Annotated in this window: 440 protein-coding genes, 5 tRNA genes, 3 pseudogenes and 1 riboswitch (2 of these 449 cut by a window edge); of the genes and pseudogenes, 194 read left to right on the forward strand and 254 right to left on the reverse strand. The window is 69.9% G+C overall.

The genetic code is table 11. The features are described 5' to 3' along the window. Positions 1-303, forward strand: partial view of a helix-turn-helix transcriptional regulator gene (locus FBY40_RS13955; protein WP_141939390.1) — the end only. 2,661 nt of this gene lie to the left of the window's left edge; only the last 303 of its 2,964 coding nucleotides appear in the window; its start codon lies off the left edge, out of view; the stop codon is at positions 301-303. Positions 304-465: 162 nt separating this feature from the next. Then, positions 466-996 carry a hypothetical protein gene (locus FBY40_RS13960; RefSeq protein ID WP_141939391.1) on the forward strand — a complete coding sequence of 177 codons (531 nt, stop codon included), beginning with the start codon at positions 466-468 and terminating at the stop codon, positions 994-996. On the opposite strand, the gene FBY40_RS13965 is transcribed toward FBY40_RS13960, so the two are convergent. Continuing rightward, the gene (locus FBY40_RS13965; RefSeq protein ID WP_442922871.1) at positions 968-1,720 is read right to left on the reverse strand and encodes an NUDIX hydrolase; all 753 of its coding nucleotides are present in this window, start codon (positions 1,718-1,720) and stop codon (positions 968-970) included. The two genes, FBY40_RS13960 and FBY40_RS13965, sit on opposite strands and share 29 nt — an antisense overlap. A gap of 200 nt (positions 1,721-1,920) precedes the next feature. Here FBY40_RS13965 and FBY40_RS13970 point away from each other — a divergent pair, with 200 nt between their 5' ends. Beyond that, positions 1,921-2,928 carry a lytic transglycosylase domain-containing protein gene (locus FBY40_RS13970; protein WP_141939392.1) on the forward strand — a complete coding sequence of 336 codons (1,008 nt, stop codon included), beginning with the start codon at positions 1,921-1,923 and terminating at the stop codon, positions 2,926-2,928. An 18-nt stretch (positions 2,929-2,946) separates the two neighbouring features. Here the strand turns inward: FBY40_RS13970 and FBY40_RS13975 are convergent, their stop codons facing one another. Both FBY40_RS13975 and FBY40_RS13980 read right to left on the reverse strand, forming a co-directional pair. After that, positions 2,947-3,255: a hypothetical protein gene (locus FBY40_RS13975; RefSeq protein WP_141939393.1), complete on the reverse strand. Its 309-nt coding sequence runs from the start codon at positions 3,253-3,255 to the stop codon at positions 2,947-2,949. Between the two features lie 86 nt (positions 3,256-3,341). Further along, positions 3,342-4,154 (reverse strand): cation-transporting ATPase, encoded by an 813-nt coding sequence (locus FBY40_RS13980; protein WP_141939394.1) that lies wholly within the window; start codon positions 4,152-4,154, stop codon positions 3,342-3,344. Between the two features lie 223 nt (positions 4,155-4,377). On the opposite strand from FBY40_RS13980, the gene FBY40_RS13985 reads away from it, so the two are divergent. The 3 genes from FBY40_RS13985 to FBY40_RS13995 are packed head-to-tail and all read left to right on the forward strand — an operon-like array spanning position 4,378 to position 7,087. Then, positions 4,378-6,168, forward strand: a complete 1,791-nt coding sequence (locus FBY40_RS13985; protein ID WP_141939395.1) for a TIGR03767 family metallophosphoesterase — start codon at positions 4,378-4,380, stop codon at positions 6,166-6,168. Continuing rightward, the gene (locus tag FBY40_RS13990) at positions 6,165-6,518 is read left to right on the forward strand and encodes a hypothetical protein (protein ID WP_141939396.1); all 354 of its coding nucleotides are present in this window, start codon (positions 6,165-6,167) and stop codon (positions 6,516-6,518) included. The genes FBY40_RS13985 and FBY40_RS13990 overlap by 4 nt, the downstream gene beginning before the upstream one ends. After that, positions 6,515-7,087, forward strand: a complete 573-nt coding sequence (locus FBY40_RS13995) for a hypothetical protein (RefSeq protein WP_141939397.1) — start codon at positions 6,515-6,517, stop codon at positions 7,085-7,087. The genes FBY40_RS13990 and FBY40_RS13995 overlap by 4 nt, the downstream gene beginning before the upstream one ends. Here the strand turns inward: FBY40_RS13995 and FBY40_RS14000 are convergent, their stop codons facing one another. The 4 genes from FBY40_RS14000 to FBY40_RS14015 all read right to left on the reverse strand — a co-directional run bounded on the left by FBY40_RS14000 (position 7,088) and on the right by FBY40_RS14015 (position 11,251). Next, positions 7,088-8,797 (reverse strand): ABC1 kinase family protein, encoded by a 1,710-nt coding sequence (locus FBY40_RS14000; RefSeq protein ID WP_141939398.1) that lies wholly within the window; start codon positions 8,795-8,797, stop codon positions 7,088-7,090. It abuts the gene before it with no gap. Positions 8,798-8,834: 37 nt separating this feature from the next. Then, entirely contained in the window at positions 8,835-9,419 is a 585-nt protein-coding gene (locus tag FBY40_RS14005) for a PadR family transcriptional regulator (RefSeq protein WP_141939399.1), read from the reverse strand. Positions 9,420-9,545: 126 nt separating this feature from the next. Next, positions 9,546-10,661: an NADH:flavin oxidoreductase/NADH oxidase gene (locus FBY40_RS14010; protein WP_141939400.1), complete on the reverse strand. Its 1,116-nt coding sequence runs from the start codon at positions 10,659-10,661 to the stop codon at positions 9,546-9,548. Positions 10,662-10,735: 74 nt separating this feature from the next. Beyond that, positions 10,736-11,251 (reverse strand): glycine cleavage system protein R, encoded by a 516-nt coding sequence (locus FBY40_RS14015; protein WP_141939401.1) that lies wholly within the window; start codon positions 11,249-11,251, stop codon positions 10,736-10,738. A gap of 55 nt (positions 11,252-11,306) precedes the next feature. Between FBY40_RS14015 and FBY40_RS14020 the strand changes: the two genes are divergently transcribed. Beyond that, complete coding sequence (locus FBY40_RS14020) at positions 11,307-11,702, forward strand: hypothetical protein (protein WP_141939402.1); 396 nt, start codon at positions 11,307-11,309, stop codon at positions 11,700-11,702. 21 nt (positions 11,703-11,723) lie between these two features. Beyond that, entirely contained in the window at positions 11,724-12,125 is a 402-nt protein-coding gene (locus FBY40_RS14025; protein ID WP_141939403.1) for a glucose-6-phosphate dehydrogenase, read from the forward strand. Between the two features lies 1 nt (position 12,126). Here FBY40_RS14025 and FBY40_RS14030 read toward each other — a convergent pair whose 3' ends face one another. From FBY40_RS14030 to speB, 4 genes are read right to left on the reverse strand one after another with little or no spacing between them, the layout of a single operon-like run. Next, positions 12,127-12,756: a cyclase family protein gene (locus FBY40_RS14030; protein WP_141939404.1), complete on the reverse strand. Its 630-nt coding sequence runs from the start codon at positions 12,754-12,756 to the stop codon at positions 12,127-12,129. Positions 12,757-12,762: 6 nt separating this feature from the next. Further along, positions 12,763-14,139 (reverse strand): cytosine permease, encoded by a 1,377-nt coding sequence (locus tag FBY40_RS14035; protein ID WP_141939405.1) that lies wholly within the window; start codon positions 14,137-14,139, stop codon positions 12,763-12,765. A 32-nt stretch (positions 14,140-14,171) separates the two neighbouring features. Continuing rightward, positions 14,172-14,561 carry a nuclear transport factor 2 family protein gene (locus FBY40_RS14040; protein ID WP_141939406.1) on the reverse strand — a complete coding sequence of 130 codons (390 nt, stop codon included), beginning with the start codon at positions 14,559-14,561 and terminating at the stop codon, positions 14,172-14,174. Further along, positions 14,558-15,523 (reverse strand): agmatinase, encoded by a 966-nt coding sequence (speB, locus tag FBY40_RS14045; protein WP_141939407.1) that lies wholly within the window; start codon positions 15,521-15,523, stop codon positions 14,558-14,560. Before speB ends, FBY40_RS14040 begins: the two co-directional genes overlap by 4 nt. Positions 15,524-15,616: 93 nt before the next feature. Between speB and FBY40_RS14050 the strand changes: the two genes are divergently transcribed. Next, positions 15,617-16,201, forward strand: a complete 585-nt coding sequence (locus tag FBY40_RS14050) for a helix-turn-helix domain-containing protein (protein ID WP_124293894.1) — start codon at positions 15,617-15,619, stop codon at positions 16,199-16,201. Position 16,202: 1 nt separating this feature from the next. On the opposite strand, the gene FBY40_RS14055 is transcribed toward FBY40_RS14050, so the two are convergent. Together FBY40_RS14055 and FBY40_RS14060 are read right to left on the reverse strand one after the other, a co-directional pair. Further along, positions 16,203-17,414: an NAD(P)/FAD-dependent oxidoreductase gene (locus FBY40_RS14055; protein WP_442922872.1), complete on the reverse strand. Its 1,212-nt coding sequence runs from the start codon at positions 17,412-17,414 to the stop codon at positions 16,203-16,205. Beyond that, positions 17,411-17,905, reverse strand: a complete 495-nt coding sequence (locus FBY40_RS14060; RefSeq protein WP_141939408.1) for a pyridoxamine 5'-phosphate oxidase family protein — start codon at positions 17,903-17,905, stop codon at positions 17,411-17,413. The genes FBY40_RS14055 and FBY40_RS14060 overlap by 4 nt, the downstream gene beginning before the upstream one ends. Before the next feature lie 189 nt (positions 17,906-18,094). Between FBY40_RS14060 and msrB the strand changes: the two genes are divergently transcribed. The 5 genes from msrB to FBY40_RS14085 all read left to right on the forward strand — a co-directional run bounded on the left by msrB (position 18,095) and on the right by FBY40_RS14085 (position 21,054). Further along, positions 18,095-18,562, forward strand: a complete 468-nt coding sequence (gene msrB / locus FBY40_RS14065; RefSeq protein WP_141939409.1) for a peptide-methionine (R)-S-oxide reductase MsrB — start codon at positions 18,095-18,097, stop codon at positions 18,560-18,562. Further along, positions 18,559-19,119, forward strand: coding sequence for a peptide-methionine (S)-S-oxide reductase MsrA (msrA, locus tag FBY40_RS14070; protein ID WP_141939410.1), 561 nt, complete (start codon positions 18,559-18,561; stop codon positions 19,117-19,119). The genes msrB and msrA overlap by 4 nt, the downstream gene beginning before the upstream one ends. 93 nt (positions 19,120-19,212) lie before the next feature. Further along, the gene (locus tag FBY40_RS14075; RefSeq protein WP_141939411.1) at positions 19,213-19,425 is read left to right on the forward strand and encodes a DUF2945 domain-containing protein; all 213 of its coding nucleotides are present in this window, start codon (positions 19,213-19,215) and stop codon (positions 19,423-19,425) included. A 139-nt stretch (positions 19,426-19,564) separates the two neighbouring features. Next, positions 19,565-19,768: a cold-shock protein gene (locus FBY40_RS14080; protein ID WP_124293899.1), complete on the forward strand. Its 204-nt coding sequence runs from the start codon at positions 19,565-19,567 to the stop codon at positions 19,766-19,768. Between the two features lie 179 nt (positions 19,769-19,947). Next, positions 19,948-21,054, forward strand: a complete 1,107-nt coding sequence (locus tag FBY40_RS14085) for a fatty acid desaturase family protein (protein WP_141939412.1) — start codon at positions 19,948-19,950, stop codon at positions 21,052-21,054. 84 nt (positions 21,055-21,138) lie between these two features. Here FBY40_RS14085 and FBY40_RS14090 read toward each other — a convergent pair whose 3' ends face one another. Beyond that, on the reverse strand, positions 21,139-21,654 hold the full coding sequence (locus FBY40_RS14090; protein WP_235014921.1) for a GNAT family N-acetyltransferase: 516 nt from the start codon (positions 21,652-21,654) through the stop codon (positions 21,139-21,141). Positions 21,655-21,848: 194 nt separating this feature from the next. On the opposite strand from FBY40_RS14090, the gene FBY40_RS14095 reads away from it, so the two are divergent. After that, a complete protein-coding gene (locus tag FBY40_RS14095) occupies positions 21,849-23,153 on the forward strand; it encodes an HNH endonuclease signature motif containing protein (RefSeq protein WP_160141404.1) in 1,305 nt (434 codons plus the stop codon). A gap of 40 nt (positions 23,154-23,193) precedes the next feature. On the opposite strand, the gene FBY40_RS14100 is transcribed toward FBY40_RS14095, so the two are convergent. Then, on the reverse strand, positions 23,194-23,766 hold the full coding sequence (locus tag FBY40_RS14100) for an AAA family ATPase (RefSeq protein WP_141939414.1): 573 nt from the start codon (positions 23,764-23,766) through the stop codon (positions 23,194-23,196). A 31-nt stretch (positions 23,767-23,797) separates the two neighbouring features. On the opposite strand from FBY40_RS14100, the gene FBY40_RS14105 reads away from it, so the two are divergent. Then, positions 23,798-24,163 carry a DUF2834 domain-containing protein gene (locus FBY40_RS14105; protein ID WP_141939415.1) on the forward strand — a complete coding sequence of 122 codons (366 nt, stop codon included), beginning with the start codon at positions 23,798-23,800 and terminating at the stop codon, positions 24,161-24,163. Here the strand turns inward: FBY40_RS14105 and FBY40_RS14110 are convergent. Further along, a complete protein-coding gene (locus FBY40_RS14110) occupies positions 24,081-25,220 on the reverse strand; it encodes a LacI family DNA-binding transcriptional regulator (protein WP_235014923.1) in 1,140 nt (379 codons plus the stop codon). The genes FBY40_RS14105 and FBY40_RS14110 overlap by 83 nt on opposite strands. Before the next feature lie 228 nt (positions 25,221-25,448). On the opposite strand from FBY40_RS14110, the gene FBY40_RS14115 reads away from it, so the two are divergent. The 4 genes from FBY40_RS14115 to FBY40_RS14130 are packed head-to-tail and all read left to right on the forward strand — an operon-like array spanning position 25,449 to position 29,589. After that, positions 25,449-26,813: an ABC transporter substrate-binding protein gene (locus FBY40_RS14115; protein WP_141939416.1), complete on the forward strand. Its 1,365-nt coding sequence runs from the start codon at positions 25,449-25,451 to the stop codon at positions 26,811-26,813. Positions 26,814-26,815: 2 nt separating this feature from the next. Next, complete coding sequence (locus FBY40_RS14120; protein ID WP_141939417.1) at positions 26,816-27,796, forward strand: carbohydrate ABC transporter permease; 981 nt, start codon at positions 26,816-26,818, stop codon at positions 27,794-27,796. Next, the gene (locus tag FBY40_RS14125) at positions 27,793-28,617 is read left to right on the forward strand and encodes a carbohydrate ABC transporter permease (RefSeq protein WP_141939418.1); all 825 of its coding nucleotides are present in this window, start codon (positions 27,793-27,795) and stop codon (positions 28,615-28,617) included. Before FBY40_RS14120 ends, FBY40_RS14125 begins: the two co-directional genes overlap by 4 nt. A gap of 33 nt (positions 28,618-28,650) precedes the next feature. Beyond that, positions 28,651-29,589, forward strand: a complete 939-nt coding sequence (locus tag FBY40_RS14130; RefSeq protein ID WP_235014925.1) for an alpha/beta hydrolase — start codon at positions 28,651-28,653, stop codon at positions 29,587-29,589. A gap of 70 nt (positions 29,590-29,659) precedes the next feature. On the opposite strand, the gene FBY40_RS14135 is transcribed toward FBY40_RS14130, so the two are convergent. Further along, a complete protein-coding gene (locus FBY40_RS14135) occupies positions 29,660-31,099 on the reverse strand; it encodes a cryptochrome/photolyase family protein (protein ID WP_141939420.1) in 1,440 nt (479 codons plus the stop codon). A gap of 72 nt (positions 31,100-31,171) precedes the next feature. Between FBY40_RS14135 and FBY40_RS14140 the strand changes: the two genes are divergently transcribed. Then, a complete protein-coding gene (locus FBY40_RS14140) occupies positions 31,172-32,431 on the forward strand; it encodes an NAD(P)/FAD-dependent oxidoreductase (RefSeq protein WP_141939421.1) in 1,260 nt (419 codons plus the stop codon). Positions 32,432-32,443: 12 nt separating this feature from the next. On the opposite strand, the gene FBY40_RS14145 is transcribed toward FBY40_RS14140, so the two are convergent. From FBY40_RS14145 to gnd, 3 genes are read right to left on the reverse strand one after another with little or no spacing between them, the layout of a single operon-like run. Then, the gene (locus tag FBY40_RS14145; protein ID WP_160141405.1) at positions 32,444-33,121 is read right to left on the reverse strand and encodes a DUF1345 domain-containing protein; all 678 of its coding nucleotides are present in this window, start codon (positions 33,119-33,121) and stop codon (positions 32,444-32,446) included. A gap of 1 nt (position 33,122) precedes the next feature. Continuing rightward, positions 33,123-33,893 carry a hypothetical protein gene (locus tag FBY40_RS17350; RefSeq protein ID WP_160141406.1) on the reverse strand — a complete coding sequence of 257 codons (771 nt, stop codon included), beginning with the start codon at positions 33,891-33,893 and terminating at the stop codon, positions 33,123-33,125. A gap of 12 nt (positions 33,894-33,905) precedes the next feature. Then, the gene (gene gnd, locus FBY40_RS14150; protein ID WP_141939423.1) at positions 33,906-34,958 is read right to left on the reverse strand and encodes a phosphogluconate dehydrogenase (NAD(+)-dependent, decarboxylating); all 1,053 of its coding nucleotides are present in this window, start codon (positions 34,956-34,958) and stop codon (positions 33,906-33,908) included. Between the two features lie 163 nt (positions 34,959-35,121). On the opposite strand from gnd, the gene FBY40_RS14155 reads away from it, so the two are divergent. After that, positions 35,122-35,676: a Dps family protein gene (locus tag FBY40_RS14155; RefSeq protein ID WP_124293909.1), complete on the forward strand. Its 555-nt coding sequence runs from the start codon at positions 35,122-35,124 to the stop codon at positions 35,674-35,676. Positions 35,677-35,824: 148 nt separating this feature from the next. Then, complete coding sequence (locus tag FBY40_RS14160; RefSeq protein ID WP_141939424.1) at positions 35,825-36,988, forward strand: hypothetical protein; 1,164 nt, start codon at positions 35,825-35,827, stop codon at positions 36,986-36,988. A 36-nt stretch (positions 36,989-37,024) separates the two neighbouring features. On the opposite strand, the gene fdhD is transcribed toward FBY40_RS14160, so the two are convergent. Beyond that, a complete protein-coding gene (gene fdhD, locus FBY40_RS14165; RefSeq protein ID WP_141939425.1) occupies positions 37,025-37,921 on the reverse strand; it encodes a formate dehydrogenase accessory sulfurtransferase FdhD in 897 nt (298 codons plus the stop codon). Between the two features lies 1 nt (position 37,922). Further along, entirely contained in the window at positions 37,923-38,999 is a 1,077-nt protein-coding gene (moaA, locus tag FBY40_RS14170; protein ID WP_141939426.1) for a GTP 3',8-cyclase MoaA, read from the reverse strand. Positions 39,000-39,381: 382 nt separating this feature from the next. On the opposite strand from moaA, the gene FBY40_RS14175 reads away from it, so the two are divergent. Then, the gene (locus FBY40_RS14175; RefSeq protein WP_141939427.1) at positions 39,382-40,125 is read left to right on the forward strand and encodes a hypothetical protein; all 744 of its coding nucleotides are present in this window, start codon (positions 39,382-39,384) and stop codon (positions 40,123-40,125) included. A 190-nt stretch (positions 40,126-40,315) separates the two neighbouring features. Here FBY40_RS14175 and FBY40_RS14180 read toward each other — a convergent pair whose 3' ends face one another. Next, positions 40,316-41,821 (reverse strand): L-serine ammonia-lyase, iron-sulfur-dependent, subunit alpha, encoded by a 1,506-nt coding sequence (locus FBY40_RS14180; protein WP_141939428.1) that lies wholly within the window; start codon positions 41,819-41,821, stop codon positions 40,316-40,318. 135 nt (positions 41,822-41,956) lie between these two features. Between FBY40_RS14180 and FBY40_RS14185 the strand changes: the two genes are divergently transcribed. Genes FBY40_RS14185 through cydC form a run of 4 tightly spaced genes read left to right on the forward strand, consistent with a single transcriptional unit; the run spans position 41,957 to position 47,824 of the window. Further along, positions 41,957-43,375, forward strand: a complete 1,419-nt coding sequence (locus FBY40_RS14185; RefSeq protein WP_141939429.1) for a cytochrome ubiquinol oxidase subunit I — start codon at positions 41,957-41,959, stop codon at positions 43,373-43,375. Between the two features lie 14 nt (positions 43,376-43,389). Continuing rightward, a complete protein-coding gene (cydB, locus tag FBY40_RS14190) occupies positions 43,390-44,424 on the forward strand; it encodes a cytochrome d ubiquinol oxidase subunit II (RefSeq protein WP_141939430.1) in 1,035 nt (344 codons plus the stop codon). A 9-nt stretch (positions 44,425-44,433) separates the two neighbouring features. Further along, a complete protein-coding gene (gene cydD / locus FBY40_RS14195; RefSeq protein ID WP_141939431.1) occupies positions 44,434-46,131 on the forward strand; it encodes a thiol reductant ABC exporter subunit CydD in 1,698 nt (565 codons plus the stop codon). Continuing rightward, complete coding sequence (cydC, locus tag FBY40_RS14200; RefSeq protein ID WP_141939432.1) at positions 46,118-47,824, forward strand: thiol reductant ABC exporter subunit CydC; 1,707 nt, start codon at positions 46,118-46,120, stop codon at positions 47,822-47,824. The genes cydD and cydC overlap by 14 nt, the downstream gene beginning before the upstream one ends. Positions 47,825-47,842: 18 nt before the next feature. Here cydC and FBY40_RS14205 read toward each other — a convergent pair whose 3' ends face one another. Genes FBY40_RS14205 through FBY40_RS14230 form a run of 6 tightly spaced genes read right to left on the reverse strand, consistent with a single transcriptional unit; the run spans position 47,843 to position 53,199 of the window. After that, positions 47,843-49,408: an SDR family oxidoreductase gene (locus FBY40_RS14205; protein ID WP_141939433.1), complete on the reverse strand. Its 1,566-nt coding sequence runs from the start codon at positions 49,406-49,408 to the stop codon at positions 47,843-47,845. 46 nt (positions 49,409-49,454) lie between these two features. Continuing rightward, positions 49,455-50,054 (reverse strand): GNAT family N-acetyltransferase, encoded by a 600-nt coding sequence (locus FBY40_RS14210; RefSeq protein WP_141939434.1) that lies wholly within the window; start codon positions 50,052-50,054, stop codon positions 49,455-49,457. Further along, complete coding sequence (locus tag FBY40_RS14215; RefSeq protein WP_141939435.1) at positions 50,023-51,171, reverse strand: ABC transporter ATP-binding protein; 1,149 nt, start codon at positions 51,169-51,171, stop codon at positions 50,023-50,025. Before FBY40_RS14215 ends, FBY40_RS14210 begins: the two co-directional genes overlap by 32 nt. Further along, entirely contained in the window at positions 51,168-51,992 is an 825-nt protein-coding gene (locus FBY40_RS14220; protein ID WP_141939436.1) for an ABC transporter permease, read from the reverse strand. Before FBY40_RS14220 ends, FBY40_RS14215 begins: the two co-directional genes overlap by 4 nt. Further along, positions 51,989-52,813 carry a molybdate ABC transporter substrate-binding protein gene (modA, locus tag FBY40_RS14225; RefSeq protein WP_235014927.1) on the reverse strand — a complete coding sequence of 275 codons (825 nt, stop codon included), beginning with the start codon at positions 52,811-52,813 and terminating at the stop codon, positions 51,989-51,991. Before modA ends, FBY40_RS14220 begins: the two co-directional genes overlap by 4 nt. Continuing rightward, the gene (locus FBY40_RS14230; RefSeq protein ID WP_141939437.1) at positions 52,810-53,199 is read right to left on the reverse strand and encodes a TOBE domain-containing protein; all 390 of its coding nucleotides are present in this window, start codon (positions 53,197-53,199) and stop codon (positions 52,810-52,812) included. Before FBY40_RS14230 ends, modA begins: the two co-directional genes overlap by 4 nt. A gap of 68 nt (positions 53,200-53,267) precedes the next feature. Between FBY40_RS14230 and FBY40_RS14235 the strand changes: the two genes are divergently transcribed. Genes FBY40_RS14235 through FBY40_RS14260 form a run of 6 tightly spaced genes read left to right on the forward strand, consistent with a single transcriptional unit; the run spans position 53,268 to position 57,311 of the window. Next, positions 53,268-54,392, forward strand: coding sequence for a HesA/MoeB/ThiF family protein (locus FBY40_RS14235; RefSeq protein ID WP_141939438.1), 1,125 nt, complete (start codon positions 53,268-53,270; stop codon positions 54,390-54,392). Further along, complete coding sequence (locus FBY40_RS14240; protein WP_141939439.1) at positions 54,389-55,654, forward strand: molybdopterin molybdotransferase MoeA; 1,266 nt, start codon at positions 54,389-54,391, stop codon at positions 55,652-55,654. The genes FBY40_RS14235 and FBY40_RS14240 overlap by 4 nt, the downstream gene beginning before the upstream one ends. A gap of 4 nt (positions 55,655-55,658) precedes the next feature. Continuing rightward, positions 55,659-56,132 carry a cyclic pyranopterin monophosphate synthase MoaC gene (gene moaC / locus FBY40_RS14245; RefSeq protein WP_141939440.1) on the forward strand — a complete coding sequence of 158 codons (474 nt, stop codon included), beginning with the start codon at positions 55,659-55,661 and terminating at the stop codon, positions 56,130-56,132. Further along, positions 56,129-56,773, forward strand: coding sequence for a molybdenum cofactor guanylyltransferase (gene mobA, locus FBY40_RS14250; protein WP_141939441.1), 645 nt, complete (start codon positions 56,129-56,131; stop codon positions 56,771-56,773). The genes moaC and mobA overlap by 4 nt, the downstream gene beginning before the upstream one ends. Next, complete coding sequence (locus FBY40_RS14255) at positions 56,766-57,077, forward strand: DUF6457 domain-containing protein (RefSeq protein WP_235014929.1); 312 nt, start codon at positions 56,766-56,768, stop codon at positions 57,075-57,077. The genes mobA and FBY40_RS14255 overlap by 8 nt, the downstream gene beginning before the upstream one ends. Then, positions 57,078-57,311: a MoaD/ThiS family protein gene (locus FBY40_RS14260; RefSeq protein WP_141939442.1), complete on the forward strand. Its 234-nt coding sequence runs from the start codon at positions 57,078-57,080 to the stop codon at positions 57,309-57,311. A gap of 3 nt (positions 57,312-57,314) precedes the next feature. Here the strand turns inward: FBY40_RS14260 and FBY40_RS14265 are convergent, their stop codons facing one another. From FBY40_RS14265 to FBY40_RS14290, 6 genes are read right to left on the reverse strand one after another with little or no spacing between them, the layout of a single operon-like run. After that, positions 57,315-57,743 (reverse strand): molybdenum cofactor biosynthesis protein MoaE, encoded by a 429-nt coding sequence (locus FBY40_RS14265; protein WP_141939443.1) that lies wholly within the window; start codon positions 57,741-57,743, stop codon positions 57,315-57,317. Then, on the reverse strand, positions 57,740-58,222 hold the full coding sequence (locus FBY40_RS14270) for a MogA/MoaB family molybdenum cofactor biosynthesis protein (RefSeq protein WP_141939444.1): 483 nt from the start codon (positions 58,220-58,222) through the stop codon (positions 57,740-57,742). Before FBY40_RS14270 ends, FBY40_RS14265 begins: the two co-directional genes overlap by 4 nt. Before the next feature lie 9 nt (positions 58,223-58,231). Continuing rightward, positions 58,232-60,694, reverse strand: coding sequence for an FdhF/YdeP family oxidoreductase (locus tag FBY40_RS14275; RefSeq protein ID WP_141939445.1), 2,463 nt, complete (start codon positions 60,692-60,694; stop codon positions 58,232-58,234). Positions 60,695-60,741: 47 nt separating this feature from the next. Then, positions 60,742-62,574 (reverse strand): helicase HerA-like domain-containing protein, encoded by a 1,833-nt coding sequence (locus FBY40_RS14280; protein WP_141939446.1) that lies wholly within the window; start codon positions 62,572-62,574, stop codon positions 60,742-60,744. A 4-nt stretch (positions 62,575-62,578) separates the two neighbouring features. Next, complete coding sequence (locus tag FBY40_RS14285; protein ID WP_141939447.1) at positions 62,579-63,259, reverse strand: phosphatase PAP2 family protein; 681 nt, start codon at positions 63,257-63,259, stop codon at positions 62,579-62,581. 56 nt (positions 63,260-63,315) lie between these two features. Beyond that, positions 63,316-64,656, reverse strand: a complete 1,341-nt coding sequence (locus FBY40_RS14290) for a multidrug effflux MFS transporter (RefSeq protein ID WP_442922878.1) — start codon at positions 64,654-64,656, stop codon at positions 63,316-63,318. 237 nt (positions 64,657-64,893) lie between these two features. On the opposite strand from FBY40_RS14290, the gene FBY40_RS14295 reads away from it, so the two are divergent. From FBY40_RS14295 to FBY40_RS14305, 3 genes are read left to right on the forward strand one after another with little or no spacing between them, the layout of a single operon-like run. Next, positions 64,894-65,616, forward strand: a complete 723-nt coding sequence (locus FBY40_RS14295; protein ID WP_141939448.1) for a DUF3105 domain-containing protein — start codon at positions 64,894-64,896, stop codon at positions 65,614-65,616. 10 nt (positions 65,617-65,626) lie between these two features. Then, on the forward strand, positions 65,627-66,307 hold the full coding sequence (locus FBY40_RS14300) for a DUF305 domain-containing protein (RefSeq protein WP_141939449.1): 681 nt from the start codon (positions 65,627-65,629) through the stop codon (positions 66,305-66,307). A 35-nt stretch (positions 66,308-66,342) separates the two neighbouring features. Further along, positions 66,343-66,813 carry a hypothetical protein gene (locus FBY40_RS14305; RefSeq protein ID WP_141939450.1) on the forward strand — a complete coding sequence of 157 codons (471 nt, stop codon included), beginning with the start codon at positions 66,343-66,345 and terminating at the stop codon, positions 66,811-66,813. Here the strand turns inward: FBY40_RS14305 and FBY40_RS14310 are convergent. From FBY40_RS14310 to FBY40_RS14325, 4 genes are all read right to left on the reverse strand, one after another. Beyond that, positions 66,762-69,275 carry an HAD-IC family P-type ATPase gene (locus FBY40_RS14310; RefSeq protein ID WP_141940213.1) on the reverse strand — a complete coding sequence of 838 codons (2,514 nt, stop codon included), beginning with the start codon at positions 69,273-69,275 and terminating at the stop codon, positions 66,762-66,764. The genes FBY40_RS14305 and FBY40_RS14310 overlap by 52 nt on opposite strands. Before the next feature lie 114 nt (positions 69,276-69,389). Then, positions 69,390-70,376, reverse strand: a complete 987-nt coding sequence (locus FBY40_RS14315) for a carbohydrate ABC transporter permease (protein ID WP_141939451.1) — start codon at positions 70,374-70,376, stop codon at positions 69,390-69,392. Further along, the gene (locus FBY40_RS14320) at positions 70,373-71,341 is read right to left on the reverse strand and encodes a carbohydrate ABC transporter permease (RefSeq protein ID WP_141939452.1); all 969 of its coding nucleotides are present in this window, start codon (positions 71,339-71,341) and stop codon (positions 70,373-70,375) included. The genes FBY40_RS14315 and FBY40_RS14320 overlap by 4 nt, the downstream gene beginning before the upstream one ends. A gap of 117 nt (positions 71,342-71,458) precedes the next feature. Then, entirely contained in the window at positions 71,459-72,808 is a 1,350-nt protein-coding gene (locus tag FBY40_RS14325; RefSeq protein ID WP_141939453.1) for an ABC transporter substrate-binding protein, read from the reverse strand. Between the two features lie 241 nt (positions 72,809-73,049). On the opposite strand from FBY40_RS14325, the gene FBY40_RS14330 reads away from it, so the two are divergent. Beyond that, positions 73,050-74,105, forward strand: a complete 1,056-nt coding sequence (locus tag FBY40_RS14330; protein WP_141939454.1) for a LacI family DNA-binding transcriptional regulator — start codon at positions 73,050-73,052, stop codon at positions 74,103-74,105. Between the two features lie 234 nt (positions 74,106-74,339). Here the strand turns inward: FBY40_RS14330 and rplL are convergent, their stop codons facing one another. Together rplL and rplJ are read right to left on the reverse strand one after the other, a co-directional pair. Then, positions 74,340-74,729: a 50S ribosomal protein L7/L12 gene (rplL, locus tag FBY40_RS14335; RefSeq protein WP_124293939.1), complete on the reverse strand. Its 390-nt coding sequence runs from the start codon at positions 74,727-74,729 to the stop codon at positions 74,340-74,342. Between the two features lie 42 nt (positions 74,730-74,771). After that, positions 74,772-75,287 (reverse strand): 50S ribosomal protein L10, encoded by a 516-nt coding sequence (gene rplJ / locus FBY40_RS14340; RefSeq protein WP_124293940.1) that lies wholly within the window; start codon positions 75,285-75,287, stop codon positions 74,772-74,774. Between the two features lie 326 nt (positions 75,288-75,613). Here rplJ and FBY40_RS14345 point away from each other — a divergent pair, with 326 nt between their 5' ends. From FBY40_RS14345 to FBY40_RS14360, 4 genes are all read left to right on the forward strand, one after another. Further along, entirely contained in the window at positions 75,614-76,654 is a 1,041-nt protein-coding gene (locus FBY40_RS14345) for an iron ABC transporter substrate-binding protein (protein WP_141939455.1), read from the forward strand. A 233-nt stretch (positions 76,655-76,887) separates the two neighbouring features. Continuing rightward, a complete protein-coding gene (locus FBY40_RS14350; RefSeq protein WP_200829993.1) occupies positions 76,888-78,267 on the forward strand; it encodes an ABC transporter permease in 1,380 nt (459 codons plus the stop codon). Beyond that, positions 78,264-79,295: an ABC transporter ATP-binding protein gene (locus tag FBY40_RS14355; protein WP_141939456.1), complete on the forward strand. Its 1,032-nt coding sequence runs from the start codon at positions 78,264-78,266 to the stop codon at positions 79,293-79,295. The genes FBY40_RS14350 and FBY40_RS14355 overlap by 4 nt, the downstream gene beginning before the upstream one ends. A gap of 64 nt (positions 79,296-79,359) precedes the next feature. After that, on the forward strand, positions 79,360-80,016 hold the full coding sequence (locus FBY40_RS14360; protein ID WP_141939457.1) for a YqaJ viral recombinase family protein: 657 nt from the start codon (positions 79,360-79,362) through the stop codon (positions 80,014-80,016). Positions 80,017-80,025: 9 nt separating this feature from the next. Here FBY40_RS14360 and FBY40_RS14365 read toward each other — a convergent pair whose 3' ends face one another. Beyond that, positions 80,026-80,529 carry a 2'-5' RNA ligase family protein gene (locus FBY40_RS14365; RefSeq protein WP_141939458.1) on the reverse strand — a complete coding sequence of 168 codons (504 nt, stop codon included), beginning with the start codon at positions 80,527-80,529 and terminating at the stop codon, positions 80,026-80,028. Between the two features lie 107 nt (positions 80,530-80,636). On the opposite strand from FBY40_RS14365, the gene FBY40_RS14370 reads away from it, so the two are divergent. Together FBY40_RS14370 and FBY40_RS14375 are read left to right on the forward strand one after the other, a co-directional pair. Beyond that, positions 80,637-82,298 carry an MDR family MFS transporter gene (locus FBY40_RS14370; protein WP_141939459.1) on the forward strand — a complete coding sequence of 554 codons (1,662 nt, stop codon included), beginning with the start codon at positions 80,637-80,639 and terminating at the stop codon, positions 82,296-82,298. Positions 82,299-82,321: 23 nt separating this feature from the next. Then, the gene (locus FBY40_RS14375; protein ID WP_141939460.1) at positions 82,322-82,780 is read left to right on the forward strand and encodes a MarR family winged helix-turn-helix transcriptional regulator; all 459 of its coding nucleotides are present in this window, start codon (positions 82,322-82,324) and stop codon (positions 82,778-82,780) included. A 75-nt stretch (positions 82,781-82,855) separates the two neighbouring features. On the opposite strand, the gene FBY40_RS14380 is transcribed toward FBY40_RS14375, so the two are convergent. From FBY40_RS14380 to FBY40_RS14390, 3 genes are all read right to left on the reverse strand, one after another. Continuing rightward, positions 82,856-83,857, reverse strand: coding sequence for a sugar phosphate isomerase/epimerase family protein (locus FBY40_RS14380; protein ID WP_141939461.1), 1,002 nt, complete (start codon positions 83,855-83,857; stop codon positions 82,856-82,858). A 55-nt stretch (positions 83,858-83,912) separates the two neighbouring features. Beyond that, positions 83,913-85,055: a Gfo/Idh/MocA family protein gene (locus FBY40_RS14385; RefSeq protein WP_141940215.1), complete on the reverse strand. Its 1,143-nt coding sequence runs from the start codon at positions 85,053-85,055 to the stop codon at positions 83,913-83,915. A gap of 85 nt (positions 85,056-85,140) precedes the next feature. Continuing rightward, positions 85,141-86,190, reverse strand: a complete 1,050-nt coding sequence (locus FBY40_RS14390) for a substrate-binding domain-containing protein (RefSeq protein ID WP_141939462.1) — start codon at positions 86,188-86,190, stop codon at positions 85,141-85,143. A 228-nt stretch (positions 86,191-86,418) separates the two neighbouring features. Here FBY40_RS14390 and FBY40_RS14395 point away from each other — a divergent pair, with 228 nt between their 5' ends. The 4 genes from FBY40_RS14395 (at position 86,419) to FBY40_RS14410 (ending at position 91,336) form a co-directional block, all read left to right on the forward strand. Next, entirely contained in the window at positions 86,419-87,894 is a 1,476-nt protein-coding gene (locus FBY40_RS14395; RefSeq protein WP_141939463.1) for a sugar ABC transporter ATP-binding protein, read from the forward strand. Positions 87,895-87,995: 101 nt separating this feature from the next. Continuing rightward, positions 87,996-88,952 carry an ABC transporter permease gene (locus tag FBY40_RS14400; RefSeq protein ID WP_235015121.1) on the forward strand — a complete coding sequence of 319 codons (957 nt, stop codon included), beginning with the start codon at positions 87,996-87,998 and terminating at the stop codon, positions 88,950-88,952. A 35-nt stretch (positions 88,953-88,987) separates the two neighbouring features. Then, entirely contained in the window at positions 88,988-90,175 is a 1,188-nt protein-coding gene (locus tag FBY40_RS14405; RefSeq protein WP_442922873.1) for an ROK family protein, read from the forward strand. A gap of 129 nt (positions 90,176-90,304) precedes the next feature. Beyond that, entirely contained in the window at positions 90,305-91,336 is a 1,032-nt protein-coding gene (locus FBY40_RS14410; RefSeq protein ID WP_141939466.1) for an NADP-dependent oxidoreductase, read from the forward strand. On the opposite strand, the gene FBY40_RS14415 is transcribed toward FBY40_RS14410, so the two are convergent. Then, a complete protein-coding gene (locus FBY40_RS14415; protein ID WP_141939467.1) occupies positions 91,323-92,243 on the reverse strand; it encodes a LysR family transcriptional regulator ArgP in 921 nt (306 codons plus the stop codon). The genes FBY40_RS14410 and FBY40_RS14415 overlap by 14 nt on opposite strands. A 71-nt stretch (positions 92,244-92,314) precedes the next feature. On the opposite strand from FBY40_RS14415, the gene FBY40_RS14420 reads away from it, so the two are divergent. Beyond that, positions 92,315-92,983 (forward strand): LysE/ArgO family amino acid transporter, encoded by a 669-nt coding sequence (locus FBY40_RS14420; RefSeq protein ID WP_141939468.1) that lies wholly within the window; start codon positions 92,315-92,317, stop codon positions 92,981-92,983. An 82-nt stretch (positions 92,984-93,065) separates the two neighbouring features. Here the strand turns inward: FBY40_RS14420 and rplA are convergent, their stop codons facing one another. From rplA to FBY40_RS14475, 11 genes are all read right to left on the reverse strand, one after another. Next, positions 93,066-93,758 (reverse strand): 50S ribosomal protein L1, encoded by a 693-nt coding sequence (gene rplA, locus FBY40_RS14425; protein WP_141939469.1) that lies wholly within the window; start codon positions 93,756-93,758, stop codon positions 93,066-93,068. Between the two features lie 14 nt (positions 93,759-93,772). Next, positions 93,773-94,204, reverse strand: coding sequence for a 50S ribosomal protein L11 (gene rplK, locus FBY40_RS14430; RefSeq protein WP_141939470.1), 432 nt, complete (start codon positions 94,202-94,204; stop codon positions 93,773-93,775). An 85-nt stretch (positions 94,205-94,289) separates the two neighbouring features. Next, entirely contained in the window at positions 94,290-95,312 is a 1,023-nt protein-coding gene (nusG, locus tag FBY40_RS14435) for a transcription termination/antitermination protein NusG (protein ID WP_141939471.1), read from the reverse strand. A gap of 89 nt (positions 95,313-95,401) precedes the next feature. Continuing rightward, positions 95,402-95,668: a preprotein translocase subunit SecE gene (gene secE, locus FBY40_RS14440; protein WP_124293955.1), complete on the reverse strand. Its 267-nt coding sequence runs from the start codon at positions 95,666-95,668 to the stop codon at positions 95,402-95,404. 44 nt (positions 95,669-95,712) lie between these two features. Continuing rightward, positions 95,713-95,785: transfer RNA gene (locus tag FBY40_RS14445), tRNA-Trp, on the reverse strand. Between the two features lie 142 nt (positions 95,786-95,927). Next, entirely contained in the window at positions 95,928-96,365 is a 438-nt protein-coding gene (locus tag FBY40_RS14450; protein WP_141939472.1) for a pyridoxamine 5'-phosphate oxidase family protein, read from the reverse strand. A gap of 58 nt (positions 96,366-96,423) precedes the next feature. After that, a complete protein-coding gene (locus FBY40_RS14455) occupies positions 96,424-96,885 on the reverse strand; it encodes a nuclear transport factor 2 family protein (RefSeq protein WP_160141407.1) in 462 nt (153 codons plus the stop codon). Beyond that, positions 96,882-98,420, reverse strand: coding sequence for an aminomethyl-transferring glycine dehydrogenase subunit GcvPB (gcvPB, locus tag FBY40_RS14460; RefSeq protein ID WP_141939474.1), 1,539 nt, complete (start codon positions 98,418-98,420; stop codon positions 96,882-96,884). Before gcvPB ends, FBY40_RS14455 begins: the two co-directional genes overlap by 4 nt. After that, positions 98,417-99,817 carry an aminomethyl-transferring glycine dehydrogenase subunit GcvPA gene (gcvPA, locus tag FBY40_RS14465; protein ID WP_200829994.1) on the reverse strand — a complete coding sequence of 467 codons (1,401 nt, stop codon included), beginning with the start codon at positions 99,815-99,817 and terminating at the stop codon, positions 98,417-98,419. Before gcvPA ends, gcvPB begins: the two co-directional genes overlap by 4 nt. Before the next feature lie 44 nt (positions 99,818-99,861). Next, a complete protein-coding gene (locus FBY40_RS14470; protein WP_160141408.1) occupies positions 99,862-101,052 on the reverse strand; it encodes an ATP-NAD kinase family protein in 1,191 nt (396 codons plus the stop codon). After that, entirely contained in the window at positions 101,003-102,376 is a 1,374-nt protein-coding gene (locus FBY40_RS14475; RefSeq protein WP_141939476.1) for an aminotransferase, read from the reverse strand. Before FBY40_RS14475 ends, FBY40_RS14470 begins: the two co-directional genes overlap by 50 nt. A gap of 112 nt (positions 102,377-102,488) precedes the next feature. On the opposite strand from FBY40_RS14475, the gene FBY40_RS14480 reads away from it, so the two are divergent. From FBY40_RS14480 to FBY40_RS14490, 3 genes are all read left to right on the forward strand, one after another. After that, positions 102,489-103,955: an NAD-dependent succinate-semialdehyde dehydrogenase gene (locus FBY40_RS14480; RefSeq protein ID WP_141939477.1), complete on the forward strand. Its 1,467-nt coding sequence runs from the start codon at positions 102,489-102,491 to the stop codon at positions 103,953-103,955. 90 nt (positions 103,956-104,045) lie between these two features. Then, the gene (locus FBY40_RS14485) at positions 104,046-104,849 is read left to right on the forward strand and encodes an IclR family transcriptional regulator domain-containing protein (RefSeq protein WP_141939478.1); all 804 of its coding nucleotides are present in this window, start codon (positions 104,046-104,048) and stop codon (positions 104,847-104,849) included. A 49-nt stretch (positions 104,850-104,898) separates the two neighbouring features. Continuing rightward, positions 104,899-105,981, forward strand: a complete 1,083-nt coding sequence (locus tag FBY40_RS14490) for an NADH:flavin oxidoreductase/NADH oxidase (RefSeq protein WP_141939479.1) — start codon at positions 104,899-104,901, stop codon at positions 105,979-105,981. A gap of 37 nt (positions 105,982-106,018) precedes the next feature. On the opposite strand, the gene FBY40_RS14495 is transcribed toward FBY40_RS14490, so the two are convergent. From FBY40_RS14495 to FBY40_RS14525, 7 genes are read right to left on the reverse strand one after another with little or no spacing between them, the layout of a single operon-like run. Then, a complete protein-coding gene (locus FBY40_RS14495; protein ID WP_141939480.1) occupies positions 106,019-106,342 on the reverse strand; it encodes a (2Fe-2S)-binding protein in 324 nt (107 codons plus the stop codon). Further along, the gene (locus FBY40_RS14500) at positions 106,339-107,283 is read right to left on the reverse strand and encodes a dihydrodipicolinate synthase family protein (protein WP_141939481.1); all 945 of its coding nucleotides are present in this window, start codon (positions 107,281-107,283) and stop codon (positions 106,339-106,341) included. The genes FBY40_RS14495 and FBY40_RS14500 overlap by 4 nt, the downstream gene beginning before the upstream one ends. Before the next feature lie 25 nt (positions 107,284-107,308). After that, complete coding sequence (locus FBY40_RS14505) at positions 107,309-110,005, reverse strand: FAD-dependent oxidoreductase (protein WP_141939482.1); 2,697 nt, start codon at positions 110,003-110,005, stop codon at positions 107,309-107,311. Positions 110,006-110,008: 3 nt separating this feature from the next. After that, complete coding sequence (locus FBY40_RS14510) at positions 110,009-110,869, reverse strand: transporter substrate-binding domain-containing protein (protein ID WP_124293967.1); 861 nt, start codon at positions 110,867-110,869, stop codon at positions 110,009-110,011. Between the two features lie 52 nt (positions 110,870-110,921). Further along, on the reverse strand, positions 110,922-111,698 hold the full coding sequence (locus tag FBY40_RS14515; protein ID WP_124293968.1) for an amino acid ABC transporter permease: 777 nt from the start codon (positions 111,696-111,698) through the stop codon (positions 110,922-110,924). Beyond that, positions 111,698-112,489 (reverse strand): amino acid ABC transporter ATP-binding protein, encoded by a 792-nt coding sequence (locus tag FBY40_RS14520; protein WP_327437049.1) that lies wholly within the window; start codon positions 112,487-112,489, stop codon positions 111,698-111,700. The genes FBY40_RS14515 and FBY40_RS14520 overlap by 1 nt, the downstream gene beginning before the upstream one ends. Further along, positions 112,486-113,448 carry a VOC family protein gene (locus FBY40_RS14525; protein ID WP_160141409.1) on the reverse strand — a complete coding sequence of 321 codons (963 nt, stop codon included), beginning with the start codon at positions 113,446-113,448 and terminating at the stop codon, positions 112,486-112,488. Before FBY40_RS14525 ends, FBY40_RS14520 begins: the two co-directional genes overlap by 4 nt. A 135-nt stretch (positions 113,449-113,583) precedes the next feature. Here FBY40_RS14525 and FBY40_RS14530 point away from each other — a divergent pair, with 135 nt between their 5' ends. Genes FBY40_RS14530 through FBY40_RS14545 form a run of 4 tightly spaced genes read left to right on the forward strand, consistent with a single transcriptional unit; the run spans position 113,584 to position 117,012 of the window. Next, complete coding sequence (locus tag FBY40_RS14530; protein WP_141939484.1) at positions 113,584-114,381, forward strand: SDR family NAD(P)-dependent oxidoreductase; 798 nt, start codon at positions 113,584-113,586, stop codon at positions 114,379-114,381. Between the two features lie 7 nt (positions 114,382-114,388). Then, positions 114,389-115,147, forward strand: coding sequence for an SDR family NAD(P)-dependent oxidoreductase (locus FBY40_RS14535; protein ID WP_160141410.1), 759 nt, complete (start codon positions 114,389-114,391; stop codon positions 115,145-115,147). Between the two features lie 47 nt (positions 115,148-115,194). Further along, positions 115,195-116,238: a 3-hydroxyacyl-CoA dehydrogenase gene (locus FBY40_RS14540; protein WP_141939486.1), complete on the forward strand. Its 1,044-nt coding sequence runs from the start codon at positions 115,195-115,197 to the stop codon at positions 116,236-116,238. A 9-nt stretch (positions 116,239-116,247) separates the two neighbouring features. Further along, on the forward strand, positions 116,248-117,012 hold the full coding sequence (locus FBY40_RS14545; RefSeq protein WP_141939487.1) for an HpcH/HpaI aldolase family protein: 765 nt from the start codon (positions 116,248-116,250) through the stop codon (positions 117,010-117,012). Here the strand turns inward: FBY40_RS14545 and FBY40_RS14550 are convergent. The 21 genes from FBY40_RS14550 to FBY40_RS14650 form a co-directional block, all read right to left on the reverse strand. After that, positions 116,960-118,048, reverse strand: a complete 1,089-nt coding sequence (locus FBY40_RS14550) for an ABC transporter ATP-binding protein (protein ID WP_141939488.1) — start codon at positions 118,046-118,048, stop codon at positions 116,960-116,962. The two genes, FBY40_RS14545 and FBY40_RS14550, sit on opposite strands and share 53 nt — an antisense overlap. Beyond that, entirely contained in the window at positions 118,045-119,583 is a 1,539-nt protein-coding gene (locus tag FBY40_RS14555; protein ID WP_141939489.1) for an ABC transporter permease, read from the reverse strand. Before FBY40_RS14555 ends, FBY40_RS14550 begins: the two co-directional genes overlap by 4 nt. A gap of 71 nt (positions 119,584-119,654) precedes the next feature. Then, the gene (locus FBY40_RS14560) at positions 119,655-120,704 is read right to left on the reverse strand and encodes an extracellular solute-binding protein (protein WP_141939490.1); all 1,050 of its coding nucleotides are present in this window, start codon (positions 120,702-120,704) and stop codon (positions 119,655-119,657) included. A gap of 13 nt (positions 120,705-120,717) precedes the next feature. Continuing rightward, positions 120,718-123,891 (reverse strand): glycosyl hydrolase, encoded by a 3,174-nt coding sequence (locus FBY40_RS14565; protein WP_141939491.1) that lies wholly within the window; start codon positions 123,889-123,891, stop codon positions 120,718-120,720. 16 nt (positions 123,892-123,907) lie between these two features. Further along, entirely contained in the window at positions 123,908-124,282 is a 375-nt protein-coding gene (locus FBY40_RS14570) for a PPOX class F420-dependent oxidoreductase (protein ID WP_141939492.1), read from the reverse strand. An 18-nt stretch (positions 124,283-124,300) separates the two neighbouring features. Further along, a complete protein-coding gene (locus FBY40_RS14575; protein ID WP_124293980.1) occupies positions 124,301-125,260 on the reverse strand; it encodes an ABC transporter permease in 960 nt (319 codons plus the stop codon). Further along, a complete protein-coding gene (locus tag FBY40_RS14580) occupies positions 125,257-126,312 on the reverse strand; it encodes an ABC transporter permease (RefSeq protein ID WP_141939493.1) in 1,056 nt (351 codons plus the stop codon). Before FBY40_RS14580 ends, FBY40_RS14575 begins: the two co-directional genes overlap by 4 nt. After that, positions 126,309-128,156 carry an ABC transporter ATP-binding protein gene (locus tag FBY40_RS14585; protein ID WP_141939494.1) on the reverse strand — a complete coding sequence of 616 codons (1,848 nt, stop codon included), beginning with the start codon at positions 128,154-128,156 and terminating at the stop codon, positions 126,309-126,311. The genes FBY40_RS14580 and FBY40_RS14585 overlap by 4 nt, the downstream gene beginning before the upstream one ends. Positions 128,157-128,205: 49 nt before the next feature. Next, on the reverse strand, positions 128,206-129,996 hold the full coding sequence (locus FBY40_RS14590) for an ABC transporter substrate-binding protein (RefSeq protein WP_160141411.1): 1,791 nt from the start codon (positions 129,994-129,996) through the stop codon (positions 128,206-128,208). 195 nt (positions 129,997-130,191) lie between these two features. Continuing rightward, entirely contained in the window at positions 130,192-131,826 is a 1,635-nt protein-coding gene (locus FBY40_RS14595; RefSeq protein WP_141939496.1) for a DUF885 family protein, read from the reverse strand. Further along, a complete protein-coding gene (locus tag FBY40_RS14600) occupies positions 131,823-132,860 on the reverse strand; it encodes an LLM class flavin-dependent oxidoreductase (RefSeq protein ID WP_141939497.1) in 1,038 nt (345 codons plus the stop codon). The genes FBY40_RS14595 and FBY40_RS14600 overlap by 4 nt, the downstream gene beginning before the upstream one ends. A 2-nt stretch (positions 132,861-132,862) precedes the next feature. Continuing rightward, entirely contained in the window at positions 132,863-134,044 is a 1,182-nt protein-coding gene (locus FBY40_RS14605; RefSeq protein ID WP_141939498.1) for a pyridoxal phosphate-dependent aminotransferase, read from the reverse strand. A gap of 188 nt (positions 134,045-134,232) precedes the next feature. Beyond that, on the reverse strand, positions 134,233-134,850 hold the full coding sequence (locus tag FBY40_RS14610) for an Lrp/AsnC family transcriptional regulator (RefSeq protein ID WP_160141412.1): 618 nt from the start codon (positions 134,848-134,850) through the stop codon (positions 134,233-134,235). A 134-nt stretch (positions 134,851-134,984) separates the two neighbouring features. Continuing rightward, entirely contained in the window at positions 134,985-136,229 is a 1,245-nt protein-coding gene (locus FBY40_RS14615; protein ID WP_160141413.1) for a M24 family metallopeptidase, read from the reverse strand. Positions 136,230-136,321: 92 nt separating this feature from the next. Then, positions 136,322-137,209: an ABC transporter ATP-binding protein gene (locus FBY40_RS14620; protein ID WP_141939501.1), complete on the reverse strand. Its 888-nt coding sequence runs from the start codon at positions 137,207-137,209 to the stop codon at positions 136,322-136,324. After that, positions 137,206-137,991 carry an ATP-binding cassette domain-containing protein gene (locus FBY40_RS14625; RefSeq protein ID WP_141939502.1) on the reverse strand — a complete coding sequence of 262 codons (786 nt, stop codon included), beginning with the start codon at positions 137,989-137,991 and terminating at the stop codon, positions 137,206-137,208. Before FBY40_RS14625 ends, FBY40_RS14620 begins: the two co-directional genes overlap by 4 nt. After that, positions 137,988-138,902, reverse strand: a complete 915-nt coding sequence (locus FBY40_RS14630) for an ABC transporter permease (protein ID WP_200829995.1) — start codon at positions 138,900-138,902, stop codon at positions 137,988-137,990. Before FBY40_RS14630 ends, FBY40_RS14625 begins: the two co-directional genes overlap by 4 nt. Further along, positions 138,899-139,912, reverse strand: coding sequence for an ABC transporter permease (locus tag FBY40_RS14635; RefSeq protein ID WP_141939503.1), 1,014 nt, complete (start codon positions 139,910-139,912; stop codon positions 138,899-138,901). The genes FBY40_RS14630 and FBY40_RS14635 overlap by 4 nt, the downstream gene beginning before the upstream one ends. Before the next feature lie 84 nt (positions 139,913-139,996). Beyond that, the gene (locus FBY40_RS14640; protein WP_141939504.1) at positions 139,997-141,592 is read right to left on the reverse strand and encodes an ABC transporter substrate-binding protein; all 1,596 of its coding nucleotides are present in this window, start codon (positions 141,590-141,592) and stop codon (positions 139,997-139,999) included. Between the two features lie 26 nt (positions 141,593-141,618). Continuing rightward, a complete protein-coding gene (locus FBY40_RS14645) occupies positions 141,619-142,023 on the reverse strand; it encodes a YybH family protein (protein ID WP_141939505.1) in 405 nt (134 codons plus the stop codon). Between the two features lie 161 nt (positions 142,024-142,184). Further along, on the reverse strand, positions 142,185-143,117 hold the full coding sequence (locus FBY40_RS14650; protein WP_160141414.1) for a dihydrodipicolinate synthase family protein: 933 nt from the start codon (positions 143,115-143,117) through the stop codon (positions 142,185-142,187). A gap of 58 nt (positions 143,118-143,175) precedes the next feature. Between FBY40_RS14650 and FBY40_RS14655 the strand changes: the two genes are divergently transcribed. Then, complete coding sequence (locus tag FBY40_RS14655) at positions 143,176-144,333, forward strand: NAD(P)/FAD-dependent oxidoreductase (protein WP_141939507.1); 1,158 nt, start codon at positions 143,176-143,178, stop codon at positions 144,331-144,333. Positions 144,334-144,363: 30 nt separating this feature from the next. Here FBY40_RS14655 and FBY40_RS14660 read toward each other — a convergent pair whose 3' ends face one another. Continuing rightward, the gene (locus FBY40_RS14660) at positions 144,364-146,079 is read right to left on the reverse strand and encodes an FAD-dependent oxidoreductase (protein ID WP_160141415.1); all 1,716 of its coding nucleotides are present in this window, start codon (positions 146,077-146,079) and stop codon (positions 144,364-144,366) included. Between the two features lie 157 nt (positions 146,080-146,236). Here FBY40_RS14660 and FBY40_RS14665 point away from each other — a divergent pair, with 157 nt between their 5' ends. Beyond that, positions 146,237-147,001 carry an SDR family NAD(P)-dependent oxidoreductase gene (locus FBY40_RS14665; protein WP_141939509.1) on the forward strand — a complete coding sequence of 255 codons (765 nt, stop codon included), beginning with the start codon at positions 146,237-146,239 and terminating at the stop codon, positions 146,999-147,001. A gap of 10 nt (positions 147,002-147,011) precedes the next feature. Here the strand turns inward: FBY40_RS14665 and FBY40_RS14670 are convergent, their stop codons facing one another. From FBY40_RS14670 to FBY40_RS14690, 5 genes are all read right to left on the reverse strand, one after another. Further along, positions 147,012-147,680, reverse strand: coding sequence for an SDR family NAD(P)-dependent oxidoreductase (locus tag FBY40_RS14670; protein WP_141939510.1), 669 nt, complete (start codon positions 147,678-147,680; stop codon positions 147,012-147,014). Positions 147,681-147,809: 129 nt separating this feature from the next. Then, positions 147,810-148,622 (reverse strand): amino acid ABC transporter ATP-binding protein, encoded by an 813-nt coding sequence (locus FBY40_RS14675; RefSeq protein ID WP_141939511.1) that lies wholly within the window; start codon positions 148,620-148,622, stop codon positions 147,810-147,812. Then, positions 148,619-149,644 carry an amino acid ABC transporter permease gene (locus FBY40_RS14680; RefSeq protein ID WP_141939512.1) on the reverse strand — a complete coding sequence of 342 codons (1,026 nt, stop codon included), beginning with the start codon at positions 149,642-149,644 and terminating at the stop codon, positions 148,619-148,621. The genes FBY40_RS14675 and FBY40_RS14680 overlap by 4 nt, the downstream gene beginning before the upstream one ends. After that, positions 149,641-150,576 carry a transporter substrate-binding domain-containing protein gene (locus FBY40_RS14685; protein ID WP_141939513.1) on the reverse strand — a complete coding sequence of 312 codons (936 nt, stop codon included), beginning with the start codon at positions 150,574-150,576 and terminating at the stop codon, positions 149,641-149,643. Before FBY40_RS14685 ends, FBY40_RS14680 begins: the two co-directional genes overlap by 4 nt. Positions 150,577-150,690: 114 nt before the next feature. Beyond that, entirely contained in the window at positions 150,691-151,185 is a 495-nt protein-coding gene (locus FBY40_RS14690) for an Lrp/AsnC family transcriptional regulator (protein ID WP_141939514.1), read from the reverse strand. Positions 151,186-151,307: 122 nt separating this feature from the next. Between FBY40_RS14690 and ald the strand changes: the two genes are divergently transcribed. Continuing rightward, positions 151,308-152,426, forward strand: a complete 1,119-nt coding sequence (gene ald / locus FBY40_RS14695) for an alanine dehydrogenase (RefSeq protein ID WP_141939515.1) — start codon at positions 151,308-151,310, stop codon at positions 152,424-152,426. Positions 152,427-152,484: 58 nt separating this feature from the next. Here the strand turns inward: ald and FBY40_RS14700 are convergent, their stop codons facing one another. The 5 genes from FBY40_RS14700 to gabT form a co-directional block, all read right to left on the reverse strand. Continuing rightward, complete coding sequence (locus FBY40_RS14700) at positions 152,485-153,849, reverse strand: NAD-dependent succinate-semialdehyde dehydrogenase (RefSeq protein ID WP_141939516.1); 1,365 nt, start codon at positions 153,847-153,849, stop codon at positions 152,485-152,487. A gap of 54 nt (positions 153,850-153,903) precedes the next feature. Beyond that, complete coding sequence (locus tag FBY40_RS14705) at positions 153,904-155,484, reverse strand: APC family permease (RefSeq protein WP_141939517.1); 1,581 nt, start codon at positions 155,482-155,484, stop codon at positions 153,904-153,906. Further along, on the reverse strand, positions 155,481-156,377 hold the full coding sequence (locus FBY40_RS14710) for a universal stress protein (RefSeq protein ID WP_141939518.1): 897 nt from the start codon (positions 156,375-156,377) through the stop codon (positions 155,481-155,483). Before FBY40_RS14710 ends, FBY40_RS14705 begins: the two co-directional genes overlap by 4 nt. After that, on the reverse strand, positions 156,374-157,747 hold the full coding sequence (locus tag FBY40_RS14715) for a flavin monoamine oxidase family protein (RefSeq protein ID WP_141939519.1): 1,374 nt from the start codon (positions 157,745-157,747) through the stop codon (positions 156,374-156,376). Before FBY40_RS14715 ends, FBY40_RS14710 begins: the two co-directional genes overlap by 4 nt. 62 nt (positions 157,748-157,809) lie before the next feature. After that, the gene (gabT, locus tag FBY40_RS14720) at positions 157,810-159,222 is read right to left on the reverse strand and encodes a 4-aminobutyrate--2-oxoglutarate transaminase (RefSeq protein WP_141939520.1); all 1,413 of its coding nucleotides are present in this window, start codon (positions 159,220-159,222) and stop codon (positions 157,810-157,812) included. Positions 159,223-159,341: 119 nt separating this feature from the next. Between gabT and FBY40_RS14725 the strand changes: the two genes are divergently transcribed. Beyond that, positions 159,342-160,895, forward strand: a complete 1,554-nt coding sequence (locus FBY40_RS14725; RefSeq protein ID WP_141939521.1) for a PucR family transcriptional regulator — start codon at positions 159,342-159,344, stop codon at positions 160,893-160,895. Between the two features lie 140 nt (positions 160,896-161,035). On the opposite strand, the gene FBY40_RS14730 is transcribed toward FBY40_RS14725, so the two are convergent. Continuing rightward, positions 161,036-162,532: a helix-turn-helix transcriptional regulator gene (locus FBY40_RS14730; RefSeq protein ID WP_141939522.1), complete on the reverse strand. Its 1,497-nt coding sequence runs from the start codon at positions 162,530-162,532 to the stop codon at positions 161,036-161,038. Between the two features lie 146 nt (positions 162,533-162,678). Here FBY40_RS14730 and aceA point away from each other — a divergent pair, with 146 nt between their 5' ends. From aceA to FBY40_RS14750, 4 genes are all read left to right on the forward strand, one after another. Beyond that, the gene (gene aceA / locus FBY40_RS14735) at positions 162,679-163,992 is read left to right on the forward strand and encodes an isocitrate lyase (RefSeq protein WP_141939523.1); all 1,314 of its coding nucleotides are present in this window, start codon (positions 162,679-162,681) and stop codon (positions 163,990-163,992) included. A gap of 80 nt (positions 163,993-164,072) precedes the next feature. Beyond that, the gene (gene aceB / locus FBY40_RS14740; RefSeq protein WP_235015127.1) at positions 164,073-165,698 is read left to right on the forward strand and encodes a malate synthase A; all 1,626 of its coding nucleotides are present in this window, start codon (positions 164,073-164,075) and stop codon (positions 165,696-165,698) included. 145 nt (positions 165,699-165,843) lie between these two features. Further along, a complete protein-coding gene (locus tag FBY40_RS14745; protein ID WP_141939525.1) occupies positions 165,844-167,046 on the forward strand; it encodes a pyridoxal phosphate-dependent aminotransferase in 1,203 nt (400 codons plus the stop codon). Between the two features lie 57 nt (positions 167,047-167,103). Beyond that, positions 167,104-168,504 carry a dihydrolipoyl dehydrogenase family protein gene (locus FBY40_RS14750; RefSeq protein WP_235014931.1) on the forward strand — a complete coding sequence of 467 codons (1,401 nt, stop codon included), beginning with the start codon at positions 167,104-167,106 and terminating at the stop codon, positions 168,502-168,504. A gap of 410 nt (positions 168,505-168,914) precedes the next feature. On the opposite strand, the gene FBY40_RS14755 is transcribed toward FBY40_RS14750, so the two are convergent. The 6 genes from FBY40_RS14755 to FBY40_RS14780 are packed head-to-tail and all read right to left on the reverse strand — an operon-like array spanning position 168,915 to position 172,842. Further along, the gene (locus tag FBY40_RS14755) at positions 168,915-170,051 is read right to left on the reverse strand and encodes a UDP-N-acetylmuramate dehydrogenase (protein WP_141939527.1); all 1,137 of its coding nucleotides are present in this window, start codon (positions 170,049-170,051) and stop codon (positions 168,915-168,917) included. Beyond that, a complete protein-coding gene (locus FBY40_RS14760) occupies positions 170,048-170,488 on the reverse strand; it encodes a MaoC/PaaZ C-terminal domain-containing protein (protein WP_141939528.1) in 441 nt (146 codons plus the stop codon). The genes FBY40_RS14755 and FBY40_RS14760 overlap by 4 nt, the downstream gene beginning before the upstream one ends. Next, on the reverse strand, positions 170,485-170,934 hold the full coding sequence (locus FBY40_RS14765; protein ID WP_141939529.1) for an FAS1-like dehydratase domain-containing protein: 450 nt from the start codon (positions 170,932-170,934) through the stop codon (positions 170,485-170,487). The genes FBY40_RS14760 and FBY40_RS14765 overlap by 4 nt, the downstream gene beginning before the upstream one ends. A 9-nt stretch (positions 170,935-170,943) precedes the next feature. Continuing rightward, positions 170,944-171,741 (reverse strand): sulfite exporter TauE/SafE family protein, encoded by a 798-nt coding sequence (locus FBY40_RS14770; RefSeq protein ID WP_141939530.1) that lies wholly within the window; start codon positions 171,739-171,741, stop codon positions 170,944-170,946. Next, complete coding sequence (locus tag FBY40_RS14775; protein WP_141939531.1) at positions 171,738-172,439, reverse strand: DUF2510 domain-containing protein; 702 nt, start codon at positions 172,437-172,439, stop codon at positions 171,738-171,740. The genes FBY40_RS14770 and FBY40_RS14775 overlap by 4 nt, the downstream gene beginning before the upstream one ends. A gap of 58 nt (positions 172,440-172,497) precedes the next feature. Further along, entirely contained in the window at positions 172,498-172,842 is a 345-nt protein-coding gene (locus FBY40_RS14780) for a TraR/DksA family transcriptional regulator (protein WP_141939532.1), read from the reverse strand. A gap of 88 nt (positions 172,843-172,930) precedes the next feature. Here FBY40_RS14780 and FBY40_RS14785 point away from each other — a divergent pair, with 88 nt between their 5' ends. Together FBY40_RS14785 and FBY40_RS14790 are read left to right on the forward strand one after the other, a co-directional pair. Continuing rightward, positions 172,931-173,902: an NAD-dependent epimerase/dehydratase family protein gene (locus FBY40_RS14785; protein ID WP_141939533.1), complete on the forward strand. Its 972-nt coding sequence runs from the start codon at positions 172,931-172,933 to the stop codon at positions 173,900-173,902. A 149-nt stretch (positions 173,903-174,051) separates the two neighbouring features. Then, complete coding sequence (locus FBY40_RS14790) at positions 174,052-175,350, forward strand: hemolysin family protein (RefSeq protein ID WP_141939534.1); 1,299 nt, start codon at positions 174,052-174,054, stop codon at positions 175,348-175,350. A gap of 18 nt (positions 175,351-175,368) precedes the next feature. On the opposite strand, the gene FBY40_RS14795 is transcribed toward FBY40_RS14790, so the two are convergent. Both FBY40_RS14795 and FBY40_RS14800 read right to left on the reverse strand, forming a co-directional pair. Continuing rightward, positions 175,369-175,692 (reverse strand): DMT family transporter, encoded by a 324-nt coding sequence (locus tag FBY40_RS14795; protein ID WP_141939535.1) that lies wholly within the window; start codon positions 175,690-175,692, stop codon positions 175,369-175,371. 13 nt (positions 175,693-175,705) lie between these two features. Further along, positions 175,706-175,768, reverse strand: a riboswitch (guanidine-III (ykkC-III) riboswitch). A gap of 64 nt (positions 175,769-175,832) precedes the next feature. Further along, complete coding sequence (locus FBY40_RS14800) at positions 175,833-176,639, reverse strand: LPXTG cell wall anchor domain-containing protein (RefSeq protein ID WP_141939536.1); 807 nt, start codon at positions 176,637-176,639, stop codon at positions 175,833-175,835. Positions 176,640-176,824: 185 nt separating this feature from the next. On the opposite strand from FBY40_RS14800, the gene FBY40_RS14805 reads away from it, so the two are divergent. Further along, positions 176,825-177,295: a hypothetical protein gene (locus FBY40_RS14805; protein WP_160141416.1), complete on the forward strand. Its 471-nt coding sequence runs from the start codon at positions 176,825-176,827 to the stop codon at positions 177,293-177,295. Between the two features lie 246 nt (positions 177,296-177,541). Here FBY40_RS14805 and FBY40_RS14810 read toward each other — a convergent pair. From FBY40_RS14810 to FBY40_RS14825, 4 genes are all read right to left on the reverse strand, one after another. After that, positions 177,542-177,615 (reverse strand) — tRNA-Met (locus FBY40_RS14810). A gap of 34 nt (positions 177,616-177,649) precedes the next feature. Continuing rightward, positions 177,650-177,721, reverse strand: a tRNA-Thr gene (locus FBY40_RS14815). 64 nt (positions 177,722-177,785) lie between these two features. Continuing rightward, positions 177,786-179,120, reverse strand: a complete 1,335-nt coding sequence (locus tag FBY40_RS14820; RefSeq protein ID WP_141939538.1) for a peptidoglycan DD-metalloendopeptidase family protein — start codon at positions 179,118-179,120, stop codon at positions 177,786-177,788. A 302-nt stretch (positions 179,121-179,422) separates the two neighbouring features. After that, positions 179,423-180,232: an inositol monophosphatase family protein gene (locus FBY40_RS14825; RefSeq protein ID WP_141939539.1), complete on the reverse strand. Its 810-nt coding sequence runs from the start codon at positions 180,230-180,232 to the stop codon at positions 179,423-179,425. 74 nt (positions 180,233-180,306) lie between these two features. On the opposite strand from FBY40_RS14825, the gene FBY40_RS14830 reads away from it, so the two are divergent. Further along, positions 180,307-181,905, forward strand: coding sequence for a phytoene desaturase family protein (locus FBY40_RS14830; protein WP_141939540.1), 1,599 nt, complete (start codon positions 180,307-180,309; stop codon positions 181,903-181,905). On the opposite strand, the gene FBY40_RS14835 is transcribed toward FBY40_RS14830, so the two are convergent. The 4 genes from FBY40_RS14835 to FBY40_RS14850 all read right to left on the reverse strand — a co-directional run bounded on the left by FBY40_RS14835 (position 181,906) and on the right by FBY40_RS14850 (position 184,921). Further along, the gene (locus FBY40_RS14835; protein WP_235014933.1) at positions 181,906-183,210 is read right to left on the reverse strand and encodes a hypothetical protein; all 1,305 of its coding nucleotides are present in this window, start codon (positions 183,208-183,210) and stop codon (positions 181,906-181,908) included. 110 nt (positions 183,211-183,320) lie between these two features. Then, a tRNA-Tyr gene (locus FBY40_RS14840) sits at positions 183,321-183,402 on the reverse strand. Positions 183,403-183,509: 107 nt separating this feature from the next. After that, positions 183,510-184,424, reverse strand: a complete 915-nt coding sequence (locus tag FBY40_RS14845; RefSeq protein WP_141939541.1) for a PfkB family carbohydrate kinase — start codon at positions 184,422-184,424, stop codon at positions 183,510-183,512. Beyond that, entirely contained in the window at positions 184,421-184,921 is a 501-nt protein-coding gene (locus FBY40_RS14850) for an FBP domain-containing protein (RefSeq protein ID WP_141939542.1), read from the reverse strand. Before FBY40_RS14850 ends, FBY40_RS14845 begins: the two co-directional genes overlap by 4 nt. A 491-nt stretch (positions 184,922-185,412) precedes the next feature. On the opposite strand from FBY40_RS14850, the gene FBY40_RS14855 reads away from it, so the two are divergent. Further along, the gene (locus tag FBY40_RS14855; protein WP_235014935.1) at positions 185,413-186,183 is read left to right on the forward strand and encodes a class I SAM-dependent methyltransferase; all 771 of its coding nucleotides are present in this window, start codon (positions 185,413-185,415) and stop codon (positions 186,181-186,183) included. A 3-nt stretch (positions 186,184-186,186) separates the two neighbouring features. Here FBY40_RS14855 and FBY40_RS14860 read toward each other — a convergent pair whose 3' ends face one another. The 4 genes from FBY40_RS14860 to FBY40_RS14875 all read right to left on the reverse strand — a co-directional run bounded on the left by FBY40_RS14860 (position 186,187) and on the right by FBY40_RS14875 (position 190,919). Next, the gene (locus FBY40_RS14860) at positions 186,187-186,981 is read right to left on the reverse strand and encodes a hypothetical protein (RefSeq protein WP_141939544.1); all 795 of its coding nucleotides are present in this window, start codon (positions 186,979-186,981) and stop codon (positions 186,187-186,189) included. A gap of 4 nt (positions 186,982-186,985) precedes the next feature. Beyond that, positions 186,986-187,954, reverse strand: a complete 969-nt coding sequence (locus FBY40_RS14865; RefSeq protein ID WP_141939545.1) for a sugar ABC transporter permease — start codon at positions 187,952-187,954, stop codon at positions 186,986-186,988. 1 nt (position 187,955) lies between these two features. After that, positions 187,956-189,569: an ABC transporter permease subunit gene (locus tag FBY40_RS14870; protein WP_141939546.1), complete on the reverse strand. Its 1,614-nt coding sequence runs from the start codon at positions 189,567-189,569 to the stop codon at positions 187,956-187,958. 96 nt (positions 189,570-189,665) lie between these two features. Next, positions 189,666-190,919 (reverse strand): sugar ABC transporter substrate-binding protein, encoded by a 1,254-nt coding sequence (locus FBY40_RS14875; protein WP_141939547.1) that lies wholly within the window; start codon positions 190,917-190,919, stop codon positions 189,666-189,668. Between the two features lie 317 nt (positions 190,920-191,236). On the opposite strand from FBY40_RS14875, the gene FBY40_RS14880 reads away from it, so the two are divergent. From FBY40_RS14880 to FBY40_RS14890, 3 genes are read left to right on the forward strand one after another with little or no spacing between them, the layout of a single operon-like run. Further along, complete coding sequence (locus FBY40_RS14880) at positions 191,237-191,725, forward strand: YajQ family cyclic di-GMP-binding protein (protein ID WP_141939548.1); 489 nt, start codon at positions 191,237-191,239, stop codon at positions 191,723-191,725. Positions 191,726-191,742: 17 nt separating this feature from the next. Further along, entirely contained in the window at positions 191,743-192,126 is a 384-nt protein-coding gene (locus tag FBY40_RS14885; protein WP_141939549.1) for a DoxX family protein, read from the forward strand. A 39-nt stretch (positions 192,127-192,165) separates the two neighbouring features. Then, complete coding sequence (locus tag FBY40_RS14890) at positions 192,166-193,194, forward strand: NADPH:quinone reductase (RefSeq protein ID WP_141939550.1); 1,029 nt, start codon at positions 192,166-192,168, stop codon at positions 193,192-193,194. Positions 193,195-193,213: 19 nt separating this feature from the next. Here FBY40_RS14890 and FBY40_RS14895 read toward each other — a convergent pair whose 3' ends face one another. Next, positions 193,214-194,269 carry a zinc-dependent alcohol dehydrogenase gene (locus tag FBY40_RS14895; protein ID WP_141939551.1) on the reverse strand — a complete coding sequence of 352 codons (1,056 nt, stop codon included), beginning with the start codon at positions 194,267-194,269 and terminating at the stop codon, positions 193,214-193,216. Positions 194,270-194,374: 105 nt separating this feature from the next. On the opposite strand from FBY40_RS14895, the gene FBY40_RS14900 reads away from it, so the two are divergent. Both FBY40_RS14900 and FBY40_RS14905 read left to right on the forward strand, forming a co-directional pair. Then, positions 194,375-194,920 carry a universal stress protein gene (locus tag FBY40_RS14900; RefSeq protein WP_141939552.1) on the forward strand — a complete coding sequence of 182 codons (546 nt, stop codon included), beginning with the start codon at positions 194,375-194,377 and terminating at the stop codon, positions 194,918-194,920. Positions 194,921-194,981: 61 nt separating this feature from the next. Next, a complete protein-coding gene (locus FBY40_RS14905; RefSeq protein WP_235015129.1) occupies positions 194,982-195,407 on the forward strand; it encodes a GyrI-like domain-containing protein in 426 nt (141 codons plus the stop codon). Positions 195,408-195,718: 311 nt separating this feature from the next. On the opposite strand, the pseudogene FBY40_RS17575 reads toward FBY40_RS14905, so the two are convergent. Continuing rightward, a pseudogene (locus FBY40_RS17575) lies at positions 195,719-196,090 on the reverse strand (alpha/beta hydrolase); the annotation flags it as partial. 380 nt (positions 196,091-196,470) lie between these two features. After that, on the reverse strand, positions 196,471-197,136 hold the full coding sequence (locus tag FBY40_RS14915) for a BON domain-containing protein (RefSeq protein WP_141939555.1): 666 nt from the start codon (positions 197,134-197,136) through the stop codon (positions 196,471-196,473). A 176-nt stretch (positions 197,137-197,312) separates the two neighbouring features. Here FBY40_RS14915 and FBY40_RS14920 point away from each other — a divergent pair, with 176 nt between their 5' ends. Beyond that, positions 197,313-199,001 (forward strand): sensor histidine kinase, encoded by a 1,689-nt coding sequence (locus tag FBY40_RS14920; RefSeq protein ID WP_141939556.1) that lies wholly within the window; start codon positions 197,313-197,315, stop codon positions 198,999-199,001. A gap of 226 nt (positions 199,002-199,227) precedes the next feature. On the opposite strand, the gene FBY40_RS14925 is transcribed toward FBY40_RS14920, so the two are convergent. Both FBY40_RS14925 and FBY40_RS14930 read right to left on the reverse strand, forming a co-directional pair. Next, complete coding sequence (locus FBY40_RS14925; protein WP_141939557.1) at positions 199,228-200,595, reverse strand: MBL fold metallo-hydrolase RNA specificity domain-containing protein; 1,368 nt, start codon at positions 200,593-200,595, stop codon at positions 199,228-199,230. Continuing rightward, entirely contained in the window at positions 200,592-201,146 is a 555-nt protein-coding gene (locus tag FBY40_RS14930) for a hypothetical protein (protein ID WP_141939558.1), read from the reverse strand. Before FBY40_RS14930 ends, FBY40_RS14925 begins: the two co-directional genes overlap by 4 nt. A 131-nt stretch (positions 201,147-201,277) precedes the next feature. Between FBY40_RS14930 and FBY40_RS14935 the strand changes: the two genes are divergently transcribed. Genes FBY40_RS14935 through FBY40_RS14945 form a run of 3 tightly spaced genes read left to right on the forward strand, consistent with a single transcriptional unit; the run spans position 201,278 to position 203,606 of the window. Continuing rightward, entirely contained in the window at positions 201,278-202,255 is a 978-nt protein-coding gene (locus FBY40_RS14935) for a 1-phosphofructokinase family hexose kinase (RefSeq protein WP_141939559.1), read from the forward strand. A 38-nt stretch (positions 202,256-202,293) separates the two neighbouring features. Further along, complete coding sequence (locus FBY40_RS14940; RefSeq protein ID WP_141939560.1) at positions 202,294-203,133, forward strand: universal stress protein; 840 nt, start codon at positions 202,294-202,296, stop codon at positions 203,131-203,133. Next, positions 203,133-203,606, forward strand: a complete 474-nt coding sequence (locus FBY40_RS14945) for a hypothetical protein (protein WP_141939561.1) — start codon at positions 203,133-203,135, stop codon at positions 203,604-203,606. The genes FBY40_RS14940 and FBY40_RS14945 overlap by 1 nt, the downstream gene beginning before the upstream one ends. 2 nt (positions 203,607-203,608) lie before the next feature. Here FBY40_RS14945 and FBY40_RS14950 read toward each other — a convergent pair whose 3' ends face one another. After that, positions 203,609-204,256: a response regulator gene (locus FBY40_RS14950; RefSeq protein WP_141939562.1), complete on the reverse strand. Its 648-nt coding sequence runs from the start codon at positions 204,254-204,256 to the stop codon at positions 203,609-203,611. Between the two features lie 166 nt (positions 204,257-204,422). Between FBY40_RS14950 and FBY40_RS14955 the strand changes: the two genes are divergently transcribed. After that, on the forward strand, positions 204,423-204,989 hold the full coding sequence (locus FBY40_RS14955) for a pyridoxamine 5'-phosphate oxidase family protein (protein ID WP_160141417.1): 567 nt from the start codon (positions 204,423-204,425) through the stop codon (positions 204,987-204,989). On the opposite strand, the gene FBY40_RS14960 is transcribed toward FBY40_RS14955, so the two are convergent. From FBY40_RS14960 to FBY40_RS14985, 6 genes are all read right to left on the reverse strand, one after another. Then, entirely contained in the window at positions 204,981-205,985 is a 1,005-nt protein-coding gene (locus FBY40_RS14960) for an alpha/beta hydrolase (protein WP_141940220.1), read from the reverse strand. The two genes, FBY40_RS14955 and FBY40_RS14960, sit on opposite strands and share 9 nt — an antisense overlap. Before the next feature lie 35 nt (positions 205,986-206,020). After that, the gene (locus FBY40_RS14965; RefSeq protein ID WP_124294046.1) at positions 206,021-206,206 is read right to left on the reverse strand and encodes a hypothetical protein; all 186 of its coding nucleotides are present in this window, start codon (positions 206,204-206,206) and stop codon (positions 206,021-206,023) included. Positions 206,207-206,273: 67 nt separating this feature from the next. Beyond that, the gene (locus tag FBY40_RS14970) at positions 206,274-207,647 is read right to left on the reverse strand and encodes an FAD-dependent oxidoreductase (RefSeq protein WP_141939564.1); all 1,374 of its coding nucleotides are present in this window, start codon (positions 207,645-207,647) and stop codon (positions 206,274-206,276) included. A 52-nt stretch (positions 207,648-207,699) separates the two neighbouring features. Beyond that, entirely contained in the window at positions 207,700-208,755 is a 1,056-nt protein-coding gene (locus FBY40_RS14975) for a polyprenyl synthetase family protein (RefSeq protein WP_141939565.1), read from the reverse strand. Between the two features lie 39 nt (positions 208,756-208,794). After that, positions 208,795-209,532: a demethylmenaquinone methyltransferase gene (locus tag FBY40_RS14980; RefSeq protein ID WP_268815538.1), complete on the reverse strand. Its 738-nt coding sequence runs from the start codon at positions 209,530-209,532 to the stop codon at positions 208,795-208,797. A gap of 58 nt (positions 209,533-209,590) precedes the next feature. Next, positions 209,591-210,139, reverse strand: coding sequence for a DUF402 domain-containing protein (locus FBY40_RS14985; RefSeq protein ID WP_141939566.1), 549 nt, complete (start codon positions 210,137-210,139; stop codon positions 209,591-209,593). Positions 210,140-210,196: 57 nt separating this feature from the next. On the opposite strand from FBY40_RS14985, the gene FBY40_RS14990 reads away from it, so the two are divergent. From FBY40_RS14990 to FBY40_RS15005, 4 genes are read left to right on the forward strand one after another with little or no spacing between them, the layout of a single operon-like run. After that, a complete protein-coding gene (locus FBY40_RS14990; RefSeq protein WP_235014937.1) occupies positions 210,197-211,480 on the forward strand; it encodes an isochorismate synthase in 1,284 nt (427 codons plus the stop codon). Further along, complete coding sequence (locus FBY40_RS14995) at positions 211,477-212,733, forward strand: amidohydrolase family protein (protein ID WP_141939567.1); 1,257 nt, start codon at positions 211,477-211,479, stop codon at positions 212,731-212,733. Before FBY40_RS14990 ends, FBY40_RS14995 begins: the two co-directional genes overlap by 4 nt. Before the next feature lie 31 nt (positions 212,734-212,764). After that, positions 212,765-213,124, forward strand: a complete 360-nt coding sequence (locus FBY40_RS15000) for a TIGR04076 family protein (RefSeq protein ID WP_141939568.1) — start codon at positions 212,765-212,767, stop codon at positions 213,122-213,124. Next, positions 213,121-214,134, forward strand: a complete 1,014-nt coding sequence (locus FBY40_RS15005; protein WP_235014939.1) for an LLM class flavin-dependent oxidoreductase — start codon at positions 213,121-213,123, stop codon at positions 214,132-214,134. Before FBY40_RS15000 ends, FBY40_RS15005 begins: the two co-directional genes overlap by 4 nt. 25 nt (positions 214,135-214,159) lie before the next feature. Here the strand turns inward: FBY40_RS15005 and FBY40_RS15010 are convergent, their stop codons facing one another. The 4 genes from FBY40_RS15010 to FBY40_RS15025 are packed head-to-tail and all read right to left on the reverse strand — an operon-like array spanning position 214,160 to position 219,080. Then, positions 214,160-215,845, reverse strand: coding sequence for a DUF885 domain-containing protein (locus tag FBY40_RS15010; RefSeq protein ID WP_141939569.1), 1,686 nt, complete (start codon positions 215,843-215,845; stop codon positions 214,160-214,162). Between the two features lie 55 nt (positions 215,846-215,900). Continuing rightward, the gene (locus FBY40_RS15015) at positions 215,901-216,770 is read right to left on the reverse strand and encodes a polyphosphate kinase 2 family protein (protein ID WP_141939570.1); all 870 of its coding nucleotides are present in this window, start codon (positions 216,768-216,770) and stop codon (positions 215,901-215,903) included. A 47-nt stretch (positions 216,771-216,817) separates the two neighbouring features. Then, a complete protein-coding gene (menD, locus tag FBY40_RS15020; protein ID WP_141939571.1) occupies positions 216,818-218,614 on the reverse strand; it encodes a 2-succinyl-5-enolpyruvyl-6-hydroxy-3-cyclohexene-1-carboxylic-acid synthase in 1,797 nt (598 codons plus the stop codon). 1 nt (position 218,615) lies between these two features. Next, complete coding sequence (locus tag FBY40_RS15025; protein ID WP_141939572.1) at positions 218,616-219,080, reverse strand: PLD nuclease N-terminal domain-containing protein; 465 nt, start codon at positions 219,078-219,080, stop codon at positions 218,616-218,618. An 84-nt stretch (positions 219,081-219,164) separates the two neighbouring features. On the opposite strand from FBY40_RS15025, the gene FBY40_RS15030 reads away from it, so the two are divergent. Continuing rightward, a complete protein-coding gene (locus tag FBY40_RS15030; protein ID WP_141939573.1) occupies positions 219,165-219,530 on the forward strand; it encodes a DUF4229 domain-containing protein in 366 nt (121 codons plus the stop codon). Here the strand turns inward: FBY40_RS15030 and FBY40_RS15035 are convergent. The 6 genes from FBY40_RS15035 to FBY40_RS15060 are packed head-to-tail and all read right to left on the reverse strand — an operon-like array spanning position 219,494 to position 224,765. Continuing rightward, positions 219,494-220,468, reverse strand: a complete 975-nt coding sequence (locus FBY40_RS15035) for a 1,4-dihydroxy-2-naphthoate polyprenyltransferase (RefSeq protein ID WP_141939574.1) — start codon at positions 220,466-220,468, stop codon at positions 219,494-219,496. The genes FBY40_RS15030 and FBY40_RS15035 overlap by 37 nt on opposite strands. A 24-nt stretch (positions 220,469-220,492) precedes the next feature. Next, positions 220,493-221,659, reverse strand: a complete 1,167-nt coding sequence (locus FBY40_RS15040) for an AMP-binding protein (RefSeq protein ID WP_141939575.1) — start codon at positions 221,657-221,659, stop codon at positions 220,493-220,495. A 10-nt stretch (positions 221,660-221,669) separates the two neighbouring features. Next, entirely contained in the window at positions 221,670-222,593 is a 924-nt protein-coding gene (locus FBY40_RS15045; RefSeq protein ID WP_141939576.1) for a 1,4-dihydroxy-2-naphthoyl-CoA synthase, read from the reverse strand. After that, a complete protein-coding gene (locus FBY40_RS15050) occupies positions 222,590-223,387 on the reverse strand; it encodes an LLM class F420-dependent oxidoreductase (protein WP_141939577.1) in 798 nt (265 codons plus the stop codon). The genes FBY40_RS15045 and FBY40_RS15050 overlap by 4 nt, the downstream gene beginning before the upstream one ends. A 52-nt stretch (positions 223,388-223,439) precedes the next feature. Beyond that, a complete protein-coding gene (locus FBY40_RS15055; RefSeq protein ID WP_141939578.1) occupies positions 223,440-224,414 on the reverse strand; it encodes a permease prefix domain 1-containing protein in 975 nt (324 codons plus the stop codon). Positions 224,415-224,423: 9 nt separating this feature from the next. After that, positions 224,424-224,765, reverse strand: coding sequence for a PadR family transcriptional regulator (locus tag FBY40_RS15060; protein ID WP_141939579.1), 342 nt, complete (start codon positions 224,763-224,765; stop codon positions 224,424-224,426). A gap of 79 nt (positions 224,766-224,844) precedes the next feature. Between FBY40_RS15060 and FBY40_RS15065 the strand changes: the two genes are divergently transcribed. Then, complete coding sequence (locus FBY40_RS15065) at positions 224,845-225,825, forward strand: o-succinylbenzoate synthase (RefSeq protein ID WP_141939580.1); 981 nt, start codon at positions 224,845-224,847, stop codon at positions 225,823-225,825. Positions 225,826-225,842: 17 nt separating this feature from the next. Here the strand turns inward: FBY40_RS15065 and FBY40_RS15070 are convergent, their stop codons facing one another. After that, positions 225,843-226,475: a TetR/AcrR family transcriptional regulator gene (locus FBY40_RS15070; protein WP_141939581.1), complete on the reverse strand. Its 633-nt coding sequence runs from the start codon at positions 226,473-226,475 to the stop codon at positions 225,843-225,845. 121 nt (positions 226,476-226,596) lie between these two features. On the opposite strand from FBY40_RS15070, the gene FBY40_RS15075 reads away from it, so the two are divergent. Together FBY40_RS15075 and FBY40_RS15080 are read left to right on the forward strand one after the other, a co-directional pair. Then, a complete protein-coding gene (locus FBY40_RS15075; RefSeq protein ID WP_141939582.1) occupies positions 226,597-229,437 on the forward strand; it encodes an efflux RND transporter permease subunit in 2,841 nt (946 codons plus the stop codon). Continuing rightward, complete coding sequence (locus FBY40_RS15080; protein ID WP_141939583.1) at positions 229,434-231,581, forward strand: YhgE/Pip family protein; 2,148 nt, start codon at positions 229,434-229,436, stop codon at positions 231,579-231,581. The genes FBY40_RS15075 and FBY40_RS15080 overlap by 4 nt, the downstream gene beginning before the upstream one ends. A gap of 688 nt (positions 231,582-232,269) precedes the next feature. Here FBY40_RS15080 and ccsB read toward each other — a convergent pair. From ccsB to FBY40_RS15115, 7 genes are all read right to left on the reverse strand, one after another. Then, on the reverse strand, positions 232,270-233,301 hold the full coding sequence (gene ccsB / locus FBY40_RS15085) for a c-type cytochrome biogenesis protein CcsB (protein ID WP_141939584.1): 1,032 nt from the start codon (positions 233,299-233,301) through the stop codon (positions 232,270-232,272). A 298-nt stretch (positions 233,302-233,599) separates the two neighbouring features. Continuing rightward, positions 233,600-235,294, reverse strand: a complete 1,695-nt coding sequence (gene resB / locus FBY40_RS15090; protein ID WP_200829996.1) for a cytochrome c biogenesis protein ResB — start codon at positions 235,292-235,294, stop codon at positions 233,600-233,602. Further along, entirely contained in the window at positions 235,275-236,156 is an 882-nt protein-coding gene (locus FBY40_RS15095; protein WP_141939585.1) for a cytochrome c biogenesis CcdA family protein, read from the reverse strand. The genes resB and FBY40_RS15095 overlap by 20 nt, the downstream gene beginning before the upstream one ends. Continuing rightward, positions 236,153-236,761: a TlpA family protein disulfide reductase gene (locus FBY40_RS15100; RefSeq protein ID WP_141939586.1), complete on the reverse strand. Its 609-nt coding sequence runs from the start codon at positions 236,759-236,761 to the stop codon at positions 236,153-236,155. The genes FBY40_RS15095 and FBY40_RS15100 overlap by 4 nt, the downstream gene beginning before the upstream one ends. Next, positions 236,758-237,387 (reverse strand): histidine phosphatase family protein, encoded by a 630-nt coding sequence (locus FBY40_RS15105; RefSeq protein WP_141939587.1) that lies wholly within the window; start codon positions 237,385-237,387, stop codon positions 236,758-236,760. The genes FBY40_RS15100 and FBY40_RS15105 overlap by 4 nt, the downstream gene beginning before the upstream one ends. 9 nt (positions 237,388-237,396) lie before the next feature. Beyond that, positions 237,397-238,416 carry a DUF368 domain-containing protein gene (locus FBY40_RS15110; RefSeq protein WP_141939588.1) on the reverse strand — a complete coding sequence of 340 codons (1,020 nt, stop codon included), beginning with the start codon at positions 238,414-238,416 and terminating at the stop codon, positions 237,397-237,399. A gap of 21 nt (positions 238,417-238,437) precedes the next feature. Continuing rightward, the gene (locus FBY40_RS15115; RefSeq protein ID WP_141939589.1) at positions 238,438-239,088 is read right to left on the reverse strand and encodes a DedA family protein; all 651 of its coding nucleotides are present in this window, start codon (positions 239,086-239,088) and stop codon (positions 238,438-238,440) included. 121 nt (positions 239,089-239,209) lie between these two features. Between FBY40_RS15115 and aspS the strand changes: the two genes are divergently transcribed. From aspS to FBY40_RS15145, 7 genes are all read left to right on the forward strand, one after another. After that, positions 239,210-240,550: an aspartate--tRNA(Asn) ligase gene (gene aspS / locus FBY40_RS15120; RefSeq protein WP_141939590.1), complete on the forward strand. Its 1,341-nt coding sequence runs from the start codon at positions 239,210-239,212 to the stop codon at positions 240,548-240,550. Between the two features lie 155 nt (positions 240,551-240,705). Next, positions 240,706-241,854, forward strand: a complete 1,149-nt coding sequence (locus FBY40_RS15125; RefSeq protein WP_141939591.1) for an ABC transporter substrate-binding protein — start codon at positions 240,706-240,708, stop codon at positions 241,852-241,854. Between the two features lie 38 nt (positions 241,855-241,892). Beyond that, a complete protein-coding gene (locus tag FBY40_RS15130; RefSeq protein WP_200829997.1) occupies positions 241,893-242,807 on the forward strand; it encodes an ABC transporter permease subunit in 915 nt (304 codons plus the stop codon). Continuing rightward, entirely contained in the window at positions 242,804-243,643 is an 840-nt protein-coding gene (locus FBY40_RS15135) for an ABC transporter permease (protein ID WP_141939593.1), read from the forward strand. The genes FBY40_RS15130 and FBY40_RS15135 overlap by 4 nt, the downstream gene beginning before the upstream one ends. Further along, positions 243,640-244,758, forward strand: coding sequence for an ABC transporter ATP-binding protein (locus FBY40_RS15140; RefSeq protein ID WP_141939594.1), 1,119 nt, complete (start codon positions 243,640-243,642; stop codon positions 244,756-244,758). Before FBY40_RS15135 ends, FBY40_RS15140 begins: the two co-directional genes overlap by 4 nt. 90 nt (positions 244,759-244,848) lie before the next feature. Next, the gene (locus FBY40_RS17580; protein WP_235014942.1) at positions 244,849-245,226 is read left to right on the forward strand and encodes a hypothetical protein; all 378 of its coding nucleotides are present in this window, start codon (positions 244,849-244,851) and stop codon (positions 245,224-245,226) included. Continuing rightward, positions 245,118-246,038 carry a mechanosensitive ion channel family protein gene (locus FBY40_RS15145; RefSeq protein WP_235014943.1) on the forward strand — a complete coding sequence of 307 codons (921 nt, stop codon included), beginning with the start codon at positions 245,118-245,120 and terminating at the stop codon, positions 246,036-246,038. Before FBY40_RS17580 ends, FBY40_RS15145 begins: the two co-directional genes overlap by 109 nt. A gap of 3 nt (positions 246,039-246,041) precedes the next feature. Here FBY40_RS15145 and FBY40_RS15150 read toward each other — a convergent pair whose 3' ends face one another. The 5 genes from FBY40_RS15150 to FBY40_RS15170 form a co-directional block, all read right to left on the reverse strand. Continuing rightward, positions 246,042-246,299 (reverse strand): glutaredoxin family protein, encoded by a 258-nt coding sequence (locus tag FBY40_RS15150; RefSeq protein WP_200829998.1) that lies wholly within the window; start codon positions 246,297-246,299, stop codon positions 246,042-246,044. A gap of 131 nt (positions 246,300-246,430) precedes the next feature. Next, positions 246,431-246,724 carry a rhodanese-like domain-containing protein gene (locus tag FBY40_RS15155; protein ID WP_141939596.1) on the reverse strand — a complete coding sequence of 98 codons (294 nt, stop codon included), beginning with the start codon at positions 246,722-246,724 and terminating at the stop codon, positions 246,431-246,433. 88 nt (positions 246,725-246,812) lie between these two features. Beyond that, entirely contained in the window at positions 246,813-246,911 is a 99-nt protein-coding gene (locus FBY40_RS15160; RefSeq protein WP_003792170.1) for a 30S ribosomal protein bS22, read from the reverse strand. An 83-nt stretch (positions 246,912-246,994) separates the two neighbouring features. Continuing rightward, entirely contained in the window at positions 246,995-247,186 is a 192-nt protein-coding gene (locus FBY40_RS15165) for a helix-turn-helix domain-containing protein (protein WP_124294081.1), read from the reverse strand. A 125-nt stretch (positions 247,187-247,311) separates the two neighbouring features. Then, positions 247,312-248,247, reverse strand: coding sequence for a TetR/AcrR family transcriptional regulator (locus FBY40_RS15170; RefSeq protein ID WP_141939597.1), 936 nt, complete (start codon positions 248,245-248,247; stop codon positions 247,312-247,314). A 125-nt stretch (positions 248,248-248,372) separates the two neighbouring features. Here FBY40_RS15170 and FBY40_RS15175 point away from each other — a divergent pair, with 125 nt between their 5' ends. Together FBY40_RS15175 and FBY40_RS15180 are read left to right on the forward strand one after the other, a co-directional pair. Next, entirely contained in the window at positions 248,373-249,251 is an 879-nt protein-coding gene (locus tag FBY40_RS15175) for an ATP-binding cassette domain-containing protein (RefSeq protein ID WP_235014945.1), read from the forward strand. Beyond that, positions 249,248-250,045, forward strand: coding sequence for an ABC transporter permease (locus FBY40_RS15180; RefSeq protein ID WP_141939599.1), 798 nt, complete (start codon positions 249,248-249,250; stop codon positions 250,043-250,045). Before FBY40_RS15175 ends, FBY40_RS15180 begins: the two co-directional genes overlap by 4 nt. Before the next feature lie 6 nt (positions 250,046-250,051). Here the strand turns inward: FBY40_RS15180 and FBY40_RS15185 are convergent, their stop codons facing one another. Next, complete coding sequence (locus FBY40_RS15185; protein WP_141939600.1) at positions 250,052-250,465, reverse strand: ArsR/SmtB family transcription factor; 414 nt, start codon at positions 250,463-250,465, stop codon at positions 250,052-250,054. Positions 250,466-250,534: 69 nt separating this feature from the next. On the opposite strand from FBY40_RS15185, the gene FBY40_RS15190 reads away from it, so the two are divergent. The 3 genes from FBY40_RS15190 to FBY40_RS15200 all read left to right on the forward strand — a co-directional run bounded on the left by FBY40_RS15190 (position 250,535) and on the right by FBY40_RS15200 (position 253,172). Continuing rightward, on the forward strand, positions 250,535-251,971 hold the full coding sequence (locus tag FBY40_RS15190) for a TrkH family potassium uptake protein (RefSeq protein ID WP_141939601.1): 1,437 nt from the start codon (positions 250,535-250,537) through the stop codon (positions 251,969-251,971). Next, positions 251,964-252,635 (forward strand): potassium channel family protein, encoded by a 672-nt coding sequence (locus tag FBY40_RS15195; RefSeq protein WP_124294084.1) that lies wholly within the window; start codon positions 251,964-251,966, stop codon positions 252,633-252,635. The genes FBY40_RS15190 and FBY40_RS15195 overlap by 8 nt, the downstream gene beginning before the upstream one ends. A gap of 159 nt (positions 252,636-252,794) precedes the next feature. Beyond that, positions 252,795-253,172: a nuclear transport factor 2 family protein gene (locus FBY40_RS15200; RefSeq protein ID WP_141939602.1), complete on the forward strand. Its 378-nt coding sequence runs from the start codon at positions 252,795-252,797 to the stop codon at positions 253,170-253,172. Positions 253,173-253,200: 28 nt separating this feature from the next. Here FBY40_RS15200 and proC read toward each other — a convergent pair whose 3' ends face one another. Then, positions 253,201-254,043, reverse strand: coding sequence for a pyrroline-5-carboxylate reductase (proC, locus tag FBY40_RS15205; protein WP_141939603.1), 843 nt, complete (start codon positions 254,041-254,043; stop codon positions 253,201-253,203). 95 nt (positions 254,044-254,138) lie between these two features. Between proC and FBY40_RS15210 the strand changes: the two genes are divergently transcribed. Beyond that, complete coding sequence (locus FBY40_RS15210; RefSeq protein ID WP_141939604.1) at positions 254,139-255,263, forward strand: alpha/beta fold hydrolase; 1,125 nt, start codon at positions 254,139-254,141, stop codon at positions 255,261-255,263. Positions 255,264-255,290: 27 nt separating this feature from the next. Then, positions 255,291-256,217, forward strand: coding sequence for an LLM class F420-dependent oxidoreductase (locus FBY40_RS15215; RefSeq protein WP_141939605.1), 927 nt, complete (start codon positions 255,291-255,293; stop codon positions 256,215-256,217). A 16-nt stretch (positions 256,218-256,233) separates the two neighbouring features. Here FBY40_RS15215 and FBY40_RS15220 read toward each other — a convergent pair whose 3' ends face one another. Beyond that, positions 256,234-256,665, reverse strand: a complete 432-nt coding sequence (locus FBY40_RS15220; protein WP_141940225.1) for a nucleoside deaminase — start codon at positions 256,663-256,665, stop codon at positions 256,234-256,236. A gap of 78 nt (positions 256,666-256,743) precedes the next feature. Here FBY40_RS15220 and upp point away from each other — a divergent pair, with 78 nt between their 5' ends. After that, positions 256,744-257,376 (forward strand): uracil phosphoribosyltransferase, encoded by a 633-nt coding sequence (gene upp / locus FBY40_RS15225; RefSeq protein ID WP_141939606.1) that lies wholly within the window; start codon positions 256,744-256,746, stop codon positions 257,374-257,376. 198 nt (positions 257,377-257,574) lie between these two features. Here the strand turns inward: upp and FBY40_RS15230 are convergent, their stop codons facing one another. From FBY40_RS15230 to FBY40_RS15245, 4 genes are all read right to left on the reverse strand, one after another. After that, positions 257,575-257,895, reverse strand: coding sequence for a DUF3467 domain-containing protein (locus FBY40_RS15230; RefSeq protein WP_124294091.1), 321 nt, complete (start codon positions 257,893-257,895; stop codon positions 257,575-257,577). A gap of 46 nt (positions 257,896-257,941) precedes the next feature. Further along, positions 257,942-261,496 (reverse strand): TM0106 family RecB-like putative nuclease, encoded by a 3,555-nt coding sequence (locus FBY40_RS15235; protein ID WP_141940226.1) that lies wholly within the window; start codon positions 261,494-261,496, stop codon positions 257,942-257,944. 235 nt (positions 261,497-261,731) lie between these two features. Further along, positions 261,732-262,418, reverse strand: a complete 687-nt coding sequence (locus tag FBY40_RS15240) for a DUF6226 family protein (RefSeq protein WP_141939607.1) — start codon at positions 262,416-262,418, stop codon at positions 261,732-261,734. 75 nt (positions 262,419-262,493) lie between these two features. Further along, positions 262,494-263,477, reverse strand: coding sequence for a DUF2332 domain-containing protein (locus tag FBY40_RS15245; RefSeq protein ID WP_141939608.1), 984 nt, complete (start codon positions 263,475-263,477; stop codon positions 262,494-262,496). Between the two features lie 111 nt (positions 263,478-263,588). Here FBY40_RS15245 and FBY40_RS15250 point away from each other — a divergent pair, with 111 nt between their 5' ends. Both FBY40_RS15250 and FBY40_RS15255 read left to right on the forward strand, forming a co-directional pair. Further along, positions 263,589-264,194 (forward strand): hypothetical protein, encoded by a 606-nt coding sequence (locus FBY40_RS15250; protein ID WP_141939609.1) that lies wholly within the window; start codon positions 263,589-263,591, stop codon positions 264,192-264,194. A 48-nt stretch (positions 264,195-264,242) separates the two neighbouring features. Next, positions 264,243-264,539, forward strand: a complete 297-nt coding sequence (locus tag FBY40_RS15255) for a hypothetical protein (RefSeq protein ID WP_141939610.1) — start codon at positions 264,243-264,245, stop codon at positions 264,537-264,539. Positions 264,540-264,547: 8 nt separating this feature from the next. On the opposite strand, the gene FBY40_RS15260 is transcribed toward FBY40_RS15255, so the two are convergent. The 5 genes from FBY40_RS15260 to FBY40_RS15280 form a co-directional block, all read right to left on the reverse strand. Further along, complete coding sequence (locus FBY40_RS15260) at positions 264,548-264,826, reverse strand: hypothetical protein (RefSeq protein WP_141939611.1); 279 nt, start codon at positions 264,824-264,826, stop codon at positions 264,548-264,550. A gap of 166 nt (positions 264,827-264,992) precedes the next feature. Next, positions 264,993-265,601, reverse strand: coding sequence for a class I SAM-dependent methyltransferase (locus tag FBY40_RS15265; protein ID WP_141939612.1), 609 nt, complete (start codon positions 265,599-265,601; stop codon positions 264,993-264,995). A gap of 315 nt (positions 265,602-265,916) precedes the next feature. Beyond that, positions 265,917-266,480 carry a GNAT family N-acetyltransferase gene (locus FBY40_RS15270; protein WP_141939613.1) on the reverse strand — a complete coding sequence of 188 codons (564 nt, stop codon included), beginning with the start codon at positions 266,478-266,480 and terminating at the stop codon, positions 265,917-265,919. 44 nt (positions 266,481-266,524) lie between these two features. Next, on the reverse strand, positions 266,525-266,938 hold the full coding sequence (locus FBY40_RS17695) for a VOC family protein (RefSeq protein WP_160141418.1): 414 nt from the start codon (positions 266,936-266,938) through the stop codon (positions 266,525-266,527). Positions 266,939-266,981: 43 nt separating this feature from the next. Continuing rightward, positions 266,982-267,227, reverse strand: a complete 246-nt coding sequence (locus FBY40_RS15280) for a hypothetical protein (protein WP_141939615.1) — start codon at positions 267,225-267,227, stop codon at positions 266,982-266,984. 131 nt (positions 267,228-267,358) lie between these two features. On the opposite strand from FBY40_RS15280, the gene glsA reads away from it, so the two are divergent. Both glsA and FBY40_RS15290 read left to right on the forward strand, forming a co-directional pair. Next, on the forward strand, positions 267,359-268,288 hold the full coding sequence (gene glsA / locus FBY40_RS15285; protein ID WP_141939616.1) for a glutaminase A: 930 nt from the start codon (positions 267,359-267,361) through the stop codon (positions 268,286-268,288). Between the two features lie 63 nt (positions 268,289-268,351). Further along, positions 268,352-268,759 (forward strand): GNAT family N-acetyltransferase, encoded by a 408-nt coding sequence (locus tag FBY40_RS15290; RefSeq protein WP_141939617.1) that lies wholly within the window; start codon positions 268,352-268,354, stop codon positions 268,757-268,759. Here FBY40_RS15290 and FBY40_RS15295 read toward each other — a convergent pair. The 3 genes from FBY40_RS15295 to FBY40_RS15305 all read right to left on the reverse strand — a co-directional run bounded on the left by FBY40_RS15295 (position 268,743) and on the right by FBY40_RS15305 (position 270,438). Further along, positions 268,743-269,255 (reverse strand): DUF1990 family protein, encoded by a 513-nt coding sequence (locus FBY40_RS15295; RefSeq protein ID WP_141939618.1) that lies wholly within the window; start codon positions 269,253-269,255, stop codon positions 268,743-268,745. The two genes, FBY40_RS15290 and FBY40_RS15295, sit on opposite strands and share 17 nt — an antisense overlap. 49 nt (positions 269,256-269,304) lie before the next feature. Then, the gene (locus FBY40_RS15300; protein ID WP_141939619.1) at positions 269,305-270,060 is read right to left on the reverse strand and encodes a YidC/Oxa1 family membrane protein insertase; all 756 of its coding nucleotides are present in this window, start codon (positions 270,058-270,060) and stop codon (positions 269,305-269,307) included. 99 nt (positions 270,061-270,159) lie between these two features. After that, positions 270,160-270,438, reverse strand: coding sequence for a DUF6412 domain-containing protein (locus tag FBY40_RS15305; RefSeq protein ID WP_141939620.1), 279 nt, complete (start codon positions 270,436-270,438; stop codon positions 270,160-270,162). Between the two features lie 173 nt (positions 270,439-270,611). Here FBY40_RS15305 and FBY40_RS15310 point away from each other — a divergent pair, with 173 nt between their 5' ends. Continuing rightward, positions 270,612-270,821 (forward strand): hypothetical protein, encoded by a 210-nt coding sequence (locus FBY40_RS15310; protein ID WP_141939621.1) that lies wholly within the window; start codon positions 270,612-270,614, stop codon positions 270,819-270,821. 15 nt (positions 270,822-270,836) lie between these two features. Here the strand turns inward: FBY40_RS15310 and FBY40_RS15315 are convergent, their stop codons facing one another. Beyond that, positions 270,837-272,048: a glycosyltransferase gene (locus tag FBY40_RS15315; RefSeq protein WP_141939622.1), complete on the reverse strand. Its 1,212-nt coding sequence runs from the start codon at positions 272,046-272,048 to the stop codon at positions 270,837-270,839. A gap of 92 nt (positions 272,049-272,140) precedes the next feature. Here FBY40_RS15315 and FBY40_RS15320 point away from each other — a divergent pair, with 92 nt between their 5' ends. The 3 genes from FBY40_RS15320 to FBY40_RS15330 all read left to right on the forward strand — a co-directional run bounded on the left by FBY40_RS15320 (position 272,141) and on the right by FBY40_RS15330 (position 275,052). Next, positions 272,141-272,587 (forward strand): GNAT family N-acetyltransferase, encoded by a 447-nt coding sequence (locus FBY40_RS15320; protein ID WP_141939623.1) that lies wholly within the window; start codon positions 272,141-272,143, stop codon positions 272,585-272,587. A 2-nt stretch (positions 272,588-272,589) separates the two neighbouring features. Further along, the gene (locus FBY40_RS15325) at positions 272,590-272,907 is read left to right on the forward strand and encodes a hypothetical protein (RefSeq protein WP_200829999.1); all 318 of its coding nucleotides are present in this window, start codon (positions 272,590-272,592) and stop codon (positions 272,905-272,907) included. 66 nt (positions 272,908-272,973) lie between these two features. Further along, on the forward strand, positions 272,974-275,052 hold the full coding sequence (locus tag FBY40_RS15330; protein ID WP_141939624.1) for an NAD(+) synthase: 2,079 nt from the start codon (positions 272,974-272,976) through the stop codon (positions 275,050-275,052). A 21-nt stretch (positions 275,053-275,073) separates the two neighbouring features. Here the strand turns inward: FBY40_RS15330 and FBY40_RS15335 are convergent, their stop codons facing one another. The 3 genes from FBY40_RS15335 to FBY40_RS15345 all read right to left on the reverse strand — a co-directional run bounded on the left by FBY40_RS15335 (position 275,074) and on the right by FBY40_RS15345 (position 277,484). Further along, positions 275,074-275,631, reverse strand: coding sequence for a hypothetical protein (locus FBY40_RS15335; protein ID WP_141939625.1), 558 nt, complete (start codon positions 275,629-275,631; stop codon positions 275,074-275,076). Positions 275,632-275,763: 132 nt separating this feature from the next. Further along, complete coding sequence (locus tag FBY40_RS17360) at positions 275,764-276,201, reverse strand: hypothetical protein (protein ID WP_160141419.1); 438 nt, start codon at positions 276,199-276,201, stop codon at positions 275,764-275,766. Between the two features lie 95 nt (positions 276,202-276,296). Beyond that, positions 276,297-277,484, reverse strand: coding sequence for a phosphotransferase (locus tag FBY40_RS15345; protein ID WP_160141420.1), 1,188 nt, complete (start codon positions 277,482-277,484; stop codon positions 276,297-276,299). 90 nt (positions 277,485-277,574) lie between these two features. On the opposite strand from FBY40_RS15345, the gene FBY40_RS15350 reads away from it, so the two are divergent. Both FBY40_RS15350 and FBY40_RS15355 read left to right on the forward strand, forming a co-directional pair. Beyond that, on the forward strand, positions 277,575-279,143 hold the full coding sequence (locus FBY40_RS15350; RefSeq protein WP_160141421.1) for a sensor histidine kinase: 1,569 nt from the start codon (positions 277,575-277,577) through the stop codon (positions 279,141-279,143). A 10-nt stretch (positions 279,144-279,153) separates the two neighbouring features. Beyond that, positions 279,154-279,810, forward strand: coding sequence for a response regulator transcription factor (locus FBY40_RS15355; RefSeq protein ID WP_141939629.1), 657 nt, complete (start codon positions 279,154-279,156; stop codon positions 279,808-279,810). Here the strand turns inward: FBY40_RS15355 and FBY40_RS15360 are convergent. From FBY40_RS15360 to FBY40_RS15375, 4 genes are all read right to left on the reverse strand, one after another. Further along, positions 279,803-281,269: an MFS transporter gene (locus tag FBY40_RS15360; protein WP_141939630.1), complete on the reverse strand. Its 1,467-nt coding sequence runs from the start codon at positions 281,267-281,269 to the stop codon at positions 279,803-279,805. The genes FBY40_RS15355 and FBY40_RS15360 overlap by 8 nt on opposite strands. Further along, positions 281,266-281,454: a hypothetical protein gene (locus FBY40_RS15365; protein ID WP_124294112.1), complete on the reverse strand. Its 189-nt coding sequence runs from the start codon at positions 281,452-281,454 to the stop codon at positions 281,266-281,268. The genes FBY40_RS15360 and FBY40_RS15365 overlap by 4 nt, the downstream gene beginning before the upstream one ends. Before the next feature lie 61 nt (positions 281,455-281,515). Next, entirely contained in the window at positions 281,516-284,572 is a 3,057-nt protein-coding gene (locus FBY40_RS15370) for an AAA family ATPase (RefSeq protein ID WP_141939631.1), read from the reverse strand. Next, positions 284,569-285,723 (reverse strand): exonuclease SbcCD subunit D, encoded by a 1,155-nt coding sequence (locus FBY40_RS15375; protein ID WP_141939632.1) that lies wholly within the window; start codon positions 285,721-285,723, stop codon positions 284,569-284,571. The genes FBY40_RS15370 and FBY40_RS15375 overlap by 4 nt, the downstream gene beginning before the upstream one ends. 89 nt (positions 285,724-285,812) lie before the next feature. Here FBY40_RS15375 and FBY40_RS15380 point away from each other — a divergent pair, with 89 nt between their 5' ends. Next, positions 285,813-286,574 carry an alpha/beta fold hydrolase gene (locus FBY40_RS15380; protein WP_200830000.1) on the forward strand — a complete coding sequence of 254 codons (762 nt, stop codon included), beginning with the start codon at positions 285,813-285,815 and terminating at the stop codon, positions 286,572-286,574. A 4-nt stretch (positions 286,575-286,578) separates the two neighbouring features. Here the strand turns inward: FBY40_RS15380 and FBY40_RS15385 are convergent, their stop codons facing one another. The 10 genes from FBY40_RS15385 to FBY40_RS15430 all read right to left on the reverse strand — a co-directional run bounded on the left by FBY40_RS15385 (position 286,579) and on the right by FBY40_RS15430 (position 296,167). Further along, entirely contained in the window at positions 286,579-286,893 is a 315-nt protein-coding gene (locus tag FBY40_RS15385) for a hypothetical protein (RefSeq protein ID WP_141939633.1), read from the reverse strand. Beyond that, on the reverse strand, positions 286,893-287,153 hold the full coding sequence (locus FBY40_RS15390; protein WP_141939634.1) for a hypothetical protein: 261 nt from the start codon (positions 287,151-287,153) through the stop codon (positions 286,893-286,895). Before FBY40_RS15390 ends, FBY40_RS15385 begins: the two co-directional genes overlap by 1 nt. 61 nt (positions 287,154-287,214) lie before the next feature. Further along, on the reverse strand, positions 287,215-287,631 hold the full coding sequence (locus FBY40_RS15395) for a DUF1622 domain-containing protein (RefSeq protein WP_141939635.1): 417 nt from the start codon (positions 287,629-287,631) through the stop codon (positions 287,215-287,217). Between the two features lie 39 nt (positions 287,632-287,670). Then, entirely contained in the window at positions 287,671-287,970 is a 300-nt protein-coding gene (locus tag FBY40_RS15400; RefSeq protein ID WP_124294117.1) for a GNAT family N-acetyltransferase, read from the reverse strand. Positions 287,971-288,031: 61 nt separating this feature from the next. Then, positions 288,032-289,462, reverse strand: coding sequence for a GH1 family beta-glucosidase (locus tag FBY40_RS15405; protein WP_141939636.1), 1,431 nt, complete (start codon positions 289,460-289,462; stop codon positions 288,032-288,034). Between the two features lie 35 nt (positions 289,463-289,497). Continuing rightward, on the reverse strand, positions 289,498-291,735 hold the full coding sequence (gene yicI, locus FBY40_RS15410; protein ID WP_141939637.1) for an alpha-xylosidase: 2,238 nt from the start codon (positions 291,733-291,735) through the stop codon (positions 289,498-289,500). Then, complete coding sequence (locus FBY40_RS15415) at positions 291,735-292,640, reverse strand: carbohydrate ABC transporter permease (protein ID WP_141939638.1); 906 nt, start codon at positions 292,638-292,640, stop codon at positions 291,735-291,737. The genes yicI and FBY40_RS15415 overlap by 1 nt, the downstream gene beginning before the upstream one ends. Further along, a complete protein-coding gene (locus FBY40_RS15420; RefSeq protein WP_141939639.1) occupies positions 292,640-293,614 on the reverse strand; it encodes a carbohydrate ABC transporter permease in 975 nt (324 codons plus the stop codon). The genes FBY40_RS15415 and FBY40_RS15420 overlap by 1 nt, the downstream gene beginning before the upstream one ends. A gap of 76 nt (positions 293,615-293,690) precedes the next feature. Beyond that, the gene (locus tag FBY40_RS15425) at positions 293,691-294,998 is read right to left on the reverse strand and encodes an ABC transporter substrate-binding protein (protein WP_141939640.1); all 1,308 of its coding nucleotides are present in this window, start codon (positions 294,996-294,998) and stop codon (positions 293,691-293,693) included. 119 nt (positions 294,999-295,117) lie between these two features. Beyond that, positions 295,118-296,167, reverse strand: coding sequence for a LacI family DNA-binding transcriptional regulator (locus FBY40_RS15430; RefSeq protein WP_141939641.1), 1,050 nt, complete (start codon positions 296,165-296,167; stop codon positions 295,118-295,120). A gap of 498 nt (positions 296,168-296,665) precedes the next feature. Here FBY40_RS15430 and FBY40_RS15435 point away from each other — a divergent pair, with 498 nt between their 5' ends. Next, a complete protein-coding gene (locus FBY40_RS15435) occupies positions 296,666-297,421 on the forward strand; it encodes a winged helix-turn-helix domain-containing protein (protein WP_141939642.1) in 756 nt (251 codons plus the stop codon). Here the strand turns inward: FBY40_RS15435 and FBY40_RS15440 are convergent, their stop codons facing one another. Together FBY40_RS15440 and FBY40_RS15445 are read right to left on the reverse strand one after the other, a co-directional pair. Continuing rightward, a complete protein-coding gene (locus FBY40_RS15440) occupies positions 297,422-297,916 on the reverse strand; it encodes a GNAT family N-acetyltransferase (protein WP_141939643.1) in 495 nt (164 codons plus the stop codon). Then, positions 297,913-299,082, reverse strand: coding sequence for a polysaccharide pyruvyl transferase family protein (locus tag FBY40_RS15445; protein ID WP_141939644.1), 1,170 nt, complete (start codon positions 299,080-299,082; stop codon positions 297,913-297,915). Before FBY40_RS15445 ends, FBY40_RS15440 begins: the two co-directional genes overlap by 4 nt. 95 nt (positions 299,083-299,177) lie before the next feature. On the opposite strand from FBY40_RS15445, the gene FBY40_RS15450 reads away from it, so the two are divergent. Together FBY40_RS15450 and FBY40_RS15455 are read left to right on the forward strand one after the other, a co-directional pair. After that, entirely contained in the window at positions 299,178-301,358 is a 2,181-nt protein-coding gene (locus tag FBY40_RS15450) for a glycosyltransferase (RefSeq protein WP_235014948.1), read from the forward strand. Then, positions 301,355-302,665, forward strand: a complete 1,311-nt coding sequence (locus FBY40_RS15455; RefSeq protein ID WP_141939645.1) for a nucleotide disphospho-sugar-binding domain-containing protein — start codon at positions 301,355-301,357, stop codon at positions 302,663-302,665. The genes FBY40_RS15450 and FBY40_RS15455 overlap by 4 nt, the downstream gene beginning before the upstream one ends. Positions 302,666-302,674: 9 nt before the next feature. On the opposite strand, the gene FBY40_RS15460 is transcribed toward FBY40_RS15455, so the two are convergent. After that, a complete protein-coding gene (locus tag FBY40_RS15460; RefSeq protein ID WP_141939646.1) occupies positions 302,675-303,424 on the reverse strand; it encodes a hypothetical protein in 750 nt (249 codons plus the stop codon). A 159-nt stretch (positions 303,425-303,583) separates the two neighbouring features. Between FBY40_RS15460 and FBY40_RS15465 the strand changes: the two genes are divergently transcribed. Together FBY40_RS15465 and FBY40_RS15470 are read left to right on the forward strand one after the other, a co-directional pair. Further along, positions 303,584-304,522, forward strand: a complete 939-nt coding sequence (locus tag FBY40_RS15465) for a DNA-3-methyladenine glycosylase family protein (protein WP_141940230.1) — start codon at positions 303,584-303,586, stop codon at positions 304,520-304,522. Positions 304,523-304,543: 21 nt separating this feature from the next. Continuing rightward, positions 304,544-304,765 (forward strand): hypothetical protein, encoded by a 222-nt coding sequence (locus tag FBY40_RS15470; protein ID WP_124294127.1) that lies wholly within the window; start codon positions 304,544-304,546, stop codon positions 304,763-304,765. 27 nt (positions 304,766-304,792) lie between these two features. Here FBY40_RS15470 and FBY40_RS15475 read toward each other — a convergent pair whose 3' ends face one another. After that, the gene (locus FBY40_RS15475; protein WP_141939647.1) at positions 304,793-306,919 is read right to left on the reverse strand and encodes a S9 family peptidase; all 2,127 of its coding nucleotides are present in this window, start codon (positions 306,917-306,919) and stop codon (positions 304,793-304,795) included. Positions 306,920-306,941: 22 nt separating this feature from the next. On the opposite strand from FBY40_RS15475, the gene FBY40_RS15480 reads away from it, so the two are divergent. Continuing rightward, positions 306,942-307,742 (forward strand): SDR family oxidoreductase, encoded by an 801-nt coding sequence (locus FBY40_RS15480; RefSeq protein WP_327437051.1) that lies wholly within the window; start codon positions 306,942-306,944, stop codon positions 307,740-307,742. An 88-nt stretch (positions 307,743-307,830) separates the two neighbouring features. After that, on the forward strand, positions 307,831-308,010 hold the full coding sequence (locus FBY40_RS15485; RefSeq protein WP_200830001.1) for a DUF1918 domain-containing protein: 180 nt from the start codon (positions 307,831-307,833) through the stop codon (positions 308,008-308,010). A 45-nt stretch (positions 308,011-308,055) separates the two neighbouring features. Here the strand turns inward: FBY40_RS15485 and FBY40_RS15490 are convergent, their stop codons facing one another. Next, entirely contained in the window at positions 308,056-308,889 is an 834-nt protein-coding gene (locus tag FBY40_RS15490; protein ID WP_141939649.1) for an aldo/keto reductase, read from the reverse strand. A 118-nt stretch (positions 308,890-309,007) separates the two neighbouring features. Here FBY40_RS15490 and FBY40_RS15495 point away from each other — a divergent pair, with 118 nt between their 5' ends. Further along, the gene (locus FBY40_RS15495; RefSeq protein WP_141939650.1) at positions 309,008-309,409 is read left to right on the forward strand and encodes a nuclear transport factor 2 family protein; all 402 of its coding nucleotides are present in this window, start codon (positions 309,008-309,010) and stop codon (positions 309,407-309,409) included. A 27-nt stretch (positions 309,410-309,436) separates the two neighbouring features. Here the strand turns inward: FBY40_RS15495 and FBY40_RS17590 are convergent, their stop codons facing one another. Together FBY40_RS17590 and FBY40_RS15505 are read right to left on the reverse strand one after the other, a co-directional pair. Further along, complete coding sequence (locus FBY40_RS17590) at positions 309,437-309,721, reverse strand: hypothetical protein (RefSeq protein WP_235014950.1); 285 nt, start codon at positions 309,719-309,721, stop codon at positions 309,437-309,439. A gap of 88 nt (positions 309,722-309,809) precedes the next feature. Further along, positions 309,810-310,463, reverse strand: a complete 654-nt coding sequence (locus FBY40_RS15505; protein ID WP_141939651.1) for a TetR/AcrR family transcriptional regulator — start codon at positions 310,461-310,463, stop codon at positions 309,810-309,812. A 114-nt stretch (positions 310,464-310,577) separates the two neighbouring features. Between FBY40_RS15505 and FBY40_RS17700 the strand changes: the two are divergent. The 3 genes and pseudogenes from FBY40_RS17700 (at position 310,578) to FBY40_RS15525 (ending at position 314,442) form a co-directional block, all read left to right on the forward strand. Continuing rightward, a pseudogene (locus FBY40_RS17700) lies at positions 310,578-312,016 on the forward strand (MFS transporter). Between the two features lie 34 nt (positions 312,017-312,050). Then, positions 312,051-312,755, forward strand: a complete 705-nt coding sequence (locus FBY40_RS15515) for a DUF899 domain-containing protein (RefSeq protein WP_141939652.1) — start codon at positions 312,051-312,053, stop codon at positions 312,753-312,755. A 295-nt stretch (positions 312,756-313,050) separates the two neighbouring features. Continuing rightward, positions 313,051-314,442 (forward strand): HNH endonuclease, encoded by a 1,392-nt coding sequence (locus FBY40_RS15525; protein ID WP_141939653.1) that lies wholly within the window; start codon positions 313,051-313,053, stop codon positions 314,440-314,442. A gap of 143 nt (positions 314,443-314,585) precedes the next feature. Here FBY40_RS15525 and FBY40_RS15530 read toward each other — a convergent pair whose 3' ends face one another. Further along, the gene (locus FBY40_RS15530) at positions 314,586-315,215 is read right to left on the reverse strand and encodes an SAM-dependent methyltransferase (RefSeq protein WP_141939654.1); all 630 of its coding nucleotides are present in this window, start codon (positions 315,213-315,215) and stop codon (positions 314,586-314,588) included. After that, on the reverse strand, positions 315,212-315,853 hold the full coding sequence (locus FBY40_RS15535) for a TetR/AcrR family transcriptional regulator (protein WP_141939655.1): 642 nt from the start codon (positions 315,851-315,853) through the stop codon (positions 315,212-315,214). Before FBY40_RS15535 ends, FBY40_RS15530 begins: the two co-directional genes overlap by 4 nt. A 69-nt stretch (positions 315,854-315,922) precedes the next feature. Between FBY40_RS15535 and FBY40_RS15540 the strand changes: the two genes are divergently transcribed. The 4 genes from FBY40_RS15540 to FBY40_RS15555 all read left to right on the forward strand — a co-directional run bounded on the left by FBY40_RS15540 (position 315,923) and on the right by FBY40_RS15555 (position 320,313). Beyond that, a complete protein-coding gene (locus FBY40_RS15540; protein ID WP_141939656.1) occupies positions 315,923-317,356 on the forward strand; it encodes a DHA2 family efflux MFS transporter permease subunit in 1,434 nt (477 codons plus the stop codon). Between the two features lie 223 nt (positions 317,357-317,579). Continuing rightward, positions 317,580-318,359, forward strand: a complete 780-nt coding sequence (gene erm / locus FBY40_RS15545; protein ID WP_141939657.1) for a 23S ribosomal RNA methyltransferase Erm — start codon at positions 317,580-317,582, stop codon at positions 318,357-318,359. Between the two features lie 58 nt (positions 318,360-318,417). Next, positions 318,418-319,257 carry a helix-turn-helix transcriptional regulator gene (locus FBY40_RS15550; RefSeq protein WP_141939658.1) on the forward strand — a complete coding sequence of 280 codons (840 nt, stop codon included), beginning with the start codon at positions 318,418-318,420 and terminating at the stop codon, positions 319,255-319,257. A 126-nt stretch (positions 319,258-319,383) separates the two neighbouring features. Next, entirely contained in the window at positions 319,384-320,313 is a 930-nt protein-coding gene (locus FBY40_RS15555; RefSeq protein ID WP_141939659.1) for an SDR family oxidoreductase, read from the forward strand. A gap of 18 nt (positions 320,314-320,331) precedes the next feature. Here FBY40_RS15555 and FBY40_RS15560 read toward each other — a convergent pair whose 3' ends face one another. Then, complete coding sequence (locus tag FBY40_RS15560) at positions 320,332-322,047, reverse strand: long-chain-fatty-acid--CoA ligase (protein ID WP_141939660.1); 1,716 nt, start codon at positions 322,045-322,047, stop codon at positions 320,332-320,334. 105 nt (positions 322,048-322,152) lie between these two features. Here FBY40_RS15560 and FBY40_RS15565 point away from each other — a divergent pair, with 105 nt between their 5' ends. Genes FBY40_RS15565 through FBY40_RS15590 form a run of 6 tightly spaced genes read left to right on the forward strand, consistent with a single transcriptional unit; the run spans position 322,153 to position 325,182 of the window. Continuing rightward, positions 322,153-322,536 carry a helix-turn-helix transcriptional regulator gene (locus FBY40_RS15565; protein ID WP_141940233.1) on the forward strand — a complete coding sequence of 128 codons (384 nt, stop codon included), beginning with the start codon at positions 322,153-322,155 and terminating at the stop codon, positions 322,534-322,536. 21 nt (positions 322,537-322,557) lie between these two features. After that, on the forward strand, positions 322,558-322,974 hold the full coding sequence (locus FBY40_RS15570) for a VOC family protein (RefSeq protein ID WP_141939661.1): 417 nt from the start codon (positions 322,558-322,560) through the stop codon (positions 322,972-322,974). 1 nt (position 322,975) lies between these two features. After that, complete coding sequence (locus tag FBY40_RS15575) at positions 322,976-323,434, forward strand: iron chaperone (RefSeq protein WP_141939662.1); 459 nt, start codon at positions 322,976-322,978, stop codon at positions 323,432-323,434. A gap of 59 nt (positions 323,435-323,493) precedes the next feature. Continuing rightward, on the forward strand, positions 323,494-324,180 hold the full coding sequence (locus FBY40_RS15580; protein WP_141939663.1) for a hypothetical protein: 687 nt from the start codon (positions 323,494-323,496) through the stop codon (positions 324,178-324,180). 42 nt (positions 324,181-324,222) lie between these two features. Further along, on the forward strand, positions 324,223-324,525 hold the full coding sequence (locus tag FBY40_RS15585) for a putative quinol monooxygenase (RefSeq protein WP_141939664.1): 303 nt from the start codon (positions 324,223-324,225) through the stop codon (positions 324,523-324,525). Positions 324,526-324,549: 24 nt separating this feature from the next. Continuing rightward, complete coding sequence (locus FBY40_RS15590) at positions 324,550-325,182, forward strand: LysE family translocator (RefSeq protein ID WP_141939665.1); 633 nt, start codon at positions 324,550-324,552, stop codon at positions 325,180-325,182. Positions 325,183-325,199: 17 nt separating this feature from the next. On the opposite strand, the gene FBY40_RS15595 is transcribed toward FBY40_RS15590, so the two are convergent. Together FBY40_RS15595 and FBY40_RS17365 are read right to left on the reverse strand one after the other, a co-directional pair. Then, the gene (locus FBY40_RS15595; RefSeq protein ID WP_141939666.1) at positions 325,200-326,183 is read right to left on the reverse strand and encodes a squalene cyclase; all 984 of its coding nucleotides are present in this window, start codon (positions 326,181-326,183) and stop codon (positions 325,200-325,202) included. Positions 326,184-326,227: 44 nt separating this feature from the next. Beyond that, positions 326,228-326,512: a hypothetical protein gene (locus FBY40_RS17365; protein WP_160141422.1), complete on the reverse strand. Its 285-nt coding sequence runs from the start codon at positions 326,510-326,512 to the stop codon at positions 326,228-326,230. A gap of 81 nt (positions 326,513-326,593) precedes the next feature. Here FBY40_RS17365 and FBY40_RS15605 point away from each other — a divergent pair, with 81 nt between their 5' ends. Genes FBY40_RS15605 through FBY40_RS15620 form a run of 4 tightly spaced genes read left to right on the forward strand, consistent with a single transcriptional unit; the run spans position 326,594 to position 330,865 of the window. After that, on the forward strand, positions 326,594-327,862 hold the full coding sequence (locus FBY40_RS15605; RefSeq protein WP_141939667.1) for an MFS transporter: 1,269 nt from the start codon (positions 326,594-326,596) through the stop codon (positions 327,860-327,862). Positions 327,863-327,900: 38 nt separating this feature from the next. Continuing rightward, positions 327,901-329,028: a DUF2092 domain-containing protein gene (locus tag FBY40_RS15610; protein WP_141939668.1), complete on the forward strand. Its 1,128-nt coding sequence runs from the start codon at positions 327,901-327,903 to the stop codon at positions 329,026-329,028. A 9-nt stretch (positions 329,029-329,037) separates the two neighbouring features. After that, complete coding sequence (locus tag FBY40_RS15615) at positions 329,038-330,015, forward strand: ABC transporter ATP-binding protein (protein WP_141939669.1); 978 nt, start codon at positions 329,038-329,040, stop codon at positions 330,013-330,015. Next, positions 330,002-330,865: an ABC transporter permease gene (locus tag FBY40_RS15620; RefSeq protein ID WP_141939670.1), complete on the forward strand. Its 864-nt coding sequence runs from the start codon at positions 330,002-330,004 to the stop codon at positions 330,863-330,865. The genes FBY40_RS15615 and FBY40_RS15620 overlap by 14 nt, the downstream gene beginning before the upstream one ends. Before the next feature lie 391 nt (positions 330,866-331,256). Here FBY40_RS15620 and FBY40_RS15625 read toward each other — a convergent pair whose 3' ends face one another. From FBY40_RS15625 to FBY40_RS15640, 4 genes are all read right to left on the reverse strand, one after another. Beyond that, on the reverse strand, positions 331,257-332,216 hold the full coding sequence (locus tag FBY40_RS15625) for an endonuclease/exonuclease/phosphatase family protein (protein WP_141939671.1): 960 nt from the start codon (positions 332,214-332,216) through the stop codon (positions 331,257-331,259). Between the two features lie 62 nt (positions 332,217-332,278). Beyond that, positions 332,279-333,934 carry an alpha-amylase family protein gene (locus FBY40_RS15630; protein ID WP_141939672.1) on the reverse strand — a complete coding sequence of 552 codons (1,656 nt, stop codon included), beginning with the start codon at positions 333,932-333,934 and terminating at the stop codon, positions 332,279-332,281. Then, on the reverse strand, positions 333,931-334,896 hold the full coding sequence (locus tag FBY40_RS15635; protein ID WP_141939673.1) for a TIGR03885 family FMN-dependent LLM class oxidoreductase: 966 nt from the start codon (positions 334,894-334,896) through the stop codon (positions 333,931-333,933). Before FBY40_RS15635 ends, FBY40_RS15630 begins: the two co-directional genes overlap by 4 nt. Before the next feature lie 83 nt (positions 334,897-334,979). Beyond that, the gene (locus tag FBY40_RS15640; RefSeq protein WP_141939674.1) at positions 334,980-336,770 is read right to left on the reverse strand and encodes a DUF2207 domain-containing protein; all 1,791 of its coding nucleotides are present in this window, start codon (positions 336,768-336,770) and stop codon (positions 334,980-334,982) included. A 48-nt stretch (positions 336,771-336,818) separates the two neighbouring features. Between FBY40_RS15640 and FBY40_RS15645 the strand changes: the two genes are divergently transcribed. Beyond that, positions 336,819-337,262 (forward strand): MarR family winged helix-turn-helix transcriptional regulator, encoded by a 444-nt coding sequence (locus FBY40_RS15645; RefSeq protein WP_141939675.1) that lies wholly within the window; start codon positions 336,819-336,821, stop codon positions 337,260-337,262. Between the two features lie 45 nt (positions 337,263-337,307). Here FBY40_RS15645 and FBY40_RS15650 read toward each other — a convergent pair whose 3' ends face one another. The 5 genes from FBY40_RS15650 to FBY40_RS15670 form a co-directional block, all read right to left on the reverse strand. After that, positions 337,308-337,781 carry an Hsp20/alpha crystallin family protein gene (locus FBY40_RS15650; protein ID WP_141939676.1) on the reverse strand — a complete coding sequence of 158 codons (474 nt, stop codon included), beginning with the start codon at positions 337,779-337,781 and terminating at the stop codon, positions 337,308-337,310. 131 nt (positions 337,782-337,912) lie between these two features. Then, positions 337,913-339,427, reverse strand: a complete 1,515-nt coding sequence (arfA, locus tag FBY40_RS15655; protein WP_141939677.1) for an arabinosylfuranosidase ArfA — start codon at positions 339,425-339,427, stop codon at positions 337,913-337,915. A 53-nt stretch (positions 339,428-339,480) separates the two neighbouring features. After that, on the reverse strand, positions 339,481-340,410 hold the full coding sequence (locus tag FBY40_RS15660) for a carbohydrate ABC transporter permease (protein ID WP_141939678.1): 930 nt from the start codon (positions 340,408-340,410) through the stop codon (positions 339,481-339,483). Next, positions 340,407-341,354, reverse strand: coding sequence for a carbohydrate ABC transporter permease (locus tag FBY40_RS15665; protein WP_141939679.1), 948 nt, complete (start codon positions 341,352-341,354; stop codon positions 340,407-340,409). Before FBY40_RS15665 ends, FBY40_RS15660 begins: the two co-directional genes overlap by 4 nt. A 73-nt stretch (positions 341,355-341,427) precedes the next feature. Continuing rightward, on the reverse strand, positions 341,428-342,804 hold the full coding sequence (locus FBY40_RS15670; RefSeq protein ID WP_141939680.1) for an ABC transporter substrate-binding protein: 1,377 nt from the start codon (positions 342,802-342,804) through the stop codon (positions 341,428-341,430). A gap of 255 nt (positions 342,805-343,059) precedes the next feature. Between FBY40_RS15670 and FBY40_RS15675 the strand changes: the two genes are divergently transcribed. Next, positions 343,060-344,103, forward strand: coding sequence for a LacI family DNA-binding transcriptional regulator (locus FBY40_RS15675; RefSeq protein WP_141939681.1), 1,044 nt, complete (start codon positions 343,060-343,062; stop codon positions 344,101-344,103). 11 nt (positions 344,104-344,114) lie between these two features. Here FBY40_RS15675 and FBY40_RS15680 read toward each other — a convergent pair whose 3' ends face one another. Continuing rightward, a complete protein-coding gene (locus tag FBY40_RS15680) occupies positions 344,115-344,720 on the reverse strand; it encodes a MerR family transcriptional regulator (RefSeq protein WP_141939682.1) in 606 nt (201 codons plus the stop codon). A 67-nt stretch (positions 344,721-344,787) separates the two neighbouring features. Here FBY40_RS15680 and FBY40_RS15685 point away from each other — a divergent pair, with 67 nt between their 5' ends. Continuing rightward, positions 344,788-345,285 (forward strand): DUF4188 domain-containing protein, encoded by a 498-nt coding sequence (locus FBY40_RS15685; RefSeq protein ID WP_141939683.1) that lies wholly within the window; start codon positions 344,788-344,790, stop codon positions 345,283-345,285. Between the two features lie 83 nt (positions 345,286-345,368). On the opposite strand, the gene FBY40_RS15690 is transcribed toward FBY40_RS15685, so the two are convergent. The 7 genes from FBY40_RS15690 to FBY40_RS15720 form a co-directional block, all read right to left on the reverse strand. Beyond that, positions 345,369-345,441: transfer RNA gene (locus FBY40_RS15690), tRNA-Arg, on the reverse strand. Positions 345,442-345,526: 85 nt separating this feature from the next. Beyond that, positions 345,527-346,087, reverse strand: coding sequence for an asparagine synthase (locus FBY40_RS15695; protein WP_141939684.1), 561 nt, complete (start codon positions 346,085-346,087; stop codon positions 345,527-345,529). A gap of 71 nt (positions 346,088-346,158) precedes the next feature. Next, a complete protein-coding gene (locus FBY40_RS15700; RefSeq protein ID WP_141939685.1) occupies positions 346,159-347,103 on the reverse strand; it encodes an aldose 1-epimerase family protein in 945 nt (314 codons plus the stop codon). A gap of 5 nt (positions 347,104-347,108) precedes the next feature. Beyond that, positions 347,109-348,614: an L-arabinose isomerase gene (araA, locus tag FBY40_RS15705; RefSeq protein ID WP_141939686.1), complete on the reverse strand. Its 1,506-nt coding sequence runs from the start codon at positions 348,612-348,614 to the stop codon at positions 347,109-347,111. Between the two features lie 26 nt (positions 348,615-348,640). Next, positions 348,641-350,227: a xylulokinase gene (locus tag FBY40_RS15710; RefSeq protein ID WP_141939687.1), complete on the reverse strand. Its 1,587-nt coding sequence runs from the start codon at positions 350,225-350,227 to the stop codon at positions 348,641-348,643. Next, positions 350,224-350,913, reverse strand: a complete 690-nt coding sequence (locus tag FBY40_RS15715; RefSeq protein ID WP_235015133.1) for an L-ribulose-5-phosphate 4-epimerase — start codon at positions 350,911-350,913, stop codon at positions 350,224-350,226. Before FBY40_RS15715 ends, FBY40_RS15710 begins: the two co-directional genes overlap by 4 nt. Positions 350,914-351,060: 147 nt before the next feature. Next, positions 351,061-352,071: a LacI family DNA-binding transcriptional regulator gene (locus FBY40_RS15720; RefSeq protein ID WP_141939689.1), complete on the reverse strand. Its 1,011-nt coding sequence runs from the start codon at positions 352,069-352,071 to the stop codon at positions 351,061-351,063. Positions 352,072-352,178: 107 nt separating this feature from the next. Here FBY40_RS15720 and FBY40_RS15725 point away from each other — a divergent pair, with 107 nt between their 5' ends. Then, positions 352,179-353,027 (forward strand): NAD-dependent epimerase/dehydratase family protein, encoded by an 849-nt coding sequence (locus tag FBY40_RS15725; protein ID WP_141939690.1) that lies wholly within the window; start codon positions 352,179-352,181, stop codon positions 353,025-353,027. 90 nt (positions 353,028-353,117) lie between these two features. On the opposite strand, the gene FBY40_RS15730 is transcribed toward FBY40_RS15725, so the two are convergent. Then, the gene (locus FBY40_RS15730; RefSeq protein ID WP_141939691.1) at positions 353,118-353,642 is read right to left on the reverse strand and encodes a hypothetical protein; all 525 of its coding nucleotides are present in this window, start codon (positions 353,640-353,642) and stop codon (positions 353,118-353,120) included. 286 nt (positions 353,643-353,928) lie between these two features. Between FBY40_RS15730 and FBY40_RS15735 the strand changes: the two genes are divergently transcribed. The 4 genes from FBY40_RS15735 (at position 353,929) to FBY40_RS15750 (ending at position 357,874) form a co-directional block, all read left to right on the forward strand. After that, positions 353,929-355,167, forward strand: coding sequence for an MFS transporter (locus FBY40_RS15735; RefSeq protein ID WP_141939692.1), 1,239 nt, complete (start codon positions 353,929-353,931; stop codon positions 355,165-355,167). Between the two features lie 49 nt (positions 355,168-355,216). Then, positions 355,217-355,768, forward strand: a complete 552-nt coding sequence (locus FBY40_RS15740; RefSeq protein ID WP_141939693.1) for a J-domain-containing protein — start codon at positions 355,217-355,219, stop codon at positions 355,766-355,768. Between the two features lie 85 nt (positions 355,769-355,853). Continuing rightward, a complete protein-coding gene (locus tag FBY40_RS15745) occupies positions 355,854-356,420 on the forward strand; it encodes an SRPBCC family protein (RefSeq protein ID WP_141939694.1) in 567 nt (188 codons plus the stop codon). Next, on the forward strand, positions 356,417-357,874 hold the full coding sequence (locus tag FBY40_RS15750) for a phytoene desaturase family protein (RefSeq protein ID WP_141939695.1): 1,458 nt from the start codon (positions 356,417-356,419) through the stop codon (positions 357,872-357,874). Before FBY40_RS15745 ends, FBY40_RS15750 begins: the two co-directional genes overlap by 4 nt. Positions 357,875-357,890: 16 nt before the next feature. On the opposite strand, the gene FBY40_RS15755 is transcribed toward FBY40_RS15750, so the two are convergent. Continuing rightward, positions 357,891-358,397, reverse strand: a complete 507-nt coding sequence (locus FBY40_RS15755; RefSeq protein WP_141939696.1) for a bifunctional nuclease family protein — start codon at positions 358,395-358,397, stop codon at positions 357,891-357,893. A gap of 86 nt (positions 358,398-358,483) precedes the next feature. On the opposite strand from FBY40_RS15755, the gene FBY40_RS15760 reads away from it, so the two are divergent. Genes FBY40_RS15760 through FBY40_RS15780 form a run of 5 tightly spaced genes read left to right on the forward strand, consistent with a single transcriptional unit; the run spans position 358,484 to position 363,301 of the window. Beyond that, the gene (locus FBY40_RS15760) at positions 358,484-358,978 is read left to right on the forward strand and encodes a metallophosphoesterase family protein (protein WP_141939697.1); all 495 of its coding nucleotides are present in this window, start codon (positions 358,484-358,486) and stop codon (positions 358,976-358,978) included. Between the two features lie 25 nt (positions 358,979-359,003). Further along, complete coding sequence (cofD, locus tag FBY40_RS15765; RefSeq protein WP_141939698.1) at positions 359,004-359,981, forward strand: 2-phospho-L-lactate transferase; 978 nt, start codon at positions 359,004-359,006, stop codon at positions 359,979-359,981. A gap of 9 nt (positions 359,982-359,990) precedes the next feature. After that, positions 359,991-361,247 (forward strand): FAD-binding protein, encoded by a 1,257-nt coding sequence (locus FBY40_RS15770; RefSeq protein ID WP_141939699.1) that lies wholly within the window; start codon positions 359,991-359,993, stop codon positions 361,245-361,247. Positions 361,248-361,274: 27 nt separating this feature from the next. Next, on the forward strand, positions 361,275-362,195 hold the full coding sequence (locus FBY40_RS15775) for an oxygenase MpaB family protein (RefSeq protein ID WP_141939700.1): 921 nt from the start codon (positions 361,275-361,277) through the stop codon (positions 362,193-362,195). 17 nt (positions 362,196-362,212) lie between these two features. Beyond that, positions 362,213-363,301 (forward strand): DNA polymerase IV, encoded by a 1,089-nt coding sequence (locus FBY40_RS15780; protein ID WP_200830003.1) that lies wholly within the window; start codon positions 362,213-362,215, stop codon positions 363,299-363,301. A gap of 3 nt (positions 363,302-363,304) precedes the next feature. Here the strand turns inward: FBY40_RS15780 and FBY40_RS15785 are convergent, their stop codons facing one another. Beyond that, complete coding sequence (locus FBY40_RS15785) at positions 363,305-364,450, reverse strand: ROK family transcriptional regulator (protein ID WP_141939701.1); 1,146 nt, start codon at positions 364,448-364,450, stop codon at positions 363,305-363,307. Positions 364,451-364,512: 62 nt separating this feature from the next. Between FBY40_RS15785 and FBY40_RS15790 the strand changes: the two genes are divergently transcribed. Beyond that, positions 364,513-366,642, forward strand: a complete 2,130-nt coding sequence (locus FBY40_RS15790) for an alpha-galactosidase (RefSeq protein WP_235014952.1) — start codon at positions 364,513-364,515, stop codon at positions 366,640-366,642. Positions 366,643-366,661: 19 nt separating this feature from the next. On the opposite strand, the gene FBY40_RS15795 is transcribed toward FBY40_RS15790, so the two are convergent. The 3 genes from FBY40_RS15795 to FBY40_RS15805 form a co-directional block, all read right to left on the reverse strand. Next, positions 366,662-367,471 (reverse strand): DUF1206 domain-containing protein, encoded by an 810-nt coding sequence (locus FBY40_RS15795; RefSeq protein ID WP_141939703.1) that lies wholly within the window; start codon positions 367,469-367,471, stop codon positions 366,662-366,664. 163 nt (positions 367,472-367,634) lie between these two features. Further along, on the reverse strand, positions 367,635-369,041 hold the full coding sequence (locus tag FBY40_RS15800) for an HNH endonuclease signature motif containing protein (RefSeq protein ID WP_141939704.1): 1,407 nt from the start codon (positions 369,039-369,041) through the stop codon (positions 367,635-367,637). Between the two features lie 225 nt (positions 369,042-369,266). Then, positions 369,267-369,683 carry a MarR family winged helix-turn-helix transcriptional regulator gene (locus FBY40_RS15805; protein WP_141939705.1) on the reverse strand — a complete coding sequence of 139 codons (417 nt, stop codon included), beginning with the start codon at positions 369,681-369,683 and terminating at the stop codon, positions 369,267-369,269. Between the two features lie 56 nt (positions 369,684-369,739). Between FBY40_RS15805 and FBY40_RS15810 the strand changes: the two genes are divergently transcribed. After that, positions 369,740-370,276 (forward strand): hypothetical protein, encoded by a 537-nt coding sequence (locus tag FBY40_RS15810; RefSeq protein ID WP_141939706.1) that lies wholly within the window; start codon positions 369,740-369,742, stop codon positions 370,274-370,276. Positions 370,277-370,309: 33 nt separating this feature from the next. On the opposite strand, the gene FBY40_RS15815 is transcribed toward FBY40_RS15810, so the two are convergent. Both FBY40_RS15815 and FBY40_RS15820 read right to left on the reverse strand, forming a co-directional pair. After that, positions 370,310-371,203, reverse strand: a complete 894-nt coding sequence (locus tag FBY40_RS15815) for an aldo/keto reductase (RefSeq protein WP_141939707.1) — start codon at positions 371,201-371,203, stop codon at positions 370,310-370,312. A gap of 47 nt (positions 371,204-371,250) precedes the next feature. Then, positions 371,251-372,372: a Gfo/Idh/MocA family protein gene (locus FBY40_RS15820; RefSeq protein WP_141939708.1), complete on the reverse strand. Its 1,122-nt coding sequence runs from the start codon at positions 372,370-372,372 to the stop codon at positions 371,251-371,253. Between the two features lie 162 nt (positions 372,373-372,534). Between FBY40_RS15820 and FBY40_RS15825 the strand changes: the two genes are divergently transcribed. Together FBY40_RS15825 and FBY40_RS15830 are read left to right on the forward strand one after the other, a co-directional pair. Continuing rightward, positions 372,535-372,768: a hypothetical protein gene (locus FBY40_RS15825; protein WP_141939709.1), complete on the forward strand. Its 234-nt coding sequence runs from the start codon at positions 372,535-372,537 to the stop codon at positions 372,766-372,768. A gap of 10 nt (positions 372,769-372,778) precedes the next feature. Beyond that, the gene (locus FBY40_RS15830) at positions 372,779-373,258 is read left to right on the forward strand and encodes a BLUF domain-containing protein (protein ID WP_235014954.1); all 480 of its coding nucleotides are present in this window, start codon (positions 372,779-372,781) and stop codon (positions 373,256-373,258) included. Here the strand turns inward: FBY40_RS15830 and FBY40_RS15835 are convergent, their stop codons facing one another. Next, a complete protein-coding gene (locus tag FBY40_RS15835) occupies positions 373,259-373,984 on the reverse strand; it encodes a ThuA domain-containing protein (protein WP_200830004.1) in 726 nt (241 codons plus the stop codon). 122 nt (positions 373,985-374,106) lie between these two features. Between FBY40_RS15835 and FBY40_RS15840 the strand changes: the two genes are divergently transcribed. From FBY40_RS15840 to FBY40_RS15850, 3 genes are read left to right on the forward strand one after another with little or no spacing between them, the layout of a single operon-like run. Further along, positions 374,107-374,556, forward strand: coding sequence for an SRPBCC domain-containing protein (locus FBY40_RS15840; RefSeq protein WP_141939710.1), 450 nt, complete (start codon positions 374,107-374,109; stop codon positions 374,554-374,556). Between the two features lie 12 nt (positions 374,557-374,568). Next, positions 374,569-374,925, forward strand: a complete 357-nt coding sequence (locus tag FBY40_RS15845) for a YciI family protein (RefSeq protein WP_141939711.1) — start codon at positions 374,569-374,571, stop codon at positions 374,923-374,925. 24 nt (positions 374,926-374,949) lie between these two features. Further along, entirely contained in the window at positions 374,950-376,191 is a 1,242-nt protein-coding gene (locus tag FBY40_RS15850; RefSeq protein WP_141939712.1) for an RNA polymerase sigma factor, read from the forward strand. 105 nt (positions 376,192-376,296) lie between these two features. Here the strand turns inward: FBY40_RS15850 and FBY40_RS15855 are convergent, their stop codons facing one another. From FBY40_RS15855 to FBY40_RS15865, 3 genes are read right to left on the reverse strand one after another with little or no spacing between them, the layout of a single operon-like run. Continuing rightward, complete coding sequence (locus tag FBY40_RS15855; protein ID WP_141939713.1) at positions 376,297-376,620, reverse strand: P-II family nitrogen regulator; 324 nt, start codon at positions 376,618-376,620, stop codon at positions 376,297-376,299. Then, positions 376,617-379,211, reverse strand: a complete 2,595-nt coding sequence (locus FBY40_RS15860; RefSeq protein ID WP_141939714.1) for a DUF2309 domain-containing protein — start codon at positions 379,209-379,211, stop codon at positions 376,617-376,619. The genes FBY40_RS15855 and FBY40_RS15860 overlap by 4 nt, the downstream gene beginning before the upstream one ends. After that, positions 379,208-380,584 (reverse strand): proton-conducting transporter transmembrane domain-containing protein, encoded by a 1,377-nt coding sequence (locus FBY40_RS15865; protein ID WP_141939715.1) that lies wholly within the window; start codon positions 380,582-380,584, stop codon positions 379,208-379,210. The genes FBY40_RS15860 and FBY40_RS15865 overlap by 4 nt, the downstream gene beginning before the upstream one ends. Before the next feature lie 90 nt (positions 380,585-380,674). Between FBY40_RS15865 and FBY40_RS15870 the strand changes: the two genes are divergently transcribed. Next, positions 380,675-380,971: a helix-turn-helix transcriptional regulator gene (locus FBY40_RS15870; protein WP_124292497.1), complete on the forward strand. Its 297-nt coding sequence runs from the start codon at positions 380,675-380,677 to the stop codon at positions 380,969-380,971. A 20-nt stretch (positions 380,972-380,991) separates the two neighbouring features. Here the strand turns inward: FBY40_RS15870 and FBY40_RS15875 are convergent, their stop codons facing one another. Next, complete coding sequence (locus tag FBY40_RS15875; protein WP_141939716.1) at positions 380,992-382,401, reverse strand: pyridoxal phosphate-dependent decarboxylase family protein; 1,410 nt, start codon at positions 382,399-382,401, stop codon at positions 380,992-380,994. A gap of 102 nt (positions 382,402-382,503) precedes the next feature. Here FBY40_RS15875 and FBY40_RS15880 point away from each other — a divergent pair, with 102 nt between their 5' ends. After that, complete coding sequence (locus FBY40_RS15880) at positions 382,504-383,811, forward strand: cyanophycinase (RefSeq protein ID WP_141939717.1); 1,308 nt, start codon at positions 382,504-382,506, stop codon at positions 383,809-383,811. Between the two features lie 51 nt (positions 383,812-383,862). Here FBY40_RS15880 and FBY40_RS15885 read toward each other — a convergent pair whose 3' ends face one another. The 5 genes and pseudogenes from FBY40_RS15885 to FBY40_RS15905 form a co-directional block, all read right to left on the reverse strand. Next, positions 383,863-384,720: a MurR/RpiR family transcriptional regulator gene (locus FBY40_RS15885; protein WP_141939718.1), complete on the reverse strand. Its 858-nt coding sequence runs from the start codon at positions 384,718-384,720 to the stop codon at positions 383,863-383,865. 33 nt (positions 384,721-384,753) lie between these two features. Further along, positions 384,754-385,944: a M20 family metallopeptidase gene (locus FBY40_RS15890; protein WP_200830005.1), complete on the reverse strand. Its 1,191-nt coding sequence runs from the start codon at positions 385,942-385,944 to the stop codon at positions 384,754-384,756. Continuing rightward, positions 385,945-386,774: pseudogene (locus FBY40_RS15895) on the reverse strand (amino acid ABC transporter ATP-binding protein). Continuing rightward, the gene (locus tag FBY40_RS15900) at positions 386,771-387,733 is read right to left on the reverse strand and encodes an amino acid ABC transporter permease (protein ID WP_141939719.1); all 963 of its coding nucleotides are present in this window, start codon (positions 387,731-387,733) and stop codon (positions 386,771-386,773) included. Before FBY40_RS15900 ends, FBY40_RS15895 begins: the two are co-directional and overlap by 4 nt. A 14-nt stretch (positions 387,734-387,747) precedes the next feature. After that, on the reverse strand, positions 387,748-388,722 hold the full coding sequence (locus FBY40_RS15905; protein WP_141939720.1) for an ABC transporter substrate-binding protein: 975 nt from the start codon (positions 388,720-388,722) through the stop codon (positions 387,748-387,750). Between the two features lie 146 nt (positions 388,723-388,868). On the opposite strand from FBY40_RS15905, the gene FBY40_RS15910 reads away from it, so the two are divergent. Next, on the forward strand, positions 388,869-389,804 hold the full coding sequence (locus FBY40_RS15910; RefSeq protein ID WP_141939721.1) for a phosphotransferase: 936 nt from the start codon (positions 388,869-388,871) through the stop codon (positions 389,802-389,804). Here the strand turns inward: FBY40_RS15910 and FBY40_RS15915 are convergent. From FBY40_RS15915 to FBY40_RS15940, 6 genes are read right to left on the reverse strand one after another with little or no spacing between them, the layout of a single operon-like run. Further along, a complete protein-coding gene (locus tag FBY40_RS15915; protein ID WP_141939722.1) occupies positions 389,801-391,216 on the reverse strand; it encodes an NtaA/DmoA family FMN-dependent monooxygenase in 1,416 nt (471 codons plus the stop codon). The two genes, FBY40_RS15910 and FBY40_RS15915, sit on opposite strands and share 4 nt — an antisense overlap. A 17-nt stretch (positions 391,217-391,233) precedes the next feature. After that, positions 391,234-392,493 carry an acyl-CoA dehydrogenase family protein gene (locus FBY40_RS15920; RefSeq protein WP_141939723.1) on the reverse strand — a complete coding sequence of 420 codons (1,260 nt, stop codon included), beginning with the start codon at positions 392,491-392,493 and terminating at the stop codon, positions 391,234-391,236. Continuing rightward, positions 392,490-393,695, reverse strand: a complete 1,206-nt coding sequence (locus FBY40_RS15925) for an acyl-CoA dehydrogenase family protein (protein ID WP_141939724.1) — start codon at positions 393,693-393,695, stop codon at positions 392,490-392,492. Before FBY40_RS15925 ends, FBY40_RS15920 begins: the two co-directional genes overlap by 4 nt. Next, positions 393,692-394,354 (reverse strand): methionine ABC transporter permease, encoded by a 663-nt coding sequence (locus FBY40_RS15930; protein WP_141939725.1) that lies wholly within the window; start codon positions 394,352-394,354, stop codon positions 393,692-393,694. The genes FBY40_RS15925 and FBY40_RS15930 overlap by 4 nt, the downstream gene beginning before the upstream one ends. Beyond that, on the reverse strand, positions 394,347-395,399 hold the full coding sequence (locus tag FBY40_RS15935) for a methionine ABC transporter ATP-binding protein (RefSeq protein ID WP_141939726.1): 1,053 nt from the start codon (positions 395,397-395,399) through the stop codon (positions 394,347-394,349). The genes FBY40_RS15930 and FBY40_RS15935 overlap by 8 nt, the downstream gene beginning before the upstream one ends. A 29-nt stretch (positions 395,400-395,428) precedes the next feature. Next, a complete protein-coding gene (locus FBY40_RS15940) occupies positions 395,429-396,424 on the reverse strand; it encodes a MetQ/NlpA family ABC transporter substrate-binding protein (protein ID WP_141939727.1) in 996 nt (331 codons plus the stop codon). Between the two features lie 196 nt (positions 396,425-396,620). Between FBY40_RS15940 and FBY40_RS15945 the strand changes: the two genes are divergently transcribed. Together FBY40_RS15945 and FBY40_RS15950 are read left to right on the forward strand one after the other, a co-directional pair. Continuing rightward, positions 396,621-397,598: an ATP-binding cassette domain-containing protein gene (locus tag FBY40_RS15945; RefSeq protein WP_141939728.1), complete on the forward strand. Its 978-nt coding sequence runs from the start codon at positions 396,621-396,623 to the stop codon at positions 397,596-397,598. After that, complete coding sequence (locus tag FBY40_RS15950) at positions 397,595-398,464, forward strand: ABC transporter permease (protein WP_141939729.1); 870 nt, start codon at positions 397,595-397,597, stop codon at positions 398,462-398,464. The genes FBY40_RS15945 and FBY40_RS15950 overlap by 4 nt, the downstream gene beginning before the upstream one ends. Here the strand turns inward: FBY40_RS15950 and FBY40_RS15955 are convergent. Beyond that, positions 398,432-399,406, reverse strand: coding sequence for a hypothetical protein (locus tag FBY40_RS15955; protein WP_141939730.1), 975 nt, complete (start codon positions 399,404-399,406; stop codon positions 398,432-398,434). The genes FBY40_RS15950 and FBY40_RS15955 overlap by 33 nt on opposite strands. A 60-nt stretch (positions 399,407-399,466) precedes the next feature. Continuing rightward, on the reverse strand, positions 399,467-400,456 hold the full coding sequence (locus FBY40_RS15960; RefSeq protein ID WP_141939731.1) for a LacI family DNA-binding transcriptional regulator: 990 nt from the start codon (positions 400,454-400,456) through the stop codon (positions 399,467-399,469). A 151-nt stretch (positions 400,457-400,607) separates the two neighbouring features. On the opposite strand from FBY40_RS15960, the gene FBY40_RS15965 reads away from it, so the two are divergent. The 9 genes from FBY40_RS15965 (at position 400,608) to FBY40_RS16005 (ending at position 412,364) form a co-directional block, all read left to right on the forward strand. Continuing rightward, complete coding sequence (locus tag FBY40_RS15965) at positions 400,608-402,155, forward strand: ABC transporter substrate-binding protein (protein ID WP_141939732.1); 1,548 nt, start codon at positions 400,608-400,610, stop codon at positions 402,153-402,155. Between the two features lie 75 nt (positions 402,156-402,230). After that, positions 402,231-403,172, forward strand: a complete 942-nt coding sequence (locus tag FBY40_RS15970) for an ABC transporter permease (RefSeq protein WP_141939733.1) — start codon at positions 402,231-402,233, stop codon at positions 403,170-403,172. Further along, positions 403,169-405,052, forward strand: coding sequence for a dipeptide/oligopeptide/nickel ABC transporter permease/ATP-binding protein (locus FBY40_RS15975; protein ID WP_235014956.1), 1,884 nt, complete (start codon positions 403,169-403,171; stop codon positions 405,050-405,052). The genes FBY40_RS15970 and FBY40_RS15975 overlap by 4 nt, the downstream gene beginning before the upstream one ends. Beyond that, positions 405,052-405,888 (forward strand): ATP-binding cassette domain-containing protein, encoded by an 837-nt coding sequence (locus FBY40_RS15980; protein ID WP_200830006.1) that lies wholly within the window; start codon positions 405,052-405,054, stop codon positions 405,886-405,888. The genes FBY40_RS15975 and FBY40_RS15980 overlap by 1 nt, the downstream gene beginning before the upstream one ends. Positions 405,889-405,911: 23 nt before the next feature. After that, positions 405,912-407,693, forward strand: coding sequence for a beta-glucuronidase (gene uidA, locus FBY40_RS15985; RefSeq protein WP_141939735.1), 1,782 nt, complete (start codon positions 405,912-405,914; stop codon positions 407,691-407,693). 31 nt (positions 407,694-407,724) lie between these two features. Continuing rightward, positions 407,725-409,128, forward strand: coding sequence for a glucuronate isomerase (gene uxaC, locus FBY40_RS15990; protein ID WP_141939736.1), 1,404 nt, complete (start codon positions 407,725-407,727; stop codon positions 409,126-409,128). Between the two features lie 5 nt (positions 409,129-409,133). Beyond that, positions 409,134-410,609 carry a mannitol dehydrogenase family protein gene (locus FBY40_RS15995; protein WP_160141423.1) on the forward strand — a complete coding sequence of 492 codons (1,476 nt, stop codon included), beginning with the start codon at positions 409,134-409,136 and terminating at the stop codon, positions 410,607-410,609. Continuing rightward, the gene (gene manD / locus FBY40_RS16000) at positions 410,596-411,834 is read left to right on the forward strand and encodes a D-mannonate dehydratase ManD (RefSeq protein WP_141939738.1); all 1,239 of its coding nucleotides are present in this window, start codon (positions 410,596-410,598) and stop codon (positions 411,832-411,834) included. The genes FBY40_RS15995 and manD overlap by 14 nt, the downstream gene beginning before the upstream one ends. Continuing rightward, positions 411,831-412,364 carry a gluconokinase gene (locus tag FBY40_RS16005; RefSeq protein ID WP_141939739.1) on the forward strand — a complete coding sequence of 178 codons (534 nt, stop codon included), beginning with the start codon at positions 411,831-411,833 and terminating at the stop codon, positions 412,362-412,364. The genes manD and FBY40_RS16005 overlap by 4 nt, the downstream gene beginning before the upstream one ends. 25 nt (positions 412,365-412,389) lie before the next feature. On the opposite strand, the gene FBY40_RS16010 is transcribed toward FBY40_RS16005, so the two are convergent. The 3 genes from FBY40_RS16010 to FBY40_RS16020 form a co-directional block, all read right to left on the reverse strand. Then, the gene (locus FBY40_RS16010; RefSeq protein WP_141939740.1) at positions 412,390-413,085 is read right to left on the reverse strand and encodes a TMEM175 family protein; all 696 of its coding nucleotides are present in this window, start codon (positions 413,083-413,085) and stop codon (positions 412,390-412,392) included. Positions 413,086-413,158: 73 nt separating this feature from the next. After that, a complete protein-coding gene (locus FBY40_RS16015) occupies positions 413,159-414,889 on the reverse strand; it encodes an alpha-keto acid decarboxylase family protein (protein ID WP_141939741.1) in 1,731 nt (576 codons plus the stop codon). A gap of 182 nt (positions 414,890-415,071) precedes the next feature. Further along, positions 415,072-415,548 carry a GNAT family N-acetyltransferase gene (locus FBY40_RS16020; RefSeq protein WP_141939742.1) on the reverse strand — a complete coding sequence of 159 codons (477 nt, stop codon included), beginning with the start codon at positions 415,546-415,548 and terminating at the stop codon, positions 415,072-415,074. Positions 415,549-415,609: 61 nt separating this feature from the next. Here FBY40_RS16020 and FBY40_RS16025 point away from each other — a divergent pair, with 61 nt between their 5' ends. Continuing rightward, positions 415,610-415,879, forward strand: coding sequence for a hypothetical protein (locus FBY40_RS16025; protein ID WP_141939743.1), 270 nt, complete (start codon positions 415,610-415,612; stop codon positions 415,877-415,879). An 18-nt stretch (positions 415,880-415,897) separates the two neighbouring features. Here the strand turns inward: FBY40_RS16025 and FBY40_RS16030 are convergent, their stop codons facing one another. The 4 genes from FBY40_RS16030 to FBY40_RS16045 are packed head-to-tail and all read right to left on the reverse strand — an operon-like array spanning position 415,898 to position 419,920. Continuing rightward, on the reverse strand, positions 415,898-416,722 hold the full coding sequence (locus FBY40_RS16030; RefSeq protein WP_141939744.1) for a glycosyltransferase family 2 protein: 825 nt from the start codon (positions 416,720-416,722) through the stop codon (positions 415,898-415,900). Continuing rightward, the gene (locus tag FBY40_RS16035; RefSeq protein ID WP_141939745.1) at positions 416,719-417,723 is read right to left on the reverse strand and encodes a glycosyltransferase; all 1,005 of its coding nucleotides are present in this window, start codon (positions 417,721-417,723) and stop codon (positions 416,719-416,721) included. The genes FBY40_RS16030 and FBY40_RS16035 overlap by 4 nt, the downstream gene beginning before the upstream one ends. Continuing rightward, a complete protein-coding gene (locus FBY40_RS17370) occupies positions 417,720-418,874 on the reverse strand; it encodes a glycosyltransferase (RefSeq protein WP_160141424.1) in 1,155 nt (384 codons plus the stop codon). Before FBY40_RS17370 ends, FBY40_RS16035 begins: the two co-directional genes overlap by 4 nt. Further along, positions 418,871-419,920, reverse strand: a complete 1,050-nt coding sequence (locus FBY40_RS16045; RefSeq protein ID WP_160141425.1) for a glycosyltransferase — start codon at positions 419,918-419,920, stop codon at positions 418,871-418,873. The genes FBY40_RS17370 and FBY40_RS16045 overlap by 4 nt, the downstream gene beginning before the upstream one ends. Before the next feature lie 167 nt (positions 419,921-420,087). Here FBY40_RS16045 and FBY40_RS16050 point away from each other — a divergent pair, with 167 nt between their 5' ends. From FBY40_RS16050 to FBY40_RS16075, 6 genes are all read left to right on the forward strand, one after another. After that, a complete protein-coding gene (locus FBY40_RS16050) occupies positions 420,088-421,014 on the forward strand; it encodes a WcbI family polysaccharide biosynthesis putative acetyltransferase (RefSeq protein WP_141939747.1) in 927 nt (308 codons plus the stop codon). Beyond that, on the forward strand, positions 421,011-421,982 hold the full coding sequence (locus FBY40_RS16055) for a hypothetical protein (RefSeq protein ID WP_160141426.1): 972 nt from the start codon (positions 421,011-421,013) through the stop codon (positions 421,980-421,982). The genes FBY40_RS16050 and FBY40_RS16055 overlap by 4 nt, the downstream gene beginning before the upstream one ends. Further along, positions 421,979-423,280: a glycosyltransferase gene (locus tag FBY40_RS16060; protein WP_141939749.1), complete on the forward strand. Its 1,302-nt coding sequence runs from the start codon at positions 421,979-421,981 to the stop codon at positions 423,278-423,280. The genes FBY40_RS16055 and FBY40_RS16060 overlap by 4 nt, the downstream gene beginning before the upstream one ends. Positions 423,281-423,341: 61 nt before the next feature. After that, on the forward strand, positions 423,342-424,241 hold the full coding sequence (locus tag FBY40_RS16065) for an SDR family oxidoreductase (protein ID WP_141939750.1): 900 nt from the start codon (positions 423,342-423,344) through the stop codon (positions 424,239-424,241). Further along, positions 424,238-425,611: an alpha/beta fold hydrolase gene (locus FBY40_RS16070; protein ID WP_160141427.1), complete on the forward strand. Its 1,374-nt coding sequence runs from the start codon at positions 424,238-424,240 to the stop codon at positions 425,609-425,611. The genes FBY40_RS16065 and FBY40_RS16070 overlap by 4 nt, the downstream gene beginning before the upstream one ends. Then, positions 425,608-427,161: a GMC oxidoreductase gene (locus FBY40_RS16075; RefSeq protein WP_141939752.1), complete on the forward strand. Its 1,554-nt coding sequence runs from the start codon at positions 425,608-425,610 to the stop codon at positions 427,159-427,161. Before FBY40_RS16070 ends, FBY40_RS16075 begins: the two co-directional genes overlap by 4 nt. Before the next feature lie 16 nt (positions 427,162-427,177). Here FBY40_RS16075 and FBY40_RS16080 read toward each other — a convergent pair whose 3' ends face one another. Continuing rightward, a complete protein-coding gene (locus FBY40_RS16080) occupies positions 427,178-428,989 on the reverse strand; it encodes a glycoside hydrolase family 15 protein (RefSeq protein WP_141939753.1) in 1,812 nt (603 codons plus the stop codon). 137 nt (positions 428,990-429,126) lie between these two features. Here FBY40_RS16080 and FBY40_RS16085 point away from each other — a divergent pair, with 137 nt between their 5' ends. Beyond that, on the forward strand, positions 429,127-430,017 hold the full coding sequence (locus tag FBY40_RS16085; RefSeq protein WP_327437057.1) for an SDR family oxidoreductase: 891 nt from the start codon (positions 429,127-429,129) through the stop codon (positions 430,015-430,017). Between the two features lie 40 nt (positions 430,018-430,057). Here the strand turns inward: FBY40_RS16085 and FBY40_RS16090 are convergent, their stop codons facing one another. After that, the gene (locus tag FBY40_RS16090; RefSeq protein WP_141940240.1) at positions 430,058-430,840 is read right to left on the reverse strand and encodes an aldo/keto reductase; all 783 of its coding nucleotides are present in this window, start codon (positions 430,838-430,840) and stop codon (positions 430,058-430,060) included. A 186-nt stretch (positions 430,841-431,026) separates the two neighbouring features. Between FBY40_RS16090 and FBY40_RS16095 the strand changes: the two genes are divergently transcribed. The 6 genes from FBY40_RS16095 to FBY40_RS16120 all read left to right on the forward strand — a co-directional run bounded on the left by FBY40_RS16095 (position 431,027) and on the right by FBY40_RS16120 (position 435,884). Further along, on the forward strand, positions 431,027-431,791 hold the full coding sequence (locus FBY40_RS16095; protein WP_141939754.1) for a universal stress protein: 765 nt from the start codon (positions 431,027-431,029) through the stop codon (positions 431,789-431,791). Between the two features lie 108 nt (positions 431,792-431,899). After that, on the forward strand, positions 431,900-432,652 hold the full coding sequence (locus FBY40_RS16100; RefSeq protein ID WP_141939755.1) for an SDR family NAD(P)-dependent oxidoreductase: 753 nt from the start codon (positions 431,900-431,902) through the stop codon (positions 432,650-432,652). A gap of 57 nt (positions 432,653-432,709) precedes the next feature. Then, a complete protein-coding gene (locus tag FBY40_RS16105; RefSeq protein ID WP_141939756.1) occupies positions 432,710-433,123 on the forward strand; it encodes a TM2 domain-containing protein in 414 nt (137 codons plus the stop codon). A gap of 10 nt (positions 433,124-433,133) precedes the next feature. After that, the gene (locus FBY40_RS16110; RefSeq protein ID WP_160141428.1) at positions 433,134-433,673 is read left to right on the forward strand and encodes a flavodoxin domain-containing protein; all 540 of its coding nucleotides are present in this window, start codon (positions 433,134-433,136) and stop codon (positions 433,671-433,673) included. A gap of 33 nt (positions 433,674-433,706) precedes the next feature. After that, entirely contained in the window at positions 433,707-434,414 is a 708-nt protein-coding gene (locus FBY40_RS16115) for a hypothetical protein (protein ID WP_141939758.1), read from the forward strand. 75 nt (positions 434,415-434,489) lie between these two features. Next, positions 434,490-435,884 (forward strand): MFS transporter, encoded by a 1,395-nt coding sequence (locus FBY40_RS16120; RefSeq protein WP_141939759.1) that lies wholly within the window; start codon positions 434,490-434,492, stop codon positions 435,882-435,884. Here the strand turns inward: FBY40_RS16120 and FBY40_RS16125 are convergent. The 4 genes from FBY40_RS16125 to FBY40_RS16140 form a co-directional block, all read right to left on the reverse strand. Beyond that, on the reverse strand, positions 435,822-436,745 hold the full coding sequence (locus FBY40_RS16125) for a DUF2207 domain-containing protein (RefSeq protein WP_141939760.1): 924 nt from the start codon (positions 436,743-436,745) through the stop codon (positions 435,822-435,824). The genes FBY40_RS16120 and FBY40_RS16125 overlap by 63 nt on opposite strands. Beyond that, positions 436,742-437,959 carry an FAD-binding domain-containing protein gene (locus tag FBY40_RS16130; RefSeq protein WP_141939761.1) on the reverse strand — a complete coding sequence of 406 codons (1,218 nt, stop codon included), beginning with the start codon at positions 437,957-437,959 and terminating at the stop codon, positions 436,742-436,744. The genes FBY40_RS16125 and FBY40_RS16130 overlap by 4 nt, the downstream gene beginning before the upstream one ends. A gap of 64 nt (positions 437,960-438,023) precedes the next feature. Beyond that, a complete protein-coding gene (locus tag FBY40_RS16135; RefSeq protein ID WP_141939762.1) occupies positions 438,024-438,251 on the reverse strand; it encodes an RNA-binding S4 domain-containing protein in 228 nt (75 codons plus the stop codon). 59 nt (positions 438,252-438,310) lie between these two features. Continuing rightward, on the reverse strand, positions 438,311-439,693 hold the full coding sequence (locus FBY40_RS16140) for an MFS transporter (protein ID WP_141939763.1): 1,383 nt from the start codon (positions 439,691-439,693) through the stop codon (positions 438,311-438,313). Positions 439,694-439,828: 135 nt separating this feature from the next. Here FBY40_RS16140 and FBY40_RS16145 point away from each other — a divergent pair, with 135 nt between their 5' ends. From FBY40_RS16145 to FBY40_RS16180, 8 genes are all read left to right on the forward strand, one after another. Then, positions 439,829-441,310, forward strand: a complete 1,482-nt coding sequence (locus FBY40_RS16145) for a fumarylacetoacetate hydrolase family protein (protein ID WP_442922879.1) — start codon at positions 439,829-439,831, stop codon at positions 441,308-441,310. Beyond that, complete coding sequence (locus tag FBY40_RS16150) at positions 441,292-441,993, forward strand: GntR family transcriptional regulator (RefSeq protein ID WP_141939765.1); 702 nt, start codon at positions 441,292-441,294, stop codon at positions 441,991-441,993. Before FBY40_RS16145 ends, FBY40_RS16150 begins: the two co-directional genes overlap by 19 nt. Positions 441,994-442,011: 18 nt before the next feature. Then, positions 442,012-443,532, forward strand: coding sequence for a 5-carboxymethyl-2-hydroxymuconate semialdehyde dehydrogenase (gene hpaE / locus FBY40_RS16155; RefSeq protein ID WP_141939766.1), 1,521 nt, complete (start codon positions 442,012-442,014; stop codon positions 443,530-443,532). Between the two features lies 1 nt (position 443,533). Continuing rightward, complete coding sequence (hpaD, locus tag FBY40_RS16160) at positions 443,534-444,679, forward strand: 3,4-dihydroxyphenylacetate 2,3-dioxygenase (RefSeq protein ID WP_141939767.1); 1,146 nt, start codon at positions 443,534-443,536, stop codon at positions 444,677-444,679. A gap of 17 nt (positions 444,680-444,696) precedes the next feature. Further along, positions 444,697-445,482: a 2-keto-4-pentenoate hydratase gene (locus FBY40_RS16165; protein ID WP_141939768.1), complete on the forward strand. Its 786-nt coding sequence runs from the start codon at positions 444,697-444,699 to the stop codon at positions 445,480-445,482. Continuing rightward, positions 445,467-446,273: an HpcH/HpaI aldolase family protein gene (locus FBY40_RS16170; protein ID WP_141939769.1), complete on the forward strand. Its 807-nt coding sequence runs from the start codon at positions 445,467-445,469 to the stop codon at positions 446,271-446,273. Before FBY40_RS16165 ends, FBY40_RS16170 begins: the two co-directional genes overlap by 16 nt. Before the next feature lie 185 nt (positions 446,274-446,458). Then, positions 446,459-448,147: a thiamine pyrophosphate-binding protein gene (locus tag FBY40_RS16175; RefSeq protein WP_141939770.1), complete on the forward strand. Its 1,689-nt coding sequence runs from the start codon at positions 446,459-446,461 to the stop codon at positions 448,145-448,147. 57 nt (positions 448,148-448,204) lie between these two features. Next, on the forward strand, positions 448,205-449,905 hold the full coding sequence (locus FBY40_RS16180; protein WP_141940241.1) for a DEAD/DEAH box helicase: 1,701 nt from the start codon (positions 448,205-448,207) through the stop codon (positions 449,903-449,905). Positions 449,906-449,958: 53 nt separating this feature from the next. On the opposite strand, the gene FBY40_RS16185 is transcribed toward FBY40_RS16180, so the two are convergent. Then, on the reverse strand, positions 449,959-450,526 hold the final stretch of the coding sequence (locus tag FBY40_RS16185) for a cation-translocating P-type ATPase (RefSeq protein WP_268815539.1). Its footprint extends 1,769 nt past the window's final position; the window shows 568 of its 2,337 coding nt (coding positions 1,770-2,337); the start codon falls outside the window, past its right edge; the stop codon is at positions 449,959-449,961.

Raw genomic sequence — 450,526 nt, forward strand, 5'->3', positions numbered from 1 at the left:
GGTGTGGCTCGGGCCGCCTTCTGGGCGGAGGACCTCGCCGAACGCGCAGGCCTTCGCCGCCGGGCGGACGAGTCGTCTCGAGCGGCGGACGCCGGGTCGCCCGGCCTGACCCCCCGGGAACGTCAGGTGCTGGCCCTGGTCGCCGAGGGGCTCACCAATGCACAGATCGGCGCGCGGCTGTACATCAGCCCGAAGACCGCCTCCGTCCACGTGTCGGCGATACTCGCGAAAGTGGGCGCGTCCAACCGTGCCGAGGCGGCGGCGCTCTTCATCGCGAGCACCGACGCCGGTCGCAGCCTCTGACAGGCGCCGCGTCGACGGGGCCCCTCACGTCTTCGCAGCTCGGTGTCGAAAGTGCGTCCGCGCGCCGAACGGGGGGTCCCTCCGCGTCCTCGGCCCCGAGATGCACCCTCGCGGAAGGGGCGCGGGTCGTAGGCTGGCCGCGGGAAGAGGGGGGATGCCGCAATGGGAGCGCTTCACGAAAGGGCGACGGCGAACGCGCACCGCGAAGGTCGGGCGACGTCACGCGTCGGCCGGGGTCTGGGTGCCGGGGGCATCGCACTCGCTCTCGCCGCTGCGCTGTCGGGCTGCGGGATCGTCGAACGGATCGTCGCGGACGGTGAGACGCCCACCCCCACGCCCACCGCCCCGATCGCGCCGACACCGACCGGACCGGATCCGGTCCTGGCGTGGGAGTGCGGGCAGATCAGCGCGCTGAGCGGCGTGGCGATCCGGACGAACTTCGAGTACCAGACGAATCGGATCGACGAGGTCGAGTACGTCTCGCGTCTGGCCGCGCTGCAGGACGCCTGGGTGTACATGCCGACCTACGACACCGAGATCACCCCGTTCATCTACGAGGTGCAGGTGCAGGCGGCCGCCGACCCGTCGGGGGCCAATCAGGGGTACATCGACGCGATCAACGCGGCGACCGCCGCCTGCCAGGAGGCAGGCTCGCTCGCGGTGGTCACCCCGCTGCCGGAGATGGGCGGCTAGCCTCTTCCGGCAGCACGAGAGGGAGCTCGCGCGAGGCGTCCCACGGCCGGGTCCAGCCGACGCTGTCGAACAGACCGTCCAGCAGCATGCCGGTGAAGCCCCAGACGAGGTGCTCGCGCACGCCGTCGCGCACGAGGAAACCCGGTCCGCGCCATTCGCGGCCATCGCGTCGGATGACCGTCACCCCGCGATTGGCCGGGTCGAGGAGATCGGCGACCGGCGCGCGGAAGACATCGGCGGACTCGGCCTCGTCGACGACCCCCACCGGAGTGGGGCGACGCCACCACGCGATCACGGGGGTGACCCGGTGCCGGGAGTACTCCAGCGGAATCGCGCCGAGCGTGCCGAGCACTTCGACCCCGTCGGGATCCAGTCCCGTCTCCTCCTGGGCCTCGCGGAGAGCCGCTGCGACGGGTCCGTCGTCTCCGTCATCCACCCGTCCCCCGGGAAAGGCGACCTGTCCGGGATGCGATCGGAGCGTCAGCGCCCGCGCCAAGAGCAGCACATCCAGGTCGCGGGAGACCGCCCCGACATCGGTCCCCGTCGCGCTGGGCTCGGCGTCGAGAACGCCGAAGAGGATCAGCACCGCCGCGTCTCGTGCGTCGGCGACATCGGGAAGGTTTGCCACACGGTCGCCGAGACCGCCGCGGGGGTCCGCCGCCGCTGCGCGGACGAGCTCTCGCAGCGCCTGTCGCGCGGCATCCGCCCGGAGAGCTGGGGTCACCCTGACAGCGTACGCGGCGCCCCGGCATCCGTTCCGCCGGCCGGCGATCAGGACTTTTCCTCACGCGCCAGCAGAACATCACATTCAGGTAACGTACGGGAAGCGTCCAGACTCAGGGACCAGACTCGGGGACTTGTGCCCCGCCCGGGCGCGTGCCGCGTCACCCGAAGACGCATCCCCCGACACGAAACCGGTACTTCATGCGCTCCACCACGACGACAACATCCGCCCGCCGCACCCGTCGCGCCGCTGACCGGCGCTCACGCCGCCGGCCCGCCCTCGTCGTCGCCGGCCTGAGCTTCTCGGTCCTCGCAGCCGTCGGAATCACCGCGACCGCACCCACGGCCGCGGCGTCGTCGACCACCGCCTTCGGCCCGGTCACGCTCGCCTCGTACACGACGGCGTCGACCTCGCCTCTCGCTGCGAGCACGGCGACCGACGCGACCGAGGGCGAGACCGCCGATGTCGACGCGACGGCGACTGACGCGGCCGGCGAGGCCCTGGCCGCTGCCGACACGGTCGAAGCCGACATCCTGGCGGCAGCGCTCGACATCGGCGAGGCCGACCCGACCGTCGACACCGCTGAGCTCGAAGCGGCGCTCGCGCGGCTGCAGGCAGCCGACGTCCTTCCCGCGGCGTTCCTGCCCGACCTCGCCGACGACGTGACCGACGCGGTGGCGGAGGTCGACGAGCGGGTCGCCCAGCTGCGGGGCAGCCTTGACGGAGCGCTGGCGAAGAAAGCCGAGGAAGAGGCCGCCGAGAAGGCACGCCTCGAGGCCGAGGCCGCGGCTGCAGCGGCGGCCGAGGCGGCCGCTCAGGCCCGGAGCACCTCGAGCCCCAGCGGGAGCAGCGGTGGTGGCGGCGGCTTCATCCCCACCGGCGGCAGCACCGGTGGCGACAACAGCCCCGCCGGCGCTCAGGCGACCGCTCGCGCGATGCTCGGCAACTACGGCTGGGGCGATGACCAGTTCTCGTGCCTGGTGTCGCTGTGGAACAAGGAGTCGGGCTGGAACTACCAGGCCTACAACGCCTCGAGCGGTGCGTTCGGCATCCCCCAGGCGCTCCCCGGCAACAAGATGGCCTCGGCCGGCGCCGACTGGCAGACCAACGCCGCCACGCAGATCTCGTGGGGCCTCGGCTACATCTCCGGGCGCTACGGCACTCCCTGCGGCGCATGGAACCACTCGCAGTCCGTCGGCTGGTACTGACCTCAGAACCGGCGCGGCTCACTCGGCTGGCGGATCAACGAAAGGTTCGATCCGCCAGCCGACGCGTTCCAGGGCCATGGCGAGGCGGCGAGCATCCTCCCGCGCCGCAGCAGCCTCATCCGAACAGACGTCGACGGCGAACGGCGGCGGTTCGGCGAAGCGCGGCAGATCGACCATCGCCCACGACTTCGCGCTGACCCACACGCGGGGGTCGGCTGAGCCGGCATCCTGAACCTCACCGTCGGACACCAGTGCGATGACGGCGAGCGCGTCAGGCTTCGCGATGGGAAGGTTCACCACGAGCGAGACCACGTGCACGACCTCCATGGTCGCAGACCTCAGACCCACGAAGGCCGGAACCGGGTTCGGTGTCCGATGATCATGGATGCCCCGGCGCCGCCGGGACTCCCGCCTCACCGCCCGAAGAAGTCGCCGAGCGCGCCGAACTGGTCGCCGATGTTCGAGACCTGATCGCCGAATCCCGACACGACGTCCCCGGCACCTCCGACGAGGCCCTCCGTGCCTTCGGCGAAGCCCGAGACGTCGACGCCGTCCGCCAGGCCCGAGAGGTCGACACCGTCGGCGAGGGCGTCGAAGTCGACCCCGAAGCCCGCGGCCTGCTCGAGGAGCGGCGTCGCCACCGAGCTGACCACCGCGGCTCCCGCCACGGCGCCGAGGACTCCGATGGCCAGGCCGCCGGCGCCGACCATCGCCGCACCGCCTCCGACGCGGCCGAGAAGACCGCGCATCCGGCCAGGGCGCAGGGCCTCGGCGCGGCCCGCGGCGCGGGCGAGGTCTTCCGGAGCCGCCGACCGCGGTCTCTCCGCGGGCGGGAACTCCGTCCGCATGCGCGACTCGATCTGCTGGCGTTGCTGCGGAGTGAGTCGGGCGAACGCCTCGCGATGGATCTCCTCCACCTGGTGCGGGTCGGCGGTTCGCATCAGGTAGTCGTAGCGGGCGATCGCCGCCCGGTCGGTCTCACTCGGGCGACCGGAGGACATGCCACCCGCCGGTGGCGGCGTGGTCGAGGGACGACCCCGCGGCACGGACGAGGAGGGCGGGGCGACAGACCCGGCGCCCGCGGCAGGACGACCGTCGCCGCCGAGTGCGTCGGCGGCGCTTCGGACGATCCCCCGCCAATCCGAGGAGGAGGAACCCTGGGCGGAGCCGCCCTGGTTGTCCAGCGCCTTGGCGGCCATGCCGATCAGCTTGGAGAGCTTGCTCATGACGATCCCTTCTGAACGTCAAGGTCTCCTCCACCCTCACGGGCCGGTGGGCCGGAACGCCACGGGGCGTTCGTACTGACGGGTCCACCGCAATCGGGAGTACTCCCCTTGCCTCGCCCACGGTAGCGAGGCGGACCTATGGATTCGCTCGAAATGCCCGCGCGGTGGGGCGCCGTTCCTGGCATGATGGCGTCACCCGATCCGCCCTGACCGAAGGGGCACGATGCGCTCGCTCACGCGTCGACAGTTCCTCGCGCGCACCGCCGCGCTCGCCGCTGCGCTGTCCCTCGACCCCGACGATCTCGGCCGCCTCCTCGTCACCGCCCCGACGGCGACGAGCGGCACCACCGACATCCCCTCGACGCTCCTGCAGACGATCCTGTACGGACCGACTGTTCAGGGCAGCTACCGCCGGCTGGTCGCCGGGCCGGGGGAACCCTACCTCCCCCGCCTGGATGTGCTCGGGCGCGATCCCGACCCGTCCCGGACGTCGCGGCGACGGTCGTTGCTCTACCTCGGGCATCTCTCCGATCTCCACGTCATCGATGCCCAGTCGCCGGGCCGCATCGAGCCGATGATCGTCCAGGACCATTCGGCGTGGGGCTCGGCGTTCCACCCGCACGATCCACTGAGCCCCCACACCGTCGCGGCGATGGTGGGCGCGTTCCACGACGCGCGGTCCAGTCCGCTCACCGGAGCACCGATGGGTGCTGCCGTAGTGACGGGTGACAGCGCCGACATGCACTCGCACCTCGAGCTGCGCTGGTACATCGATCTGATGGACGGGCTGACCATCGACCCCGCCACCGCGGGACCGGTCTTCCAGGGCGTGCAGGCGTGGCCGGAGGCCACCTGGGCGTATCGCCCCGAGGATCCGACCGGCGGAGCCTTCGGCGACTACGGCTTCCCGGCACTCCCCGACATGCTCGAGCGGGCGATCGCCGGTGAGATCCGTTCGACCGGCCTCCCCGCGCCCTGGTATGCCGTGTACGGAAACCACGACACGCTCCTGCTCGGGACGTTCGAGCTGAGCCCCTCCCTGCATGCGCTCGCGGTCGGCGGGCAGAAGTCCTACACGCTGGAGGCGACGGCGTCGACGTTCCTCCGTGGCTGGGCCGCCAGCGGCAGCGCGGTCCAGCAGGGATGGGACGCCCTCAACCTCGCGTGGGGCCGCTCGGGCTTCCGCGCGGTCTCGGCGAACCCGGAACGCCGCATCTACGAGACCCGGGAATTCATGGCCGAGCACTTCACGACACAGCCCGAGCCGGGGCCGATCGGGCACGGGTTCACCCGTCGGAACCTCCAGACGGGTGAGACGTGGTGGCGCGCCGAACTGAGTCCGCATGTGCGTGCGCTGGGTCTGGACACCTGCAACGCCGTCGCGGGCCCCGACGGCGCCCTCCCCGACGTGCAGTTCCGGTGGCTCCGCACCGAGCTCGAGCGCGCCCAGCGGGAGCAGAAGCTCGTACTCATCCTCAGCCACCACAACAGCCTGACCATGGAGAACACCGCCCAGCGCCCGGGCGAGACCGAGATCCTGCGTCACGGGCCCGAGGTGGTCGATCTCATCCTGCAATTCCCCGTCGCCATCGCCTGGCTGAACGGGCACACGCATCTGAATCAGATCCTCGCCCACCGTTCGGGCGACCGGGGATTCTGGGAGATCACGACCGCCTCATGCATCGACTTCCCCCAGCAGCAGCAGGTCGTCGAGATCGTCGACAACCGGGATGGCACGCTGTCGCTGTTCACCACGGTGCTCGACCACGCCTCGCCGGTCTCACCGGGTGCGCCGGGCCGGACGGGTGATCTCGCCGCACGGGCCCGCGAGTTGTCCGCCAACGACTGGGCCGAGACCCCGATCATGCGTCGGGGATCTCCGCTCGACCGCAACACCGAGCTCCTCCTCCCCTCCCCGTTCGATCTGGAGATCATCACCGATGCCTCCCTGCAGGCGCAGCGGATGACGGAGCGGGCACGCATCCTCGCGCACGAACAGCGGAGCGCCTCATGAGGGGTCGTTCCGCCTGGGCGGCCGCGTTGGCGCTCACCGTCGCGCTCGCTGCCGCGGGCTGTTCGCAGATCGCCGCGATCGCGCCGGTCGGCGGTGACAGGCTGGCAGAGGTCCGGTATGCCGTGAACGACATCCTCATCGAGGAGGGGATCGACATCCTCGTCGCGCCGGTCTGCACGGTCGGAGCAGACGAGGTGACGGTGGCATGCGAGGGGTCGACCCGCGACGAGCGCGCGATCGACGCCGTCTCCGAAGCGGCATCATCCGATCAGATCGTCGTCCGCGTCGACGACGAGGTCGTCTACGAGGGCTCGCTCATGACCGTCCTCGAGAGGGGGTCGAGCGGATGAAGCGGTCGCGCACCCTTCCGCTCCTCGTCGCCGCCGCGGCGATCGTCGTCGGTGCCCTCCTCCAAGCCGCCACCGCCGTCCCGGGCCTCGGGCGCGTGGCCCCGGTGTGGTTCGTGCTGGCCGCCCTCGCCTCGCTCCTGGTCCTGTGGGGGCAGCTCAGCAGCCTCACCTGGGCGATCACGGCTCTCGATCGCGACGCCGCATCCGTCCGCGTGCTTCCGATCGCGGCCTGGTCGGGAATCACCCTGATCGTCGTCGGGGTTCTGCTCGTCGTCTTCCCGCCGGGCGCGGCGCTCGCGGGTCTCGCGGCGCTGTTCATCCTCCCCGGCGCGAGTGCCGGGATGGGGCGAGCCGTCGGCGGGGCGGGACGCACGATTCGCCGTCACCCCTGGCGATCGGTCCTCCTCGCGCTCGGCGCCGTCATCGCCCTCGTCACGCTCGCCATCGCGGCGGTCGCGTCAGGCCTGTTCCTGACCGGGTTCCTCGGCGGCGCGGCGATGTGGATCGCCTTCGGCACTGCGGCGGCGGTTCTGCTCGCCGCCGCGGCGCGCCTCCAGGCGGCTCGATGATCAGATGGGGCCGCGGGAACCGAGGACGCCCGCCAGGAGCGCATGGAGAAGCGGCGGCACCGCGGCGACGAGGAGGATCGTCCCGAACACCGGATCGTCGGGTCGGAGCAGGATTCCGCCGATGAGCAGGGCACCGAACAGCACCGCCGAGAGAAGGCGACGGCAGAGGCGCTCGAGCCGCGCGAGGCGACGATCGACCCGCGGCGCGTCGACCGCGAGGCGTCCCTCCTCCATACGGGTGGCGAGCTTGTCGATCCGGCGCGGGAGGCGCGCGACGAGCCCCACGGTGTCGACCGCCTGACGCGTGACGGCCTGCACGACGTTGCCCCGTTCCTCGCGCAGCAGGGTGGCGGCGTACGGCTCGACGGCCTCCCAGATGTTGAAGGCGGGGTCGAGCGCGCTGGACACACCGGAGGTCAGCGACATCGCCCGGATGACCAGGAGGAAGTTCTCCGGCAGCTGGAAGGGAAGCGCCCGAACGAGATCGCCGAACTCGATCGCGAAGTCACGGAATTCGCGGGGATCGACCTCGGCGAGCTCGGCGAACCCCATGCCGCCGAACCGCGCGAACAGCTGCGTCATGGCGCGCTCGAGCTCGGCGGTGTCGGCCGAGGGAAGCAGAACCCCGACCTCGCGGATGCTGTCGACCAGGCCCACGCCATCGCGCGCCGCGACGGCGATCACGAGACGCCGAAGCCCGGCGCGAAGCGAATCAGGGACCTGGCCCATCATCCCGAAATCGATGAAGGTGAGCGTCCAGCCTTCCGCCCCGTCCTCCTCCGCGGTACCGGGCTCTCTCGCCGAGGGGGTGACGAAGATGTTCCCCGGATGCGGGTCGGCGTGGAAGTAGCCGTTTCCGAACAGCTGCTGGAACATCACCGAGGCGAAGGCCAACGCGACGTCGGTGGGGTCGATCCCCGCGGCGACGAGTGCCTCTCGGTCATTGATCTTGATCGCCGTCACGTCCTGGAGCGTCAGTACGCGCCGGGTCGATCGCTCCCACACGACCGCGGGCGTCGCCACGCGGGGGTCGTCGGCGAAATCGCGCGCGAACCGCTCGCCGTTGACGCCCTCCTGCATGTAGTCGATCTCCTGCAGCGACGTCTCGGCGAACTCCTCGACGAGCTCGGGCATGTCCACCCGCCGCGAGACCAGCGACACCCTGCTGAGCCACACGCCGACTTTGCGCAGAGCGCGCAGGTCGACGTCGACGATCTGGTCGATGCCGGGGCGCTGGACCTTGACCACGACGTCGGTGAAGCCGGCGAGCTCGGCGTCAGCGGTCGACAGCCGCGCCCGGTGCGCCTGCCCGAGCGAGGCCGCGGCCACCGGCTGCGGGTCGACGAACGAGAAAGCCTGCTCGAGCGGTACGCCCAGCTCGCTCTCGGCCAACGCACGGATCCGATCGAACGCGACCGGGGGCACTTCGTCCTGCAGGCCCTCCAGTTCCTTCGTGATCTCGGGCGGCAGGATGTCGAGCCGGGACGAGAGGAACTGCCCCACCTTGATCATGAGACCGCCGAGGTCCACGGCGAGCGCGTGGAAGCGCTGCGCGATCCGCCGCATCCGCCGCGCGCGCCCGCGCGCCACGAGAGCGGTCAGTCCGAACCTCGGAAGGAACAGCTCCCACCACCACGTCTGCAGCATGACGCGCAGCGCGAAGCGGGTGATGCGGCGGTAGCGGGCGCGCATCCGTCGGGCGTCGGTCATCGATTCTCCTGGACGCCGACGCACGAGTGGCGTCGAATCAGCTCTGGGCGAGGATGGAGTAGAGCCTACGGCGCGCGTCCTCGAGGACGGCGACAGCCTCTTCCACCTGAGCCGACGAGCCGGAGCGGGCCACCTGTGCCGCGGCCTGTGCCAGGTCGAGACCAGCCTTGGGGAGAGCGGTCATGCGCGGCGACTCGCGGTGCGACGCTCCGCCGGACTCCCAGGGCGCTCCGCGTTCGGCAGCGGCCTCGGCCTCGGCGATTCCGCCCTCGGTCAGGCTGTAGGTCTTGCGCCCATCCGCTTCCTTGGCCTCGATCAGGCCTTCGTCAGCGAGGAGCTGGAGCGTGGGGTAGACCGAGCCGGCGCTGGGCTTCCAGCTGCCGCCGCTGCGCTCCTCGATGAGCTGGATGATCTGGTAGCCGTGCATGGGGCGCTCCAGCAGAAGAGTGAGGACGGCCGTGCGCACGTCACCTCGGTTCATCCGCGGCGCGGACCCGCTGCCGACGCCCTTCTCGAAGGCGGAGCGCAGCTGGTCCATGGCCTCCGCGATGTTCGACATCGGCCATCCCGACGCCGACCCGCCGCGCCCCGAGAATGCTTCGCCGAAGAATGAGTTGCTCATGATGACCTCCTCCGCTCCGTCGCGGTCGCGACGCCGAGCGATACCTAACGATATGTCGTTACGCATCGTTGAGGGCGAAAGTGGAGGGAATTCGCAGGCGCGGAGCGCCGCCGGACATCGCCGGGGTCAGACCGATGTGCGTGCGTCCCGGCGCGCGAGGATCTCCGCCCGCTCGTACTGCGGGGCGAGCGACCACTCCTCCCCCAGGTGGCGCGCGGCGGTCACGGGCCAGAGGGGGTCGAGGAGGAACTCCCGCGCGAGCGCGACCAGGTCGGCGTCGCCGGCATCGAGGATCTCCTCGGCCTGTTCGGGGTCGCGGATCAGACCCACGGCCGCCGTCAGCACGTGAGCCTCCTGTCGGATGCGGCGGGAGAACGGCACCTGATACCCCGGTCCGACGGGGATCTGCGCGTCGGCGACGTTGCCGCCGGTGGAGACGTGCACGACGTCCACGCCGCGCTCGCGGAGCAGGCCGGCGAGCCGCACGCTGTCATCCGCCGTCCAGCCGGCCGGTTCCACCCAGTCGGTGGCCGAGATCCTCACGAAGATCGGCGTCCGGTCGCCGACCGCCTGCCGTACCGCATCGGTCACCTGCTCGAGAATCCGCACGCGGTTCTCGAAAGAGCCGCCGTAGTCGTCGGTGCGGGTGTTCGACACGGGCGAGAGGAACTCGTGCAGCAGATACCCGTGGGCGGCATGGATCTCGATGACGTCGTAACCGGCTTCCCGCGCGCGTCGCGCGGCGGTCGCGAACTGCCCGATGACCTCGTCGATCCCCGCACGGTCCAGCGCCGTCGGCACCTGCTTGTCGGGCGCGAACGCCACGGCGCTCGGGGCGACCGGCTGCCAGTCGGCGGCAGGCTCGTCGCTTCCGAACGGGCCGTCGAACGGACGCGGTGAACTCGCCTTCCGCCCGGCGTGGGCGAGTTGGATCCCGGCGGCCACGCCGTTGTCGCGGAAGAACCGCGTGAGCCGGCGGTGCGCGGCCACCTGCGTGTCGTTCCAGATGCCCAGGTCGTAGGCCGAGATGCGGCCCTCGGCGCTGACCGCGGTCGCTTCGACGATGATGAGGCCGGGGCGCCCGAGCGACCGCGAACCGTAGTGCTGGACGTGCCAGTCGTTCGGCGCGCCGACGTCGGGCCCGTCGGGGTCGGCCGAGTACTGGCACATGGGCGCCATCACGATCCGGTTGGCCAGGGTGATGCCGCGCACGGTGAGCGGACGGAAAAGGGGGGATGTCACGGGCGTACCTCCATTGATCGCAACGCCGCCGGCGCGGCAGGGAATTCCCGCCGGGGAAGGGAGTGGTGGTGCGCTCAGTCGCGCGCGGCGACGTCGACCTGGAGCTCGGCGGCGATCCGCTCGAGGTCGGCGATGACCGCGGCGACCTCGACGGAGGGCGGTACGACGGCCGAAACGGTCGCCTCGAACAGGCGCCCGCCGGCCATCGCCGCATCGCGGGTCTCGGTCCGCATCCGGTCGATGCTCACGCCATGGGATCCGAGGGCTGCGGAGATCTCGTGGACGATCCCGGGGTGATCATTGCCGAGCACGGTGAAAGACAGGCGGCGCGACGACGTGTCGCCGGGCGCACCGCTTCCCTCCCCCGGCACGCTCACCGTGATCAGCCCGGGAACGGCGTCGAGAGCGGCCCGCAGGGCGTCGAGGCGCTCTTCGGGCGCCGACACCTGAATCACGCCGGCGAAGGCCCCGGCGAGCTCGGCCAGCTCGCTGTGCTCCCAGTTGCCTCCGTGGGCGTCGATCACCTCGGCCACCGCGGCCACGAGGCCTGCGCGATCGGTTCCGACGAGGGTGAGCACGAGGATCGCCATGGATTCAGCGTACGACTCCGCGCCACGCGGCGCCCGAGGCTGGTTGACTGGAATCATGTCCGCCCCATCCGACGCGCCGGCCGACGAGCCTGCCGTGGCCACCCTCGTGGCCGCCGACGCGGTCGACAAGCTCGCGGCCCTCGCGATCATCGCGCGCGCGACAGGCAGCACCGTGGTCGGCGGCGGCACCGCGCGCCCTCGCATCCCCCTCCGCGACGGCGTCTGGATCGAGATCGAGATCCCCAAGTTCGGCGAGCCCCCACCGCTCGCGATCGATGTGCACGCGACCGAGGGACCGGCCGCCGCCAGGAGCGAGGCGATCGCGTTGCGCGGAATTCTCCGAAGCGTCACCGAATGGTCGGTGATCGCAGCGTTCCCCGAAAGCGACCCGACCCCCGCGACGCCTACGATGAACAGCGCGGCGTCGGCGTCGAACACCGACAGCCGATGACACCTCCGGGTGCCCACCGAGATGAGAGTCGCATCCTCAGCGGACTGGCGAGACGCCCTCCCGTTCGACACCCCCGTCCCCGCGGCTGATGTCGCTCCCGGCGATCCGGCACGCTGCTCGGGGTGCCCGGCCGAGGTGTCGGCGTGGGAACGCACCGCACTCTTCGCGGTCAAGCACCGTCATCCGAATCATCACTCGGGGTTCGTCCGCTTCTATTGCGCCGCGCACGTCCCGGCCGCGGCGCCGCCGCCGTCGGCCGCCCCCGCACCGATCCGCAAAACGCGAGCCCCCCACGCCCCGCGAGAGCGGGCGACGCCGCAACGCAGGGTGGTGGAGGACAAGCCGCGGCCGGTGTGCCCGGACTGCTTCATCGAGGTGTCGGCGACCGGGATCTGCGGCATGTGCGGCGAGCGGATCGCCTGACTCAGGTGAAGGCGACCGCGCGCACCGGCGCGCCGTCGCCGCAGATCCTCAGCGGGAAGAACCCCACCCGCACCCTGTCGGGCAGCGTCGCCACCCCGCGGACGTTCTCGACGATGAGGTGATCGGAGCCGAGGACGACGTCGTGGACGGGGAAGGCCGCCCCGCCCGTCGGGTCGGGGCTCAGGGTGTCGACGGCGATGACATGCACGCCGCGGTCGATGAGCATGCGCGCGGCAGCGGGATCGAGAGCCGGATGCCGCAGCCGCCGCCGATCATCGGTGAAGAAGGCGTCCCAACCGGTGCTGATCAGGGCGATGGACGGCAGCGTCTCGGGCAGCGCCCCCTGCGGATCGAGGTCGCGCCAGCCGTAGGTCTCGCCCTCGCCGACCCGAACACGGAGCACGATCGCGTCGCCCACGAGCTCGTCGAGACCGACCGACGCCATCGTCCGGCCGCCCGGGACGGTGTGCGAGGGGGCGTCGACGTGCGTCCCCGTGTGGGAACCCATCGTCAGCCGAGCGACATCGACCCCGTCCGCCGCAATGGTCAGCCCGGCCTGGACGTGCACCTCGGGATCACCCGGGTACACCGGCATCCCGTCGGAGACGACATGGCTGAGATCGTGGATCACGGCGCCTCAGTCCGCGCGACTCGCGGCGAGGTGGCGTTCCGCCGCGAACGGCCCCCTGCGACGGGTGGGAAGCGAGACCAGCAGGTAGAGCAGGAAGGTGACCCCGAACGCCGGCACGGTCGCCCCGAACGGCAGCGGCCAGACGTAGGCCCACACGTAGGCGAGCACCGCGCCGACTGCCCAGGCTGCCACGGCCAGGAGGTTCACACCCCCGGTGTACCAGAACCGGCCGCCGGTGGACCGGAGGATGTCGTCGTCGTAGTCACCCCGCTTGATGAGGTAGTAGTCGACGATCATGATCGCGAAGATGGGGGCGAACAGCGCACTGATCGTCACGAGGAACGTGGTGAACTGATCCAGCAGCCCGAAGAACGTCGCGCCGATGATCGAGATGACACCCAGGACGAGAGCGGCGGGGAGGAACCGCACCCGCGACCCCGGTACGGCGTTGACCACCGTGGTCACCATCCCGTAGACCACCATCGTGTTCGTCGCCATGACGGAGAGGAAGATGGCCACCGCGAACAGGGCGCCGAAGGGCTCCACGATGGTTGCGGGATCGAACGGGATCGCCTCACCGCCGCTGAGGACCACATATCCGATCGCCGTCGCTCCGAGCGACATCGCGATCACGGTCGAGAGGGTGTAGCCCACGCCCGAGCCGATGACACCGGCGCGGGTCGAGCGCGCGAAGCGGTTGAAGTCGGCCGAGAGCACCGTCCACGAGATGGCGGTCGCCAGCACCACGTCGAACACGAGACCGGGCGTGTAGAACGGCACCTCGGGAGCCGGGATGGCGGCGAACTCCGCCGGGCTGAAGGTCGCGAACGAGACGGCGAAGATGTAGACCGCGATGGCGAGGATGACCGCCGCGAACCACGGCTCCACCCGCGCCACCCCCGCATGACCGAAGATCGCGAGGATGACGACGATCGTCTGACAGATCACGGCGAAGAGCACGGGGCTCGAGAACCCCGTCACCGCTGCGACGATGTAATTCAGGGCGAGCCCGGCGAGCATGGCCTGCACCCAGCTCCACCCCATGAGGATCACGACGTTGGCGGCGACCGGGAGAAGGCTGCCGCGTGTGCCGAAGGGGCCCCGCGTGAGGGCCATCGTCGGGAGGCCCGTGCGGGTTCCGATCGCACCCACCGTCACGAGCACAGCGGCGCCGAAAATCGTTCCCCCGACGATCAGGCCGATGACCGTGCCGAAGCCGACCTCGGGAACGAACAGCGTTCCTGTGAGCAGGGTGGTCACGACGAGGTTGGCAGCGAGCCAGATCATCAGGATGCGACCGAGCGAATAGTCCCCGCGGACGGCCCCGGCGTCATCGGACTGGGACTGCAGGCGGCGATCGAGGCGGGTGTAGAGCGACATCATCGGGCTCCTTGGGAGAGGGGAGAGGGAGGGTCTCAGCTGAGAGGCGAGAGGTGTTCGTGGACGGCGACGAGCTGTGCGTCCTCGACGGCGAAGACGATGGTTTCGCGCTCGCGGAAGGAGTCCTCACCGTCTTCGGTCGCCACCGTGGTGTCCACGGTGTGGGTGAAGACGGCGAACCCCGGGTGGAGCTGCACGAGCGGATCGGACGAGACGCACGATACGACGCGCCATCCCTCGCCGATCCACGAGTCCCAGAGCCGCTCGTAGGCGGCGCGGTCGTCGAGTCGACACGGCTCGGTGTGGAAGAGGAAGGTCGCCGAGGGCGCGAACAGGGAGAAGTACCGCCAGCCGTCGGTGGCGGCGTAGGCGTCGACGATCCCGGCCGCCGCCTGGATCACCTCGTCGTGCGTCGGGGTCCTCATGCGTTCGCCCCCTTCGGAGCCATGGCGCTCAACAGCTCGTAGACGGTGTGGCTGGCCGCGACCGCGGTGATCTGCGCGTGGTCGTATGCCGGAGCGACCTCGACGACGTCGGCACCGACGATCGGCAGATCGCTGAGACTGCGGATGATGGTGAGAAGCTCACGGCTGGTGAGCCCTCCGGCCTCGGGGGTGCCGGTACCGGGGGCGTGGGCGGGGTCGAGGACGTCGATGTCGATCGACAGATAGACCGGCGCACCCGCGACGCGGGTGCGGATCCGCTCGATCGCACGCGCGACGCCGTCGCGCTCGATCTCGTCGGTCGTCACGATGGCGAAACCGAGTCGCTCGTCGTCGCTGAGGTCGCTCTTGTCGTACAGCGGACCCCGGATGCCGACGTGCATGCTGGCGGTGAGATCGATCAGCCCCTCCTCCGACGCCCGCCGGAACGGTGTGCCGTGGGTGGTCGGCGCGCCGAAGTAGGTGTCCCAGGTGTCGAGGTGCGCATCGAAGTGAATGACGGCGACCGGGCCGTGGCGCTCGCTGACCGTGCGCAGCAGCGGCAGGGCGATCGTGTGGTCACCGCCGATCGTGACCAGGCGCGTCGCCCGCTCGCCGAGCTTCCTCGCGGCGGCGGCGATTTCGGCCACCGCTGCATCGATGTCGAACGGGTTGGCGGCGATGTCGCCAGCGTCGGCGACCTGCTGGGCTCCGAAGGGGAAGACGTCCTGGGCGGGGTTGTACGGACGCAGCAGTCGAGAGGCCTCGCGCACATGCGCCGGCCCGAAGCGCGCGCCCGGCCGGTAGCTGACCCCGCTGTCGAAGGGCACGCCCACGACCGCGACGTCCGCGCGCCCGACCTCGTCCAGCGTCGGCAGGCGCGCGAAGGTCGCGATGCCGGCGAATCGAGGGACGACGCTCGCATCCACCGGGCCGCGCGGTGTCGGAGAGGATGAGGGTTGCATATTAGTAAACCTTTGGTACGCTGGGCGCAACTGCTGCGCTGCACGCTACGCCCGTGCACGCCCGGCGTCAAGAGCGACGCGGAAGGAGGCGCGGTGAGGGCGATCCATCCCGCGGCCGAAGAGAAGGTGGCCCCCATCGGCGCCAAGCTGCGCGCCGCTCGCACTGCGCAGGGCATGTCGCTCGCGCAGGTGGCCACGACCACCGGCCTGTCGAAGGGATTCCTCAGCCGCGTCGAGCGGGACGAGACCTCACCGAGCGTGTCGACGCTCGTGCAGCTGTGCCAGGTGCTGTCCCTGCCGATGGGTGCACTGTTCGCCGAGCCCGAAGTGCAGCGCGTGACCTGGGACGATGCTCCCCGCGTCAATCTCGGTGGCGTCCACGTCGACGATCGACTCCTTTCGCCACGTTCCGAACAGCGGGTGCAGCTGCTGCGCTCGGAGCTCGCCGCCGACGCCCACGGGGGCCGCGAGCTCTACACGATCAATTGCGACGTCGAGGTGGTCCACGTCGTCACGGGCCGGATGACCGTGCGGTTCGCCGATCGAACGGTCTCGCTCTCGCCGGGCGACGCCCTGACCTTCCCGGGCCGCGAACCGCACACATGGGAGGTCGACGGCGGCGCCCCCGCGGTCGTCCTCTGGGTCATCGTACCGGCCCCCTGGAGCGGCTCCGCCTGAGTCAGAGCCGGCCCGGCAGGATGGCGTGCCAGTACAGCCAGGGCAGGATGCGGCGGTCGAAGATCCACGACAGCCGGTTCTCGCGGTACATCGACCGCCAGAACGGGATCGTCGGCTTGAGCTCCCCGCGATCGTCGAACTCCGCGAAGACGACCGTCGAGCGGGAGACGGTGAACGGGCAGACCGAGTACCCGTCGTAGCGTGCCGTCGGCCGACGCCCGGCGATCACGGCGGCGAGGTTCTTCGCCAGCACGTAGCTCTGCTTGCGCAGGGCCCCGCCCGACTTCGAATTCGTCGTGTCCGCGGCATCCCCCAGACTCCAGACGCTCGGCCATCGGGGATGCCGGAGGGTCTCGGCGTCGACGGCGACGAATCCGCCGGGGTCGGATGCCGCGGAGAGCGGCGTCGCCTTGAGCCAATCGGGGGCCGACTGGGACGGTTCGACCGACAGCACGTCGTAGTCGATCCTCTCCCGCGTCCCGTGCGATTCAAGCGTGACGTGACGCTCGTCGCCGTCGACGATCGCCAGCTCGGTCGAATAGCGCACCTCGATGCCGTACCGGGCGACCACCCGCTCCAGCTCGGCGTCGATCTCGGGGATCCCGAACATCGTCGGAGTGGGAAGGACGAGGATGACGCGGATGTCGTCGAGCACGCCGATCCGACGCCAGTAGTCGCACGCCTGATACATCGGCTTCTGCCCTGCCCCCGCGCAGGAGGCGGGGCCGGGCGGCTGGACGAAGACCGCGGTGCCGCGCCGGAGGTCGCGCAGAGCCACGCTCGCCTTCCCCGCCAGATCGGGCTCGTAGTTCGACACCACGTGCGGCGTGGTCAGCGCCGCAGACAACCCCGGCACTCGCGTCCAGTCGTGCTGTACGCCGGCGCTCACGATGAGGTGGTCGTATCCGATGACGTCGCCGCCGCCGAGGGTCACGGTCGAGCGTTCCGGATCGATGTCGCTCGCAGCATCCTGGATCCAGGTGACCCCGCGCGGGGTCACCTCGCCCTGAGGGCGCATCGTCTCTTGAAGCCGCGCCGTTCCGCCCGCGACGTGCGAGAGAAGCGGCTTGTAGACGTGCTCGCTGCGGGGCTCGATGACGGCGATGTCGGAGACCCCGCGCCGGACGAGGCGACCGGCGACCGAGAGCCCGCCGTTGCCGCCGCCGATCACCACGACCCGGTGCCGGCGGGTCACCGTGGCGATGGGTGTCACAGGTCGAACTTCTCGTTCTCACCCTCGAGGCGCTCGCCGGTCACCTTGTGCTTGACGAAGGCGAGAAGCGTCGCGACCCGGCCGCCGGGGCTGTCCCAGTACTCCCCTCCCTCGGCGTCGAACCGGAGGAGGACGATCTCGGGATCCTCGGGACCGTTCGGGAACCAGGCCTCGACGCCTGGGTTCCAGAGCTCCCGCAGCTTCGCGTCGTCGGTCACCACCTCGGCGCGACCCGACAGCGACAGCCAGGCGTCGTTCGAGCTGAAGGACACCCCGACGCGGGGGTCGGCCTGGACGTGCTGCACGGCAGACGCGTGACGCGCGATCACGAACCACAGATCGCCGTCGAATTCCGCCTCCTGCACGGTCAGGGGGTGCGCCTGGAGCGAGCCGTCCGCCGCGCGCGTGGTCACCATGGCGAAGCGGAACTTCTTCAGCAGCTCGCGGAGCTTGGCCTGCTCGTCGTGCCCTGGGGTGGCCGTCTCGTTCATCACGTCCCTTTCGTCGAGGTGTGCGTCCATTCCATCCCGCGGGCACGAGGGGCCGCCCCCCGTTGACAAGCGGCCGCCACCCTGCCAGCGGAGCCGGATTCGCAGGCGGCTCCCAGCTTCGCGGGACCAAATCCGGCCTGCCGACGGTTCTTCCCTGTGACGCGGCAGCCAGCCGCGTGAGGAGGAACCGTGACGAACGAGTACCGCAAGACCCCCGAGGCGATCAGCGCCCTGACCGACCTGCAGTATCAGGTCACCCAGCGCGACGGCACCGAGCCGCCGTTCCGGAACGCCCACTGGAACAACCACGAGCCCGGAATCTATGTCGACGTGGTGTCGGGAGAGCCGCTGTTCTCCTCCACCGACAAGTTCGACAGCAGGACCGGGTGGCCGAGCTTCACGCGCCCCATCGACCCCGAGGCGGTGACGACGAAGACGGACTGGAAGATGATCCTGCCGCGCACCGAGGTGCGGTCGGCGATCGCTGACAGCCACCTCGGGCACGTCTTCCGAGACGGACCGCGGGATGCCGGTGGGCTTCGTTACTGCATGAATTCGGCCGCGCTGCGCTTCGTGCCTGCATCGGATCTGCAGGCCCAGGGGTACGGCGCATACCGCAGACTGTTCGAGAACACCCAGAAGGAGAACGCCTCATGACCAGTGGACCCACCGACACCGGAGCGATCACCCGCCTCCCCGGCACCGAGACCGCCGTCCTCGCGGGCGGATGCTTCTGGGGCATGGAGGATCTGATCCGCAGGCAGCCCGGAGTCCTGCAGACCCGCGTCGGCTACACCGGCGGAAGCAACGATCACGCCACCTACCGAAACCACCCCGGTCACGCCGAGGCGGTGGAGATCGTCTTCGATCCGTCCCAGACGACGTACCGCGACATCCTGGCGTTCTTCTTCCAGATCCACGACCCGTCGACGCTGAACCGTCAGGGCAACGACATCGGCACCAGCTACCGTTCGGCGATCTTCCCGCTGACCCCGGTGCAGGAGCAGACCGCGCGCGACACCATCGCCGACGTCGACGCCTCGGGCCTCTGGCCCGGCAAGGCCGTCACGACGATCGAGCAGGCAGGCCCCTTCTGGGAGGCCGAGCCCGAGCACCAGGACTACCTGCTGCGCATCCCGAACGGCTACACCTGCCACTTCCCGCGCGCCGGGTGGGTCCTCCCCCGCCGCTCGGAGGCGACGTCGACGGTCTGATCCGCCGCTCTTCGCAGGTTTCGCCCCCGCGGTCAAGGGCTTCGTCCCCCGCCGCGGGGGCGCGACCATTTCTCGGGAGAGAAGGAGGATGTCGTGACCAAGGACCTCAAGAAGGGCGATCGCGTCAGCTGGAGCACGTCGCGGGGGCGCACCCAGGGCAAGGTGGTGGAGCGCCGGACGAAGGACTTCCAGTTCGCCGGCCAGAAGTTCACCGCCAGTGACGACGAGCCGGCGTACATCGTCGAATCGGAGAAGAGCGGCGACAAAGCCGCACACAAGGGCTCCGCGCTGCGAAAGCTCTCCTGATCCGCACCTGTTGCCGTGCTACGGTTGACGGGCTTCACGCGGGTCTGTTACCGGGCCGCGCTGAACACGTCCGCTCCGCACTTGTGGGAGCGGCACACCCGGTCGCCTTCGCGGCCCGAAAAGAAAAAGGAAAGACACGATGGCCACTGGCACCGTGAAATGGTTCAACTCCGAGAAGGGCTACGGGTTCATCGCACCCGACGACGGCTCGGCCGATCTCTTCGCGCACTTCAGCGCGATCACCGGTGAGGGCTTCAAGGAGCTCCACGAAGCGCAGAAAGTCGAATTCGACGCCGAGCGTGGCCCCAAGGGCATGCAGGCTGCGAACATCCGCGCACTCTGATCTTCATCCCGTCAGCCGGCGGGGGTGACCGAAAGGTCTCCCCGCCGGCTGACGGCTTTCTGGGAACTCGGGCGTATACCGCTTCGTGGATACGAGGGTACGTACGCTGAAGGAAGCGATCGGCGTCCGCCTTTGGCTCCTCAGGCCGAAGTGGTCGCGATCGAAACCGAGGTAACCCCATCTCTTCAACCGTCCTCGAGCCCCGCCTCGGACCTGTTCGTCAGACCTATGCCGGCACGGCGGAGTTCCCGCCCATGGCCCGCGCTTACACCGATGTGGCGCAGATCGTCCGTGAGACCGGTCTCCTTGCCCGAGCACGCTGGTTCTACGCGCTCGTCGGCGCAGCGATCGCCGTCGGCTTCGGCGCCTGCATCGCCGGCTTCATCCTGCTCGGCGACAGCTGGTTCCAGCTCCTCATCGCCGCAGCTCTGGGCATCCTGTTCACCCAGGTGGCCTTCCTGGCGCACGAGGCGGCGCACCGTCAGATCCTCAGCTCGGGGCCCGCGAACGACCGCCTTGCGCTGATCCTCGGCAACGGCGTCGTGGGCATGAGCGTCTCGTGGTGGGCCAGCAAGCACACCCGACACCACGCCAACCCCAACCGGGTCGGCAAGGATCCCGACATCGAGATCGACACGATCTCGTTCATCGATGAGGATGCGGCGACGGCCCGGGGCCTGCGCCGGGCGATCACCCATCGACAGGGATACCTGTTCTTCCCGCTTCTGACCCTCGAGGGGCTCAATCTCCACGCCCTCGCGTTCCGTCACCTGTTCAGCCGACAGCCCGTGAAGGGTCGGTTCACCGAGCTCGCCCTGCTGTTCCTCCGCTTCGGCGTCGTGCTCATCCCCGTCTTCCTCGTCCTTCCCCTGGGTATGGCCTTCGCCTTCCTGGGCGTGCAGCTGGCCGTGTTCGGCGTGTACATGGGAGCCTCCTTCGCCCCCAACCACAAGGGCATGCCGGTCATCGCGAAGGACGCCAAGCTCGACTTCTTCTCCAAGCAGGTGCGCACTTCGCGCAACGTCAGCGGCGGATGGTGGGCGACGGTGCTCATGGGCGGCTTGAACTACCAGGTGGAGCATCACCTCTTCCCGAACATGCCTCGCCCGCATCTGGCCAAGGCCCGCGAGATCGTCCGCGACCACTGCGAGACGCTGAACGTGCCGTATACCGAGACCACGCTGTGGCGCTCCTACGCCATCGTGATCGCGTACCTGAACCGCGTGGGGCTCGCGGCTCGCGACCCCTTCGACTGCCCGATGACGGGAACATACCGCCGCGTCTGACACAGGCGCGCGAAGCGGCGGGTGCGGTGCAGGACATGCCGCATCCGCCGCTTTCGTCTGGGGTGTCGGCGACGATCCCCGCGGTTACGCCCGCCCGGGAGGCACGTGCGCGAGGGCGCGCAGGGCGTCACCGCTGAGACGCTGGGTGGTCCATTCCTCCATCGGCAGGGCGCCGATCGCCCGGTAGAACCCGATCGAGGGTTCGTTCCAGTCGAGCACCGTCCACTCGAACCGCGCGTACCCGCGTTCGACGCACTCGCCCGCGAGCGCCTGCATGAGCGCGCGACCGTAGCCGCGGCCCCGGGCGACGTCGTGCACCCAGAGATCCTCGAGCCAGATGCCGTGCGTTCCGGTCCAGGTGGAGTAGGTGAGGAACCAGATTGCGATGCCGAAGATCGCCCCGTCGCGTTCGACGACGTGGGCGAATACGCGCGGCTCGGCTCCGAACAGCGAGTCGGTCAGGGCTTCGACCGTGTTCGCCACCGCGTCGGGCTCTCGCTCGTAGGCCGCGAGGGCGGTGATGGCGTCGAGGATGCCCGGCTCATCTCCGGGCTGAGCGCGGCGCAGGATGGCACCGTCGGGAAGTGTGTGCGAGGTCACCGGTTGAGCGTACTGTCTTGAAGTGAGCGGCGGCCGGTAGCGCATGCGGATTGCGAAGATAAATACGACACTACGTGCCTCTTTTCCATGCGCGATGTCGGACACCTCTGCGATGATTCTGGTAGATCATCGAGACGGGGTTTCCAGTGGACGCGGACGAGAAGCGACGGCGGGCGGAGAATAGGCGCGCCGGGGTGCTCGCGGATGAGCTGGCGAAGCTGCGGCGGCGTCGGGCGGCGCTGGAGGCGAAGGAGACCCGGTTGCTCGCCGACGCATACGCGTTGACGCTCGAGCAGCGGTCGCGGGTGGGGTCGGTGTCGTCCAGGGAGCGGGACATGCCGTTGCGGTCGATGGCGCTGGAGCTGGGGATGGCGGTGCGGGTGAATGACCGGTCGATGCAGTCGCAGATGCATGACGCGCACGAACTGATCGAGCTGTTCCCGCAGACGATGGATGCCCTGGTCGAGGGGCGGGTCAGTCGGGCGCATGCGCAGGTGATCCAGGATGCGGGCCGGGTGATCGAGGATGCCGCCGACCGGGCGGCGTTCGAACGCATCGTGCTCGTCGAAGCGGAGCGGCAGACGGTGCCGCGGACGAAGAAGTACGCCATCCAACGTGCCGCGGTGTTGGACCCGAGGCCGTTGCAGGAACGACACCACACGGCGATGAAGGAAAGACGGGTGTGGGTCACCGACCTGGACGACACCCTGTCGACGTTGACGATCCTGGGCGGGAACGTCTACATCCACGGCGCCTTCAACCGGCTCACCGGGCAGGGCACCACGATCAAGGACGTCGACCGCGCGAAGCGGCGCGAGTACGCCGCGACGCAGGGTGAAGCGGGTGCGCCGGAGGAGGAAACGGCAGAGCCGTGGTTCGACGACCGCTCACTGGATGAGATACGCTGCGACCTCGCCCTGGACATGCTCCTCGCCGCGTCCCCGGTGATCGACCCCACCGACCAGACCACGGGCGGGCTCGGCGCCATCCGGGCCGAAGTGCAGATCACCATCCCGATCACCACCCTCACCGGCGTCACCGGGTCGGGAGCCGAGTTGAACGGAGTCACCCCGGTTGATCCGGAAACGGCCCGGCGGATGGCAGGGACGGCGAGGGTGTGGGACCGGGTGTTGACCGACCCCATCACCGGGGTCGTCACCGCCGTGGACAGGTACGTGCTCCATCCCTCCCAAACCCGGTTCCTCAACGCCCGCGACGTCACCTGCCGAACACCGGGATGCCGAAGGCCCGCGAAACTCTGCGACAAAGACCACTCCAGAGACTTCGCGTTAGGCGGACCAACGTCCAACGACAACCTCTGTAACGAGTGCGTGAGGCACCACACGTTGAAACACGCGACGAACTGGCACGTCGAACAACTCCCCGGCGGGGTGCTGAAATTCACCAGCCCTGGAGGGAAGAACTACGACAGCCACCCACCCTCACGGGTCGCGTTCGTCCCCACCGACGACGACGGACTCACCGTCGCCCCCTTCTGAATGAGCTGGAGCGGGTGAGCATGGTGGCGAGGGTGCGGGATCAAGAGAGTCGCGCACTGGCCCGCAGCGGTCCATCGACCCACTGATCGACCTCGTTCTGCGAACGCAGACGAATCACCGCCGGCGCCGTGTCATCGCGGGCCAGTCGGGGAATCCGCTCGTCGTACTTGCGCCTGGTGCTGATCGACCAGCGCACGATGTGCTCGGGGTCTGTGAAGAAGGTGTGGAGCGCAGGCTCGATGTTGCCGTTCCACAGTTCCTCGCGGCGGAGCCGCCGCCGAAGGGTCCGCCGCACGACCCGGGGGAACACGCAGCTCCAGTAGGGCAGGTCGAGCCAGACCAGGATGTCGGCACGCGCGGTGAGGAGAGGACGCGCGGTCGCGTACTGCCATTCGGTCACCCAGGACTCCCCCGCCACCAGCCGCCCGACATCGTCGAGGAACTCTGGCCGCTCGGTCCAACCGGCTCCGTGGAAGAGGGCGTCGATCTCGGTGTGCGGCGCACCGGTGACCTCTGCGATCCTCGCCGCGAGCGTCGTCTTCCCCGCCCCCGACACCCCTGCCACCGCGAACCGGCGCGGGCGGCGGGGCAGGGGATCGTCGAAGGCGAGCACCGCACGATGATACGGCGCTAGCCTTCGACCCATGACCCGCGCCCGCGACCCCTGGCCCCCACTCGCCATCGCCTTCCTCGTCCTGGCTCTCGCGGGACTCGTCGCCACCTTCGTCTTCAACGTCTGGGCTGTCGTGCAGATGCGCGACTTCATCGGCGACCTCGTCAGCAGCGGCCCCGCGGTCTCATCCATCACCGTCGACCTCTTGGTCGTCGCGATCGCCGCCTGCGTTGTGATCGTCGTCGAGGGGCGACGGCTCGGGATGAAGCGGTGGTGGCTTTACATCGTGCTGTCGGGCATCACGGCGATCGCCTTCACTTTTCCGCTGTTCCTCGCGATGCGCGAGCGGCGACTGGCCGCGCGGCGCGCGCCGGACGAGGCCGCTCCGACGGCGTGACGGCACCGGAGGGTGCGACGCCGCCGACCGGCGCGACGGAGCCGCGCGAGCGCAACGGCATCTCGATGCGTTCGACGGCGGCCACCGCGTCATCCTCTCCGTCGAGGAGGTACTGGACGGCACGACGCCCGAGCTCGTAGTGCGGAATCGCGAAGGTGGTCAAGCCCGGGTGCAACCACCCGGCCAGCTGATGGTCGTCGAAGGACACCAAGGAGAAATCGTCGGGAACCCGCATGCCCGCCTCCTGCAGCGCCTGATAGGCGCCGAAGGCCAGGCGGTCGTTGAAGGTGATGATCGCCTCGCCTCGAGCGCCGGACGCGACGAGGTCGGCGGTCGCCCTCCATCCGTCCTCGGGAAGCCAGACCTTGCACATCCGCCCGCTCACCGGCTCGATGCCGGCATCGGCGAGCGCGTCGAGGATGCCGGCAAGCCTCTCGCGACCCGCCACCGTCTGCGGTGCCACCTGGTCGCGATCCGGTCCGGCGCCCACAAGGTGGATCCGTGTGTGACCGGCCGCCAGCAGAAGCTCCGCCGCACGCCGTCCGGCATCGTACTCGTCGGGAATGATCGCGGTGACCGCACCCGCTTCGTCAGGCAGAGCGTTCAACAGCACGACTGATCGGCCACGCACCCCCTCGGGAATCGGCCGCTCCCTGGTGAACATCGAGGCGATGACGACCGCATCCACCTGTCGATCCAGCATCGTCTGGACCAGGCGCTCCTCTTCGGAGAGATCCCCCTCGGTCTCACCGATGAAGAGCAGATACCCCTCGCGATGCGCATGGTCGAGGGCGCCCTTGATCATGTCACCGGCGAGCTGCGAGGTCGCGATGGTGTCGGAAATGAAGCCGATGGTGCGGCTGGATCCGCGGCGAAGGTCGGCGGAGAGGATGTTGGGACGGTAGCCGAGTTCCGAGGCGACCTGGCGCACCCGCTGCTGCGACGCCTCCGAGATCCGAAGCTCTGTTCCGCGATCCGACAGCACCAGCGACGCCGTCGTCCGCGAGACACCGGCGGCGCGAGCCACATCGGCGAGGGTCACACGGCGTCGGGTCACGTCACTCGTCCTTCGTTCCAGGCCGATCCTAACGGGTGGGTAACAACACCCCACGGGTCGCGATCAACGGAGTTGACAGACACGCGGTCGCTGGCCATGATGATCCTTGCTAACACGATTTAGCAAGCCGCTGAATCGAGTTAGCTCAGAGTACCCGCAGCTCCTGCATTCCTCCTCGCCCATTCGATCGCAGCCTCGGAATCCCCATCCCAAGGAAGGGAGACATTGGTGTCTCAATCACACGGCAACCGGTCACGCCTCTACCTCGCCACCGGCCTGCTGGCAGCATCCGCTCTCGCCCTCGTCGCCTGCGCCCCTCCCGGCGGCGGCACGACCGACACCGGCGGGTCGGCCACCCCGACCCTGGACGGCGCTCCCACCTGCGGAGAGGAGGACGTCGTCCTGGACATGTACATCGAGACCGGCTTCCCCCTCCCCAAGGAGCTGGCCGACGAATTCACCAACCAGTACCCGAATGTCACCTTCGACATCCGCGAGGACCAGTTCGCCGTCATCACGCAGAACGCGCCCCGCGTGCTGCAGGACTCGCCGCCCGATCTCATGCGCCTTCCGCAGATGTCGGAACTGGCCTCCAGCGGACTCCTTCTGAACCTCGACCCGTACGCCGAGGCGTTCGGGTGGACTGAGTGGCCCGCCTCGCAGCTCGAGCAGCTGCGCGTCGACGAGGAGGGCCGTCGCGGCGACGGCCCGCTCTACGCGATGGGCCTGAACTTCTCGATGACCGGGGTGTTCTACAACAAGGAGCTCGCCGAGCAGATCGGGATGACCGAGCCTCCCGCGACCCTCGAGGAGTTCGACGGCTACCTCGCCGCCGCTCGCGACGCCGGGCTCACCCCGATCGCCCAGTTCAACGGTGGCGCGACCGGAGGCCTGCTGTTCCCGCTGCAGCTGCTGATGGCCTCCTACGGCGAGACCGCACCGATCAACGACTGGATCTTCCAGAAGGAGGGCGCGACGATCGACACCCCCGACAACCTCGAGGCCGCCGAGCACCTGCAGGGATGGATCGAGGAGGGCTTCTTCGCCGACGACGTGAATTCGATGGACTACTCGCAGATGATGAGCCGCTTCATCGGCGGCGAGAGCGTCTTCATCTTCAGCGGCGACTGGGAGTCGGGCAACCTCGACACCCAGATGCCCGACAACGCCGGCTTCTTCGTGATGCCGCCGCTGGAAGACGGCGGAACCCTCGGCGCCATGTCGGCGCCCCTCACCTACGGCATCTCCGCGAACGCCGAGAACCCCGACTGCGCCGCATTCTTCCTGGACTGGGTCGCCACGGATGAGACGGCGCGCACCATCACGGTCGAGGTCGGCGGATCCCACCCGATGGGGCCGGCCGATGCCTTCATGCCCGAGGTCGCAGAGGGCTCGGTCACCGCCGAGACCCTCGCCGCGGGCACCACGATCAACGACGCCGACGGCGCGATGGACTTCATCGCCAACGCCACCGGAGCGATCTACGCCCAGAGCTGGACGCCCAATGTCCAGCGACTGGTCGCCGGTGAGCAGGATGCAGCGGGCCTGCTGAGCTCGGTCCAGACCGATTACGAAGCCGAGGTCGGTCAGTAGGCATGAGCTCACGCTCCCAGGTCGCGGCGGCGGACATCTCCGCCGCCGCGACCCCTCCCCCACCGCCATCAATCCCGGATGACCGTGCGCTGACGCGCCGGCGGCGCCGGCGCCGTGTCGTCCGAGACCTCCGGACCTACCTGCTGGTGCTGCCGGCAGCGGCGTTCTACATCGCCTTCGTGCTGCGTCCGATCGCCCTGACCGCGCAGTACTCGCTGTACGACTGGGACGGCTTCACCACCGCGTCCTGGGCGGGCCTTGCCAACTACGGCGAGGTCTTCGGCAACCCGACGCTGCTGGGCGCCATCCTCAACTCCTTCGAGCTGATCATCTACTTCAGCATCATCCCGGTGATCCTCGGACTCTTCGCAGCGAACATCATCCGAGGGATCGCAACGAGCCGGCTCGCGACGGTCTCTCGCACGGTCCTTTTCCTCCCGCAGGTAATCCCGCTCGTGGCCGCGGGGATCATGTGGAGCTGGCAGCTCTCCTCGAGCGGCTTCGTCAACCAGCTCCTCAGCGCGATCGGCCTCGGCGGACTCACGCGCGCCTGGCTCGGAGACTTCAACACCGCCCTCCCGGCCGTCGGCCTCATCGGCGCCTGGGTGCAGCTCGGCCTGTGCACCGTGCTGCTGCTGGCCGGCATGACCAAGATCGACCCCGCCCTCTACGAGGCGGCTCGCATCGACGGGGCAGGTCCCGTCCGCGAGTTCTTCTCGATCACCCTGCCGAGCGTCCGCCAGGAACTCGCCGTCGCCATCACGGTGACTGTCATCTCGGCGCTCGCGAGCTTCGACATCATCTACATCTCCACCCAGGGCGGCCCGGGCAACAGCACGCTCGTCCCGGGCCTGCAGATCTACTACCTGGCCTTCTTCCAGCGTGACGTGGGCACAGCCTCCGCCCTCGCTGTCGTGCTGATGCTCCTCGTGCTCCTCGTAGTGCTGCCCCTGCAGCGCATCATCCGCGGGAGGGACGCATGATCACCCCGCTCCGCGACAAGATCCTCGGCCGCGCGCTGCTGTTCCTGCTCATGGCGATCACGATCATCCCGTTCGTGAGCCTGTTCGTCACGGCGTTGCATCCGCCCGGCACCTATCCCGCGGGGATCAGCTGGCCCGAGACCCCGCGGTGGGACAACTTCCTCACCGCCTTCCAGTCGGCCAACATGCTCGAGCTGCTGTGGTCGAGCGTCCTCATCGAGCTCGGCGTGGTTCCGATCGCGGTGCTGATCGCCACCCTCGCCGGCTTCGCGCTCGGCCACCTGCGACCCCGCGGCGGCAACGCGGTGTTCATCGTGTTCATCCTCGGGCTCACCCTGCCCTTCGAAGGCATCGTGGTGCCGCTCTACTACCAGATGCGCGACATCGGACTGCTGAACACACGGTGGGCGATCATCCTCCCCCTCATCGGCCTGTTCATGCCGTTCGCGATCATGTGGATGCGGGCCCACTTCGTGAACATGCCCCACGACCTCTCCGAGGCCGCCCGCGTCGACGGGGCGACGACCTGGCAGCTCTTCTGGAAGATCCATGTGCCGCTGTCGGCACCGGCGCTGTCGTCGCTGGCGATCCTGCTGTTCCTGTGGACCTGGAACCAGTTCCTCCTGGCCATCGTGCTCGTCGACGATCCCGCCAACCGGACCATGGCCGGCGCCCTGGGCGCCTTCCAAGGCCAGTGGGGAACAGACATCCCGCTCCTGTGCGCCGGGTCGCTGCTGATCCTCACTCCCACTCTGCTGATCTTTCTGATCTTCCAGCGCCACTTCGTCTCCGCCCTCCTCCAGGGCTCCCTGAAAGGCTGATCGATGCCGCCGATCCCGCCTTTCGATCCCGACGTGGCACACGCCCTGGCGACGAACCCGGACATCGTCACGACCCTCCGACCCGATGAGATCGAAGCCCTGCGCGCCCGGGGCATCGTTCCCCCGAGGGAGGAGATCACCCGAAGCGGTCGCCTCGCGCACTCCGAGCACGTGATCGAGGGTCCCGGCGGCGACCTCCGGGTCATCCTTCTCCTCCCGGCGGCGCGCACCGGTCCGGTGCCGGTACTGCTCTTCGCCCACGGCGGCGGGCTGGTGGTCGGCGGACCCTACGACGGACTGGCGCCCCTGGCGGCTCTTGCCGACGAGGCGGGTCTGGCCATCGCTTCGGTCGACTATCGCCTCGCCCCCGAGCACCGCTATCCCGCCGCCGTCGAAGACGTCTACGCCGCGCTCGCGTGGGTCGCGGGCCAGGCCTCCATGCTCGGCGTGGATCCCGACCGCGTCATCCTGTCGGGGATCAGCGCCGGGGGCGGCCTCGCCGCGGCGACCGCCCTGCTGGCCCGCGACCGCGGCGGGCCGGGTGTCTTCGCCCAGCTGCTCATCTGCCCCATGCTCGACGATCGCAACCAGACGGCCTCGGGTGCGCAGATGGCGGGCCGCGGCGCGTGGGACCGCGATGCGAACGAGACCGCCTGGAGCGCCTACCTCGGACCCGATCGCACCGAGGTGCCCATCTACGCCGCACCTGCGCGCGCCGAGGACCTGTCCGGGCTCCCGCCCGCCTTCATCGACGTGGGATCGGCAGAGACGTTCCGCGACGAGTGCGTGGCGTACGCCGACCGCATCTGGCAGAGCGGCGGAGACGCCGAGCTGCATGTCTGGCCCGGCGGGGCGCACGGCTTCGACGCTCTCGTGCCGGAGGCGCTGCTCAGCCGCGATGCCGCGCGAGCACGCGCGCACTGGCTCGCTCGTGTGCTCGCCAACGCTCGACGCACTCTCGCTGGCATCTGAACCTGCCCCCACCGGTCGTCCCCCCGGCCGGTGGGGGTACGGCCATCCCCGGCATCCGGCCGCTGACGGCTCAGTCTCCCCGGCGTCGGCGCATCTGCGCGAGCGGCATGTTCAATCGGGGGTTGCCGGCGAGCTTCGCCTCGTGCCGATCGAGGAAGGCCCAGTAGGCGCTGGTGAAGACGGAGTCTCGGGCCTCGCGATCGCTGCCCCACCACCGGCCCATCTTCTGCAGGTAGGCCCCACCCGAGACGTAGGGCTTCGTGGCCACGCCGCCGCCGTCGGCGTACTGGCTCATCCCCTGAACGTTGGGCACCATCACCCACTCGTACGCGTCGATGAAGAGCGCCGAATACCAGTCGAACACCGCCCGCGGATGATAGCCCTGCAGCAGGAACCAGTTGCCCAGGACCATGAGCCGCTCGATGTGGTGGGCGTAGCCCCAGCGATGGACCCGCTCGAGCACCACCCGCACCGGTGTCGGCAGATCGTCGGGGATGCCGGTGCCGGTGTACCACCAGTCCTCGAGCGGACGGGTGAGCTCGAAGTGATTGGCGTCGATGAGGGCCGGCTCGGCGCGGTAGGACCCCCGCATGTACTCCCGCCAGCCGATCACCTGACGCACGAACCCCTCGAGCGAGGCGATCGGTACCGCGTCACGGTGGGCCACGGCAGCGCGGACGACCTCTTCGGCGCGGAGCAGACCGACGTTGAGGAACGGGCTGATGACCGCGTGGAAGAGGAACGGCTCATCGGCGGCCATGGCGTCCTCGTAACGGCCGAAGAGCTCCAACCGCTCGGCGACGAACGACGCCAGCCACTCCCGAGCCCCCGGAGCGGTGACCGGCAACCAGAAATCCGCAGCGTCGCCCGGATGATCGGCGAACCGGTCGGCGACGAGGGCCATCACCTCTCGTGTGATCCCGTCATGTCGGGCCTCGGGAAGGGCGGGGATCGGGACCCCGCCCGAGGGAAGCGGATGACGGTTGTCGGCGTCGAAGTTCCAGGCACCTCCCGCGGGCTTCTCGCCGTCCATGAGGACGCCGGTACGCACGCGCTGCCATCGGTAGAAGTCCTCCATCTTAGCCCGCGGATGCCCGCCGAACCATTCGTCCAGATCATCGGCGGCCGTGAGGAAGAGGGCGTCCGGGTAGATGCGGGTCGCGACCCCCTCGTCATCGCAGACCCGTCGCAGGCGCTCGTCCACCCCGCGATCCGTCGCGCTCATCCACGCCAGCCCGTCGATCCCATGCTCGCGGATCAGTCGGCGAAGGCCCGTCGCGAAGCTCCACTCCTCCCCGACCCGGAGGTGTGCCACCCGGTGTCCGGCTTCCTCGGCGTGCACGGCGGCATGTCGGAGTCCGGAGAGGATGAGCACGAGCTTGTGGGCGTGGAACGGTCGACGGGTGAGGGCCGACTCGGCCTCGATGAAGAACAGGATGTCGATGTCGGGATCGTGAAGTGCCGGGTGATCCTCGAAGAGCTGGGTGGCGAGGATCAGCGCGGCCTTCATGCCGTCATCCTTCCACCGCCCGGGAGGGGCGGGGGTCGTCCGGGAAGGCTGCGGTCGTCGTAGGCTCAGCACATGTCCCGCACCGGCCGCGCCGCGCACGACGTTGCGGTGATCGGAGCGGGCCTGGCGGGTCTTCGCGCGGCGGACATCCTCGCCCGGGCGGGTCGCGACGTCGTGCTGCTCGAGGCGGCCGATGACGTCGGCGGCAGGGAGCGCACCGACATCGTCGACGGGTTCCTCCTCGACCGCGGCTTCCACGTCCTGAATCCGGCCTACCCCGCTCTCCCCCGCGCGGTCGACCTCGCGGCCCTGGACATCCAGGCCTTCCCCGTCGGCGTGCGCGTGCGCCGCGAGAGGCGCTCAGTGCGCCTCGGGCATCCCCTGCGGCATCCGGGCCTCCTCCCGGCGTCTGTGGCGAGCGGGCTCGCCCGACCCGCCGACCTCTGGGCGCTCGGCCGATGGATCATCCCGGCGCTGCTCGACCCGAAGGGCGTCATCTCCGGGCCCGACCGCAGTCTCGCCGAGGGATGGACGCGGGCGGGCCTCACCGGGCCGCTGCGCACGGAGGTGCTCGAACCGTTCCTCGCCGGCGTGGTCGCCGACGACACCGGCACCACCTCCGACGCCTTCGTCCGGCTGCTCGTGCGCATGTTCGCGCTCGGGCGACCGGGGCTGCCCGCCGGGGGCATCGCAGCCCTCCCCCGCCAGCTCGCTTCCCGAGCCGAGGCGGCGGGTGCCGACATCCGCCTCACCCACCGCGTCACCGCCCTGTGTCGCGGAACGAACGTCTGCGAGGTGGCGATCGCGGGAGCCGACACCGTGCGTGCCGGCCACGTCATCGTCGCGGTCGGGCCCGAGATGGTCGCGACGCTCACCGACCTGCCGGCACCGAAGACGAAGGGACTGCAGACCTGGTGGTTCGACGCCGAGCACGAGCCCGCGTTCGACGCCCTCCTGGCCGTCGACGGGCGGCGTCGGGGTCCGATCGTCAACACCGCGGTCCTCTCGCGCACGGCGCGCTCCTACGCCCCGCCCGGTCATCACCTCGTGCAGGCCACCTGCCTGCTCCCCGCCGACGGCGGGGGCGCTCCGGAGGCCGAGGTACGCCGTCAGCTCGCGGAGCTGTGGGGGAAGGATGCCGCGCAGTGGCGTCTCCTCCGCCGCGACGACGTGCGCCACGCCCTTCCCGCCCAGCCGGCTCCGCTCCGAACGAGGAGTGCGCCCTGGATCGCAGAGCGCATCCTGATCGCGGGCGACCACCGCGACACCGCCTCGATCCAGGGTGCGCTGGTCTCCGGAGCGCGCGTCGCGCGGGCGATGCTCTCGGCGTGAGCGCCCTCTGCCTCAGCGCCCGCCGGCCTCGGCGATGGCGCTCAGGGCTGTGACGATGATCAGGCCGTTGACGAAGTACCCGATGACGGAGTGGGTCATCACCCGCCACCGCATCTGACGGTCGTGCACCTCCACATCGGAGGCGGCGAAACTGACCGCGACCGTATACGAGAAGTAGGCGAACTCGAGGATGCCGGGGGTCGTCGTGCCGGGGAAACGCAGCGGGCGGTCGTTCTCGCGGTAGTACAGCTGCAAGTAGAGCTGCGCGTACCCCCAGTGCAGCAGGGTCCAGGCGAGCAGCATGGCCCAGATCCCGATGACGTCGAGCAGCGGGGTGATCGCGTCGCCGGGCTGGAGGAAGATGTGCTGGACGGTGGCCACGACGCCGACGGCGCTGGTGAAGATGGTCGCCGTCAGCGAGATCGTGCGCGGCACGATGCCGAGCTCCATAAGAAGCGGCGGCCCGTCACTCTCGGCTCGACGCCCCGCGACCCACAGCACCACCCAGATGCCCGCCGCGTAGGCGGTGCCCACGCCGCACCAGGCGAACAGGAGGACGGCGGAGGCCGCGTTGTCGGGGGCGAGGATGAAGCCGATCCCCAGCAGCACGAGCGTCAGCTGCAGCACCGAGCTGATGACGAGCCCCCACACCGCGGTGCGGCGCCGTGCGCCCGTGACGACGCCGCTCACCTCAGAACATCCACGGTTCGATGCCCTCCATGCCCTGGCCGCTCTCCCGGGGCGGATCGGCGATGATCGGCGGCGGCGTCCACCGCCGACGCAGTCGCCGCACGGCGGGGTTGCGCCAGACCCCCTGCGCCCCGCGCATCCCCGCGCGCAGTCGGACGAGCTCGGCGGCGCGAGGACCGGTGGGGATGTCACGGGGCAGCGAGGAGGCTGCGACGATCCAGTCGGGAAGCGAGAGCAGGCGCAGGATGACGCGCAGCCGCTCGGACTCGGAGACGCTGTCGCGCTCCAGCTCCTCATCGAGGATCTCCGTCAGCTTCTCGCCGGCCTCGGGGACCCCCGCGAGGGCCGCGAACTCCGGCGCTGCGGCGACACCCACCGGCTCGGTGCCGATGTCGTCGTCGGCGCCGGGTTCGGCCGACGGGTCGCTGTCGTACCGGCCGACCTCCTCCGCGCCCCGCCAGGCGACCAGCCCGAGCTGCCGGTCACGGCGCACCCGCACGGCCAGGACCGCGCACTCGAGCTTCGCGGCGACCAGCGCTGCGACCTCGACGATTCCGCGCCGCTCCGCCGCCACGACCCCCGCCCCTGGATCGCCGATCACGACCTGCGTCCCCGATGAAGCCGGCGCGATCCATCCGGTGAAGCGGATGACGCGGAGGATCCTCTCCAGAGCGGCCGCGTCCGCGGCATCCGTCATCAGCACCAGCGCACCGTAGGAGTAGCCGTCGGGTCCGCCGACCTCGCCGGGTGTGGAGATGGGCAGGTAGGCCATCGCGATATCCGATCAGGCGTCGGCCTTGCGGCTCCCCGCTTCGAGGACGTCGCCCGCGGGAAGCTCCTGGTGACCGCCGAACTGCAGGCGCATCGCCGAGAGCACCTGGTTGGCGAAGTGGTCTTCGCCCCGTGAGGCGAAACGCTCGAACAGCGAGGCGGCGAGCACGGGGGCGGGCACGCCGGTGTCGACGGCGGCCTTGACCGTCCAGCGCCCCTCACCCGAGTCGGACACCCGGCCGGCGAGACCGTCCAGCGTGGGGTTGTCCTGCAGGGCGGCCGCGGTGAGATCGAGCAGCCACGAGGAGATGACCGACCCGCGGCGCCAGAGCTCCGCGACCTTGGGGGTGTCGATGGTGAACTGGTAGAACTCCGGCTCCTCCAGCGGCGCCACCTCGGCGGAGTGCTCCGCCTGATGTATGCCGGCATCGGCATGCTCGAGGATGTTGAGGCCCTCGGCGAGCGCGGCCATGATCCCGTATTCGATGCCGTTGTGCACCATCTTCACGAAGTGGCCGGCACCCGACGGACCGCAGTGGAGGTAGCCGAGCTCCTCCGGCGCGAAATCGCCTTCGCGGCCTGGGGTCCGTTCGATCTCGCCTCGACCGGGAGCGATCGTCGCCAGCACCGGCTCGATGCGGGTGAAGGCCTCGTCCGGGCCTCCGACCATCAGGCAGTAGCCGCGGTCGAGGCCGAAGACACCACCGCTCGTGCCGACGTCGACGTAGTGGATGCCCTTCGGCTTCAGCGCGGCGGCCCGACGGACGTCGTCGCGATAGTTGGAGTTGCCGCCGTCGATGATGATGTCGCCCGGTTCGAGCACCTGGGCGAGCTGGTCGACGACCCCGCCGGTGAGACCTGCCGGGATCATCAACCACACCACGCGCGGGGTCTCGAGCTTGCCCGCGAGATCGGCCAAGGTCGCAGCGCCCGTCGCGCCTTCCGCGGCGAGGGTGGACACGGCGTCCTGATTGACGTCGTAGACGACGCAGTCGTGACCGTCGCGCATCAACCGTCGGACGATGTTCGCACCCATCCGCCCCAGTCCCACCATCGCCAGTTGCATATGTCCTCGCTCCGCTTCGCGCACCGGACGGTCCGGCCCCTGCTCGCAGTCTAGGGACGCGTTGCGACGAGCGGCTATCACTGCTGTCGACCCGGTGCAAGCTCTCCCTCCGAATTCGTCGCTCGCCTATCGTCGATTCCACCCCGACCGATAGGAGCGTTCCGTGGCCACCACGTCCGACAAAGCCTCTTCCGCCACCCGCAACAAGCGGCGGCCGTCGCGCGGCGCCGAACTCACCGATGAGCAGAATGCCGAGAAGGGCTTCCAGGCATCCGAGACCCTGAGCAACAGCCTGCAGCGTGTTCTGGTCGACCTGATCGAACTCTCCCTGCAGGGCAAGCAGGCCCACTGGAACGTCGTCGGGACGAACTTCCGTGACACCCACCTTCAGCTCGACGAGATCATCGACGCAGCCCGCGAATTCGCCGATGACATCGCCGAGCGGATGCGGGCGCTCCACGCCCTGCCTGACGGCCGCAGCGACACCGTCGCCGAGACGACCACCCTGCCGGAGTTCCCGCAGGGCGAGATCGCCACGACCGAGGTGATCGACCTGATGACCGAACGTCTCGACGCCGTCGCCGGCACCGTCCGTGAGGTGCACGACCCCGTCGATGATGAAGACCCCACGAGCGCCGACATCCTGCACGGGGTTCTCGAGCGCGTGGAACAGCTGTCGTGGATGGTGAGCGCGGAGAACCGCAAGCCCCGGCGCTGACAGCGAAAGACGAGAGCGGATGCCGTGGGGGCGGCATCCGCTCTCGTCATGTCCGGGGGCGGTCGCGCCGGAGTTTGGGCCGTGTCCGCCGACCTCGCTACTGTGTAGCGGCGGCGCTGACGCGGATCCGTCGCATGGAGAGGAAGCCATGTCCGACCAGAACCCTTCTCCCGGAGACGGGCAGCAGCCCGCCGATCCTCCGCCCGCGGGCTCCTACGCACCTCCGGCCGGCCACTACGCGCCACCGCCGGGCCAGCAGTACGCCCCTCCTGCGGGGCAGTACGCCCCGCCCGTAGGGCAGTACGCGCCTCCGGCGGGGCAGTATCCCGCGCCGCCCTCCTATCCGGGTGCCCCGCTGCCGCCGTATGCCCAACCCGGCGTGGCCTACCCGGGGTCGCCGTCCTCACCCGGCGGACCCGATCCGCGTCCCAAGGTCCTCGCGATCATCGCACTGGCCGCGGCGATCGTCGGTCTCCTCATCGCCTTCATCCCCTTCCTCGGGTGGCTTTCCGCACCGGTCCTCCTGGCCGCGCTGGTGATGGCCATCATCGGCCTGGCGGTGAAGTCGCAGGGCGGGAAGGGCTTCAGCATCTCCGCGCTGATCATCTCGGTGCTCGGCGGCATCACGGCGATCGTGGTGACGATCGTGGCGACGCTGTTCACGACGATCTCGACCATCGAGACCATCGACGACGGCATGTCCGACCCGTTCGCTCCCGGCGGTGGGGAACCGGTCACCTCGGCCGAACCGATCCAGGTCGTGGAGACGGCCTTCGGCCAGGACACCCTGGATCCCGAACTGTGGTGGTACGTCGTGATCGTCGACAACCCGAACCCCGACGCGGTCTTCGAGTTCGGGGAGATCACCACCGAGGCGGTCGACGCCTCCGGCACGATCCTCGACAGCTCCACCGACTACATCACGATGCTTCCCGGTCAGGTCGCCGTGTCCGGATCGTTCTTCGAGGTCGGCGCGAACGAGGTCGCCGCGATCGAGGTCATCGGTCCCGACCCCGCCGACGCGGTGTCCGAGCCCTCGACCGGGGCCGGCACGTTCTCGGTCGGTGAACTGTCGGCGACCGGTGACGACTACGTCACCGAGGTCTCGGGCACCGTCACCGGGGAGTTCCCGGTGGATCAGGAGTTCGTGGGGGTCACCGTCGTGGCCCGCGATCCGGGCGGAGCGATCATCGGTGGCACGTCGACCTACATCGAGCGCCTGCCCGCCGACGGCGGCAGCGCCCGCTTCGAGGCGATCTTCTTCACCCCGCTGCCGGCCGACACCGTGTACGAGGCCTATCCGTTCCTCTGATGAGCCGGCGTGAACCGGTCTTCCCGGCGACCGGTTTCAGGCGGCGAGGAGGATCCTGTCGGGGTGCGTGTAGATGTTCATCGACGCGCCCCGCAGGAAACCCACGAGCGTGAGACCCGAATCCTCAGCGAGTTCGACGGCGAGCGACGACGGCGCCGAGACCGCCGCGAGGACCGGGATGCCGGCCATCACAGCCTTCTGCACGAGCTCGAAGCTCGCCCGCCCCGACACCTGCAGCACCGTGCCCGCGAGCGGAAGCCGGTCGTTCAGCACCGCCCACCCGACCACCTTGTCCACCGCATTGTGGCGCCCGACGTCCTCGCGCACGACGAGCGCCTCGCCGGTGGCGGCGTCGAAGAGCGCGGCAGCGTGCAGCCCGCCGGTCTTGTCGAAGACATCCTGCTGGCGCCGGAGCTCGTCGGGGAAGCCGGAGAGCATCGCCGCCGGCACCCTCGCCTGGTCGAGCGCGATGTCGTAGCTCGACACCGTGCGGACGGCATCGATCGACGCCTTACCGCACAGCCCGCAGCTGCTCGTCGTGTAGAAGTTCCGGGCGAGATCCGGGTCCAGCGGCGGGACGTCAGAGGCCAGCGAGACATCGAGCACGTTGTACGTGTTGCCGTCAGCCGATGATCCCGCGAACGCTCCGATGCCGCCGAGCATCCCTCCCGTCCCCGGGCCCCCGCAGTGGATGGCCGAACGGAACTGGTCCCCGCGGGAGATCACCCCCTCCGACACCAGGAAGCCCGAGGCGAGCTCGACGTCGTGCCCGGGGGTGCGCATGGTGACGGCGAGCGACGTGCCGCGCACCCGGATCTCGAGGGGCTCCTCCACGGCGAGCGCGTCGGGACGCCGCCGCGCCGCATCCGTTCCCCCTTCGCCGCCACCGATGGTGACGCGTGTGACGGGTCGGCGCGCGGTGATGCGTCCCATCTCAGCCGCCGATCGCGTTCATCCCGCGCGCAGGCTGGAGGAACGACGGATCGTTGATGGCGTGTCCGGGGAGCTTTCCGTGGACGCAGGAGCGGAGCATCCGGTCGATCGCGTCATCGCCTGCAGCGGGCCCGCGCAGGACGGGCAGCAGGTCGTACTCGGTGGTGGAGAAGAGGCAGTTGCGCAGCTGCCCGTCTGCAGTGAGGCGGAGCCGGTCGCAGGCGCCGCAGAACGGCGCGGTCACCGAGGCGATCACGCCGACCGAGGCCGGACCGCCGTCGAGGAGGAAACGCTCCGCCGGCGCGCCCCCGCGACCGGGCACCGCGGTGAGATGCCAGCGTTCCGAGAGCGCGGCGAGGATCTCGTCGCGTGTGACCATGCGCTGCCGGTCCCAGGTATGGCCGGCATCGAGGGGCATCTGCTCGATGAAGCGCAGCTGCGCGTCGTGGGTGAGCGCGAAGTCGACCAGGTCGACCAGCTCGTCGTCGTTGACGTCGCGCATGGCGACGGCGTTGATCTTGAGGGGGCGGAGTCCTGACGCCGCGGCGGCGTCGATCCCGTCGAGGACGTCGGCGAGCCGGTCGCGGCGGGTGAGGTCGCGGAAGCGGTCGCGGCGGAGTGTGTCGAGCGAGATGTTCACCCGCGAAAGGCCGGCGTCGATGAGGTCGGGAAGCGCAGCACGCAGCCCGATGCCGTTGGTCGTCATCGCGATCTGCACCGGTCCGTCGGGTCCGCGCAGGGCCGCGAGCCGCGCGACGATCTCGGGGAGGTCGCGACGCAGCAGCGGCTCGCCACCGGTCAGGCGGAAGGTCGAGACCCCGTCGGCGGCGGCGATGCGGGCGACGCGCTCGATCTCGTCGAGGGTCAGGATGCTGGTGCGCGCGAGCCACTCGTTGCCCTGCTCGGGCATGCAGTACGTGCAGCGGAGGGAGCAGCGGTCGGTCAGCGAGACGCGCAGGTCGCGGTGCACCCGGCCATGGGTGTCGACGAGCGGATCGCCGATCGTGCCGGGATCCTCGACCGGATCCGCGCTCGGGCGCGATCGCGCGGGTGAGATCGTCACCGGAATGGCCACCATCTCAGCTGCCCCCTCGCCGCGCAGTCATCCTTCGAGCGTAGTCCTGCCCCGGTCGGGTGTCGCTTCCTCCCCAGATGGGGAGCGCCGCGGGTTCTCCACCGGTGGCAGTGGCCCTCGGCCGACGGTGTGGAGGTTCGGGCACGGTGAGGGGGTGGTTTTCACTCCAGGCCCGCTACCTGCCGACGTGCCGACATCGTTCACCTGCCGCGGGGCGCTCGCAGCAGGTGCGAGTCGCAGTCGCCTCCGGGCACGAGATTTGGATCGACCTTTCCATGGCGTGCGCTCTCTACGGCCGCCGCCAACCGATCTCGACGGCCCGCTTGCCACTGACCGTGCCGGCAGAGAGAGGGTCACGCGCCTCGCGGAAGCGTATGCGCTCATCATGCAGCCCACTGCCTTCTTCGCGGGGACGACAGCGGCTGTGCTGTTCGGCGCACCGCTCGCACACGGTTCCGACCTGTCGGTCGGCGTGCTCGCGCCGCATCGCGCTCCGCGGGGACGCGGAGTGAAGGGGGTGAAAGTGCCGCCCCATCTGGTTTCGGTTGTCCGGCACCTCGAGTTGCCGATGTCGAGCCCGGCGTCGACCTGGGCGATGCTGGGGCGTGAGCTGAGCGTCCGACAGCTGGTCATCGTCGGCGATGCCTTCGTCAGGATCCCCCGGGACGCCTCGGGATCACCTCAACCTCACCGGCGACTGGCGAGCATCGCGCAACTCCACCGTGCTATCGACGCGGGGCGCCGTTTCGGGATCGCATCACTGCGGGAGGCGGCAGGGCTTATCCGAGTCGGCAGCTCCTCGCCGCTGGAAACGGAGTTCCGACTCGATATGGAGTCCGCACGCCTTCCGCAACCCGAACTCGACGTCGAGATCCGCGACGACCGTGGCCGGCTGGTGGGCATCACCGAGCTGGTTCTCCGTGCGTTCAGAGTAGTCGTCGAGGTCGAGGGGGATCACCATCGCACAGACCGCCGGCAATGGCATCGCGACATCGAGAAGTATGCGGCCTACGCTGCCCTCGGATGGGAGGTGGTCCGGGTGACATCGCACCACGTCCGGGACGGGAGCGGGGTCCAGCGTCTGCGCGAAGTGCTCCTGCGCCGGGGTTGGCGAGCAGGAGACGCCTGACGCGATCGGACCGCCAGGCTTGGGTGACGCAAATGGCGACCTTCGCCGAGTCAACCTCACCATTCGCGTCACCTCAGCAATGGAGCGCGACGCAAAGGTGACGCAAATGGCGACCTTCGCCGCGTAACCTCACCATTCGCGTCACCTGAGCAGTCGAGCCCGATCGGCGAGGAGCGGCGCGACGCGCGGATCAGCACTCGATGACGTTGACCGCGAGGCCCCCCTCGCTGGTCTCCTTGTACTTGTGCGACATGTCGATGCCGGTCTGGCGCATGGTCTCGACCACGGCGTCGAGCGAGACGAAGTGCGACCCGTCGCCGCGCAGCGCCAGGCGCGCCGCGGTCACGGCGGTCGACGCCGCGATGGCGTTGCGCTCGATGCACGGAATCTGCACGAGCCCGCCCACGGGGTCGCACGTCAGCCCCAGGTGGTGCTCCATCGCGATCTCGGCGGCGTTCTCGATCTGCCGCGTCGTGCCGCCCATGACCGCCGTCAGGCCGCCCGCGGCCATCGCGCACGCCGAACCCACCTCGGCCTGGCACCCGCCCTCGGCCCCCGAAATCGACGCGTTGGCCTTGAACAGCGACCCGAGCGCGGTCGCCGTCAGCAGGAACCGCCGGATGCCGCGGCGCCGGTTCGCCTCGGCTACGAAGGCGGGGTCCTCCGCAGACACTCCCCCGCCGACAGCCCCGGCCCCCTCCGCACCGAACCCGAGGAGGGCGCTTCCGACGAGCTCTCCCCACGGGGTGACGGCGTTGCCCACACCCAGACCCGAATCCGACAGGAATCGCCACCAGTACATCGCCACCGCCGGAAGGATCCCCGCGGCACCGTTGGTCGGCGCGGTGACCACGCGACCACCGGCGGCGTTCTCCTCATTCACCGCGAGCGCGAACGCGCCGAGCCACTCCCCGGGCAGTTCGCGGTGCCCCGAGGACTCCGCCTCCTCGAGCTGCGCACGGATGGCCGCCGCGCGACGCTTGACCCCCAGTATCCCGGGAAGCACCCCGTCGGTGTGAAGACCCGCCGCAACGCTCCCCGCCATCGCATCCCAGATGGCATCCAGGCCCGCAGCGATCTCATCCGGCGAGCGCAGCGCCTCTTCATTGCGCCGAGCGAGCTCGGCGATCGTGATGCCGTGATCGTCGCAGAGGCTGATGAGCTCCGCCGCGCTCGCGAACGCGAAGGGGAAGGCGGCTGCCGCCACCTGGTCGTCGGCCCCCTCGCGCCGGATGAATCCGCCGCCGATCGAGAGGTAGGTCTCCGACAGCAGCGGAGCCTCACCCGATGACCCCCACGCCTCGAGGGTCAGCGCATTGGGGTGGCCCGGCAACCGGGTCCGCGGAGCGAACACGATGTCGTCCTTCGAGAACGCGATCGGATGGGTCCCGGCGACCGCGAGCAGCCCGCCGGCCGGCCACTGCGTCCATGCCGCCCGCACGACGTCTGGATCCACGGTCTCGGGCTCGAATCCCTGGAGCCCCGCGACCACCGCGTCGGGTGTCCCATGGCCGAGCCCCGTCGCCCCGAGCGACCCGAACAGCGTGCAGGAGATACGGATGACGCGATCGAGCGTTCCGCCATCGCGCAGCCGTCGAGCGAAGTCACCGGCGGCCCGCATCGGACCGACCGTGTGGGAGCTCGAGGGTCCTACACCGATGGAGAACAGCTCGAACGCCGAGATGTAGGCGCTCACCCGTCTACCGTACGCCGCCCGTCTCGCTCGACATCGAGACACATCCGCTCGACGTCGAGACAGTCCTTTCTTCTGTGGTCAGACCACAGCGTACGCTCGGTCGCGAAGGCCTCAACCGGAGATCGGAGAGCTGACGTGGACCTCCTCGACCCGCTGCTGCTGGCGCGGTGGCAATTCGGGCTCACCACCCTGTACCACTACCTCTTCGTCCCGTTGACCCTCGGGCTCGTGCTCGTCGTGGCGATCTTCCAGACCGCATGGCATCGCACCGGGAACGTGAAGTGGCTGCACCTCACGCGCCTTTTCGGCAAGATCTTCCTCATCAACTTCGCCATGGGCGTGGTGACGGGGATCGTGCAGGAGTTCCAGTTCGGCATGAACTGGTCGGCCTACTCACGGTTCGTCGGCGACGTCTTCGGCGCCCCGCTCGCCTTCGAGGGCCTCATGGCCTTCTTCTTCGAGGCGACGTTCATCGGACTGTGGATCTTCGGGTGGGATCGGCTACCGCGGCTGCTGCACCTGGCCTCGATCTGGATGGTCGTGCTCGGCTCGACCCTGTCGGCCTACTTCATCCTCGCGGCGAACGCGTTCATGCAGAACCCGGTCGGCTATCAGCTCGCCGCCGACGGCGGCCGCGCCGAGCTGATCGACATCGGCGCCGTGCTGACCAACCCCGTCGTGCTCGCGGCCTTCCCGCACACGATCTTCGCCGCCTGGATGTTCGCCGGCACGGTCGTCGTCGCCGTCTCGGCCTGGCACCTCTCTCGCGGCCAGCACCTCGACACGATGCGCTCATCCCTGCGCTTCGGTCTGTGGTTCGTCATCGCCTCGTTCATCGGCGTCGCCGTCAGCGGCGACCAGCTGAGCCTGGTCATGGTGGCGACTCAGCCGATGAAGATGGCCGCCGCCGAAGCGATGTGGGACACCGCCTGCGGGGCGGATGCGTCGTTCTCGATCTTCTCGATCGGCACCCCCGACGGCACCGAGGAGATCTGGTCGCTGCGCGTGCCCTACCTCCTCTCACTGCTGTCCACCCACAGCCTCGACGGGTGCGTCGAGGGCCTGAACGACCTGCAGGCGCTGTACACCGAGCAGTTCGGCGCGGGCGTCGACTACCGCCCCATCGTGTGGGTGACGTACTGGTCGTTCCGGTGGATGATCGCCCTCGGCGGCCTCGCCGCCCTCGTCGCCGTGGCGGGGCTGTGGGTCACCCGCAAGAAGGCGACCCGTCCCGTGGCGACGTGGATGTGGAAGGTCGCGATCTGGTCGGCTCCGCTCCCGCTCCTCGGGAGCCTCGTGGGCTGGGTGTTCACCGAGATGGGCCGGCAGCCCTGGATCGTCTTCGGGCTGATGCTCACCGAAGACGGGGTCTCGCCGAATGTCCCGGGATGGACGGTGCTGATCTCCCTCATCGCCTTCACGCTGATCTACGCCACTCTCGCCGTCGTGGAGTTCGGACTCATCCTCCGCGCCGCGCAGAAGGGACCCGAGACGACCCTTCCCACCGGTGACGACGAGGACGCGGAACTGGCGACCCGGACGACGGTCTACTAGGCGAAAGGCGCATCATGGATCTTCCCTCCCTGTGGTTCTGGATCGTCGGTTTCCTCTTCCTCGGTTACTTCGTGCTCGACGGGTTCGATTTCGGCGTCGGGATGTCGCTGCCGTTCCTCGGCCGCGACGAGACCTCGCGCCGCCAGATCATCAACACCATCGGGCCGGTGTGGGACCTCAACGAGACCTGGGTCATCGTCGCCGGCGCCTGCCTGTTCGCCGCCTTCCCCGAGTGGTACGCGACCCTGTTCAGCGGCTTCTACCTGCCGCTGCTGCTGATCCTTCTGGCCCTCATCGTGCGCGGAGTGTCGTTCGAGTACCGCCACCAGCGCGATGACCTCCGCTGGAAGCGGCGCTTCGACCTCATGATCGTCGTCGGTTCGGCGGTCCCGGCGTTCCTCTGGGGCGTCGCGGTGGCGAACATCGTCCGCGGCGTGCCGATCGACCAGGACTTCGAATTCACCGGAACCCTGCTCGACCTGCTGAACCCCTACGCGCTCCTCGGTGGGGCGACGACCCTGCTGCTCTTCTTCACCCACGGGGTGACCTTCGTGGCGCTGAAGACCGACGGGCCGGTGCACGTCGGCGCGCGCCGGCTCGCCGTGGGCGCCGGGATCGTGACCCTCGCGGTCGCCGCAGTGTTCCTCACCTGGACCCTGGCCGACGCCTGGAGCGGGGGCGCCCCCGCCTTCCCCGCCGCCCTGATCGCCGCCGGCGTGGCCGCCGTATGCGTGCTCGGCGGCGTGATCGCGAGCGCCCGAGACCGCGAGGGCCGCGCCTTCGCGTTCGGGGTGGGCGCCGTCGCGGGCGCCGTGCTCACGCTGTGGTTCTCACTGTTCCCGAACGTGATGCCCTCGTCCACCGACCCCGCGTTCAGCCTGACGATCCAGAACGCCTCGAGCACCGATTACACCCTCACGATCATGTCGTGGGCGGCGCTGATCTTCCTCCCGCTCGTCCTGGCGTACCAGGGCTGGACCTACTGGGTGTTCCGCAAGCGCGTCACGCGCCGCCACATCGAGACCGCGGGCGCCGCGGCCGCCCACTGAGATCCGCTCATGGCTCGCCCCGTCGACCCTCGGCTTCTCCGCTACGCCGCGTCATCCCGGCCGTTCTTCGCCCTCCTCGTCCTCATCGGATTCGCCCAGGCGGCGGTGGTCGTCGCCTTCGCCTGGCTGCTCACGCAGGCGATCGTGGGCGCGATCGACGGGATGCCGCCGGCCGAGCTCGCCGGGATCCTCACCGCCCTGGCGGCCGTCGTCGCCCTGCGCGCCGCGCTCGCCTGGGTGCGGGAGGCGGCGGCGGCGCGGGCCGCCGCACGCGCGCAGTCAGAACTGCGCACAGCCGTCCTCGCCGCCATCGATCGCCTCGGCCCCGGCTGGCTGGCCGGCCGCAACACCGCACGGCTGGCGGTCACCGCCGGCCGTGGGCTCGAGGCGATGGAGGCCTACTTTGGCCGCTACCTGCCGCAGCTGGTCCTCACCGCCGTGGCCACGCCGCTGCTCGTGGCGGTGATGTGGTGGCAGGACTGGATCTCGGCCCTGACCGTCGCACTGACCCTCCCCCTCATCCCGCTGTTCATGGTGCTCATCGGCCTTGCGACCCGTTCGGTGCAGAAGCGGCAGTGGGACACGCTCGGCCGGCTGGCCGCCCGCTTCGCCGACACCGTCCGGGGCCTGGGCACCCTGAAGCTCTACCAGCGCCAGGACCGCGCGGTCGCCTCGATCGGCGAGACCACCGGCCGGTACCGCCGCGAGACGCTGACGTTGTTGCGGGTGTCGTTCCTGTCGGGTTTCGCTCTGGAGTTCCTCGCCAGCATCGCCGTGGCGATCGTCGCGGTCTCGATCGGCTTCCGCCTGCTCGACGGTGCGCTGCCCCTCGCCGTGGGCCTGTTCGTCCTCCTCCTCGCCCCCGAGGCGTACCTGCCGCTGCGTCAGGTGGGCGTGCAGTTCCATGCGGCGGCCGAAGGCGTCGCCGCGACCGAGGAGGTCTTCGACGTGCTCGACGCCGCCCAGGACGGGGCTCCGGCGGGCGGTGATCGGCAGCTCCGATCGGATGCCGCGGGGCAGGGTGAAGGCGCAGGGGAAGAGGGTCTCGTCGTCGACGGCCTGCGGGTACGCCGCGGCGACGTCCTCCTCGCCCCTATCGACCTCACCGCGCTCCCCGGGACCGTCACCCTCCTCACCGGCCCGAGCGGAGCAGGCAAGAGCAGTCTGTTCGCGGCGCTCCGCGGAGCTGCCGCCGCCGAGGGCACGGCGACCTGGCAGGGACGGGATGTGCGGGCGCTCTCTCCCGCGGACTGGCTGGCGTGGGCGGGTCAGGACGCGGGTCTTCTCCACGGCAGCGTCGCGGACAACGTCGCTCTCGGCGATTCCGACCCGGATGAGGCTCTGGTGCGTCGCGCGCTGCACCTCGCGTGCGCGGACGGGGTCTCACCCGACACCGGTCTGGGCGTGCGCGGAGCCGGTCTGTCGGGGGGTCAGGCCCAGCGCGTCGCCGTGGCGCGGGCGTTCTATCGCCTGCTCCGCGACCCGGCCGGTTGCGGTGCCCGCCTCCTCGCGCTCGACGAACCGAGCGCCGCCATCGACTCCGACACCGAGGAGCGCCTCTGGCGCTCGGTCCGCACCCTCGCCGACGAGGGGGCGGCGGTACTGCTCATCTCCCACCGTGCCAGCGCGCGCCGGATCGCCGACCGCATCACTTCGATGACCGCTGAGACGCTCCCCGTCGCGGAGGCCCCTCATGTCGCAGCCTGAATCCCGGCCGACCGCCCGTTCGCTCCTGCGCGGCGCGATGCCGCCGGCGCCGCGGTGGGTGCCGACGATCCTGACCGGGCTCGTCGCCGAGGCATCAGCGGTCGCGCTGTTGGCGGTCAGCGCATGGCTCATCGTGCGCGCGTCCGAGCAGCCGCCAGTGCTGTACCTCTCGCTCGCGGTCGTCGGCGTGCGCTTCTTCGCCCTCTCCCGGGCCGGCGCCCGCTATCTCGAGCGCCTGTTCGGACACGACGCCGCGCTCGGCCAGCTCGTGCGCACCCGCACCGACCTCGTCCGCCGCCTCGTTCCCCTCGCGCCCGACGGCCTCGGCCGGACGCGGAGCGGCTCGGTGCTCGGCGCTCTCGTCGACGATGTCGACGAGCTGCAGGATCTTCCCCTCCGAGTCATCCAGCCCCTCGCCTCCTCGGCGCTCGTCGCGGCGCTGTCGGTGATCCTCGTCGGGCTGGTGTGGTGGCCTGCTGCCCTCACCCTGCTCGCCTGCCTCGTGCTGGCCGCCGTCACCGCCGCGGTGTGGGGCTGGGCTGCCGGGTCGCGCGCCGAGCGCGCTGTAGCCCCCCTGCGGGCGCGGGTCACGGAGGCCCTGATGGATCACCTCTCCGCCCTCGACGTCCTTGACGCCTTCGGTGCGGCCGAGACCAGTCGCGCTCGGATCGACGCTGCTGATCGCGCCCTCCGCCGCGCCGTCGTTCTTCGCGCCGGGGCTCAAGCCGCGACGACCGCGGTCGTGTCGGTCGCGGCCGGCGTCGCATCGATCGCCGCCGTGCTCGTCAGCGCGCCCGCCGTGGCCGCGGGGGCGCTGTCCGGTCCCGGGCTCGCCGTCGTCGTCCTCGTGCCGATGGCGGTCTTCGAGGTCTTCACCGTCGTGCCGCTGGCGGCGGCAGCGTGGCGGCGCGTTCACGCAGCGGCGACCCGCATCGCCGACGCGGTGCCGAACGCCCTTCCGACCGAGCTCGTGTCCGATCAGACGGGGCCACCCACCGGAATGGGCCCGTCTCTGGGCGAGGGACTGTCTCTGCGCGGAGTGACGGCGAGGTGGCCGGGCAGCGCCCATGCCGTGCTGCGCGATGTCGACCTCGATGTCGCGCCCGGCGAGCGCGTGCTGGTGTCGGGCGCGAGCGGGGCGGGAAAGACCACGCTCGCGCACGTGCTGGTGCGCTTCCTCGACGCCGGCGGCGACTACACGATCGGCGGCGTTCCGGTCACCGCACTCTCGTCCGACGACGTCCGCCGCACGATCGGTCTCGTCGAGCAGCATCCGATGCTCTTCGACGACGACATCCGCCAGAACCTGCTGTTCGCACGGCCCACCGCGAGCGACGCGCAACTGGAGCGGGCCCTCGAACGGGTGGGGCTGTGGGACTGGGTCCGTCAGCGCGGGGGGCTCGACGCGCGTGTCGGCGAGCGCGGCGCCTGGGTCTCGGGGGGTCAGGCCCAGCGACTCGCCCTCGCCCGAGCGCTCCTCCGCGGCTTCCCCGTCCTCATCCTCGATGAACCCACCGCCGGCGTCGATCCCGCCGCCGCTGATGAGCTCCTTCGCGATCTCCTCTCGGCTGCGGGGTCCGAGCAGGCCGTGATCGTCATCTCGCACGCCGACGTCCCGGCGGGCGCGGTGGACCGGGTGGTGCGCCTCGAGGCCGGCCGCGTCGTCCGCGAGGCGGCCGCGACGACACCGTAGGCCTGCCGCCTCCGCCCCTCAGGCGGGCGAGGTCACGGTCGGCCGGGCGCTGCTTCCGACGACGGTCTCGGCAGCCGCGGCGATCCGATTGGCCATGCCCGCGAAGATGAAGCCGTGGAACGGCAGCACGGCGAACCAGTAGAGACGCCCCGAGAGGCCGTGGGGGAAGAACACGGCGCGCTGCTCGTAGCGTGAACCGCCCGCCTCGGGGCGCGCCCGCAGCTCGAGCCACGCTAGCCCCGGCACCTTCATCTCGGCACGGAGGCGGAGGAAGCTTCCGGGCTCGATCGCCTCGACACGCCAGAAGTCCAGGGCGTCGCCGACGACAAGACGGGCGCGGCTGCGTCGCCCGCGTGCCAGACCGATGCCCCCGACGACGCGGTCCATCCACCCGCGGATCGCCCAGAGCACCGGGGAGGAGTACCAGCCGTTCTCGCCGCCGATCCCCTCGATGACCTGCCAGAGCGCCTCGGGAGGGGCGGTGGTGTGAGCCGACCGCTCGTCGACGAAGACCGCCTTCCCCGCCCAGTTCGGGTCGCTCGGGAGCGGATCACTCGGAACGCCGAGCACCTCGGCGTCTTGCCAACTCGTCTCGATCGCGTCCTCCGCCACCCGTCCGAGAGCCCGCGCCACCGCCTCCCGATAGGGCATCAGCCCGCCTTCGGGCCGCGGGATGAGAGCGTCGACATCGTTGTCCTTCATGACGCACTCGTTCTGCAGCGACTCCACCAGCGGACGCGCGATTGAGCGCGGGATGGGGGTCACGAGGTTCACCCAGTGCGAGGCGAGGCGGGGTGTCAGCACCGGCAGCGCGGCGATCGCGCGCTGCGGGAGCCCCGCCTCGAGCGCATAGCCGTTCATCATCTGGCCGTAGCGCAGCACATCGGGGCCGCCGATGTCGACGGCGCGGTTGACATCGGGGGCGACGCGCGCGGCGCCGAGGAGGTAGTGCAGCACGTCACGCACCGCGATGGGCTGGATGCGGTTGCGCACCCACCGCGGCGCGGGCATGTACGGGAGCACATCGGTGAGGTGCCGGACCATCTCGAAGGACGCCGACCCCGACCCGATCACGACACCCGCCTGAAGAACGAGCGTGGGCACACCGCTGTCGAGGAACACCTGGCCCACCTCGACGCGCGATCGCAGGTGCGCCGACAGCGGCACCCCCTCGGGATGCAGGCCCCCGAGGTACACCAGGCGCGTGACCCCCGCCCGGGCGGCGGCCCGGGCGACGGTTTCGGCGGCCTCCCGGTCGGCCGTCTCGAACCCCCGTCCCGCCGACATCGAGTGCACGAGGTAGTACAGGACGTCCACGTCGGCCGCAGCGCGTGCCATGACGGTCGCATCCGCGGCATCCCCCGACACGATCTCGACTCGCTCGCCCCAGGCGAAGGCGGCCACACGGCGCGGATCGCGCGCGAGCACCCGCACCCGATACCCGGCGTTGAGCAGCCGCGGCACCAGTCGTCCGCCGATGTAGCCGGTCGCTCCCAGCACGAGAGCGCGGGGGGTGGTGCCGTCATCGCGCGGGACGGCGACGAGCGCCGCTTCGCGACCGGTCGGAGCGGAGAGGTCGTCCATGCCAGCGAGGCTACCGCCGCCGCAGGGGGCGAAGGGCGGCGCGCGATCAGTCCAGACGCATCCCGAACGCCCGATCACCGGGCGCCGACGGCAGCGCCACGAAGCCCAGGCGGGGATAGAACGCCAGCGCCCCGGCGTTGCCGGCGGAGGCGACGAGGTGCACACCCGGCACGCCCCGGTCCCGGAGCGCCTCGACGAAGCCGGCGATGAGCAGGCGCCCCCACCCCTGTCCCTGCACCTCGGGGAGGAGGTCGATGTGCAGGTGGGCGGGGTACTCGCCGGCATAGGGAGGTGCGCTCGTCCCCCGGGCGGCGGCGTAGTTCAGCAGGTCGGCGTGGCGCCCCTGGGTCTCTTGCCCCCCGGGACGGTGCGGGGCGACCTGCGGCCACCAGTCGCGCGCGAACCATTCCTCGAACGCGACGGTGTCGGGCGTTCCGACGACGTAGCCGGCGACCCGACCGTCATCGGTCTCGACGACCGAGGCCAGGTCGGGATGCCGCGCGACGTAGGGGAGGACGAAGAGCGCGGCCCAGAGATCGTCATCGGGCAGCACGCCGGTCGCGTCGGCGCCGTCGTCGGCGGTGCGCAGGCAGATCTCGGCGAGCGCCGGTTCGTCACCGGGGCGGAAGGGGCGAAGGCGCGGCACGCGGGGAGTCTACGCCGCCGGTGTCCGGGACGGTGGCCGTGTCAGGCGTCAGCCGGACCGCCGCGTCGTCGAGGGTGACGATGACGTCGGCGCCGACGGGGAAGCGCGCGGCGTCGGCCAGGTCGGCGTCGACGAAGAGGGGAGGCTCGTCGGTGTGCAGACGCACCCCCGAGGGGGTGGCCTCGTGCCGGACGATCCGCGCCGGCCATCCGCCCACGCCCTTTTCAGCGGCGCCGGCACCGTGGTCCGGTGACGCGATCGCCGCCGCCGAGGGGCGGAACACCGCCCATACGCGCCGTCCCGTCGTGAGCAGGGCCCGCGAGGCGGAATCCGCGGGAACGATCCGCCGACCCGCGCGCTCCCAGGCTCCGTCCCGCGCGACCCCCTCGACCCGGTTCAGACCCGCGATGCGCGCGACGAACGCCGTGGCCGGGGTGGTGAGGACCTCGCGGGTCGGCCCGCGCTGGCTGACGCGACCGGCTTCGACGACGATCAGGGTGTCGGTGAGCACCGCCGCATCCAGGGCGTCGTGGGTGACGACGACGGCGGTGACGCCCGTCGCGACGAGCTGATCGCGCAGCACCGCGCGCAGGTCGTCGGCTGTGACGGGGTCGAGCGAGGTGAAGGGTTCATCCAGCAGCAGCACGGCCGGATCGGTCACGAGCGCGCGTGCGAGGGCCACCCGTTGCTGCTGACCGCCCGAGAGTTCTCCGGGCCGCCGATCACCGAGACCCGCCAGCCCCACCCGTTCGAGCCAGGATGCCGCGTCGGAGCGCGCCGTGGACCGTGAGACGCCACGCGCCCGTGGCCCGAACGCGATGTTCTCGGCAGCGGAGAGATGCGGGAACAGGCGCGCGTCCTGACCGAGCAGCACCACCTCGCGCGCGGCGGCCGGCACGAGGCGTCCGGGCGCCGACAGCACACGGCCGTCACGCACGACGCGTCCCGAGTCCAGGCGCACCGTGCCCGCGATCAGTCCGAGGAGCGTGGATTTGCCCGCGCCGCTCGGGCCCATGATGCCCACGACCTCCCCCGGCTCGGCGACGAACGACACCGACAGCCGGATGTCGCCGCGCTGCTGATCGTCGACCTCGACCTCGAGTCGCCCCGCCGTCACCGGAGGCTCCCCGGTCGCCAGGCTCGGACGAGGAGCAGCACCACCAGGGCGGTGACGAGGAGGAGGAGCGAAAGAGCCACTCCGGTCCCCTGCGCCACGCCCGCACCGTTGAAGGCGCTGTAGATGGCGAGCGGCATGGTCTGGGTGACCCCCGGGGCGTTCCCCGCGAACAACGCCGTCGCACCGAATTCCCCCACCGCCCGAGCGAAGCAGAGGATGACACCGGCGATGAGACCCGGTGCGGCCAGCGGAAGGGTGATGCGGGCGAGGATCGTCCAGCGACCGGCGCCGAGCGCGCCCGCCGCCTCCTCGAATCGGCTCCCGATCGCCCGCAGCGACCCCTCGAGGGCGAGGACGAGGAACGGCAGCGCGACGAAGGCCTGGGCCAGGACGACGGCGGTGGTGGTGAAGGGCAGTCGGATGCCGACGGCATCCAGAGCAGGACCGAGCCAGCCATTGCGGCCGAACAGGAACAGCAGCGCGACTCCGCCCACCATCGGCGGGAGGACCAGCGGCACGGTGACGACCGCGCGCAGAACAGCAGCGGTCCGTGTCGAGGAACGCGCGATCACCAGCGCAAGGGGGATGCCGAGGATGATGCACAGCGCCGTGGCCGCGAGTCCGGTCTGCAGCGACAGCAGCAGCGCCGACACCGCCGGAGGCGACGTCACGTCCGCCCAGAGCGTCGACCACTCCGCCCGCGACACCAGCGCGGCCAACGGCACGATCAGGAGGGCGAGGCCGAGAACAGCAGGGACGGCGAGGATCGGAGGAACCGCGGGGGCCGGCGCCGATCGGAGCGAACGCGAGTCGGAGGTCATGGTCCGGCCGACGCGAACCCGGCGTCTGCGAGCACACGCTGACCCTCGGGACCGGTGACGAGGGCGACGAAGGCGCGGGCGACGTCGTCGGAGACGGCCCCCGTGGTCACCGCGATCGGATACAGGTTGACCACGTCTGCGGCTGTGTCCGGCACGATCACCTCGACGTCATCGCGGCCGACGACGTCGGTGGCGTACACCAGGCCCGCATCGGCCTCGCCGGCGGCGACCTTGGTCATGACCGCCGTGACGTTCTGCTCCAGGCTCGCGGGGGTGACGCTCACCTCCGCGTTCTGGAGCAGCGTCCTCGAGGCGGCGCCGCAGGGGACATCCGGCTCGCACAGCACCACCGTCGCATCGGCGAGGTCGGCGAGGTCGGCGATGCCCGCGGGGTTGCCCGTCGGGGTCACGAGCACGAGGGTGTTCGCGGCGAAGACCACCGGATCCGCGACGACTCCGGCGTCGACCACCTGCTGCATGATGCGCTCGTCGGCGCTGGCGAACACGTCAGCGGGCGCCCCCTCGATGATCTGGGTGGCGAGCGCCGATGATCCGTCGGTGACGAGCGGTTGCACCGCGACATCCGGATGCTCCTCGGCGAAGACCGTCAGGAGATCATCGAACGCGCCGTGGAGGGACGCCGCGGCGTAGACCGTGAGGCTGCCCGTGAGTCCTCCCTCGGCGGCACCCGGCGACGGCGCGGTCGAGGCCGCTCCGGCGCAGCCGCTGAGGATGACGGCGGCTGCCGCGAGAGCACCGATCGCGACGCGACGGATGTGACGTCGAGGCGTCGCACGATCGGTCGAGGGAGCACCTGTCACCGGGGGACCTCGACGGTCACGGTCGTGGCCTTGACCGACGCCACCGCGAGCGACCCGACCTCCAGCCCCAGGTCGTCGACCGCTTCGGACGACATGAGCGACACCACCCGGTGCGGCCCGCACTGGATGTCGACCTGGGCCATGACACCCTCTCGCTGCACGCGGGTCACGAGCCCGACGAAACGGTTGCGGGCGCTGGAGACAACCCCGGTGGGGTCGCCCGCCTGCTTCGCCAGGGCGAGCGCGTGTGTGGCCAGGACGGTTCCCGAGATCTCCGCGGGCGCAGCCCCCGTGGTCTCGAGCGTTCCCTGATCGATCCAGCGTCGGACCGTGTCATCGCTCACCCCGAGAAGGGCCGCGGCGTCTGAGATCCGAAAATCCGGCATGATCCGCATCATATCTCCGCAAACGCGGAGACGGAGCACTTGGTCGAAGCCGGGGCTAGCCTGATGCCATGCCGTTGCCACCCCTTGTCGACCCGGCACCGCTGCTCGACAGCGCCGAGCAGGAGCGGACGCTCCGACACGCCGCCTTGGCCGGGCTCAGCGAGATCGGCCAGCGGCGTCTCGCTGCCGCGCATGTCGCCGTCATCGGGGCCGGAGGGCTCGGCTCGCCGGTCATCTTCGCGCTCGCCGCCGCAGGCGTGGGAACCCTGACCGTCATCGACGACGACGTGGTGGATCTGTCGAACCTCCAGCGTCAGGTCCTGCACCGCGTGGCCGATCTCGGCAGGCCCAAGACCGAGAGCGCCGAACGTGTCGCCCGCGACCTGTCCCCCACCACGCGCGTCCACGCTCACCGCGAGCGCCTGACCGCTCGCAACGCGGTCGATCTGCTCCGCGGCGCCGATCTCGTCGTCGACGGCAGCGACAGCTTCCTCACCCGGGAGGCGGTGGCGGAAGCGACCGAGACGCTCGGAGTGCCGCTGGTGTGGGGAGCCCTGCAGGGGGCCGCCGCTCAGGTGACCGTGTTCTGGTCGACCCCGCCGGTCGGCGCCGCACGGGTCGTCCTCGACGACCTCTACCCCGCCGGGTCGGCTCACGACGCCCCCTCGTGCGCCGAGGCGGGGGTCCTCGGCCCCCTGTGCCTCCAGGTCGGCGGACTCCTCGCGACCGAGGCGGTGAAGCTCATCGCCGGCGTCGGGGAGCCGCTTCTCGGTCGCATCCTCGTGGTCGACGCCTGGGCGGGGACGGTGCGCGAAGTGCCGCTGGCGCCCGCGCGGCGATCCGCCCCCGCGCCGATCATCGCCGCGGGCGACATCCCCGAGATCGAACCGGAACGACTGGCCGAGAAGCTCGACACGGGGGCGGTGCTGCTCGACGTCCGCGAATCGTGGGAGACCGCCCGCGGCGTCATCCCGGGTTCGGTTCTCCGCCCCCTCGCCGACGTGCTCGCCGCACCCACCGCATTCGCAGGCCCCGTCGGCGACGGCCCCGTCGTGGTCGTCTGTCAGGCGGGAGGCCGCGCCCGGCGGGCCGCCGAGGCGCTTCGCGCCACCGGCGTCGAGGCCTCGGTGCTCCGAGGCGGCTACGCGGCGTGGATCGCCGCGGCAGGCGCACCCGCGGGGGCGCACACGTGAGCGCCGCCCACGTCCTGCGGTCGGTCGAGGAGCACCGCGAGGTCATCCTCGCCGCCGTCCGCCCCGGCGAGGTCGTCGCATCGCCCGTCGAGACTGCGCTCGGTCTGACCCTCGCCGAACCGGTGCGCGCACGGGTGCCGATTCCGGTCTTCGACAATTCGGCGATGGACGGCTTCGCCGTGCGCTACGACGATGTCGCCGGTGCGACGCCGGCGACACCGATCGCGCTCCGCGTCGTCGCCGACCTGCCTGCCGGGAGCCCTCTCGATCCCTTCCTCCGCCCCGGCGAGGCCGCTCGGATCATGACCGGGTCGGCGATGCCCACCGCGGCCGACACCGTCGTGCCGTTCGAGGACACCGTCGACGGTCTGGCCGACTCCCTCGGCGAGATCCAGGTACGCCACGCCCCACGGGCCCGCGGCGCCCACCGACGGGCCCGTGGCGGTGATCTCTCGCCCGGTGACGAGGTGGTCGCCGCGGGGATCGCGCTCGGGGCCTTCCAGCTCGGCGCGGCCGCTGCGGCGGGCGTCGCCGTCGTCCGGGTTCGCCGCCGACCACGTGTGGCGGTGATCTCGACGGGATCCGAACTCGTCGCCCCCGGCGCCGACCTCGCGCGGGGCCAGATCCCGGAGTCCAACAGCATCCTCCTGGCGGGGCTCGCGCGCGACGCGGAATGCGAGGTCGTCCTGCGCACGACCGTCGCCGACGACGACGACGGCCTGCGACCCGCACTCGCCGCGGCCCGGGAGGCGGGCGCGGACGCCGTGGTGTTCTCGGGGGGCGTGAGTGCCGGCGCCTACGAGGTGGTCAAGTCCACCCTCGGTCCCACCGGGGAGATGACCTTCACCGCCGTGGCCATGCAACCCGGCAAGCCGCAGGGTTTCGGCGCGCTCGACGACGGCACCCTGCTGTTCGGGCTCCCGGGTAACCCGGTGAGTGCCGCGGTGTCGTTCGAGGTGTTCGTGCGCCCCGCCCTGCTCCTCATGGCCGGGCGCGCGCAGCTCGAGCGCCCCGTTCTGCGGCTCGCCGCCGGCACGGGGTGGCGCACGCCTCCCGGTCGCCGCCAGTACCTCCCCGCCGCCATCGACCGCAGCGACGCCGCCGCGTGGCGGGTCGTCCCCGCGACCGCGGGTGGCTCGGGCTCGCACCTGGCCGGCGGCCTCGCTCAGGCCGAGGTCTTCGCCGTCGTCCCGGCGGAGGTGGAGCAGATCGAGCCGGGCGACCGGGTTGACGTCATGCTCCGAGGGTCGATGTCATGCTGAGGGGATGAGCTTCACACACCTCGACGCCGCCGGCCGGGCCCGCATGGTGGACGTCACCGAGAAGACCCCGACCGTCCGCGCCGCCACCGCGCGCGGCTTCGTCCGCTGTAAGCCCGCGGTGGTCGCCGCCCTGCGCGATGGGGCGGTTCCCAAGGGCGATGTCCTGGCGGTGGCGCGGATCGCCGGCATCCAGGCGGCCAAGCTCACCCCCACCCTGCTGCCCCTCGCCCACGTCATCGGCGTCCACGGCGCGACGGTCGACCTCGTCGTCGAGGACGAGGGCGTGTCGGTCGAGGCGACCGTCCGCACCGCCGATCGCACCGGCGTGGAGATGGAGGCTCTCACCGCGGTGAGCGTCGCCGCCCTCGCGGTCGTCGACATGGTCAAGGGCATGGACAAGTCCACCTCCATCGAGGCCGTGCGGATCGTGGCGAAGGAGGGTGGGCGCTCAGGAACGTGGGTGCGCCCGGAAGGATGATCGATCTCTCCGCGATCCTGCTCGCCGGCGGGCGGGCGCGGCGACTGGGTGGGGTGGCCAAGCCGCTCCAGACCGTGGGAGGCAGATCCCTGCTCGACATCGCCGTCACCGCGGCGACCCGCGCCGGCGCCGACCCGATCGTCGCCGTCGGTCCCGAGATGCCCGCCGCGGGCACCGTGCGGTGGACCCGCGAGGATCCCCCGTTCGGCGGACCGGTGGCGGGGATCGTCGCGGGTTTCGACGCCGCGACGACGGCGGCGGACACTCCGGCCTCGTGGACGCTCGTGCTCGCGTGCGACCTCCCCCACGCCGAATCCGCCGTCCCCCTTCTCACCGCCGCGGCCGCGCTGGTGCCGAGCGACGTGGAGGCCGTCTGCCTCGGTGACGCCACCAGCCGACCGCAGTTCCTCGTGGGCGTGTTCCGCACCGCTGCCCTCGGGCGCCGGATCGAGCGGATGCCGCAGCGCGGCCGTGACGCGGCCGTCCGCGACCTCGTGACCGACCTCGCCGTGACGGTCGTCAGGGATCCAGGAGCCGCGGCTCTCTCCTCCGACGCCGCCGCGGCTCTCTCCTTTGACGTCGACACGTGGGAGGATCTTGAAGCGGCGCGCCGCGCCGGGGAGGACGGGAACCGTGAGTGAGACACCCACACCGACACCGCGCACGCTGGCTCCGGAGGCCCTGGACCGCTGGGCCGAGCTGATGCGCGAGCACTTCGACCTCGCCGCCGACCAGGTGCCCGTCTCTGGCGTCCTCGACCTCGCGCGGGAGGTCGCGAACGGTGTCGCCCGACCCGGCGCCCCCCTGGGAGCCTTCGTCGCCGGTCTCGTCGCCGGTCGGGCCGGAGCCGGCCCCGACGACATCAGGGCCGCGCTCGACGCCGTCGTCGACCTCGTCGCCCGGTACGACGACGCCGCACCTTCCGAGCAGACGGCGGGAACCTGAGTGGCGCGCGTGAGGTACTTCGCTGCGGCCGAGGAGATGGCCGGCACGAGCGAGGAGACGAGGGCCGAGCCGACCCTCGGCGCGCTGCGCGCGGCGCTGGCGGCCGAGCGTCCGGGAATGGCGGGACTGCTCCCCCGCTGTGCGGTTCTCGTCGGCGGCAGCCGGGTCGATGACGACGAGCCGCTCAGCGCCGAGACCGTGGTCGATGTCCTCCCGCCCTTCGCAGGCGGGTGAGGCTCAGCCGCCGAGGCCGAGCCAGGTCGCGGTCCCGTCGACCTCGATCTGGCGCTTCCACACCGGCAGATCCGTCTTGATCCGCTCGATGAGCTGACGGCAGGCGTCGAAGGCGGCACCTCGATGCGCGGCGGCCACCGCGATCATCACCGCAGCGTCTCCGACCTCGAGGCTTCCCACGCGATGGCTGACCGCGACGAGCGCACCGGTGTCACCGGCCGCCTCCTGTGCGAGCGAGGTGAGGACCGTCTCGGCATCGGGATGAGCGGTGTACTCCAGCGCCCGCACTGCTGCCGCAGCATCCGGATCGTGGTCTCGCACCCGCCCGATGAAGGTCGTCACCGCGCCGGCTGCGGCGTCTTCGACGGCGTCGAGATGCGCGGCGAGATCGAGGGGCTCGGCGCTGATCCGCGCCATCCGCACCGTCGTCATCGGTGGTCCTCCCCCGCGAGCTGGTCGAGCACGTGCCGGGCGACCGAGAGGATGACCGGCATGCCCGACGTCACGGCCCGCGGGGAGCCGGGAAGGTTGACCACCATCACACCGTGCGGGTCCACCACTCCGGCAAGTCCCCGCGTGAGCATGCCCGCGGGCTTCTCCGCCGCGCCCCGCCGGCGCAGTTCCTCCGCGATCCCCGGGATCTCGCGGGTGAGCACCCTCGCGGTTCCCTCGGGCGTCGCGTCGCGCGGTCCGACGCCCGTGCCGCCGGTGGTGATGACGAGTTTCACGCCCGCGAGCACCTGAGCCGTCACCGCACGCTCGACGCTGTCGGCACCGTCGGCGACCACGACCGCCTCGTCGCAGTCGAACCCGGCCTCGCGGAGCGCGGCGACAGCCAGCGGTCCGCTCTCATCGGCACGCGTGCCGGCGGCGGAGCGGTCGGAGACGGTGATGACGGCGGCGGTGTGCACGCCCTCAGCCTAGGCGCGCGCGGCGGCGGCGACCTGTTCGAGGCGGACCACGATCGACTTCGACGTGGGTGTGCCGCTGACGTCGGCGACGGAGTCCAGGGGAACCAGGACGTTCGTCTCGGGGTAGTAGGCCGCGGCATTGCCGCGCGGGGTGGGGTAGGCGACGACCCGGAACCGTTCCGCGCGGCGCTCCTCGACAGCGCCGTTCGACATCGTCCACTCCGACACGAGGTCGACCAGGTCGCCGTCGCGCAGCCCCTGGGCGCCGAGATCGTGCTCGTTGACGAGGACCACCCGGCGACCGCCGTGGATGCCGCGGTAGCGATCATCCTTGCCGTAGATCGTGGTGTTGTACTGATCGTGCGACCGCAGGGTCTGCAGCAGCAGCCTGCCGGCCGGGATCTCGGGGTATTCGAGGCGATTGGCGGTGAACATCGCACGCCCGGTTTCGGTGGCGAAGGTGCGCGCGTCGCGGGGACCGTTCGGGAGGATGAAGGTGCGCCCCTTGGCGATCCGCTCTTCGAAGTCCTCGAAGCCGGGGACCACCCGGGCGATGTGCGCGCGGATGAGCGCGTAGTCGTTCTCCAGGGCCGACCAGTCCGCGTGCGGGACGTTCCGCGGACGATCCACCCCTGCGGGGTCGGCGCCGCCGGGCTCCACGGTGTCGCGCTCGACCTGCCGGCGATCGACCTCTGCGGGTGCCGGCTGGGTCTCGAGCGGTGGCGCCGTGGGCGGCGCATCGACCTGGTCGCCGTCGACGTCGTCGAACAGCAGCCTGCAGAGCCGCGCGACGATCGCCACCTCGCTGAGGAGGTCGTCGGACGGTGGCGCGAGCCGGCCGCGGGAGGCGTGGACCGCGCTCATCGAGTCCTCCACCGTGACCCGCTGCTGTCCGCCGCCCCGGCGGTCGCGGTCGGTGCGGCCGAGCGTGGGCAGGATGATCGCCCGACGGCCGGTCACCAGGTGCGAGCGGTTGAGCTTGGTCGAGACCTGCACGGTCAGATCCGTGGTCGCCAGGGCTGCCTCGGTCACGGCGGTATCGGGCGTGGCGCTGGCGAAGTTGCCACCCATCGCGAAGAACACCCGGACCCGGCCGTCGCGCATGGCGCGGATCGCGTCGACGGTGTCATAGCCCCACTCGCGCGGGGCGGCGAAGTCGAACTCGCGGTCGAGCGCGTCGAGGAACGCCGTGGAGGGCTTCTCGTAGATGCCCATGGTGCGATCGCCCTGGACGTTGGAGTGGCCGCGGACGGGGCAGACCCCCGCACCGGGGCGCCCGATGTTGCCCTGGAGGAGCAGGACGTTGACGATGTCGCGCAGCGTCGGCACGGAGTGCTTGTGCTGGGTCAGCCCCATCGCCCAGCAGACGATCGTGGCCCTCGATCCCCGGACGGTCTCGGCGACGTGGCGGAGGCGGTCCTCGGCGATCCCCGTCGCGACGACCAGCTCCTCCCACGGCACCGCGGCGATCGCGGCTCGATACTCTTCGAAGCCCGAGGTGTAGGAGTCGATGAACGGGCGATCGATCACGCCTCCCTCCCGGTCCTCCGCTTCGAGCAGATGCTTCCCGATGGCCTGGAACAGCGCCTGGTCGCCACCGAGACGGATCTGCACGAACTGGTCGGCGATCCGTGTGCCGCCGAGGATCATGCCCTTCGGGGTCTGCGGGTTCTCGAATCGGATGAGCCCGGCCTCGGGGAGCGGGTTGACCGCGATGATCGTCGCTCCGCGCGCCTTGGCCTTCTCGAGCGCGCTGAGCATGCGGGGGTGGTTCGTCCCCGGGTTCTGCCCGGCGACGATCAGGAGATCCGCCTCGTGGATGTCGGTGATGGAGACCGTGCCCTTGCCGATCCCGAGCGTCTGGGTCAGCGCCGACCCGGATGACTCGTGGCACATGTTCGAGCAATCGGGGAGGTTGTTCGTCCCGAGTCCGCGGACGAGCAGCTGGTAGAGGAAGGCGGCTTCGTTCGACGTGCGCCCGGAGGTGTAGAACACCGCCTGGTCAGGGTCGTCGAGTCCGCGGAGTTCATCCGCGATGACACGGAGGGCGTCGTCCCACGAGACCTCCCGATAGTGGGTGGCCCCCTCGTCGAGGATCATCGGGCGGGTGAGACGGCCCTGCTGCCCCAGCCAGTAGTCGTCGCGATCCCGCAACTCGGCGACGCTGTGCCGCGCGAAGAAATCCGGACCCACCTTCCGCAGCGTCGCCTCTTCCGCGACGGCCTTGGCCCCGTTCTCGCAGAACTCCGCGATGTGGCGCTTGTCCTCCTCCGGCCACGCGCAGCCCGGACAGTCGAAGCCGTCCTTCTGGTTCACCCGGAGCAGGGTCTGGGCGCTGCGCACCACCCCCATCTGCTCGTAGGACATCTGCAGGGCGTGGAGAACGGCGGGGACGCCGACGGCGACCTTCTTGCGGTCACCGACCGTCAGATCGTTCTCATCGATGTCGGAGGTGGGGGGCTTCGTCGCCATGTCCACAGGCTACCCTCGCCTCGGCGACGGCGAGCGGGGGTTCCCACTCAGCGGCGCGCGGTGCCGAAGACGCCCCGGATCACCTCGCGGAGGATGCTCTGGGTCGCCTTCGAGCCCAGCACCCGATCGATCGGTGACGGGTCGGCGCGCCGGGTCGTGCGGGTGGAGCGACGGCCGGCGCTCTGCTTCAGCAGACGCTCGTACTCCTTCTGCGCCTTCTTCTCGGCATCCCTCTGGGCCTTGTCGTGGGCTGCGCGCTGCTTCGCCAGCTCGGCCTCGATCCTGGCCTGCTCCGCGGCCGCATCGGCGGCGGCCGCGGCCTCCGCGGCGGCGTTCATCCGGGCGGTGAGGATCTCCCGCGCCGACTCGCGGTCGACGGACTCGGCATAGGCGGCGAGGAGGGGAGATCCGGCGACGGCAGCCTCGATCTTCTCCGGGGGCGAGGGGCTCATGAGACCCAGGGGCGCCCGGAGCCTCGTCCAGGCCACCGGTGTGGGAGCGCCCTTCTCGCTCATCACGGTCACGATCGCCTCCCCGGTGCCCAGTTCCTGCAGGACGCGCTCGAGGTCGTACCCCGAGGTCGGGTACGTGCGGACGGTCGCCCGCAGGGCCGCGGCGTCCTCGGGGGTGAAGGCACGCAGCGCATGCTGCACCCGCGAGCCGAGCTGGGCGAGCACGTCGGACGGGACGTCCTTCGGTGTCTGCGTGACGAAGAACACCCCGACGCCCTTGGAGCGGATGAGGCGCACGGTCTGCACGATGGCCGCCACGAAATCCTTCGAGGCGTCGCGGAAGAGGAGGTGCGCCTCGTCGAAGAAGAACACCAGCTTCGGCCTGTCGAGGTCGCCCACCTCGGGGAGGATCTCGAACAGCTCCGCCAGGAGGTACATGAGGAAGGTCGAGAAGAGCTCGGGCTTGTCGGCGACGCCCGGGATCTCGAGCAGATTGATGATGCCGCGGCCGTCGGGAGCCGTGCGGAGGATGTCGCGGACGTCGAATTCGGGCTCGCCGAAGAAGACGTCGGCGCCGCCATCGGCGAAGGTGACGAGTTCTCTGAGGATCACCCCGGCCGTCGCCGCGGAGAGTCCGCCCAGCTGCTTCAGCTCCGCCTTGCCCTCCGCGCTGGTGAGATAGGTCAGCACCGCCCGGAGGTCGGAGAGGTCCACGAGCGCCAGTCCGTTGGCATCGGCGTAGTGGAACACCAGTCCGAGGCTGGACTCCTGGGTCTGATTCAGTCCCAGCACCTTGCTCAGCAGCAGCGGACCGAATGCCGACACGGTCGCGCGGATCGGCACGCCGGTTCCGATGCCCCCGAGACAGAAGTACTCGGTCGCGGATGCCGCGGGCTGCCAGTCCTGCCCGATGGCACGCGTGCGCGCGAGCAGCTTCTCGCTCGGCTCACCGGGCGTGGCGACCCCCGAAAGGTCTCCCTTGATGTCGGCGGCGAAGACGGGGACCCCGCCGGCGGCGATCTGCTCGGCCAGCAGCTGCAGGGTGCGGGTCTTGCCGGTGCCGGTCGCGCCCGCGACGAGCCCGTGACGGTTCAGCATCCCGAACGGGATGCGCACCTGTGCGGTCGTCACGGCCTCGCCGTTCACGAGTGCGCCGAGGTGCAGGCCGGCTTCGTCGAAGGTGTAGCCGCGGGCGATGGCGGCGACGCCGTCCTCGGTGAGCGGACCGTCCCCCACCCGCTCCGATACGGGGCTGGGGGCATCGGGCGGCGCCTGAGAAGCGCGAGCGGCCGCTTCTTCGGCGGCGGCGAGCGCGGCACGTGCCCGTGCGGCCCTCAGCTCCGCCTCGGCGGCCTCTGCGTCGGCGCGGAGCCGCGCGAGCTCGGCGGCCACCACCGCGTCGGGATCGGACGACTCCGCCTGGGTCATGGGTTCACAGTAGCGAGATGGGCTCCACCGCGGCATCCGCCCGCCGTCGTCTCTCTCTCGCCAGCGGCACGGCGAAGGCTGCCGCGAGCAGCAGCGTCACGCCTGCCCCGATGAGCGCGCCGCCCAGGGTGTCGCTGAGCCAATGCGCGTGGAGGTAGGTGCGGCTGAAAGCCATGAGGAGCGTCCACACCGCACCGACGACCCCCACCCACACGCGCGGGAAGAGAACGAGCGCGATCGCGGCGACGGTCGCGGCGTTCCCGGCATGACCGGACGGGAAGGAGCCGTAGTCGCTGACCACGACGATGTCTTCCGGCCGCGCTCGCCCGAACGTCTGCTTGAGCACCTGCACGCTCGCGGCCGAGGCTGCGAGGGCGACGACGAGGAACAGCGCCCCCCAGGGGCGGCGGAGGAGGATCAGCAGGAGCGCACCGACGAGGGGGACGACGGCGATCGAGAACCACCCCGCGCCGACGACGTTCATGAATTGCGAGAACGCGGTCACCACCGGCGACGACCATCCCGCCAGGAGGATGTTCCACTCGGCGTCGAGGTCGAACGGCTCGTTGCCCCGCACGAAGATCCAGGCGCCGAGACCGACGGCGAGGGCGACGAGGATCAGTCCGGCGACCAGCGGCACGGTCCACGCCCGTCGATCCAGCGTCGGCGGCGTGGCGGTGTCCATCGGCTCATTCTGCCCCTCGGATCTCGCACGGGGTGGAGGGCCGAGGGGGCTTGCGCTCAGGGCGTCAGCTGTGCAACCGACCGCGGGCGGACGATCAGCCAGAGAGCGAGCACGGCGATCACGCCGCATCCGACCATCACGACGGCCATCGAGGTGCCGGTGATTCCTGTGTCCTGCGAGATCCACCCCACCACCGGAGAGATGAGGCCGGCGACGCCGAAGTTGACCGCGCCGAGGATGGATGCCGCCGTACCGGCGGCCTTGCCGTGCCGATCCAGCGCCAGCACCTGGATGCAGGGGAAGGTGAACCCGCAGGCCGTCATGAAGACGAACAGCGGCACGACGGTGCCCCACAGGCCCAGGCCGAGCTGATCGAGGACGATGATCATGCTGGAAGCGAGCACCAGCGTCGCCGTGGATCCGGCCAGGACCCACTGCGGGCCGAACCGCGCCGCAAGCCGGGACGCGGTCTGCACTCCGACCACGAGACCGAGGGAGTTCACGGCGAACAGCAGGCCGTACTGCTGCGCGTCGAAGCCGTAGCCCTCCTGGAACAGGAACGAGGAGGCGGAGAGGTACGAGAACAGCCCGCTGAAGGTCATGCCGCCGATGACGAGGACGCCCAGGAACACCCGGTCGCTGAGGACGCTCCGGTACCGCTGCAGAACCGTCGTGCCGCCCCTGCCGCCTCGGCGGGCCGGGGGAAGCGTCTCGGGTACGAGAAACACGGCGCACACCAGCAGGAGAGCCCCGTAGACGGCGAGCACGATGAACAGTCCCCGCCACGGCATCACGGCGAGCAGCCCCGCGCCCACGAGCGGCGCGACGACCGGCGCGACACCGGTGACGAGGGCGAGTCGGCTGAGCATGACCACGAGTCGCTTGCCGCCGAAGAGGTCGCGGACGATCGCCATCGCGACCACGCCACCGGCTGCGGCGCCGATCCCCATGAACACGCGAGAGACGCTCAGGAGCATCAGCGTCGGCGCGAGAGCGGCGGCGATGCTCGCGATGACGTGGAGGGCTGTGACGGAGATGAGCGGCACGCGGCGCCCGACCTTGTCGCTGAGCGGTCCCACGATCAGCTGCCCCACGCCGAACCCGATCATCGTGCCGGTCAGGGTCAGCTGGATCGCCGCAGCAGTGGTCTGGAAGTCGTCCTCCAGGACCGGGAAGGCCGGCAGGTAGAGGTCGATCGTGAACGGACCGAGAGCGGTGAGCGCCCCGAGCAGGATGATGTAGAGCAGGCGCTTTCGAGCGGGGATGGCGTCGCCCGGGTGCAGCATGACAGGCGCCGTCGCGGGATTGGATCCGAGGGTGCGGATGGCTCCGGTGGACGCGCGAGCCGGGGCGGCAGCGGCGGGCGGGACGGTCGGCTGGGAGGCGGTATCGAGCACAGTCACTCTCGGTTTCGTGGCAGGGTGTCGCGCGGCCGGAGGAGGAGGCAGCCGACGGGGGTCGTCGCTGCGTCGAAGAGAGACGCGCGTCGAATCGATTCGAAGACCACCCGAGTCTAGCGGATGCGGGGCCGTTTACGAGCCCGTTCCCAGGGCTCGCCCCCATGCGCCCGCATAAGATGGGCACGTCCCTCCTGCCTCGACGCGCTCGACGCGCCAGACCCGAGAGCCCATGCCATGACCCCGCCTTCGTCCTCCCGTCCGTCCGGAAAGCGCACCAGCGGCAATCCGGCCACCCAGGCCGAGATCAATCAGACCGTCAAGCAGCAGCGCGAGCAGAAGAAGCAGGAGAAGCTCGCGGAGTATCAGCGCCAGCTCGCCAAGCGCCGTCGCAGCAAGGTGGTCTGGTGGGCCGTGGGCTCGACGGCGGCGGTCGCGGTGATCGCCGCCATCGTGGCATCCATCGTCTTCGCCCCCGCCCCTCCCCCCACCTACGGAGCCCTCGACAGCACGGGCGCCGAGATCGAGGGCGTCGAGACGTTCGAGCTGGCCACCGACCACGTCGACGGTGCCGTCGATTACGAGCAGACGCCCCCGGCCGGCGGCCCGCACAACGCCGTCTGGCTGAACTGCGGCGTCTACACCGAGCCGCAGGCGAACGAGAACGCCGTGCACTCGATGGAGCACGGCGCGGTCTGGGTCACCTACGACCCCGCGCAGGTCAGCGCCGAGGACATCGACACCCTTGAGAGCTACCTGCCCTCCAGCTACGCGATCCTCTCCCCCTACGAGGGCATGGACACCCCGATCGCCGTCAGCGCGTGGAACGCACAGCTGAAGGTCGACTCGGCCTCCGACGAGCGCATCACCGAGTTCTTCGAGGAGTACTGGCGCAGCCAGAACGTCCCCGAGCCCAACGCCACCTGCAGCGGCGCCATCGACGGCCCCGGGCGTCAGTGATCGGGAGCCGATGACCGACGCCACCGCCTCGCGCCGCGGCTTCCCGCGGTGGGCGCTAATCGCGCTGATCGCGCTCGGCATCGCGACCCTCGCCTTCGCCATCGGCCGGTTCTCGATGTTCGGTGCGGCCAGCGCGGTCGCCGCACCCGGCACGACATCGGCCGAGGCGGGCTTCGCCCGCGACATGCAGGTGCATCACGCCCAGGCCATCGAGATGGCCATGGAGATCTACCGCAAGACCGAGGACGACGAGGTGCGTGCGCTCTCCTACGACATCGCCACCGGCCAGTCGGGCCAACGCGGTGAGATGTACGGGTGGCTCGTCAGCTGGGGCCTGCCGCAGTCGGGGGGTCCGCTGATGGGCTGGATGGCGGGGACCGACCACGCCCACGGCGGGCACGGCGGTGGAGACGGTGAGACCCTGACGACGGCCGAGCTGGAAGCCGAGATGGGCATGGCCACCCCGGCCGAGCTCGACGCCCTCCGCACGGCGACGGGCACCCCGGCCGACTGCGACTTCCTCGCCCTCATGATCCGCCATCATCAGGGCGCCATCCCGATGTCGGAGGCGGTGATCGATCTCGGTTCCGAACCCCGGGTGCTCGCCGTCGCGCAGTCGATCATCGAGACTCAGGAGGCCGAGATCGACCGGATGACGAGCATGCAGCAGCGCCTCGGCTGCACGGGCTGATGCCGCGCCGGAGGGTGCACCACTAGGGTGAACCCGTGAGCGCGCCCGGGAGTGACAGCGTCCGCCGTGGTGCTGCGACCGGCGAAGCGCGGCCTCGACGAGGTGTCGTCCTGACTGTCGTAGTGGTGCTCGTCTATGCCATCGCCTTCGCCAATGTCGCCCTCGGCATCCTCGTCCTCCTCAGCCGATACGACGTCGCCGACGACGAGGTGCTCCCGGTGTCGCTGCTCGGCGCGGGCATCATCCTCTTCGGTCTGCTGGTGGTCGCCCTCGCCTCCGCACTCGCCCGGGGCAGTCGGCTGGCACGCCTGTTCCTGACCGGGTATGTGGCCCTCCTGGTCGTGCTGCAGGTGGTCACCATCGTCTCCAGCGACAGCTGGGACATCCCCGCGACCGTTCAGCTGCTGCTCCAGGTGATCGCCGTCGTCTTCGTGTGGGTACCGCCCGCGTCGCGCTATTTCGCCGCACCCGCCGGGCGGTCGGACGCCACCGAACCCGTCGGCTGACCGGTCGGCCGCGCGCGATCGCGTGCGAGGTCGCGCGCGACGACGCGCCGGTGGAAGAACCGCACGATCTCGATCGCTCCGATCGTGACGATGATCACGCCGGTGATGAGCCAGGCGGCGTCTCGTCCGGGATCGACCAGCTGGAAGAAGGCGGTCGCCGCCGGCAGCGTGAAGATGGCCAGGAGCGCGATGAACATGGCCCCGATCACAAGCACCTTGACCCGTGTGACGGGCCGCGACAGGACGGTCAGCACCCAGATCCCCACGACGGCGAGGATGATCGTCGACCCCGTTCGAAGCTCGGGCTCGCCGACACCGAGTGACGAGGCGGCGAGGGTGTAGAGCGTCAACGAGATCGCGATGATCAGACCCGCCGGGATCGCGAAGCTCAGAGAGCGCCGGAGGAATCCGGGGATGTAGCGCTGGGTGTTCGGCAGCAGCGCGAGGAAGAACGCCGGGATGCCGATGGTGAGACCGTCGGTGATGGAGAGCTGTCGCGGCAGGAACGGGAACTCCAGCACGAGCAGACCGAACAGCAGTGCGAGCCCGGTCGCGTAGGCGGTCTTGGTGAGGAAGAGCATCGAGACCCGCTCGATGTTCGCGATGACCTGCCGACCCTCCGCGACGACGTCGGGGAGGTGCGAGAACTTGCCGTCCAGGAGCACCAGACGCGCGACCGCCTTCGTCGCCGCCGACCCCGAGTTCATCGCGATGCCGATGTCGGCGGTCTTGATCGCGAGGGCGTCGTTCACGCCGTCGCCGGTCATCGCCACGGTGTGTCCCCGGCTCTGCAACGCGACGACCATCCGCTTCTTCTGCTCGGGCGTGACACGCCCGAAGACGGTGTGCTCCTCCAGCACCCCCGCCAGCGCCTCGTCGTCCTCGGGGAGGCGCCGGGCATCGTATCCCTCGGGGGCTTCCACCCCGAGGTCGCGGGCGATCGCCGCGACCGTGCGCGGATTGTCGCCGGAGATGATGCGCACGCCCACGCCCTGACGCGCGAAGTAGGCCAGCGTCTGCGCCGCATCGGGACGCACCGTCTCACGGAACGTCAGGACCGCGGCGGGGTGCAGCTGCGCGGGGAGACGCTCCGCAGCGACATCCTCCTCGGTCAGCGACAGAGCGGTGTGAGCCAGGACGAGGGTCCGACGGCCGGTGGCGGCGAGGGTGACGACACGCTCGCCCAGCGGCGTGGCGGTGTCGGTGGCGACATCGCCGAAGATCATCTCGGGTGCCCCCAGGATCCAGGTCCCCGCGGGGCCGTGGGCGAACGACACGGCGCTCCACTTCCGCGCCGAGGAGAACGGAATGGCGTGCGCGGGCACGCTCGGGTCCGCGACCGGGAAGGGTTCCCGCAGACAGCGCGCCGTCGCGTTGGCATCCGGCGCGGCACCGTACCAGGCGAGCACGGTCGCGGCCTCGGCCGGCTTCGTCGCCGTGCCGTCGAGCGGGTGCAGGGCATCGAACGCGATATCGCCGACGGTCAGAGTGCCGGTCTTGTCCAGGCAGATGACATCGACACGCGCGAGACCCTCCACGGCGGGGAGCTCGTTGACGAGCACCTGCCGACTCGCGAGGCGTGCTGCGCCCACCGCGAACGCGATGGAAGTCATCAACACCAGCCCGAGCGGGATCATGGCGGTGAGCGCGGCGATCGTGTTGACGATCGCCTGCACCCACCCGCCCGACTCCCAGGCAGCGGCCCACCCGCCGGCGACCATCATCTGGGCGTTCAGCACCAGCAGCCCCAGCGGTCCGATCAGCCAGCTCATCCACCGCAGCACGCGGTTGATCGAGGTGCGCAGCTCCGAGGCGACGAGCGAGAACCGCTTGGCCTCGCCGGCGAATCTGTTCGCGTAAGAGTCGGCCCCCACTCGGGTGACTTGCGCCTCGCCCTCACCGGCGACCACCACGGACCCGGAGAGCACCTCCGCACCGTCGCGCTTGTCCACGGGGTCGGCCTCGCCGGTGAGCATCGATTCGTCCAGCTGCAGCCCCCGAGCGCGGCGGACGACACCGTCGGCGGGCACCTGATCGCCGGCGCGGAGGACGAGGATGTCGTCGATGACGACCTCGCCCGGTGCGATCTCCCCCTCCTCGCCATCGCGGCGGATGCGTGCCCGGGGGGCGTTCAGCAGCGCGAGCTTGTCCAATGCCGCCTTGGCGCGGAACTCCTGCACGCATCCGATGATCGAGTTCGCGAACGCGGCGAAGCCGAAGAGCGCGTCCTGCCATCTGCCCAGGACGAACAGCACGAAGAAGCATCCGAAGACGATGCCGTTGAACAGGGTGAAGACGTTCGCCCGGACGATGTTCCACACGCTGCGACTGGTGTCGGCGGTGAACGCGTTGGTACGGCCGGCGGCCGCACGCTCGGCGACATCGGCCGCGCGCAGCCCCGTGTCCGGATCGATCTCGATCAGCGTCGCCGTGATGACGCCGTCATCGGCGTGGGCGTCCATCTCAGGCGTGGCCATGCTCAGACAGTAGCGGTCGCACCGCCGCGGTGAAGCCCGGATCGGTTGACGCGACGCACATCGTCGGACGCCGCGCCAACACCATCCGGAACCCGGGTCCTACCCCTTCGTCGATCCCGCCAAGAGTCCCCTGACGAAGAATCTCTGGAGCGAGAAGAACACGATCAGTGGTACCACCAGCGAGACGAAGGCACCCGCCGTCAGACGCTGCCAGTCCTGTCCGCGCGACCCGACCAGTTCGGCGAGGCGCTGCGTCAGCGGCGCCACGTCCTGCGTTCCGCCCGAGAAGATGAGGGCGACCAACAGGTCGTTCCACACCCACAGGAACTGGAAGATCGCGAAGGATGCGATGGCCGGGATGGCCAGCGGCAGCACGATCCGGAAGAAGATCTGGCTGTGCGAGGCGCCGTCCACGCGCGCCGCCTCGATGACGTCGCCGGGGATCTCGTGGATGAAGTTGTGCAGCAGGAAGATCGCGAGCGGAAGGGCGAAGATCGTGTGTGCGATCCAGACCGGCAGGTAGTTCTGCTCCGGGATGATCGGTATCAGATTGTGCAACCCGGCCTGCAGCGGCCGGAGCCACGAGGAGAAGAACTGCAGCAGCGGCACGAGGGCCATCTGCAGCGGCACGATCTGGAGTGCGAACACCAGGATGAACAGCACGTTCGCGCCGCGGAACTTGATCCACGCGAACGCGTAGGCCGCCATGCACGCGAACACCAGCGGGAAGATCGTCGCCGGGATGGCGATCGCCAGCGAGTTGACGAAGTACGCGCCCAGCTGCGGCGCCGACTGCGACGGCGAGAACAGGACGTCGCGGTAGTTGTCCAGCGTGAAGCCGGGGTTCTGGAAGATCGTCCACCAGCCGGTGGTCTGGATCAGCTCCGCGGGGCGGAACGAGGAGATGAACAGACCGAAGGTCGGGATGGTCCAGACGACCGCGATCGCGATCGCCGCGGCGGTGGCCCACGGCGAGGTCAGCCGCCGCTTGATCCGACCCGACTTGGTGTCGCGGGCTGCCTCTTCGAAACTTGAGTCGTCTCTTCCCTCACCGGTGGGAAGATCGACGGGGGCGACGCTGCTCATCGGATCTCCCTCTGCTTGCGAAGCACGTTGACGTTGTAGATGACGATGGGCAGGACGAGCAGGAAGAGGATGACGGCGAGCGCCGACCCTCGTCCGACCTCGCTCGCGCGGAACGCCTGGGTGTACATCTCGTTGGCGACGACCGAGGTGTTGAAGTTACCGGCGGTCATCGTCCGCACGATGTCGAACACCTTCAGCGTCGCGATGGAGATCGTCGTCAGCACGACCACCAGTGAGCCGCGGATGCCGGGGATGGTGACGTTGGTGAACCGCTGCCACGGGTTGGTCCCGTCGAGCTGCGCGGCTTCGATCTGCTCGGCGGGGATGCCTTTGATCGCGGCGCTCAGGACGACCATCGCGAAACCGGTCTGGATCCAGATCATCACGACGATGAGGAGGAACGTGTTGAGCGGATCGGTCTGGAGCCACTGCACGGGCTCGCCGCCGAGACCGGTCACGATCGCGTTGAGCAGACCGATCTGCTCGCGCTCGCCGGCGCGGTACTCGTAGACGAAGCGCCAGATGATGCCCGCACCGACGAACGAGATCGCCATCGGCATGAACACCAGAGCCTTGTAGTAGCGCTCACCGCGCGACTTGTCGATGAAGACCGCGTACGCCAGCCCCAGGGCGGTGGCGAGGGTGGGGACAAGCAGCACCCAGACGACGGTGTTGATGAGAGTCCGGATGGCGGCGGGCTGGGTGAACATCCAGATGAAGTTGTCCCAGCTGAAGTTGCCGCTGTTGTCGAGGAAGGCCAGTCCCGTGGTGCGGATCGCCGGCCAGATCAGGCCGATGGCCAGAAGGATGATGGCGGGGGCGAGGAAGCCGACGAGCTGCCAGTAGTCTCGGCCCTTCTTCGGAGCCCGGTCGATGAAGAAGACCAACAGGCCCACGATGGCGGCGAACACGGCAAGCCCCATCACGACCTGGAGGATCTTCCCCAGAAGATCGGCGGTGGTCATCGATCACGATCCCTTCTTCGTCGTTGAAGTGCGGAGGACGCGGTGCCGCGTCATCCTTCGTTCGGAGTGGTCGGGGGCGGGGCGAACCGTGCCCCACCCCCGACCTGGATCAGCCGATCAGCTGGCGGGCCAGCTGGACTCGATCGCGTCGACCGTCTCCTGGGTGCTCTGCCCGGTGACCCACGCCACCACGCCGCGCCAGAACGAGTCGGCGCCGACCGCGCCGGGCATGAGGTCCGACCCGTCGAAGCGGAAGGTGGTCTCGGGATCCTGCAGGATCTCGATCGACTGCACCAGCAGCTCGCTCGACGCGTTCTCGGGGTCCACACCCGTGTTGGCGCTGATCACGCCGCCGAGGCTGACGCGGTTGTTCGCCCAGGTGTCGCTGGAGAGGAACGCGCGCACCGTCTCGACCTCTTCGGCGTCGCGGAAGGCGACGGGGAACTCGCCACCACCGGTCACCGACAGCGGGTCACCGGCCGTGGCCGGCGGGGTGAGGAAGCCGAACACATCGCCGTCCGAGGCCACGACGACCTCGTCGCCGCCCTCTGCGTTCCAGAAGGTCTCGTAGAACGAGGCCTGGTGGTGCAGCGAGCACTCGCCGTCGAGGATGGGCAGACCGGCGGTCTGGAAGGCCTCGGTCACGAGGGTCGACACGTCGCCGATGCCGCCGTTGACGTAGTCCTCGTTCTTGAGGTAGGCGCCCACGGCGTCGAAGGCCTCGACGATGCGGGGGTCGTTGAACGGGATCTCGTGGGTCACCCACTGGTCGTAGACCTCGGGGCCGTGCAGGCGCAGCACCCAGTCCTCGATCCAGTCGGTGGCCGGCCAACCGGTGGCGTCACCGGACTCGAGGCCGACGCACCAGGGCTTCTCGCCCGTGGCCGCGATCTCCTCGGTCAGCGCCGTCAGCTCGTCGAGGGTCTGGGGGATCTCCCACCCGTTCTCCTCGAACTGCGTCGGCGAGTACCAGACGTAGCCCTTGATGCTGGCCATCAGCGGTGCGGCGTAGAACGTGCCGTCGTAGGTGCCGTACTGCTTCCAGTCCTCGGACCACCACTCGTCGACGTTGGCCTCGACCTCGGCCGATGCCGGGATCAGCCAGCCGCCCTCGGCCAGACGCGCGAGCAGACCCGGCTGCGGCACGATGCCGATGTCGGGGGCGTTGCCACCCTCGGCGAGAACGGCGATCTGCGCCTCGAACTCGCTCGAGCCCTGGTATTCGATGTTGATACCCGTGCACTGGGCGAAGTCGCTCCAGGACTCCACCAGGCGATCGGCCTCGAGGTCGAGGATGGTGCCGCCGATGGTGACCTCGGCACCATCGAACGTGCCGTACTCCTCGTACTCCGTGCAGTCGACGTCTTCGTTCGCCGCGATGTCGCCGGTACATGCCGACAGCGCGAGGGCGGAAACACCGAGGGCCGCGACGGCTGTGACGACGCGACCCGCTTTTCCGAATCTCATTTTGCCTCCTCATCGAGCAGTTCCCACCGTCCTGCGACCCGCAGGCGTCGGGTAGGGAACCGATTCCAGGATCACCGTACGGGATACCGCCTTGGCTTCACAACGCGAATTGATCACGACTCGATAACCGATGCGCACACTGGTGGCGCGCCGACGGTCGACGTTGCATGATGACGTGGAAACGGTTCCAGATTCCGGTGGCACCGCACCGGCCCCGAGAGCCCGAAGGAGGGTTCGCACGATGATGGGGATCGCCGACGTCGCACGCCTCGCGGGGGTGTCGAAGTCCACGGCGAGCCGTGCTCTGACGGGCGCAGGGTATGTGTCGACCGAGACGCGCGAGCGCGTGCAGCGGGCGGCCGCCGAGCTCGGCTACGTCGCCTCGACGAGCGCAGTCAGTCTGGTCACCGGTCGTACCCGCAATGTCGGGGTCGTGATGCCGTGCGTGAACCGCTGGTTCTTCGCCGAGGTGCTCGAAGGCATCCAGGACAGCCTCCTGGATGAGGGCCTGAATCTCACCCTCTACGACGCCCAGCCAGGCACCCCGGGGCGTCAGAAGATCTTCGAGGACTTCCTCTCTCGCAAGCAGTTCGACGGGCTGATCGCCGTCGGACTCGAACCCGAGGACGCTGAGCTCGCCCGGCTGCGGCGGATCGGCAAGCCCGTCGTCAGCATCGTCGGCGGAGCGGACGGACTCAGCGTCATCGCCCTCGACGACGATTACGCCGCTCGACGGGCCACCGACCACCTCATCGCCCTCGGTCACCGGCGCATCCTGTTCCTCGGCGGGGGCGCCCCCGACGGACCGAAGGTGGCCGGGTCCGACGTGGAACGGGCACGCCGCGAGGGCTATCGAGGAGCGATGGAGGATGCCGGCATGGGCGACCTCGCGCAGCACGTCGTGTCGCGCCTGAGCCTCCCCTCCGGCTACGCCGCCGCCGTCGACGTGCTGGGTTCGCGGGATCGACCGACCGCCATCGTCGGAGTCTGCGACGAGGTCGCCATCGGTGCCATCATCGCGGCGCGCAGGCTGGGCATCCAGGTGCCGAACGACCTCAGCGTGATCGGCATCGACGACCACGAGTACGCCGAGATGTTCGCGCTCACCACCCTGCGGCAGACACCGCGCGAGCAGGGCGCCGCGGCGGTGCGCACCCTGCTCGAGCACCTCGCCGATCCTGAGCGGCCGCCCTCGGTCATCCGCACGCAGGCACGACTGGTCGTTCGCAACTCGACGGGACCGGTCAATCCCCGCCAGTCGGCAGCGGTGGCGGACGCGTCGCTGGGGCGACGGTAGGACTCCCCTCCTCGCGACCCGTCAAGAACCGCGGTGCGCACGCACGTTCAGCCGCTTTTTTCGACGGGTCGAGGTCAGTGGGAACGACGAAAGACCCGGGACACGATGGGGTGTCCCGGGTCTTTCGATGTGGCGCTGTGAGCGCCGAGAGGTTGATACGCCGCCTCGGGCGGCATGTCGACCTGAGTCGACGCCGGGTCGACGCGCGCTCTGCGCGCATCGACCCGGCACGGCTCACTTGAGGGTGACGGTGGCGCCGGCCTCTTCCAGAGCGGCCTTGGCCTTGTCCGCGGTCTCCTTGTTGGCGCCCTCGAGGACGGGCTTGGGGGCACCGTCGACGACGGCCTTCGCCTCACCGAGGCCGAGCGAGGTGAGCTCGCGGACGACCTTGATGACCTGGATCTTCTTGTCGCCGACCGACTCGAGGATGACGTCGAAGGAGTCCTTGACCTCTTCCTCTTCGGCGGGCGCACCACCGGCGGGGGCGCCGGAAGCGGCGACCGCGACGGGGGCGGCGGCGGTGACGTCGAAGGTCTCCTCGAAGGCCTTGACGAACTCGGACAGCTCGATGAGCGTGAGCTCCTTGAACGCGTCGAGCAGCTCCTCAGTGCTGAGCTTTGCCATGATGTATCTCCTTGTTGGGTGGTTTTATCTGCCGGGCCCGTGTCAGGCCGCGGACTCCTGCTTCTCACGCAGCGCGTCGACCGTGCGAACGGCCTTCGACGGCAGTGCGTTGAAGACGTAGGCCGCCTTGGTCAGCGAGGCCTTCATCGCACCGGCGAGCTTCGCCAGCAGGACTTCACGGCTCTCGAGATCGGCGAGCTTGTTGACCTCCTCCGCGGTGAGGGGGTTTCCGTCGAAGAATCCGCCCTTGACCACCAGGAGGGGGTGTGCCTTGGCAAAGGCACGCAGACCCTTCGCGACGGCGACCGGGTCGCCGTGCACGAACGCGATGGCCGACGGACCCTTCAGTCCCTCGTCCAGCCCCGTGACCCCCGCGTTGCCCGCGGCGATCTTGGTCAGCGTGTTCTTCACCACGGCGTATTCCGCATCCTGACGGATGGTGTTGCGAAGCTCCTTGAGCTCGGCAACCGTCAGGCCGCGGTACTCGGTGAGCAAGACGGCGGTCGAGTCCTCGAATTGCTTCGTGAGCTCGGCGACCGATGCTTCCTTCTGCGCCATGGCCACTCCTTGTATCTGTGAGACGCACCACGGTGGCGGTGCGTCGGCCTGCGACATCCGGTCGTCACGGCAAAACAAAACGCTCCGGCGCAAGCGCACGGAGCGTCATCCTGGAAAGGGTTTCGATCGTGTCACCTGCGCGGGCCCCTGCGATGCAGTGCTTCGGTCTCGGTGCTCGCGCACCTCGATGACCAGCGGTCTTCGGCTCGGACCATGCTACGCCGACCGCAGACGTCCCGCCAAATCGGCACCCCCACCCGGATGGTTAGGGTAGCCTTACCATGGCGCTTCCGCCGTGTCCCCTCCCTCCCCCAAGGATGTCCTGCATGCCCTCTCGCCGCTCCTCGCTCCTCGTCGCCGCCGTCGCCGGCATCGCCGTCCTGTCGTTGACGGCCTGCGCCGGGCAGACCCCCGGCGACCCGGGCGCACCCTCGGACGAACCGCAGACGCTGACGGTGTACTCCGGCCGCGACGCCGAGCTCATCGACCCGCTCATGGACATGTTCGAGGAGCAGTCGGGAATCGACGTCGAAGTGCGCTACGCCGGGACCACGGAGCTGGCAGCACAGCTGCTCGAAGAGGGCGAGCGCACGCCCGCGCAGGTCTTCCTCTCGCAGGACGCCGGCGCACTGGGCGCCGTCTCCGACGCCGGCATGTTCGCGACCCTTCCCGATGAGATCACCTCACTCGTCCCGGCCGAGTACACCTCGTCGGACGGATCGTGGGTGGGATTGACCGGACGAGCCCGCGTGATCGCGTATGACAGCGAGAAGTACACCGCCGACCAGGTGCCCGGCGACGTCCTGGAACTGGTCGAACCCGAATGGGCCGGGAAGGTGGGCATCGTGCCGAGCAACGCCTCGTTCCAGGCGTTCGTCACCGCGCTGCGCGTGAGCGAGGGAGAAGATGTGGCCCGGGCCTGGCTGGAAGGCCTGGTGGCAGGAGACTCCCCGATCTACGCGAGCAACGGCGAACTGCTCGAAGCCGTCAATTCCGGGGCCGTGGACCTCGGGCTGATCAATCACTACTACTGGGCGCGATCGGAGCAGGACCCCGCGACGCTGCGCGCGCAGCTGAAGTTCGGAGATCCCGGCTCGATCTCCGCGCTGGTCAATGTCACCGGGGCCGGAGTGCTCAACCGGGCCGCGGATTCCCCCGAGGCCATCGCGTTGGTCGAGTTCCTCGTGTCGGAGGAGGCGCAGACCTACTTCCGCGAGGAGACCTTCGAGTACCCGCTCGTGGGAGACCTTCCGGGGCCCGAGGGCGTTCCGGCTCGGGAGGACCTCGGCGCCCCCGACATCGACCTGTCCGACCTCGCATCGCTTCAGGAGACGGTGGCGCTGATCACCGAGGCGGGGCTGCTCTGACCGCCGCGCCGGTCGTCGCACGTCCGGGCCGACGGCCACGGACGTCGTCCCGACGCGCGCCCCTTCCGCTCCTGATCGCCGCGACGCTCGTCGCGGCGTGCGCGGCGGCACCCCTGGTCCAGCTCATCGTCCGGGCGGCGTCCGGTGGCGCCGAGGCGGCGGCGGCGGCGCTGCTGCGTCCGCGCACGGTCGAGCTGCTGGCGAACACGCTGATCCTGGTCGCCACGGTCAGCGTGGCGGCGCTGCTGCTGGGGATCGCCCTCGCCGTCGTGGCGGTCCGGGTGCGTCTTCCCGGACGGCGCCTGTGGTGGGTGGCACTGTGCCTGCCGCTCGCCGTGCCGAGCTTCGTCGCCGCGTTCGCCTGGACGGCGACGTGGCCGACGGTCGACGGCTTCTGGCCGCTCGTCGTCGTCCTCACCCTGTGCACCGTGCCGTACGTGACCCTTCCGGCGATGGCTGCGCTGTCCACCCTCGATGACGGTCTGGTGGACGTCGCCCGCACCCTCGGCAGGAGCCGGGCACGGGTCTTCCTCACCGTCGTGCTTCCGCACGTCCTCCCTGCCGCCGCGGCCGGAGCGCTTCTGGTCGCGCTGTACACACTTTCCGACTTCGGCGCACCGGCGATCCTCCGCTTCGAGACCCTGACCACGGGCATCTACGCGCAATTCAGCAGCGGGTTCGACCGCACTCTGGCCGCCACCACGGCTCTCCTCCTCGCCGTCGTTGCGATGTTCTGCGTCGCGGGCGAACGCTTCGTCCGCCCGCGGCCCGCGCGCATCCGCACCGCGGTGACCTCGCGTCCGCCGACCGAGCTCGGACGCGCAGGCACCGCCCTGATGCTGTGCGGACTCGGCGCGGTCACCGCCGCCGCCGTGGCCTTCCCGCTCGTGGCGCTGGGCATCCGGATGCTCAGCAGCGACCGCTACTCCTCGGCACCCACCGACCTCGTCGGCGCTCTGGTCACGACCCTGGGCGTCTCCGCGCTGGCTGCCACCGTCGCCGTGCTCCTCGCCCTGCCGGTCAGCGTGCTGGCGGCACGCTTCCGCGGCCCGGTCGTCGCCGGCGTCGAGTCGCTGTCCTACCTCGGGCACGCACTCCCCGGCGTCGTGGTGGCCCTGGCCCTGGTGACCCTGTCGCTCCAGTTCTTCCCCGGCGCCTACCAGAGCATCCTCGTCCTGCTCGTGGCCTACGCCATCCTGTTCCTCCCCAAGACCGTCGGCGCCTCGCGCACCGCCGTCGCGCAGGTTCCGCCGGAGCTGGAGGAGGTCTCGCGCTCGCTCGGCCGTGGCCTCGTCCGCACCTGGATCCGGGTGACCCTCCCCGCCGCGCTCCCCGGCATCCTCGCCGGGTGGGTGCTCGTGGCCACCGCTGTCGCCAAAGAGCTGCCCGCGACGCTCATGCTGCGTCCGATCGGATTCGAGACCCTGGCCACCGAGCTGTGGAGCAAGACCTCGCTCGGCGCCTACGGTGCGGCCGCCCCCGTGGGCGTCCTGCTCATCGTCGCCGGAATCGCGCCGGCGCTGCTGCTGGCGCGCGGACTGGAGCGCCGACGTGGATCCGACGGGCCGACGCACACCGATGCACTCGCCGAGACCGTGAGGAGAGAGGCATGACGACCCGTGTGGAGCAGGTGAGCGCCGCCTATGGCGAGCGCGAGGTGCTGCACGGCGTCGATCTCGTCATCGGTCCCGGCGAGCGGGTGAGCGTGCTCGGGCCGTCGGGAAGCGGCAAATCCACACTCCTGCGCGTCATCGCGGGCCTGCACCCCGCCGCCGGCGGACGTGTCGTCATCGACGGCGACGACGTCACCGCGGTCCCGCCGGAGGCACGCGGGATCGGACTGGTCCCCCAGGAGGGTGCGCTGTTCCCGCACCTCGACGTCGCCGCGAACGTCGGCTACGGCATCCGAGGCCTCCGCCTCCGTCACGCGCACCGCGATCCGCGCGTCCGCGACCTCGTGGACGTCGTCGGTCTCGGCGGCCTCCTCCGCCGCCGTCCCCATGAGTTGTCCGGTGGTCAGCGACAGCGCGTCGCCGTCGCACGCGCGCTCGCGCACGAGCCCCGTCTGGTGCTCCTGGACGAGCCGTTCAGCGCGCTGGACGCAGGCCTGCGCCAGCAGGTGCGCGACGACGTCGCCCAGATCCTGCGCGACCGCGGTGTGGGCGTGGCACTGATCACCCACGACCAGGAGGAGGCGCTCTCGCTCGGCGATCGCGTCGCGGTGATGCGCGACGGCCGGATCGTGCAGGCCGGCACGCCCCGCGAGGTGTACACCGCGCCCGTGGACGCGTGGACGGCGCGCTTCCTCGGCGAGGCCCTGGTGCTCCCGGCAGAGGCCCGCAACGACCGGGCCACCTGCGCGCTCGGCGTCATCGCCCTCGCCACACCCGCGCAGGGCGCGGTGGCGATCGTCCTGCGGCCCGAGCAGATCACCCTGGACGCCGCCTCGAGCCCGACCCCGGGCGCCGGCTCGGGAGAGGTGACCCGCGTGCGGTACTTCGGCCACGATGTCCTGGTCGACCTCCGGCTCGACGGCGGGACCGGGCTCACGGTCCGGACCGGCCCCGACACGCACGTCTCGCCCGGTCAACGCGCGATGATCTCGGTGCACGGCGCCGCGATCGCCGTCGCCCCGGAGTGAGCCTGCCCGCCCTCTCGGGTGTCGCGTCCCACCACCACCGCCACCCCGGGTTACCCTCGAACGCGTGACACCCGAACTCGCCGCCCGCATCGTCGCGGATTCCCGCGATCGGGTCGCGTGGGTGCGGGCTCGCTCCCGGGGAATCACGGCGACCGATGTCGCGGCGCTCACCTCGGAGCGCGTCATCCCCCGAGCCGCCGACGCCAAGCTCATGGGCTCGAATTTCTCCGGCAACGCCTACACCGCTCACGGACGTATCCGCGAGCCCGAGATCGCCGCGTGGGTGGCCGCCACGCACGGGATCCGGCCATCGAGCGCGCTCTTCCACGCCGAGATCGAGAAGCGCCACCTCGCCACTCCCGACGGCATCGCGGTCGACCCGTCCGGCCGCGTGGTCCTCGCCGAGATCAAGACGACGAAGAAAGCGTGGCGGAGCATCCCCCGCACCTACCTCCGGCAGGTGTGGTGGCAGCAGCATGTCCTCGGCGCCGAACGCACCCTCGTCGTCTGGGAGGAGCACGACGGCTTCGTCCCCGTGGGTGACGAGCCCCGGTGCGCCTGGGTCGATCGCGACGAGGTCGAGATCGGTCGGCTGGTGCGCCTGGCGACATCCCTCATCGACGAGCTGTACCGACGCACGCAGCTGTCGCGAGCCGAGCGGATGACGCAGCCCGCCGGCCCGCCCGCTCAGCCCTATCGGGCTCTCGCCCTCGCCGATTGACGCAGCCGGTCAGCGCAGCGTCGTGACCGTCCGGCTGGTCGCATCCCAGATCCGCAGTCCCGTGATCTCGCCGACGTGCGGGGAGAGGTCGATCGCCTCGACGGCCGCGCTCAGGTTGGCGAGCCTCACTCGGCGGGCCATCGTCAGGTGCGGCGTCCAGTCGTCGGGCGCGGTGTGCGCGTAGCGCTCGTCGGCCGGGCCGAGAACGCCGGCGACGCGGCGATGGAACTCCGCCAGCGCGACCGTGACGACCACCTGCCAGCTGACGACCGCCTGACCCGCGCGCGGAAACAGCAGCACTCCGCCGAGGCGGAGGGTGAGCGGGAGCAGATCCGCGAGATCTGAGAGCCCGTCGAGGTCGGGTGACTCCCGCACGGCCAGCGTGATGTGGGGCCGGTTGCTCTCGCCGGTGTGGCGACCGGCGCTCGGCAGTCCGGCGTCGATGAGACGCTGCCATGCGGCACGGGCGAGCGCATCCGTGGCGGCGTCGGGCAGCACCTCGACACTGATCACTCCTCCATCCTCGCGCGCGACGAGGCCGCAGGCACACCCTGCCGAAATCGTTGACAAAGATCAACATTCCGAATATTGTTGACGCAGATCAACGTTCAGGAGGACACATGACGAGGACTGCAGACGCTCCACCGGCTCATCGGCCCGGCGTGGTGAAGGCCCTCGTCGGCCTCCTCCTCGGCATGTTCGTGTCGATGCTCGCCTCCACGGTGGTCTCGACCTCGCTGCCGGTGATCGTGCACGACCTCGACGGCGACCAGGCCGCGTACACGTGGGTCGTGACCGCGACGCTGCTGACCACCGCCATCTCGACCCCGATCTGGGGGAAGCTCGCCGACCTGTTCGACCGCAAGCTCCTCATCCAGATCGCGATCGTGATCTTCGTGCTCGCCACGGCGGCCGCCGGCTTCTCGCAGAACCCCGAGACCCTGATCGCCTTCCGCGCCCTGCAGGGAGTGGGCGCGGGGGGGCTTGCCGCCCTCAGTCAGGTGATCATGGCCGACATCATCAGCCCGCGCGAGCGCGGTCGCTACATGGGCCTCTTCGGCGCGGTCATGGCGGTGGCCACCATCGGCGGACCGCTCCTCGGCGGCGTCATCACCGACGCCTTCGGCTGGCGGTGGAACTTCTTCGTCGCCCTCCCCGTCGCCGTCGCCGCCCTCATCATCCAGCAGCGCACCCTGCACCTGCCGGAGCGCCCGCGCCGCGCGGTGCGGATCGACTACGTCGGCATCGTGCTGCTCAGCGCCGCGGTCTCGCTGCTGCTGGTGTGGGTGACGAACGCGGGAACGGCCTTCGACTGGCGGAGCCTCCCGACCGCCCTGATGGTGGGGGGCTCCGCGCTGGCGACCCTTCTCTTCATCGTCGTGGAGCTGCGCACCCCCGAGCCGCTCATCCCGCTCCGCCTGTTCCGCAGCGCGACCTTCTCGCTCGCGGTGGTCGCCTCCATCGCCACGGGCATCTCGATGTTCGGCACCACGGTCTTCCTCAGCCAGTACATGCAGATGGCCCGGGGGGCCACCCCCACCGAGGCGGGCATCATGACGATCCCGATGATCGCGGGGCTGCTCCTCGCCTCCGTCATCATCGGTGCGCTCATCTCACGCCACGGCCACTGGAAGCCCTACCTGGTCGTCGGCGGCGTGCTCCTCGCCGTCGGCACCGCGTTGCTGGCGACGATCCACTACGACACCCCGTTCGTCCTGGTGTCGCTGTACATGTTCCTCCTCGGCGCCGGTGTCGGCATGACCATGCAGAACCTGGTTCTGGTCGTGCAGAACACCGCCGATCCGCGGGAGATGGGCGTGGCGAGCTCCGGCGTGACCTTCTTCCGGAGCCTCGGGGGAACGATCGGAGTCTCGGTCATGGGTGCGGCTCTCGCCAGTCAGGCCACCGCGCTGACCGGAGAACGCCAGGGCGACATCGCCGCCGCGCTGTCGAGCCTGGGCGCTCAGGGCACGGCCCTCGCGCAGGAGCTGCAGTCGGGAACGATTCCGCAGGTCGCCGTCCTCCCCGAGGCGCTCCGCGTCATCTTCGAGGATGTCTACGCCCAGGCGATCGCCCACTCGTTCCTCATCGCCGTCCCGGTGGCGATCGTCAGTCTCATCGCGATCGTGTTCCTCCCGAACACTCCGTTGAATCGGATGACGACGACCGAGCGCCTCCATGCCGGCGAGGCGGACCTGGCCACCGTGTCGACGAGCACGGGGATGAACGCCCTTCCCGCGACCGCCGATGCGCCGGCCCCGCGGGCCGCACGCCGGCGGTGAGCACGACGTTAGGCTCGAAGGCGATGAGCACCGCGCCTGACCACGATGCCCGCACCGAGGCGGTGCGGGCGCTCGAGGCGGAGTTCAGCGGCTTGATCCACCAGGTGCGCCGGATCGTCAGCGAGAACGCCGAGCGTGTGAGCCCGGGGATGCTCCCCGCGGCCTACAAGGTGTTCTCGACGATCGTCCGACGCGAGCGCGTGACGCAATCGGAACTGTCCGAGATGCTCGTCGCCGACAAGGGGCAGATCAGCCGCACGGTGCGCGAACTCGAGGAGCTGGGGCTCATCGGACGCGAGCCCGATCCCACCGACCGCCGCTCGAGCATCCTGTTCCCCACTCCGTTCGGCCTGGAGCGGCTCGCCGAGGCTCGAGCACCGCAGGAGAGCACGCTCCTGCACGCCCTGGAGGAGTGGTCGATCGACGACATCCGCACCCTCACGCGGCTGCTTCACGCCCTCACCGTTCGCGAGCGTCCCTAACCGACTCCGTTCGCGACGCGAGGCCGTCGCTGCCGGGGCCCGCACGCTCCCCCTCCGCGCGAGCCCCGGAGTCGGTCACTTCGAGCTGAACGCGGCGTCGAAGAGCTGGTGAGGCGGGGTGATCTCGGAGAGTCTGCGGACGAAGGCGAGTGCTTCGGGAGCGCCGATGAGGCGGTCCATGCCGGCGTCCTCCCATTCGACGCTGGTGGGCCCGTCGTAGCCGATCGCGTTGAGGGCGCGGAAGATCGGCTCCCACGGCACCGCGCCGTGCCCGGTCGAGACGAATGTCCACCCCCGGCGCGGGTTGTCCCACGACAGGTGGGATCCCAGGACCCCGTTGCGGCCGTCGAGGTTCGTGATGGACTCCTTGCAGTGCACGTGGAAGATGTGGTCGGCGAAGTCCAGCACGAAGGCGACGCTGTCCAGCTGCTGCCACACGAAGTGCGACGGGTCGAAATTGAACCCGAAACTCTTCCGGTGCCCGATCGCCTCCAGCGTCCGCTTGGCCGTCCAGTAGTCGTACGCGATCTCGGACGGGTGCACCTCCAGGGCGAAGCGGACCCCGACCTCCTCGAAGACGTCGAGGATCGGATGCCACCGCGCCGCGAAGTCGGCATATCCGGCGTCGATCATCGCCTCCGACGCCGGCGGGAACATCGCCACGTACTTCCAGATCGACGAACCACTGAATCCGTTGACCGTGGACACGCCGAGCTTCGCCGCCATCCGCGAGGTGTCCTTGAGGTCTTCCGCAGCCCGCCGGCGCACACCCTCGGGGTCGCCGTCACCCCACACCCGGTCGGAGAGGATGTCGCGGTGCCGCTGGTCGATCGGGTCGTCGCACACCGCCTGACCGGTGAGGTGATTCGAGATCGCCCACACCCTCAGACCGTTGCGCTCCAGGATGTCCTTCCGCGACTGCACATACTCCGCGTCATCCCACCGGGACACATCCAGGTGATCGCCCCAGCAGGCGATCTCCAACCCGTCGTACCCCCACTCGCCCGCCAAACGCGCCACCTCCTCGAACGGAAGATCCGCCCACTGGCCGGTGAACAACGTGATCGGTCGCGCCATGCTGTCGTCCTCTCTGGAAGATGCCGGGGACGTGCGTCACCCGGGCTCGGCTTGTTCAGCGGGTCGTCTGCCAGGCCCCGTCGGCCTCGGACGAGCGTTCGACCGCGTCGAGGACCCGCTGGATGTGGAGTCCGTCCGCGAAGGACGGCGTGGGGTCGGTGCCCTCGGCGATCGCGGTGACGAGGTCGACCACCTGGTGGCTGAAGCCGTGCTCGTACCCCAGCATGTGGCCCGTGGGCCACCAGCGATCGGCATACGGGTGCGAGGGCTCGGTGACGAGGATGCGCCGGAAACCCTGCTCGGAATCGGGGAGGGTGGCGTCATAGAACTCGAGCTCGTTCATGCGCTCGAGGTCGAACGCGAGTGCACCGCGCGAACCCGAGATCTCGATGCGGAGCGCGTTCTTCCGGCCGGTGCGGAAGCGGGTGGCCTCGAACGACGCGAGCGCACCGCCCGAGAGCCGGCCGGTGAAAAGCGCCAGGTCGTCCACGGTGACGGGGCCACGCTCGGAGCCCGCAGTCCCTGACAGCCCGACTCCCTCGGCCATGACCGGGCGCTCGGCGACGAGCGTCTCGAGGATGCCCGAGACACGATCCACGGTCTGGCCGGTGATGTATTCGGTGAGGTCGACCGCGTGCGCCCCGATGTCACCGAGCGAACCGGAGCCGGCGATGTCCTTGTTCAGGCGCCACGTGAGGGGTGCGTTCTCATCTGCGAGCCAGTCCTGCAGATACTCGGCACGCACCTGACGGATGTCACCGAGGCGGCCTTCGGCGACGAGCTGACGCGCGAAGGTCGTCGCCGGCACACGGCGGTAGGTGAAACCGACCATCGACCGCACGCCCGACCGTGCCGCCTCTTCTGCGGCGGCCGTCATCGCCTCGGCCTCGACGACCGTGTTCGCGAGAGGTTTTTCGCAGAGCACATGCTTCCCCGCCCGAAGAGCGGCGATCGCGATCTCGGCGTGGGTGTCACCGGGGGTGACGATGTCGACGAGGTCGATGTCATCGCGTCGGATGACCTCGCGCCAGTCCGTCGCCGCTTCGTGCCATCCCCAGGTGGCCGCCGCCTCAGCGGTGCGCTCGGCATCCCGGCCGACGACGACCTGCATCACCGGGTCTCGGGGGAGATCGAAGAACCGCGGGGCCACCCGCCATCCCTGCGAGTGCGCGGCTCCCATGAAGCCGTGCCCGATCATGGCGACGCGCAGCGGTGCTCCCACGCGATTCTCCTTTCGAAAGACGGGGCGCCCGAGGGTTCTCGGGCGCCCCGTGATGGTTGTGTCAGGACTCGAACGACAGGTCGATGAACTCCTCGACGTTGTCCCTCGTGACGACGGGTGCGTCCAGCACGACCCGGTTCGGCACGCTGGGCGTGATGAGGTCGCCCACGGTCTTCTGCTGGGCGATCAAACGGGCCAGGGCGATGCCGTCGGCCGCCTGCGTCGACGGATAGATGACCGTGGCCTTCAGAACCGAGTCATCGGCCTGGATGGCCTCCATGGCGTTCCGCGACCCGGCGCCGCCCATCATGATGAACTCGTCGCGGCCGGCGGCCTCGACAGCGGCGAGAACGCCGATTCCCTGGTCGTCGTCATGGTTCCAGATCGCATCGATCTGCGGGTTCGCGGCGAGCAGCTGCGATGCTGCCGCCTCTCCTCCGGCGACGGTGAAGTCGGCCGCGACGCGGGCCGAGACTTCGAGGCCGCAGTCCGACAGGGCGTCTTCGAAGCCCTGCGATCGATCCTGGGTGAGAGGCAGCGAGTCGATGCCCGCGATCTCGGCGACGACAGCGTCGGGGTTGTCCCCGACCTGCTCGCAGATGTAGGTGCCCGCGCTGACGCCCATACCGTAATTGTCGCCGAGGATCGTCGTGCGTGCGGCGAACGGGCTCGAGAACTCCCGGTCGACGTTGATGACGGGAATCCCCGCCTGCATGGCCTCGATCGCCACCTCGGTCAGTGCCGCACCGTCGGTGGGCAGCAGGACGATGGCGTCCACACCGTCGTTGATGAACGTCTCGACCGCGGCGATCTGGGCGTTGGCGTCGTTGGTGCCCTCCGCGACGCGGAGCTCGACGTCGTCGAAGCTGTCGGCGGCCGCCTGGGCCCCCGAGTTGATGGCTCCGAGCCAGCCGTGGTCGGCGGCGGGCCCGGAGAAGCCGATGACGACGGTGTCGCCGCTCTCGGCGTTCTCCTCGACACTGGTTCCCTGGTCGACGACATCGTCTTCCTCGGCGCCGGTGCCGGTACATCCGGCCAGCAGTCCGATGGAAGCCACGATCGCGGTTCCGGCGATCACGAACCGCCCCCGCCCCCTCGCGAGTGTGCGCATTCTTGTTCCTCCTAGAGATGTGATGCAGCGACGCCAGCGAGCACCTCGCGCCCCGAGCATCCCGAGGAGTCCACGCTGACGGTGGGACTGTACGTCAGTGTGACGACCTTTGTCCACCTTTTGTTCGTGTACCGGGCAAAAGTGGGGATGTCGCTCGCATTCTTCGCGTGTTAGGTTCACCCCGTGATCAAAGACGACCATTATTCGGCGTTACTCGACGTGCGAGGGGTGACGAAGAGCTTCGCCGGGGTCCGGGCGCTGCGAGGGGTGGATCTGCACGTCCTCGCCGGTGAAGTCCACTGCATCCTCGGGCAGAACGGTGCGGGGAAGTCCACTCTCATCAAGACCCTGGCGGGCGTCCACCGCCCCGACGACGGGACCATCGTCTGGCGTGGCGAGACGGTCGACATCCCGACGCCGGAGGCCGCGATCGAACTCGGCATCGCCACGATGTATCAGGAACTCGACGTCGTCGACGGTCTCACCATCGCCGAGAACATCTTCCTCGGCCACGAGATCGCCCGCGGAGGCTTCACACGGCGTTCGGCGGCGGCGGAGAAGACCCGGGAGCTGCTCGCCCGGCTCGGCCACGCCCGCCTGTCGCCGCACACCGAGGTGGGTGAGCTCAGTGCGGCGAACAAGCAGATCGTGTCGATGGCCCGTGCCCTCTCGCACGACATCAAGCTCATCATCATGGACGAGCCCTCGGCGGTCCTGGACACCGAGGAGGTGCGGAACCTCTTCGGTGTCGTGCGCGAGCTCACCGCCGCCGGCATCGCCGTGGTCTACATCACCCACCGCCTGGAGGAGATCCGACAGATCGGCGATCGCCTGACCGTGCTGAAAGACGGGCGGACGATGGCGACGGGTCTCTCCGTCGCCGACACCCCCACCGCCGAGCTCATCCGGCTGATGACCGGACGCGATGTCGAGAACGTCTTCCCACCCGCGTCGCCCGTCCCGGCCGATGCACCCGTGATGCTGGAGGTACGCGATCTCGCCCTCGCCGGCGTCTTCGAAGGAGTGTCCTTCGACGTGCGAGCCGGCGAGATCGTCGGACTCGCCGGCCTCGTCGGCTCGGGCCGATCCGAGATCCTCGAGACGGTCTACGGCGCACGCAAGCCCTCATCGGGCACCGTCCGCGTCGGCGGCACGGCGCTTCGCCGCGGCTCGGTGACCGCCGCGGTGGCTGCGGGGGTGGGGCTCTCGCCCGAGGAGCGGAAGAGCCAGGGGCTGGTGCTCGACGAGTCGATCGCGATGAACGTGACGCTTTCGAGCATGCGCCGGTTCTCTCGCGGCGGCTTCCTCGAATTCCGACGCGAGAAGACCGTGGCCCAGGAGCAGATCGCGGCGCTGGAACTGCGACCGGCCGACCCCGATCGCCCGGCGGCGACGCTCTCGGGCGGCAATCAACAGAAGATCCTCCTCGCCCGGTGGTTGGTACATGGAACACGGGTGCTCCTCCTGGATGAACCCACGCGCGGCGTCGACGTTGGCGCGCGATCGGAGATCTACGGACTCATCCGGCGGCTGGCGGCGGCCGGAAACGCGATCGTCATCGTCTCCAGCGAGATCGAAGAAGTGCTCGGTCTCGCCGACACCGTCCTGGTCGTGGCCGACGGGCGCGTCCTGACCACCCTCCCCGCCTCCGAGATCGATGAACACGGAGTGCTCGATCTCGTCATGAAAGGACAAGCCGCGTGAGCGATCAGCGAATCGTGACCGACCGGCCCGGCGCCGACAGCGCTGCTCCGGCACCGGAAACGGGCACCACCCAAACCCCGCCACCTCCGTGGCGACGACTCCTGTCCGGATCGGTCGGCCGAAACCTCGGGCTCGTCCTGGCCCTGCTGCTGCTGGTGGTCGTGGGCGCCGTCACGGCGCCCGACACCTTCACCAGCCTCGACAACATGCTCACGATCCTCCGGCAGGCCTCCATCATCGGGGTGATCAGCATCGGGATGACCCTGGTCATCATCTCCGGCGGGATCGACCTCTCCGTCGGCGCGATCATGGGCCTCGCCTCGGTCGTCGCGACGATCGCGGCGGTGCAGGACCTCGCCGATCAGCTGCACTGGTCGGTGATGATCGTCATCGCGCTCGCGGTCGGCGCCGGCGCGGGCCTGGTCAACGGCATCGTCATCGCCTACGGGAAGGTCGTGGCGTTCATGGCGACCCTCGCGATGCTCGTCGCGGCTCGCGGGCTCGCCGAGATTCTTGCCGAGCGACGCACGCTCGTCGTGGAGGAGCGAGGTTTCATCACCTTCATGAACACCGACATCCTCGGTGTCGACATGCTGATCTGGATCTTCGCGGTGGTCGCGGCGCTCGGGTGGGTGCTGCTCAATCGCACCACCTTCGGACGCCGGACCGTCGCGATCGGCGGTAACCGCGAGGCGGCACGTCTGGCCGGCATCGACGTCAAGCGGCACACGATGTGGTTGTACGTCATCTCCGGACTCACCGCAGGGATCGCCGCGGTGATGATCCTCGGCCGGACAACGGCCGGCACCTCTACCCACGGTCTGCTCTACGAGCTTGACGCGATCGCCGCGGTGGTCGTGGGCGGCACTCTGCTCATCGGCGGCCGGGGCACGATCACCGGAACGGTGTTCGGTGTGCTGATCTTCGCCACGCTCACCAACGTCTTCGTCCAGAACAACCTCAACTCCTCCGTGCAGGCGGTCGTCAAGGGGGTCATCATCGTGGTGGCCGTCCTGCTGCAGCAGCGGTTCGCCCGCCCCTCCGGCCGCGCGACGTGACCGACGTGCGCACCCGGATGCGCGACACTGGGAACGTGCCCAGAGAGACCCGCGACTCCCCCGTCTCGTCAGGAGTGGGTGAGGTGTTCCAGCTGCTCCGCGACGGCGTGCCGCGCACCCGAGCCGATCTCGCCAAGACGACGGGGCTGGCCCGCTCCACCGTGGCCGCCCGCGTGGACGCGCTCGTGCGCCTGGGCCTGGTGTCGCCGGTCGGAGACGCCTTGTCCACCGGGGGCAGACCGCCCTCGCAGTTCGCGCTCAACCCGCAGGCCCGGGTCGTCCTGGCCGCCGACCTCGGCGCGTCGCATGCCCGCGTGGCTCTGACCGATCTCAGCGGGCTGACCCTCGCCGAACGCACCGAGGACATCGCCATCTCACTCGGCCCTGAGGAGGTGCTCACCTGGGTGGTCCAGACGGCCGAACTCCTTCTGCACGAGGCGGGCCGCGATCGCGGCGATCTCGCCGCGATCGGCATGGGGGTTCCTGGCCCTGTCGAACACGAGAGCGGTCAGCCCGTGAACCCGCCGATCATGCCCGGGTGGGATCGCTTCGACATCCCCGCCTGGATCGGTCGCCATCTGGAAGCGCCCGTCCTCGTCGACAACGACGTGAACATCATGGCGCTCGGCGAGCGCTCTGCCGCGTGGCCGACCGTGGATCACCTCATCTTCGTGAAGGTCGCCACCGGCATCGGCGCCGGCCTGATCTCGGGCGGAGCGCTGCAGCGTGGCGCCCAGGGCGTCGCGGGCGACATCGGCCACGTCCGCGTACCGGGCGGCGCCGACATCCCCTGCCACTGCGGCAATCGCGGATGCCTGGAGGCGCTGGCCTCGGGACCGGCGATGGCGCGGACACTGCGGTCGCAGGGGATCGAGGCGCACGACGGCGGTGACGTCGTGGCCCTGGTGAAGCAGGGCAATGTCGAGGCCGTCCAGACCGTTCGTCAGGCCGGCCGCGACATCGGCGAGGTGCTCACGACCTGCGTGAGCCTGATCAACCCCTCCGTGATCGCGATCGGCGGATCGATGGCCCGGGTCGGCGAGCACCTCCTCGCCGGCGTCCGCGAGGTGGTCTACACCCGGTCGATGCCTCTGGCGACCGAGCATCTCACGATCGCCCAGTCCGTCACGGCCGAACGGGCTGCCGTCCTCGGTGCGAGCATGCTGGCCGTCGAGCACGCCCTCTCCCCCGAATCACTGAGCCGCCAGTTCGAGGCCCGCTGAGACGAGGGACGCCGACGCCGTTCTTTAGCACCGGCGTAACACGGGCGAGACAAAGGCCGGGTGTACTGAGTCTCACCGACCCATCTGCCTGCGTCCCCGACGAGGGGCGGCGCGAGAAAGGAGCGACCGATGCGATTCCGGCCGCTGCGATCCCCCTCTCCCCCGCAGGCCCCGGCGGCGCAGCCCGACGCGCCGCCGGAGATGATGCGGGCCGTCACCCTCGCTGGCGCCGGCGGACCCGAGGCGCTCCGATGGGGCGAGGCTCCGACGCCGCGCCCTGTGCTGAGCGAACTCCTCGTGCGGGTCGTGGCAGCGGGAGTCAACCCGATCGACGCCAAGACCCGGGCCGGACGGGGCGTGTCGGCCGCGCTCGGCGACACCCCGGTCGTTCCGGGCTTCGACTTCAGCGGGGTGGTCGTCACCTCTCCCTTCGAAGCGCATCCGCTGACGCCGGGTACCGAGGTGTTCGGCATGGTGCCCTTCCCGCGAACCGGCGGCACGTACGCCGAGTACGTGGTGGTCCCCTCCCAATCAGTGACGCGCAAGCCCGCCTCCCTCTCCCACGTCGAGGCGGCCGGTGTGCCGTTGGCGGCCCTCACGGCATGGGGTCTGGTCGTGGAGATCGCGCACGCCCATGAGGGTCAGCGGATGCTGATCCACGCCGGCAGCGGTGGGGTCGGACACTTCGCCGTGCAGTTCGCCGCCTACTTCGGCGCCCATGTCACGGTCACCGCGTCCGGGCGCAACGCCGCCTGGCTGCGCGAACTCGGCGCCGCCGTGGTCGTCGACTACACCTCCACCCGTTTCGAGGAGGTCGTCGGCGAGATGGACGTCGTCATCGACCTCGTCGGCAACATGTCGGACCGCACCGCCAGCAGATCCCTGCAGGTGCTTCGACCCGGAGGCCTCTACGTGCTGGTCCCCACCGGCTCCTGGCCCGATTACGCGCAGGCCGCCGAAGAGGCGGGGGTCCGCGCTACGTCGTACAAGGTGATCCCCGACGGCGGCACCCTCGCGACGATCGCCCGCCTGCTGGACTCGGGTGCCGTGCAGGTGTACATCGACCGGGTCTTCGACCTGCCCGATGCCCCGGCGGCGCACACCGAGCTGGAGCATGGCCACACCCGGGGGAAGATCGTGCTGCGCGTCAGCGACGACTGACCGATCCGGCGGTCTCGGGCGCGACGAGCACGCGCCTGCCCTCGGCGACGACCTCTTCGGCGACGGCGTCGAGGAGCGGCGATCGCAGGTTCCATTGCTGCCATGTGAGGGGGACGTCCACGGAGGGCCCACCGAGGGCGACGAGTTCTCCCGAAGCCAGCCCCTCGGCGGACTGCGAGGTGGGCAGGAGCGCCCATCCCAGACCCAGGCGCGTCGCGGCGGCGAAGTCGTGCGAGGCGGGGACGTAATGGCGGGGCGGCTCCGTCGCCTCCACCCCGCGCACCCGCAGCCAGCGCCGCTGCAGGTCGTCGCGACGATCGAAGTCGATCACGGGGGCGACCGTGAGTGCCTCGACGGTCACGCCGTCTGCGAACCACCGATCGTGGAACGCGGGAGTGGCGACAGCCCGGTATCTCATGAAGCCGAGGACGATCGCGCGGCATCCGGCCACGGGCTCCTCGCGTGAGGTGACCGCGCCCATCACCGTCCCGGATTCGAGCAGTCCCGCGGTGAAGTCCTGATCGTCGCGGTGCAGATCGAAGACGATCGGATGCCGGTCGGCCAACGTCGCAAGCGGTGTCAGGAACCACGTGGCGAGCGAATCGGCATTCACCGCCAGCGGCACCGACACCCGTGTCCCGCCCGCGTCGTCGCCGGTGAGGCCCGCGATCGCATCGTGCTCGAGGAGGGCGAGCTGCCGGGCCAGACGGACGACGGCGATGCCGGCTGCGGTCGGGCGCACGGGTCGCGACCGGACGAGGAGCACCTGCCCGAGTAAGGATTCGAGCGTCTTCACCCGCTGACTCACCGCGCTCGGCGTGATCCGCAGCCGCCGGGCGGCGGCATCCATCGTGCCCTCGTCCGCCACCGCGGCGAGGGTCTCGGCGAGATCAAAAGGAATGCGCATCTGAAGTCATGCTAATGCACCTGAAGAAACCTGCACTGGTGCTTATTCTCGCCCGGTCGTAACGTGCAAGGGTGACTCTCCCCCTTCTCGCCGGACTCGGTCTGGGCTTCTCGCTCATCATCGCCATCGGTGCGCAGAATCTCTTCGTCCTCCGGCAGGGACTGCGGCGTGAGCACGTGATCATCGTCGCGGCGCTGTGCGCCGTGTCGGACGCGGTCCTCATCGGCATCGGCGTGTCGGGGATCGGTCTGCTGCTCCAGGCTGTGCCCTGGTTGGTCACCGCCGTCCGATGGACGGGAGCGGCCTTTCTCATCGGCTACGGGCTGCTGGCCGCCCACCGGGCCTGGCGCCCGAGCGGGCAGGCGCTCACGGTGCGGGATGAGGACGCGTCGAGCGAGGGTGCCACGGGTCGGGGCGCAGGCGCGGCGGACGTGGCGACCACCACACGGACCCGGCTTCTCCCCGTCATCCTCACCACCCTCGCCCTGACCTGGCTCAACCCCCACGTCTACCTAGACACCGTCTTCCTGTTGGGCTCGGTCGCCAACACCCATGGCGACGCCCGCTGGCTCTTCGCCTTCGGGGCCATGGCCGCCAGCGTCATCTGGTTCTTCGGCCTCGCGATCGGGGCTCGCTATCTCGGACGGTGGCTCTCGACACCGGCCTCGTGGCGGATGCTCGATGGCGGCGTCGCGGTCATCATGATCGCGCTCGGGGTGTCACTGGTCCTGCCTCACTGAGCCGAGCAGGTCCCGGGGACGCAGGCCGGGGAACGACGAAGGGGCCCCGCCTGTCGGCGGAGCCCCTTCTGTGCGATGGCGATCAGGCCAGCGAGTTGACGTCCAGCGGGATGCCGGGGCCGAACGTGGTCGACACGGCGCCCTTCTGGATGTAGCGGCCCTTCGAGCTCGACGGCTTCAGACGGATGATCTCCTCGAGGGCGACCTTGAGGTTCTCGTCGAGCTGCTCGGCGCTGAAGGACGCCTTGCCGACGACGAAGTGCACGTTGGCGTGCTTGTCGACGCGGAACTCGATCTTTCCGCCCTTGATGTCCTCGACCGCCTTGGCGGGGTTCGGGGTCACCGTTCCGGTCTTGGGGTTGGGCATGAGGCCACGGGGACCCAGCACCTTGCCCAGGCGACCGACCTGGCCCATGAGCTCAGGGGTGGCCACGGCGGCGTCGAAGGAGGTGTAGCCACCCGCGACCTTCTCGATGAGCTCGGCGCCGCCGACCTCGTCGGCACCGGCCGCGATGGCGGCCTCGGCCGCGGGGCCGGTGGCGAAGACGATGACGCGGGCGGTCTTACCGGTGCCGTGGGGCAGGATGACGGTGCCGCGCACCATCTGGTCCGCCTTGCGGGGGTCGACCGAGAGCTTGAGTGCGACCTCGACGGTGGAGTCGAACTTCGCAGAGCCCGTCTCCTTGGCGAGGGCGACGGCCTCGGTCGGCGAGTAGAACGTGTCGGCCGCGATCTTCGCGGCGGCGGCCTGATAGGCCTTGGACTTGTGTGCCATGGTTATTCTCCCCCTCAGTCCTCGACCGTGATGCCCATGGAACGGGCGGTGCCGGCGATGATCAGCGAGGCGGCCCCGATGTCGTTCGCGTTCAGGTCGGGCATCTTCGTCTCGGCGATCTGACGCACCTGGTCCTTGGTGAGCTTGCCCACCTTGGCCGTGTGCGGCGTCTGCGAACCCTTCTGCACGCCCGCAGCCTTCTTGATCAGCTCGGCGGCCGGCGGGGTCTTCAGGACGAAGGTGAAGCTGCGGTCCTCGTAGACGGTGATCTCGACGGGGATGACGTTGCCGCGCTGCGACTCGGTCGCGGCGTTGTACGCCTTGCAGAACTCCATGATGTTCACACCGTGCTGACCGAGCGCGGGGCCGATCGGCGGTGCCGGGTTGGCGGCGCCGGCGTTGATCTGGAGCTTGATCAGGCCGGTCACCTTCTTCTTCGGTGCCATGTTCGTTTTCCTTTCCTCGAACCGGATGCCGCGGCATCCGCTTCTCCCGCAGTTCCGGCCGTTCCGGAACGCGGTGCCTCTGGGGTCAGAGCTTCGTGACCTGGTCGAACGACAGCTCGACGGGGGTCTCGCGCTCGAACAGCGAGACGAGGACCGTGAGCTTGCCGCTCTCGGGCTTGATCTCGCTGATGGTGCCGGGAAGGCCCGCGAACGAACCCTCCTTGATCGTGATGGTCTCGCCGACCTCGAAGTCGACCTCGGCGGGGATGCTGCGCGCCGTGGTCGGAGCACCCTTGGCCGCGCCCTTCGCGGGGGCCACCTCCTTGACCTCGACGAGGCTCTTCAGCATGGTGAAGGCCTCCTCGAAACGGAGGGGCGTGGGGTTGTGCGCGTTGCCGACGAACCCGGTGACACCCGGGGTGTGCCGGACGACCGACCAGGTGTCCTCGTTCAGGTCCATGCGCACCAGCACGTAGCCCGGGATCCGGACGCGGGTGACCATCTTGCGCTGGCCGTTCTTGATCTCCACGACGTCTTCCATCGGGACCTCGACCTGGTAGATCTCGTCCTCGACCTCGAGCGTGGACTTGCGCTGCTCGATGTTCGCCTTCACCTTGCGCTCGAACCCGGCGTAGGAGTGGATGACGTACCACTTGCCCGGCAGTGACCGCAGCTCGGCGCGGAAGGCCTCGAACGGGTCGAGCTCCTCGTCGTCGGCGGCGTCCTCACGGTCGTCCTCGCCGTTGATGTCCGGCCCGTCGTAGGGGGTGACCTCGTCGGCGGCCTCGGCCTCGAGTTCCGCGATCTCCTCGGCCACGGAGTCGGTGAGGACCTCCGCCGCGGCCTCGGCCTCGGCGGTCTCGTCGATGTTCAGGGCGTCGTTCACGATGGCGTCTGCCTCCGGATCCTGGATCTCGATGTCGTCGAGCTCTTCGGTGTCGTCCTCGACGTCGTCCTCGTCGTCGACGATGTGGATGGCGCTGTGCTCGGCGGGGGTGTTCGCGCGCTCCTCGTACTCGAGGATGTTGCCCTCCTGGGCCTCGTCCTCCTCGGAGGACTGCTCCGCCGCGGGCGCCCAGTCGGCGTCGTCCACATATCTTTCAGACACTTGTGTTCTCTTCCTCTGTCGTGCCCGGGGGATCCGGCTCGACGCGTCGCACGCCGCCACCGGACGAACCCGGCGGGCGCGTTATCGGCTCAGGCGCCCGGGATCCCGAAGACGTACTGCGCGATCCAGACGAACAGCACGTCCAGTCCGTACACGATCGCCATCATCACCAGGACGAAACCGAGCACCACGGCGGTGAACTTCACCAGTTCCTGCCGGGTCGGCGTGACGACCTTGCGGAGCTCGGCGAAGACCTGTCGGATGAACAGGACGATGCGCGCGAAGAAGTTGGGCTTCTTCTCTCGGGGCGCGTCGCTGCGTGCGACCACCTCGTTCTTCGGCTCGTCCTGGAGCATGCCACCCACCTGATTGTTTCCTCGTGCCAGCAGACGCTGACGCGCAGGGCGGACAGGAATCGAACCTGCAACCTGCGGTTTTGGAGACCGCTGCTCTGCCAATTGAGCTACCGCCCTAAGGGTCTGCGACCCCGGGATGCCTGCAGACTTCTGCCCCTGCCTGGAAGGAAGGAGGTCCCGACCGGCGGGCACGGCGAAAGAATGCAGACTTCAACTGCATCTCCCAGTCTACGCCATGGCCGGGGACCCCGCGAATCAGTCAGTACGCCGCGACGCCGTATCGGTCCGGTTCGGGGCCGCGCGGGAAGGCACGCCCCGACACCGCGTGCGCGACGATGCGGACGTAGACGTACTTCAGCGTGGGAATCCACGGCGACAGCCCGAGTCCGTCGGCGCGCTCGACCTCGGCAGAGGTGTCGAGGCGCTGGGCTCGGCCCCGGATCACGACGCTCCACGCCTCCTCGTCGCTGTAGTCGTCGACTTCGAAGAGCACCTCGTCGTTGACGGTCAGCTCGAACAGCTTGCTGCCCTCGGCGGTGCGGAAGAGGATCGTCTCGTCGTCCACGACGTAATTGACGGGGAAGATGTCCAGCACGTCCCCCACCCGCGTGACGAGGCGTCCCAGCCGATGGTCGCGCAGGCGCTCCCAGCACTGGTCGTCGTCGAGGGCGGTCACGGCGTCGTCGATGTCGGACATGGACACCATTGTGTCGTGCCGACGGGAAGGGGGACAGACCGCAGGCGGCGCACGCCGCTCAGGCTGCGACCGGCGGGCCGGGGATCACCTGGTGGACGTAGCGGGCCTCGGTGACCACGTGCCGGCGGCCGAACACCCACCGACCGTCGATGCGGGCGTATTCGTCCTCGTAGCGGATGAGGAAGGCGTGGGTGAGGTCGAACGGGAACCTCCCGTGCTGGTGGGTGTCGCGGTAGAGGTGATGGGCGATGCAGTAGACGGTGCCCGTCGCGCGATCGCCGTCACGCGCGATCACCTGGGTCGTCACCGCGTGGAGGGTGCGTTCGTATCGCCGGAGCTGGTCTGCGGGAATGGCGAGGACATCCTCGCGACGACGCACCGTGCCGCCGCTTTCGAAGGCGACGTCCTCGGCGAACAGGGCGGCCCACGACTCGGTGTCGCCGCGGTCGAGCGCGACGGCGTAACGGTGGGACAGGTCCCGGATCTCCCGCTCGTCGTCGCGCTCCCCCGCGGATGTCACGAGCCGACCGACTGCCGCGAGGCGGACTTGCGGCGATAGGCGGCCCACGTCACCGCCCAGGTGTCGGGGTCATCGAGCCCCGACCCGTCGATCTGGGCGACGACCTGGTTGTGCGGCGCGGTGCGGACGAGCTCCGGGTCGCGCCGGCCCTCCTCCAGGACGTGCGCGAGGACGGCGATCCACTCGTCCAGATCCTCCTTCGACCACATCTCCCCCGCCTCGGGGGTGAAGGGCTCGGGGATGAAGGCCGGCTCGTGGGATGTCCAGAACGCGTCGATGCCGAAGTCCGTCATCCGGTTCTGCACGTCATGGCCGGTCACACCGGTCTCGGCGGTGTACTCCTCCAGCGAGTAGCGCGTCATCTCCAGGCGCGGCAGAGCCTTCCCGGGGAAGGACATCGTCACCCCCGGGATGGCCATGAGCTGCTTCTCCATGTAGTTGTTCGCCAGCACCGACAGGTCGGCGGCCTCGCGCAGCCCATCGGTGCCCATCGCGCGGGTCCAGGAGTAGGCCTTGACCAGCTGCTGGACGTTGCCGAGGAACTCGCGGACGCGGCCGACGCTGTTCTCGGGCTCGATGAGGTCGTAGGTCTCGCCGTCCTTGACCACCCGCGGACCGGGGAGGAATCGGGCGAGTTCCTCCGAGCAGCCGTACGCACCCACCGAGGGACCGTTGCCGCCCTTGGGCACACCGAAGGTCTTGTGGAGCATGTACATGCAGGCGTCGAACCCGAGGTCGCGGGCGCGGAGCCGCGTCATGACTCCGTTGAAGTTCGCGCTGTCGTAGAAGGCCAGGCCGCCGGCGTCGTGCACGGCGTCGATGAACTCGGTGATGTGGGGGTTGTAGATCCCCATGTCGTCGGGGTTGTTCAGCATGAGCGCGGCCGTGTGGGGTCCGACCACGGCGCGCAGCGCCTCGACGCTCGGATAGCCGTCCTCCTCGATCGGGAGGGTGATGACCTCGAAGCCCGCCGCCTTCGCCGTCGCGGGGTTGCAGGGGTGCGCCTGGGCGGTCGTGATGATCTGCCGCCGCTGGGCCAGCTCGCCCTTCGAGGCGAAGTAGGCCCGGGTGATCACGGTGTGGAGGTACGCCGCGTCGGCGCCGCCTCCGGGCTGGAAGCTGAAGGCCGACATCCCCGAGAGGTTGCGCAGCTCCTCCTCCAGCGAGTGCACGATCCCGAGCAGCCCCTGGTAGGTCGAAGGATCCTGCCGGGGGTGCACGGCGGCGACCTCGGGACGGGACGTGATCTGCTCGTTCAAGGTCGGGTTGTGCTTCATCGTGCACGTGCCGAAGAGGCTGATGCCCATCATCCCCATCGTCTGCTGAGACAGGTGGGTGTAGTGACGGCGGACCTCGTACTCGGCCAGCTCGGGCAGGTCGGGGTCGGCCGCGCGGCGCAGGTCCGCGGGGATCAGGTCGTCGGCTGCCGGCGCCCAGGATGACGGCGGGACGACGCCGCGGCGCCCGGGGGCGCCCAGCTCGTAGATGACGGGCTCATCCCACGACGCGGCGTGGTAGCGACGGATGGTGCTCATGAGGCGACGACCTCCTCCAGTGCGGTGATCAAGCGACGGACGTCGGATTCGGAGGTGACCTCCGTGACGCAGTACAGGGCGCAGCCCTCGAGGCCCTCCCCCGTGCCGGACAGGTCGTGGCCCCCGAGGATTCCGCGGGCGAACAGCGCGGCATTGATCCGGGCGACCGAGAGGCCGGTGTCCGAGAAGTCGACGATGAATTCCTTGAAGATGCCGTCGGCGTATCTCACCGACACCCCGGGCACCTCCGCGATCAGGGCGGCTGCTCGCCGGGCGTTGCCGACCACCGTGGTGGCCAGCTCCCGCATCCCCTGCGGCCCGAGGAGCGCGAGGTAGATCGCCGCGCGCACGGCCCACAGGTAGACCGAATTGCCGGTCCAGTCGTTGCCGAGTTCGCGGGCACCGTAGGAGCTCTGGCCGAACAGCGTCATCCCGAACGCCCGCTCGCCCTCGCGGATCGTCGGGGCGATGCTGACCTGCAGGGTGGGGAACTGGCGGGCGTAGCGCTCTTCGTCGCGGCTGGCGATGAAGCCGCCGACGCCGCCGCCGGCGTTCAGCGGAATCCCGAGGGGCTGCAGCGAACCCACGACGATGTCGGCCCCGAAGCTCGCCGGCGACGCCATGATTCCGAGCGAGATCGGGTCGACACCGACGATGGCCTCGGCACCGACCGCATGGGCGGCGTCGATGATGCGCGCGATGTCGGCCTCGATGACCCCCCACGAGTTCGGCGTCTCGACGTAGACGGCGGCCACGGTGTCATCCAGCACGTCGGCCAACGCGGCGAGCGAGACCGTGCCGGTGGCGGCGTCCAGCGCCACCTCGCGGATGCTGAGCGACCCGTCCAGCTCGCGATAGCCGCAGTAGGTCTCGATCACGAGGCGGCGCTCACGGTCGAGCCCCGCGGGGATGACCACGACCGAGCGCCCGGTGAGGCGGGCCGCCATACGCAGCGCGTGACCGGCGGCGCACCCCCAGCTGTAGACCGGCAGCCCGACGAACTCGAGATCGACGAGCGCGCCGACCTGGGAGGTGAACTCGAACCACGCCTGGTTGCGCCCGTGATCGGAGCTCGGCGTGCCCCACACCGATGTCGAGATCTCGGGCCGAGCCGCGATCTCGTCGCACAGCGCCGGGATGTGGTGCTTCCAGTACCCGCCGCCGAGGAACGACACGTGCGAGTCGGTCGAGGCGACACCGCGGAGCCGGTCTTCGAGCATGCGGCGCAGCTCGAACTCCGAGCGGATGCCGGCGGACGGCACGATCGCGTCATCCGAGCGGTGGTCCGCCGGGATCTGCCGGAACAGTTCGTCCGGGTCGCTCACGCCGATCGCCTCGAGGAGGGCGTTCCGGCTCCCCTCCGCCGAGTTGGCCATGTAGGGATGGGACGGGCTCATCTGCAGTGCTCCTTCGCGGGCGATACGGAAAGGGGTGGGGATTCTCAGGCTGCGGCGTCGACGACCCTGAGGACCCGGATGTCGCGGGCCCCGGTGCGCACGCGCCGATAACCGAGGAGCGGGTGGGGGAACGGGGAATCGGCAGCGAGGCCGGGCGGGGGGTCGGCGTCGACGAAGAGGACCGGCGGGTGCAGGGCGCCGACCTTGTCCTCGGTCGCGACGATCTCGGTGTTGTCGGCGCCGACGGCGGCGACGACGCGGGGGCTGATCTCCTGATTACCGCGCCCGAGGAGGAATCCCTGCCCCCCGACGACGCCGAGCACGAGTCGGGGGCGGCGGGCCGCGCCCACGAGGTCGAACAGTCGCGGTTCGGTGACGTCCTGCTCCACCGCCCCGCCGGGCAGACGCACGTCGACGCCCCGCAGGGTGGCGGTGAACCCCAGCACCTCCGCCAGCGCGGCCGTGGTGGTCCCCGGGCCGAGGATCCACGTGGTGTCGGGGTGGGCTGCGGCCACGAGCGCCTCGGCGATCCGGCGGCGATCGCCCTCGCCCGTGCCGGGCGGCGCGGCGGCCTTCGCCCCCTGCAGCGGGTCGGTGGAGATCGGTGCGATGACGGTGTGCAGCCGGCGCGGGGCTCCGGACGCGCCCGGGACGACGTCGAGGATCTCGACCCGGCGGCGCGAGGCCCGCCCGGCGACGAGGTCGCGGAGCAGACGACCGGCGCTCTCGGGCGATCGGGCGAACACCTCCGAGTGCATCTTCACCCCCGCGGGGACGCCGATGACCGGTGCCGCATCGCCGAGCACCTCGGCGATGTCGGTGGCGGTGCCGTCACCACCGGCGAACACCAGGCAGTCCGCGCCCGCCGCGAGGAGCGCGCGGACGGCTGCCTGCGTGTCGGCCGACGACGTGCGGTGCGGCGTCGCGGCGGCCGAGACCACGTCGAACGCGACACCGGCCTCGGCGAGCGCGTCAGCGCCCAGGATGCCGTCGGCGGTGAGGAAGACCGCGGTCTCGCGCGTCGCTTCGGCGCGCCGCAGCATCCGCACGAGCCGGTCGCGCGCACGCCCGGCTGTCACCGCCTCGTCGAACTGCTCGGGCGAGAGGTCGTCAGTGCCGTGCATCGCACGCGTGCCGCCGTACCCCGCAACGGGGTTCAGCACCACACCCACGCGCACGGGAAACTCAGCTGCGGCGGAGGTCGGCGACCGCCTGATCGAGTCCGGTGCGGACACCGGCGACCATGCGCTCGAGCTCGTCGGGGGTGGTGACGAACGGCGGCGAGAACGACACCGTGTCGGCAGCCGGGAGGGCGCGGGTGATGACGCCTGCGGCGAGGGAGGCCTTGGTGACCGCGGCGGCGAACGAGCCCTGCGCGGCGAAGGGCCGCAGGGGGTCGCGGGACTCCACGAACTCCACCGCCGCCATGAGGCCCCGCCCACGCACCTCGGCGACGTGCGGATGATCGGCGAACGCGTCACGCAGCATCTCGTGCAGCAGCTCGCCGTTTCGCGCCACGGTGGCGATCAGGTCCTCGCGTTCGATGATGTCGAGGTTGGCCATCGCCGCGGCCGCCGCCAGCGGGTGGGCGGAGTAGGTGTAGCCGTGGCCGAAGCTGCCGTACTTCGTCGATCCGTCCAGCAGCACCTTCCAGACCTTCTCGCTGACGAGGATGGCCGACAGCGGCACGTAGGCGGAGGTGATGCCCTTGGCGAGCGTCATCAGGTCGGGCTTCATCCCGACCGACTGGCTGCCGAAGGGGACCCCCAGGCGTCCGAAGCCGTTGACGACCTCGTCGGCGATGAGCAGCACGTCGTGCCGATCCAGGACCTCCTGGATCTTCGGGAAGTAGGTGTCGGGGGGCACGATCACCCCGCCGGCGGCCATGACCGGCTCGGCGATCATCGCGGCGACCGTCTCGGGACCCTCTTCGATGATGAAGCGGTCGAGTTCCGCCGCGAGCGCGGTGGCGAATTCGTCGTCGGTCTGTCCGGGGGCGCGCTCCCAGAGGCGGTGGGGCGGACGGACGTGACGGATCATCGGCAGGGGCAGGTCGAACCCGTCGTGGAGGTTCTGCAGGCCCGTCAGCCCGCCGGACAGCACCGTCACGCCGTGGTACCCGCGACGGCGGGCGATGATCTTCTTCTTCTCGGGGCGGCCGAGGACATTGTTGTAGTACCAGACGAGCTTGGCCTGGGTGTCATTGGCGTCCGAGCCCGAGTTGCCGTAGAAGACCGTGCTCATCGGCACCGGCGCCATCCGGATGAGGCGCTCCGACAGGCGCGCGGGGAGGTCGGTGCCCATCGACGAGAAGGCGTGGAAGTAGGGGAGCTTCAGCGCCTGCGCGCGCAGCGCCTCGGCCATGTCGGGGTGGGAGTAGCCGACGTTGACGCACCACAGCCCCGCCATGGCGTCGAGATATCGATTGCCGGCACGATCGATGATCGTCGCGCCGTGACCCTCGACCACGGTCATGTGGGGGCCGTTCTGCGCGTGGGCAGCAAGGTTGGTCATCGGGTGGAACAGGTAGTTCCGGTCCAACTCCTCGACGTTCGTCATGGGGCCTCATCCGTTCGCATTACGCACTTATGGTCGCTTCTCGCACACTACCTCTATGCTGGGTGAGGATCAAACATCACATCCGTTCGGTCCGGAAAGGACGAGGGCGCCCATGTCCACACCAGCGACGCAGATCGCCGACGATCTGCTACGTACCCAGCTTCACATCGCCGGCGGGTGGCGGGACGGTTCCACCGGCGAGTCCTCCCCGGTCATCGATCCGGCCACCGGTGAAACCGTCGCCGAGGTGGCCGTCGCGACCCCCGACGACATGGTCGCGGCGATCGACGCGGCGCAGGAGGCCTTCGCCGGCTGGTCGCGCACGCCGGCCCCGCAGCGCTCGCGCATCCTCCGCCGCTGGTACGAGCTCATCGTCGAGCGCGCGGACGACCTCGCCCAGCTCCTGACCGCCGAGCAGGGCAAGCCCCTGGCCGAGGCGCGCGGCGAGATCCTCTACGGCGCGGGCTTCATCGAGTGGTTCGCCGAGGAGGCCAAGCGTCTCTACGGCGAGGTCATCCCGACCAACAACCCCGACCGCCGCATGATGACGATCCGCAGCGCCGTGGGCGTGACCGCGGCGATCACGCCGTGGAACTTCCCGTGCGCGATGATCCTGCGCAAGGCCGCGCCCGCCCTCGCGGCCGGCTGCTCGATGATCATCAAGCCCGCCGAAGAGACGCCGCTGTCGGCCCTCGCCCTCGCCGCGCTCGCGCAGGAGGCGGGGATCCCCGCCGGCGTGCTGAGCGTGGTCACCGGCTCCGGCCCCCGCCTGGGTGAGGTGCTGACCGGCGATGAGCGCGTGCGCACCATCAGCTTCACCGGCTCCACCGAGGTCGGGCGCATCCTCATGGCCCAGTCGGCGGGCACCCTCAAGCGCCTGGCGCTCGAGCTCGGCGGGAACGCCCCCCTCATCGTGTTCGACGACGCCGACCTCGACAACGCCGTCAAGGGCGCGATGGACTCGAAGTTCCGCAACGCCGGGCAGACCTGCGTGTGCGCCAACCGCATCTTCGTCCAGGACGGCATCCACGACGCGTTCGTCGAGGCGCTCGGCCGCGAGATGGCGAAGCTGCGGGTCGGCGACGGCCGCGAGCCCGGCACGACCCAGGGGCCCCTCATCTCCTCCGCCGCCGTCGACAAGGTCCGCCGCCACATCGACGACGCCCGAGACAAGGGCGCCCGCGTGGTGCAGGGCGGCGACCTCACCGAGCAAGGACGCACGTTCTTCACCCCCACCCTCATCGTCGACGCGAGCCCCGACATGCTGCTCGCGCGCGAGGAGACCTTCGGCCCGCTCGCGCCCGTCATCCGCTTCTCCACCGAGGAGGAGGCCATCCGGATGGCCAACGACACCGAGTTCGGCCTCGCCGGCTACTTCTTCAGCCGCGACATCGGACGCATCACACGGGTGTCCGAAGCCCTCGAGGTCGGCGTGGTCGGAGTCAACACGGGCCTCATCTCCTATGAGGGAGCGCCCTTCGGCGGGGTGAAGCAGTCGGGCATCGGCCGCGAGGGCTCGCGGCACGGGATCGAGGAGTACACCGACCTGAAATACATCTGCATCGAGGGCGTCGCGTGACCCGGATGCCGCGGGGCGGCCGGTCCACGACGGAGGCGGATTGATATGGTGATCCCACTTTCCGCCGACGTCACAGAGGAACGTAGCGCGATGACCGACACCGAGACCGACCGCAAGTCGGGCGAGTTCATCCAGTCCCTGGATCGCGGGCTCGCCGTCATCCGCGCCTTCTCCAACGAACGCGACCTGCTGTCTCTGGCCGACGTCGCCAAGATCACCCACCTGAGTCGCGCCTCGGTGCGTCGGGCGCTGCTGACGCTCGAGACCCTGGGGTACGTCGGAAGCCGTCAGAACCGGTTCTACCTGCGCCCTCGGGTGCTCGACCTCGGCTATGCGTTCCTGTCGTCCTCGAGCCGGATCGACATCATCCAGGACCACCTGCGGCGGCTGTCCGCTCAGATCGGCGAGTCGGTGTCGGCGTGCGAGTACGACGACGGCGATGTGGTCTACGTCGCCCGCGCCGCGACCGAGACGATCATGCCCATCCGCCTGGGGATCGGCCGACGGCTGCCCGCCTTCTGCACCTCGACCGGACGGGTGCTGCTCTCGGAGTTCGATGACGCCGCGCTCGATGAGTACTTCCGCACCTATCCGCGCGAGAAGCTCTCCCCCGCGACGATCGTCGACGAGCAGGAGTTGCGCGAACGCATCGCCGAGGTCCGTCAGCAGGGCTGGGCGCTGAACAACCAGGAGGTCGACCTCGGTGCGCGTTCTGTCGCGGCCCCCGTCGTCGGCGCCGACGGTCGCTACGTCAGCGCGGTGAACCTCTCCGTGTCGACCTCGCGGGTCTCGGTCGAGCAGCTCGTCACCGACTACCTCCCGCAGCTGCTCGACGCCACCCGCGCCATGAGCGCGGACCTTGCGCTGCTGGACCGGCGCAAGACCTACGAGTGACTCTCCTCGTAGATCGCATCACTTTCTCGCTCTTCCTCGAAGGACCCCTGTGCCTCGTCTGTCTCCGCGCCTGTTCGACCCCATCACCGTCGGGGGCCTGACCGTTCCCCATCGTCTCTGGGTCGCTCCGATGTGCCAGTACTCCTCGGTCGACGGCATGCCCGGCGAATGGCATCTGGTCCACCTCGGCTCGTTCGCCATCGGGCGCGCCGGTCTCATCATGACCGAGGCCGCGGCGGTCTCGCCCATCGGACGCATCACGCCCGACGACGCCGGCATCTGGAACGACGACCACACCGCCGGATGGCGGCGCGTCGTCGATTTCGTCCACGGAATGGACGGCCTGATCGGCATTCAGCTCTCCCACGCCGGGCGCAAAGCCTCGACGTACCCCCCGACACGAGGCCGCGGATCGGTGCCGGCGTCCGAGGGCGGTTGGACCACGGTCGGACCGTCAGCGGTCGCGTGGGGACCGTTCACGCCGCCGGTCGAACTCGACCGCGAGGGGATCGCACGCATCGTCGCGGAGTTCGGCGACGCCGCCGCGCGATCGGTGGAGGCCGGCTTCGACCTCGTCGAGATCCACGCGGCGCACGGATACCTACTGGGCCAGTTCCTGTCCCCCACCTCCAACCTCCGCACCGATGAGTACGGCGGCGACGTCGCGGGGCGCTCGCGCATCGTGCGCGAGGTCGTCGAGGCCGTGCGTGCGCGCGTGCCGTCCGAGATGCCCGTGGTGCTGCGCGTGTCGGCGTCGGAGTGGGTGCCCGGCGGCGTCACCGTCGACGACACCATCGCCGCGCTCCACCTGATCGACGGTGTCGACCTCGTGAGCGTGTCGTCCGGTGGGAACAATCCCGACCAGGCCATCCCCTCCGGGCCCGGCTATCAGCAGCCGCTCTCACGCGCCGTGCGCGCCGCGATCGACGCCCCGGTGGGTGTGGCGGGCCTGATCACCACCCCCGAGCAGGCCGAGGCGGCGCTCGGGGCGGAAGACACCGACGTCGTCTACGTCGCGCGGCAGTTCCTGCGCGAGCCGACGTTCGCGCTGCGCGCGGCGGCCGCGCTCGGCGGTGAGCTGGCGTGGCCGTGGCAGTACAACCGCGCGAAGTACGTCGAGAGCATCCCCTGAGTCGCGAACCGACCCGCTTCGCGCCGACCGCGGAGGGTCAGTGGGCGGTGTCGGGGTCCGGCTCGCCGCCGCCCGCTCCCACCTGGTGCTCGACGGTCATCCCCTCGCGCACCCACGTCATGCAGGTGCGGGTCTGCGGCACCCCGTCGACCACCATGGTGCAGTCGAAGCACACCCCCATGCCGCAGAAGTAGCCGCGCGGGGCGCCGCCCTCGGTGACACGCAGGGCCAGCGCCTCGGCGGCCATGACGGCGGCGGCGACGCTCTCACCCTCGAAGGCGGTCACGGTCACGCCGTCGACGACGATGTCGACCGGGCGGCCCCGCTCCAGTCCGTGGCCGGGCAGCCGGCGGCCGCTCACGCGGTCACCCGATCCGGTGCGAGCAGGCCCTCCTCCTGGAGGATCGATCGCATCGTCCGAAGGTCGTCGGCGTCGGTGATGGGCAGCCGCGGTCGGCGCACGTGGCCTGCCGGCTGATCCAGCATGTGCATCAGGGCCTTCAGCTGCGCCTGGTACGAGCCGAACTGCCCCGCCCAGCCGCCGGGGAGCCACAGCTTCGGAAACAGCCGGTCGGATCGTTCGGCGTGTGCGCGCATCCGATCGACGTTTCCGGACCAGTGGTCCTCCCAGAACTGCGGATCCGGGCGACCGTAGAGCGAACCGCCGCCGACGGTGCCGTCTCCGCCCTCGCTGCGGAGCACGTCGACCCCTCGGGCCGACATGTAGGGACCGAAGACGCGTACCCGATCGCGCACACGCCGCGACGTCTCGAAGAACTGATCGGCGTCCGGCGTGGAGTCCTTGATCGCCACGACGGAATCGACGTCGGCCAGACGGTCGGCCAGCTCCGTGCCGATGTCGATGCCGGTCCCGTGCGGCCAGTTGTAGACCACGACGGGAGCCCGCAGCGCCGCGCCGATCTCCTCGTACCAGGCGACGACTTCGTTCGGGAAGAGCTTGATGTAGGGCGGGGGCGAGACCAGCACGCCGTCGACGCCGGCATCGATCGCGTGACGACCGAGGGCGAGGACGTTCGTGGCGGTGTTCGATGTGCATCCCACGAGGACGCTGAGCCGGCCTCCCGCAGCGGCGACGGCGGTCTCAGCGACCTGCCGGCGCTCGTCCTCACTCTGGGAGAACCACTCGCCGCAGGTGCCGTTCACGACCACGCCGTGCATGCCGCGGTCGGCGTACTGCTCGATCAGCGCGTGGAGCGTGGGCAGGTCGAGTTCGCCGGTCTCGGTGAAGGGGGTGACGACGGCGGGGTAATAGCCGGCCCAGTCGACATCGTCGCGATTCATCAGGAAGTGCTCCTCAGGGTTGTTGTCATCGCGTCGGTGCCGAGGCGATGGTGCGGTCCAGTGAGAACCGGGTCGGGAATCGGGAGGCGGTGCGCGCGGGATCGACGATGGATTCGGCGACCTGGCGGGCGTAGATCGGGGAGAAGGTGAAGCCGGTCGAGGCGACACAGGCGTGGTAGCCGGGCACCCGCTCGGACTCTCCCACGATCGGTGAGTAGTCGTCGGTGAAGGCGATGACGCCCGACCACGTGCGCACGACCCGCACGTCCTCGAGCTGCGGGACGACGTCGAGGGCCACCCGGAGGTTGCCCGCAGCGCTGCGCCAGGTGGTCGGATAGCGGCGCGGATAGCCCGTCGCCGGGCTCGGCCACCCGCCGCCGATGATGAACGACCCGTGATGGGTCTGCTTGAGGGTGAGCCGGCGGCCGATGTGCTGGATCATCGACGGCAGGAGGGGCCTGCGAGCCTCGGTGACGTTGACGTGCAGGCCCTCGCGCCTGATGGGGAAGTCCAGCCCCACCATCGCGCCGATCTCACCCGCCCATCCGCCTGCGCAGTTGACGATGTGGCGCGCACGGATGACGCCGGCACTCGTCGTCACCCGGAAACGGTAGGACGAGTCGGACTCGTCGACCTCGATGGCGAACACCTCGGTGTCCACGCGGAAGCGCGCACCGTGCTCTCGTGCCCTCCGGGCGTACAGTGGCGCGACGATAAGCGGATTGGCATGACCTTCGAGGTCGCAGTAGGTCGCCCCGAGCACACGGTCGGAGAAGTACGGCGCGCGGGCGCGCAGCGCTGCACCTTCGAGCACCTCGGTGTGGATGCCCGCTTCCTCCTCGAGAAGGTGCTTCTCGTGCAGGAGGGTCAGCTGCTCCGGCGTCTCGGCGACCATCCAGCCGCCGGTCTGATGGAGCCCGACATCGGCGCCGAGCTCCTCGGAGAGAGACGTCCACAGCGCGTACGCCTCGACGCTCGCCCGCGCGTCGCTGAGCAGCCGCGACCGATCGGCCTCGGTGCCCTTGCCGGAGAGCTGATGGATGGCGAGTTGGAAGTGGAAGCTGCCGGCATTGGTCCCGGATGCTTCACGGTTGAGCTGGCCGCGATCGAGCAGTTCCACCTCGACACCCTCGCGGGCGAGGTAGTAGGCGACCGCCGCCCCGGCGATGCCGCCGCCGATGACGAGGACGTCGGTGTCGGTCACAGGGTCGCGCGGCCGACGGGCGAGGTCGCCGGGAGCGAGGTCGGTGCGCTCGGGTTCGACGGGATCGTCCTCCCCCGCCTGGAACAGCCCCGGATCGGCCACGTCGGCATCGGCGATCGCACCGATCGGCACGGGCCGCGCGGGCATCCGCGGGGTGGCCGGCAGCACCGTCGCCGGCGCCACACCCTTCTGCTCGGCGATCAGCGCAGCGATGTGCCGCCCGCACATCCGCCCCTGGCACGGCCCCATGCCCGCACGGGTGAGCGCCTTGACTGCACTGACGTCGGGTGCTTCGGCGACCGCGGCGCGGATCTCGCCTTCGCGGACGCCCTCGCAGCGGCAGACGACGGTGTCGTCCTCGGCGAGCCCGAAGATCCCCTCGCCCACGTGGTACATCCGGGTGGTCGCGCGGGTGAGCGCCCGCCGCCGGCTGATCCGGCGACGCAGGCCCGCGATCGCCGAGCTGTCGACGGATGGGGTGCCGACGTCCTGCGTCACGGCGAGCGCCGCGAGGCGCCCCTCGTCGGCGGCTACGGCGGATCCTTCGACGCCCGCGCCGTCGCCGGCGACGTAGATGCCGGCGACATCGGTACGGCCGAGATCGTCGCGGTGCACGACGGGGCCGCCGAGATCCTCGTCGATGTCGAAACGGCAGCCGACGAGTCGCAGGAGCTCAGCACTCGGGGTGAACCCGTAGCCGATGCAGAGGATGTCGGCCTCGATGCTCTCCTCGGTACCGGGGAGCACGCGCCACCGCTCGTCCACGCGCGCGTGGACGACGCGTTCGACCCGTCCTTCGCCTTCGGCGCGCACGACGATGCGCCGATACTTCAGCGGGATCCCGCGACGCAGCAGGGTCGCCTGGTACCGCGCGGCGTCGCCGAGCAGGCCGACGTTGCCCGGGGCGGCGGCGGCGATCCGGGCGAGGTCGGTGGCGGATGGTGCGGGCCCGGCCTCGAGTGCGGTGACGATGTTGGCGCCGTAGCCGGCCAGCTGCGCGGGGAAGGCGAGGGCGACCGGACCGGAGCCTGCGAACACCACCCGGTCTCCCGGGACGAAGGACTGCGTCTTGGCCAGGGTCTGCAGACCGCCGGCGGTGATGACACCGGGAAGATCCCAGCCGGGGAAGACGACCGGACGGTCGTGCGCTCCCGTCGCGAGGATGACCGCTCGCGCCCGGAGCGGGACGACGGCGCCGTCTTCGGGGTGGACCATGGCCGTCCATCCCGTCTCGGACGGCTCGAGATCCACGACGCTGGAGCGAAGCCGCACCGTCGCCCCCGAGGCCTCGACCTCGTCAATGAGACTCCGACCCTGGCGGTACTGCTTCCCCATCTCGCGGGCGTTCACCACCCGCATCCCGGGACCCGGCTGCTTGTACACCTGCCCACCGAGGGTCGGACGCTCGTCGATCAGCACCGCATCCAGTCCGCGTGTCGCCGCGGTCGCGGCGGCGGCCATGCCGGCCGGACCGCCCCCGATGATCAGGACGTCGTGCACCTGCTCATCGACGGTCATCGATCAGCAGCCTCCGGGCATCTCGGGCATGGTCGGGGCCATCCACTTCGTGTACAGCTCCTCGAGGGTGCCGTCCTCCTGAGCCTGGCACAGGAATGCATCGAGCTGGTCGACCAGAGCGCCATTGTCCTTCTGCACGCCCCACGCGCCGTAGTAGAGGCTGAGGGGCTCGTCCAGGTCGAGCGCGGTGAGCTGGTCGGGGTTGGACCGATCGAACTCGGCGAGGATGTAGTCCTCCACGACCACCGCGTCCGCTCGTCCGGTGGCGACTTCGAGAAGCGCCGCGTTCTGGTCGGGGAAGCCGGCAACGGTCGCATTGGGGAAGGTGTCGCGCACGAGCTGCTCGCCGGTCGAGCCCTGGAGCGCGGTGATGACGACACCTTCCTGGTTGTAGTCCTCGAGCGTCGACCCGAGCTCCTCGCCGGGCTGAACGCCCAGGATGGTGGCGTAGGGGACATAGCCGCGGCTGAAGTCGATGACCTCTTTGCGCTCGTCGGTGGCGCCGAGGCCCACCGACACCATGTCGAACTGCCGGGACTGCAGACCCGGGATCAGACCGTTGAAGTCGAGGTTCTGGATGTCCAGTTCCACACCGAGCTCGTCGGCGAGCGCGTTGAGGAGATCGACGTCGTAGCCCGAGGGGGTATCGCCCTCGAGGAACATCTGCGGCTTGTACTGGAGGTTCATTCCGACCACCAGGGTTCCCGGGGTCATGAGGCCGATGTCATCCGCCGGAGCCTCACCGCCGGAATCCGCGTCGGCGCCCGCGTTACCTCCGCCGCAGGCGGAGAGCACCAGTGCTGCCGCCGCCAGGGCGGTGATGACGGGAAGGCGCAGCGCCTTCCGGCTGAATCGTGTGTTCACAACGGTTTCCAATCGTTCGGATGGGTGGGAGTGCTCGAAGGGTCGAGAGGGATCATTTGGGGGTGGCGATGACCCCGGTGCCGGGCGTGACGGCCTTCACCCGTGCCGCCAGCGCCTCGATACGTCGCCGCTGGCGGGCTCGCAGGGCACGGCCGAGGACCCCGAGGGGCGGGCGGACGTACGTGCTCTCGATGAGGCGGAACACCAGATCGATGGCGAAAGCGGCGAGGACGTAGATCACGGCAGCGGCGGTGTACAGCACGAACGGCTGGAAACTCGTCGCGACGAGGTTCTGGGTCACCCGCACGACCTCGAGCAACCCGATGACGGTGAAGGTCGAGGTGTCCTTGACCATGCCGATGAACATGCTGCCGATGTTCGGCAGGGCGATCTTCACCGCCTGCGGGAGCGTGACGGAGAAGAAGATCTGGATCGACCGCATTCCCAGCGCCCAACCGGCCTCGGTGTGGCCGCTCGGCACCGCCTGGAGAGCGGAACGGAAGATCTCGGCGAAGAAGGCGCTGTAGAGCAGCGAGAGGGCGATCACTCCGGCCTCGAAGACCGAGAATCGCACTCCGAGCAGCAGGGCCAGTCCGAAGTACACCCAGATCACGCTCACGAGCGCCGGTACGCCGCGGAAGATGTTGATGTAGGCCAGGGCGATCCAGGAGAACGGCTTCGGCGCGGAGCGGAGCACCGCGAGCAGGAGACCGAAGACGAGCGAGATGGCCAGGCCCACGATCGCCACGGCGAATGCGGTCCACAGGCCGGCGAGGAGCGCCTCGCGGTTCTCCCAGATGAGGCTCCAGTCGTAGTCGGTGATCGACATCACATCACCGCCCGAAGGAACTCGCGGGCGCGCTCGCTGCGGCAGTTGTCGTAGAACCCGCGCGGTCCGGTCTCCACGATCCGCCCATCCTCCATGAAGACGTTGAGATCCCCGATCTCGCGGGCGAATCCGAGCTCGTGGGTGACGACGACCATCGTCATCCCGGTCTCGGCGACTTCTCTCATCGTCTTCAGCACCTCACCCACCAGTTCCGGGTCGAGGGCCGACGTGGGTTCGTCGAACAGCATGACCTCCGGGTCCAGGGCGAGCGCGCGAGCGATGGCGACGCGCTGCTGCTGTCCGCCGCTGAGCTCAGCCGGGTAGTTCGCCGCGCGGTCGATCAGGCCCACTCGGCGCAGCGTCACGGCCGCCTTCTCGCGCGCCGCCGACCGACTCATCCCCCGCACCTTCCGCAGTGGCAGGGCCACGTTGTCGAGGGCGCACAGGTGAGGGAACAGATTGAACTGCTGGAAGACCATTCCCACCCGGCGGCGCAGCGCCAAGCGGCCGCCGCGCGGTGCCCGGTCGCCGGCGAGCCCAGGGCCGAACTCGACCCCGTCGACCTTGAGAGAACCCGAATCGGGGTCGGCGAGCAGGTTGATGCTGCGCAGGACCGTCGACTTGCCCGACCCGGACGGGCCGAACAGCACGACGTGCTGACCCCGCTCGATCGTGAGGTCGATGTCGAACAGCACCTGCGTCTTGCCGAAGGATTTGTTGATCTTCTGGAGTTGGATGATCGGGAGAGCGTGCGACGTGACCTCGTCCACCGTGGCTGTGCGCGTGCTCACGCCCGCACCTCCGTGACCGACACGTAGAGGTCGTCCGGGTCGCGGAAGTAGGCGTAGCGCCACGAGCGATGGTCATCGAGGGCGATCTCCGCGGGTTCGCCGACGAGCTCGACGCCGATCGATCCGAGATGGTCGACGGCGAGGTCGAGGTTGCGCGCACCGATCGCGAATTCGAAGGTGCCGAGGTGCCCCCACTCCCCCCGCATGTCCGGACCGGCGGGGGTCTGCTCGACGGGCTCGAGCGAGCCGCCGTGCGGGCTCATCAGCATCATCATCCGCTGGCTGGGCGGCTGGCGGCCGACGTCGAGGAACCACTGATTCATCGGCTCGTTGATGCCGGCCATGTCGAAGAGCTTCGCGGTGAAGCCGAGCTTGCGGTAGAACTCCTCGGTCCGGTCGGCGCTGCCGACGCCGAAGGCGACGTGATTGACCCCTTGGGGGCCGTCGGGGTAGGGCCAGCCCGCTTCGAGGGATCGCCACTCGATGAACTCGAGTTTGGCCCCGTCGGGGTCTTCGACGTACGACAGGCCGCAGTGGGTGTCGTAGGGCTCGAGGACCTGGTCGTTCGGCTCCATCAGGACGCGGTGCCCCGCGGCCACGAGCTTGTCGTGGAACTCCTCGTAGGACTGGACGTGGATGCAGACCTCGCAGATGCCCGGCTCGCCATACGCGAATCCATCCGGAAGCGGGGGCTGGGGGCGGTCGAGGATCTGGACCAGCTTGATCCCCGATCGACCCAGCACGGTCGGCTGGCTCGAGCGCAGATAGGCCACGCGCGCGCGTGTGCTCGCGTGCCCGGTGAGAGGAGACATCCCGGGGAGCTCGCCGGTGTAGTCGAAGGCCACGTCGATGAAGCCGAGCTGGGCGTAGAAGGCCAGCGACGCCGCCATGTCGGAGACCCCGACCCCGATGTGGTCGACCCCCAGCAGCGTTCCGAATCGGAAATCTGTCCCGTGCATCTCTTCTTCCCCGACTGTCGTTGTGGAGTGATGTTTGCACAACGAACACTTGTCCGCAATACGCACAGAACTGTTCGGATTGCGATACTTCGTTCGCATAACGTACGTTACTGACAACGAAACAAAGGCAGACAGGTGGCACAGGACGATCTCTCCTCCGGCGCATCGCCCGCAGCGGCGATGGCGCCGACCTTGCTTTCCGGCCGCCGATTCCTCGTGACGGGCGGAGCGCGTGGCCTGGGCGCCGCCGTGGTCGAGGCGTTGGCGGCGGCGGGCGCCACCGGTGCGGTCGTCGATCTGCTCGCCCCGGAACCAGACGTCGTCTCCACCTGGCCCTCAGCGCAGGCCGACCTGACCGACGAGCGCGGGACGCGTGAGGCGATCCGGGCCCTCGCCGAGGAATGCGGACCCTTCGACGGTCTCGTCGCCGCCGCGGGGATCGTCCCGTCCTGGCACACCCCCGATCAGGTGGATCTGAAGGACTTCGACCGGGTGATGGCCGTCAACGTCACAGGCGTCGTCACCACGATCGCCGCGGTCTCGCCCGACATGCCGCCGGGATCGACGATCGTCGCGATCGGATCCCTCAACTCCTGGCGCGGCGATCCCCACCTGCTGTCCTATGTTGCGAGCAAGCACGCCGTGCTGGGCGTCGTGCGGTCGGCGGCGATGGCGCTCGGCCCCCGCGGCATCAGAGTCAATGCGATCGCACCCGGCCCCGTGGCCACCGCCGCCCTCCTCTCCCGCGTCGACGGCCGCGCGGCGACCACGGGCCTCTCCCGCACCGAGGCGCTGGCCAAGGCGGCGGAGCTGACCGCGCTGGGTCGGCTCGCAGAGGAGCAGGATGTCGCTGACGCGGCCGTCTTCCTCTCTTCCCCGCTCTCGCGGGCCATCACGGGGCACCTCCTCCCCGTCGACGGCGGAATGCTCTGAGAACGCCATGACGACGCTCGCGGGACGCACCGCCCTCATCACCGGAGTATCCGGGGCTCTCGGAGCCGCCACCGCCACGACGTTCGGCCGCGAGGGCGCCCGGCTCATCGGCACCTACCGCAGTCGGCCCTCCGAGGCCGAGGCCGCCCTCGCCGGGATTCCTGCGTCGCGTCGCGCTCTGCTCCACGCCGATCTCGACACCGCCGAGGCCGCCCGCTCCCTCTGGCGGCGCGCATGCGAGGTGTCGACCATCGACACCGTCGTCGTCAACGCCGCGGCCCTCACTCCCACGCCCCTCGACGGCGAGGACGGGATCTGGGACCGAGGCTGGCACCTGTCGCTCCAGGTCAACGTCGTGGCCGCGGCCACGCTCATGCGGGAAGCAGCGGCGACGATGTCCGCCCGCGGTTCGGGAACCATCATCGCGATCTCCAGCTGGGCGGCACTGCAGGGCAGCCGCATCCCCGATCTCGGCGCCTACGCCGCCTCGAAGGCGGCCCTGCGCAATTTCGCCCAGACACTCGCTCGCGCCCATGCGCGGTCGGGTGTGCGGGTCTACACGATCGCGCCCGGCGTCGTGGGTGCCGGGATGGGCACCGCCGACCTGGACGCCGCGCAGATCGACGCCGTCGCCGACGGCCTGGCGATGGGTGACCACGTCCACCCCTCGGAGGTCGCCGAGCTCGCCGCTTTCCTCGCCTCGGATCGATGCCCGAGCCTCACCGGCTCGACGATCGACCTCAACGGAGCCTCGTACATCCGGTGACCGTCTTCGATCACCGCCTAGAACGCCACCTCGGATCGGATGCCGATATGACCTCACCCCCGCCCGCTCGACCCGACGCCGCGGCGTCCGTCGCCGACACCGTGGCGGTGATCGGCGCCGGCAGCATCGGCATCGCCTGGACGATCATCTTCGCCTCCGCAGGAATCCGTGTGCGCATCTTCGAAGCCGCGCCCGGGGTGCGCAGAGCCGCGATGGACGAGGTGGCGCACATGCTCGGCGAGCTGTCGGGAGCAGGGCTCCTGGATGAGCCGGTCGCCACGGTGCTGAAGCGGGTGGAGGTGCTCGAGAGCCTCGAGGCCGCGGTGAGCGGGGCCCATTTCGTGCAGGAATGCGTGATCGAAGACCTCGGCGTCAAACAGAGCCTCTTCGCCCAGCTCGATGCGCTGACCGATCCCCGAGTGGTGCTGGCGAGCTCGACCTCGACGATCACGGCCTCGGCCTTCGCCGCGGGCCTGGCCAGACGAGAGCGGTGTCTCGTCGTCCATCCCGCCAATCCCCCGTACTTCCTCCGCGTGGCCGAGGTCGTCCCCGCGCCCTTCACCGCCGCGAGCACCGTCGCCACCGCACGGGCGCTCCTGCTGCGCGCACGGCTGACACCGATCGTGCTCGGCCGCGAGATCGAGGGGTTCGCCTTCAATCGCCTGCAGGCCGCGATGCTCCGCGAGGCCTACTGCCTCGTCCGTGACGGCGTGGTGTCGGCGGAAGACATCGACACCCTCGTGCGGGAAGGCCTGGGCCTTCGCTGGTCGGTGATCGGCCCCTTCACGACGAGTGAGCTCAACACGCGGGGCGGGCTGCGCCGCCACGCCGAGGTCCTCGGGCCGGTGTACGCCCGTATCGCGGTCGAGCGCGGCGGCGACAACCCCTGGAACCCCGACACCATCGAACACGTGGCCTCGACCATCGAGCAGCGCCTGCCGCATCCGGCATGGGAGGACAACGTGCGCGAGCGCGACCGCGCCATGATGCGTCTGGCCTCCCTGCTGCAGCATTTCGACAACCCCCTCGCCGATGTCCGCCCCCGCCGGGAGGATCTGGCCGGCGTGACGCCGATGACGGCGCCTCAGTAGAGTCGGCCCGTGACCTCCTCCCCCTCCCCGGTGCGCCTCGCCGCCTGGTCGATGCTCGGCGTCCCCGCCGCGGCATCCCTCCTCGCCGGGATCGGCGCCGATCTGCTCGTGCTCGACGGGCAGCACGGCCTGTACGACGACGCCACCCTGATCGCGGCCATCCCCGGCGCCGCACGGGTTCCGGTGCATGTCCGCGTTTCGCACAACTCCCCCGCTCTCATCGGTCGCGCCCTCGACGCCGGGGCGCGCGGGGTGATCGTGCCGATGGTCCAGAGCGGCGACGAGGCGATCGCGGCGGCTCGCGCCAGTCGGTATCCCCCGCTCGGAGAGCGCTCGTGGGGTCCCCTCGCGGCCTACCGGGGCGAACCGACGATCGACCCGGTGACGGCGAATGAAGCCGTCTGGTGTGCCGTCATGGTCGAGACCGCCCGCGCCGTGGCCGACGTGGAGGTGATCGCCGCCGCCCCCGGGGTGGATGAGGTGTTCGTCGGCCCGTTCGACCTCGCCCTGGCCCTGGGCACCACGGTCGGCGATCTCCTCGCCGACCGGTCGCCCGGCAATCCGCTCGACACCGTCGTTGCTGCATGCCGCCGGGCGGGCACGGTGGCGGGCGCTTTCGCGGGGAGTCTGGCAGCCGCCGAGAACCTCATCGGCCGGGGGTACACCAGCGTCGCCGTGGCCGTGGACACCCAGGTGATCGCCGCCGCCGGCGCCGAGCTCATCAGCGCCGCGCGCTTGCTTCCGGTTCCCGCGAATCCGCCGCCCGCGGCGTGAGGTGAGCGGCGGCTCCGTCATCCGCGACGGTCGCGACCACTCCCTCGACGACCACACCGACCCGATCACCGGGACCGAGGTCGGCTGTCGTCACGGCCTCGATCTCGCCCCCGCCCGGAAGGGCGATCCGCACCAGTCGGTCGGCCCCCCGGAATGAGACGCGGACGACCGTTGCGCCGAGACCGGCGGCCGGATCGGTGAGCGACACCGACTCGGGCCGGAGCACCGCCAGACGCGCGCCCGGCGGTGTCTCGGGGTCGACGGCGACGTGGCCGAGCGGGGTGACGGCGACGCCCGGCCGTGTCACCCGCGCAGGCAGAAGGGTGGATCGTCCGACGAACTCGGCGGTGAAACGGTCGGCCGGGCGCCGGTAGACCTCGGCGGGATGCCCTGCCTGGTGGACCCGGCCGGCCCCCATCACCACCACGCGATCGGCGACGGCGAGCGCCTCGCCCTGATCGTGGGTGACCATGAGCGCAGACGTCCCGGTGCGGCGCAGCGCCGCGACGGTCTCGTCGCGAACGTGTTCGCGCAGGCTCGCATCGAGGTGCGAGAAGGGCTCGTCCAGAAGCACCAGCGCGGGCCGCGCCGCCAGAGTCCTCGCCAGGGCCACCCGCTGCTGCTCGCCGCCGCTGATCTCCGACGGCATCCTCGCCGCCAGGTGCGCGATGCCCAGGAGGTCGAGGATGCGACCCGCCTGCGCCATGCGATCAGCCCCACGCAGTCCGAACGCGGCGTTGCCGGCGACGTCGAGGTGAGGGAAGAGGACGCTGTCCTGAAAGACCAGCCCGACCCCGCGCGCCTCGGGCGGCACGAACCGCGCACCCCCGCTCATGCGCACCCCGGCGATGTCGACAGTCCCCTCTCCGCGGTCGAGGCCGGCGACCAGGCGCAGGATCGAGGTCTTCCCGCAACCCGACGGTCCCAGAAGGGCGACCAGCTCGCCCTGCCGGACCGTGAGATCGACGTGATCGACGGCGACGACGTCGCCGAAGCGGCGGACCAGTGCGCGCGCGTCGAGCGCTGCGACGCTCACGACGCCACGCTCACACGCACCTGCGACCGCGCGTGCAGCGCGAGGAGGGGGACACTGATGACGACCATGAGGAGTGCGGCGATGCTGGCAGTGGTGTACTGCCCCTCGATCATCGCACCCCACAGGCGCACCGCGAGCGTCTCCGACCCCGTCGGACGCAGCAGCAGCGTCACGGGCAGCTCGTGCAGCGTCGCGAAGAACACCAGCGCCGCCCCGGTCAGGATCGCAGGTCGGACCAGTGGCAGGACGACGCCGACGAGGGTGCGCATCTCACTCCGTCCGAGAGACCGGGAGACGTCGAGGAGCCGTTCGTCGATGCCGCGCAGCGCCTCGGAGAGCGGAGCGATCGCCAGGGGGAGGAACAGGGCGGCGTACGCGAGGACCAGCGTGGTGCGGGACTGGTAGAGCGCCGCCGGACCGGCGATGGAGAGGACCAGGATCGCCAGGCCCACCGCAAGGTGCGGCAGGGAATGGGTGATCCACGGCACGCCCTCCACCACCCGTGTGAATCTGCTGCGCCTTCGCGCCGCCAGGGCGATCGGGAACGCCAGGAGCGTCGTGACCGCACCCGCCAGAACCGCCAGACCGAAAGCGTTCACCGCCTCCTCCAAGACCGGGCCGGGCCGCGCCCCCGCCGCGAGTCCCCGCAGCGCCCAGGTTGCCAGCGTCGTCACGGGGAGCACGGTCGAGAAGAGCACGAGCAGTCCGAGGAGCGTCGACGCGATCGCCGTGCCGAGCGACCCGAGCTGCGAGACGGCGGCCGGCCGGGAGTGGGCGGCTCCGGCGCCGTGCCGGCCGCGCAGCAGCACCTGACCGGCGATGAGCACGCCCGAGACCAGAACCAGGGTGAGGCACAGCGCGAAGGCCGGGCCGACCTCGACGCGCCCGCGGAATTGAGCGTAGATCGCCCGGGTGAAGGTCTCGTAGCGCAGCATCGACACCGCGCCGAAGTCGGAGATGACGTACAGCGCGACCACGCAGGCGGCGAGGGCGAGAGTGCCGCGCAGTTGCGGGAGGATGACGCGGAGGAACAGCCTCGGGCCACTCTGGCCGAGGAGGCGAGCGGTCTCTTCTAGCGCCGGGTCCATTCTCGAGAGCGCGACGGTGGCCAGGGTGTGGACGACCGGCACCGCCACGATCGTGAGGCACAGTGTCGCCGCCCAGAGCCCCGCGGCGGGCGGCAGGCGGGAGATCCCCCAGGGGCGGAGAAGGTCGGTGAGAAGCCCGTCTCCGCCGAACATGCCCGACAGGGCGACCGCGACGACGTAGGCGGGAAGCACGAGGGGGATCGTGATCACCGTCGCCCACACCCGCCGGCCCGCGAGGGTCGTGCGCACCGTCAGCCACGCCGTGGCCGTGCCGACGGGCAGGGAGAGGACGACGACGAGGGCGGCGAGCAGGAGGGTGTTCCCCAGGAGCACCAGCAGGCGTGCCGGAGGGACGGTCTCAGCTCCCATTCCCACCACGCCCTGGACCACGAGGACGACGAGCGGCGGAACGCTGAGTCCGAGGACCACGAGCACAGCGATGATCATCGCGACTCGGCCCCTGCTCGTCGCCGTGCCGCCGCGCTCCACCGGGCTCGACGTCGCCGGTCTCACACCGGTCAGATCAGGCCCGCCCGTGCGATCAGGTCGGTGGCGGCATCCAGGTTGCCGGCCACCTCGGCGAGGTTCATGGCGGCGATGAGCTCCGGATCGAGCGGCCGCTCGCCCTCGGGCGTTCCGATGCCGGGCACGAGCGGGTACTCGCCGACCTCCGCGAGGAAGTGGCGCTGCGCCTGGTCTCCGAGGAGGAACCGGATGAACTCCACGGCAGCATCGGGATGCGCTCCGCCGGTCAGGCGGCCGATCGCGGTCGGCATCAGCACGTCGCCGGCGTCGCCCGCGGCGAAGGAGTGGTTCCGCACCGAGAAGGCGGGGTCCTCGGCCCGCAGCCGGTGGACGTAGTAGTGGTTCACCAGACCCACATCCAGATCTCCCGCCGCGATCGCTCGCAGCTGCTCCTCGTTGCCGTCGAAGATCTGGGGATCGTTGGCGGCGATGCCCTCGAGCCAGGCGAGCGCCTCGCCCTCGCCGCGGATCGCCACAAGAGCCGCCACGAACGAGACGAAGGAGCTGTGGGTGGGCGCGAGCCCCACCCGCCCCCGCCACGGCTCTTCCACGAGCTCCGAGATCGTGTCCGGAAGCCGATCGGCCGACGTCGTCGCGGGGTCGTAGGCCAGGACCCGCCGTCGAGCCGTCACGCCGACCCAGTCGCCGCCGCTCCCCGCGATCCCGGGGACGACGGCCTCAAGAACATCGTCGGGCAGGCGGCTCAGCAGCCCTGCCTCCGAGATCGCGCCGATGTAGGCGGGGTCCTGCGTGAAGAAGAGGTCGGCCGGAGACGACGCCCCCTCCTGCAGGATGGTCGTCGCGAGCTCGCCGGTGCTGCCGTACCGCGCGTCGACGTCGAGCCCGGTTCGCCGCTCGAACTCCTCCACGAGCGGCCGCACGTGGTCTTCGTTGCGCCCGACATAGACGACGAGGTCGGCTCCCCCCATCGCCGACGCCCCATCCGTCGACGAGGAGCCCCCGGGGGCACCGGTACCCGTTGCGCAGCCGGTGAGGGCGAGCACGGCGGCGAGCGCCAGGACGACGGAGCGGGGGGCACGCATGCGCAGAAGTCTCCTACAGACTCAGTCCGAGCAAGGGGACGGTGGTGTCCGCACGCAGGGCTGCATCGAGCTGCGGCAGTCCGTCCGCGCGCAGGGCGGCCAGGCGCCGGAGCGCCTCGTCGGCCTCGGCCTCGAAGCGGTCGAGCACCTGGTACACCCCCGGGACAGGCCGGGTGTCGGAGAGCTCGACGACGATCTCGGGCAGGAGCACGATCTTCTGCTCGAGGCCCGCCGCCATCTTCAGCGCGTCGTTGTGATCCTTCATGTCGGGATTGGTGAGGATCCGACGCACCGCGTCGGCCTCCTCGGCGATCTCGGCGATGCGTGCCGTGAGCGGATGATCCCCGAGGCGGCGTGTGAGCCCCGAGAGCACGTCGTGCACGGCCGTCGATGTGCCGATGCCGTCGGCGACCCGCTGCAGCAAGTCCCGGATGCGCAGAAGCAGGCGGTACTGCTCGCGCAGATCGTCGTCGTCGGCCACGCCGCGGGGGTCGCGGTGCACCACCACGACCTGCGCACGGCTGTCGCCGTCGGCCGTGATCGTGACGGTGTAGCGCCCTGGCGCCACACGGGGACCGGGGTAGACCACGCCGCGTCGCCCGTCCTCACCCGGCGCGGTGAGGGCCGGCTCCACGCGCAGATCCCACAGGAAGGCGTGCGCGCCGGCGTCGGTGGACGGCACTTCGGCGGGCGGGAGTTTCCGGTCTTCCGGCACGGAGGAGCGGAAGGTGCGCAGCGTCTGGCCCTCGGCGTCGGCGATGGCGATCGTGACCGAAGAGACGTCGGCGGGCAGGCGATAGATGAGCTGTGCGCCGTTCGGCGGGTTCTTCCCCCCGTCCAGCCACACCGTCTCGGCACTGCCGTCCGGCAGGTGGCGACGGGTGAAGGTCGCACCGCCCAGGGGAACCCCCGGGAAGCCGCCCACCCAGGTGCCCTCGCCGGGCATGTCGAAGCCGTCCGGAGTGGGATAGCGGTAGACCGTCGGCGGGGTGAAGAGGTGAAGCCCGTCGGATGCGAGCGCGGCGATCTCGCGCAGCGGCGCCAGATCGTCGAGGATCCAGAACGCCCGCCCGTGCGTGCCCGCGATGAGTTCGTGGTCGCGCACCTTGATGTCGTAGACCGGCACCGAGGGCATGTTCCCGCGCAGGCTCGCCCAGGTGCTCCCACGGTCGACCGAGAACCACACCCGCCGTTCGGTGGCCAGGAACAGCAGGTCGGGCTGCGTGGGATCCTCGCGGATGCTGCGCGCCCACTCCGACTCGGGGATGCCGGTGGCGATCGCCTCCCACGTCGCGCCGAAGTCATCCGTCCGATAGACCAGCGGCCGCAGGTCTTGCAGCCGGTAGGCATGCGCAGTGAGGTAGGCACGCCCGGCGCGGTGGTGGGAGGGCTCGATCCGGGTGACCGTCGCCCACTCCGGCAGACCCGTCGGGAACAGCTCCGTCCATTCGCCGCCGCCGTCGCGGGAGAGGTGGACGCGTCCGTCATCGGTCCCGACCCACAGTTCGCCCGGCGTGATCGGCGACTCGGCGAAGGCGTGGATCGTGCAGTAGACCTCGGCTCCGGTGGAATCCCCCGAGATCGGCCCGCCCGTCGGCTGCTGCTTGGCGGGGTCGTCACGGGTGAGGTCGCCGCTGATGCTCTGCCAGGTGATCCCGCCGTCGGGCGAGCGGAAGACCCGCTCACCGCCGACGTAGAGCACCTTCGGCTCGTGCGGCGAGAACTCGATCGGATACGTCCATCCGAAGCGGTGCTTCATCTCGCTCGCGCCGATGCCCATGAAGTACTCCGGCCACACGGCCACGTCGCGGGCCTGCTCGGTGACCTGATCGAAGCGCAGCAGCGGACCGGGGTGGCCGAAGCCGGCCCCGCCCAGCATGACGAAACGAGGGTCGGAGCGATCCAGAGCGACATCGCCGGCCTCGGCCTCGCCGAGCTCGAGGCAATCGGGCCAGCGCAAGGCCCCCTTCCACGACCGCGAGGGCGCGCGGATGCCGGAGTTGTCCTGCTGGGTGGCGTAGAGGTCGAACGGGAACCGGTGGTCGACGTCGAACCGGTAGAACTGCGCGGTGGGCTGATTGTAGATCGACGACCAGGTCATCCCGCCGTTGACGCTCACGCACGCGCCACCGTCGTTGCCGTTGATCATCCGCTGCGGGTCGCTCGGGTCGATCCACAGATCGTGGTTGTCGCCGTGCGGGGTCTGGACCTGCTGGAAAGTCCGGCCGCCGTCGCGCGAACGCCAGGCCCAGGTGTTCATGCACCACACGGTGTCGGCCTCGGTGGGGTGCGCGATGATGTGGCTGTAGTACCAAGGTCGGCCCTGCACCGACCGCTCGGTGGACACCTGCGACCAGGTCTGGCCCGCGTCATCCGATCGATAGACGCCGCCCTGTTCCCCGATCGCCTCGACCAGCGCCCACACCCGACCGGGGCGCGCCGGGCTGGCCGCGATGCCGATCCGCCCGAGCAGGCCCGAGGCGAAGCCGGGGTGGTCAGAGATCAGCTCCCAGGTGTCGCCGCCGTCTCGCGATCGCCACAGGCCCGAGTCCTCCCCACCCGAGACGATGTCCCAGGGGTGGCGGACCATCTGCCAGATGGAGGCGTACACGACCCGTGGATTCGTCGGGTCCAGAACGAGATCGGCGGCCCCGGCGCGTTCGGAGACGTGCAGCACGAGATCCCAGCTGTCACCGCCGTCGCGCGTGCGGTACACGCCGCGCTCGGCGGAGGGGCCGAACACGTCTCCGAGCGCCGCGACGAACGCAACGTCGGCGTCACGCGGGTCGACCCGGACCTTGGAGATGTGCTTGGTGGCATCCAGCCCCCGGTGCTGCCAGGTCTGGCCGCCGTCGACGGTGCGGTACACCCCGTCACCGGGCACGACGTTGTTGCGGGCGAAGGACTCGCCCGTTCCCACCCAGACCACCTGCGGATCGGCGTCGGCGACGGCGATCGCCCCGACCGAGGCGGACTCGAGGAAGCCGTCGGACATGGGCTTCCAGTACTGGCCGGCATCGTCGGTCATCCAGACCCCGCCCGAGCACGCGCCCATCCAGAAACGGGAGCGGTCGGAAGGATCGCCCGCGACGGCGACGACGCGGCCGCCACGGGAGGGTCCGACGCTGCGCCAGCGGATGACGTCGGGGCCGAGTTCGGCTGCCAGGTCCTCGCTCGAACGGGTCATGCCTTCTCCTTCGCGCTCACGCATAGGGCCGGATCTTGCAGATGACGCGTTCGCTCTCGATCTGCTCGGCGATGTAGGGGCGCCCGAAATACCGTTCGGACAGCTCGTCGATGTGGGCCCGCGCCCGGTCGCCGAGGATGAACTCGACCACCTCGCCGCGCACCTCGGCGTAGCTGTAGGGGTTCGCGTGATCGATGATCAGCACCGCCACCCGAGGATCGCGTCTCATATGACGGTACTTCAGACGGTGCACCTCGGTGTTGATGAGGATGTGCTCGTCGTCGCAGTCGACCCACATCACCTGCGCGGTGGGCGATCCGTCTTTGCGCAGGGTCGTCAGGGAGGCGAAGTTCTTCCCCTTGGCGAGGGCGCGCGTGTGCTCATCGAGCATGATGACCTTTCTTCGATCTCACTTCACGCGGACGCGCGAATCGAGCAGCGCGTACACGATGTCGACCAGGATCGACGAGATCACCACAAACAGCGAGGCCAGCAGCATCGTTCCGATGATGACCGGCTGGTCACCGCGGGTGACCGACTGGATCGCCAGACGACCGATGCCGTTGATCCCGAAGATCTGCTCGGTCACGACGAGGCCGCCCATGAGCACCGCGATGTCCAGGCTCACCTGGGTGACCACAGGGGTCAGCGCGCTGCGCATACCGTGCCGGTAGACCACGGCGCCCTCGCTCAGGCCCTTGGCGCGGGCGGTGCGGATGTAGTCCTCGCCGAGCACCCCCGCCAGCTGGCTGCGCGTGAGGCGGGCGTAGGTCGCCGCCGAGACGAAGCCCACCGTGATCCACGGGAGGATCAGGTGCCGCGCCCACTCCCAGGGGTTCTCGGTGAGGGGAACGTACCCCGCAGCGGGGAAGAGCGGCAGCCCCAGCACGGTGAGCTGGAAGAAGAAGACGTACAGCAGAAGCAGACCGACGACGAAGGTGGGGACGCTCAGGCCGCTGAGGACGAACACGGTGCTCACCCGGTCGCGGAACGATCCGGGACGCCGGGCGGCGCCGATGCCGATGCTGATGCCGATCAGCAGCGCCATCGCAAGTCCGCCGATCGCGATGGAGGCGGTCTCGGGAAGGCGCGCGACGATCGAGTCGAGGACCGGCTGCTGGTTGAAGAACGAATACCCGAGGTCGCCTCTGAGCAGTCCGCCCATGTAGATCGCGTAGCGCTCGAGGATCGGTAGATCCAGTCCCAGGCGCTCGCGCACCTGGTCGACCTGGGCGTTCGTCGCCTGCACGCCCGCGATGGTGCGTGCCGGGTCGTTGGGCGCGACATAGAACAGGAGGAACATGATCGCGCTGATCGCGAACAGGGTGAGGATGCCGGAGACCACCCGGCGGCTGAGGAACCGGATCATGCGTGCGCGGCCTTCCGTGCGGCGCGCTTGGCGGCGCGGCGGCGGGCGAGACCTCGGCGTCCGGCGAAGAGCGTCTGCCGCGGGTCCAGCGCGTCGCGGATCGAGTCGCCGAGGAGGTTGAAGGCGAGGGTCACCGACAGCAGCGCCGCCGAGGGGAAGATGACCAGCCATGGAGCGATCGTGTAGAGCGATCCCTGGGAGGCGATCGAGAGCATGTTCCCCCAGGTCGCCGTCGGAGGCAGGACGCCGAGGCCGAGGAACGACAGGGTCGCCTCGAAGACGATCGCCTGCGGGATCAGGAGGGTGCCGTAGACGAGGATCGGCACGAGCAGGTTCGGCAGGACGTCCACGCGCATGATGCGCCAGTTCGACGCGCCGAGCGAACGGGCGGCTTCGACGAACTCGCGTTCGCGCAGCGACAGCACCTGTCCGCGCACCACTCGGGCGATCGGCGCCCAGGAGAACAGCACGATCACCACGACGGTCGTCGTCAGCGACGGTCCGACGAGCGCAACGAGGGAGATGGCGAAGAGCAGCTGCGGAAGGCTGAGGGTCGTGTCCATCAGCCACGTCAGGACGGTGTCGACCCAGCCGCGGAGGAACCCGGCGATGAGTCCGACCAGCGTGCCGATCCCCAGCGCCCCGATGGTCGCCGCGAAGGCGACGATGAGGCTGACCTGGGCGCCGTAGACGAGGCGGACCAGCACGTCGCGACCAAGGTTGTCGGTGCCGAGGAGGAACTGCGGCCCCGGGGGGACGGGAGCCCCGAACTCCGAGAGTCCTTCCTGCCGGAATTGCTCGTTCGGACCGTGGCCCACCCACGCGGCGACCAGCGGCGCCGCGAAGGCCGCGACGATGACGAGGAGGATGACGACGGCTGAGATCATCGCCGTGCGGTCGCGCCGCAGGCGGCTCCAGACCAGCTGAAGGGGGCTGCGCGCGACGACCGCGGTCTGGCGGGTCTGGCCCGGGACCGCCTGCGCCTCGATGGCCTCGGCCTCTTCCTCACGTTCTGCTTCGACGCGCGCATCTGTGGGTCCGGGCCCGCTCATCGCTCTCCACCTTTCGCGAACATCCCGCCGCCGTCCAGAGCGGCATCCACATGCGGTGCGGCCTCGAGAAGCGCACGGGTGTAGGCCTCCTTCGGTGAACGGTAGATCTCGTCCACCGTCCCCTTCTCGACCACGACACCGCGATACATGACGGCCACCACATCGGCGATGTGCTCCACGACGGCGAGGTCATGGGCGATGAAGACGTAGGTGAGTCCGAGCTCGTCCTGCAGCGAGCTCAGGAGGTTCAGGATCTGCGCCTGGATCGAGACGTCCAGCGCTGAGACGGGCTCGTCGCAGACGATCAGCTTCGGATTGAGCGCGAGCGCCCGGGCGATGCCGATGCGCTGACGCTGTCCGCCCGAGAATTCGGCCGGGAAGCGGTTGTAGTGCTCGGGGTTCAGGCCGACCAACTCCATCAGCTCCTGCACGCGAGGGCGCAGTCCCCTGCCGTCGGTCTGATCGTGGATGACGAGCGGGTCGGCGATGATCGATCCGACCCGTCGCTGCTGGTTCAGAGATCCGTACGGGTCCTGGAAGACCATCTGCACTTCCCGACGAAGCGCGCGCCGCTCGGCGCGTCGCATCGTGGAGATGTCCTGACCTTCGAACTCGACGCGGCCGCTGGTGAGCGGGATGAGCCCGGTCAGCGCGCGGGCGAGGGTCGATTTGCCGCTTCCGGACTCTCCGACGATGCCGAGGGTCCCACCGCGCGGGATGTCGAGGCTGACACCGTCGACGGCGACGACCGTGTCGGACTTCAGGCCCAGGACACCCTTCCGAGCACCGGGGAAGGTGATCCGGACGTCCTCGATCCTGGCGAGGATCTCCCGGTCGGCACTCGCGGCGGCGTGGACCTCTTCGATGACGGGGAGGACCACGGGGCCGGCGTTCTCGACCGGCAGGACGCAGGCCGATCCGTGCCCCGGCGCGATCCGCTTCTCCTCGGGGAATCTCGGGAGGCACTCGGCGTGCGCGAACGCGCACCGCGAGGCGAAGGGACAGCCGGGCTCATCGATCAACAGGCTCGGCGGGTTGCCGGGGATGGCCTGGAGCACCGTGCGCTGCGAGCCGACCCGGGGGACGGAGCCGAGCAGACCCCGCGTATAAGGGTGGTGGGGCTGGGCGAGGACATCGGTGCGCGAGCCGCGCTCGACGATCCGCCCGCCGTACATCGTGATGACGCGGTCGGCGATGCCGGCGACCACCCCGAGGTCGTGGGTGATCATCAGGATGGCCGTGCCGTGCTCGCGCTGGAGACGGTTCATCAGCTCGAGCAGCTGAGCCTGCACCGTGACATCCAGCGCCGTGGTCGGCTCGTCCGCGATCAGCAGCGACGGGCGCAGCGCGAGGGCGAGACCGATCATGACGCGCTGGCGCATGCCGCCCGAGAACTGGTGCGGGTAGTCGTCCACGCGTTTGTCGGGATTCGGGATCCCGACCTCGTCGAGGACGTCGATCACCCGCGAGCGCAGCGCCTTCGGCGAGGTGCGCTCATGAACCCGGATCGCCTCGGCGATCTGGGCACCCACTCGGAACTGCGGATGCAGCGACGACAGCGGGTCCTGGAAGACCATGCCGATCTCGCGCCCTCGGATCGAGCGCAGGTCGGCGTCACCCATCGTCAGCAGGTCGCGTCCCTCGAACAGCGCGCGTCCGGAGACGATCGCGCCGCTGGAGAGTCCGACCATCGCCTGGGTACTGACGGACTTGCCCGAACCGGACTCTCCGACCACACCGAGGGTCTCCCCCCGGTCGAGATCGAAGGAGATGCCACGCACCGCGTGTAGTCGACCGTCTCCCGTGTCGAACGACACATCAAGATCCTCGACGCTCAGCAACACGTGGCACCTCCTTCTCTCTCATTTCGTGATTCTCAGGGCTCCTCGACGATCACTCGTTGAGGAACACCTTCGTCATGTCGCCGTTGTTGGTCCACGCGTTCCACTCGAACCCGCCGACCCGCTCCGAGTGGAAGACGGGAGTGCGAGCGAAGGCGATCGGCACCCAGGCCGCATCCTCGGTCGCGACCGCGTCGGCCTCGATCCACAGCTCGTTCGCCTCTTCGGGGCTCTCGGCTGCGAGGGCCTCGTCGACGAGGGCGTTGAACTCCTCGTTGTTCCAGCCGCCGAAGTTCGGCGAGCCGTCGACGTAGCCGCGGCCGTCGAGCATGGGAACGAGGTAGGGGCGCCCACCGAAGTAGTCCGCACTCCACGCCGCGATGGCGATGTCCCACTCGCCGGCCTCGGTGATGTCCTGGTTGAGCAGGAACTCGCCGTAGAAGGCGTTCTGGGTGGTGACCTTCATCTCGACCTGGAAGCCTGCGGCCTCGAGGTCCTGCTGCATCGCCGTGGCGAGCGAGGCGTAGGGCTCGGTCTCGCGGTAGAGCAGCTTGACGGGAAGACCGTCGGCGTAACCGGCTTCCTCCAGCAGCTCCTGCGCACGCTCGGTGTCACCCTCGGCGGGCACGTCGAGAACGTTGGCCTGCTCGGTGCCCAGAACCTCGGGCGGAAGGATCTGCGTGGCGACCTCGGCGAGGCCCGGGCCACCCAGGATCTGCTGCGACGCGGCGCGGTCGATGGCGAAGTTCAGCGCCTGACGCACCGTGGTGTCGCCGTACGCGCCGTCAGCGTTCGGGCTGAGGGTGTTGATCACCACGTAGGGACGGATCGCGCCGTCGCTGCCGATGACCAGACGCTCGTCGTTCGCACCGATCAGCGCCGGGACCGAGGCGGTCGGGGTGACCGTGTCGGCCCACTGCATGTCGACGGTGCCGGCTTCCAGCTGCTGCTGCACGGCGGCGGCGTCCTGACCCATCGAGATCTCGATCGCGTCGACGTTGGCGTCGCGGATCGGGTCGAGCTCGGCGTTCCACACCGGGTTGCGCTCGAGGGTGAAGCTCTCCTCGGGGACGTACTCGGCGATGCGGTACGGGCCGGTGGAGATGATGTTCTGGCGCAGCTCCGGGGAGTCGGGCAGGTACTCCAGGTACTCGACCGGCTGCGGCGCGAGGAAGACGCCGAGGGCCATGATGTCGATGAAGTCGGCGGCCGGCTGCGTGATGGTGAACTCGACCGTGCGCTCGTCGACGGCGCGCACGCCCTCGACGTCGTTGCCCTCGATGTACTCGCGGATCGCCTCGACGGTCGGCTCCACCTCGGCGAACCCGTCGCAGTACGCGTCGAGGCCGACGATGGTGTCGGTGAAATAGCCGAGGGCGTTGGACGGCGACACCGGGTTGCAGATGCGCTTCGCGGCGAGCACGACGTCTTCGGCGACGATCTCGCGCGCACCGTCCGGTGCGTCGAACTCGACACCCTCCTGGAGTTCGACGGTGTAGACGGTGCCGTCCTCGGAGATGCCGCCGTTCTCGACGGTCGGGATCTCCAGGGCCAGGTCGGGCACGATCTCGGTGTTGCCGGTGTCGTTGCCGGCGGGGACGTGCGCGAAGAGCGTCCGGGTGAGGGTGCGGTGGATCTGATAGTCCGGCGCGGAGTAGGCCGCCGCGGGATCCAGGTAGAGCACGTCGGAGTTCCCCGCGAGGCGGAGGGTGCCTCCCGTTGCGGCGTCGTCGCCGCCGGATGCGTCAGTCTCGCCTCCCCCGGGGTTGGAGCACGCGCTCAGAACGAGCGCGGGCAACGCGAGGGCTGCGGCGATGACCGCCAGCCGTGATCTTTTGTGCATGGTGTTTCCTCTCATGCGTTTCGTCGGCTTTCCCTCCGCACGGGCGCCGAAGGGGGTTGTGAACACCGTGCCGCGACTGTGTTTCGATGCACGGCCACATGTGTTTCAGTTTTGCAAACAATCACTCTTCATTGCGTGAAGTTTGGCTTTGACAAGCCTAATGCCAAATCCACCTTACATTCGATACCAATTCGATCACGCCCGCGCGGGGGTCGCCTCGATCGCGTCGAGGTCGCTGCGATCTCCGAGGATCTCCCAGCGCTGCAGCGAGAAGGGCACGTTGCCGTTCTGCCAGACCCGGTCGTGAAGGCGCTGCAGCGAGAAGCTCTCACCCTCGGCGACCATCGCGTCGGTGACGAGGCGCAGCAGCTGCTGCTTGCCCACGTGGTACGACATCGCGAGCCCGGGGGTCGCCAGATACATGGCGCACTCCTCGCGCGCGGTCTCGACGTCCATGGGAACGAGGCGGACGAAGAAGTCGATCGCCTCGTCGAGGGAGAAGACCCCGGTGGCGAGGTTCACATCGACCACGACACGCAGACTGCGAAGGCGGTTGAAGTTGTGGACGACCTCCTGCGAATGAGGGGCGTCGTCGAACAGCCCGGCGAGCAGCATCAGCTCCTCGTTGTAGAAGGCGATGCCCTCGTTCGCCACGGAATCGACGTAGCGACGGCGTACCGGATCCGGGTTCGCCCATGACAGCGCGAGCTGCTTGTAGTGGGCCCCCTCGTGGATGATCCCCAGACGCGGGTCGCGGGCGTTGGCGGCGTAGAAGTAGGGCAGGTCCGGTCGAGGCGGCGGCATGTACGACACGCCGTCCTGGTCGAGCCGGTCCTGGTCGGTGAGGTCGTCGGTGACGCCGAGGAATCGAATCGGCTCGAGGTAGGCCGGCATCGGCGCCACGTGATATCGCTGCAGGCCGTCGGGCTGCGAGAGCAGACCCTCGCGCTCCGAGAAGGCGCGCACCTCGGCTTCCTGAGCGACCTGGCGCTGCACCTGATCGTCGATGGTCGCGGCGATCGGATCGGGCGCAAGGTCTCGGAAGCGGTTGCGGGTGACGGTCTCGGCGAGCACCGCGCGACGGTAGTCCTGCAGAGCGGCGCGGACCAGCTCTTCGGGCTCCTCGGCGATGAAGGCGATGTTGCGCAGGAACCAGACGAACTTCTCGCGCCCCACCGGCACCGACGGGGCGAAGCCCGAGGCCTCGGCGTCCAGCCAGTCGCCGAACATCTCCAGCGCGCCCCCGGCGGCCGGCGCGAGCAAGCGCAGCTCGCGGAGCATGTCGTCGGCGACGACACCGTCGAGGGCCTCGACCGAGGCGCGGAAGCGCTCGCGCATGCCGCGGAGCTCGAGGGCGGCCACGCGCGCCAGGTCGGCCACTCCGGCGCGCCGGAGGTTCTCCTCGGCGAGTGAGACCCGCTCGGGGATCGACCGGGCGACCTCGATGAGCCCCGCCTGGACCTCGGCGGAGAAGGGAGGCCTGGGAAGGAGAAGGTCGAACCAAGGTCCCAGGATCTGACCGACCAGGAAGACCGCATCGCGTTCCCAGTTGCGGAGCACGTCGGTGTCCCACTCCATCCTGTTCAGCACCGAGCGGAGGAGCCGGAGATCGACCTGCCCGGCGACGTCGTCGTCGGCGATCCGAAGGTCGTCCAACCGCCCGCGGAACGCCGACACCGCGTGACACCGTTCCTCGATGGAGGCGGGCGTGAAGTCGGGCAGCCACCGGGGGTCGCGCCGCAGGCGTGGGATGTCGTCGGCTGAGCGGAAGGCCGCGCGGCGCGCCCACTCCTCGATGTCGTTCGAGAGCGCGATCAGGGCATCGTTCATGGGGTGCTCCTCAGGGCGGGAAGGACGCGGCGACCGAGCAGCTCGATCGCGGCGACGGGATCGGGACCGAGCGGTGGTCCGAAGGAGAGATGGTCGACCCCGCGCGCCATCAGCTCCCGGCACCGCTGGATGACCGTGTCGGGATCTCCGGAGATGCCGAGAGACAGCATCTGCGGAGTGATGGTGTCGATCGCCGCCTCCTCGTCACCCTCGCGCAGCGCGTCCGACGCCGGGGCGAAGTCCTCCGTGCGAAGGCCCGCGCGTTCCAAGAGGTAGGGCGAGAACGCCCCGCCGTAATAGGCGAGCTTGCGGGCGAGGGCGCGATCTGCCGATCGACGGTCCTCGTCGATCGAGAGCCAGATGCAGGCGGGCATGTCGACCTCGGCCATCGTGCGGCCGGCGCGCTGTGCGCCGTCAGCGACCAGGGCCGACGCGGTCGTGAAGTGCTCCGGAGGGAACAGCAGCGCCAGGACGCCGTCGGCCTCTTCGCCCGCCAGCCCCAGCATCCGGGGGCTCATCGCCCCGATGTAGATGGGGACCGACGTCGACGCGAGGCGCAGGTAGGCGTCCCGGGTCCACCCCTCCCCCGCTCCGGCGACGTCCATCGGCCGCTGGCCGGACAGGAGCGCGCGCACGGCCCGGAGGGCTTCGCGGGTGGCGGTGAGGGGCTTCGGCTGGTCGATCCCGATCCACGACAGGAATTCGCCCGAGCCCGCTGCGAGGCCGAGCAGGAATCGTCCGCCGGAGATCTCCTGCAGGGTCGCTGCCGTCATCGCCAGCTCAGCGGGATGGACGGAGTACGGATTCATGATGCCGATGCCGAGGTGGATCCGTGTCGTGCGCGTGAACAGCGCTCCCAGCAGCACGGGGGCCGAACGCAGCATCAGATCGTGGGAGACCCACAGCTGGTCGATCCCCGCCTCCTCCGCGGCGAGCGCCATGGCGCTCAGCGCCTCGAGGTCGAGGTCGTTGTTGACGCGCAGGCTGAAGCGAAGAGGCTTCTCGGGCGCTCTGACGGCCGGCGCTTCGGACATCGTCAGGCTCCTCGGACCGAGAGACCGGAGCCGGTCGGCAGCGCGAGACGTGCGTCCCGCCACGCGAGGAAGCGGCCGAGCCCCTCCCGGATGGTTTCGTCGGCGGCCGCGAGCGACACCCGGAGATGGTGCGGGGTCTGCCGACCGAACGCCGTGCCCGGAGCGAACGAGACACCGTGAGCGACGAGCTCGAGCGCCGCGCTGCGCGCATCGGTGTCGTCGGGGAGCGGGAGCATCAGATAGAAGGCACCGTGCGGCCGCACGATCTCGATGCCCGCACCGGCGAGGATCCCGGCCGCCAGATCGCGACGCCGGCGGTAGGCGTCGCGCATCTCGCCGACGATCTCCTGCGGACCGGTGATCGCCGCGAGCGCGGCAGCCTGGGTCACGCTGGACACGCACGAGGACTGCAGCTCGAGGATGCGCACGACGGTGTCGGCGAGCCAGCTCGGCACGAGCGCGTAACCCACGCGCCATCCGGTCATGGCGTAGGTCTTGGAGAAGCTGAAGACGGACACGACGTTCTCTTCGGCCAGGGCCGCAGCCGCGCTGTGCCCCCCGTCGAAGACCATCTCGTCGTAGACCTCGTCGCTGATGACGAGGATGTCGCGGGAGACGGCGAACTCCACGATCGCCGCCACGGTCTCGGCCGGCATGACCGCGCCGGTGGGGTTGCTGGGCGAGTTGATCACGATCACCCGCGTCCGGGGCGTCACGAGCGCGCGGATCTCGGCGAGGTCCGGCTGGAAGGCGTCTTCGGGGCGCAGACCGTAGCGCACGGGAACGGCGCCGAGCAGCGTCGCCTGCATCTCGTAGTTCGGCCAGGCGGGGTCGGGGATGAGGACCTCATCCCCCGCCGCGACCACCGCCGCCATCACGGCGTCGACGGCCTGGACGGCGCCGTGGGAGATGAGAACGCGTTCGATCGGTGCCCGGAGGCCGTAATCACCCGCCAGACGCTCGGAGATCGCCTCACGCAGCACGGGGATGCCGGCGGTCTGGACGTAGGAGGTCTTCTTCCGCGCCGCCTCGAAGGCGGCATCGATGACGTGCGCCGGTGTCGGGAAGTCCGGTTCACCGATCTCCAGACGGATCATCGGCGATGACGAACCCAGTGCCAGGTCCACGATCTCGCGGATGCCCGAGTGCGGCAGGTGCGACGCCGGAACGGCGGTGCGTGGCATCTCAGGTCCTTTCTGACGGGGGTGGCGCGGCGCACGGCGTTGTGCCCCTGCGAAATCATTCGTAAACACTGTGGCGCTTTGGAACTTCCTATCGCCAAGAATTCTACGTGAAACTCCGAACAAATGAATGACATTCCGGGCGCGCGGTAGCGCGAGGCTGTCGACGGTGGAGCCGGGGTCGGAAAACGTCAGGCGGCGTCGTCGCCGGAGTGGTCCTCGACGTCGTCCGCGGCGTCGTCGACAGAGCCCTCGAGCAGTTCGCGCACGGCGCGTTCGCGGATGACTTCGCCGAGACTCAGGAAGGTCTCGATGCGCTGGAGGCCGCGAATCGGCCAGATCCGATCCAGCAGCAGTGCCTGCAGGTGGGCGTGGTCGCGGATTCGGAACCGAGCGATCATGTCGAAGCTGCCGGTGACGACGACCAGCTCGGTGAGCTCGGAGATCGACCGGAGCTCGGTCAGGATCTCACCGAGATCGGCGTCGGTCGCGAGCGTCATCGGGATGTAGACCAGCCCCGGGTAGCCGAGCGCCGACCAGTCCACGACGGTCGTGTATCCCCTGATGACCTGCTGCCGCTCCAGACGCGCGATGCGCTCGCCGACCGCCGGAGGCGACATCCCCACCGCACGGGCCAGCTGGCGCTGGGACACCCGGGGGTCGTCGCTGAGCAGGAAGAGGATCCTCCGGTCGATCTCGTCGAGTTCGACGACCGGGTGCGGCTTCTCGACCTCGCGCGTCATGTTCGACATGGGCGAGCGCTTCGCGCGGACCTCCGGCGGTTCCTCCGGCGAGGATGATCGGGCCATGCCGTTCCTTGTCTGGTCGTGATGATGGTCTTCGTCGATCACTGTCGGATCGAGCATACGGTCGGCGTCCGCCGGGGTGACAGCGGCACGCGAGGGGCTGCGGGGGTGCCACAAGAGGGAAGCACCCCCGCAGGTCAGTTGACGACGGGCGCGTTGGGGTGGTCGTTGATCGACGCGCAGCCGTCGTCGGAGAGCAGGAACACGTCCTCGACGCGGACCCCCACCCGGCCCGGCCAGAAGACCGATGGCTCGATGGTGAAGAGCATTCCCGCTTCCAGAGGCGTCTCATCCTCTTCCGAGATGTACGGCAGCTCATGGACATCGAGTCCGATGCAGTGGCCGGTGCGGTGACGGAACCACTCTCCGTATCCGGCGTCCTCGATGACCGCGCGGGTCGCGCGGTGGACATCGCCGCCTGTCGCCCCGACGACCGCGGCTCGGCGCCCGGCCTCCTGTGCGGCGATGACGATGTCATACACCTCGAGGTACTCCTCGTTCGGATCGCCGATGTGCACCGTGCGCCCGAAGTCGGAGCAGTAGCCCCGGGTGATGGCACCGAAGTCGAAGCTGACGCCCGAACCCGGGCCGAGCGTGTTCGTCGACACCCGCACCGAGGCATCGCGACCCAGCGCCGGCCCCATCGCCCAGACGCCTGTGTCGAACGAGGCACCGGGAGACCCCAGGCGCCGCATCTGCAGATCCACCTCGGCGGCGAGATCGAGCTCGGTCACCCCCGACACGACCAGAGGAGCCACCGCCTGCATCACGTGGTCCACAATGGCGGCCGATCGCCGCATGAGGGCGATCTCCTGGTCATCCTTGATCCGTCGGATCTCGTTGATGAGACCATCGGCGACGACGAACTCGGCCTCCGGCCGGTGGTTGCGCAGCTCGACGGCGGTCTCGGCCCAGGTGCGACCGGCTAGCGCGATCCGCTCCGAGCTCACGCCCTCGTGAGCGCAGTGCTCATCGGTCGGGCGCCCGCCGATCGCCACCGCACCCGTACGCGCGCGGTAGCTGTCGAAGGCGCGGCGGAAAACCTCGCGGCCGTCATCGCTTTCGGTGGCGGTGACCACTTCGCCCGAGACACCCTCGGGGAGGTCGAACTCCTGGAAGTGGCGCGTCAGGACGAACAGCGGCTCTTCGCCGGGGCTGACGAAGGCCCCCGAGATCCAGTGGTTGGTGTAGCCGATGTTCCCGAACGACGGTGCGCGTCGCGGAACCCCGGTGAAGTACTCCAGGTCGGACTGCGACGCGGGGAGGAACAGCACATCGACGCCGGTGGCGTCCATCTTCTCCCAGAGCCGGCGTTGCCGCGCAGCGTGGTCGAAGGGGGTCGAGAGGGTGTCAGTGCCCGACGCGGGATCAGTGGTGAGCATGGGAACAGTCTGCCTCATCTCACCGCCGTTTGGCTAGCGATTGTCACGTCTATGGAGCTCAAGCTTTGAAATTGAAAAGCGCGAGCGGCCCTTCACATTACTTTCGTGACGTCCTGTTCCATGGCCTCGGCGGCGACGAAGTGCCCGGGTCCGCATTCCACGAGCCGGGCGTCCTCGTCGCTCACCTCTCGCAGGACGCGCCGGTCGGGTTCGCTCGGCAGGGGAGCTCCCCGGCCCATCCGCGGGATGGCGCCGATGAGCGTGCGTGTATAGGGGTGACGCGGCTGTGTCCAGATCGCCTCGGTCGGCCCCGTCTCCACGATGCGTCCGAAGTACATCACCGCCAGACGGTGGGCGATGGTCCGCAATCCCGACAGGTCGTGCGAGATCATCAGCAGTGCGACCCCCCGGGCGGTCGCGGTGTCCGAGAGGAGACCTGCCACCTGCTGCCGGGTCGAGGCGTCCAGGGCCGACACCGGTTCGTCCGCGACGATCACGGTCGGGTCGGATGCCAGGGCGCGGGCGATCGCGATGCGCTGTCGCTGCCCCCCGGAGAACTGGTGGGGAAAGCGCTGGAGCGCCGACGCCGGCAACCCGACGGATTCGAGCAGCTCCCCGGCACGCGCCGAACCGCCGCGGGCGGAGATCGCATCCTGAATCTGACGACCGATCCGCCGCCGCGGGTTGAGGGAGGAGTACGGGTCCTGGAAGACCATCTGCACGGCACGGTCGGCCACCGGCCGGGCGCGGCGGCGGAGGGGCGCGAGTTCGCGCCCCTCGACGAGGATGTGTCCGGAGCTGAGCGGGTTCAACCCCACGATGGCCTTGCCGAGCGATGACTTGCCGCAGCCGGATTCGCCGACCAGGCCCAGGACCTCGCCCGCCTCGACCCGGAGGGAGACCCCCGAGACCGCCCGAACGGTCTTCGCGCCGGGAACGCGGTACTCCACGACGGCGTCCTGCACCTCCAGTGCGCTCATGCGGTGGCCTCCGTGTCGGGCAGGGCGTCCACGAGCGCCCGGGTGTAGTCATCGGTGGGGGCGGCGAGCACCTCTCGCGTGGAACCCGACTCGACCACGCGACCGGAGCGCATGACGTACAGGCGATCGGTCAGCACGTTCATCACCGCCAGGTCGTGCGTGATGAACAGCATCGCCATGCCCAGCTCCTGTCGAAGTCCTTCGAGAAGCCGGAGGATACCCGCCTGCACGGTGACATCGAGTGCGGTGGTCACTTCGTCGGCGATCAGCAGCTCGGGCTCGCAGGCCAGCGCTGACGCGATCGCGATGCGCTGCCGCATCCCCCCGGAGAACCGGTGCGGATACGAGCGGATCGCGAGGTGCGGGTCGGGGATGCGGACGCGATCCAGCAGCTCGATGCCGCGCTGGCGCGCCTGCTTGCGGGTCACCGACCGATGGACGAGCTGGTGCTCGGTCAGCTGTCGTTCGATGGTCAGCATCGGATGCAGGGCCGTCATCGGATCTTGGAACACCACCGAGACACGGTCTCCCCGCAGCGCCCGCAGATCGCGCTTGCTGAGGGTCAGGACGTCACGACCGTCGAACAGGACCTCCCCCTCGGTCGCCGATCCGTCAGGGATGAGCCCCAGGGCGGTCAGGGCGGTGAGGGTCTTGCCGCTTCCGCTCTCGCCGGCCAGCCCCACGATCTCGCCCGGGGCGACGGAGAGCGAGACCCCGTCGACCAGGGCACGTCCCCCCAAGCGCAGCCGGAGGTCGCGGACGTCGAGCAGAGGGGCGTTCACAGTTCCACCGCCTGCACGGCGCGGGAGGTGCGGGGGTCGAGCGCGTCGCGGAGCGAGTCGCCGATGAAGTTGAACGCCAGCACGATGCTGAGGATCGCCACCCCGGGGAAGAGGGCCACCCAGTAGTTGTAGAACACGCGAGACCCTTCGGAGACCATGGCCCCCCACTCGGGCGTGGGCGGCACCGCACCGAGCCCGAGGTAGCTGAGCCCTGCCAGCAGGAGGATGGCGTTGCCGAGTTCGAGCGTGGAGATCACGGCGATGGGGCCGAGGATGTTCGGCGCGATGTCACGAAGCAGTGTGCGCAGCGACGATGCACCCAGCAGCCGGGAGGCGGCGATGAAGTTGCTGTCGCGCAGCCCCAGCACGAGCGATCGTGTCACGCGCGCATAGGCGGGCCACGACACCACCACGATCGCCAGCACCGCATTCACCAGGGACGGGCCGAGGGCCGCCGAGACGGCCATCGCCAGGATGATGGCGGGGAAGGAGAAGAAGAGGTCGACGATGCGCATCAGGACCGCATCGACGGCGCCTCCGAAGTACCCCGCGATGGCTCCCACCGTCGAGCCGACGATGAGCGAGAGCGCGACGAGCATGATGGCGATCGGGATGCTGATGCGGGCGCCGTAGATCACGCGCGAGAGGACGTCGCGCCCGACCCCGTCGGTGCCGAAGGGATGCTCCAGCGAAGGCGGCAGGAAGCGTGCCGAGTCCTGGGCGAGCGGATCGTAGGGGGCCAGGAGCGGCGCGAAGATGATCACGACGATCCAGAACACCACGATGACGATGCCGACGATCGCGAGCGGACGCCGCCATGCGGCGGGCAGGCGCCAGCGCGGCATCCACCGACGGCCGTCTGCCGCCTCGATGGGATCGACCGTGTCGAGGGCCTTCTCTGTGGTGCTCATGCGCGCCGGATCCTCGGGTCGATGATGCCGTACAGGATGTCGGTGATCAGATTCACGAAGATGTAGATCAGCGCGACGAAGATCGTCACTCCCACGATCGCCGACAGGTCGAGCGTGGATGCCGCCCGATAGGCGTAGGAGCCGATGCCCGGCCAGGCGAAGATCTGCTCGACCAGCACCGTTCCGGCCAGGAGCGACGCGAACGCCGTCCCCACAACGGTGATCACCGGCACGAGCGCGCCGCGGAGGACGTGACCGAAGACGACCGAGCGGGGGCTCAGGCCCTTGGCTTCGGCGGCGCGGATGTATTCCTGACCGAGGACGTCGAGCACGGAAGCCCGGGTGAAGCGCATCAGCAGCCCGACCATCGGGGCCGACAGCACGATGGCGGGGAGGATCAGGTGGTCCACGGCCTGGAAGAACAGGGGCAGATCGCCGGCCAGCAGCGAGTCGATCGTGTAGAAGCCGGTGACGCGTGGCGGTGGGATCTCTCCGGCGTCCAACCGTCCCGAGGAGGGGAACCACTGCAACCGGGTGGCGAAGATCGACGTGGCGATCAACGCGAACCAGAAGATCGGGATCGACACTCCGCCGAGGCTGAACGCCCGCAGCACGTTGTCCACCGCGGTGTTGGCGCGCAGGGCCGCCACGATGCCGAGCCCGCCGCCGACCACGACGGCGATCAGTGTGGCCGAAAGCGCCAGCTCCGCAGACGCGGGACCGAACAGCAGGAGATCGGTGAGGACGGGGCGCGTGGTCTGGACGGAGTCGCCCAGGTCACCACGGAAGAGCCCGCCGAGATAGATGAAGAACTGCTCGTACAGGGGGCGGTCCAGCCCCATCTGCCGGCGCATCGCCTCGACGATCTCGGGATTCGCAGCGGCCTGTTCGCCCAGGCGCGCCGTCGCGGCGTCGCCGGGGAGGACGGCGGTGAGCACGAACGCCACCAGGATGGTGCCGACGACCAGGAGAAGGGCAGCGCCGAGACGTTTGGCGATGAACAGTGCCACGCGACGACCTCGATCTGGATGGGGTGGGGGGAAGGGGACGAGAGCACGCTCCCGGATGCGTTCCCGGGAGCGTGCTCCCCGTGCTCAGCGGCCGATGGCCGCGATGTCGAGCGAGAATACCGGGTCGTACGGCACGTCGCCGACGGCGCTGGTGGAGACCACCGATGCCGCGGGCTGGAAGAGCGGCACGATCACGCCCGCCTCATTGCTCAGCTCCTGGAATTCCTCGTAGAGCGGCTCGCGCGCAGCCGGATCGACCTCACCGCGCACCTCTTCCATGACGGCCTCGATCTCGGGGGCCATGCCGGCCGTCCAGCCGGCGCGTTCGCCGACGATCCCGCCAGGCCCGAACGCGAGGTAGTCGGCCGAGTCCGGGTAGTCCGGGTTCCACAGCCACAGGCCCATCTCCTCGGTGCCGGCGCGGTAGCTCTCGAGCGTCGTCGCGATGGGGCCGGGAGCGAGGTTGACGGTGATGCCGACCTCGGCGAGCTGTGCAGCGATGCGCTCGGCGAACGGTCCCATGCTCAAGCCGTTGCTCGAGAAGTCGCTCGCGTATTCCAGTTCGACGGTGACGTCGCCGCCAAGCCGCGCCACGGCTTCCTGGGCACGTTCCACATCGCGCTCGACCGCGCTGTCGGCGCCCAGAGCGCCGAGGTACGACGAGGGCACGATGCCGTAGGCGCGCTCGGCACCCTCACCAGCGAGTTCGAGCATCGCGTCGAAGTCGATGCCGTACCGGACGGCCTCACGGAAGTCCGGCGACGAGGTGATCTCAGACACCTCGGGGTTGGCATTGAGGAAGAAGAAGAACATCGTCGGCGACTGCGAGGTGTTCACCACGACGTCACCGCCGAGGCCGGCGATCTGGTCGGAGCCGAGATCGAGGGCGATGTCAGCTGTACCGCTCTGAATGTCCATCAGCTGCGCCTCGGCCGTGGCGTTGCGCAAGACGACGCGGTCATAGACCGGCGCCTCGCCCCAGTACTCGGGGTTGGCGACGAGGACCGTCTCAGTGGTGGTGTCGAACGATTCCAGAACGTAAGGCCCGCTTCCCGCCGACGTGGAGTTGAGGAACTCCTCGGCACTGTCGGTCTCCGCGGCGTCTTCGGCGTCGGTTCCGCCGTTCTCCGTGACGAGCGCACTGTTGACGATGCCCAGCGTCGGGCTCGTCACGATCGCCGGGACGGCGGTGTTCGACGTCTCGGACGTGATGACGACCGTCGTCTCGTCGGGCGCGCTCACCGTCAGCCCGTTCATCAGGAACGAGCCGTTCCCCTGGACGTTCTTCACCCGGTTCAGCGAAAAGACGACATCCGCCGAGGTCAGCGGGTTGCCGTCGGAGAAGGTGATGCCGTCGCGGATCGTGAAGGTGTACTCCGTGGCGTCGTCGTTGACGGACCATTCCGATGCGACGCTCGGCAGCGGCTCGGTGGCGTCGCCGTCGGCGAAGGTGAGGAGACTGTCGTAGACGGCGTGGAGGACGATACCGCCGGTGGTCTCGAACATCCGCGCGGGGTCGGCTGTGACGAGGTCGAAGGACTTGTCGATGACGAGCGATTCGCTCTGCTCGCCATCGGGCTGGTCGGTGTCGGTGTCGGCCGGAGCCGCGCACGCGGCGAGGGCGAGGGCCGTGGCGGCGACGAGTGTCGCCGCCGTGAGGAGCCTTCTGGGTGTTTTCACGGGACTCTTCTTTCTCGGGTGGGGGGTTACTGCTCGGGCAGGACGTCTTCGTGATTGTGGACGAGAAGCCACGTGCCCTCGCGCCGCCGCCAGACGCCGGTGTTCCGGACACGTTCAGGACGGGAGGCGGGATCGGTGAAACGAACGGTGAAGGTGTGCCGGACGAGCGCGAACTCGTCCCAGACGTCGATGACCGGTTCGGTGACGTCGATTCCGGCGACGGCCGCGACGCTTCCCGCGGGCCGGCTGTCGCGCAGCGCGTTCAGGCCCGAGAGCCCGAAGACCAGGGGCTCGTGCTCGGTGTCCCAGAGGGTCACGTCCTCGGCGATGTAGCTGTCGGCTCGCGCACGGTCACTGGTCAGATAGGCGTCGTACATGGCGTACACGGCGTCGTGCAGCCACTTCTCGTCGTCGGTCATGGGTGCTGACATGTCACTTCCTCGGTGGTGGGGGGAACCGCGGTTGCTCAGATGGAAACAGATTCTTCGTTTCAGTCGTATTTCGTAAGGAGAAATCTGTCTCACGTCTTACGTTCAGAAGAAATCTGACGGATCAACTGCGCGTTTGTCTATAGCGAGTTGCAACGGAATCGTCACAGTCCCAGCTGGCGGGTGACGTCGTCCAGCTCGTCGATCACGGCGCCGATGCGCCCGAGACGGTCCTCGCCCTCTGCTCCGAGCTGCGCGAACGTCGTCAGCGGCGGGCGCACCGTGCCCATCGGGAAGCCGGCTCGCTCGGCAAGCCGCTTGGAGTAGCACTGGTGGCCGTAGGTGGGGTGCCCGGCGGCGATGATCGCGTCGAACCGCTTGATCAGAGCGTCGATCCGTCGGGCGTCCTCGATGCGCCCTTCCTCCAGCAGACCCCAGATCCCCGCGGACGCGCGGGGGATGTAGTTGCCGTACGGATTGACGTAGCCCTTCGCGCCCAGGAGGTAGGAGTCCACCACCCGCTCCCCCGCGTAGACGGTGATGGCGTCGCCGGCGAGGTCGATCACGTCACGCACGCGCGCGATGTCCTGAGAGGACTCCTTGATGTACGAGACGGTGGCGAAGTCCTTCGCCAGACGCGCGACGAGCTCAGCGCTCATGTCCACGTTCGAGGTCACGGGGTTGTTGTAGAGCATGATCGGCAGATCGACCGCTCCGACGATCGCTTCGTAATGACGGTAGATCTCGTCGTCGGTGGGTGTGTAGTAGTACGGCGGCACGATCATCAGACCGTCCGCTCCCAGCTCCTGCGCCTCGACGCTGAACTGCACCGCCCGCGTCGTCGAGGCGTCGGCCGTGCCCACGAGCACGGGGATCCGTCCGTCGATGTGCTCGACGGTCGCGCCCACCAGCTCCCGACGCTCCTCCGGCGTGACCGAGAGGAATTCACCCGTCGTTCCGAGCATGATGATTCCGGGGACGCCCTCCGCGAGCTGCCAATCGAGGAACGCACGCAGCCGGTCGAGGTCGATCCGGCTGAGGTCGTCGGTGAAGGGCGTGACCGCGACGGTATAGGAACCCGAGAAAGTGGCGGGCATGAGTGACCTCTCTGCGAACAACTGTACGTAAAGTGAACACCCAGGATACGGTGTAGGCATGGTGGATCGGAAGCATCCCGGGCATGTCTTCGATGTCGCGGTGGTCGGTGGCGGCGCGAGCGGGGCCTCGGCGACCTACCATCTGAGCCGGGCCGGACTCGATGTGGTGCTCCTGGACCGCAACGATCTCAATACCGAGGCGTCCGGGCGGAATGCGGGAAGTCTCCACGGTCAGATCCAGCACGAGCCCTTCCTGGAGGAGGGTGCCGAGTGGGCGGAGGAATGGCTGCCCGCACTGCGGTTCCTGGCCGACTCCCTGACGCTCTGGGACGATCTGAGCGACGAACTGGGCACCGATCTGCAGGTGGCGAAGAAGGGCGGCATCCTCGTCGCAGACGACGTGAGCCAGCTCGCCGCGATCGAGCGGAAGGTCGCGCTCGAGAATCGGATCGGCATTCCCAGTCGGATGCTATCGGCCGACGACCTCCGAGGCCTTGCGCCGTGGCTCAGCGACACCGTCGTCGGCGGCGAGCTGTGCCCCATCGAGGGGAAGGCGAATCCCCTTCTCGTCGCTCCGGCCTTCGCGCGCCGCGCCGTCGAAGCGGGAGCCCTGGTGCGCACCCAGACCCCGGCGGTCGGCTTCGATCGCGACGGCGACGCCCGCGTCATCCGGACCCCCGGCGGCGATGTGCGGGCACGACGCGTCATCCTCGCGGGAGGGGACGGGATGCCGGACCTCGCCCGCCACTTCGACCTCGACCTTCCGATCTCCAGCGGCGCGGTCCAGGTGAGCGTCACCGAGCGCGTCGATCCGATGGTGGCGCACCTGTTCTACTACGCCGGCGGAAAGCTGACCTTCAAGCAGGCGCAGTCCGGCACCCTGCTCATCGGCGGCGGATGGCCGGCTCGGCGCAACGCCGCCGGAGAATGGGTCGTCAACCCCGATTCGCTGCGTGCGAACCTCGCGATGGCGATCCGCATCGCGCCGATGATCGCCGACCTCGCCCTCCTTCGCACCTGGACCGGCATCGGCAACGGAACCCCCGACCACCGGCCGATCATCGGCCCCGTGACGGCCGAGGGCGACGTCATCGTCGGGTTCTACCCGTACATGGGCTTCACGGCGGCACCCCTCATGGGGCGGATCCTCGCCGATCTGGCCCAGGACAGGGATCCGGGCCTCGACCTCGCGCCGTTCGCTCCGACCCGATTCTGAGCGGGCAGAGCCCTTCCGGGCCGACGGCTCTCACCCCTGGGCGACGTCCCCGAGCGGAACAGGCTTGACCGGAGCCTGCGGGGCGAACCCGGAGCGCTCCGCGACGGCGACACCGGTGCGCGCAGCCTGCATCGCCGTGAGGACCGGGCCGCAGTACCGCCCTTGGCACTTCCCCATGCCGGCGCGCGTGACGCGCTTGACGGCACCGGCCGTGGTGACGCCATCGGTCATCGACTCGGCGAGGTCGCCGTGCGTCGTGCCTTCGCACCGACAGACCACCGTGTCGGGCCGGGCGAGCTGGTCGGTGAGGACCGGGGCCGCGAACAGCGTGTTCACGGCCCGCTGGAACGCCGCCTGACGGCGCGCGTCCGCCGCCGCCCGGCGGGGTGCGCCCGACGGCTCGCCGCGAAGGTCGCGGCGGACGGCGGCCGCGGCCAGCTTCGCCTGAGCCTGCGCGAACTTCGCGCCACGCACGCCCGCGGTGTCGCCGATCGCGAAGACGGACTCGATCGATGTGCGGCCGTCATCGTCGGTCACCGTGCGCAGCGCACCGCGGGCCGCATCTACCTCGTGCCGGCACCCGAGCGATCGTGCGAGATCGTTCCCCGGGAGGAAGCCGTAGCCGAGGCACACGGCGTCGACGTCGAAGGACCCCAGCTCCCGCGTCATCCGTCCCTCTTCATCGATGCGTCCGATGTTCGCGCGGGAGACACCGTCTGCGGGGTCCCCCTCGAGTCCCACCACTGCCGCGCCGGTGATGATCGGAACGCGGCGCGCCGTCAACTCGGCGAGGTAGCGCACACCGTCGGCGGTGAGACCGGGGACGGCGAGGGCCATGCGCGCGACCGCGGCTGCGCGAAGCGGCGAGAAGATCCGGGCGGCCTCCACCAGTGCGACGACGTTCACTCCCCCGCGCGACAGCTCAGCGGCCAGCTGGACATTCAGCGGCCCGTTCCCCGCCACGAGGACACGGTCGCCGGGAGAGACCTGATAGGACCGCAGCAGGGTCTGGCCCGCACCCGTGGTCATGACACCCGGGAGGGTCCACCCCGGGATCGGGACGCCGCGCTCGTAGGCACCGGCGGCGATCACCACGCGCCGGGGGCGGATGATCCAGCGCTCCCGCTCCGACCGAGCGAGGAAGCGGTCCGGCTCGAAGGCCGCCCACACCGTGGTGCCGAGGAGCGTGCGCACCCCCGCGGTCTGAGCCGCGCGGATCAACCGGCGACCCGCGGTGTACTGGCCGTCCAGACGGTCCTCGTCGACGCGGAACGCCGGGTCGGGCTGCTTGTAGTACTGCCCTCCGAGCTTCGGACGATCGTCGACCAGCAGCACATCCAGGCCCGCCTCGGCCAGATCTGTCGCGACGACGAGTCCCGCGGGCCCGGCCCCGATGACGAGGACGTCGGGCGCGATCTCGGTCTCGGGCCGCGCCTGGGCCGCCCCGGCGGGAACCCGACGCCGGGGCGGTTGGGTCTCGACGATCTGTCCGTCCCGCGCGGGGGTCATGCAGGCGAGCCGGGCGTCCTCGCCGTCGATGCGCACCGCGCACTCGTGACACACGCCCATGCCGCACCAGACCCCGCGCCGACCGCCCGCGTCATCGGCGCGATTGCCCCGCTCCCCCGCCGCGACCATCGCGCTGGCGACCGAGTCGGTGGCGGTGACGGGCACGGTGCGGCCGTCGAAGCACAGCGCGCCGTCGCCGTCGGCGTCGCCTCCGATGCCGGGGGTGGTCACTCTCATCCGGGCCTCCTCTGCCTCGTTCGCAGGACGCACGTTCATTCGCCATACGAACCGGATCCATTATGCTTGGTCCTGAGGTCCCGCGACCGTTCCTGGAGGCAATCATGACTCGTCCGCCTGCTGATCTTCCCCAGCCCGACGGCGTCGGCGGTCGCCGATGAACGAGCTGGCGGGACGGACCATCCTCGTCACGGGCGCTTCCGGCGGCATCGGCCGCGCAACGGTCGAGCGACTCGCCTCCACCGGCGCCCGGGTCATCGGGCATTGCCGCTCGAATCCCGAGGGGGCCCGCAAAGCCATCGCCGATTTCCCGGACGGAACCGCCACGGTCGTCCAGGCCGACCTCGCCGACCCGCAGGGCGCATCCGAACTGTGGCAGACCGCGCTGGACTGGGCGGGGCGGATCGACGTGGTGGTCCTGAACGCGGCGATCATGCCCAAGGTCGAGCTCGATGACACCGACGACGCGTGGAACGACACCTTCGAACAGGCCCTGCAGGTCAACACCCTCAGCCAGCTCACGCTCATCCGAAGGTCGCTGGCGCACTTCTTGACCGAGGGCGGCGGCACGATCGTGGGACTCAGCAGCTGGGTGACACAGCGGGGAGCGGGCAACCCGAACCTCGTCGCCTACGCCGCCTCGAAGGCGGCGACCGCTGCGGCGCTGAAGACGGTCGCCCGCGCGTACGCGGCGGACGGCGTTCTCACCTACCTCATCGCCCCCGGCGCCGTGGACACTGCGATGTCCGCGTCGGCGGGAGCCGACCGCGGCGGGCGGGACGCCGTGCTGCAGACGCTCGCGATGGGCGAGATGGTGCCGCCGGCCGAGATCGCCGAGCTCGTCGCGCTGCTGGCCGGCGGCCGGGTTCGCCACCTGAGCGGCGCCACGCTCGACGTCAACGGGGCCACCTACGTGCGCTGAGCTGCGGATCTCAGCGGGAGCCGACGCCCTCTTCGATGCGTTCGATGACGCTCCACCCCGAGTCGATCACCACGAGGGCGCCGGTGACGTGCCGTGACACGTCCGACGCGAGGAAGCGCAGCGCCGTCTCATCCTGATCGCCGGCGGGCGCCAGGGCGTTCACCCGCACGCCGTGGGGCTCGAGCTCCTGAGCGAACTCACGCACCATCTGGTTGATCGCCTCCGAGGACATCGCGCGCGTGCCACGTTCTCCACCCGTCGCGGCGCGCGACCCCGAGTAGGCGATGATCGACCCGCGACCCCGGGCGGCCATTGCGGGAGCGAAATGGCGAAGCGCTGCCCAGCACGACGCGACCTCGGCGGTGAACGCATCGACGAGGTCCTGTTCCATGAACATCGGAGCAGCCGTGGTCGATCCGGCATCGGCGCAGTGGATCAGCACCTCGGTGTCGTCGAACTCCGCAGCCAGCCGCTGCACGTGGGTGCCGTCGGTGACGTCGGCTGCCCGCACCTGGAAGCGGTCATCGGCCCCGAAGGCGGCCTCGAGCTGCGCGACATCCTCGTCGGCGACGATCACGCGCGCCCCGTGCCCGGCCAACGCGTGCGCCGCCGAGCGCCCCATGGCACCCGCGGCACCGAGGACCAGCACGGTGCGGCCGGTCAGGTCAGGGGCGGACATGCCGCATCCGTTGGTCGCCGCGTGTGATCACCGAAGTATCCTCGCCTCTTGTTCGCTTACCGCACACACGTTCACTGTGCGATCGCCTTCCCCTATCTTGCACGAGAACCACCGGGGCCGCATCTCTGATCATGTGAAGGGCTCGCCCGCGTCCTCCGCAGAGCGCGTGTCGAGGATTCGGGAGAGGAAGCGTCGCGTGCGCTCCTCGACGGGATGATCGAGCACCTCGACGGCGCTGCCGCTCTCGACGATCCGTCCGTCGTCCATGAACACCACCCGGTCGGCGACCTCCCGTGCGAACTCGATCTCATGCGTGACGACGATCATCGTCAACCCCTCGGACGCGAGGCGGCGCATGACCGAGAGCACCTCCCCGACGGTTTCAGGATCAAGGGCCGAGGTGGGCTCGTCGAAGAGCATGACGCGCGGGCGCATGGCCAGAGCCCGAGCGATCGCCGCGCGCTGTTGCTGGCCGCCCGAGAGCTGGCGGGGGTAGGCAGACTCCTTGCCGCTGAGCTGCACCCACTCCAGCAGTTGACGCGCATGGGTCTCCGCCTCGGCCCGTGGGGTGCGCAGAACCTGAATGGGAGCTTCGACGATGTTCTGCAGCACCGTCATGTGACCGAACAGATTGAAGTTCTGGAACACCATGCCGATCTCGGTGCGCTGACGCGCGAGCTCCGCCGGGGCGATCTCGACGAGATGTCCTCGGCTCTCACGAACCCCCACCGGCTCGTCACCGAGCCACACGACCCCCGCGGTCGGGGTCTCGAGGTGGTTGATGCAGCGCAGGAGCGTGGATTTTCCCGACCCGGACGGGCCGATCACACAGACGACCTCGCCGCGGAAGACCTCGAGATCCACCGCATGGAGAACCGCAAGCGAGCCGAAGCTCTTGCTCACCGACTGCAGGCGGATGACCGGATCGACGATCGTTGTCATACGGGCGTCTTCTCTTTCGGCGCCGAAGCGGGGGTGGTAGTGGTGGTGCGGGGCAGCAGCTTGCGCAGCTTCTGCACGTAGGTGTCGGGAGCGCTGCGGGTCGCACCACGTGCGTAGTACTTCTCGATGTAGTGCTGCCCGATCGAGAGCACGGTGGTCATCACGAGGTACCAGATGCACGCCACCACCAGAAGCGGAATGGTCTCGAAAGTGCGGGCGTAGATCACCTGGACGGTGTAGAGGAGCTCACTGATGGCGACGATGCTCACCAGGCTCGTTCCCTTGAGCATCGAGATCACCTGGTTGCCGGTCGGTGGGACGATGACCCGCATCGCCTGCGGCAGCACGATGCGCCGCATCGCCCGACGACGCGACATGCCGAGCGCAGCAGCAGCCTCGCTCTGGCCCTGATCGACCGACTGGATGCCGGCACGGATGATCTCGGACATGTAGGCACCCTCGTTCAGCCCGAGCCCGAGCAGCGCGGCGATGAGAGAGCTGATCACGGTGTTGGTGTCCCATTCGAACCACTGTGGGCCGAAGGGGATCCCGAGGGTGAGCTTGGGAAGGAAGCTGGCGAGGTTGTACCAGAACAGCAGCTGCACCAGCAGTGGCGTTCCGCGGAAGAGCCAGATGTAACCGTCGGCGGCCACGTTGAACAGGAGGCTGTTGGAGATCTTCATCAGGGCGAGGATCAACCCGATGAGGCACCCGAGCACCATCGCGACCGCGGTGAGGAACAGGGTCAGGCCGACCCCCTGAAGCACACGGGCACTGAACAGGTACTCTCCGACGACATCCCACCGCATGGCATCGGCGGTGAGGAACTTCGAGATGATCTCGAGCACGAACAACACCAGCAGGATGCGCAGCGCCCATCCCGCGACCTTCAGTGTGATCTGGCGCCCCGTGGTGGTCCGCACCCGCGGCCCATCCGGACCTCGGCCGATCTGCAGCGTCGCCGTCAGCGGCCCCCGGCTCCGACGCTCGTCGGGCGCCTCGTCTGTGCCGGTCGAGGTCACTGCTCAACGCTCGGGTTGACGACCGCCTCATCGAGGAGGCCGAAATCGACATCCCAGCTGGTCATGATCGCCTCGTACGTACCGTCCTCGATCAGCTGGTTCACCGCCGCCGCGATGGCCTCGGTCATCCCGGACTCCTTACCCACGGCTACGCCTTCGAGGTTCGGCTGGTAGTCCAGCGGCTGGATCTCGAGACCTTCGGCGCTGCTGTCCTCGCGCAGCAGCCACGAGAGCTGTCCCTTCGCGGTCATGAACGCGTCGATCCGGTCCGAGCTGACGGCCAGGATCGCCGCGCCCTGCTGCGGGAAGGAGTCGATGGTCGGAGCAGGCTCCCCGGCGTCTTCGCAGATGGCGACGATCTCCTCGATCTGGATGAGGAACGCCGAGCCCGCCAAGGCCCCGACCCGCAGGCCGCACAGGTCCTCCGGGGTGCTGATGTCCAGGCCCGCGCCCTCACTCGTGATGACCCCGGTCGTGCTCTCGTGCACGGCGACGATGTCGACGACGTCGAGTCGCTCCTGCGTGACGATGATCGACGCCCACGAGCTGTCGAACCGGCCGTTCTCGATCCCCGGGATGAATGTGTCGAATGCACCCGACACCTCGGCGGTGTACTCCAATCCGAGGAGCGCTGCAGCCGCGCGACCGAGGTCAGGACCCCACCCGGCGATCTCGTCATTCTCGTCGAGGAACGTGTCCGCGGGGGCGTTGTCGAACTGGATGGCCGTGAGAGTTCCACGATCGGCGACGTCGTCGGGCACGAGCGCGGCGAGCTCGTCGTTCGTCTCGATCGCGACCCCGGCGACCTCGATCGCGAGGTCCGAACCGCCCGCGTCTTCGGCGGATTCCGACGTGCAGCCCGTGAGTGCGAGCCCGAGGGCGGAGAAGGCGGCAAGGCCGACGAGAACGCGGCGGGAGACGGAGGTGTTCATCGAAAGTTGCTCCTTCAAGACGTGACGACGGGGGCGGAAGTGTGCGTAATACGCACGAGTGTTCACTATGCGTTCATTGAAGTCAACACATCAGCCAGCGGTGCGGCGCCGGGATCAGCGGAACGAGTCGACGACGGCGTTGCGGTGGTAGTCGAAGATGATGTTCGTCCGCGTCGAAGCCACGCGCTCATGACCGGAGATCTGCTCGACGACGAATCGTCGCAGCGCCGAGGAGTCGGTCACCGCGACGTGGACGATGAAGTCGTCGGCGCCGCCGAGGAAGAACACCTGCACGACTTCGGCGAGCGAGCGGGTGTGCTCGGCGAAATCGGTGATGCTCGCCTGACGCGCACCGGGCCGGAGCGTCACCCCGACCAGCGCCTGCAGGGCTACGCCGAGCCTGGCCTGGGCGACGCTCGCGGTGAACGACGAGATGACGCCGCGATCGATGAGCCCCCGGAGGCGTGTGTGAGCGGTGGACGGGGCGACACCGACCCGCTCCGCCAGTGCGGCGTTGGTGATCCTGCCGTCCGCCGTGACCGCCTCGAGGATCCGGCGATCGAGCTCGTCCAGCGGAACAGGCTGTGGATCGTTCGGCTCGCGCGTCATCCGAGACCTCCTTCTTCGGTGCAAACCCGCCGAACAGCATGATCTGCCGAATCTTCATCGGAAGGACTGCCCTTCTGATGACTTTTCTCCAACACTATTCATCAACTGCGAAAGGAGCTGTGATGCGCGTCGGTATCCCAGCGGAGATCAAGAACAACGAAGATCGCGTGGCAGCGACGCCCGCGATCGTGGACCAGCTGCGGCGCCGCGGCCATGAGGTCGTCATCCAGGCCGGCGCCGGGGAGGGGTCGCGCATCTCCGACGCCGACTTCTCCGCCGCGGGAGCCCGGATCGCCACGAGCGCGGACGAGGTCTGGGAGCAGGGCGACCTGATCCTCAAGGTCAAGGAGCCGATCGCGGCCGAGTACGGCAGGATGCGCCGGGGTCAGGTGCTCTTCACCTTCCTCCACCTCGCCGCCTCGCGCGCGTGCACCGACGCGCTGCTTTCTAGCGGGGTCACCTCCATCGCCTACGAGACGGTCCAGCTGCCCGATCGCTCGCTCCCCCTGCTCACTCCCATGAGCGAGGTCGCCGGCCGCCTCTCGATCCAGGTCGGTGCGACCAACCTGATGCGTCCGGCCGGGGGACGCGGGACGCTCCTCGGTGGAATCGCCGGCACCCGCAAGGGCAAGGTCGTGGTCATCGGCGGCGGGGTCGCCGGTGAGAACGCTGCCCGCAACGCCGTGGGGTTCGGCGCCGACGTCACGGTGATCGACATCTCGCTCCCGCGTCTGCGCGCCCTGGAATCGGAGTTCGGCGGTCTCATCCAGACCCGCCACTCCTCACCCCTCGAGATCGCCGACCAGCTCGTCGACGCCGATCTCGTCATCGGATCGGTCCTGATCCCCGGGGCGGCCGCACCCAAGCTCGTCACCGACGACATGGTCGCGGCGATGAAGCCGGGGTCGGTGCTGGTGGACATCGCCATCGACCAGGGCGGCTGCTTCGAGGGCTCGCGCCCCACCACCCACGATGAGCCGACCTTCGCCGTGCACGAGAGCCTGTACTACTGCGTCGCGAACATGCCCGGTGCCGTCCCCGAGACCGCCACGCGGGCCCTCACGAACGCCACTGCGCCCTACGTGCTGCGCCTGGCCGACCGCGGATGGCAGGACGCGCTGCGCGCCGATGCGGCGCTGAAGGCCGGCCTCAGCACGCACGACGGGATGCTCACCAACGCCGACGTCGGCGCGGCGCTGCAGATCGAGGTGGCAAGCGCGGACGTGGTCCTCGCGGCCTGAACCACGCAGAGCGACGTCGGGGGCGGTGCGGCACGATGCCGCGCCGCCCCCGACGCACTCAGCCGGCGACCCGGATGAGCTTCTTGTTGACGAACTCGTCGGCGCCGATGAGTCCCAGTTCGCGTCCGGTACCCGAGCGCTTCACCCCACCGAACGGGAGCTCGGGCGAGTCGGCCAGCACCACGTTGACGTAGACCATGCCGGCATCGATCTTGTCGGCCACGCGCTGGGCCTGCTCAGGATCGGTGGTGAAGACATACGATCCCAGCCCGAAGCCGGTGTCGTTGGCGACGCGGATGGCCTCTGCCTCGTCCTTAACGCGGTAGACGACTCCCGCCGGGCCGAAGAGCTCCTCGCCGTAGACATCCATCTCCGGCGTGACATCGGTGAGCACCGTGCCCGGGAAGAAGGCGCCGTCCCGCGCCCCTCCCGTCACCAGCCGGGCCCCCTGGGAGACGGCGTCATCGATCTGCTTCTGCAGTCGCTCGGCCGCCGTCTCGGAGGAGAGCGGACCGAGGATGGTGTCTTCGGCCAGCGGATCGCCCACTTTCGCCGCGCCCATCGCCGCGGAGAACTTCTCGAGGAAGGGCTCGTACAGCTCGTCGATGATGATGAAGCGCTTGGCCGCGTTGCACGACTGTCCGTTGTTGTCCAGACGGGCGTCCACCGCCGCCTGCACGGTGGCGTCGAGATCATCCGTGGACAGGAGGATGAAGGGATCTGATCCGCCGAGCTCGAGAGCGACCTTCTTCAGGTGACGCCCGGCGACTTCGGCGACCGCCGCACCGGCCCGTTCCGAGCCCGTGACCGACACGCCCTGGACGCGCGGATCGGCGATGACCGCCGCGGCCTGATCGTTCGTGGCGTAGATGTTCGTGTACGCACCGACGGGAAGTCCCGCGTCGCGGTAGATCGCCTCCAGGGCGGCCGCGGACTCGGGGCACTGCGGCGCATGCTTGAGCAGGATGGTGTTGCCGAGGATCAGGTTCGGGGCCGCGAAGCGCGCGACCTGGTAGTACGGGAAATTCCACGGCATGATGCCCAGGAGGACACCGAGCGGTGTCCGACGGATGACGGCGGTACCCTCCCCCTCGATCTCCAGCGGCTGGTCGGCGGTGACCCGCTCGGCGACGTTCGCGTAGTACTCGGTGATGTCGGCGGCGAAGTCGACCTCGCCGAGCGCCGCGACGAGCGGCTTGCCCATCTCGCGCACGATGATGGCCGCCAGTTCGTCGCGACGCTCTCGGTGCAGGTCGGCGACCCGGCGGAGCAGCGCGGCGCGCTCCGAGACCGGCAGGTGGCGCCAGGAGCGATAGGCGATGTCGGCCCGATCGATCGCCGCAGCCAATTCATCGTCGCTGATCGTCGGGTAGGTGGCGAGGGTCTCCCCCGTGGCGGGGTTGATGACGGCATAGTCACTCATCGATTTCGTGCCTTTCTTGTCTTTCAGGTCGTATCGGGCATCGCCGTCTGATGGTCAGCGACGCCGGAGGCTCTCCGGCGCGTCGAGGCTGAGGGTCTCCCCCCGGAAGAACGCCGGGCGCCTGATCGCCTGCCAGATCATGATGACGATACCGAGACCGATGATGACCACGCCGAGCACGAACACGCTTCCGACCCCGAACCACTCGGTGCCGCTGCCGTAGTCCGGGTCGAGGCTCTCCACCAGGGTGATGACGAACAGCGCGGCCAGGATCACACCGCCGACCAGCGGGAACAGCAGCGTGAAGACGAAGCTGCGCACCGAGTCGAACCATTGCCGGCGGAAGTACCACACGCACGCGAACGCGGTGATGCCGTAGTAGAAGCAGATCATCATGCCGAGGGTCGTGATGGTGTCCCACAGCACGTTCTCGTTGATGAAGCGCATCACCGCGTAGAACACCGACGCCACGACGGCCGAGACGATGGTGGCGTACCCGGGTGTGAAGAACCGCGGCGAGACGCGCGCGAACTTGGGTGGGAGCGCGCCGTAGTGCCCCATCGCGAGGAGCGTGCGGGCCGGGCCCACGAACGTCGACTGCAGCGACGACGCCGAGCTCGTCAGCACGGCGAGCGAGACCAGGAACGCCAGCGGCCCCAGGATGGGCCCGGAGAGGTAGAAGAAGACATTCGCCTGGATGTCGGGATTGCCCAGACCCAACCCCTCCTCGCCCGTGCCGGCGAAGGCGAGCAGCGCGATCGAGATGAGGAGGTACAGCGTGACGATCGTCACCACGGTGACGGTCGCGGCGCGTCCCGGCGTCTTCTCGGGGTTGCGGGTCTCCTCGTTCATCGTGAGCGTGACATCCCACCCCCAGAAGATGAAGATCGACAGCGACAGACCGGCCACGATCGCGATCGCCGGCGTGACGGTCAGCGGACTGAACCAGGAGGCCTCGACCGGACTCGCATCGAAAGCCGTGCCGTTCGCCACGTGCACGAAGGCGGCGATGGAGAAGACGAGGAGGACCAGCACCTGGAAGCTCACCAGCACGTACTGCAGCTTCTGGGTCGTCTGCATGTCCCGATAGGAGATGAAGGTCGCACCCAGCATGAACAGCAGACACACCGCGACGTTGATGAAGGGGTTGAAGGCGAGTTCGGCGATCGTCCCGGGGCTTCCCGCGATCTGGTCGATCAGCAGGAAGAGGAACTCCACGGCGATGCCGGCGAGGTTCGACAGCACGAGGATCGTCGCCGCGACGAGGCCCCAGCCGGCCATCCACCCCACCCACGGCCCGAACGCCCGCACGGCCCACGTGAACGAGGTGCCCGAGTCGGGCATGGTGCGATTGAGCTCGCGGTATCCGAATGCGACCAGGAGCATCGGGATGAATCCGAGCAGGATGATCGCCGGCACCTGGAAACCGACCTCCGAGACCGTCGGTCCGAGGGCCGCGGTGAGCGTGTAGGCCGGCGCGATACATGAGATGCCGATGACGACAGCACCGATGAGGCCGACCGTGCCCGCGCTCAGGCCCTTCTTGGACAGTCCGCCGGTCAGTGCCTCGGGTGCGGGGGCCGTGGCGGTCGGTGTCGGGCCGCCGCTCTGCGACCCGGGCTGTGCAGCGCTCATCGCCGCTCTCCGTTCATGCTTTCGTGGACGCGCGTTCGGGGCACGACGACCATCGGGACGGGAAGCTCGTGCAGCATCTTCGCTGCCGTCGAGCCGAGGAACAGCCGCCGGGGTTGCGCAAGGCGACTCGATCCGACGATCGCGAGCTCGCCGGGCTCCCAGCTGAGGTGCGAGACGGCGTCCTCGATGCTCTCGCCACGCGCGACGACGACGTCGGCCGTGATGCCTTCGGGAAGCGACGCGAGCGCCCTGGTGAGCACGTCGTCGGCGTGGGCGGCGCCCGCCAGACGGATGACGCCGGTGTCGACGCTCGACGGCAGGTCGACCGAGACGAGCGACAGCAGCCGCAGCTCCGCCCCGGTCGCCGCGGCAAGCGCCACGCTCTCTTCCATGAGCGCTTCGGCGCCCGGACGCGTGCCGATCGCGGCTGTGATGCGGGTGAGGCCGAGGGAGGCGTCCTGGCGGCGCGACCCCTCGGGGGCGAGGACGACCGGCACGTCGGAGGAGTGAAGCAGCTCGGTCGCGACCGTGCCGAGGCGATGGCGGCCGCGGAGGCCTCCGTTGGCCGCGCCGACCACGATGTGCGACGCGCCGAACTCGTCGGCGGCGGCGATCAGGCCCTCGGCGAACGAGTCGCTGTAGCGGACGTGACCGACGTGCGCGACGTCCGCGGGGATGCCGGCGGCCGCCCCCTCCAACCAGGTCGTCGCCTGCTCGCGCAGGTAGCGGTCGTAGCTGGCATTGGGAGGCGTGATGACGCTGCGGTCGTCGCTGGGAAGCACCACGACGAGATCGAGCTGCGCGCTCGTCGCCTTCGCGAGCCGCGCCCCGAGGGCGACGGCATCGGCTCCGGCATCCGTGGCGGTGTAGCCCACCACGATGCGGCCGCTCATGCGCGCGCCGCCTCGACGATGTTCGCGGCGACGAGCCGGCCCATGCGGATGGCGCCGTCGACGTGCTGGTAGCCGAGTCCCGCCATGTCGCTGCAGGCGAAATGGATCGGGCCGACCGGCTCCCGCTGATCTGCGCCGTACCGCGCGAGCCCGCCGAGGTCGAAGCTCGCGGCGTACGCACCGCGCGTCCATTCCTCCGTCCCCCAGTCGCTTTCGTAGTAGACCACCGGGTTCTTCGCCTCGGGCCCGTAGTAGTGCGAGAGCGACTCGAGGATCCGTTCCTTGCGCTCCTCGGCCGGAAGGCGGAAGACGTCGTCGGCATGGCGGTCGGAGACGAAACCGACCAGAGTGCCCCGCTCGTCGCCGTGGTTGGTGTTGTCGTAGGCCTCGTGCGACAGCTCGTACGGGCTGAAGGCGGTGCCCGACAGCCCCTGCTCCCGCCAGAACGGACGGTCGTAGACCGCGTGGACCTTGATGACGAATCCCATCGAGATGTGCTGGTGCATCTGGTGCTGCAGTCTCGGCAGGGGCGGCGAGAACGAGATGCGCGGGTAGAGCACCGGCGCCAGCGCGAGGATGACGAAGCGGGCGCGAACCGTCATGCGGTCGGCCGCCACCGTCACGCCGCCGTCGCTCCACTCGATGCGACGCACCGGCTGATCGAGGAAGACGTCGCTGCCGAGACGCTCGGCCAGCAGGAGCGGCACCTGCTGCAGACCGCCGACCACGCGCTTGTCGAGGATGAAGTCGGCATCGACCAGGTGCGAGAAGCTTCCGGCCGACGCCGCCATCAGCAGCGCCTGGAGGGTGGAGAACGCGTGAGGCGGCTTGGTGAGCATCGCCCCCGCGATGAAGAGCGCGATGTTGTCGCGGGCCTCGACATCGTCGGTCTGCGCCGCCAACCACGCCTCGAAGGAGGTGCGGTCGAGCTCCTCGGCGTCGGGATGCTCCCACGGACGGTCCGGGTCGATCTCTGCGACCATCTGGTCGAGCCGCTCGATGAGGTCGACCATCACCTTCTCGGTCGCCTCGGGCACAGGGAAGATCTCGCCCGTGAACCGGGTGAGCTCGCCCTCGGCGTTGATGTACACCGAGTCGCCCTCGCGGTAACGGGAGTAGGTCTCCAGCCCGAGGTCCTCGAGCGTCTCGATCAGCGCTTCCTGGTCGGGCGAGACCCACTGGCCGCCCACTTCGAGCGTGGCGCCGTCGATCACGTCGGTGTGCAGGCGCCCGCCGACCCGGTCGCGCGCCTCGAGCACGGCGACCGAGAGGCCGGCCTTGCGCAGCTCGTTCGCGGCGGTGAGGCCCGCCGCTCCCGCGCCGACGACGACGACGTCGCGCGTCAGCACGCCGGTGGTGGGATCTGTCATGGTGCTCCTTTGCATCGGGTTAGAGGAGGCCACCCGGTGCCGCGGCACCGGGTCATCCCGGGTCAGTCTGCCGTGGGGGTCGGGGCGTCGTCACCGACGAGCACGGACTCGCTGTCGGTGCGGGACTCGTCGAGCACGCTCGCGAGGACATCGAGTCCCTCGTTCAGCAGCACGTCGCCGATCGCCAGCGGAGGCAGGAACCGGATGACATTGCCGAACGTCCCGCAGGTGAGGACGATCACTCCCTCGGCGATGCAGGCCTTCGCAACCGCAGCCGTGAGGGCGGCATCGGGCGCGCCGGTAGCCGGATCGACGAATTCGACCGCCACCATCGCGCCGCGGCCGCGGACATCGCCCAGCCGCGGGTCCGCCGCCTGGAGAGCCCGGAGGCGCTCGGTGAGGATGCCGCCGATCTCGCGCGCCCGCTCGATGAGGCCCTCGGTCTCGAACGCTTCGATCGCCGCCAGGGCCGCCGCGCAGGCGATGGGGTTTCCGCCGTACGTGCCGCCCAGCCCGCCGAGGTGCGAGGCGTCCATGATCTCCGCGCGCCCGGTGACGGCGGCCAGGGGCAGGCCCCCCGCCACTCCCTTGGCCGTGGTGATGAGGTCGGGCACGATGCCGAACACGTCGCTGGCGAACATCGCGCCGGTGCGGGCGAACCCGGTCTGCACCTCGTCGGCGATGAAGACCACATCGTTCGCGCGGCACCACTCCACGAGCGCCGACAGGAAGCCGTCGGCGGGAACGATGAATCCGCCCTCGCCCTGGATGGGCTCGATGATGACGGCAGCGAGGTTGTCGGCCCCGACCTGCTTCTCGATGACCGAGATGGCTCGCGCCGCAGCATCCGCTCCACTCAGTCCGTCCCGGAACGGGTAGGACAGCGGCGCCCGGTAGATCTCCGAGGCGAACGGCCCGAACCCGCTCTTGTAGGGCATCGCCTTGGCGGTGAGCGCCATCGTCAGATTCGTGCGCCCGTGGTAGCCGTGGTCGAAGGCGACGACGGCCGGCTTGCCGGTGTACTTGCGGGCGATCTTGACGGCGTTCTCCACCGCTTCGGCGCCGGAGTTGAACAGTGCGCTCTTCTTAGCGTGGTCGCCGGGGGTGACGCGGTTCAGCGCCTCGGCGACGGCGACGTACGACTCGTACGGCGAGATCATGAAGCAGGTGTGAGTGAACTGCGCGACCTGGGCCTGCACGGCCTCGACGATGCGGGGGTGGGCGTTGCCGACCGTGGTGACGGCGATGCCCGATCCGAGGTCGATGAAGGAGTTGCCGTCCGCGTCGACGACCACCCCGCCGCCGGCGGCGACGGCCGCGACCGGCACGGTGTGTCCGACACCGGCGCTGACGGCTGCGGCCTTCCGGGCGAGCAGCTCCTGCGACCGGGGGCCCGGGATGGAGGTGACGAGTCGGCGCTCCTGCGGAAGGGTCGGTCCGCCGAGCGGGGGCGCGATGAGGGTGGCAGCGGTCATGCCGGGAGCGTAGGGTTCCGGATGCCGCCGGCGCACCGGCCCCGGCGTACATTCTGCATCCGGGGCTGTACCATCCGTACAGTGGGGCGGCGCGGACCGTCCGCCCGCGAGGAGACACGATGACGACGTCGGCCGAGGCCGCTGCGCCCCCCACCCTGCGTTCCCTCCTCGCCCGCACCGACCTTCACCTCCGCGCCGAGGACACCGCCCCCCACGACGCGCTGTCGCGCCCCGTGCGCTGGGTCCACAGCACCGATCTGCTCGATCCGACGCCGTTCCTCTCCGAAGGCCTCGTGCTGCTGACCACCGGCACCCAGTTCCTCGAGTCCGCCGATGAGGCGTCCGTCGTCGACGCGTACGTGCGGCGCCTGTCGGAGCGGGGCGTTGTGGGGGTCGGGTTCGGCACCGAAGTCGTGCGCGACGGCATCCCGCCCACGCTCATCGACGCGTGCCTGCGCCACCGCATGCCGCTGTTCGAAGTGCCCTACCGCACGCCCTTCATCGCCGTCGCCCGCGCCAACGCCGAAGCCATCGCCGCCGTCGGCTACGCCCGCCGATCGTGGGCGCTCGCGGCGCAGCGCGCCATCTCGATGGCGGCCCTGCGCCCCGACGGACTCGGAGCCACGGTGGCCGAGCTCGCCAAGCAGCTGGGCACCTGGGTCGGACTGTACGACGCCGCGGGCGAGCTCTCGCGCGAGCACCCCACCGGGGGCCTGGCCGAGGCGACCGCCGTGGCGCTGCACGGTGAGATCGACGCGGTGCTGCGGCGCGGTGCCCGTGCCGGATCGTCGATGCGGCTGGGGGGCCTGCCGTTCACCCTGCAGACCCTCGGCCGCGGCGGGCACCTGCGAGGCGTGATCGCCATCGCCGCCGGCGACCTCGACCAGGAGGGCCGCGGGGTCGTGACCGCGGTGATCGCGATGGCAGGCCTGGCCCTCGAACAGCAGCAGGGTCTCGCCCGCGCCCGCGGGACCCTGCGGGCCGGTCTCGTGCAGTCGCTGCTGTCGGGCGATCCCGCGCTCGCGCGGCGGATCTCCCGCGATCTCTGGGGCGCGCTGCCCGCCCCGCCGGTGGTGGTGGCGATGACGGATGCCATGACCGCGCGCGTCGACAGCGTCGCCGAATTCCTCGAGCTGCGCGCCGAGGAGCGGCGTGGCGCGGTGTTCTTCGGACGAAGCGGAGACGGACTCGCGGTGGTCGTCCCGGCCGCAGCGCCCGACGTGCTCGACGAGCTCGTCGAGCGGTTCGACGCGCGACTGGGCGTGTCCGATGCCGCCGGTTACGACGGCTTCGCGGCCGCGGTCGAACAGGCGCGGATCGCGCGCGACCGCGCGGCCGAGCGCGGCAGCGGACCCGTGACGCACTTCGCCGAAGTGGCCCGGTCGGGCGTGATCGCCGCGCTGACCGCACTCTCGGGCGAAGCCCGCGCCGTCGCCGACGCCGAGCTCGCGCCGCTCGCGACGCACGATGCCGACCACGCCACGGCGCTCGTCATGACGCTGCGCACCTGGCTCGAGCAGGACTGCTCGCACGAGGCGTGCGCACGCGCGCTCGGGGTGCACCGCCACACGGTGCGCACCCGCCTGGCCCTGGCCGAACGGGTGCTCGGCCGCGACCTGTCGTCGTTCGCGGTGCGCGCGGAGCTGTGGGCCGCCTTCGCGGCATCCTCCTGACCGACCGCCTTTCCTGCGCCCTCACTCGCGTTCGCCCATCACCGCGAGTCGTCAGAAACGGCTGCTCCCGCCGCATCCGGGCCGCAAGAAACGACGGGCCGCGGGCCGCGGGTCGCCGGTCGCCGGTCGCGGGTCGCGGGTCAGGAGCCGGATGCCGGGGCGTGCGCCTGGAGGAACTCGTAGACCTCCGTCGTGTCCACACCGGGGAAAGAGCCGGTCGGAAGCGTCGCGAGCAGGGTCCGGGGCGTCCGGACATTCGGCCAGGAGTACTCGCGCCACGCCGATTCCAGCTCCGCCGGCGCCCGACGACAGCAGACCTCGACCGAGTGCCGCGACAGGCCGCGGTTCGTGGTGTCGCGCCCGTGGAACCACTTGGTGTCGTCGAAGCGGACCCCCACCGACACCGAGTGCGCACCCTCGCTCGAGGGCTCGACCCGCGCGGTGCACCAGTAGGTGCCGTTGCCGGTGTCGGTGTACTGGTAGTAGGGGTTGAACTTGTCGGCGATGTCGAACACGACCCGCGAGGTCCACCGCCGGCAGCACATCTGCCCCTCGATCGAACCGAGCCGGTCGGTGGGGAAGTTCACGTCGTCGTTCTCGTACGCCTTGGTGATCGTTCCCGACTCGTGCACCTTGAGGAAGTGCACCGGGATGCCCAGGTGCACCGTGGCGAGATTCGTGAAGCGATGGGCGGCGGTCTCGTACGTCACCGAGTACGCGTCCCGCAGATCTTCGATCGAGATCGCGCGGTCCTTCTTCGCCTCCTTGAGATAGGGCACCACGTGCGCCTCGGGAACGAGCAGCGCACCGGTGAGGTAGTTCGTCTCCACGCGCTGGCGGAGGAACTCGGCGTAACTCGTCGGCTCCTGATGACCCAGGATGCGGCTGGACAGCGCCTGCAGCACCGCGGTGCGCGGGTCGCCCTTGGCGGGCACGCGACTGGAGAGGTAGAGGCGGCCGTTCTTCATGTCGGCGACGCTCCGCGTGGTCTGCGGAAGGTCGGCGACATAGTGCAGGGTGAAGCCGAGGTGCGCGGCGATGTCGGAGGCCGCGCGCTGGGTCAGCGGTCCGCCGGGGTGATCCACGGCGTCGAGGACCCGCCGGGCCTCGGTCTCGAGTTCGGGGAAGTAGTTGTCCTGCGTGCGCATGAGGCGCCGAAGCGCGACGTTGGCACGCCGCGCCTCCTCGGGCGTGGCCGAGCGCTCGTCGCGAAGTCGTTCGATCTCGCCCTGGAGGGTCATCAGGGCCGAGAGCACCTCGGTCGGGATCGTCTTGCCGACGCGGAACGGCGGGATGCCGAGCGCCTGGAAGGTCTGTCCCCGCATGGCGCGCTCGAGCGAGATCTCAAGCGTCGCCCGCTCGTCGAGCGGATCGCCGGCGAGTAGGGCGTCGAGCGTGGTCCCGAGCGCCTTCGCGATCGCCTGAAGCAGCGACAGCCGAGCCTCGCGGCGGCCGTTCTCGATCATGGAGAGCTGGCTCGGCGCCCGGCCGACCGCGTCGGCGAGGGATTCCAGCGTCATCCCGCGCTGGGTGCGCGCGGCCCGGATGCGACGGCCGATCATGAGCGGGTCGAGCGCGTCGTCCTCGACGCCCGAGTCGGGGTCGACGGTTTCTTCGCGGTCGGAGGCGAGCGTCATGTCCCGCATTCTGTCACAAGAGCAGAATTTTGGAGAAACTTCACAAGCCAATTCGTGAGTGGAGGGCGAGAACTTCACGGAGAGTGAGTTCACGACCTTCTCGTTTCGACCCGGTCGGCACGAGACATCCGATGAAGGAGAGCACCATGACCGCGACCGCCGCCAGCCGCCCCCCGCTCCGCGCCGGAGACCAGACGCAGACCGCCGCGGAGCTTCAGGAGGTCTGGGAGACCGATCCTCGCTGGGACGGTGTCCAGCGCACCTACACCGCCGACGATGTCATCGCCCTTCGCGGTTCGGTGCGCGAGGAGAGCACCCTCGCCCGCCGAGGAGCCGAGAGCCTGTGGAACCTGCTCCACACCGAGGACTACATCCGGGCTCTGGGCGCCTACACCGGAGGTCAGGCCGTCCAGCAGGTGCGTGCGGGGCTGAAGGCCATCTACCTCTCGGGCTGGCAGGTCGCCGCCGACGGCAACCTCGCCGGGCAGACCTACCCCGACCAGAGCCTGTACCCCGCCAACTCGGTACCGGCCGTGGTGCGCCGGATCAACAACGCGCTCCTCCGCCAGGACCAGATCGAGCACGCCGAGGGCACCTCCACCCGGGATTGGCTGGCTCCGATCGTGGCCGATGCCGAGGCCGGCTTCGGCGGTCCGTTGAACGCCTACGAACTGGCGCAGTCGCTGATCCAGTCGGGTGCGGCCGGCATCCACTGGGAAGACCAGCTGGCCAGCGAGAAGAAGTGCGGCCACCTCGGCGGCAAGGTCCTCGTGCCGATCCAGCAGCACATCCGGACTCTGAATGCGGCGAGACTGGCGGCGGATGTCGCGGGCGTGCCCACCGTCATGATCGCGCGCACCGACGCCCTGGCCGCCGACCTCCTCACCAGCGACGTCGACGAGCGAGACCGCCCGTTCCTCACCGGCGAGCGCACCGCCGAGGGGTTCTACCGGGTGCGTCCGGGCCTGGACTCCGTGATCGCGCGGGGCCTCGCCTTCGCGCCCTATGCCGACCTGCTGTGGGTCGAGACCGGCGAACCCGATATCGAGCTCGCCCGTGAGTTCGCGGCGGCCGTGCACGCGCAATTCCCCGGCAAGCTCCTTGCGTACAACTGCTCGCCGAGCTTCAACTGGAAGCGGCACCTCGATGACCAGCAGATCGCGACGTTCCAGCAGGAGCTGGCAGAGCTGGGCTACAAGTTCCAGTTCATCACCCTCGCCGGTTTCCACGCCCTGAACTACTCGATGTTCGACCTCGCCCGCGGCTACGCCGACCGGGCGATGACCGCGTACGTCGAGCTCCAGGAGGCGGAGTTCGCCGCCGAGTCGGCGGGCTACACCGCCACCCGGCATCAGCGGGAAGCCGGAACCGGCTACTTCGACCGCGTGTCCACGGCGCTCAACCCCGACAGCGCCACCCTCGCCCTGGTGGGATCCACCGAGGCTCAGCAGTTCCACTGACCCTTGCTTCGTCGAACCAGAAGGACCCGATCATGACCCTCACGACCGCCCCACCTCCCCCGACCACTCCGCCGCCGATGATGCGGCCGACCACCGGGCCCATCCGCACGCACCAGCCGACGATCCGGGTGACCGGTGAGATGGGTCCGCGATACGACGAGATCCTCACGCCCGAGGCCCTTGCCTTCGTCACCGCCCTCCATGACCGGTTCGGCGGTCGCCGCCACGACCGCCTCGCCGAGCGGATGCGCCACCGCTTCGAGATCGGCAACGGTCGCGACCCGCACTTCCGCCACGACACCGCGCACATCCGCGACGATCCGCAGTGGCGGGTGGCCGGTGCCGGTCCGGGCCTGGAGGATCGCCGGGTCGAGATCACCGGTCCGACCGATCCGAAGATGACGATCAACGCGTTGAACTCCGGCGCGAAGGTGTGGCTCGCCGATCAGGAGGACGCCACCTCGCCGACATGGCGGAACGTCATCGAAGGCCAGCTCTCGCTCTTCGACGCCATCCGCGGACAGCTGTCCTACACGAGCCCCGAGGGCAAGAGCTACCGGGTGACGGCGGAGCAGACGCCGACGATCGTGATGCGGCCCCGGGGCTGGCACCTGCCCGAGGCGCACATCGAGTTCACCGATCGCACCGGTCGCACTCTGTCGGCATCGGGATCGCTCGTCGACTACGGCCTGTACGTGTTCCACAACGCGCAGGCGCTGATCGCCGCCGGCCGGGGCCCCTACTTCTACCTCGCCAAGCTCGAGAGCGCGGAGGAGGCGCGGCTGTGGGATGACGTCTTCACCTTCACCGAGCGCGCCATGGGCATGCCGCACGGCACGATCCGCGCCACGGTGCTGATCGAGACGCTTCCCGCGGCGTTCGAGATGGAGGAGATCCTGTTCGAGCTGCGCGACCACTGCGCGGGGCTGAACGCCGGGCGTTGGGACTACATCTTCTCGATCATCAAGAACTATCGCGGGCGTGGTGCGCGATTCGTCCTTCCTGATCGCAGCGACGTGACGATGACGGTGCCGTTCATGCGGGCGTACACCGAGCTACTGGTGCAGACGTGCCACAAGCGCGGGGCGTTCGCGATCGGGGGGATGAGCGCCTTCATCCCGAACCGGCGCGACCCCGAGGTGACCGAGAGGGCGTTCGAGAAGGTCGCCGCCGACAAGAAGCGCGAGGCCGCGGACGGCTTCGACGGCACCTGGGTCGCCCACCCCGACCTCATCCCGATCGCCCGGGCGGAGTTCGATGCGGTGCTCGGCGACCGGCCGAATCAGGTCGACCGCCGGCGCGACGACGTGACGGTGACCGCGGCGCAGCTGATCGACGTGCACATCGGACTCCCCGTCACCGCCGCGGGTGTGCACGCCAACGTGTCGGTGGCGATCCGCTACCTCGAGGCCTGGCTGCGGGGAGTGGGCGCGGTCGCCATCGACAATCTGATGGAGGACGCGGCCACCGCCGAGATCAGCCGCTCGCAGATCTGGCAGTGGATCCACCAGGACCGCTCGCTCTCGGACGGCACGCCCATCACCGCCGACTACGTCGAGGAACTCATCGGGCAGGTGCTCGGCGAGGTGGCTCGCAGCGACGGGGACCGGTTCGACGACGCGGCCGAGCTGTTCCGCGAGGTCGCGCTGCAGCCGGAGTTCCCCGCATTCCTTACGGTCCCGGCCTACACCCGTTATCTCGCCTGACCCGGCCCCGCCGAGACCGCGCTCGCCCGTCGAGACGCACGCCCACGCGTGCGGTCTCGGCGGGCGGTGTCGGTTTCGGCGTCGGCGGGGACGGCGGAGGTCTTTCGACCCGGTGCGCGCGGCGGTGCGCCGCTACTCTCATATCGTGACCTCCCGCGCTCCTCTCTCCCGCAAACTGTCCGCGATCGCCGAATCGGCCACGCTCAAGGTCGACGCGAAGGCCAAGGCGCTGCAGGCCGCCGGGCGCCCGGTGATCTCGTACGCCGCGGGGGAACCCGATTTCGCCACGCCCTCGTTCATCGTCGACGCCGCCGCCGAGGCCCTGAGCGACCCGGCGAACTACCGCTACACCCCCGCTGCCGGCCTGCCCGTCCTGCGCGAGGCGATCGCCGCCAAGACCCTCCGCGACTCGGGGTGGGACGTCGAGGCGTCGCAGATCATCGTCACCAACGGCGGCAAGCAGGCGGTGTACCAGGCGTTCCAGGCCGTGGTGAACCCCGGCGACGAGGTGCTGCTGCCCGCACCGTACTGGACGACCTATCCCGAGGCGATCCGCCTCGCAGACGGCGTACCGGTGGAGGTCTTCGCCGGCGCCGACCAGGAGTACAAGGTCACCGTCGAGCAGCTGGAGGCGGCTCGCACCGAGCGGACGACGGTGCTCGTCTTCGTCTCGCCCTCCAATCCCACCGGCGCGGTCTACTCTGCCGATGAGACCCGGGCGATCGGCGAATGGGCGCTCGAGCACGGCATCTGGGTGATCTCCGACGAGATCTACCAGAACCTCGTGTACGACGGCGCCCGTGCCACGTCGATCGTCGAAGCGGTACCGGATGTCGCGGGCCAGACCATCCTCGTCAACGGCGTCGCCAAGACGTACGCGATGACCGGATGGCGCGTGGGCTGGATGGTCGGCCCGGCCGACGCCATCAAGCTCGCCGCGAACCTGCAGTCGCACCTGTCGAGCAACGTCAACAACATCGCGCAGCGGGCCGCGCTGGCCGCGCTCACCGGCCCGCAGGTCGAGGCCGAGAAGATGCGGAGCGCGTTCAACCGTCGTCGCCGCGTGATCGTGACGGAGCTGGCGAAGATCCCCGGCGTCACGGTGCCGAACCCGCTCGGCGCCTTCTACGTCTACCCCGACGTGCAGGGGCTGCTCGGCCGCGAATGGGCCGGGGTGACGCCGACCACCACGCTGGAGCTCGCCGACCTCATCCTCGAGAAGGCCGAGGTGGCGGTGGTTCCGGGCGAGGCGTTCGGCCCCAGCGGCTATCTCCGCCTGTCGTACGCGCTCGGCGACGATGCCCTCCTCGAGGGTGTCCAGCGCCTGCAGCGTCTCTTCGGCGCCTGATCGCCCACCTCGCCGCCGGCGGATCCCGCGGTGGTCGTCGGATGCCACACTGACAGCGTGACCCCTGACACCGCCTCATACGATCTCGCCGTCATCGGCGCTGGGCCCGCGGGCACGGCGGCCGCCCTCCGGGCCGCGGAACTCGGTGCCACGGTCGTCGTCCTCGAGGCGTCCGACCGCCTCGGCGGCACCTGTGTGAACACCGGCTGCGTCCCCACCCGTGTGCTCGCCAAGGCCGCCCGCTTGATGCGTGAGGTGGGCGCGGCGCGGGAGTACGGGGTCGTGACGCACCCCGAGGCCCTCGATTGGCCCGCCACCGTCGCCCGCGTCCGCGACCGGGTCGACCGGGTACGAGCAGTGAAGAACGAGGCTGAGAGATTCGCGGAGGCGGGGATCGACCTCGTGCAGGAGGGCCGCGCACGCTTCGCCGACGCGCACACCCTCGTGCTCGACTCCGGTCGGCGCATCCACGCCTCCTCGATCATCGTCGCAGTCGGCGGGCACTCCCGCCGTCTTCCGGTTCCGGGTGCGGAGCTGGCGACCGTGCCCGAACACGTGCTGGAGCTGTCGAGCCTCCCGCGGCGGGTCGCGATCATCGGCGCGGGCAACACCGGGGCGCAGCTGGCGACCGTCTTCGAGTCGTTCGGTGCGCACGTGACGCTGCTCGACGTCGCACCGCGCGTGCTCATGGCCTCCGACGCCGACGTGTCGGCCGCCATCGCCTCATCGTTCGAAGGCCACGGGATGACGGTGCGCACCGGCATCGCCGGCGTGGACGCCCTCGAGGAGGGGGGCGACGGGATCGTCCTCCGGTGGCGCGAGCGCGACCGAACCGACGAGACCCCGCGTTCCGACCGCTTCGACGTCGTCGTCATGGCCACCGGCTGGCCGGCCGACGTCGAAGACCTGGGCCTGGAGCATGCGGGCGTCGAGGTCGAGCGTTCTGCGATCCCCGTCGACTCCTACTTCCGCTCGGCCGTGCCGCACATCCTCGCGGTGGGCGACGCGACCGGGCGCGACATGCTCGTGCAGGCAGCGCAGTTCGAGGGCGAGGCGGCGGCGGAGAACGCGGTCCTGGGGGTGAACCGTCGGACTCCGCACCATCTGCTCCCCGCGGGGGGATTCACCGATCCCGACTACGCCGGAGTGGGTCTCACCGAAGATCAGGCTCGCGATCGCGACGAGCGCTGCATCGTCGCGATCGCGCAGTACGCCGACCTCGAGCGCGCGGTCATCGACGATCGCGCTGTGGGGTTCCTCAAGCTGATCGCCGACAACCGCCGCGAGCTCATCCTCGGCGCTCACGCCGTCGGCGAGAACGCTGTCGAGGTCATCCAGTCGGTGACGACGGCGATGGCGGCCGGGATCGACGTGGCCACCCTCGCAGGTGTGAAGTTCGCCTATCCGACCTACAGCGCGATCATCGGGCTGGCCGCCCGGCAGCTCCTCCGGGCGTGATCTTCGCGGCTCGCCGCGCCGCAGCATCCGTTCGCTCCCGCTCCGCACCCCGCACCGCGCCGCACCGCAGCCGCTCCGACCCCGCCCTCACCCCGGTTCATTCGTCGCATACGTACGTCTCGAGCCTCCCTTTGCGTACATCTGCGACGAACGAACGGGGCAGGACCGCGAGGCGGGTCACGGGGGCTATGGGCGAGGGGTAACGGATCAATGACCGCGCCACCCCACCCCACCCACCCCGCACCCACCCCGAGCATCGTTCGTTCGTCGCAGACGTACGTCCGGAGCGTCTCATCGCGTACATCTGCGACGAACGAACCGCGGAAAGAGCGCGGAGCGGGTGAGCTGGGAGATGGATGACAGCGAGGGCGGCCGGTGGACGAACCGCCGCGAGTGCGCGACGTCAGAGGCTAAAGGTCGACGTCGATCAAGACCGGCTCGGGCTGGAGCAGCAGGCCGAACTCGGCGTGCACCCGGCCCTGGATGAACCGCGCCAGCTCGGCGATCTCGTCCGCCGTGGCCCCGCCTCGGTTGGTCAGCGCGAGCGCGTGCTTCGTCGACACCGCCGCGCGCGAACGCGGAAGCTTGAAGCCCTTGCGGATGCCGGACTGCTCGATGAGCCAGCCCGCGCTGACCTTCACATCGGACTCCGCTGTCGACAGGGGCGGCACACTGCCGTCGAAGTTCGTCAACGCCACCACGACCACCGGATCGAAGTCGGGCGCGACCGGCCAGCGCGGGCACTCCGGCGGGAGGGTCCGGGCGAAGGATGCCGACACGACGGCGTTCTGGAAGAAGGATCCGGCGCTCCACGTGTCGGGGTCGGCGTCGTCGAGCACCATGCCCTTCCGCGCGCGGATCTGCAGCACCTGCTCACGCACGAAGCCGAGCGTCACCGCGGCTCCGGGCTCGAGGCCGAGCGCCGTCCGCAGCTGATCGCCGTGGATCTCACGGGGCGCGTCTCCGATGACCGCGAGCTCCACAGTGACCGACAGGATCACCGCGCGTCGCTCGGGTACCGAGCCGTAGTGGTGTTTGAGCACCGAGGTGCGGAAGCCGAGCCCGAGCTCGGCAGCCGGAACAGTGGACACCTCGCCGGTGGTCTCGTCGATGAGCTCGACCTCGACGAGGGTCTGGACGATCTCCTGGCCGTACGCGCCGATGTTCTGCACGGGTGCGGCACCGATCGTTCCGGGGATGCCCGACATCGCCTCGACGCCCGCGAACCCGTGTTCGACGGTGTACCCCACGAACGCGTCCCAGTCGTGGCCCGCCTGTACCCGCAGGCGGATGAATCCTTCGCGTGCGGCCGGGAGCGTCTCGATCCCGCGGGTCAGGATCCGCACGACCGTGCCCGGGAACGGCTCGTCGCCCACCAGCAGGTTCGATCCGCCACCGAGCACGAACCAGGGGTCACCCGTCGACCACACCTCGCGGAGCGCGTCGACGAGTTCACCGGTCGTCCGCGCCTCGATCATCCGCTCGGGGATTCCGCCTGCGCGAAGCGTCGTGAGGCTCGACAGCGCGACGGGGGGAACCTCGGTCATCGAGTCCCGTCGCCGGCAGGCGCACCGGTGGCGTCGGCCGGCCGCACGCGCACCTGCGCCTTGCCGAGCACCGTGGTGTCGGCGGCGGTCACGGTGAGGTCGATGCGGACCGCCTCGTCGGCCACCTGACCGATCCGGGCGACGATGTGAAGATCGGCACCGTCGGCTGCGTCGACGACGACCGGTCGGGTGAACCGCACACCGTAGTCGAGGATGCGACCGCTGTCGCCGAGCCACGGCATGATCGTGCCCACGGCGACACCCATCGTGAGCATGCCGTGCGCGAGGACCCCGGGAAGCCCGACCTCGGCGGCGATGTCGTCGCGGTAGTGGATGGGGTTGAGATCGCCCGACGCTCCTGCGTAGCGCACCAGCGATTCGCGAGTGAGGTGGATCGTGCGTTCGGCGATGACGTCGCCCACGGTGACGGCGTTCATGCGTCGCCCTCACCCACGAGCAGGACGGATGTCGCGGTCACGACGTGGGCGCCGGCGGCGTCGACCATCTCGGCTTCGCTGGTGACCATGGCGTTGCCGCCGAGCGTGCGGATTCCGGTGACGCTGAGCCGGGCGGTCAGCTCGTCACCCGCGACGATCGGACGCGAGTACTGGAAACGCTGCTCGGCGTGGAGCACGCGCGACAGCTCGATGCCACTGTCGGGTTCGGCGAGCAGCTGCTGCAGCGTGACGTCCTGCAGCACGATCGGGAACGTCGGCGGCGCGACGACGTCGGCGTACCCGAGGGCTTGCGCGGCGTCGGGGTCGAGGTGCTGCGGATCGTCGGCGAAGACCGCTCGCGCGAACTCGCGCACTTTCTCGCGGCCCACGAGATACGGCGGCGTCGGGGAGAACACGCGGCCGACGAGTTCGGGGTTCACTGGCACCGGATCATCCTACCGAGCGGTCTTGCGGCCCCGAATGGCGCGCGCGGCCATCTGCACGGCGATGACCGTCAGGAAGGCCGCGAAGAGAATGTTGCCCAGCTGCGGATCGACGAGAGTGGCAAGCCACGTGCCGACGGGGGCGGTCACACACGCGGCGACGCCGACGATCGCGGCGGCAGGCAGGTCGACGTTCTTGCGGATCAGATTGCCGACGGTGCCCGAGATCGCCGTCGGGATCATCATCAGCAGCGAGGTCCCCTTGGCGAGGAGGTCACTCGTGCCGAAGAGGAGCAGCAGCACCGGCACCACGATCACCCCGCCGCCGACGCCGAGAAGACCCGCGAGGATGCCGGTGACGACACCGAGCGCGATGAGACCGAGCACCGTCACGACGGTGAGCGGAAGGCCGGCGTCCCGCGAGGGGATCACCAGGAACAGGGACACGATCACGATCACGAGGAATCCGACGAAACCCCACCGAAGCACCGTCACGGGTGTCCGCGGAAGCAGCCAGGTGCCGATCTGGGCCCCCACCACCGCGCCGGCGGCGAGGATGAGAGCGGGGATCCAGGCGACGGAGTCGTTGACCGCATAGGCGATCACTCCGACCGCGGCCGTCGGGACGATGGCCGCCAGCGACGTCCCCGCCGCAAGCCGCTGGCCGTACCCGAGCACGAGGACGAGGAGCGGGACGACGACGGTGCCGCCCCCGACGCCGAACAGTCCGGACATCAGGCCGGCGATGAAGCCGACGCCGAGGCAGGTGAAGACGAAGCGCGCGTCGCGCGCTGTGGGGGCGTCGGTCATTCCTCGAAGTACGCGTTGTCGATAACCCAGGCACCATCGACTTCGACGACGGTGTACTGCCAGCTTTCGACGATCGGCGCAGGGGTCTCCAACGGCTCGCCATCGAGGAAGAGACTGTCGTATGTCTCCGTCGTGTCGATGAAGATCGAGCCCTCAGACGAACCGATGCCCACGACCTCCACCTGATAGTTCTCCACCGACTGCGCGAAACCGGCCGACTGCTCCTCGAACGCAGCGCAATCGGTGAGTCCACCGCCTTCGCGGAAGGCCTCCGACGTCGCCTCGAGGTACTTGTCGCAGTCGCCCTCGCGCCATGCCTCGTCGTAGAGTTCGACCGCGCGCACGGCCTCCTGCTGGTCGGCTTCGTCGACGCCGCCACCCGACGAGAAGACCCCGATCAGGATCGGGATGAGCACGGCGGCGGCGATGACGATGCCGAGGAGCACGACACCCAGAACCACCCACAGGATCCAGAGCTTGGACTTCTTCGGCTCGGTCGCCGCGGTGAAGGCCCCACCGGCGGGCGCATTCCCGGGCGCACCGGTGAAACCCGGCGCCGAGGGAGGGGCATCGGGGCCGGCGGGCGGCGCATCCGTCCCGTCCTCGGTCGACTGCACGTGCTCGGTCCACTTCGCACCGTCCCACCACCGGCGGGTGCCCGGGCCGTAGTCGTACCAGCCGGGAGGGTTCGTGCTCATGCTCGCTCGTTTCGTCGTCTTCCGGCCGTGCGAGGAACCGGTGGCCGCCGCACTAAGACTACTGCCGCCTCTCGGCGCAGCGAACGCAGCGGGTCGCGGTGGGCCGCACTTCCAGCCGCCCCTCCGGGATGGGGTTCGCGCACACCTCGCAGATGCCGTAGGTGCCCGCGGACACGCGGTCGAAGGCGGCGTCGATCCCCTCGAGCTCGGCCATCACGCCGACCCGCAGCCCCTCGATGCGCGACCACTCCGCGGACAGCGTTCCGCCCTCGGGATCGTGTTCGTCGTCGGCGGACTCGGCGCCGCGCGCGTCGCGCAGCTGCGCGAGCTGCACCTCGACCTCGGCGAGGCGCCGGCGCGCGGATTCGCGCACCGCGCGCAGGACGTCGACCGGGACCGTCATGACGCGCACGCTACCGGTCGGGTCCGACATCGGCACCCTAGGCTCGAGGGGTGCGCCGGCGCCCCGCCCGCACGGAGAGGCGGACAGCGTGCGCGTCGTCGTCATCGGCGGAACCGGCCACATCGGCACCTTTCTCGTTCCACGGCTCATCCGCGCCGGCCACGAGGTCGTCTCGATCAGCAGAGGTGCGAGGCCTCCGTACGTCGCCTCCTCGGAGTGGGATGCGGTGCGACAGGTCGTCGCCGACAGAGAGGCCGCCGACCGCGACGGCACGTTCGGCGAGATCGTGCTCGCCCACGACCCCGACGCCGTCGTCGACCTCCTCGCCTTCACCCCGGAGTCCTCCCGCTCCCTGGTCGAGGCCCTGCGCGGTCGCGTCGGGCACCTCGTCCACTGCGGGACCCTCTGGCGCTACGGCCCGAGCGATCGGGTGCCGATCCGCGAGGGTGAGGGCACGCCGCCGTTCGACGAGTACGGCATCCTCAAGGCCGAGATCGCCGCGCTCCTGGCCGCCGAGACCGCGGCCGGGGGGCTCGTCACCACCACCGTCGACCCCGGTCACATCGTCGGCCCGGGCTGGACGCCGGTCGGGCCGCTCGGCAACGGCGATCCGCGCGTCTGGTCGGATCTGTCGGCGGGTCGCACCCTCCGGGTGCCGGGAGGCGACGGCGCCCTCATGCACCACGTCCACGCCGACGACGTGGCGCAGGTCTTCGAGCTCGCCCTCGCCCACCGCGACGCCGCCGCCGGCGAAGACTTCCACGCCGTCGCGCCGTCCGCCCTGACCGTCCGGGGATACGCGGCGGCCGCGGCATCCTGGTTCGGACGGCCTCTGTCTCTGGAGTGCATCACCTGGGAGCAGTTCCGCACCGAGACGAGCGAACGGTACGCCGACGCGAGCTGGGGGCACCTGCACCGAAATCATTACCTCAGCATCGACAAGGCTCGTTCGGTGCTCGGCTATCGCCCGCGGTACGAACCCGAAGACGCGATCCTCGAGTCTGTCAGGTGGCTCGTCGACAACGACAGGATGGATGTCGCGGGGCCGCTCCTGGTCTGATCGGCGTCGTCCCGGCACCGGGCACACGGCGGTTTCGAAGCGTGGACCGCTAACGTGGCCTGCATGCCGAAAACTGCGGACGGATCCGACTGTCATAGTCCCGGCGCCCGGGTGACCCCGGGCGCGTCCCCGCGAGGGGAGGTGAACCGATGAACGGCGACCTCCTCCTCAACATCGCCCTCGTGGTGGTCTTCGTCCTGATCGGCGGCGTGTTCGCCGCCACCGAGATGGCGCTGGTGACCCTCCGCGACAGCCAGGTCAACGCGCTGGCCGCGCGCGGCAAGCGCGGCCAGAAAGTCGCCGACCTGGCACGCAATCCCAACAGGTTCCTCTCGGCCGTGCAGATCGGCGTGACGGTGGCCGGCTTCGCGTCAGCCGCCTACGGTGCATCGTCGATCGCACCGAGCGTCGCGCCGCTGTTCGTCTCCCTCGGACTCGACGAGGGATTTTCCCTCACCATCGCCACCGTGGTGCTGACCCTCATGATCGCCTACCTGTCGCTCGTGCTCGGCGAGCTCGTGCCCAAGCGCCTGGCGATCCAGCGCAACGCGCAGTTCGCCTACGGCGTCGCCCCGGTGCTGAACGGCTTCGCGGTGCTCATGCGCCCGGTGATCTGGCTGCTGTCGGTGTCGACGAACGCGGTGGTGCGCCTCCTCGGCGGCGACCCGCACAAGACCGGCGAAGAGCTCACCGAGGAAGAGCTGCGCGACATCGTCTCGAGTCATCAGGGCCTCCCGGAGGACGAGCGGCGCATCCTCGACGACGTGCTGTCGCTCCGGGGGCGTCAGATCAGCGAGGTCATGCGTCCGCGCCCCGAGGTGGTCGCTCTCGATCACGCCGACGAGGTGGGCGATGCCGCCGCGCGGGTGCGCGAGCTGCCGTACTCGCGCTATCCCGTCGTCGACCAGTCGATCGACGACATCACGGGGTTCGTCCACGTCCGCGACCTGTTCGAGGCCGCGGCGGTCGACCCGCGTCAGCCCATCGGGCCGCTCGTTCGCGCCATCCCGTATCTGCCCTCGACCGCGCGGGTGCTCCCGACGCTCACGGGCATGCGGGCCGGCGGCGACCAGATCGCCGTCGTCGTCGACGAGTACGGCGGCACCGACGGCATCGTCACCCTCGAGGACCTTGTCGAGGAAGTCGTCGGCGAGATCTTCGACGAGTACGACACCGATGCGGCGACCGCCGACCTCTCCGAGAACGGCGGCACCGTCGACGGCCGGCTCAATCTGCAGGACTTCGAGGAGGCCACCGGGCTCACCCTCCCCCGCGGGTCGTCCGACACGATCGCCGGCTTCATGCTGGAGCGTCTCGGGCGCCTGGCCGTCGTCGGCGACACCGTCGAGGTGGAGGGCGCGACGCTGCGGGTGACGGCGCTGGATCGCCGGCGCATCGCCGAGCTTTCGGTCACACCGCATGCCGCGGCGGGGACCGTGGCCGAATGACCTGCCCCCTCCCCCGGCCTATTCGGCGTCGCTGACGAGCTTCAGTCCGACGATGCAGCCGACGAGGCCGATGATCAGCAGCATCCGGACCCAGGAGAAGCCCTCGTCGCCCGTGATCATGGCGTAGAGCACGGTGAGGGAGGCGCCGATCCCGACCCAGACGGCATACGCGGTGCCGGTCGGGATCTCGCGCATCGCCCAGGCCAGCCCGCCCATGCTCGCGACGAGGGCGATGCCGAACACGACACTCGGCCAGAGCTTGGTGAAGCCCTCGCTCTTGCCGAGGGCCGTGGCCCAGACGGCCTCGAGGACTCCGGAGATGATGAGGATGATCCACGACATGATGCTCGCCTCCACGGCCAGTCTTGTCGCTCACCGGGTACTGAACCCTCGTCCGGGGATCCGGTCGGGATCCGTCGACCAGGCTACTGCCGCCCCCTGATCACCGCCTGGGCAGCGATCAGGGGTGGCGGGCCGGTCCGTCAGCTCCGACGGGCGCGGGTCACGGACGCAGCGACGAGGACGAGACCGAGACCTGCGATCAGCACTCCGCCGCCGAGCAACGCCAGGCCCGACGTCTCGTCGGCGCCCGTCGCAGGAAGCACCGACGGCAACGGGCGCGGAGACTGCGTGGGAGTCGTCGCCGCGCTCACGGCGATCGTGACGGTCGCCAGCGCCGGGCCCTCGCTGTTGCGTGCGAACACCTCGATGGCGTAGGTGCCCACCGCGTTCGGCGTGAAGGTCACCCGGGCCTGACCGTCCGCGACCGTCGCGACCTCGGGCACGAGCATCCCCTGGTTGTTGGGAAGCGCCGGCTCTGCGATCGAGAAGATCGCCTCCACGCCGTCCTCCACCCCGGTCAAGGTCAGCACCGAAGACCCGCCGAGCGTCAGCGACGCCGGCGAGGCGGTGAGCTCGGGTGTCATCGCCGCGCTCACCTCGATCGTCACGGAAGCCACGGCCGGGCTCTCGCTGTTCTGGACGAACGCCTCGATCACGTATGTCGCCGCCGCGTTGGGCGTGAACACCACCGTCGCCTGACCGTCAGCGACCGTCGCGCTCTCGGGGTTCAGCATTCCGCCGTTGTTCGGCAGTTCCGGCTGGGCGATGGCGAAATTGACCTGGACGCCCTCGTCCACGCCGGTCAGGGTCAGCTCCGACGACCCTCCGAGCGTGATGGAGGTCGGCGAGGCGGTCAGCGACGGCTCGGCGTCGGCGTGTGCGGGGGCGGCTGCCCCGAATGCGACGAGCACGACCGCGGCGAGGGCAGCAAGCAACTTCTTGGTCATCTTTGACTCCAGGGCGAGGGGGGGACGGCATCGTCCCCGGAGCGCTCGGGGTGACGCTCCGCTGGGGTCATCGTGACAGACGAACGGTGCGAGCGGAAGGTGTCCCCGCGCCGGAGAACACGAGAGCGCCCGGTCAGGAAAGCCCTTACTGGATCTTCCGAGTGACAGATGAGAAGCTGGTTGGCATGAGCCGTGCACTGAAGATCACCACCGGCGCTGCCGCCGGGCTGGTCGTCGCGGGCCTGATCGCGATCGCCGCCCCGGCCGTCGTAGGCACGGTGAGTGTCGTGACCGAGGCCGGGAACAATCTCGGCCGCACGCTTGAAAGCCCGCCCGAGACCGACCCGGTGACCGTCCTCGACGCGCCTCGCGAGGTCGAGCGCAACTCTGACGATTGGCTCAACCGACCGAAGTCGCACCTGAGCTGCTCCCGGTACGCGGACTACGGCGTGAACGACTACGCCGAGGGCGAGCCCGTCGACGTGCTCGGCGACGGCACCGTGAAGACCTACCGGGTCGCCGAGGGCGACACCACAATCGGGATCATGGAGCGCTTCTGCACCCCGTCGAGCGCGACGATCTTTTATGCCAACGACATGCACCTGCGCGGCTACGGCCTGACCCCTGGCGAAGTGATCAACATCCGCCAGTACTGATCCGGGCACTTCGAGCGGTCTGATGACCTCACTCAGCGACCGTTTCGTCTGCGGCTATACCGGGGCAACCGTCGAGTTGTGGTGGAGCTCGTCCAGCCGTCCTGTGAGCTCGGCCGCGATTGTCCACTCCCAGCGCGGGCGACGAAAATCGCCCTACACCGCCCACTGCACCGTTCCGACCCCGCGGGCGGCTCCGATCCGCCGCAGAGATGTAAAAACCCCCGGCGGACCGGGGGTTTTTCTCGGTAGCAGGAGCGGGGCTTGAACCCGCGACCTCACGATTATGAGTCGTGCGCTCTCACCAACTGAGCTACCCTGCCGCGATACACCGGCAGCAAGATGCCGGATGCTGCGAGCCCCGAGTCAGGATTGAACTGACGACCCCTTCCTTACCATGGAAGTGCTCTGCCACTGAGCTATCGGGGCGTGCTGCCCTGCGCGGGCAACTCAACGAGAATACCAGAGCCGACGCTCCCCGTTGAATCGGCGGTCACCCTCCGGCGTGCTGACGAAGCCACGGCAGGGGGTCGATCGGCGTGGTGCCGTTCATGAGCAGCTCGAAGTGCGTGTGCGCGCCGAACGAGCGGCCGGTGTTGCCGGTGCGTCCGAGGACGGTGCCGACCGTCACCTGCTGGCCGGGCACGACCTGCATCGAGTCGTACTCCATGTGCGCATAGTGGCTCGAGATCAGCTGACCGTCCACGACGTGGTCGATGATCACGTGCACGCCGTACGCGCCGCCCGACTCGCTGGCCACACGCACGGTACCGTCGGCGATCGCCTGGATCGGTGCTCCGGCGCCGGGGACGAAGTCGAGGCCCTCGTGCATCTTGCCCGAGCGCATGCCGAAGCCGTAGCTGATCGGCACGCCGACCGCGAACGGCCACTGGATGGCGGCGGTGGGGTCGTTGACGTAGAAGTTCGAGAAGTTCGTGATCCCCGACGCGGCAGCCAGGTCGGCCATCGTCACCGTCTCGTAGCTCTCGCCGCGGGCGATCTGGGCGTTCTCGGTCGTGGCCGGGGCGACGTACGCCTGGATCTCGTCGGGATCGACTGAGAGGTCCGTCGACGCCGGTGCCATCGCGGAGAGCGTGGCCGATTCGCTGCCGGTGGCAGCGGCCACGGCCTCGGCAGGAGTCGTGGTGGCGACGGCGAGGAGACCGACGATCCCCATGACGCTCACCGAGAAGGATGCCGCTGCAGCGCGACGGAAGGCGGCTCCGCGTCCTGGGCGACGGCGACGGGCGGCAGCGACGTGCGCGGCGATGTCGGGGGTCGCGGGTGCAGCATCGCCGTCCGCCGCGCCGTCATCGGCTGCAGCGACGTTCTGCACCGGAGTCTCGCCGGTGAAGCAGAACAGTCGCGCGGCGGCCTCGAACTCATCATCCACCTGCGGCGCAGCGTCGCGGGCATCCTCCGGGTCTGCCGAGGGCGGCTCGTCGGCGACCGAGTGTCCCATGGGCGGCTCGAGGAGGCGGAAGGGTCCGGTCGTCGTGGCAGCGTCGAAGAGGAGCGCGCCGGTCCCCCCGGTGAAGGTCGCCGGGGAGTCGGGATGCTCGGGATCCGCACCCTCCGCGGCGCCGTTGTCGGAATCGGTCGACGATCCTTCCGCCGACGCCTCGGGCACCTCGGTCACGCTCGCCTGGGCGACGGGGGCCGACTCGGCAGGGGTCGCGGTCACCGACGAGGCGGGCGAGTGCGCGACATCCGCAGCGTCGCCGGTCATCGAGGCGGAGCCGGCCACCGGCACGGCGCCGGTCGAGAAGACGGGGTTGATGAGGAACGGCTGCGCGGCAGCCCGGGCGCGCAGCGCTCGGCGGCTCATCGCAGGCGGAGCAGAAGAGGGCTCACCGGCGGGGGGAACGGTCGTCGTCTCCGCCGGGGTCTGAACGTCCGCGGGGGAGACTCGACTCGACCGGCGGGTGCGCGGGCGAAGAGCCGAGGATGAATCGTGGGGCAAAACGGGGGCGTGCTTCCGAGTCGTTGCCGCGCATGGGGGTGCACGGCAGGCGGTCGTTGGGGGATACTTCCGGTTCGGACACCAAAAGTAACGAACGGATAAACACTACCCGGCGACGTCTGGGAATGCCATGTACAACACCGGCGCGCAACCGCCCACGCGGCGGCTCATTCTGTGGTAAGCGACAGCAGGTGCTCGAAGACCCCGGGACCGGCGGCGACGGTGAGGGGCCGCGCCGTGGCATCCGGCATCTCCACTCGCCCGAACCGCCCGCCCGCCTCGGTGACGAGCAGCGCTCCTGCCGCGAAGTCCCACGGCTGCAGTCCGCGTTCGAAGTAGCCGTCGAGCCGACCCGCGGCGACGAACGCGAGGTCGAGTGACGCGGCACCGATCCGGCGGATGTCGCGGGCGATCGTCATCGCACGGCCCACGCGGGCGAGGTCCGAGGCGTGGGTCACGGGGTCGTAACCGAATCCGGTGGCCAGGAGCGCTCCGGCGGCGGCCGGCTCGGCATTGACCGTCAGGCGCGCCCCGTCAAGCCACGCACCCTCGCCCTGGGTGGCATGGAACAGCTCCCCGCTCGCGGGATTGAACACGACCCCGGCGAGGGCTTCCCAGTGCTCCGGATCGCTGCCGCCCGCGACGGCGGCGACGCTGACGGCGTACGAGGGGATGCCGTAGGCGTAGTTGACCGTGCCGTCGATGGGATCGATGACCCAGGTGACATCCGAGTCGCCACCGTGCGACACCGGCGCTGCGCCCGACTCCTCACCGAGGAAGCCGTCGCCCGGGCGCTCGCGGCGGAGCCGATCGCGGATCAGCTCCTCGACCTCGCGGTCTGCCTCGGTGACGATGTCGGCGAGGGCCGACTTCGTCGCGGCGATCGCGACACCCTCGGTGCGACGGCGACGGGCGAGCTCTCCCGCCTCCTGGGCGATGTCGAGGGCCAGATCGTGCAGCTGCGCGGCAAGCGTCATGCCCCTCACGCTACCGCGGGGGTTTCGTCCCGAAGATCGATGCGCAGGCCGGCGAGCGCCTCTACGGTGGAGCCATGCCTCTCCCCCGGGATGCCGCTACGCACGATGTCGTGATCGTCGGCGGCGGTCACAACGCCCTCGTCGCCGCCGCGTACCTCGCCGGCTCAGGTCACCGCGTCGTCGTCCTCGAGCGACTCGAACACGTCGGCGGCGCCGCCGTGTCGGAGGAACCCTGGCCGGGGGTGGCTGCCCGCCTGTCGCGGTACTCGTACCTCGTGAGCCTGCTCCCCCGTGCGATCATCGACGACCTCGGACTTCGGATCGACCTTCGGCGCCGGCGCTACTCCTCCTACACGCCCTCTCCCGCCGATCCCTCTCGCGGCATCCTCATCGATCGGCGCGACGCGGCGGTCACGACGCGCAGCTTCGTCCGGACGACCGGCGACCCCGCCGAGGCCGATCGCTTCGCCGCTTTCGGCGACAGGCTCCTCCCGCTCGCCCGCCGGGTCTTCCCCACGATGACCGAGCCCCTCCGCCCCCGCACCCAGGTGCGCTCGCTCGTCGACGACGATGAGCTCTGGACGGATGTCGTCGACCGACCCCTGGGCGAGATGCTGCGTCGTTCGCTGGAGACCGACCTCGCCCGCGGGATCGCCCTGACGGATGGGCTCATCGGCACCTTCGCCACTGCCGACGATGCGAGCCTCGCGCAGAACCGCTGCTTCCTCTATCACGTCATCGGCGGGGGCACCGGGGACTGGGACGTGCCCGTCGGCGGAATGGGACGGGTCAGCGCCGAGCTCGCCCGAGCCGCCCGCGACGCCGGCGCAGAGGTCCGCACGGGCGCCGAGGTCACCGCCATCGATCCCGACGGCGAGGTGACCGTGGCGGGTCCCGACGGGCGGAGCGAGACCCTGCGGGGCCGGCTGGTGCTGATGGGCGCAGGACCCGCGGTGCTGACCGACCTGCTGCGAGCGGGGGGCGCCGCGGCCGAGAACGCCGGCATCGCGCCCGAGGGCGCGCAGGTGAAGGTCAACATGCTGCTCCGGCGGCTTCCCCGCCTGCGCGACAGCGAGGTGTCGGCCGAGGCGGCCTTCTCGGGCACCTTCCACATCAACGAGACCCTGAGCCAGCTCGACGCTGCGCACGCCGCCGCTTCAGCGGGCGAGTTCCCCGATCCGCTGCCGGCGGAGATCTACTGCCATTCCCTGACCGATCCCTCGATCCTCGGCCCGCAGCTGCGCTCGGAGGGTGCGCAGACCCTGACACTCTTCGGGCTCCAGGTGCCCCACCGTCTGGTCGCCGGCCGCGATTCGGACGCTGCCCGGGCGGAGGCGCTGGCCGCGGCGTCGGCGTCCTTGAATGCCGTGCTCGGAGAACCGATCGAGGACTGTCTGTTCACCGCCCCCGACGGATCGCCCTGCGTGGAGGTGCGAACGACCGCCGACCTGGAGGACTCGCTGCGGATGGCCGGGGGCGACATCTTCCACGGCGGCCTCGCCTGGCCCTGGGCGGACGATGACGCCGACCTGTCGAGCCCCGCATCGCGGTGGGGTGTGGCCACCGGGCACGAGCGCATCCTGCTGTGCGGCTCGGGCGCCCAGCGCGGCGGCGCCGTCAGCGGGATCGGCGGGCACAACGCCGCGATGGCCGCGCGCGAGATGCTCGGCTGACTAGTTGCGCGGCGGAAGCGGCGGCGGGGGCGGGAAGCCCTCGTAGCCCTGTGCGCCCGGAGAGCCCTGCGCTCCTCCCGGGCCCTGTGCACCCGGCACCGGCGGCGGGAACGTCGGCTGCGACGCCTGCTCGGGCGCGATCGGCACGAACGACTGGGCTCCGGGCGAGGGTCGGCCGGTCTGGTAGGCCTGCCAGTCGGGGCTGCCGTCGGGGAGCATCGGCAACGGCGTGCGACCGTCCGCGTACATCGGCCACGGGAGAAGCTCCCCGTCGGTGGGCGCCGGGGCGGGTGAGGATGCTGCCGCCGCCGGCGCAGCGGACGCAGGAGCAGGTGCCCCCAGCGCAACGTCGGCTGCGGAGGTGTCGTCCTCGGAAGCGGTGGCTTGGGGAGCGGACGCGGCGGCGACCGGAGCTGCCGACGCCGGGGCCGCGGGGATCGGGGCGGCGGGGGTGGGACCGGCGGAGGCCGGCGCGAATGGCTGCGGAGCGTTCTGCCCCTGCCATCCCTGCGGCTGCCAGGCGGCCTGCGCCTGACCCGGCCACGTCTGGCCCTGGGGCGCGTGGGGGGCCCAGGCGGGGATGACGCCGGTCTGCTGCGCATCCGCGCCGGGATATCCCGCGTAACCCGGGTACGCCGGGGCGACGGGCCGCGGCCGACGCGGCGCGAAGAGCACATTGATCAGCGGGAGAAGCGCGGTGCCCACGGCGGCGAGGATCGTGATGGAGACGACGAAACGCCAGTACAGGTCGCCCAGCTGCGCGTACTCCGACAGCATCAGCGGGATCACCAGCATGATCGCCAGAGCGATCACGAGCACGATCGTCACGATCGCGATGACGGAGGTGAACGTGGTGCGGTTGCGGGCGAGGGCCTTCAGGAACAGGCGGATGTGCAGCAGTGCCAGCTGCAGGATCAGCACGATGAGGAGGAACGACACGAAGCGGCCGAATCCCGAGTAGGGGAAGCGCTCCGGCATCCAAATCATCACCGCCCCGATCAGCAGCGTCACGACCCAGACGCCCATACTCGCCAGCGCCAGCCAGGCCGGACGGTTTGGAGCGAGATTCGCATCGAGGATCGCCGCGCCGGCGAAGCCGGCGAGCAGCAGCACGGTGAGGAACGCGCGGGCGACGATGCCGTTCTCCGGCCCGATCAGCACCCAGACGACGCAGACGATCGCCGCTGCGATGAGAGCGCCGATCGCCACCCAGATGGCGGCACGGATGAGGGGTGACCGACCCGGGTCATCCATGGCCTGCGACTCGGCGGACGCGGGCGTCTCGTGCGGCTGGGGCTGTGTCATCTCGGTCCTCTCGTCGACGCATGCCCATCCTGGCACGCGAGGGCGGACGTGTCAGGCGGCCCGGCGGGAGCCAGAATGACAAGAGCCCGGCCGAAGCCGGGCTCTTTGGGTGGCGAGTGAGGGATTCGAACCCCCGAAGGCTACGCCGGCTGATTTACAGTCAGATCCCTTTGGCCGCTTGGGTAACTCGCCAAGTGCGCACCCGCCCGGCTTGTGCAGTCGACCGGAGGCGCGAGAAACAAGTCTAGACCCCCGGCGGGCGTCGAAAAAATCGACGCGGAACGCCCGCCTTCCGACCCTCAGGTTCCGAGGCGATCGAGGTCAGGGGCGATCAGCGCCGAGGGGAGGCGCAGGAGCGCACCCTCGAAGCGGCAGGTTGCGGCAGCGACATCCATAGCCCTCTGCAGCGCGTCACCCCACGCCTCGGGATCGGAGGGAACGTCGTCGATCATGGCGGCGATGATGGTCGCGAAGGCCGCGTCGCCCGCGCCCATGGTGTCGACGATGCGACCCGGCAGATCGGAGATCGGGCGGGTGACGACATCCGCCCCCGCTTCGATGGTGGCCCCCGCACGTCCCTGAGTGGCCAGGACCGCGGCCGCGCCGGCGTCGATCAGTCGCGCGCGCAGGGCGTCGAGGCGTTCCCCGTAGAGCAGCTCGGCGTCGTCTTCGCCGATCTTGACCAGCGCCGCGCCCGCGGCGAGCTGCTCGAAGCCGCGGACGAACTCCGCGCGGTCGTGCATCATCCCCTCGCGGGGGTTGACGTCGATCGCGAGGGGGGCGCCTGACGCGCGCACGGCCTGCGACAGCGCCAGGGTCTGGGCGACGTCGTCGAAGGGGAAGCAGCTGATGGCGATGACGGATGCCGCATCGAGGGCGGCCCGCTCGGCGGCGCCGAACTGCACGGCGCGATGCTGAGCGGCTTCGTTGAAGACGTAGGTCGGCTCGCCGCCGCCGCTGCGCGTGCTCACCGCGCGAGACGAGCCGCGCGGCGACGGTGTCGCGAGCAGCTCGACCCCGAAGTCGTCGAGGTACGACCGGATGCGACCGCCTGCCTCGTCGTCGCCGACCATCGCGATGAGGGTCGCGGGCACGCCGAGACGTTCAAGACCGACGGCCACGTTCAAGGCCGCGCCGCCGACGAACTCGCGGACGCCGTGGTCGTCGCGCAGTTCGTCGATGAGGGCGTCGCCGATGACGACGGCGCGGCTCATGACCGGCTCCGCGCGTGCTGGGCGACGCTCTCGACGAAGGCCTCGGTGCGTCGGCGCGTGCCGTCGATGCGCCGGTCGACGCTCGCGCGGATCTCACTGGGCGCGAGAGGGGCGGCCAGCCGGACGTTCTCGTGGCACGACAGGTCGGCGCACATGTAGGTGCCGACGCTGTCGCCGTTGCGGCCCGCCTCGCCGGCCTTGCGCGCGGTGAAGAGCGCGACCTGATCGGCGGGCTGCATCGTGTGGCACAGGTTGCACATCGCCGAACGCGCCGACGAGGTGCCCTCGGCGGCGCGCAGCAGCACACCGACGGCTTCGCCGTCGACCTCGGCGATGACGTACGCACGACCGCGCGTGCGGGGGTCGCGCCAGGCCAGGAAGTCGAGATGATCCCAGTCGGTCAGCAGGAAGTCGTTCGGCAGGGCCATCACCTGCAGCTCTTCGGGACGGGCGTTCACGAACGACGTGTGAATGTCGCTCTCGGTCAGCGGGCTCATGCACTCTCCTCGCCTGGTCTCGGGACAGTCTACGAACCTCTCCCCGTCCGCGGGCGGGTTGTGCGGCGCGGGAGCGTCGCCCGCCTCTCGCGCCGAACGACCCCGCCCGCTCCTTCACGCCGGACGACCCCGCCCACTCCTCACGCCGGACGACCCCGTCCACTCACCATGCCGACCCCGTCCACTCCTCACGCCGGACGACCCCGTCCACTCCCCATGCCGACCCCGCCCCTCCTCACGTCGGACGACCCCGCCCACTCCCCACGCCGACCCGTCAAGAATTGCGGCCCACGCAGCCGGGAAGCGACAAGAATCGACGGGTCGCGAAGGATGCGAGACAGAAATCGACGGGTCGCGAAGGATGAGCGACAGAAACGGGTCGCGAAGGATGAGCGACAGGAATCGAGGGGTCGCGAAGGATGAGCGACAGAAACGGGTCGCGAAGGACGAGCGACAGAAATCGACGGGTCGCGAAGGATAGGGTGGCGCCCGTGACGGAGGACGGTGGGTGGTCCGCCCTCGCGGAGGGCTGGGCCGCGCGGTGGGGCGGAGTGTCGGCGCCCGCGCGGCAGGCGCTCATCACCGCGTGCGCCATAGGTCCGGGCACGCGGGTGCTCGACGTCGGCTGCGGCTCGGGCGAATTCCTCGCCGATCTCGCCGCCGCCGGAGCGCGGGCGATCGGGGTCGATGCCTCACCGGCGATGGTCGCGATCGCCGCTCGGCACGGCGACGCGCGAGAGGCGGATGCCGCTGCCCTCCCTTTTGGCGCTGACTCGTTCGACGTCGTCACCGCCATCACCGTGCTGCACCTCACCGACGACCTCGATCACGCCGTCCTCGAGTGCGCACGCGTGCTGCGGCCGGGAGGACTGCTCGGCATCGCGGAATGGGGTGACACCGGGCGGAACGACCTGGCGGTCATCGAGCAGGCCCTCGAGGCTGCGCTGGCTCCCGATGCCGGCGGCGCCGCCGGGCTCGAGTCCGGCGGCGCCGCCGAGGGGGCGGGGCCCCCGCATCCGACTCCCCTGGATCTCGCGTTGGACGCGGCGGATTTCCGTCTGGTCGCGCACGGCGAGGTCGAGGTGCGGGTACGGGCCACCGACGCCGACGAGCTCGCGACGACCGTGCTGCTCGGCGAGGACGAGGCGACGATCGGTGAGCTCTCCGCTGTCATCCAGACGGCGGCGGAACCGTTCCGGCAATTAGACGGGAGCTACGAGCTGAGGAACACCTTCCGCTGGCGCGTGGTCTCGCGCGGCTGAGCCTCAGAATCCGAGTCGGCGGGCCACCGCGTCCGCCGCGCGCACCGGGAACGCGTCCCAGCCGGGCTCGAGAACCTCGCGGGCCAGCGCGTACAGCTCGCGCGCGGCGTCTTCGACCGGCGCCGAGGTCGCCTCGGCGATGCGGGCGCCCCACTCGGGGAAGTCGCGCTCGAATCGGCGGAGCGGATCGATGATGTCGCGGCGGAGCGTCGACCGCTCGCCGAAGCGACCCCGTATCGCGCGGACCAGATGGACGACGGCGGCACCGCGCACGAACTGGCCCGCGTTCAGCACCTCACCACGACGTGCCCGGCCGGCGCCGAGCAGGAGCTTGACGAAGACGAGAGCGGCGTCGTTCACGGGGTCGAACCGATCACGAGCGGCCGCGTGCGCGCGGGCGCGCGCGATGAGATCGGCCGTCGTCCCCCGGTCGTCATCGACGACGACGGTGGCCTCCCCCGCGACCGCGCCCTCCAGCTCCGCGGCCTCCGAGAAGGCGAACTCGAACACATGCCCGTCGTCGTACACGGCGACGAACCCGATCTCGCCCTCGCGCGCGGTCACGGCGAGCCGGTCCTGATCGGGCAGCCACGTCAGGTCGGGCCGGACCTCCTGCCCGCGACCGTCGGCGATCAGGGCGAAGAAGTCGTGATCAGACCATTCGTCGCGACGATGCGCCGCCTCGTCCGATGCCGAGCCGAGGAGGACGAGGCCGATCAATCCGTCGCGCTCCTCCACCCCGGCGGCGAGGCCGCGGCTGAGCGCGGTGAATCGTGCGGGATCGCCGGGCACCGTCATCCGGTCACTTCACACTGCCGGCGGTGAGGCCGCCGACGATGAAGCGCTGCAGCGCGAGGAACAGCGCGACGGGGATGATGGCGGCCAGCACCGCGCCCGCGGCGAAGACGCTCCAGTTGCGGGCGGTCTCCTGCGAGACGAACTGGTAGAGACCGACGGCGAGCGTCTGCTTGTCGGGGTCGGAGAGCACGACCGACGCGATGACGAAGTCGTTCGTCGTCGCCAGGAACGACAGCAGCCCGACGACAGCGAGGATCGGAGCGACCAGGCGCAGGATGATCGTGAAGAAGATGCGCGCGTGACCGGCACCGTCGATCTTCGCCGCCTCGTCGATGGACGCCGGCACGGTGTTGAAGAACCCGTACATGAGGTACGTGTTCACCCCGAGCGCACCGCCGAGGTAGACCATGATCAGCCCGAGCTGGGAGTTCAGGCCCAGTGCCGGGAAGATGTCGGCGATCGCCGACATGAGCAGGAAGATCGCCACGAAGGCGAGCAGCTGCGGGAACATCTGCACCAGCAGCAGGGTGAGGAGGCCGAATCGGCGGCCCGTGAAGCGCATGCGCGAGAACGCATACGCCGCGAGGGCGCCGAGCAGCACCGTGCCGAATGCCGTGGCGAGCCCGATCACGAGGGTGTTGACGAACCACGCGCCGTAGGGCTGCGACGGGTTCTCGAACAGCCGGAAATAGGCGCCCAGATCGAAGGTGGAGAACAGGCTGTTCGCCGTCAGCAGCGTGCCGCCGGGGTTGAGCGACGCGGACAGCACATAGGCCAAGGGGAACGCGCAGAACAGCAGCATGACGATGCCGATGATGTGGCGCCATCCGGTCTCGCGGAACCAGCGACCGAACGGTCGCCGCGGGGTGGGCGCGGCCTTCTCCGCAGCGACAGCGCCGCGGCGATCGTCGGCGAGGGCCTCTGCGAGGGCCGGGGCGGGCTGCGAGGTCAGCGGATTGGAGTTCAGTGCCATCTCAGTTCAGCTCCTCGAGGACCTTGGTCTGTCGGAAGCTCACGTAGGAGATGACGGCGACCAGGATGAAGATGATGATCGAGAACGCGCTCGCGAGCCCGTAGTCGCGGTTGGCACCGACGAAGGCCACCTTGTAGACCATGGAGATCAGGATGTCGGTGGCGCCGACGTTGATCGACGCGTCGGCGAACCTCGGCCCGCCGTTGGTGAGCATGTAGACGATGTTGAAGTTGTTGAAGTTGAACGCGAACGACGAGATCAGCAGCGGGGCGACCGAGACCAGGAGGAGCGGGAACTTGATGTGGCGGAAGACCTGCCACACGCCCGCACCATCGACGCGGCCCGCCTCCTGGATGTCATCGGGGATCGACTGCAGCGCTCCCGTGCACACCAGGAACATGTAGGGGAACCCGAGCCAGAGGTTGACGATGAGGATCGCGACCTTCGCGAGTATGGGGTCGAGCAACCACGGTATGGAGGCGCCGCCCAGGAGCACCTGGTTGATGAATCCGAAGTCCTGGTTGAACATGCCCGCCCAGATCAGCGCCGACAGGAAGGCCGGGAACGCGTACGGGAGGATCAGGATGACGCGGTAGTACTTGCGGCTCTTCATCTTCGGGTCGTTGAACACGACGGCGAGGAAGAGCCCGAGGACGAAGGTGGTCGCTACCGAGAGGAAGGCGAAGACGAAGGTCCAGACCAGGACCGCGATGAACGGGCCACGGATGGATTCCTCGGTCACGGCGCGGACGAAGTTCTCCCCGCCGACCCAGACCTGCCATCCCGGCAGGATCTCGGTTCCGTCGTCGGCGGTGAAGGCACCGGTGCCGATGTCGCGGTAGACCACACCCGTTTCGGTGTTGGTCATCGTGTCGGCGACGGGATCCCACTCCAGACTCGACTGGAACAGGTAGGCGTTCGAACCGTCGGTGGTGCGCAGGTAGCCGTCGTTCAGATCGTCGTCGAGCGGGACGGTCAGCGCGCCGATCTCGGCCTGATTGGCGAGGATCTGCGAGAAGTCGAGCACGTCGTAGCCCGCAGCCTCGGGCGAGGAGATCGATTCCAGCGGCATCTCGTTGCCACCGACGCTGAGGTCTCCGGTCTCGGGGTCCTCCACGACGAGGAAGAACTCCCCGTCGCGGGTGGCGATCTGCACCGGGTACGTGGCGGAGTCCTCCACGCGCGTCTGCGACTGCTGGAGGAGGGAGGTGATCGCGTCTTCCTTGTCGGAGTTGTGCCCCGACCCGTAGTTGGTGAACGCGATGTAGACGGTGTAGAGCACCACGAAGATCTGGAAGATGAAGAGGAACACCAGACCGGGCGCGAGGTACTTGGCCGGGAGGAGTCCCGGGATGAGGTAGATCGCGTTGAGGACGACCACGCCGACCGCGATGGCCACCGCGATGACCCACTGCTCCTGGACGACGAGAACGAGGATCGCGTAGATCGCCATCGCATCGACGATGCCCAGGGCGACGATCTTGAACAGCCACACCTTCCAGCCGGCCGAGGCGGCGTCGGCGAAGGCCGCGGCGCGGCGGCGGCGCTTCTCCGTGGCCGGATCGGTACGACGATCGGACGCGCGGTCGTGGGTGTCGAGTGTCGGAATCGTCATCGAGGCTCCTTGGCGGACGATCGACGGCGCGGTCGATCTGTCGGGAAAAGGGGTTCGGCGGGGATGCCGCGTGAGCGACACCCCCGCCGAAGGCGATCAGCCGATCTTGCCCTGGATGTTCTCGGCCATGGTCGTCCAGCTGGAGACCGGGTCGGAACCCTGGATGATGGCGACCTCGGTGGTGCCCCAGTCATCCCACACGGCACCCATCTGAGGGATGCTCGGCATCGGCACAGCCTCGGCACCCACCGATGCGAAGCCGGCGACGATCGGGTCGGCCTGCGCCGCCTCGAAGGACTCGGTGAGCGCGGGGGCACGGCCACCGGCCTCGAACAACGCGGTCTGCACCTCGGGGGTCGCGATGTAGTTCACGAGGAACTCGTTCGCGGCGAGGGCGTTCTCCGACTGCGAGCTGAGGAAGAAGGTCTGCACGCCGGCGAACGGACGGGCGATGTCACCACCAGCTGAGGGGATCGGGTCGACGGCGACGTTGACGCCGGCGTCCACCGCGTCAGCGATGTTCCACGGACCGGTGAGGAAGAACGGCGCCTGACCGGCGTTGAAGGCCTCTTTGGCGAGGTCGCCGTCGAGGTTGAGGTTGAACACGCCCGCGGCGCCCTGCTGGCCGAGCCACGTCGCGAACTGCTGCCCGGCCTCGTCACCGATGGTGAGGTTGGCCGCGTCGTACGAGCCGTCCGCGTTCTGGGCGAAGACCGAGTTCCCGAAGGAGGTCTGGAACGGGTACAGGTGGTAGGGGTCGGAGTTCTGCGGGTTCAGGCCCACCACGAACGGGTACTGCGTACCGGCCGCGGTGCCCTTGGCGATCATGTCGTCGAAGTTCGTGGGCGCCTCGGGAACGAGGTCGGCGTTGCGGACCAGCGCGATGTTCTCGATCGCGTAGGGCAGGCCGTAGGTGTTGCCGTCGTAGGTGACCGCCGCGATGGCGACCTCTTCGAACTCGGCGGCCTTGTCGCCGAGCTCGACGGGCGCGACGACGCCGTCCTGCACGAAGGCGCCGGTCCAGTCGTGACCACCGATAGTGATGTCGGGGCCCTCACCGCTCGGGACCTGCGTGATGAAGTCCTGCTGAATGTCCTCGTACTCCTTGACCACGAGGTCGACGGCGATGCCCTTCTCTTCTTCGAAGGCGGTCGCGACATCCTGGAGGGCGCGCTCACGATCGGCGTCGACCCAGACGGTCAGGGTGTTCTCGGCGGCACCGGAGTCGCCACCGTTGTCGGCGCCACCGGAGCTCTCGCCACCGCCGCCGCCCGCGCAGCCGGCGAGCACAACGGCCCCGCCGACCAGGAATGCGCTGAGACCCAGCGCACGCTTGTTCATCACCTTCATCGGTGTTCGCCTCTTTCTTTGGGAGGGCGACAGGTCCGCGGGAGGCGGCTCCCTTGTCGCCAGCTCGTGTTGCAAGCGCTTACAGTTTGCGTCAGTCGCACGTCGTTCGCAATCCCACGAGTCGGTCGATACCATCCTGTGACCGTTCCGCCGCCGGATTTGTGCCGCAGCCACAACGACGGACCCGTGCTTCAGGTTTGGAAGCGCTTACACCTACAGGCGGGAATTGTTGTTGTTTCCGAGATTTTCCCTGTGGGGCACCGCGGTCGCCGCGGGCTTCCCGGATCGACGGGCGAGGGGCTCGCTAGACTCCCGGCATGGCCGACTCAAGTTTTGACATCGTCTCGAAAATCGATCGGCAGGAAGCCGACAACGCCCTGAACCAGGCGCGCAAAGAGGTCGAGCAGCGCTACGACTTCAAGGGCACCGACGCCTCCATCGAGTGGAGCGGCGAAGCGATCCTCATCAAGGCGAATTCCGAGGAGCGCGCCAAGGCGGTGCTCGACGTCTTCCAGACGAAGCTCATCAAGCGCGGCATCTCGCTGAAGAGCCTCGACTCGGGAGAGCCGACGGCGAGCGGCAAGGAGTACCGCATCGTCTCGACCCTCAAGGAGGGCATCTCGCAGGAGAACGCCAAGAAGATCGGCAAGATCATCCGGGATGAGGCGCCGAAGTCGGTGAAGTCGCAGATCCAGGGCGACGAGCTGCGCGTGCAGTCGAAGTCTCGCGATGATCTGCAGGAGGTCCAGCGCCTGCTCAAGGCCGCCGACCTCGACGTCGACCTGCAGTTCGTCAACTACCGGTAACCGGCGGATCGGGTTCTGTGGACTTCTGGCGCTCAGGAGCGCGTTGGCTCCTCGCCGCACTCCTCGCCGCCGCGGGGATCTCTCATCTCACCTGGGGTCGGCGGGGGTACCGGATCGTGGTTCCCGACTGGGCGAGACGAACGACCGGCCTGAGCAAAGACGCCATCGTCATCGGCTCGGGCGTCGCCGAACTCCTGCTCGCCGGCGCCGTCGCCACGATTCCCCGGGAACGCAGCGTGGGGTGGCTGGTCGCGGCGTTCTTCGTCGCCGTCTTCCCGGGCAACGTCCACCAGTGGCGTACCGGCCGATCAGCCCCCCTGCTGCGCACCGACCGCGCGCGTCTCACCCGCCTGTTCCTTCAACCTGTTCTGGTCGTGTGGGCGCTGTGGGCGAACCGCTGACCGGGAATGGGCGAGGGTGACGCAGGCGTTGGGGATCCCATGCGATCGATCGTCTACTCCCGCACCGGCGACTCCTCCGTCCTGACCGCTGTCGAGCGAGATCTCCCGCAGCCCGGACCCGGCGAGGTGCGCATCCGCGTCGCGGTGTCGGGGGTGAATCCCACCGACTGGAAGGCGCGTCGGAACGGGGCTGCCGCCGCGACCTTCGGTGAGGTCACCCCGAACCAGGATGGCGCCGGCATCGTCGACGCCGTCGGCGCCGGCGTCGGCTCGCCCGCCGTGGGAGACCGCGTCTGGCTTTATCTCGCGCAGCACGAGCGACCGACGGGGACCGCCCAGGAATACACCGTCGTTCCTGCCGAACGTGCCGTTCCCCTTCCGGAAGGAATCGGTTTCGATATCGCCGCCAGCCTCGGCGTTCCTGCGATGACCGCCCACCGCGCCCTCACCGTGCACGAAGACGGCCCCGACCGCCTGTCGCCCGGCGCACTGGCGGGGCGCACTGTTCTCGTCGCCGGCGGCGCAGGCGCCGTCGGCCACGCGGCCATCCAACTGGCCCGCTGGGCGGGAGCCACCGTCATCGCCACGGTCTCCAGCGACAAAAAGGCCGTGCTCGCTCGGAGCGCGGGCGCGGACCACACCGTGAACTACCGCACCGAAGACACCGCCCGTCGCATCCTGGAGATCGCTCCTGGCGGGGTCGAGCACATCGTCGAGGTGTCGCCGGCCGACAACTTCGCTCTCGACACCGACGTCATCGCCAATCACGGAAGCATCGCCTACTACGCCGACAACGGCGGTGACGAGGCGGCCATAGCCATCATGCCGACCTTCGCGAAGAACATCCGATTCCAGGGTCTGCTCATGTACACCGTGGGCGAGCGTGCGCTGACGGCGGCGGCCGAAGACATCACGGCGGCGCTCCGCGACGGCGCCCTGCCCGTCGGCGAGGACGCGGGGCTCCCCCTGACGTGGTTCGGCCTCGACGACAGCGCGGCAGCCCACGACGCCGTGGAGAACGGCGCGATCGGCAAGGTCCTGATCGACGTCTCCGGCGATAACCACTGACCAGAAACAGCCCTGGAGGTCAGCCCGTCGTCCTCGACGCCGGACGCGGCAGCAGGTCCGCGGTGTGGTACGCGAAGACGAGTCGTGCCGGCACCCGCCCGGTGAGGACCTCCTCCACCGCCTCATTGACGTCCTCGAGATCCCGCTCCTCAGCGATCACCCGGGTGCGTCCCGCGGCATGCAGGTCGAAGACCTCCGTCAAATCCTGCCGCGTGCCCACGATCGAGCCGATGACACTGATTCCGCGAAGGACTGTCTCGAAGACCGGAAGGGTGTACTCCCCGGCAGCGGGCAACGCCACCAGCACCAGTCGTCCCCCGCGATTGAGGGCGTCGAATGCCTGGCGAGTCACCTCCGGTGCGACCGCGAGGACGATCGCCACATCTGCGCCGCCGAGTCGCCCGATCGCCGCCGCCGGGTCCTCTGCCGCCGCATTCACGACGTGGTCGGCACCCAGCTCCTCGGCGAGCTCGAGCTTGTCGTCGGTCACATCGATAGCGATCACCTTGGCCCCGACCAAACGGGCGTACTGCACAGCCAGGTGACCGAGTCCCCCGACGCCGAAGATCGCCACGGTCTCGTCCGGTCGGACTCGCGCGTTCTTCACGGCCGCGTACGTCGTCACCCCCGCGCAGGTGAGCGGCGCAGCATCCACAGGATGGACGCCGTCGGGGACGGAAACGACGAAGCGGGCGTCGGCGACCAGATATTCGGCGTACCCGCCCGGCACCGAGAAACCCGTGTTCGCCTGGTTGACGCAGAGGTTCTCGCGCCCATCGATGCAGTAGCGGCAGCGACCGCATGCCCGTCCGAGCCACGGCACAGCGACGCGCTGGCCCACCCGCGGCTCGGTCACGCCGGCACCGTGCCCCTCGACGATCCCCACCGCCTCGTGTCCGGGGATCAGCGGGAAGGTCGCTGACACCGGCCAATCGCCGTTCATCGCATGGATGTCGGTGTGGCACAGCCCGCACGTCTCGACGCGAAGGAGCACCTGACCGGGCCCCGGTTCGGGAACCGGAAGCTCCTCCACCTGCGCCGACGCACCGGCACGACTGACGACTGCTGCTTTCACGACTGGTCCTCCTCAGGCTGATGGAGGGAGTCTGCTCGTTCCCTCACGCGCGCCAGTGGGACCTTCGACCCCCGCGGAGAACGGATCGCGCACGACGATGGCCGCATGCGCGCCTCCCAGACCGACACCGCTGTCTCACCCGCCCCCGGTGAAGAGTCCCTCCCCTGGTCGCAACCGGGGATCCTCGTGGGGGTCGACGGCTCGGAATCCGCCGCCGCTGCGCTGGAGTACGCGGTCGAGATCGCCCCGAAACTGGGGCTGCCCGTGCATGCCATGGCCGTCTGGGACGATCCGGGTCTGATCTGGGGAGACGCCCCCACGCCCGACGTCCGCACGGACTACGAAGAGCTGGCACGCGATCTCGCGTCCCGCGCTGCCCTGGAGATCTTCCCGGAGGGGCCGCCACCGTGGCTGACCACCGGGACGCGCCGCGGCACGGCCGAGCACACGCTCGTCGACGCGTCGGAGCACGCGGCGATGCTGGTGCTGGGCTCACACGGCCGCAGTCGGATCGGCAGCCTCTTCCTCGGGTCTGTGAGCGCGGTGTGCGCCTCGCACGCAGCTTGTCCGGTGATGATCGTCCGCCACCGCTCGCGCCGCGGCACATCGTCGACGCCGGAGACGACGACAGCGGGTCGCGACCGTGTCTGACGATGTGCGCGTCGTCCGGCACGACGCTGAGCTCACGGCGGGTGTTCGCCGACGCGTGGCGATGTCGGAACTGACCGACTTCTTCGCCGCGGCCTACACCGAGACAGCCAGAGCTTTGGAGGAGCAGGGGACGGCCCCGATCGGACCGCCGTTTGGAAAGTACTACGGGGTACCCGACACGACCGTCGACGTCGAGGCGGGCTTTCCCGTTGCGGGGACGATGCGCCCGCAGGGGAACGTCCACCCCGGGGAGCTCCCGGCGGGCCTGGTCGCAGAGGCGATCCATGAGGGGTCCTACGACACCATGCATCAGACCTACGCGGCGGTGCAGCGACACTGCGACGCGGTCGGATTGACACCGGGGCCGGTCTGTTGGGAGCAGTATCTGAGCGACCCCGAGGTCGAGCCTGATCCCGCGCGGTGGCGCACCCTGATCCGCTGGCCCGTCACCGATCCCCTCGGGGGGGTGAGCAGCGCGTCCTGGTAGAACGCGATCACTCGCTCACGCCACTGGTGACGGTCGGTGGTCAGGGCGCCGGTATGGTCGGCACCCGACGCCACCCACACCGATGTTTGCGAAGGAGCGGCGGCCGCCAGGCGTTCGGCGACGAGTTGTTCGTCGGCTACCGTTCCCGCAGCGATCATCAGCACCTCGGTGTGCTGCGGGAGCATGCGAACGGCGTCGTCGAGAGAACCCGGCATCTCGGCGGGGCTGAGCAGATCGGTGAGAGTGAACGTGCCGGCATCCAGCAGATTCTGCAGGCTCCCGCGCAGCCCGTAGGTCTCCGAAAGCCACCATTTGTCCGCCGCAACCCTCCCGGTCGCCCCCTCCGCCACGACAGCGCGGATGCGGGGGTCGGACGAGGCCGCACCGATCGCCTCCTCACCCCCCATCGACAGTCCGAGCACGCCGACGGCGGAGATGGCCGGATGCGCGCGGCCGAGCACCTCGTCCACGGCCGCGGTGATGTCCTCGTCGCCGTACCAGCCCAGCTCCATGCCGTGTCCTTCGCTGAGACCGTGACCCCGTGCGTCGGTGGCGAGAACGCTGAAACCCGCCTCGTTCAAGACCCGAGCATGCGCCTCGACGTCATTGGCCGTCGACCCGGCGCCGTGTCTCACGATCACCGCCGCTCCGTTGTCTCCGGCGAGGAACCATCCCGCGAACATCACTCCCGCCTCCGAGGAGAAGCGCACCTCCCGTGCACCGTCGGGTGTGCCGGACCGGACGGGGTGGGGCGGGTGAGCCGCGGCGAGCGCGATGGACGAGCTGTAAACCCCCGACGCGAGCAGGACGACAAGGGCGGGGATGACGGCGAGCGACCACCAGCGAAGCGAGCGCGTCAGGGCCACCGCCGACCAGACGAGAAGCGTCAGGCCGAAGAGGCCGAGGATGACCGTGAGGACGGTGGAGCCGACCTGCCCGGCGCGAGGCAACGCCACCCCGAGGCCGATGGAGAGAGCCAGCCACGCGCCGATCAGGCCGAGCGAGCCCCATCGGAGCGGGTGTCCGCCGCGGTGATCATCAGCCACCAACGCCGGCACCCCGATCAGGCCGACGGGACGATGAGCCGATTGTCGACATCGGTGACGTGCGGCGTAGCCCACGCGGCACGTGCCGCTTCCTCGCGCTCGGTCCAGGTGGACACGGTGCCGGTGAGGGTGACCGTCGTACCCATCACCGCGACATCGATCTGTCGCGCCTGCAGCAGTGCTTTTCGCGATATCGCTCGTCGAATGCGATCCTCGGTGTCCGCGCTGGCCGGACGCTCCCGCAGAGTGAGCATGTTGTCGACGGTGGAGACGCCCCGGAGGAACTGCACGGCCCGCGTCGCGGCGTAGCGCTCGGAGTTTCCCCGCACCTCCCCGATCAGGGTGACGTCATGGCCGTGGACGATCGCCTGCACGGAGTCGGGCACGGTGATCGCCGCACGCAGTGCGCGCTCGACCTCTTTGGCGACGTCCGCTTGCGTCACCGGCCACTTGGTCCGCGGATGCACCGTCAGCGCATCGACGAGCGTGCGAACGCCGCGGACCCGAAGCGCTGCCTTCGTCGCTGCCCTTCGCTCGGCGTTCGTCGCCACCTCGCCGGAGAGCGTGACCGCGCCGCCACGCACGGAGACGCCGATCTCGGCGGCATCCAGGTCGGGATTCCCTTCCAGCTCCGCTTCGACGTCCGTCTTCACGATGAGATCGTGCTCCGTCTTCGTGGCCATGGTGAGCTTCTCTTTCCTTGGGGGGCGAGGTCATCGTGCACCTCCGCCCCTCGTCCGCCCGGGTCGTTGGTCCTGCGACGGGCGGTGATCGCCACGGGTGCAGCCTGCGCCTTGTCGCCGCACCTGCGGCGGAGTAGCGTGGGGTCTCCAGCGGACGCAGGGGGCGGGAGCGGTCCATGAGTGACTCCCCGGGTTTTCTCGACGGCTCGCGATCGCATCTCGAGAAAACCCTCGACGATCTGATCGCCGACGCTCAGCGCGTGCTCACCGCGGAGACGCGCGTGAGAAGCCTGCTCGCCGCCAACCGGGCAGTGACAGAAGAACTCGACCTCGACCACACGCTGCATCGGATCGTCGAGGTCGCCGCCGCCCTCGTCAAGGCGGAGTACGCGGCCCTGGGCGTTCTCGGCGGCGACGGCAGGCTGGAGCGGTTCATCCATACCGGAATGAACCCTGCCCAGGTCGAGGCCATCGGCCGCCTGCCCGAAGGACGTGGTCTGCTGGGCGCCGTCATCGAGGAGGCGCGAACGATCCGTCTCCGCGACCTCGCCGAAGATCCGCGATCTGTCGGCTTCCTCCCGCTTCACCCGCCCATGCACGGGTTTCTCGGAGTTCCGGTGCGTACGAGGGACGAGGTCTTCGGCAACCTCTACCTGACCAACCCCGCGGCGGGGGAATTCACTTCCGAAGACGCGGAGCTGATCGAAGCATTGGCAGCCACAGCGGGAATCGCGATAGACAACGCCCGACTGTTCGAGCGAGCCGTGCGACAGCGACGACTGGCCAGTGCGCTGTCGAGCATCAGCGGCGCGCTCCTCGCCCCTGCGGGCGAGGACCCGATGGACATCGTGGTCCGCGGACTCAGCGACGTCGTCGCAGCCGACCTCGTCACGATCGTGGTGCCCGAGCAGGAGGGGAGGATGCATCGGGTGGTCGCCGTCTGGGGCGAGCACGCCGTGCAGTTGGAGGGAACCCTCCACCCGGCGGAATCCTCGGTCGCCGAGCAGGCGATGAGGACCGGGAAGATCGCCACCGTGAGCCACAGGCGCTCCTACCTCGACGGCCGCCTCGTGCTCGGGTCCACCGCCGCGGTGCCCTTCGTCGCGACGCAGGCCCCCACGGGAGCCATCCTCGTCGCACGACATCCCGACCGGCCGCACCTCACTCAAGCTGACCTCGAAGCGGTGTCCGAGTTCGCCTCGCAGGCAGGCATCGCCGTGACCCTCGCGTGGGCACGCCGCGATCGACAGCGACTGGAAGTGATGGAGGATCGAGCCCGAATCGCCCGGGATCTCCATGACCATGTCATCCAGCGCCTGTTCGCATCGGGCATCCGGCTGCAGGCCCTGGCATCGATCGACGGTCCGCACACCGCCGCGCTCGAGGGCGAGGTCACCGAGATCGATGCCGCGATCAACGACATCCGCGCGGCGATCTTCACCCTCCGCACCCGCCCCGAGTCGGGTGTTCCGGTGGCGAGGCACCGGGTGATCGACGTCATCACCGAACTCTCACCCACCCTGACCTCCCCTCCCCGTCTGACCTTCCGCGGTCCTGTCGACCTCGTTCTGAGCGGCGACCTCGCCGACGACGTCGTCGCGGTCATCCGCGAATCCCTTGCGAACATCTCCCGGCACGCCGGGGCGACGGCGTCCTCCGTGTCGGTCGAGGCGACCGACAGCGCTGTGACCGTGATCGTCGAGGACGACGGACACGGGCCGCCGTCGCACGTGACCCGCCGTGGGGGAACGAAGAACCTGGACGACCGGGCGTCCCGGCGCGGGGGCACCTACGCGCTCACGACCGGCTCCGAGCGGGGCGCGCGGTCGGAGTGGCGCGTGCCTCTTCTTCCCGCCACGGGATGATGCGCAACGGCCACGAGACACCACAGCACGGGGAGACGCCCGTCGTCGCGGTCGCGCCTCCCCTGGCTGCGGCAGCCTGGTGTCATGACGCAGCCCGTCACGACACGTCCGAAACGGCTGCGCGGGTGCGACCCGCGCTGTCACGATAGGCGCACGCAGCCGCCCTCCTCGGGACGAAAGTCTCTCCGGCGCCCGGCCCGGTGAGACGCGAAGGGTGGGCCACGGTTCAGATCGTCACCTTCTCCCCCTGCTCGGGGACGCGCGCAGCCCAGTGGAGTTCGCGCTCGATGCGCAGTCGCAGCGCATCGGCGGCCGCGGGCTCACCGTGGGTGACGTAGACCATGCTCGGCCGCGATCCGGTCCTCATCCAGTCGATCGTCTGACGGGCGTCGGCATGAGCCGACATGGTGTGCAGATGGTGCACCTCTGCGCGGACGGCGACGTCTTTTCCGAAGATCCTGAGGGTGTCGGCACCCGCGAGCAGTGCAGCGCCTCGTGTTCCTCCCGCTTGGAATCCGGTGAGGACGATGGCGTTCTTGGGGTCGGGCCCGTATGCGACGAGGTGGTGCAGCACCCGGCCGCCGGTCAGCATCCCGCTGGCGGAGATGATGATCATCGGACCGCCGCGGAGATTCAGGAGCTTGGAGTCGTCGACGCTCCTGATCATCGTCGCGAGGTCGTACATGCGATCGAGTTCGGCCTGGTCGATCCGGTGTTCCGCGGCGTGTCGTCGATACACGTCCACGACGCTGACGGCCATCGGACTGTTGACGAAGATCGGGATGTCGGGGATGTCGCCGGCCGCCCGCAGGCGAGAGAGGTGAAGGAGGATCGTCTCCGTGCGCCCCACGGCGAAAGCCGGTATCAGAACGACGCCACCGGCTGCCGCGACCCTTCGCACGATCTCTCCGAGAACGACCTGCGGATCGGCCAATCCGTGGGAGTGATCGCCGTAGGTCGATTCCGTCACCAGGATGTCGCACGTCCCGAGCTCTTCCGGTGGCGGCATCAGCGGGTCATCCGGTCGTCCGAGATCGCCGGTGAATCGGACGACTCTGTCGCCGAGGCGCAGCGCGACCCCCGCCGCGCCGAGGATGTGTCCGGCGCGGATGAGAGAGAACTCGAACTCGTCGCCGATCCTCTGCGGCTCGTGGAAGGCCACCGGGTCCATCAGATGCATCGCCCGCTCGACGTCGTGCGTGTCGTAGAGCGGGCGCGGATGCTCGTGCCGAGACCATCCGCCCCGGGCGGCCGCCCGCGCTTCCTCCTCCAGGAGGTGGGCGCTGTCGGGAAGGAGGATCCCGCAGAGCTCCGCCGTGCCCTCGCTCGCGAAGATCGGGCCGTCGAAGCCGTCACGGACGAGAGCCGGCAGGTAGCCGGAGTGATCGAGGTGGGCGTGCGTCAGGATCACCGCATCGATCGAACTCGGATCGATGGGGAAGGGCGCGCGATTGCGCGCCCGCAGCACCTTGAAGCCCTGGAAGAGCCCGCAGTCGACCAAGACCCGGCGACCCGCACGCTCGACGAGGAACCGCGATCCCGTCACGGTGTCGGCCGCGCCGAGGAACCGGAGCGATCCTCCTGTCCCGGTCATGATGCGATGACCTGCGCAGAGACGATCCGCTCGGCGATCCTCATCCCCCAGCCCCGCGCGCGCTCCAGCTCGCCCGGAAGAAGATGGCTGTCTCGATCGACGAGGAAACTCTGAGGCTCGTCCAGATGAACCGATCCGAGCCGGAGCAATCGGCGGTCGATCGCCGCAGCCGCCGAGCCGGTGAAGATCCTGGGCATGTCGGCGCGGGTGTCGAAAGCGGCGTGGTGGCGGATGTGAGCGGGTTTGCCGTCGAGCCACTCTCGGACTCCGGTGCTTGCGCCCTCGGGTTCGAGGGTGTGGCGGGCGGGGTCGGTGATCGCCCACTGGACCGCGTCGTCGCGCGATTCGCGGCGGCTCAGGCCGTGAGCGTGAGTCGGGGCGCCGACGATGACGATCCGCTCCTCCCGCCCGGCGGCTTCGCGCACGGGGACGAGTGCGCAGTCCACGCGAGCACGAAGTCCCTCGATGATCGCCTCCGCGATGCGGCGGGTTGCGCCGAACATCGACTCGTAGACGATGAGCGCGCGCTCCATGACCTCTGCCTCCGCCATGACGCCTCCTCCTGCGCTCTCGTCATCCATCCAAGCGAGGGCGCGCGGGTGCGGAGGGGACCAAAGGCCCGGGAGCGAGGCGGCCGCCGGTAGACGCTGATGTCGCCGTCACGGCCGGGCAGGAGGACGCCATGCACCCCGCAGCAATCGTGACGCTCACCATGAACCCCGCCCTCGACGTGGCCACTCGCATCGACCGGCTGGAGCCGGAGCGGAAGCTCCGATGCGACACGCCCCGTTACGACCCGGGCGGAGGCGGAGTGAACGTGAGCAGGACGATCCGACGCCTGAACGGACGATCAGTGGCGATCTGCGCGCTGGGAGGGTCGTCCGCTGACACCTACCTCGAGCTGCTCGAGCGCGAAGGCGTGGAAACCGTGATCATTCCCATCGGGGGAACGACCCGCCAGAGCTTCACGGTGACGGAGACCACCACGGCTCGCCAGTACCGGTTCGTCCTGCCCGGTCCGGCTCTGACGGAAGCGGAGTGGCGGCACTGCCTGCAGATCGCGGTGGAGCGGAGCCCCCGCGAGGGATACCTTGTCGCCAGCGGCAGCCTCCCGCCCGGCGTGCCGACCGACTTCTACGCACAGCTGTCGAAGGCCGCAGGCCGCAACGGAAGCCGGGTGGTCCTCGACACGGCGGGCCCGGCCCTGTCGGCAGCCCTCGACGCGGGAGTATTCCTCATCAAGCCGAGCCGCGACGAGCTGGCACACCTCGCCGGAATCGATCCAGGGTCGTCCATCCCCGATCTCGTCGGCGTCGCCCGTGCGCTCATCCGTGCCGCACGCACGGAGCTGGTCGCGCTCAGCCTGGGCCGGGAGGGGGCCGTTCTGATCTCGCGCGACACCGAGATCTTCATCCCCGTTCCCGAAGTCAGAGTGATCAGCACCGTCGGGGCCGGCGACGCCTTCCTCGGCGGATTCATCTCGGCCCTCGCCACGGGCCGGGATCGGGGCGAAGCGCTGCGCATCGCGGTCGCAGCGGGAACGGCGACCGCGATGCGTCCGAGCACCGAGGTGTGTCGCATCGAGGACGTCGAGCAGCTGATGACCCGGCTGACACCGTCAGGGACTTTGTACCCTTCGCCGGAGCGCGGCTCGGCCTAGCCTCGACGCCACCCAGCTCTCGATACCGAAGGTCGCACATGGAATCGATCGTGCTCGGCTACGACGGCTCGCCGGCGTCGGTGGCCGCGCTGTCATGGGTAGCGGCGCGGGCTGCCCGCACGGTTGTCGGCGTCGATGTCGTGACGGTGATCTCGCGCTTCGCGCAGGAACGGAGTTCCGCCCTGCGACACCTCGGTAACGCCGAGGGCTTTCTTCGGGATCGCGTTCCCGGCATCGGGGTGCAGCTGCACCGGCTCGAAGGCGGCGTCGAGCCTGCCCTGACCCTCATGAGCAGCAACGCCGATGTGGTGGTCCTCGGTGTGACCCTCGGCCGCCCGGTCCGCGCGGCTCTGTCGGGTGCGCTGCCGCTGCAGGTCAGCGCCCGCTCCCGTGCACCGGTCGTGCTCGTGCCTGCCGAGTGGTCCGACCTCGGCGACCCCGTGACGGTGGGTGTGAGCGCGGACGACAGTTCGGATGCCGCCGTCGCCTTCGCCGCATGCGAGGCCGACCTCACGAGCGTCTCACTGCGGTTGGTCCATGCCTGGCAGATGCCTCCTCCGTCCTTCGCGGGCGACGCGGTCCCCACGGTCGATGCCGTCGTGGCTGAACACCGAGGCGTTCTGGACACGCGGATGCGCTGGGTCATCGCCCGTTATCCGAGCATGGGCCTCCGCAGCGACCTGGTGCGCGACCTCGCCGGACCGACGCTTCTCCGACACGCCGCGCACTCGTCTCTCCTGGTCATCGGAACTCATCACCGCGGCGTGGTGCAGGGCCGCCTGAGCGGATCCGTGGCCCAGGCCCTGGTGTGGCGGGTGCCGTGTCCCCTCGCAGTCGTGCCCGCGGAGACGACGGATGATGAAGGAGAGGAAGACTGATGCGCGCCATCCGAATCGCACTCATGACGGTGCAGTCGTTCATCGCGATCACCGCAGCGCTCGGGGGTGTCGCCCTCATCGTCGGCACGCTGTTGCCGTCCCTCGCGACTGTCTTCATGCCTCCCCTGGACTATCTGGCGGGCTCCCCGTTCTCCTCCTACCTCGTTCCGGGCCTGGCGCTCCTGCTGGTGGTGGGCGGGACACAGGCGGCCGCGCTGCTGCTCACGCTGACCCGCTCGCCGTGGTCTGCGGTCACCAGTGCGCTGGCGGGATTCGCCTGCCTCGCCTGGATCTTCGTGCAGATGATCTACATCCCCTTCAGCGTGCTCCAGCTGGTGTACGCGGCACTGGGGGGCATCGAGCTCGCGCTGACCATGTTGACACTGGGGATCTGGGACCAGCGGCGCGTGACCCACCGGTCGACCTTCGTCGCCGCCTCACGTTCCGAACCCGGACGCACGCACCGCGTCTGACGTCACCCGTCGGCGCGCTCCTGCGTGTGGTGCAGCTCCACGATGGCCGCCTGGGTGCGGCTGTCGACACCGAGCTTGCGAAGCAGCGACGAGACGTAGTTCTTGACCGTCTTCTCGGCGATGCCGAGGCGCTCACCGATCTGGCGGTTGGTCATGCCGTCCGCGATCAAGTGGAGGATCTGGCGCTCGCGCAGGCCGAGCGACCCCCATCGCGGGTCGTCGCTGTCGGCCTGGCTCCGAAGCGCCTGGGCCGAGCGCTGTCCCAGCGGACTGTCCACCAGGCGCCGTCCGGCGGCGATGGCGCGGATCGCCGCCACGAGCCCGGTTCCCCGGATGTCCTTCAGGACGTAACCGGCCGCACCGGCGAGCGTCGCAGCGTGCAGCGCCGCATCGTCGTCGAATGCGGTGAGGATCAGGCAGCGTACGTCGGGGAGACGCGACCCGATCTCCCGGCACAGATCGATCCCGTTCCCGTCAGGCAGATGGACATCGAGAACCGCGATGTCGGGGCGCGTCGCCTCGATGCGGCTGAGCCCATCACGGACTGTCCCCGCCTCGCCGATGACCTCGATGTCGGAATGAGCCTCGAGGATGTCGGCCAGCCCACGGCGGAGGATCTCGTGATCGTCGACGAGGAAGACGCGGATCATGACGGACTCCTTCCGGCTGAGCCCCGGATCCACGGCGATACGGGTCGGGCGTTGCGATCAAGGCTACGGTCGCGCAACCACCCAGAGAAGACCCGCACGGGACCTTCGTTCCTCCTTCGCTTCGCGACAGGGGTTCGGATGGGAACCGGAACGGAAGGAGTCCCCCTTGGCCGAGACATCACGCGCACGAGATCTGACCACCGCGGAATGCTGGTCGCTGCTCGAGAACGGGGACATCGGACGACTCGCCGTCACCCGCACCGACGGAACGCCGGATATCTTCCCCGTCAACTTCGTCGCGCATGAGGGAGCGGTGTACATCCGCAGCGCGCCCGACGCGAAGGTCGTCAGTCTGGACGCGCGGCCGGCCGCCGCCTTCGAGATCGACGGTCACGATGACGAAGGAACGTGGAGCGTGGTCGTGCGAGGCACGGCGGCGCGTACCGTCGACGACGTGGAGATCGACGGCAGCGGTATCCGGCGGATCGTGACGGTGAGTCCTCGCCACAAGCCCCACGTTCTGAAGCTGGCGGCCCGGACCGTGACGGGTCGGCGATTCACCGACCCGTTCCCCGTTCCGTCTCCGGGCGACGAGCACGGCATCTCCTTCCCCAGCAGCAGGCCGAGGTTTCTCCGCCCCGAACCCATTCCCTCGCACCGTCCCTGGTCGGAGGGCGCGTCGCTCGAGCCATCGGAAGAGAGCCGAGAGGCGTCGGATCCGCCGTCAGCGTGACAGCATCGCGGTCGTCCAGCGCCCCATCCGCTCGTAAGCCTCGGCGCGCGCCTCGCGCCGGGACAGGAAGACATCGTGCAGCGCGCCGTCGATCCGCTCGATCGTCACCGATGAACCGAGCTTGAGCGCCGCGCGCGCGATGTCGTCGACCACCAGCACCGAATCAGCGCGGGTGAGCTCGTCATCCCAGCGCGTCGGCGCCACGCTCCGCGCCGACAGCAGCACACAGACCGGCACCGAGATACCGAGCCCTTTCGAGACCGCCGCGTGCCCTGCGACGATCGCCCGCATCCACCCCACGTGCACGGGCAGGCTGCGTTCCGGTCGCCACGCGAGATCCACCTGCACGGGGTCGTCGGCATCCGCCACCTCGGCCTGCGCCCGCGCGTAGAAACCTCCGTCCACCTGTGGCCACAGATCCAGCGGCCGACGACGGGAGTGGATGTCGAGCACCGGCGTGATCGCCTGCCGCACCGACGCACTCAGCTGGAATTCGAGCCACGGGCTGTTCAAGACGATCGCAGCGGCAGCGCCCGGATGACGCGCGGCCCACAGACTCAGGGTCAGCCCCCCGGTCGAGTGCCCGAAGAGCACGAGGCGTCGCTCCCCCGTGCCATCCGCTCTCCTCCCCATCGCGGTCAGCGCTTCGGCGATGTCGGCGTCGTAGTCGGTGAGGTCGCCGATGTAGCCCGGTGTCTGACCGGGCCGGAGGCTCCGGCCGTACTTCCGCAGGTCCAGAGCGTAGAACCTCGCGCCGCGCTCGACCCAGAACCGAGCGAGACGCGTCTGGAAGAAGTAGTCCGACCACCCGTGGACGTACAGCACGTCGACGTCGGCGAAGGGCCGCGGCCGTCCCGCGAAGAACTCCCGGACCGACCGGCGGGGCATCAGTCGCACGAGCGTCGCGACGACCGCGCCCTCATCGTCATCGGAGAGCGGCAGCGTCAGCTGCTCGAACGGCGCCCCGAGGACGTCCGGCGCCCAGCCCTCGGTCATCCGATCGGCCTCGCGTCGGGTCACCGACCCAGCGGCTACCAGTTGCCGGGATTCGAGTCCCGATTCTCGTGACGGCTGAGCGTCACCGGCAGCGCCACGGCGGCGCAGATGATGAGCACCCCAGCGGCGAACAGCACGGCGCCGAAGTCAGGGAAGTTGAAGCTCGCCCCCAGGATCCACATCCCGCCTACGAGCAGGACCATGTACAGCGCGATCAGCATGGGGTGACCTCCTGGTGAAGGGAAACTCCCCCCAGCCTATCCGGGTCGCAGCACCTGCCGCAGGCGACTACTCCCCGCGCGAGACCGCGATCATCTCGTCACGGGGCACGACCTTGATGCGCGCGCGGCCGTGCGGCGCGCCGAGAGCCACCTCGTGCTCGTCGAGGCGGTGCCAGCCGTCGAGGTCGGTCCACGCGACTCCGCGCGATTCCAGCAGCGCGGGGATGGCCTCCTCCGACGGATCGGTCGGTTGCCACCACGAACCCTGGTCGTTGATGATGTGACGCACGGTCTCCATCGCGTCGGACTTGGTGTGGCCGATCAGGCCCACCGGCCCGCGCTTGATCCATCCGGTCGCGTACACGCCGGGGACCCGCTCATTCGAGTCCTTGCGCAGCACCTGGCCCTCGTGGTTGGGGATGACCCCGTGGCGCTTGTCGAACGGCACTCCCGGCAGCGGCGACCCGAAGTAGCCGACCGCACGGTAGATCGCCTGCACGGCGACCTCGCGGATCTCGCCGGTGCCCACGACACCGCCCTCGCCGTCGGGGCGGGTGCGCTCGTACACGAACGCCGACACCCGGCCGTTGTCGTCGGTCTTGACCTCGACGGGCTTCGCCCAGAAGTGCAGATGCAGGCGACGCGAGGCCTCACCCCCGGCGTTGTTGACGCTCGGGCGCTTGCGCCACGCCTGCAGCACGCGGTCGATGACCATCACCTGCTTGTTGCTCGCGATGGCGTCCTTCGAGGCCTCGTCGTAATCGAAATCCTCGTCGTAGACGACCATGTCGACATCGCGCAGCTCGCCGAGCTCGCGAAGCTCCAGCGGGGTGAACTTCACCTGCGCGGGGCCACGGCGGCCGAACACGTGCACGTCGGTCACCGGCGAAGCCTTCAGGCCCTCGTAGACGTTGTCGGGGATCTCGGTGGGGAGCAGGTCCTCGGCATGCTTGGCGAGCATCCTCGAGACGTCGAGCGCGACGTTGCCGTTCCCGATGACGGCCACCGACTCCGCATCCAGCGGCCAGGTGCGCGGCACGTCGGGGTGGCCGTCGAACCAGCTGACGAAGTCGGCCGCGCCGTAGGAGCCCTCGGCGTCGATCCCGGGGATGCGCAGGTCGGTGTCGCGCACCGCGCCGGTGGCGAAGATCACCGCGTTGTAGTGCTGCTTGAGGTCGTCGAGCGTGATGTCCTCACCGAAGCGGACGTTGCCGAAGATGCGGATGTCACCGCGGTCGAGCACTTCGCGCAGCGCCGTGATGATGCCCTTGATGCGCGGGTGGTCGGGGGCCACCCCGTAGCGCACCAGTCCGTAGGGGGCGGGCAGCTGCTCGAACAGGTCGATGGAGACGTCGAAGCGACGCTCCGCCTTCAGCAGGATGTCGGCGGCATAGATGCCGGCGGGTCCTGCACCGACGATGGCAAGCCTGAGCTTGGTCATGAAGTCCTTTCTGACGGATGCCGCGCCGCGGCGTTCCCGGGTGCGCCGCCGATCAGCTCGCGCGATCGGCGACCGCCCGCGCGAAGCGCGTCAGCGCATCGCGCACCGGCCCTTCGGGCAGCGGCTCCAGCGCATCGATCGCTTCAAGAGAGTACCGGTGCGCGAGCTCCCGCGTGGCCTCGGTCGTCTCGTGCTCGCGGAGTTCGGCGAGGGGGCTGTCGAGGATCGCGGGGTCGGCGCCCTCGGCGATCCGCTCCACGCCTTCGTCGATCGTCTCGCGCAGTCGCACCGCATCGGCGTCTCGCCGCTGACCGAGCAGCAGGAACGGCATCGTGGGGACGCCCGCACGCAGGTCGGTGCCGGGCACCTTGCCGGTCTCACCGGGGTCGGGCGAGAGGTCGATCACATCGTCGAGCAGCTGGAAGGCGACACCGGCCTTCTCTCCGAACACCACCATGGGCGCCTCGAAGGCGGGGTCGGCGTCGGAGAAGATCACGCCGGCCTGCGCGGCCGCGGCGATCAGCGAGCCGGTCTTGTCCGAGAGCACCTGCAGGTAGAACTCAACCGGGTCATCGTCCTCGGTGGCGCCGACGGTCTCGTGCATCTGTCCGAGCACGAGACGCTCGAAGGTGTCGGCCTGGATCCGGATGGCGCGCTCCCCCAACCGCGCCATGATCTGGCTGGCGCGGGAGAAGAGCAGGTCGCCGGTGAGGATCGCGACGTTGTTGCCCCACACCGCGTGCGCGGCGGGCACCCCGCGACGCTTGTCCGCGACATCCATCACGTCGTCGTGGTACAGCGAGCCGAGGTGGGTCATCTCCAGCGCCGAGGCCGCTTCGACGACTTCGTCCGTGACCCCGTCACCCAGCTGGGAGGTCAGGAGCGCGAGAGTGGGGCGCACGCGCTTCCCGCCGGCGTTGTACAGATAGCGGCTGGTGGCGTTGGCGAGCGCGTCGGTCACGCGCAGTTCGCTGCGCAGGTGTTCGTCGACGCGCGCGAGCCCGTCCTCGACCGCCGCGAGAAGGCGACGGGCCCCGGGCCCGGCGAAGACCCGCTCGGTCAGGCTCAGCTGACCGGTGATCGGCGAGCCGGGAGCGGAAGGAGTCACGGATCCAGCCTAGCGGCGCGCGGATCGCAGGCGGTCGCCTCAGGGCTTGCGGCCCCGGTGCAGGGCGACGATGCCCATCGACAGGTTGCGGAACGCGACATCGGTCCATCCCGCCTCGCGGATCCAGGCCGACAGCGTGCGCTGGTCGGGCCAGTCGCGGATCGACTCGTTCAGATAGTCGTACGCCTCGGCGTTCGAGCTCACGGCCTTCGCCACCGTCGGCAGCACGCGGTCGTTGTAGAAGCGGTACAGCCGGTTGAAGGCGCCCGACGGCGGCTGCGAGAACTCGCAGATCACCACGCGTCCGCCGGGTCGGGTCACCCGCCACAGCTCCCGCAGAGCCTTCTTCGGATCATTGACGTTGCGCAGACCGAACGACATCGTGACGGCATCGAACTCCGCGTCGCCGAACGGCAGGTCGGTCGCGTCCGCCTGCACGAACCTCAGATTCCCGATGCCGCCACCCGGCGACGACGCCCCGTAACGGCGCTCGCCTTCGGCGATCATTCCGGGTGAGAAATCGGCGGCCACCACCTGGGCTCCGCTCTTGGCGAGCGCGACGCTGGACGCGCCGGTGCCGGCGGCGAGGTCGAGGATGCGCTCGCCCGGCCGCGGCGAGACCGCGCGGGTCGTCGCCGCACGCCACATCCGGTCGTTGCCGAGGCTCAGAACGGTGTTCGTGCGGTCGTAGCCGCGGGCGACCTGATCGAACATGCCGCTGACGCGTCGCGGATCCTTACCGAGGTCGGCGCGGTTGGGTTCGCGATCGGTCGTCACGGGTCGAGTCTAAGCGCGTCGCCGTCGTCGCAGACCGGGTGAGCACGGGTGCGCATCCTCAGAGATGCAGCGCCTCGAGCTGCGAGAGCCAGTGCGCGGGTGTCGTCTCGTCGAAGGGTGCGACGCCCGCACGAACCTTCTGCTCGAGGTCGACCGCGAGCGCCTCGAGACGCGCGACGATGTCGAGCGGGTAGCCGTATGCGACCCGGTGCTCGTCCCACTCGTCGCGGTCGTCGATGTAGATCCCCCGCTCGGTGTGCTTGACGACATCAAGATCCATGTCGACACCGACCGGCGCACCGTCCCGCCAGCCCACATCCCACCCCAGATCGATGTAGATCTGCGTCCGGTTCGGATCCGCATTGCGGGTATAGGCGTACTCCCCGCTCGGAGGCAGCAGCATCACGCACGCCTGACGGGTCACCATCTGCCGTCCGGGCCGCTCGCTGATCCAGCCTGCGGGCTGGCCGACCCAGTCGCCCCACCGGTCGCTGCCGAGGTAGACGCAGTCGTGCTCCCAGTGCACCCCGCCGTTCCATTTCCGCCAGCGGAAGCGCACGCGCTGCCCGATCTCGGGGCGGAGGGCGGATGACGAGGCGTCGGTCACCTCGTCAATATACGGCGTCGCCGTCCGGCCCCGGGCGCCCGGATCTAGAGTGGAGCCGTGATCCCCCCCCTCCCCCGGCTGGTGGTCGAGACCTCTCCGATCGATCCCGTCGAGGAGCTGCTCCCCTTCGCCGATGCCGCGTCACCGCTGTGCTGGATCCGCCGCGCGGAGGGCATCGCCGGATTCGGCGAGGCCCTCCGACTCGAGGAGCCCGGAGGTCAGGACCCGGACGCCGAACCGCGCAACGCGCGCATCGCCCGCCTCGCCGACGTGTGGCGAGAGGTGGCGTCGCACGCGCGGGTCGACGATGCGGTCGGCGTTCCCGGATCGGGACTGGTCGCTTTCGGCGCGTTCAGTTTCACCGCCGCATCGGCCGCATCGAGCGTGCTCATCGTGCCGCGCGTCATCGTCGGCCGGCGGGGCGGACGCGGGTGGATCACCTCCATCCGCACCGCCGACGAGGCGGCCGTCGAGCCCTCCCCCCGCCGTCTCGGCCCGTACTGGCCGGGTGCGGTGGGCCCGGGCCGGATGACGCATGAGGGGTATCAGTCGGCGGTGCGCGCCGCGGTCACCGCGATCGGCGCCGGAGAAGTCGGCAAAGTCGTGCTCGCCCGCGACCTCGTCGGCGCGGTGCCGCACGACGCCGACCTCCGCCGCCTGGTGCGGGCTCTTGCGACCGACTACCCCGACTGCTGGACCTTCGCCGTCGACGGCCTGATCGGAGCAAGCCCTGAGACCCTCGTGACGGTGCACGACGGCACCGTCACGGCGCGCGTCCTCGCCGGCACGCGCGCCCGGGGGGCCGACGCCGACGCCGACAACGCCGCATCGCTCGCGCTCGCCACGAGTGCGAAGGATCTCGACGAGCATCGATACGCCGCCCACAGCGTGCTGTCCTCCCTCCGCCCCCACACCAGCGCCCTCGCGTCGAGCGAGCAGCCCTTCACCCTGAAGCTCCCCAACGTCTGGCACCTGGCCACCGACATCGAAGGCACTCTGGACGACGGGGCGTCGTCGCTCGACCTCGTCGCCGCCCTGCACCCCACCGCCGCGGTGGCCGGTTCTCCCACGCAGGCCGCACTCGCCGTCATCCGCCGCCTGGAGCCCTTCGACCGTGGACGATATGCCGGGCCCGTGGGCTGGGTCGACCAGTCCGGCAACGGCGAGTGGGCGATCGCGCTGCGCTGCGCGCAGTTCGGCCTCGACCGGGTCGACATCCACGGCGACGGAATCCCCGTCGTCGCCCACGCCGGGGCGGGCATCGTCGCCGGCAGCGACCCGGAGGCAGAGCTCTTGGAGACACGCGTGAAGTTCCGTCCGATCGTGGACGCCCTCGCATGAGCGGCGCCGTCCCTTCGCTTCCGACCCGGGGCGACGCTGTCCTGGTGGGGCTCACCCTCATCGACGGCGTCGAGCCCGAACCCCGAGACGGCATGGCCCTCGTCATCGCGGACGGCAGGATCGCGCGGGTCACGACCCCGGATGACGCGGTGACCGGGGCCGAACGGGTGATCGACCTCGACGGCGCCTTCGTCATGCCGGGCCTGATCAACATGCACACGCACTTCTCGCTGTCCCTTCCGGGAGCGGGTGGCGACGCGGTCAGCAGCCTCAGCCCGCACGAGCTCTCGCTCTACATGGCAGACGGCGCGCGCCGCACCCTGCTGTCGGGGGTGACCACGGTGCGCTGCGTCGCCGAGAAGGGCGGCGCCGACTTCGCGCTGCGCCGCGCGATCGCCGCCGGTCACGTGCCGGGCCCCCGCATCTACACCGCGGGGCGCGCGCTGTGCTGCACCGGCGGGCACGGGTTCGACAGCGACGACACCCTGGAGTGCGACGGCGCCGACGCCTTCGCACGAGGGGTCCGTTCGCAGGTCAAGGCCGGCGCCGACCTCATCAAGCTCATGATCTCGGGCGGCATCGCCGGCGAGCACGAGGAGATCACCACGCCCCAGCTCACCCGCGAGGAGATGGCCGCGGCGATTTCGACCGCCCATGCGTGGGGCCGCAAGGTCACGGCTCACGCCGGGCCTGCGGCGATCATCGCCGAAGCGGTGGCGCTGGGCCTGGACTGCGTCGAGCACGGGTACGAGCTCACCCCCGAGGTCGCTCGCCTCATGGCCGAGCACGGCACAGCGCTCGTGCCGACGCTCGTCGTCACCCGGGCGAGCGCGTTCTTCGACGACCTCGGCGTACCGGCATGGATGCAGCAGCGCTCCCTCGGGGCGGGACCGCGCCATATGGCTTCGTACCGCCACGCACTCGACGCCGGCGTCGACGTGCTCCTGGGCAGCGACATGCCCCCGTTCTGGAACTTCGAGGGGACGAGCGCGGTGGTGCGCGAACTCGAGCACATGCAGGCGGGCGGCCTCGCCGCCCCCGACGCGGTGCGCGCAGCGACAGCGGCCCCCGCCCGGTGGCTGGGCGCCGAGGGTCAGCTCGGCACCCTCACGCCGGGCGCATGGGCCGACCTCGTCGTGACCCCGGGCGATCCGACGGCCGACGTCAGTGCACTCCGCGACCTCGATCTGGTCATGAAGGGCGGTGTCGTCGTCCGCGACGACCGGGGCCGTGTCCGCGGCGCCTTCGAGTGAAGACGCGCGTGCGACTGACAGGATGAGCAAGATGAGCACCGTGAACCTGCCCGAGCCTCCCTCCGACAGTGGCGACGGCGCCACCTCCGATCTCTACGACCTCCGGGTCGTCGTCGAACGGATCGAGGGCCGGTCGGTCTGCGGCATGGCGGTGGGCGATCACATCGATCTCGTCGAGAGCAGCCGGCTGTGCCTTCCCGACGGCGGTCACTTCTGCCTCTACGCCCTTCAGGCGGTGCTTCCCCTCCTGCCGGCCAAGCAGCGGCAGCTTCCGGCCGGCGATTGGCTGGAGAGGGATGACCTCGTCGCATGCCCTGACCCGGAGGAGCGTCTGATCATGCGGATCGAGCGCACCGGCATCCGCTCCATCCCGACCGACGAGCTCACGTGAGCCGCGCCTCGCACCGGGTGCAGGTGAGCCTGGGCCTGCAGACCGACAAGCGCCTCGGCGAATACGGCGCTCTCGCGCGCCTGGCCGAAGACCTCGGCTTCGACGGGGTGAGCGTCTTCTCCGATCTGCTCTATCAGCCGCCGATCGCCGCGCTGCTGGAGATGGCGGGCGCCACCTCGCGGATCCGCCTCGGATGCGCGTGCTGGAACCCCTTCACCCTTCATCCGTACGAGATCGCCGGTCAGTTCGCCCTCGTCGACGACGCATCGGGGGGCCGTGCGTACCTGGGCCTCGCCCGCGGGTCGTGGCTGGAGGCCATCGGGCTCGAGCCCGAGCGGCCGATCACCGCGCTCCGCGATGCCGCCGGAGTGATCCAAGCCCTGCTCAGCGGTGCGGGTGAGGGGTACGACGGCCGGGTGTTCCGTCTCGAACCGGACGTGCGGCTGCGGTATCCGGTGGTGCGTCCGCAGGCCCCGGTGCTGATCGGCTCATGGGGCCCGAGAGGCATGTCGCTGGCGGGGGAGATCGCCGACGAGATCAAGATCGGCGGTTCGGCGAACCCGGCGATGGTGCAGGTCGTGCGTGAGCGCCTCCGCCCCGGCGCGCAGAAGGCAGGTCGCGCCGAGCGCGACGTCGGCGTCGTGCTCGGCGCCGTGACGGTCGTCGATCGCGACGGCGATGCCGCCAGGGCGCTGGCCCGCCGTGAGGTGGCGATGTACCTCGACGTCATCGCCGCCCTCGACCCGACGGTGGATCTTCCCGAGGGGCTGCTCCCCGGCATCCGCTCCCGGCTCGCCGAAGGCGACGAGGAGGGCGCGGGACGACTGGTCCCCCGCGACGTGCTGGAGCTGTTCGCCTTCGCCGGCACTCCTGACGACATCGCACGCCAGGCGCATCTCCTGATCGACGCCGGCGTCGACCGGATCGAATTCGGAACCCCCCACGGACGGGTGCCGGCCGAGGGGATCGCGCTTCTCGGGCGTGAGGTGCTGCCACAGCTCGCGGACTGAGCGACGGCGCGTCGGCGGCGGTCGCTCAGCCCAGCAGGCGTTCGCGGAGCGGGTCGAGACCCATCGGACCGAGCGCAAGCGCGTCGCGATGGAACCGGCGGAGCGAGAACGCCTCGCCGTCGACGACCTCCCGCGCGGTGCGAGCCTGCGTCCACAGACGCGCGCCGACGCGGAACGCCAGCGCCTGACCCGGCCAGCCGAGATAGCGGTCGACTTCGAATCCGGCGAGCGCCGGCTCGACGAGGGCGAAACGCTCGAGCAGGTCGCGCGCGAGCTCGGGCGTCCAGGGCTGCGCAGCGACGAGCACGTCGCCGGGTACCGGCCACCCGGTGTGCAGCCCGATGTCGGCGACGATGCGGACGGTGCGCCAGATCTGTCCGAGGAGCAGGCCGAGCCGCTCAGCGGGATCGCGGATGAGACCGAGTTCATCCGAGAGCTGCTCGGCGTAGTGGGCCCACCCCTCGGCATAGCCGTGGATGTGGCACAGGTGCCGCTGCCACGGGTGCAGACCCGGATCGGAGGCGGTGACGACGAACTGCAGGTGATGGCCGGGGAGGCCCTCGTGATGCACGCTCGTCACCTCCTGCCAGCTGGCTGCGACCGGGATGCCGCTCGGAATCGTCCAGACGATGCGGCTCGGCGCCGACCCGTCCGGCGGCGCCGGGGTGTAATAGACGACACCGCTGGACGCCTCGGAGACGACGCACTCGACACGATCGACGGTCGGCGGCAGATCGAAGGCGTCCGCGAGCGCGGAGATCGTCTCGGACACGCGGCTGCGAAGCCACGCGCGGATGGCGGGGACGCCGTCGAGCCGGTAGCGCGGGTCGACGTCGAGAAGGGCGGCGGCCGTGCGCACCGGATCGTCACCCCCGCCCGGGAGGGCCGAGCCCCCGAGGGTCGCGGCGAGCTCGCGCGATGCCGCGACGAGCCGGGTGAGCTCGGACCATCCCCACGCGTACGTCTCGGCGAGGTCGATCGAGGCGCCGAGCATCGCCGCGGCCATGCTCGGGTAGACCTCGGCCCCCACCCCGTCGACCGTCGGGGCCACGGGTCGCAGCTCGTCGCGGAGCACCCCGACGAGCTCGCGCAGGGCGTCGGCGCACAGGTCGCCGGCGGCGCGCAGCCGGGCGCGCGTGGCGGAGTCGACGGCGTCGTCGACCGGGATCGCGCCGAACCAGTCGGTGTCGATCCACCGATCGACCTGCGCGGCGAGCGTGTCGAGCTGCCGCACGGGCGCGACGCCTCCCCCGGTGAACCGCGCGGTGTTCTCGCGGGCCCAGCGCAGACTGTCGATGTACTGCCGGGTGGCGACGGGTACCGCTTCGATACGGCGCAGAAGCGCCTCGCCCGCGGCATCCGGAGTCACGGTCAGGCCCTCGACAGCGTAGCGCACGAGATGGATCGGAGTGGCGAGCCCCGCGACGAGCCGCGGCGTGAAGCCGGTGTCGAAGAGCAGCCGCTCGCGCTCCATGCGCTCCCGGAGGGCGGCGCGAAGCGCGGGGTCGCCGGCCTCGGGGCCGAGGGCGTCGAGCCGGGCGATCACCTCGCCCTGCAGCGCGTAGCGCTCCTGCAGCCACGCCGGAGACAGATCGGGGAGGGCGGGTCCGTCATCGAGGCCGATCGCCTGCGCCGCATCGGGCTCGTGCTCGGCGAGGCGGTCCACGTAGTGGTCGGCGATCAGGTGGACCGGGTCGGTGCTGGCGCTCACCGACCCAGCCTACGGACGAGCGGCGGACCGATGAGTCGCAGGCCCCGGGCGCACCCTAGGCGGGCATCGTGGCGGCCAGCCGCTCCTTCTCCCGTTCGACGTCGAACGTCGCCGCCGGCCACCGCGGGTCGAGGGTCTCGAGCGCTTCGACGAGAAGGCGCTGCACGGCGACACGCGCGTACCACTTGCGGTTCGCCGGAACCACATACCACGGCGCGGCGGCCGTCGACGTGCGTTCGAACACCGTCTGGTACGCCGCCATATAGTCGGGCCAGAGCGCGCGTTCGTCCACGTCGCCGGGGTTGTACTTCCAGTGTTTGTCGGGCCGGTCGAGCCGCTCCATCAGGCGGGCGCCCTGCTCGGCGTACGAGATGTGCAGCATGACCTTGACGATGCGGGTGCCGCTCTCGACGACGCGGGCCTCGAAGTCGTTGATGGCGTCGTAGCGCCGCTCGATCTCCTCGGCGGGGGCGAGGGCGCGGACGCGACCGACGAGCACGTCCTCGTAGTGCGACCGATCGAACACCCCGATGAATCCCGGCTGGGGAAGACGCCGCTCGATACGCCAGAGGAAGTCGTGCGCGAGCTCCTCGGGGGTCGGCTTCTTGAACGCGGTGAGCATGACGCCCTGCGGGTCGACCGATCCGACGACGTGCCGGACGATCCCTCCCTTGCCGGCGGAATCCATCGCCTGCAGAACGAGGAGCACGGCCTGGTCGGTCGCCTGGCTCCTGCTCGCAGCGTAGAGGCGCTCCTGCAGCTCATCGAGCCGGGAATCGTCGGCCAGGTCGGCGACACCGTCGGCTTTGGAGCCGTCGTAGGCCGGGGTGGAGTCGGGGTCGACGGCGGCGAGGTCGAAACCCTCCTCGACGCGAAGGGCGATCGCGGGGTCGCCGATCCAACCGGTGTCGTCTGCCGTCGTCATCCCGCCATGATGTCCCACCGCGGGTCGACGAGGGAAGAGCGGGGCGGTCAGCGGGTGAGCGGCACTTCGATGAGCAGACGCGAGGCGGTCCCGGAGGTGAGCGCCTGATCGAGCTCCGACCGCGTCGTGGCGCGCCGGTACTCCCACCCGTAGGCGCTCGCGATCGCCTCGAGCCTCACCTCGTGAGGGGTGTAGAGCACGCGATCCATGGCCTCGGGGCCGGCGACTGCCGCGACCTCGAGCCCGTCGAAGATCGTTCCCCCGCCGTCGTTGCCGACGATCACCTGCATCCGCGGTGACGATTCGGCCGGCGGCACGAGCAGCGCGCCGACGTCGTGCAGCATCGCCAGGTCTCCGAGCAGCACCCGCGTCACGCCGGCGGACGCAGCGCCGACGGCGTCCTGGCTGGCCAGAGCGATCCCGGTCGCGGTGGCGATCGTGCCGTCGATGCCGGCGAGCCCGCGGTTGGCGTGCACCCGCACCTTCTTGCCGCCGAGGACGCTGTCGGCCACCCGCACCAACCGCGACGAGCCGAACATCAGGCGGTCGTGGGGCCAGGTCGCACGCCACACCGCGTCGACGAGCGCGGCGCGGTCGACCGGTGCGCGCAGCACCGCGAGCTCGGCCGCGATCGCCGGGAGCCGCTCGTCGGGTACGGCCGACGACAGCGCATCGGGATCGGGCGCGGGGGGGCTCAGATCGATGGATGCCGCCTGCGAGGCGCGCATCCAGGCACCGAGCCATTCGCGGTCGGCCGTTCCGGGGGCGACGGAGACGGCGTCGACCTGGAGGGTCGAGCCGTTGAGATTGAGCGCCTCGCCCGGGCCGCGGACCGCGAGCACCGTCAGGTCGTGACGCGAGAGGAGCGAGGCGACCTCGCGGCTGAGGGTGGGGTGGCCGAACACGACGGCGCGTTCGACGCGGCCGCCGAGCGCGGGGTCGGCGAGCAGGGCGCGATACCCGTGCACCAGGTGACGACCGTAGCGCGCGCCGCTGACGATCTCGGCGATGAGCGGCCACCCGCCCTCGTGGGCGAGCGCCTCTGCCCCGGCACCGGCGTCGGCCCCGGCGACGACCACGGTGCGGGGACCGCGCTCGAGCACGGCGTCGAGGTCGGTGTCGGTGACGCTCCCCTCGTTCGCTCCCTCCGACCCGCCGATTCCGCCGCCGCCCTGGTAGAGCGCGCCGGAGGGTTCGGGCGGAGCGGCGTCGGAGGGATCCGCGCCGGCCGGCGCGGCGATCCACCTCGGCAGGGCGCCGGCGAGCGGGTCGCGGTAGGGCAGGTTCAGGTGCACGGGCCCCGCGAGTCGCCCGGTCTCGCCGCGCGCGGCGGCGAGCGCTTCGCCGGCGGTCTGACGCAGCATCGTCGTCTGCTCGCTCGCACCCGATTCGTCGACCTCGGTCGGGACGGGCAGGTCGGCGTCCCACCGCGTGAATCCGGCGTACAGACCGGGCTGACGCGTGGCCTGGTTGGCGCCGACGCCGCGCAGCTCCGGCGGGCGGTCGGCGGTGAGGAGGATCAGCGGCACCCCTGCGTGATGGGCCTCGAGCACGGCCGGGAGGTAGTTCGCCGTCGCGGTTCCCGACGTGCACACGAGCGCGGCCGGCATCCCCGTCTCGCGTCCGATCCCGAGAGCCACGAACCCCGCTACGCGTTCGTCGATGCGCACGTGCAGTCGCACGACGCCCCGCCGTTCGAACTCGGCGGCGACCAGCGCGAGCGCCTGCGAGCGTGACCCGGGACTCAGCACGAGGTGTCGGACACCACCGGCCACGAGCGCCCCGACGAGGGCGGCGGCGGCATCGGTCGACGGAGCCTGCGCCCCGGAGGTGTCGCCGGTCACCTCAGCTCAGCGGTCCGCGGGTGCCGAGCGGGTCATCGTCATCGGCCGGTCGCTCGCCGGCCCGGGCGGAGCGGTCGCGACCGCTCGCGGGCGGTTCGATCGTGCTGCCGGGCGCCGCTCCGCGCTCGGGCGGCAGGAAGCGGGGGTCATCGGCCTCGGCATCCAGCTGAGCGAGTTCTTCTTCGAGCCGGCGGATGCGCTCGTCCTGATCGCTGATCGAGCCGATGCGCCCGAGGAACTCGGGGTCGTCGTCGGGCGCGCGACGCGCGGCGATCGTCTTCTTGCGCAGTCGCCCCACCACGAACCACAGCGCGCCGCCCAGCACGGGGAGGAGGATGACGATGAGGATCCAGATCGGCTTGCTCACACCCCGATGGCGATTCGGCGGCTGCAGGGCGCAGTCGACGATGCTGTAGACCCAGAACACCGTGGCCAGCAATGCCGCGATGAGGAGCACCCTCGTCATGGGTCCATCCTAGGCGCGCTGGGCTGGGCGCGGCCTGGGGGTCGCAGGCGGAGGGCAGGAGGGAGCCCGACGTAAACTGGAGCCGTGAAAGCCCGATCCGCCCTGGTCTACTCCGTGCTGCGGCTTCTGGCGTTCCTGGTGCCCTTCGGCATCATGATGCTCTTCCCGATCTTCCAGCAGCTGTACTGGCTCGCGGCGATCTTCGCCGCCCTCATCGGACTGAGCTTGTCGCTGCTGTTCCTTCGCCGTCCGCTCAACGAGGTCACCTCATCGCTCGGCGCCGGCCGTCGCGAGCGCGCGGTCCGCGCCGACAGTGCGGCCGCCGACGCGGACGCGGACGCAGAGGATGCCGCCGCTGACGCAATGGGTGCGGACGTGAGGGGTGCGGACGCGAGGGGTGAGCGCGCGGGCGATCAGCCGACGAACGCCCAGAACAAGAACACCCCGTAGGTCAGCGACGCGAGAGAGCTCAAAGCCAGCGCGACGACGAGTTCCCTGGGGAGCCGGTACGTCCAGACGATGAGCACCGCCGGGAGCGCGGCGAGCAGACCGAACATGGTCAGCCACGCGACCGGATAGAACAGCGCCAGCCACCCGGAGATCACGAACGGCGCGAGGATCAGAACGGTGAAGAGCACCTGCGACCCGCGGCGCCCGATCAGCACCGACAGCGTCCGCTTGCCGGCCGTGCGGTCCTGATCGATATCGCGGAGGTTGTTCGCCAGCAGCACGGCGCACGCGAACAGGCCCGCGCCCACCGCCCCGAACCAGGCCTCCTGGGGCAGTGCGAGCGCCTGAACCCAGGTCGTCCCGAGGGTTGCGACGAGGCCGAAGAAGAGGAAGACCACGACCTCGCCCAACCCGTAGTACCCGTAGGGGCGCTTCCCGCCGGTGTAGAACCAGGCCGCGACGAGGCAGACGACGCCCACGAGCAGCAGCCACCACTGCTGGGTGCGGATGACGATGGCAAGGCCCGCCACCGCGGCGAGGCCGAAGAACACCAGCGCCACGACGAGCACGGTGCGAGGCTTCGCCTTCCGGGCGCCGGTCAGCCGCGCGGGGCCGACGCGGAAGTCGTCGGTGCCCCGGATGCCGTCGCTGTAGTCGTTGGCGTAGTTGACCCCGATCTGGAGGCACACCGCCACCGCGAGGCAGCACAGCGCGACGACCCACCGGAGCGAGTCGAGCACGAGCATCGAGGCGCCCGTGCCGATGAGCACCGGGGTGACCGCGAGCGGCAGTGTGCGCAGGCGTGCGGCGCCGATCCAGTCGCGCGCGGTCGCCTTCTGGGGCGCGCGGGTCGGGGCGACCGGAACGCGCTGCGGGTTGCCGCCGGGGCGGGGACGGGATGCCGGACGCTTGCGCTTCTTGCTGGAGGTTCGTGCCACGAGGTCACATCCTAGGGCTGCGCACTATCGGTGCCCCGCCACGAGGCGCCGGATCGCCTCGCGGTCGGGCTTTCCCGAGGGCAGGGCCGCCATCTCGTCGACGAGGATCAAGCGGGAGGGGCGGGCGTGGGCGCCGATCTCGGCGGCCACGGCCGCCCGGGCCTCGGCGAGCTGGGTGGCTTCGCTGCGGCGGAGCGCCTCTCCGCGGGCGGCGACGATCACCGAGGCCTCGCCCCAGCGGTCATCCGCCACCCCCACCACGACGGCGGAGTGCAGTCCCGGCACCGACCGCACCACGCGCTCGACCCGGTCGAGGGAGACGTTGATGCCGCCCGAGACGATCACGTTGTCCAGGCGCCCCCGCACCCGCAGCACACCGTCGTCGATGAGACCCGCATCGCCGGTGCGGTACCACCGCGTACCGTCGCGAGCGGTGACGAAGGCCGCGTCGGTGCGCACCGGGTCGTGGAGGTATCCCTCGGCGAGGGTCGGACCCGAAAGCTGCACCTCCCCGTTCTCGATCCGCAGCCCCACGCCGTCGAGGGGGACGCCGTCGTACACGCAGCCGCCGCTCGTCTCGGTCGCGCCATAGGTGCGGACGATCCGCGCCCCGGCCTCTTCGGCGCGCTCGAGCACCGCTGCGGGCAGGGCCTGTCCGCCGATGAGGATCGCCTCGAAGGAACGGAGCGCTGTGCGCACCGCCGTGTCGTGCTCGGCGACGTCGAGGAGCCGGATCAACTGGGCGGGGACCAGGGAGGTGAAGGTCGGCACGCGATGCCCGTTCTCGCTCGAGACGAGCATGAGCGCCGCCGACGCGAACGCCTGCGGCTGGAACGGACCCGAGAGCAGGCCCGGCTGCCGGTCGGCGACGAGCGACCGGACGAGAACCTGGAGTCCCGCCACGTAGCTCGCGGGGAGGGCGAGGAGCCACGCCCCGTCGCCGATCCGCTCCGCGGTGGCGAGCGCACTGGCGGTGAGCGCCGATCGGCTGAGGACGACGCGCTTGGGGATCCCGGTCGACCCCGACGTCGTGACCACCACCGCGGTCCCCGCAGGGACCTCCTCGTCCGGCCCTGCCGCGTCGGCATCGGTCATGCCGAGGCCGAGCGCAGGACCGGCCCCGAGCACGGCGGCGCGCAGCGCCGGCAGGATGTCGCGGGGGTCGTCGCCCTCGACCGGGTGGAGCTTCACGCCGGACCCGTCAGTAGTGCCAGGGGTAGGGCGACCAGTCGGGGTCGCGCTTCTGCAGGAACGCGTCGCGGCCCTCGACCGCCTCATCGGTGCCGTAGGCGAGGCGCGTCGCCTCGCCGGCGAACAGCTGCTGGCCGGCGATGCCGTCGTCGACGGCGTTGAAGGCGAACTTCAGCATGCGGATCGCGGTCGGAGACTTCGTGAGGATCACCCGGGCCATCGACAGCGCTTCGCGCTCGAGATCGGCGTGGTCGACCACACGGTTGACCGCCCCCATCTCGTAGGCCCGCTCGGCGGAGTACTCCTCGGCGAGGAAGAACACCTCCCGGGCGAACTTCTGCCCGATCTGACGGGCGAAGAACGCCGAGCCGTACCCGGCATCGAACGAACCCACGTCGGCGTCGGTCTGTTTGAAGCGGCCGTGCTCACGGCTGGCGATCGTGAGATCGCACACCACGTGCAGCGAGTGCCCTCCGCCCGCCGCCCATCCCGGCACCACCGCGATGACCACCTTCGGCATGAACCGGATGAGACGCTGCACCTCGAGGATGTGCAGTCTCCCGAGTGCCGCGCGCGCGTCGCCGGACTCATCGCCGGCGTCATCCGTCCCGTCGTACTGGTATCCGGTGCGCCCGCGGATGCGCTGGTCGCCGCCCGAGCAGAACGCCCAGCCGCCGTCCTTGGGGCTCGGGCCGTTGCCGGTGAGCAGCACCACCCCGATGCGCGGATCCTGCCGGGCGATGTCGAGCGCCTCGTAGAGCTCGTCGACCGTACGCGGACGGAAGGCGTTGCGCACCTCGGGACGGTCGAACGCGATGCGCGCGATCCGCCCGTCGGTGGAGACGTGGGCGGTGATGTCGGTGTACCGCTCCGCGCCGGGGGCTGCGACCCACTCGGCCGGATCGAAGAGGTCGGAGACCGGTTCGGCGCTCACACCGCGCTCCCGGCGCCGTTCTTGCCGTCGCGCCAGCGCAGCCACCCGGCGATCACGTCGTAGTCCGCCTCGGAGGGTGCCCACCCGAGGGTGAACAGCCGGACGCCGGCGTCGAAGAGCGCGTCGGCGTCGGACTGGTCACGGCGCTGCAAGTCGTTCGAGACGACGAGGTCGGTGACATCGGTCCCCTCCTTCTCAGCCCAGGTGTCGATGACGCCGAGCTTGTGGCCGAGCTCGTCGGGGGTGACGAAGCTGTGCCAGATGTGCGCGTGGCGGGCGACCAGGCGCAGGGTCTTCTGCTCGCCCTTGCCGCCGATCATGATCGGGATGTCGCGGGTGGGTGCGGGGTTGAGCGTGCTCCACCGCGCGACCACGCGGTCGAGTCCCTCGGCGAGATCGTTCAGGCGCGACCCGGCGGTGCCGAACTCGTAGCCGTACTCGGTGTAGTCGCGCTCGAACCAGCCCGAGCCCGTGCCGAAGATGAAGCGTCCGCCGCTGATGTGGTCGAGGGTACGGGCCATGTCGGCCTGCAGGTCGGCGTTGCGGTAGCTGTTGCAGTTCACCAGCGAGCCGAACTCGACCCGTTCGGTCAGCTCGGCCCAGGCGCCGAGCATGGTCCACGACTCGAAGTGCAGGCCGTCGGGGTCGCCGAACAGGGGGAAGAAGTGGTCCCAGTTGAACAGGATGTCCACGCCCATCTCCTCCAGCCGGAGGACCGCGTCGCGGATCTGCGCGTAGGTGGCGTGCTGGGGCTGGATCTGCACGCCGAGGCGCACGGGGGTATCGAGAAGCATGTCGCCAGCCTAGAACGCGGGGCATGGCGCCGGATCGCGGACCGAGGTCGGGTCAGCGCCCGAGCATCGCGCCGCCCCGCCCTCGGCGCGCCTTGAGAAAGGCGTCGACGGTGTCCCACGCCGCGATGGCGACGATCCCGAAGCCGAAGATCACCGCGAGGATGCCGGCGACGTCATCGCCGCCCTCGCCGATGACCGTCGGGAAGAACTCGGCGTTCAGCAGCCGTCCCTGTGTGAGGAGCCACACTGCCGCGGCGACGAACGCTGCGTTGAGCACGAGGTTCGCCACGGCGAGCGCCGGCGTCCACCGCCCGACGAGGTAGACAACGATCGTGAGAACGGCCTCGGCCACGGCGAGGATCACGAGGCCGGCGAACCAGGTCGGCCAGAGTCCGGGGTCGAAGAACGACAGCCCGCGCTCGGACGGGACGAATCCGATGGCGAGGTCCCACAGCACCAGCCCCACCCCCAGCACGAGGAAGACCAGCTGCCCCACCATGTCGCCGAATCCGGCGCCGCGCGGGCGCGCCTCGGGGAGCCGGTCGAGCGACCACTCCCCGAGACCCATGTCGGCGCGACGCTGGACGGTGCGCTCCACGATCGCGAAGACGAGCACGGTCCAGAACCCGAGATTGACCGTCACCTGGATCAGCGTCACGACGACCGAGCCGACCAGCTCACCGAAGCTCGCTCCGCTCAGGGTCTGGGCGAGGGCCACGCCGAAGGCGGCGCACGGCAGCACGATCGCCAGCAGCAGCTTCAGCAGACGCCACCAGTCGAGGAAGTAGCGCGGGCCGATCAGCTGCAGCGGCCGATCGGTGTACTGGGCGGCGAGTACCTCTGGGTCGCCGAGAGAGAGTAGCACTGCCCGCTCGGCGGCAGCGGGGTCCTCGCCGCCGGCGATGCGGGCGTCGATCTGGTCGTCGATGGATCCGCGCAGCTCTGCGGCGAGATCGGGGCGCTGCGCCTCGGGCACCGTGCGCATCGCGGCGTCGATGTAGCGGTCGGTCAAGGTGGTGGTGGTCATGGCGTGTCCTCAGGAGGCGGATGAAGCGGGCAGGTCGGCGATCGCGCGGGCGAGCGCGTCGAAGTCGGCGCCGAGGGCGGCGGCGAGCCGCACCCCTTCGACGCTCGTGCGGTAGAACTTGCGCGGACGTGCCTCGTCGGTGTTCCACTCGCTGGTCAGGTGCCCCTGCTTCTCGAGGCGGCGGAGCAGGGGATAGAGCGTGTTGGCGTCGACGTCGAAGCCGCGCGACTGCAGCTCCTCCAGCAGGCCGTAGCCGTACCCGGGGTCCTGCAGCAACCGCAGGCACGCCAGCACGACGGTTCCGCGACGGAGCTCCTGCAGGTGGGTGTCGAGGGCTTCGGTCTCGCTCATGGCTCACACTGTACTGTGTGTCACACACTATCGTCAATGACACGATGATGGATGCCGCGGCACCGGCCACAATGGGCGGATGACACTCCCCCGGCTCGACGATGTCCTGGATCGACTGCACGTCGTGTCCCTGCCGCTGTTCACGCGCTTCCGCGGTCTCGACAGCCGCGAACTGGCCCTGATCGAGGGTCCCGAGGGGTGGACGGAGTTCTCTCCCTTCGTGGAGTACGACGATCGCGAGTCGAGCACGTGGCTCGCCGCGGCGCTGGAGTACGGCTGGTCGCCCACTCCCCCGGCACAGCGCGACCTCATCCCGGTGAACGCGACCGTGCCGGCCGTGCCCGCGGCATCCGTCCCCGAGGTCCTCACGCGATTCGCCGGCTGCCGCACCGCGAAGGTGAAGGTCGCCGACCCGGGCCAGCGTCTCGTCGACGACGTCGCCCGCGTGGCGGCCGTGCGCGAGGCGATGGGACCGGAGGGGCGCATCAGGATCGACGCGAACGGCGCCTGGAACATCGACGAGGCCGAGCATGCCGTCCGGGCCATGGAGCATTACGACCTCGAATACGTCGAGCAGCCCTGCGCGAGCATCGACGAGCTCGCCGAGCTCCGGCGCCGCATCTCGCGTCTGGACATCCCCGTGGCCGCCGACGAGAGCGTGCGCAAGGCCGACGACCCGCTGGCCGTCGCCCGCGCCGAGGCCGCGGACCTCCTCGTCATCAAGGCCCAGCCGCTCGGCGGGGTGTCACGCGCGCTGCGCATCGTCGCCGAGGCGGGGCTTCCCGTCGTCGTCTCCAGCGCGCTGGACTCGGCGGTCGGCCTGTCGATGGGGGCCGCCCTCGCCGCGGCGCTTCCCGACCTGCCCTACGACTGCGGCCTGGGCACCGGCGCCCTGTTCGCCGAAGACGTCTCGGACTACGTCGCCCAGGACGGAGCCCTGCGCGTGGTCCGGCCGGTTCCCGACCCCGACGTCTTGGAGCGCCGCGCCGTCGACGCCGCCCGCCGGCAGTGGTGGGCGGAGCGTGTCGCGCGGTGCCACGCCCTCCTCGCGACGACCTGACGCGCGCCTCGTCGGGCTCAGTCGTCGACGAGCACCAGGTGCGCGATCTGCGCGACCTCGGCGCGGCAACGCTTCTCGCGTTCGTCGTCGTCGAGACCGGCCATCACCGCGCGGACGAGCGTGGACTCCCACGACGAGATGAACAGCCGGGCCGCATCGGCAGCCGGCACACGGAAGCGCACCCTCGTGGAGCGTCCGATGTCGTCGATGATGCGCGCGACGCTCGCGTGCATCTCGTCCTGCTGACGGAGGTATCCGTCGGCGAAACGAGGGTTGCGGAGGGCGTGCATGCGGATCTCGCTCATGAGGAGCACGCCCAGCCGGTCTTCGGCGGGCCCGTCCAGCACCCGCTGCACCACCGCCTGGATGGCATCGGTGGTCACCTCGAGGTGACCACCGTCTTCGAGTTCGGCCACCCGCACCGCGACAGCGTCGACGCGCGCCTCCCAGACTCGGGCCGCGAGCTCCAGGAAGAGCTCCTCTTTGCTGTCGAAATTGGAGTAGAACGCGCCGCGGGTGAACCCGGCTCGCTCGCACACCGCCTCGACCGATGCGGCGTCGAGGCCCGACTCTGCGAAGACCTCGGCGGCGGCATCGAGCAGGCGCTGGCGCGTGGCATCGCGACGGCGTGCAGGGGTGGTGCTCGTCATCGGCCCTCCTTCGACTTTCACGGGAACTCCCCAGACTGGCGGTCCGGGCGCGCTTTACGATACACCTGTGTATTGGATACAGCGCTGTATCGATATCTGATCCCCGTTTCCAGGAGGCGCCGTGTCCACACTGCTCTACGCACTCGGACGTTGGTCGTTCCGTCGGCCGTGGAAGGTGCTCGTCGCCTGGCTGCTGCTGCTCGCTCTGGCCGGCGGCGGCGCCGCCCTGTTCTCCCAGGGCACCGACAACTCCTTCTCGATTCCCGGCACCGAGGCGCAGGAAGGCCTCGAGGAGCTGAATCGCACCTTTCCGCAGGTGAGCGGCACGAGCGCGCAGCTGGTGGTGGTCGCCGCCGACGGCGACCAGATCGACGACGAGGCGTATCGCAGCGCGATCGACGACGCGGTGGCGGACTTCACCGACCTCGACGACGTCATCGCCGTCACCGACCCCTACGACGACACAATCAGCGGCCTTCTCTCCGATGACGGCACCGCCGCCATCATCCGGATGCAGTTCGAAGGCCAGGCGACCGAGATCTCGGACGAGACCGTCTCGTCGGCCGAGGCCATCGCCGACGAGCTGGCCGAGACTCTGCCGGCCGGGTCGCAGGCGGCTCTCGGCGGCGACCTGTTCTCCACCGCGGTGCCGACGCTCACCATCATCGAGGCGATCGGCGTGCTCATCGCGCTGTTCGTGCTGATGATCACTTTCCGCTCGATCGCCGTGGCGTGGTTCCCGCTCATCAGCGCGATCATCGGGGTCGGTCTCGCGGTCGCCCTGATCTTCGTGGCCACGGTGTTCTCGACCATCTCGTCGACGACGCCGCTGCTGGCGGTGATGCTCGGACTCGCGGTCGGCATCGACTACTCGCTCTTCATCGTCGCGCGGCATCAGGATCAGGTGCGCGCCGGGATGGAACCCGAGGAGTCGGCCGCGCGCGCCACCGGCACCGCCGGCTCGGCGGTGGTCTTCGCCGGGGTGACGGTGCTGATCGCCCTCATCGGGCTGTCGTTCGCCGGCATCCCGTTCCTCACCACGATGGGAATCGCCGCGGCCGTCGCCGTCGCGATCGCCGTGGTGGTGGCCCTGACCCTCACTCCCGCTCTCCTCGGCTTCGCCAAGGGGCGGGTCGTCGGCTGGAAGCGGCGACGGGCGCCCAAGGCGCCGAAGACGGATGGCGCGAAACGCCCCAACCGCTGGGTGATGCTCGTCACTCGCCGCCCCCTCCTCACCACCATCGCGGTCGTCGCTGCGCTCGGCGCGGCCGCGATCCCGGCCGCGAGCCTCACCCTCGCCCTCCCCAACGCCGGAATGCAGAGCGAGGAGAGCGAGGCCCGCCAGGCCTACGACCTCGTCGCCGAGAAGTTCGGCCCCGGAGCCAACGGCCCCCTCATCATGACCGGGACGATCGTCACCTCGACCGACCCGCTCGGCCTGATGGACGACCTCGCGGCCGAGATCGAGCAGGTGCCCGGCGTGGAGGAGGTGGCCCTGGCCACCCCCAACGAGACCGCCGACACCGGCATCATCCAGATCGTCCCCGAGACCGCTCCCGACGACCCGGCCACCGCCGACCTCGTCCGCGAGCTGCGCGCGCAGCACGACCGGCTCCTCGACGAGTACGGCGTGGATCTGAAGGTCACCGGCTTCACGGCGGTCGCCATCGACATCTCCGACCGGCTGGGTGAGGCGCTGCTCCCCTTCGGGATCTTCGTGGTCGGGCTCTCGCTCGTCCTCCTGATGATCGTCTTCCGTTCGATCTGGGTGCCGCTGAAGGCCGCCGCCGGCTACCTCCTCTCGGTCGCCGCCGGATTCGGAGCCGTCGCCGCGGTGTTCGAGTGGGGATGGTTCGCCGACCTGCTCCACGTCTCGCGCACCGGACCGGTGATCAGCTTCATGCCGATCATCCTCATGGGCGTGCTGTTCGGCCTCGCGATGGACTACGAGGTCTTCCTCGTCTCGCGCATGCGCGAGGACTTCGTCCACGCACGACGGCGCCTGGGCCGCAATCCTTCGCGCGACGAGCTGCGGACGATCGCGGTCGGCGCGGTGCGCTCGGGCTTCACCGCGTCCGCCCGCGTGGTGACCGCGGCGGCGGTGATCATGTTCGCCGTGTTCGCCGCCTTCGTCCCCGAGGGGGATACGTCGATCAAGCCCATCGCGCTCGGGCTCGCCGTCGGCATCGCCGTCGACGCCTTCATCGTGCGCATGACGCTCGTGCCCGCGGTCATGACGCTGCTGGGTGAGAAGGCCTGGTGGTTCCCGAAGGCGCTCGACCGGATGCTGCCGCACTTCGACATCGAAGGTGAGGCCGTCGAGCGCGAGATCGCGCTCGAGGACTGGCCCGAGCGTGACACCACCGCCGCGGTCGTGGCCGACGGGGTCGGCGTCGGCGACGGCGCCGAGGGTGACGGCGATGTCGTGTACGCCGGGGCGTCGTTCCGGCTGGAGCCGGGGTCGACGCTCATCGTCACCTCCGATGACGCGCGCGCCGCGCGCGGACTGCTCCTCACCATCGCGGGGCGCCTCGCCCCCACCGAGGGTCGCATCAAGGTCGAGGGGCACCTCCTCCCCGAGCGCGCCGCGTGGGTGCGCCCACGGGTGGGTGTCGCGCTGCTGCACAACAACGACGACCCCGCCGGCGAGCTCCGCGAGGCCTTCGACGGCGGCAGCCGGGTGGTGGTGGTCGACGCGCTGGACTCGATCGAGACCCAGTCGCTCGCCGCACGCGATCAGGCCCTCGCGGTGCTTCGGCAGAGCGGCGAGACGACGGTCATCGTGTCGGCCAACGACGCCGCCTTCGCCGAGCGCGCCCTCACCGAGGCCGGCCGCGCCGGGGTCACGGTGCTGCCGGTGAGCGGCCCGCCCGCGGCATCCGCACTCTACCGCTCGTCCCGTTCTTCGCGCTCCGACGACGCAGCGTCTTCGACCTCCCCTTTCGATGAGGTGTTCTCATGACCCTTCCCTTCGAACGCGCGCGCAGCCCGAAGCCGGTGACGTGGCTGACGATCCTCGGTGTGCTGCTGCTGCCGGTGATCGTCGGCGGCATCCTCGTCGCCGCGCTCTACAACCCCACCGAGCGGCTCGATCAGCTGAACGCCGCGATCGTGAACGACGACGAGCCCGTCGAGATCAACGGTCAGACGGTGCCTCTCGGGCGCCAGCTGAGCGCGGGGCTCGTCGAAGGGTCGGATGACCTCGAGAGCAACCTCACCTGGACGATCTCGAACGAGGATGACGCAGCCGAAGGCCTCGCCGACGGCACCTATGCGGCGGTCGTGACGATCCCCGCGAACTTCTCTGCCGCCGCGACCTCGACCCAGCCGGGCGAGACGCCTGAGCAGGCGACGATCGAGGTGACGACGCCGCCCGACAGCCGCGTGGTCGACGACGCGATCACCGCGCAGGTGACGACGACCGCCGCCTCGCTCGTGGGGCAGCAGCTGTCGGAGACCTACCTCGAGAACGTGTTCCTCGGATTCACGACGCTCGGCGAGCAGCTCGGCGAGGCGGCCTCCGGGGCGGACCAGCTCGCCGACGGCGCGGGCCAGCTCGCCGACGGCGCCTCGCAGGCAGCCGATGGCGCGGCAGCGCTGCCGGGCGGCATCTCCGAGCTCGGGTCGGGGGCGTCGCAGCTCGCAACAGGGGCCACAGGCCTGTCGCAGGGCGCCTCGGCGCTGCAGAGCGGGCTCGTGCAGATCGGCGGCGGCATCGGCGGGGCGGCCGACGGGGCGCGGCAGATCTCGGGAGGCCTGCGAGGCGGTGCCGACCAGCTGGAGCGGGACGGGCTCGTGCCGGCGCAGGTGTCGGGTTTCGCGGACGTCGCGGCCGCATCGACGGTGACCGTGGCGACCGAGATCGGCGGCGCCGCGCAGACGCTCGTCGGCGTGGCGCAGAGCGCCGGAGCACTCTCGGGCACGCTCGGGGGCCTGGCGACCGACTGTGCGACGTCGGGGGCGAGCGAGGAGTACTGCGAGCGCGTCGCCGCGGCCGCGACGGCGGGAGGCGCGGTTGCGACCGGTGTCGGCGCGTCGGCGGCTCAGGTCGGCGGAATCGCGCAGGGGTCGGCGACGCAGGCGGCGACCGATGCGGGCACGGTTCCGGTCGTGCTCGATCGGTTCAACACCGAGGCGACCGCGCAGTTCGTCGGACAGTTCCGCCAGACCGCCGACGGGATCGACTCGCTCGCCTCCGGGCTCGATCAGCTTCAGGCCGGAACGAACCAGTCGGCGTCGGGCGCCGGAGAGCTGGCCTCGGGGGCGACCCAGATCGGCTCCGGCGCCGGGGCGCTGGCCAGCGGCGCCGGCCAGGCCGCCGCGGGCGCGCAGTCGCTGGCCGATGGCGTGCAGGGGCTCAGCGACGGCGCGACCGAGGTCGCCGACGGCACGACGAGCCTCGCCGACGGACTCGCGACGGCGACGGAGGAGATCCCGACCTACACCGACAGCGAGGCGACCGACCTCGCCACGGTGGTGGCCGACCCGGTCGCCGCGCAGGGGGTCGGCGATAACCTCTTCGGCGCCTCGGCGATCCCGCTGCTGTCCACCCTCGCGCTGTGGTTCGGCGGTCTCGGCACGTTCGTTGCGCTCCAGGCGGTGTCACGGCGCGCGCTCACCTCGCGGGCGCCCTCGGCCGTGCTGGCGCTACGCGGATTCCTGCCCGCGGCCGTCATCGGCGCCGTGCAGGGCGTGCTGATCGCCGGCATCGTGCAGCTCGCGGCGGCGTACACGTGGGGCGAATGGACGGTCTACGCCGCGGTCTGCGTCGTCGCCGGTGTCGCCTTCGCGGCCGTGAACCAGGCGTTGGTCGCCGTCTTCGGCGGCGTGGGCCGGTGGATCTCGGCGCTCGTGGGTGTGCTCGTCGTCGCGACCGGTGTCGTCTCGACCGTGCCGGGCGCGCTGACCTCGGTCGCGTCGCTGCTGCCGACCGCCCCCGCGTATCAGGGGATGCTCGCCGCCCTCACCTCGGCCGACGGCCTCGGCGCAGGTCTCGGCGGCCTCGCCGTCTGGACGATCCTCGCGCTCATCGCCTCGGTGCTGGCGGTCGCCCGCCGGCGCACGGTGTCGGCCCGGTCGCTGAAGGCCGCGCCCACGCCGGTCTGACCGTCGCGGGCCCCGCCCCTGCCCCAGCCCCAGCCCCAGCCCCTGCCCCTCGTCCCCTGCCTGCCCCTGCCCCTCGTCCCCTGCCCCAGCCCCTCGTCCCCTTCGCCGACCCGTCAGAAATCGCGGCCCCGAGGCATCCGGAGCCGCGTTTTCTGACGGGTCGCGGGTGGCGGGCGCACCCGCGCACCCGCCGCCCGCCCGACCTCCGCGCACCGCGCGCGGTCGAGGAGCGCCGCCCCGCGCCATCCTGACCCGGCCCCGTCTCGCACGCGATCGGTCAGAAAACGCGGCCCCGGTTCATGCCGGGCCGCGTGTTCTGACGGGTCGTGCGTATGGCGCGCCCGCGCGTGGCGCGTGCACCCGCGGACCGCCGCCCGCCCGACCTCCGCGCACCGCGAGCGGTCGAGGAGCGCCGCCCCGCGTCGGTCTGACCCGGCCCGTGTCACACGCGATCCGTCAGACAAGTCGCGCGTGGGGTGGCGCGCCCGCCCGCACGCGATCCGTCAGGAGATGCGGCCCCGGTTCGTCGCGGGCCGCGTTTTCTGACGGGTCGTGCGTAGGGCGCGCCCGCGCGCCCGCCCGCCCGCCCCACACCGCGAGCGGTCGAGAAACGCCGCTCCGCATCATCCGTAGCCGCGTTTCCTGACGGGTCGCGGATGCGGGGCTGGGCGATCGCGCGGAGCGCGCCTCAGCTCAGGCCGCTGTAGGCGTGCAGCCCCTTGAAGAACATGTTCACGATCGTGAAGTTGAACAGCACCGCGGCGAAACCGATGATCGACAGCCACGCCGACCGTGAGCCGCGCCAGCCGCGCGTCGCGCGCGCGTGGATGTATCCGGCGTAGAGCACCCAGATGACGAACGTCCAGACTTCCTTGGTGTCGAAGCCCCAGTACCGGCCCCAGGCGTCGTTGGCCCAGATCGCACCGGCGATGAGCGTGAACGTCCAGAACATGAAGCCGATGATGGTGAACCGGTAGGCCAGCGACTCCAGCGCCTCCGAGCGCGGCAGGGTGCGCAGGAACGCGGGTCCCTTCGCCTTCGTCTCGCGCCGCGACTGCATGAGCTGGAGCACCGAGAGCCCGAACGCCAGGGCGAACAGCGCCGTCGCCAGCGACGCGACGAACACGTGGATGACGAGCCACACGCTCTTGAGCGGATCCATCAGCGGCACGATCTCGACGTAGAACGCCAGCGTCGCGCCGCCGAGGAGCAGCACGGTGAGCCCGGTGATGAGCGAGCCGAGGAAGCGCAGATCCGAGCGCACGAGCGCGGCAAGGTACACCGCGATGATGAGGAGCGTGCCGGTCAGGGCGAACTCGTACATGTTCGACCAGGGCACGCGCTCAGCCGCGATGCCACGGGTGACGGTCGCACCCAGGTGGAAGAGGAAGCCCAGCACCGTCAGGACGGTGCCGACGCGCGCCCACACCAGGCGGGGCTTCTTGCCCGAGGCATCCTGCGTCCACGACACGGAGTCCGAAGCGGATGCCGCGGGCCCGGCGCTCCGCGTCGACGTCGTCGATCCGCCGGCGGCGGCCCCGACGAGTTCGCGTGCCTCGGTGCGGGCGGCGCCGCTCGCGGCATCCTTCTCCTCGATCGCCGACGCCGAACGGCGGGCGAGATCGATCGCGTAGGCGACGAAGGCGAGGGCGTAGATCGCGATGGCGGTCCAGACCAGCAGAACCGAGACCGAATCGAGCGTCAGGGCGGCGTCGGGCATGGATCCCAGTCTACGCGCGGGCTCCCCCGGCGAGTCGGGGTTGGTTCGCCGTCGTGAGACCCCGCCACCGCGATTGCACCGCGCAGTTCTTCGCCGAGACCGCGCCGCGGATCACCGGCCTCGTAGGGAGTCACCGGCCGGTGCCGGGAGGCTCGTCGCGAGGGTGCGGGGCGAAGGGAGTGCACCTTCGCGCAGACGGAGTGCACCTTCGCGCAGAGGGAGTGCACCTTCGCGAGCAGGGAGTGCACCTTCGCGAGCAGGGAGAGCGCGACCGCGGGGAGAGAGCGGATGCCGCCGGCTAGACCCGCTCGCGAAGCACGCCGGCCACGGCGTCGCCGTGACGCTGCGCCAGCTGATCGACGGCTCCGGCCAGGCCCGGGTCCTCGCCCCGGGCGAGCCCCGCGTACTCCAGCTTCACGGAGTCGCCGGACGGCGTGGCCCGCACCCACATGCGGCGCCGCGGCACGAACAGCCCCGCGAGCAGGCCCGCCATGGCGAGAATCGAGAACGCCAGCACCCACGGCGCACCCACGTCGCGGTGCACCGACAGTGACACGTACCGCTTGACCGACTCGTCGTACCCCTGCGCACCCTCGGTCGCCTCGTCTTCGAAGGTGATGGTCCCGCGTCCGCCCGGAAGGTCGGCGGTGTCGCCGGGGGCAAGCTGGATCGAGTCGACGCCGGTGTCGCCACCGGTCAACCGGTCCATGTCGCCGGTGTCGAGCGCGTAGACCGACCGGGGAATGCCTCCGTCGATCCCCAGGTCGCCCTCGTAGACGTCGAGCGAGACGACGGGGTTGATGAGCGCCGGATAGGCCGAGGTGAACGCCCCGGTCTCCAGCGGAGCCTCGGTGGGGTAGAAGAATCCGACGAGGCCGAGTTGCTCCGACAGTCCGTCGGGGATCTTCACTACGCCGAGCGAGGTCATGTTCGAGTCCTGCGGCAGGAACGGCACCGCCTCGGAGAACACCACGTCGCCCGCGGGGTCGCGCACGGTGATGGTCGGGGCGTACCCGTTCCCCATGAGGTAGATGCGGTCGCCGGCGAGCTCGAGCGGGGCGTTGACGCGCACCACGCCCTCCTGCGGCGCCTCACCGGCGAGCTGCGTGGTGAGGTTGGCGGCGAAATCGCCCGCCTGCCCCGCCCCGTTGGAGCCGACGGGTTGGTAAGTCACCTCGAAGTCCTCGAGTGTCATCGCGTACGGCACGAGCTGCTCTTCGTCGACGAAGCGGCCGGGGTTGAACGAGGAGTAGTCCAGCAGCGAGTTGACCCAGGTGCGCCCCTCGATGATCACGCTCTGCCCGGTGTAGGTGAAGCCGCCGCCGATCCCGACCGCGAGCAGCACACCGACGAGCGCGCCGTGGAAGAGAAGGTTCCCGGTCTCGCGCAGGTACCCGCGCTCGGCCGACACCGACAGCCCGTCGTCGTATCGCTCGACGCGGTAGCCGGCCCGCCGCAGCTGGTCGTGGGCGAGGTCGATCGCGAGGCGCGCGTCATCCGCGGCATCCTCCGACGGCACCGGCACGACCCGCTCGCGATGGTCTTCCAGCCGTGCCAACCGCGCGGGCGTGCGCGGCGGACGAGCGCGCAGGGCCTTCCAGTGATGCTTGGTGCGCGGGATCACGCAGCCGATCAGCGAAATGAACAGCAGGATGTAGACCGCCGAGAACCACGGCGAGATGTAGACGTCGAAGAGGCTCAGGTTGTCGAGAACCGGCGCCAGGTCGGGGTTGTCGGTGTACCACTGCGTGACGCCGTTCGGGTCGGCGCTGCGCTGCGGGTAGATCGAGCCCGGCACCGCGGCGATCGCGAGGAGCAGCAGCAGCACGAGCGCCGTGCGCATCGATGTCAGCTGACGCCACGCCCACCGCAGCCAGCCGACGAGTCCGAGAGCGGGCTGGTCGGGTGCGGATGATCCGGAGTCGGCGTGATCCGATGGCCGCAGCGGATCGGCGGCGACACCGGCACCGGCGTCAGAGCGGGAGCGGGACACTGAGGAACACCCCCTGCAGTTGCGCCATGAGCGCGGTCCAGACGCCGGTGACCATCAGCAGGCCGAGGATCACCAGCAGGGCCCCGCCGACGAGGTTGACGGTGCGGATGTGACGGCGGAGGAAGGCCACCGATCGGGTCGCCCAGCCGAAGCCGAGGGCGAGCAGGATGAACGGGATGCCGAGGCCGAGCGAATATGCCAGTCCGAGCATGCCCGCGCGAACCGGGTCGCCGAAGTTCCACGACATCGCGAGGATCGCGCTGAGCGTCGGGCCGATGCAGGGCGCCCAGCCGACGCCGAGCGCGAGACCCAGGAGGGGTGCACCGACGAGTCCCAGGCTGCTGCGGATCTGCGGCCGCGCAATCCTCTGAGCGAACCCGAACACCCCGATGAAGACGAGGCCGAGGAGGATCACCACGACACCGAGCACGCGGGTGATGAGGTCGGTGTACTCGATGAAGAAGCGTCCGAGCGTGCCGCCGAAGATGTTGATCGCCATGAACACGACGGTGAAGCCGGCGATGAAGAGCAGGGTGCCGAGCACGAGGCGACCGCGACCGGCCTGCGTTGCCCCGGCATCCTCTGCGCCGGCCGCTGGGCCTGCATCCGCGCGCGGAGAATCGGCTGAGACGCGGACGCCCGAAGCCGAATCGTCCGCGCCTCGGCCGGTCGTCCGCGCGCCGGAAGGCGCAGGGGTGCGCACCGGCGCGGGCCGCGGCGCCACCGCTCCGCCGATGAACCCGAGATACCCCGGCACGAGCGGCAGCACGCACGGCGAGAGGAACGACACCAGCCCCGCAGCGACCGCGATCGGCAGCGCGAGCCAGAGGGCGCCGTCGGCGATCAGCGCGGAGATGTTCACGACGGGTCCGCCAACTCGCCCACGATGGTGTCGAGCACCGAGGCGTCTTCGAGCTGGCCGATGATCCGCGCGGCGACGCGCCCCTCGCGGTCGAGCACGAGCGTGGTCGGCGTGGCGTTCAGCGGTGTCCGCTCGGCGAAGGCCAGCTTGATCGAGCCGTCCTCCACGGCGAGCGCGCTGGGGTAGGTGACCCCGTAGGTGTCGGCGAACGCCAGCGACGCCTGCGCCGAGTCGTAGGTGTTGACTCCGAGGAACGACACCCCGGCGTCGGCGTACTCCTGGTTGACCTCCTCGAGGAACGGCGCCTCCACCCGGCACGGCGCGCACGCGGCGTACCAGAAGTTCACCACCAGCACCTCACCGGCGTAGTCGGCCTCTGTCACCGTCGATCCGTCGTCCAAGACCCCCGAGAACGCGACCGGCTCGCCACGGTCGGCTTCGGGGATCTCCACCACCCGGAAATCGCCGGCGATGAAGCCGGTGTTCGCGCCCTCGCGATACTGCTCGGCGAGCGGATCGCTGGTGCAGGCGGCGAGCCCGCCCACCAGCGCAAGGGCGACGAGAGCGGATGCCGCGGCCCGGCCGCGACGCATGAGCGAGGTCATACGGCCCCCTCGTCACGCGCATTGGCGAGACTCGCCGGCTCGACGTAGCCGACCTCGGTCCACTTGTTCTTCACCATCTCGAAACTCGTCACACTCGACAGGGCGCAGCGGCGCTCACGGGGATCGTGCCGCGAGGGCAGACCCGCCGCGGCGAGGTGGGTCACCCAGATCGGCAGCTGATGCGAGACGATCACCACATCGCCGCCGTCCACCGCCTCCCACGCCTCGGTCATCGCCGCGTTCATCCGCGCGATCACCTCGTTGTACGGCTCACCCCAGCTCGGCAGGGCCGGGCGGCGCAGGTGCCGCCAGTTCCACGGGTTCAGCAGGGCCCGGAACATCCGCTTCCCCTCGAACACGTTCGTCGGCTCGATCACGCGCTCATCGACGATGGGCTCGAGTCCGAACGTCTCGGTGAAGGGCTCGGCCGACTCGCGCGTGCGCTGCAGCGGCGAGCACACCAGGCGGCTGACGCCCCGTCCGGTCTCGCGGACGTATTCGGCCGCCTCCTGCGTCATCCGTCGCCCTTCGGCGCTCAGTCCGTAGCCGGGAAGGCGTCCGTAGAGCACGCGGCGGGGGTTGTCGACCTCCCCGTGACGCACGAGATGGAGGCGGTCTGCGGGCACCTGCCCAGTCTAAAGGCGCGGCTTCTGGGGAGTTTCTGAACCATGCTCGGCGTCGAGAGATCGACGCGTCAGCGCATTCTCGACGAGCAGGAGCACGAACACCGCCGCGGCGCCCAACAGTGCCAGCACGATCGGCCCCGCCACCGGGTCGTAGGGCGCGACCGGCGAACCCACGCCGTGCGTCTCGCCGGGAGCGAGTTCCTGCCAGGGCCAGAGCGCCCGGAGCGACCCGAGCATCAGCCCCGACATCGCGAGCAGCGTCAGCCGCCGGTGGCGCTCGAGCAGGCGTCGCATGGCCTGCACGATGGTGACGAGACCCAGGAGCGCGCCCGCGGCGAACACGGCGAGGTAGGCGAGGTTCCTCTCATCCACGGCGAGGAGCGTCGGCGAGTAGAGCCCGATCGCGAGAAGGAAGAACGAGCCCGAGACGCCCGGCACGACCAGGGCGCAGACGGCGATCGCTGCGGCGAAGAAGACGATGACCAGCGACGGATCGACGGCCACGGCGCCGCCGGCCAGGCCCACGAGCGCGAAGGCGAGGATGGCGGAGGCGAAGAAGACCGTGACTCCCCCGATGCGTGCGGTGGTGGAACGCCGGAGGCGCGGGATCTGCTGAAGGGGAACGACGATGCTCGCGGCGACGAGGCCGAAGAACAGTCCGCGAGACAGCTCCGGATTGGCCGACACCATCGACTCGACGATTCCCGCCAGGGTGAGCACCATCGCCACCATGCCCAGGAGGACGGGGAGGATCAGCGCGACGTCGACCTGCCGAAGCTCCCGGGCGGCGTTTCGTCGGCGGTCGGGGCCCGAGACCGCGACGCGCGCAGCCGTGATGACGTGCGACGCCGACGTGATGAGCCTTTCGTAGACGCCGGTGATGAGCGCCACGGTGCCGCCCGAGATCCCGGGGATGAGCTCCGCGAGGCCGATCAGGGCGCCGCGGACGACATTCAGCAGGAAGGACGGGATCGCCAGGAGCACCTTCGCGGGCGTGGCGGCTGGCGGCGTCGTGGCAGGCGTCGTCATGTCAGCGAGGATACGCGGGGTTCACCCTTCCGCCCGTTGCCCCTCCCGCAGCGACCGGACCCGGACGACGATGAACCAGGCCACCGCGGCCACCGCGGCGGCGATCACGATGTACTGCAGGATCTCGGCGTACTGCTCCACGACGGGCCAGGCCTCACCGAGGAAGAAGCCCGACAGCACGAAGATCGTGTTCCAGATGAGACTCCCGGCGGCGGTGAGGAGACCGAACTTCCACAGCGGCATTCGCGTGATGCCGGCGGGGATGGAGATGAAGCTTCGGAAGATCGGCACCATCCGCCCGAAGAACACCGCCTTGCCGCCGTGACGGTGGAACCACGCCACCGTCTTGTCGATGTCTTCGCCCTTCGTCAGCGGGAGGCGTTCGGCGATGCGTCGCAGGCGATCGGCGCCCAGCCACGCCCCGAGCCCGTAGAGCACGAACGCGCCGACGATCGAGCCCAGCGTGGTCCAGATGAGGGCTTCGGCGAGGGTGAACGACCCTCGGCTCGCTGTCAGGCCCGCCAGCGGCAGGATGACCTCACTGGGGAGGGGTGGGAACAGGTTCTCCAGCGCGATCCCGATGCCGGCCCCGACCGGGCCGATCACCTCCATCAGCGAGACGGTCCAGTCGATGAGCGCACCCAGCCATGAACCGTCGCTTCCCGAAGCCATCCCCCCAGGCTAGGCGGCGCAGGTTACCGACACCTGTGCGCTAGCCGCCGGGATTGTTTCGGGGTATCCCCCGCCTCCCCGGCCCAGGGGGCCCCGGCGCCGCGGACTAGACTCGACCCTCGTGAGTGAACGCGTGCTGGTGGAAGAACTGCAGGGTCGCGCCGACGGGCCGGTCACCGTCTCGGGCTGGGTCGAGACCGTCCGAGACCAGAAGAAGGTGCAGTTCGTCATTCTGCGCGATGAGACCGGGGCGGTGCAGCTGGTCAATCCCGCCACGCGGCCGACAGAGGAGCCGTCGGAGCAGGATGCTGCGGCGCTTGCCCTGACCGAGACGATCTCGGGCCTTGCCACCGGCACCTTCCTGACCGTGCAGGGTGAGCTCAAGCACGATGAGCGCGTGAAGCTCGGCGGGGTCGAGGTCAAGATCGGCTCGCTCGAGATCGCTTCCGCGGCACTGCCGGAGACCCCCATCGCCGCCGACAGCGGCATGGACAAGCGCATGGACTGGCGCTTCCTCGACCTCCGCCAGCGCCGGAACAACCTCATCTTCCGCGTGCAGACGACGCTCGAGCATGCGATGCGGTCGTACTGGGTGGAGCGCGATTACATCGAGATCCACTCCCCCAAGCTCATGGCCAGCCCGTCGGAGTCGCGCGCCGAGCTGTTCCAGCTGGAGTATTTCGGCGACCAGACCGCCTACCTCGCCCAGAGCCCGCAGCACTTCAAGCAGATGGCCCAGGCCGCCGGCTTCGGCAAGGTCTTCGAGATCGCCGACGCGTTCCGCGCCGACCCCTCGTTCACCAGCCGCCATGCCACCGAGTTCACCTCGATCGATGCCGAGATCAGCTGGATCGAGTCCCACGAAGACGTCGCTGCGATGCAGGAGGAGCTTCTGGCCACCGCGATCGCCGCGGTCAAGGACAAGCACGGCGACGAGATCCGCGACCTGTTCGGCATCGAGGTCGACGTGCCGGCGGTGCCCTTCCCCCGCATCCCGCTCGCCGAGGCGCGCGAGATCGTCGCCGCCCGCGGCTACGAGATCCCCCGCGCCGACGGCGACCTCGACCCGGAGGGCGAGCGCCAGCTGTCGGCGCATGTGAAGGAGACCTACGGGCACGACTTCGTGTTCGTCACCGACTATCACGCCGAGATCCGGCCGTTCTACCACATGCGCGACGAGGAGACCGGGCTCACCAAGAGCTACGACCTGCTCTACCGCGGCACCGAGATCACCACGGGTGCGCAGCGCGAGCACCGCATCGAGGTGCTCGAGAAGCAGGCGGTGGAGAAGGGCCTCGAGCTGGAGGGCCTGGAGCACTACCTCGACTTCTTCCGCTACGGCGTTCCTCCACACGGCGGCTTCGGCATGGGCCTCGCGCGCGTGCTGATGCTCCTGCTCGGCGAGTCCTCGATCCGCGAGGTCACGTTCCTCTTCCGCGGTCCGACACGCCTGGCGCCGTAACGACGCCGACCCTGCGGAACCGTCACCGAGCGCTCACCGATCGTTCACCTCGGCCGGTGCGCCCGGTAACCGGGCGCTTCTAGGTTCCTCTCGTCCCCGCATCGCACGCGCTTCGGCGCGACACGGCGGCGCGCTCACCCGAGAGGAACAACTCCATGTCACGCACCCCTCGCCCGGCGGCGCGCACGCTCGCCGTCCTGGCCCTGGCGACCGCTGCCGCGGTCACGCTCGCCGGTTGCGGCGGCGCCGCCGCCGGTTCCGGCGACGCCTCATCCGACTCCGGCGTCGACGCCGCCACCGCGACGAGCCTCGAAGACTTCGGGACGTTCGAAGACCTCGAAGAAGCCGCCAAGGCCGAAGGCCAGCTGAACGTCATCGCGCTCCCCCGCGACTGGGCGAACTACGGCGAGATCATCGACCTGTTCGCGGAGCGCTACCCCGAGATCACCGTCAACGAGCAGTCGCCCGACGCCTCCAGCGCCGAGGAGATCCAGGCCGCCGAGACCAACCAGGGCCTCGACACCGCCCCCGACGTGTTCGACCTCGGCCTCACCGTGGCGCTTCAGAGCACCGACTACTTCGCGCCCTACAAAGTGCAGACCTGGGACGACATCCCCGAGGCGCTGAAAGACCCCGACGGCCTCTTCGTCGGTGATTACGGCGGCTATATGTCGGTCGGCTACGACTCGTCGCGCTTCCCCGCCCCCGAGAGCATCGAGGATCTGCTCGGTGACGACTACCGCGGTTCGGTGGCGCTGAACGGCGACCCGACCCAGGCGGGCGCCGCGTTCGCCGCCGTGGGTCTGGCGACGGTGCAGACCGGGGGCGACCTCGATGACTTCCAGCCCGGCATCGACTTCTTCTCCGAGCTCAACGCCGCGGGAAACCTGCTCAAGCTCGACGTGACCTCAGCGACGGTCGCGAGCGGGGAGACCCCGGTGGTGTTCGACTGGGATTACCTCAACGCCGCGCACGCCGCCGACAACCCCGCGTGGGAGGTCGTGGTCTTCCCCGGCACCGGGTACGCCGGCTACTACAACCAGGCGATCAACAAGGATGCCCCGAATCCCGCCGCTGCGCGCCTGTGGCAGGAGTTCCTCTACAGCGACGAGGTGCAGAACCTCTGGCTGAAGGGTGGCGCCCGCCCTGTGCGCATGGACGCCATGATCGAAGCGGGCACGATCGACGAGGAGCTGGCGGCCGCACTGCCCGAGGCCCCCGAAGACACCGTCGTGCCGACCGAGGAGCAGAGCGCCGCGGCCGGCGAGCTCCTCGGCCAGGAGTGGGCAGCGGCGATCCAGTGACAGCGGCCCCCGCTCACGCCGGGGAGTCACCCGCAGACGTGACGAGTGCTGCCGCGCCGGAGCCCCAGGTTCCGGCGCGGCAGCGCCGCGTCGCCCGGGCCGACGGCTCCCGCGACTGGTCGTGGCTCGGCCTCACCCCGTTCGCCGTCTACGTCCTGCTGTTCCTCGCCCTCCCCACGGTCCTCGCCATCGCCTCCGGGCTCTTCGACGGCGACGGCGCCTTCACCCTGGCGAACATCGCGGCGCTCGGCGATCCCGTCATCGTCAACACCTTCGTCAACTCCACCGGGATCTCCCTCCTCACGGCAATCGTCGGCGCGGTCGTGGGCGCGTCGGTCTGCTACGCGTTGCTCGGCCTCCCCGACACCGGCGTCGTCCGCACGACGGTCGACGCGGCATCCGGAGTTCTCGCCCAGTTCGGCGGGGTCATGCTCGCCTTCGCGATGATCGCGACGATCGGCACGCAGGGGATCGTCACGCGCTTCCTGCGCGATGCGCTCGGCATCGACATCTTCGCCGGCGGTGCGTGGATCTACGCCCTCCCGGGGCTCATCCCCGCCTACCTCGTCTTCCAGATCCCGCTGATGGTGATCACCTTCATGCCCGCCCTCGCCGCGCTCCGGCCGCAGTGGTTCGAGGCGCACCTCACCCTCGGCGGAACCCGCGGCGGGTTCTGGCGGCACGTCGGCTTCCCGGTGCTCGCTCCGTCGTTCGTCGCCAGCCTGCTGCTGCTGTTCGCCAACGCGTTCTCGTCGTACGCCACGGCCGCGGCACTGGCGAGTCAGGGTTCGCAGATCGTGCCGCTGCAGATCCGGGCCGCGCTCACGAGCGAGACCGTCCTGGGCCGCGAAAACCTCGCCGGCGCCCTCGCGTTCGGCATGATCATCGTCGTCGCCGTCGTGATGTGGCTGTACTCCCTCATCCAGCGCCGGACGGCGAGGTGGCAGGCATGAGAGGCATCGCCCCCTCAGCGGTCGTCCGGTGGCTCATCGGCCTCGTCGTCGGGCTCGTCTTCGCGGTGCCCTTCGTCGCCACCTTCCTGTTCACCCTGTCCTCGCCCGCGGGCGGCGCATACACGTTCGAGCGCTGGCTGTCGGTCTTCGATCCGGCGAACGCCGCGAGGTACGCGCCGATCTGGACGGGGCTCGGCAACTCGCTCGTCCTCGCGGCGGTGACGGTCCTGATCGTGCTGTTCCTCTTCACCCCGACGATGGTTCTCGTGGCGCTGAAGTTCCCGAAACTCCGGCGCGGGTTCGAGTTCCTCGCCCTCCTGCCCATCACGATCCCCGCCATCGTGCTGGTCGTCGGGCTCGCCCCGATCTACCTGCAGATCGGTCGCACCCTCGGTACCGGAGCGTGGACGCTCGCCTTCGCGTACGGCATCCTGGTGCTCCCCTTCACCTACCGCTCGATCCAGGCCTCCATCGATGCCGTCGACGTGAAGACCCTGGCCGAAGCGGCACGCACGCTCGGCGCCGGCTGGTTCACCGTGCTTGTGCGCGTGATCGCGCCGAACCTGCGTCAAGGACTGCTCGCCGCATCCCTCATCTCGGTCGCCGTCGTCCTCGGCGAGTTCACCATCGCGTCGCTGTTGAACCGGCAGGTGCTGCAGACCGGACTGGTCGTCATCAACCGACAGGATGCCTACGCCGCGGCAATCTTCACCCTGCTCGCCCTCGCCTTCGCGTTCGTGCTGCTGCTCATGATCGGGCGCGCGGGGCGGGTCGGCGCTTCCGTCTCCTCCCGCACCGCCTCGCCCCGCCGCACCCTCCGAAGGAGCCGCTCGTGACCACCTCCGACACCAGCCCCCGCACCCTTCCCGCCACCGCCGACAACGCCCTCCTCGCCGAGGCGGGCGCCGGCACCCGGGTCGAGCTGCGCACGGTGGTGAAGGACTACGGCGCGACCCGCGTGCTGCACGGCGTCGACCTCGACATCGCGCCGGGCGAGTTCGTCTCGCTGCTCGGTCCCTCGGGGTGCGGCAAGACCACGGCGCTGCGCGTCCTCGCGGGACTCGAGCGGGCCACCGAAGGGCACATCCTGCTCGGCGGCAGCGACGTGTCATCCGTCCCCACCAACAAGCGCGACATCGGCATGGTGTTCCAGTCGTACTCGCTCTTCCCCCACCTGCGGGCACTCGAGAACACCGCATTCGGGTTGCGCCGACGCGGGGTGGGAAAGAAGGATGCCGCGGCCCGCGCCGCCGACGCGCTCGAACTCGTCGGGCTCGACCACCTCGCAGACCGCTTCCCCCACGAGCTCTCGGGCGGCCAGCAGCAGCGCGTGGCCCTCGCCCGCGCGCTCGTCACCGAACCGCGGGTGCTGCTGCTCGACGAACCGCTGTCGGCTCTCGACGCCAAGGTGCGGGTGCAGCTGCGCGACGAGATCCGGCGCATCCAGCTGCGCCTGGGCATCACCACGGTCTTCGTCACCCACGACCAGGAGGAGGCCCTCGCCGTCTCCGACCGCATCGCCGTGATGAACGCCGGCCGCATCGAGCAGATCGGCACACCGGAAGACCTGTACCTCCGGCCGACGACACCGTACGTCGCGGCGTTCGTCGGGGTGTCGAGCGTCGTGCCCGGCACCGTCACCGGCGACGCCGTCGAGGTGTGGGGCATGCCACTGCCGCTGCGGGTCACCGCGGGCGCCGCCTCCTCCCCGGGCGAGGTCGAGGTGTTCCTGCGGCCGGAGAACGTCCGACTCGCCGCGGCAGACGAGGCCGGGGTGGACGCGGTGGTGCAGGAGAGCACCTTCCTCGGCAGCGCGCGTCGCACGCTCGTGCACACCGCCGACGGGTCGCTCGTGCACGTGCAGCACCCGGTGGCGGAGCGGGTCGAGTTCGGCGACCGGGTGCGCATCGCTCTCACGCCGGAGCCGGTGGTCGTGCGGGCGCGCAGCTGACGCCCCGAGCGATATCCGCCGTCGACCGGCGACTCGGTGAGAGGGTCGGCTCAGGTGGTCGTTCCGCCGACCCCGAACGGAGGACCCCCCATGTGGCAGGAATGGCTGCAGTTCGCCATCGCGATGGTCATCGCCGTGATCGGAGCCATCGCGGTCGCCCTGATGGTCACCGGCGCGATGCGCCTGTTCGTGCGGAGACGGCAGTGGCCGGCATCCCTCATCACCCGCGCGCGCCGGCCGTTCCGCGCCTTCGTCCTGGTGATCGCGCTGTGGATCGCGATCGCCGTGACCTTCCCCGATCCCGCGTGGAAACCCGCGCTGAACCACGCGATGACGATCGTGACGATCATCGTCGGGGCGTGGCTCGTGGGGCGCTGGTGCTCTTCCTCTCCGACCTCGCTCTCGGTCGGTACCGCATCGACGTGCCCGACAACCGGGTCGCGCGACGGATCCGCACGCAGACGCTGATCCTCCGGCGCCTCGCGATCGCGATCATCGTGGTGCTCGCGGGCGGGGCCATCCTGCTGACCTTCCCCGAGGTGCGCGCGGTGGGAGCGAGTGTGTTGGCGTCGGCCGGGATCGCGTCGGTCATCGCGGGACTCGCCGCCCAGTCGGTGCTGGCGAACATGTTCGCGGGCATCCAACTCGTCTTCAGTGAGGCCCTGCGCGTCGATGACGTCGTGGTCGTCGAGGGCGAGTGGGGGCGTGTCGGAGAGATCACGCTCAGCTATGTGGTGCTCGACCTCTGGGACGAACGGCGCCTGGTGCTGCCGTGCACGTACTTCACCACGACGCCCTTCGAGAACTGGACCCGGCAGGGCAGCGCACTTCTCGGCGCCGTCGAGCTCGACGTCGACTGGCGGGTGTCGCCGTCGAAGATGCGCGACCAGCTCACCCGCGTCGTGGCCGACAGCGACCTGTGGGACGGACGCACCGCGGTGCTGCAGGTCACCGACGCCGTCGCCGGGTATGTGCGGGTGCGCATCCTCGTCTCGGCCGTCGACGCCCCCACCCTGTTCGACCTGCGCTGCGCCGTCCGCGAGGCGATGGTCACCTGGATGCAGCGGACCATGCCCACCGCTCTCCCGACCCAGCGGGTGCTCCTCACCGAGGCCGGCGCAGACGGCGACGAGACGGCCGAAGCCGAGGAGCCGCGCCCTGACACGGGCGGCCTGTTCACCGGCAGCGCAGAAGCCGTCGAGCGGGCAAGCGCGTTCACACAGGCGATCCCCGTCGTCGGCGGCGCAGGGGACGGCGCCGAGGCGCGACCCGAGCGCTGAGGGTCAGGACTGCTTGGCCTCGCGGAGCGCCGTGCTCAGGCGATCGGCGGACACCCGCCAGTAGGTGTGGAGCCGCCCGTCGATCAGCACGACGGGGATCTTCTCCCACCATTCGGCGTGCAGTGCGGGGTCATCGACGATCGAGCGGTGCTCGACGGTGACCTCGTCCTCGGGGAAGTCGGCGACCACGGCCTCGACGACGCCCTGCGCGACATCGCACAGGTGGCAGTCGGGCTTTCCGATGACGGTGAGGGTGGTCACATCCGCCATTTTACGGCGGTGTGGGAGGGGCGGGGCGGTCGCGCCGTTTCGCTTTGCCCTTCCCCGCGCGCCATGCGCCGAGAAAGGGACAGAGCGGATGCCGCGGAGCGGCGTCGCCCGCGGCAGCGGCGTCAGCGCTCGAGGGGGAAGCCCGCTTCGGCCCACGCCATCGTGCCGCCCTCGACGTTGGTGGCGTCGTAGCCGCGTGCCTCGAGCGCCTCGATGACGCGCGCCGAGCGCCCGCCCATGGCGCAGACGACGCGGAACGGCCCCTCGGGCAACTCGTCGAGCCGCTCGCCGAGTGTCGACATCGGCAGGTTGACCGCGCCGGGCACGCGTCCCTCGGCGAACTCGTGCTCTTCGCGAACGTCCACGAGGGGCAGGTTCGGGTTCTGCTGCAGTTCCTGAACGGTGATCGTCTTCATGATTCCTCCGAACGTCGGATGCCGGGGCGAACGGCGCCACGAACACGAAGCGCCCGTCCATCGGACAGGCGCTCGGTGTCGGTGCCGCTTACTTCTTGTTGCGGCGCTGGTGGCGAGTCTTGCGAAGCAGCTTGCGGTGCTTCTTCTTCGCCATGCGCTTGCGGCGCTTCTTGATGACTGAACCCACGGAAAACCTCACTATGTCGGGGTCTGATCGCACGGGCATGCACGATCGGGAACGGGCAAAAGCGGAAAATGCCTCGGGTCAGTCTAGCCGACGTCGGCGATGGGCCGCTGCAGGGCCTCGGTGACCGCCGATTCGGGCACCCGGTAGCTGCGTCCGAACCGGACGGCGGGAAGCTCCCCAGCGTGCACGAGACGGTAGACCGTCATCTTCGACACCCGCATGAGCTCGGCCACCTCGGCGACGGTGAGGAAGCGGACATCCGGCAAATCAGCCACGGTGCCCCCTTCCGGCGCTCGGCTCGTTTTCTGCAGTTCTGCTGGGCCTACTTTATGGGGTCGCCGCGACGCGTGTAAACCCGTGTGACTCGTGAGTTCTTGGCAAGCCTCCGGTGTGTGAACGCTCACTGCGCGGCGGAACCCCTCGGGCGCCGCGCGCGGGCCTCGCGCGCCGCGACACGCATCGCCGTCCGCGCCGTCCGCAGCGCCTTCTCCGCCTGCCGAACTCCGCGGCGAGCCTCGCGATACCGCCGGTCGTCGGCGATATCGGCGTCGTCGGATTCGGGCCAGGGAGCGGATGCAAGGGGCACGGAAACGTCGGTGGCGAGGGCGTCGATGTGGGCGGCGACGCCGTCGAGACTGAGTTCGAGGATGAAGGCGAACGGGTCCGTCTCATCGAGGAAGACGCCCGCGTCGATGGCGGCGCGTAGGTCGGGGAACGCGTCGGCGGTGATGAGGTGGCGGAACACCGCGTCTTCGCTTCGCGCGACCGCATCGGAGTCCGCCCCTCGCTCCCGCTCGATGCGGGCATAGGCCGCGAAGACGATCCCCGCCCATCGCGCGTGGCCGGTGACCAGCAGAACCACTGCGAGGCGCTCGCTGGCAGGGAGGGGCGTGTCGGCGAGGGCATGGAGACCCGCATCCATCCATGCGGCGCTGTTCGGCGTGGTCGGCGCTCCCGTGATCGGAATGTCGAGAAGCCAAGGGTGTGTCAGGTACAGCGCCACCTGCTCGCGGTAGAGCGCACGGATCCCATCCCGCCACTGCCCCGCGGACCTCGCCTCGTCGGACGGGAGACCGGTCGCCTCCTCCTGCATCAGGAGGATGAGGTCTTCCTTTGCACTGACGTAGCGGTACAGCGACATCGGCGTGTAGCCGAGCTTGGCGGCGACCGCAGCCATGGACACCGCCGACAGACCTTCCGAGTCGGCGATCTCGACCGCGGCGTCGACGATCCGCTCGACGCTCATCTCGCGTTTCGGGCCTCGCTGAGGGCTCGCTGCGACGCCCCATGCGAGGGCGACGCCGCGAGGAAGGTCGAAATCGCCGTCATCCGTCATGCGTCAAGCCTAGGACTATCTACGCCATAAACAGTGTGTTACCGTCATAAACAGTTTATGACGTATAGGAGGTTATCATGGGCTATCAGGAACGGCGCGGGGAAGGGGACGAGTCCGCGATCCGAATGACTAGAGTCGTCAAGCGCTTCGGCTCGCAACGAGTCCTCGACGAGATCGACCTCGCCGTTGCGCGAGGCGAGATCTTCGCGCTTCTCGGCGCGAACGGGGCGGGCAAGACGACAACCGTCGAAATTCTCACCACGCTCTCACCCCTCGACGGGGGCAGCGCGCAGGTGGCGGGCTGGGACGTGGCCACGCACCCTGACGAGGTGCAGCGACGCATCGCACTCACCGGCCAATCCGCCGCCGTCGACGACGTCCTCAGCGGTCACGAGAACCTCGTGATGGTGGCGCGGCTGTGCGGACTGTCACGGCGTCGTGCGAGAACGCGAGCGGCCGAGCTGCTCGAGCAATTCGCCCTCGCCGACGCCGGAGCGCGCCGTGCCGGAACATATTCGGGCGGCATGCGGCGACGTCTCGACCTCGCCCTCAGTTTCGTCGTGCGCCCCGAGGTGCTCTTCCTCGATGAACCGACCACCGGCCTCGACGCGCGCAGCCGTCGTGAGCTCTGGCAGGTGATCCGCTCGCTCCGCGACGCCGGCACCACGGTGCTCCTCACCACGCAGTATCTCGAGGAAGCCGACGAGCTCGCGGACCGGATCGCCGTACTGAACGGCGGGCGGATCGTCGCCGTCGGCACCCCGACCGAGTTGAAGGCCCGCGTCGGCGACGAGTCCGTCGAGGTGCGTGATGCGGTTGGGATGCTGCGCGGCCACATCCCGACCGACGGCAGCCTCTCGGCAGTCCGGGCCGCCCTCGACGAGCTTGCCGCCGCCGGCCTCGACGGCAGCGTCGTCCTGCGCCGCCCGACCCTCGATGACGTGTTCTTCTCCCTGACCGAATCGCCGTCCGCCGGCGACCTTCGAGAAGGGATCCCCGCATGACCACCGTTGCCGCAGCCCCTACCGTCCGTCCCCGCCTCGCCGGAATGACGGCCGAACGCGTCTTCGTCGGCCGAAGCCTCCTCCACTCCCTTCGTGACGGCGAGTCGCTTCTTATGGCGGTCCTCCTGCCGGTCCTGCTGATGCTGATGTTCACCTTCGTCTTCGGCGCCTCGATCGATCCCACCGGGGACTATGTGAACTACGTCGTGCCCGGCATCATCTTGACGTGCGCCGGGTTCGGCGCCTCATCGACCGCCCTGGCGGTGGCGAGCGACATGCGAAACGGCATCATCGACCGGTTCCGCACGATGCCTCTTCGCTCCAGCGCGGTACTGACCGGGCACGTCGTCGCCAGTCTCGTGCGGAACCTCATCGCCACTGTGGTCGTCATCGGAGTGGCGCTGCTCGTCGGATTCCGACCGACGGCCGACATCGCCGGGTGGATCGGAGCGCTCGGCGTGGTGGCGCTGTGGATCCTCGCCATCACCTATCTCTTCGCGGCCATCGGGCTCGCCGCGGGCAGCCCCGAAGGTGCGAACGCGTACGGCTTCATCCTGCTGTTCCTGCCGTACCTGTCCAGTGCGTACGTACGGGTGGAGACCCTGCCTGACTGGCTGCAATGGGTGGCGGCGAATCAGCCGGTGACGCCGATCATCGAGACCATCCGGGCCCTGCTCATGCGCGAGGCGGTCGGCAGCGAGCTCTGGTGGGCACTCGGATGGTGCGCCGTGATCCTCGCCGCCGCCATCGGCTGGGGCTCATGGCTGTTCCCGCGTCGCACACGTCGTGGCTGACGCGGTTCAGCGCCCGGGCAGCTTCTTCAGCGCGTTCGCGACGGCGTGCTGAGCGGACGCCGCGGCGCGCCCGACGAGCTCGGCCGCGTGCGCCGCAGGCTCGGGGAGAGAGATCAGCGCGGCGGCATCGGCGGCGACGAGCTCGGGGGTGTCGAGGAAGGGCACGAGCCAGTCGTCGATCTCATCGAGGGGCGCCGACAGCAGGCTGTAGTAGCGGTGCTGGCCGACCTCGCGCACCGAGACGAGGTGCGCCTCGCGCAGCACCTTCAGGTGCTTGGATACCGTCGGCTGGCTGACACCGAGGGCGCTCACGATCTGCGACACGCTCGTGCCGTTCTCACCGGCGGTGGAGCGATCGAGCAGGAGCCTGAGGATGTCGCGTCGCGTCCCGTCTGCGATCACGTCGAAGATGTCCGCCATGGCATTAGGTTAGTGCCGCCCAGCGGCGGAGTACCATGACTGAGGTTTTCTCGGCGAAAGGGGCGCTGCATGCCGACGGGCCAGGCACGTGCGGCGTGGCGCCGAGTCCGCGCCGTCGGCGAACGCGCCTGGGACGCGCTGCGCAACCTCACCACCTCTTCCCCCGCGCGCTTCGCCGTGCTGGTGTTCGCGTCGCTGATCCTCGTCTTCACCGCGCTGCTGTCGCTGCCCGCGTCGACCTATGCCGGGCGGCTCCCCCTCGCCGATGCGCTGTTCACCGCCGTCTCGACGATCTGCGTCACCGGCCTGACGACCGTCGACATCGCGACGACCTTCTCGCCGTTCGGGAAGGTCGTCATCTTCCTCGGCATGAACATCGGCGGCATGGGCGTGCTCACGCTGGCCTCGATCCTCGGCCTGATCATCTCCAAGCGTCTGGGACTCCGGGCCAAGCTCATCGCCGCCAGCGACACCAACCCGCTCCGCAGCCACGGCGGACCGGTGAACGAGGGCCAGGCGGTGCGGCTCGGCGAAGTCGGTCAGCTGCTGCGGACGGTCGCGCTCTCCACGCTGCTCATCGAGGCGGTCGTCGCGATCGCCCTCTACCCGAGCCTGCTCCTTGCGGGAATCGGTCCGATCGAGGCGCTGTGGGAGGCTCCGTTCTACGCGGTCTCGGCGTTCACGAACACCGGCTTCACCCCCAACATCGGCGGCATCGCGCCGTTCGCCGACGACTACGTGCTGCTGACCATCCTCATGATCGCGGTCTTCCTCGGCAGCATCGGCTTCCCCGTCATCTACGCCCTGTACAAGAACGTCTGGCACGTCAAGGCGTGGTCGCTGCACACCAAGCTCACACTCATCACCACGTCGGTCCTGTTCGTGCTGGGCGCCGGGGCCTTCCTCACCCTCGAATACGCCAACCCGGGCACCTTCGGTTCGATGGACGCCTGGGACACCACGTTCCAGGCCTTCTTCCTCTCCGCCATGACACGGTCAGGGGGATTCGCCGTCGTCGACATCGGCGAGCTGTACGGATCGTCACTCGTCGTCGGATCGATGCTCATGTTCGTCGGCGGCGGCTCGGCCTCCACCGCCGGCGGCATCAAGGTCACCACCCTCGCCGTCCTCGCCCTGGCCGTGTGGTCGGAGGCGAAGGGCCGCCAGTCGGTCGAGGTCTTCGGGCGCCGCATCCCCAGCGACGTGCAGCGCGTGGCCCTGTCGGTCGTGGCGTGGGGCGCGACGATCGTCGCCCTGTCGACGATCACCATTGCGCAGATCACCCAGGCACCCGTCGACGAGGTGCTCTTCGACGTCATCTCGGCGTTCGGCACCGTGGGCCTGTCGACCGGTCTGACGATGGAGCTTCCCGACTCCGCCGTGTACGTGCAGGCCCTCACCATCTTCATGGGCCGCATTGGTACAGTGACTCTCGCCGCGGCCGTGGCCGCGTCATCCCGTTCGCAGCTCTACTCGCTGCCCGTGGAAAGGCCGATCGTTGGGTGATCGCATCAGGGGGGACGCGCCCGTCCTCGTCATCGGGCTCGGGCGCTTCGGCGCCGCCTGCGCCGGCGAGCTCGACCGGCTCGAGCGCGAAGTCCTCGCGATCGACGAGAGCCTCGAGCTCGTGCAGAAGTGGTCGGACCGGGTCACCCACACCGTCCAGGCCGACGCGCGCAACATCGATGCGCTCAAGCAGATCGGCGCCCAGGACTTCCAGGTCGCCGTCGTCGCGGTCGGGTCGCTCATCGAGGCATCCGTCCTCATCACCGCCAACCTCGTCGACCTGAAGGTGCCGCAGATCTGGGCGAAGGCGGTCTCGCAGTCGCACGGCAAGATCCTCGCCCGCGTCGGCGCGAACCATGTCATCTACCCCGAGCGCGAAGCCGGCGAGCGCGTCGCCCACCTCGTCAGCGGCCGCATGCTCGACTTCATCCGCTTCGACGACGACTTCGTGCTGGCCAAGATGTACCCGCCGAAGTTCATCCGCGGCGTGGGCCTGAATGAATCCGGCGTCCGCACGAAGTACAACGTCACGGTCGTCGGCGTGAAGAGCCCCGGCAAGCCGTTCCGCTACGCCGAGGCCAACACGGTCGTCACCAACCACGACCTCATCATCGTCTCGGGCACGAACTCCGACATCGAGCGGTTCGCGGCGCTCGATCGGTGATCGGGTCGTCCCGAACTCCTGAACAACTCCTCAAGAATCGGCCGGCAGGCCGGCGGAACCGGTTCCACCGGCTCGGAGCGCGCGAATTGCAGGAGTTACGCACACGTCGAGACCGTCAATCCCGTCGCGGCTGTCGGAAGTCCGCGCCAAAATGCCCGCATGACGGACAGACAGCAGACGGATGCCGCGGCGCGCCGCTTCATCGACAGCTACCTCGCCGCCTGGCGTTCCAATGAGCCCGACGACATCAGGGCCCTCTTCACAGAGGACGCCGAGCTGAGGTTCGAGCCGTGGACGACGGCGTTCACCGGTCACGACGCGATCGTGGCCGAATGGCTGCGGCGACAGGACGAACCCGACTCGTTCACCTTCACGTGGGATGTCGCGGGCGTCGACGGCGACCGCGCGTTCATCCAGGCCGAAACGGTCTACGCGGGTGGCCGGAGTTACAGCAACCTCTGGGTGATCGACCTCGCCCCGGATGGCCGGGCGCGGTCGTTCGTCGAATGGTGGATGGACCGCTCGAAGACCAGCTGACGCCCGCCTCGCATCACGCCCGGGGTACTCACGCCCCGGCCGCGAGCTCTTTCGCCCGAGCGAGGGCGGCGTCGGTCGCGCGCGTGAACACCTCGTCGAGACGCGCCTCCTGCAGCACGGCGACGGCGCGCTCGGTTGTGCCCTTCGGGCTGGTGACCCGGCGCCGCAGCTCGGCGGGGTCCTCCCCGGTCGCCGCCAGCAGCGCCGTCGCACCGGCGAAGGTCTGCTCGGCCATGACACGCGCGTCCGCCTCGGCGAAGCCCTTGCCGATCGCCGCACGCGTCAGCTCCTCGATGAGGAGGAAGACGTACGCCGGCCCCGACCCCGAGATCGTCGACAGCGCGTCGATCTGCTCCTCGGGCAGTTCGATCACGGTCCCCACCGTTTCGAAGAGACGGCGGATGACGCGGGCGTCGTCCTCGGTCGCCCGGCTCCCCGCCGCGAGACCGGTGACGGCCTTGCCGACGAGCGCGGGGGTATTCGGCATGGAGCGGAACACCGCGACATCCGTCCCCAGGATCTGCTCGAACGTGGCCAGCGTCACCCCCGCGGCGAGGCTCACCACGATCGTGCCGGGGCGCAGGTGCGGGCCGATCTCATGCAGCAGGTCGGGCACCATCGCGGGCTTCACCCCGACGAGGACGATGTCGGCCTTCGCGGCCGCCCGGGCGTTGGCGTCGGGCTCGTCCTCGAGGGCGAGACTCGTCACCGACGGGACGGATGCCAGCTCCTCGGCCTTCGCGCGGGAGCGGTTGGTCGCGATGATCCCGTTCGTGGCCAGTGCCGACGCCGCGACACCGCGGAGGACTGCCCCTCCCATCGACCCTGCTCCGAGAACGGCGATGGACGGGAGTGTGAAGGCGTCGGTCATCCCGCCATCCTACGAACCCACCCCGACGCGCCCGAGGCCCCGGGCTATAGTCGAAACGGCGGGGCGTGGACGCCCCGGGCGAGAAGGAGACTGCGATGATCACGCCCCCGAATTCGCTCTTCGACGGCATCAGCTCACGAATCATCGACACGCCCGACGTGGCGATCAGCATCCTCGAACGCCGCGGCGACGACCCCGACACGACTCCGCAGAAGACGGTGGTCCTGGTGCACGGCAACGTCTCGTCGGCGCTCTTCTGGCAGCCCACCATGCTCGACCTCCCGAGCGACCTGCGCGTGATCGCCATCGACCTCCGAGGTTTCGGCGGCAGCGAGCACACTCCCGTCGACGCCACCCGCGGTGTCCGCGACTTCAGCGACGACATCTTCGCCGTCCTGCAGGCCCTCGGCCTCCCCACCGCGCATTTCGTCGGCTGGTCGATGGGCGGGGGTGTCGTTATGCAGTACGCCCTCGATCATCCCGTGCTGAGCCTGACACTCCAGGCTCCCGTTTCGCCGTACGGCTTCGGCGGCACCCGCCGTGACGGCTCGCGTCTCACCGACGACGACGCCGGCTGCGGCGGCGGGGGGGCGAACCCCGATTTCGTGGAACGCCTCATCGCGCACGACACCGGCGACGCAGCCCAGACCTCCCCTCGCAGCGTGTTCCGCGCCGCCTACGTCGCCCCGGGCTTCACCACCCCCCACGAAGACGTCTTCGTGGAGTCGATGCTCACCACCTCGACCGCCGAGGGGAACTACCCCGGCAACTCGGTTCCCAGCAAGAACTGGCCGGGCTTCGGCGCGGGACACCTCGGGGTGCTCAACACGATGGCCCCGAAGTACTTCGACGTCTCGGGCATCGTCGATCTCGACGACAAGCCGCCGGTGCTGTGGATCCACGGCAGCGTCGACGCGATCGTCGCCGACGGCTCGTTCTACGACTTCAACCACCTGGGCGCGCTGGGGATCGTCCCCGGCTGGCCGGGGGCCGATGTCGCCCCCGCCCAGGAGATGATCTCGCAGACCCGCGACGTGCTGAAGGCCTACCAGGCAGGTGGGGGCGATGTCACCGAGATCGAACTCGAGGGCACCGGGCACGCCCCGCACCTCGAGCGGCCCGACGAGTTCCGTCGCGCGCTGCTTCTGACGATCGGGTACACCGGCGACCGCCCCGACGCGCCGCCCACCGAGGCGATCGTCATCCGCTCGGCCGACTGACCGTCACGACCTCCGAGCCGCCACGCAATGGAGTACTGCGTCTTCACCGAGCCCCACCTCGGTGCGAGCTACGACGACCAGCTCGCCTTCGCCCAGGCTGCCGAGCGCCACGGGTTCCACGGGTTCTTCCGTTCCGACCACTACCTGAATGGACGTGACGAGGGGCTGCCCGGGCCCACCGATGCCTGGACCACCCTCGCCGGGCTCGCCCGCGAGACCAGCCGCATCCGCCTGGGCACCCTGGTCTCTCCCGTCACCTTCCGCCACCCCGGCGTGCTCGCGATCCAGGTCGCGCAGGTCGACGCGATGTCGGGTGGCCGCATCGAGCTCGGGCTCGGCGCAGGGTGGTTCGAGCGCGAGCACGAGGCGTACGGAATCCCTTTCCCCAAGAACCGATTCGACCTTCTCGAGGAACAGCTGCAGATCGTCACCGGGCTCTGGGAGACACCGGCGGGCGAGAGCTACAGCTTCACAGGTGAGAACTACCGATTGGTGGACGCCCCTGGGCTGCCCAAACCGGTGCAGCAGCCGGTACCCGTGATCATCGGCGGTGCCGGTCGACGGCGCACCCCCGATCTCGTCGCCCGCTTCGCCCGCGAATACAACGTCGGCTTCCCCACCGACGCGCAGATCGCCGAGCGCCTCGACAACCTCCACGCCGCCTGCGAGCGGGTCGGCCGCGACCCGGCGACCGTTCGCCTGTCGGTGGCGATGTCGGTGATCGCCGGCGCCGACGATGCCGAGGTCGCGCGCCGCGCGGGCAGGCTCGGAAAGACGCTCGACGAGGTGCGCGACGGGGTCAACCTCGTCGGCGGGCCCGACGAGATCGGCGAGCGCATCGAACGCTGGCGCTCGTTCGGCATCGAGCGGGTGTACTTCCAGTTCCTCGACAACCACGACGTCGCGCATGTCGACTACGTGGGCGAGGCGGTGCTGCCGGCGCTGCCGCGCTGAGCGACAGCCGCGCGAGTCACCGCCGCGCGGCGAAGAACTCCTGCAGGAGCGCCACGGCCTCGTCGGCACGCACGCCCCCGACGACCTCGGCGCGCACCGGCAGTCGCCGGTCGCGCAGCACCTCGTGCACCGACCCGGCTGCGCCGGCCTTGTCGTCCCAGGCGCCGAACACCACGCGGCTCACATGCGACTGCAACGCCGCGCCGGCACACATCACGCAGGGCTCGAGGGTCACCACGAGCGTGCAGCCCGCGAGATTCCACGAGCCCCGGGATGCCGCGGCTGCGCGCAGCGCGACCACCTCGGCGTGAGCAGTGGGGTCACCGGTGGTCTCGCGCAGATTCCTTCCTTCGCCGATGACGTGCCCCGTGGCATCCGTCACCACCGCCCCGACGGGCACCTCACCCTCGGTCGCGGCCTCGGCGGCGAGCGCGAGCGCGCGCGTCATCGCGGCGTCGTCGGCGGGGTCGGGCTGCACGCCTCCAGCGTACGGACCGACAGCCTCGCAGCGGATACCCTGGGACCCATGCGCCTCCACGTCGCCGACCACCCGCTCATCACCCACAAGCTCACGGTGCTGCGTGACCAGACGACCTCGTCGCCGGTGTTCCGGCAGCTGACGGAGGAGCTCGTCACCCTTCTCGCCTACGAGGCGACCCGGTCGGTGAGGGTCGACCCCATCGAGATCCAGACCCCGGTGTCGCTGACGATGGGCGTGAAGATCAGCGAGCCGCGCCCGATCGTCGTGCCGATCCTTCGCGCCGGACTCGGGATGCTCGAGGGAATGGTCAAGCTCCTCCCGACCGCCGAGGTGGGTTTCCTCGGGATGGTGCGGAACGAAGAGACCCTCGAGCCGACGACCTATGCCGAGCGTCTGCCCGACGACCTCTCCGATCGGCAGTGCTTCGTGCTCGACCCGATGCTCGCGACCGGCGGGTCGCTGGGTGCCGCCGTGGAATTCCTCTTCAAGCGGGGAGCGCAGGACGTCACCGCGATCTGCCTCCTCGGCGCACCCGAAGGGGTCGCCGCGATCGAACGTCAGGTCGGCGACAAGGATGTCACCCTCGTCCTCGGCGCGCTGGATGAGCGGCTGAACGAGAAGGGCTACATCGTGCCCGGTCTCGGTGACGCGGGCGACCGCCTGTACGGCACCGTCTGACGGGATCCAGACCGGTCTCTCGTGAGGGCATAACCGCGGATTCCCGAGCCCTGAGACGAATGTGGCGCGGTATCCGCCCCTCGCCGAACGGACACCGCGCCTGCGCCTTGCGGCGCGAATCCAAGCGTATGACGGGGGCGATTCGGGTTTTCAGGGGGTTGACATCGGCCCTCCGAATGGCTAGTCGGACGGACTCTGTCAGTCGGGGATGACAGGCTCGGTCGGAGGCTTCCGACCGGTCTCCTGCTCCCAGAACTCGAGCTGCTGCGTGAGGGCTTTGGCGAGCTCGAACACCTGCTCGGGAGGGATGCGGATGCGGCTGACCACGCGCGCCGGCACCACCGTGCGACGCTCCCCCGTCTCGGGGTCGGTCTCATCGTGCGGCGGCTGGGCGAGGGTGAGGAAGTCCATCACGAACACCGTCGAGCTGTGCCAGACGTTGGCGAAATCGGCGTAGTTCCCACCGATCAGGTCGGGGGGCAGATCGATCTCGAATTGACGGGGCACCTGGTCGGACATGCGGCAGTTCCTCCTCGCCGGGGGGATGGTGTGGCGTCTGGCGAGTCTATTGGGCGGCCATCGCGGGCTGAACGGGGCTGCGCTCGGCCTTCCCGGTGCCCGGCGCGTCGGTGGCGGACGGATGGGCACCGACAAGGCGCGCGAAACCGCTCAGGCGCGCGACGCCCTCGGGGGTGCGTGGCAGGTCGTCGAGCAGCCCGGGCGAATAGATGAGGTACGCGGTGTGCATCGCGCGTGAGATGGCGACGTTCAGGCGGTTGCGCAGAAGAAGGAACTCCAGACCCCGAGGCGCGTCACGCCCGGAGGACGCCGCGAGCGACACGATCGCCACCGCGGCCTCCTGTCCCTGGAACTTGTCGACGGTGCCGACCGGCACATCGTCGAACCCGGCGGCGGCGAGCGCCTCTTCGACCAGCACCTGCTGGGCGTTGTACGGGGTGACGACGATGATGTCTTTCGCCACGAGGGAACGCACGGGCGTCAGCGCAGCGCCGCCGGTGTCGTCGATGTCGATGCCGGTCCACTCACGCTCGACGAGGTCGCGGACGAGGTCTACGACGATCGCCGCCTCCTCCGGCGACCGGGTGGCGTTGCCCCGATGACGAAGCGGCAGCGGGTGAAGTCCCGGCGCGATGCCCTCCAGAGCGCGCATCGCCGTCGCGGGCTGCGCAGCGAGCTCACCGCGATACGACAGATCGGAAACGGCACGCGCGACGGCGGGGTGCATCCGCCACGATCGGGCGAGGAAGAAGCCGAAGGCGGGCGGAATGACGTCGGCGCCGTCCATGACCCACCCGAGCGCCGAGGTGTCGACCGGCTCGGGGTGGGTGCCCTGGCTCACCTGCGGCAGCTGCTGCGGGTCACCGAGGAGAAGCAGGCGGGGCGAGGCGAGCGAGACCGCGATCGTCGAGGCGAGGGAGAACTGCCCGGCCTCGTCGATGACGAGGAGATCGAGGCTCCCGCGCGGGATGCGCCCCTCATGGGCGAAGTCCCACGCGGTGCCGCCGACGACGAATCCGGATGCCGCGTGCTCTGCCGCGAAGGCTGCGACCCCGTTCTTGGGGATAGGCGTAAAGCGCACCCGCTCCGCGTCCTCGGGTTTCTTCAACGCCTTGCCGACCTGCTGCGGGGCCACCCCCGCGGCCACGATCCGGTCGAGCATGTGCTCGACGACCGCGTGCGACTGGGCGACCACACCGACCTTGTAGCCGTGCTCGGCGACGAGGCGGGCGATGACGTGCGAACCGACGAAGGTCTTGCCGGTGCCGGGCGGTCCTTGCACGGCGAGGTAGCTCCGGTCGAGATCGAGAAGAGCGGCGGTGATGTCGCCGATGTCGTCGCCGGTCTGCGGCGGGAGCGCTCCGGCGCGCGTGCGCGGCGGGCGACGCAGCAGGATGTCGGTGGCCGGGTCGTGAGGAAGCTTCGGCGACGCAGCGACGACGGCGTCGGCCCATGCGTCGATCGCCGTCTGCTGGTTCATCGCCCGCGGCGGCGCGGCGGGCGTCAGTGCGATCGGCAGCTCGGTCCAGGTCTCGCCGTCGATGGCGAATTCCTCCACGATCGCGCCGTCGTCGAGGGTCTCGATGACGGTGACGCGGTGATCGGCATGGATCCAGCGCGACTTGTCGGCGAAGGGGAACGACACCGGCAGCTCGTAGAGCGCGAACGGGTCGCTGCCCTCGCTGATGCGTGTGCCGGGCGCGAGTTCGCCGCGCAGCTCGAGGCGGCGACGGAGGGTGCGCTTTCCCTCCTCCTGATACCAGTCGGTGACGACGTGGCAGCGCGAGGAGTCGAGCATGACGACATCTCGCGTCTCTTCCCACACCGAGGCCGGCTCTCGCAGGCGAAGGAAGTGCGTGGCCCAGAAGGACTTGGCCTCGCGTGGGTAGTAGTCGATCGCGGCCGCGCCGAGGCGGAGCGCACGCGACTCCGCGGAGTCGGCGTCGCGCTGGGCGGCGAGGGCATTCAGCCGGTCGGCGCGCTCGGACGGGGTGTAGGCGTGCTCGTCGGGATCGGGGTTCGGGGTGGGGCGCAGCTGCGCCTCGCGGGCGCGGTCGACCAGCCAGTCGCGCAGGCGCAGCGTCGAGACGCAGTCGTAGCGGTTGTAGTCGGCGAGGTCGTTCAGAATGCGGGCCGCTTCGTCCGCGGCATCCGGGCCGTCCTGTTGAAGCGCTCGGGCCTGCACGTACTTGACGATCGAGTCGTCGCCCTTCTGCACGTCGCTCGTGCGCACCTCGTCGCCCATGTAGAGCGGTTCGAGCTTCTTGATGGAGTAAGAGCGCGAGCCCACGCGGAGTGCCCGCCGCACGATCGGATAGAGGTCGACGAAGACGCCGTCGCGCAGCAGTTGATCGACGTCGGACTCGCGCACGCCGTAGCGCGCCGCCATGGCGAGCAGGTGCGTGGGCTCGTAGGGCGCGTAGTGATAGATGTGCAGGTCGGGGTGGGTCTTGCGCCGGAGGGCCACCATGTCGAGGAAGCGCTCGAGCGCCTCCTTCTCCTCGGCGAACGAGTGCGCCCACAGCGCCGAGTACTGCTCCCGCAGATCCACCCAGCCGAAGAGGTAGTCGATCCCCCAGGTGGTTCCCTCCCCCTCCGTGTAGAGCGGGTCGCCTTCGAAGTCGAAGAAGATGTCGCCCTGGCTCGGGCGCGGGAGCGCGCCGAGTGCCTGCGGCTGCACGACCTCGTAGTTCGGGATGTCGGAAGGCGAGCTGAGCTGTAGCCGCGCCTGGGTGCGCAGCAGCGCGATGGTGTCGGGGTTCATCCCCGTCGGCGCGGTGCCGAGCCGCGCGAGGTCGTCGATCGTCTGGACACCGGCCGCGCGGAGCCGTTCGCGCTGCACCGGCCGCATCCCTGCGACGAGAAGGAGATCGCCCGATGCCACGACCTCCAGGTCGCAGGTCGCGCAGCGCCCGCAGGCGACCACGCCGAGGTCACCGCGAGGGTCGCCCCACGCGATCGGGTCGCCGGCCGCGCCGAGGTCGAGGCGACGATCGGCGATGAGCGTCTGCAGGCGTTCGCGACGCAGCTGGAAGACGGGGAGGAGATCGTCGACCTCGTGGCTGCTGGTGGTGCCGTCGCCGAGCAGCAGTTCGACGCGGTCGGAGCGCGGGATACCGAGTCGGTCGAGTTGGGCGACATAGGCGGCGAGCTGCATGAGCGCGGTGACGCGAGCGTGGCGGGCGAGCTTGGTGTCTTGCACGAGCCACGCGCCGTACTCGTCGCGAACGAGGAAGTCGGCGAACCCGACGAAGTCGTGGGTGGCGAACGTCGCCTGGTAGACGACGTCGGCGTCGGAGTTCAGCGCCGCGTCGGTGAGCCGCACCGCCTCGGCGAGCGCTTCGGCGTCGGAGGAGCGCGTCTCGGGGATCTCGACGACCCCGTCGCCGAACTGCTCGCGGTACCGGGCGAGGACGCGCCGCTCGTGCTCGCCGCCGAGTTCTCCCGCACGGCGCAGTGTCGGGTCATCCGGCTCTTCGACGGGTGCGACGCGACCGAGCTTGGCGTCGATGGCGCGCAGCCACGCGAACTCGCATTCTGCGGCTGCTTTCAGGTCGCTCGCGCTCCAGACGATCCGGCCCTCGTCCTCGATGTACCGCAACATTCCCCTTCCGACCGTCCGCCGCTCGGACCGTCCCCCCGACCCTAACCGGGGCCACCGACGTCGTTCTGTGGGCGCTCGCGGAGGCGCCGCTCACCGCGCATCAGGGCGAACGGGTCAATCGGGCTCGACGGACCCGAACCCTCGCGTTGCACGTTCTACCGCGAACGGGATCGATCAGGGATCCTCGATCGTGCCACGCATACCCGCCGGGCAGGAGCCGAGCGAGGCCGAATCAGTCTGAGTTTTGTACGGTCCAGGGCCGCCATGTGCCGCGGTGGGCTCGGAGGGTCGATGCGGTGGCCGTGGCCAGGGCATCGGCTCGCATGCCGCGTTTCGGGAGCGCGCCGGACCATTCGCGCCGGCGCGTGGGATCTAGCCAGTAGCGTGCATATCCCCGTCTACGTTTGTCCATGCGCTCGGTCAGCCCGTGGCCGGACACTGCAAGGACGACGTGCTCCAGGGAGTCGGCGATCTCCTCCCAGGGTTCATCGCATGCGTCGCAACCGCAGAACCACATATCGAACTCCGAGAACGACCCGGCGAGGACACGGACCGAGCCGGGCACACTGAGGAATCCGATGTGAAGCGGGGCTTGGTCTGCAGCGGTAGGAAGGATCCGAACCACCCGCTCGAACTCGGCAATCGGCCAGTCGTTCAGGATGTCGAAAACCATCGAGAACCGAACGTCATCGTCGACGACGGCATCGTATTTCGCGGCAAGATGTGCGATCAGTCCGTCGGCCACCAAGAAGATCGGCGCGTATCGCTCCTGGTGACTGAAGACATTGGCTTCCGCACCGCGCGGTCCAAGCTCCGGGAACTTCTTTTTCTTTCTTCTCGCGCCATAAGCAACGGGTGTGCCGTTGTCATCCCAGAACTCGACGTCCTCGATCTGGGGGCGTGAATACTCCAGAACCATGGCGAGAGCCTACGAGATCTGCGTGGGTTACTCACTCGATGGACTCCCGACAGACGGATGGCCCCTCGCACGTTGTCAGGTGTGCTGGGTGAGTCCGTCGTAGCTTTGACCGTGTCCTCCGGTGAGCGCGATCGGGATGCCATCCTTCGCGAGGACGAAGCGTGATCCGATCCCGATTCGTCGATCCACTCGTGCCGCGACTGAGGGGAGGGATCCGGGGCCTTCGTTGCTGAGCCAGATGCAATCCAGGGCTGACACGGCTTCCTCGAAGCGATCCCTCGCGTCCGGCGGGAAGTACGCCAACACGGCTGTGTGAAAGACGACGAGCGTTGTTCCCGCGGGTGCCTCAGCGGCCAGCTGCGGCAGAAGCTCAGTTGCGTCGCCGCGATCGATCCGCGGCGGGTCCTCCCGAATCATGGACGCCACTTTGTCGATTCGACGTCGCCGCTCCGTGTGCTCTGGCCACACCAATGTGCGAAGCCATTCCACGTCGTCGGCATCGGCGAACGAGAGCGGGTTCACATCGATCCCCACCCGCCACGTCACGTCGGGTAACCGGGTCGGGATGAAGTCGGGAGCGTTGATCTCACACCGCAACCGGACTGTGCTCCGGTCATCGCTCGGGGCCAGCCACGTGCTCTCACCGTCAGGTGTCACGTACTCGTATCCGTAGCGGTCGGGGAACAAACACGCGCCCGCGGCCGCCCCGACCTCCAGTAGCGCGATCGGTCCGTCGATCGCCGCTAACGCCGGCAGGAGCGTCGCGCAACGGCCAGCTTCATTCGTCTGCTGCGTGCGTGCACGAGCCGTTTCCTCGACATGACCCCAGGACTCGATCAACCACTGACGCACGTCTGCGTAGGGTGCGAGCGGCGCACCATGAAAACGCATCGCAGCAAACAACAGCGGTGCTCTCCGCTTCACATCGGGGAGCCGCTCGATCAGGTCGAGCACCTCACGGTCTCGCGAGATACCGATCGCCCAGTCAAGATAGGTGTCCGATACGCCACGAAACTCCATCTCGGCATGCCAGCGATACCGATCCGCCGTGGTCACCATCGCCCCATAATCGCATTCCCCGACCCAGCTACCTCATGCGCGATCGCCTCGCCTTCGAGTATTCGCGGCTGGTCATTCAGCCGCGCGACGGCCTTCGCTACGGTCGACTCCATGACCGGCAGACCTGTCGAATTGGATGACTCCGGATGGCACACCTGGGTTCGCGACTTCGTCTCTGCCTCTCACCGGGACTTGCCGATGCTGCGCGTATTCCTGCCCTTCATTGACGTCGACGGGAGCTTCGTGCGCTGGTCGCAGTACGTCGATATCGAGCAACACTCCGCGTCGCTGAGCTGGTTCGAAGCGACGCGTCACCTCGTGGAGGAGCACCCCGGGGTTGACGAGCTGGTCTCGTGCATGGGTCAACCGGACGAATCCACCGCACATGCGCTCCGTGAAGCCATCGGTGACATGCAGCTGCGATGCCTCCGATGGGTGGGATACGGCGAGGTGCCCACTACCCCAACCGTTCGCGTGCACGGGGAAGACTACTTCCAAGCCGATCTCATGCCCGCCGATATCGCTGCGGAGCGACGCATCCCGGATTTTGTCTGGGACGCAGAACGGCGATTGGCATGGGGAAGCCGCCTCTACCCAGACTCCCTCGTCATCGCCGCGGAGCTGTCGATCTTCAGGCAGCTCCGCAACGACCCGCGCCTGGACTCTGTATCGGTTAGGGCGGACCAAGACGAACTGCCCCCGAGCAGCGGCGACTGACATCCCCCATAGCGCGATGCGCGATCACCATGCGGCAGGCTTGGCGAGGTGGAGCCGAAGCAAAACGTATGGAACTGGCTGAACGCTGAGGTGCTGCGGTTGCTCAGTGAGCTCGACCCGTATGCGCTCGCCCCGGGCGCCGCAGACGGGGTTCCAGCGGACGAGTACGACATCGAAGCGAAGCCAATCGTCAACATCCTCCAGAGGGGCGGCGAGATCACCGCGGAAGAGGTCGATGCCGTTTGGCAGAGGTGGTTCGGTGAGCCACTGACCGCCGTCGTCGGTAGCGAGCACGTCGACAAGCTCGTCACCGAACTCACGTCACTCGCTCGGCAGCCGCGCTGAATGGTCTGCTATCGGCCGATCGGGTGTCGTCGCCCCAAGAGGAACCCCGCGATGACGCCAAACCCGAGGAGACCGGCGATCGCGATGGCCACTCCGGCCGCGGTGAGCGGCGTCAGCACCACGAGCGAGCTGGGGAAGAAGGCAGCGCCGGAGATCGGCTGGTAGGCGAACCACCCGAACGACGCCATGCCGGCAGAGCTCCCCGCGACGTACAAGATGACGCCGCCGAGCACCAGCAAGCCTGAGATGATCGCCGCGATCACGAGGCCGACCGGCGTTCGACGCATGACGCCCACGATACAGACGGTCGTGCTTTTTGGGCCTTATCGCAGAACAAAGGATCGAGACCGGATTCGCGTCCGTGTGCGATAAGCACCAGACTCGCCCCCCGCGCGGCTGGCGCCATCACCGGTGCTGATTCGTCTCAACGGCGGAGCGGATGCGTACCCGGGCCTACGCAATCCGCCGGCAGAGGATCGCACCCACGGGCCGGTGTCCCCGCTCGGTTCTCCGATAGGTCTCGACGATTTCGAAGCCGTGCGTCTCGAGGATCGATTGCAGAGCAGACACCGGCCACCGGTACGCGGGCATGACGGCGTGATCGAACTCTTCAATCACCGCGCCGTCGAAGAACCCGAGCACGAGAGTTCCGTCCGGGCGCAGGACACGCGAGAACTCCGCGATCGGCCGAACGATACGGGACGGATGATGGTGAATCGTCGAGAACCAGGACAGCACGCCGCCGAAGAAGTCGTCAGGATGCTGCAGCTTGTCGATGTCCCCGACTGAGAATCGGATGCCTGGGAAGGCTGAGCGTGCGTGCACGATGAAGTCGGGAACGACATCAATGCCGCAGACGTCGACCCCGCTGTCAGCTAGGTATTTCGTCCAGTGCCCGGGTCCGCAGCCGGCATCCAGCACCGGCCCGCTCACCATCCCGGTCCAGCTGTCGATGAGTTGACGATCTGCCGCGTGGACTGCGTCCATCGAACCGAGCAGGTCGACGTACTCCGCAGCCCGCCAGGAGTATGCCTCGGTCGCGTCCGTCACCGCGCCGAGCATAGCGACCACCCGCGCCGAGGGAGCGGCCGCGAGTTGATGGCGAGGTGCCGACCGGTCGCCGATCGCTCAGATACGTTCGGCTCGGGACTTCTCCTCGGCCGATGCGGAGATGAGAGGAACCTTGACGAGCCCAAACAATCATCTGCGGACTGTTCTTCTCTCGGCGCGACCCCCGAAACGGGACAAGCGTCGGCACCCTGTCCATCGGGTCGCTGATCTCCACGGGCGTCATGCTCGCCAACCCGGTGTTCGCGAACCCCTACACGTACGGGCCGCTTGCACTGTCGGCACTGCTGGCGGGGAATAGCTGGATGGCTACCGCATGGGTCTCCATTCATGCTCGAGGATGCTCATCATGACGTCGTCGTACCAACGTCCGCCGACCAAGGCGGCGTCGCGTTCGCGCCCCTCCTCAACGAAACCACAGCGGCGGTAACACCGGATCGCGCGATGGTTGTACTCGAGCACTCGCAGGTCGATCCGGTGGAGATTCACTACCTCGAACCCGTGTTGAAGAACGGCCAGAGTGATCTCGGTGCCGAGCCCGAGTCCGAGTCCATCCGGATCCAAGATACCTATGGCATAACGGGCACGACGGTCCGCGGGGACGATGGCGTGAAGTCGGGCGGTGCCGATGAAGCGCCCCGCGTACTCGACGGCCCAGTGAGTGGCGCCGTTGTCGGCGGTGACCTCCGCGAACCACGCTTCTGCTGCTGGGAGCGTCAGCGGTTGCGGCGTGTCAGCGGTTGGCGTGCCCCCGAACATACGAATGATGTCCGGGTCATCCCCTAAGGCTGCACGGTCGGCGATGTCGGACCGCCGGAACGGTCGCAGCCGTGTCCGCGGGGTCTCCAGCGTGGGCGGTTCGATGTGCGCCATCGCCCGATTCTGCCGGATCGCGTGAGAGTCCAACCCGGCGAGAATCAGGTGGAAGAAGACCGGTCACCGCCCAACACCTGCCCGCGGGCACGACCGTCACTGCAGGCAGAACTCGTTCCCCTCCGGATCCTGCAGCTGGTAATAGCGCTCCGGCCATGGACCCCACTCTGCTCCACGAGCCTCACCACGGTGGCGCCGAGCGCGACGAGCCGGTCCTTTTCGGCATCGAGAGCGGCTTCGTCTCCCGGGTCACGCGTGGCGGTGACGTCGAGGTGCAGTCGATTGCGGCCACGTTTCGGGCCATCCGCGTGATGGAAGAACAGCCGCGGGCCTACGCCTTCGGGATCTTCCGCCAGTCCCCGCTTCTCCAGGTCGTCCGTGGTGAGTCCGGAGTCGAGAAGCTGCTGTCGTAGAGGGTCTTCCCAGCCCATGTGCGGGTAGCCGAAGACCGACGCCATCAGTCGCCTTTCGCCGTGCCGTCATCGTGACCCTCAGACGCGCTCAGCTCCCGGACTGCTCGTCTTCCTCGGGTTCGAAGCTGGAGGGCTCCCCGGTGTGCCCCGCGGCGACGCCGTCCGGCTCATCGGGAATCGTCCCGTCCTGCCCGAGTCCCCCGGGCTTTTCGTCACCGTCCGAATCGGCGGAGTTCGCCGCATCGGCGTTCGACTCCGGCATTTCGATGTCCGGGCCTTCGTAGCCGTCCTCGGCATCGGCGAGCGGGTCGTGGCTGTGCGAGTCATGAGTCATCGTGAGCGCCTTCCTTCCGGGTTCACCTCCAGCGTCCACCCGAGGCTCCGGAGAGGAGATGGGGTTGACAACGTGGTCGATGACATCGGTCCGTGACCACCATCATCCGACTTCCGTGACAAGGTCGACCCATGACCGCCGCCGCTGACCCGAGCTCGTACGACCTCGACGCGCTGCGCTCGCGCGTCCTCCCCCACGACGACGGGACCGTCGACGACAGCATCCCCCGCCTTGCAGAAGCCGACCCAGAGCTCTGCGCCGTCGCTCTCGCCCTGAAGGACGGCACCGTCCGCGGCAGCACGCACGCCGACACTCCCTTCGCCATGCAGTCGTCGGTCAAGCCCTTCCTCTTCGCCCTGGCCCTCCTCGACACCGACGGCGACGCCCTCCACCGGGTGGGCATCGAACCGACCGGCGAGGCCTTCGACGCGATCAAGCTCGAAAGCGGCACCGGTCGCCCGCCGAACCCGATGGTCAATGCGGGCGCCCTGCTGACCGCATCCCTCGTCGACGGCGGCGACGTCGAGGGCAGAACCGACCGCATCATCCGCGGGCTCTCCGCGTTCGCCGGCCGACCCCTCGAGATCGACGAGCGCACCGCCAGCGAGGAGCGCGAGCACGGCGAACGCAACCATGCCCTCGCGCATCTCATGCGCGCCGAAGACACCCTCCACGTCACCGCCGATGACGCCGTCGAGGTCTACGGGAGGGCGTGCGCCGTGCTGCTCGACGTCGAGGCCCTCGCGGTGATGGGTGCCACCCTCGCCTTCGGCGGCGTCAATCCTGTGACGGGCGAACGCGTCGTGCCCAAGCCGATCGCACGCGACGTCGTGTCGGTCATGGCGACCTGCGGGGTCTACGACGGCTCGGGAACATGGATGCGACGCGTCGGCGTCCCCGCGAAATCCAGCGTCTCGGGGGCGATCGTGCTCTCTGCCCCTCGCATGCTGGGCGCCGCCGTGCTGAGCCCCCCTCTCGACGGGCAAGGCACGAGCGTGCGAGGGCGGATCGCGAGCGAAATCCTCAGCGACGACCTCGGACTGCACGTCTTCGCGACGTAGCGAGAGCCCCCGCCTTCCCATCGGCCTGGCCGCAGCCGCGCCGCATCCCGCCAGAATGAGCGGATGGAGTACGACGTCGACGCCGATCCCGGGCGAGTTCGGACGGACGCCGTGTGGGCGTGGCTGTCGACCGAGGCCTACTGGGGGCGACAGCGCTCGCGCGCCGACGTGGAGACGCAGATCGCCGGCGCCTGGCGCGTGGTCGGGGCCTACCGCGTGGACACCGGCGAGCAAGTCGGCTTCGCGCGCGCCGTGTCCGACGGCGTCACCTTCGCCTACCTCGCCGACGTCTTCGTGACCGCGCCGCACCGCGGCCGCGGGCTCGGCAAGCGGATCCTCGAGCTGATGATCGACGACGGGCCGGGAAGGGACTTCCGGTGGGTCCTCTTCACCGGCGACGCGCATGGGCTCTACGCAGAGTTCGGTTTCGAGGCCCCCGACGCCACGGCCATGGTCAGACCGGCGCGCTGAAGCCGGGAGAGTCCAGCGCCTGCAGGTAGCGACGCGTCATGTGCGCCTGGAAGCGACGCGCGACGGGCCCTCCGAGCAGCGTGAACCAGCGACCGGGGCGTGAAAACGCGACGATCGTGAAGACGACGTCGCCCGAAACGTCGAGCCGCAGTTCGAAGCGCTCCTCCCCACGCTCGGGATGGCCCGGCAGCGTGCCGTAGGCGAACCCGCACGAATCGGCCGTCCGCTCGGCCCACACCACGCGGCACGGGATCCGAAAGACCAGCGGGCCCAGACGCACCCGCATCTCGACGCGTGCCCCTTCGCGAAGCGGGGTCTCCGACATCTGCACCTCCGCCCCGGCTCGGCGCTGCACCTCCCCCGCGAGAAGTAGATCGGCCGCACGCGCGAAGTCCGCCCGGCCGTGCCCGATCACACGCTTCAGGCGAGTGTGGTGATAGCCCGCGGGCAACTCGCCACCCGTCGCGCCGACCTCGGCATAGGTCAGATCGTCCACACCTCCACGCTAAGTGCCGGGGGCGCCGCCGGGCGGCATCCGGTTTTCTTCAGGCGCTTGTTGCCGGCTCGACCGGAAACCGCCGACGCAGCACGAGCCGCTGCACCAGGGTCCACGAGACCGTGACGAGGAGGTAGAGCGCTGCGGCGAGGGGGGCGAAGAGCGCGACCACGGCGGTTCCGAACTGCAGGAAGCCCGCCATTCGCGCGACAGCCTCACCGCCGGGAACTCCTTCTGACGCCGCGACATCGGGTCGGAGGAGCCGCCGCGTGACCTCGGCGACGAGAACGATCAGCACGAGGATGACTCCGAAGACGAGGGCGGCCGGCGCCGTGACCGTGCCGCTCACGATCGATCCCGCGAGGCTCGCACCGAGCGGCACGCCGAACAGCTGCTCGCTGAGGAGCGCGTTCGGGTGCCCCGCGATCACCGGATAGAGGAACAGCGCGTAGACGACACCGACGATCGGTGCCTGCACGAGCACGGGAGCACAGCCGGCCAAGGGCGAGGCCTTCTCGTCGGCGTAGAGCTTCATCGTCTCGCGCGACATCCGCTCTCGATCGTTCCTGTATCGGCGCTGGAGCGCCCGGAGTCTCGGCGCCAGCCGAGCCCGCGTCTGCTCGGCCCGCGCTTGCGCGATGCCGGTGGGGATGAGGATCGTGCGAACCAGAAGGGTCAGGAGGATGACGGCGAGAGCAGCGGATGCCGCGCCGGCGACGGGCTGCAGAAGGGCGGCGAGTCCCATGAGCAGCTCATAGGCCGCGTCGAGGATGGCCGCGATGGGCGGGAAGGAGAGGGGGTCCACAGTGAGTCCGTTCGTCGATGGGGAGGGGTCGCGGAACGGCCGCGATGGACATCGACGAAGACGGAACGACCCGCGAGCGCGGGCGGAGGACGTCGAGTGCTACGCGGCCGAAGCCGCGGCCCCGGGAGCCCGCGAACGGATGTGTCCCGCGGCATCGGGATCGCTCTGCGCCACCAAGACGGAGACGTCGATGGCGCGCTCCGCGCCGGTGCGCGATGCGCCACCTTCGGCAAGCGACGCGGTCGTCAGCAGCAGAGCGACGAGGAGAGCGGCGGCGGCGGCGAGCACCCAGACGGCCGCAGAGTCGGAAGGACTCAGCGCAATCGCGCCCGACAGCGTCAGGAGCACCTGGAAGAAGGAGGTCACCGCGTCGAACATCGCGTGGCTCCTCCCCTCGACCCGCTCACGGTAACACGGAGGCAGATGAGGCGTCGGGCGCGCGACCCGATACCGGAATCTGCGCGTCGTCTGGCTGTAACGCACAAGACCTACGATTCGACGAGGCCGAGCCCCTGGTTCTGCCGACCCGATTGCGAGACGAGGTGGGAAGCGTGACCGCACCGCAGTACGAGATGAGCGTGTGGGAACGCTATGCCACCGAGTTCGCCCTCGTGTTCGCCGACACCCCCACCCGCATCCGAGCCGTGCGCGAGGCGTACTTCGTGCACGGCTTCGATGTCGATCTGATCGAGCAGATCAGCGGCTTCCCGATCTGGCGGATCCGGCAGGCGATCCGCACGGGGCCGTCCCGTTCCGACTGAGCGGCTGCCCGTCCCTCACCCCGCGACGACCGACTCGAGATGGTCGACGGCGCCGGCCGCCCCGGGCTCGCGACGAAGGGTCTCACCGAGGGCGGCCGCGCGCTCGCGCATGACGCTGTCGCGTAGCATCCGCTCGAGCGACCGGCTGAGCACCTCCACGGTCAACCGCGACTGCGGGACAGGCGCAGGTGAGACGCCGAGGCGGTGGGTGCGGCTCCCCCAGAACGGCTGATCGGCGCCGAACGGCGCGATGAAGGTCGGCACCCCTGCGCGAAGCGCCGCGCCGGTCGTTCCCGCGCCGCCGTGGTGCACGGTCGCCGCGACGCGGGGGAAGAGCCAGCCGTGCGGCACGGCGGTGACGGCGCGAACATCGGGCCTCGGCGCCGTCCCGGCGAGACCGCCCCACCCGGTGAGCACGACGGCGCGGACGCCGACAGCCGTGACGGCCTGCGCGACGACATCGAACAGTCGCTCGGGCTCCGGGCCGAGCATGCTGCCGAAGCCGATGCTCACGACCTCGGATGACTCCTCGAGGAACGCACCCAGGTCCGGCGAGATGTCGACGGCGGCCTCGTGCGGAAGCGTCCACCATCCCGTGGCGATGCGTCGCGTCGCGCGGTTGGAATTCACCGGCACGACGGCGGGGCTGAATCCGTACACGATCGATGGAAGCATCACCGTGGGCGTCGTTCCGACGCCGACGGCCCGCCGCGCGACACGCTCGGGGCCGACGAGGAGAGCGGTGGTCCCGACCTGCGTGACGACGTGTGACAGTCGGCGGCCGAGCGCCCCCAGTCGGTCCAACCGGGGAGACAGTGGTCCGGGGTACTCGCCGCTCGGGGCATCGAGCGGCTGGAGGTGAGCGCGCAGGAGCGGCACCCCCAGAGCCGCAGCCACCGGCCGTGCGAGACCCATGCCGCCGATGCCGGCGACGAGCAGATCGGTTCCCTCGGCCGCATCCCGCACGTCACGCGCCCAGACGGGCACGAGGTCCGCGACGTGACGGCCCATCTCGCGGAGCGACGATCGGTCGGCGTGCGCCGAGATGGCCTCGCGATCGACACCGGAGAGCGGGATGAAACGGATGCCGGCCTGAGCGAACGCGGTCGCGTAGTCGTCGGGTGCTGCCGCCCGCACCTCGTGACCGCGCTTCGCCGCCTCGAGACCGAGCGCCAGATAGGGTTCCACCCCGCCACGGGTGTCGTTGGCGATGATCGTCACATCCACGAGGACATTATGTGCAGTCACTGTAAGTTATGTCCAACCGCGTTCCGGTCGCCTCCGTCGCCGATGTCCCCGGCCGTCGCTACGGTTCGGGCATGAGCGCACTTCGATTGGCAGAACTCGACGCGGACAACCTCGGAGCGGCGGTGAGGATTCCGCCGGACGTAGGCGAGAAGGCGTACGTCGCACCTGTCGTCTTCTCCGTCGCCCAGGCGTACGTCACCCCGACGGCTTGGCCACGCGTCATCCTCGACGGTGACACCGTCGTCGGCTTCGTGATGGCCAATTGGGACCCCGAAAATGAGGTCCCCGCGTTCCGCGGCGGCATCTGGCGTCTCAACGTGGCCGACGAGGCGAAGGGTCGCGGATTCGGCCGCTTCGCCGTGGAGGCGGTCGCGGCCGAAGCGCGGCGTCGCGGCTATGACGAGATCACCGTGCTCTGGAACCCGGCTCCTGACGGCCCGGAGCGGTTCTACCTGCGCGTGGGTTTCGAGAAGACCGGCGAGCTGTTCGGCGAGACCGTCGGAACCCGGAAGGTGTGACCATGACCGAGGCGAGGGCTGTGGTCAGGATGTGGCGGGGCGCCGTGCACACAGAGCACGCCGACGAGTACGTCGCCTACGTCGAACGCACCGGCATGGCGGAGTATCGCGCAACGACCGGGAACCTCGACGCATGGATCCTCACCCGGGATCTGCCCGACGGAACGACGGAAATCGTCACCGTGTCCCGCTGGGAGAGCTTCGAGGCCATCCGGGGATTCGCCGGCGACGACATCGACGTCGCCGTGTTCTACCCCGACGACGATCGCTTCCTCGTCGAGCGCGACGAGGTGGTGCGTCACTGGGTTCAGGCGTCGTGACGTGGCCGTACCGTCGACCGCCGCAAGGGGGCTTGCCGGACGAGACCCGCCTGCCAGACTGAGGGCATGAGCCTGCCGTTCGAGAGCGCCTACCGTCACGGCTTCGCACGCGCCGCGGCCTGCACCATCCCGGTCGCGATCGCCGACCCGGCGACCAATGCGGCCGCGGTGCTCGACACCGTTCGCGAGCTCGACGGTGACGCGGTCGCCGTGGCGCTGTTCCCCGAGCTGTGTCTCACCGGATACGCCATCGACGACCTCTTCCTCCAAGACGCCGTGCTCGACGGCGTGGTCACCGCCGTCGAGCAGCTCGTCGCGGCATCCGAGGATCTCATGCCCGTGCTCGTCGTCGGCGCGCCGCTTCGGCACCGGAACCGCCTCTACAACTGCGCGGTCGTGATCCACCGCGGCGAACTTCTCGGTGTCGCGCCGAAGTCGTACCTCCCGACCTATCGCGAGTTCTACGAGCGGCGCTGGTTCGCGCCCGGAGACGACCAGCGCGGCGAAGACATCCAGGTCGGCTCCCTTCAGGCGCCCTTCGGGCCAGACCTGCTCTTCGAAGCGCTCGACGTGCCCGACCTCGTGATCCATGCCGAGGTCTGCGAAGACCTCTGGGTGCCGATTCCGCCGTCGTCGTCTGCGGCGCTCGCGGGTGCGACCGTCCTGTTGAACCTCTCCGGGAGCCCGATCACGATCGCGCGCGCCGAAGATCGCAAAGACCTCTGCAAATCGCAGTCACTGCGATGCCTCGCCGGCTACGTGTATGCCGCGGCGGGCATGGGCGAGTCGACGAACGACCTGTCGTGGGACGGGCAGACGATGATCTACGAGGGCGGCAATCTCCTCGCCGAAACCGAGCGCTTCCCCGACGGTCCGCGGCACGCGGTCGCCGACATCGACCTCGACCGGCTCCGCCAGGACCGCATGCGACAGGGCACCTTCGACGACAACCGACGCACCCTGCACGCCGACGCGATGTTCCGCACCGTGCATTTCCGCCTCGACCCGCCGGCGCGCGACATCGGCCTGCGGCGCGTGCTCGACCGCTTCCCTTTCGTTCCCGACGACCCCGCGCGGCTCGCCCAGGACTGCTACGAAGCGTTCAACATCCAGGTCTCGGGCCTCGAGCAGCGGATGCGCGCGATCGGCGGTCCGAAGCCGGTCATCGGCGTGAGCGGCGGGCTCGATTCCACCCACGCTCTCCTCGTCGTGGCGCGGGCGATGGATCGGATGGGACGCCCGCGCAGCGACATCCTCGCCTACACGATGCCGGGATTCGCGACGTCGGACCACACCAGATCGAACGCCATCGCCCTCGCCGAAGCCCTCGGTGCGTCGATCGAGACGATCGACATCCGGCCCGCCGCGACCGAGATCCTGAAGGGCATCGACCACCCGTTCTCGGGCGGCGAGCCGGTCTACGACGTCACGTTCGAGAACGTGCAGGCCGGCATCCGCACCGACTTCCTCTTCCGTCTGGCCAACCAGAACGGCGGCATCGTCATCGGCACCTCCGACCTCTCCGAGCTGGCTCTCGGGTGGGCGACGTACGGCGTCGGCGATCAGATGAGCCACTACGCCGTGAACGCCGGTGTGCCGAAGACGCTCATCCAGCACCTCATCCGCTGGGTGATCTCGCGGCCCGAGACCGAGGGCGGGTCGACCGCGCTGTCCGATCGCGCCGTCGAGGTGTTGCAGTCGGTGCTCGACACCGAGATCAGCCCCGAGCTCGTGCCGGCGGGCGAGGACGGCGAGATCCAGTCGACCGAGAGCAAGATCGGCCCGTACTCGCTCAACGACTTCACGCTGTTCCACGTGCTGCGGTACGGCCTGCGGCCGTCGAAGATCGCCTTCCTCGCCGAACGCGCGTGGAGAGATCCGGATGCCGGAGCGTGGCCGCCCGGCTTCCCCGCCGACGACCGGTACGCCTACGAGCTCCCCGAGATCGTCCGGTGGCTGCGGAATTTCCTGCAGCGCTACTTCGCCTTCGCCCAATTCAAGCGCTCGGCGATCCCGAACGGACCGAAAGTCTCGCCCGCCGGGTCGCTGTCACCGCGGGGTGACTGGCGCGCGCCGTCGGACGGCAACGCCGCGGCGTGGCTCGCCGAGCTCGACGCCGCACTGCCGCAATTCGCCGGCGACTGAGGGCCGAAGGGCCGGCAGGCCTCAGAGACCGGTGTCGCGCACCCCGACACGGTCGGGGATGTCGAAAGCGAGCCGAGGCAGCCACGTCTCGGGTTCCGGCCAGGGGCGCGAGGACGGCAGGGCGGCCAGAAGGCGCCGCAGCGCGGCATCCCTCGGCGACGTCGGCGACGCTGCCGGCAGCACTCGACGCGGAGCGCGGTAACCGAGCGCGCCGCACCACCAGTGCCGCCATGTGTCGTCGGCCTCGGCCGGGTCGAGCACGATGTAGTAGTCGGGCATGATGGCCGCGCCGTCCTCGAATTGAGCGAGGGCGTTCTCGACCTCGACCTCGAGCACACCGAGGGTCGAACGTGCCTCGAACAGTTCGACCCAGGCGGCCGCGACGTGCTCGAGAGGGTCGGCATCGTGGACCACGAGCGGAGCGGATGCGGCGGCGATGCGCCGCGCTCCGAGAGCCGGCTCGCTCCCCTGCAGGCTGAGGGTCTCCACGCCCGGGACGCTGCGGAGAACGTGCAGCGCCTCCTCCGAGGCGGAGCCCACGACGGCGACGACGGTTCCGGAAGCGGATAGTGACACCATGCTTCACATTACGTCGGTGTCAGGCGGGCGGCACGGAACGTGCGCGAGTCGCAACGAGAACGTAACGCGCCGGGTGCGCACGCACAGAGGGGATGACCTCGCGGTCATCCCCTCTGCGTGTGGGGGGCTGGGTCAGCTGTTTGCCGAGGCCACCGAGCCGACCGACGCCGCCGATGCCGGCGAATCGACCGGGGCGGAAGCAGGCGCGGGAGGCGCGGGGGCAGGAGCAGCCGGGGCCGGGGCGGGCGCGGGCACCGGGGTGGGGGCGCTCACGACCGAGACCGTGCTCGAGGGTGCAGCCGGGCTCGCCGGCGACGGCACGCTCGTGGGCGAGGGCGTCGGCGAGGTGGCCGACACCACGGTGGCCGAGGTGTCGGTGACGCTCATCTGCACGCCGTTGCGGTCGAGGACCGACCCGCCCGGACCGACGATCGATCCGCCCGGGACGGTGGTGCCGTCGGTGGACTGCAGGTTCATCGACGCAGCGGTGGCGGCGGCTGCGCCGCCGACGAGTGTCAGTCCCATCGCACCGGCGATGCCGTAGGTGAGCCACTTCTTCTTCTGGGCCATGTCTGTTCTCCTTCGTCTGTCCGCCGGGGCTCCGGGGGGTCGGCCCCGGCGGTGATTCCAGAATGCCGAGCCTGACTAAGCCGTTTCCAAGGCGTTCATGAGACACCTCTTACGTTCTCAGTGACAGGGCGGCGGACCTCCCCAGAGGGGTCGAGCACCGCCTCGGCGAGGGTGAGGAGGTCATCCGCACCGCGGTCCTGTCCGCCCTCTCGTCGATCGCGTTCCTGGGCACCGAGCACCTGTCCGAGAAGCAGGGTCGCCGCGCGCGCCCGCACCGGGTCGCTCCCCCACCGCGTGAGCGCGCCACGGGCGAGTTCCCACACGCGCTCGTCACGATCTTCGGGCGTGAGATAGGCGCTCGCGACGGCGTGCGCGATGAACGCCGCCGCATCGTCGGCGGGGTCACCGCGCCCGGTGGTGTCGACGTCGATGAGCCCCGAGATGGCGCCCTCATCATCGAGGAACAGCTGGCCGAAGTGCAGGTCACCGTGCACGGTCACGCGCGCATCGACGTCTCGCCAGACACGCGCGACCCCGTCGAGGAGGCGCGCCACGCGCGCGGCCCGGACCGGATCGGGTCCCTCGCGAAAACGTGCGGCGTACCAGTCGCGCCGATCGGCGAGCCCCACCCGGGCCGCGTGGTCGAGGGGCACCGCGGCGAGGGCCTCGCGCAGCCGGTCGACGGCGTCGAGCAGCGCAGTCGGTCGCCACACGACGTCCGGAGCTGCAGTCCCCCGTGCCTGACCGAGCACGATGAGGCCGTCCGGCGACCAGCCGACGAGGTCGGCCATCGGGATGCCTGCGCCGGCGAGGCTCCGGTGCGTACCGACGATCCGCTCCAGACGGCTCGGCGGCACCACCTTGATCCACCGCGCACCGTCCTCGACGTCCACCCGCAGCACCGCTCGCCGCCCTGCGCGGTAGCCGACGATACGCGGCGGCGCGATGGCGGTGACGCCGAGCCGGGCGAGAAGGGTCTCCGCTGCGTGCGAGAACGCCGCCGGGGCAAGCGCCGGCAGATACGGGTCGGCGGGGTGCACCCAGATGCGGCACTCGGGCGCCGTGGGGCTGCCCAGCAGCATCCCGGTCTCCTCGCTCACCACCCGGCGCGATGTATCGACGAAGTAGGTCATCGACTCGGAGCCTGCGGGAGTCACCTCGAAACCGGTGATCGACCCCGCGCCGAACGGCTCTCGACTGATGAGCGCCACCGGGGTGTCGGCGGCGAGCTCGAGCGCGTCGCGCAGCAGCTCGGCCTCACCCGCGGCTGTGGAGAGGGTCATCCTCCGATTCCAGCACGGATGCCGCGGCTCGGTCATGAGACCTCTCTTAGGCTTCGACGGCCGACCGAGGCGCCCCTCGATACTGGAGGGGTGACTCCCCCGCCGACCTCGCCGAGCCGCCGCCGGCTGCCGGCGCTGTCGGTGCGGGCCCGGATCATCCTCGTCATCACGCTCGTCGCGGGTCTGGGAATGGTCGTTGTCGGCGCCGCGGTGTACCTCGAGGAGCGTGGGCGGATCCTCCGTCAGGTCGACGACCTCCTCAGCGCGAACCTCGAGGCCGCCAGGTTCCTGGTCGAGCAGGGCGACGCCGACACCGGAACGTGGGCGTCGACCGAGAGCGCCCTCGCCGCCGTCGTGCAGCGCGCAGCGCCCGATGACAACACCGGCGTGATGGGCCTGGTCGCCGGGGAACCGCGCCTCGTGCCGGGCGTGCCGCTCGACGTCGATCTGCGCGACGCAGCCGGTTTCGTCGCTCATGTGAACGGGGTGACCGCCGGCGGGGAGCCCTACATCGGCACCTACGCCGAGGACGGGGTGACGTGGCGCTTCCTTGCGACACCCATCGAGGTGGCGGTGGAGGGCAGCGCCGTGACGGGAGGCGGAGAGGACGCGGTGTTCGTCATCGCCTACGACCTCGACGCCGAACTCGCCGAGATCGACGCGGCCGCACGCGTGTGGATCATCGCCAGCACCATCACTCTCATCGCCATCGGCGCGGTCGCCGCGCTCGTGACGGGGCGTCTGCTGCGGCCGCTTCGACAGATGCGCGAAACCGCCGAGCGGGTGTCGGCGCAGTCGCTCTCGGAGCGCCTGCCGGTCTCGGGACGCGACGATGTCTCAGAGCTCGCGCGCACCATGAACGACATGCTCGACCGCCTCGATCAGGCCCTCGAGTCACAGCGGCAGCTGCTCAGCGACGTCGGGCACGAACTGAAGACGCCGATCACGATCGTGCGCGGCTACCTCGAGGTGGTCGACCCGGATAGCCCGGCCGACGTGCGCGAGACCCGCGACCTCGCCGTCGATGAACTCGAACGGATGGGCCGATTGGTCCAGGATCTCGCCGCCACCGCCGCCCTGCATGGGCCGGCCCCGGTGAAGCCCGTGCCGCTCGATGCCGCGGATCTCATGCGCCAGATCACCCGCAAGGTCGAAGGCATCGCGGGTGCGGAAGTCGGGGTGGGAGGTTTCGCCGAAGTGGTCGCCGTCCTCGACGCCGCCCGGGTGACGCAGGCGGTGCTCCAGCTCGCCCAGAACGCGGTGACCCACGGCGGTGGACGAATGGTTCTCTCGAGCCGGCGCGTGGGCGATCAGCTGGAGATCTCGGTACGCGACTTCGGTCCGGGCGTACCCGATGACGAGAAGGGCGTGATCTTCGACCGTTTCCACCGCGGTGCGGCCTCGGCCGAACAGGCGGGGAGTGGACTCGGCCTCAACATCGTGCAGGTGATCGCTCGCGCTCACGGCGGTCGGGCCAGGGTGGAGGATGCCGCGGACGGCGGCGCCCTTTTCGTGATGTCGCTCCCCGTGGTCGACGGGCCGACGCCGCGGCTGGTCATCCCGCCTCGACCGCCGCTGCCCGCGTGGGCCGCGGCGGGTGCGCCCGGTGGCACCGGAGGATCCGGGCCGGGGCGGCCCGACGCCGAAGTGAGCGCGTGAGGAGGACGACGTGGCATCCATACTGATCGCCGATGACGAGGCCCGCATCTCGGGATTCATCGACAAGGGTCTCCGCGCCGCGGGATTCGCCACGCGCGTCGCGCCGACCGGCCCCGAGGCGCTGACCCTTGCGCTCAGTGGCGAGTTCGACCTGCTGGTGCTCGATGTGAACCTGCCGGGCATGGACGGTTTCCGGGTGCTCGAAGAGCTCCGCGGCAGCGGATCGTCGATGCCGGTCATCATGCTCACCGCGCGAGTGGAGCTCGAGGACACCGTCGCCGGCCTCGAGGGCGGCGCCGACGACTACCTCGGCAAGCCGTTCCGGTTCGACGAGCTGGTCGCGCGGATCCGACTGCGCATGCGCCGCGACGAGACCGGCGCCCCCACGCAGCTGAACCACCGTGACCTGGTGCTCGACATCCGCACCCGGCGCGCGCACGTGGGCGGAACCGCGGTGGAGCTGTCGGCCCGCGAGTTCGCCCTCGCCGAGGAGCTCGTGCGCCACGCCGGACAGGTGCTCAGCCGCGAGCAGCTGCTGAGCCGGGTCTGGGGGTTCGACTTCGACCCCGGCTCGAACGTCGTCGACGTCTACATCGGGTATCTGCGCCAGAAGCTCGGCCCGGGCCGCATCGAGACGATGCGCGGGGTGGGCTATCGCCTCACCTGACAGCCGCCTTCCGCTTGGCGAGGTCGAGGATCGACACGATGAGGGCGAGAGTGAGGAAGGCGGCGACCGACAGCATCCCGAACAGGTACGCGTCGTGATACACGACGAGGTCGTCGGCGGTGCCCTGCTCGCGGTTGATCGTGGCGTAGAAGAGCGAGAGCGCGACCGCAGTGCCGACGGCGGTGCCGATCCGCTGGCCGAGCTGGCCGACCGAGCCGGCGACCCCGCCCTGCTTGACGGGGATCTCGGCGAGAGTGAGGGTCTGGTTCGGCGCGATGACGAGGCCACCGCCGAAGCCGCCGACGATCATCACCGCGGCCATCAGGTACGGCGTGAGGGCGGGAGCGGAGAAGACGGCGGCGGTCACGAGCCCGACCACCGAGATCAGCACTCCGACGACGCCGAACACCACCACGGGGCGCCCGAATCGGGTCACCAGGTTGCCGCCGACCCACGAGGCGATCGCGCTCGCGAGTGCGAAACCGATCGAGACCATGCCGGCGAAGACGGGCTCGAGGCCGAGCCCGAATTGCAGGTAGAGGGTCGTCAGCAGGAAGAGCGCGGGAAGCGCCGTGAAGTAGGTCGTCTGGATGATCGTGCCGTTGCGGTACGAGCTGATGCCGAAGAGTTTCAACGGGATGAGCGGCTGGCCACCGCGCGCTTCGTACCGGCGCTCCCAGAGGAGGAACAGCGTGAGGAAGGCCGCGAAGGCGAGGAGCAGCCACCAGCGGGCGGGGTCGTCGTCGGGCGACCCGGTGGTGAAGAGGAACGGCCACATCAGCGACAGCACGGTCAACCCGAACAGCAGCAGGCCGATGGGGTCGAGCTGCACCTTGCGGGCAGACCGGGTGCGGGTGTCGGGCAGCAGCCACAGCACGAGCGCGATCGCGATGAGGCAGAGCGGGACGTTCATCCAGAAGATGAGGCGCCAGCCGTCGGTCTCGCCGCCGAGCGCGATGAGCAGGCCGCCGATCGTGGGTCCGAACGCGGTGGCGATGCCGATCGTCGCGCCGAAGAGACCGAACGCGCGGCCGCGCTCCTTCCCCTGGAAGAGCTCCTGGGCGGTTCCGAGCACCTGGGGCATCTGGATGCCGGCGGCGACCCCCTGCAGCAGGCGCGCGATGAGCAGCACGAGTGCGTTGGGCGCGAGGGCGCACAGGATGCTGGTGAGGGTGTACAACGCCAGGCCGACCACGAACAGGGTGCGGCGTGATCGCTGATCGCCCAGTCGCCCCATCGGGACGAGCGTGAGGCCGAAGGTCAGGACGAAGCCCGACACGATGAGCTGAACCTCGGTCGAGCCGGCGCCCAGTCCCGTCTCGATCGAGGGCAGGGCCACGTTGACCTTGGTGAGGTCGAGGATCGTGAGCGCGGCGACGGCGACGCACACCCAGAACGCCTGCCACTTGCGGGCGTTCGAGAGCGGGATGATCGCAGTCGTCGGCGCGCTCGAGGTCACGGCCGCTCCGACCCGTCCCGGGTGAAGACGGCGCGGAGGACGAAGAAGACGATCACCGCGACGATGGCGACGACGATCAGCTTGCCGATGAACCACAGCAGCGAGAAGAGGATGTTGACGAGGAACCACGCGATGACGATCGCGACGATCACTCCGATGACGGTCCAGATCGTGCCCTTGTTCACCCGGATAGCCTACGCCCGGCCACGCGGGTGAGACGCGCGGTGACCCGCTGGCCGGGGACGATCAGGCCGGGAGCAGGGATGTCGCGACGGCGGCGTCTTGCCGGATGACGCTCGGTCCCTGCGGGGTGGCCCGCACGTGCAGCTGCGCAGGGATGCGTTCTTTCATCGTCGCGACGTGGCTGATGAGTCCCACGGTGCGGCCGCCCTGGCGGAGCTCGTCGAGCGTCGCCATGGCCAGCTCGAGGGTGTCGTCGTCGAGCGAGCCGAAGCCCTCGTCGATGAACAGGGTGTCGAGCCGCACGCCGCCGGCGCGCGCGGTGACGACCTCTGCGAGCCCGAGCGCGAGCGCGAGCGACGCGAGGAAGGTCTCTCCGCCCGACAGCGAGTGCGCAGGGCGTGCGGCGCCGGTGTGGGCGTCGAGGATCTCGAGGCCGAGACCCGACGCCGCACCACGGGCAGCGAGCGCGTCGGTGTGTCGCAGCCGGTATCGGCCCGACGACATGTCGCCCAGCCGCAGATTCGCCGCCGCGACGATCTCCTCCAGTTCGGCGGCGAGGACGAAGGACTCCAGGGTCATCCGGTGGGTGTTGGGGGCGCGGCCGGCGACGGTGTCGGCCAGCCGCGCGACGATCTGGTGCTCATCGGCGAGCTCGGCCACGTCGCCGAGGGCGGCGCTCGCGCGGTCGCGCAGGGTGCGCAGCCGTTCGGCGGTCGCCCCGGCATCGGCGGCCGCGTCGACGGCGGCGACCCACGCGTCTCGCGCAGCGCCAAGGGCCGATTCCGCCGCTGAGACGTCCACGAGCTCCTCGGGCTCTCCCGCGAGGGCGAGCTCGAGATCGCGGAGACGGTCGCGCTCGGCGCGGAGCGCCGCCTCGTGGGTGCGGATGCGTTCGTCGAGCGCGTCGCGCGCGGCCCCCGTTCGCAGGGCGTCACGTGCGGCGACCACACCGGGGAAGCCGGATGCCGCCACGCGGCCGTCGCGGTCGACAGCGGCGCGGTCCGCCGCGGCCGCTGCGGTCTCGTCCGCCCGTCGGGCGGCGGCGAGACGACCGGCGCGGTCGCGTCGGAGCGTCGCCGCGTCCACGCGCGCGGCGACGGAGTCGTGGTCGCCACGTGCCGCGGCGACCACGCGGCGCTTCTCGCGCAGTTCAGCGTCGCGGGCGGACACCTCCTCACGCAGGGCGGCGAGGTGAGCAGCGAGTCGCTCACGCTCCTGTGCGGCATCGACCTCGAGCACCGTGAGCGTCTCCAGCGTCGCCAGGAGCCGATCGCGCTCAGCGACGGCGGCTTCGCCGGCGGCGACGGCGGCCTCCGCCTTTTCCAGAGCGGCCCCCGCGTCATCGAGCTCGAGGCCACCCGCCCGCGCCGCGGCGACGGTCTGCGCCTCGCGTGCAGTGCGGAACTCCTCGGCTGCGCGACGCGCACGCTCGGCCGCCTGCTGCTGCGCCGCCTCGGCACGCTCGATGTCGTCGTCGGAGACGGGCTCGCTCGTCGGCTCCGCCGGATGCGGGTGTTCGGCCGATCCGCACACGGGGCACGGTTCGCCGTCGACGAGGTCGGCGGCCAGCGAGCCGGCGCGGTCGGCGGCGCGGCGGCGCAGCAGCGACACCACGGCCTCGTTCGCTGCCGCCGCAGCCTCGGCGGCGGCGAGCGACGCCTCCTCGGCGATGACCGCGAGCGGGGCGAGATCGGCGGCCTGCGCAGCCGCGTCGCGACGGACCTGCGCCTCGTCGCGCCGCGTGCTCGCGGCATCCACACCGGCCGCGGCGTCGCGCACCGGAGCAAGCTCGACCTCGACGGTGGCCCGCTCCACGGGAATCCGCGCCCGGTCGGCGTCGAGACGGGCGATCAGCTCCTCCTCGTCGCGGATGCGGGCGACGTCGTCAGCGAGCGCCCGCTCGGCGGCAGCCATCGTCTTCTCCACGGTCTGCGCCTCGCGCCACACCGCCAGATCGCCGGTCAGCTCCAGCACGAGGGCGTCGAGCTCGTCGAGCGAGAGCGCGGGAAGATCCTCGTCCTCCCCGGTGAGGCCGAACTCATCCACCAGCATCTGCACGGTCGCCGCGGCGGCCGCTCGCGCGGTATCGGCTGCGTCGGCCGCGTCGAGCGGTGCGCGCAGCGCCTCGGCATCGCGCGCGGCCGCAAGCTCGCGGCGCGCGAGGTCGACCGCCGGGATCTCCGCCTCCAGGTCGGCCAGCGCACGACGCGAGCGCGCCCGGTCCTCCTGCATCTGGCGGAGGCGCCGCACCGCGGCGTGGTGGTCCTCGGCGCGGCGGTGCGCGGCTTCGGCGGCGTCGCGGGCATTGCGCAGGGTCTCGGCACGATAGTCCGCGCGCTGCGCGCCCCGCTCGACAGCCTCGAGACGCGCGCCCACGGCGAGCGAGCTCGACGGCGGCGACGCGCCGGCACCGTTCGTGGCATCGTCGCCGGAGGATTCATCCGACTCTCCGACGGGAACCAGCCGCTCCGCCTCACCCAACAGCAAAACGGCTGCGCCCGTCGCGTCGGCGACCTCCCGCTCGACGGCGCGACGGCGTTCCTCGAAGGCGTGGAGGTAGTCCTCGTAGGTGCGGGTGCCGAAGAGGCGCCGCAGCAGTTTCTGCCGGTCGTCGTTCTTCGCCAGGAGGAACTCGGCGAACCGGTTCTGCGCGAGGAGGATCACCTGCAGGAACTGCTGCTGACTGAGACCCAGGATCTCGTCGAGCTCCATCCCGACCTGGCGGGGCCCGCTCGCGAGTCCTCGCCATGCACCCTCGATGAGTTCGGCGAGCTCGGCGTCGGCAGCGACGACGGTGAAGCCCTCACCCCGCCGCTTACGACGCGGGTAGTCGGGGGATCGGGTGACGCGGAAGCGACGACCCCCGGTGGAGAATTCCACCGCGACGCTCGTGGGGTCATCCGGCCCGCAGTGATCGCTGCGCAGCCGCTTCTCGGCACCGTCGTAGCGCGGCACACCGCCGTAGAGGGCGAAGCAGATGCCGTCGAGCACGCTCGACTTGCCCGCCCCCGTGCGCCCGGAGATGAGGAAGATGCCGTCGGCCCCGAAGGCGTCGAGATCGACAACCTGACGCTCGCGGAACGGCCCGAATCCTTCGAGCTCGATGCGGTGGAGTTTCACGCGCTGACCTCTGCGGCGACGCGCTCTTCGACGACGTCGGCGATGATCTCGCGCTCACGCTCGCCGGCGCCCTCGCCGTCGCGGACGTGGGCGAGGAACGCGTCGATCAGCTCACGGTCGTTCCGAGCGGCGCGGACGCGCCGGGCATAGGTCGATCCGTCGTCCGCACGTGCCCCCTCGGGCGCGTGCATCACCGCGGCGCAGTGCGGGAAGCGCGCACGCAGCCGCCGCATCGGATCGGTCTGGGGGGTCGGATCGGTGTACTGCGCGCACACCCACGCGTCTTCCCACGCGGAGTACTCGGCAGCGGCGAGGAGATCGTCGAGCCGCCCGCGCAGCGTGACCAGCCGGCGCGGCACCGGGAGGTCGAGCCACGTGACGGCCGCGAGTCCGTCGGCGTCGAGGTCGATCAGCCACGAACCGCGCGGCTTGTCGGCCTCGCCGAAGCTGTAGTGCAGCGGCGCCCCGGCGTAGCGGACCGCGTCGGACAGCCGCTGCCGCCCGTGGATGTGCCCGAGAGCGACGTAGTCGAGCCCGTCGAACGACGCCAGCGGCACCACGTCGAGCCCGCCCTGCTGGATGTCGCGTTCGAGGTTCGGAGTCGGCGCCACACCCGCGGCGAAACAGTGCGCGATCGCCACCGAGCGACCCCCGCGCGCAGCGAGGTCGGTGCGGATGAGGCCGAGCGCCTGATCGAGGGCCTGCGCCTGGGACCGCACCTCCACCCCCGTCCAGAGGTGACGAACGAGCGACGGTTCGAGGAAGGGGATGCCGTAGACGTGCACCGGACCGTGCTCGTCGTCGATGGTCACGGGTCTGCCGATGTCGGCGGGGTCGGTGAGCACGTGGATCCCGTCGCGCAGCAGACCGGCCTGGAACCCCAGCCGCGCCGCGGAGTCGTGGTTGCCGCTGGTAACCACCACACGGGCGCCGGCGTCACTGATGCCCACGAGGGCATCGGTGAGCAGTCGATAGCAGCCGGCGGCCGGGGCCGCCGAGTCGAAGACATCCCCCGCTACGATCACCAGATCGACATCGTTCTCACGAACCTGGGCGATCAGCGCGTCGAGCACGCCGCGCAGCGCATCGAGGGTGGAATGGCCGTGGAACGACCTCCCGATGTGCCAGTCGGAGGTGTGCAGGATCCGCATGTCCCACACCGTATGCGCAGCCGCCGACATCGCCCCGCTGCACCCCCGCGGTTCGCCGGAAACACCGGGCTCACCTAGTGTCAGGAGCAATGAGCGACGCCCCCACCTTCGCGATCGAGCGGTTCACCCACGAAGGGGCGACGCTCGTCGCGCAGGAGTCCGGTGAAGGCCATGACCTCTTCGTCCTCATCCACGGCGTCGGCATGGGGCGATCGGCGTTCGCCGAGTTGGAGGGCCTTCTCGACGACATCGGCCGCGTCGTCGCCGTCGACCTCCCGGGATACGGCGAGACACCGGAACCCGGCCGCGTGCTGTCGATGGAGGAGAACGCCGATGTCGTCGCCGCCTACCTCAGCGATCTGACCGCGGGCGGCGAGAGCCCGCGCATCGTCGTGCTCGGCCACTCGATGGGGGCCCAGGTGGCGCTCGAGGTCGCCGCGCGACATCCGCACCTCGTCGACGCCCTCGTGCTCGTCGGCCCGACCGTCGAACCGGGCGCCCGCTCGGCGGTGCGTCAGCTCTGGCGGCTGATCCGAGACATCATCCCCGAGAGTCCGCGCGTGATCGCCGTCGGCGCACGGGAGTACCTGCGAGCGGGACCGCGCCTGCTCGCGAAGGTGCGCGCGGTGATGGTGCACCGCCCGGAGGACACCGCCCGGCAGGTGACGGTGCCTGCGCTGGTGATCCGCGGCGAGCGCGACATCCTGGTGCCCGTGGAGTGGGCCCGCCAGCTCACCGAGGCCCTCCCTGACGCCTGCCTGCGAGAAGTCGCCGAATTCGGCCACGAGACCATGATCCGCAACGCCGGCCCGACCGCGTCACTGATCCGCGAGTTCCTCGCGGATCGGTGACCCCTCAGGCCTCCTCGTCGCCGGTCGTCACCTGCTCGGCGAGATCGTCGACCTCATCCTCGGACGCCTGCCCGCCGACGTCTTCCACACGCTCGCGCAGGTCGTCCTCGACCTTCTCGGGGTCGGGGTCGGAGGCTTCGGCCCGCGCCTCGGCGGCGGCGACAGCGCGCTCGGCGACGTCGTCTTCGGACCCGGATGCGGCGGTGTCGGCCGGCTCACCGGCCGGATCGGATGCGGCATCCTCGGGCGCCTGCAGCGGCTCGGCGGGTGGGATGCCGATTCCCACGGCCTCGTGGTCGGGTTCGCGCGCGTCGGCCATCAGTCCTCCTCGGTCTGGTCGTCGGTGGAGAGCTCAGGATCGAGACCCTGTGTGGGGACGTCGCTCTCGACCTGACCGTCGGAAGTCGCCTGAGAGCCGTCGGGGATGGTCTCGGGGTTGACCGGCAGACCGGAGCGGTCGAGCGCCTCGGAGTCGGCGCCAGCGCTGCTGCGCTCGGCGGCGGCGGTGTCGTGCTGGTCACCGAACCCCCCGGCGGGGTCGGCGTTGATCACGCCCTCGGGCAGGTCTTTGTCGTCCATGCCGCCATCCTGCTCCGCGGCAGAGTGTCGGGCGCGGGGTTGACGGGCGAGCGCGACGTCGCTACCCGCGTCGCTCCGCCTGCGCCGCACGGTCGCGCCCGACGGCTTCACCCAGCAACTGCCCCCCGCTGGTGAGCAGGGCGCGGCGCCAGGGCAGCACGCCCTCGATCTCGATCTGGATGGAGATCGAAAGCACGGTCCGGATCAGCACGATGAGGCCGAGGATCAGGGCGTCCTCGACCGACGGCTTGGAGGTGATCGTGCGGATCAGGTCGGCCGCCACGAGGATCTCCAGCCCCAGCAGAATCGCCGAGCCGAGGGCGTTGCGCAGCACCGAGAATGCTGCTCGGCCACCCTCACCGCGGCGCAGGGAGCGCACACCGAGCACGAGGGCGATGACGAAGCCGACGATCATGGCCGCGGCGCCGGTCGCCTCGAAGGCGACGGCGACGCCGGAGAAGACCTCTTCGAGCCGCACGGGCCCAGTGTAGGACCAGCGGAGCGCCGAAGCGGGGGCTCAGGCCGTGGAGCGCTGCCGCAGGATGCCCGCGCGATCGGGGTGCAGGTCGAACCAGTCCGCGACGTACCAGCACACCGGGATCACCTGACGGCCTTTCTCGGCCTCGAGGTGCGCGACGGCCCGGTCGACCAGTTCTCCGGCGTAGCCCTTTCCGCGGAAGGTCGGGATCGTGTACGCCCGGGTCATGGCGACGGTGCGGCCGTCGTCCTTGTAGTCGAGGACGCTGACGAGGTCATCGCCGCGGTGCAGCGTGTACCGCGAGGCATCCTTCTCGTCGGTGAAGCGCAGTTCGGTCACCCCGACAGGCTACGCCCGGTTCGCTGGGGCGGCGCTGAAGGAACGCCGGGCCTTCACCCGCTCATTCCGGGATCGCCCGGGTGCGCACGAGCTGCCGATACCACCGGCCGCTGTCCTTGACGGTCCGCTCGAGCGTGTCGAAATCGACCCGCACGATGCCGAACCGCTTGGCGTAGCCGTAGCCCCATTCGAAGTTGTCCAGAAGCGACCAGACGAAGTATCCGCGCAGGTCGACTCCCCGAGCCATCGCCCGGTGCGCCGCGGTGAAGTGCCGGCGCAGATAGTCGAGTCGCTCGGGGTCGGGAACCGAACCGTCCGGGGCGACCTCGTCATCGAATGCGGCACCGTTCTCGGTGACCATGAGCGCCTGCTCGGGGAACTGCTCCGACAGCGACACCAGAAGCTCCTCGAGGCCCTCGGGCGCGATGTTCCACCCCATGGCGGTGTACGGTCCCGGCTGCTCCACGAACTCCACGGCCTGGTCGCTCCCGGGCCACGCGGTCCCGCCGGCGGCCCCCTTGTGCCCGTCGTTCATCTGCTTGGGCGACACCCCGTCCCACAGGCGCACGGTCGCCGTCGAGTAGTAGTTGACGCCCAGCACATCGATCGGCTGATGGATGTCGGCGAGGTCGCCGTCCTGCACGAAGGCCCAGTCGGTCACCCCTGCAGTGTCTTGCAGCAGATCTTCGGGGTACTCGCCGCGCAGCATCGGTCCCGTGAAGGCCCGATTGGCCAGCGCATCGATCCGTCGCATCGCCTCGCCCGCCCCGTCGCCGACCCCGCGGAGCACGTGGAAGTTGAGGGTCACGGAGTACTCCGGCGTTCCGGTCGAGGTCGCCCGCAGCGCCTGCAGCGCCCTGCCGTGCCCGAGGTTCAGGTGATGCACGGCGGCGAGCGCCGCGGCCGGCTCGTGCCGGCCCGGCGCGTGGCCGCCCTGACCGTAGCCGAGGTAGGCCGAGCACCACGGCTCGTTCAGCGTCGTCCACGTGTGCACCCGGTCGCCGAACGCCTCGCCGACCACCTCCGCGTAGCGTGCGAAGGCGTCGACGGTCGCGCGCGCCGGCCAGCCGCCGGCATCCTCGAGCGGCTGGGGAAGATCCCAGTGGTAGAGGGTGGCGACCGGACGGATGCCGCGGGCGAGGAGTCCGTCGATGAGGCGCGAATAGAAGTCCAGGCCCGCCTGGTTCACCTGACCGGTGCCCGTCGGCACGATGCGTGGCCAGGCGATCGAGAAGCGGTACGCCTCGAGCCCCAGATCCTTCATCAGGTCGAGATCGCTCTCCCACCGGTGGTAGTGGTCGCACGCGACGTCGCCGGTGTCACCGTTCCAGACCTTGCCGGGGGTCTTCGAGAAGGTGTCCCAGATCGACGGACCGCGCCCGTCCTCACCGGCTGCCCCCTCGATCTGATACGACGCCGTCGCCGACCCGAAGGTGAAGTCGGGCGGGAACACCAGCCCCGCGTCACGATAGTCCGCTCGCCCCTCGACCATGGCTGCTCCCCCTTGGACTCCGCCGACTCCGACCGTCACCCGGTCACGTCCGACAGGTCAACGGTATAGGCCCACGACGACCCGTCGGGGGCCGTGACGGTCACCGCGCGCGTCCCGCTGCCGCCCGGGAACACCCGAACGGCGAGCCCGTCGTGGTAGTCGTAATCGGGCCGGTCGTCGCGTCCTCCCCACGGGATGACCGCGCCCGGCCGGGCGTACAGCGGCAGGCTGTCGAAGCCGTGCACCTCGCGGCGCCAGCCGCCGCCGGTCACCGTCTCGCCCGTGAGGAGGCTCGTCCACTCGCCCGGCGGCAGGTAGAACTCGACCTCACCCGTCTCGGAGAACACCGGGGCCACCAGCAGCTCGGAGCCGAGAAGGTACTGCCGGTCGAGATAGGCCACCGCCGGGTCATCCGGGAACTCCAGCTGCATCGGGCGCATGATCGGGGCACCCGTGCGGGCGGCGTCGATGCCCGCCTGGAACAGGTAGGGCATGAGCCGCATCTTCAGCTGCGCGAAGCGGCGCGTGATGTCGACGGCTTCGTCGTCGAACGCCCACGGCACCCGGTACGAGTCCGACCCGTGGAAGCGGCTGTGGCTCGAGAGCAGGCCGAAGGCCACCCACCGCTTGAACACCGCCGGATCGGGGGTTCCCTCGAACCCGCCGATGTCGTGACTCCAGTGCGCGAAACCGCTCATCGCCAGCGACAGGCCGCCCCGCAGGCTCTCGGCCATCGAGGGGAACGTCGAGGTGTTGTCGCCGCCCCAGTGCACCGGCATCGTCTGACCGCCGGCCGTGGCCGAGCGGGCGAACAGCACCGCGTCACCCTCGCCGCGCTCGGCCACGAGCACGTCGTGGACGGCCCGGTTGTACAGCTGCGCGTAGAGGTTGTGCATGCGTGCGGGGTCCGAGCCGTCGTGCCAGACGACGTCGGTGGGGATCCGCTCGCCGAAGTCGGTCTTGAAGCAGTCGACGCCCTGAGCGAGGAGCCCTCGCAGCTTGTCCTGGTACCAGCGCACGGCGGCGGGATTGGTGAAGTCGACCAGGCCCATGCCTGCCTGCCACAGGTCCCACTGCCACACCGACCCGTCGCCGCGCTGCACGAGGTAATCGGCGGCGGCCGCCTCGGCGAACAGCGGCGAGCGCTGGGCGATGTAGGGGTTGATCCACACCGAGACCTTCAGCCCGCGGTCGTGAAGGCGACGGAGCATGCCGTCGGGGTCGGGGAAGACCCGGGAGTCCCATTCGAAGTCGCACCAGTTGAACTCGCGCATCCAGAAGCAGTCGAAGTGGAACACCGACAGCGGGATGTCGCGCTCGGCCATCCCCTCGATGAACGAGGTCACCGTCGCCTCGTCGTAGTCGGTGGTGAACGATGTCGACAGCCACGGACCGTACGACCACGCGGGCACGACGGGCGCACGCCCCGTGAGGGAGGTGTACCGGGCGAGTACGTCCTTCGGCGTCGGACCGGCGAAGACGAAGTACTCCAGCACCTCACCGGGCACGCTGAACTGCACGCGCTCGACCGCCTCCGACCCGACCTCGAACGAGACGTGACCGGGGTCGTTGACGAGCACCCCGTACCCGCGCGACGAGAGGTAGAACGGCACGTTCTTGTAGGCCTGCTCGCTGGAGGTGCCGCCGTCGGCATTCCAGACCTCGATGGTCTGGCCGTTCTTGACCAGCGGCCCGAAGCGCTCGCCCAGCCCGTAGATCGTCTCGCCGACCCCCAGATCGAGCTGCTCGTGGACGAAGACCCGCTCCGGCGGCACGCCGGTCTCGGCGCGGGCGTTCCCGACGATGCCGTGCTCGACGGCGGCGTCGCCGCCCAGGCGCACGAAGGCCTGCGCCTTGTGTCCGCTGCCGGTGACCCGCACGCCGTCGACGTCGAACGACAGCGACCACGGCGCTCCCGGCGCGATCCGGGCGACGAGCGGACCGCTGGTCAGCGTGCCGGCGCCGGCATCGGCGACCCCCGCACCGGTGCCTCGCTCGCCCGCGCCGGGCAGCGCGAATCCGCCGTGCCACCGGCCGCCGACGTGGTGGGCGATCCGCACCCGGATGACGCCCTCGATCGGTGAGGAGATGGTCGTGGTGAGGGTGGTGCGGTTCAGCACGTCGCCGCGGCGGGCGATCACCTGGGTGGGAGCGGTGATCTCGAGGGCGGCGCCGTCGACACCGTCATCCGTCTGCCGGATGTCGTAGGCCTCCGCGGCGTAGAGCGCGGTGACGCCGGGGCGCAGCTGCCAGAACCCGTCGGTGAACTTCATTACTTGACTGCTCCTGCCGTGATGCCCCGGGTGAGGGTGCGCTGGAAGATGAGGAAGAAGAGGAGGGTGGGGATGAGGCCGAGGAGAGCCGACGCGCTGGTCGTCGTGACATCCATCAACCGCTCCCCCTGCAGGAGGCTGATCGCGACCGGCACCGTCTGGTTCTCGTTGGAGACGAGGAAGGTCAGCGGGATCAGGAATTCGTTCCAGGTCCAGATGAAGAAGAAGATCAGCAGCACCGAGAGCGTCGGCCGACTGATCGGGAAGATCACCCGCCACAGGATCTGCCACCGGCTCGCCCCGTCGATCGCGGCGGCCTCGAGCACCTCCTTGGGGAAGGTGCCGTAGACGGCCGAGAGCAGGTAGGTGCCGAAGGCCGCCTGGATGACGGTGAAGACGATGATCACCGACCACACGTTGTTGTACAGCCCGACCTCTCGGAACATGTAGTACAGCGGGTAGAGCAGCGCCTCCTGCGGCAGGAGGTTCGCCAGGAGGAACAGCAGCACGATCCAGGAGCGGCCGCGCACCCGCCCGATCCCGATCGCGAACGCGTTCAGCACCGAGATCAGAACCGCGAGGATCGCCACGGTGCCCGAGATGAACACCGAGTTCCACACCTTCTGCGGGAAGTTCACCCGCTCCCAGAAGGCGGCGATCCCGTCGAGGTAGATCGCCGAGGGCAGCGCGAGCGGACCGCCCGTGGAGTAGTCGGCGGGCGATTTGAACGAGTTGATGAGGATCAGGTAGAACGGCGCGGCGATGAGGATCGCCGCGACGATCGCGAAGGCGAGCATCAGCCAGTCGACGCCGTTCTTGCGCGTCATGCCGCCGCGGGGCTTCGGCGGACGGCTCGCCCGTCGGCCGGGCTTGGTGGCCGTGGTCACGGCGAGGGTCGTAGCCATCACAGTCCCGCCCTTTCTTTGCGCTCCGCGGCGTTCTGCGCACGGATGAAGAGGATCGACACGACCGCGATCACGACCGTCAACGCGGTCGCGATGGTCGCGCCGTAGCCGACCTGCTGCGACTGGAAGAACTCGCTGTAGGCGTAGTAGGCCGGGACGATGGTCGAGTCGCCGGGGCCGCCGCGGGTGAGCACGTAGACGGGGCCGAAGACCTTCAGCGCCGCGATCGTGCAGGTGAGGGTGACGACGTAGATCTCGGGACGGATGATGCTGACGGTGATCGCCCGGAACCGCTGGAACCAGTTGGCACCATCGAGCTCCGCGGCCTCGTAGAGCTCGGGGTCGACCCGCTGGAGCGCCGCCATGAAGACCACGACGGGGTAGCCGATCTGGATCCAGACGAGCACCACCATGATGCTGCCGAGCGCCGTGTCGGGAGACCCGAGCCAGTTCCGGGCGAGGAAGCCGAGCCCGATGCTCTCGAGGATGGTGTTCAGCGCCCCGTCCTGCGGGCGGAGGATCCACCCGATCACGATGCCGGCGATCGCGGCGGGGAGGATCTGCGGAAGGTAATAGGTGGCGCGCAGGAAGCTCGCCAGACGTCCGCCGTACTTGCGGCCGATCACGTCGAACAGCAGGGCTGCGAGCACGAGGCCGATGAGGGTCGGGAAGATGACCATCGCCACGATCATCCAGACGCTGTTGACGAACGAGGTCCAGAAGGTCGCGTCGCCGAAGAGCTCGATCCAGTTCTCGAGACCGATGAACTCCGGCGGACGGATGCCGCGCCAGTCGGTGAAGCTGAGGTAGATGTTCCATACCAGCGGCACCACGACGATGACGGTGACCAGCACCAGACCCGGGATGAGGTAGAGCCAGTACCCGGCGGTGCCACCGCCCCGCCGTTGCGGGATCAGCGGCTCCTCGGGAGGGAGCTTGGTCCGCGGAGCGCGGACGAAGGGGACAGCGGACATCGCGGGGACTCCTGGGGTGTGCCGGGGTGGGAGCCGGGGCGCCGCCGAGTGGCTGACGGCGCCCCGGCCGGTTCGATCAGCGGAAGTCCGCCACGTAGGAGTCGTACTCCTCGCCGAGCGACTGCTGCACCTCGGCCGGCGTCTTCGTGCCGTTGACGAGCTCCTGGAGCTCGGCGACGAGGGCGTCGTAGAAGGTGGGCGTGGGCCAGTCGGGGTAGAACGACAGTCCGTCGGCCTCGTTGACGGCGTTGAACGCCTGGATCAGCTCGAGGCTCTTCTCGTCGGTGATGTCGGCCTCGTCGGCGGCGACGGGCAGGCCGCCGTTGTTGCCGATCAGTGCCTGCACCTCGGGACGCATCGTGATGTCGATGAACTCGTAGGCGAGATCCTTATTGGCCGCGCGCTCGGGGACGACCCAGATGTTGCCGGATGAGCCGAGGCTGAGGTCGCTCCCCGGGAACGGGAAGACGCCGAACTCGAAGTCGGTGATCTCATCGACGAAGCGGCCGTACCACCAGCTGCCCGAGACGAAGATCGGCGAGGTGCCGTTGATGAACGACAGGCCCGCGTCCTCGGCGGCGATACCGGTCACATCGGGCGAGAAGTAGCCCGCGTCGAGGTATTCCTTCAGCGTCTCGGTGGCGTAGGTGATCTCCTCGCCGCTCCAATCGACCGGGTTCTCGTAGAGCTGGTAGTCGTTGACCCACTGGCGGTCGGCCTGGCTGAGGGCCAGCTGGTACCACAGCTGCCCGAGCGGGTACTCCAGCCCGCCTTCGGCGAGCGGCGTGATGCCCTGCGCGACGAAGGCGTCGAGCACCGCGATGAACTCGTCGTAGGTCGTCGGCACCTCCAGTCCCGCCTCGGCGAAAGCATCCTTGTTGTAGTAGACCGTGACGAACTCGCCGTAGTTGGGCACCCCGTACCAGGCGCCCGAGCCCATCACACCCTCGTCGGTGTAGCGCGCGGTGGTCTGCAGCGCCGGGGCGAGCTGGTCGTCCCAGCCGTACTCCTCGACCGCCTCGGTGATGTCGGTGATGAGTCCCTGGCTGGCCAGGAACCCGGCCGTGGCGTTGCCCTTGTTGAACTCCATGAGGTCGGGCGCCTCGTCGGAGTTCAGCACCTGGCTGGCGGTGGAGCGGATCTGCTCGAAGCTGCGCTCCTCGAACTCGACCGTCGCGCCGGTCTCCTCTTCGAAGATGCGGATCGCTTCGTCCCAGGCGATGCCCATGGCACTGTTCTCGCCCTCGTAGTGCCACAGGGTGAGGGTGTCGTCGGACTCGCCGCCGGATCCGCCGGCGCAGGCGGAGAGGACGAGCGCGGTGGCGGCGAGCGCTCCTGCGGCGGTGGCCGCCCGCGCTGTCGTCGTGCGTGTGATGCGTGCCATCGGTGGCACTCCTTTCTCGGTGACCTTCGCTGGTCAGGGATGTGGTGCGTGCAGGTGGTGCGGTGAGATGTCGAAGCGCTTCGACGAAGCGCAAGCGGAAAGGACGGGAGGCTCCGGGGTCAGGCGACGACGGAACCGGCCACGACCGGCGCCGAGGCGTCGGGAACCCGCGCGAGCGAGCCGTGGTCGAGATAGGCGGGTGGAATCAAGCGGATGCCGGGGGCCGGGCGGTCCCCGTCGAAGAACGTCAGAGCGAGGTCGACGGCCAGGTCGCACGAGGCCTGCGGGACGAGCGGCAGAGCGTCGAGAGGGCGAGGGAGCCCGGCGGTGTCGAAGGTCGGCGCGACGGAGATGACCGAGATGTCGTCGGGAACGCGCAGCCCGCGACCGGCGAGTTCGGCGAGCACTGCGCGGTGCGACTCCTCGGGGCAGTGCAGGACAAGGGCGGTGACCCCGGCGTCGAGGAGCTCCCCCGTGGCCGCGCGCACGGTCGCATCGGTGGCGTGCTCGTGCCCCGTGGCGCGGAACTCGGCCGCGACGCCGAACATCCCGGCCGCTGCGAGGAACTCGTCGCGCACACGCGGGGGGAAGTTCGATCGCGAGTACGACACCTCGGGCTGTCCGACGAGTCCGATGCGCGCGTGGCCGGCCCGCGCCATCCGCGCCACCGCCTCTCGCGTGGCCGCCTCGAAGTCGAGGTCGACGCAGACGAGACCCTCGTTGTCGTTCGGCACGCCGATGAAGACGGTGGGCGTATCGATCTCCCGCGCGAGTGCGACGCGGGGATCGTCAGGGGCGACATCCAGCACGAGGATCGCGTCGACCAGCCGGTTGGAGGCGACCCGGCGCATGCCGGCCTGTGCGTCCTCGTCGGTCAAGAGAAGGACGTCGTAGTCGTTGCGGCGCGCGGCCACCGCGGTCGCGAGGACGAACGCCATGTGGGTCGGCGCGTGGGTGTCCTTCCGCAGCGGCTCGGTCAGCGCGAAGATGCGCGTGCGGCGCCCGGCGAGCATGCGGGCACCGGCGTTCGGGCTGTACCCCAGACGCTGAACGGCCTCCTCGATCCGGCGTCGCGTGTCGGCCGAGACCGGTCGCTTGCCGCTGAGGGCATAGGACACGGTGCTGATCGAGACGCCGGCGGCCTTGGCCACCTCATCGATCTTCGCCATGGGGACTCCGTCGTCGGGTGTGGATAGGAATGTCGAAGCGCTTCGCGGAAGCGTTTCGACGATGGTGGCACATCCTCCGCGAGGAGCACAAGAGGTTTGAGGCAGATCGCAACAAATGGGTGCGGACGTCGCCCGCGGCATCCGGACTCCTCGATATCGGAGTTTGCAAAGAACGGGGGCGATCGGTCATAATCAGCGCATGACTGACGACGCACGCTCTCTGTCCGCCTGGGAGGCGAACGGGACTGCCGGCATGATGGTGGCCGGCCGCGTTGTCATGTGTTGTCGAATGTGCCGCTGACTCGGTAATCCCGCCGGACATCAGCGTCGCCGCTCCGCTTACCCGCGCAGGCGACGCGCGACACGTCCCCCGAGACTTCGTCCTCCTCGCGCACCACTGAGCGCAGCGGATGTCTCGAGCCCGGCCCCACCGGCCGAATTCGCAGCACTTCTTCGAACCCCGACTCCGCGGGTTCCGCTCCCTCGAGGAACATCATCATGTCGACCACCGCTCTTCTCGACCGTCCCGCCCCCGCCCGTCACCTCCGCGCCGTTCCGCGCATCGGTGACGACGCCCCCACCGCCGCCGCGACGAAGCCCGCCGCCGCGCAGCCCGCATCGGGCGCCACGCAGCGCCACCTTCCGCCCGGCACCGCCCCGCGTGGATTCGCCCTCTACGTCGGCTTCGACGAGGCGAAGGCACAGGCTTCGGGCGTGAGCCTTCCCGTCCTCGTCGACGCGCTGCGCCGCACCCTCGCCGAACTCGCCCCCGACGCCGAAACCTACGCCACGGTGGCCCTCGCCCCCGCCGGCGCCGGCGGCCGCGATGTCGACGTCGTGCGCCTCGCCCTCCAGGAGCCCGCCGCGGTCGCCCGCACCAAGCCCGACGAGCCCGAAGAGGATGACGAGACGGTCCGCGGTGTGGTCGTCGACATCTCGCGCAAGCGCGTGGTCATCGACGGCGAGTCGGCGGCGCTGACCTTCAAGGAGTTCGAGCTGCTGCAGTACCTCGTCCTGCGCGAGGGGCGCACGATCGAGCGTGCCGAGCTGGTGGCCTCCCTCTGGCAGGGCGCCGAGGAGCACGACGCCCCGGGCGAGCGCACCATCGACGTGCACGTGCGTCGCCTGCGGGCCAAGCTCGGCCGCTACGAGGACATCGTCCGCACCGTCCGCGGTGTCGGCTACCGCTTCGACCGTCACGCCGACGTCGTCATCCGGTTCGGCCACGGAACGCCCTCGCCCGACCGCTTCTAATCAGTCCGGCGGGCTCCCGCCGAGGGTCTTGACCATGCGGAAGTTGACCAGCTCCACCCCTGCCCTCACGGGACGCTGCTCCGCCTGCACGGTGAAGCCCCGCCGAGCGAAGAACGGGCGCGCGGTGATGCTCACGTCGGCGAAGAGCCGGGTCGCGCCGAGCGCCCGGGCCTCTTCTTCCAGCGCTGCCAGGAGTGCGGTGGCCACTCCCCCGCCCGCGTGGCGGGACGCCACGAACATCATGTCCACGTATCCGGCGGCACTCACGTCGGAGAATCCTGCGACCTCGTCATCCACGAGGGCGACGTACGTGTTGCGGCTCCGCCTCCGGGCGTCCCACTCCGCGACGCTCCGATCCTCCGGACGGGCCCACGCCGCGATCTGCTCCGGCGAGTAGTCGGCCGCGGCGGTCACGGTCACGGCATCGAGGAAGACCGCGAGCGTGGCGGCCGCATCGCCACGGCGATACGGGCGGATCCGCGCGACGCCGCTCACCGCAGCGACTCGGCGACCGTGTCCCACCACCGCACCGCGTCGGCGCGGTGCGGCTCGAACCGCGCCGAGGCCGCATCGGCGATCTCCGCGCGTCGCGCGTCGAGCTCGCGCAGGCGTTCGGGCGCGCCGCTCAGGTCATCGAGATCGACGACACCCGTCTGACCCCAGTGCCCGAGCGCGCCGCTCAGCTTGATGCGGGTGTAGTCGTCGGCGGCGAGGCCGAGGACCGGCACTCCCGCCGGGGCGGCGAAGACCGCCGGGTGATATCTGCTCGTGACGAGCAGCCGCGCGCGGCGCGCCAGCGCCGCCGCACCCCGCGAATCACCGCTCGGCAGAACGCGGCTCCCGCGTGTCATCCGCTCCCGCACCCGCTCGTGCAGCGCCGCATCGCCCATCGGCTCCGCACCTGCGGCCACCGGACCGAAGTGCGCGTGGAAGATGACGGGTCCGACGGCGTCGGACGCCGCATCCAGCAACCGCGCGATCCCGGCCTCGACGACATCGGCGGGCCGTCCTGCGAACCACCCCGACAGGCTCACGAGAACGTATGGCTCGGCCGGCGCGTCCTCGCTGCCGGCGAGGAAGGAGGCGTCATCCACGCCGGCGTGGACCCGCGCCCCCCACGACCGCGCCAGTGCGGCGGAGTCGTGCTCGCGCACGCCCGTCCACGCGGCGTCACGGGTCATGCCGGCGACGCGTTCGGCGTCTTCGGTGTCGAGGTCGGGCCCGAAGGTCTGACCGCTCACGACCACCGGAAGTCCCCGCGCGCGGGCCATCGCCGCGAGGGTGGTCCGCTCGTACACGTGAACCGGCCAGCGCGAAGCGAGGTTGCCGCCGCCGGCGATGAGCACGCCCGAGGCTTCGCTCAGAGCGTCGAGCGCTCCGCGCGCCGGGTCGCCAGATGCCAGCTCGGCCTCACCGGCCGCCGCGGCACGAAGAAGCGACGCCCGCTCGCGCGCCACCGCGCGTTCGAGTCCGACGAAACCCAGACGATCGACGGTCGTCAGCCCATAGCGTTCCGCCGACTCCTCCAGCGCCGAGGACACCCCGATGACACGACCACCGCGGGCGGAGAGCTCGACGGCCGCGACCTCGAACATCGCCTCGTCACCGATGTGGATGATGCCGCCGAGCACCCCGATGTCGCCGATGGTCAGTACGTTCACGCATGGTCCTTTCACGTCAAGCCGGTCCTCCGGCACCCGGACAACCGTAGACTTCCGAGCGGGTCACCGCACCTCGTCCGATCGCCGATCGGGCGGTGACCGCTTCGGAGGCAGCGATGGGCATCCAGACGGCGATGGACCGCATCATCGAAGCGCCCACGATCGTGCAGGCTCTGCAGGCCGCCGACGACGTCGCGTTCGAGGCCGGGCGCGACCCGGGGGTCCGCACTCTGCGCGTGTTGTCGGCCGCGCTCGTCGGCACCGACGACATCGCGGCGATCGCCGCCGTCCATGCCCTCGCCGAGATGAACGACGAAGCAGCAGGCGCACTGCTGGTGACCCTCCTCGACGATGAGCGCCGATTCGTCGTCGAGCACGCGGCCTGGGCTCTGGGGCGTCGCCCGGCGCGCGCCGCCGCGATCGCGCCCCTCATCGCACTCGTCATCGCCGGCGGCTTCACCGGAATGCTCGCCCAGCACACGCTGGAGAAGTGGGCGGCCGGCAGCGGCGAACTCCTCGCCGTCGCCCTGCTCAGCGCCACGACCGGCGAGGTCGGCGTCGAGGCTCGCGTGCGCCTCACCGAGACGCTCGGTCTGGTGCGCCATCCGCTCACGACGGCGCCGCTGTGCGCGCTCGCCGCCGACACGACCGCCCCCGCGATCGTGCGCGAGGCGGCGATCGCGGCGCTCGGGCAGCGCGCCGATCCGGACGTCATCGCCCACCTCGAAGACCTCGTCGCCGAGGGGGGCCTCGTCGGCGACCTCGCACGCCTCGCCCTCATCGATGCCGATCCGCCGCACACCCGCACGTCGGCCGACGATGCCGGCGGCGAGGGAGGCCTCACCGTCGCCCAGCTCTTCCTCCATGCCGACATCGACCCCGCCCTCTCAGCCTCCGGCGCCGGAGACAACGGCGGCATCGCAACCCTGCTGGTGCGGCTCGGCGACGCCCTCATCTCCGACAGCTCGGTCGTCGATCGCGTGCTCACCCTCTCGCGCGGAACGGTCGCGCAGGCGGGGCCCGATCTGCTGCAGATGGCCGGCGGCGAGCGCGGCCACCTCTACGGACATGTGCCGTTGACGAGCATTCCGGCCTCGTCGGCGACAGCCTGGCATCTGCGGGTGACGGTGCGTCGCGGCATCCGTCGGCTTCTGCGCGCCGCGGGGCGCGTCGATGTGCTGCATCTCAGGATGGCCGACGTCGGCAGCCTGGCTGCCGCCGATGTCGCGCGTGAGCTCGGCATCCCGACGGTGTTCACCGTCGCCCCCGATCCGCACAGCGTGATCGCCTCGCTCGAGCGGTCGGGACGACTGTCGCGTGAGGACTTCGGCGAGATCGACCGCACCGAGCACTTCTGGTTCCGCAGCCACCTCGTCCAGAGTCTTGCCGCTTCGGCCGCTCACTCGGTGTTCTTCCCCCGGCCCGAGCTCGAGCGCGACATGCGGGCGCTCATCGGCATCGACCTCACCTCCCACCCCGAGCGCCACACCGTCGTCGCCGAGGGCGTGGACCTCGCGGTCGTCGACGACGCCCTCTCCCGCGCCGTCGGGGTCGCCGCCGGCGCCGAGCCCGACGGCGCGCTCGCCGAGCTCGCGGCCCTGGTCGACGGCCTCGCCCCCGAACGTCGCGGACTCCCGCTGCTCGTCACCGTCGGCCGTATGCACCGCATCAAGGGGATGGCCGCGCTCGTCGATGCATGGGCCGCCAGCGACCTGTCGGCACGTGCGAACCTGCTCGTCGTGGGCGGCGACCTCGCCCACCCGTCGGGTGATGAGCAGCAGCAGCTCGACCTCATCGACGGCTCGGTCCCGCAGCCCGAGCGGGCCGAACGGGGCCTCGTCGTCGCCGGGCACCGCTCGAACGACGTCGCGGCCGCCTGGCTCGCCGCCGCACGGTTCGGCATTCCCGGCGCCGTCGCCCCGGGCGGAGCGTACGTCTGCGCGAGCGTCAAAGAGGAGTTCGGCCTGGCGATCCTCGAGGCGATGGCCACCGGGCTCGTCGTCGTCGCCCCCGACAGCGGAGGACCCGCCACCTACGTCGACGACGGCGACACCGGCTTCCTCACCGACACCGCCGACCGGGAGGCCCTCGTCACGGCGATCGGGCGGGCGCTCGATGCTGCCGCCGACGGCGATCCGCGCCGCGCCGAGCGCTCCCGCACCCTCGTGGCCGAGCGGTTCACGATCCAAGGCATGGCGGCCACCCTCATCCCGATGTATCAGAACGTCGCCCGGCACGAGGCGGAGCTGCGCCGCACCGCGGGACTGCTGACGTGACCCTCCTCGTCATCAGCCCCGACTACGCCTCGCACCTCCTCCCCCTCGCGGCGCTCGCGACGGCCTGGCAGAGCGCCGGCGACGACGTCGTGGTCGCCACAGGCCCCGCAACCGCGCCGATCGTGGCGGAGTTCGGGTACCGGCGCACCGACCTCCCCCTCGGGCGCGGAGCCAATGCCCGTGTCATCCGATCGTCGGAGCAGGATGCCGCGGAGGCGGCGTCTCTCGAGGGGTTCTTCGCCGCCACCCGGCGGGGCATGGTGCCCACGCTCGCCTACCAGGCGCGGGAGCGCCTGACCGACCTGATGTGGCAGCCGGTCGAGCGAGCCCGCGCGACCCTGGCGGTCATCGACGAGGTCGCGCCCGATGCCATCCTCGTCGACCACCTCGCCTTCAGTGCGCGGCTCGCGCTCCACACCGCGGGGATCGCCTACGGCGACGTGGTGCTGGGGCATCCCAGCGCGCTGCCGGTACCGGGCGAGGTGTACGGCTACCCGCCGGCGTGGCCGTCGACCCTCCGGCCCGACCCGGCGGAGCTCGCCGACCTGCGGGCGCTCTGCGACGAGGTCGCTCGCCGCTTCACCGACCAGTGGAACACCACCGCCGTGGCGTTGGACCCCGGCGCGAGGGCGGTCGACGACGCCTTCCTGGTGCACGGCGAGACCACGCTGTTCAACTATCCCGCCGAGCTCGCCGAGGGCGATGGGCGGATGCTGCCGCCCCACCGCTTCCTCGGATCCACACCGCGCGACGAGCCGGCCGCCGCCGACGTCGACGCCTGGATCGCGCGCGGAGAGCCCTTCGTGTACGTCAGCCTCGGGAGTTTCCTGTCGGTCCGCGACGACGTGCTCGCCCGCATCGCCGACGCGCTCCGCCGCGCCGGGCTCCGCGCGGCGATCGCGACAGGTACGACCCCGGCCTCGGCCCTCGGCGACGTGCCCGCCGGATGGCTCGTCGCCGACTACCTGCCCCAGGTGCGTCTGCTCGGCGCAGCCGCGGCGGCGGTCACGCACGGCGGCAACAACTCCGTCACCGAGGCGGTCGGCCAGGCGGTTCCGCTCGTCGTGCTCCCCTTCTCCACCGACCAGTTCGCCGGGGCCGCCGCGATCGAGCGCACCGGCACCGGCCGCGCGCTCGACCCGAACCGCGACGACGTCGACGCCCTCGCCGAGGCGCTCCGGGAGGTCGCCGATCCAGGCTTCACGGGTCGAGCGGTGCTCGGACGCATCGCAGCAGCGCAGCGCGCGCACCCGGGGCCGCGGATCGCCTACGAGTCGCTGGCGCGGGAGGTGCGCGGAGTCAGCTGACGGCGATGCTCAGCTGACCGCGTCCGGCACGGCGTCGGGTTCGCCACCGAGTTCCGCCAGCACCGCGGCATCCAGGTCGTCGTACCCGAAGACGAGCGCGGCCATCCGATCGGAATCGTGCGCGGCGTCGCGATAGCGCTCCATCCGCGCCGCATTGGCGTCGTAGGCGGTTCCGGCACGCACCTCTCCGACGTGGTGCAGGGCGTAGACCCGACCCCGGTGGCTGCGCGGGGGTGCACCCAGGAGCGTCGTGTGCGCCAGGTACCAGGCGGCGTCCTCGAAGCCCCAGCCGCGGAACCCCTCGTCCTGTCCTCCGTGCGCCGCCCAGGTCCGGGGCGTGGCCACATAGATGCCCGAGCAGGCGCCGTCGACGAACTGCTCGACCGTGCAACGGTCGAGGGGCACGCCCGCGGCGTAGTCCGCCGACCCGGTGCGGCCGAGCCAGCGGTACTCGTCGTAGGGCAGGTGCACCAGATCGCTCGTCGCGGCGGCACGGATGGCGGCGAGCAGCGGCTCGCGTTCGGGAAGGGTGTCGGCATCGCCGATGACCACCACCTCGTCGATCGCCGCATCGCGCATCGCGGCGTTGCGGCAGGCGGCCAACACGAACGGATCATCTCCGGTGTCGATCGTCAGGATCGGCACCCCCGGGAGGTTCTGCTGATACCAGGCGACGACGCGATCGAACGCGTCCAGACGTGACGGCGCCGGGCGCCAGGGGATCACGATTCTCACTGCGGGCACGACGGGAGTGATCAATGCACCTTCCTTTCCTCGGCGAGCATAAGCGACGGCGGACCCCTCACGGACACGGGGACGGATGTCGGTGGACGGGCGTACCGTGAGGGGGTGACCTCGCCCGTTCCGCCCCGGCTTCCGCGCCGGTCGGGCACGCGGTTACGGGCCGATCTCGCAGCGGTGCCGGGCACCCCCGCGAGCGGCCCGCCGATCGAGACCGAGTACCGTCCGCGGCATCCGCTCGACCTGCGTCGCGTGCTGCTGTTCCAGCGCCGCGGCTACGGCGATCCCACGCACATCGATGACGGCCCGGTGATCTGGCGCGCGTGCCGGACGCCGGAGGGCGTCGCGACCATCGCGATCCGTGAGGCCGCCGGCGGCGCGGTGCGCGGGGCGGCGTGGGGCCCGGGGGCGGCGTGGGCGATCGATCAGCTGCCCGCGCTCTGCGGCAGAGACGACGACCTCGACGGATTCGATGCGTCGCGTCACCCGCTCATCGCCCAGACCCACCGACGCAATCCGGGCCTTCGCCTCGGCCGCACCGACCTCGTCTTCGATGCGCTGGCGGGCGCCATCATCGAGCAGAAGGTCACCGGCAAGCAGGCCTTCGCCGCGTGGCGGCGCATCGTCCGCGGTTTCGGCGAGCGCGCGCCCGGCCCGACGCCGGTGCCGATGTACGCACCGCCGTCGGTCGACGGCTGGCGGCACGTTCCGTCGTGGGCCTGGCATCGCGCCGGGCTCGAGCCACCGCAGGCGCGCACGCTCGTCGCCGCCGCGCAGCGGGGCACGCGCATCGAGCAGGCCACCCATGCCGCCGCGACGGGCGACGAGCGCGACCGCGTCCTCACCAGCCTCCCCGGGGTGGGAGTGTGGACCGCCGCCGAGACGCGGATCCGCGCCTTCGGCGACCCCGACGCCGTGAGCGTCGGCGATTACCACGTGGCCCACGAGGTCGGATTCGCCCTGACCGGTGCGCGCACGGACGACGACGGGATGCTGCAACTGCTCGCCCCCTGGAAGGGCCACCGTCAGCGCGTGATCCGCCTCATCGGCCTGAGCGGAGTGCGGGAGCAGCGGCGCGGTCCCCGGGTGCACCCCGAAGACCACCGCGACCGCTGAGCACCGCCGTAGGCTGAGCGCATGGCTTCTCGCACCGGCTGGCCTCGCGGCCGCACCAACTGGGTGATCGGCAGCATCCTCATCTTCGCCGGGGGCGCGTTGTTCGGACTGATCTGGGGATCGGTCGGGCTCGGGCTCGCTGTCGCGGCCGCCGTGTCGATCGGGTGGCTCATCGCCTACGAGTCGTGGCGCGGCCAGAAGGTCGGGCTGAACGACCCCGACGACGACGGGGCCCGACTGTAGGGCGACGCCTGGCCCGCGTTCGGCGCGTCAGCCGAGGACGGTCGGGGGCGCGGACTCCTCACCGAGAACGTGCTCGGCGAGGAACGCGAACACCGTCTCGTACCAGACCACGGCGTGCTGGGGCTTCAGGATCCAGTGATTCTCGTCGGGGAAGTACAGGAAACGGTGCGGCATGCGCCCGTCGTCGTCGGCATGGTGCTCGGCGAGGTCCGACCAGAGGCGCAGTCCCTCGCCGATGGGCACCCGGTAATCCCTGTCGCCGTGAACGACGAGGACGGGGGTGCGGATGTCGGCGACGAAGCGGTGCGGTGAGTGCTCGATCATCGCCTCGGGCGTGAAGATGCGCTGCCAGTAGTCCGAGCTGTCGGTCGTGCCGGCGAACTGGTCGAGTGCCCACAGGCTCGCGTGCGTGACGATCGCGCGGAACCGATCGGTGTGGCCGGCGACCCAGTTGGCCATGTATCCGCCGAACGAGCCACCCATCGCGGCGGTACGGGACTCGTCGATGTCATCGCGCGCGACGACGGCGTCGGTGATCGCCATGAGGTCGGTGTAGGGCTTGCCGCCCCAGCTGTTCCAGCCGCGGGCGATGAAGTCCAATCCGTACCCGGTGGACAGCGCCGGGTCGGGAAGCAGCACGGCGTAGCCGCGTGCCGCGGCCAGCAGCGGCGCCCACCGCCAGCTCCACGCGTTCCAGCTGTTCAGGGGGCCTCCGTGGATCCACAGCAGCAGCGGGGCCGGCGCCTCGGCCGACGCAGCCTCGGGGAGCACGAGCCATGCCCGCACCCGGGCGCCGTCGTCGGCGGTGGTCTCGACCTCGGTGATGCGGCCGGGAATGGCCGGCGCGGGAGCAGGCGTGGCCAGGGGGGTCACCTCGCCCGACGGGTCGATCCGCACGGGGTGCGGGGGAACGAGCCACGAGGATCGGAGTGCGACCAGACCCCCGCCCGAGCGATCGATGCGGACATGCGAGTACGTGAAGTCGTCCGAGACGATCGACGTGACCTCGCCGTCCTCTCCGCCAGGGCCGCCCTCCAGCGGAATCCGGAAGACCGGGCCGCGCCCGTTGTCGTCAGCGGTGACGATCAGTGCGTCATCCGCCGCGGCGAAGGCGATCGACGACGGCCAGCGATCCCAGTCGGCGGCGACGCGGTGGGCGTCGGACCCGTCGAGCTGCGAAACCCAGAGCTCCTGTTCGGTCGGTCCTGAGGGGGTGGACACCGCGGTGCGGAGGAAGGCCAGACGCGTGCCGTCGTGGCTGATCGCGGGCATCTCGATGTCGAAGCCGTCTTCGTCGCGCAGGACGGTGGTCGTTCCGCTGGCGACGTCGACACTCACGAGGACCCGTCGTCCGCCGCGCGCCTCGGGGCGATCGATGCTGGCGACGAGGGTGGCGCCGTCGGGGCTCAGCGCGGCCTCGGCGTGCCGGAGGGCTCGGCTGGGAGCGGGCATCAGATCGGTCGGGCGCGGCAGGGTCGTCGGGTAGGGGGTCGGCTCGGTCGCCTCGGCCGTGAGGTGTGCGACGACCTCCGCTTCCTCGGTGGCGGTGTCTTCCACGGCCGCGGCGAGTGTGTCGGCGAGGCCCTCGAGGTCGATCGCGAGCAGGTGGGGCTCGGCGGGGCCGAGATCGTGGTCCCAGAACCTGACCGGATAGGTGTCATGAAGGATCGCCGAGACCTTCTTCTTCGAGCGCTCGGCGCGTCGCGCCGCGTCATCCTCGATCGATGCGGCCGAACGCAGCAACGGGGCGGAGACGACGACGCGTCCCGTCTGCTCCGCCGTCGCGGCGATACCGCTCACGCCTCCGGCGAGCCGCGTCACCGGGCGGGCTTCGCCGCCCTGCGCCGGGAGGAGCCAGAGCTGGCCCGACTCCTCCTCGACATCCGATTCGATGTCATCGCGCGCCGAGACGAACAGGATGTCGCCGTCCGGCGTGAACGCCGCGCCGCTCTCCCCCTTCGCCGACCGGGTGAGGCGCCGCGGCGCCCCGTCTCCTCGCACGGGCACCGCCCAAAGAGAACGCTCGTATCCCGTGGCATCCTTCTTCAGCGCAGCCACGGTCAGCACCGCGGTGCCGCCGTCGGGTGAAAGGGCCAGACCCTCCACGCGGGGAAGGGCGATGTAGTCGTCGAGCGCATCGAAGGGGGTGGGCATTCCCCCACGCTAACCGAGGCCTGTGCTGCGAAGCCCGACCGGGTACGGCATGCTGTGGACGAGGAGAGGGGTGCCGATGAAGGTCGCCGTCGTCGGAGGAACGGGAACCGTGGGCGCGCACGCCGTGCGTGCGCTTCGCGACAAGGGGCACGACGCCGTGGCGCTCAGCCGATCGACCGGCGTGGATGTCGCCGGGGGTGTCGGACTGGATGACGCGCTCGTCGGCGCGGAGGCCGTCATCGACACCACGAACCTCTCCACGCTCTCCGCCAAGGCCTCGGTCGCGTTCTTCGAGGCCGGCACCCGGCACCTTCTCGCCGCGGCCGAGCGGGCGGGGGTGTCGCACCTGGTGACCCTCTCCATCGTCGGCGTCGACCGCATGCCGTACGACTACTACGCCGGCAAAGTGGCGCAGGAGCGCCTCGTCGCCGCGGGCGCGGTGCCGTGGAGCATCGTCCGCGCGACGCAGTTCCATGAGTTCGCGGCCCAGATCTACCGGCAGGCGGCCTTCGGGCCGATCCACCTCGCACCGCGGGCTCGCCTCCAGCCCGTCGCCGCCGCGGAGGTGGGCGCCTACCTCGCCGAGGTCGCCGTCGGCGCCCCGCAGGGACGCGCGCAGGAGATCGCCGGCCCGCTCGAGGAGGCTCTCGACCGGATGGTGCAGGACTACGCCGGCACCCTCGACGAGAAAGTGTGGACGCCATCGGTGAGCCTGCCGGGAAAGCAGATGAAGGCCCTCCGGGACGGCCTCGGCCTTCCCGTCGGCGAGCCCCGGCGCGGCTACCAGACCTACGCGGAGTGGCTCACGTCTCGCCGCGCGTGAGCGGGTCGGCGGTCCCGCCTCGTGAGGTCGGACGGTTCTGGTGCCGGCGCGGAAGCAGTCGTATCGTTGGCGCCAGGAGGTGATGGTCATGGCTGAGATCGGCGATCGCGTCATCATCCACGGCAGAACAGTGGGCGCGGCGGAACGAACCGGCGTGGTGACCGGCGTCCGCGGGCACGCCGAGGATCCGCTCCTGGTCGTCCGCTTCGACGACGGTCACGAATCGATGCTCTCCCCGGGCAGCGACTGCGTCATCGTTCCGCACTGAGTGCGGCGCGGCTCGGGACGGTCGGCGCGGAGGTGCGCGAGAGCCCTACATCTCCTCGTGTGTGAGCGGGTCGCCGTCCCACAGCCGGCCGCGCTCGAGTCGCGAGATCTCGGCGACCTCGTCGGCGGTGAGGGAGAAGTCGAAGATGTCGGCGTTCTCGCGCTGACGGGCGGGATCGGCCGACTTCGGGATCGCGGTGCTGCCGAGTTCGACGTGCCACCGCAGAACGATCTGCGTCGGGGTCTTCCCGTGCGCCTCGGCGAGGCGCACGATCACCCGCTCGGTGAGGAGCTCACTGCGGCGCGCGAGCGGACTCCAGCTCTCGGTGCGGATGCCGAGCTCGTCGTGAAAGGCGCGGAGTCTCCTCTGCGGGAAGTAGGGGTGCAGCTCCACCTGGTTGACGGCCGGAACGACCCCGGTGGCGTCGACGAGCTCGGTGAGCATCTCCTCGGTGAAGTTCGACACCCCGATCGATCCGACGAGGCCCGCCTCGCGCGCCTCGATCATCCCGCGCCAGGTGTCGACGTACTTCCCCACGCTCGGGTTGGGCCAGTGGATCAGGTGAAGGTCGATGCGCTCGAGGCCGAGCCGGTCGAGCGAGTCGCGGATGCTCTGCACCGCCTCGGTGCGGCCGTGCTCACGCCCGGGGATCTTCGACGTCACGAGGATCTCGTCGCGAGGGACGGATGACCGCCTCACAGCCTCGCCGACCTCGCGCTCGTTCTCGTAGTTGACCGCGGAGTCGAGCAGCCGGTAGCCGGTGTCGAGCGCCGCCATGATCGCCTCCGAGCCCTCCGCTCCGCGCAGGTTGTAGGTGCCGAGCCCCACCTGAGGGAAGGACACACCGTCGTTGAGGGTCACCGTGGGAATGGAGATCATGTCTCCATTGTGGCCGCGGCGCGGCATCCGATCTCCCCTCTTGACGCGGCGATCACCGCCCATCCGGTCCTCGCAGCGCGATAGCTTCGGATGGGGGTGAGCACTCGAGGAGGAGACCATGCCCGACGATCCGCTCCGGCCGCAGACCCAGGCTCTGCTCGACGCCGTCAACGCGCTCGATCTCGACGCCCTCCGTGCGATGGTCGACGACGATTACGGCATCGTCGACGTCGATCCTCAGGGACGGTCGGTCGTGATCGAGACGAAGGACGAGTGGGATGCCTACATGACCACGAACTTCGCGGCGATGCGGGCCGCGGGCGCCGCACTGTCGTCATGGGTGACGGCGTATCACGGCCAGGAGGTCGGTGACATGGGTTACTCGGTGGTGACGTTCGTCCAACGGGTGCAGATCGGTGAAACCGTGATGGAGAACCCGTGCGTCGCCACCATCGTGTGGAAGCGGACCCCGGAGGGCTGGAAAGAGGCCCGCTGGCACTGCTCCCCCGCCCCGGCCTGACACCCGGCCGACGCCCGGCGCGGGGATCTACAGGTCTTCGGGCGCGAGATCGCCCTGCCCCTCTTCGCCGAGCTCGGCGGCGACGGGGTCCTCTCCCTGCGTCTCGGGCTGGAGCGCCTCGTCGAGGTAGGGCTCCTCCGGGCCGTCGGCGGCGACGGTGTCGGCGTCGGGAAGGCGCCCCTCGAACTCGAGCTGGGCGAGGTCGTCCTCGCCCCCGACCGTGGTGTCCGCCACGCCGGGGCTCGTTTCGCCGACGACCTCGAGGCCCGCCTGCTCGTCGCGTTCGGGGGTGGTTTCGCTGAAGCCGCTCATGTGGTCCTCTTCTCCTCGGTGGTGGACACCCGAGTACACCGCGGATCGACGCCTCTCTGCACCGGGGTGACGACGAGCTCGCCCTCGCCTATGCTTCTCCGGGCGGCGCGGTCGTGCCGCGCACACCGACGATCGCCGAGTCGACGACGCTCGCCGCCAGGGCGTCGATGAGCTCGCGCGGCTGCCAGCGCACCGGTCCGTGCACGGCGATGTCGGCGAAGCCGTGCACCGCCGACCAGCACGGCCATTCGGCCAGGGGGCGGCGCTCAGGGTCGAGCGCGCCGGCATCCACCATCTCGTCGAGCACATCCATCAGCAGCCGGAAGGGCGCGACGATCTCGTCGTCGAGCGTGACGATCCCCTCGCTGGCTCGGGTGTCCTGGGTGAAGAAGGCGGTTTCGAACCAGCCGCGCTCATCGACGGCGAAGGTGATGTAGGCAAGGCCCACGCGACGGAGCCGCTCGATGGATGCCGCAGCGCGGCCGAGTTCGGACGGGGTGGCGGCGACACGCGCGGCGATCGCCTCCGCCAGCAGTCGCTGCGCCTGCCCGGCGACCGCGCGAACGAGGTGGTCGCGGTCGGCGAAATGGCGGTACGCGGCGTTGGGCGAGACGCCGACGGCGCGGGTGATCTCTCGGAGGGAGACGGCTCCCGGCCCTCCCTCCCGCGCCCGCGCGAGCCCTTCTTGGACGAGCGCATGTCGGAGGTCGCCGTGATGATACGTGCGGGCGGAATCGGCCATTGCCTCCTCCGCTTCGGGTGTGTAGATTGGCGCCACCGCCGATGTTCACGGTGTGAACATGAGTCTACCGCAGCAGGCGGGCCGGCCGGCTTCACCACGACGGGAACGAGAACGATGAGCACGCAGACCACGGATGCCGCGGCGTACACCCCCGGCCCCCGGACGGTGCGGGCCTTCTATCAGGTGCTCGTGAACACCGCCGTCGCGAACGTGACGTCGAGCTACCTGTGGTGGGCGCTGACCTTCTGGGCCTACCTCGAGACGGGGTCGGTGCTCGCGACCTCCATCATCGGCGGGTCGTACATGCTCCTCGTCGCTCTTCTCGGCGTCGTGTTCGGGGTCCTCGTCGATCACATGAAGAAGAAGGCCGTCATGCTGCTCTCGAGCACCGTGACGCTGGTGACCTACCTCCTGGCCGGGGCGCTGTACCTGTCGTTCCCCGAGAGCGTGCTGGTCGACTGGGGCGGACCCTGGTTCTGGTTGTTCGCCGGGGTCATCCTGATCGGCGGAGTGGTCGAGAACCTCCGCAACATCGCACTGTCGACCACCGTCACGCTGCTGATCCCCTCCGACCGGCGCGACCGCGCCAACGGACTGGTCGGCGCCGTCCACGGCATCGCCTTCATGGTCACGAGTGTGTTCCCGGCCTGTCCGTCGGCCTCCTCGGCATGGGGTGGACCGTGGTCATCGCGATCGCCGCAACCGCCGTGGCGCTGACCCACCTGCTCTTCGTGCCGATACCCGAACGCGGCGTGGTGCACGTGGAAGGCGTCGTACCGCAGACGGGCTTCCGCGGCGTCATCCCCGCGGTCATCGTTGTTCCGGGGCTCCTCGCCCTCATCCTGTTCACCACCTTCAACAACCTCGTCGGCGGCGTCTTCATGGCGCTCATGGACCCGTACGGCCTCGAGCTCTTCTCGGTCGAGGTATGGGGCATCATCCTCGGCATCACGAGCTTCGGCTTCATCATCGGCGGAGGCCTCGTGGCCAAGTTCGGTCTGGGCAAGAACCCTGTGCGAACTCTCCTTCTCGTCAACGTCGCCATCGCGATCCTCGGAATGACCTTCGCGATCCGCGAGTGGTGGTGGCTGTATGCGCTGGGGCTGCTGATCTTCATGTGCCTCATGCCGATCGCCGAGGCGTCGGAGCAGACGATCATCCAGCGGGTCGTGCCCTTCGAGTCGCAGGGGCGCGTCTTCGGCTTCGCCGCCAGCGTCGAGTCGGCGGCAGCTCCGGTGTCGGCGTTCATCGTCGGGCCACTCGCGCAGTTCTGGCTGATCCCGTACATGAACTCCCAGGCGGGTCAGTCCTCTCTCGGCTGGCTGCTGGGGCCGGGCGAGGCCCGCGGTATCGCCCTGGTCTTCGTCGCGGCGAGCGCGATCCTGCTGATCGTCGTGCTGCTGGCCTTCGCCTCGGCACCGTACCGACGGCTGTCGCGGGCGTACGCCACAGCGCCGCCCCCCGTGTCTGCCGAGCCGGGTGACGAAGCGGAGTCGGAATCATCGGCAGCGGTCGGTGAGGCCGGCCAAGACCTCCGGTCGGCGGTGCGCTGAACCGCGGCATCCGTTCATCGACGAAAGGAAACCCATGAGCACCACGACATCCGCCCTCCCCCCGATCGTCACCGAAGACGAGTGGCGCAGCGAGCTCGCTGCGCTGCGCGCTCGCGAGAAGGCCGCCACCCGTGAGCTCGACGCGATTGCCGCCCAGCGGCGGAGACTTCCGATGGTGAAGCTCCCCGACTACGTGCTCGACGGCCCGTCCGGACCGGTGCGGCTCGTCGATCTCTTCGCGGGCAGGTCGCAGTTGATCACGTATCACCACATGTGGGAGCCCGGAGCCGAGTGGCAGTGCGGCGGCTGCACGTCCTTCACCTCGCAGTTCACGCGGCTCGGGTTCCTCGACCACTACGACGCGCAGTTCGTCGTCGTGACCCAGGGCGCGATCGATGAGGCCCTCGCCTACCGCGAGAAGGTCGGCAACCGGATGGACTGGTACTCGACCGCGAACAGTCCCTTCGGGGCCGATATGGATGCTCCGGCCGGGGGCGGGTTCGCCGTGAACGTGTTCCTCCGCGACGGCGACGCCGTTTACCGCACGTGGCACACCAACGGACGCGGCACCGAGCAGCTCAGCCACACCTTCGCCCTCGTCGACCTGCTGCCGTGGGGGCGCCAGGAGGATTGGCAGGACTCTCCCGAAGGGTGGCCGCAGGAGCCGACCTACTCACGCTGGGTCGATCCCGGCGAGATCGCCGCGCGGTACGGAGCCTCCTCCGGCCATCAGGACTGAGGGCGCGGTGTCCGCCGCGTCCGACGGTCTTCCATCAGGAATCGGGAGGCCCGCCCTGCGCGCGCTCGAGAGCGCGGGCCTTCGGACCCTGATGGATGTTGCGGGGCGATCCCGCGACGAGATCGCCGCTCTGCACGGTGTCGGCCCAGCAGCGGTTCGCACGCTCGATACCGCTCTCGCCGAGGCAGGTCTGCGATTCTCGAGCTGATGCGTGTCTCGCACCGGGTGAATCTGGTTCAACCGGAGGTTGAGGGTTTCGAAGTCGAATGTCGGAGGGTGGTGGGATGCTTCATACATGCGTTCGAACCCGCGGCTCACCCTCCTCAGTGACGAGGACCGGTCCGAGCTGACCGGGATCCTCGCGGAGGTTGAGGAGGCGCAGGGTCTGCTCGCGGCAGCTGAGGCGGCACAGACCCGGGTGCTCGCGAAAGCGGGCGCATTCGCGGCGCGGCTGGCGGAGGGGTCGACCGCGGTGGTGCGGGATCGGGATATGGCGCTGCGGGGTGTGGCGGCCGAGATCGCCGCGGCGGTGCGACTGTCGGACCGGGCGGTGCAACGCCAGATCGATTCTGCTTTCGCGTTGGTGAACGACTACCCGGCCACCGTGCACTGCCTAGAGAAGGGGCTGATCACCCGGGCGCATGTGGCCGTGGTGGAGGACATCGGGCGGCGCGTGCCCCTCGAGCTCAAGGGCGAGTTCGATCAGCTCGCGGCGGAGATCTGTCTCGACGAGACCCCGGGTCGTGCCCGCGCGGATCTGGAGATCCTCGCCGAGCGGATGAACCCGCGGACACTGACCGAGCGGCACGCGGGGGCGTTTCGTGAGCGGAAGATCGTCCGCTACCCGATCGGGGACGGGATGTCGGAGCTGCGGACCGTGCACTCCACGGTGCTGATCGAGGGGATCTTCCAACGCATCACCGACGAAGCCCACGCGGTCATCACCGCCCGAGAACCCGGGGCGGATACGGACGTTACGCCGGACACCCGATCCCTGGACGAGGTCCGCGCTGACCTGTTCGCCGACCTGCTCCTCACCGCCACCCCGAGCCTGGACCCGACCGGTCACGGCGACCGCCCGGGCGGGCTCGGGGCGATCAAGGCGAAGGTGCAGGTCGTGATCCCCGTCATGGCCCTGATGGGTCAGAGCGATGTCCCGTGCGATCTCGCCGGGGTCGGACCCATCGACGCCGACACGGCGCGGCTGTTGGCGGGGAACAGTGACGGGACGTGGGAGCGGCTGCTGACCCACCCGGTCACGGGGTTGACGATGGCGGTGGACCAGTACCGGCCGACTGCAGCGATGGACCGGTTCCTCAAGGGTCGCGACAAGCACTGTCGGTGGCCGGGGTGCCGGATGCCCGCGAGGAAGTGTGAGGTGGACCACAACCACGACGCCGCCCTCGGTGGGAAGACAGAGATCTGCAACCTGTGCTGCCTGTGCCAACGGCACCACAGCATGAAACAGTTCACCGCCTGGAAAGTGAAGCAACTCGACGGTGGGGTCATCGAATGGACCTCCCCGACCGGGCGGGTGTACGTCGACAACCCACCGGGCCATGGGGTGCGTTTCTCCCCCGAAGAGGACGTCCCCGACGATCTGTGGGTGAAATGGACCACCTTCGCCGGAGAGTTTCGGATCACCGACCAACCCGTCGACAATCCAAACGAACCCGCACCCTTCTAGCCTCGAAGCCCGACGGAGGAATGCCGGCGCGCGACCGTGTGACGATCATCAGTCGTCCCTGCACTCATCCCACACCACCGAAAACCACCGCCTGCCGTGGGCGTCGCTGAGGGCACGGATCTGCGAGCACGCCGACGCGATCATCACAAGCGTCGCGTGGCCCGCACGACGACGTCACGCAGCGTCCGGATTCCCCCACCGGGAATGCCGACGATGCGCTCACGGACGTCGGCGGTCGAGACCGCCCACTCCCCCTCGTCGAGGACGGAGAGGATGCGACGGGGAGCGGTCACGGCAGTGGACGGATGCGAGTGCGCCGCTTCCCGCGGAGCGTCATGCCGACCAGCCTCTTCATGCCCGACGATCAGCAGAGCGCCACCGGGAGCGACCCAGCGGGAGAGGCGGGCGTAGAAGGCGTCCTGCGCCATCGCCGGATGGGCATAGAACGTAGTGACCAGATCGAACGGGTGCAGCGGTTCCCACGTGGTGAGATCTGCGTGCAGCCACTCGACGGGCATCGCGATGCGGGGATCGGAGATCCGCGCCGCCGCACGCCGCAGCGCCCGTGCCGACAGGTCGACAGCGGTGACCCTCCAGCCGTGCTCAGCGAGCCAGACTGCTTCGGCACCCTCACCGCTGCCGGCCTCGAGAGCAGCGCCCGGAGCGAGGTCGGCGATCTCGGTCTCGAGTGCAGGATGCGGCGGCAGTGCGGGATCGTCGCCTCGCTCCTCCCAGTGGCTGTCCCAGAATGCGGCACTGAACTCGGATGTCACGACGCCGCGCCTCCGCGAGCACGCGCGAGCGCGGAGCGGACATCTCGATAGATGCTCGTGAGCGGGGGCGTCGACGGCGTGGGGGCATCGTCGACCCGGCGCACCCACTCGTCGAAGGTGAGACGTATCCCTACGGCGAAGCTCTCGGCCACCGCTGCAGCATCGAGTGAGGACAGACCCGCCCCCGCCTCCAGGGCATCCGCGAGATGCGCCGCCAACCGCGCATCGCGCTCGAGCCCCGCCGCCAGGAGGGCGGGTTGCTCGCGCATCAACCGCCGGACAAGCAGAAAGCGATCTCTCCCCTCGGCATCAGCATCGAACACCGCCGCCATGTCGGCCCAGGCCTGCTCGAGGTGCGCGAGCGGGTCTCGTTTCGGCGCCTCCTTGGCCACGGCGATCAGCTCCGCTTCGAGCCCTGCGTCGTCGACGAGAACCGCCGCTTCCTTCGTGGCGCAGTAGCGGAAGAACGTGGTTCGCGAGATCCCGGCCTCGGCGGCGATGTCGTCGATCGTCGTCGAGCCGAATCCTTGCCGCTCGAAGAGCTCGACGGCGGCAGCCGCGATACCCCGCACGAGTTCGCGCCGTCGACGCTCGCGAAGATCGGGCTGGGGTCGATCGGTCGCACGAGATGAGGACATGGTGCTACGTTAGCACGTCGTACACATACGGTACTTAGTACCGTTTCCAAACGCAGTACCAGGAGAGTCATGACCACCACCCCTTTCCTCCCCGCCCGCACCGCGGCATCCCGCCGCACCGGCCCCGTGATCGCGCTGCTGCTGATCTCGGCCTTCGTCGTCGTCCTCAACGAGACGGCGATGGGGGTCTCGATCCCCCGCATCATGAGCGATTTCGGCGTCTCCGCGACCTCAGCCCAGTGGCTGACGACTGCTTTCATGCTGACGATGGCGGTCGTCATCCCGACGACCGGTGTCCTCTTGCGGCGACTCCCGCTCCGTCGCAACTTCCTGACGGCCATGGGGGTCTTCACCTTCGGCACCCTCGTCGCAGCGACCGCACCCACCTTCGACGTGCTGCTGGTCGCTCGCGTCGTGCAGGCGTTGGGGACGGCCATCATGCTGCCATTGCTGTTCACCACGGTGATGCAACTGGTGGCACCCGAGCGCCGCGGCCGCACGATGGGCCTCGTCACGATCGTCACCGCCGCTGCCCCCGCACTCGGCCCGACGTTCTCGGGCATTCTCGTGTCGGCATCCGGATGGCGGTCGGTCTTCGTCGCGGTGCTCCCGGTCGCGGCGATCGCACTCATCGCGGGCGCGATCTGGCTTCGGACGGTGACGCCCACCGCGCCCGCGCGCTTCGATCTCGGCTCACTCGTGCTGTCGGCGGTCGGCTTCTCGGGGCTCATCTACGGTCTCGCGAGCATCGGCGAGCGCGCGGGAGGCGAGGAGGGGATGCCGGTGTGGATTCCCCTCACGGTGGGCACGCTCGCCCTGGCGGGACTGGTCTGGCGGCAGTTCGCGCTTCGCGACACCGATCGCGTGCTGCTGGATCCCCGCGTGTTCACCAGCCTGCCGTTCACCCTTTCGACAGCGGCCATCGTGGTCGTCTCCATCGCCCTGTTCGGTTCGCTGATCCTGCTGCCGCTCTTCATCCAGGGGGTGCTCGGTGAGCCCGCGTACGTCGCAGGTCTCATGCTTCTGCCCGGCGGCATCCTGTCCGGCGTTCTCGCGCCGTTCGTCGGCATGGCCTACGACCGGGTCGGGCCTCGGATCCTCATCGTGCCCGGTGCGGTGATCGTGACCGCAGCGATGGCCGCCTTCTCGACCCTCGCAGCCGACACCCCCGTGTGGGCGGTCATCGCCATGCACGTCCTCCTCAGCATCGGAACCGCGCTCATGGTGACGCCGCTGATGACCACCGCCCTCGGGTCTGTCACGCCCGGCCTGTACTCGCACGCCAGCGCGATCGTCAACACCCTGCAGCAGGTGTCGGGGGCGGCCGGGACGGCGCTGTTCATCACGCTGTTCAGCGTCACGGTGTCTTCGGCCACGAGCGACGATCGACTGGCCGCCCTGGCGGGTGGCGTCGCCACCGCCTTCGGATTCGGCGCCGCGATCAGTCTCGTGGGCGTGTTCCTGACGGTGTTCCTTCGCACGCCCGCTCGACCCGCGCCGTGACAGGGGGAATCGATCCTGATAGCGTCGAATCGTGGGAACGATACCGATGGCGCCCGTGATGGCGCTCACCGCTCTGGTCCGCGACCGCCGCGCCTGACGGCGCGACCGCTTCGTCGCACCGCGCCGTCTCCTCCGAGTCCTTCTGCACTCGGACGGGCGCTTCGGCGTTATCCGCCTCTCCACGTCCCGCACCGGGTGCTCCTTCCTTCATCGGAGCACACCCATGCCTCGTTCCTTGCACGGCGGCCGACACGAGCTCGGCCAGAATTTCCTCATCCACACGCCGTCGATCGATCGGATCGACACTCTCGTCCGCGGCACGCGGGGGCCGATCCTCGAGATCGGTGCCGGTGACGGCGCCCTGACGCGTCGACTTGCGGCGACGGGGCGTCAACTGACGGCCATCGACATCGACGAGCACCGGGCACACCGTCTGGCACGGTCCCTGCCCGGTGTCTCCGTTCGACAGGGCGACGCCCTGCGTCATCCGATTCGGGAACCGGTGATCGTCGGCAACATCCCGTTCCACCTCACCACCCCGATCCTCCGCCGCCTGCTCGGTGAAACGCGATGGACGGACGCAGTGCTGGTGACGCAGTGGGAGGTGGCCCGCAAACGAGCGGGCATCGGCGGCCAGACGATGATGACCGCGCAGTCCGGGCCGTGGTTCACGTTCGACCTCCACGGCAGAATCCCGCGGTCGGGATTCCTCCCTTCGCCGACCGTCGACGGCGGAATCCTCACCATCACGCGCCGCGACGACCCCTTGCTCCCCGGCACGGCACGTCGAAGCTACGAGCGGTTCGTGGCGGCGGTGTTCTCCGGCAGGGGACGCGGCCTCGACCACATCGTCGCGCGCGCCGCCCGGGTCGAGCACGGAATCGCGCGACGCGAGCTGGCGCGCGCGGACGTGGAGCGGTCGGCGCTCCCGCGAGACCTGGCGGCGCCGCAGTGGGTCGCGCTGTGGACGGCGCTGGTGGGGAGCGAGAGAGGGGCGGACTGACAGACCCTGGCTGTGACGCGCACTCTCGCGTAGAAAGGGTCGGTCGGAGGGGGAGAGCGTGATCGATCGGGACGGGCTGGCGGAGTTCCTCCGTCGACGACGGGAAGCGCTGCAACCCGAGGACGTCGGGCTGACGCGCGGACCCCGCCGGCGCACCGACGGACTGCGGCGGGAGGAGGTCGCCGCCCTGTGTCACATGTCGACGGACTACTACGCGCGCCTGGAGCGGGCGACCGGCCCCCACCCGTCGGAACAGATGATCGCCGCAATCGCGCAGGGGCTGCACCTCACGCTCGACGAACGCGATCACCTCTTCCGACTCGCCGGTCATCAGCCACCGCTGCGCGACACGACGAGCGAGCACATCAGTCCCGGGCTCCTGCGGATCCTCGACCGCCTGACCGACACCCCCGCCGAGATCGTCACCGAGCTGGGCGAGACTCTGCGTCAGACACCCCTCGGGGTCGCCGTGCTCGGCGACGCCTCCCGACGCACGGGCCCCGCGCGCAGCCTCGGCTACCGATGGTTCACCGACCCGGCCGCGCGGGCGGCCTACACGCCCGACGAGCAGCGCCGGCTGTCTCGGGTGTACGCGTCGGGTCTGCGTGAACTGGTCGCGCGGCGGGGTTCGCCGTCGCGCGCCGCCGCGATGGTCGCGCTGCTGGAGGACAATCCCCTCTTCCGCGAGGTGTGGGATGCACATGAGGTCGGCGCGCGCCCGACCGAGGTCAAGCGCTTCCATCACCCGTCGGTCGGGCCGCTCGAATTGAACTGCCAGACGCTTCTGGATCCGGATCAGTCTCACCGACTGCTGGTCTACACCGCCGAGCCGGGCACCGAGACCCATGAGAAGCTGCAGCTGCTCGCGGTCCTCGGGAGCGAAGCGTTCTCGACCTGACGCACCCCGACGCGGAGGGGTGGACCGCTCAGCAGTGGATCGTCGGGTCCTGGATGCCGCGGCGCGACCGATCGAGCATGGGTTCACCGCCCCGTGGGGGGCCACGTGAACGAAGGACGACACACCATGACACGCACCGCAGGCATCTCGATCCCCGACCTCACCGGAAAACTCGCCGTCGTCACCGGCGCGAGCGACGGCATCGGTGTGATCATCGCGCGCCGCCTCGCCGTGGCCGGCGCCGAGGTCATTATGCCGGTTCGTTCGGCCGCGAAGGGAGACGCCGCGATCAGCCGCATCCGCTCGGACTTCCCCGGGGCGACCGTGAGCACCCGCACACTCGACCTCTCGTCGCTGGCGTCGATCTCCGCACTCGTGGCGCAGCTGAGCGACGAAGGCCGTCCGGTTCACATCCTCGTCAACAACGCCGGCGTCATGCGACCGCCTGCCCGTCAGGCCACCGGCGACGGCTTCGAGCTGCAGTGGGGCACGAATCACCTCGGCCACTTCGCCCTCACGCTCGGGCTGCTTCCCCTCCTGCGTGCGGGCGGCGCCCGCGTGACGCACCAGACGAGCATCGCCGCGCGGAGCGGCGAGATCGCGTGGAACGACCTCAACTCCGATCGGGCCTACGACGCCATGAAGGCCTACGTCGCATCGAAGATCGCGGTCGGCCTGTTCGCCAGGGAACTCGACGCGCGCAGCCGCGCGGGCGGCTGGGGCATCAGCAGCAACCTGTCGCACCCCGGGGTGTCGCCGACGAATCTCCTCGCTGCCCAGCCCGGTATGGGCCGGTCACGGGTCACACCGGAACGACGTCTGATCGGGATGCTCGCTCGCATCGGTGTGACGGGGACGCCCGAGACCGCGGCGCAACCGGCTCTCATGGCGGCGACGGCGAAGGACGCCCGTGGCGACGAATTCTTCGGGCCGAAGCGACTCGTCGGCGGAGCGCCGGCGAAGATCGAGCTGTGGGAGCCGCTGCAGAACATGGACGACGCCCGCCGCCTGTGGGAGGCGTCTGAACAGCTCGTCGGCATCCACGTCCCGCGCTGACGGGCCGAGCGAGATCGCTCAGCGGGCGAGGAGCTCGTCTCGCACCGCGCGACGCAGCACCTTGCCGATCTGCGAACGGGGCAGGTCATCGACCTGAACGATGCGCTTCGGCACCTTGTACGCGGTCACGTGCGACCGGCAGAAGTCGCGAAGCGCTCCGGCGTCGAAGACCGCGCCGTCTTTCAGCACGACTGCGGCGACGACGTCTTCGCCCCCGGACGCGCGCGGCATGCCCACGACGGCGGCGCCGGCGACATCCGGATGCATAATCAGCACCCCCTCGATCTCGCTCGGGCTCACGTTGAATCCGCCCGTGATGATGAGTTCCTTGACCCGGTCGATGACGGTGACGAATCCGTCGGGCGAGACGGTGACGATGTCGCCGGTGCGGAGCCAGCCATCCTCCAGTAGAACCGCGGCGGTCTCGTCGGGCCGGTGCCAGTACCCCTGGAAGACCTGCGGCCCGCGCACCAGCAACTCACCGGGCTCACCGATCGGGCGGTCGACGGCGGGGTCGTCCGGGTCGACGATGCGGATCTCGGTACTGGGGAAGGGCACCCCGACGGTGCCGGGACGACGCGAGGGCCCGATCGGGTTGCCGAGCGCGACAGGCGAGGTCTCGGTCATGCCGTATCCCTCGACCAGCAGGCCGCCGGTCGCCTCCTCCCACCGCGTCACGGTCGGAACCGGCAGGCTCATGGCGCCCGAGATGGCGAAGCGGATGCTGGTGAGATCGACGTTCTTGCGCGAGGTCGCCCGTGCGAGGGCATCGTAGATCGGCGGGACTCCGGGAAGGAAGGTCGGCGGCGAGGTCTTCGCGGCGGCGACCACGAGGTCGACGTCGAACTTCGGGAACAGCACGATCCGCGCGCCGATCGAGATCGCGAACGTGAGGCACAGGGTGAGGCCGTACGCGTGGAACATGGGCAGCACGGCGTAGAAGGTCTCGGCTCCCTCGGCGAGACCCGGCACCCAGGCGCGCCCCTGCGCGGCGTTGGAACGGAGGTTCCGGTGCGAGAGGATCGCCGCTTTCGGTGTGCCTGTCGTCCCACTCGTCAGCTGCAGGAGCGCGATGTCGTCGAGCGCGGGACGCGGGTGGGATTTCGACAGCCGACGGGTATTCACCAGCTGCGACCACGACAGGACGCCCTTCGCCTTCACCATGGCGGTCATCGCCTCACGCGACGCACGCGCCGCCGGCACCGGCAGCCGTAACGCGACCCGCTTGCCGAAGGGGAGGGCGTCGGGCATGCGCACCGCGACCACCGCCGCGGGGGCGATGTCGCGCGGGAAGTCGGCGACGACATCGGCGACTTTGTCCCACACGATCGCGACCATGGCCTCGTGCACCTCGAACTGGTGACGCAGCTCCCGTGCCGTGTAGAGCGGGTTGTGTTCCACCACGATCGCGCCGAGGCGCAGTGCGGCGTAGAACGCCACGACATGCTGGGGACAGTTCGGGAGCACGAGGGCGACGCGGTCGCCGGCGCGCACGCCGAGCTTGCGAAGGGCGTTCGCCGCCCGTGAGACCTGCTCGCCCAGTTCGTCGTACCGGGTCTCGGCCCCGAAGAACTCCAGAGCCACCTTCTTGCCGTACCTCGACACCGCACCCTCGAGGAGGTCGACCAGCGTTTCGGTGACCGGCTCGATCTCGGCCGGAACACCGTCGGCGTACGCGCTCAGCCAGGGACGGTCGTCGAGCGGTGAGCCGTTCGGTGCGGGGTTCGCGCTCATGCAGCGCCTCCTTCATCGGGTCTTCCGCCAGCGTAGGCCGACTCAGACGCCTGGTGGCATGATCGGGGCGTGGGGAAGCGACCCGACCTGGAGACGCTCGTGCTGATGCGACGGGTGCGCGACAGGATGGACCGCGAATACGCCGAACCGCTCGACCTCGCCTCCCTCGCACACGGCGTGCACATGTCGGCGGGGCATCTCAGCCGGCAGTTCGTGCTCGCCTATGGCGAGACGCCCTACGCCTATCTGATGACGCGACGCATCGAGCGGGCGATGGCGCTTCTGCGCCGCGGCGACCTCACCGTGACGGAGGTCTGCTTCGAGGTCGGGTGCCAGTCTCTCGGCACCTTCAGCACTCGCTTCACCGAGCTCGTCGGGGTCCCACCGAGCGTCTACCGCGAGCGCGGAGCGCCGTTCCGGCCCGGGATGCTGCCCTGCATCGCCCGGCAGGTGACCAGACCGATCAGGAATCGAGAAGCAGACCGGTGACGCGGGCTCTAGCGTGAAGCCATGGACATCACGATTCACTCGAGTTTCCTGCCGCACACCGACCCCGAAGCATCCCTCATCTTCTATCGCGATGTGCTCGGCTTCGAAGTCAGGCTCGATGTCGGCTATGAGGACATGCGCTGGATCACCGTCGGCCCCGCAGGCCAGCCCGACACGGCGATCGTGCTCCACCCGCCAGCCGTCGGGAACGACATCTCCGACGACGAGCGCGACATGCTGCTCGGCCTCATCGCCAAGGGCAGCTACTTCGGGGTCAATCTGGCCACGGACGACCTCGACGCGGCCTTCGAGCGCATCGAGGCGGCGGGCGCCGACATCGTGCAAGAGCCGATCGAGCAGGACTACGGCGTCCGCGACGCGGCGTTCCAAGACCCGGCGGGCAATCTGATCCGCCTCCAGCAGAAAGGGGATGACTGAGATGGCACCGGAGAGCTCCGCGACGAAGTCCGGGTTCAGCGACACCGAGCGCGCGGCGATGCAGCAGCGTGCCGAGGAATTGCGGTCGATGAAGGGGGTGAAAGGCGCCGCGAAGAAGGCGAAGGAGCTCGAGGCGTGCCTCACCGCCATCGCCGAACTGCCCGAGGGTGATCGCGTCATCGCCGAGCGCCTGCACGTGATGGTCAGCGAAGAGGCACCCGGTCTCGACCCCAAAACGTGGTACGGGTTCCCGACCTATGCCCAGGAGGGCAAGAACATCCTCTTCTACCAGCCGGCGTCGAAGTTCGACACCCGGTACGGCACGGTGAACTTCGCCGAGGACGCCGCGATCGACGACGGCGAGATGTGGGCCGTCTCGTTCGCGCTGCTGGAGATGACCGAGGCTGCGGAGAAGAAGATCCGCGGTCTCATCCGCAAGGCGGTGGCGGCGGAGGGCTGAAGCCGGGCGCGTCGGCGGCGGCTCTGGCGTGTCGCCCCGGCCTGGGAGACCATGGACCGATGGAGTTCCGCGGCGTGGTCCCCATGGATGCCCCTGATCCGAGCGATGCGTCGGAGGAGCGACTGCGGAGCATCGACTTCCCCGTCATGCAGCTGGCGCCACAGCCCGCCCTCACGCGCATGCCGATGACGGGATTCGCCGAGACGACCGGGCCGGGTGGGAGAACGCAGCAATCGGTGGTGTTTTCCTACACGCTGTGGCGGTATCCCGAGGATCATTCAGACCCTCGCAACGAGCTGGAGCTGGATGCCGCGACACGGCGTGCCATCGACGAAGAACCGCCCTGGGGACGCCCGGCCTGGTTGATCGAGCAGGCGCAGCTCTTCCGCTACCCGACGGTCTGGGAGGCGGTCAGCACCACATGGCACGCCGACCCGTCTGCTCCGGACGCATCGCCCGAGTCGCAGCTCGTCCACCACATGAATCACGTGCTGCGCAACCGGTTCCGTGAGGAGCTCGGGCTTCCGGCGGGCCCGGCAGAGGATCGGTCGTGGCAGGTGCGTGAATCAGGTGTCGTCCCCGGCACAGTCCGGGTGGACGGACGTGACGTCGATGGCATCACGGTCGACACCGACCCCTTCGTCATCGGGACGGGGTTCCGGGTGGATCGCCAGGTCGTCTGCACCGTGGTTCTGGCGCGCGACGACCTGCCGTTCATCGATGTGGCCCTCGAGACCTTTCGCTGAGCGGCCACCGCTGTGGGGGTACCCCGGAGTAGGGTGCCCGGCATGACCTTCGTGAACGTGGGAACGCTGGGCGCCGTGCCCGGAAAGCGCGACGAGCTGATCGCTCTTCTGACCCGGCCGGGTGCTCCGCTCGCCGACATCGGGTGCCTGGCCTACGAGGTGGGCGTCGACGACAGCGAACCCGACACGGTCTTCGTGATGGAGATGTGGCGGAGCGCCGACGCGCACCGCGCCTCGCTGGCCCTGCCTGAGGTGCAAGCGCAGATCGCCGAGGCGCGGCCGCTTCTATCCGGTGCCTTCGGCGGCTTCCGCTTCGACGTGGTGGGCTCGCCGCTGCGCTCCTGACCCGCGGACCAGTAGCGTGTGCCCATGATGCCCTGGGAGAACGTCGCGGCGTTCGTCGTCGCGTCGGTCGTCATCATCCTCATCCCGGGTCCGAGCGTGCTGTTCGTCGTCGGCCGCTCGATCGCCCTGGGCCGCAGGGCGGGAGTGCTCAGCGTGGTGGGCAACGCGATCGGCACGGTTCCCGCCGTCGTCGCGGTCGCCTTCGGGGTAGGGGCGATCGTCGCCTCCTCGGTCGTCGCCTTCACCGCTCTGAAGATCGCCGGCGCGCTCTACCTCATCTATCTGGGGGTGCAGGCGATCCGACACCGCCGCGAGCGCGTCGGTGCCGCGTCGACGCCTGCCGTCGGCACGCGGCGACTGCTTCGCCAGGGGTTCATCGTGGGACTGACGAACCCGAAGACCATCGCCTTCTTCGTGGCGGTCCTGCCCCAGTTCGTCGAGCCCGCAGCGGGCGCCGTCTGGGCGCAGCTGCTGGTGCTCGGGCTGATCTTCCAAGCGCTGGCCCTGGTCTGTGACAGCGCCTGGGCGCTCGCCGCCGGAACCGCGCGAGCGTGGTTCGCGACCTCACCCCGCCGCATGGCGACGATGTCGGGTACGGGCGGCGTGATGATGATCGGCCTCGGCGGGACGCTCGCCCTCACCGGCGCGAAAAGCTGACGCCTCAGACGCTCGGCTCACGCGACAGCGACGTCGTGCGCCGCATCCCACCACGCCAGCACCCGGGTGCCGATCAGCGTCAGCCATGGGGACGGCTCACCCTCCGGAACATCCATGTGGAACCACACCCGTCCGGGCAGGCGACGTGACTGGATCCAGGTTCCGTCGGGCTGTCGCTGGTCGCGGACGACCTCGATGGCCTCGGCGAGTCGTTCGTCAGGTGGGAGGCCGTCGTACTCCGCGGCGTCGCGGAAGTAGTCGAGCGCCGCGAGCGCGCTGTAAACGTGGCGATTCGGGAAGAGGAAGTGGGTGGCGAAGGGCGCGACCGGCTCACCGGTCGACGCCCGGTACAGAAGCTTCCGAGACAGGAGGTAATCCTCTCCCGTGCGGCGCACCTCGGTGAGCGTGCCGTCGCCGGTCAGCCGTTGATAGGCGAGGATGCCCCGCAGGGCGTTCAGCGTCGAGTGGAACGACGATCGCAGCGAATCGCCCTCCTCGGCCTCGCAGTTCCATCCGCCGTCGGCGAGGCGGTGCTCACGGAACCACTCCGCGAGTCCGGACATGTCGACACCCAGCCAGGCCCCGTTGGCAAGGGTGAAGGAGTTGATGCACACATCTACTTCGCCACCCCAGTAGGGCAGGTCGTCGTACTCCCAGCGGCTGTTCTGCGCGAGCTTCTCGGCTGTGTCGCCGAGCGCCTCCGCGGGCACGCCGAACTCACGCAGGTCCTTCAGCGTCCAGGTCGTCGCGTTCCAGGGCTGACCCGGCTGCTGCGCCTCCTCGCTGTCGAAGTAGCCCGCGGGGAAGTACGCACCTCCCGCCCACTGCCCGTCGGCGTCCTGCTTCGACAGCAGCAGCGCACCCCACCCCTCGCGCGGCACGCGCGCCCGGGTTGCCTGCCAGATCTCCGGCGGCGCGTGAGCGATGTCTTTCTCCACCTGCCACCGCAGAGCGGGGTCGGTATCGAGCATCCAGGCCAGCGTGCGTTCGTCGATCGCCATGGGTGGGACGGTAGTACCGGGATCGGACATCCGAAAGCGGTGCTTCAGTGGCCGACTTCGATGACGATCGTCTTCCCGTCGGCGATGACGCCCGGCCCCTTGTCGGGAGTCGGGGCAGGAATCGGGATCTGCTGCTCGGTCTCCCACGCCAGCCGCGCATCGTGAGCCGCCGGGTGGAACAGTTCGTCGAAGCCGAGCAGGCCGCCGGAGGACGGAGCGGAGCCGTCGGCGTCGGCGCGATGCCGGAGCGAGGCGACGCCCACGGCGACGAAGATGACGGGAATGCCCAACACGAGCACGACGGTTCCCCAGCCCAGGACGTCAGTCATGCGAACCAGGCTAGAAGAAGGCGCGCACGCCTCGCGTCCCCCGAAAGGATGACATCCGGGGGCACCACCTAGTCTGTGGGGATGCGCGACGGAGCCGGTCGGGACGGCGAGATCCTGCGACTGCGACCCTTCGCCTACTTCTGGGGGGCGTCCACTCTCCGAGCGGTCGGCGGCTCCATGGCGACCGTCGCCCTCCAGGTCATCATCGTCACCGTCCTCGACGCGACGCCCGCCCAGATCAGCATCCTGAGCGCCCTCAGCGTCGTCCCCTACCTGTTCCTCGGTCTCATCGTCGGCGCCCTCATGGATCGGTGGCGACGCCAGCGCACCCTCGTCCTCACGAGCATCGGACGGGTCATCGCGTTCGCGGTCGTCGCCATCCTCCTCTTCACGGGCACTCTCGACTTCTGGACTCTCGCGGTCGTGACCCTCGCCCTCGGCGTGCTCACCCTGTTCGCCGACTCGGCCGCGCAACCCCTCCTCCCCCGCATCGTCCCGCGACGTTCTCTCATCCAGGCCAATGCGCGCCTCGGTCAGAGCGAAACCGTCGCGGGAACCGCAGGCCCCGCCCTCGGCGGGCTCCTCCTGAACCTCGTCGGGCCGACGATCCTGTTCACCATCGAGGCGGCCATCAACGCCGTCGCGGCGATCCTGCAGTCCCGCATCGCGGTCACCGAGCCGCGAAGCACCCCGCGCCCGGCGGGACGACACGTCGGCCACGACATCGTCGAGGGGATGCGCTACACCTACCGTCATCGCACGCTGCGCCCTCTCGCGATCTCGATCCACGTGTGGTTCCTCGCCAACAGCATCGTCACCACCGTGCTCGCGGTCTACGTCCTGCGCGAGCTCGCGCTCCCCTCGTGGGCGTTCGGCGTCGCCCTCGCTGCGGGAGGGATCGGCGGTTTCGCCGGAGCCCTGATCGCACCGCGTGTCGGTGCGCGCCTGGGCGCAGGACGCGCCATCTTCCTCGGACGCACCCTCGTCGTCATCCCCTGGCTGGTCCTCGCGCTGGCACCGTTGACCGCCGCCAGCGGCACCGGGCCGGTCGTCGTCGTGGTCGGTCTGGTCCAGCTTCTCTCCGGTCTCGGCACGGGACTGGAAGACGCCAACGACATCTCCTACCGCCAGGCCGTCGCCCCGGACAGCATTCAGGGACGGATGAACTCCACGATCCGCACGATGAACCGCATCGTCTTCTTCTTCGGAGCTCTCCTCGCCGGCGTCCTGATGACCTGGCTGGGATATCAGCCCACGATCGGCGTCGCCGCCGGCATCTTCGCCGTCGCCGCCCTCATCGTCGTGGTCTCGCCCCTTCGCGACGCGCGGCATCCTGAGGGTTCGCCGTGACCCGGGTCGGAATCCCGCGACCGGCGTAGCCTGGTCGCATGAGCCCCGGCCCTCGCGCACGCGTTCGTCGTCCGCTGATCTGGACCTCCGTCATCGCCGTGCCCCTGCTCGCGGGTGCGGCGATCGCCGTGCCGATGGCCGCCAGCGGCGCCGTCGATCTTCCCGACAAGACCCCGCAGGAGCTCATCGCATTCGCCGGCGCGAGCGATGTGAAGGCGCTCAGCGGCACGATCGAGCAGAAGTCGGAGCTCGGTCTGCCCGATATCGGCGCCCTCACCCGATCGATGGACGACGCCGGTGACGGTGCGTCATCGGCGCAGGTCGAAGATCTGATCTCGCTCGTCACCGGCTCGCACACCGCGAAGGTGTATCTCGACGGCGACAACGCACGTCTGCAGGTGCTCGATCGACTCGGCGAGCGCAACGTCTACATCGACGGCGCCGCCCGAGAGGTCTGGTACGTCGACAGCGAAAGCCAGTCGGCGACCAAGCTGATGCTGCCGGACGAAGAAGAGCTTCGGGATGCCTACGGAGAGGCTGCCGCACCGGCCGAGCCCGGCGATCCTCTGCCGACCCCCGACGAGATGCTCGATCAGGCTCTCGCGCGCCTCGACGACAGCACAGAGGTGACCGTGGGCACCGACGCGCGGGTCGCCGGACGTGAGGTGTACGAGCTCATCCTGGCACCCCGCACCGACGACACCCTGGTCGGTGACGTGCGGTTCGCGATCGATGGCGAGACCGGCGTCGCCCTCGCGGCATCCGTCAGCGCACGCGGTGCTGCTGATCCCGCCTTCCAGATCGCGTTCACGCAGGTCGACTTCTCGGCTCCCGACGCCGGCGTCTTCGCCTTCGAACCCGGCACCGACATCGCCGTGACCGAGAAGGACGTCCCCCTCCCCTCGCCCGACGAGCGGGACGCTCCTTCAACGGAGGATGCGGCGGAGGCTCCGAGCGTCATCGGTGAAGGCTGGTCCGCCGTCGTCGAACTTCCGAACGCCGGAATGGATGCCGAACAACGGGCGATGCTCGACAGCGTCACCACCGCTGTCGAGGGCGGCCGGGTTCTGCAGACCTCGCTGATGACCGTGATGATCACCGACGACGGGCGGGTCCTCGTCGGCGCAGTACCGACACAGCGCCTGATCGACGTCGCCGCGCGCTGACGCCCGCCGGTGAGCATCCCTCCTGACGAGAACCGGGCCGCAGAACTGGCCATCGAAACCCGCGGCCTCACGAAGCGTTTCGGCACGCAGACGGCGGTCGACGGGATCGATGTGACCGTTCCGCCCGGCTCGGTCTTCGGATTCCTCGGTCCGAACGGGTCGGGGAAGACGACGACGATACGGATGCTGCTGGGCCTCATCCGCCCGAGCGGCGGTCAGGCGCGGGTGCTCGGAGAAGCGATGCCGCACTCGCTCGACACCGTCCTGCCGCGAGTGGGCGCCCTCGTCGAAGGCCCCGCATTCTCGCCGTTCCTCACCGGTGAGCAGAATCTTCGACGCTTCGACGCCGCCGATCGGCATTCCTCCGGTCGCACGCGCGGACAGCGTGTCGCGGCCGCGCTGGAACGCGTCGGCCTGACCCACGCGGCGAAGAAGAAGGCTCACGCGTACTCGCTGGGGATGAAGCAGCGCCTCGGACTCGCGAGCGCTCTCCTCATGCCCCGCGACCTGCTCGTACTGGACGAACCGACGAATGGTCTCGACCCCCAGGGGACGCGCGAGGTGCGGGCACTGATCCGGTCGTTCGCGGCCGATGGGACGACCGTCTTCGTCTCGAGCCACCTGCTGGCCGAGGTCGAGCAGCTCTGCACGCACGTCGGCGTGATGAGCGGTGGTCGCCTCATCGCGCAGGGCACCCTCGATGACTTCCGTCGTTCGGGCGCGCGGACGCGGGTGCAGGTGCGCACCCCCGATCTCGAGTCCGCCCGGAGCGTGCTCGCCTCGCTCGGTGTCGAGCTGGATGCCCGCCACGAGGCGTCCGACCGTGAGACGGCCACCGGATTCATGCCCGAAGCGGCCGCACCCGAAGCGATCGTGGCGGCCCTCGTCGCAGCCGGTGTCCGCGTGCGCGGATTCGCCATCGTGAGCGAGAGCCTCGAGCAGCGCTTCGTGGAGCTCACCGGCGAGGGCTTCGATGTCGTCGCGTGAGTCCACAGGCGGCCTGTCGTCGGCTGCCGGAGGGTGGGGCACACTGCAGTTGCTCGGCAACGAACTGTCCGTCCAGTTCCGGCGGTGGCGGACGTGGGCGATGCTCGGAGCACTGGCGCTCATCCCGCTCCTCCTCGGCATCGCGATCCGGTTCGCCGGCGGCGCTGACCCCGGCCGCGGCCCCGCGTTCCTGGATCAGATCACCGACAACGGGCTGTTCGTCGGGCTCGCCGCTCTCACCGTGGCCATCCCGCTCTTCCTCCCGCTCACCGTCAGCGTCACGGCCGGAGACGCGATCGCAGGGGAGGCGAGCCATGGAACGCTCCGCTATCTCCTGATCGCGCCGGCAGGCCGCATCCGGCTGCTTCTGGTCAAGTACCTCAGCGCCGTCGTGTTCTGCGTGGCCGCCACCCTTACCGTGGTGGTGGTCGGGTCGATCGTCGGTGCGGTCCTCTTCCCGGTGGGGCCCGTCACGCTCCTGTCCGGGGCCCAGGTATCGATCGGCGAAGGACTTTTGCGACTCGCCGCGATCGGCGCGTACGCCGCGATATCGCTCATCGGCCTGGCGGCTATCGGTCTGTTCTTCTCGACGCTGACCACGGTGCCGATCGGCGCGATGGCCGCGACGGCGATCCTCGCTGTCGCCGCGCAGATCGTCGGTGCGATTCCCCAGCTCGACGCCCTGCACCCCTGGCTCTTCACCGATCGATGGCTCGACTTCGGCGATGTGTTGCGCTCACCCATCGTCTGGGACTCGTTCGGGGCCAACGCTCTCGTGCAGGCCGCGTACGTCGCCGTGTTCGGGGCCGCCGCGGTGGTCCGGTTCGCGACGAAAGACGTCCTGTCCTAGATCCGTCTGCAGATCGATCACAAAAAGGTAACGGCGAGCCCTTCCCTTTCGTTATCTCGCCGTTATAGAGTGCTCGCACGGTAGTTGTTTTGCTGTGGCAGCTACCGACATGTGATTGCAGGACACTCTTGGTGCAAGGGACAAGGGCCGGTCGGGAGCCTCACCGACCGGCCCTTACTCTGTCCCGGTCCGCGTGCACGTTATGCATCGCCTGAGAATCACGAAAAGGTAACGGCGAGCCCTTCCCTTTCGTTATCTCGCCGTTATATAGTGCTCGCACGGTAGTTGTTTTGCTGTGGCAGCTACCGACATGTGATTGCAGGACACTCTTGGTGCAAGGGACAAGGGCCGGTCGGGAGCCTCTCCGACCGGCCCTTACTTGCGCCTTCCCTCACCCCGAGCAGATCGCCCAGTCTCCGACCACCCCGCGGTGGTCGCTCCCCGGCACCGAGAAGCTGTCCCACCCGGTCGGTACCGCGCCGCGCGCGAGGATGTGATCGATCGCCGTGAATGCCGGCACCGGCCTCTCCTGCGGCCAGGTCGGCCAAGGAATCGGCCCGGCCGCCTCGGCCGCGCTCCGCAGCGTCGACGCCAGCTGCCGGAACCCCGGATGGGCATAGGACGCGTTCAGGTCACCCGCGACGATGAGTCGCTCATCCGGCACCTCGCCGATCCAGCGATCGAGCTCGCCGATCGCCGTCCGCCAGTCGACCGGCTGCCCCACCGGAGGCGGGGGGTGGACCGCCGCCACCCGAACCTCTTCACCCCCGGGCAGCGTCGCGACCGCGGCGACCTGATCGAACACGCTCCCCGCGATGTCCTGTTCACCGTGGAGCGGGAACGCCGAGAGGATCACGCTGCCCCTCACCCCGCCCTCCGTCGTCTCCCGAGTGCGGTGCGGCAGCGCTGCAGCGAGCCCCCGTTCGCTCAGCACGGCCTCGATGTGCACCTCATCGGTCTCGACCAGGGCGACGATGTCGGCGTCGGTGTCGGCGATGCGCGCGGCGAGCAGGGCGGGGTCGGCTCCGGCGAACTTCGCGTTGAAGGCCACGACCGTCATCGTCGCCTCCGCCGCGCACTCCGTCCCGGCGCGCAGCGGGGTGAGGGCGGGAATCCCCGACAGCACAGCCCCGGCGACGAGGATGAGGGCGGCCGCCCAGGCCCGGAAGAACAGCGGGACCACGGCGATCACGAGCAACGCGATGGCCCCGACGGGAATCAGCGCCTGAGCAATGGGAACGAGTCCTCCGAGGAGGACATCGAGATGGGGCAGCACCACGGCGACCGCGGCGGTCACGAGGGCCCCCACCGTCCAGGTCAGCCGCGTTCGGCTCCGGCGTGCAGTTCCCACCCGGCCACGCTAACCGGGCGTCACGCCGATCTCGATCGCGCAGCGGCGTTCCCGGGATCTCCTCAGGAGACCCGTCCGTCACCCGGTCGCGAGACGCGCAGCCAGCGGAACCCGTACGGGGCGATCTCCATCTCGATGCGTCCCTTCCCGTCCAGCGGCATCCGGTCGGCTGCCAGCAGATCGACCAGTCGGGTCCCCTCCGGCTCATCCGGCAGGGCGAAGGAGATCGTGGCCGGCACATCGGCGAAGTTGTGCACGGCGACCATCGCGCCGACGTCGGCCGCGAGCTTGTGCACCATCACCGCGGGCACATCGTGTTCGATCACCTCGAGCGAGCCCCAGCCGAGTTCCGGCGAGATGCGGTAGCGCGCGATGAGTCCGCGGACGAAGTGCAGCAGCGAGTCGCGGTCCTCGATCTGATCGGCGACGTTGACGTGCTCCGGGGCATACCCGTCACCCGGCAGCGCCGCGGGAAGACGCGACGGCGCGGCATCCGAGAATCCCCCGTTCCGCTCCCCCGACCACTGCATCGGCGTCCGCACGGCCTCGCGGCTCTTGTCTTCGGGGTTCTCGCCCATGCCGATCTCCTCCCCGTAGAAGAGCACCGGGGTGCCCGGAAGGGTGAACAGCAGGCTGTACGCCATACGGATGCGACGGGGATCACCGCCGAGCATCGTCGGCAGCCGCCTCACGATGCCGCGGCCGTAGATGCGCTGGCTCTCGTCGGGGGCGAGCGCCTCGAAGACCTCCTGGCGCTCGTCCTCGCTCAGCTGATCGAGGGTCAGCTCGTCGTGGTTGCGCACGAAGTTGGCGAACTGCGCCTCGACCGGCAGGTCGGGCCGTGACGTGAGAGCCTCGATGAGGGGCGCAGGATCGTGCCGCACCAGCGACAAGTAGAGCCGCTGCATGGCGACGAAGTCGAACTGCATGGTCAGCTCGTCGCCGTCCTCACCGCCGAAGTACGCGACCTGCTCGTCGTACGGCAGGTTGACCTCGCCGAGGAGCACCGCTTCACTCGACCGCCGCTGCAGGAACTGTCGCACGTTCCGGAGGTACTGATGAGGATCGGCCATCTCGGGGATCTCGAGCAGCGACGGCACGGCATCGACCCGGAACCCCGACACCCCCAGCTGCAGCCAGAACCCGACGGTCTTGGCGATCTCATCGCGCACCTTCGGGTTGGCGATGTTCAGGTCGGGCTGGTGCGGGTAGAAGCTGTGGAGATACCACTCCTCGGTCTTCTCCTCGTAGTTCCAGATGCCGTCGGCCTCGCCCGGGAAGACGGGGTTCTTCTGACCCTTCGGCGGCGGGTCGCTGCGCCAGATGTAGAAGTCGCGGAACGGCGAGTTCTTGCTCCGCTTGGCTGCGAGGAACCAGGGATGGCGATCGGAGGTGTGGTTGACCACCAGATCGATGATGACCCGCATGCCCCGGTCGCGAGCGGTGCGGATGACCTCGACGAAGTCTCCGAAAGACCCCAGCCTCGGATCGATCCCGTAGAAGTCGGCGACGTCGTAGCCGTCATCCAGATCGGGAGTCGGATAGATGGGCATCAACCACAGACAGGTCACGCCGAGCTGAGCGAGGTAGTCGATCCGCGCCGCGAGCCCCTGCAGATCACCGATGCCGTCACCGTTCGAGTCGAAGTACGTCTCCACATCGAGGCAGTAGATGACCGCGCTCTTCCACCACAGGTCGCTGGTGTCGGTGATCCTCATACGAGCTCCCGGAGGCGAGGAAGGATGCTTCGCTCGGACGCCGCGAGGAAGTCGGCCTGATCGCGCCCGACGTGGTGGAGGTAGACCCGGTCGAACCCGATGTCGACGAGTTCGGCGATCCGCTCGGCGAGCGCCGTGGGGTCATGGTCGACCAGCACCGCCTTCCGAAGCTCGGCCTCATCGGGTTCACCGACGGCCCGGTCGAAGTCTTCGGGTTGCTCGAAATCCCACGCCTCGGGCGGCGACACCAACCCGTTCGGCCACTGGTCCTTCGCGAGCGCGATGGCCTCGGCGTCGGTCTCGGCGAAACTCACGTGCACCTGCAGCACGAGGGGTCCTGCTCCGCCCCCCTCGCGGTAGGCGTCGAGGACGTCGCGAAGCACCTCGGGGGCCTGCGCGACCGTCGCAAAGCCGTCGGCCCACGATCCCGCCCAGCGGGCGGTCTGCGTGCTCACCGCTGCGGCGAGGAAGGGGGGCGGCACCTCGGGCCTCGACCACACCCGCGCACGATCCACGCGGATGAGGCCGTCGTGACTGACCTCCTCACCCGCCAGGAGACGCCGCATCACGGTCGCGCTCTCGAGCAGGCGGGCGTTGCGGACGTCCTTCTCCGGCCATTCGTCCCCGGTGACATGCTCGTTCATCGCCTCACCGCTGCCGAGCGCCGCCCAGAATCGGCCGGGGAACATCTCGCCCAGCGTCGCGATCGCCTGCGCGTGCACCACCGGGTGGTAGCGCTGCCCGGGGGCGGTCACGACGCCGAACGACAGTCGCGTGGTCGCGAGGGCCGCGGCGAGCCACGACCAGGCGTACCCCGACTCGCCCTGGCGGACACCCCACGGCGACAGGTGGTCGGAGCACATCGCGGCGTCGAAGCCCGCGGCTTCGGCTCCCTGGACATCGCGCAGGAGCGCGCTGGGCGGAATCTGTTCGTGCGAGGCGTGAAATCCGATGACGACCATGACTCCACCGTGCCCGCCTCCGATGAGAAGCGGGAGGGGTTCCGCTTTGCCGCGTGATCGGGTAGGCCCCGGGCTGCGACGCGTCAGACGCCGCCGCCCCCGCCTCCACCGCCTCCGCCGCCCGCGGAGCCGCCCCCGCTCGAGCCGCCCGAGCTCGACGACGCCGCTGCCGTGGCGGAGAGGCTGCTGATGCCTGCCGAGAAGGCCGCGGCGTTGAACCCGGCCGTGCCGACATACCAACCGGGGGTGTCATCGCCGTAGTAGACGGCGAGCTGCCGCGCCCACTCCTTCTCCTGACCGAAGACCACCGCGTACGGGAGCAGCCGCTCGTAGAGGTGGAGCATCTCGCGCGGGTCGCCGGTGTCGACCGGGCGCCGTTCGGCACCGGTCGGGGTCTGCAGCATCCGGATCCGATCAGCCTCCGCCCACTCGATGAAGGTCTTCAGGCCCTCCAAGTGGTCGCGCACCTCGGCGCCGGTCGCGCTCAGCGGCCGCGTCGAGAGCACCGCGACCGTCACGATCGTGAGACCCGACCCGAGCACGATGATGACGATCGGCAGCAGAGGGTCGACCGACTCCGCCAGAGCGAACACACCGAAGAGCACGATGAGCACTCCGATCAGGAGTGCGCCGGCGATCGGCCATGCCCGCACCCGTACCGGGATGGTGCGGTAGAGCCCCCGGCTCTTCAGCTCCTTGCGCCCCGCCGCCAGGATCTTCTGTGCCGTGCGGGAGAAGTGGGTGTCGTTGCCGCCGAACTCGTAGATCTCGCCGGGCCGGAGCTCCTCGTCGAAGAGGCCCTCCAGCAGCATCCGTCCATCGCGGTCGGCGCGGCTGGCGTCGATCAGCTCCGCCTGCAGCTTGGCGCTGCCGAACCAGCGCTTCTCGCCTTCCAGGATCCGGATGCTTCCGACCACCGCCTGCTCGAGCACTTCGGCCGGGATCGCCTTCGCCGTCTTGCCCAGCAGCAGCGCGCTCTCGAGAGCGTCGATGCCGGGGGGTGGGGTGAACTCCGCGATGATCGTCGGTCGTCCGGGTTCGTTTTTCAGCGACCGGCGATTGACCACGACCGCCGCCCCGAGCATGCCGAGGCCGGCGATGCCCGCCACCCCCTGGGCCCAACCCCATCCGGACGCGAGGTAGGAGTCATCGAATCGGGCGAAGGTGCCCGCTTCGAAACCCACCGCGATCGTGAGCGTCTCCGTGGGAGCGAGATCACGGGCGCCGGCGGTGACGACCGCGCCCTCTGCGCTGTCGGAGACCTCGATCGGACACGTGGTTTCCGCGCCGAACCTTCCGACGTAGCACGCTTGCGCGCCGGTGAGCGAGTCGACCAGGTCGGCAGGCACCACGAGTGCGGCCGTGACCTCGCCGAAGGGTTGGCGCCACCCGTTGCCGTTGACGTCCCAGTAGAACTCGTCACTGGTGTCGGCGAAGAAGTCGGTGACATTGCGCAGGGTGTAGGTGAAGACGAATGTCTGACGGCCGGAGAGGAAGTCGTCGGCGCGGGATGTGACGATCATCCAGTCGCCGTCGGTCTCGACCTCGCTCGGTCGCGGGTCGCCTTCTTCGTCGGTGACCGAGATCAGCTCGGGAAAGGTGGGCTGGCCGTTGTAGTCGGCGGGGATCTCCCGGCGCAGCCCGCGGTTCTGATCCTCGGGGAAGACCGCGACGAACGTCTCGACGACCCGAAGCGTGCTGGTGTCGTCATCGTCACGGCCGAGGGTGTACTCGGCGTGCATGCTCTCGAACACGAAGTCGTCGAGGTCGCCGGAGGCGGAGGCGGGTTGTGCGGAGACCGCCAGGCCGACGAGACCGACGACCCCCAGGAGGACCGTCAGCACCGTGGCGGTGATCCGACGCGTTCGCGGCATGCGCTCAGCCTAGATGGCGGCGTCGCCGCCACCGGATACCCTGGGGCCGTGAACGATCGTCGTCTCGCCGTCGAGGCGTGGGAAAGCCTTTTTCGTGCGCAGCACGAGCTGTTCGCCGATCTCGGCCGCGACTTCAGCGATGCGCCGCTGCAGCAGGGCGAGTACGACGTGCTGCTGACGGTGACCCGGGCGCCCGACATGACCGCGCGGCTGCGTGACATCACGCGGCTGATGCTGGTCAGTCAGCCCTCGGTGTCGCGCCTGGTCGACCGGATGGTCGCCCGTGGATACGTCACGAAGCGTCCCGATCCCGATGATGGACGCGGGTCGCTCGTCCGCGCGACGGAGGCGGGCGCCCGCGCATTCCGCGAAGTGGCACGGGTGCATGCCGCCCACATCGCGGAGCGGATGTCGGCGCTGAACGAGTCCGAGCTCGCCCAACTGCGCGAACTCACCACGAAGCTGCGGGCGCACAACACTCCCGCCGGGTGAGGTCCCGACGGGAGTGTCGTGAGGCGTTCCGCAGACCGGAATGCGTTACTGCTCGACCGGCTGCGGGTGGTCTGCCGTGCTCGACGCCGACGCACTCTCGTGCGCCTGCAGCACCTGTGCACCGTTCTCGGTGGCGACCTCGATCTTGCGCGGCTTGGCCTTCTCGCTCACCGGGATGGTGACGCTGAGCACGCCGTTGTTGTAGCTCGCCGAGATGCGGTCGGTGTCGATGCCCTGTCCGAGGTTCAGCTGCCGCACGAAGCTCGCGGCCTCGCGCTCACGGGTGATCCACTTGACGCCGTCGCCGGCGCTGAGCGTGCGCTCGGCGCGGATGGTCAGCAGCTGACCGTCCACGTCGATGTCGACCGAGCCGGGGTCGATGCCGGGCAGGTCGGCGGTGAGCACATAGTGGTCACCGTCGCGGTAGAGGTCCATCGGCATGCGGCGAGGACCGCGACGGGCATCGAAGAAGCTCGTCGCGAGACGGTCGAGGTCACGGAACGGGTCGTACGTCGCCATGTTCGGTCTCCTTCACTGGACGAAATCCGGAACTTGAGTCATCTTGGCTCAAGTACGACCAGATTAGCACTCGAGGGTTGAGAGTGCTAAGAGCCCAGGCGTTCGCCGTCAGCGAACGCCTGGGCTCTTCTTCATTCGGCGGTGAGAACCGTCCACGAGCAGGGGGGCAGCGTGACGGAGAGGGCCCCGTCGGCGACCTTCACCGAGTCGTTGGCCTTCGGCGTCACCCGGTCGGGCTGTTCGAGCGTGTTCGCCGCGTGGATGTCGTCGTCGAAGATCGACGTGGCCTCGGCCGACGACACCCCGCCGGCGAGAGCGGCGGAGTCGATCTCGAGGGTGACCTCGTCGGTCAGGCTGCGGTTGACGGCGAAGACCGTGATGGCGCCGCTGTCAGGGTCGATGGTCGCGACGGCGTCGACGAGCGGCACGTCGCCGAACTTCGCCGTCACGTACGTGGGGCTGTCGAGCTTCAGCTCGAGGGCGACACCCCGCGCGAGCTGCGAGGTCAGCGAGAAGGGATAGAACGTCGTCTGACGCCAGGCCGGACCGCCGGGCTCGGTCATGATCGGCGCGATGACGTTCACCAGCTGCGCGAGGCTCGCCGACGTCACCCGGTCGGCGTGCCGGATGAGCGAGATCATGAGGCTTCCGAAGACGACGGCGTCGAGCACGGTGTACCGGTCTTCGAGCAGCCTCGGTGCGACCGGCCAGTCCGCGACATCCGTGATCTTGTCGACCTCGTTGTAGCGCGACTGGTACCAGACGTTCCACTCATCGAAGGAGATGTTGATCGTCTTCCCGCTCCGCTTCATCGCCTTGACGTGGTCGGCGGTGGCCACGACCGCCTCGATGAAGCGATCCATGTCGACGCCCGAAGCCAGGAAGCTCGCCAGGTCGTCACCCTCGGGCTCGTAGTACGCGTGGCAGGAGATGTAGTCGACGTTGTCGTACGTGTGCTCCAGGACGATGCGCTCCCACTCGCCGAACGTCGGCATTCCCGCACCCGAGCTGCCGCAGACGACGAGCTCGAGATCCGGGTCGACCTGACGCAGCGCGCGCGCAGTCGTGGCGGCGAGCTGCGCGTAGTTCTCCGCCGTGCTGTAGCCCAGCTGCCACGGCCCGTCCATCTCGTTGCCGAGACACCACATGCGGATGTCGTGAGGTTCGGGGTGTCCGTTGGCGACGCGCTCGTCGGAGAGCCGGGTGCCGGAGCGGATGTTGGCGTACTCCAGCACGTCGAGAGCCTCGAGCACGCCGCGGGTGCCGAGGTTCACGGCGTACATCAGCTCGCCGTCGACCTTCTTCATCCACGACGCGAACTCGTCGAGGCCGATCTCGTTCGTCTCGGTCGAGTGCCACGCCAGGTCCAGACGGCGGGGCCGCTCCTCGCGTGGTCCGACACCGTCCTCCCACCGGTACCCCGAGACGAAGTTCCCGCCGGGGTAGCGGATCGCGGACACGCCGAGCTCGCGCACGAGATCGATGACGTCGGTGCGGAAGCCTTCCTCATCAGCCGAGGGGTGACCCGGCTCGTAGATGCCGTCGTAGACGCACCGCCCGAGATGCTCGACGAAGGAGCCGAACAGACGTCGGTTGATGGGGCCGACGGCGAAGTGCGGGTCGATGGTGAGATGTGCGCGGATCATTCTTCTCTTTCGGAAAACGCGGGTTCAGCAGGACGTTCGGCGCAGGCCGAGGTTCACTTGAGGCTTCCGATCGCCAGCCCGCCCCGCCAGTACCGCTGGAGGGTCAGGAACGCGATGATCAGCGGGATCACCGAGACGAGCGAGCCGAGGATGATGATGCTCCACAGGGTCTGGCCTCCCGCCGCGCCATAGGACGAGGCGGTGGACTGCCAGAGGCCGATCCCGACCGTCACGGGGAACAGCCGGTTGTCCGAGAGCATGACCAGCGGCAAGAAGTAGTTGTTCCACGACGCCACGACCGACAGCAGCAGCACCGTCACCATCGCGGGCCTCAGAAGCGGCAGGGCGACCGTCACGAACGTGCGCAACTCGCCCGCACCGTCCACGCGCGCAGCGTCGAGCAGCTCGTCGGGCACGGCATCCCGCGCGTACACGCACATCAGATACACACCGAACGGGTTGAGCAGGGTCGGGAGGATCACCGCCCAGATGGTGTTCGTGAGCCCGGCTTCGGCGAACAGGACGAAGGTCGGGATGACCAGCGCGGTCGTGGGCACCATGACCGCACCCAGGATGACGGCGAAGCCGAACCGGCGCCCCGCGAAGCTGTACTTCGCGAAGCCGTACCCGGCGAGCACCGCGAGCACCGTCGCCCCGATGCCGCCCGCCAGGGCGTAGAGGGCGGAGTTGCCGAGCCAGCGGGCGTAGATGCCGCCGCTGTAGGTGAACAGATCGGTGAAGTTCTGGACGTAGTCGATGTTGTCGCCGAACCACAGCGCGCTTCCCCCGCCGAACAGGCTCGCGGCATCCTTCGAACTGTTGACGATCAGCCACCAGAACGGGATGAGGAAGTAGATCATCAGAAGGGCGAGGACGATGTTGAGCGGGATGCGACCGCCGACGCGTCGGGGATCGGATCGCCGTTCGACGAGCTTGCCCGAAGCGCGCCGCGTTTTCGGACGCTCGACCGGTGTGACGCTCATGAGATGAAGCTCCCTCGCTTGCGGGTCGCGAACAGGAAGATGTACACGCAGATGAAGACCACCGCGCCCAGCGCGAACGAGATCGCGGAACCGTAGTTGTCGTTGGCCAACGAGAAGGCCTGCTGGTACGCGTACATGTTCGGCGTGAAGTCATTCGGGATGGCTCCGGCCGCCAATTGCTGGAGGATCTTCGGCTCGTTGAAGAACTGCAGCGTCCCGATGAGGGCGAAGACCAGGATGAGCAGGAGCGCCGGCGCGATGAGGGGGATCTTGATGCGCAGGACGATCTGCCACTGCGACGCGCCGTCGATACGGGCCGCCTCGTACAGCGTCGGGTCGATTCCCTGGAGCGCCGCGTAGAGGATGATCATGTAGTAGCCGGCCCACTGCCACGTCACGATGTTGAGCAGGCCGTAGAAGATAAGGTTGCTGCTGAGGAAGTTCGGTGCCGTCGCGCCGAAGATCCCGAAGATCTCCGCCAGCGGGCCGAAGTTGCTGCTGTAGAGGAACCCCCACATCAGGGCACCGATGACGGTGGGGATCGCATACGGCATGAAGATCATGAGCCGCGAGAAGCGGGCGAACCGCGTGGTCATGATGTCGAGCATCAGCGCCACCGCGAGGGAGACGGCCATCTGCAGCGGGATGAGCACCAGCGAGAAGCTGATGACGAACCACGCCCCGCTGAGGAACGACGGATCGGTGAACGCCTTGATGTAGTTGTCGAACAGCACGAACCGCTCCCCGCCGATCAGCGAGGACTGGAACATGCTCAGGTAGAACGCGAATCCGATCGGCAGGACGAGCAGCGCGAGGAAGACGACGGCGAACGGCCCGACGAAGAGCCATCCGATCAGGTTCTGCCGTGCGGCGCTGGAGCGGCGGCGTCCCTTCTTGTTGTGTGTGGCGCGTTCGCGCTCCGGTGTTGCGAGTGTGACGGTCATAGTTGGCCTCCGGTGCGAGGGGTGGGGGTGAGGGTCGGACCGCGGCAGCGCGGTCCGACCCCCTCCCGTCACCTCAATCGACGACGGTGAATCCCTGCTCTTCGGCGTAGGCCACGAGGTCGGCCTGGAGGGCGTCGGCCGCCTCCGAGCCGGTCGCGGAACCGTCGTTGATCCGTGCGAGCTGTTCGGTCAGCGCGGAGTAGTAGTACTGCCCGATCGGCGTGTACACCATGCCGGTGTACGCGTTCGCGGCGGGAACGTAGACCTCCTTGTTGGCCTGCTGGCCGTTGAAGAAGGGCACCTCGTAATCCTGGAACTCCGGGGAGTCGAGGACGTCGACGTTCAGCGGGAAGATGATCTGCTCGCGCCAGCCCTGATCGAGCGACGCCTGGTCGGCGTAGACGCCGAAGGCCACCTGGGCGGCGAGCTCGGGGTCACTGGCCTGGCTGGTCACCGCGAACGCGGAACCACCCCAGTTGATCGCGATCGGGTCGGCAGGATCCCACTGCGGCATCGGAGCCGTGGCCCAGACACCCGCGTCCGCGCCCTCACCGACGCCGGCGCCCTGCAGGTACCCGGGGGCCCATGCGGCCGACAGGTAGGTGGCGTAATCTCCGCCGATCACGCCGGAGATGTACTCCGGGGTGAACTGATCCTGCGTGCCCACCAGGTCCTCCGAGACGAGGTTCGCCCAGTAGTCGAGCATGTCCTTGATGGCCGGGTCATCGAGGTTGATCGAGATCTCACCCTCGTTCTCGGGGGTGTAGGTGAAGGGCTCCGCTCCGGTCTGATACATCAGCGCCGTGACGAAGGCGGGCTGGTTCGCCGCGAAGTCGGCGAAGTACGGCCCACCGGCGTCACGGACGGTACGGGCAGCTGCTTCGAACTCCTCCCACGTGGTGGGCGGTGTGATGCCGTACTCCTCGAAGATGTCGGTGCGGTAGATCATGCCCATGGGGCCACCGTCGATCGGAGCGCCGTAGATGCCGTCGCCGACGGAGACGTCCTGCCACGCGCCTTCGCTGAAGTTGTCCTGGACCTCTTCGTAGCCGAGGTCCCGCAGGTCGACGAAGGCACCCTGGACCTGGAAGCTCGGGATGCGGTCGGACTCGACCATCACGACGTCCGCGGCACCGCTGCCGGCGGAGACGGCGGTCTGCAGCCGCTCGTATGCGGGGCCGCCGGCTCCCACGTTCGTCCAGCAGACCTGGACTTCGTCGTTGGCCTCGTTGAAGTTGTCGGCGACGTCTTCCATGTTGGGGTACCACGCCCACAGCGTGACCACCGGCAGGTCGGGCTTGGGGATGGTGTTCTCGCAGTTACTGGCGCCGTTTCCGCCTCCGGCGTCTCCGCCGCCGGCGTCTCCGCCGCCGCCTCCATTCGAGCAGGCAGCAAGGCCGGTGGCGAGCGCGATCGTTGCCATGGCAGCAAGGACTGGCTTCGTCTTCACGGGGATTCCTTTCGGGGTTGCGGGACTTCTTCGTCGGTGCGCGACCTACTTCCCGCGCGTCGGCGCGCCAGGGGATGTCGCCATCCGGGAAGCATTTCCAACGTTGTATTCCAACGTTGGAAAAAGATTGGCACGGGCCCGGATTCGTGTCAAGGTGCTCTTATCACCCGACGACCCCCGCACGGATGCGGGACGGCTCGCAGCACGGCGAAGAAGCCCTAGGGTGGAGGAGAAAGCGGAGTCAGGAGCACGCCCATGGGCCCCACGTTGCACGACGTCGCCCGCGTCGCCGGCGTGTCGATCAAGACGGTGTCCAACGTCATCAACGACCATCCGCACGTGCGGCCCGGTACGCGCGATCGGGTCAACGAGGCGATCGCACAGCTCGATTACCGCCCCAACCTCTCTGCGCGCGGACTGCGGTCCGGACGCACCGGGGTCATCGGGCTCGCCGTCCCGTCCCTGCGGGAGAACTACTTCGCCGAACTCGCCGACGCGGTGATCCGCGCGGCGGAGGCCCGCGGGCTGGGCGTGATGGTGGAGCAGACCGGTGGCCAGCGCGAGGCCGAGGTGCGTGCCGTGTCGGGCAGCCGCCCGCGCTTCCTCGACGGGCTGCTCTTCAGCCCCGTGAGCCTCGGTCAGGCCGATGCCTCTTTGCTCACCGCGGACGGGCCGCTCGTGCTGCTGGGCGAGCGGATCTTCGGCGGGCCGACCGATCACGTCACGATGCACAACATGACGTCCGCCCAAGCCGCCGTCGAGCACCTCATCGACATCGGCCGCCGCCGCATCGCCCTCATCGGCGCCGACCCGCGTCACCGCGACGACGAGGCGAACTCTGCGAATCTGCGGTTACGGGGCTACCGTCGCGCGCTCGAGCGGGCAGGGCTCCCCTTCGACCCGGTCCTCGTCCGTCCGACGGTCATGTCCGACTGGAACCGCGCCGGCGGCGCGGCGGCCATCCACCGCCTTGTGGCGGACGGCGTGGACTTCGACGCCGTCTTCGCCCTCACCGACACCCTGGGTTTGGGCGTGCTTCGCGCACTGGGCGAGGAGGGCCTCCGCGTACCGGAGGACGTCGCCGTCATCGGGTTCGACAACATCGACGAGAGCAAATACTCCGTCCCCTCGATGTCGACGATCGACACCGGTCGGGATGAGATCGCTGCGATCGCGGTCGACCGCCTGATCGAGCGCATCAAGGAGAAGGGCGAGCGCCGACCGCCCGAGACGTACAAACCGGACTTCCGCGTCGTGCGACGCGAGTCCACGGGCTTCGCCAGCGCCGACTCCGACTGACATCGCGCCCGTCAGCCGCCGTATCGCTCGCTCGACACGATCTGCTGGGCTGCGCGACGAAGCGCCAGCAGCAGCGGTTCGGTCAAGACGGTGCCGAGCACGACGTATCGCACCGCACTTTCGACCGAATCATCCGGGATGCCGGCGATCTCCGCGTCGGCGATCTGCCGCGCCGAACGGACGTACGCGTCGAGGACATCGACCGGCACACGGAAGCCCGCCCGCTCGAGGGTCGCGAGCGCCACGGCGAGCCCGCCGAGCAGGCGAGGCTCGCATGTGCCGGGCTCTCCACCCAGACGCTCGTACAGATCCTCAGCACTGGCGGTGTCGATGTCGTCGGGCACGCTGGGGGTCACGGCGCTGTGGGCGATGCCGAGCAGATCGTACGATCCCGCCGGCGGGTCATCGAGCGCCGCGACGACGTTGCGGATCTCCGCCACACTGACCCCTGCGGCCACGAGCGCCCGCACGACCCGGAGCCGTTCGACGTGTCGCGGGCCGTAGTCGGCCTGGGTGGCCGCCGTGCGGACCCCTTCGGGCAGCAGTCCTTCGCGCAGGTAGTACTTGATGGTCGGCACGGCGACATCCGCTGTGGCCGCGAGCTCAGAGATGCGCATATGCCTCCTTGCATTAGATAGTACAACTATCCATACTGGATAGCGTCACTATCGAAAGGACTTCACAATGAGCAAGATCGCCGCAGGCCGCATGACGCATCGCCACGAGGGGGAGCTCGTGGTCTTCCACATCGGAATGCAGATCAACCGCTGGTGGCGATTCGACCAGTGGTTGCCGGTGTTCACGGCCATGCCGAGAATGCTGCGGGAGCAGATGACCGACACGGACTCCGGGCTCCTGGGGGCGCAGCTCCTCCTCGGGGCGGGTGGGCCGTATGTCGTCCAGTACTGGTCGTCGATCGAGAAGCTCTACGCCTACGCGTCGTCGATGGATCTTCAGCATCGGCCGGCCTGGACGGCCTTCAACCAGCGCGCCCGGAAGGCGCCGGGGGCCGTCGGCATCTGGCACGAGACGTTCCTCGTCGAACGCGCCGAGAGCATGTACGTCTCGACGAAGCCGATGGGCCTCGCCGCCGCCACCGAACACGTGCCGGTCACGGGCCGCCACGACGGGGCTCGCGCTCGCTTCGCGGACGGGAGGACGAGCTCCACCCCGGCTCGCTGACCGCCGCTCGGAGCGCGAACGGATCCGGATACAGCAGAAGAGGCCCCCGATGGGGACCTCTTCTTCACTGTCTCAACACAGTGCGCGCCCGAAGGGACTCGAACCCCTAACCTTCTGATCCGTAGTCAGATGCTCTATCCATTGAGCTACGGGCGCCCGCACTCGCAACCGTTACCGGCGCGCGAGCACCACATGAGAATACCCCACCGGGGGCGGCGCCGCGAATCGAGCGGCGGCCCGGTCACGACGGGTCGCCCTCCCGTTGACGCGCCCGCCGATGCGCCGACAGGCGCGGGAGGTCGACGAGGCGCAGCGCCTGCATCCGTGCTGTCCGCATCGTCTCGTAATCGGGGTCGAGATCGGGGCGCATCGCCTCGACCCGCAGCCGACGCTGCAGGTTCGATTCGACGTCGCCCCACGCGGCATCCCGTGCATTCTCGACGAGATCGCGCACCGCCTCGGGGTCGTCGGCCATCTCACGAAGCCGCTTCGCGACCCCCTCGTACTGCCGGCGGCGACGGCGGAGGTTGCGGGTGTCGCGGTCACGGTAGTCGTGCGTGCCGTCGGGGTCGGAGAACTTCCCCCAGGCCTTCTTGCGCTGGCGTCGGGCGAGGTCGGCGGCGGCGTCCTGTTCGTCGGCGAGAGCGAGCAGCGTCGTCCGGGCGAACCGCTCGAACGGCTCGTAGTGGAATGTCTCGTCGTTGGCGATCGTCTCGACGAGGATGCGATTGCGCACGGTGAGGCGGGCGGCAGCAGCGGCGATCGAGACCCCCTCGCCGATGGCTTCGGCGGTCTTACCCATCGTCACCCCCTCGTTCCCAGGCTACCGGTCGGGGCTGATCGGCTGGGAGGAGAGGCCTCGCCGATTCCCCGTCAGGCGATGGCGGAGATCCGCCAGGAGGCTTCGGATGACGCGCCCGGCGCCAGTTCGATGAGGCCGGTGTCGAAGTCGTAACGGTCGGCGTTGAACGCGTCGGGGGCGCACGTCATCGGCTCGACGGCCAGACCCAGGCGCGAGACCGCCTTGTCGGGCTTGTCGGCCGTGTGGATCTGCGCCCACGGGCAGGCGGTGTCCCAGGTCATGGCGACCCCGGAGCCGTCGGGCGAGGTCACCCGCACGCTGGCGAAGCCGTCGTCATCCCGGGCGAACCCGGTGTAGGCGTGGTCGATCTCGACCTCACCGATCCGTCGCGCCCGGCGGAAGTCGAACCGCTCGGCGCCGGCGGTTTCGACCGGCTCGAGCGAGACGGGGATCAGCCGGTCATCGGTGACGGTGAGGACGTCGTCGGCAGGGAGCTCGAGCGTCCACTCGTCGACGAGGCCGGGACCGGCGACGAGGTAGGGGTGGGGCCCCGTCCCCCACGGAGCCGCCTGATCACTGTGGTTGCGCACCCGGACCGTCTGGCTGAGGCCGTCGGCCGAGAGCTGGAACGTCGTCTCGATCCCGAGCTCCCAGGGGAAGCCGGTCTGCGCCACGATGGTCGCCGCGAGCGTGACGTGGCTCGGGCCCTTGTCGATCGCTTCGAAGTCGAGCCACGACGCCAGGCCGTGCAGCGCATGCCCCCGCGCGGGCTCGGTCAGCGCGACGCGGCGCTCGACACCGCCGAAGGTGTAGATGCCGTCCACGACCCGATTGGGCCATGGCGCGAGCGTCGCCCCGCGGTACGAGGGACGCACGTCGTCGGCACCGAACGGCACGACGAGGTCGCGGCTCCGAAAGGTGAGACACCGCAGCGTCGCGCCGACGCTGGCGATGCACGCCTCGTAGTCGCCGGCGCGAAGGGAGTGCTGCGTTCCCGAGACAGAGTGCGATGCCATAGAAGTCAGATTCCCTGCGCGAGTCGGTAGTAGGCCTGGTTCCACCGGAGCTCCCGCTGGAAATCGCGGACGGTGGTCTGCTCGTCGATGACGACGAGCTCGGTGCGGGCGATCTCGGCGAAGTCCCGGAAGACCTCCACGCCCACAGCCGTCGTCATCACAGTATGGTGCGCGGCACCCGCCGCCAGCCAGCAGGCCGCCGAGGTGGCGAAGTCAGGCGCGGGCTTCCACACGGCGCGACCGACCGGCAGCCGCGGCAGATCAGGGGCCTCGACATTCTCGACGACATTGGCCACGAGGCGGAACCGATCGCGCATGTCGCTCATGGCGACGACGAGGGCCGGCCCCGGGTCTGCGGTGAAGACGAGCCGAACGGGATCGGCCTTGCCGCCGATCCCCAGCGGATGCACCTCGAGGCGCGGCTTGCGCGTCGTCAGCGACGGCGCGACCTCGAGCATGTGCGCGCCGAGGATGCGTTCGGACCCCGGCACCAGGTCGTAGGTGTAGTCCTCCATGAGGGTCGCACCACCGGGGCGGCCGGCGCCCATGACGTTCGCGACACGGACGAGGATGGCGGTCTTCCAGTCGCCCTCTGCGCCGAAGCCGTACCCCTCGGCCATGAGCCGCTGCACGGCGAGGCCGGGGAGCTGCGTGAGCGAGCCGAGGTCCTCGAACGAGGTGGTGAATGCGCCGAAGCCACCCGCCTCGAGGAAGGAGCGGAGACCGACCTCGATCGCGGCGCCGTCGCGAAGGCTCTGATGGCGGTCACCGCCCGGCAGCAGTTCGGTGGCGACGTCGTAGCTCGCCACGTATTCGTCGACGAGCGCGTCGACATCGGCCGAGGAGGCCTCGGCGACGGCAGCGGCGAGCTCGTTGACTCCCCAGGTGTTCACCTGGACGCCGAAGCGCAGCTCTGCCTCGGTCTTGTCGCCCTCGGTGACGGCGACGTAGCGCATGTTGTCACCGAACCGCGCGAGTTTCAGAGACCGCGCAGCCGCCCAGCCGGCCGCGGCCCGCTGCCAGTCCTCGATCTGCTGACGAACGGCCGGGTTCGACACGTGTCCGACGACGGTCTTGCGGGCCACGCCCAGTCGGGTCTGGATGTAGCCGAACTCGCGGTCGCCGTGGGCGGCCTGATTCAAGTTCATGAAGTCGAAGTCGATGTCCGCCCAGGGCAGCTCGACGTTCGCCTGGGTGTGGAGGTGCAGCAGGGGCTTGTGCAACGCATCGAGTCCGGCGATCCACATCTTCGCCGGACTGAACGTGTGCATCCAGGCGATGATGCCGATGACCTCGTCGCGTGCGTTCACCTCGAGTGCGAGCCGGCGGATCGAGTCGGCATCCTTCAGGACGGGCTTCCAGACGACACGAACGGGCAGGCCATCGAGCCCCGTGACGACCTGTTGCGACTGTTCGGCGACCTGACGGAGCGTCTCCTCGCCGTAGAGGGTCTGGCTTCCGGTGACGAACCACACCTCGTAGGCGTCGAGGGAGGTGGACAGTGACGGCATGACGGGTCTTCCTTCGAATCGGATGGTCAGAGGGCGGCGACGGCGGCGCGCTCGACGGCGAGGGCCGCCTCGTAGCGTCCGAGGAACCGGGCGAACCCGGCCACGTCGTCGGGCTGGGGATCGACGGTGACGGCCTTCGCGTCGGCGAAGACGTGCCTGTCGAGGTAGTCGGAGAGCGTCGACCCCTCGGCGTGCAAGAGGTGGGCGGCGAGCACCGCCATCCCCCACGGGCCCCCTTCACCCGCGGTATCGCCGACGGCGACGGGAGTGCCGATCGCGGCGGCGAGGAACCGCTGGGCGACCCCGGCGGTGCGGAAGACCCCACCGTGGGCGAACATCCGGTCGATCGCGACGCCCTCATCCGAGAGCACGCGCATGCCGAGCGCGAGCGTCGCGAACATTCCGTAGAGCTGGGCGCGGATCGCGTTGGGGAGCGTGAACCGACTGTCGGGCGTCCGCACGAACAACGGTCGCCCTTCCTCGAGACCGACGATCGGCTCGCCCGAGAGTTGGTTGAAGGCGATCAGTCCCCCGGCGTCGGGGTCGCCCTGTTCCGCCGCGCGTAGAAGGACCTCGAAAACCTCGTCGGACGAGAGCGGCGACCCGGCGCGCTCGGTGAAATCGCCGAACATCCCCGCCCACTCCGCGAGCTCGCTCGCGCCGTTGTTGCAGTGCACCATCGCCACCGGGTCGCCGGCGGGCGTGGTGACGATGTCGATCTCGTGGTGCGCCGCGGCGAGCGCGCCTTCGAGCACGACCATCGCGAAGATGCTCGTTCCGGCGCTGACATTCCCGGTGCGCGGCGCGACGGCGTTCGTTGCCACCATTCCGGTTCCGGCGTCGCCTTCCGGAGGACAGAACGGGATGCCGGGGCGCAGCCGCCCGGTCGGGTCGAGCCGGGCTGCCCCCTCCTCGGTGAGTGCGCCGGCGGGCTCACCCGCTTTCAGGACCCGTGGGAGGAGGGCTGCGATGCGCAAACCCGGTGCCGCCTCGGCGACCATCCTGTCGAAGGTCTCGATGAGTCCGAGGTCGTAGTCGCGCGTCGCCGGGTCTATGGGGAACATGCCCGATGCGTCGCCCACGCCCACCACGCGCTGACCCGTCAGCTGCTCGTGCACGTAGCCCGCGAGGGTGGTGAGGAAGCGGATCTCGGGAACGTGCGGCTCGCCGTCGAGAACCGCCTGGAAGAGGTGGGCGACCGACCAGCGGAGCGGGATGTTCTGGTCGAACGCCGTCGAAAGCGCTTCGGCGGCGGGTCCGGTCGTGGTGTTGCGCCATGTGCGGAACGGGGTCAGCAGCTCACCCTCACCATCGAAGGCGAGGTAGCCGTGCATCATGGCCGAAACGCCGATGGCCCCGACCGTCTCGAGCGCGACGCCGTGCCGCCGCTGGGCATCGGCAACCAGGTCGGCGTAGGCGCTGCGCACACCGTCCCAGACATCGTCGAGCGCGTAGGTCCATGTCCTCTCTACGAAACGGTTCTCCCAGGCGTGCGAACCGACCGCGAGCACTTCCGTCGGATCGTCGGCGTCGACCAGGCACGCCTTGATCCGGGTCGAGCCGAGTTCGATTCCCAGGGCGGTCCGGCCGGTGGTGATGACGTCGGCGCTCATCGTGCGTCCTCTTCACGGCGATCGTCGGTGCTCTGCCCGTAGACGTTCTGATAGCGGTCGTAGAGCCGATCGATCGAGTCCTGCGGGATCGGGATGAGAGGACCCCCCTGGCGTGCGATGTGGATGGTCCTCGCGGCGTCCTCGACCATGACGGCGGCCTTCACGGCGTCCTTCGCGGAGACCCCGATGGTGAAGGGGCCGTGGTTGCGCATGAGCACGGCCCGAGAGCGGTGTCCGCGGAGCGTTTCGACGATTCCGCGGCCGATCGAGTCGTCGCCGATGATGGCGAACGGTCCGACGGGGATCGGGCCGCCGAATTCATCGGCCATGCCGGTGATGACGCACGGGATCTCCTCCCCGCGGGCGGCCCACGCGACGGCGTAGGTCGAGTGGGTGTGGACCACTCCGCCGACCTCCGGCATGTTCCGGTAGACGTAGGCGTGCGCTGCGGTGTCGCTGGACGGGCTCCGCTCGCTCCCCGCCGACCCGGGCACGACGTTGCCCTCGAGATCGCACAGGATCATGTTCTGCGCGTCGAGATCGTCGTACGAGACGCCGGACGGCTTGATGACGAAGAGGTCGGTGCCGGGCACCCGGCCGGAGACGTTCCCGCCCGTCCAGACCACGAGCCCGTACCGGACGAGTTCACCGTGGAGACGCGCCACGTCAGCACGGACGGTTTCGATGGCTTCACGGACGACGGGGTCGAACGACGGTGTCGCAGCATCTGTGCTGGGCACGATTCCTCCTCGGTGGCGGATGCGCGGGGCGCAGGCGGAGCCCATGTTACCGGTAACAATCTTGCGGGTACAGAGCGCGCGGCCGTGGTCCGATCACGGCGTCGGCGTCGGCGGGCGGGTCGTCGAGGCCCGCGGCACGAGGGTGGGAGCGGCCGGATGCGGCGGCGCGTCGATCTCCCCGAGGACTTCCGCGACGGCGCGACGCGCCTCGCCGGCGACGTCGAGACGCACCGTCGTGAGCGCGGGACGGTAGAACGCCGCATCGGGATTGTCGTCGAACCCCGTCACACTCACGCTCCCCGGCACCTCGACGCCCGCTGCGCGAAGCCCGGAGATCAGGCCGAGCGCCATCTGGTCGTTGGCGGCGACGACCGCGGTCGGCCCGTCCGGCTCTCGCGCCGCAGCCGCGATCGCCCGACTCAGCCCCGCCGCCGTGGCTGCGGTCCAATCCCCTTCCCAGCGCAACGTGGTGTCCAGGCCCGCTTCGGTGAGGGCCGCGACCGCGCCCGCCTCGCGGCTGACCGCTTCGCTCCACGCCGCAGGGCCGGCGAGCCGGGCGATGCGGCGATGGCCGAGGCCGATGAGGTGCCGGACGGCGGCTGCGGCACCCTCGGCCTGCCGCTCGGCACCCTCTCCCTCGTGAAGGGCGGCCATACGCACGTCGGGATGGGCCTTCCGCAACGCCGCCGAGGTCGTGAGATGCGGGGCCAGCACGATGATGCCGTCGACACCCTGCGTGAGGAGACGGTCGGCGGCGGCGATGACGGACGACTCGCTATCGGCGTCCGCGTACGCGGTGGCGATCCAGCGCCCCTGCTCGCGGGCGGCGGCGTCGAGCGCGGCGATGCCGACGGCAGGTCCGTACAGGGTGGCATCGGAGGCGAGCACACCGAGCGTCCGGGTGCTTCGCGTGCCGAGCGTGCGGGCGGCGTTGTTCACGCGGTATCCGAGGCGGCTCACGGTCTCGAGCACCCGAGCGCGCGTCTCGGGACGGATGTGCGGGTGATCGTTCAGCACGCGCGACACCGTCTGCGGCGAGACACCGGCCGCGGCCGCGACCTCGCGCATGCCGAGGCGGGCGCGCCGGTCGTCAGGAGCGGTCATGGCAACCGAGGTTAGCGGCCGGACGGCGCGAGGCGTCTGATGTGGTCCTCGAGGGGCGGTCGCCTGAGCCGGCCCTCGCCGCCGTGCTGACGTGGCAAGGTGATCAGATGCGCATCGCACTCACCGGTTCATCCGGAAAGCTCGGCTCGGTCGTGGCGCGCGAACTTCGCGCCGGCGGGATCGAGGTCATCGGCCTCGACGTCGCCGGCGAGCGCCGCCCGGGTTTCGTCCAGGTCGACCTCACGGATTACGGTCAGGTGGTCGACGCACTGGGGTCGGTGAACGACCAGCACGACGGTGTCGACGCCGTGGTGCACCTCGGGGCGATCCCGGCACCGGGACTGCGCAGCGACGTGGCGACCTTCCACAACAACATGGCGGCCACCTTCAACGTCTTCCACGCCGCCATCCGCGTGGGAGTGCGCCGGATCGTCGCCGCATCGAGTGAGACCGTGCTGGGTCTCCCCTTCGACGTGCCGCCGCCGTACGCCCCGGTCGATGAGGAATACGAGCCGCGTCCCGAGAGCGTCTATTCGCTCGTGAAGACGCTCGAAGAGCGCATGGCGCGCGAGCTCGTGCGCTGGCACCCCGACCTGTCGATCACCGCACTGCGGTTCTCGAACGTCATGGTGCCCGAGGACTACGCCGAGTTCCCGTCGTTCGACGCCGACCCCCGGCGCCGCAAGTGGAACCTGTGGGGGTACATCGACGCCCGCGACGGCGCCCAGGCGATCGAGCGGGCCCTGCGAGTGGCCGAGCCCGGATTCGAACCCTTCATCATCGCGGCGGCCGACACCGTGATGAGCCGCCCGAACGCCGAACTGCTGGCCGAGGTGTTCCCCGACGTCGAGGTGCGCGGCGAGATCGGAGAGAACGACACCCTGCTGTCGATCGCCAAGGCGCGCCGGGTGCTCGGCTATGAGCCCCGCCATTCGTGGCGCACCGAGCTCTCCTGAGGGCGTCGCTGACACAGAACGCCGAAGCGGCGCCGGGATCGCCGGCGCCGCTTCGTCATGACGTCCAGGAGGGGCGTCCGTTCAGGGGGCTCAGTCGAGCAGGCCGCTGACCAGGCCGTCGACCTCGCCGGAGACATCGCCGACGACGTCGCCGACCGAGGCGCCGATGTCGCCGATCGAGGTGTCGGTGTCGTTGCCCGAAGCGACCTCGTTGCCGGAACCGATCGGGGCATCCACCGAGGTGTCGTTGCCCGAGACGATGGGCGCCTGCACGTCGTTGCCGGAGGCGATCGGGGTGTCGTTGCCCGAGAGGATCGGGCCGTTCGCCACGTCGTCCACCACCGGCCCGCTCACGATCGGGCCGTTGACCAGGCCGCCGTCGACACCGTCGATGCTCACGTCACCGGTCTGCGCGGAGTTGCCGCTGGCCTGCAGGGCGTCGTTGAGGATGTCCTGGAAGGCCTCGAGGGTCGTCAGAGCCGACACCGTGGTCTGCGTCTCGTCGGCGCTCGAGACGGTGTCGGCGTTGGCCGGAAGCGCCAGGCCGGTCACGGTCAGGGCGGCGATTCCGATGCCTGCGGTGAAGACTCCGGCGCGAGTGATGTTCTTACGCATTCTCATTTCCTTCCATCTGTCGTGTGCGACTTCCGCCGCACGTGGGGTGATCCGGAGAACCCCTTCGATCGGATGGCGTGGTGACCCGCCAGCACCACCCGCCGACACGACAGACGCCCGTAATTCCGCGGCGACGTCGGCATCCTGGGAGTTCGCTGAACGCCGCGGATGCTGCGGCGGAACGGGCCTTGGTAGGCTCATCGTGCTCTGTGCATCACCTCGCGCTTCGCGCAAAGGCGGCACGAAACGCCGCCGAACGATCCGGGCGGCCGACCGAATCGACCTGATGCGTATGACTCCTTCTGCTGCGCCCCGCCCGACCTCCCTGATCCGTGCCGCGGGTCTGTCGTACTTCCCCGTCGCGCTCGTCGCGCGTCTGCCGTTCGCCATGGTGGTCGTCGGGCTCCTGACCCTCGTGGTCTCGGCCCGCGACTCGCTGGCTCTCGGCGGGGTGACCGCCGCGGTGACCGGCCTCGGCACCGCGATGTTCGGCCCCCTGCTGGGGGCGGCCGCCGACCGGTTCGGTCAACGACGGGTCCTGCTGTGCGCCGGACTCGTCAACAGCCTGCTGCTCGTCGCGATCGCGTGGCTGGCATTCGCGCCGGTGCCCGATGCGGCTGTACTGGCCGCTGGGTTCCTCATCGGCGCGTCCACGCCCCAGGTCGCCCCTTTCTCGCGGAGCCGCCTCGTGGGGATCATCGCCCGCGCGATCGATCCCGCCCGCCGGGACGCCGTCGTCAGCGGCACCATGGCCTACGAGTCGGCCGCCGACGAGATCGTCTTCGTCTTCGGGCCCGTGTTGGTCGGCGTCCTCGCCGCCACGCTCGATCCCGTCGCGCCCGTCCTCGGCGCGGCCGCCCTCGCGGTGATCTTCGTGTCGGCCTTCGCGCTGCATCCGTCCGCTCGCGTCGAGACCGGACACCGTGATGGCGCCCCTGCACCGGCCCCGGTGCGCGAGCTCACCCGTGTCGCCGCACCCGTGGTGGGCGCTCTGGGAATGGGCCTCTTCTTCGGCACGATGCTCACCTCGCTGACCTCGTTCATGGCCGACCGCGGCATCGCCGAGCAGGCGGGCGTCGTCTACGGCGCGATGGGACTCGGCTCGGCGGCGCTGGCGCTGGGCGTCGCGGCGTTCCCCGCCCGGTTCACGCTCGGCGCACGCTGGATCGTCTTCGCCGCCGTTCTCGTCACCGGCACCCTCGCGCTCCCGTTCGTGACGAGCGTGGTGGCCATGACCCTCACTCTTCTCCTCATCGGTGTGGGGATCGGCCCGACCCTCGTCACCCAGTACAGCCTCGCCGCCCACCGAAGCCCTCTCGGGCGCTCGTCGACGGTGATGACGATGCTCGGCTCGGGCATCGTGGTCGGCCAGTCGGCCTCGACCGCGGTCGCCGGCATCGTCGCGGAGTACCTGGGAACGGATGCCGCGCTGACGCTGCCGTTCCTCGCCGCGACGATCGTGCTGCTGGCGGGCGTCGTGGACGCGGCGTGGGCGCCTCGCCGTCGGGTGCGCTTCGGCGGCTGAACGCGGCGTCCGGCCCGCTCCGCATCTCGGGCGCGTACCGTGGACGAGCATGGAGGACCCAAGGCTCCGCGCCGCGCGCTACCGTGTCGAGCGGCTGCAGAAGGAGGAGACCCCGGACGCGACGGGTGAGAACGTCGAAGAGGCGCCGACAACAACTCCGGCAGCCCGCGCCGCCTACGTCGAGGTCGCCATCCAGCAGGCGATCCGACGAGGGGATTTCGACGACCTTCCCGGCGCCGGCAAGCCTCTCCCCGATCTCGGGCGCGCCCATGACCCGGACTGGTGGATCCGTCGCAAGATCGAGCGCGAGCAGCTGACGGGGCTCGGCCCCCCGGCGCTGACCCTGCGAGTCGAGGACGCCGAACTGTCGGAGAGGCTGGACGCCCTCTCGCGGGAAGAGGACGTGCGCGAGGCCCTGGAGGACTTCAACCAACGGGTCAAGCTCGCACGGATGCAGCTGCTCGGCGGCCCGCCCGTGGTCACCGCACTACGCGACGTCGACGTCGAAGTCGCGGAGTGGGCGGCACGCCGTCTCGCGCGGATGCCCGATCCCGACGAGGCCCCACCCGCACGACCGTGGTGGCGCAGATCGAAGCGGTGACCGCCCTGTCAACCGGGTGCGCATCGCGACCGGTTGGCCCTACGGTCGAGACATCCGGAACGAGATCGCCCGGATGGAGGCCGAGATGTCACGCAACACACGAGAGATGACGTGTGCGCCCGAGAGCGTCTTCGAGGTGCTGGCCGAGGGATGGCTCTTCCCGACGTGGGTGGTCGGTGCGTCCCGCATGCGGGATGTCGACGCCGATTGGCCCGCGGCGGGTTCGCGTCTCCACCACTCCTTCGGCGCCTGGCCCGTCCTGCTCAACGACGAGACGATGTCGACCGAATGGAGCCCGCCTCGGCGCGCGGTGATGGTCGCCACCGGTTGGCCGATCGGCGAGGCCCGGATCTCCATCGACGTGAAGCCGCGCGGCGAGGGCTGCGTCGTGCGACTGCAGGAGGAGGCCATCGCAGGGCTGCCCCGCTACCTCCCCGATCTGCTCTTCGATCTGCTGCTGCATCGGCGCAATGCCGAGACGCTTCACCGCCTGGCGTATCTGGCCGAGGGCCGCCATGCCCGCACGCGCGAGACCACCGCCGAGGAGGAGAACGAAGAGGCGGGACGACCCTCCTCCCCCGATGTGGCGGATGATCACGAAGCCGAGGAGGCCGCCCAGGCGGCCGAAGCGGCCGAAGCGGCGCGCGAATGAGGCGGGCGGACGAACTCGACGCCGTCGTCGTCGGCGCGGGGCCGAACGGCCTGGCCGCTGCCGTCACGCTCGCCCGGGCAGGGCTCGGCGTCCGGATCTACGAGCGACTGGGTGCCGTCGGCGGCGGCACCCAGACATCCGAGCTCACGCTCCCGGGCTTCCGCCACGACGTCTGCTCGGCGGTGCATCCGCTCGCTCTGGCGTCGCCGTTCTTCCGCGAGTTCGGGCTCGGTGACCGCATCCGGTTCGAGGTGCCGGAGATCTCCTTCGCCCATCCCCTGGACGGGGGCCGCGCGGGGGTCGCGTACCGCGACCTGGATCGCACCGTCGACGACCTCGGCCGCGACGGCGCGGCTTATCGCGCTCTGCTCGGACCCCTCGTCGCGGCGTCCGATCAGATCGCCGATTTCACCACCCACCCGCTCGTGCGCGTCCCCCCGCATCTGATCGCACCTGTGGAGTTCGGTCTCGCTGCGCTGTCGCAAGCCGGTCGCTGGTGGAACACCCCGTTCGCCGAGGACGTCGCCCCGTCGATGATCACCGGCGTCTCGGCCCACACCATCCTTCCTCTGCCGAGCCTGGCGTCGGCGGCGGCGGGACTGGCCCTCACGACCTACGCTCACGCTCGCGGCTGGCCGATCCCGATCGGCGGCAGCCAGGCGATCGCCGACGCCCTCGCCGACGATCTCGTCGCCCACGGCGGCGAGATCGTCACCGACACCGAGGTCACGAGCCTGGACGAGCTCCCCCCGGCCCGCACCGTGCTGCTCGACGTCACTCCGGCCGCGCTCATCCGGCTCGCCGGCAGGCGGATGCCGGCGGCGTACCGCCGCACGCTGGAGCGGTTCCGGTACGGCAACGGCGTCCTCAAGGTGGACTTCGCCCTCTCCGGCCCGGTGCCATGGGCGAATGAGGCCGTCCGCGGCGCAGGGACGGTCCACGTCGGCGGCACCCGGGCGGAGGTGGCGGCCGCCGAGAACACCGTCGCGCGCGGCGGGGTGCCCGAGCGTCCCTACGTGCTGGTGGCCCAGCCCAGCACTTTCGACGACAGCCGGGCGCCGGCGGGTATGCACACGCTCTGGACCTACACGCACGTGCCGGCCGGATCGACCGTCGACGCCACCGAGGCCGTCATCGCACAGATCGAGCGATTCGCCCCCGGCTTCCGCGACGTGATCGTCGCCACCTCCACGCTCACGGCCGTCGACATGGAGCGGCACAACCCGAACTACCCCGGCGGAGACATCGCGGCGGGTCTCCCGGATGTGCGCCAGCTCCTGGGCCGCCCGACGGTGTCCCCGGAGCCCTGGCGCACCGCGATGCCGGGGGTGTACCTCTGCGGCGCGTCGACGAGTCCGGGGCCGGGGGTGCACGGGATGGCCGGATGGCTGGCGGCGCGCAGCGCCCTGCGACACGAGTTCGGCACGCGCATCCTGCCCAATCTCGCCCCCTGAGACGGGTGCGCGCGCGTCAGCCCTGGAAGTCCTCCGGATCGACCTCGTCGAGGAAGCGCTTGAACTCCTCGAGCTTCTCCTCCTCGAGCCTGTCGTCGTCTTCGAACTCCATCGCCGACACCGGGATGCCGGCGTCGGCGAGCACCTCGTCGGCCACCCAGATCGGAGCGCCGACGCGGGAGGCGAGGGCGATGGCGTCCGAGGGCCGGGCGTCGAGCACGCGCCTGCCATCGGGAAGCTGGAGGGTGATCTCGGCGTAGAAGGTCCCGTCGTCGATGCGGGTGATCTCGACCCGTTCGACCTGCGCCGACACCGTCTCGAGCAGGGTCTTCATCAGATCGTGGGCGAGCGGTCGCGGCGGCTCTGCCCCCTCGACGGCGATGGCGATCGACGTCGCCTCCTGTGCCCCGATCCAGATGGGGAGCATCCGCGGACCGTCCACCTCTTCGGTGATCGGCCGCAGCAGGATCACGTACTGGCGCGCGGCGTCGAGCGCGACGCCGATCACACGAACCTGGACCATGCCGACCTCCTCGATGTCGACGGCGAGGATGTGCCCATCGTAGGCTCGGCGGCCGCCGGGCGGCGACGGTCGGTCAGAATCGACGCATGCCGACGCGCCTGCTTCTGATCTCCGACACCCACATCCCGGGGCGGGCGCGCAGCCTGCCTGACGCCGTGCGTCGTGAAGCCGACGCCGCCGATCTCATCATCCATGCCGGCGACTGGGTGTCTGTCGGCGTGCTCGATGACCTCCGGGGGCACGGGGAGGTGCTGGGCGTGTACGGCAACAACGACGGCGACGACCTGCGGGCCGTTCTCCCCGAGTTCGCCGAGCGGACGATCGAGGGGGTGCGATTCGGCGTCGTGCACGAGACCGGCGATGCGAAGGGCCGGGAGAAACGGATGACGCTGCGCTACCCGGACCTCGATGTGCTCGTCTTCGGGCACAGCCACATCCCGTGGGACACGACCACCACGTCCGGTTTGCGCCTTCTCAACCCCGGCTCGCCCACCGATCGGCGGCGTCAGCCGCATCACACGCTCATGACAGCGGTCGTCGCCGATCGGGCTCTGCGCGAGGTGACGCGCGTCGAGCTCTGACTCGGCGCGCGGGTAGCGTTGACGGGTGAAGATCACCGTCATCGCAGGGGGCGTCGGCGGCGCACGGTTCGTGCGCGGCGTCCGGGAGCACGTTCGCCGCAGCGGCGAGGACCACACGATCGACGTGGTCGTCAACACCGGGGATGACTGGTGGCTGGCGGGTCTTCGCATCTGGCCCGACCACGACAGCATCCTCTACACCCTCGCCGGGCAGAACGACGAGGAGCGCGGGTGGGGCCGGCGCGGCGAGAGCGAGCGGGTGTCGGGGGAGCTTCGCACCTGGGGCGTCACTCCTGAGTGGTTCACCCTCGGCGACCTCGATCTCGGCACTCACATCGCCCGGACGGCGTGGCTCCGTGCCGGCGAGACCCCCACGGAGGTCGCGCGGCGTCTCGGCGCCCGGTGGGACCTCGGCGTGACCCTGCACCCTGCCACCGACGACGAGATCGACACGCACATCGTCACGCCGGACGGCGAGCGGCTGCACTTCCAGGAGTGGTGGACCCGGCACCGCGCACGCCTCCCGGTCGCGCGGTTCGAGCAGAACGGCATCGACGCGGCGCGCCCCGCACCGGCCGCGCTGGCCGCGATCGCCGCCGCAGATGTCGTCCTCGTCGCCCCGTCGAACCCCGTGGTCTCGATCGGCCCCGTGCTGGAGATCCCGGGGGTCCGTGCCGCGCTCGCCGCCGCATCCGCACCGATCGTCGGCGTCTCGCCGATCATCGGCGGGGCCGCGGTGAGGGGCATGGCCGAGACGTGCCTGGCGGTCATCGGCGTCGACGCCGACGCGGGTGCCGTCGCCCGGCACTACGGCGCGCGCGCCGCCGGCGGCGTGCTGGACGGCTGGCTCGTCGGTGAGGAGGACTCACGGGCGGTGCCGGACGTCGACGCGGCGGGGATCGTCGCCCGAGCCGTTCCGCTGTGGATGAAGGATGCCGACACCTCGGCCGCCCTCGCCGCCGATGCGGTGGCGCTGGCCCGGACGGTCGCCGATCTCGGGTAGACCTGTGGGGTGACCACCAACTGGGCAGGAAATCTCACGTACCGCGCCGCGCGCATCGTCGAACCCACCGATGAGGCCGAACTGCGCGCCATCCTCGATCGGGCACGTGGCGATGGCACCACCGTCCGCGTACTGGGGAGCCGGCACTCCTTCAACGACGTCGCCGACACCGACGGGGTGATCGTCTCCCTCGCCGGGCTCGCCACCGCCGACCAGGTGAGCGTGGCGCCCGACCGCCAGACCGTGCGAATCCCCGCCGGCATCCGCTATGGAGACCTGGTGCCTGTGCTCGAACGCGAGGGACTCGCGCTGGCGAACCTCGCCTCCCTCCCTCACATCTCCGTCGCCGGCGCCGTGCAGACCGGCACCCACGGGTCGGGTGATCGCGTCGGAGCTCTCGGCACCCAGGTCGCCGCGGTCGAACTCCTCACCGCCGCCGGAGAGCGGATCACGCTCACGCGGGGCGAGGACGGCTTCGACGGCGCCGTCGTCGGGCTCGGCGCGCTCGGCATCGTCACGCACCTGACCCTCGACGCCCTGCCGCACTTCACCGTCGCTCAGACCGTCTACGAGGGCGTGCGATGGGATGACGCCCTGAGCCGCTTCGACGAGCTCACCGGCGCGGGCGACAGCGTCAGCCTGTTCACACGGTGGACGAACACCGACGTCATCGACCAGGTGTGGGTGAAGGCGCGGACCACGTCGAGCCCTGACGACCTGTCGGGGTTCGGCGCCCGGGCCGCCGACGGTCCCCGCCATCCGATCCCCGGCATCGACCCGACCCCGTGCACGACGCAGGGGGGCGTCGCCGGGCCCTGGTACGACCGGCTTCCGCACTTCCGGCTCGCATTCACCCCCTCGGCGGGTGAGGAGCTGCAGTCGGAGTACCTCGTCGCCCGCGCCGACGCCGTGGCGGCGATCCAGGCCGTGCGGGGGCTCGCCGACCGGATCTCGCCGCTGCTGCTCACGTGCGAGGTGCGCACGATGGCCGCCGACGATCTCTGGCTCTCCCCCGCGTACGGGCGCCCGACCGTCGGCATCCACTTCACCTGGCAACGCGACGAAGAAGCCGTGCGCGCCCTCCTCCCCGCGCTCGAAGCGGCTCTCCCCGCCTCCGCCCGTCCGCACTGGGGGAAGGTCTTCACCATGCCCGGCGACGAGGTCCGTCGCCGCTACCCACGGTTCGACGACTTCGCGGCGCTCCGGGCGCGTCTGGACCCCGACCGCCGGTTCGTCGGCGACTACCTCGCGCGACTGGGTCTCTAGCCTCCGGAGGCGTGGCACGCTGGAAGCATGGGCACCGGATCGCTCGCTCCCCCGCGTTCGTCGACGCTGCGCTCTCGCCTGCTCACCGCGCTCTCTGGCGACCCCAACGGCACCCCGCCGTGGGTGCGCGCCCTCGCCGATGGCGACGACGCCGGCTACTTCGCCGACGGTGGAGCCGTATGGACGGTGCACGCCGGCACGAGCACGCTGATCGCGGGGATCCGGGCGCTGCTCATCCAGGCGCTCCACCCGGGCGCGCTGGCGGGCGTACACGACCACTCGCGGTACCGCGACGATCCCATGGGGCGCCTGTCGGGCACCGTCCGGTGGATCCTCTGCGTCACCTACGGCTCGACCGAGCAGGCCAGGCGCGAGACCGCGCGCGTCGGGCGTCTGCATCAGCGAGTGCGGGGAACGTACGACGCCGCCGACGGCGAGCGCGCGTACACCGCCGACGACGCCGACCTCGTCGAGTGGGTGCATCTGGCGTTCACCGAGGCCTTCCTCGGCGCGCACAAGATCTGGGGTGGGCCCATACCCGGCGGAAGCGACGCCTACGTCCGGGAGTGGGCGCAGGCGGGCCGGCTGATGCGGGTCGCTCATCCCCCCGAGACCGAGGCCGCACTGCGGGAACGCCTCGCCGCGTTCACCGGCGAGCTGCGCCGCGACGAGCGCGTGGACGACGTCGTGCGATTCCTCCGCCGCGTGCCGCTTCCCGGCTCCATGGGCGTGAGCTACCGCCTGCTGTTCGCCGCGGCCGTGGCGAGCCTGCCCCGCGAGTACCGGAAGCTGCTCGGGCTGCGCAGGCTGCCGCTGCCGGTGATCACACTCGCGCGGGTCGCGCTCGCGGCATCCACCCGCGCCCTCGGCGCCGGGCCCCGGGCGCAGGACTTCGCCCGCGAACGCCACGCACGGCTCGGATTCCCGCCGCCCGTGGGCCAGGACTGATCGGTCGGATCACACCGATGGCCGAGAGCGATGCAGAGACGCCTCGCTGGGTGCTGCACGTCGACCTCGACCAGTTCATCGCGGCCGTCGAGGTGCTCCGCCACCCCGAGCTCGCCGGGAGGCCCGTGATCGTCGGCGGTCGGGGCGACCCCACCGAACGCGCCGTCGTCTCGACAGCGTCGTACGAAGCACGGGAGTTCGGCGTCGGGTCGGGGATGCCCCTGCGGATCGCCGCGCGGAAGGCACCCGACGCGGTGATCCTGCCGGTGGATCACGACGCGTACACCGCCGCCTCGGAGGAGGTGATGGCGACGCTTCGCGTCCAGCCCGGCGCCGTGGTGCAGGTGCTCGGGTGGGATGAGGCCTTCGTGGGCATCACCACCGCCGATCCCGAGGGGTACGCCGCGAACCTGCAGCGCGCGGTGCTCGAGCGCACCCGACTGCACTGCAGCGTGGGCATCGGCGACACCCTCGTGCGGGCGAAGAACGCCACCGGATTCGGTAAACCGCGCGGTCGCTTCCGTCTCACCGCGGACAACTGGCTCTCGGTGATGGGCGACCGGCCGACGATCGAGCTCTGGGGCGTCGGCACCAAGATCTCGCGGCGCCTCGAGGCGCTCGGCATCCGGACGGTGCGCGACCTCGCGGTCGCCGAGACGGCGCCCCTTGCGGCGGAATTCGGACCGAAGATGGGGCCGTGGTATCGCCAGCTCGGGCGCGGCGACGGCACGAACGTCGTCGACGACACCCCCTGGGTCGCACGGGGGCACAGCCGCGAGACGACATTTCAGCAGAACCTCGTCGCGCGGGAGGAGATCGAGGCGGCCGCGCAGGTCCTGCTCGCGCAGGTGCTCGACGACGTGGCCGGCGAGGGGCGCCCCGTCGTCGGTCTCGGACTGAAGGTGCGCTACGCGCCCTTTCTCACCAAGACCTTCACACGCCGGATCGCCGAGACGCACGATCGCCAGAGGGTGATCGCCGAAGCATCCGCTCTCCTCGCCAAGATCGAGCCCGACCGCCCGGTCCGGCTGCTCGGGATGCGGGCGGAGATGGCCATGCCGGATGACGCCCGCGGCGGGCACACTCCCACTCGCAGCGGCTGGTAGCGCTCAGACGGCCGGACCCTTCGCAAGATCGATCCGGTCGACCGCCGCCTGGACGGCCACCGCGGCCGCGCCTCGCGCCCACGCCGGAAAACCGCTGTCGTCGACATGAAGCTCGACGGCGTCGGCGCGGCGATCCCGGGCGGCGGCGATCGCTGCCCGGATGCGGTCCTCGGCGGCGGCGAAGAGGCCGATGCCGTCGCCGGCGAGCACGACCGCACGCTGCTGTGTGAGGCCGGCCACGAGCGCGATGAGGCTCCCGAGCGCATCGGCCAGCCCGTCGACGATCGGGGTGATCCTCTCGTCGCCCCTCAGCACCAGGGCACGAAGGTCGTCGTCGGCGACGGGACGGCCGAGCGCGCCGGCGCACTCGGAGAGGATCGCCGTCGTCGTGAGCATCTGGGCGCAGCCCCGGTGACCGAGCGGGCAGAGCGGGCCCGACGCCGCGACCGGCACATGTCCGACGAGGTCGGCACCCGCGGCCGCACGGACCACGCGGTCGTCAACGACCAGCCCGTGCCCGATCCCCGCCCCGACCGTGAGCAGCGAGAACCCCGGGATGCCGCGACCATGCCCGAACCAGTGCTCGGCCTCGGTGAGCGCGATGACGTCGTTCTCGACGGTCACCGGCACCCCGAGGCGGGGGGCGAGGAGCGGCGCGAGGTCGACGTCTTCCCAGTCGAGGAACGGCGCGAACACCGCTCGTCCCGCCCGGACGATGCCGCCGAGACTCACCCCGGCCGCGCGGAGCCGCCCGGAGTCGCGGGGGGAGACACCGGCGAGGAGGCCGCCGACCAGGTCGGCGATGAGCGCACACACCGCAGCGGGTTCGGTCGAGACGAGCGGCCGGTCGCCGCGCGCGAGCACCGCGGCCCGCGCATCGGTGATGACGGCGTAGGCGCGGTCGCCCGTGAGCTTCACCCCCGCGAACCGACCCCACTCCGGGGAGACGTCGAGGGGGGTGACGGGGCGGCCGACCAGGCCGTCGACAGCGTGCGGCCGCTCGACGAAAACGCCCTGATCGAGGAACGGCTTGGCCAGGCGCGTCAGCGTCGCCGGCGACAGGGCGAGGCGGTGCGCCAGCGCGCTCCGGGCGATCGGACCGTGCACCAGGACGGCGCGCGCGAGGGCGGACTCGCTTGCGGTCAGCACGGCGCCTCCTCTGACTCGGCCTCACCTCGGACGAGGAATATTTTCCTGATAGAAATATTGGCATGAACCCCCGCGATGACGTCCTTCATCTCCGACGCGGCGGCACGAGTGTCATCCTCGATCTGTCGACCTCCCCGTCCCCCACGATCGTTCACTGGGGCGCCGACCTCGGCGAGCTGCCCCCCACGGCGCTCTCCTCGCTCGCGGTCGCCGCGCGCCCGCAGCGGGTCTCCGGCGGGCTCGACGCCACGCCGCGCCTCACGGTGATTCCCACCGAGGCGGCCGGATGGGTGTTCACCCCCGCCATCGAGGGCCACCGAAGCGGCGCAGGCAGCAGCATCCTCTTCGCCCTCTCCGACGTCACCGCCGACGATCACTCGGCGACGCTCGACCTCGTCGACGCTGCGGCGGGGCTCTCCGCGCGGGTCGAACTGACCCTCGGCGTCGCGGGGGTGTTCACCCAGCGAGTGACCCTGCGCAACACCGGTGACACGGCGTTCACGGTCGACCGGCTGCAGGCGACGTTCCCCCTGCCGTGGGAGGCGACGGAGATCCTCGACACCACCGGCCATCATCTGCGCGAGCGCGCGCCGCAGCGCCGGTCCCTTGCCCTCGGCACCCATCTGCGCGAGAGCCGGCGGGGGCGCCCGGGCGCCGATGCCACGGTGCTGCTCGCCGCCGGGCGACCGGGCTTCGGGTTCGAAGCCGGTCAGGTGCACGGCCTCCACGTCGCGTGGAGCGGCAACCACCGCGTGCTCGCCGAGAGAACGAGCAACGGCGACGCGTTCCTGGCCGGCGGTGAACTGTTCCTCCCGGGAGAGGTCGTGCTCGCTCCGGGCGAGGAGATCGCGTCGCCGCCCGTGATGGGGTCCTGGGGCGAGGGTCTGAGCGCGCTGTCGCACCGGTTCCACGACGAGTGGCGGCTGCGCCCGCAGCATCCGTCCCGTCCGCGTCCGATCACCCTCAACACCTGGGAGGCGGTGTACTTCGACCACGATCTGGCGCGGCTCACGGCCCTCGCCGACGCCGCCGCCGAAGTGGGTGTGGAGCGATTCGTGCTCGACGACGGGTGGTTCCTCGGCCGCCGCGACGACACCGCCGGTCTCGGCGATTGGCTGGTCGACCCCGCCGTCTGGCCCGACGGGCTGCATCCGCTCGTCGAGCACGTGCGGGGTCTCGGCATGGAGTTCGGCCTGTGGGTCGAGCCCGAGATGGTGAACCCCGACAGCGAGCTGGCCCGGCGGCACCCGGACTGGATCCTGCGCGGGCGCGCCGACCTGCCCCCGTCGGCGCGGCAGCAGCAGGTGCTGAACCTGGCTCACCCCGACGCCTATCGCTACATCTCCGAGCGGCTGCACGCACTGCTCGAGGAGTACCCGATCGCGTACCTGAAGTGGGATCACAATCGCGACCTCGTCGATGCGGCGGCGGGGCCCGGCGGAGTCGCGCGGGTCCATGCCACCACGCAGGCGCTGTATCGCCTTCTCGACGAACTGAAGGCCGCGCACCCGGCGCTCGAGATCGAGAGCTGTGCATCCGGCGGGGCACGGGTCGATCTGGGGATCCTCGACCGTACCGACCGGATCTGGACGAGCGACAGCCTCGACCCGCTCGAGCGCCTCCCCAACCAGCGGTACACCGGAATCGTCGTGCCACCGGAGATGATGGGCGCGCACCTGACGACCCCGCACCTGCATACGTCGGGCCGGACGGTGGATCTCGAGTTGAGCGCCGCGGTGGCCCTCATCGGGCACTTCGGCATCGAGTGGGACCTCACGGCCACCGACGCGGCGACCCGTGCGCGCATCGCGGAGTGGGTGGTCTACGCGAAGTCGCTCCGCGAGATGATCGCCACCGGACGCACCGTGCACGTCGACGGCGCCGACCCGGGGGTGGACGTGCGCGGTGTGGTCGCCGCGGATCGCTCGCAGGCGATGTTCACGATCGTGCAGACGGCGACGGATGCCGCGTGGCCACCGGGGCGCGTGCGCATGCCGGGCCTGGAGGATGAGCGGCTGTACCGTCTCACACTCTCACCGCTCACGCGCGACCATGATGCCGGGCAGTCGGCCCTGGAGTGGGCGGCGGTCGACACGGTCTTGACCGGCCGACAGCTGTCGGTCGTGGGACTTCGACCCATGGTTCAGCAGCCGCAGCGCGCGATCGTGGTCGACATGGTCGCGGTGGACTGACGCCGCATCGCCACAGACCTCACATGCGGGCGTAGCGGGCGCGGGCGAAGCAGAACAGGCCGTAGAGGATGAGGCCGGCACCGACGATCCAGAGGATGATCTGTCCGAACGGCAGCTGCGCGAGGCTCTGCAGTGCTCCATCGAGACCGCCGGCCGCTTCAGCGTCCTGGGTGAAGGCGGCGACGACGAAGAGGATGCCGGCGACTCCGACGGCGACACCCTTGGCGATGTAACCGGTGACGCCGAAGGCGACGATCGCCTTCCGAACCTTCGAGGTGGGGAGATCGAGCTTCTCCTCGAACTTCTTCGTGGCGCCCTTGTAGACGAACGCGCCGCCGATGGCGAGCACCACGAGACCGATGAGGACGAGCACGAAGACGCCGCCCGGCGTGGCGAGCAGCTGGGCACTGAGCGACTGCGTCGACCCCGACGATGAGGAGCTCCCACCCAGCGCGTAGATGAGGGCGGTCACGGCGATCGCGATGTAGGCGGCGGCCGTGCCGAGGTGCTTCACGCGCCTGGCCCACTTCTTCTTGCTGTCGCCGTCGGAATCGGAGGCGAAGAACGCCTGGGCGATCTCGAAGAGAGCAAGGGCGGCGAGTCCGATGACGATGACCCAGAGCACGACGAGGCCGAAGGGGGTCTCGCGGATCTGCGACATCGCGCCGCTCTGGTCGGCGGAGCCGCCACCGGCGCCGGTGGCGATCGTGACGGCGATGCTGCCGATGATGATGTGGAGGAGTCCGAGGACGGCGTAACCGACGCGCGCGACGGCACGGAAAGTGGATGATGAGTGCGCCGACCGCGCCGCTTGCTTCGCCGTGCTCATGTCGAAACGGTATCCGTCTCCCGCGCGCCCCGACCACCTGTTGACGCGCCCCCGGCGACGTGCTGTGCCACCGCCGGAGCGCGTTTCGTCCCGTTGCGCTCGCCTGACCACCGGTGCGCACATTCACGGCGACTGGTCAGGCGGCGACATCCACATCGCCGGGTCAGGCGGCGGTGAAGCGCAGGGGACTGCGGGACCTCAGTCGAGTGGGCGGAGCTGCTTCCCCGGCGACCGGATCAGGTGGGGAGTGCAGCCAATACGTGTCGGCGCCGTCGGGGCCGCGTTCGCGGGTGATCCACTGGCCGCGGTTGTGGAGGCCGAGGTGGCAGTTACGACACAGGGGAACACCGTCGTCGACGTCGGTGCGTCCACCGTGGGACCAGTGGGTCAGGTGGTGGATCTCGGTCCAGCTCGACGGAGCGGTGCAGTGCTCTCCGATGCACCCACCGTGGCGGGCGGCGATCGCAAGACGCTGTTTTCGGGTGAACAGGCGCTGCTCCCTTCCGACATCGAGGGGTCTGCCGGTGCTGTCGCGGATCACCGGAACACTGCCCGCGTCACACAGATAACTGTCGACCACGCCACCGGGGATCGCCGCGCCACCGTCCTCGAGGTGCCCCACTCCGACCACCCGCACCCGGATCGCCCCGTCGGCGTCGGTCTCGGGGGTGAGGGTGTCGGCGGTGACGAGGATCCGTACCCCAGGTTGCCGGTCCCCGAACGACTGGGCCGGGTCGGCGGCGGCGCCGGTGCGCAGGATCGCCAGCACCGTGTCGTACTGCACCTGCTCATTCGACCGGGAATCCCGCGCACCGTCGGCCGCCGTCGCAGCCGGTGACTCCACGAATCGCGGCCCACGCCGCGGGCGCAGCGCGGCGGAGAGGATCGCCTGCACCCACGCCGCCCCGTCGTCGTCGAACACGATCTTCGCGTGATGCTGCCCGTTCTCATCGGTCCATGTCCGTAGCGACCGCGCCGCGAAACGTTCCTCGAACCGCACAGTCACCCCGACCGGGTCCAACCGGTCCCTCGCGATCCGGGCCGCGTTCCGGAGCTCTTCGACGGGGAACACCCCCGCCTCCCCCAGCAGCATCCCCACCGCCGTCGCCCACGCCGCGGGAAGAAACCCCGGATCCAGATCCAGATACCGCTCGACCGGCGGATCCCCCAGGCCATCGCGGATCGCCCGGAACTGCGCCTGCGTGATCGCCCCGCCCGTCAACGCCTCCCGCAGCAACCGCAACCACTCCGGAGTCGCCGGAACGGCCGGCGCTGACGTCAGGCCCGAGACCGCCGGCGGCGGGACACTCGGCGCGAGGTCCTCACCGGTCCGCACTGCACGGGTCACGTCCGCGCGCGTCTGTCCCGTGATCGTCTGCACGAGCGACGCGCCATTCCGGTGGCCCTTTCGCTGCGCCAACCCGTCATACCCCAGCTCCCGCGCCGACCGCCGGGTTGCTTCCGCGGCCGCGGCAGCGGTGATGACCTCCACCGCCGCCCGCACCTGCGCAGCATCCGACAACAGCGCCAACAGATCGTCATCGCCGATCGCGGCGACCACCTCCGACACCGAACACGCCAACGCTGCACCGCAGGCGGCTTCCAGGTCGCAACGACACGATGAGCGGCATCCCTCAACCGCCGCGTGGTCGCCATCGCACCGGAACTGTCCATAGAACAAATCTACGCTTGAACTCCGACATCGCCCGGAGAGAACAATAATCTGCGCGTGAAGGCGAGACCCACAGGGTCCGGTCAGCAGCACAAAAATTCGAACAATCGCCGGAGTTGCACCCTAAGGCTGCCACCTGTCCACGATGTGGTGGAAGACCTCGTAGTCCTCCCCCAGCTGCCGGCGATATTCATCTTCGATCGCTTCGACCCGCGCGTATGCGACGGCGAGCAGGCGCCGCCCCTCATCCGTCAATTCCGCGGGAGCGACCCGGCCCTTGCCCCGACGCTCCGGTCGCACGACCGCCCCGATCTTCTGCAGCCGATCCAGCAGCGGCCCCATGCTCTGCGCCGAGATCAGAACCGCCTCGGCCAGTTCCGCTGCGGTCGCACCGGGTCGAGCGGCGAGCACGGCGAGCGTGCTGAACTCCGTCACTCGCAACCCGACCGCGGCGAGCTCATCGGCGAAGCGTCGCGACATCTGCGCACTCTTGAGAACAAGTCGATAGCCGAGGAAGTCTTCGGGGCGCAGCGCTGTCACAAGCTTGATTCTTTCACGGGTGGACACGGCGAATAAGCTGCCTTATTCTCATTGTTATGACGACATTGCCCATCCGCCACCCGTTCACCTCCTCCTTCCGGCCTTCAGCATCCCCGCTGCGCCGGACTCGCGTGCTCACCGTCGTGGCCACGCTCTTTCTCGCACAGAACGCATTCGGAAACCTTTACGAGCAGAACGCGGCATTGCGGAGCCTCGTCACCCCCTCCCCCGGCGCCTTCATCGGCGCCCTGGAGATCGGGAGCCCGATGTACTACTACATGCCGTGGTCGCTGATAGGCCTAGCCGCCGCCGTCTGGCTCGTGGTGCGCATGCACCGGATGGCCCTTCCTGCCGCGCGACGAGGCTGGATCGCGCTCGGCCTTCTCGCCGTGGCCGCAACGTCGAAGACGCTTCTCATCACCACCGTCAACCCTGTCTTCCGAGACCCCGGCGAGACAGCCGATCGGGTGCGCGACCTGACGGGGCTGTGGCTGGCGGGGAACGGACTGACGATACTCACCACGGCAGCTGCCGTCATCCTGCTCCTGAGCTGGCGCGCAGGCGCGGCGGACGTCGCCTTCCGCGCGAAGTGACCGACAGGAGCGGCGGGGGCAGCCTCCGCCGCTCTACTCCGGATCGATGCCGACCGAGTGCGAAAGGCGCTCGACCTCGCCGTCGGACAGGTCGAGATCGGCGGCGGCAGCCGAGTCCACGATGGACGCGGCGCGCCGTGCACCCGGGATCGGAATCACGGTCTCGGCGAGCGCCAGCTCCCACGCGAGGACGACGCGCTGCGGGCTCACCCCGTGCGCCGATGCCACCTCGGCGAAGGCCGAGAATCGGTCGCCGACAGTGCGCGCTCCCCCGCCCGTGCCGCCCAGCGGGCTCCAGGGCAGAAAGGCGATGCCGTGCCGCGCGCAGTGGCGCAGCTCGTCGATCGAACCCGGATGCTTCGGCGAGAACTCGTTCTGGACGCTCGCGAGGTTGCCCTCACCCAGCACCTCCAGGGCGATGTCGATCTCCTCCACACTCGCGTTCGAGATGCCGATGTGGCGGATCAGCCCCTCGTCCTGCAGGGCCTTCAGGTTCTGCATGATCTCGCCGTAGACCATCCACCGGTCGGGTCGGTGGTACTGGTAGAGCTCGATCGCATCGACCCCCAGGATGCGCAGCGACCGCTCGACAGCGGCGCGGAGGTACGCGAGCGATCCGTCGCGCCCCCACGTCTCGCCCTCCGCCCGCGTGATCCCACCCTTGGTGGTGACGAACACCGACGACGCGTCGCCGTCCCAGGTGCGCAGCGCCTCGGCCACGATCTCCTCGTTGTGCCCCATCTGATCCCACTGCGGCGCATAGATGTCGGCGGTGTCGATGAGGGTGACACCGGCGTCGAGGGCGGCATGGACGGTGGCGACAGCCTCTTCGCGACTCGGGAACACCCGGTCGTTGTTCATCGACAGGGGCATCGCGCCCAGTCCGATCGCCGAGACGCGACGACCCGCGAGGGAACGGTGTTTCATGGGGCTTCTCCTTCAGAGGGGGTTGATACGCGATCGGGGCGGGGCCGTCAGCGCGGCAGCGCGCCGAAACGCGCGAGGGGCACCGGCGCAGGCCGCTCGACGGTCGTCGCCAGATCGACCCAGCGTCGCTGGGCGGCGGCATCGAGGAGCGAGGACATGATCTCGAGCACGTGCAGGGCCATCGCGCCGCTCGCGCGTCCGCCGCCCGGGCGCAGGAAGTCCACCAGGCCGACGCCGCGGCCCGCCCCGACATAGCCGGCCCCGACAGGCACCTCGGCCCACTCCTGTGCGCCGTGGCGTCGCATCCTGACCGGGCCGTCGAAGTGATTCGGGTCGGGCGCCTGCAGACTGCCTGCTTCTCCGTGCACCTCGATCGGCGGCGCTCCTGTCTCACCCCCGTCGAAGCTGAAGGTCACCGTCGAGATCGCGCCACCCTCGTGCACGAGCGTGCCCGTGACGTGGGTGTCGACCTCGACAGGGATCTCCTCCCCCGCGCGCGGGCCCGTGGCGATGCGGCGGATATCGCGCGAGCGCGACGACGCTCCGCTCACCCGCACGACCGGGCCGAGCAGCTGGACGAGTGACGTGAGGTAGTACGGCCCCATATCCAGCAGCGGCCCGCCTCCCTCGCGATAGTAGAAGTCGGGGTGGGGGTGCCACGACTCGTGGCCGCCGGAGGTCCAGGTCGCGATCGCCGCCACCGGCCGGCCGATCAGGCCGGCATCCACGGCGGCGCGTGCCGTCTGGATGCCGGTGCCCAGAACCGTGTCGGGGGCCGCGCCGAGCCACGTGCCCGACGGGACGGCGTCGACGACACTTCGCGCAGCGGCCAGGGTGGCCGCGAGAGGCTTCTCGCCGTAGACGTTCTTCCCCGCGCTGAGGGCCTGCAGGGCGATCTCGGCGTGTGCCGCCGGGATCGTGAGGTTGAGCACCGTGTCGACCCGCGGATCGGACATCAGGTCGGCGACGGACAGGGCCCGGCATCCGGGGATGTCGCTGGCCACCGTCTCGGCCCGCGCGACGTCGAGATCGGCGACGGCGACGACGGCGACGTCATCGCGTCCCCGGAAGGTGGTCAGGTACTGGCCCGAGATCACCCCGAGCCCCACGATGCCTATCCCGTGGGGCCGGGCGGTGGGACCTGCGTCACTGCCGGTCGACGTCGTCATCGGTGCTTCCCTTCGCCTGTGAATCGGGCCCGTCCTGCCCTGTCATGTTACCGGTCACACGCATCGCGGCCGCGGGTCGACTACCGGACGGAGACCCGCGTGTGTCACCCTGAGGGTCACGCGTGGATCCACCGGCGCGCAACAGGATGAGTAGGCCAGCTCGTGAACCATCGAGGCAGCAGTCCTGGCGCAGGCGTGGTCTGGTCGCGTGTGGAAGACGGATTCCATGTCGGAAGCCGCAACGGCGCGTTGCTCGGATACATCATCCGTGAGCGTGACCGTCGGTTCACCGCCTACGACATGCGCTCTCGACCGGTCGGGAAGTACTCCGACCTGACGGAAGCGATGCACGGCCTGGTGGCGCTGACGCTCGGGATCGGCTACGAACGCAGATGAAGGAGACCGCGTGAGAGAAAGCGCAGCCACGCGTCCGCAGGAAACATCCGACGACCTCCTGTCGGTGCTCTACACCAGCACGGCCCGTGAACCGATGGACGACGGCCAGCTCACCGATCTGCTCAGAGCGAGCCGTGAGCGAAACGCCGCTGCCGGCATCACCGGCCTCCTGGTCTACCGCGCGGGGCGCTTCTTCCAGGTGATCGAGGGCCCGGCCGCCGAGGTCCGCAGGCTTTACGACAGCATCGCCGTCGACCCACGCCATCATGCGGTGCGCACTCTGGTCGAAGACCGCGTCGACGAACGCCACTTCGCAGAGTGGACGATGGGCTTCGAGCGCGTCCCCGATCACGAGGAGACCGTTCCCCCGGGATTCCGCAGCACCTTCGACGATCTGGACGACGTCGAGGGCGCCGCCCCGACGATCCGTGCAGCCCGGGAGCTCAGCCTGTGGTTCCGGGTGCGGTCGAGGGCAGCGACGTCCTTCTGATCAGACGCGCTCGCGCGCGGCCCACAGCATGCCGCGCTCGACGATGGAGCGCACACGGTCGTCCTGCAGCACGTCGACGCTGTGACCGGGGGTCGCCACGAACACCCGCCCGCTCCCCCACGCTCGCGTCCAGACCGCGGGCGAGGTGATCGGCCGCTGCCACGGGTGGTAGGGCTGCACCGGGTGGGTGGTGGTCGCGAGCACGTCGTTGAGGTCGTCGTGGAGCACCCAGTACTGCTCGGTGACGAGGTCGAAGTCGCCGATGCCACGAGTGATCTCATGATCGCGCCCGAGCGGGGTGATCTCGATCGTGTAGGGCAGGAAGTTGTCGGTCTCGTCGTCGACACGCTCGTCGGGGGCCTTCGCCGGATGTGTCGCGAACTGTCCGCCGATCAGCTGCAGGTAGTCGGAGCTGTTGCGGTACGAATCGGCGATCCCGCCGTGCCAACCGGCGAGGCCGGTCCCCGACGCCACGGCGTCCATGAGACCGCGGAGCGCGTCGGCCGAGATCTCCGACATCGTCACGCTCTGCACGATGAGGTCGGTCTCGGCCATCGCCTGAGCATCGGCGTAGACGGCATTGGAGTCCTCGATCCGCACCGTGAATCCCTGCTCGCGCAGGAACGGCACGAAGAGGTCGGTCGCCGCAACCGGCTGATGCCCTTCCCATCCGCCGCGCACGATGAGCGCGTGGCGCTCGGGGTTGTGTCCTGCTCGATCGTTCACTGGTCACCTTTCCGCAACCCGGCACACACTACCTGTGGAGGGTTCTTTTCGCGGGTTTGTCGAAACGTCGATGATTCGCGCGTCTTCCCGGTAGCGCCACCGTGGCGCGAAGAGAGGACATCATGTCGACCCAGAAGATCCAGCTCGCCATCAAGGCTCCGGCCGGGGAGGTCTGGCGCGCGCTCACCGACCCCGCGATCTCGCCCGCCTACTACTACGGCTTCGAAGCCCGCTTCCCGACGAGCGCGGGAGAGCCATACTCGTACGTGATGGGCGGTCGCGAGGTCATCTCCGGCACCGTCACCGACTACGTCGAAGGGGAGCGTCTGGGCATGACCTTCCGTGGATCGTGGGCGCCGGATGTCGCCGAGCTCCCCGAGAGCCGCGTGACGTACGTGCTGTCGGATACCGCGATGGCGGTCCTGGGTCTGACTCAGCTCACGCTGACTCACGACGGCCTTCCCGAGAGCACCACCGCCGACGACATCGAGCGCGGCTGGGTGCTGATCCTCTCGGGCCTGAAGACGCTGCTAGAGACCTCGGCGCCGCTCGTGCCGGCGCCGACCGCCTAGGGAGGACACCCCATGCAGTTCGCGATCCTGGCGATGGAGGCCGAGGCCGACTACGCCGACCGCATCGATCCTGAGCACGCCGAGGCCTACTGGGCGTCGTGGGCGGCATACGTCGCGGCGCTTCAGGACAGCGGCATCATGTCGGCGGCCGCGGGACTGCAACCACCGGGTACGGCGACGACGCTTCGAAACCGAGGCGGTGACGTCGAGATCCAGGACGGCCCTTTCGCCGACGTCAAGGAGCACCTGGGCGGGATCTTCCTCATCGACGTCCCCGATCTCGACGCCGCGATGGCGTGGGCGGCGCGCTGCCCGGCGGCCGCGCGGGGGTCGGTGGAGGTCCGCCCGGTGCTGCCGCCGATGTCCTGAGCCCGCGCCGTCCCCACATCGCGCATGACCCACCGCCAAGACCCGGTCGACGAGGCGCTCGCCGAGGCTCATCGAGACCTCTTCGGGCGTCTCGTCGGCTGGCTGTTCCGCCGAGACGGCGATCTGCAGGCCGCAGAGGATGCCGTCGCGACGGCCTTCGCTCACGCCGTCACCGCCTGGCGGGCCGGCGGTGTGCCGCGGTCGGCGGAGGCCTGGCTGCGGGTTGCAGCACGGAACGCCGCGATCAGTGCCGCGCGGCGGCGCACCCGGGAGGTCTCCGTCGCCCCCGAGGAGATGACGGGCATGACCGCGAGCGACGACGCGGTCGTAGAGGGCGCGCCCACCCCCGACGACGTCCTCTCTCTGCTCTTCGTGTGCGCCCATCCGGCGATCGACGAGCGGATGCACGCCCCTCTCATGCTGCAGGCGGTGCTCGCGGTCGACGCCGCACGGATCGCGGCGGTCTTCCTGGTCCCGCCGGCCACGATGGGTCAGCGCCTCAGCCGGGTGAAGATCAAGATCCGTGACGCCGGGATCCGCTACCGGATGCCTCCCGCCGAGGAGCTGCCAGGGCGGGTGGGGGCGGTGCTGCGCGCGATCTACGCCGCCTACGGATCATCCGATGCTCTCATCGACGATCTCGGCGGCGATCGTCCGGCACTTCGGGACGAGGCGCTGCGGCTGGCCGAGATGATGGTGGCCCTGGTCCCCGAAGAGCCCGAGGCCCGCGGGCTGCTGGCGCTGTTGCTCCACACCGAGAGCCGACGCCCTGCTCGCTTCCGCGAGGGCGGGTTCGTGCCGCTCGCCTCCCAGGACACCCGGGCCTGGCCGGCCGCGCTCCGCCGGCGCGGTGACGACGAGTTGCGCCGCGCAGCGGCGCTCGGTCGACTCGGGCGATTCCAGCTCGAGGCGGCGGTCAGCGCCGTGCACTCGGCACGCGCCGAGACCGGCGTCACCGATTGGCAGGCGGTGGTCACCCTCTACCGCGGGCTCCTGCAGATCGCGCCGTCGATCGGGGCGACGATCGGCGCCGCTGCGGCTCTGGTCGAGGTGGGCGACGTCGATGAGGCGGCGCGCATGCTCGCCGGCCTGCCGCCGTCCGCCGTCGTCGCCCATCAGCCGTACTGGGTCTGTCTCGCTCGGGTCGAGGCCGAGCGCGGGCGCCGCATCGAGGCGGAGGCCGCGATGAGACGAGCGATCGGCCTGACCACCGACCCGAGGGTGAGGGCGTACCTCGTCGGGCGGTCCGCTCAGGGATTGCACTGACATGCCGTGCCAGCGCGAAGGCGGGCGCGAACTGTCGCTCCTTGCCGTGCAGCGTGCCGACGGTGACGGTCCGACCCTCGTAGGGTCGGGTCCTGGCCGCTGAGGTCACGCGAAGTAATCGGGTCGGCTCACGGCCGTCGCCGAGACGAACATCACCCCCGACGTGCGGTCTAGGATCGGTCGGATGCCCGCGACGATCGCATCCGCCCGATGATCCGGCACCACCGTGATGAGGAGCGTCAGCGCGTCGTGGTCGTTGAACAGCATCCGTCCGCCGCGGGCGCCGTGGTGGCCGAAGCCCGAGACGCCCGAGACTGAGGTGTACCCGCGGGCACCGACCGAGCGGATGAGCTCGGCGATGTCGGCGGCGTCGTCGCCGGGAACGACGATCTCGATCTTGGTCATGGGGGTGAGGGCGGTCGTGCTCATCGTGAAGCCTCCAGGTTCTCAAGGGTGGGAGCGGGAGTGTCGGCCGGAACGGGTGCGAGGTCGGGTTCCTCCACCCATCCGTAGGGTCCGAACCGCAGCCAGCGATCGGTGTCGTGCTCACGGGCGCGCAGCGTGATCCACCCTTTGACGACGAGGTCGCGGACGACCTCCGCCGATTCCAGGAGGTGGTTCAGGCGGACGAAGGGCGCCTGAACGAACACCTGCAGCCGCACCGGCTCGTGAACGAGCTCGCAGCCGACCCCGACCGACTGCCACGGCAGGCCGATGCGCAGATCGCCGCCGTATCCCGAGAGCACGCCGACGGTTCCGACGACGTTGTGCAGGGGCTTGGGTCCGGCACCGAATCGGTCGGGTGAGAGAGCGGATGCCGCGTACTGGGCGTTGATCCACTGCGCGACGATCATCGGGGCGGTGAGGATGGTCTCCAATCCCGAGCCGTCGGGGTCGGCGGCGGCGTCGTAGCTGTGGAGGAACGCCCGTCGGCCGAGGTCGTGTCCGGCGGTGATGCTTCGCGGTCCCACGATGAAGGCGGCGTTGCCCGCGAGGCCCCACTCGGGGTAGACCTCGGCCCAGTCCGCCCGGCGACGGGCGGTCTCGCGAACAGGATCCGCGCCGGCAGCGGCCCCCGGCAGCACTGCCAGCCGTTCCGCCGCGTGCCCTGCCCGCGCGCGGTCGAACACCGCGTCGAGGCGTTCGACGTCGTCGGCGTGCGTCGCGGGGATCGCCCAGGGCTCCAGCAGCCGCACGGCATCGGTGACGGTGTCGTGCTGAGCCGCGACGAAGAGCGTGTCGTCGGGGATGCGGATGCCGCGTTCTGCCAGCCGGGTCCGGGTGGGCGGGTCGTTGAAGACCAGAGCGGCCGCCCGGGCGTTGGGCGCGCCCTCGTGTCCGCCGCACGCACCGCACTGCAGGGCCGACGCGTACGGGTTGTTCGTCACCTCCGCGCCATGACCGGCGAGCACCACGAGGCGGGCGAAGCCCTCGACGAGACCCATCATGCGCAGTGCCGCCTCGGCGTAGAGCACGCGCTCGTCGAGGTCCATCGCGACATCCGCATCGAGCCGGGTCGCCGGTTTGGTCGGCAGCAGTCGACCCAGCCGCTCACCGAGTGCCCGCCACCCTGCCGGACTGACGGTACGGGCAGCCATCGCCGGACCCATGAGCCACCCGGCGGTCTCGGCCAGGGCGAAGGGCGTGATCGTCGACTCCTTGACACGGCCGAACGTGTCGCGCAGAGCGTGTCCGCCCGCGAGCCGCTGCTGCCAGCGAGCGAGGGGCTCTCGGTCGGACGAGGATTCGGTCACGGTGCGACGGGGCGTGAGAAGGACGGGGCACGAGGCGACGGCCGGACCGCCGGCAGCGCTGCGGAACGAGATCGGCACGGCGAAGAACCCTGCGAAGCCGAGGGTTTCGACGTGCGCGGCCGTTTCGAGATGGCGGCGGATGCCCTCCGACCGCGGGTCGATGCAGAACACCGCCTGGGCGAGAGGACGCTCTGCGGACGGGCCGACCGGCCGCAGCACGGGAGCAACGGCAGGGGCGAGGCGCCGGGCGGCGCCCCGTTCGTAGGCCTCCTGCCAGATCGCCCGCCGACTCGCCGGGTCGACGAGGCTGAGCACGCGCGCCAGTGCCTGCCGCACCACGGGATCGGCGACATCGACGCCCGCAGCCCGACCGACGGCCTCGATCCTGTCGTCACCGGGCACCGCCGGGGCGTCCGCAGGGCCGAGGTACCCGAGATCTTCGGGCGAGACGTCACGGTCGGCGAGGAGGAGGGACTCGAGGGTGACCCTCATCGCGACGAGTGCGGTCACCGACATCCGCGCGTCCCCCGTCACCGCGGCATGCCGCACCGCGGCCGTCCAGCCGGGCTGGGCCAGCACATGCGCGCGAAGGTACTGCGTGGCGGTCGCGTCGTCCCATCCCCACTGAGAGAGCGCGTCGGCGATGGCGTCTTCGGGATGCGTCGCCGACCATCGGATGCCGGAGCGCACGCGCCGCAGCAGACGCAGGTCGAGCGGGGCGAGCCGGCGCCAGGCCTCCCAGAGTCCGTCGCCTTCGCCCCTCCGCGCCCAGGTGGCCTCGGCGAAGGCGGCGCTCAGCCAGCGGCCGATGTGCTCGTCGATCCGCGCGTGCGCCTTCGGCGCCCGAAGCGCGGCCGGCGTCTGGAGCGCGGGGCGCGGTGAGGCGTCCACGGGCGCGTGGCACAGGTCGAGCAGAAGCAGCTCCCCGACCGTCACCTCCGTCTCCCCACAGCACAGGATGCGGGGGCTCCGCGCCTCGGCGACGTGGAAGGCGATCGCGCGGCGAAGGTCGTCTGCGGTGATCCGTCCCACACCCAGGAGGTGCCGGAACACGGGCTCGGGGAAGGTGAGGCCCGCGCCGTGGTCGGCCGCGACCGCGCGGATGGCGTCTTCGAAGCTCAGGCGTTCGTAGTCGGCGACGGGGTTTCGCGCGATGAAGGTCTCGAGCGGGTAGTGCGGCGAGATGGCGCGCGACGCGGCGGCGACCATGCCGCGGATCGCGGCGCGCTGCTCGAGGACGCTGTCGTGCAGGGAGGGGACGGTCATGACGCACTCCGGTATTCACGAGGGCCGGATGATCCGGCGGGGACGGACGAGGAGACCGGCAGGGGCGGTCGCCCCCAGCCGAGGGCGAAGACGTACGCACGATCGGCGAGCGCTCCCCGCGTGCGCGCGAGGAGGGCGACCGCGACGCCTGCGGCGAAGGTCACGACGGCCAGCGTGGCCGGCATCGCCGCAGCAGCGGGAGGGAGACCCAGGAGGTCGCCGAGATCGGCGACCGCGAAGACGTAGATCACGACGGCGCCGCCGACGAGAGCCATGCCGGCCAGCCGCGCCCCGGCGGGAAGCGCACCCTCCGCCAGCTGCGCGGCGGCGACGGCGGCGGTGGTGACGACGAACAGCAGCAGCACCGCGGACGGGCTCGTCCACGCCGCCGTGCCGACCACCGCGGCGGCAGCGACGGCGATCACCACGAGGGCGGCGAGGAGCGGCATCCGGCGATCATGGTCTCTGCGGGGAGCGGCGCGCCCGGCCACCGCCCGCTCCACGGCAGACCCCGCGCCGAGGAAGAGACTCGCCTTGAACAGCGCGTGGCCGACCACGTGAACCAGGGCGACGGCGAAGGCTCCCAGGCTGCAGGCGAGGAGCATGAAGCCCATCTGCGCCGCCGTGGACTGGACGAGCCTGCCTTTCACGTCGCTTCGGGTGAGCATCGCCGCTCCGGCGATGACGACGGTGAGGGCTCCGGCAACACCGACGACGAGGGGCCCGGCGAGGGACGGGACAGCGTCGGTGCGAAGCAGCAGCAGGGCCCCGGCGTTGACGAATCCGGCGTGGAGGAGAGCGGAGACCGGTGTCGTGCTCGCGACCGTCGCAGGGAGCCAGCCGTGGAAGGGCACCGACGCGGCGCGAGCGACCGCGGCGATCGCGATCAACGCGCCCACGGCGACAGCGGTGGTCGCATCGAGGTCGGCGAGGCGGGCGAACCGCGTGGTGCCCAGCGTCGCCACGGTGAGCACGACGGCGCCCAAGAGGGCGACATCGCCGATGACGAAGGCGACGCCGGCTCGGCGGACCGCCACCCTCGTCTGAGGTGCACCTCCCGTGGCCAGGAGAAGCGCCATGACGAGGCTCGCCACGCTCCACCCTGCGGCGAGGACGACGAGGGTCGACGCGGTGACGGTGACCACGCTCGCCCCGGCGAACACCGTCGACAGGATGAGGAAGCGGCGCGCGCGCGGGTCGCCGCGCAGGTGGCGCCTGCTGAAGGACTGGACCACTGCGGTGAGGCCGACGACCAGAACGGTGAGAGCGGCGCCGACGACGTCGCCATGGTCGACGGCGACGGTGAGCCCGGCGATGAGGGTGACCATCAGCACCAGAGTCGGCGCGAGGGAGCGAAGGTGCGGCCAAGTCATGCGTTGCACAATACCTGTTTTAAATTACCTGTGTCAAAGCACGCGTTTTATACCGCCGTCATCAAGTGAGCCTGCCGGTAGAATCGGGTCATGAGCGGATGGACCTTCATGACCAATCACGCTCACGTGCTCATCTACGTCGCCCGCGATCCGGGCGCGCGCGTGCGCGACATCGCCGACGCCGTCGGAATCACCGAGCGCACGGCGCAGGGGATCCTGAGCGATCTCGTCGATGCCGGCTACCTGCGCCGAGAGAAGTCGGGGCGGCGCAATCGCTACGAGTGCGTCGAAGACCTGCCGCTGCGGCATCCGATCGAAAGCGACCATCTGATCGGCGAGCTGCTGGCGACTCTCACCAAACCCGGACCGCGGGCGTCAGCCGACTGACTGTCGCCCGCGCATCCGGCTCAGCGCAGCGAGTCGAGGATCTCGCCGAGCAGTTCGTCGGTGGTGAGCGGCGAGATGAGGGCGATCCGCAGCACGGGCTTGCCGCGGTGCGAGCTCGGCACGACGAACGCCCGCTGCTCGTCGAGGAGGCGGTCTGACCATGCTTCGTACTCGGCGAGCGACCAGCCCTCGCGGCGGAACACGACCACCGACAGATCGGGCTCGCGCACGAGCGACAGCTCCGGCCGTCGGCGGATGTCGTCGGCGAGGCGCTTCGCGCGCGAGACCGCATCGGCGATCGTCACCCGGTACTGCTCGGTGCCGTGGACGGCGAGCGAGAACCACAGGGGCAGACCGCGCGCCCGGCGGGTCAGCTGAATGGCGAGGTCGGAGGGATTCCAGTCGAGCGAGTCGGTCAGGGTGTCGAGGTACTCGGCCTTCTGCGTGTGCGCCTGGATCGCCGGCACCGGGTCGCGGTAGATGAGGGCGCAGGCGTCGAAGGGGGCGAACAACCACTTGTGCGGGTCGACGATGACCGAATCGGCCTGCTCCACCCCGGCGAACAGCGGTCGCGACTCGGGCGAGAGCATCGCCGCGAGTCCGTAGGCGCCGTCGACGTGGAACCACACCCCGGCCTCGCGGGCCGCGTCGGCGACCGACGCGATGTCGTCGACGATCCCGAAGTTGGTGGTGCCGGCCGTCGCGACCACGGCGAAGACGCGGTCGCCGTGCGCGTCGAGCACCGCGCGTACCGCATCGCCGCGCAGCTTGCCGTCCTCTCCCACCTCGGCCGCGAGCACATCGACGTCCATGACCGCGGCCGCCGACGCGATCGACGAGTGCGCCTCAGCGCTGCACACGACCGCCCAGCGGCCAGGCGCGGGGCGCTCGGCGTCGGCGACCCGGCGGCGCGCGTGGTCGCGGGCGGTGACGAGCGCCGAGAGATTGCCGATCGTTCCACCCTGGACGAAGACCCCGCCGGCGGAGGCGGGAAGACCGAACTCGCCGGCGAGCCAGCGCAGCACCTCGTTCTCGGCGAAGACGGCCCCCGAACCCTCCATCCACGATCCTGCGTAGATCGCGGATGCCGAGACGACGACGTCGAATGCCAGGGCGGCCTTCGACGGGGCGGACGGGATGAAGGAGAGGTAGCCGGGGTGATCGGTGGACAGGCACGCCGGAGCGAGGACGTGCTCGAAGAGCGCGAGCGCGCGCTCGGATCCCATGCCGTCCGGGCGGATCGAATCACCGGCGAGCCGGCGGAGATCGGCCAGGCGCATCGCGCGATCGAGCGGCACATCAGGGTAGAGCGACCGGCGGCGGGCGTATTCGAGCACCTGGTCGACCACGGCGGTGGTCTGCGGAGTGATGGCGTGCATCCGCGCGGCGTCGCCCGTACGGGAGGCGGAGAGTTCGGGCGCTCGCGTCATCGGGAGACCTCTTCCATGGGACTGTAATGTGCGTTAGTTTCTGTCACGAAGATACCTGTCTCGTATCGTACATTTCACCCTCATCGTTTCGAAGGAGAAACCGTGACCTCACCGGCTCGAACGCTCGGCGTTCTCGCTCTATCCTGCGCCATGATCGTCGGCGTCGCCGCTCCCGCGACCGCCGCTCCGCCGGCTCGATCGAAGCCCCTCGATCCACACGCCGTCCTCATCGGGGGCAACCTTAAGGAGAACGCCGAGATCCTGCAGACGATCGTCGATCTCGCCGACCCCGATGGCGCGGGGCCCGCACGGGCGCGGATCGCGATCGTCACGGCGGCGGCGTCGCCGGCTCGAACCGCCGCGGAGGCTGTAGACGCGAGCCTGAACAACGCAGCCGCGAACGGTCTCTACTACGCCGACCTGTTCGCGCGATTCGGCGCCGACACCTACGCGGTGCCCATCGACACCCGCGTCGACTACGACGGTGACGCCTACTCGCCCGCGCGCGCGTCCGACCCCGAGGTGAGTGCTCAGATCGCCGCATCGACGGGTGTGTTCTTCGGCGGCGGCGACCAGATGAGGTACGTCCGCACCCTCTTCGCGTGCGAGGACGCCGACCTCGAAGCCTTCACCTCGTGCACCGATACCCCCGCGATGGCGGCCATCCGCCAGGTTGCCGACCGCGGGGTGGTCGCCGGCGTGAGCGCGGGCCTGACGATCCAGCAGGGCGCCGACATGATCACCGGCGGAGAGTCGTACCAGGCGTGGCGCGACGGCGCGACAGCCGGCTACCTCGACGACGCCGGCGCCCTGGGGTACGTGCCCTTCGGCGGGTTCGGGTTCGTCGACGAGGTCCTCCTCGACAGCCACTTCACGACGTGGGGCAGACAGGGACGGGCGGTGGCGCTCGCGCTGGAGACGGGTCGGCCGTACGTCCTCGGGGTCGACGAGACCACCGCGGTCGTGCTCGATCGCGACGACCAGGAAGGTCGTGTCATCGGTGAGCACGGTGCATCGATCCTCGATGTGACCCGCGCGAGGGTGTCGGGCGCGGGGGTCGAGAACGTCCGCTGGAGTTACGCGAGCGCCGGAGACGAGATCGACCTGCGCGGCGAGGCCGAGGTCGAAGACGCGCGCGGCGCGAAGAAGCTGAAGCCCCGTGCCGCCGACGCGGCCGTGCGGACGGATGTCTGGGACTCGATCGACGGCGCCGGCGGCGTGTACTCCCTCCGCGATCTGGCGCGAGAGGTCGCCGCGTCGCGGACCGGCGTCGGCACGGGTGTGAGCTTCGAGGGCGAGCCGCGGTTCGAGACGGTGCTGACGCGCGACCGGAAGACCGACGTCTGGACGACTCCCGCGGGTGCCGTGTCGTTCTCCGACCTCCGGATGGACATCCGCGTCGCCGACTGACCGACACTCCCCGTCCCTGGGGCGCTCCGAGGTTGCGGGGCGCCCCAGGACTCAGTAGAGACCGAGATCCGCGGCGGCGCGGTCGGCGCGCGCCATCCGGTCCACGGCTGCATCCCCCAGCCGTTCGAAGCATCCGGCGACCACCGTCTCGATCAGCGCGAGCGCCGGGGTCAGGGCGTCGAAAGGCGACGGCGCCGCCGTTTCGCTCGCGAGCACCACCTCGGCCTCCGACGCGATCGGCGACAGGAACGTGTCGGTGAAGAGCACCAGCGCGGCGTGACGCTCGCGCGCGAGCCGCGCGAGCCGCAGCGTCGGCTCCTCATAGCGCCGGTAGTCGAACAGCACCACCACGTCGCGCCGCCCGAGATCTTCGACCATCGCCGCGCGTGCCGACGGCTGGTCGGCGAGCATCCGCACCCGAGGGCGGAGCTGCTCCAGGTGCAGCGACAGAACGCGACCGAGCAGATTGCTGTAACGGCCGCCGGCGATCACCACCGAGCCGGATGCCTGGGAGATCAGTTCCACGCATCGCTCGAGGTCATGCGTGCTCACCTCGGCGAAGGTGCGCTGAACGGTTCCCGCCGTGATCGCCGCAGCCCGGTCGCGGAGGGTCTGGGGTTCGCCGTCGATCGGCGGGCGGGATGCCAGGATGCGCAGAGGCGACGCCGACCGTTCGTCGAGGTCGTGGCGAAGCGCCTCCTGGAAGTCGGGGAACCCGCGGTAGCCCAGTCGGTGGACGAAACGCAAGACGGTGGGGCCGCTCACTCCCGCACGTTCGGCGAGACGGGCGACGGTCTCGAATCCTGCCGACGGGTAGGCCGAGAGCAGCACGCGCGCGACTTTCCGCTCGGCGGGCGAGCAGTCCGCCATTCCGCGACGAATCGACTCCGCGACGCCGGCATCGGTCATCTGGGCTCACCTCCGACCTCGACAGTACTGCGCTCACCCCTCGGCGATGCGGACGACGAGGCCGGCCAGCAGCGCAACGCGCTCGGGAACCGAGGCGAGGTCGAGCCACTCGTCGGGCGAATGGTCGTCGCCTCCGATAGGACCGAGTCCGTCGAGCACCGGGACACCCCGTGCCGCGACGAAGTTGGCATCCGAGACGCCACCGGTCGAGGCACCGTCGAGGTCGAAGCCGAGCTCCCGGGCGACCTCGCGCGCAGCGGTGAAGAGCGAGGCGGTGTCGGAGGCCTCGAGCGGCGGGCAGAACGCTTCGCGGCGGAAGGCCACGTCGACGCCGGCGACCGTCGCTGCGGCGGCCCGCCTCTCGAGAACACGAAGCGTCTGCTCGAGGGCCTCCGCGCCGAACGCCCGGACCTCGCCGCTCATGTGGGCAGTGGCGGGGACGATGTTCGGTCGCTCGCCGGCGGCGACCACGCCGATGTTCACCGTCACATCGCCCTCGCGTGCGAGCGCGTGCGCGTCCAGCACGAGTCGCGCCGCCTCCAGGGCGGCATCGGCACCGCGCTCCGGCTCCACCCCGGCGTGCGCCGCCCGCCCCGACACATCGAACCGCACGTCGGCGACTCCCTTTCGGGCGATGACCACGTCGCCGTTCTCGCGGGCGCACTCCAGGCACAGGGCCGCGTCGACGCCTGTCGCGACGGCGCGGAGAAGCGCAGCCGACGCGGGGGAACCGATCTCCTCGTCGGGTGTCAGAGCGAGGATGAGTTCGCCGTAGCCGTCGTAGCCCGCGCGGACGAGTACCTCGGCGGCGTGGATTCCCGCCAGGAGCCCTCCTTTGTCGTCGCTGACGCCGGGGCCGTAGGCGCGCCCTTCCGACTCCCGATACGGACGAAGAGCAGCGGTCCCGTCGGCGAAGACGGTGTCCATGTGGGCGAAGAGCAGGATGCGGCGGGTTCCGGTCCCCCGCCGGCGGGCCACCACGACACGACCGAAGCGCCGACCGTCGACCACCCCGGTCTCGTGCGATTCGACCGAGAAACCGAGCGCCGTGAGCCGCGCGGCACACCAGGCGCCCACCGCATCGACCCCGTCGGCGGAGTACGACCCCGAGTCGATCGCCACGAGATCGGCGAGCTCCCTCCGATACACCGGAAGGAGCTCGTCCGCGTGGGCGCGCAGGACTTCGGCGGACGCCGCCGGTGCGGCATCCGTCTGGCGGAGCACCTACAGGACCTTCGCCAGGAACGCGCGGGTACGCGCCTCGCGGGGCTCGACGAGCACCTGCCCGGGCTCGCCCTGCTCGACCACGACACCGCCGTCATGAACACCGCCACGTCACCGACCTCGCGGGCGAATCCGATCTCGTGGGTGACGACGATCATGGTCATACCCGATGCAGCCAGGTCGCGCATCACGTCCAGCACATCGCCGACCAGTTCGGGGTCGAGCGCCGACGTCGGTTCGTCGAAGAGCATCACCTCCGGGTCCATCGCGAGGGCGCGCGCGATCGCGATCCGCTGCTGCTGCCCACCCGAGAGGGCACTGGGGTAGGCGCTGGCCTTGTCGGCCAGGCCGACCCGCTCGAGCAGCTGATGCGCGCGCTCCCTCGCCGCCGCGCGGGACTGCCCGCGCACCTGCGTCGGCGCCTCCACGATGTTCTCCAGCGCCGTCATGTGCGGGAAGAGGTTGAACCGCTGGAACACCATTCCCACGCCGCGACGCTGGCGTGCGACATCCTTCTCCTTCAGTTCGTACAGCTTGCCGCCGCGCTCGGCGTACCCGACGGTCCGGCCGGCGACGCGGATCAGACCGGCGTCGATCTTCTCCAGATGGTTGATGCAGCGAAGGAACGTCGACTTGCCCGACCCCGACGGACCGAGCAGGCACGCGACCTGCCCGCGCTCGACCTGGAGGGTGATGCCCTTGAGCACCTCGAGCGAGCCGAAGCGCTTGTGCACGTCGCGGGCGTCGATGATGGCCGTGTCGGAGGCTGCGGGGAACGATGCCGGCGAGCCTGCGTGCTCACGCACGGTCGAGGTCACGGGAGTGGTCATTTCGAGCCGCCTTTCCAGGTGCGAAGGAGCCGGAGCGTGCTGCTCTCGCGCGCGCCGGCGACGCCGCGCCCGTACCGGCGTTCGAGCCACGCCTGCGGGACGGCGAGGATGCTCGTCAGCGCGAGGTACCAGATCGCGGCGACGATGAGGAGGGGGATGATCTTGAAGTTCTGGGCGTACGCCGCCTGCAGGTTCGACATGAGGTCGCGTCCGGCGATCACCGATACCAGCGCCGTGGTCTTCAGCATCGTGATGACCTCGTTGCCCATCGGCGGAACGATCACCCGCATCGCCTGGGGGAGGACGATCCGGCGCATCGTGCGGCTCGGGGTCATCCCGAGGGAGTGCGCCGCCTCGGTCTGGCCGTGGTCGACGGATTGGATGCCCGCGCGGACGATCTCGGAGGCGTAGGCCATCTCGTTCAGGCCGAGAGCGAGGAGGGCGGCGACCGTCGCGGGGATCAGGTCGCTGGTGGAAACCGACCAGAACTCGACGCTGGTGAACGGGATGCCGATGACGATCTTGGGCAGAAAGGCTCCGATGAAGCCCCAGAAGATCAACTGCAGCAGCACCGGCGTGCCGCGGAAGACCCAGACGAACAGCCCCGCGACGACGCGGAGGACCGGGTTGGGCGACAGGCGCATGATCGCGACCACGATCCCGCCCGACAGACCGATCACCATGGCCGCGACGGTGAGGAAGATCGTCGTCGCGAGGCCCTGGAGCGTCAGCGGGGCGAAGAGGTACTCCCCCACCGTCGGCCAGTCGAGATTGGGGTTCTGCGCGAAGCCGAGGATGAGGGCGGCTGCGAGCAGCCCGACGACGGCGCCGGAGATCCAGCGCCCCGGGTGACGCAGGGGCACCGCCGTGATGGGTGCGGGCGCGGGCCGTGCCGGCTCCCCGGCGCGGGCGGGCGGCGGGGGCGTGGGCGTGTCGACCGGGACCGAGGACGTGACCATGGGTGCTCCCCCGCTCAGGACGCGGACTCAGCTGCGGCGTTGATGGTCGCGGCGTCGATGCCGATGCCCTCGACACCGAATTCGGCGAGGATCGTGGTGTAGGTGCCGTCGTCCATCAGGCTCTGCAGCGCCGCCTGGATCGCCTCGGCGAACTGCTCGTTCTCCTTGAGAACGCCGATGCCGTTCAGGGTCGCGTCGTAGCCGTTGGGAGCCTCGGGATCTTCCACCACCATGAACGTCTCGCCATCGTTGGTCGTCTTGGCGACGAAACCGGCGCTGGGCTTGGTCAGCAGCGACGCGACGGCCTTGCCGGCTGTGATCGCCAGCTGGGCATCGGAGTCCGACGGGAACTCGGCGAGGGAGATCGGGTCGAGACCTTCGGCCTCGCATTCGGCCTGCCAGACGTCGGTGACCAGCTCGACCTGGCTGGTCGCGGTCTGCACGGCGACATCCTTGCCGCACAGGTCGAGATAGGTCTCGATGTCGTCGGGGTTCCCGGCTCGGGTGAGGATACCCGTGCCCGAGGCCGAATAGTCCACGAACGTCAGCACGTCCATGCGCTCGACGCTCGAGGTCATCGCCGAGATGGTGAGGTCGTAGTTGCCGGCCTGGAGGGCGGGGATGATCCCGTCGAAGCCCTGCTGAGCGAACTCGACGTCGATGCCGAGCTTGGCCCCGATCGCCTGACCGAGCAGGATGTCGACGCCGGTGAGCTCTTCGGAGCCCTCCTCGACGAACATCTCGAACGGCGCATAGGGCGCGTCGGTGGCGGCGGTGACGCGGCCGGCCTCGGCGATGTCGTCGGGAAGAAGGGCACGCGCGTCGTCGTCGACGGCGATCTCGACGCCGGCGATCTCGACGGGTTCGGCGGACGCGTCGTCCGCGCTGTCGGAGCCTGCGGCCGCGGCGCAGCCGGCAAGCAGGATGCCGCTCGCGGCGAGCGCGGTCACGGCGAGGATCGCGCGGTGGGGGCGGAGGAAGTGTGCCATCGGTGGACCTTTCTGCTGAACGCTCATCGTCGGGCGTCGCGCTCCATTATGTAACATACGTTACAGATTGTCCAGGTTTGCGCCAGAAGTATTCTCTGATCCAACGTCCATGCGATGCTGTGGAGGCCGGACGCGGGAGGAACCGAATGAGCGACGATGCGGATGACGCCCTCGCCCTCGCCCTCGGGGGGCTCGACCCCGAGGCAGTCTTGGGCGCGCGGGTCGAGAACGTGCTCTTCACGTCGGGCAACCTGAGCCGTGTCGTCGGAGTGTGCACCGTCGAAGGCGGCGAGGTCGTCGTGAAGTCGCGCCCCGATTCGTCGCGCCTCGAGGGTGTGCTCGGCGTGCAGCGGACGCTGCACGGTGCCGGGCAGCCGGTGCCGGAGCCGCTCGGCACCGTTCACCGCCGCGACGGGCGGGCGATCAGCGTCGAGCGCCTCGTCCTCGGCGGCGAACACCGGGGCCCCGCCGCCGGCGCCGCGTCGGACTTCGCGGCGGTGTTCCACGACCTCGTCCGGGCGGCGCCGGGGGCGGCGCAGTATCCCTCTCTCCGCGACGACCCCCCAGCCTGGGTGAACTGGGGAGATGATGCCTCACGGCTCTGGCCGAAGCGCGACAGCCCCGGCGGCGAGATCCGCAGTCCCGGTCCGGCCGACGTCGACGACGCGGGACGCGACGCCGCCGAGGTGCTTCGCGCCCTCGATCGTGAGCCGGTCCTCGTCCACGCCGATTTCGAGGATCAGAACATCCGGTGGCACGGCACGCGCATCCACGTCGTCCACGACTGGGACAGTCTCGCTCCGCTTCCCGAGTGCGCAGCCGTCGGCGCCGTGGCGGCGATCTGGCCGGCCGGGGTCGTGGCGTGGTGCGCGACGACCGAGCAGGCCGCGGACTTCATCGCCGCGTACGAGCACCACCGCGGCGCGCCGTTCGATGCCGTCGAGACGAAGGCGGCGTGGGCAGCGGCGCTCTGGCATCGCGCGTTCAATGCGAGGAAGGATGCCGCGGACGGCGGCGGCACGCAACTCGACCTGTTCCGCCGTGACGTCGCGGCGCTCCGCGCCCGCGCCGGCCTCGGCTAGGCCGAGAACCGCAGCGGTTCGCGGCTCGACCGTACCCCGGCGGCACCGCGGTACGCGGCGGCCGGATGCGGCGCGGCCAGGCGCGGGCCCTTCCCGAACAGTCGCTCGCGGAGCGTCTGAGGCTCTGCGGGGCGCTCCCGGACGCGCCCGCGCCGACGGAGCTCGGGGATCACGAGCTCGACGAAATCGCGCGCGGTGTCGAACGAGTGGTACTGGCGGAGGTTGACGCCGTCCACGCCGTCCTCGTCGAGCCAGCGCTCGATCTCGTCCGCCACGACGGTGGGGGTGCCGGCGACGAAGAAGCGGCCCTCGCGCTGCGCAGCGAATCGGTCGAGCACGGCGCCGACCGTCGCCGACCCGTCGATCGGCCCCATCGCCTGCGGGGGCAGTCCTGCGTCGGCGAGCGCCGCGGCGATCGTCTGCTCGCGCGGCAGGCGCGGGAGGTCCAGCGGCAGACTGGCGTGCGCCAGGATGCCGTCCAGACTCTGCCGCTCGCGGTAGCGACGCCACTTGTCGGACGCCTCCTCCTCGGTGCGCCCCACCACGACACCCGCCTGCACGATGAACTTCACGTCGTCGCCCGACCGCCCGCTCGCCTCGGCCGCCGCCCGCATGTCCGCGGCGTGGCGGCGGAAGTCCTCGGCGGTCCGCCCCCCGGTGAAGACGAGCTCGGCGTGCCGCCCCGCGAACGCGATCCCCGCGGGCGACTGCGTCGCCTGATAGAGCACGGGGGTCCGCTGCGGCGAGGGTTCGACCAGGTGCGGGCCCGCGACGCGGAAGTGCTCGCCGACGTGGTCGACGTAGCGCACCATCTCGGGCCGGGCGAACACGCCGTTGTCGCGATCGGCGACGACGGCATCGTCATCCCACGACCCTTCCCACAGCTTGTACACGACCTCGAGGAATTCGTCGGCGATCTCATAGCGCTCGTCGTGCGGGATCTCATCGGCGAGACCGAAGTTGCGGGCCGCGTTGGGGAGGTAGGAGGTGACGATGTTCCAGCCCACTCGCCCACCGGTGAGGTGGTCGAGCGTCGACATGCGCCGTGCGAACGAGAACGGCGGCTCGTAGCTGGTGGAGAAGGTGACCCCGAAGCCGAGGTGGCGGGTCACAGCGGCCATGAGCGGGATCACCAGCAGCGGGTCGTGCGAGGGGATCTGCAGCCCCTCCTTCACCGCGGTGTCCGGCCCACCGCGGAAGGTGTCGTAAGCCCCGACGACGTCGGCGAGGAACACCCCGTCGAAACCACCCTCCTCAAGGATCTGGGCGAGCTCGGTCCAGTAGCCGATCTCTCCGTGGCGGTGGCGGTTGTTGTCGGGAAGCGTCCACAGCCCGTGGGTGATGTGGCTGACGGTGTTCATCTCGAACAGGTTCAGGATGAGCGGCTTCTTGTCGACGGACGCTGAGGTCATGAGGCGATTCTTCCGGTTCAGGCTTCGCCGCTGGTCCACCAGGCGACGATCGGGGTGGTGTTGACGAGGTGGTCGCCGACGATGCGCGCCTTGTACCGCGCGGGGTTGTGAGAGGCCAGCGCACGGGCGTTGCGCCAGTGCCGATCGAGCGCGAGCTGCCCGCCGAGCGCGCTGGCTCCCCCCACTTCGAACAGGTCTGTCGCCGCTTTCAGCACGGCCGGGATGATGACGAGCTGCGCCTGCGCGGTGGCGAGGTCGGCTGCGACGACCGCTTCCGCGCGGTCCTCGTCGCCACAGGGGGTGGAGGAATCCGGATGCTGGGCGTCGGCCGCCCGCTGCAGCGCAGCGACCGCACGACTCAGCGCCGCGTCGGCGCCGAAGGAGGCTGCGGAAAGATCGCCGACGACCTCCTGCACGATCGGGTCGTGACGCGGTCGGTCGGCGCTGGCGTGCGAGTAGGAGCGGGTGCGCTCCCGGACGAATCGCGTGGCGTCGTCGACGACGGCGCGCCCGATGCCGGTAAGGGCGGCGAGCAGGACGAGCTGGACGAACGCACCAGCATGGCCGGGGACGGCGGATCGCGTGAGGACGTCGCCCTCGGCGACCCGGACGCCGTCGAAGATCGTCGAGCCGCTGCCGGTCATGCGCTGTCCGAATCCGTCCCAGTCGTCGACGCGCGTGAGCCCGGGGGCGTCGGTCGCGACGAGCACGCTGACAGGATCGGGGCCGAGCCCGGTCGTGGCATCGGGGACGGCGAGCACCCCGACCACGTCGGCGAAGAGCGTGCCCGTGCTGTAGTACTTCCGTCCGTCCAGGCGCCATCCCCGATCGTCGCGCGAGAGGGTCGTCGCGTAGGCGCCGACCCCGGCAGGACCCCGCTCGAAGGTCGCATTGCCGTGGATGGCGCCGTCGGCGATGCGCGCGAGGCGCGCGCGGATCGCCGACGGCGCCCCTGCGTGAAGAGTGCGGTCGACGAAGGCGAAGTGCGAACGGAGGAGCTGAGCGAGGTTCGGGTCGCGTCGGGCGAGCTCGGCGAGCAGCTCGAAGAGGGTGAGATGATCGGCCCCCTCTCCCCCGAGATCGCGCGGCAGGGTGACACGCGTGAAGCCGGACGCGCGCAGCAGCTCCACCTCGGCGAAGGGCAGCCGCCGGTCGTTCTCGCGCGCGGCCGCTCCGCGACCGATCTCGTCGAACACCGGCCGGTAGCGCTCGACGAGGGTCGCAGTGCTCGCTGTCCGATCGGCCGCGTCCTCGGTGACGGTGAGCGGCGCCGTCATGCTCCCGGCGCCTTCCACTCGGGGAGCGTTCCTCTCAGCTCCCACTGCCCGATCGCGCGCGTCCGCTGGACGACGGGGTTGTGCGAGGCGATGGTGCGGACGTTCCGCCAGTGACGGTCGAGGGCGGTACTGACGCTCACGGCGGACGCTCCGCCGACCTCGAACAGCCGAGTCGCGGCATCGAGGACCAGGCGGGGCACGACCTCCTGCAGCCGGTACACCTCGAGCTGGAGCGTACGGAGCCGCTCGGCACTTCCGGCTCCCCGACCCTCGAGGGCGTCGCCGAGCTCGGCGGCGACCGAGAGCACGAGCCGACGCGAGGCGGCGGCCGCGGCACTGACCTCTCCCACCACGAGCTGCACGAGCGGGTCGTCGGCGGGAAGCGTCTCACCGGCGAAGCCGAAGGTCCGCCGCCTCGGCCGCACGAATGCGACGGTGTCGTCGAGCGCGCGCTGGGCGATGCCGGCGATCACGGCCAGGAGGGTGAGCTGGAAGACGCTCCCGAGCGCCGCCCATCGGCGCTCGTCCTCGATCGAGGGCACCACGTCGCGCGGATCGACGGGCACGCGTTCGAATGTCGTCGTGCCGCTGCCGGTCAGCAGCTGCCCGAATCCATCCCAGTCGTCCACCGGGCGCACCCCCTCGTGGGCCGCTGACACCGTGACGGCGACCCGCTCGTCGCCGTCGAGCGCGGCGAGGTGGATCCAGTCGGCGTAGATGCTGCCGGTCGTGTAGTACTTCGTGCCGGTGAGCAGCAGTTCGTCCCCCACGCGGTCGATGCGGGTGTCCAGGCGCGTGGTACTCTGCCGCTCGGACTGGGCGTTGCCGATCAGGTCGCCGGCGAGGATGCGTCGCCACCACCGGTCATCCGCTCCCCCACTCTGCGCGCGGAGGTCTTCGACGAAGGCGATATGGCCGCGCCACAGGTGTCCGAGGCTCGCGTCGGCGGACGAGAGGCGGATGATGCGGTCGATGACCTCGACGAAGGGAAGGTCTTCTCCCCCGTAGGCGGCCGGCACCCGCAGCGCGCCGAACCCGAGACCGCGCAGTTCGGCGACCTCGTCGAACAGGAGCCGCCGGTCGCGCTCGCGGTCGACCGCGCCGGCGGCGACCCGGTCGAGGAAGGCCGCGAAGCGGTCATCCCGGTCCTTCCTCTCCTGCTCTCGGGTCTGGGGAACGACTCGGGCGTCGACGGCGCTCAATGCAGCACCCGCTTCGCGACGGCGTTGCCGATCAGCTGCGCGAGCTGGACCAGCACGATGAGCGTGACGACGACGATCAGAACCGTGATCCAGTCGAAACGCGCGTATCCGAATTTCAGGGCGAGATCGCCGAGCCCGCCGCCGCCGACGACCCCGGCGACGGCCGTGGCGTCCACGAGCGCGACGAGGATGTAGGTGAGTCCGAGCGTCAGCGGGCCGAGGGCTTCCGGCACCACGATCGTGAAGAGCACGCGGGCGGGGCTCGCGCCCATCGCCGCGCCCGCCTCGATCGAGCCGGGGTCCACCGCGACGAGGTTCGACTCCGCGACCCGGGCGATCGCGACGCTCGCGACGAGGACGAGCGGCAGCGTCGCGGGAAGCGGGCCGATGCCGGTTCCGAACACGAACCGCGTCAGCGGGATGAGCGCGATCGCGACGATGAGGAAGGGGATCGGCCGGATGACGTTGATCACGAAATTCAGCACCCCGAAGATCACACGGTTCTCCAGCAGGTTGCCGGGTCGTGACGCGTACAGGAGTAGGCCCAGGAGGATCCCGATGATCGCGGCGCCGAGAAAGGCGACGGAGACCATCAGTCCTGTCTCAGCCAGCGCCTGGAAGAAGCGCGGGAGGAATGCTTCGAGGTCGAAATCACGCATAGGTGGCCTCCGGGAGTCGCACCTCGGTCAGCTCCGTCACGGTGGTCACGGCTCGGAGGCCGTCGAGGGCGGCGTCGATGTCGGACGGGTGACCCACGAGCTCGACGGTGAGGGTGCCGAAGGTGCGGCCCTGCAGTTCGTCGACTCCGCCGTAGATGACGTTCACGTCGACTCCGTGATCACGCGCGACTCGGGAGAGCACCGTTCCCGCCCCGTCCTCGTCGGCGAGCCGCACCTGCACCAGCCGGCCGGGGTGACGCGCGCGCAGTCGATCGAGCGTCTCCGCCGAGGGCACGTGGCGGAGCACCGATGACACGAACCGCCGGGAGGTGGCGTTCCGGGGGGCCGAGAAGACGTCGTAGACGCTGCCCGTCTCCACGACCCTCCCGCTGTCCATGACGGCGACGCGATGGGCGATCTCCCGCACCACGTCGACCTCGTGCGTCACGAGCACGATGGTCACCCCCTGCTCGCGGTTGATCCGCGTGAGAAGCTCGAGCACCTCGCCCGTCGTCTGAGGGTCGAGGGCACTGGTCGATTCGTCGGAGATGAGGATGTCGGGACGCGTCGCCAGCGCCCGGGCGATGCCCACCCGCTGCTTCTGCCCTCCGGACAGCTGCGACGGGTAGGCGAGCGCCTTGTCGGAGAGGCCGACGAACTCGAGAAGCTCCTCGACCCTGTCGACGATCTGCTCCGCCGTGTAGCCGGCGAGCTTCAGCGGGTACGCGATGTTCTTGTACACCGTCCGCGACCGCAGCAGGTTGAACTGCTGGAAGATCATGCCGATGCCCTGCCGCGCGGCGTAGAGCTCTCGCCCGGTGAGGGACGAGATCTCCACGCCGTCGACGAGGACACGTCCGGACGTCGGTCGCTCCAGAGCGTTGACGGTGCGCAGAAGGGTCGACTTCCCGGCGCCGGAGTAGCCGACGATTCCGAAGATCTCGCCCCGGTCGACGGTCAGGTCGACATCGCGCAGGGCGTCGATGCGGCGTCCCCTGACAGTGAACGTCTTCGACACGCTCTCGAAGGAGATGGCCGTCGTCACGTCCGTGTCCTCTCTGCGCACCGCCGGGCTCAGCCCTGCGCGGCCGCGGCTTCCAGATCAGCGAGCTTGGCGCGGAGGTCTTCGACATCGACGTCGACCAGCACGGTGTTCCCGAAGTACTCCTCCTCCAGGGCGTCGGCCACCCGGGGATCGGCATACGCCTCTTCGAGGATCTTCCACGCCGGGTTGTCGACGTCGTCGGCACGCGTGGCGACGACGTTGACGTACGGCAGGTTCTTCTCGTCGAGCGAGTCGTCGAGGAAGAGCGCGTCGTCCGCACCGATCCCCTGCGACGGGTCGAAGTACGAGGTGCCGACGATGACTGCCGAGAGGCTCGGGTCTTCGAACTGGAGGGGGATGTCGCGGGCGGGAAGCGGCACGAACTGCAGATTCCGCTCGTTGGTCTCGATGTCGTCGACGGTCGGGAAGTCACCCGCATCGTCGGTGAGCTCGATGAGCCCCGCGGACTCGAGGATGTTCAGGGCGCGCCCACCGTTGGACGGGTCATCCGGAATCCCGATCCGCGCGCCGTCGGCGAGCGCGTCGATGTCGTCGAGGGTGGCGGAGAAGATGCCCCACTGCGTGATCACGGTCGAGAAGACCGGGGTGATGTCGGCGTCGTTCTCGGTGTTGAAGGCGCTGAGATAGAGGATGTGCTGGAACGCGTTGGCGTCCACCGTCCCGGCCACGAGCTCGGTGTTGGGGAGCACCCAGTCGTCGACGTTCAGCCAGTCGACCTCGAGCCCCTTCTCGGCGGCGACCTCGGCGATGGTGTCCTGGAACACACTGTCCTCGGCGGTGGCGATGGTGACGCTCAGGTCCTCGGGGGCGGGGGACGCCTCCGCAGCGTTGGCGGTCGGCTCGGTGCTCCCGAGATTCGCGACGATCGCGACGGTGCCGGCGACGAGGCCGACGACGGCGACGGCACCGACGGCGATGACGGCGGTGCGGCGCTTCTTCTTCTGCGCGGCAAGGGCGGCGCGAAGGTCGCTCTCGCCTGACGGGGTGGGGTTCTCTGCGGACATGATGATCGGTCTCCTGGATGCTGCGGACGTGGCCTGTGGGGAGTCAGTAAACGGGCCGCCCGCGCGGGCCTGCAACGCGGGATGTCATGGTTCGCAAGGGTGCGTCATACGGCGTCGCACAGCGTCATGTTTCAGGCTGGCGTCCCCGTCTGCAGAACGTCTCGGAGATGTCACACGCGAGGAGTACCATCCGGCCATGGCATTCATCGAGGCTCACGACCTCGTCAAGACCTATCAACCCAAGGGCGCACCCGAGGTCCGTGCGCTCGACGGCCTGACCCTGCAGGTGCCGGAGGGAACGGTCACCGCTCTCCTCGGGCCCAACGGGGCGGGCAAGACCACCACCGTCAAGGTGCTGACCACGCTCATCCGGCCCGACTCGGGTCACGCGACGATCGGCGGCGTCGACGTTCTCGCAGACCCTCAGGCGATCCGCCGGATGAGCGGCGCGAGCGGGCAGTACGCGGCGGTGGATGAGAACCTGACCGGGTTCGAGAACCTGCTGATGGTGGGTCTGCTCTATCACCTGGGTCGGCGACGGGCGACGCAGCGCGCCCGCGAGCTGATCGAGGTGTTCGACCTTGTGGAGGCGCAGAACCGGCCGGTGAAGGGGTTCTCCGGCGGGATGCGGCGGCGGATCGATCTGGCGGGCGCGCTGGTCATCAACCCTCCCGTGCTGTTCCTCGACGAGCCCACGACCGGACTCGATCCGCGCAGCAGGCTGGCGCTCTGGGATGTCATCGAGTCGCTCGTCGCCGGCGGCACGACCCTCCTGCTGACCACCCAGTACCTCGAGGAGGCCGACCGCCTGGCCGATTCGATCTCGATCATCGACACCGGAAAGGTCATCGCCGAGGGCACCGCCGACGAGCTCAAGGCATCGGTCGGCGGGCAGCGCGTGGCCGTCACCCTGGTCGATGGGGGCGACACCGATGCGGTGACCGAGATCCTCCGGCGTCGCGGCACCGGCGCCGTCGTGGCCGACGGCGAGCGTACGCTCGTCGCGCCGGTGGCCGACGGGTCATCCGCCCTCAGCGGGGTCATGGCCGACGTGGCGGCGGCGGGCATCGAGCTCCACGACGCCGGCATGCGCCGACCGACCCTCGACGACGTCTTCCTTCAGCTCACCGGCCATGCCGCCGAGGGCGCCACAGATGAGGAGGCTGCGGCATGAGCACGACAGCACGCGCGGGCAAGGGGTCGACCGCCGCGCTCTCCACCACCCTGCAGGCGGAGCCGGGCACACCCTTCAGCCGCTTCCTGTCCGACGGCTACGTCGCCACCTGGCGGAACATCAAGAAGATCGTTCGCGTGCCCGACATCCTGGTGTTCACCCTCATCCAGCCGATCATGTTCGTGCTGTTGTTCACCTTCGTCTTCGGCTCGTCGATCGCCGTGCCGGGCGAGAACTACACGTCGTTCCTCATGGCGGGGATCTTCGCCCAGACGATCGTGTTCGGGTCGACCTACTCCGGCTCGGCGATGGCGCAGGACCTCAAGGACGGGATCATCGACCGCTTCCGCACGCTCCCGATGAACGGGTCGGCCGTGCTGGTCGGCCGCACGGTCGGCGACCTGGTCATCAACGTGCTGTCGCTGGTGGTCATGATGGGCACCGGGTTCATCGTGGGATGGCGCGTGGAATCGTCGGTGCCGAGCTTCCTCGCGGGCGTCGGACTGCTGATGCTGTTCTCGTACGCCTTCTCGTGGGTGATGGCCTTCCTCGGGCTCGTCGTGCGCAGTCCCGAGGTGATCAACAACGCCTCGTTCCTCATCCTCTTCCCGCTCACCTTCATCTCCAACGCCTTCGTGCCGAGCGAGAACCTTCCGGGGCCGCTGCGGGTGTTCGCGGAGTGGAATCCGGTGTCGGCGCTGGTGCAGGCCGCGCGGGTCCTCTTCGGCAATGTGCCGGCGGGGGCGCCCGTGGCTGATGCGTGGCCCCTGCAGCATCCCGTGATCTACGTCCTCGTGTTCGCCGTCGTGATGCTCGTCGTTTTCGTGCCGCTGTCAATCAGGCGCTTCGCGACCCTCAGTCGGTGAGGCGGTGACCTGCACCGCCGCGACGTCAGCGGCGGGTCGGGTCATCGCGCCGACGATGACCGCGGGGAGGACGGGAGCAAGGATCGCGTAGCCGATGCTCGCCGCCCCGAAGACCAGGGCCTGATAGGCGGCGATCGCGATGACGCCCGTCGCGAATGCGGCGGCCCCGGCGACGATCCCGACCCGCAGCGGCCTTCCGCGGAAGCCGGCCGCGGAGAAGGCGATGACCCCGTTGGCGAGCACCGGCGCGACGAAGAGTCCCTGCACCGACCAGGTGAGACTGCCCTCCGCCGAGATCGGGGCCGAGACCGCCACGGCGAACAGAACCGAAGCCACGGCGTAGCCGACGAAGGACAGACAGGCCACGACGAGTGCGCGCAGAAGTCGCTCGGCGCGTGCCGGAAGTTCTTCGACGACGGGACCGGGATGGCGTGTGAACCACGCGACCACGACGCTGAAGAGCAGGAGCTGCACGAGCACCTCGGGAAGACCGAGCACGTGGTACCAGAGCGGCAGGGCGCTGTAGACGACGCCCTCGATCGACGAAGGCGCGGCCGCCGGCGTCGAGAGGATTCCCACTCCGACGAGCAGGAGCCAGAGGTGAAGCCACCCCCAGCGCGCGCCGATCACCGCACGGAAGGGCAGCAGGACCAGGGCGAAGACGACACCCCTGGCCACCTGCACGAGCGGTCCGACGAACGAGGCGACCGACCCGAACTCCCGCATGTAGTCCCGGATCACCGGCTGAGCGAAGACGCTCGCGTAGTCGATCGCGAGGGCCGCGATGAGCCCCACCGCGAGATAGGTCACGACGTGGGTCGCGGTGACGCGCACGATCCACAGTCCGACCCCCGATGATCCTCGGGCGACGGTCGCGGCGTGCGGATCCGGTGTTCCCGACTGCTCGATCCCTGCCATCGCCGACCCCCGATCCGACACCATCGTCGTGCGATACGGGGGCGGCGGGGAGTCGAAGGTCCCGCGCGAGAAGATCCGGTCGGCTCAGCGAAGAGAAGGATGCGTCCGCACCGGCCCGGTCGACTCCCGCACGAGAAGGTGCGTCGGGATGAGGGTGGTCCCATTGCGGGGAGCTTCACCGTTGAGCGTGGAGATCAGCCGACTGGCTGCGAGGCGTCCCGCCTGCTCGGTGTCACCGGCGATGGTCGTGAGGGGTGGCGCGCTGAAATCGGCTCCGAAGATGTCGTCGCAGCCGACGACGCTGATGTCCTCGGGCACACGGATGCCACGCTGCCGCAGTCGCTGCAGCATGCCGATGGCCAGGAGGTCGTTGAACGCCACGCAGGCGGTGGCGTCGGTGAGCACCAGGGCATCAGCCGCGGCTGCACCGCCGGCTCGGGTCGGCGCGTACGGTCCGACGAGCGAGGGACGAAGCTCCTGCGCCAGCACCTGCTCCTCAAACTCCTTCCACCGCCATCTGTTCTGCCATGACCCTGGAGGACCGGCGATGAAGGCGATGGTGCGGTGCCCCAGGGCCTTGAGGTGGTCTATCGCCTGGATCAGACCCGTACGGATATCGATCAGGACGCTGGGGATGTCTTCATGCTGGCGGTTGATGACGGTGAGAGGAAGCCGCGCCGTCGCCTCCCGCAGAGCGGGTGCATCCAGTCGGGTCGCCGAGAGGATCACGCCGTCGACGACGCCCGCCAGCTGCGCGAGGGTCTCGGCTTCGGTCGTGCCGGACTCGCTGGTGTCGATCAACAGCTGCAGGAACCCCGCCGTGCGCAACTGCTCCTGCGTCGAGCGGATGATGTCGAAGTAGAAGGGGTTCGTCACATCCGGCACGAGCAGCGCGACGAGTCCCTTGCGTTCGGCACTCCGCGGTGCCGCCGGCGCGTACCCGAGTTCCCGTGCCGCATCGAGGATCCGCTGTCGAGTCTGCTCATTGATGCGACCGGGGGTGTTCAGTGCCCGCGACACCGTGGACGCGGCGACCCCGGCACGCTGGGCGACGTCCCTGGCAGTGACTCTCATGTCGGCTCCCGTCATCACCGCGATGGATGCAGCGAACCAGGCCAGTCTATGGCAACATAATGGCAATTCGTTGACGAAATGTTCCACGGGCGTTTCCATGGGACTGCTGGCAACACAGCTTCTGCTCTTCCAACGAGGCAATGAGGGAACGATGAAATCAACGACGAAACTAATCGGCGCACTGGCCGCGGGAGCCCTTCTCCTCTCCGGCTGCAGTGCGGGCGGCTCCGACGCGGGATCCGGAACGAGCGACGGGGGTGACGACGCCACGCGAGGCGGCACCCTGACCCTCGGTCAGCTGGGCGACGTCGTCTCCTGGGACCCGTCTCAGGCGCACGTCGGTCACCAGTTCGTGCCGTACCAGCTGGTCTACGACACCCTCGTCCTTCGCGAGCCCGACGGTGAGCTCAGCCCGATGCTCGCGACCGAGTGGAGTTACAACGACGACCGCACGGTGCTCACGCTGGAGTTGCGCGATGACGTCGAATTCTCCGATGGCGAGCCCTTCGACGCCGAAGCCGTGGTGGCGAACTTCGAGCACTTCAAGGCGGGCAACGGTCGACAGGCCGTGCAGCTGACCCAGTACGAATCGGCGACGGCCGTCGATGAGGACACCGTCGAGATCACCCTCGCCCAGCCCGACCCCGCCTTCGAGTTCTACCTCAGCCAGGCGGCCGGACTGATGGCGAGCCCCGCGGCGATCGAGGCCGGAACGCTCGAAACCGATCCCGTCGGGACGGGTCCTTACCTTTACGACGCCGGCAGCTCGGTCCGCGACTCGCAGTCCGTCTTCACCGCGAAGGAGGATTACTGGAACCCCGACCTCCAGAAGTTCGACTCCGTCGAACTCCGCATCCTCGAAGACCTCTCCGCACGGGCGAACGCGATCGTCTCCGGCCAGGTCGACTGGACCACGCTCGACGCGCGGACGGCCGATCAGGCAGAGGGGGCGGGAATGCAGATCATTCCCGACTACCAGGTCGACTGGACGGGTGTGACGTTCTTCGATCGTGACGGCGCCATCAACCCCGTCCTCGCCGACGTCCGCGTGCGGCAGGCGATCAACTACGCCGTCGATCGCGAGACCCTCCTCGAGCAGCTGCAGCTCGGACGTGGCACCGCGACGAGCCAGGTGTTCGGGCCGGAAAGCGGCGCGTTCGTCGACGACCTCGAGGATTACTACACCTACGACCCGGACATGGCGCGGGAGCTCCTCGCCGAGGCGGGCTACGAGGACGGACTGGAGATCACCCTGCCCGTCATCGACGGGTTCGCCACGCAGATCACGGCGATCGCCCAGCAGCTGAGCGAAGTGGGGATCACGGTCAATCAGGTCAGCGCCGTTCCCGCGGATTACGTCGCAGACGCCGTGCAGCGGAAGTTCGAAGCCTTCAACTTCAACCTGTTCCAGGGCGAGGCGTGGGTCGCGATCAACCAGATCATCGCACCGACGGCGACCTACAACCCCTTCCAGACGACGGCGCCGGAGCTGGAGGAACTGATCCCGGTCGTCCAGGAGGGTGGCGAGGGCAGCGAGGCTGCGGCACAGGACATCAACCGATACGTCACCGAGAACGCCTGGTTCCTGCCCCTCTACCGCATCGATCAGATCAGCGTCTACGACCCCGAGACCATCACCGTCGAGGCGCAGATCCAGTCCGCGATGCCGTCGCTGTACAACTTCGCTCCGGCGGAGTAGAAGACCGCACGCCGACCGGGCGGGGGTGGCGAGCACGCGTGGTGCCGCCACCCCCACCCACAACCGGAGATTCTCATGCTCACTTTCACGTTGCGGCGGCTCGCATCCGGGATCGGGCTGCTCATCGTCATCTCGGCGCTGGCATACACCCTGCTCTTCTTCTCGAGCTCGAGCATCGCCCGCAACATCCTGGGCGATCAGGCGACTCCCGAGCAGATCGCCCTCAAAGAGGCTGAACTGGGCCTCGACCAGCCGCTCCTCGTCCGCTACCTCGGCTGGGTCGGGGCGGCATTGCAGGGGGATCTCGGCCGCTCCTGGTTCAACGGCGAGCCGGTGACCGAGACGATCCAGAGTCGGCTTCCCGTCACCCTCGTCCTGATGATCGTCTCGATCGTCCTGGTCGCCGTCTTCGCGGCCGTCCTCGGGGTCCTTGCCGCGGTGCGCCGTGGCTGGGTGGATCAGACGGTTCAGGTCGGCGCCGTCATCGGCGACGCCATTCCCGGCTTCGTGCTGGCCATCTTCCTCGTCACCATCTTCGCGGTGAACCTCGGTTGGTTCCCGGCCGTGGCGACGATCCGTCCGGGAGCCGGGGCTGAGGCGTGGATCGTGTCGCTCACGCTCCCGGTCATCGCCATCGTGGTCAACTACGTGACCTCGAGTGCTCAGCAGATCCGAAGCGCAGTGATCAAAGAACTCGAGAAGGACTACGTGCGCACCCTCCGCAGCCGCGGCCTGAGCGAGCGCGAGATCGTGCTCAAGAACGTTCTCCGCAGTGCGGCACCGGCGGGCCTGACCGTCCTCAGCCTGCAGTTCATCGGACTTCTCGGCGGCGTGATCATCCTCGAACAGGTCTTCGCGATCCCCGGCATCGGGGCGCTGGCGGTCAACGCGACGGTTCTCAGCGACATCCCGCTCGTCATGGGCGTGGTGATCATCACGGTCGTGATCGTGATGATCGTCAATCTGCTCGTGGACATCGCGCAAGGCGCCCTCAACCCGAAGGTTCGGCTCTCATGACCAGTGTCATCAAGACCCCGTCCGTGACCACGCGGCCTCGGCGGGGCACTTTCCGCCGGATGCTCCGCAATCCGTTGGGCGTCGTCTCGCTCGCCCTGCTCACGATCATCGTCCTCGCGGCGGCGTTCGCGCCGTTGATCGCGCCATTCGACCCCACCTTCGCCGATGTCGGCAACACCCTTGCCGACCCCGGTGGGCAAACCCTCCTCGGAACGGACAGCGCCGGCCGCGACGTGTTCTCGCGATTGGTCTACGGGACCCGGCTGACGCTGCTGTCCGCCCTACTTTGCGCGGCCGTCGCCATCGCGATCGGATTGCCCGCAGGACTCATCGCGGGCTTCTACGGCGGAGCGTTCGACAGCACGTCCAGCTGGTTCTCGAACATGCTCATGGCCCTCCCCGCCATCGTCATCCTGCTCTCGGTGCGTGCTGCACTCGGTCCGTCGGCGTGGTACGCGATGATCGCCTTCGGCATCCTCATCAGCCCCTCCTACTACCGCCTCACCCGCACCGCCGTGCAGTCGGTGCGCAACGAGCTGTACGTGGATGCGGCGCGCGTCGTCGGCTTGAGCGATGCGCGCATCATCTCGCGGCACGTGCTTTCCGTCGTACGGGCGCCCCTGATCATCCAGACCGCACTGATCTGCGGCGTCGCGATCGCCGTGCAGAGCGGTCTGCAGTTCCTGGGCCTCGGCGATCCCACCGAGGTGTCCTGGGGCGCGATGCTCAACGACGGCTTCACCAACATCTACATCCAACCGATGCTGATGCTCTGGCCGGCCCTGGCGATCGGCATCACCATCGGCACTCTCGTGCTGCTCGGCAATGCGGTCCGCGATGCCCTCGAAGACCGCCGCACGCTCACCGCGCCACGCCGTCCGCGGCCCACCAGCCCTGATCTCCCGGTACGGGCGCCCGCCGTGATCGACGATGCCGACGCGATCCTCCAGGTCGCCGACCTCAGCGTCGGGTACCCCAATGCCGATGGCGAGTACAGCAGGGTCGTCCGCGACGTCTCGCTCACCATCCGCCCTGGCGAGGTGCTGGGCCTGGTCGGGGAGTCTGGATCGGGGAAGTCGCAGACCGCGTTCTCGATCCTCGGTCTGCTGCCGCGCAACGCCCGCATCCTGTCGGGATCGATCCGGTTCGAGGAATCCGTCCTCGTCCGCGACGGCGAGGTCGACACGAAAGCGGTCCTCGGCATCCGCGGGCGCCGCATCGCGTACATCCCTCAAGAACCGATGTCGAACCTCGACCCGGCGTTCACCATCGGGCACCAGCTGACCCGTCCCATGGTGAAGCTGCTCGGGATCTCGAAGAAGGAGGCGGCCGAACGCGCGCGCAGCCTGCTGCAGAAGGTGGGCATCGACGATCCCGACCGCGTCATGAAGGGATACGCGCACGAGATCTCGGGCGGGATGGCACAGCGGGTCTTGATCGCGGGGGCTCTCACCTGCGAACCCGATCTCATCATCGCCGATGAGCCGACCACGGCGCTGGACGTGACGGTGCAGGCCGAGGTGCTCGATGTGATCCGGAAGATGCAGCGTGAACTGGGCGTCGCCGTGCTTCTCGTCACTCACAACATCGGGGTCATCGCCGACATCGCCGACCGCGTCGCGGTGATGCGCGAAGGCGAGATCGTCGAGACCGGGCGGGTCGAGGAGATCCTCGAAAACCCCGCGCATCCCTACACCCAGACGCTCATGGCGAGCATGCTCGTCGGCAAGCCACCGCTGACGCCTCTCGGACTCTCCGGGACGACGACAGCGGGCGTAGACCGCAGTCGAGAGGACGCAGACGAGCTCGCACTCGATCAGGCCGATATGCAGCAACCGCTGTCGTCGGCAGCCGAGACCATCCTCCGAGAGGACATCTGATGAGCGATCTGCTGGACGTCCGCGATCTGGTCGTGGAGTACAAGCCGAAGAAGTTCCGCGCCAAACCCCATCGCGCCCTCCACGGCGTCTCGTTGCACGTGGCCGAGGGCCGCACCCTCGGGCTGGTCGGCGAATCCGGTTCGGGCAAGACGACGATCGGTCGAGCGATCCTGGGCCTCGCACCCATCGCCTCCGGCACGATCTCCTTCGACGGCAAGGACATCACGCGGATCGATCGGCGCGAACGTCGCGCGTTCAGCGGCGACCTCCAGGTGATCTTCCAAGACCCCTACACCTCACTCAATCCGGCGATGGTGGTCGGCGACATCCTCGCCGAGCCCCTCGGCGTCCGAGGAATCTCCCGCGACGCAGCACGTCAACGTGTGGTGGCGCTGCTCGATCGGGTCGGACTGCCCTCCAACGCGATCGACCGCCAGCCGTACGAGTTCTCGGGCGGTCAGCGCCAGCGCATCGCGATCGCCCGCGCGCTGGCCCTCGACCCGAAGCTGATCGTGTGCGACGAACCCGTCAGCGCCCTCGACCTGACCACGCAGGCCCGCGTCCTGGACCTGCTGCTCGAGATCCAGAAGGACACGGGCGTGGCCTACCTGTTCATCTCCCACGATCTGGACGTCGTCCACCACGTCAGTCATGACGTCGCCGTGCTGTACAAGGGCGAGATCGTCGAGAACGGACCCGCGGCCGAGGTCACCAGGACGCCGGTGCACCCCTACACCCGACAGCTGCTGCTGGCCTCGCCCGTTCCCAACCCCGCCGAGCAGCGCGCCCGCCGCGAGCAGCGCCTGGCTCTCAAAGCATCGCTCGACGCGGCCTGACCCGCACTCCAGAAAGAGAAACCGTGCTCAAGCCCCTTTCGACCATCACCCGCGAACAGATCGTCCTGGACGGACTGTGGTTGTTCGCCCTCGACGACGACGCACGGCCCGAGCCGTGGACGACCACGCTCGACACTCCTCTCGAGGCGCCGGTGCCCGCCAGTTACAACGACGTCTTCGCAGACCAGGAGATCCACGATCATGTGGGGTGGGTCTGGTACCAGCGCACCGTCCGCGTCCCCCGGGGGTGGGGCGGCGAGCGGGTGATCCTGCGCGTTGACGCCGCGACCCACGAGGGTGTCGTCTACGTCGGCGACAAGCGCGTCGCACACCACGTCGGGGGGTACACACCCTTCGAAGCGGACGTCACCGATATCGCCCCTGCCGGAGAAGAGGTGCGGATCACGATCGGCGTCAACAACGAGCTGACCAACGAGACGATTCCGCCCGGGACCATCGAGGTCTCCGAAACCGGACGGCGCAAGCAGCGCTACCGCCACGACTTCTACAACTACGCCGGCCTCGCCCGATCGGTCAGGCTCTACGCCGTGCCCGAGGTCCGGGTGGCCGACGTGACGGTCGTGACGGATGTCGCGGGCACGACCGGCGTCGTCGAGTACGAGGTCACCGTGGCGGGCGCCGAGGATGTCGAGGTTCGCGTCGATCTGCGCGATAAGGACGGGCGCACGGTTGGCACCGGCGTCGGGGCACGCGGGCGTCTGGAGGTCGCCGACGCGCGGCTGTGGCAGCCCGGGGAGGGGTATCTCCACACGCTGGTCGTCGACGTCGTCGAGGGCGACGAGCTGCGCGACCGCTACGACCTGCCCATCGGCATTCGCTCGGTACGGGTCGAGGGTGCACGCTTCCTCATCAACGGTGAGCCGTTCCACTTCCGCGGCTTCGGCAAGCACGAAGACAGTGCGATCCGCGGGCGCGGTTTCGACAACGCCCTCATGGTGCACGACTTCGCGCTGATGGGATGGATGGGCGCGAACTCGTTCCGCACCTCGCACTACCCCTACGCCGAAGAGTTCCTCGACTACGCCGACCGCCACGGCATCGTCGTGATCGATGAGACCGCCGCCGTCGGCCTGAATCTCGGACTCGGCGGCGGATTCCACGGCGCGGTCACCCAGGCGTCCTTCTCGCCGACGATGTTCAACGACCGCACCCGCGAGGCGCATGCCCGCGGCATCCGCGAATTGATCGCCCGCGACAAGAACCACCCCTCGGTCGTGATGTGGTCGATCGCGAACGAGCCCGAGTCCGTCGAGGAGGGCGCGCGGTCGTACTTCGAGCCGCTGGTCTCCCTGGCGCGTGAGCTCGATCCGTCACGGCCCCTCACGTACGCCAACGAATACCGGGGTCAGTTCCACAATGACCGTCTCGCCGACCTCTTCGACGTCATCTGCCTCAACCGCTACTACGGCTGGTACAACGAAACGGCCGATCTCGAGCTCGCCGCGAAGCGTCTGGAATCCGAGCTGCGCGGCTGGGAGTCGACGTTCGGCAAGCCGATCATCATCACCGAGTACGGCGCGGACACCCTCGCGGGACTGCATGCGGTGGGGGTGCAGGCCTGGAGCGAGGAATTCCAGGTCGCTCTGCTGCGCACGTACCACGAGGTCTTCGACCGTGTCGACGCGGTGATCGGCGAGCACGTGTGGAACTTCGCCGACTTCCAGACCTCGCAGGGCGTGATCCGGGTCGACGGGAACAAGAAGGGCGTCTTCACGCGCGATCGGCGCCCCAAGGCGGCCGCCCACGAGCTGCGGGCCCGCTGGCTCGCTGCCGCCACCGACTGACGCCATCGACAGACATCGCAAGGACATCACCGTGACCCTCACCTCCGTCAGCACAGGACGGTTGCTCCCCTCCGACCCGGCGACCCGCCGGGTCGCGGAGGAGCTGTATCGGCTGATGGCCGATCTGCCGATCCTGTCGCCTCACGGCCACGTCGACCCCGGGATGCTCGCGACGGATCGTCCGTTCCGCGATCCGGCGACGCTGCTCATCCGCGACGACCACTACGTCACCCGGCTGCTGCACGCCGATGGGGTGGACCTCGCGTCCCTCGCGATCGGGCAGGAGGAGATCTCGGACTCCGAAGCGCGGGAGATCTGGCGCCTCTTCTGCGAGCGGTGGCACCTGTTCGCGGGGACGGCCTCGGGCTACTGGTTGCGCAGCACCCTGGAGGACGTCTTCGGGATGGAGCGACTGCCGGGCGACGGCGACCCGGATACGCTCTTCGACGCGCTGAGCGAAGCCCTGTCGGCCGATGACATGCGCCCTCGAGCGCTCCTCGAGCGCTTCGACATCGAGGTTCTCGCGACCACCGACGATCCTCTGGATCCGCTGCACGCCCACCAGGCCCTGGCTGCCGACCCCGACGTGCGCACCGTGGTGCGCCCGACCTTCCGTCCCGACGCGTACCTCGACCCGACAGGAGCGGGCTGGAACGACCGCGTCGAACGGCTCGTCGCCACGGTCGATCGGGACGGTTACCAGGGCTACCTCGACGGTCTGCGCGAGAGCCGCCGTCGATTCGTCGCTCAGGGTGCGACCTCCGCGGACTTCGGAGTCCTCTCGGCGGTGACCGCCGAGATCGATCCGTCTCACGCGGCCGCCCTCTTCGATCGCGCACGCAAGGGGGAGCTCTCCTCAGGCGAGGCCGAACTGTTCCGCGCACACATGCTGTTCGAGTCCGCGCGGATGTCGACCGAGGACGGCCTGGTGATGACCATCCACGCCGGCGTCTTCCGCAACCATCACTCGCCGACGTTCGACGCCTTCGGTCCCGACCGGGGGCACGACCTCCCGGTCGCCACCAGGTTCGTCGAACCACTGCGTCCGCTGCTGCAGCGCTTCGGCACAGCGGAGGGGTTCCACCTCGTCCTGTTCACGGTGGACGAGACGACGTTCTCCCGTGAACTCGCACCTCTCGCCGGGTTCTATCCCTCGGTCTTCATCGGGGCACCCTGGTGGTTCCTCGACGCCCCCGACAGCGCCGCGCGGTTCCGCGCGGCCACCGTGGAGACGGCCGGGTTCTACCGCGGCTCGGGCTTCATCGACGACACCCGCGCGTTCCTGTCCATTCCGGCACGTCACGACATGGCCCGGCGCACCGACGCCGCCTACCTCGCACGGCTCGTCTCCGAGCAACGCCTGCGCATCGCCGAGGCGGAGCGCATCGCCGTCGACCTGCACGACGCGATCCCGCGACGGGCGTTCAAGCTGTGACCACCGTGCCGTCTCCATCGCGGCCGACCTCCGAACCCCTCGTCCTCACCTCGACGACCCTGGGGCAGGTCACCGGTGAGGTCGTGGCCCGCCCGCCGGTGCGCCTCCTGCACCTCGGGCTCGGGGCGTTCCATCGCTCGCACCAGCTGTGGCACACCGCGGCGTCCGATCCTGACAACGCCTGGGGCTACGCCTCGTTCACCGGCCGCAGTTCCACCGCCGCCGACGTGCTCGCAGCGCAGGAGGGGCTGTACACCGTCCTCGTGCGCTCATCCGACGAGGACGACCTCGTCGTCATCCGCCATCTCGTCGCCCCGAGCGACGGCGCCGACCTCCCTCTTCTGCGCACCTACGGCAGGGATCCTCGTGTCGCCGTCGTCACCCTCACCGTCACGGAGGCGGGCTACCGACTGGATTCCTCCGGCCGCGTCGATCTGGACGACGCCGCCACCGCTGCCGACATCGCCGCGTTGCGCGCATGGCGGGAGGGTCGGGGCGAACCGGGCGTCACGACCGCCCTCGGACGGCTCGTCCTCGCCCTCGAGGCACGGATGACGGCCGGGGCGGGCGCTCTGACGGTCCTGCCGTGCGACAACATGCCCGCCAACGGCGACGTGGTCGCCCGGGCCGTCGCGGACATCGCCGGCGCGGTGTCCGACGAGTTGCGCCAGTGGATCGTCGACACCGTCGCCTTCGCGTCCTCGGTCGTCGACCGGATCACGCCGGCCACGACCCCCGACGACCTCGCTGAGCTCCGCGATCGCACCGGGCTCGTCGACGCAGGCGCGGTGGTCACCGAACCGTTCTCGGAGTGGATCATCGCGGGCGACTTCCCCGCGGGACGCCCGCTGTGGGAGCGCTCGGGCGTCCGCTTCGTCGACGACATCGCTCCGTTCGAACGACGGAAGCTGTGGATGCTCAATGGCGCGCACACGCTGCTCGCGGTCTGCGGGCGGCGGCGGGGTCACACCACCGTCGCCGAGGCCGTCGCCGACCCCGTCATCACTGTCCAGCTCGATCAGTGGTGGGATACGGTCGCAGAACTGCTCAGCGCACCCGACCTGCACCTCCCGGCGTACCGGGCGTCGCTGGAGGACCGCTTCGCCAACGCGCGCATCGTGCATCTTCTCGACCAGATCGCCGCGGAGACGACGAGCAAGCTGCGCTTCCGGGTCGTGCCGGTCCTCCGCGCCGAACGTGGGCGGGGACGCATGCCGGAGGGCTGCGTGGCGGTGCTGGCGACATGGATCGCAGAACTGCGACACGGCCGCCGTGACGCCGATGCCTTCCGCCCCGCCATCGATGCGGTGCTCGACCGCTCTCGAGACACGGCGACCCTCGTCGCGGGGCTGCTCGAGCTGCTCGACCCTCGCCTGCGAGCCGATGCCGATCTCATCACGGCCGTCGCCGCGGCATCCGATGCTCTTCTCTCCCCGCTCCCCTCCTCAGAACCGGAAGGACGACCCCGTGCTCATCGATAAGGCCGACGTCATCGTCACCAGCCCCGACCGAAACTTCGTCACACTCAAGCTCACCACCGACGACGGCCTGACGGGCCTGGGCGACGCGACGCTGAACGGTCGGGAACTCGCCGTGGTCACCTACCTCAGCGAGCACGTGGTGCCGCTCCTCGTCGGCGCCGACGCCTCGAAGATCGAAGACACGTGGCAGTTCCTCTACCGCTCGGCGTACTGGCGGCGGGGTCCCGTGACGATGGCAGCCATCGCGGCGGTCGATATGGCGCTCTGGGACATCAAGGCCAAAGCGGCCGGGATGCCCGTGTATCAGCTCCTGGGCGGCGCGAGCCGCAACGGGCTCATGGCGTACGGGCATGCGTCGGGCAAGGAGCTGCCGGAGCTATTCGACTCGATCCGGGCGCACCAGGAGCAGGGATACAAGGCGATCCGTGTGCAGACGGGCGTCCCGACGCTGAAGGCCATCTACGGCATCGCCGCTCAGGGCGCCGACGTGGGCGATGCGACCGTGCGCTACGACCATGAGCCGGCTCGCCGCGGCGCGAAGCCGGTCGAAGAGGACTGGGACACGCGCGCATATCTGAACCACCTCCCCGGTGTGTTCGAAGCGGTGCGGAACGAGTTCGGACCCGACATTCCGCTCCTCCACGACGGTCACCACCGGATGACGCCGATCCAGGCGGCGCGCCTGGGCAAGGACCTCGAGCCCTACGACCTGTTCTGGCTCGAGGACTGCACACCGGCGGAGAACCAGGAGGCGCTGCGCCTGGTACGCCAGCACACGACCACCCCGCTCGCGATCGGTGAGATCTTCAACACGATCTGGGACTTCAAGGACATCATCCGCGACCAGCTCATCGACTACGTCCGCGGCGCCGTCACGCACATGGGCGGGATCACCCCCCTCAAGAAGACCCTCGACTACGCCGCCATGTACCAGATCAAGTCGGGCATGCACGGCCCCACCGACATCTCCCCGGTGGGCATGGCGGCTGCGATGCACCTCGGGCTGGCCATCCACAATTTCGGAATCCAGGAGTACATGACCCACGGCGCGAAGACGGACCAGGTCTTCCAGCAGTCGTTCACCTGGACCGACGGGTACCTCCATCCCGGCGACCAGCCGGGTCTCGGGGTCGAACTCGATGTCGATGAGGCGGGCAAGTACCCTTACGAGCGGGCGTACCTGCCCTACAACCGACTGTTGGATGGGACGGTGCACGACTGGTGAGTTCTGCCCTGCACTCCCCCGTCATTGTGATGGGTGTATCCGGCGCGGGCAAGACGACGGTGGGCATCGCGCTGGCCGCCGCCCTGGGTGCTCCCTTCGTCGATGCCGATGACCTGCACTCCGACGCCGCGCGCGAGAAGATGGCGCGCGGCGAGCCGCTCACCGACGACGACCGCTGGCCCTGGCTCGCGCGCGTCGCCGCGCGCCTCGCCGACGTCGACCAGCCGGCCACCGTCATCGCCTGCTCGGCGCTGAGGCGCGCATATCGGGACGCCCTCCGGGCCGAGCGCCCCGACATCGCGTTCATCCACCTCACCGGCACCCGCGGCCGGGTCGCCGAGCGGCTGCGTCATCGCGCAGGGCATTTCATGCCGTCGGCACTCCTGGAGTCGCAGTTGCAGACGCTCGAGCCGCTCGAGGCCGATGAGCTCGGCGCCGCCGTGTCGGTCGAGGGCGACCCTGCGCAGGTCACGCGCGACGCGATCGACGCGCTGCGGTTTCTCTCGGTGGTGCGGACGCCGACCTTCTGACTCGCCGCCTGACTCGCCGCGATGATCAGCGCCGGTCGGGCGCCGATGTCGCACCGGAGAGTCCGAGCGCCCGCGCCCAGAGCGTGTGCAACGGGCCGACGAGGACCATGAGGAAGAGGGCCGAGTACCCGATCGCGGGAAGCGCGATACCGATCCCGAGTGCCACGACGAACATCCCGGTCGTCAACAGGTCGGCGAGCAGCCCGCGCCGCATGCCGATCTCAGGGATGCGATGGAGCTCGGGGTGGGCCCGCAGGTAGAAGCGGGCGCATGCGAGGGTGAGGCACGTCAGCGTCATCGTGCCGATGTAGACGACGAGCTGCAGGGCGTCTCGTCGGGTCTGCCCCGTGAGCGCGGTGGCGACGGGCAGCCACGCGATCGTCAGCAGCCACGCCACCGTGATCCACAGCAGCGGTTCGGTCACATGCTCGACGAGGGCGAACAGGCGGTGGTGACTCATCCAGAAGGTGGCGATCAGCACGAAGCTCAGCGCGAAGAGCGTGATCGAATCCAGGTTCGCGCCGATCCAGTCGGCCGTGGACTGACCGGATGCCGACGCATCGCCGATCGTGTTGATCAAGGGCAGGATCAGCAGCGTCATGGCGATGGCGACGACGGCGTCGGTGAAGGTCTTCAGCCGCTCCGCGGTGACGGGGACGCGCGGGCTCTTCGCGGCGGAGTCCGTCGGGCCCGCACTGTGGTGCGTCTCTTTCCCGGCCATCGCCGCCTCCCCTGGTCGTTCCGCCGTCAGTCTGCCGTGGCCAGAGGCGATGCCGGCCACCCCACGCGATCGATCAGTCCTTCGACCGGTTGGCCGCCGCCGCCGCGGCGGCGATGGCCCGAAGGACCGGTGGCACGTCCTGCGGCGGCACGACCGCCTGGATCAGCGTCAGCGAAGAGGACGCGCGCGCATCGGATAGCGCGGCCCGCAACTCCGCCGCCGTGGCGACACGGATGCCGCGGGCGGACCCCGCCGCATCCATCCCCTTCATCACCTGCACCCAGTCCCACGTGCCGATGTCGTTGTACGCCTCGTTCGCCCCGTGGATCACCCGTTCGACGGTGTACCCGGCGTTGTCGACCACGACAACCACGGCCGGGATGCCGCGGCGCAGGAGCGTGCCGAGCTCGGCCACGGTCATCTGTGCGGCACCGTCGCCGATGAGCAGCACCGGTCGCCGTTCGGGGGCGGCCAGCGCCGCGCCCAGCACGGCCGGCAGCGTGTAGCCGATCGACGCCCACAGCGGCTGGCCGACGAAGGTGACGCCACCGGGCAGGCGGTGATCGGCCATGCCGTAGAACGACGTGCCCTGATCGGCGAAGACGATGTCGCCGGGCCGGAGGAAATCGGCCACCTCGCGCCAGAGGGCCTCCTGCCCGAGCGGGGTGTCGACATGGGCGTCGTCGGAGAGCGGAGCCACGGGGGCCGCGGCGCGCTCCTGCGCGGCATCCGTCGATCCCACGCGGCGACCGGCGCCGGTTTCGATGAGGACCTCGGCGACGATGTCCAACGCGTCGGTCATCGTCAGCGGCGAGAAGATGCGCCCATCCCACGAGACCGCCTCGCCGCCGATCTCGACGGTCCGGGCGGGATCGATGCGCTGTGAGAAGAAGCCGCTGGTGAGGTCGGTGAACTGCACACCGGCCATGACCAGCAGATCGGCATCCTCGACCGCGACGCGCACCTGGTCGTCGCTGGATGCCCCGAGGTACGAGCCGAGGTAACCCGGAGCCGACTCATCGACCACCCGGCGGCCCCAGAGGAGCGTCGCATGCGGTACGCCGAGGGCGGTCACCCGATGCAGGTGCGCCTCTGCTCCGAGACGGGAGACGAGGATGTCGGCGAGGAGCGTCACGGTCGACGCCTGCGTCATCCTCTCGACCAGGCGCGCGCGGAAGTCGGCCGCGATGCTCGCGTCGGTGACCCCGGGATGCTCCGGGAGCGGCGCGGGGGGCGGGACGGCGGGCGCAGCGGCGACATCGGCCGGCAGCAGGAGGTAGCCGGGCAGGCGACGGTCTCGGGCCTCGATGAGCACGCGGTCGATCTCCTCGGCGTAGCCGTCGCCGGTGACGGTCGCGTACGCGGCGGCGACCTCGGCGGCCATCCGCGCGAAGTGCCCGAAGTCACCGTCACCGAGCGTGTGATGTGTCGCCCGTCCCGCCGCCTGGGTGGCCGTCGTCGGCGCCCCCACCACGTGCACGACGGGGACGTGCTCGGCGCGGCTGCCCGCGAGGGCCGCGATCGCAGACAGCTCGCCGACGCCGAAGGTGGTGCAGAGCGCGCCCAGTCCGTGCAGTCGTGCGTAGCCGTCGGCGGCATAGCCGGCGCCCAGTTCGTTCGCGCACCCCACCCACTCGATGTCGGGGTGGGCCTGGACGTGGTCGAGGAACGACAGGGTGAAATCGCCTGGAACACCGAACAGGTGCCGCACGCCCGCGCCGGCGAGCCGGTCGAGGAGGTAGTCGCCCACGGTGTAGCCGGTGACGGGAGGAAGCGTCACCGGCTCCGGTCCCACCTGTGTCATCGTCATCTCCCCCATTCGCCGACTCCAGGACCCATGCCTGGCGCCGCCGCCCTCACGCTAGCGGCGATCGCCGGTGCCGCGCCTCAGCCGTCCCGATCGGCGGCGGTCCCCAACTCCTGCAGAACGAGCCGGCGGTCGGTGATAGACCCCCGAATCCTCGGATCTCGCCCGAAACGCAGGAGTTAGCGACGCGGCAGCTGGAACGGCGTGCTGACATGGGCGAACGGCCACGCCTCGGCGATCCAGCGAGGGACGAAGGCGTCGAGGGCGTCGCGCCACGGGTCAGGGGCGTCCTGGGTGATCCACCACGACACCTCGGCGGCCGCCCCCTCGGGTCCGGCAGGCAGCGGGTCGATGTAGACGCACCCGAGCAGCCGGGTCTCGTCGTCGGTGAGAACGGCGTAGTTGAACGACGTGTGGGCCTCCATGTCGGCGGCGTGGTGGGCGAGGTCCTCCTCGTCCTCCGCGTGCGTCATCGACGCCGGGGGCCATCCCCAGGCCTCGCCGTACATCTGCCACAGCATGTCGCGGTTTGCCATGACGGTGACCATGTCGATATCGACGTCGCTCGCGCGGATCGGACGCAGATGCACCCCGTCGACGAGGGGAACCGACCTCGGGTGCACGAAATCCTGCGGCAGCCATGGCTCTTCGCTCACTGTTCCCCCTCGAGATCACGGCCCCGGCGCATCGGCGGCCCGGCTCTGACAGTATCGAGGCATGTCGAACGCCGCCGCACCCACCCGCAACCCCACCGCCTGGGCCGCCTTCTGGGTCGGGCTCGCCGGCCTCGTCCTCATGCCGATCCCGCTGTTCATCGGTCTCATCCTCGGCGGGGGTCTGTCTCTCGTCGCGGCGGTCCTGGTCGTGATCGCCCTGCTGAAAGGCCTGGCACGCAGCGGCAAGGGCATCGCCCCCGTGGTGTTCGCGGCGATCTTCGTGCTGCTCACGTGGGGCGGCATCTCGATCGGCGGGGGCACCATCTGGTGACCCGCCTCCGCTGATCCCTCAGACGGCCGCGCGGCGGAACCCGCCGGCGTGCTCCTCGACCGCACCCGCGGCGACGAAGGCATCGATCCAGCCCCGCATGGGCCACTCGCCCCAGGTGCGAGAGAACAGCGCACCGTTTCGCAGGATGTCGTCCAGGTGACGCCAGGGCGGTGAGCCCGCCGGATGCCACTGGTGGTACGCGTGCGCCCCGCCGACCCATCTCAGGCCGACGCCCGAGGCGCGTGCGCGCCGGGCGAAATCGGTGTCTTCGGCGCCGTAGCCCTCGTAGGCCTCGTCGAACCCGCCGAGGCGACGCCAGGTGCCGGGCGTAACGGCGAAGGAGAGCGACCAGAAGAGGTCGTACTCCTCGCTCGACCCCGAGCGGCTCTCCTCGGCGGCAGGGCTCGGCCGCGCCGGATGGGGCCGGGTCATCCCATCGAGCTGGTCGGGCAGGCCGGGCCGTTCGACGCTCGCGAGGTAGGTGACCGGTCCGCAGGCGATGTCGGACGGATGACGGCGGAGCACCTCGACATACCGCCGAACAAGCTCAGGGCCCGGCAGGCAGTCGACGTCGAGGAAGACCAGCACCTCGGCGCCCTGATCGAGCGCGATCCGGGCACCCTCGTTCCGCGCGGCCCCCACGCGCACTCCATGGGGTCCGGGCGCCACATGACCGGCGACGACGCCGGGCGGCGTCGCGGCGGGATCGGCGTCCAGCCCGATGTCGACGCGGAAGACCTCGACCCCCTGGGCTGAGACGCGGGAAAGGAAGGCCCGTTGGCGAAGCAGGTGGTCCTCCCGGTCGCGCGACCACGCGGTGATGACCGCCACGCGCCCGGTCACACGCGCACCTCTCCGATGACGGCGGCCGCGCGCGCGGCCGCCCCTCGCACCTGCCAGCCGCTCCAGTCCGGCGTGCGATCGGAGGCGCGCTGCACGAGCCTGACGAGGTGCTCGGGATCGGTCGATGAGGGCGCGACGTCCGCCCATCCGCCGGCGGCGAGGACGCGCCCGGTCTCGCCCTGCTCGTCGAAGGGCCGCGCCTGCGGCACGACGACCGCGCGCGCATTCGCGGCGGCGAGATCGGCGACGCTGTTCTGCCCGGCAGCGCTCACGACCACGTGCGCGCCGGCGATCATCGGCCAGACGTCATCGACGCGATCACCCTCCCCTGCGCCGGCCGTCTCGACGCTCCACCCGTCGGCGCGAAGGAGCGCGATCGCCCGACGCAGGACGGCATCATCCACCGTCCGCCCCAGGAAAAGGACTCGTCGCGCCGCCGAGTCGCCCGCTCGCCGCCCGTCGTACCGCGACACCCCGCCGACACGTCGGACGCGATCGTCGAAGCCGGTGAGTCCCTCGGCCGGCACGGTGCCGGCCGCCCACGGTGCGAGGATGCGGTCGGCCATCTCGTACGCCATCCGGTGCGGACGGTCCGTCCGGCGGCCCGGCTGCGCGACGACCACCGTCGGGATCCCGAGCAGGCGCACGAACGCCGCCACTTCGGCGCTGACGTCGACGACGAAGGCCGACACCTCGCTCGCTGCGGCCCAGTCGGCGATGACGGCGAGTCTTGCGCGATGCCCCGGGTGCGCGATCGGCGCCCAGTGCAGCGACCCGCGCGCGGTCTCGTCGCCGAAGTGTCGCGCTGGGCGCCGAGCGCCGTCTGCGCCGACGATGTCGTCGGCATCCGAGGGGAGCCTCACCCATCGCACGCCGGCGGGGAGGTCGGTCGGCTGGGGCAGCGAGGAGAAGACGGTGACCTCGTCGTCGAGGTGCGGAATGATCGCCCGGAGACGGGTGGCGTGGCCCCAGCCGTGATGATGGACGTACCAGCCGATCACGCCCCGACCGCCGTGCCCACGACGTCCGCCGAAACGAGCCCAGGAACCGCCGAACCGGATGCGGCGACCGACAGCACCCGCTCGATCTCGCGGTGGCGCTGCTCCAGCGAGTAGCGCGCCGCTGCGGCATCCCGTATGCGGTCGCGAGGAAGACCCCATCGCGAGAGCCCGGCGAGGCCTGCGGCGGCGCGCGCGAGCGCGCCGACGTCGCCGGCCGGCACGACGGCCGTGGCGGGCATGCCGGCGAGCACCTCGCCGATTCCGCCGGAGTCGAAGGCCGCGACCGGGGTGCCGGTCATGAGCGTCTCGGCGGCGACGAGCCCGAACGGCTCGTCCCACACGGGGGTCACGAGGGCGACGGCCGAGGCGCCGATCACCGCACTCAGTTCGGGCAGGCTCATCGGGCCGAGGTGGTCGATGCCCCCGCCGAGGAGGGGTTCGATCTCCCTGGTGAAATAGCTCACGTCGCCGATCCGGCCCGCGATCCGCAGACGCGCCCCAGCCCGCAGGGCAGCGCGGATCGCCAGGTGCGGCGCTTTCTCGGGAACGATCCGCCCGAACCACACCCAGTCCCGCCCGCCCGGGCCGAGGCGCCACTGGTCGGCATCGACGCCGTTGGGGAAGACGAACGAGTCGACGCCGGCCTGCGACCAGGCCTGGGCCGTGAATTGACTCACGGCGAGGAACCGGTGAGGCTCCCGTCCGGACAGGCGACGGGAAGCCTCGACCATTCCCGGCAGCGGCGGCGTGTGCAGCGTCGTCACCACCGGCAGCCCGAGGTCGCGGCTCCACAGGATCGGATCCGGGTGGAGGCTGTGGTTGTCGACGACGTCGACCGGCAGCATGCCGGTCGCCAGCAGATGCCGCACGCGGTGGAACGCCTCGCCCATCCGATGCTCATGCCCTCGTGGGCTCAGCGAGTCGGAGGCATCCTCCGGCCGGCTCCAGCGCGGGCTCGGAAGCCGCAGCTCCGGGTGCGCCCCGAGGAAGTCCGAGCCATCGGCTGCGCACAGGAACACCGCGTGTCCCTGCCGTCGCAGCCACCGCACGCGGTTCCAGACCACCGCCTCCAAGCCCCCTGCGTGCGGCTGGCGAAGCGCGTGCCGTTCCGGGGCGACCACCAGGATCCGCAGTCGCTCGACCCCGCTCATCGCCGCGCCTCCTCGACAGGACGACGCCGCGCACCCTCGTCGATCGCGCGCCGGTACAGCGCGAGATGCGCGGCCCGCACCTGGTCGCGCTCGTGCAGGCGCGCCCGGCGACGCGCGTCGCGCACTCCAGGCTCGTCCGCCGCCTGCCGGACGACCCGAGAGCGACGGATCGCCGCGGCCAGCGTCGCGGCGTCGTCGAGCTCGATGACCGAGAACGACGATGGATGCTGCGATGCGATGTGACCCACCGCGGTGCCCGCGACGGGTACCCCGAGGTCGAAGCACAGTTCCGCCCACCCCGAGTGGGTGCCGTGGCGATAGGGCACGACGAACAGGTCGAGCGCGCTGAGCCACGCCTCGACGTCGACATCCGCCATGCGAGCCGTGCGTCGCAGGTGTACGGACGGATGCTGCGCGGCGAGCGTCTCGAGACGCACGGCGAGCTCGGCGTCGCGCACCCGGTCGTTCATGAGGATCTCGATGATCACCGGCGTCTCGTCGGCCTCGAACAGCTCGGCGGCCGCCCCTGCAGCGCGCACGGCGCCCGCAGCGTCGATGTTCGGCCGGAGGTCGCGCAGGTGCATCCCGACGCGCACCTCGTTCCTGCGCGGGGCGGGCGTGCGAGCGTCTCCGCCGGCGCCGGCCAGCAGGGGGTGGGGGATCACCTCGCATTCGCGACCCCAGCGATGCTCGACCTCTGCGTCGGCGCCGGCGGTGAGCGTGATGAGGTGATCTGCGGCGGGGATGATCACATCGAGCAGATCGCCGTAGCCGCTCTGGTCGATGAGCTGCGGATTCTCCAGGTCGTGCACGGTGTAGATGACCGGAAGGCGGAGGTCACGAGCGGTCGCGAGCGCCGCTTCGAGCTGGGCGGGCGAGAACGACTCGAGTCCGAAGTGCACGTGCAGCGCGTCGACGTGCTCGGCGTTGGCTCGCAGCCACCCCGTCGTCAGAGCGACGGGCGGCCACCACCGGCCGTCGGGAGCGCCGGGGACAGGCGGATCGGGCAGGACTTCCACGAAACGGCGGTCGGTGATCGCGTCCACGTAGGGATGCGCGGCAGGGATCGAGGCGATGCGGACGAGGCCGGTGTCGGTGCGTATTTCTTCTCTCCCTCCGCCCGTCGAGCGCTCCGCGGTACCAGATCCGCGCAGACGTCGCAATGGATACGGGCGAGGGAGGGACGACGTCATCGACAAGCTACGTTCACATCATGAACGGTGCCCCGAATGTGCCCGCCGCCGTTGCGCCGGGCGACCCTTCGGTGATAACGCGACAGCAGCACTACGCCGAGTTCTTCGGGCTGTCCCCCGTGCCCGATCGGTACGGGATCGTCGTCGGCAACTGCCAGGCCGAATCCCTCCGGATCGTGCTGGATGCCCCGGACCGGCCCTTCTTCCGCGTGCCTCCGGTGCACGAGATGACCGCCGACGAGGCCACGAGACTCCACGAGATCATCACGGATGCGGCGTACGTGGTGACCCAGCCGATCCGACCCGATTACCGGGGCCTCCCCCTGGGCACCCGCCAGCTCGCGGCCGTGACGGGGGGCGCCGTGCTGACCGTGCCGTCGGTCCGCTTCGCGGGGCTCCAGCCGTTCCAGGCCGCGATCCGGGTGCCGGGCGTGGACGAAGAACCGCCGATCGTGGCCTACCACGACGTCCGCACCCTCGCAGAGGCAGGCGGGATCGCCACGCGAACCGCGCTGGAACCCGGCGACGTCCGCAGCGTCGCGCGAGACTCGCTCGACGAGCTCCGCACACGCGAGCAGGACATCGACGTGCCGGTGTCCGACCTGTACGGCGCGCTCACCGCAGAGCACGCCCGCACGGTGAACCACCCCGGCAACGCGATCTGGCTGCCCCTCGGTGCGCGGGTGCTCGAGGCGCTGGGCCTCGACGGACCGGTGCACGATCCGGGGCGTCCCCTCCTCGCATCGGTCCGGAGCCCCCTCATCCCCGAGGTCGTCGAGGCCTGGTCGCTGCCGGAGCCCCCGCGCGCCCACTGGCTGGTGGAGGGCCGCCCGGTCGACGACGCCGAGGTGCGCGAGGCCCATCGCCGGTGGTACGCCGCCCACCCGGCTTTCGTCGATGCGGCGCTCACGCGCCTCGCGCCCCTCCTCGCCCGGTGGCGGTCATGATCGCCGCGCCGTCCCTCGTCACGCACGAAGGCACGCACGGGGTCGCCGTGTACGGCCGGCAGCTCGCTGGGGCGATCGCGGCGCGACGCCTGGACGTGCGCGTGATCGACGTGGCCCACGAACCGGGCGTCCCGGCGGGCCGGCCCGTCCATGTGCAGTTCACCGATCGGCTGTGGGGAGGGTCGCCCGAATCTGCGGCCGAGCGCGTCACCGCGCTCGCCGAGCGGCGACCGGTCACCGTCACGCTGCACGACCTGCCCCAGCCATCAGACGGACCGCGGAACCTTCCACGCCGGCAGGCCGCCTACGCCGCCGTCGCAGCCGCCGCCCGCGCCGTCGCGGTCAACAGCGATCACGAGCTCGCGCTACTGGGCGAGGCGGACATCCGTGCGAGGTCGGTCACCAGCATCCCCCTTCCCGTCGATGTCGCCGCAAGCACCGGTGCCGGCCTCCTCGACGGCACCGTCGGGGTTCTCGGCTTCTTCTACCCGGGCAAGGGTCACGACGAGGTGGCCCTCGCGGCGGCGCAGGCGGGCATCCCACGGATGACGGTGCTCGGACGCGCCTCCGACGGGCACGCCACCGACCTCGAGACCTTCGTCCGCCGCGCGCACGCGCTCGACGTCGAGGTGGAGGTGACCGGATGGCTCGACGACGCCGAGCTCGCCCGCCGCGGTCGCACCGTCTCGGTGCCCGTGGTCGCGCATCGCCACGTCTCGGCATCGGGGTCGCTCGCCACCTGGATCGGGTGGGGCCGGCGCCCCGTCGCCGAGCGGAACTGCTATGTCGACGAGATGGCACGGCTGCGCCCGGGAACGCTGCACACCGTTCACCCCGCGGACCTCGCGGCCGCCCTCCGCCTCGCGGCCGGCGACCCGGCGTCCACCCGGCACGGTCTGGACACGGTGCCGTTCTCCCTCGCCGAGGTCGCCGACGCGTACCTCTCCTGGTGGGACGATCTGCGATGACGCCCCGCGAGCCTTGGATCGTCGGAAACTCGTGGGACTGCCTCGACGGTGTCATCCCCGATCCGCTCCCCCGGGTCTCGGTGATCGTCGCCCACTTCGATCAGCCCGTCGAACTCGCCCGCACCCTCCATGCACTGGATGTGCAGGACTATCCCGCCGACCTCCTCGAGGTCATCGTCGCCGATGACGGCAGTCCGGGAGAGGTCGCGGTTCCCGCTGGTGTCACGCTGGTGCGGCAGGACGACCGCGGCTTCCGCCTCTCCGCCGTGCGCAACCTCGGCGTGCGCGCCAGCTCGGGCGACGTGCTCTGCTTCCTCGACGCCGACACGGCACCCGAGCCTGCCTACGTCCGCAGACTGGTCCGGCTGCCGGCGCTCCTCACAGAGGCCGTCACCGTGGGCCGACGGCGGCACGCCGACTTCGGCGGCCTCCGCCGGGACGCTCCCCTCCCCGAAGCGGCCGCCGAGCGAGAACTGGCCGAGCCGAGCTGGCTCCGCGACGCGTACGCGCAGACCCGCAACCTGCTCGACGCCGACGACCGGTCGTATCGCTTCATCATCGGCGCCGTCATGGCCTGCTCGCGGCGCCTCTACGACGACGTCGCCGGCTTCGACGAGACGTTCACCGCCTACGGCGGCGAGGACTGGGAGTTCGCACACCGCGCCTGGCAGGCCGGCGCCGTCTTCGCCCATGTGCCCGACGCCGTCGCGTGGCACGACGGACCGGAGTGGTCCGAGCGGGACGGTTCGGACATCCCGCGCGCCAACGCCCAGTCGATCCGCCTCGCACGCGACATCCCCGTCCGCGGCTCCGCGCCGCGCGGCCTGCTGCCGACCGCACCCGACCTCGTCGTGCACGTCACGGGCTCTCCCCCCGCCGCGGCGCTCTTCCTCACCGTCGACTCCGTGCTCGCGGCCTTCCCCCGGGCGAGGGTGGTACTGGACGACGGGGTCGATTCGCCCCTGCCCGACCCCCGGGTAGCGTCGGGAGCCCTTCCCGATGCTCGGGTCGCCCTCCGCGTCGACCGTCCGTTCGTCATCACCGACCCTGCCTGGCTGATCGATCTCGTCGAGCGGCTCGGCACCGGAGACGTCGGAACGATCCGACTCACCGACGACACAGGCACGCACCTCGGCGCGCTCCGCTCGCGCCGCGCGACCAGACGCGCCGAGCGGTGGGGCACCGAATCCGCCTTCCGCGTCGCATCCGTCGTCGCATCGGGAGTGTCCGCGGTGCGCGACGATCCTCGGATCGAGGCCTGGGTGGGCGGATGGGGCGGACCCGACTCCTTCCGCTGACGCAAAAGTCCGGCGGGCGCAACCCCGACTTTGCGACAGGTCAGCCACCTATCGTGACCGCATGAGCACTCGGGACCAGTACACCTTCGACGACCCGGTGAAGCGCTACTCGCGCGTCGAGCCACCGCTGCAGCACCAGCCCGAGCCGGGGGTGCAGGCGCGGATGCAGCCGGTACCCGACCTCGGTGAAGAGACCTACCGCGGCACCGGGCGTCTGGCAGGCCGGAAGGCCCTGATCACCGGCGGCGACTCGGGGATCGGCGGCGCCGTCGCGATCGCGTTCGCCCGCGAGGGGGCCGATGTCGCGATCGTGCACCTCGCCGACGAGGCAGAGGATGCCGCGCACATCCTGACGCAGATCGCGCAGGCCGGAGCGCGGGGCCACGCGATCGTCGCCGACATCGCGGACGCCGCGCGCTGTCGCGAGGTCATCGACGAGGCGGTCTCGGCCCTCGGAGGCCTGGACATCCTGGTCAACAACGCCGGACGGCAGATCGCGGTCGACCGGGTCGAAGACCTCAGCGACAAACAGTTCGAGCTGACGTTCCGCACGAACGTCTTCGCGCCGTTCTGGCTGACGAAGGCAGCCCTCGCCCACCTTCCCGCGGGCTCGAGCATCATCAACACCGCCTCCCTCGAGGCCTACAAGCCCGCGCCCGACCGCCTCGACTACGCCGCGACGAAGGCAGCCATCAACAACCTCTCGAAGGGCCTCGCGCAGCAGCTCGCCGAGCGCGGAATCCGGGTGAACGTGGTCGCGCCCGGGCCGGTCTGGACAGCTCTGCAGGTCTCGGACGGCGTCTCGGACGAGCAGATGACGGCCTTCGACGACGAGAACACCTACCAGCGCTCCGGCCAGCCCGCCGAGCTGGCGCCCGCGTACGTGTTCCTCGCCTCGGCGGAATCCAGCTACGTCTCGGGCGCGACGCTGAACGTCAACGGCGGGATGATCACCCCGTGAGACCCGAAGGCACGGTCTATGTGCTGCCGGGGCTCGGGCTGTCGGCCGAGGCCGCTGCCCCCCTCGCCGCGCACCTCTCCCCCGGCCTCGCGGTGGTCGGCATCGACCTGGCAGGGCACGGCGGGAGTGCGGATGCCACGGACGGCAGCGTCTCCGCCCTCGTCGACGGCGTGATCGCGGCGATCGCGCAGACGGCGACCGGGGGACCGTGGATCCTCTGCGGCCACAGCATGGGAGGGAAGGTCGCCGCCGTCGTCGCCGACCGCGTCCTCCGCGGCGACGCGCCCCTCTTCGGGCTCGCAGGGCTCGTCCTCCTCGCCCCCTCTCCGGCCACTCCCGAGCCGATGACCGCCGACAAGCGGGAGCAGATGCTCTCCTGGGTGGCGGACGGGCCGATCGCCGAGGGGCATGCACGGGAGTTCGTGGCCGACAACGTCGCCGCGCCGCTGGATCCCGCCGACGAGGCGGCAGCGATCGCGCAGGTGCAAACGATGTCGCCGCTCGCCTGGCGACGCTGGCTCGAAGAGGGCAGCCGCCAAGACATCAGCGCCGACCTGGACATCTCCGCCGTCCCCGCCGTCGTCCTCGCGGGTGCGGAGGATGCCGATCTCGGCGCCGACGCCCAGCCGGGCCTGGTCGCCCGCATCCTGCCGGACGCGACGATCACGTCGTTGCCCGGCGCCGGCCATCTGCTGCTGTTCGAGCGCCCGGCCGAGGTCGCCGAAGCGATCGAAGGACTCTGGGACGCCGTCTCGGCGGCCTCCACCCGCGTACCCGAGAGCTGGGGCCGTGTCATCGCCTCCGAGCGGACCGATGCCGAGACCCGCGGCATCCTCTCCCGCCGCCATCTCGCGGACGACCCCGACGCCCGACCGCAGGCGCTCTCTCGCGCGCAGCTCGTCCTTCTCGGGTCGATCGCAGCGCGCCTGATGCCGCGCGACCCCGACGACCGGTTCGACCTTGCTCGCGTCGTCGACCGCGAACTCGCCGCCGACCGAGGCGACGGCTGGCGCCCACCGGGTCTGCCACGCGACGCCGAGGCCTATCGGCTCGGGCTCGACGCGCTCGCCGAGGTCTGGCCTGGAGACACCACGAGCCAGGATCACCTCATCTCCGATCTCATCGCCGGACAGGGTTTCATCGGCTCCCCGTGGGACGACGAGACCACCCGGCGGTGGTTCGAAGACGTCCGCTCCGACCTCGCGCAGGCGTGGGTGTCTCACCCCGCCACCTCCGCCCGCCTCGGCTTCGACGGTTTCATCGCCGCGATCACCGCCCCTGACCCCGGGTTCTCCGAGCTGCGCGCCGGCCGCCGCGCAGCCTGGGAACCCGACACGCTCGGCACCCTCGCCCCGGAAGACGACGAATGAATCTCACCGATATGCGCACCTACCCCACCGACGAGACCGTGGACGTCGTGGTGGTGGGCACCGGAGCCGGAGGCGGCCCGCTCCTCGCCCGCCTCGCCGCCGCGGGCCTCCGGGTCGTGGCGCTGGAGGCGGGCCCGAACTTCGATCCCGACCAGCTGATCCCCGACGAGGTCGAGGGCCGGCGCGTGAACTGGATGTCGGAGCGGATCAGCGGCGGTGAGGCCCCGACCGCGTTCGGGCCGAACAACAGCGGCCGCGGAGTCGGCGGCGGCACCCTCCACTGGGGAGCGTTCACACCGCGCCCCGACGCGCGCGACCTGGCGCTGCGGACAGAGTTCGGCGTGGGCGAGGACTGGCCGATCGACCACGGCGAGCTCACCCGTTACATCGAGGAGGTCGAGCGCACCATCGGCGTCTCGGGCCCGACCCCCTACCCGTGGGACAAGGGGCGGACATATCACTGGCCCGGTACGGAGCGGAACGCTCCCGCCGAGCTCGTCGCCGAGGGGTGCGAGACACAGGGCATCCGCACCGCCACAGCCCCCGCGGCGATCCTCACCCGCGACCACGATCAGCCGCACTACGGCCGACGCTCGCGGAACCTCAACCTCGGCAGCATCCATCAGGGCGACCGCAGTGACGCCAAGGCGACCACGGCGAACACCTATCTGCCTGCGGCAGTGGCGGCCGGCGCCGAGATACGCCCCGACAGCACGGTGCACGGCATCGAGCTCGACCGTGCCGGCCGGATCGTCGCAGTGGTGTACACCCGCGACGGGCGGGAGATGCGTCAGCGATGCGCGACGCTGGTGCTGGCCGCGGGCGGGGTCGAGACGCCTCGCCTGCTCCTTCACACGGGGCTGTCGAATTCCAGTGGGATGGTGGGGCGAAATTTCCTCGCGCACGGCGCACTGCAGGCGTGGGGCCGGGTCGATGCACAGGTCCGGGGTTACCGCGGCTATCCGTCCTCCCTCATCAGCGAGGACTTCATCCGACCCGCCGACGCCGATTTCGCCGGTGGGTATCTCATCCAGAGCCTCGGCGTCATGCCGGTGACGCACGCCACGATGCTCGTGCGCGGCGGCGACCTGTGGGGCCGCGAGCTGATGGAGGCCCTCGACGCGTGGCAGTTCTCGATCGGCGTCGGGATCAACGCCGAATGCCTTCCCGCCGAGCGGAATGGGCTGGTGCTCTCAGACGAGCAGGACGAATTCGGTGTGCCCCGCGCCGCGGTGACGTTCACCCCGGGGCCGAACGAGAAGGCCATCGACGACCACGCGTCCCGCACCCTCACCGGCATCCTCGAGGCCGCGGGAGCCCGGGACATCCGTGTCCTCGCCCGATCGGCGCACACCCTCGGCACGTGCCGGATGAGCATCGACCCGGCCGGCGGCGTCGTCGATGCCGACGGCCGGAGTCACGACATCCCGAACCTCTGGGTGTGCGACAACTCGACCTTCCCGAGCGCCCTGTCGGCCAATCCGTGTCTGGCGCAGATGGCCCTGTCGCTGCGGACGGCGGATCGGATGCTGGGCTCTCGCGCCGCCTGACGCGCACCTCGAGAGGTCAGTGACCCTCGAGGTCGTCCTCCGAGACGAGCTGACGGATGGTCAGGGCGGCGCTGACGAGCGCGAGGTGGCTGAGGGCCTGCGGGAGATTCCCCCAGAACGCCCCGTCGTCGGCGGAGATCATCTCGGCATAGATGCCGACGTCGTTGGCGGCGCCCACGAGCGCGTCCATCGCGGCGAGCGCCTCGTCGTGACGGCCGACGCAGGCGAGCGCACCGGCCCGCCAGAACGCCGAGGCGACGAACGTGTGCTCCTCATCCGCCATCCCGGTGTACCGGTACAGCAGTCCGTCGTCGGCGCCGAGCGCCGCCGTGAGCGCGTCGATCGTCGCCGACATCCTCTCACCCCGATCAAAACCGCTCTCGGCGTGAAGGAGCACCGAGGTGTCGAGATCGGAGGACCCCGGATACATCACGTAGCTGTCGGCGTCGTCCGACCAGCCGAACTCGGCCACCCACTGCCGGATGCGCTCGCGCTCGGCGCGCCACCGGTCGGAGTTGCCGGGGATCGAGCCGCGTTCGGCGAGCCACGCGGCGTCGTTGAGCGCCTGCCAGCATCCCATCTTCGACGAGACGTAGTGCCGAATCTCGGGGAGCTCCCACATGCCGGAATCGGGGTTCCGCCACAGGTCGCAGGTGCGATCGGCCATGTCGGCGAGCATGCGTCCGGTGGCGACATCCAGGATGTTGCCGGCATCGACGTACGTCCGGCAGATCGCGAACAGATCCCCGTAGACCCCCAGCTGCAGCTGATCGCGGGCGGGATTGCCCGAGACGACCGGGCCGATGCCCTTCCACCCGTCGACGTCGAACTCCTCCACGCCCGAGGTGATCTCGCCGCGGAGGGAGTAGAGGACGTGCAGGTCGGGGCCGTTCTCGCGGATGGTGCGCAACAGCCACGAGATCGCCGCGTGCGTTTCTTCCCGCAGGCCGAAGCGCACGAGGGCGTGCGCGGTGTAGGCGAGGTCGCGTACCCACGCGAAACGGTAGTCCCAGTTCTTCCCGCCCCGCGGGTTCTCCGGGAGCGAGGTGGTCGCGGCGGCGGCGATCGCCCCCGTCGGGGAGTACACGAGCAGCTTCAGCGCCAGCGCGCTGCGCTGGACGGCGTCCTGCCACGGGCCCGCGTACGAGAACTCACGAGACCACGACCGCCAGCCGTCGATGGTGCGGTCGACGCTGCGGTCGACGTTCTCTGGCACGGGGAGGTGGAGGGGTTCTCCGTCGGTGGCGACGACGACGATCAGGTGCCGCGACGCGGCAGCGGTGGTGAACCCGCCGCGCAGCACCGGACCGGTCACGCCGTCGGGGTCGGGGTCGTCGGGCCCGTGCTCGCTGCCGACGACGGCGAGGGACACACCCCCGACGCGGAGCACCGCGGCGCCTTCGTGCTGTTCGATCCACGGCGCCGCCGTCTGCAGTCGCGAGCCGGGCTGCACGGCCCACTGGAACTCGACACTGCCCTCGACGCCCTCGATGCGACGCGCGAGCTCGGCCCACGGCAGACGCCCGGCGACGCCGGTCACCAAGGCGTCGGTGACCCGCGCGCGCCCCGACGGCGTCGTGAAGGTCGTCTGCAGCACGTTCGTCCGCGCGACGTAGCGCCGGCGAACGGTGTACTCCCCGACCGGCTCGAGCTCGATGCACCCGCCGGTGGCGTCGTCGAGGATGCGGGCGAAGACCGGCGGGGAGTCGAGGTTCGGCAGCGGAAGCCAGTCGATCTGACCCCGGAGACCGACGAGCGCGATCGTGCGACCGTCGCCGATGGGTGCGTAATCACGCAGGTCGCTGTGCGAGGGGGATGCGGGGGTCACGCGTTCAGGCTACGAAGGGTCGAGGCATTCGCGGCAGGGTTGCGCCCGGAGGCGTCGGAAGGTAGCGCCGTATCGCGGTCTCGGCCCGCGCGCAACCCCGGGCCCTCGCATCCGTCCTCCCGCCTAGCGTGGCGGGCATGGCGAACATGTACACCCCTCAGGACCCCACGACCCAGTTCCCGCGCCCGCCCTTCCCGCCGCAGCAGCAGAGCGCGCCCGGTGACATCCACAAGATGGACCCCGCACCCGACCACGGCGAGACGACCTACGTCGGCTTCGGGCGCCTGCCCGGCCGGAGGGCCCTGGTGACCGGAGCCGACTCGGGCATCGGGCGCGCCGTCGCGATCGCCTTCGCCCGCGAAGGCGCCGACGTCGCCCTCAGCTACCTCGCCGAGGAGCAGGCGCAGGCCGAGGAGGTGGCCGCCCTCATCGAGAAGGAGGGCCGGGTCGCCGTGCTCCTGCCGGGCGACCTGCAGGAGGAGCAGACGAACATCGAGGTCGTCGAGAAGGCCGTCGAAGGCCTCGGGGGGCTGGACATCCTGGTGATCAACGCCGGCACCATGCCGACGGTCGACAGCATCGACGACTTCGAGACCAAGACCCTCGACCATGTCGTGAAGGCCAACATCTACCCGCTCTTCTGGCTCACCAAGGCCGCGTCGCCTCACCTCGAGCCCGGGGCATCGATCATCACGACCTCCAGCGTGCAGGGTTTTCAGCCCTCGCCCTCGCTCGCCGAGTACGCGGTGTCGAAGGCCGGGATCGCGAACTGGACCCGCGCCCTGTCGCAGCAGCTGATCGAGCGCGGCATCCGGGTGAACGGCGTCGCGCCGGGTCCGATCTGGACGCCGCTGCAGCCGGCGTTCGTGCCGAACGAGAAGATCGAGGAGTTCGGGTCGCAGACCCCCATGGGCCGGGCCGGCCAGCCGGTCGAGCTCGCCCCCGCGTTCGTCTTCCTCGCTTCGCAGGAGTCCAGCTACGTCGTCGGTGAGACCATCGCCGTCACGGGCGGGATGCCGGTGCACTGACCGCGCGGGCGATGTCCCCGCAGCACCGGTGTCGACCCGATCAGTTGCGATCGTTCGGGTCGACACCGGTGCGCTCACCGGTCTCGAGATCGGCGATCGCGCGGTGGTCGGCAGAGGTCAGCGAGAAGCCGAACAGATCGAGATTCTGCCGAATCCGGTCGGGGTTCACCGACTTCGGGATGACGGTGATGTCGTTCTCCAGATGCCAGCGCAGCACGACCTGCGCCGGTGTGACGCCGTGAGCCCGGGCGATCCTCGTCAGCACCGGCTCGTCGAGCAGACGGCCCCGGGCCAAGGGCGACCACGCCTGCGTGATGATGCCGAGGTTCGCGTCGTAAGCGCGCACTCGGTGCTGAGGGAAGCGCGGGTGCAGCTCGACCTGGTGCACCGCGGGGATCACGCCGGTCTCGGCGACGATCCGATCCAGGTGCTCGGGATGGAAGTTGCACACCCCGATCGAGCGGGCCCGGCCCTCCTCGCGGAGCCGGATCAGCGCGCGCCACGCCTCGACGTACCGGTCGCGCAGCGGCGCCGGCCAGTGGATGAGGTAGAGGTCGAGGTAGTCGGTGCGGAGCTTGACGAGGCTGTCGTCGAAAGCGCGCAGCGTGGAGTCGTACCCGTTGTCCTCGAAGCGCACCTTCGTGGCGACGAACACCTCGCCACGCGGAACATCGCTCGCCGCGAGCGCCGCTCCGACACCCGCTTCGTTGCCGTACATGGCGGCGGTGTCGATGCCGCGGTACCCCGCGTCGAGAGCGACGGCGACAGCCGCGGCCGCCTCGTCATCGGTCATCTTGTAGACGCCCAGACCGACCCGGGGCATCCGGTGCCCATCGTTCAGGGGGACGCGGCGGTCGTCGCCGCCTTCATGGCTGACCGGAGGATCGACGGCGTGCGACGCGGACACAGCCTCATGCTAGCCGGCCCCTCGACGCCCGGTGACGGGACTTTCGGTCCGAGCGCACCCGTCGCAGCGCCATAGCGTGAGGGCGGCAGATCGGAGAACGAGGTGCGACAGCAGACGATCGTGGTGGGCCTCGAGCCCGGAGTGGCCTCCACCTCCCTCCTCGACTGGGTCGCGGCCCGCGCGGAGCGGATCCCCCTCCGCGTCCATCTGGTCGCGGTCACGCGATTCGGGATCGACGGCTCCTCCGACGTCGAGGCCGAGACCGAACTGGCGGCCGCGTACCTGAGGTCGACGTCGGGGGACATCGCGGTCGACACCCACGTCGTCACCGGCACCATGCCGGAGGCGCTCATGGGATACGACACGGCCGCCGACCTCGTGGTGCTCGGCATCAGGCGCGGCGATCCGCTCCACACCTTCCTCCACGGTTGGATGCCGGTGCGCGCAGCCGCGCGGGCGGTGTCACCGGTTGTCTTCATCCCGACCGACGGAGGACGGCCCGACGGTCCGGTCGTGGTCGGCATCGATCTCGAGACATCCGACGCCGCCGTCCTGATCGCCGCCCGCGAAGCCGAGCTCTCGGGCGAACCGCTGGTCGTGGTGCACGTCGGGGCCGATCGGGGGGCGTTGGATCGCGCCTGCGAGCAGGCGAGAAACGCCGCTCCCGGCATCGAGGTCCGTCCGGAGTGGGTCCCGCGGGGTGATCCCGTGGCGGTCATCCAGTCCGTCGCCGCCGACGCCTCCCTCGTCGTCGTCGGATCGCACCGCCGTGGCCCGCTTTCCAGCGCACTGCTGGGGTCGGTGAGCGTTCCGTCGCTCTGGCACCTGCGCGCCCCGGTGTGCCTCGCGGCGGAGCACGAGGCGTGACGGGGCGGCCAGGCCCCCCGCAGGACCTTCGGCCTGCTTGCGACGCGGCCCCCGCGATGCACTGACCTTGACCGGTCGGATGCCGGGCAGACCAAGGAGGAGACGTCCATGTCGAACGATTCGCATCGGTTCTCGGGCCGCACCGTCATCGTCACCGGCGCGGGGGCAGGTATCGGCCGCGCCACGGTGGAGCGGCTCCTCGGCGAGGACGCTCGGGTGGTCGCCGTGGACGCTCTCGAGGAAAGACTCGCGCACCTGCCCGAAGCGGCCGACGACCGCCTCGTCGTCGTCGCGGCCGACATCACCGGCCCCGGGGCCGCCGCCCGCATCCTCGACGCCGCCGGTGCGCAGATCGACGGCCTGGCCAATATCGCCGGCATCATGGACGGTTTCGAGCCGACGGCGGAGATCGACGACGCCACCTGGGATCGGGTGCTCGCGGTCAACCTGACCGGGATGATGCGGCTCACCCGCGCGGTCCTGCCGGGCATGGTCGAACGGGGTCGCGGCAGCATCGTCAACGTCGGGTCCGAGGCCGGGCAGCGGGGATCTGCGGCAGGGACGCCCTACACGACGTCGAAGCACGCCGTGAACGGCTTCACCCTGAGCACGGCGTTCTTCTACTCGCCCAAGGGTGTGCGCTGCAACGTCGTGGCCCCCGGGCCGGTGGCCACGAGCATCGAGGCGCCCTTCCACTCCGATTGGGCGCAGCAGCGGCTCGGGCCGTTCTTCCAGACCAATCTCCCGCCCGTGGCGCGGCCGCAACAACTGGCCTCGGCCATCGCGTGGCTGCTGAGCGATGACTCCTCGAACGTGTCGGGCGCCGTGCTGAGTGTCGACGGCGGCTGGGCCGCCGTGTGAGACATGGCGGGACCTTCGACCCCCGACCGCCGACGCGACGAGCTCGATCCTGGGCGCATGACATCTGATCGACCGCCCGCGGGGCCCGAGGCTCCGGCCTGGCCCGCCGCGTCCGCACCGGGGAGTCCGGCCGTCGCACCCGTGGTGGCCGAGAGCTCCCGCTCCTTCGTCGCCGCGTGGCTGCTGTCGCTTCTTCTCGGGTTCCTCGGCGTGGACCGTTTCTATCTCGGCAAGGTGGGCACCGGCATCCTCAAACTCCTCACCGCCGGGGGGCTGGGGATCTGGTACGTCATCGATCTCGTGCTGCTGCTCGCCGGTCTGGCACGCGATGCCGATGATCGGGCGCCCTACGGATACGAGGGAGCCAAGAAGACCGCGTGGATCGTCACCGGCGCCTTCGCCGGCGTCGCCCTCCTCGGCGGCATCATCAACTCGGCCATCGCCGCGCTGGCCACGGCCATCGGACAGTAGGGAGTCGGCGATGAGAGTTCTCGTCACCTATGCCAGCAAGAACGGATCGACCGAGGAGATCGCCGAGACGATCGCCGACGAACTCATGGCCTACGGCCTGGACGTGTTCTGTCGTTCGGCGCATGACACCGATGCGTCCGAGGTGGACGCCGTGATCCTCGGCAGCGCGGTGTACGCGGGCCGGTGGCTGCGCCCCGCGCGGCATTTCCTGAAGGATCAGTCCGACCGCCTGCGGCGGATGCCGTTCTGGATCTTCAGCTCGGGGCCGTTCGGCGAGCAGGCGACGCGCCCCACTGAGGACGACCTGCGTTGGCAGGAGCCGCCGCGGGTGCTGAGTCGCGCGGAATCCCTGGGGGTGCGCGGGCATGTTGTCTTCGGCGGCCGGCTTCCCACCGAGCCGCACGGATTCATCGAGAACGCCATGGTGCGCAACACCCCGGAAGACACCCGTGATGCGCGGGACTGGTCGGCGATCCGCGCGTGGGCGGCCTCGATCGCACGCGAGCTCGGCGCGCAGGAACGCATCGGGCGCCCGGTCGTCAGCGCCTGACGGCGCGAGCCCGCCGGCACGGAGGAGCACACGATGAAACGACTCTGGGTTCAGATCATCCTCGGGGTCCTGGTCCTCGTCGCCGGGGCGCTGCTGCTGATCGAGGCCACCGAGGTGGCCGCGGTGCCGCCCCTCGTCTGGGCCGGCCTGCTGCTCGTCGGCGGCGCCACCTTCTGGTTCGTGTTCTTCGCCGACCGCCCGTCGTGGTGGGCGGCGATCCCCGGCGCCGCGCTGATCGGTGCGGCCATCACGATGGTGATGGAGCTCGACCCGGCCGGATTCGGGCAGTGGACGGAGGTGCCGATGCTCGCGGTTCTGGGCGTGGGCTTCGCCGCGGTGTACCTGCGCGACGATCAGCGGTGGTGGGCGGTGATTCCGGCCGGGATGCTGTTGACCCTTTCGGTGGTCACCTGGCTGGCGGGGTCGGCCTCCGGCCCCGTGGTGGGAGCGACATTCCTGTTCGGCGCTGCCGTCACCTTCGCGCTGGTCGCGCTGGTGCCGGGGGGTGCGCAGCGCCGGTGGTGGGCGTGGATTCCCGCCGGCGTGCTCGCCGGCGGCGCGATCGTCGTCCTCTTCACCGCTGCGGAGTGGTTCACCGCGCTGACCTACGTCTGGCCGGTCGCCGTCATCATCGCCGGCGGCGTGTTGATCTGGCATGCCGTCCGGAACCACCGGCAGCGGGTTCACGAGGACGAATCGGGCAGCGCACAGCCCGGCGGGGCGGCGTCGGGGAGCCGGTGATCGACGAGGAGGGGTCGTCTCCACCGGTCGCGGTGCTGGCTAACATGAGCTCAGCAGCCCCCCAGAGGATGACAGATGACCGCCACGCCCCCCGCGGTGTCCCCACGGCGCTCGGTGCTGCGATTCCTCCCGGTCGGCGTCGCGCTGCTGTGCGTGCAGGTGGACTTCTTCTCGCTCGGCCTGGCGCTGCCGTCCATCGCCGCGGCGTTCGGCGCCTCGGTCACCGATCTGCAATGGGTGCTGTCGGCGTACATGCTCTCGCTCGGGGCGTTCTCCGTGCCGGCGGGGCGGGTCGGCGACGTGATCGGCCGACGGGCTGCCGTCATCGCCGGCCTGACCCTCTTCGCCGGCGCATCCGTCCTCTGCGCGCTCAGCGGGGATGTCGTCACGATCGTCGTCGGTCGGTTGGTGCAGGGCGTCGGAGCGGCGCTCATCCTCCCCAACGCGTTCGCGCTGATCACCAACGACACCGACGACGGGGAACGACCCCGCGCGCTCGGGTGGATGATCGGGGTTTCCGGGCTCGGCACCGCCCTCGGTCCCATCATCGGAGGACTGCTCGCATCCACCGTCGGGTGGCCGTGGGTCTTCTGGCTCAACGTTCCGCTGGCCGTCATCGCCGCCGTCGGCACGATGCGGGTCCGGGACTCGCGCAATCCGGAGGCCGGCACATCGCTGCGCACGATCGACTGGGCCGGAGTCGTCACGGTCGTCCTCGGCCTCGGTCTGGTCAGCGTCGGGATCGACAACGTGCCGGACCTCGGTTGGGCGGCGCCGCTGTCATCCGGCCTGATCGCTGCGGGCGTCGGCGGACTCATCGCGTGGGTCCTCGTCGAGCGACGAGCCCGGAATCCCCTGATCCACGCCTCACTGCTGCGCAACCGCGCCTACCTCGCCCTTCTCAGCGTCGGCACGATCGGCAACATGGGAACGAACGTGCTGATCGTCACGGCGACATTCACGCTGCAGTCGATTCGCGGGTTCGATCCGCAGGTCGCGGGGCTTTACTTCCTCGCCGGATCGACGGGGGTGGCCATCGCCGGCCCGATCGCGGGCCGGCTCTGCCAGCGGTGGTCGGCGATCCGGGTTCTGGGTGCGACGACGGCCCTGACCGCGGTCGGCCTGTCTGCCATGCTCGTCGACACGCTCCCCCTGTACTGCGTCGCGATGTTCGCCGCCGGCCTCGCCGGCGGAATGACCTTCTCGGCTGCGCAGATCGGTGTCCAGACGGTCGTTCCGCCGCGCACGTCGGGAGAGGCGACGAGTTTCCTCCTCATGCCGGTGGTCGCCCTCGGCGGATTGGGCGTGGTCATCGTGTCGGGCGTCATCGAGGCGATCGGTGGGGGCAAGCCGACGACCTCCGGGATCGGCGTCGTGCTCGTGGGGTACTCGGCCATCCTCGTCATCTCAGGAGTGGCGCTGCTCGTGGCCGAACGAGCCGGGCTCTTTCGCCGCGAGCGGTCGTCGTGAGCGGGGGTCTCGCCGCCTTCGGCGGACCGCGACGATCCCTGCTGCCCCCACGCCGAGCGCCGCGGCCCCCGTCAGCGCGAGCGCCCCACCGATCCACCCGCCCGAGTCCTCGCCGACGGCCGTGAAGGTGCCGGGGGCGAATCCGACGACGAGGGTCAGGGTCTCGTCCGCCGCGAGGTCTTCTGCGGACACGTCGATCAGCACCGCGCCGAGCTGGCCCGGGTTCACCGTCAGGTCGCACGTCCGCGACGATCCTTGCGGCCCCGTGAGACACCGAGGCTCGCCTTCGAGCGAAGGGACGAGGCCCTCCGGCACGCGGAACGTCGCACGCACCTCGCCCAGGGCCGGCGAGCCTTCCCGTCCGTCGATGGCCCACGTGACCTCCTGCGCCCGGGTACCGTCGCCGACGGTGACGACACCGTCCACCGTGTAGGTGAAGACGAACGTCTGGGTACCGCGGAGGCCCTCCGGGGCGATCGATGCCATCGAGGAGACCCCGTCGGAGCTGTCGACCTCGCTCGGCCGCTCCGCCCCGTCGGTGTCGGTGACCGAGATCAATCGGAGCACCCGTGCCGCACCGTCGGAAGACTCGGCGATGTCACGGCGCATGCCGCGACCCTCACCGGACGCCGGGAACCTGACGACGAAGGTCTCTGCGACGGTGAGGGCGCTGACACCGTTCTGCGCCCGTGTGATCCCGTACTCGGCCTGCAGGCTCTCGACGACGACACCCTCGCCGTCGGTCGAGATCGCCGCCGTGGCCGGGCCGCCGGCGGTGACGCCAGCGAGTCCGATGGCAGCGGTGACGGCGAGCGCGGCCCGCACGCGCCATGTCTTCCGGGAGCGGATGCCGCGCGTCATCGTCGCGACGACGCAGGAATGCCCTGCTGCGCCAGCAGCCGCGGGATCTCGGCGCGGAAGGGGAAGAACCCGCGCCGGGCATGCGGCCACGCGAGTGAGTCCCAGTCACGTCGAGCCGCCCGCAGCGCGATGCCACGGTCGGCGAGGGCGGCGCGAAGCCCGGTCATCCGCTCGGCCACCGGACCGACCGGCGCGTACGGGATCACGACGGTGTCGACCTTCTCGGACACCGCCCACTCGACCACCGCGGCGGGCGGATCGACGCCGACGGCGAGCGCGGCGGCTCCCGGCGCCGCCCTCTCGAGGCCGTCCGCGAGGGCGCCGGCGGTGAAGGCGCGGACGGTGTCCGACGCGCCCCACGGTGAGCGAGCGTCGGCATCTGCGCACGCGGCGACGGCGACGACTCCGCCGTCGAGCCACGGATGCTCACCTCGAAGGCTGTCGAGGGCGAGATCCTCCTCGTGCAGCAGCACTCCCAGCCGCTCGCCCGCCGGCGCCGTCTCGCCCGGCGGGATCGGCGAGCGCGGGGGCAGCGGCTCCTCGGAGAGCGCCGGGGCGATGGTGGCGAGTCCCTGTGGGCGGAATCGACCTTCGGTGTAGCGCTCGATATTCGATGCGGTGGCGAGGTAGGTCTTCCCGACCGTCTGGAGCCCGGCGACCCACCGCCATGAGAGCGTGTTCGACGCGGCATCCCCATCGAGGAGGTGCCGGTAGAAGAAGTCGGCCCCGAGCTGCCAGGGCAGGCGCAGGGTGAAGACCCAGATGCTGGCGAACCACATGCGGGTGTGATTGTGGAGGTACCCGGTCTCGACGAGCTCGCGGGCCCAGGCGTCCATCGCGTCGATGCCGGTGCGTCCGGCGACCGCGTCGCGGTACTCCGGCGTGTCGGCGCTGCCGGCGGCGATGAGCTCGGCGACGTCACGTCGATATCGCCGCCACACCTCGGGGTTCTGCTCGAGCCACCCCTTCCAGTACGTCCGCCACATCACCTCCTGCACGAACTTCTCGGCCGCCGACAGGCTGTGCTGCCCCAGCACGGCCGCCACCACCTCGCCCTCGGTCACGAGTCGGTGCCGGATGTACGGAGACAGCGACGACACGTTCGTGCGGAGCGGACCGGTGTCGACATTCCGCCGGCGGGCGTATGCGGCTCCGGCGCGCGGCACGAAATCGGCCAGCGCTTCGAGACCCGCAGCCCGCGTGGGAGGGAACATGCCGCCATTATGGGTCGCTCCGGATGGGGCGAGGGCCATCAGCGGATGCCCGGGACTCGGCCGATCACACGCAGACGCGCACCCGTCGTCCCTCGAAGGTCACGATGTCACCGAGCTGCAGTTGCCGCCCTCGGCGGCGCTCCACCTCGTCGTTCACCCTCACGAACCCGTCGATGATCGCCTCTTTGACGTCACCACCGGAGTCGAGGATTCCGGCGAACTTCAGAAACTGCCCGAGGCGGATGCCCTCACTGCCGATCGAGACATCGGTGATCGGCGTCGCGTCCGGCATCCTCGAATGCTAACCCGACACGCAGCCGCGCGCCCTCGGCGCGGCCCGCCGGGGAGCCGTCAGGACTTCGCCATCCCGTAGATCGGACTCTTGGCCTGCTCCGCCTCGAAGTCAGGACCGAGCGGGATGCCGGTGCGGTCGCGCAGCACGAGCGTCGCCGCGAGGCCGAGCACCGTCATCCCCGCGAGGTAGAGGGCGACCGACCAGGTGGATCCGGTCGCCTGCACCAGCGCCGTCGCGATGGTCGGGGCGAACGCGCCTCCGAGAATGGCGCCGATCGCGTACGAGATCGACACTCCCGAGAAACGGATGGAGGCCGGGAACAGCTCTGCGTAGTACGCCGCCTGCTGGCCGTAGGTGAAGCCGAGCCCGATGGCGAGGATCGCCAGCCCCGTGAAGAGGAGGCCGATGTCACCCGTGTTCACGAGGGGGAACAGCGTGAACACTCCCACCAGCTGCAGGAGCCAGCCGCCGATGTACGTCGTGCGGCGACCGATCTTGTCGCTGAGCCACCCGGCGACCCAGGTGGAGACCAGCCAGAACACCGCGGAGCCGGTGACGGCGAGGAGCACGCTGCTGCGCTCCATCGCCAGCGGGCCCTCGGGGTTGGTCGCGTAATTCTGGATGTAGCCACCGGTGGTCATATAGCCGACCGCGTTGTTGCCGGCGAAGACGAGGGCGGCGATGAAGACCAGCAGGGCGTGCTTGCGGAACAGCTGCGCGATGGGGGTGCGGGTGCGCTCCTTGCGCTCGGCCAGCTCGACGAAGACCGGGCTCTCCTCGACGCGGCGACGGATGTAGTAGCCGACGAGGATGAGCACGATCGAGAAGAGGAACGGCACGCGCCACCCCCACTCGAGGAAGGCGTCCCCGGGGGCGAGGACCGACATCAGCGCCATCATCCCGGACGCGAGGAGCAGTCCGATCGGCACGCCGATCTGCGGCGACGCGCCGAAGAGCCCGCGCTTGCGCGTGGGGGCGTGCTCGACGGCCATGAGCACCGCGCCGCCCCACTCGCCGCCCGCCGAGATGCCCTGCAGGATACGCAGGACGATGAGCAGGATGGGCGCGGCGACGCCGATGGCCGCGTAGGTGGGCAGGAGGCCGACGAGGGTCGTGGCGACCCCCATGAGCACGAGGGTGATCACGAGCACGATCCGGCGCCCGTACTTGTCTCCGTAGTGACCGGCGAGGAAGGCTCCGAGCGGGCGGAACAGGAAGCTGATCCCGACCGTCAGGAACGACAGGATGATGCCCATCGTCTCGCCGAGCGGCGCGAAGAACAGCTGGGCGAAGACCAGTCCGGCCGCCTGGGCGTAGATGAAGAAGTCGTACCACTCGACCGTGGTTCCCACCACGGTGGCGAACACGACGCGGCGGCGGTCTTTCGGTGTGCTGATCGTGCCGGTGGGCGTGAACCCCTGCTGCGATGTCTCGCTCATCTTCCGTGACTCCTCGTGACGACGTTGTCTCCGGCGGTGCACGATGTCTCGCTTGCCGGGGCGGTGTCGATAATATACGATTTGGGATATGCCGCAAGTGGCGAAGCGAGGGAGCTCATGACGGACGACACCGAGATGACGGATGCCGCCGATCGGCGCTTCTCCGCCCTCCCCCAGCGCCCGGGGAAGATCGTGGCGATCCATCTCAGCTACGCCTCGCGTGCCGACCAGCGCGGACGCCGGCCCGCAGCGCCGTCGTACTTCTTCAAGCCGTCGAGCTCTGTCGCCGCCTCCGGCGACACCATCGAGCGCCCGGCCGGCACCGAGCTGCTCGCCTTCGAGGCCGAGGTCGCGCTGATCATCGGCCGCGACGCCCGGCGCGTCGGCATCGATGAGGCCTGGGCGCACGTCGGATGGGTCACCGCATCCAACGACTTCGGTCTCTACGACCTGCGCGCGAATGACAAGGGATCGAACGTCCGCTCCAAGGGCCGCGACGGCTACACCCCGCTCGGCCCTCGACTCCTCGCCGCACGCGACATCGATCCGGGCGACCTCCGTGTCCGCGCCTGGGTGAACGGCGAGCCGGCTCAGGATGACACCAGCGCCGGGATGATCTTCCCCCTCGCCCAGCTCGTCGCCGATCTGTCTCAGCACATGACCCTCGAGCGCGGCGACGTCATCCTCACCGGGACACCGGCGGGGTCGTCGGTCGTCGTTCCCGGCGACGTCGTCGAGGTCGAGGTGGACGCCCCGAACGCACCCGGCGCCCCCTCCTCCGGCAGGCTGCGCACGACGGTCGTCCAGGGTGAAGAGGGGTTCGACCCCGGCGTCGGCTCCCTCCCCGCCGTCGACGACCGGCAGCGAGCCGAGGCGTGGGGCTCCCGCGAGGCTGCGGGGCTCGGCGCCGATCCGTCCTCGCAGCTCTCACCCGACCTGCGTGCCAAGCTCGAGCGCACCCCGGTCGCGGGGCTGTCGCAGCAGCTCCGCAAGCGGGGTCTGAACAACGTCACGATCGACGGCGTCCGCCCGCTCCACCCCGGAAAGAAGCTCGTGGGCCGGGCTCGCACCCTGCGCTTCGTTCCCAACAGAGAAGACCTCTTCGACAGCCACGGCGGCGGCTACAACGCCCAGAAGCGTGCGTTCGACGCGGTCGGCGACGGCGAGGTGCTCGTCATCGAAGCGCGCGGCGAGGCCGGGTCGGGCACGCTCGGCGACATCCTGGCCATCCGCGCGCACGCCCGCGGCGCAGCGGGCATCGTCACCGACGGCGGCGTCCGGGATGTCGACGCCGTGGCGGCGGTCGGCATTCCGGTCTACACCGCCGGCGCGCATCCCGCCGTGCTCGGCCGCCGCCACGTGCCGTGGGACGCCGACCTCACGATCGCGTGCGGCGGTACCACCGTCCAGCCCGGCGACATCCTCGTCGGCGACGCGGACGGCGTCATCGTGATCCCGCCGGCGCTGGTCGAAGACGTCGTCAACGCCGCCCTGGACCAGGAGGTCGAAGACGGCTGGATCGCCGAGCAGGTCGCCCAGGGGCATCCGGTCGACGGACTCTTCCCGCTCACCGGCCAGTGGAAGGAACGGTACCTCGCATGGCGCGCGACGAGGTGATCACCCCGGCGGCGGGCCTCAGCAAATCGCAGCGCGCCTATCACTGGGTGAAGGAGCGGATCTCCTCGCAGGAGTTCACTCCCGGGTATCGGCTGGTGCTGGGCACCATCGCCGCCGAGCTCGACATGAGCGTGGTGCCGGTGCGCGAAGCCATCCGGCAGCTCGAAGCCGAGGGGCTCGTGACCTTCGAGCGCAACGTGGGGGCGCGGGTCTCGATGGTCGACGACACGCAGTACCGGTTCAGCATGCAGGCCCTGTCGATCCTGGAAGGCACCGCGACGGCGTTGGCCGCGCGGCGGTTGAGCATCGACGACATCCGTCATGCCCGGCAGGTCAACGAGCGGATGATCGAATCGCTCGCCGACTTCGACCCGCGCTCCTTCACCCGCTTGAACCAGGAGTTCCACGCCACGCTCTACGGCAAGTGCGCGAATCCGAGGATGCTCGAGCTCGTCGAAGCCGAGTGGGGACGCCTCGGGCACCTGCGCGACTCGACCTTCAGCTTCGTCCCCGGCCGCGCGCAGGAGTCCGTGCAGGAGCACGAGAACATCCTCCGGCTCATCGAGACCGGTGCACCCCTGGGCGAGATCGAGAAGGCTGCACGCCGCCACCGTTCGGCCACGCTCGATGCCTACATGATCCACGAACACCCCGACGAGACCCTCGGCCTCCCGGCCTTCTGACCCTCGCGAAGGAGCACCATGACAGACACCGCTGCGCGCACCGCCGAGCGCCATGTGCCCGCCGATCTGCCCGGCCACATCCAGCACTACATCGGCGGCGAATTCGTCGACTCGATCGACGGCGCGACCTTCGATGTGCTCGACCCGGTCTCGAACGAGACCTACCTGACCGCGGCGGCCGGGAAGAAGGCCGACATCGATCGTGCCGTCGCCGCCGCGCGCATCGCGTTCACGGAGGGACCGTGGCCGAGGATGCTACCGCGCGAGCGTTCGCGGATCCTTCACCGCATCGCCGACATCGTCGAGTCGCGCGACGCCCGCCTCGCCGAACTCGAATCCTTCGATTCGGGACTGCCGATCACCCAGGCTCTCGGCCAGGCTCGCCGCGCGGCGGAGAACTTCCGCTTCTTCGCCGACCTGATCGTCGCGCAGGCCGACGACACCTATAAGGTTCCGGGGCGCCAGATCAACTACGTCAACCGCAAGCCGATCGGGGTCGCCGGTCTCATCACGCCGTGGAACACGCCGTTCATGCTCGAGTCGTGGAAGCTCGGCCCGGCCCTCGCGACGGGCAACACCGTCGTGCTCAAGCCCGCCGAGTTCACGCCGCTCTCGGCGTCACTGTGGGCGGGCATCTTCGAGGAGGCGGGCCTGCCGACAGGCGTGTTCAACCTCGTCAACGGTCTCGGCGAGGAGGCCGGAGACGCGCTGGTGAAGCATCCCGACGTGCCGCTGATCTCCTTCACCGGCGAGAGCCGCACCGGGCAGATCATCTTCGGCAACGCGGCGCCCCACCTCAAGGGCCTCTCGATGGAGCTCGGTGGCAAGTCGCCCGCCGTCGTCTTCGCCGACGCCGACCTCGACGCCGCCATCGACGCGACGATCTTCGGCGTGTTCTCGCTGAACGGCGAGCGCTGCACCGCCGGCTCCCGCATCCTCGTCGAGCGGGAGATCTACGACGAGTTCGTCGAGCGGTACGCCGCCCAGGCGAAGAGGGTCCGGGTCGGCCACCCGCATGATCCACGCACCGAGGTGGGCGCGCTCGTGCACCCCGAGCACTTCGCCAAGGTCATGGGCTACATCGAGATCGGCAAGACCGAGGGGCGCCTCGTCGCCGGTGGGGGCCGCCCCGAGGGTTTCGAGATGGGCAACTTCGTCGAGCCGACGGTGTTCGCCGATGTCGCGCCGGACGCGCGGATCTTCCAGGAGGAGATCTTCGGCCCCGTGGTCGCGATCACCCCCTTCGACACCGAGGAAGAGGCGCTCGAGCTCGCGAACGGCGTGAAGTACGGCCTGGCGGCGTACATCTGGACGAACGACCTCAAGCGAGCCCATAACTTCTCGCAGTCCGTGGAAGCCGGCATGGTGTGGCTGAACTCCAACAACGTCCGCGACCTCCGCACCCCCTTCGGCGGGGTCAAGGCCTCCGGCCTCGGACATGAGGGCGGGTACCGCTCGATCGACTTCTACACCGATCAGCAGGCCGTGCACATCACGCTCGGCGCCGTCCACAACCCCACCTTCGGCAAGGAAGCCTGACATGAGCCATCGCGACCGCATGACCCTGACCTCCTCCGGTTTCTGGGTGGGCCAGGAGGCGCCGATCCAGTCGGCGAACCCGATCCCCACCCCGGCTTCGCCGGCGCCCGACATCCTGCGCTGCGCGTACATGGAGCTCGTCGTCACCGACCTCGCCGCATCCCGGGAGTTCTATGTCGACGTGCTCGGCCTGCACGTGACGGAGGAGGACGACGAGGCGATCTACCTCCGGTCGACCGAGGAGTTCATCCACCACAACCTCGTGCTGCGTCGAGGCCCGATCGCCGCGGTGGCCGCGTTCTCCTACCGCGTGCGCTCGGCCGACGACCTCGACAAGGCCGTGGCGTTCTACTCCGAGCTCGGGTGCGATGTGCGGCGCGAGCCGAACGGGTTCACCCGGGGCATCGGGGACTCGGTGCGGGTGATCGACCCGCTGGGCTTCCCCTACGAGTTCTTCTTCGCCACCGAGCACGTCGAGCGTCTCTCGTGGCGCTACGACCTGCACAGCCCGGGCGAGCTCGTGCGTCTGGACCACTTCAACCAGGTCACCCCCGACGTGCCCCGTGCGGTGAACTTCATGCAGTCCCTCGGGTTCCGCGTCACCGAAGACATCCAGGACGAGGAAGGCACGGTGTACGCCGCCTGGATGCGACGCAAGCCCACCGTGCACGACACGGCGATGACCGGCGGAGACGGCCCCCGCATGCACCACGTCTGCTTCGCCACGCACGAGAAGCACAACATCCTCGCGATCTGCGACAAGCTCGGCGCCCTGCGCCTGTCCGACCGGATCGAGCGAGGGCCGGGCCGCCACGGCGTCTCGAACGCCTTCTACCTGTACCTGCGCGACCCCGACGGGCACCGCGTCGAGGTGTACACCCAGGACTACTACACCGGCGACCCGGACAACCCCGTGGTCACCTGGGACGTACACGACAACCAGCGCCGCGACTGGTGGGGAAACCCCGTCGTGCCGTCCTGGTACACCGAGGCCTCACTCGTGCTCGACCTCGACGGCAACCCGCAGCCGGTCGTCGCCCGCACGGACTCGTCCGAGATGGCGGTGACCATCGGCGCCGACGGGTTCTCGTACACCCGGGCACCGGCGCGGGGCGACGGCGAGTTCAAGCTCGGCAATCAGTTGTGAGGGCGGGAGGACAACGGATGCTGCCTGCTGACACCATCGCGCAGATCGCCGCGGAGCTCGCCGAGGCCGACCGCACGAACGGCGTGATCCCCCGGATCACCGCGCGCTACCCCGACGCGACCGTCGAAGACTCCTACGCGATCCAGGGCGTCTGGAGAGACCGCAACATCGCCGCAGGACGCCGCCTGGTGGGCCGCAAGATCGGTCTCACCTCCAAGGCCATGCAGGAGGCGACAGGGATCAGCGAGCCCGACTACGGTGTGATGTTCGACGACACGGTCTACCGCTCCGGTGCGGAGATCGACGCGTCGCGATTCTCCAATGTGCGCATCGAGGTCGAACTCGCCTTCGTGCTCGGCCGCCCCCTCCACGGGCCCGACTGCACGCTCGACGACGCGCTCGCAGCGATCGATTACGCCGTACCCGCCCTCGAGGTGTTGAACTCGCACATCGAGCTGGAGGGCCGCACCATCGTGGACACGATCTCCGACAACGCCGCCTACGGCGCGATGGTGCTCGGCGACGTGCGCAAGCGTCCCGATGAGATCGACCTGCGGTGGGTGCCCGGAGTGCTCTCGCGCAACGGCGAGATCGTCGAGACCGGCGTCGCCGCCGGCGTGCTCGGGCATCCCGCCACCGGCGTCGCGTGGCTGGCGAACAAGTTCCACCAGCATGGCGCGCGCTTGGAGGCGGGAGAGATCATCCTCGCCGGGTCGTTCACCCGACCGATGTGGGTCAGCGCCGGCGACGACGTGCTGTGCGACTACGGGCCGATGGGAGAGATCGCATGCCGCTTCGTCTGAATCCGACCTTCCGCGCCGCACTCGCGGCATCCGATCGACCGCTTGCAGGAATCTGGGTGTGCACGGGCTCGCCGCTCGTGGCCGAGATCTGCGCCGGGTCGGGGCTGGACTGGACGCTCATCGACATGGAGCACGCCCCCCACAGTCTCGAGTCGGTGCTCGCGCAGCTGCAGGCCGTCGCCGCGTACCCCATCACCCCTGTCGTCCGCGTGCCGAGCAACGACGCGGTCGTCATCAAGCAGGTGCTCGACCTCGGTGCGCAGAACATCCTCGTGCCGATGGTGTCGTCCGCGGCGGACGCGGAGTCCGCGGTCTCGGCCGTGCGCTACCCCCCGCGCGGTCGTCGCGGTGTCGGCTCGGCGCTCGGGCGCTCCGCCCGGTGGAACAGGGTCGACGGCTACCTCGCCGATGCCGACGCACACGTGTCGCTGATCGTGCAAGTGGAGACGGCGGCCGGCGTCGACGCGGCGGGTGAGATCGCGGCCGTCGACGGCGTCGACGGCGTCTTCGTCGGTCCGAGCGACCTCGCCGCGTCGCTCGGCGTGCTCGGGCAGCAGACGCATCCCGATGTGATCGCCGCCGTGCACCGCACGTTCGAGGCGGTGCGAGGGGAAGGTAAGCCGGTCGGTGTGAATGCCTTCGACCCGGAAGCGGCGCAGTCATACCTCGAGGCCGGCGCGTCCTTCGTGCTCGTGGCCGCCGATGTGTCGATCCTCGCCCGCAGCTCCGAAGCACTCGCGGCGCGATGGTCGCCGGCGGCGATCGCGGAGACGGAGCGCGCCAGCTACTGACGTCTCTCGATGCGGTCCGCCTGGTCGGCGACATCCGGGTCGTATATGATTTCACCGTCCGACCCGGACGACCCGGTCGGTGCTCGAAAAAGGGGCACGCAGCCGTGCACAGCACGCGTGAGACACATACGGTTCCCGCATCCGTACGTCGTCCTCACCTTCCGTGAGGGCCGAAAGGCTCCGCCATGCCCACCGTCTCCGCGCACGTCGCCCACACCCTCGCCCGCCACATCGAGCACGTCTTCGGCGTGATGGGCAACGGAAACGCCTACGTCCTCGACGCGCTCGAGCGCGACACCGGTGCGGCGTTCACCGCCGTTCGCCACGAAGCGGGCGCCGTCGTCGCCGCTGATGCCTATCACCGCGCGTCCGGTCGCCTGGCGGCGGCCACCGCGACCTACGGCGCGGGCTTCACCAACACCCTGACCGCCCTCGCCGAGGCGGCACAGGCGCGCGTCCCGCTCGTGCTCGTCGTCGGCGACGCCCCCACCTCGGGTCCTCGGGCGTGGGATGTCGATCAGATCGCGCTGGCGGCCGGTGTGGGAGTCCGCACCTACACCGTCGGTCGCGCCGATGCCGCGGCGACCACCGCCATCGCGATCGAGCATGCCCTGACCTATCGCGTGCCGACGGTGCTGGCGATCCCCTACGACGTCGTCGCGCTGGAGGCGGGCCCCGTGCCCGACGCGCCCACGCCGCGGCTGCCGCAGCGGCAGGCCCCGGCGACCGACTTCTCCCGCGCCGCGGTCAGTGACATCGCCGCAGCGCTCCGGGGCGCCGAGCGTCCTCTCCTCCTTGCCGGGCGCGGGGCGTGGATCTCCGGCGCCGGTGAGGCACTGGGCGCCCTGGCCGATGCGACCGGGGCGATCACTGCAAGCTCGTCACTGGCCCGCGGGGTCTTCCCCCGCGGCGAGTACGACCTCGGCGTGACCGGCGGCTTCGGCGCCGAGGGTGCGATGGAGCTCGTACGCGAGGCCGACGTGGCCGTGGTCTTCGGCGCCTCGCTCAACCAGTTCACGATGCGGTTCGGCGACCTGTTCGCTCCCACCACGCGGGTCTTCCAGGTCGACCTCGCACCGACGGCCACGCATCCGCACGTCGGCGGGTACGTCCGTGCAGATGCGGCGGTCGTCGCCGAGGACCTCGTGGCAGAGCTGACCCGCCTCGGGACTTCTCCGAGCGGGTGGCGGGAGTCGGTCGATCTCGCACCCCTTCGCCGGTACGACGAGGGCGACGGCGTGGCCCGCGATGGCCGACTCGACCCGCGGACGGTCGCTGCGCGGATCGGCCGGCTCCTCCCGGACGACCGGATCGTGGTCTCCGACGGCGGGCACTTCATCGGCTGGGCGAACATGTACTGGCCGGTCGCCTCCCCCGACCGGATGATGATGGTCGGCACCGCTTTCCAGTCGATCGGCCTGGGGTGGCCGTCCGTGCCGGGCGCTGCGCTCGCGCATCCGGAGGCGACCGTCGTCCTCACCACCGGCGATGGGGGCGGGCTGATGGCCCTCGCCGATCTCGAGTCGGCGGTGCGCGTCGCGGCCGGGCGGGGGCTCGCGGTCGTCTGGAACGACGCCGCCTATGGGGCCGAGATCAATCTGTACGGACTGAAGGGGCTCGCGCGGGAGCCGATGCTCATTCCGCAGGTGGATTTCGCCGCCCTCGCCTCGGGCGTCGGTGCCGAGGGAGTCGTCGTCGAGACGCTCGACGACCTCGACCGCCTCGCCTCGTGGGCCGCGACACCCGCGGTCGACCGCCGTTTCCTCGTGCTCGACTGCCGGATCTCGGGCGGCGTCATCGCGCCCTATCAGGAGGAGATCCTGCGGGTCAACGGCGTGACCCTCCCCCGGCACGTGGGGTCGGCATTACTCTGAAGCGTGACCACGTCCGATGTCCCGATCGAGGACGCGGCTCCGCAGGAGTCCGCCACGATGACTTTCTCCGACCTGGGGCTGGGTGAATCCGTGCTCGCGGCGCTGCGCGACGTCGGGTACGAGACGCCGTCGGCGATCCAGGCGGCGACGATCCCGACTCTCCTCGCCGGTCGCGACGTCGTCGGCCTCGCGCAGACCGGAACGGGCAAGACGGCGGCATTCGCGCTGCCGATCCTCGATCGACTCGACCTCTCCCAAAAGACACCGCAGGCGCTGGTGCTGGCTCCGACACGCGAGCTGGCGCTCCAGGTGTGCGAGGCGTTCGAGAAGTACGCATCCCACCGGCGCGGGCTGCACGTGCTGCCCGTTTACGGCGGCCAAGGCTACGGCGTCCAGCTCTCAGCCCTCCGCCGGGGAGTGCACGTCATCGTCGGAACGCCCGGACGCATCATGGACCACCTCGACAAGGGGACGCTCGACCTCACCGAGCTGAAGTATCTGGTGCTCGACGAGGCCGACGAGATGCTGAAGATGGGCTTCGCCGAGGACGTCGAGACGATCCTCGCCGACACTCCCGCCACCAAGCAGGTCGCGCTCTTCTCGGCGACGATGCCTGCGGCCATCCGGCGCATCTCGCAGCAGTACCTGCATGACCCCGAAGAGATCACGATCAAGACCAAGACGACCACGTCGTCGACGATCACCCAGCGCTACCTCATCGTGTCGTTCTCTCAGAAGATGGATGCGCTCACCCGCATCCTCGAAACCGAGAACTTCGACGGCATGATCGTCTTCGGTCGCACCAAGAGCGTGACGGAGGAGATCGCCGAGAAGCTGCGCGCACGCGGCTACTCCGCCGCCGCGATCAACGGCGACGTCGCCCAGCCCGTGCGCGAGAAGACGATCAATCAACTCAAGGCGGGCAAGCTCGACATCCTCGTCGCGACCGATGTCGCCGCCCGCGGACTCGATGTCGAGCGCATCTCGCACGTGGTGAACTTCGACATCCCCACCGACACCGAGTCGTACGTGCATCGGATCGGCCGCACCGGGCGGGCCGGACGGTCAGGCGACGCGATCAGCTTCGTCACGCCGCGCGAGCGTGGGCTCGTCCGTGCGATCGAGCGCGCCACGCGTCATCCGCTCACCGAGATCCCTCTGCCGAGCGTCGACGAGGTCAACGTCACGCGACTCGCGCGCTTCGACGACAGCATCACCGCAGCCCTCGCCGAGACGGAGCGCATCGACCGCTTCCGCGACATCGTCGCGCACTACGTCCGTCATCACGACGTTCCCGAAGTCGATGTCGCGGCCGCCCTCGCCGTGGTCGCGCAGGGCGAATCGCCGCTTCTGCTCGAGCCCGATCCCGAGCCGCGCCGCGACCGCGGCGACCGCGGCGAACGCCCGGGCCGCTTCGACCGCGATCGCGACGCCGGCGAGCGGCGTTCTCGTCCTGCGCGGGAGGGGTTGGCGACGTATCGCATCGCCGTCGGCAAACGCCATCGTGTCGAGCCGCGTCAGATCGTCGGAGCGCTCGCCAACGAGGGCGGCCTCAAACGCGACGACTTCGGGGCGATCCAGATCCGGCCGGACTTCTCGCTCGTCGAGCTCCCCGCCGACCTGTCTCGCGACACGCTCGACCGGCTTGAGAGCACCCGCATCTCGGGACGGCTCATCGAGCTGCGGCTCGACACGGGTGGCCCGGGGCGCCGGACGCGTCGCGACGACGAGAAGCCCCGTCGCACGCCGCGCAGCTGAAGGCATCGCCATCCGTGATGCCAGGCGTCGCGCGGCGAAACCGAGACCAGACCTCACGTCGTTCTGCGCCTGCGGCGCCGAACGGCTTTGGACGCCGCGTCCCCCAGGATCACGGCCGGGACTGCGAGGGAGGCCGCCGCCCAGCCGATGCCGTCCGGCCACCCGCCACCGAGGAGCTCCGCAAGCGCCGGGACGGCAAGAAAGAGCACGAGGAGCACCGCCTGGGCTGCCACGGCCCACAACACCAGGGGGTTCGTCCGAGCGCGCAGGCGCCACACCGGTCGTGTGGTGCTGCGGCAGGCGAAGGCGTTCGCCATCTGTCCGAGCGCGATCGCTGCGAACGCGGTTCCCGATGCGGAGGCGAGGAGGTCGACGGAGGGCGGTGATCCCCAGCTCCATCCGCCGAGGATGAGCACGGCGACGAACGCTCCCATCGCGACCAACGCCTCCCAGGGGCCGAGGATGAGGAACGCGCGCGTCAGCAGGGCGCGGTCGACGATCGCCCGCCGACGGCGACCCTGCATCGAGTCCTTGCGGGCCGGCTCGGCTCCGAGCGCGAGAGCGGGGAGCATGTCACTGCCGATGTCGAGCGCGAGCACCTGCAGCACGCCGATCGCCAGA

The organism is Microbacterium sp. SLBN-154 (assembly GCF_006715565.1).
GTDB lineage: Bacteria > Actinomycetota > Actinomycetes > Actinomycetales > Microbacteriaceae > Microbacterium.

Excerpts from the sequence above, each read along its gene's own strand:
- FBY40_RS13960 (WP_141939391.1), top strand. The coding sequence starts at position 466 with ATGGGAGCGCTTCACGAAAGGGCGACGGCGAACGCGCACCGCGAAGGT.
- FBY40_RS13970 (WP_141939392.1), top strand. The coding sequence starts at position 1,921 with ATGCGCTCCACCACGACGACAACATCCGCCCGCCGCACCCGTCGCGCC.
- FBY40_RS13975 (WP_141939393.1), bottom strand. The coding sequence starts at position 3,255 with ATGGAGGTCGTGCACGTGGTCTCGCTCGTGGTGAACCTTCCCATCGCG.
- FBY40_RS13980 (WP_141939394.1), bottom strand. The coding sequence starts at position 4,154 with ATGAGCAAGCTCTCCAAGCTGATCGGCATGGCCGCCAAGGCGCTGGAC.
- FBY40_RS13985 (WP_141939395.1), top strand. The coding sequence starts at position 4,378 with ATGCGCTCGCTCACGCGTCGACAGTTCCTCGCGCGCACCGCCGCGCTC.
- FBY40_RS13990 (WP_141939396.1), top strand. The coding sequence starts at position 6,165 with ATGAGGGGTCGTTCCGCCTGGGCGGCCGCGTTGGCGCTCACCGTCGCG.
- FBY40_RS13995 (WP_141939397.1), top strand. The coding sequence starts at position 6,515 with ATGAAGCGGTCGCGCACCCTTCCGCTCCTCGTCGCCGCCGCGGCGATC.
- FBY40_RS14000 (WP_141939398.1), bottom strand. The coding sequence starts at position 8,797 with ATGACCGACGCCCGACGGATGCGCGCCCGCTACCGCCGCATCACCCGC.
- FBY40_RS14005 (WP_141939399.1), bottom strand. The coding sequence starts at position 9,419 with ATGAGCAACTCATTCTTCGGCGAAGCATTCTCGGGGCGCGGCGGGTCG.
- FBY40_RS14015 (WP_141939401.1), bottom strand. The coding sequence starts at position 11,251 with ATGGCGATCCTCGTGCTCACCCTCGTCGGAACCGATCGCGCAGGCCTC.
- FBY40_RS14020 (WP_141939402.1), top strand. The coding sequence starts at position 11,307 with ATGTCCGCCCCATCCGACGCGCCGGCCGACGAGCCTGCCGTGGCCACC.
- FBY40_RS14025 (WP_141939403.1), top strand. The coding sequence starts at position 11,724 with ATGAGAGTCGCATCCTCAGCGGACTGGCGAGACGCCCTCCCGTTCGAC.
- FBY40_RS14035 (WP_141939405.1), bottom strand. The coding sequence starts at position 14,139 with ATGATGTCGCTCTACACCCGCCTCGATCGCCGCCTGCAGTCCCAGTCC.
- FBY40_RS14040 (WP_141939406.1), bottom strand. The coding sequence starts at position 14,561 with ATGAGGACCCCGACGCACGACGAGGTGATCCAGGCGGCGGCCGGGATC.
- speB (WP_141939407.1), bottom strand. The coding sequence starts at position 15,523 with ATGCAACCCTCATCCTCTCCGACACCGCGCGGCCCGGTGGATGCGAGC.
- FBY40_RS14060 (WP_141939408.1), bottom strand. The coding sequence starts at position 17,905 with ATGAACGAGACGGCCACCCCAGGGCACGACGAGCAGGCCAAGCTCCGC.
- msrA (WP_141939410.1), top strand. The coding sequence starts at position 18,559 with ATGACCAGTGGACCCACCGACACCGGAGCGATCACCCGCCTCCCCGGC.
- FBY40_RS14080 (WP_124293899.1), top strand. The coding sequence starts at position 19,565 with ATGGCCACTGGCACCGTGAAATGGTTCAACTCCGAGAAGGGCTACGGG.
- FBY40_RS14105 (WP_141939415.1), top strand. The coding sequence starts at position 23,798 with ATGACCCGCGCCCGCGACCCCTGGCCCCCACTCGCCATCGCCTTCCTC.
- FBY40_RS14120 (WP_141939417.1), top strand. The coding sequence starts at position 26,816 with ATGAGCTCACGCTCCCAGGTCGCGGCGGCGGACATCTCCGCCGCCGCG.
- FBY40_RS14125 (WP_141939418.1), top strand. The coding sequence starts at position 27,793 with ATGATCACCCCGCTCCGCGACAAGATCCTCGGCCGCGCGCTGCTGTTC.
- FBY40_RS14135 (WP_141939420.1), bottom strand. The coding sequence starts at position 31,099 with ATGAAGGCCGCGCTGATCCTCGCCACCCAGCTCTTCGAGGATCACCCG.
- FBY40_RS14140 (WP_141939421.1), top strand. The coding sequence starts at position 31,172 with ATGTCCCGCACCGGCCGCGCCGCGCACGACGTTGCGGTGATCGGAGCG.
- FBY40_RS17350 (WP_160141406.1), bottom strand. The coding sequence starts at position 33,893 with ATGGCCTACCTGCCCATCTCCACACCCGGCGAGGTCGGCGGACCCGAC.
- gnd (WP_141939423.1), bottom strand. The coding sequence starts at position 34,958 with ATGCAACTGGCGATGGTGGGACTGGGGCGGATGGGTGCGAACATCGTC.
- FBY40_RS14160 (WP_141939424.1), top strand. The coding sequence starts at position 35,825 with ATGTCCGACCAGAACCCTTCTCCCGGAGACGGGCAGCAGCCCGCCGAT.
- fdhD (WP_141939425.1), bottom strand. The coding sequence starts at position 37,921 with ATGGGACGCATCACCGCGCGCCGACCCGTCACACGCGTCACCATCGGT.
- moaA (WP_141939426.1), bottom strand. The coding sequence starts at position 38,999 with ATGGTGGCCATTCCGGTGACGATCTCACCCGCGCGATCGCGCCCGAGC.
- FBY40_RS14175 (WP_141939427.1), top strand. The coding sequence starts at position 39,382 with ATGCAGCCCACTGCCTTCTTCGCGGGGACGACAGCGGCTGTGCTGTTC.
- cydB (WP_141939430.1), top strand. The coding sequence starts at position 43,390 with ATGGATCTTCCCTCCCTGTGGTTCTGGATCGTCGGTTTCCTCTTCCTC.
- cydD (WP_141939431.1), top strand. The coding sequence starts at position 44,434 with ATGGCTCGCCCCGTCGACCCTCGGCTTCTCCGCTACGCCGCGTCATCC.
- cydC (WP_141939432.1), top strand. The coding sequence starts at position 46,118 with ATGTCGCAGCCTGAATCCCGGCCGACCGCCCGTTCGCTCCTGCGCGGC.
- FBY40_RS14205 (WP_141939433.1), bottom strand. The coding sequence starts at position 49,408 with ATGGACGACCTCTCCGCTCCGACCGGTCGCGAAGCGGCGCTCGTCGCC.
- FBY40_RS14220 (WP_141939436.1), bottom strand. The coding sequence starts at position 51,992 with ATGACCTCCGACTCGCGTTCGCTCCGATCGGCGCCGGCCCCCGCGGTT.
- FBY40_RS14230 (WP_141939437.1), bottom strand. The coding sequence starts at position 53,199 with ATGCCGGATTTTCGGATCTCAGACGCCGCGGCCCTTCTCGGGGTGAGC.
- FBY40_RS14235 (WP_141939438.1), top strand. The coding sequence starts at position 53,268 with ATGCCGTTGCCACCCCTTGTCGACCCGGCACCGCTGCTCGACAGCGCC.
- moaC (WP_141939440.1), top strand. The coding sequence starts at position 55,659 with ATGAGCTTCACACACCTCGACGCCGCCGGCCGGGCCCGCATGGTGGAC.
- mobA (WP_141939441.1), top strand. The coding sequence starts at position 56,129 with ATGATCGATCTCTCCGCGATCCTGCTCGCCGGCGGGCGGGCGCGGCGA.
- FBY40_RS14265 (WP_141939443.1), bottom strand. The coding sequence starts at position 57,743 with ATGACGACGGTGCGGATGGCGCGGATCAGCGCCGAGCCCCTCGATCTC.
- FBY40_RS14275 (WP_141939445.1), bottom strand. The coding sequence starts at position 60,694 with ATGGCGACGAAGCCCCCCACCTCCGACATCGATGAGAACGATCTGACG.
- FBY40_RS14280 (WP_141939446.1), bottom strand. The coding sequence starts at position 62,574 with ATGACCCAGGCGGAGTCGTCCGATCCCGACGCGGTGGTGGCCGCCGAG.
- FBY40_RS14285 (WP_141939447.1), bottom strand. The coding sequence starts at position 63,259 with ATGGACACCGCCACGCCGCCGACGCTGGATCGACGGGCGTGGACCGTG.
- FBY40_RS14295 (WP_141939448.1), top strand. The coding sequence starts at position 64,894 with ATGACCCCGCCTTCGTCCTCCCGTCCGTCCGGAAAGCGCACCAGCGGC.
- FBY40_RS14300 (WP_141939449.1), top strand. The coding sequence starts at position 65,627 with ATGACCGACGCCACCGCCTCGCGCCGCGGCTTCCCGCGGTGGGCGCTA.
- FBY40_RS14310 (WP_141940213.1), bottom strand. The coding sequence starts at position 69,275 with ATGGACGCCCACGCCGATGACGGCGTCATCACGGCGACGCTGATCGAG.
- FBY40_RS14315 (WP_141939451.1), bottom strand. The coding sequence starts at position 70,376 with ATGAGCAGCGTCGCCCCCGTCGATCTTCCCACCGGTGAGGGAAGAGAC.
- FBY40_RS14320 (WP_141939452.1), bottom strand. The coding sequence starts at position 71,341 with ATGACCACCGCCGATCTTCTGGGGAAGATCCTCCAGGTCGTGATGGGG.
- FBY40_RS14325 (WP_141939453.1), bottom strand. The coding sequence starts at position 72,808 with ATGAGATTCGGAAAAGCGGGTCGCGTCGTCACAGCCGTCGCGGCCCTC.
- FBY40_RS14330 (WP_141939454.1), top strand. The coding sequence starts at position 73,050 with ATGATGGGGATCGCCGACGTCGCACGCCTCGCGGGGGTGTCGAAGTCC.
- rplL (WP_124293939.1), bottom strand. The coding sequence starts at position 74,729 with ATGGCAAAGCTCAGCACTGAGGAGCTGCTCGACGCGTTCAAGGAGCTC.
- rplJ (WP_124293940.1), bottom strand. The coding sequence starts at position 75,287 with ATGGCGCAGAAGGAAGCATCGGTCGCCGAGCTCACGAAGCAATTCGAG.
- FBY40_RS14345 (WP_141939455.1), top strand. The coding sequence starts at position 75,614 with ATGCCCTCTCGCCGCTCCTCGCTCCTCGTCGCCGCCGTCGCCGGCATC.
- FBY40_RS14355 (WP_141939456.1), top strand. The coding sequence starts at position 78,264 with ATGACGACCCGTGTGGAGCAGGTGAGCGCCGCCTATGGCGAGCGCGAG.
- FBY40_RS14370 (WP_141939459.1), top strand. The coding sequence starts at position 80,637 with ATGACGAGGACTGCAGACGCTCCACCGGCTCATCGGCCCGGCGTGGTG.
- FBY40_RS14375 (WP_141939460.1), top strand. The coding sequence starts at position 82,322 with ATGAGCACCGCGCCTGACCACGATGCCCGCACCGAGGCGGTGCGGGCG.
- FBY40_RS14380 (WP_141939461.1), bottom strand. The coding sequence starts at position 83,857 with ATGGCGCGACCGATCACGTTGTTCACCGGCCAGTGGGCGGATCTTCCG.
- FBY40_RS14385 (WP_141940215.1), bottom strand. The coding sequence starts at position 85,055 with ATGATCGGGCACGGCTTCATGGGAGCCGCGCACTCGCAGGGATGGCGG.
- FBY40_RS14390 (WP_141939462.1), bottom strand. The coding sequence starts at position 86,190 with ATGCGCACACTCGCGAGGGGGCGGGGGCGGTTCGTGATCGCCGGAACC.
- FBY40_RS14410 (WP_141939466.1), top strand. The coding sequence starts at position 90,305 with ATGCGATTCCGGCCGCTGCGATCCCCCTCTCCCCCGCAGGCCCCGGCG.
- FBY40_RS14415 (WP_141939467.1), bottom strand. The coding sequence starts at position 92,243 with ATGCGCATTCCTTTTGATCTCGCCGAGACCCTCGCCGCGGTGGCGGAC.
- rplA (WP_141939469.1), bottom strand. The coding sequence starts at position 93,758 with ATGGCACACAAGTCCAAGGCCTATCAGGCCGCCGCCGCGAAGATCGCG.
- rplK (WP_141939470.1), bottom strand. The coding sequence starts at position 94,204 with ATGGCACCGAAGAAGAAGGTGACCGGCCTGATCAAGCTCCAGATCAAC.
- secE (WP_124293955.1), bottom strand. The coding sequence starts at position 95,668 with ATGCTCCAGGACGAGCCGAAGAACGAGGTGGTCGCACGCAGCGACGCG.
- FBY40_RS14450 (WP_141939472.1), bottom strand. The coding sequence starts at position 96,365 with ATGTCCGACATCGACGACGCCGTGACCGCCCTCGACGACGACCAGTGC.
- gcvPB (WP_141939474.1), bottom strand. The coding sequence starts at position 98,420 with ATGAGCACCATCCGTCGCTACCACGCCGCGTCGTGGGATGAGCCCGTC.
- gcvPA (WP_200829994.1), bottom strand. The coding sequence starts at position 99,817 with ATGAGCCCGTCCCATCCCTACATGGCCAACTCGGCGGAGGGGAGCCGG.
- FBY40_RS14475 (WP_141939476.1), bottom strand. The coding sequence starts at position 102,376 with ATGACGAACGTCGAGGAGTTGGACCGGAACTACCTGTTCCACCCGATG.
- FBY40_RS14480 (WP_141939477.1), top strand. The coding sequence starts at position 102,489 with ATGTCCACACCAGCGACGCAGATCGCCGACGATCTGCTACGTACCCAG.
- FBY40_RS14485 (WP_141939478.1), top strand. The coding sequence starts at position 104,046 with ATGACCGACACCGAGACCGACCGCAAGTCGGGCGAGTTCATCCAGTCC.
- FBY40_RS14500 (WP_141939481.1), bottom strand. The coding sequence starts at position 107,283 with ATGAATCGCGACGATGTCGACTGGGCCGGCTATTACCCCGCCGTCGTC.
- FBY40_RS14505 (WP_141939482.1), bottom strand. The coding sequence starts at position 110,005 with ATGACCGTCGATGAGCAGGTGCACGACGTCCTGATCATCGGGGGCGGT.
- FBY40_RS14515 (WP_124293968.1), bottom strand. The coding sequence starts at position 111,698 with ATGTCGATCACCGACTACGACTGGAGCCTCATCTGGGAGAACCGCGAG.
- FBY40_RS14525 (WP_160141409.1), bottom strand. The coding sequence starts at position 113,448 with ATGCACGGGACAGATTTCCGATTCGGAACGCTGCTGGGGGTCGACCAC.
- FBY40_RS14535 (WP_160141410.1), top strand. The coding sequence starts at position 114,389 with ATGACGACGCTCGCGGGACGCACCGCCCTCATCACCGGAGTATCCGGG.
- FBY40_RS14540 (WP_141939486.1), top strand. The coding sequence starts at position 115,195 with ATGACCTCACCCCCGCCCGCTCGACCCGACGCCGCGGCGTCCGTCGCC.
- FBY40_RS14555 (WP_141939489.1), bottom strand. The coding sequence starts at position 119,583 with ATGATCATCGCTGTGCTCGTGGTCCTCGGACTCAGCGTTCCGCCGCTC.
- FBY40_RS14560 (WP_141939490.1), bottom strand. The coding sequence starts at position 120,704 with ATGCGTGCCCCCCGCTCCGTCGTCCTGGCGCTCGCCGCCGTGCTCGCC.
- FBY40_RS14565 (WP_141939491.1), bottom strand. The coding sequence starts at position 123,891 with ATGACCCGTTCGAGCGAGGACCTGGCAGCCGAACTCGGCCCCGACGTC.
- FBY40_RS14570 (WP_141939492.1), bottom strand. The coding sequence starts at position 124,282 with ATGCTCGATGAGCACACGCGCGCCCTCGCCAAGGGGAAGAACTTCGCC.
- FBY40_RS14575 (WP_124293980.1), bottom strand. The coding sequence starts at position 125,260 with ATGATCCGGTTCCTCAGCCGCCGGGTGGTCTCCGGCATCCTCACCCTG.
- FBY40_RS14580 (WP_141939493.1), bottom strand. The coding sequence starts at position 126,312 with ATGAGCGGGCCCGGACCCACAGATGCGCGCGTCGAAGCAGAACGTGAG.
- FBY40_RS14590 (WP_160141411.1), bottom strand. The coding sequence starts at position 129,996 with ATGCACAAAAGATCACGGCTGGCGGTCATCGCCGCAGCCCTCGCGTTG.
- FBY40_RS14595 (WP_141939496.1), bottom strand. The coding sequence starts at position 131,826 with ATGAACGATGCCCTGATCGCGCTCTCGAACGACATCGAGGAGTGGGCG.
- FBY40_RS14600 (WP_141939497.1), bottom strand. The coding sequence starts at position 132,860 with ATGTCCGAAGCGCCGGCCGTCAGAGCGCCCGAGAAGCCTCTTCGCTTC.
- FBY40_RS14605 (WP_141939498.1), bottom strand. The coding sequence starts at position 134,044 with ATGCCACGCACCGCCGTTCCGGCGTCGCACCTGCCGCACTCGGGCATC.
- FBY40_RS14610 (WP_160141412.1), bottom strand. The coding sequence starts at position 134,850 with ATGGCCCGATCATCCTCGCCGGAGGAACCGCCGGAGGTCCGCGCGAAG.
- FBY40_RS14615 (WP_160141413.1), bottom strand. The coding sequence starts at position 136,229 with ATGCTCACCACTGATCCCGCGTCGGGCACTGACACCCTCTCGACCCCC.
- FBY40_RS14620 (WP_141939501.1), bottom strand. The coding sequence starts at position 137,209 with ATGAGCGCACTGGAGGTGCAGGACGCCGTCGTGGAGTACCGCGTTCCC.
- FBY40_RS14630 (WP_200829995.1), bottom strand. The coding sequence starts at position 138,902 with ATGAGCACCACAGAGAAGGCCCTCGACACGGTCGATCCCATCGAGGCG.
- FBY40_RS14645 (WP_141939505.1), bottom strand. The coding sequence starts at position 142,023 with ATGTCAGCACCCATGACCGACGACGAGAAGTGGCTGCACGACGCCGTG.
- FBY40_RS14650 (WP_160141414.1), bottom strand. The coding sequence starts at position 143,117 with ATGCCCGCCACTTTCTCGGGTTCCTATACCGTCGCGGTCACGCCCTTC.
- FBY40_RS14655 (WP_141939507.1), top strand. The coding sequence starts at position 143,176 with ATGGTGGATCGGAAGCATCCCGGGCATGTCTTCGATGTCGCGGTGGTC.
- FBY40_RS14660 (WP_160141415.1), bottom strand. The coding sequence starts at position 146,079 with ATGAGAGTGACCACCCCCGGCATCGGAGGCGACGCCGACGGCGACGGC.
- FBY40_RS14665 (WP_141939509.1), top strand. The coding sequence starts at position 146,237 with ATGAACGAGCTGGCGGGACGGACCATCCTCGTCACGGGCGCTTCCGGC.
- FBY40_RS14670 (WP_141939510.1), bottom strand. The coding sequence starts at position 147,680 with ATGTCCGCCCCTGACCTGACCGGCCGCACCGTGCTGGTCCTCGGTGCC.
- FBY40_RS14675 (WP_141939511.1), bottom strand. The coding sequence starts at position 148,622 with ATGACAACGATCGTCGATCCGGTCATCCGCCTGCAGTCGGTGAGCAAG.
- FBY40_RS14685 (WP_141939513.1), bottom strand. The coding sequence starts at position 150,576 with ATGAACACCTCCGTCTCCCGCCGCGTTCTCGTCGGCCTTGCCGCCTTC.
- FBY40_RS14690 (WP_141939514.1), bottom strand. The coding sequence starts at position 151,185 with ATGACGCGCGAGCCGAACGATCCACAGCCTGTTCCGCTGGACGAGCTC.
- ald (WP_141939515.1), top strand. The coding sequence starts at position 151,308 with ATGCGCGTCGGTATCCCAGCGGAGATCAAGAACAACGAAGATCGCGTG.
- FBY40_RS14700 (WP_141939516.1), bottom strand. The coding sequence starts at position 153,849 with ATGAGTGACTATGCCGTCATCAACCCCGCCACGGGGGAGACCCTCGCC.
- FBY40_RS14705 (WP_141939517.1), bottom strand. The coding sequence starts at position 155,484 with ATGAGCGCTGCACAGCCCGGGTCGCAGAGCGGCGGCCCGACACCGACC.
- FBY40_RS14710 (WP_141939518.1), bottom strand. The coding sequence starts at position 156,377 with ATGAGCGGCCGCATCGTGGTGGGCTACACCGCCACGGATGCCGGAGCC.
- FBY40_RS14715 (WP_141939519.1), bottom strand. The coding sequence starts at position 157,747 with ATGACAGATCCCACCACCGGCGTGCTGACGCGCGACGTCGTCGTCGTC.
- gabT (WP_141939520.1), bottom strand. The coding sequence starts at position 159,222 with ATGACCGCTGCCACCCTCATCGCGCCCCCGCTCGGCGGACCGACCCTT.
- FBY40_RS14725 (WP_141939521.1), top strand. The coding sequence starts at position 159,342 with ATGACGACGTCGGCCGAGGCCGCTGCGCCCCCCACCCTGCGTTCCCTC.
- FBY40_RS14730 (WP_141939522.1), bottom strand. The coding sequence starts at position 162,532 with ATGACGCTCGCCTCCGACCGCGAAGAAACCGTCGACCCCGACTCGGGC.
- aceA (WP_141939523.1), top strand. The coding sequence starts at position 162,679 with ATGACCGCGACCGCCGCCAGCCGCCCCCCGCTCCGCGCCGGAGACCAG.
- aceB (WP_235015127.1), top strand. The coding sequence starts at position 164,073 with ATGCGGCCGACCACCGGGCCCATCCGCACGCACCAGCCGACGATCCGG.
- FBY40_RS14755 (WP_141939527.1), bottom strand. The coding sequence starts at position 170,051 with ATGACCGAGGTTCCCCCCGTCGCGCTGTCGAGCCTCACGACGCTTCGC.
- FBY40_RS14760 (WP_141939528.1), bottom strand. The coding sequence starts at position 170,488 with ATGAACGCCGTCACCGTGGGCGACGTCATCGCCGAACGCACGATCCAC.
- FBY40_RS14770 (WP_141939530.1), bottom strand. The coding sequence starts at position 171,741 with ATGACCGACGCCCCCACAGCGCGCGACGCGCGCTTCGTCTTCACCTGC.
- FBY40_RS14775 (WP_141939531.1), bottom strand. The coding sequence starts at position 172,439 with ATGAGCACGAACCCTCCCGGCTGGTACGACTACGGCCCGGGCACCCGC.
- FBY40_RS14780 (WP_141939532.1), bottom strand. The coding sequence starts at position 172,842 with ATGACGGTCCCGGTCGACGTCCTGCGCGCGGTGCGCGAATCCGCGCGC.
- FBY40_RS14790 (WP_141939534.1), top strand. The coding sequence starts at position 174,052 with ATGAACGGCGACCTCCTCCTCAACATCGCCCTCGTGGTGGTCTTCGTC.
- FBY40_RS14795 (WP_141939535.1), bottom strand. The coding sequence starts at position 175,692 with ATGTCGTGGATCATCCTCATCATCTCCGGAGTCCTCGAGGCCGTCTGG.
- FBY40_RS14800 (WP_141939536.1), bottom strand. The coding sequence starts at position 176,639 with ATGACCAAGAAGTTGCTTGCTGCCCTCGCCGCGGTCGTGCTCGTCGCA.
- FBY40_RS14805 (WP_160141416.1), top strand. The coding sequence starts at position 176,825 with ATGAGCCGTGCACTGAAGATCACCACCGGCGCTGCCGCCGGGCTGGTC.
- FBY40_RS14820 (WP_141939538.1), bottom strand. The coding sequence starts at position 179,120 with ATGAGCCGCCGAGCGCTGCGCGCCCGGGCTGCCGCGCAGCCGTTCCTC.
- FBY40_RS14825 (WP_141939539.1), bottom strand. The coding sequence starts at position 180,232 with ATGACGCTTGCCGCGCAGCTGCACGATCTGGCCCTCGACATCGCCCAG.
- FBY40_RS14830 (WP_141939540.1), top strand. The coding sequence starts at position 180,307 with ATGCCTCTCCCCCGGGATGCCGCTACGCACGATGTCGTGATCGTCGGC.
- FBY40_RS14835 (WP_235014933.1), bottom strand. The coding sequence starts at position 183,210 with ATGACACAGCCCCAGCCGCACGAGACGCCCGCGTCCGCCGAGTCGCAG.
- FBY40_RS14845 (WP_141939541.1), bottom strand. The coding sequence starts at position 184,424 with ATGAGCCGCGCCGTCGTCATCGGCGACGCCCTCATCGACGAACTGCGC.
- FBY40_RS14850 (WP_141939542.1), bottom strand. The coding sequence starts at position 184,921 with ATGAGCCCGCTGACCGAGAGCGACATTCACACGTCGTTCGTGAACGCC.
- FBY40_RS14860 (WP_141939544.1), bottom strand. The coding sequence starts at position 186,981 with ATGACGGTGCCCGGCGATCCCGCACGATTCACCGCGCTCAGCCGCGGC.
- FBY40_RS14865 (WP_141939545.1), bottom strand. The coding sequence starts at position 187,954 with ATGGCACTGAACTCCAATCCGCTGACCTCGCAGCCCGCCCCGGCCCTC.
- FBY40_RS14870 (WP_141939546.1), bottom strand. The coding sequence starts at position 189,569 with ATGACGATTCCGACACTCGACACCCACGACCGCGCGTCCGATCGTCGT.
- FBY40_RS14875 (WP_141939547.1), bottom strand. The coding sequence starts at position 190,919 with ATGAAGGTGATGAACAAGCGTGCGCTGGGTCTCAGCGCATTCCTGGTC.
- FBY40_RS14880 (WP_141939548.1), top strand. The coding sequence starts at position 191,237 with ATGGCCGACTCAAGTTTTGACATCGTCTCGAAAATCGATCGGCAGGAA.
- FBY40_RS14890 (WP_141939550.1), top strand. The coding sequence starts at position 192,166 with ATGCGATCGATCGTCTACTCCCGCACCGGCGACTCCTCCGTCCTGACC.
- FBY40_RS14900 (WP_141939552.1), top strand. The coding sequence starts at position 194,375 with ATGCGCGCCTCCCAGACCGACACCGCTGTCTCACCCGCCCCCGGTGAA.
- FBY40_RS14905 (WP_235015129.1), top strand. The coding sequence starts at position 194,982 with ATGTCGGAACTGACCGACTTCTTCGCCGCGGCCTACACCGAGACAGCC.
- FBY40_RS14915 (WP_141939555.1), bottom strand. The coding sequence starts at position 197,136 with ATGGCCACGAAGACGGAGCACGATCTCATCGTGAAGACGGACGTCGAA.
- FBY40_RS14920 (WP_141939556.1), top strand. The coding sequence starts at position 197,313 with ATGAGTGACTCCCCGGGTTTTCTCGACGGCTCGCGATCGCATCTCGAG.
- FBY40_RS14925 (WP_141939557.1), bottom strand. The coding sequence starts at position 200,595 with ATGACCGGGACAGGAGGATCGCTCCGGTTCCTCGGCGCGGCCGACACC.
- FBY40_RS14930 (WP_141939558.1), bottom strand. The coding sequence starts at position 201,146 with ATGGCGGAGGCAGAGGTCATGGAGCGCGCGCTCATCGTCTACGAGTCG.
- FBY40_RS14935 (WP_141939559.1), top strand. The coding sequence starts at position 201,278 with ATGCACCCCGCAGCAATCGTGACGCTCACCATGAACCCCGCCCTCGAC.
- FBY40_RS14940 (WP_141939560.1), top strand. The coding sequence starts at position 202,294 with ATGGAATCGATCGTGCTCGGCTACGACGGCTCGCCGGCGTCGGTGGCC.
- FBY40_RS14945 (WP_141939561.1), top strand. The coding sequence starts at position 203,133 with ATGCGCGCCATCCGAATCGCACTCATGACGGTGCAGTCGTTCATCGCG.
- FBY40_RS14950 (WP_141939562.1), bottom strand. The coding sequence starts at position 204,256 with ATGATCCGCGTCTTCCTCGTCGACGATCACGAGATCCTCCGCCGTGGG.
- FBY40_RS14960 (WP_141940220.1), bottom strand. The coding sequence starts at position 205,985 with ATGACCGAGGGCTGGGCGCCGGACGTCCTCGGGGCGCCGTTCGAGCAG.
- FBY40_RS14965 (WP_124294046.1), bottom strand. The coding sequence starts at position 206,206 with ATGCTGATCGCGCTGTACATGGTCCTGCTCGTAGGCGGGATGTGGATC.
- FBY40_RS14970 (WP_141939564.1), bottom strand. The coding sequence starts at position 207,647 with ATGACCAAGCTCAGGCTTGCCATCGTCGGTGCAGGACCCGCCGGCATC.
- FBY40_RS14995 (WP_141939567.1), top strand. The coding sequence starts at position 211,477 with ATGAGCGGCGCCGTCCCTTCGCTTCCGACCCGGGGCGACGCTGTCCTG.
- FBY40_RS15000 (WP_141939568.1), top strand. The coding sequence starts at position 212,765 with ATGAGCACCGTGAACCTGCCCGAGCCTCCCTCCGACAGTGGCGACGGC.
- FBY40_RS15015 (WP_141939570.1), bottom strand. The coding sequence starts at position 216,770 with ATGACGACGGCAGACGACACCGGTTGGATCGGCGACCCCGCGATCGCC.
- FBY40_RS15025 (WP_141939572.1), bottom strand. The coding sequence starts at position 219,080 with ATGACGAGGGTGCTCCTCATCGCGGCATTGCTGGCCACGGTGTTCTGG.
- FBY40_RS15050 (WP_141939577.1), bottom strand. The coding sequence starts at position 223,387 with ATGCTTCTCGATACCCCCGTGCGCCTCGGCGTGCAGATCCAGCCCCAG.
- FBY40_RS15055 (WP_141939578.1), bottom strand. The coding sequence starts at position 224,414 with ATGACCACCACCACCTTGACCGACCGCTACATCGACGCCGCGATGCGC.
- FBY40_RS15060 (WP_141939579.1), bottom strand. The coding sequence starts at position 224,765 with ATGAGCGAGACCGAAGCCCTCGACACCCACCTGCAGGAGCTCCGTCGC.
- FBY40_RS15065 (WP_141939580.1), top strand. The coding sequence starts at position 224,845 with ATGACACTCCCCCGGCTCGACGATGTCCTGGATCGACTGCACGTCGTG.
- FBY40_RS15070 (WP_141939581.1), bottom strand. The coding sequence starts at position 226,475 with ATGACGAGCACCACCCCTGCACGCCGTCGCGATGCCACGCGCCAGCGC.
- FBY40_RS15080 (WP_141939583.1), top strand. The coding sequence starts at position 229,434 with ATGACCCTTCCCTTCGAACGCGCGCGCAGCCCGAAGCCGGTGACGTGG.
- ccsB (WP_141939584.1), bottom strand. The coding sequence starts at position 233,301 with ATGCCCGACGCCGCCCTGACGCTCGATTCGGTCTCGGTTCTGCTGGTC.
- FBY40_RS15100 (WP_141939586.1), bottom strand. The coding sequence starts at position 236,761 with ATGACCTCGCTCATGCGTCGCGGCCGGGCCGCGGCATCCGCTCTCGTC.
- FBY40_RS15110 (WP_141939588.1), bottom strand. The coding sequence starts at position 238,416 with ATGACGACGCCTGCCACGACGCCGCCAGCCGCCACGCCCGCGAAGGTG.
- FBY40_RS15115 (WP_141939589.1), bottom strand. The coding sequence starts at position 239,088 with ATGGCTTCGGGAAGCGACGGTTCATGGCTGGGTGCGCTCATCGACTGG.
- FBY40_RS15125 (WP_141939591.1), top strand. The coding sequence starts at position 240,706 with ATGTCACGCACCCCTCGCCCGGCGGCGCGCACGCTCGCCGTCCTGGCC.
- FBY40_RS15135 (WP_141939593.1), top strand. The coding sequence starts at position 242,804 with ATGAGAGGCATCGCCCCCTCAGCGGTCGTCCGGTGGCTCATCGGCCTC.
- FBY40_RS17580 (WP_235014942.1), top strand. The coding sequence starts at position 244,849 with ATGTGGCAGGAATGGCTGCAGTTCGCCATCGCGATGGTCATCGCCGTG.
- FBY40_RS15155 (WP_141939596.1), bottom strand. The coding sequence starts at position 246,724 with ATGAAGACGATCACCGTTCAGGAACTGCAGCAGAACCCGAACCTGCCC.
- FBY40_RS15170 (WP_141939597.1), bottom strand. The coding sequence starts at position 248,247 with ATGACGGATGACGGCGATTTCGACCTTCCTCGCGGCGTCGCCCTCGCA.
- FBY40_RS15175 (WP_235014945.1), top strand. The coding sequence starts at position 248,373 with ATGACTAGAGTCGTCAAGCGCTTCGGCTCGCAACGAGTCCTCGACGAG.
- FBY40_RS15180 (WP_141939599.1), top strand. The coding sequence starts at position 249,248 with ATGACCACCGTTGCCGCAGCCCCTACCGTCCGTCCCCGCCTCGCCGGA.
- FBY40_RS15185 (WP_141939600.1), bottom strand. The coding sequence starts at position 250,465 with ATGGCGGACATCTTCGACGTGATCGCAGACGGGACGCGACGCGACATC.
- FBY40_RS15190 (WP_141939601.1), top strand. The coding sequence starts at position 250,535 with ATGCCGACGGGCCAGGCACGTGCGGCGTGGCGCCGAGTCCGCGCCGTC.
- FBY40_RS15200 (WP_141939602.1), top strand. The coding sequence starts at position 252,795 with ATGACGGACAGACAGCAGACGGATGCCGCGGCGCGCCGCTTCATCGAC.
- proC (WP_141939603.1), bottom strand. The coding sequence starts at position 254,043 with ATGACCGACGCCTTCACACTCCCGTCCATCGCCGTTCTCGGAGCAGGG.
- FBY40_RS15210 (WP_141939604.1), top strand. The coding sequence starts at position 254,139 with ATGATCACGCCCCCGAATTCGCTCTTCGACGGCATCAGCTCACGAATC.
- FBY40_RS15215 (WP_141939605.1), top strand. The coding sequence starts at position 255,291 with ATGGAGTACTGCGTCTTCACCGAGCCCCACCTCGGTGCGAGCTACGAC.
- FBY40_RS15220 (WP_141940225.1), bottom strand. The coding sequence starts at position 256,665 with ATGACGCGCGCGCTCGCGCTCGCCGCCGAGGCCGCGACCGAGGGTGAG.
- upp (WP_141939606.1), top strand. The coding sequence starts at position 256,744 with ATGCGCCTCCACGTCGCCGACCACCCGCTCATCACCCACAAGCTCACG.
- FBY40_RS15230 (WP_124294091.1), bottom strand. The coding sequence starts at position 257,895 with ATGTCCGACCAGGTGCCCCGTCAATTCGAGATCGATCTGCCCCCCGAC.
- FBY40_RS15240 (WP_141939607.1), bottom strand. The coding sequence starts at position 262,418 with ATGGTTCTGGAGTATTCACGCCCCCAGATCGAGGACGTCGAGTTCTGG.
- FBY40_RS15245 (WP_141939608.1), bottom strand. The coding sequence starts at position 263,477 with ATGGTGACCACGGCGGATCGGTATCGCTGGCATGCCGAGATGGAGTTT.
- FBY40_RS15250 (WP_141939609.1), top strand. The coding sequence starts at position 263,589 with ATGACCGGCAGACCTGTCGAATTGGATGACTCCGGATGGCACACCTGG.
- FBY40_RS15260 (WP_141939611.1), bottom strand. The coding sequence starts at position 264,826 with ATGCGTCGAACGCCGGTCGGCCTCGTGATCGCGGCGATCATCTCAGGC.
- FBY40_RS15265 (WP_141939612.1), bottom strand. The coding sequence starts at position 265,601 with ATGCTCGGCGCGGTGACGGACGCGACCGAGGCATACTCCTGGCGGGCT.
- FBY40_RS15270 (WP_141939613.1), bottom strand. The coding sequence starts at position 266,480 with ATGGCGCACATCGAACCGCCCACGCTGGAGACCCCGCGGACACGGCTG.
- FBY40_RS17695 (WP_160141418.1), bottom strand. The coding sequence starts at position 266,938 with ATGGCGTCGGTCTTCGGCTACCCGCACATGGGCTGGGAAGACCCTCTA.
- FBY40_RS15280 (WP_141939615.1), bottom strand. The coding sequence starts at position 267,227 with ATGACTCATGACTCGCACAGCCACGACCCGCTCGCCGATGCCGAGGAC.
- glsA (WP_141939616.1), top strand. The coding sequence starts at position 267,359 with ATGACCGCCGCCGCTGACCCGAGCTCGTACGACCTCGACGCGCTGCGC.
- FBY40_RS15290 (WP_141939617.1), top strand. The coding sequence starts at position 268,352 with ATGGAGTACGACGTCGACGCCGATCCCGGGCGAGTTCGGACGGACGCC.
- FBY40_RS15305 (WP_141939620.1), bottom strand. The coding sequence starts at position 270,438 with ATGTTCGACGCGGTGACCTCCTTCTTCCAGGTGCTCCTGACGCTGTCG.
- FBY40_RS15320 (WP_141939623.1), top strand. The coding sequence starts at position 272,141 with ATGAGCGCACTTCGATTGGCAGAACTCGACGCGGACAACCTCGGAGCG.
- FBY40_RS15325 (WP_200829999.1), top strand. The coding sequence starts at position 272,590 with ATGACCGAGGCGAGGGCTGTGGTCAGGATGTGGCGGGGCGCCGTGCAC.
- FBY40_RS15330 (WP_141939624.1), top strand. The coding sequence starts at position 272,974 with ATGAGCCTGCCGTTCGAGAGCGCCTACCGTCACGGCTTCGCACGCGCC.
- FBY40_RS15335 (WP_141939625.1), bottom strand. The coding sequence starts at position 275,631 with ATGGTGTCACTATCCGCTTCCGGAACCGTCGTCGCCGTCGTGGGCTCC.
- FBY40_RS17360 (WP_160141419.1), bottom strand. The coding sequence starts at position 276,201 with ATGGCCCAGAAGAAGAAGTGGCTCACCTACGGCATCGCCGGTGCGATG.
- FBY40_RS15345 (WP_160141420.1), bottom strand. The coding sequence starts at position 277,484 with ATGACCCTCTCCACAGCCGCGGGTGAGGCCGAGCTGCTGCGCGACGCG.
- FBY40_RS15375 (WP_141939632.1), bottom strand. The coding sequence starts at position 285,723 with ATGCGGATCCTGCACACCTCCGACTGGCACATCGGGAGGTCGTTCCAC.
- FBY40_RS15380 (WP_200830000.1), top strand. The coding sequence starts at position 285,813 with ATGAGCGACGCCCCCACCTTCGCGATCGAGCGGTTCACCCACGAAGGG.
- FBY40_RS15385 (WP_141939633.1), bottom strand. The coding sequence starts at position 286,893 with ATGGCCGACGCGCGCGAACCCGACCACGAGGCCGTGGGAATCGGCATC.
- FBY40_RS15390 (WP_141939634.1), bottom strand. The coding sequence starts at position 287,153 with ATGGACGACAAAGACCTGCCCGAGGGCGTGATCAACGCCGACCCCGCC.
- FBY40_RS15405 (WP_141939636.1), bottom strand. The coding sequence starts at position 289,462 with ATGGTCGAGGGGCGAGCGGACTATCGTGACGCGGGGCTGGTGTTCCCG.
- yicI (WP_141939637.1), bottom strand. The coding sequence starts at position 291,735 with ATGAAGTTCACCGACGGGTTCTGGCAGCTGCGCCCCGGCGTCACCGCG.
- FBY40_RS15415 (WP_141939638.1), bottom strand. The coding sequence starts at position 292,640 with ATGGCTACGACCCTCGCCGTGACCACGGCCACCAAGCCCGGCCGACGG.
- FBY40_RS15420 (WP_141939639.1), bottom strand. The coding sequence starts at position 293,614 with ATGTCCGCTGTCCCCTTCGTCCGCGCTCCGCGGACCAAGCTCCCTCCC.
- FBY40_RS15425 (WP_141939640.1), bottom strand. The coding sequence starts at position 294,998 with ATGGCACGCATCACACGCACGACGACAGCGCGGGCGGCCACCGCCGCA.
- FBY40_RS15430 (WP_141939641.1), bottom strand. The coding sequence starts at position 296,167 with ATGGCGAAGATCGATGAGGTGGCCAAGGCCGCCGGCGTCTCGATCAGC.
- FBY40_RS15435 (WP_141939642.1), top strand. The coding sequence starts at position 296,666 with ATGTCGACCACCGCTCTTCTCGACCGTCCCGCCCCCGCCCGTCACCTC.
- FBY40_RS15470 (WP_124294127.1), top strand. The coding sequence starts at position 304,544 with ATGGCTTCTCGCACCGGCTGGCCTCGCGGCCGCACCAACTGGGTGATC.
- FBY40_RS15475 (WP_141939647.1), bottom strand. The coding sequence starts at position 306,919 with ATGCCCACCCCCTTCGATGCGCTCGACGACTACATCGCCCTTCCCCGC.
- FBY40_RS15485 (WP_200830001.1), top strand. The coding sequence starts at position 307,831 with ATGGCTGAGATCGGCGATCGCGTCATCATCCACGGCAGAACAGTGGGC.
- FBY40_RS15490 (WP_141939649.1), bottom strand. The coding sequence starts at position 308,889 with ATGATCTCCATTCCCACGGTGACCCTCAACGACGGTGTGTCCTTCCCT.
- FBY40_RS15495 (WP_141939650.1), top strand. The coding sequence starts at position 309,008 with ATGCCCGACGATCCGCTCCGGCCGCAGACCCAGGCTCTGCTCGACGCC.
- FBY40_RS17590 (WP_235014950.1), bottom strand. The coding sequence starts at position 309,721 with ATGAGCGGCTTCAGCGAAACCACCCCCGAACGCGACGAGCAGGCGGGC.
- FBY40_RS15505 (WP_141939651.1), bottom strand. The coding sequence starts at position 310,463 with ATGGCCGATTCCGCCCGCACGTATCATCACGGCGACCTCCGACATGCG.
- FBY40_RS15515 (WP_141939652.1), top strand. The coding sequence starts at position 312,051 with ATGAGCACCACGACATCCGCCCTCCCCCCGATCGTCACCGAAGACGAG.
- FBY40_RS15525 (WP_141939653.1), top strand. The coding sequence starts at position 313,051 with ATGCGTTCGAACCCGCGGCTCACCCTCCTCAGTGACGAGGACCGGTCC.
- FBY40_RS15535 (WP_141939655.1), bottom strand. The coding sequence starts at position 315,853 with ATGTCCTCATCTCGTGCGACCGATCGACCCCAGCCCGATCTTCGCGAG.
- FBY40_RS15540 (WP_141939656.1), top strand. The coding sequence starts at position 315,923 with ATGACCACCACCCCTTTCCTCCCCGCCCGCACCGCGGCATCCCGCCGC.
- erm (WP_141939657.1), top strand. The coding sequence starts at position 317,580 with ATGCCTCGTTCCTTGCACGGCGGCCGACACGAGCTCGGCCAGAATTTC.
- FBY40_RS15555 (WP_141939659.1), top strand. The coding sequence starts at position 319,384 with ATGACACGCACCGCAGGCATCTCGATCCCCGACCTCACCGGAAAACTC.
- FBY40_RS15560 (WP_141939660.1), bottom strand. The coding sequence starts at position 322,047 with ATGAGCGCGAACCCCGCACCGAACGGCTCACCGCTCGACGACCGTCCC.
- FBY40_RS15565 (WP_141940233.1), top strand. The coding sequence starts at position 322,153 with ATGCGACGGGTGCGCGACAGGATGGACCGCGAATACGCCGAACCGCTC.
- FBY40_RS15570 (WP_141939661.1), top strand. The coding sequence starts at position 322,558 with ATGGACATCACGATTCACTCGAGTTTCCTGCCGCACACCGACCCCGAA.
- FBY40_RS15575 (WP_141939662.1), top strand. The coding sequence starts at position 322,976 with ATGGCACCGGAGAGCTCCGCGACGAAGTCCGGGTTCAGCGACACCGAG.
- FBY40_RS15580 (WP_141939663.1), top strand. The coding sequence starts at position 323,494 with ATGGAGTTCCGCGGCGTGGTCCCCATGGATGCCCCTGATCCGAGCGAT.
- FBY40_RS15585 (WP_141939664.1), top strand. The coding sequence starts at position 324,223 with ATGACCTTCGTGAACGTGGGAACGCTGGGCGCCGTGCCCGGAAAGCGC.
- FBY40_RS15590 (WP_141939665.1), top strand. The coding sequence starts at position 324,550 with ATGATGCCCTGGGAGAACGTCGCGGCGTTCGTCGTCGCGTCGGTCGTC.
- FBY40_RS15595 (WP_141939666.1), bottom strand. The coding sequence starts at position 326,183 with ATGGCGATCGACGAACGCACGCTGGCCTGGATGCTCGATACCGACCCC.
- FBY40_RS17365 (WP_160141422.1), bottom strand. The coding sequence starts at position 326,512 with ATGACTGACGTCCTGGGCTGGGGAACCGTCGTGCTCGTGTTGGGCATT.
- FBY40_RS15605 (WP_141939667.1), top strand. The coding sequence starts at position 326,594 with ATGCGCGACGGAGCCGGTCGGGACGGCGAGATCCTGCGACTGCGACCC.
- FBY40_RS15610 (WP_141939668.1), top strand. The coding sequence starts at position 327,901 with ATGAGCCCCGGCCCTCGCGCACGCGTTCGTCGTCCGCTGATCTGGACC.
- FBY40_RS15620 (WP_141939670.1), top strand. The coding sequence starts at position 330,002 with ATGTCGTCGCGTGAGTCCACAGGCGGCCTGTCGTCGGCTGCCGGAGGG.
- FBY40_RS15630 (WP_141939672.1), bottom strand. The coding sequence starts at position 333,934 with ATGAGGATCACCGACACCAGCGACCTGTGGTGGAAGAGCGCGGTCATC.
- FBY40_RS15635 (WP_141939673.1), bottom strand. The coding sequence starts at position 334,896 with ATGGTCGTCATCGGATTTCACGCCTCGCACGAACAGATTCCGCCCAGC.
- FBY40_RS15640 (WP_141939674.1), bottom strand. The coding sequence starts at position 336,770 with ATGCCGCGAACGCGTCGGATCACCGCCACGGTGCTGACGGTCCTCCTG.
- FBY40_RS15650 (WP_141939676.1), bottom strand. The coding sequence starts at position 337,781 with ATGGCGACGTACGACCCGTTCCGTGACCTCGACCGTCTCGCGACGAGC.
- arfA (WP_141939677.1), bottom strand. The coding sequence starts at position 339,427 with ATGATCCGCGCACATCTCACCATCGACCCGCACTTCGCCGTCGGCCCC.
- FBY40_RS15660 (WP_141939678.1), bottom strand. The coding sequence starts at position 340,410 with ATGAGCGTCACACCGGTCGAGCGTCCGAAAACGCGGCGCGCTTCGGGC.
- FBY40_RS15665 (WP_141939679.1), bottom strand. The coding sequence starts at position 341,354 with ATGACCGTCACACTCGCAACACCGGAGCGCGAACGCGCCACACACAAC.
- FBY40_RS15675 (WP_141939681.1), top strand. The coding sequence starts at position 343,060 with ATGGGCCCCACGTTGCACGACGTCGCCCGCGTCGCCGGCGTGTCGATC.
- FBY40_RS15680 (WP_141939682.1), bottom strand. The coding sequence starts at position 344,720 with ATGCGCATCTCTGAGCTCGCGGCCACAGCGGATGTCGCCGTGCCGACC.
- FBY40_RS15685 (WP_141939683.1), top strand. The coding sequence starts at position 344,788 with ATGAGCAAGATCGCCGCAGGCCGCATGACGCATCGCCACGAGGGGGAG.
- FBY40_RS15695 (WP_141939684.1), bottom strand. The coding sequence starts at position 346,087 with ATGGGTAAGACCGCCGAAGCCATCGGCGAGGGGGTCTCGATCGCCGCT.
- FBY40_RS15700 (WP_141939685.1), bottom strand. The coding sequence starts at position 347,103 with ATGGCATCGCACTCTGTCTCGGGAACGCAGCACTCCCTTCGCGCCGGC.
- araA (WP_141939686.1), bottom strand. The coding sequence starts at position 348,614 with ATGCCGTCACTGTCCACCTCCCTCGACGCCTACGAGGTGTGGTTCGTC.
- FBY40_RS15710 (WP_141939687.1), bottom strand. The coding sequence starts at position 350,227 with ATGAGCGCCGACGTCATCACCACCGGCCGGACCGCCCTGGGAATCGAA.
- FBY40_RS15720 (WP_141939689.1), bottom strand. The coding sequence starts at position 352,071 with ATGACCGCTCCTGACGACCGGCGCGCCCGCCTCGGCATGCGCGAGGTC.
- FBY40_RS15725 (WP_141939690.1), top strand. The coding sequence starts at position 352,179 with ATGCGCATCGCACTCACCGGTTCATCCGGAAAGCTCGGCTCGGTCGTG.
- FBY40_RS15730 (WP_141939691.1), bottom strand. The coding sequence starts at position 353,642 with ATGCGTAAGAACATCACTCGCGCCGGAGTCTTCACCGCAGGCATCGGA.
- FBY40_RS15735 (WP_141939692.1), top strand. The coding sequence starts at position 353,929 with ATGCGTATGACTCCTTCTGCTGCGCCCCGCCCGACCTCCCTGATCCGT.
- FBY40_RS15740 (WP_141939693.1), top strand. The coding sequence starts at position 355,217 with ATGGAGGACCCAAGGCTCCGCGCCGCGCGCTACCGTGTCGAGCGGCTG.
- FBY40_RS15745 (WP_141939694.1), top strand. The coding sequence starts at position 355,854 with ATGTCACGCAACACACGAGAGATGACGTGTGCGCCCGAGAGCGTCTTC.
- FBY40_RS15750 (WP_141939695.1), top strand. The coding sequence starts at position 356,417 with ATGAGGCGGGCGGACGAACTCGACGCCGTCGTCGTCGGCGCGGGGCCG.
- FBY40_RS15755 (WP_141939696.1), bottom strand. The coding sequence starts at position 358,397 with ATGGTCCAGGTTCGTGTGATCGGCGTCGCGCTCGACGCCGCGCGCCAG.
- FBY40_RS15760 (WP_141939697.1), top strand. The coding sequence starts at position 358,484 with ATGCCGACGCGCCTGCTTCTGATCTCCGACACCCACATCCCGGGGCGG.
- FBY40_RS15775 (WP_141939700.1), top strand. The coding sequence starts at position 361,275 with ATGGGCACCGGATCGCTCGCTCCCCCGCGTTCGTCGACGCTGCGCTCT.
- FBY40_RS15780 (WP_200830003.1), top strand. The coding sequence starts at position 362,213 with ATGGCCGAGAGCGATGCAGAGACGCCTCGCTGGGTGCTGCACGTCGAC.
- FBY40_RS15790 (WP_235014952.1), top strand. The coding sequence starts at position 364,513 with ATGAACCCCCGCGATGACGTCCTTCATCTCCGACGCGGCGGCACGAGT.
- FBY40_RS15795 (WP_141939703.1), bottom strand. The coding sequence starts at position 367,471 with ATGAGCACGGCGAAGCAAGCGGCGCGGTCGGCGCACTCATCATCCACT.
- FBY40_RS15810 (WP_141939706.1), top strand. The coding sequence starts at position 369,740 with ATGACGACATTGCCCATCCGCCACCCGTTCACCTCCTCCTTCCGGCCT.
- FBY40_RS15815 (WP_141939707.1), bottom strand. The coding sequence starts at position 371,203 with ATGAAACACCGTTCCCTCGCGGGTCGTCGCGTCTCGGCGATCGGACTG.
- FBY40_RS15820 (WP_141939708.1), bottom strand. The coding sequence starts at position 372,372 with ATGACGACGTCGACCGGCAGTGACGCAGGTCCCACCGCCCGGCCCCAC.
- FBY40_RS15840 (WP_141939710.1), top strand. The coding sequence starts at position 374,107 with ATGTCGACCCAGAAGATCCAGCTCGCCATCAAGGCTCCGGCCGGGGAG.
- FBY40_RS15845 (WP_141939711.1), top strand. The coding sequence starts at position 374,569 with ATGCAGTTCGCGATCCTGGCGATGGAGGCCGAGGCCGACTACGCCGAC.
- FBY40_RS15850 (WP_141939712.1), top strand. The coding sequence starts at position 374,950 with ATGACCCACCGCCAAGACCCGGTCGACGAGGCGCTCGCCGAGGCTCAT.
- FBY40_RS15855 (WP_141939713.1), bottom strand. The coding sequence starts at position 376,620 with ATGAGCACGACCGCCCTCACCCCCATGACCAAGATCGAGATCGTCGTT.
- FBY40_RS15860 (WP_141939714.1), bottom strand. The coding sequence starts at position 379,211 with ATGACCGTCCCCTCCCTGCACGACAGCGTCCTCGAGCAGCGCGCCGCG.
- FBY40_RS15865 (WP_141939715.1), bottom strand. The coding sequence starts at position 380,584 with ATGACTTGGCCGCACCTTCGCTCCCTCGCGCCGACTCTGGTGCTGATG.
- FBY40_RS15870 (WP_124292497.1), top strand. The coding sequence starts at position 380,675 with ATGAGCGGATGGACCTTCATGACCAATCACGCTCACGTGCTCATCTAC.
- FBY40_RS15875 (WP_141939716.1), bottom strand. The coding sequence starts at position 382,401 with ATGACGCGAGCGCCCGAACTCTCCGCCTCCCGTACGGGCGACGCCGCG.
- FBY40_RS15885 (WP_141939718.1), bottom strand. The coding sequence starts at position 384,720 with ATGACCGATGCCGGCGTCGCGGAGTCGATTCGTCGCGGAATGGCGGAC.
- FBY40_RS15900 (WP_141939719.1), bottom strand. The coding sequence starts at position 387,733 with ATGGTCACGTCCTCGGTCCCGGTCGACACGCCCACGCCCCCGCCGCCC.
- FBY40_RS15905 (WP_141939720.1), bottom strand. The coding sequence starts at position 388,722 with ATGGCACACTTCCTCCGCCCCCACCGCGCGATCCTCGCCGTGACCGCG.
- FBY40_RS15910 (WP_141939721.1), top strand. The coding sequence starts at position 388,869 with ATGAGCGACGATGCGGATGACGCCCTCGCCCTCGCCCTCGGGGGGCTC.
- FBY40_RS15915 (WP_141939722.1), bottom strand. The coding sequence starts at position 391,216 with ATGACCTCAGCGTCCGTCGACAAGAAGCCGCTCATCCTGAACCTGTTC.
- FBY40_RS15920 (WP_141939723.1), bottom strand. The coding sequence starts at position 392,493 with ATGACGGCGCCGCTCACCGTCACCGAGGACGCGGCCGATCGGACAGCG.
- FBY40_RS15930 (WP_141939725.1), bottom strand. The coding sequence starts at position 394,354 with ATGCGTGATTTCGACCTCGAAGCATTCCTCCCGCGCTTCTTCCAGGCG.
- FBY40_RS15940 (WP_141939727.1), bottom strand. The coding sequence starts at position 396,424 with ATGTCCGCAGAGAACCCCACCCCGTCAGGCGAGAGCGACCTTCGCGCC.
- FBY40_RS15945 (WP_141939728.1), top strand. The coding sequence starts at position 396,621 with ATGGCATTCATCGAGGCTCACGACCTCGTCAAGACCTATCAACCCAAG.
- FBY40_RS15950 (WP_141939729.1), top strand. The coding sequence starts at position 397,595 with ATGAGCACGACAGCACGCGCGGGCAAGGGGTCGACCGCCGCGCTCTCC.
- FBY40_RS15955 (WP_141939730.1), bottom strand. The coding sequence starts at position 399,406 with ATGGTGTCGGATCGGGGGTCGGCGATGGCAGGGATCGAGCAGTCGGGA.
- FBY40_RS15960 (WP_141939731.1), bottom strand. The coding sequence starts at position 400,456 with ATGAGAGTCACTGCCAGGGACGTCGCCCAGCGTGCCGGGGTCGCCGCG.
- FBY40_RS15965 (WP_141939732.1), top strand. The coding sequence starts at position 400,608 with ATGAAATCAACGACGAAACTAATCGGCGCACTGGCCGCGGGAGCCCTT.
- FBY40_RS15970 (WP_141939733.1), top strand. The coding sequence starts at position 402,231 with ATGCTCACTTTCACGTTGCGGCGGCTCGCATCCGGGATCGGGCTGCTC.
- FBY40_RS15975 (WP_235014956.1), top strand. The coding sequence starts at position 403,169 with ATGACCAGTGTCATCAAGACCCCGTCCGTGACCACGCGGCCTCGGCGG.
- FBY40_RS15980 (WP_200830006.1), top strand. The coding sequence starts at position 405,052 with ATGAGCGATCTGCTGGACGTCCGCGATCTGGTCGTGGAGTACAAGCCG.
- FBY40_RS16010 (WP_141939740.1), bottom strand. The coding sequence starts at position 413,085 with ATGGCCGGGAAAGAGACGCACCACAGTGCGGGCCCGACGGACTCCGCC.
- FBY40_RS16015 (WP_141939741.1), bottom strand. The coding sequence starts at position 414,889 with ATGACACAGGTGGGACCGGAGCCGGTGACGCTTCCTCCCGTCACCGGC.
- FBY40_RS16025 (WP_141939743.1), top strand. The coding sequence starts at position 415,610 with ATGTCGAACGCCGCCGCACCCACCCGCAACCCCACCGCCTGGGCCGCC.
- FBY40_RS17370 (WP_160141424.1), bottom strand. The coding sequence starts at position 418,874 with ATGAGCGGGGTCGAGCGACTGCGGATCCTGGTGGTCGCCCCGGAACGG.
- FBY40_RS16050 (WP_141939747.1), top strand. The coding sequence starts at position 420,088 with ATGAACGGTGCCCCGAATGTGCCCGCCGCCGTTGCGCCGGGCGACCCT.
- FBY40_RS16055 (WP_160141426.1), top strand. The coding sequence starts at position 421,011 with ATGATCGCCGCGCCGTCCCTCGTCACGCACGAAGGCACGCACGGGGTC.
- FBY40_RS16060 (WP_141939749.1), top strand. The coding sequence starts at position 421,979 with ATGACGCCCCGCGAGCCTTGGATCGTCGGAAACTCGTGGGACTGCCTC.
- FBY40_RS16065 (WP_141939750.1), top strand. The coding sequence starts at position 423,342 with ATGAGCACTCGGGACCAGTACACCTTCGACGACCCGGTGAAGCGCTAC.
- FBY40_RS16075 (WP_141939752.1), top strand. The coding sequence starts at position 425,608 with ATGAATCTCACCGATATGCGCACCTACCCCACCGACGAGACCGTGGAC.
- FBY40_RS16085 (WP_327437057.1), top strand. The coding sequence starts at position 429,127 with ATGGCGAACATGTACACCCCTCAGGACCCCACGACCCAGTTCCCGCGC.
- FBY40_RS16090 (WP_141940240.1), bottom strand. The coding sequence starts at position 430,840 with ATGCCCCGGGTCGGTCTGGGCGTCTACAAGATGACCGATGACGAGGCG.
- FBY40_RS16100 (WP_141939755.1), top strand. The coding sequence starts at position 431,900 with ATGTCGAACGATTCGCATCGGTTCTCGGGCCGCACCGTCATCGTCACC.
- FBY40_RS16105 (WP_141939756.1), top strand. The coding sequence starts at position 432,710 with ATGACATCTGATCGACCGCCCGCGGGGCCCGAGGCTCCGGCCTGGCCC.
- FBY40_RS16110 (WP_160141428.1), top strand. The coding sequence starts at position 433,134 with ATGAGAGTTCTCGTCACCTATGCCAGCAAGAACGGATCGACCGAGGAG.
- FBY40_RS16115 (WP_141939758.1), top strand. The coding sequence starts at position 433,707 with ATGAAACGACTCTGGGTTCAGATCATCCTCGGGGTCCTGGTCCTCGTC.
- FBY40_RS16120 (WP_141939759.1), top strand. The coding sequence starts at position 434,490 with ATGACCGCCACGCCCCCCGCGGTGTCCCCACGGCGCTCGGTGCTGCGA.
- FBY40_RS16125 (WP_141939760.1), bottom strand. The coding sequence starts at position 436,745 with ATGACGCGCGGCATCCGCTCCCGGAAGACATGGCGCGTGCGGGCCGCG.
- FBY40_RS16130 (WP_141939761.1), bottom strand. The coding sequence starts at position 437,959 with ATGTTCCCTCCCACGCGGGCTGCGGGTCTCGAAGCGCTGGCCGATTTC.
- FBY40_RS16135 (WP_141939762.1), bottom strand. The coding sequence starts at position 438,251 with ATGCCGGACGCGACGCCGATCACCGATGTCTCGATCGGCAGTGAGGGC.
- FBY40_RS16140 (WP_141939763.1), bottom strand. The coding sequence starts at position 439,693 with ATGAGCGAGACATCGCAGCAGGGGTTCACGCCCACCGGCACGATCAGC.
- FBY40_RS16145 (WP_442922879.1), top strand. The coding sequence starts at position 439,829 with ATGACGGATGCCGCCGATCGGCGCTTCTCCGCCCTCCCCCAGCGCCCG.
- FBY40_RS16150 (WP_141939765.1), top strand. The coding sequence starts at position 441,292 with ATGGCGCGCGACGAGGTGATCACCCCGGCGGCGGGCCTCAGCAAATCG.
- hpaE (WP_141939766.1), top strand. The coding sequence starts at position 442,012 with ATGACAGACACCGCTGCGCGCACCGCCGAGCGCCATGTGCCCGCCGAT.
- hpaD (WP_141939767.1), top strand. The coding sequence starts at position 443,534 with ATGAGCCATCGCGACCGCATGACCCTGACCTCCTCCGGTTTCTGGGTG.
- FBY40_RS16165 (WP_141939768.1), top strand. The coding sequence starts at position 444,697 with ATGCTGCCTGCTGACACCATCGCGCAGATCGCCGCGGAGCTCGCCGAG.
- FBY40_RS16170 (WP_141939769.1), top strand. The coding sequence starts at position 445,467 with ATGCCGCTTCGTCTGAATCCGACCTTCCGCGCCGCACTCGCGGCATCC.
- FBY40_RS16175 (WP_141939770.1), top strand. The coding sequence starts at position 446,459 with ATGCCCACCGTCTCCGCGCACGTCGCCCACACCCTCGCCCGCCACATC.
- FBY40_RS16180 (WP_141940241.1), top strand. The coding sequence starts at position 448,205 with ATGACTTTCTCCGACCTGGGGCTGGGTGAATCCGTGCTCGCGGCGCTG.